The 461,373-nt window shown below is 50.3% G+C and carries 417 protein-coding genes, 3 pseudogenes and 3 riboswitches (2 of these 423 running past the window's edge); of the genes and pseudogenes, 295 read left to right on the top strand and 125 right to left on the bottom strand.

The genetic code is table 11. The annotated features are described in order from the left end of the window. The 3 genes from PJDR2_RS18175 to PJDR2_RS18165 all read left to right on the top strand — a co-directional run. On the top strand, nt 1-676 hold the 3' portion of the coding sequence (locus PJDR2_RS18175) for a family 43 glycosylhydrolase (RefSeq protein ID WP_015845180.1). The gene continues 248 nt to the left of window position 1, outside the view; 676 of the gene's 924 nt are visible here — the last part of the coding sequence; the start codon falls outside the window, past its left edge; its stop codon occupies nt 674-676. 171 nt (nt 677-847) lie between these two features. Further along, on the top strand, nt 848-1,831 hold the full coding sequence (locus PJDR2_RS18170; RefSeq protein ID WP_015845179.1) for an ABC transporter substrate-binding protein: 984 nt from the start codon (nt 848-850) through the stop codon (nt 1,829-1,831). 102 nt (nt 1,832-1,933) lie between these two features. Further along, nucleotides 1,934-3,502 carry an AraC family transcriptional regulator gene (locus PJDR2_RS18165; protein WP_015845178.1) on the top strand — a complete coding sequence of 523 codons (1,569 nt, stop codon included), beginning with the start codon at nt 1,934-1,936 and terminating at the stop codon, nt 3,500-3,502. A 22-nt stretch (nt 3,503-3,524) separates the two neighbouring features. Here PJDR2_RS18165 and PJDR2_RS18160 read toward each other — a convergent pair whose 3' ends face one another. Further along, a complete protein-coding gene (locus PJDR2_RS18160; protein WP_015845177.1) occupies nt 3,525-4,811 on the bottom strand; it encodes an epoxide hydrolase family protein in 1,287 nt (428 codons plus the stop codon). 191 nt (nt 4,812-5,002) lie between these two features. Here PJDR2_RS18160 and PJDR2_RS18155 point away from each other — a divergent pair, with 191 nt between their 5' ends. The 3 genes from PJDR2_RS18155 to PJDR2_RS18145 are packed head-to-tail and all read left to right on the top strand — an operon-like array spanning nt 5,003 to nt 8,792. Then, nucleotides 5,003-6,541: a spore germination protein gene (locus PJDR2_RS18155; protein WP_015845176.1), complete on the top strand. Its 1,539-nt coding sequence runs from the start codon at nt 5,003-5,005 to the stop codon at nt 6,539-6,541. Further along, nucleotides 6,538-7,701 (top strand): Ger(x)C family spore germination protein, encoded by a 1,164-nt coding sequence (locus PJDR2_RS18150; protein WP_015845175.1) that lies wholly within the window; start codon nt 6,538-6,540, stop codon nt 7,699-7,701. Before PJDR2_RS18155 ends, PJDR2_RS18150 begins: the two co-directional genes overlap by 4 nt. Beyond that, nucleotides 7,701-8,792: a GerAB/ArcD/ProY family transporter gene (locus PJDR2_RS18145; RefSeq protein ID WP_015845174.1), complete on the top strand. Its 1,092-nt coding sequence runs from the start codon at nt 7,701-7,703 to the stop codon at nt 8,790-8,792. Before PJDR2_RS18150 ends, PJDR2_RS18145 begins: the two co-directional genes overlap by 1 nt. A gap of 59 nt (nt 8,793-8,851) precedes the next feature. On the opposite strand, the gene PJDR2_RS18140 is transcribed toward PJDR2_RS18145, so the two are convergent. After that, nucleotides 8,852-10,363 (bottom strand): alpha-N-arabinofuranosidase, encoded by a 1,512-nt coding sequence (locus PJDR2_RS18140; RefSeq protein ID WP_015845173.1) that lies wholly within the window; start codon nt 10,361-10,363, stop codon nt 8,852-8,854. A gap of 135 nt (nt 10,364-10,498) precedes the next feature. Between PJDR2_RS18140 and PJDR2_RS18135 the strand changes: the two genes are divergently transcribed. From PJDR2_RS18135 to PJDR2_RS18060, 16 genes are all read left to right on the top strand, one after another. Further along, complete coding sequence (locus PJDR2_RS18135) at nt 10,499-11,401, top strand: ArsR/SmtB family transcription factor (RefSeq protein ID WP_041613504.1); 903 nt, start codon at nt 10,499-10,501, stop codon at nt 11,399-11,401. A 248-nt stretch (nt 11,402-11,649) separates the two neighbouring features. After that, complete coding sequence (locus PJDR2_RS18130) at nt 11,650-12,969, top strand: ABC transporter substrate-binding protein (RefSeq protein WP_015845171.1); 1,320 nt, start codon at nt 11,650-11,652, stop codon at nt 12,967-12,969. A gap of 5 nt (nt 12,970-12,974) precedes the next feature. After that, on the top strand, nt 12,975-14,765 hold the full coding sequence (locus PJDR2_RS18125) for a sensor histidine kinase (RefSeq protein ID WP_015845170.1): 1,791 nt from the start codon (nt 12,975-12,977) through the stop codon (nt 14,763-14,765). Continuing rightward, entirely contained in the window at nt 14,750-16,369 is a 1,620-nt protein-coding gene (locus tag PJDR2_RS18120; protein ID WP_015845169.1) for a response regulator, read from the top strand. Before PJDR2_RS18125 ends, PJDR2_RS18120 begins: the two co-directional genes overlap by 16 nt. A gap of 23 nt (nt 16,370-16,392) precedes the next feature. After that, nucleotides 16,393-17,754: a GntP family permease gene (locus PJDR2_RS18115; RefSeq protein ID WP_015845168.1), complete on the top strand. Its 1,362-nt coding sequence runs from the start codon at nt 16,393-16,395 to the stop codon at nt 17,752-17,754. Between the two features lie 49 nt (nt 17,755-17,803). Next, a complete protein-coding gene (gene gntK, locus PJDR2_RS18110) occupies nt 17,804-19,342 on the top strand; it encodes a gluconokinase (protein ID WP_015845167.1) in 1,539 nt (512 codons plus the stop codon). 119 nt (nt 19,343-19,461) lie between these two features. Next, nucleotides 19,462-20,634 (top strand): benzoate/H(+) symporter BenE family transporter, encoded by a 1,173-nt coding sequence (locus PJDR2_RS18105; RefSeq protein ID WP_015845166.1) that lies wholly within the window; start codon nt 19,462-19,464, stop codon nt 20,632-20,634. Then, a complete protein-coding gene (locus PJDR2_RS18100) occupies nt 20,624-21,784 on the top strand; it encodes a MalY/PatB family protein (RefSeq protein ID WP_015845165.1) in 1,161 nt (386 codons plus the stop codon). The genes PJDR2_RS18105 and PJDR2_RS18100 overlap by 11 nt, the downstream gene beginning before the upstream one ends. Before the next feature lie 310 nt (nt 21,785-22,094). Next, complete coding sequence (locus PJDR2_RS18095; RefSeq protein WP_015845164.1) at nt 22,095-23,555, top strand: ABC transporter substrate-binding protein; 1,461 nt, start codon at nt 22,095-22,097, stop codon at nt 23,553-23,555. After that, nucleotides 23,552-24,457: a carbohydrate ABC transporter permease gene (locus PJDR2_RS18090; RefSeq protein WP_015845163.1), complete on the top strand. Its 906-nt coding sequence runs from the start codon at nt 23,552-23,554 to the stop codon at nt 24,455-24,457. The genes PJDR2_RS18095 and PJDR2_RS18090 overlap by 4 nt, the downstream gene beginning before the upstream one ends. Continuing rightward, nucleotides 24,454-25,287, top strand: a complete 834-nt coding sequence (locus tag PJDR2_RS18085; RefSeq protein WP_015845162.1) for a carbohydrate ABC transporter permease — start codon at nt 24,454-24,456, stop codon at nt 25,285-25,287. Before PJDR2_RS18090 ends, PJDR2_RS18085 begins: the two co-directional genes overlap by 4 nt. A 105-nt stretch (nt 25,288-25,392) precedes the next feature. Then, a complete protein-coding gene (locus PJDR2_RS18080; protein ID WP_015845161.1) occupies nt 25,393-26,403 on the top strand; it encodes a LacI family DNA-binding transcriptional regulator in 1,011 nt (336 codons plus the stop codon). 73 nt (nt 26,404-26,476) lie between these two features. Continuing rightward, nucleotides 26,477-27,514: a zinc-dependent alcohol dehydrogenase family protein gene (locus tag PJDR2_RS18075; RefSeq protein ID WP_015845160.1), complete on the top strand. Its 1,038-nt coding sequence runs from the start codon at nt 26,477-26,479 to the stop codon at nt 27,512-27,514. Then, a complete protein-coding gene (locus tag PJDR2_RS18070) occupies nt 27,511-28,551 on the top strand; it encodes a Gfo/Idh/MocA family protein (RefSeq protein WP_015845159.1) in 1,041 nt (346 codons plus the stop codon). Before PJDR2_RS18075 ends, PJDR2_RS18070 begins: the two co-directional genes overlap by 4 nt. Before the next feature lie 26 nt (nt 28,552-28,577). Further along, on the top strand, nt 28,578-29,360 hold the full coding sequence (locus PJDR2_RS18065) for a Cof-type HAD-IIB family hydrolase (protein ID WP_015845158.1): 783 nt from the start codon (nt 28,578-28,580) through the stop codon (nt 29,358-29,360). 34 nt (nt 29,361-29,394) lie between these two features. Then, entirely contained in the window at nt 29,395-31,365 is a 1,971-nt protein-coding gene (locus PJDR2_RS18060; RefSeq protein WP_049790057.1) for a glycoside hydrolase family 127 protein, read from the top strand. 48 nt (nt 31,366-31,413) lie between these two features. Here the strand turns inward: PJDR2_RS18060 and PJDR2_RS18055 are convergent, their stop codons facing one another. Beyond that, complete coding sequence (locus PJDR2_RS18055; protein WP_015845156.1) at nt 31,414-32,286, bottom strand: dihydrodipicolinate synthase family protein; 873 nt, start codon at nt 32,284-32,286, stop codon at nt 31,414-31,416. A gap of 142 nt (nt 32,287-32,428) precedes the next feature. On the opposite strand from PJDR2_RS18055, the gene PJDR2_RS18050 reads away from it, so the two are divergent. Then, nucleotides 32,429-33,229, top strand: coding sequence for a hypothetical protein (locus PJDR2_RS18050; RefSeq protein ID WP_041613503.1), 801 nt, complete (start codon nt 32,429-32,431; stop codon nt 33,227-33,229). After that, nucleotides 33,226-33,909: an HAD family hydrolase gene (locus PJDR2_RS18045; RefSeq protein ID WP_015845155.1), complete on the top strand. Its 684-nt coding sequence runs from the start codon at nt 33,226-33,228 to the stop codon at nt 33,907-33,909. Before PJDR2_RS18050 ends, PJDR2_RS18045 begins: the two co-directional genes overlap by 4 nt. A 42-nt stretch (nt 33,910-33,951) precedes the next feature. Here the strand turns inward: PJDR2_RS18045 and PJDR2_RS18040 are convergent, their stop codons facing one another. Then, nucleotides 33,952-37,065 (bottom strand): glycoside hydrolase family 2 TIM barrel-domain containing protein, encoded by a 3,114-nt coding sequence (locus tag PJDR2_RS18040; protein ID WP_015845154.1) that lies wholly within the window; start codon nt 37,063-37,065, stop codon nt 33,952-33,954. Nucleotides 37,066-37,181: 116 nt separating this feature from the next. Between PJDR2_RS18040 and PJDR2_RS18035 the strand changes: the two genes are divergently transcribed. The 3 genes from PJDR2_RS18035 to PJDR2_RS18025 all read left to right on the top strand — a co-directional run bounded on the left by PJDR2_RS18035 (nt 37,182) and on the right by PJDR2_RS18025 (nt 39,997). Then, nucleotides 37,182-38,006, top strand: coding sequence for an AraC family transcriptional regulator (locus tag PJDR2_RS18035; protein ID WP_015845153.1), 825 nt, complete (start codon nt 37,182-37,184; stop codon nt 38,004-38,006). Between the two features lie 87 nt (nt 38,007-38,093). Beyond that, a complete protein-coding gene (locus PJDR2_RS18030; RefSeq protein ID WP_015845152.1) occupies nt 38,094-39,011 on the top strand; it encodes a nucleoside hydrolase in 918 nt (305 codons plus the stop codon). A 68-nt stretch (nt 39,012-39,079) separates the two neighbouring features. Continuing rightward, complete coding sequence (locus PJDR2_RS18025; protein ID WP_015845151.1) at nt 39,080-39,997, top strand: AraC family transcriptional regulator; 918 nt, start codon at nt 39,080-39,082, stop codon at nt 39,995-39,997. On the opposite strand, the gene PJDR2_RS18020 is transcribed toward PJDR2_RS18025, so the two are convergent. Both PJDR2_RS18020 and PJDR2_RS18015 read right to left on the bottom strand, forming a co-directional pair. Continuing rightward, nucleotides 39,977-40,759, bottom strand: coding sequence for a phytanoyl-CoA dioxygenase family protein (locus tag PJDR2_RS18020; protein WP_015845150.1), 783 nt, complete (start codon nt 40,757-40,759; stop codon nt 39,977-39,979). The genes PJDR2_RS18025 and PJDR2_RS18020 overlap by 21 nt on opposite strands. 116 nt (nt 40,760-40,875) lie before the next feature. Next, nucleotides 40,876-41,739, bottom strand: a complete 864-nt coding sequence (locus tag PJDR2_RS18015; protein WP_015845149.1) for a helix-turn-helix domain-containing protein — start codon at nt 41,737-41,739, stop codon at nt 40,876-40,878. A gap of 138 nt (nt 41,740-41,877) precedes the next feature. On the opposite strand from PJDR2_RS18015, the gene PJDR2_RS18010 reads away from it, so the two are divergent. The 5 genes from PJDR2_RS18010 (at nt 41,878) to PJDR2_RS17990 (ending at nt 48,368) form a co-directional block, all read left to right on the top strand. Further along, nucleotides 41,878-42,813 carry an aldo/keto reductase gene (locus tag PJDR2_RS18010; protein WP_015845148.1) on the top strand — a complete coding sequence of 312 codons (936 nt, stop codon included), beginning with the start codon at nt 41,878-41,880 and terminating at the stop codon, nt 42,811-42,813. Nucleotides 42,814-42,828: 15 nt separating this feature from the next. Beyond that, a complete protein-coding gene (locus PJDR2_RS18005) occupies nt 42,829-43,845 on the top strand; it encodes a zinc-binding alcohol dehydrogenase family protein (protein ID WP_041614383.1) in 1,017 nt (338 codons plus the stop codon). A gap of 17 nt (nt 43,846-43,862) precedes the next feature. Next, on the top strand, nt 43,863-44,696 hold the full coding sequence (locus PJDR2_RS18000) for an amidohydrolase family protein (protein WP_015845146.1): 834 nt from the start codon (nt 43,863-43,865) through the stop codon (nt 44,694-44,696). Between the two features lie 38 nt (nt 44,697-44,734). Continuing rightward, nucleotides 44,735-47,107, top strand: coding sequence for a glycosyl hydrolase family 95 catalytic domain-containing protein (locus tag PJDR2_RS17995; RefSeq protein ID WP_015845145.1), 2,373 nt, complete (start codon nt 44,735-44,737; stop codon nt 47,105-47,107). Nucleotides 47,108-47,195: 88 nt separating this feature from the next. After that, nucleotides 47,196-48,368: a serine hydrolase domain-containing protein gene (locus tag PJDR2_RS17990; RefSeq protein ID WP_015845144.1), complete on the top strand. Its 1,173-nt coding sequence runs from the start codon at nt 47,196-47,198 to the stop codon at nt 48,366-48,368. Between the two features lie 38 nt (nt 48,369-48,406). Here PJDR2_RS17990 and PJDR2_RS17985 read toward each other — a convergent pair whose 3' ends face one another. Continuing rightward, complete coding sequence (locus PJDR2_RS17985; RefSeq protein ID WP_015845143.1) at nt 48,407-49,489, bottom strand: Gfo/Idh/MocA family protein; 1,083 nt, start codon at nt 49,487-49,489, stop codon at nt 48,407-48,409. Continuing rightward, nucleotides 49,486-50,580: an FG-GAP repeat domain-containing protein gene (locus PJDR2_RS17980; RefSeq protein WP_015845142.1), complete on the bottom strand. Its 1,095-nt coding sequence runs from the start codon at nt 50,578-50,580 to the stop codon at nt 49,486-49,488. The genes PJDR2_RS17985 and PJDR2_RS17980 overlap by 4 nt, the downstream gene beginning before the upstream one ends. A gap of 164 nt (nt 50,581-50,744) precedes the next feature. On the opposite strand from PJDR2_RS17980, the gene PJDR2_RS17975 reads away from it, so the two are divergent. From PJDR2_RS17975 to PJDR2_RS17915, 14 genes are all read left to right on the top strand, one after another. Further along, nucleotides 50,745-51,578, top strand: coding sequence for a helix-turn-helix transcriptional regulator (locus tag PJDR2_RS17975; RefSeq protein ID WP_015845141.1), 834 nt, complete (start codon nt 50,745-50,747; stop codon nt 51,576-51,578). A gap of 94 nt (nt 51,579-51,672) precedes the next feature. Beyond that, nucleotides 51,673-58,230: an OmpL47-type beta-barrel domain-containing protein gene (locus PJDR2_RS17970; RefSeq protein WP_015845140.1), complete on the top strand. Its 6,558-nt coding sequence runs from the start codon at nt 51,673-51,675 to the stop codon at nt 58,228-58,230. A gap of 140 nt (nt 58,231-58,370) precedes the next feature. Further along, the gene (locus tag PJDR2_RS17965; RefSeq protein WP_015845139.1) at nt 58,371-60,962 is read left to right on the top strand and encodes a LuxR C-terminal-related transcriptional regulator; all 2,592 of its coding nucleotides are present in this window, start codon (nt 58,371-58,373) and stop codon (nt 60,960-60,962) included. A 14-nt stretch (nt 60,963-60,976) separates the two neighbouring features. After that, the gene (locus tag PJDR2_RS17960; RefSeq protein ID WP_015845138.1) at nt 60,977-61,867 is read left to right on the top strand and encodes a helix-turn-helix transcriptional regulator; all 891 of its coding nucleotides are present in this window, start codon (nt 60,977-60,979) and stop codon (nt 61,865-61,867) included. Nucleotides 61,868-62,005: 138 nt separating this feature from the next. After that, nucleotides 62,006-63,289, top strand: coding sequence for a glycoside hydrolase family 27 protein (locus PJDR2_RS17955; RefSeq protein ID WP_015845137.1), 1,284 nt, complete (start codon nt 62,006-62,008; stop codon nt 63,287-63,289). A gap of 182 nt (nt 63,290-63,471) precedes the next feature. After that, nucleotides 63,472-64,278: a class I SAM-dependent methyltransferase gene (locus PJDR2_RS17950; protein WP_015845136.1), complete on the top strand. Its 807-nt coding sequence runs from the start codon at nt 63,472-63,474 to the stop codon at nt 64,276-64,278. 5 nt (nt 64,279-64,283) lie between these two features. After that, nucleotides 64,284-64,739, top strand: a complete 456-nt coding sequence (locus tag PJDR2_RS17945) for a GyrI-like domain-containing protein (RefSeq protein ID WP_015845135.1) — start codon at nt 64,284-64,286, stop codon at nt 64,737-64,739. Nucleotides 64,740-65,139: 400 nt separating this feature from the next. Next, on the top strand, nt 65,140-65,724 hold the full coding sequence (locus tag PJDR2_RS17940; protein ID WP_041614378.1) for a hypothetical protein: 585 nt from the start codon (nt 65,140-65,142) through the stop codon (nt 65,722-65,724). Nucleotides 65,725-65,849: 125 nt separating this feature from the next. Continuing rightward, entirely contained in the window at nt 65,850-67,178 is a 1,329-nt protein-coding gene (locus PJDR2_RS17935) for a spore germination protein (protein WP_015845133.1), read from the top strand. Next, the gene (locus tag PJDR2_RS17930) at nt 67,175-68,281 is read left to right on the top strand and encodes a GerAB/ArcD/ProY family transporter (protein ID WP_015845132.1); all 1,107 of its coding nucleotides are present in this window, start codon (nt 67,175-67,177) and stop codon (nt 68,279-68,281) included. The genes PJDR2_RS17935 and PJDR2_RS17930 overlap by 4 nt, the downstream gene beginning before the upstream one ends. Then, entirely contained in the window at nt 68,278-69,375 is a 1,098-nt protein-coding gene (locus PJDR2_RS17925) for a Ger(x)C family spore germination protein (protein WP_015845131.1), read from the top strand. The genes PJDR2_RS17930 and PJDR2_RS17925 overlap by 4 nt, the downstream gene beginning before the upstream one ends. 162 nt (nt 69,376-69,537) lie before the next feature. Further along, nucleotides 69,538-70,038 carry a hypothetical protein gene (locus PJDR2_RS17920; protein ID WP_015845130.1) on the top strand — a complete coding sequence of 167 codons (501 nt, stop codon included), beginning with the start codon at nt 69,538-69,540 and terminating at the stop codon, nt 70,036-70,038. 177 nt (nt 70,039-70,215) lie between these two features. Continuing rightward, nucleotides 70,216-70,359, top strand: coding sequence for a hypothetical protein (locus PJDR2_RS33235; RefSeq protein WP_190276159.1), 144 nt, complete (start codon nt 70,216-70,218; stop codon nt 70,357-70,359). 279 nt (nt 70,360-70,638) lie between these two features. Further along, a complete protein-coding gene (locus PJDR2_RS17915; protein WP_265525058.1) occupies nt 70,639-75,564 on the top strand; it encodes an S-layer homology domain-containing protein in 4,926 nt (1,641 codons plus the stop codon). 81 nt (nt 75,565-75,645) lie between these two features. Here PJDR2_RS17915 and PJDR2_RS17910 read toward each other — a convergent pair whose 3' ends face one another. Beyond that, nucleotides 75,646-77,196, bottom strand: coding sequence for an IS1182 family transposase (locus tag PJDR2_RS17910; protein WP_015845128.1), 1,551 nt, complete (start codon nt 77,194-77,196; stop codon nt 75,646-75,648). Nucleotides 77,197-78,094: 898 nt separating this feature from the next. After that, the gene (gene argC, locus PJDR2_RS17905; RefSeq protein WP_015845127.1) at nt 78,095-79,048 is read right to left on the bottom strand and encodes an N-acetyl-gamma-glutamyl-phosphate reductase; all 954 of its coding nucleotides are present in this window, start codon (nt 79,046-79,048) and stop codon (nt 78,095-78,097) included. Nucleotides 79,049-79,217: 169 nt separating this feature from the next. Between argC and PJDR2_RS17900 the strand changes: the two genes are divergently transcribed. The 3 genes from PJDR2_RS17900 to PJDR2_RS17890 all read left to right on the top strand — a co-directional run bounded on the left by PJDR2_RS17900 (nt 79,218) and on the right by PJDR2_RS17890 (nt 81,493). Next, complete coding sequence (locus PJDR2_RS17900) at nt 79,218-79,955, top strand: DUF4184 family protein (protein WP_015845126.1); 738 nt, start codon at nt 79,218-79,220, stop codon at nt 79,953-79,955. Between the two features lie 61 nt (nt 79,956-80,016). After that, nucleotides 80,017-80,664, top strand: coding sequence for an SGNH/GDSL hydrolase family protein (locus tag PJDR2_RS17895; protein WP_015845125.1), 648 nt, complete (start codon nt 80,017-80,019; stop codon nt 80,662-80,664). Between the two features lie 127 nt (nt 80,665-80,791). After that, the gene (locus PJDR2_RS17890; protein WP_015845124.1) at nt 80,792-81,493 is read left to right on the top strand and encodes a GMP synthase; all 702 of its coding nucleotides are present in this window, start codon (nt 80,792-80,794) and stop codon (nt 81,491-81,493) included. A 59-nt stretch (nt 81,494-81,552) separates the two neighbouring features. Here PJDR2_RS17890 and PJDR2_RS17885 read toward each other — a convergent pair whose 3' ends face one another. Continuing rightward, nucleotides 81,553-81,897: a P-II family nitrogen regulator gene (locus tag PJDR2_RS17885; protein WP_015845123.1), complete on the bottom strand. Its 345-nt coding sequence runs from the start codon at nt 81,895-81,897 to the stop codon at nt 81,553-81,555. A 2-nt stretch (nt 81,898-81,899) separates the two neighbouring features. Beyond that, nucleotides 81,900-83,315, bottom strand: coding sequence for an ammonium transporter (locus PJDR2_RS17880; RefSeq protein WP_015845122.1), 1,416 nt, complete (start codon nt 83,313-83,315; stop codon nt 81,900-81,902). A 225-nt stretch (nt 83,316-83,540) separates the two neighbouring features. Between PJDR2_RS17880 and PJDR2_RS17875 the strand changes: the two genes are divergently transcribed. The 3 genes from PJDR2_RS17875 (at nt 83,541) to PJDR2_RS17865 (ending at nt 86,777) form a co-directional block, all read left to right on the top strand. Beyond that, nucleotides 83,541-85,484, top strand: coding sequence for a primary-amine oxidase (locus tag PJDR2_RS17875; RefSeq protein ID WP_015845121.1), 1,944 nt, complete (start codon nt 83,541-83,543; stop codon nt 85,482-85,484). Nucleotides 85,485-85,513: 29 nt separating this feature from the next. Beyond that, nucleotides 85,514-85,867: a hypothetical protein gene (locus PJDR2_RS17870; RefSeq protein ID WP_015845120.1), complete on the top strand. Its 354-nt coding sequence runs from the start codon at nt 85,514-85,516 to the stop codon at nt 85,865-85,867. A 136-nt stretch (nt 85,868-86,003) separates the two neighbouring features. Further along, nucleotides 86,004-86,777, top strand: a complete 774-nt coding sequence (locus PJDR2_RS17865) for an IclR family transcriptional regulator (protein ID WP_015845119.1) — start codon at nt 86,004-86,006, stop codon at nt 86,775-86,777. A gap of 34 nt (nt 86,778-86,811) precedes the next feature. On the opposite strand, the gene PJDR2_RS17860 is transcribed toward PJDR2_RS17865, so the two are convergent. Beyond that, nucleotides 86,812-87,741 carry a helix-turn-helix domain-containing protein gene (locus PJDR2_RS17860; RefSeq protein WP_015845118.1) on the bottom strand — a complete coding sequence of 310 codons (930 nt, stop codon included), beginning with the start codon at nt 87,739-87,741 and terminating at the stop codon, nt 86,812-86,814. Nucleotides 87,742-87,864: 123 nt separating this feature from the next. Here PJDR2_RS17860 and PJDR2_RS17855 point away from each other — a divergent pair, with 123 nt between their 5' ends. The 10 genes from PJDR2_RS17855 to PJDR2_RS17810 all read left to right on the top strand — a co-directional run bounded on the left by PJDR2_RS17855 (nt 87,865) and on the right by PJDR2_RS17810 (nt 101,572). Beyond that, a complete protein-coding gene (locus PJDR2_RS17855; RefSeq protein WP_015845117.1) occupies nt 87,865-88,752 on the top strand; it encodes a sugar phosphate isomerase/epimerase family protein in 888 nt (295 codons plus the stop codon). 13 nt (nt 88,753-88,765) lie between these two features. Then, nucleotides 88,766-89,818, top strand: a complete 1,053-nt coding sequence (locus PJDR2_RS17850) for a Gfo/Idh/MocA family protein (protein ID WP_015845116.1) — start codon at nt 88,766-88,768, stop codon at nt 89,816-89,818. 150 nt (nt 89,819-89,968) lie between these two features. Further along, nucleotides 89,969-92,038 carry a bifunctional rhamnulose-1-phosphate aldolase/short-chain dehydrogenase gene (locus tag PJDR2_RS17845; protein WP_015845115.1) on the top strand — a complete coding sequence of 690 codons (2,070 nt, stop codon included), beginning with the start codon at nt 89,969-89,971 and terminating at the stop codon, nt 92,036-92,038. A gap of 20 nt (nt 92,039-92,058) precedes the next feature. Next, entirely contained in the window at nt 92,059-93,318 is a 1,260-nt protein-coding gene (rhaA, locus tag PJDR2_RS17840; RefSeq protein WP_015845114.1) for an L-rhamnose isomerase, read from the top strand. A 12-nt stretch (nt 93,319-93,330) separates the two neighbouring features. Next, a complete protein-coding gene (locus tag PJDR2_RS17835; RefSeq protein ID WP_015845113.1) occupies nt 93,331-94,803 on the top strand; it encodes a rhamnulokinase in 1,473 nt (490 codons plus the stop codon). A gap of 131 nt (nt 94,804-94,934) precedes the next feature. Further along, the gene (locus PJDR2_RS17830) at nt 94,935-96,695 is read left to right on the top strand and encodes a cache domain-containing sensor histidine kinase (RefSeq protein ID WP_015845112.1); all 1,761 of its coding nucleotides are present in this window, start codon (nt 94,935-94,937) and stop codon (nt 96,693-96,695) included. Then, complete coding sequence (locus PJDR2_RS17825; protein ID WP_015845111.1) at nt 96,692-98,251, top strand: response regulator transcription factor; 1,560 nt, start codon at nt 96,692-96,694, stop codon at nt 98,249-98,251. Before PJDR2_RS17830 ends, PJDR2_RS17825 begins: the two co-directional genes overlap by 4 nt. A gap of 117 nt (nt 98,252-98,368) precedes the next feature. After that, nucleotides 98,369-99,697 (top strand): ABC transporter substrate-binding protein, encoded by a 1,329-nt coding sequence (locus PJDR2_RS17820; RefSeq protein ID WP_015845110.1) that lies wholly within the window; start codon nt 98,369-98,371, stop codon nt 99,695-99,697. A gap of 140 nt (nt 99,698-99,837) precedes the next feature. Then, a complete protein-coding gene (locus tag PJDR2_RS17815; RefSeq protein WP_015845109.1) occupies nt 99,838-100,731 on the top strand; it encodes a carbohydrate ABC transporter permease in 894 nt (297 codons plus the stop codon). Between the two features lie 4 nt (nt 100,732-100,735). Continuing rightward, nucleotides 100,736-101,572, top strand: coding sequence for a carbohydrate ABC transporter permease (locus tag PJDR2_RS17810; protein WP_015845108.1), 837 nt, complete (start codon nt 100,736-100,738; stop codon nt 101,570-101,572). A 24-nt stretch (nt 101,573-101,596) separates the two neighbouring features. On the opposite strand, the gene PJDR2_RS17805 is transcribed toward PJDR2_RS17810, so the two are convergent. Continuing rightward, on the bottom strand, nt 101,597-102,919 hold the full coding sequence (locus PJDR2_RS17805) for a voltage-gated chloride channel family protein (protein WP_015845107.1): 1,323 nt from the start codon (nt 102,917-102,919) through the stop codon (nt 101,597-101,599). Between the two features lie 77 nt (nt 102,920-102,996). Next, nucleotides 102,997-103,057: riboswitch (Fluoride riboswitch) on the bottom strand. 156 nt (nt 103,058-103,213) lie between these two features. On the opposite strand from PJDR2_RS17805, the gene PJDR2_RS17800 reads away from it, so the two are divergent. Together PJDR2_RS17800 and PJDR2_RS17795 are read left to right on the top strand one after the other, a co-directional pair. Beyond that, a complete protein-coding gene (locus PJDR2_RS17800) occupies nt 103,214-103,573 on the top strand; it encodes a BlaI/MecI/CopY family transcriptional regulator (protein ID WP_015845106.1) in 360 nt (119 codons plus the stop codon). Then, a complete protein-coding gene (locus tag PJDR2_RS17795; protein WP_015845105.1) occupies nt 103,570-104,991 on the top strand; it encodes a M56 family metallopeptidase in 1,422 nt (473 codons plus the stop codon). Before PJDR2_RS17800 ends, PJDR2_RS17795 begins: the two co-directional genes overlap by 4 nt. 47 nt (nt 104,992-105,038) lie before the next feature. On the opposite strand, the gene kduD is transcribed toward PJDR2_RS17795, so the two are convergent. From kduD to kduI, 3 genes are read right to left on the bottom strand one after another with little or no spacing between them, the layout of a single operon-like run. After that, on the bottom strand, nt 105,039-105,788 hold the full coding sequence (gene kduD / locus PJDR2_RS17790; RefSeq protein WP_015845104.1) for a 2-dehydro-3-deoxy-D-gluconate 5-dehydrogenase KduD: 750 nt from the start codon (nt 105,786-105,788) through the stop codon (nt 105,039-105,041). 3 nt (nt 105,789-105,791) lie between these two features. Further along, nucleotides 105,792-106,559 (bottom strand): DeoR/GlpR family DNA-binding transcription regulator, encoded by a 768-nt coding sequence (locus PJDR2_RS17785; protein ID WP_015845103.1) that lies wholly within the window; start codon nt 106,557-106,559, stop codon nt 105,792-105,794. A 1-nt stretch (nt 106,560) separates the two neighbouring features. Further along, a complete protein-coding gene (gene kduI / locus PJDR2_RS17780) occupies nt 106,561-107,394 on the bottom strand; it encodes a 5-dehydro-4-deoxy-D-glucuronate isomerase (protein ID WP_015845102.1) in 834 nt (277 codons plus the stop codon). 196 nt (nt 107,395-107,590) lie between these two features. On the opposite strand from kduI, the gene PJDR2_RS17775 reads away from it, so the two are divergent. Then, nucleotides 107,591-108,145: a GNAT family N-acetyltransferase gene (locus PJDR2_RS17775; RefSeq protein ID WP_015845101.1), complete on the top strand. Its 555-nt coding sequence runs from the start codon at nt 107,591-107,593 to the stop codon at nt 108,143-108,145. A gap of 22 nt (nt 108,146-108,167) precedes the next feature. Here PJDR2_RS17775 and PJDR2_RS17770 read toward each other — a convergent pair whose 3' ends face one another. Then, on the bottom strand, nt 108,168-109,736 hold the full coding sequence (locus PJDR2_RS17770; protein WP_015845100.1) for an FMN-binding glutamate synthase family protein: 1,569 nt from the start codon (nt 109,734-109,736) through the stop codon (nt 108,168-108,170). 370 nt (nt 109,737-110,106) lie between these two features. On the opposite strand from PJDR2_RS17770, the gene gmd reads away from it, so the two are divergent. Continuing rightward, nucleotides 110,107-111,222, top strand: a complete 1,116-nt coding sequence (gene gmd, locus PJDR2_RS17765) for a GDP-mannose 4,6-dehydratase (RefSeq protein ID WP_015845099.1) — start codon at nt 110,107-110,109, stop codon at nt 111,220-111,222. Between the two features lie 141 nt (nt 111,223-111,363). On the opposite strand, the gene PJDR2_RS17760 is transcribed toward gmd, so the two are convergent. Then, nucleotides 111,364-112,482, bottom strand: a complete 1,119-nt coding sequence (locus PJDR2_RS17760; protein ID WP_015845098.1) for a DegT/DnrJ/EryC1/StrS family aminotransferase — start codon at nt 112,480-112,482, stop codon at nt 111,364-111,366. Nucleotides 112,483-112,514: 32 nt separating this feature from the next. Continuing rightward, nucleotides 112,515-113,162 (bottom strand): acetyltransferase, encoded by a 648-nt coding sequence (locus tag PJDR2_RS17755; protein ID WP_015845097.1) that lies wholly within the window; start codon nt 113,160-113,162, stop codon nt 112,515-112,517. Between the two features lie 188 nt (nt 113,163-113,350). On the opposite strand from PJDR2_RS17755, the gene PJDR2_RS17750 reads away from it, so the two are divergent. Further along, complete coding sequence (locus tag PJDR2_RS17750) at nt 113,351-115,255, top strand: DUF4214 domain-containing protein (RefSeq protein ID WP_015845096.1); 1,905 nt, start codon at nt 113,351-113,353, stop codon at nt 115,253-115,255. Nucleotides 115,256-115,258: 3 nt separating this feature from the next. Here PJDR2_RS17750 and PJDR2_RS17745 read toward each other — a convergent pair whose 3' ends face one another. Genes PJDR2_RS17745 through PJDR2_RS17735 form a run of 3 tightly spaced genes read right to left on the bottom strand, consistent with a single transcriptional unit; the run spans nt 115,259 to nt 118,245 of the window. After that, complete coding sequence (locus tag PJDR2_RS17745) at nt 115,259-116,431, bottom strand: glycosyltransferase (RefSeq protein ID WP_015845095.1); 1,173 nt, start codon at nt 116,429-116,431, stop codon at nt 115,259-115,261. A 30-nt stretch (nt 116,432-116,461) separates the two neighbouring features. Further along, nucleotides 116,462-117,556 (bottom strand): glycosyltransferase family 61 protein, encoded by a 1,095-nt coding sequence (locus PJDR2_RS17740; protein WP_015845094.1) that lies wholly within the window; start codon nt 117,554-117,556, stop codon nt 116,462-116,464. A 5-nt stretch (nt 117,557-117,561) separates the two neighbouring features. Further along, nucleotides 117,562-118,245 carry a class I SAM-dependent methyltransferase gene (locus PJDR2_RS17735; protein WP_015845093.1) on the bottom strand — a complete coding sequence of 228 codons (684 nt, stop codon included), beginning with the start codon at nt 118,243-118,245 and terminating at the stop codon, nt 117,562-117,564. A gap of 392 nt (nt 118,246-118,637) precedes the next feature. Between PJDR2_RS17735 and PJDR2_RS17730 the strand changes: the two genes are divergently transcribed. Genes PJDR2_RS17730 through PJDR2_RS17720 form a run of 3 tightly spaced genes read left to right on the top strand, consistent with a single transcriptional unit; the run spans nt 118,638 to nt 121,357 of the window. Continuing rightward, on the top strand, nt 118,638-119,621 hold the full coding sequence (locus tag PJDR2_RS17730) for a glycosyltransferase family 2 protein (RefSeq protein WP_190276158.1): 984 nt from the start codon (nt 118,638-118,640) through the stop codon (nt 119,619-119,621). Next, a complete protein-coding gene (locus PJDR2_RS17725) occupies nt 119,590-120,366 on the top strand; it encodes a glycosyltransferase family 2 protein (protein ID WP_015845091.1) in 777 nt (258 codons plus the stop codon). Before PJDR2_RS17730 ends, PJDR2_RS17725 begins: the two co-directional genes overlap by 32 nt. Beyond that, the gene (locus tag PJDR2_RS17720; RefSeq protein WP_015845090.1) at nt 120,335-121,357 is read left to right on the top strand and encodes a GT-D fold domain-containing glycosyltransferase; all 1,023 of its coding nucleotides are present in this window, start codon (nt 120,335-120,337) and stop codon (nt 121,355-121,357) included. Before PJDR2_RS17725 ends, PJDR2_RS17720 begins: the two co-directional genes overlap by 32 nt. 57 nt (nt 121,358-121,414) lie before the next feature. On the opposite strand, the gene PJDR2_RS33230 is transcribed toward PJDR2_RS17720, so the two are convergent. After that, nucleotides 121,415-121,984 (bottom strand): hypothetical protein, encoded by a 570-nt coding sequence (locus tag PJDR2_RS33230; protein WP_015845089.1) that lies wholly within the window; start codon nt 121,982-121,984, stop codon nt 121,415-121,417. Between the two features lie 320 nt (nt 121,985-122,304). On the opposite strand from PJDR2_RS33230, the gene PJDR2_RS17710 reads away from it, so the two are divergent. After that, complete coding sequence (locus PJDR2_RS17710) at nt 122,305-123,357, top strand: mannose-1-phosphate guanylyltransferase (RefSeq protein ID WP_015845088.1); 1,053 nt, start codon at nt 122,305-122,307, stop codon at nt 123,355-123,357. Further along, a complete protein-coding gene (locus tag PJDR2_RS17705; protein ID WP_015845087.1) occupies nt 123,354-124,307 on the top strand; it encodes a GDP-mannose 4,6-dehydratase in 954 nt (317 codons plus the stop codon). The genes PJDR2_RS17710 and PJDR2_RS17705 overlap by 4 nt, the downstream gene beginning before the upstream one ends. A gap of 57 nt (nt 124,308-124,364) precedes the next feature. On the opposite strand, the gene PJDR2_RS17700 is transcribed toward PJDR2_RS17705, so the two are convergent. Then, nucleotides 124,365-125,507 carry a glycosyltransferase gene (locus PJDR2_RS17700; RefSeq protein WP_015845086.1) on the bottom strand — a complete coding sequence of 381 codons (1,143 nt, stop codon included), beginning with the start codon at nt 125,505-125,507 and terminating at the stop codon, nt 124,365-124,367. Nucleotides 125,508-125,870: 363 nt separating this feature from the next. After that, a riboswitch (TPP riboswitch) is annotated at nt 125,871-125,983 on the top strand. 149 nt (nt 125,984-126,132) lie between these two features. Here PJDR2_RS17700 and PJDR2_RS17695 point away from each other — a divergent pair. The 6 genes from PJDR2_RS17695 to PJDR2_RS31970 all read left to right on the top strand — a co-directional run bounded on the left by PJDR2_RS17695 (nt 126,133) and on the right by PJDR2_RS31970 (nt 130,766). Beyond that, on the top strand, nt 126,133-127,167 hold the full coding sequence (locus tag PJDR2_RS17695; protein ID WP_015845085.1) for an ABC transporter substrate-binding protein: 1,035 nt from the start codon (nt 126,133-126,135) through the stop codon (nt 127,165-127,167). A gap of 34 nt (nt 127,168-127,201) precedes the next feature. After that, nucleotides 127,202-127,504, top strand: a complete 303-nt coding sequence (locus PJDR2_RS17690) for a thiamine-binding protein (protein WP_041614369.1) — start codon at nt 127,202-127,204, stop codon at nt 127,502-127,504. After that, a complete protein-coding gene (locus PJDR2_RS17685) occupies nt 127,494-128,270 on the top strand; it encodes an ABC transporter permease (RefSeq protein ID WP_015845083.1) in 777 nt (258 codons plus the stop codon). Before PJDR2_RS17690 ends, PJDR2_RS17685 begins: the two co-directional genes overlap by 11 nt. Then, nucleotides 128,267-129,016 carry an ABC transporter ATP-binding protein gene (locus PJDR2_RS17680; RefSeq protein ID WP_015845082.1) on the top strand — a complete coding sequence of 250 codons (750 nt, stop codon included), beginning with the start codon at nt 128,267-128,269 and terminating at the stop codon, nt 129,014-129,016. The genes PJDR2_RS17685 and PJDR2_RS17680 overlap by 4 nt, the downstream gene beginning before the upstream one ends. 20 nt (nt 129,017-129,036) lie before the next feature. Next, entirely contained in the window at nt 129,037-129,837 is an 801-nt protein-coding gene (locus PJDR2_RS17675) for a TatD family hydrolase (RefSeq protein WP_015845081.1), read from the top strand. A 143-nt stretch (nt 129,838-129,980) separates the two neighbouring features. After that, the gene (locus tag PJDR2_RS31970) at nt 129,981-130,766 is read left to right on the top strand and encodes a glucosaminidase domain-containing protein (protein ID WP_015845080.1); all 786 of its coding nucleotides are present in this window, start codon (nt 129,981-129,983) and stop codon (nt 130,764-130,766) included. A gap of 24 nt (nt 130,767-130,790) precedes the next feature. On the opposite strand, the gene PJDR2_RS17665 is transcribed toward PJDR2_RS31970, so the two are convergent. Together PJDR2_RS17665 and PJDR2_RS17660 are read right to left on the bottom strand one after the other, a co-directional pair. Continuing rightward, entirely contained in the window at nt 130,791-131,129 is a 339-nt protein-coding gene (locus PJDR2_RS17665) for a L,D-transpeptidase (protein ID WP_015845079.1), read from the bottom strand. A gap of 157 nt (nt 131,130-131,286) precedes the next feature. Next, a complete protein-coding gene (locus tag PJDR2_RS17660) occupies nt 131,287-131,817 on the bottom strand; it encodes a DUF1453 family protein (RefSeq protein ID WP_015845078.1) in 531 nt (176 codons plus the stop codon). Nucleotides 131,818-132,173: 356 nt separating this feature from the next. Here PJDR2_RS17660 and rsmD point away from each other — a divergent pair, with 356 nt between their 5' ends. Further along, nucleotides 132,174-132,764 carry a 16S rRNA (guanine(966)-N(2))-methyltransferase RsmD gene (gene rsmD / locus PJDR2_RS17655; protein WP_015845077.1) on the top strand — a complete coding sequence of 197 codons (591 nt, stop codon included), beginning with the start codon at nt 132,174-132,176 and terminating at the stop codon, nt 132,762-132,764. Then, nucleotides 132,751-133,263: a pantetheine-phosphate adenylyltransferase gene (gene coaD, locus PJDR2_RS17650; protein ID WP_015845076.1), complete on the top strand. Its 513-nt coding sequence runs from the start codon at nt 132,751-132,753 to the stop codon at nt 133,261-133,263. The genes rsmD and coaD overlap by 14 nt, the downstream gene beginning before the upstream one ends. Here coaD and PJDR2_RS17645 read toward each other — a convergent pair whose 3' ends face one another. Then, nucleotides 133,264-134,496 (bottom strand): nucleoside recognition domain-containing protein, encoded by a 1,233-nt coding sequence (locus PJDR2_RS17645; protein WP_015845075.1) that lies wholly within the window; start codon nt 134,494-134,496, stop codon nt 133,264-133,266. 126 nt (nt 134,497-134,622) lie between these two features. On the opposite strand from PJDR2_RS17645, the gene PJDR2_RS31965 reads away from it, so the two are divergent. Then, nucleotides 134,623-135,423, top strand: a complete 801-nt coding sequence (locus tag PJDR2_RS31965; protein ID WP_015845074.1) for a S16 family serine protease — start codon at nt 134,623-134,625, stop codon at nt 135,421-135,423. Here PJDR2_RS31965 and PJDR2_RS17635 read toward each other — a convergent pair. Beyond that, nucleotides 135,413-136,660: a nucleotidyltransferase gene (locus PJDR2_RS17635; protein WP_015845073.1), complete on the bottom strand. Its 1,248-nt coding sequence runs from the start codon at nt 136,658-136,660 to the stop codon at nt 135,413-135,415. The two genes, PJDR2_RS31965 and PJDR2_RS17635, sit on opposite strands and share 11 nt — an antisense overlap. A gap of 161 nt (nt 136,661-136,821) precedes the next feature. On the opposite strand from PJDR2_RS17635, the gene PJDR2_RS17630 reads away from it, so the two are divergent. The 18 genes from PJDR2_RS17630 (at nt 136,822) to trmD (ending at nt 153,138) form a co-directional block, all read left to right on the top strand. Continuing rightward, entirely contained in the window at nt 136,822-137,346 is a 525-nt protein-coding gene (locus PJDR2_RS17630) for a YceD family protein (protein ID WP_015845072.1), read from the top strand. 37 nt (nt 137,347-137,383) lie between these two features. Next, nucleotides 137,384-137,557: a 50S ribosomal protein L32 gene (rpmF, locus tag PJDR2_RS17625; RefSeq protein WP_015845071.1), complete on the top strand. Its 174-nt coding sequence runs from the start codon at nt 137,384-137,386 to the stop codon at nt 137,555-137,557. A 178-nt stretch (nt 137,558-137,735) separates the two neighbouring features. Next, nucleotides 137,736-138,308, top strand: coding sequence for a transcription factor FapR (gene fapR, locus PJDR2_RS17620; protein ID WP_015845070.1), 573 nt, complete (start codon nt 137,736-137,738; stop codon nt 138,306-138,308). Nucleotides 138,309-138,366: 58 nt separating this feature from the next. Next, entirely contained in the window at nt 138,367-139,359 is a 993-nt protein-coding gene (gene plsX / locus PJDR2_RS17615; protein ID WP_015845069.1) for a phosphate acyltransferase PlsX, read from the top strand. Next, nucleotides 139,359-140,345: a beta-ketoacyl-ACP synthase III gene (locus tag PJDR2_RS17610; protein ID WP_015845068.1), complete on the top strand. Its 987-nt coding sequence runs from the start codon at nt 139,359-139,361 to the stop codon at nt 140,343-140,345. Before plsX ends, PJDR2_RS17610 begins: the two co-directional genes overlap by 1 nt. Nucleotides 140,346-140,359: 14 nt before the next feature. Then, nucleotides 140,360-141,283, top strand: a complete 924-nt coding sequence (gene fabD / locus PJDR2_RS17605) for an ACP S-malonyltransferase (protein WP_015845067.1) — start codon at nt 140,360-140,362, stop codon at nt 141,281-141,283. 35 nt (nt 141,284-141,318) lie between these two features. Beyond that, on the top strand, nt 141,319-142,068 hold the full coding sequence (gene fabG / locus PJDR2_RS17600) for a 3-oxoacyl-[acyl-carrier-protein] reductase (RefSeq protein WP_015845066.1): 750 nt from the start codon (nt 141,319-141,321) through the stop codon (nt 142,066-142,068). 94 nt (nt 142,069-142,162) lie between these two features. Continuing rightward, on the top strand, nt 142,163-142,396 hold the full coding sequence (locus tag PJDR2_RS17595; RefSeq protein ID WP_015845065.1) for an acyl carrier protein: 234 nt from the start codon (nt 142,163-142,165) through the stop codon (nt 142,394-142,396). Nucleotides 142,397-142,548: 152 nt separating this feature from the next. Continuing rightward, the gene (gene fabF, locus PJDR2_RS17590) at nt 142,549-143,790 is read left to right on the top strand and encodes a beta-ketoacyl-ACP synthase II (protein WP_015845064.1); all 1,242 of its coding nucleotides are present in this window, start codon (nt 142,549-142,551) and stop codon (nt 143,788-143,790) included. Further along, on the top strand, nt 143,780-144,475 hold the full coding sequence (gene rnc, locus PJDR2_RS17585) for a ribonuclease III (protein ID WP_015845063.1): 696 nt from the start codon (nt 143,780-143,782) through the stop codon (nt 144,473-144,475). Before fabF ends, rnc begins: the two co-directional genes overlap by 11 nt. A 242-nt stretch (nt 144,476-144,717) precedes the next feature. After that, nucleotides 144,718-148,305 carry a chromosome segregation protein SMC gene (smc, locus tag PJDR2_RS17580; RefSeq protein ID WP_015845062.1) on the top strand — a complete coding sequence of 1,196 codons (3,588 nt, stop codon included), beginning with the start codon at nt 144,718-144,720 and terminating at the stop codon, nt 148,303-148,305. A gap of 34 nt (nt 148,306-148,339) precedes the next feature. Further along, nucleotides 148,340-149,338, top strand: a complete 999-nt coding sequence (ftsY, locus tag PJDR2_RS17575) for a signal recognition particle-docking protein FtsY (RefSeq protein ID WP_015845061.1) — start codon at nt 148,340-148,342, stop codon at nt 149,336-149,338. 117 nt (nt 149,339-149,455) lie between these two features. After that, nucleotides 149,456-149,857 carry a YlxM family DNA-binding protein gene (ylxM, locus tag PJDR2_RS17570; protein ID WP_015845060.1) on the top strand — a complete coding sequence of 134 codons (402 nt, stop codon included), beginning with the start codon at nt 149,456-149,458 and terminating at the stop codon, nt 149,855-149,857. Beyond that, entirely contained in the window at nt 149,836-151,224 is a 1,389-nt protein-coding gene (gene ffh, locus PJDR2_RS17565) for a signal recognition particle protein (RefSeq protein ID WP_015845059.1), read from the top strand. Before ylxM ends, ffh begins: the two co-directional genes overlap by 22 nt. 44 nt (nt 151,225-151,268) lie before the next feature. Next, the gene (gene rpsP, locus PJDR2_RS17560; RefSeq protein ID WP_015845058.1) at nt 151,269-151,541 is read left to right on the top strand and encodes a 30S ribosomal protein S16; all 273 of its coding nucleotides are present in this window, start codon (nt 151,269-151,271) and stop codon (nt 151,539-151,541) included. Nucleotides 151,542-151,566: 25 nt separating this feature from the next. Further along, entirely contained in the window at nt 151,567-151,797 is a 231-nt protein-coding gene (locus PJDR2_RS17555; protein ID WP_015845057.1) for a KH domain-containing protein, read from the top strand. A gap of 73 nt (nt 151,798-151,870) precedes the next feature. Further along, entirely contained in the window at nt 151,871-152,389 is a 519-nt protein-coding gene (gene rimM, locus PJDR2_RS17550; RefSeq protein ID WP_015845056.1) for a ribosome maturation factor RimM, read from the top strand. 2 nt (nt 152,390-152,391) lie between these two features. Beyond that, complete coding sequence (gene trmD / locus PJDR2_RS17545; protein ID WP_041614364.1) at nt 152,392-153,138, top strand: tRNA (guanosine(37)-N1)-methyltransferase TrmD; 747 nt, start codon at nt 152,392-152,394, stop codon at nt 153,136-153,138. A 427-nt stretch (nt 153,139-153,565) separates the two neighbouring features. On the opposite strand, the gene PJDR2_RS17535 is transcribed toward trmD, so the two are convergent. Both PJDR2_RS17535 and PJDR2_RS17530 read right to left on the bottom strand, forming a co-directional pair. Then, complete coding sequence (locus PJDR2_RS17535; RefSeq protein WP_015845054.1) at nt 153,566-154,021, bottom strand: C1q-like domain-containing protein; 456 nt, start codon at nt 154,019-154,021, stop codon at nt 153,566-153,568. A gap of 177 nt (nt 154,022-154,198) precedes the next feature. Further along, nucleotides 154,199-154,648: a C1q-like domain-containing protein gene (locus PJDR2_RS17530; protein ID WP_015845053.1), complete on the bottom strand. Its 450-nt coding sequence runs from the start codon at nt 154,646-154,648 to the stop codon at nt 154,199-154,201. A gap of 320 nt (nt 154,649-154,968) precedes the next feature. Between PJDR2_RS17530 and rplS the strand changes: the two genes are divergently transcribed. The 8 genes from rplS to PJDR2_RS17490 all read left to right on the top strand — a co-directional run bounded on the left by rplS (nt 154,969) and on the right by PJDR2_RS17490 (nt 160,924). After that, entirely contained in the window at nt 154,969-155,310 is a 342-nt protein-coding gene (gene rplS, locus PJDR2_RS17525; RefSeq protein WP_015845052.1) for a 50S ribosomal protein L19, read from the top strand. Nucleotides 155,311-155,416: 106 nt separating this feature from the next. Continuing rightward, nucleotides 155,417-156,094: a signal peptidase I gene (gene lepB, locus PJDR2_RS17520; protein WP_015845051.1), complete on the top strand. Its 678-nt coding sequence runs from the start codon at nt 155,417-155,419 to the stop codon at nt 156,092-156,094. Between the two features lie 20 nt (nt 156,095-156,114). Continuing rightward, nucleotides 156,115-157,005, top strand: a complete 891-nt coding sequence (gene ylqF, locus PJDR2_RS17515) for a ribosome biogenesis GTPase YlqF (protein WP_015845050.1) — start codon at nt 156,115-156,117, stop codon at nt 157,003-157,005. A 5-nt stretch (nt 157,006-157,010) separates the two neighbouring features. Beyond that, complete coding sequence (locus tag PJDR2_RS17510; RefSeq protein ID WP_015845049.1) at nt 157,011-157,622, top strand: ribonuclease HII; 612 nt, start codon at nt 157,011-157,013, stop codon at nt 157,620-157,622. A gap of 92 nt (nt 157,623-157,714) precedes the next feature. Then, on the top strand, nt 157,715-158,230 hold the full coding sequence (locus PJDR2_RS17505; protein ID WP_015845048.1) for a DUF4269 domain-containing protein: 516 nt from the start codon (nt 157,715-157,717) through the stop codon (nt 158,228-158,230). A gap of 120 nt (nt 158,231-158,350) precedes the next feature. Continuing rightward, entirely contained in the window at nt 158,351-160,261 is a 1,911-nt protein-coding gene (locus tag PJDR2_RS31960) for a flagellar hook-length control protein FliK (RefSeq protein ID WP_015845047.1), read from the top strand. Beyond that, nucleotides 160,258-160,563, top strand: a complete 306-nt coding sequence (locus PJDR2_RS17495) for an EscU/YscU/HrcU family type III secretion system export apparatus switch protein (protein WP_015845046.1) — start codon at nt 160,258-160,260, stop codon at nt 160,561-160,563. Before PJDR2_RS31960 ends, PJDR2_RS17495 begins: the two co-directional genes overlap by 4 nt. Next, nucleotides 160,556-160,924 carry a YraN family protein gene (locus PJDR2_RS17490; RefSeq protein WP_015845045.1) on the top strand — a complete coding sequence of 123 codons (369 nt, stop codon included), beginning with the start codon at nt 160,556-160,558 and terminating at the stop codon, nt 160,922-160,924. Before PJDR2_RS17495 ends, PJDR2_RS17490 begins: the two co-directional genes overlap by 8 nt. A gap of 24 nt (nt 160,925-160,948) precedes the next feature. On the opposite strand, the gene PJDR2_RS17485 is transcribed toward PJDR2_RS17490, so the two are convergent. Continuing rightward, nucleotides 160,949-162,508 (bottom strand): YifB family Mg chelatase-like AAA ATPase, encoded by a 1,560-nt coding sequence (locus tag PJDR2_RS17485; protein WP_015845044.1) that lies wholly within the window; start codon nt 162,506-162,508, stop codon nt 160,949-160,951. Nucleotides 162,509-162,819: 311 nt separating this feature from the next. Between PJDR2_RS17485 and sucC the strand changes: the two genes are divergently transcribed. From sucC to PJDR2_RS16985, 100 genes and pseudogenes are all read left to right on the top strand, one after another. Further along, a complete protein-coding gene (gene sucC, locus PJDR2_RS17480; RefSeq protein ID WP_015845043.1) occupies nt 162,820-163,980 on the top strand; it encodes an ADP-forming succinate--CoA ligase subunit beta in 1,161 nt (386 codons plus the stop codon). Nucleotides 163,981-164,011: 31 nt separating this feature from the next. Beyond that, entirely contained in the window at nt 164,012-164,953 is a 942-nt protein-coding gene (gene sucD, locus PJDR2_RS17475; RefSeq protein ID WP_015845042.1) for a succinate--CoA ligase subunit alpha, read from the top strand. A 274-nt stretch (nt 164,954-165,227) separates the two neighbouring features. After that, the gene (gene dprA / locus PJDR2_RS17470; RefSeq protein WP_015845041.1) at nt 165,228-166,343 is read left to right on the top strand and encodes a DNA-processing protein DprA; all 1,116 of its coding nucleotides are present in this window, start codon (nt 165,228-165,230) and stop codon (nt 166,341-166,343) included. A gap of 27 nt (nt 166,344-166,370) precedes the next feature. Beyond that, complete coding sequence (gene topA / locus PJDR2_RS17465) at nt 166,371-168,467, top strand: type I DNA topoisomerase (protein WP_015845040.1); 2,097 nt, start codon at nt 166,371-166,373, stop codon at nt 168,465-168,467. Between the two features lie 98 nt (nt 168,468-168,565). Further along, complete coding sequence (gene trmFO / locus PJDR2_RS17460; protein ID WP_015845039.1) at nt 168,566-169,897, top strand: FADH(2)-oxidizing methylenetetrahydrofolate--tRNA-(uracil(54)-C(5))-methyltransferase TrmFO; 1,332 nt, start codon at nt 168,566-168,568, stop codon at nt 169,895-169,897. A gap of 83 nt (nt 169,898-169,980) precedes the next feature. After that, nucleotides 169,981-170,526, top strand: a complete 546-nt coding sequence (hslV, locus tag PJDR2_RS17455) for an ATP-dependent protease subunit HslV (protein WP_015845038.1) — start codon at nt 169,981-169,983, stop codon at nt 170,524-170,526. A 17-nt stretch (nt 170,527-170,543) separates the two neighbouring features. Continuing rightward, nucleotides 170,544-171,947, top strand: a complete 1,404-nt coding sequence (gene hslU, locus PJDR2_RS17450; protein WP_015845037.1) for an ATP-dependent protease ATPase subunit HslU — start codon at nt 170,544-170,546, stop codon at nt 171,945-171,947. Between the two features lie 38 nt (nt 171,948-171,985). Further along, the gene (gene codY, locus PJDR2_RS17445; protein WP_015845036.1) at nt 171,986-172,756 is read left to right on the top strand and encodes a GTP-sensing pleiotropic transcriptional regulator CodY; all 771 of its coding nucleotides are present in this window, start codon (nt 171,986-171,988) and stop codon (nt 172,754-172,756) included. A 236-nt stretch (nt 172,757-172,992) separates the two neighbouring features. Then, a complete protein-coding gene (flgB, locus tag PJDR2_RS17440; protein WP_041613497.1) occupies nt 172,993-173,400 on the top strand; it encodes a flagellar basal body rod protein FlgB in 408 nt (135 codons plus the stop codon). Between the two features lie 6 nt (nt 173,401-173,406). After that, nucleotides 173,407-173,862: a flagellar basal body rod protein FlgC gene (gene flgC, locus PJDR2_RS17435; protein WP_015845034.1), complete on the top strand. Its 456-nt coding sequence runs from the start codon at nt 173,407-173,409 to the stop codon at nt 173,860-173,862. A gap of 29 nt (nt 173,863-173,891) precedes the next feature. Next, nucleotides 173,892-174,203, top strand: a complete 312-nt coding sequence (gene fliE / locus PJDR2_RS17430) for a flagellar hook-basal body complex protein FliE (protein ID WP_015845033.1) — start codon at nt 173,892-173,894, stop codon at nt 174,201-174,203. 41 nt (nt 174,204-174,244) lie between these two features. Next, nucleotides 174,245-175,828: a flagellar basal-body MS-ring/collar protein FliF gene (gene fliF, locus PJDR2_RS17425; RefSeq protein WP_015845032.1), complete on the top strand. Its 1,584-nt coding sequence runs from the start codon at nt 174,245-174,247 to the stop codon at nt 175,826-175,828. Between the two features lie 11 nt (nt 175,829-175,839). Next, nucleotides 175,840-176,853, top strand: a complete 1,014-nt coding sequence (fliG, locus tag PJDR2_RS17420; protein WP_015845031.1) for a flagellar motor switch protein FliG — start codon at nt 175,840-175,842, stop codon at nt 176,851-176,853. Beyond that, entirely contained in the window at nt 176,846-177,682 is an 837-nt protein-coding gene (locus PJDR2_RS17415) for a FliH/SctL family protein (RefSeq protein ID WP_015845030.1), read from the top strand. Before fliG ends, PJDR2_RS17415 begins: the two co-directional genes overlap by 8 nt. Beyond that, on the top strand, nt 177,669-178,994 hold the full coding sequence (fliI, locus tag PJDR2_RS17410; protein WP_015845029.1) for a flagellar protein export ATPase FliI: 1,326 nt from the start codon (nt 177,669-177,671) through the stop codon (nt 178,992-178,994). The genes PJDR2_RS17415 and fliI overlap by 14 nt, the downstream gene beginning before the upstream one ends. Before the next feature lie 10 nt (nt 178,995-179,004). After that, complete coding sequence (gene fliJ / locus PJDR2_RS17405) at nt 179,005-179,454, top strand: flagellar export protein FliJ (RefSeq protein ID WP_015845028.1); 450 nt, start codon at nt 179,005-179,007, stop codon at nt 179,452-179,454. 41 nt (nt 179,455-179,495) lie between these two features. Then, a complete protein-coding gene (locus tag PJDR2_RS17400) occupies nt 179,496-180,392 on the top strand; it encodes a MotE family protein (protein ID WP_265525192.1) in 897 nt (298 codons plus the stop codon). 24 nt (nt 180,393-180,416) lie between these two features. Then, nucleotides 180,417-181,871 (top strand): flagellar hook-length control protein FliK, encoded by a 1,455-nt coding sequence (locus tag PJDR2_RS31955; protein WP_015845026.1) that lies wholly within the window; start codon nt 180,417-180,419, stop codon nt 181,869-181,871. A 45-nt stretch (nt 181,872-181,916) separates the two neighbouring features. Continuing rightward, a complete protein-coding gene (locus tag PJDR2_RS17390; RefSeq protein WP_015845025.1) occupies nt 181,917-182,465 on the top strand; it encodes a flagellar hook capping FlgD N-terminal domain-containing protein in 549 nt (182 codons plus the stop codon). Further along, nucleotides 182,462-182,836 carry a TIGR02530 family flagellar biosynthesis protein gene (locus PJDR2_RS17385; RefSeq protein WP_015845024.1) on the top strand — a complete coding sequence of 125 codons (375 nt, stop codon included), beginning with the start codon at nt 182,462-182,464 and terminating at the stop codon, nt 182,834-182,836. The genes PJDR2_RS17390 and PJDR2_RS17385 overlap by 4 nt, the downstream gene beginning before the upstream one ends. 246 nt (nt 182,837-183,082) lie before the next feature. Continuing rightward, nucleotides 183,083-183,895, top strand: coding sequence for a flagellar basal body rod protein FlgG (flgG, locus tag PJDR2_RS17380; protein ID WP_015845023.1), 813 nt, complete (start codon nt 183,083-183,085; stop codon nt 183,893-183,895). A 75-nt stretch (nt 183,896-183,970) separates the two neighbouring features. Beyond that, the gene (locus PJDR2_RS17375; RefSeq protein ID WP_015845022.1) at nt 183,971-184,192 is read left to right on the top strand and encodes a flagellar FlbD family protein; all 222 of its coding nucleotides are present in this window, start codon (nt 183,971-183,973) and stop codon (nt 184,190-184,192) included. 2 nt (nt 184,193-184,194) lie between these two features. Further along, nucleotides 184,195-184,557 (top strand): flagellar basal body protein FliL, encoded by a 363-nt coding sequence (locus PJDR2_RS17370; protein WP_015845021.1) that lies wholly within the window; start codon nt 184,195-184,197, stop codon nt 184,555-184,557. Nucleotides 184,558-184,699: 142 nt separating this feature from the next. Then, nucleotides 184,700-185,701: a flagellar motor switch protein FliM gene (gene fliM, locus PJDR2_RS17365; RefSeq protein WP_015845019.1), complete on the top strand. Its 1,002-nt coding sequence runs from the start codon at nt 184,700-184,702 to the stop codon at nt 185,699-185,701. Further along, nucleotides 185,691-186,956, top strand: a complete 1,266-nt coding sequence (gene fliY, locus PJDR2_RS17360) for a flagellar motor switch phosphatase FliY (protein WP_015845018.1) — start codon at nt 185,691-185,693, stop codon at nt 186,954-186,956. The genes fliM and fliY overlap by 11 nt, the downstream gene beginning before the upstream one ends. Nucleotides 186,957-186,976: 20 nt before the next feature. Then, complete coding sequence (locus tag PJDR2_RS17355; protein WP_015845017.1) at nt 186,977-187,339, top strand: response regulator; 363 nt, start codon at nt 186,977-186,979, stop codon at nt 187,337-187,339. A 33-nt stretch (nt 187,340-187,372) separates the two neighbouring features. Further along, nucleotides 187,373-187,963 carry a flagellar biosynthetic protein FliO gene (locus PJDR2_RS17350; RefSeq protein ID WP_015845016.1) on the top strand — a complete coding sequence of 197 codons (591 nt, stop codon included), beginning with the start codon at nt 187,373-187,375 and terminating at the stop codon, nt 187,961-187,963. 37 nt (nt 187,964-188,000) lie between these two features. Then, nucleotides 188,001-188,708: a flagellar type III secretion system pore protein FliP gene (fliP, locus tag PJDR2_RS17345; protein WP_416202276.1), complete on the top strand. Its 708-nt coding sequence runs from the start codon at nt 188,001-188,003 to the stop codon at nt 188,706-188,708. 22 nt (nt 188,709-188,730) lie between these two features. After that, on the top strand, nt 188,731-189,000 hold the full coding sequence (fliQ, locus tag PJDR2_RS17340) for a flagellar biosynthesis protein FliQ (protein ID WP_015845014.1): 270 nt from the start codon (nt 188,731-188,733) through the stop codon (nt 188,998-189,000). A gap of 16 nt (nt 189,001-189,016) precedes the next feature. Then, nucleotides 189,017-189,811, top strand: coding sequence for a flagellar biosynthetic protein FliR (fliR, locus tag PJDR2_RS17335; protein WP_015845013.1), 795 nt, complete (start codon nt 189,017-189,019; stop codon nt 189,809-189,811). A 13-nt stretch (nt 189,812-189,824) separates the two neighbouring features. Beyond that, nucleotides 189,825-190,922 carry a flagellar biosynthesis protein FlhB gene (gene flhB / locus PJDR2_RS17330; protein WP_015845012.1) on the top strand — a complete coding sequence of 366 codons (1,098 nt, stop codon included), beginning with the start codon at nt 189,825-189,827 and terminating at the stop codon, nt 190,920-190,922. A gap of 22 nt (nt 190,923-190,944) precedes the next feature. Beyond that, the gene (flhA, locus tag PJDR2_RS17325) at nt 190,945-192,978 is read left to right on the top strand and encodes a flagellar biosynthesis protein FlhA (RefSeq protein WP_015845011.1); all 2,034 of its coding nucleotides are present in this window, start codon (nt 190,945-190,947) and stop codon (nt 192,976-192,978) included. Then, nucleotides 192,975-194,225 (top strand): flagellar biosynthesis protein FlhF, encoded by a 1,251-nt coding sequence (gene flhF, locus PJDR2_RS17320; RefSeq protein WP_015845010.1) that lies wholly within the window; start codon nt 192,975-192,977, stop codon nt 194,223-194,225. The genes flhA and flhF overlap by 4 nt, the downstream gene beginning before the upstream one ends. Continuing rightward, a complete protein-coding gene (locus PJDR2_RS17315) occupies nt 194,218-195,090 on the top strand; it encodes a MinD/ParA family protein (protein ID WP_015845009.1) in 873 nt (290 codons plus the stop codon). The genes flhF and PJDR2_RS17315 overlap by 8 nt, the downstream gene beginning before the upstream one ends. A 28-nt stretch (nt 195,091-195,118) precedes the next feature. Beyond that, nucleotides 195,119-196,447, top strand: a complete 1,329-nt coding sequence (locus tag PJDR2_RS17310; RefSeq protein ID WP_015845008.1) for a protein-glutamate methylesterase/protein-glutamine glutaminase — start codon at nt 195,119-195,121, stop codon at nt 196,445-196,447. Nucleotides 196,448-196,483: 36 nt separating this feature from the next. Further along, nucleotides 196,484-198,553 (top strand): chemotaxis protein CheA, encoded by a 2,070-nt coding sequence (locus tag PJDR2_RS17305; RefSeq protein WP_015845007.1) that lies wholly within the window; start codon nt 196,484-196,486, stop codon nt 198,551-198,553. Nucleotides 198,554-198,566: 13 nt separating this feature from the next. Further along, nucleotides 198,567-199,028 carry a chemotaxis protein CheW gene (locus PJDR2_RS17300; protein WP_015845006.1) on the top strand — a complete coding sequence of 154 codons (462 nt, stop codon included), beginning with the start codon at nt 198,567-198,569 and terminating at the stop codon, nt 199,026-199,028. Nucleotides 199,029-199,063: 35 nt separating this feature from the next. Beyond that, nucleotides 199,064-199,651: pseudogene (locus PJDR2_RS17295) on the top strand (chemotaxis protein CheC). Continuing rightward, a complete protein-coding gene (locus tag PJDR2_RS17290; RefSeq protein WP_015845005.1) occupies nt 199,648-200,142 on the top strand; it encodes a chemotaxis protein CheD in 495 nt (164 codons plus the stop codon). The pseudogene PJDR2_RS17295 and the gene PJDR2_RS17290 overlap by 4 nt, the downstream one beginning before the upstream one ends. A 1-nt stretch (nt 200,143) precedes the next feature. Next, nucleotides 200,144-200,575 (top strand): hypothetical protein, encoded by a 432-nt coding sequence (locus PJDR2_RS17285; RefSeq protein WP_015845004.1) that lies wholly within the window; start codon nt 200,144-200,146, stop codon nt 200,573-200,575. Nucleotides 200,576-200,580: 5 nt separating this feature from the next. Continuing rightward, entirely contained in the window at nt 200,581-201,351 is a 771-nt protein-coding gene (locus PJDR2_RS17280; RefSeq protein ID WP_015845003.1) for a FliA/WhiG family RNA polymerase sigma factor, read from the top strand. Between the two features lie 15 nt (nt 201,352-201,366). Continuing rightward, nucleotides 201,367-202,770: a DUF342 domain-containing protein gene (locus PJDR2_RS17275; RefSeq protein WP_015845002.1), complete on the top strand. Its 1,404-nt coding sequence runs from the start codon at nt 201,367-201,369 to the stop codon at nt 202,768-202,770. Nucleotides 202,771-202,784: 14 nt separating this feature from the next. Next, nucleotides 202,785-203,102, top strand: a complete 318-nt coding sequence (locus tag PJDR2_RS17270) for a hypothetical protein (RefSeq protein ID WP_015845001.1) — start codon at nt 202,785-202,787, stop codon at nt 203,100-203,102. A gap of 27 nt (nt 203,103-203,129) precedes the next feature. Beyond that, a complete protein-coding gene (locus PJDR2_RS17265; protein ID WP_015845000.1) occupies nt 203,130-203,684 on the top strand; it encodes a hypothetical protein in 555 nt (184 codons plus the stop codon). Further along, nucleotides 203,677-204,225 carry a hypothetical protein gene (locus PJDR2_RS17260; protein ID WP_015844999.1) on the top strand — a complete coding sequence of 183 codons (549 nt, stop codon included), beginning with the start codon at nt 203,677-203,679 and terminating at the stop codon, nt 204,223-204,225. Before PJDR2_RS17265 ends, PJDR2_RS17260 begins: the two co-directional genes overlap by 8 nt. A gap of 187 nt (nt 204,226-204,412) precedes the next feature. Next, the gene (gene rpsB / locus PJDR2_RS17255) at nt 204,413-205,111 is read left to right on the top strand and encodes a 30S ribosomal protein S2 (RefSeq protein ID WP_015844998.1); all 699 of its coding nucleotides are present in this window, start codon (nt 204,413-204,415) and stop codon (nt 205,109-205,111) included. A 104-nt stretch (nt 205,112-205,215) separates the two neighbouring features. Then, nucleotides 205,216-205,866 carry a translation elongation factor Ts gene (gene tsf, locus PJDR2_RS17250; RefSeq protein WP_015844997.1) on the top strand — a complete coding sequence of 217 codons (651 nt, stop codon included), beginning with the start codon at nt 205,216-205,218 and terminating at the stop codon, nt 205,864-205,866. A 99-nt stretch (nt 205,867-205,965) separates the two neighbouring features. Then, the gene (gene pyrH / locus PJDR2_RS17245; RefSeq protein WP_015844996.1) at nt 205,966-206,694 is read left to right on the top strand and encodes a UMP kinase; all 729 of its coding nucleotides are present in this window, start codon (nt 205,966-205,968) and stop codon (nt 206,692-206,694) included. After that, complete coding sequence (gene frr / locus PJDR2_RS17240; RefSeq protein WP_015844995.1) at nt 206,694-207,248, top strand: ribosome recycling factor; 555 nt, start codon at nt 206,694-206,696, stop codon at nt 207,246-207,248. Before pyrH ends, frr begins: the two co-directional genes overlap by 1 nt. Nucleotides 207,249-207,314: 66 nt before the next feature. Next, nucleotides 207,315-208,079, top strand: coding sequence for an isoprenyl transferase (locus tag PJDR2_RS17235; protein ID WP_015844994.1), 765 nt, complete (start codon nt 207,315-207,317; stop codon nt 208,077-208,079). A gap of 26 nt (nt 208,080-208,105) precedes the next feature. Then, nucleotides 208,106-208,900 (top strand): phosphatidate cytidylyltransferase, encoded by a 795-nt coding sequence (locus tag PJDR2_RS17230; protein WP_015844993.1) that lies wholly within the window; start codon nt 208,106-208,108, stop codon nt 208,898-208,900. Nucleotides 208,901-209,224: 324 nt separating this feature from the next. Then, nucleotides 209,225-210,364, top strand: coding sequence for a 1-deoxy-D-xylulose-5-phosphate reductoisomerase (locus PJDR2_RS17225; protein ID WP_015844992.1), 1,140 nt, complete (start codon nt 209,225-209,227; stop codon nt 210,362-210,364). A gap of 86 nt (nt 210,365-210,450) precedes the next feature. After that, nucleotides 210,451-211,716, top strand: a complete 1,266-nt coding sequence (rseP, locus tag PJDR2_RS17220; protein ID WP_015844991.1) for an RIP metalloprotease RseP — start codon at nt 210,451-210,453, stop codon at nt 211,714-211,716. Nucleotides 211,717-211,723: 7 nt separating this feature from the next. Then, on the top strand, nt 211,724-213,172 hold the full coding sequence (gene proS, locus PJDR2_RS17215) for a proline--tRNA ligase (RefSeq protein ID WP_015844990.1): 1,449 nt from the start codon (nt 211,724-211,726) through the stop codon (nt 213,170-213,172). 42 nt (nt 213,173-213,214) lie between these two features. Continuing rightward, the gene (locus tag PJDR2_RS17210; RefSeq protein ID WP_015844989.1) at nt 213,215-217,528 is read left to right on the top strand and encodes a PolC-type DNA polymerase III; all 4,314 of its coding nucleotides are present in this window, start codon (nt 213,215-213,217) and stop codon (nt 217,526-217,528) included. 186 nt (nt 217,529-217,714) lie between these two features. Next, on the top strand, nt 217,715-218,176 hold the full coding sequence (gene rimP / locus PJDR2_RS17205; protein ID WP_015844988.1) for a ribosome maturation factor RimP: 462 nt from the start codon (nt 217,715-217,717) through the stop codon (nt 218,174-218,176). Nucleotides 218,177-218,213: 37 nt separating this feature from the next. Next, nucleotides 218,214-219,311, top strand: coding sequence for a transcription termination factor NusA (gene nusA / locus PJDR2_RS17200; RefSeq protein WP_015844987.1), 1,098 nt, complete (start codon nt 218,214-218,216; stop codon nt 219,309-219,311). Between the two features lie 49 nt (nt 219,312-219,360). Then, entirely contained in the window at nt 219,361-219,675 is a 315-nt protein-coding gene (rnpM, locus tag PJDR2_RS17195; protein WP_015844986.1) for an RNase P modulator RnpM, read from the top strand. Further along, nucleotides 219,668-220,018 (top strand): L7Ae/L30e/S12e/Gadd45 family ribosomal protein, encoded by a 351-nt coding sequence (locus PJDR2_RS17190; RefSeq protein ID WP_049790157.1) that lies wholly within the window; start codon nt 219,668-219,670, stop codon nt 220,016-220,018. Before rnpM ends, PJDR2_RS17190 begins: the two co-directional genes overlap by 8 nt. Further along, nucleotides 219,984-222,818 (top strand): translation initiation factor IF-2, encoded by a 2,835-nt coding sequence (infB, locus tag PJDR2_RS17185; protein ID WP_015844984.1) that lies wholly within the window; start codon nt 219,984-219,986, stop codon nt 222,816-222,818. The genes PJDR2_RS17190 and infB overlap by 35 nt, the downstream gene beginning before the upstream one ends. A 7-nt stretch (nt 222,819-222,825) precedes the next feature. After that, the gene (rbfA, locus tag PJDR2_RS17180) at nt 222,826-223,182 is read left to right on the top strand and encodes a 30S ribosome-binding factor RbfA (protein ID WP_015844983.1); all 357 of its coding nucleotides are present in this window, start codon (nt 222,826-222,828) and stop codon (nt 223,180-223,182) included. Continuing rightward, nucleotides 223,179-224,171 (top strand): DHH family phosphoesterase, encoded by a 993-nt coding sequence (locus PJDR2_RS33225; protein WP_015844982.1) that lies wholly within the window; start codon nt 223,179-223,181, stop codon nt 224,169-224,171. The genes rbfA and PJDR2_RS33225 overlap by 4 nt, the downstream gene beginning before the upstream one ends. Then, complete coding sequence (gene truB / locus PJDR2_RS33220; RefSeq protein WP_015844981.1) at nt 224,172-225,074, top strand: tRNA pseudouridine(55) synthase TruB; 903 nt, start codon at nt 224,172-224,174, stop codon at nt 225,072-225,074. 35 nt (nt 225,075-225,109) lie between these two features. Continuing rightward, nucleotides 225,110-226,057: a bifunctional riboflavin kinase/FAD synthetase gene (locus PJDR2_RS17165; protein ID WP_015844980.1), complete on the top strand. Its 948-nt coding sequence runs from the start codon at nt 225,110-225,112 to the stop codon at nt 226,055-226,057. A gap of 164 nt (nt 226,058-226,221) precedes the next feature. Beyond that, on the top strand, nt 226,222-226,491 hold the full coding sequence (gene rpsO, locus PJDR2_RS17160; protein WP_015844979.1) for a 30S ribosomal protein S15: 270 nt from the start codon (nt 226,222-226,224) through the stop codon (nt 226,489-226,491). 234 nt (nt 226,492-226,725) lie between these two features. Then, nucleotides 226,726-228,807: a polyribonucleotide nucleotidyltransferase gene (gene pnp, locus PJDR2_RS17155; protein WP_041614358.1), complete on the top strand. Its 2,082-nt coding sequence runs from the start codon at nt 226,726-226,728 to the stop codon at nt 228,805-228,807. 233 nt (nt 228,808-229,040) lie between these two features. Then, nucleotides 229,041-230,039, top strand: a complete 999-nt coding sequence (locus PJDR2_RS17150; protein WP_015844977.1) for a polysaccharide deacetylase family protein — start codon at nt 229,041-229,043, stop codon at nt 230,037-230,039. 186 nt (nt 230,040-230,225) lie between these two features. Beyond that, nucleotides 230,226-231,491 (top strand): M16 family metallopeptidase, encoded by a 1,266-nt coding sequence (locus tag PJDR2_RS17145; RefSeq protein ID WP_015844976.1) that lies wholly within the window; start codon nt 230,226-230,228, stop codon nt 231,489-231,491. Continuing rightward, nucleotides 231,472-231,915, top strand: a complete 444-nt coding sequence (dut, locus tag PJDR2_RS17140; protein WP_015844975.1) for a dUTP diphosphatase — start codon at nt 231,472-231,474, stop codon at nt 231,913-231,915. Before PJDR2_RS17145 ends, dut begins: the two co-directional genes overlap by 20 nt. 233 nt (nt 231,916-232,148) lie before the next feature. Next, the gene (gene dpsA, locus PJDR2_RS17135) at nt 232,149-233,045 is read left to right on the top strand and encodes a dipicolinate synthase subunit DpsA (protein WP_015844974.1); all 897 of its coding nucleotides are present in this window, start codon (nt 232,149-232,151) and stop codon (nt 233,043-233,045) included. Next, the gene (locus PJDR2_RS17130; protein ID WP_015844973.1) at nt 233,045-233,638 is read left to right on the top strand and encodes a dipicolinate synthase subunit B; all 594 of its coding nucleotides are present in this window, start codon (nt 233,045-233,047) and stop codon (nt 233,636-233,638) included. The genes dpsA and PJDR2_RS17130 overlap by 1 nt, the downstream gene beginning before the upstream one ends. Nucleotides 233,639-233,869: 231 nt before the next feature. Next, nucleotides 233,870-235,072, top strand: a complete 1,203-nt coding sequence (dapG, locus tag PJDR2_RS17125) for an aspartate kinase (protein ID WP_015844972.1) — start codon at nt 233,870-233,872, stop codon at nt 235,070-235,072. A 54-nt stretch (nt 235,073-235,126) separates the two neighbouring features. After that, entirely contained in the window at nt 235,127-235,999 is an 873-nt protein-coding gene (gene dapA, locus PJDR2_RS17120; RefSeq protein ID WP_015844971.1) for a 4-hydroxy-tetrahydrodipicolinate synthase, read from the top strand. 200 nt (nt 236,000-236,199) lie between these two features. Next, entirely contained in the window at nt 236,200-237,879 is a 1,680-nt protein-coding gene (locus PJDR2_RS17115; protein WP_015844970.1) for a ribonuclease J, read from the top strand. A gap of 137 nt (nt 237,880-238,016) precedes the next feature. Next, nucleotides 238,017-238,760: a ClpP family protease gene (locus tag PJDR2_RS17110; RefSeq protein WP_015844969.1), complete on the top strand. Its 744-nt coding sequence runs from the start codon at nt 238,017-238,019 to the stop codon at nt 238,758-238,760. Next, entirely contained in the window at nt 238,760-238,987 is a 228-nt protein-coding gene (locus PJDR2_RS17105; protein ID WP_015844968.1) for a YlzJ-like family protein, read from the top strand. The genes PJDR2_RS17110 and PJDR2_RS17105 overlap by 1 nt, the downstream gene beginning before the upstream one ends. A 79-nt stretch (nt 238,988-239,066) precedes the next feature. Beyond that, nucleotides 239,067-241,814 carry an FtsK/SpoIIIE family DNA translocase gene (locus tag PJDR2_RS17100; RefSeq protein WP_015844967.1) on the top strand — a complete coding sequence of 916 codons (2,748 nt, stop codon included), beginning with the start codon at nt 239,067-239,069 and terminating at the stop codon, nt 241,812-241,814. A 118-nt stretch (nt 241,815-241,932) separates the two neighbouring features. Beyond that, a complete protein-coding gene (gene sleB / locus PJDR2_RS17095; RefSeq protein WP_015844966.1) occupies nt 241,933-242,727 on the top strand; it encodes a spore cortex-lytic enzyme in 795 nt (264 codons plus the stop codon). 87 nt (nt 242,728-242,814) lie between these two features. Next, nucleotides 242,815-244,137: an EF-P 5-aminopentanol modification-associated protein YfmF gene (yfmF, locus tag PJDR2_RS17090; RefSeq protein ID WP_015844965.1), complete on the top strand. Its 1,323-nt coding sequence runs from the start codon at nt 242,815-242,817 to the stop codon at nt 244,135-244,137. A gap of 5 nt (nt 244,138-244,142) precedes the next feature. Beyond that, entirely contained in the window at nt 244,143-245,438 is a 1,296-nt protein-coding gene (gene yfmH / locus PJDR2_RS17085; protein ID WP_015844964.1) for an EF-P 5-aminopentanol modification-associated protein YfmH, read from the top strand. Between the two features lie 17 nt (nt 245,439-245,455). Further along, a complete protein-coding gene (gene ymfI / locus PJDR2_RS17080; protein WP_041613494.1) occupies nt 245,456-246,184 on the top strand; it encodes an elongation factor P 5-aminopentanone reductase in 729 nt (242 codons plus the stop codon). A 100-nt stretch (nt 246,185-246,284) separates the two neighbouring features. After that, nucleotides 246,285-246,536, top strand: a complete 252-nt coding sequence (locus PJDR2_RS17075; RefSeq protein ID WP_015844962.1) for a DUF3243 domain-containing protein — start codon at nt 246,285-246,287, stop codon at nt 246,534-246,536. A gap of 147 nt (nt 246,537-246,683) precedes the next feature. Next, nucleotides 246,684-247,457 carry a DUF3388 domain-containing protein gene (locus PJDR2_RS17070; protein ID WP_015844961.1) on the top strand — a complete coding sequence of 258 codons (774 nt, stop codon included), beginning with the start codon at nt 246,684-246,686 and terminating at the stop codon, nt 247,455-247,457. Between the two features lie 18 nt (nt 247,458-247,475). After that, nucleotides 247,476-248,408, top strand: coding sequence for a helix-turn-helix domain-containing protein (locus PJDR2_RS17065; protein WP_015844960.1), 933 nt, complete (start codon nt 247,476-247,478; stop codon nt 248,406-248,408). 42 nt (nt 248,409-248,450) lie between these two features. Continuing rightward, the gene (locus PJDR2_RS17060; RefSeq protein WP_015844959.1) at nt 248,451-248,942 is read left to right on the top strand and encodes a YajQ family cyclic di-GMP-binding protein; all 492 of its coding nucleotides are present in this window, start codon (nt 248,451-248,453) and stop codon (nt 248,940-248,942) included. A gap of 206 nt (nt 248,943-249,148) precedes the next feature. After that, nucleotides 249,149-249,727, top strand: coding sequence for a CDP-diacylglycerol--glycerol-3-phosphate 3-phosphatidyltransferase (gene pgsA / locus PJDR2_RS17055; RefSeq protein ID WP_015844958.1), 579 nt, complete (start codon nt 249,149-249,151; stop codon nt 249,725-249,727). A 92-nt stretch (nt 249,728-249,819) separates the two neighbouring features. Continuing rightward, on the top strand, nt 249,820-251,070 hold the full coding sequence (locus PJDR2_RS17050) for a competence/damage-inducible protein A (protein ID WP_015844957.1): 1,251 nt from the start codon (nt 249,820-249,822) through the stop codon (nt 251,068-251,070). Between the two features lie 286 nt (nt 251,071-251,356). Further along, entirely contained in the window at nt 251,357-252,412 is a 1,056-nt protein-coding gene (gene recA, locus PJDR2_RS17045) for a recombinase RecA (protein ID WP_015844956.1), read from the top strand. 120 nt (nt 252,413-252,532) lie between these two features. Continuing rightward, on the top strand, nt 252,533-253,213 hold the full coding sequence (locus tag PJDR2_RS17040; RefSeq protein ID WP_015844955.1) for a regulatory protein RecX: 681 nt from the start codon (nt 252,533-252,535) through the stop codon (nt 253,211-253,213). Between the two features lie 181 nt (nt 253,214-253,394). Further along, nucleotides 253,395-254,936 (top strand): ribonuclease Y, encoded by a 1,542-nt coding sequence (gene rny, locus PJDR2_RS17035; protein WP_015844954.1) that lies wholly within the window; start codon nt 253,395-253,397, stop codon nt 254,934-254,936. 74 nt (nt 254,937-255,010) lie between these two features. Continuing rightward, nucleotides 255,011-255,808, top strand: a complete 798-nt coding sequence (locus PJDR2_RS17030; RefSeq protein WP_015844953.1) for a TIGR00282 family metallophosphoesterase — start codon at nt 255,011-255,013, stop codon at nt 255,806-255,808. Between the two features lie 139 nt (nt 255,809-255,947). Next, nucleotides 255,948-256,208 carry a stage V sporulation protein S gene (locus PJDR2_RS17025; protein ID WP_005550495.1) on the top strand — a complete coding sequence of 87 codons (261 nt, stop codon included), beginning with the start codon at nt 255,948-255,950 and terminating at the stop codon, nt 256,206-256,208. Nucleotides 256,209-256,317: 109 nt separating this feature from the next. Beyond that, nucleotides 256,318-257,262, top strand: a complete 945-nt coding sequence (locus tag PJDR2_RS17020) for a dipeptidase (RefSeq protein WP_015844952.1) — start codon at nt 256,318-256,320, stop codon at nt 257,260-257,262. A gap of 197 nt (nt 257,263-257,459) precedes the next feature. Continuing rightward, nucleotides 257,460-259,193, top strand: a complete 1,734-nt coding sequence (locus tag PJDR2_RS17015; protein WP_015844951.1) for a 2-oxoacid:acceptor oxidoreductase subunit alpha — start codon at nt 257,460-257,462, stop codon at nt 259,191-259,193. A 2-nt stretch (nt 259,194-259,195) separates the two neighbouring features. Continuing rightward, the gene (locus tag PJDR2_RS17010) at nt 259,196-260,062 is read left to right on the top strand and encodes a 2-oxoacid:ferredoxin oxidoreductase subunit beta (RefSeq protein WP_015844950.1); all 867 of its coding nucleotides are present in this window, start codon (nt 259,196-259,198) and stop codon (nt 260,060-260,062) included. Nucleotides 260,063-260,245: 183 nt separating this feature from the next. Further along, nucleotides 260,246-260,821: a phosphate propanoyltransferase gene (locus PJDR2_RS17005; protein WP_015844949.1), complete on the top strand. Its 576-nt coding sequence runs from the start codon at nt 260,246-260,248 to the stop codon at nt 260,819-260,821. Nucleotides 260,822-261,046: 225 nt separating this feature from the next. Next, on the top strand, nt 261,047-262,624 hold the full coding sequence (miaB, locus tag PJDR2_RS17000) for a tRNA (N6-isopentenyl adenosine(37)-C2)-methylthiotransferase MiaB (protein ID WP_015844948.1): 1,578 nt from the start codon (nt 261,047-261,049) through the stop codon (nt 262,622-262,624). A gap of 31 nt (nt 262,625-262,655) precedes the next feature. Then, nucleotides 262,656-263,141: a RicAFT regulatory complex protein RicA family protein gene (locus PJDR2_RS16995; RefSeq protein WP_015844947.1), complete on the top strand. Its 486-nt coding sequence runs from the start codon at nt 262,656-262,658 to the stop codon at nt 263,139-263,141. A 154-nt stretch (nt 263,142-263,295) separates the two neighbouring features. Further along, a complete protein-coding gene (locus PJDR2_RS16990; protein ID WP_015844946.1) occupies nt 263,296-264,459 on the top strand; it encodes an iron-containing alcohol dehydrogenase in 1,164 nt (387 codons plus the stop codon). A 129-nt stretch (nt 264,460-264,588) separates the two neighbouring features. Continuing rightward, complete coding sequence (locus PJDR2_RS16985) at nt 264,589-265,608, top strand: S66 family peptidase (RefSeq protein ID WP_015844945.1); 1,020 nt, start codon at nt 264,589-264,591, stop codon at nt 265,606-265,608. Nucleotides 265,609-265,686: 78 nt separating this feature from the next. Here the strand turns inward: PJDR2_RS16985 and PJDR2_RS16980 are convergent, their stop codons facing one another. After that, on the bottom strand, nt 265,687-266,304 hold the full coding sequence (locus PJDR2_RS16980; protein WP_015844944.1) for a biotin transporter BioY: 618 nt from the start codon (nt 266,302-266,304) through the stop codon (nt 265,687-265,689). 113 nt (nt 266,305-266,417) lie between these two features. Here PJDR2_RS16980 and PJDR2_RS16975 point away from each other — a divergent pair, with 113 nt between their 5' ends. Both PJDR2_RS16975 and PJDR2_RS16970 read left to right on the top strand, forming a co-directional pair. Further along, nucleotides 266,418-267,263 carry an energy-coupling factor ABC transporter ATP-binding protein gene (locus PJDR2_RS16975; protein WP_015844943.1) on the top strand — a complete coding sequence of 282 codons (846 nt, stop codon included), beginning with the start codon at nt 266,418-266,420 and terminating at the stop codon, nt 267,261-267,263. After that, nucleotides 267,260-269,041, top strand: coding sequence for an ATP-binding cassette domain-containing protein (locus tag PJDR2_RS16970; protein ID WP_015844942.1), 1,782 nt, complete (start codon nt 267,260-267,262; stop codon nt 269,039-269,041). The genes PJDR2_RS16975 and PJDR2_RS16970 overlap by 4 nt, the downstream gene beginning before the upstream one ends. A 5-nt stretch (nt 269,042-269,046) precedes the next feature. On the opposite strand, the gene PJDR2_RS16965 is transcribed toward PJDR2_RS16970, so the two are convergent. Continuing rightward, nucleotides 269,047-270,234: an MFS transporter gene (locus PJDR2_RS16965; protein ID WP_015844941.1), complete on the bottom strand. Its 1,188-nt coding sequence runs from the start codon at nt 270,232-270,234 to the stop codon at nt 269,047-269,049. Nucleotides 270,235-270,383: 149 nt separating this feature from the next. Between PJDR2_RS16965 and lepB (PJDR2_RS16960) the strand changes: the two genes are divergently transcribed. The 16 genes from lepB (PJDR2_RS16960) (at nt 270,384) to PJDR2_RS16885 (ending at nt 284,333) form a co-directional block, all read left to right on the top strand. After that, nucleotides 270,384-270,920 carry a signal peptidase I gene (gene lepB / locus PJDR2_RS16960; protein ID WP_041613493.1) on the top strand — a complete coding sequence of 179 codons (537 nt, stop codon included), beginning with the start codon at nt 270,384-270,386 and terminating at the stop codon, nt 270,918-270,920. A gap of 29 nt (nt 270,921-270,949) precedes the next feature. Further along, nucleotides 270,950-271,759 (top strand): VanW family protein, encoded by an 810-nt coding sequence (locus PJDR2_RS16955; RefSeq protein WP_041614355.1) that lies wholly within the window; start codon nt 270,950-270,952, stop codon nt 271,757-271,759. Between the two features lie 57 nt (nt 271,760-271,816). Next, the gene (locus PJDR2_RS16950) at nt 271,817-272,164 is read left to right on the top strand and encodes a YqzG/YhdC family protein (RefSeq protein WP_083778149.1); all 348 of its coding nucleotides are present in this window, start codon (nt 271,817-271,819) and stop codon (nt 272,162-272,164) included. A 130-nt stretch (nt 272,165-272,294) separates the two neighbouring features. After that, nucleotides 272,295-272,606 carry a YbjQ family protein gene (locus PJDR2_RS16945; RefSeq protein ID WP_015844937.1) on the top strand — a complete coding sequence of 104 codons (312 nt, stop codon included), beginning with the start codon at nt 272,295-272,297 and terminating at the stop codon, nt 272,604-272,606. A gap of 106 nt (nt 272,607-272,712) precedes the next feature. After that, nucleotides 272,713-273,093 (top strand): DnaJ family domain-containing protein, encoded by a 381-nt coding sequence (locus PJDR2_RS16940; RefSeq protein WP_015844936.1) that lies wholly within the window; start codon nt 272,713-272,715, stop codon nt 273,091-273,093. 1 nt (nt 273,094) lies between these two features. Continuing rightward, nucleotides 273,095-273,403 carry a rhodanese-like domain-containing protein gene (locus PJDR2_RS16935; RefSeq protein WP_015844935.1) on the top strand — a complete coding sequence of 103 codons (309 nt, stop codon included), beginning with the start codon at nt 273,095-273,097 and terminating at the stop codon, nt 273,401-273,403. Nucleotides 273,404-273,549: 146 nt separating this feature from the next. Next, entirely contained in the window at nt 273,550-275,784 is a 2,235-nt protein-coding gene (locus tag PJDR2_RS16930; protein ID WP_015844934.1) for a heavy metal translocating P-type ATPase, read from the top strand. Nucleotides 275,785-275,816: 32 nt separating this feature from the next. Next, nucleotides 275,817-276,032: riboswitch (cobalamin riboswitch) on the top strand. A 149-nt stretch (nt 276,033-276,181) separates the two neighbouring features. Beyond that, nucleotides 276,182-277,192 (top strand): ABC transporter substrate-binding protein, encoded by a 1,011-nt coding sequence (locus PJDR2_RS16925; protein ID WP_049790054.1) that lies wholly within the window; start codon nt 276,182-276,184, stop codon nt 277,190-277,192. 1 nt (nt 277,193) lies between these two features. Then, nucleotides 277,194-278,228, top strand: coding sequence for a FecCD family ABC transporter permease (locus PJDR2_RS16920; RefSeq protein ID WP_041613491.1), 1,035 nt, complete (start codon nt 277,194-277,196; stop codon nt 278,226-278,228). After that, nucleotides 278,228-279,034: a heme ABC transporter ATP-binding protein gene (locus PJDR2_RS16915; RefSeq protein ID WP_015844931.1), complete on the top strand. Its 807-nt coding sequence runs from the start codon at nt 278,228-278,230 to the stop codon at nt 279,032-279,034. Before PJDR2_RS16920 ends, PJDR2_RS16915 begins: the two co-directional genes overlap by 1 nt. Nucleotides 279,035-279,060: 26 nt before the next feature. After that, a complete protein-coding gene (gene cobT / locus PJDR2_RS16910; RefSeq protein ID WP_015844930.1) occupies nt 279,061-280,128 on the top strand; it encodes a nicotinate-nucleotide--dimethylbenzimidazole phosphoribosyltransferase in 1,068 nt (355 codons plus the stop codon). Between the two features lie 11 nt (nt 280,129-280,139). Further along, on the top strand, nt 280,140-280,742 hold the full coding sequence (gene cobU / locus PJDR2_RS16905; protein ID WP_015844929.1) for a bifunctional adenosylcobinamide kinase/adenosylcobinamide-phosphate guanylyltransferase: 603 nt from the start codon (nt 280,140-280,142) through the stop codon (nt 280,740-280,742). Next, nucleotides 280,739-281,719 carry an adenosylcobinamide-phosphate synthase CbiB gene (cbiB, locus tag PJDR2_RS16900; RefSeq protein ID WP_015844928.1) on the top strand — a complete coding sequence of 327 codons (981 nt, stop codon included), beginning with the start codon at nt 280,739-280,741 and terminating at the stop codon, nt 281,717-281,719. The genes cobU and cbiB overlap by 4 nt, the downstream gene beginning before the upstream one ends. Next, the gene (gene cobS / locus PJDR2_RS16895) at nt 281,701-282,513 is read left to right on the top strand and encodes an adenosylcobinamide-GDP ribazoletransferase (protein WP_015844927.1); all 813 of its coding nucleotides are present in this window, start codon (nt 281,701-281,703) and stop codon (nt 282,511-282,513) included. Before cbiB ends, cobS begins: the two co-directional genes overlap by 19 nt. 21 nt (nt 282,514-282,534) lie before the next feature. Further along, nucleotides 282,535-283,626 carry a threonine-phosphate decarboxylase CobD gene (cobD, locus tag PJDR2_RS16890; RefSeq protein ID WP_015844926.1) on the top strand — a complete coding sequence of 364 codons (1,092 nt, stop codon included), beginning with the start codon at nt 282,535-282,537 and terminating at the stop codon, nt 283,624-283,626. Beyond that, nucleotides 283,623-284,333, top strand: coding sequence for an adenosylcobinamide amidohydrolase (locus tag PJDR2_RS16885; protein ID WP_015844925.1), 711 nt, complete (start codon nt 283,623-283,625; stop codon nt 284,331-284,333). The genes cobD and PJDR2_RS16885 overlap by 4 nt, the downstream gene beginning before the upstream one ends. Before the next feature lie 62 nt (nt 284,334-284,395). On the opposite strand, the gene gluQRS is transcribed toward PJDR2_RS16885, so the two are convergent. Next, entirely contained in the window at nt 284,396-285,364 is a 969-nt protein-coding gene (gene gluQRS / locus PJDR2_RS16880) for a tRNA glutamyl-Q(34) synthetase GluQRS (RefSeq protein ID WP_015844924.1), read from the bottom strand. Nucleotides 285,365-285,489: 125 nt separating this feature from the next. Here gluQRS and corA point away from each other — a divergent pair, with 125 nt between their 5' ends. The 13 genes from corA to bacA all read left to right on the top strand — a co-directional run bounded on the left by corA (nt 285,490) and on the right by bacA (nt 299,033). Further along, nucleotides 285,490-286,443 (top strand): magnesium/cobalt transporter CorA, encoded by a 954-nt coding sequence (gene corA / locus PJDR2_RS16875; RefSeq protein WP_015844923.1) that lies wholly within the window; start codon nt 285,490-285,492, stop codon nt 286,441-286,443. Nucleotides 286,444-286,472: 29 nt separating this feature from the next. After that, nucleotides 286,473-287,297: a hypothetical protein gene (locus PJDR2_RS16870; RefSeq protein ID WP_015844922.1), complete on the top strand. Its 825-nt coding sequence runs from the start codon at nt 286,473-286,475 to the stop codon at nt 287,295-287,297. An 84-nt stretch (nt 287,298-287,381) separates the two neighbouring features. Next, nucleotides 287,382-289,874, top strand: a complete 2,493-nt coding sequence (gene hrpB / locus PJDR2_RS16865; protein WP_015844921.1) for an ATP-dependent helicase HrpB — start codon at nt 287,382-287,384, stop codon at nt 289,872-289,874. 25 nt (nt 289,875-289,899) lie between these two features. Then, on the top strand, nt 289,900-290,190 hold the full coding sequence (locus PJDR2_RS16860) for a DUF1294 domain-containing protein (protein WP_015844920.1): 291 nt from the start codon (nt 289,900-289,902) through the stop codon (nt 290,188-290,190). A 142-nt stretch (nt 290,191-290,332) separates the two neighbouring features. Then, a complete protein-coding gene (locus PJDR2_RS33745) occupies nt 290,333-290,776 on the top strand; it encodes a hypothetical protein (protein WP_322597419.1) in 444 nt (147 codons plus the stop codon). Further along, entirely contained in the window at nt 290,742-292,415 is a 1,674-nt protein-coding gene (locus PJDR2_RS16855; RefSeq protein WP_322597438.1) for a HelD family protein, read from the top strand. The genes PJDR2_RS33745 and PJDR2_RS16855 overlap by 35 nt, the downstream gene beginning before the upstream one ends. A 175-nt stretch (nt 292,416-292,590) precedes the next feature. After that, nucleotides 292,591-293,331, top strand: a complete 741-nt coding sequence (locus PJDR2_RS16850; protein WP_190276155.1) for a DsbA family protein — start codon at nt 292,591-292,593, stop codon at nt 293,329-293,331. A 5-nt stretch (nt 293,332-293,336) separates the two neighbouring features. Beyond that, on the top strand, nt 293,337-293,783 hold the full coding sequence (locus tag PJDR2_RS16845) for a disulfide oxidoreductase (protein ID WP_015844918.1): 447 nt from the start codon (nt 293,337-293,339) through the stop codon (nt 293,781-293,783). Between the two features lie 247 nt (nt 293,784-294,030). Further along, on the top strand, nt 294,031-295,125 hold the full coding sequence (locus PJDR2_RS16840) for a nitric oxide synthase oxygenase (protein WP_015844917.1): 1,095 nt from the start codon (nt 294,031-294,033) through the stop codon (nt 295,123-295,125). A 30-nt stretch (nt 295,126-295,155) separates the two neighbouring features. Then, complete coding sequence (locus tag PJDR2_RS16835; protein WP_041613490.1) at nt 295,156-296,292, top strand: DUF3900 domain-containing protein; 1,137 nt, start codon at nt 295,156-295,158, stop codon at nt 296,290-296,292. A 14-nt stretch (nt 296,293-296,306) separates the two neighbouring features. Continuing rightward, a complete protein-coding gene (locus PJDR2_RS16830) occupies nt 296,307-296,666 on the top strand; it encodes a Lin0512 family protein (protein ID WP_015844915.1) in 360 nt (119 codons plus the stop codon). A 128-nt stretch (nt 296,667-296,794) separates the two neighbouring features. Continuing rightward, nucleotides 296,795-298,093 (top strand): hemolysin family protein, encoded by a 1,299-nt coding sequence (locus tag PJDR2_RS16825; protein WP_015844914.1) that lies wholly within the window; start codon nt 296,795-296,797, stop codon nt 298,091-298,093. Between the two features lie 151 nt (nt 298,094-298,244). Continuing rightward, on the top strand, nt 298,245-299,033 hold the full coding sequence (gene bacA, locus PJDR2_RS16820) for an undecaprenyl-diphosphate phosphatase (protein ID WP_015844913.1): 789 nt from the start codon (nt 298,245-298,247) through the stop codon (nt 299,031-299,033). Between the two features lie 56 nt (nt 299,034-299,089). Here bacA and PJDR2_RS16815 read toward each other — a convergent pair whose 3' ends face one another. Further along, on the bottom strand, nt 299,090-300,502 hold the full coding sequence (locus PJDR2_RS16815; protein WP_015844912.1) for a hypothetical protein: 1,413 nt from the start codon (nt 300,500-300,502) through the stop codon (nt 299,090-299,092). Nucleotides 300,503-300,721: 219 nt separating this feature from the next. On the opposite strand from PJDR2_RS16815, the gene PJDR2_RS16810 reads away from it, so the two are divergent. After that, nucleotides 300,722-301,000, top strand: coding sequence for a hypothetical protein (locus tag PJDR2_RS16810; protein WP_015844911.1), 279 nt, complete (start codon nt 300,722-300,724; stop codon nt 300,998-301,000). Between the two features lie 93 nt (nt 301,001-301,093). Here PJDR2_RS16810 and PJDR2_RS16805 read toward each other — a convergent pair whose 3' ends face one another. Then, nucleotides 301,094-301,720 (bottom strand): DedA family protein, encoded by a 627-nt coding sequence (locus tag PJDR2_RS16805; protein ID WP_015844910.1) that lies wholly within the window; start codon nt 301,718-301,720, stop codon nt 301,094-301,096. 207 nt (nt 301,721-301,927) lie between these two features. Here PJDR2_RS16805 and PJDR2_RS16800 point away from each other — a divergent pair, with 207 nt between their 5' ends. The 28 genes from PJDR2_RS16800 (at nt 301,928) to PJDR2_RS16665 (ending at nt 330,693) form a co-directional block, all read left to right on the top strand. Continuing rightward, nucleotides 301,928-303,343: an MDR family MFS transporter gene (locus tag PJDR2_RS16800; RefSeq protein ID WP_015844909.1), complete on the top strand. Its 1,416-nt coding sequence runs from the start codon at nt 301,928-301,930 to the stop codon at nt 303,341-303,343. Nucleotides 303,344-303,366: 23 nt separating this feature from the next. Then, the gene (locus tag PJDR2_RS16795; RefSeq protein ID WP_015844908.1) at nt 303,367-304,341 is read left to right on the top strand and encodes a serine hydrolase domain-containing protein; all 975 of its coding nucleotides are present in this window, start codon (nt 303,367-303,369) and stop codon (nt 304,339-304,341) included. Between the two features lie 81 nt (nt 304,342-304,422). Then, entirely contained in the window at nt 304,423-306,381 is a 1,959-nt protein-coding gene (locus PJDR2_RS16790) for a stalk domain-containing protein (protein WP_015844907.1), read from the top strand. A gap of 259 nt (nt 306,382-306,640) precedes the next feature. Continuing rightward, nucleotides 306,641-308,227, top strand: a complete 1,587-nt coding sequence (locus PJDR2_RS16785; RefSeq protein WP_015844906.1) for a PucR family transcriptional regulator — start codon at nt 306,641-306,643, stop codon at nt 308,225-308,227. Nucleotides 308,228-308,271: 44 nt separating this feature from the next. Next, nucleotides 308,272-309,597 (top strand): 5'-deoxyadenosine deaminase, encoded by a 1,326-nt coding sequence (locus PJDR2_RS16780; RefSeq protein WP_015844905.1) that lies wholly within the window; start codon nt 308,272-308,274, stop codon nt 309,595-309,597. Between the two features lie 86 nt (nt 309,598-309,683). Beyond that, the gene (locus PJDR2_RS16775) at nt 309,684-310,769 is read left to right on the top strand and encodes an XdhC family protein (RefSeq protein ID WP_015844904.1); all 1,086 of its coding nucleotides are present in this window, start codon (nt 309,684-309,686) and stop codon (nt 310,767-310,769) included. Next, on the top strand, nt 310,690-311,292 hold the full coding sequence (locus tag PJDR2_RS31950; RefSeq protein ID WP_190276154.1) for a nucleotidyltransferase family protein: 603 nt from the start codon (nt 310,690-310,692) through the stop codon (nt 311,290-311,292). Before PJDR2_RS16775 ends, PJDR2_RS31950 begins: the two co-directional genes overlap by 80 nt. A 182-nt stretch (nt 311,293-311,474) precedes the next feature. Further along, a complete protein-coding gene (locus PJDR2_RS16765; protein WP_015844902.1) occupies nt 311,475-312,632 on the top strand; it encodes a BMP family ABC transporter substrate-binding protein in 1,158 nt (385 codons plus the stop codon). Nucleotides 312,633-312,725: 93 nt separating this feature from the next. Then, nucleotides 312,726-314,273: an ABC transporter ATP-binding protein gene (locus PJDR2_RS16760; RefSeq protein ID WP_015844901.1), complete on the top strand. Its 1,548-nt coding sequence runs from the start codon at nt 312,726-312,728 to the stop codon at nt 314,271-314,273. Then, nucleotides 314,270-315,391, top strand: a complete 1,122-nt coding sequence (locus PJDR2_RS16755; RefSeq protein ID WP_015844900.1) for an ABC transporter permease — start codon at nt 314,270-314,272, stop codon at nt 315,389-315,391. The genes PJDR2_RS16760 and PJDR2_RS16755 overlap by 4 nt, the downstream gene beginning before the upstream one ends. Before the next feature lie 17 nt (nt 315,392-315,408). Beyond that, entirely contained in the window at nt 315,409-316,338 is a 930-nt protein-coding gene (locus PJDR2_RS16750) for an ABC transporter permease (protein WP_015844899.1), read from the top strand. Nucleotides 316,339-316,355: 17 nt separating this feature from the next. Then, the gene (locus PJDR2_RS16745; RefSeq protein WP_015844898.1) at nt 316,356-317,249 is read left to right on the top strand and encodes an FAD binding domain-containing protein; all 894 of its coding nucleotides are present in this window, start codon (nt 316,356-316,358) and stop codon (nt 317,247-317,249) included. 59 nt (nt 317,250-317,308) lie between these two features. Further along, nucleotides 317,309-319,618 carry a xanthine dehydrogenase subunit D gene (gene pucD / locus PJDR2_RS16740; RefSeq protein WP_015844897.1) on the top strand — a complete coding sequence of 770 codons (2,310 nt, stop codon included), beginning with the start codon at nt 317,309-317,311 and terminating at the stop codon, nt 319,616-319,618. Next, a complete protein-coding gene (locus PJDR2_RS16735) occupies nt 319,615-320,148 on the top strand; it encodes a (2Fe-2S)-binding protein (RefSeq protein WP_015844896.1) in 534 nt (177 codons plus the stop codon). Before pucD ends, PJDR2_RS16735 begins: the two co-directional genes overlap by 4 nt. Continuing rightward, the gene (gene uraD, locus PJDR2_RS33545; protein ID WP_015844895.1) at nt 320,123-320,623 is read left to right on the top strand and encodes a 2-oxo-4-hydroxy-4-carboxy-5-ureidoimidazoline decarboxylase; all 501 of its coding nucleotides are present in this window, start codon (nt 320,123-320,125) and stop codon (nt 320,621-320,623) included. Before PJDR2_RS16735 ends, uraD begins: the two co-directional genes overlap by 26 nt. A 15-nt stretch (nt 320,624-320,638) precedes the next feature. Then, nucleotides 320,639-321,598, top strand: a complete 960-nt coding sequence (pucL, locus tag PJDR2_RS16725; RefSeq protein WP_015844894.1) for a factor-independent urate hydroxylase — start codon at nt 320,639-320,641, stop codon at nt 321,596-321,598. 5 nt (nt 321,599-321,603) lie between these two features. Continuing rightward, nucleotides 321,604-321,990 carry a hydroxyisourate hydrolase gene (uraH, locus tag PJDR2_RS16720; protein ID WP_015844893.1) on the top strand — a complete coding sequence of 129 codons (387 nt, stop codon included), beginning with the start codon at nt 321,604-321,606 and terminating at the stop codon, nt 321,988-321,990. 18 nt (nt 321,991-322,008) lie between these two features. Next, complete coding sequence (locus PJDR2_RS16715) at nt 322,009-323,409, top strand: allantoinase (RefSeq protein ID WP_015844892.1); 1,401 nt, start codon at nt 322,009-322,011, stop codon at nt 323,407-323,409. Between the two features lie 15 nt (nt 323,410-323,424). After that, nucleotides 323,425-324,681, top strand: coding sequence for an allantoate deiminase (gene allC / locus PJDR2_RS16710; RefSeq protein ID WP_015844891.1), 1,257 nt, complete (start codon nt 323,425-323,427; stop codon nt 324,679-324,681). Next, entirely contained in the window at nt 324,678-325,919 is a 1,242-nt protein-coding gene (locus tag PJDR2_RS16705) for a pyridoxal-phosphate-dependent aminotransferase family protein (protein WP_015844890.1), read from the top strand. The genes allC and PJDR2_RS16705 overlap by 4 nt, the downstream gene beginning before the upstream one ends. Nucleotides 325,920-326,070: 151 nt before the next feature. Next, nucleotides 326,071-327,114 (top strand): adenosine deaminase, encoded by a 1,044-nt coding sequence (add, locus tag PJDR2_RS16700; protein ID WP_015844889.1) that lies wholly within the window; start codon nt 326,071-326,073, stop codon nt 327,112-327,114. A gap of 123 nt (nt 327,115-327,237) precedes the next feature. Next, nucleotides 327,238-327,693 carry a VOC family protein gene (locus tag PJDR2_RS16695; RefSeq protein WP_015844888.1) on the top strand — a complete coding sequence of 152 codons (456 nt, stop codon included), beginning with the start codon at nt 327,238-327,240 and terminating at the stop codon, nt 327,691-327,693. Nucleotides 327,694-327,712: 19 nt separating this feature from the next. Then, nucleotides 327,713-328,384 carry a ThuA domain-containing protein gene (locus PJDR2_RS16690; RefSeq protein WP_015844887.1) on the top strand — a complete coding sequence of 224 codons (672 nt, stop codon included), beginning with the start codon at nt 327,713-327,715 and terminating at the stop codon, nt 328,382-328,384. Between the two features lie 89 nt (nt 328,385-328,473). After that, nucleotides 328,474-328,842, top strand: coding sequence for an ArsR/SmtB family transcription factor (locus PJDR2_RS16685; RefSeq protein WP_015844886.1), 369 nt, complete (start codon nt 328,474-328,476; stop codon nt 328,840-328,842). 41 nt (nt 328,843-328,883) lie between these two features. Beyond that, a complete protein-coding gene (locus tag PJDR2_RS16680) occupies nt 328,884-329,390 on the top strand; it encodes a metallophosphoesterase family protein (protein ID WP_015844885.1) in 507 nt (168 codons plus the stop codon). A gap of 75 nt (nt 329,391-329,465) precedes the next feature. Further along, nucleotides 329,466-330,188 carry a metallophosphoesterase gene (locus PJDR2_RS16675; protein ID WP_015844884.1) on the top strand — a complete coding sequence of 241 codons (723 nt, stop codon included), beginning with the start codon at nt 329,466-329,468 and terminating at the stop codon, nt 330,186-330,188. 20 nt (nt 330,189-330,208) lie between these two features. Then, nucleotides 330,209-330,424, top strand: a complete 216-nt coding sequence (locus tag PJDR2_RS16670) for a hypothetical protein (RefSeq protein ID WP_015844883.1) — start codon at nt 330,209-330,211, stop codon at nt 330,422-330,424. Continuing rightward, nucleotides 330,421-330,693: a HesB/YadR/YfhF family protein gene (locus PJDR2_RS16665; RefSeq protein WP_015844882.1), complete on the top strand. Its 273-nt coding sequence runs from the start codon at nt 330,421-330,423 to the stop codon at nt 330,691-330,693. Before PJDR2_RS16670 ends, PJDR2_RS16665 begins: the two co-directional genes overlap by 4 nt. Before the next feature lie 95 nt (nt 330,694-330,788). On the opposite strand, the gene PJDR2_RS16660 is transcribed toward PJDR2_RS16665, so the two are convergent. Then, entirely contained in the window at nt 330,789-331,436 is a 648-nt protein-coding gene (locus PJDR2_RS16660; RefSeq protein WP_015844881.1) for a metal-dependent hydrolase, read from the bottom strand. 240 nt (nt 331,437-331,676) lie between these two features. After that, entirely contained in the window at nt 331,677-331,985 is a 309-nt protein-coding gene (locus PJDR2_RS16655) for a hypothetical protein (protein WP_015844880.1), read from the bottom strand. Between the two features lie 155 nt (nt 331,986-332,140). Between PJDR2_RS16655 and PJDR2_RS16650 the strand changes: the two genes are divergently transcribed. The 9 genes from PJDR2_RS16650 to PJDR2_RS16610 all read left to right on the top strand — a co-directional run bounded on the left by PJDR2_RS16650 (nt 332,141) and on the right by PJDR2_RS16610 (nt 340,631). Continuing rightward, the gene (locus tag PJDR2_RS16650) at nt 332,141-332,986 is read left to right on the top strand and encodes an HAD-IIB family hydrolase (RefSeq protein ID WP_015844879.1); all 846 of its coding nucleotides are present in this window, start codon (nt 332,141-332,143) and stop codon (nt 332,984-332,986) included. A gap of 17 nt (nt 332,987-333,003) precedes the next feature. Beyond that, the gene (locus PJDR2_RS16645) at nt 333,004-334,281 is read left to right on the top strand and encodes a D-alanyl-D-alanine carboxypeptidase family protein (protein WP_015844878.1); all 1,278 of its coding nucleotides are present in this window, start codon (nt 333,004-333,006) and stop codon (nt 334,279-334,281) included. Between the two features lie 113 nt (nt 334,282-334,394). Further along, nucleotides 334,395-335,354: a nucleoside hydrolase gene (locus PJDR2_RS16640; RefSeq protein ID WP_015844877.1), complete on the top strand. Its 960-nt coding sequence runs from the start codon at nt 334,395-334,397 to the stop codon at nt 335,352-335,354. Nucleotides 335,355-335,396: 42 nt separating this feature from the next. Beyond that, nucleotides 335,397-335,909 (top strand): acyl-CoA thioesterase, encoded by a 513-nt coding sequence (locus PJDR2_RS16635; RefSeq protein ID WP_015844876.1) that lies wholly within the window; start codon nt 335,397-335,399, stop codon nt 335,907-335,909. Nucleotides 335,910-336,208: 299 nt separating this feature from the next. Continuing rightward, complete coding sequence (locus tag PJDR2_RS16630) at nt 336,209-336,748, top strand: hypothetical protein (protein ID WP_015844875.1); 540 nt, start codon at nt 336,209-336,211, stop codon at nt 336,746-336,748. A gap of 161 nt (nt 336,749-336,909) precedes the next feature. Next, on the top strand, nt 336,910-337,632 hold the full coding sequence (locus PJDR2_RS16625; RefSeq protein WP_265525055.1) for an SDR family oxidoreductase: 723 nt from the start codon (nt 336,910-336,912) through the stop codon (nt 337,630-337,632). After that, nucleotides 337,620-338,720 (top strand): threonine aldolase family protein, encoded by a 1,101-nt coding sequence (locus PJDR2_RS16620; protein ID WP_041613487.1) that lies wholly within the window; start codon nt 337,620-337,622, stop codon nt 338,718-338,720. The genes PJDR2_RS16625 and PJDR2_RS16620 overlap by 13 nt, the downstream gene beginning before the upstream one ends. Before the next feature lie 45 nt (nt 338,721-338,765). Further along, nucleotides 338,766-339,722, top strand: coding sequence for an ATP-binding protein (locus PJDR2_RS16615; protein WP_015844872.1), 957 nt, complete (start codon nt 338,766-338,768; stop codon nt 339,720-339,722). Nucleotides 339,723-339,746: 24 nt separating this feature from the next. Further along, on the top strand, nt 339,747-340,631 hold the full coding sequence (locus PJDR2_RS16610; RefSeq protein WP_015844871.1) for a tetratricopeptide repeat protein: 885 nt from the start codon (nt 339,747-339,749) through the stop codon (nt 340,629-340,631). A gap of 68 nt (nt 340,632-340,699) precedes the next feature. Here PJDR2_RS16610 and PJDR2_RS16605 read toward each other — a convergent pair whose 3' ends face one another. Next, complete coding sequence (locus PJDR2_RS16605) at nt 340,700-341,590, bottom strand: LysR family transcriptional regulator (RefSeq protein ID WP_015844870.1); 891 nt, start codon at nt 341,588-341,590, stop codon at nt 340,700-340,702. Between the two features lie 138 nt (nt 341,591-341,728). Here PJDR2_RS16605 and PJDR2_RS16600 point away from each other — a divergent pair, with 138 nt between their 5' ends. The 4 genes and pseudogenes from PJDR2_RS16600 (at nt 341,729) to PJDR2_RS16590 (ending at nt 345,257) form a co-directional block, all read left to right on the top strand. Then, nucleotides 341,729-343,132 carry an MFS transporter gene (locus tag PJDR2_RS16600; protein WP_015844869.1) on the top strand — a complete coding sequence of 468 codons (1,404 nt, stop codon included), beginning with the start codon at nt 341,729-341,731 and terminating at the stop codon, nt 343,130-343,132. A gap of 138 nt (nt 343,133-343,270) precedes the next feature. Continuing rightward, nucleotides 343,271-343,593: pseudogene (locus PJDR2_RS32510) on the top strand (MerR family DNA-binding transcriptional regulator). 159 nt (nt 343,594-343,752) lie between these two features. Further along, complete coding sequence (locus PJDR2_RS16595; RefSeq protein ID WP_015844868.1) at nt 343,753-344,232, top strand: MarR family winged helix-turn-helix transcriptional regulator; 480 nt, start codon at nt 343,753-343,755, stop codon at nt 344,230-344,232. A 2-nt stretch (nt 344,233-344,234) separates the two neighbouring features. Further along, nucleotides 344,235-345,257 carry an LLM class flavin-dependent oxidoreductase gene (locus PJDR2_RS16590; protein WP_015844867.1) on the top strand — a complete coding sequence of 341 codons (1,023 nt, stop codon included), beginning with the start codon at nt 344,235-344,237 and terminating at the stop codon, nt 345,255-345,257. A gap of 924 nt (nt 345,258-346,181) precedes the next feature. Here the strand turns inward: PJDR2_RS16590 and PJDR2_RS16585 are convergent. The 6 genes from PJDR2_RS16585 to PJDR2_RS16555 form a co-directional block, all read right to left on the bottom strand. Continuing rightward, a complete protein-coding gene (locus PJDR2_RS16585) occupies nt 346,182-346,535 on the bottom strand; it encodes a hypothetical protein (protein ID WP_015844866.1) in 354 nt (117 codons plus the stop codon). A 40-nt stretch (nt 346,536-346,575) separates the two neighbouring features. Continuing rightward, the gene (locus PJDR2_RS16580) at nt 346,576-346,779 is read right to left on the bottom strand and encodes a hypothetical protein (protein ID WP_015844865.1); all 204 of its coding nucleotides are present in this window, start codon (nt 346,777-346,779) and stop codon (nt 346,576-346,578) included. A 118-nt stretch (nt 346,780-346,897) separates the two neighbouring features. Next, nucleotides 346,898-355,189: a GH36-type glycosyl hydrolase domain-containing protein gene (locus PJDR2_RS16575; protein ID WP_015844864.1), complete on the bottom strand. Its 8,292-nt coding sequence runs from the start codon at nt 355,187-355,189 to the stop codon at nt 346,898-346,900. 482 nt (nt 355,190-355,671) lie between these two features. Beyond that, the gene (locus PJDR2_RS16565; RefSeq protein ID WP_015844863.1) at nt 355,672-357,603 is read right to left on the bottom strand and encodes a fructose-1,6-bisphosphatase; all 1,932 of its coding nucleotides are present in this window, start codon (nt 357,601-357,603) and stop codon (nt 355,672-355,674) included. Nucleotides 357,604-357,973: 370 nt separating this feature from the next. Further along, nucleotides 357,974-358,147 (bottom strand): DUF4367 domain-containing protein, encoded by a 174-nt coding sequence (locus tag PJDR2_RS33860; protein ID WP_083778147.1) that lies wholly within the window; start codon nt 358,145-358,147, stop codon nt 357,974-357,976. A 376-nt stretch (nt 358,148-358,523) separates the two neighbouring features. Further along, on the bottom strand, nt 358,524-358,946 hold the full coding sequence (locus PJDR2_RS16555) for a VOC family protein (RefSeq protein ID WP_015844862.1): 423 nt from the start codon (nt 358,944-358,946) through the stop codon (nt 358,524-358,526). A gap of 179 nt (nt 358,947-359,125) precedes the next feature. On the opposite strand from PJDR2_RS16555, the gene PJDR2_RS16550 reads away from it, so the two are divergent. Then, the gene (locus tag PJDR2_RS16550; protein WP_041613485.1) at nt 359,126-359,356 is read left to right on the top strand and encodes a hypothetical protein; all 231 of its coding nucleotides are present in this window, start codon (nt 359,126-359,128) and stop codon (nt 359,354-359,356) included. A gap of 140 nt (nt 359,357-359,496) precedes the next feature. On the opposite strand, the gene PJDR2_RS16545 is transcribed toward PJDR2_RS16550, so the two are convergent. Both PJDR2_RS16545 and PJDR2_RS16540 read right to left on the bottom strand, forming a co-directional pair. Next, complete coding sequence (locus PJDR2_RS16545; RefSeq protein ID WP_015844861.1) at nt 359,497-360,798, bottom strand: ankyrin repeat domain-containing protein; 1,302 nt, start codon at nt 360,796-360,798, stop codon at nt 359,497-359,499. A gap of 136 nt (nt 360,799-360,934) precedes the next feature. Next, nucleotides 360,935-361,432: a 2,4'-dihydroxyacetophenone dioxygenase family protein gene (locus tag PJDR2_RS16540; RefSeq protein WP_015844860.1), complete on the bottom strand. Its 498-nt coding sequence runs from the start codon at nt 361,430-361,432 to the stop codon at nt 360,935-360,937. A 326-nt stretch (nt 361,433-361,758) separates the two neighbouring features. On the opposite strand from PJDR2_RS16540, the gene PJDR2_RS16535 reads away from it, so the two are divergent. Continuing rightward, nucleotides 361,759-362,529, top strand: a complete 771-nt coding sequence (locus PJDR2_RS16535; protein WP_015844859.1) for an arylamine N-acetyltransferase family protein — start codon at nt 361,759-361,761, stop codon at nt 362,527-362,529. Nucleotides 362,530-362,908: 379 nt separating this feature from the next. Next, nucleotides 362,909-363,058, top strand: coding sequence for a 50S ribosomal protein L33 (rpmG, locus tag PJDR2_RS32495; RefSeq protein WP_015844858.1), 150 nt, complete (start codon nt 362,909-362,911; stop codon nt 363,056-363,058). A gap of 260 nt (nt 363,059-363,318) precedes the next feature. Here rpmG and PJDR2_RS16530 read toward each other — a convergent pair whose 3' ends face one another. From PJDR2_RS16530 to PJDR2_RS16500, 7 genes are all read right to left on the bottom strand, one after another. Continuing rightward, entirely contained in the window at nt 363,319-364,761 is a 1,443-nt protein-coding gene (locus tag PJDR2_RS16530) for a sulfatase (RefSeq protein ID WP_015844857.1), read from the bottom strand. A gap of 78 nt (nt 364,762-364,839) precedes the next feature. Next, a complete protein-coding gene (locus PJDR2_RS16525; RefSeq protein ID WP_015844856.1) occupies nt 364,840-366,270 on the bottom strand; it encodes a sulfatase in 1,431 nt (476 codons plus the stop codon). Continuing rightward, nucleotides 366,267-367,934 (bottom strand): extracellular solute-binding protein, encoded by a 1,668-nt coding sequence (locus PJDR2_RS16520; protein WP_015844855.1) that lies wholly within the window; start codon nt 367,932-367,934, stop codon nt 366,267-366,269. Before PJDR2_RS16520 ends, PJDR2_RS16525 begins: the two co-directional genes overlap by 4 nt. Before the next feature lie 32 nt (nt 367,935-367,966). Next, a complete protein-coding gene (locus PJDR2_RS16515) occupies nt 367,967-368,863 on the bottom strand; it encodes a carbohydrate ABC transporter permease (RefSeq protein ID WP_015844854.1) in 897 nt (298 codons plus the stop codon). A 15-nt stretch (nt 368,864-368,878) separates the two neighbouring features. Beyond that, nucleotides 368,879-369,700: an ABC transporter permease gene (locus PJDR2_RS16510; RefSeq protein WP_015844853.1), complete on the bottom strand. Its 822-nt coding sequence runs from the start codon at nt 369,698-369,700 to the stop codon at nt 368,879-368,881. 284 nt (nt 369,701-369,984) lie between these two features. Next, nucleotides 369,985-372,261 carry a helix-turn-helix domain-containing protein gene (locus tag PJDR2_RS16505; protein WP_015844852.1) on the bottom strand — a complete coding sequence of 759 codons (2,277 nt, stop codon included), beginning with the start codon at nt 372,259-372,261 and terminating at the stop codon, nt 369,985-369,987. A gap of 2 nt (nt 372,262-372,263) precedes the next feature. Further along, the gene (locus tag PJDR2_RS16500) at nt 372,264-373,292 is read right to left on the bottom strand and encodes a LacI family DNA-binding transcriptional regulator (protein ID WP_015844851.1); all 1,029 of its coding nucleotides are present in this window, start codon (nt 373,290-373,292) and stop codon (nt 372,264-372,266) included. Nucleotides 373,293-373,716: 424 nt separating this feature from the next. Here PJDR2_RS16500 and PJDR2_RS16495 point away from each other — a divergent pair, with 424 nt between their 5' ends. Beyond that, nucleotides 373,717-374,403: an MBL fold metallo-hydrolase gene (locus PJDR2_RS16495; protein WP_015844850.1), complete on the top strand. Its 687-nt coding sequence runs from the start codon at nt 373,717-373,719 to the stop codon at nt 374,401-374,403. A gap of 157 nt (nt 374,404-374,560) precedes the next feature. On the opposite strand, the gene PJDR2_RS16490 is transcribed toward PJDR2_RS16495, so the two are convergent. The 9 genes from PJDR2_RS16490 to PJDR2_RS16455 form a co-directional block, all read right to left on the bottom strand. Further along, on the bottom strand, nt 374,561-375,328 hold the full coding sequence (locus PJDR2_RS16490; protein WP_015844849.1) for a nucleotidyltransferase: 768 nt from the start codon (nt 375,326-375,328) through the stop codon (nt 374,561-374,563). Between the two features lie 523 nt (nt 375,329-375,851). Further along, nucleotides 375,852-376,598, bottom strand: coding sequence for an AAC(3) family N-acetyltransferase (locus PJDR2_RS16485; RefSeq protein ID WP_015844848.1), 747 nt, complete (start codon nt 376,596-376,598; stop codon nt 375,852-375,854). A gap of 140 nt (nt 376,599-376,738) precedes the next feature. Next, nucleotides 376,739-376,900, bottom strand: coding sequence for an aspartyl-phosphate phosphatase Spo0E family protein (locus PJDR2_RS32490; RefSeq protein WP_015844847.1), 162 nt, complete (start codon nt 376,898-376,900; stop codon nt 376,739-376,741). Nucleotides 376,901-377,805: 905 nt separating this feature from the next. Next, nucleotides 377,806-378,375: a hypothetical protein gene (locus PJDR2_RS16480; RefSeq protein WP_015844846.1), complete on the bottom strand. Its 570-nt coding sequence runs from the start codon at nt 378,373-378,375 to the stop codon at nt 377,806-377,808. Between the two features lie 26 nt (nt 378,376-378,401). Next, nucleotides 378,402-379,481, bottom strand: a complete 1,080-nt coding sequence (locus PJDR2_RS16475; protein ID WP_041613483.1) for an SGNH/GDSL hydrolase family protein — start codon at nt 379,479-379,481, stop codon at nt 378,402-378,404. Nucleotides 379,482-379,496: 15 nt separating this feature from the next. Next, nucleotides 379,497-381,089, bottom strand: a complete 1,593-nt coding sequence (locus PJDR2_RS16470; protein ID WP_015844844.1) for an MBOAT family O-acyltransferase — start codon at nt 381,087-381,089, stop codon at nt 379,497-379,499. A gap of 9 nt (nt 381,090-381,098) precedes the next feature. Further along, the gene (locus PJDR2_RS16465; RefSeq protein WP_015844843.1) at nt 381,099-381,329 is read right to left on the bottom strand and encodes a phosphopantetheine-binding protein; all 231 of its coding nucleotides are present in this window, start codon (nt 381,327-381,329) and stop codon (nt 381,099-381,101) included. A gap of 4 nt (nt 381,330-381,333) precedes the next feature. Further along, the gene (locus PJDR2_RS16460; RefSeq protein ID WP_015844842.1) at nt 381,334-382,851 is read right to left on the bottom strand and encodes an amino acid adenylation domain-containing protein; all 1,518 of its coding nucleotides are present in this window, start codon (nt 382,849-382,851) and stop codon (nt 381,334-381,336) included. Nucleotides 382,852-382,869: 18 nt separating this feature from the next. Then, nucleotides 382,870-383,793, bottom strand: a complete 924-nt coding sequence (locus PJDR2_RS16455) for a transglutaminase domain-containing protein (RefSeq protein ID WP_015844841.1) — start codon at nt 383,791-383,793, stop codon at nt 382,870-382,872. A gap of 148 nt (nt 383,794-383,941) precedes the next feature. Here PJDR2_RS16455 and PJDR2_RS16450 point away from each other — a divergent pair, with 148 nt between their 5' ends. Beyond that, the gene (locus PJDR2_RS16450) at nt 383,942-384,688 is read left to right on the top strand and encodes an aspartate/glutamate racemase family protein (protein ID WP_265525054.1); all 747 of its coding nucleotides are present in this window, start codon (nt 383,942-383,944) and stop codon (nt 384,686-384,688) included. A gap of 17 nt (nt 384,689-384,705) precedes the next feature. Here the strand turns inward: PJDR2_RS16450 and PJDR2_RS16445 are convergent, their stop codons facing one another. From PJDR2_RS16445 to PJDR2_RS16430, 4 genes are all read right to left on the bottom strand, one after another. Then, nucleotides 384,706-385,407, bottom strand: coding sequence for a response regulator transcription factor (locus PJDR2_RS16445; RefSeq protein WP_041613481.1), 702 nt, complete (start codon nt 385,405-385,407; stop codon nt 384,706-384,708). A 74-nt stretch (nt 385,408-385,481) separates the two neighbouring features. After that, the gene (locus tag PJDR2_RS16440; RefSeq protein ID WP_015844838.1) at nt 385,482-386,204 is read right to left on the bottom strand and encodes an aspartate/glutamate racemase family protein; all 723 of its coding nucleotides are present in this window, start codon (nt 386,202-386,204) and stop codon (nt 385,482-385,484) included. A 753-nt stretch (nt 386,205-386,957) separates the two neighbouring features. Further along, complete coding sequence (locus PJDR2_RS16435) at nt 386,958-388,196, bottom strand: amidohydrolase family protein (RefSeq protein WP_015844837.1); 1,239 nt, start codon at nt 388,194-388,196, stop codon at nt 386,958-386,960. Nucleotides 388,197-388,200: 4 nt separating this feature from the next. Beyond that, nucleotides 388,201-389,463, bottom strand: coding sequence for an amidohydrolase (locus PJDR2_RS16430; RefSeq protein ID WP_015844836.1), 1,263 nt, complete (start codon nt 389,461-389,463; stop codon nt 388,201-388,203). 122 nt (nt 389,464-389,585) lie between these two features. Between PJDR2_RS16430 and PJDR2_RS16425 the strand changes: the two genes are divergently transcribed. Beyond that, the gene (locus tag PJDR2_RS16425; RefSeq protein ID WP_015844835.1) at nt 389,586-390,473 is read left to right on the top strand and encodes a LysR family transcriptional regulator; all 888 of its coding nucleotides are present in this window, start codon (nt 389,586-389,588) and stop codon (nt 390,471-390,473) included. 95 nt (nt 390,474-390,568) lie between these two features. Here the strand turns inward: PJDR2_RS16425 and PJDR2_RS16420 are convergent, their stop codons facing one another. After that, complete coding sequence (locus tag PJDR2_RS16420; protein WP_015844834.1) at nt 390,569-391,942, bottom strand: FAD-dependent oxidoreductase; 1,374 nt, start codon at nt 391,940-391,942, stop codon at nt 390,569-390,571. Between the two features lie 277 nt (nt 391,943-392,219). Between PJDR2_RS16420 and PJDR2_RS16415 the strand changes: the two genes are divergently transcribed. Then, nucleotides 392,220-393,245, top strand: a complete 1,026-nt coding sequence (locus PJDR2_RS16415) for a tRNA dihydrouridine synthase (RefSeq protein ID WP_015844833.1) — start codon at nt 392,220-392,222, stop codon at nt 393,243-393,245. Nucleotides 393,246-393,310: 65 nt separating this feature from the next. On the opposite strand, the gene msrA is transcribed toward PJDR2_RS16415, so the two are convergent. From msrA to PJDR2_RS16400, 3 genes are all read right to left on the bottom strand, one after another. Further along, on the bottom strand, nt 393,311-394,267 hold the full coding sequence (msrA, locus tag PJDR2_RS16410; RefSeq protein ID WP_015844832.1) for a peptide-methionine (S)-S-oxide reductase MsrA: 957 nt from the start codon (nt 394,265-394,267) through the stop codon (nt 393,311-393,313). Between the two features lie 243 nt (nt 394,268-394,510). Further along, the gene (locus PJDR2_RS16405) at nt 394,511-395,584 is read right to left on the bottom strand and encodes a Gfo/Idh/MocA family protein (protein ID WP_015844831.1); all 1,074 of its coding nucleotides are present in this window, start codon (nt 395,582-395,584) and stop codon (nt 394,511-394,513) included. 3 nt (nt 395,585-395,587) lie between these two features. Further along, nucleotides 395,588-396,583: a Gfo/Idh/MocA family protein gene (locus PJDR2_RS16400; RefSeq protein ID WP_015844830.1), complete on the bottom strand. Its 996-nt coding sequence runs from the start codon at nt 396,581-396,583 to the stop codon at nt 395,588-395,590. Nucleotides 396,584-396,734: 151 nt separating this feature from the next. On the opposite strand from PJDR2_RS16400, the gene PJDR2_RS16395 reads away from it, so the two are divergent. After that, a complete protein-coding gene (locus PJDR2_RS16395) occupies nt 396,735-397,022 on the top strand; it encodes a hypothetical protein (RefSeq protein WP_150106504.1) in 288 nt (95 codons plus the stop codon). 205 nt (nt 397,023-397,227) lie between these two features. Here PJDR2_RS16395 and PJDR2_RS16390 read toward each other — a convergent pair whose 3' ends face one another. The 3 genes from PJDR2_RS16390 to PJDR2_RS16380 form a co-directional block, all read right to left on the bottom strand. Further along, nucleotides 397,228-398,265 (bottom strand): NAD(P)/FAD-dependent oxidoreductase, encoded by a 1,038-nt coding sequence (locus PJDR2_RS16390; protein ID WP_015844829.1) that lies wholly within the window; start codon nt 398,263-398,265, stop codon nt 397,228-397,230. 158 nt (nt 398,266-398,423) lie between these two features. Further along, nucleotides 398,424-400,013: a helix-turn-helix domain-containing protein gene (locus tag PJDR2_RS16385; RefSeq protein WP_041614344.1), complete on the bottom strand. Its 1,590-nt coding sequence runs from the start codon at nt 400,011-400,013 to the stop codon at nt 398,424-398,426. Between the two features lie 144 nt (nt 400,014-400,157). Further along, on the bottom strand, nt 400,158-401,162 hold the full coding sequence (locus tag PJDR2_RS16380) for an ABC transporter substrate-binding protein (protein ID WP_015844827.1): 1,005 nt from the start codon (nt 401,160-401,162) through the stop codon (nt 400,158-400,160). A gap of 305 nt (nt 401,163-401,467) precedes the next feature. Here PJDR2_RS16380 and PJDR2_RS16375 point away from each other — a divergent pair, with 305 nt between their 5' ends. Both PJDR2_RS16375 and map read left to right on the top strand, forming a co-directional pair. Then, entirely contained in the window at nt 401,468-402,052 is a 585-nt protein-coding gene (locus tag PJDR2_RS16375) for a TetR/AcrR family transcriptional regulator (protein WP_015844826.1), read from the top strand. A 5-nt stretch (nt 402,053-402,057) separates the two neighbouring features. Beyond that, entirely contained in the window at nt 402,058-402,804 is a 747-nt protein-coding gene (gene map / locus PJDR2_RS16370) for a type I methionyl aminopeptidase (RefSeq protein ID WP_015844825.1), read from the top strand. A gap of 121 nt (nt 402,805-402,925) precedes the next feature. Here the strand turns inward: map and PJDR2_RS16365 are convergent, their stop codons facing one another. From PJDR2_RS16365 to PJDR2_RS16305, 13 genes and pseudogenes are all read right to left on the bottom strand, one after another. Further along, nucleotides 402,926-406,006 (bottom strand): DEAD/DEAH box helicase, encoded by a 3,081-nt coding sequence (locus tag PJDR2_RS16365; protein ID WP_015844824.1) that lies wholly within the window; start codon nt 406,004-406,006, stop codon nt 402,926-402,928. Then, complete coding sequence (locus PJDR2_RS16360; protein ID WP_015844823.1) at nt 406,003-407,718, bottom strand: hypothetical protein; 1,716 nt, start codon at nt 407,716-407,718, stop codon at nt 406,003-406,005. Before PJDR2_RS16360 ends, PJDR2_RS16365 begins: the two co-directional genes overlap by 4 nt. Before the next feature lie 576 nt (nt 407,719-408,294). Then, a complete protein-coding gene (locus PJDR2_RS16355; RefSeq protein ID WP_015844822.1) occupies nt 408,295-408,645 on the bottom strand; it encodes a hypothetical protein in 351 nt (116 codons plus the stop codon). An 18-nt stretch (nt 408,646-408,663) separates the two neighbouring features. Then, nucleotides 408,664-408,846 carry a hypothetical protein gene (locus PJDR2_RS16350; protein WP_015844821.1) on the bottom strand — a complete coding sequence of 61 codons (183 nt, stop codon included), beginning with the start codon at nt 408,844-408,846 and terminating at the stop codon, nt 408,664-408,666. Between the two features lie 260 nt (nt 408,847-409,106). Continuing rightward, entirely contained in the window at nt 409,107-409,640 is a 534-nt protein-coding gene (locus PJDR2_RS16345; RefSeq protein WP_015844820.1) for a hypothetical protein, read from the bottom strand. Between the two features lie 193 nt (nt 409,641-409,833). Continuing rightward, the gene (locus PJDR2_RS16340; protein ID WP_015844819.1) at nt 409,834-410,301 is read right to left on the bottom strand and encodes a hypothetical protein; all 468 of its coding nucleotides are present in this window, start codon (nt 410,299-410,301) and stop codon (nt 409,834-409,836) included. A gap of 112 nt (nt 410,302-410,413) precedes the next feature. After that, the gene (locus tag PJDR2_RS16335; RefSeq protein WP_041613479.1) at nt 410,414-411,400 is read right to left on the bottom strand and encodes an ABC transporter permease; all 987 of its coding nucleotides are present in this window, start codon (nt 411,398-411,400) and stop codon (nt 410,414-410,416) included. After that, on the bottom strand, nt 411,393-412,382 hold the full coding sequence (locus PJDR2_RS16330; protein WP_015844817.1) for an ABC transporter ATP-binding protein: 990 nt from the start codon (nt 412,380-412,382) through the stop codon (nt 411,393-411,395). Before PJDR2_RS16330 ends, PJDR2_RS16335 begins: the two co-directional genes overlap by 8 nt. Nucleotides 412,383-412,394: 12 nt before the next feature. After that, a complete protein-coding gene (locus PJDR2_RS16325; protein ID WP_015844816.1) occupies nt 412,395-413,222 on the bottom strand; it encodes a GDSL-type esterase/lipase family protein in 828 nt (275 codons plus the stop codon). Between the two features lie 220 nt (nt 413,223-413,442). Beyond that, a complete protein-coding gene (locus tag PJDR2_RS16320; protein ID WP_015844815.1) occupies nt 413,443-414,441 on the bottom strand; it encodes a type I glyceraldehyde-3-phosphate dehydrogenase in 999 nt (332 codons plus the stop codon). Between the two features lie 191 nt (nt 414,442-414,632). Beyond that, a pseudogene (locus PJDR2_RS33530) lies at nt 414,633-414,842 on the bottom strand (iron-containing alcohol dehydrogenase); the annotation flags it as partial. Between the two features lie 170 nt (nt 414,843-415,012). Then, the gene (locus PJDR2_RS16310; protein WP_041613477.1) at nt 415,013-415,396 is read right to left on the bottom strand and encodes a FixH family protein; all 384 of its coding nucleotides are present in this window, start codon (nt 415,394-415,396) and stop codon (nt 415,013-415,015) included. A 165-nt stretch (nt 415,397-415,561) separates the two neighbouring features. Further along, nucleotides 415,562-417,118, bottom strand: coding sequence for a HEAT repeat domain-containing protein (locus tag PJDR2_RS16305; RefSeq protein WP_015844813.1), 1,557 nt, complete (start codon nt 417,116-417,118; stop codon nt 415,562-415,564). A gap of 153 nt (nt 417,119-417,271) precedes the next feature. Between PJDR2_RS16305 and PJDR2_RS16300 the strand changes: the two genes are divergently transcribed. Further along, the gene (locus PJDR2_RS16300) at nt 417,272-418,141 is read left to right on the top strand and encodes a helix-turn-helix transcriptional regulator (protein ID WP_015844812.1); all 870 of its coding nucleotides are present in this window, start codon (nt 417,272-417,274) and stop codon (nt 418,139-418,141) included. Between the two features lie 71 nt (nt 418,142-418,212). Here the strand turns inward: PJDR2_RS16300 and PJDR2_RS16295 are convergent, their stop codons facing one another. The 17 genes from PJDR2_RS16295 to PJDR2_RS16215 all read right to left on the bottom strand — a co-directional run bounded on the left by PJDR2_RS16295 (nt 418,213) and on the right by PJDR2_RS16215 (nt 431,885). Next, nucleotides 418,213-418,851, bottom strand: a complete 639-nt coding sequence (locus PJDR2_RS16295) for an HD domain-containing protein (protein ID WP_041614342.1) — start codon at nt 418,849-418,851, stop codon at nt 418,213-418,215. A gap of 184 nt (nt 418,852-419,035) precedes the next feature. Beyond that, nucleotides 419,036-419,791: an amino acid ABC transporter ATP-binding protein gene (locus tag PJDR2_RS16290; RefSeq protein WP_015844810.1), complete on the bottom strand. Its 756-nt coding sequence runs from the start codon at nt 419,789-419,791 to the stop codon at nt 419,036-419,038. 34 nt (nt 419,792-419,825) lie between these two features. Further along, entirely contained in the window at nt 419,826-420,497 is a 672-nt protein-coding gene (locus tag PJDR2_RS16285; protein WP_015844809.1) for an ABC transporter permease subunit, read from the bottom strand. Nucleotides 420,498-420,515: 18 nt separating this feature from the next. Further along, nucleotides 420,516-421,394, bottom strand: coding sequence for an amino acid ABC transporter substrate-binding protein (locus PJDR2_RS16280; protein WP_041614341.1), 879 nt, complete (start codon nt 421,392-421,394; stop codon nt 420,516-420,518). 127 nt (nt 421,395-421,521) lie between these two features. Beyond that, a complete protein-coding gene (locus tag PJDR2_RS16275) occupies nt 421,522-422,064 on the bottom strand; it encodes an NAD(P)H-dependent oxidoreductase (RefSeq protein WP_015844807.1) in 543 nt (180 codons plus the stop codon). 123 nt (nt 422,065-422,187) lie between these two features. Further along, nucleotides 422,188-422,733, bottom strand: coding sequence for a VanZ family protein (locus PJDR2_RS16270; protein WP_015844806.1), 546 nt, complete (start codon nt 422,731-422,733; stop codon nt 422,188-422,190). A gap of 11 nt (nt 422,734-422,744) precedes the next feature. After that, nucleotides 422,745-424,103, bottom strand: coding sequence for a sensor histidine kinase (locus PJDR2_RS16265; RefSeq protein WP_015844805.1), 1,359 nt, complete (start codon nt 424,101-424,103; stop codon nt 422,745-422,747). Next, on the bottom strand, nt 424,100-424,765 hold the full coding sequence (locus tag PJDR2_RS16260) for a response regulator transcription factor (protein WP_015844804.1): 666 nt from the start codon (nt 424,763-424,765) through the stop codon (nt 424,100-424,102). Before PJDR2_RS16260 ends, PJDR2_RS16265 begins: the two co-directional genes overlap by 4 nt. Nucleotides 424,766-424,888: 123 nt before the next feature. Further along, complete coding sequence (locus tag PJDR2_RS16255) at nt 424,889-425,341, bottom strand: DUF2269 family protein (RefSeq protein WP_015844803.1); 453 nt, start codon at nt 425,339-425,341, stop codon at nt 424,889-424,891. 19 nt (nt 425,342-425,360) lie between these two features. After that, nucleotides 425,361-426,089 (bottom strand): NAD(P)-dependent oxidoreductase, encoded by a 729-nt coding sequence (locus tag PJDR2_RS16250; protein WP_015844802.1) that lies wholly within the window; start codon nt 426,087-426,089, stop codon nt 425,361-425,363. A 185-nt stretch (nt 426,090-426,274) separates the two neighbouring features. Then, on the bottom strand, nt 426,275-426,607 hold the full coding sequence (locus tag PJDR2_RS16245; protein WP_015844801.1) for a winged helix-turn-helix transcriptional regulator: 333 nt from the start codon (nt 426,605-426,607) through the stop codon (nt 426,275-426,277). 109 nt (nt 426,608-426,716) lie between these two features. Then, nucleotides 426,717-427,619 (bottom strand): fumarylacetoacetate hydrolase family protein, encoded by a 903-nt coding sequence (locus PJDR2_RS16240; RefSeq protein ID WP_015844800.1) that lies wholly within the window; start codon nt 427,617-427,619, stop codon nt 426,717-426,719. A gap of 9 nt (nt 427,620-427,628) precedes the next feature. Next, a complete protein-coding gene (locus PJDR2_RS16235) occupies nt 427,629-428,402 on the bottom strand; it encodes an SDR family NAD(P)-dependent oxidoreductase (protein WP_015844799.1) in 774 nt (257 codons plus the stop codon). Then, nucleotides 428,399-429,253, bottom strand: coding sequence for an amidohydrolase family protein (locus tag PJDR2_RS16230; RefSeq protein ID WP_015844798.1), 855 nt, complete (start codon nt 429,251-429,253; stop codon nt 428,399-428,401). Before PJDR2_RS16230 ends, PJDR2_RS16235 begins: the two co-directional genes overlap by 4 nt. 22 nt (nt 429,254-429,275) lie before the next feature. After that, complete coding sequence (locus PJDR2_RS16225; RefSeq protein WP_015844797.1) at nt 429,276-430,373, bottom strand: mandelate racemase/muconate lactonizing enzyme family protein; 1,098 nt, start codon at nt 430,371-430,373, stop codon at nt 429,276-429,278. A 35-nt stretch (nt 430,374-430,408) separates the two neighbouring features. Next, the gene (locus PJDR2_RS16220) at nt 430,409-431,170 is read right to left on the bottom strand and encodes an SDR family NAD(P)-dependent oxidoreductase (RefSeq protein ID WP_015844796.1); all 762 of its coding nucleotides are present in this window, start codon (nt 431,168-431,170) and stop codon (nt 430,409-430,411) included. A 49-nt stretch (nt 431,171-431,219) separates the two neighbouring features. After that, nucleotides 431,220-431,885, bottom strand: a complete 666-nt coding sequence (locus PJDR2_RS16215; protein WP_015844795.1) for a GntR family transcriptional regulator — start codon at nt 431,883-431,885, stop codon at nt 431,220-431,222. Between the two features lie 187 nt (nt 431,886-432,072). Between PJDR2_RS16215 and PJDR2_RS16210 the strand changes: the two genes are divergently transcribed. Further along, the gene (locus tag PJDR2_RS16210; RefSeq protein ID WP_015844794.1) at nt 432,073-433,068 is read left to right on the top strand and encodes an SDR family oxidoreductase; all 996 of its coding nucleotides are present in this window, start codon (nt 432,073-432,075) and stop codon (nt 433,066-433,068) included. A gap of 68 nt (nt 433,069-433,136) precedes the next feature. Here the strand turns inward: PJDR2_RS16210 and PJDR2_RS16205 are convergent, their stop codons facing one another. Beyond that, complete coding sequence (locus tag PJDR2_RS16205) at nt 433,137-433,964, bottom strand: phytanoyl-CoA dioxygenase family protein (RefSeq protein ID WP_015844793.1); 828 nt, start codon at nt 433,962-433,964, stop codon at nt 433,137-433,139. A gap of 129 nt (nt 433,965-434,093) precedes the next feature. Between PJDR2_RS16205 and PJDR2_RS16200 the strand changes: the two genes are divergently transcribed. Further along, nucleotides 434,094-434,990 carry an AraC family transcriptional regulator gene (locus tag PJDR2_RS16200; RefSeq protein WP_015844792.1) on the top strand — a complete coding sequence of 299 codons (897 nt, stop codon included), beginning with the start codon at nt 434,094-434,096 and terminating at the stop codon, nt 434,988-434,990. A gap of 70 nt (nt 434,991-435,060) precedes the next feature. Here PJDR2_RS16200 and PJDR2_RS16195 read toward each other — a convergent pair whose 3' ends face one another. The 5 genes from PJDR2_RS16195 to PJDR2_RS16175 form a co-directional block, all read right to left on the bottom strand. Further along, the gene (locus PJDR2_RS16195) at nt 435,061-435,822 is read right to left on the bottom strand and encodes a spermidine synthase (protein WP_015844791.1); all 762 of its coding nucleotides are present in this window, start codon (nt 435,820-435,822) and stop codon (nt 435,061-435,063) included. A 17-nt stretch (nt 435,823-435,839) separates the two neighbouring features. Beyond that, entirely contained in the window at nt 435,840-436,064 is a 225-nt protein-coding gene (locus tag PJDR2_RS16190; protein ID WP_015844790.1) for a hypothetical protein, read from the bottom strand. Further along, nucleotides 436,064-436,384: a YbjQ family protein gene (locus PJDR2_RS16185; protein ID WP_015844789.1), complete on the bottom strand. Its 321-nt coding sequence runs from the start codon at nt 436,382-436,384 to the stop codon at nt 436,064-436,066. The genes PJDR2_RS16190 and PJDR2_RS16185 overlap by 1 nt, the downstream gene beginning before the upstream one ends. Before the next feature lie 110 nt (nt 436,385-436,494). Next, nucleotides 436,495-437,751, bottom strand: a complete 1,257-nt coding sequence (locus PJDR2_RS16180) for a purple acid phosphatase family protein (RefSeq protein ID WP_015844788.1) — start codon at nt 437,749-437,751, stop codon at nt 436,495-436,497. 77 nt (nt 437,752-437,828) lie between these two features. After that, nucleotides 437,829-439,265: a PAS domain-containing sensor histidine kinase gene (locus PJDR2_RS16175; RefSeq protein WP_015844787.1), complete on the bottom strand. Its 1,437-nt coding sequence runs from the start codon at nt 439,263-439,265 to the stop codon at nt 437,829-437,831. A gap of 311 nt (nt 439,266-439,576) precedes the next feature. Here PJDR2_RS16175 and PJDR2_RS16170 point away from each other — a divergent pair, with 311 nt between their 5' ends. Further along, on the top strand, nt 439,577-442,069 hold the full coding sequence (locus PJDR2_RS16170; protein WP_015844786.1) for a glycoside hydrolase family 27 protein: 2,493 nt from the start codon (nt 439,577-439,579) through the stop codon (nt 442,067-442,069). A gap of 56 nt (nt 442,070-442,125) precedes the next feature. Here the strand turns inward: PJDR2_RS16170 and PJDR2_RS16165 are convergent, their stop codons facing one another. After that, nucleotides 442,126-442,389, bottom strand: coding sequence for a membrane lipoprotein lipid attachment site-containing protein (locus tag PJDR2_RS16165; RefSeq protein WP_015844785.1), 264 nt, complete (start codon nt 442,387-442,389; stop codon nt 442,126-442,128). Between the two features lie 112 nt (nt 442,390-442,501). Here PJDR2_RS16165 and PJDR2_RS16160 point away from each other — a divergent pair, with 112 nt between their 5' ends. Then, nucleotides 442,502-443,749 carry an ATP-binding protein gene (locus tag PJDR2_RS16160; RefSeq protein WP_015844784.1) on the top strand — a complete coding sequence of 416 codons (1,248 nt, stop codon included), beginning with the start codon at nt 442,502-442,504 and terminating at the stop codon, nt 443,747-443,749. A 97-nt stretch (nt 443,750-443,846) separates the two neighbouring features. On the opposite strand, the gene PJDR2_RS16155 is transcribed toward PJDR2_RS16160, so the two are convergent. The 13 genes from PJDR2_RS16155 to ilvD form a co-directional block, all read right to left on the bottom strand. Further along, the gene (locus PJDR2_RS16155; RefSeq protein ID WP_015844783.1) at nt 443,847-445,172 is read right to left on the bottom strand and encodes an MFS transporter; all 1,326 of its coding nucleotides are present in this window, start codon (nt 445,170-445,172) and stop codon (nt 443,847-443,849) included. A gap of 208 nt (nt 445,173-445,380) precedes the next feature. Further along, a complete protein-coding gene (locus tag PJDR2_RS16150; protein ID WP_015844782.1) occupies nt 445,381-446,493 on the bottom strand; it encodes a flavin monoamine oxidase family protein in 1,113 nt (370 codons plus the stop codon). Between the two features lie 111 nt (nt 446,494-446,604). After that, nucleotides 446,605-447,996 carry a PLP-dependent aminotransferase family protein gene (locus PJDR2_RS16145; protein ID WP_015844781.1) on the bottom strand — a complete coding sequence of 464 codons (1,392 nt, stop codon included), beginning with the start codon at nt 447,994-447,996 and terminating at the stop codon, nt 446,605-446,607. A gap of 92 nt (nt 447,997-448,088) precedes the next feature. Beyond that, nucleotides 448,089-452,294 carry a polysaccharide lyase family 8 super-sandwich domain-containing protein gene (locus PJDR2_RS16140; protein ID WP_015844780.1) on the bottom strand — a complete coding sequence of 1,402 codons (4,206 nt, stop codon included), beginning with the start codon at nt 452,292-452,294 and terminating at the stop codon, nt 448,089-448,091. 175 nt (nt 452,295-452,469) lie between these two features. After that, on the bottom strand, nt 452,470-453,231 hold the full coding sequence (locus PJDR2_RS16135) for an SDR family NAD(P)-dependent oxidoreductase (RefSeq protein WP_015844779.1): 762 nt from the start codon (nt 453,229-453,231) through the stop codon (nt 452,470-452,472). Between the two features lie 96 nt (nt 453,232-453,327). Continuing rightward, entirely contained in the window at nt 453,328-455,463 is a 2,136-nt protein-coding gene (locus PJDR2_RS16130; RefSeq protein WP_265525053.1) for a penicillin-binding protein, read from the bottom strand. A gap of 180 nt (nt 455,464-455,643) precedes the next feature. Beyond that, nucleotides 455,644-456,330 (bottom strand): YetF domain-containing protein, encoded by a 687-nt coding sequence (locus PJDR2_RS16125; protein ID WP_015844777.1) that lies wholly within the window; start codon nt 456,328-456,330, stop codon nt 455,644-455,646. Nucleotides 456,331-456,415: 85 nt separating this feature from the next. After that, nucleotides 456,416-456,595: a hypothetical protein gene (locus tag PJDR2_RS16120; RefSeq protein ID WP_015844776.1), complete on the bottom strand. Its 180-nt coding sequence runs from the start codon at nt 456,593-456,595 to the stop codon at nt 456,416-456,418. A 109-nt stretch (nt 456,596-456,704) separates the two neighbouring features. Continuing rightward, nucleotides 456,705-457,511, bottom strand: a complete 807-nt coding sequence (locus PJDR2_RS16115) for a hypothetical protein (protein WP_015844775.1) — start codon at nt 457,509-457,511, stop codon at nt 456,705-456,707. Between the two features lie 103 nt (nt 457,512-457,614). Next, nucleotides 457,615-459,054, bottom strand: coding sequence for a sensor histidine kinase (locus PJDR2_RS16110; protein WP_015844774.1), 1,440 nt, complete (start codon nt 459,052-459,054; stop codon nt 457,615-457,617). Next, entirely contained in the window at nt 459,051-459,710 is a 660-nt protein-coding gene (locus PJDR2_RS16105) for a response regulator transcription factor (protein WP_015844773.1), read from the bottom strand. Before PJDR2_RS16105 ends, PJDR2_RS16110 begins: the two co-directional genes overlap by 4 nt. A gap of 212 nt (nt 459,711-459,922) precedes the next feature. Continuing rightward, nucleotides 459,923-460,117, bottom strand: coding sequence for a hypothetical protein (locus PJDR2_RS16100; protein ID WP_015844772.1), 195 nt, complete (start codon nt 460,115-460,117; stop codon nt 459,923-459,925). Between the two features lie 49 nt (nt 460,118-460,166). Continuing rightward, on the bottom strand, nt 460,167-461,373 hold the 3' portion of the coding sequence (gene ilvD, locus PJDR2_RS16095; RefSeq protein WP_015844771.1) for a dihydroxy-acid dehydratase. 479 nt of this gene lie beyond the right edge of the window; 1,207 of the gene's 1,686 nt are visible here — the last part of the coding sequence; its start codon lies beyond the right edge, outside the window; the stop codon is at nt 460,167-460,169.

Genomic DNA, 461,373 nt, shown 5'->3' with positions numbered 1-461,373 from the left:
GGCACCGGAAATCTATTGGCATGATGGCATCTATCATATGTACGTCAGCTATATTCAAGGCATCCGGGTGCAGTGGACGGGAGATCGCCGGATTATTCATTATACGAGCAAAAACCTGATCGACTGGCAGTTGGAAGGACCGCTCTCGCTAAGCTCGAATCGCGTGATTGACGTATGCGTCCATGAGCTTCCGGGAGGAGGCTTCCGGATGTGGTATAAGGATGAAGAGCATGGATCGGCTACTTACGCGGCGGACAGCGAGGATTTGTACCATTGGCATAGCGCCAGACCCGTACTTACGCATCGCGGGCATGAAGGACCAAATGTATTCCGGTTCAAGGGCAGCTATTGGATGATTATCGACGAATGGAGAGGCCAAGGCGTTTACCGCTCCGATAACTTGGACAATTGGGAGCGGAACGGGATGATTCTCGAAACTCCAGGCGTTCGGAAGGATGACGCATGGATTGGCCATCATGCGGATGTAGTCGTCTCCGGGGACGAAGCGTATGTCTTTTATTTCACTCATCCGGGACGTTACGGGATGCAAGAGGGAGCAAAAGAAGGATACGAGCAGCGCCGGTCATCCGTTCAAGCAGCACGGCTCGATGTGCGGGACGGGATTCTCGTATGCGACCGCGACGAGGATTTTGAGATGAACTTGATAGCGGAATAAAAGAATGAAGCAAGAACTATTCCTGACTTTTGGCCGGGAATAGTTCTTTTATTTTTGTGAAAAAATAGCAATCACACATTTGATAGAATAGGATCACAGTTTTGTCCATTTTATTAGAGAGTAAAGTCATTTAAATTTATATGAGAACGATTATCATTACTGGAGGTTACTATGAACCGCTTTTATCAAACGTCTGTCTGGAGCGTGATCCTGCTTATTATGCTGGTTGCGGCAGGCTGCTCCAATTCGAACAAACCTGCTAATAACGCCGCTTCTGCTGAGGCAACCGTAGCTCCTACTCCGGAAGCATCGGTTGAGCCGGCTACACGCGCTTATAAGGATGCAACGGGCAAGGAGCTGCAAATTCCTTCTCAGCCTCAAAAAATCGCAGCGATTAACTATGTTGGGGATCTGCTTGCCTTAGGTGTTAAACCTGCCTATACAACCGATTATAATTTGACGACGTACGGAGAACTGTTATCCGGCGCCAAGTCGGTTGGAGACCGTCCGGTCAATGTGGAAAGCGTCACGGCTGCCGCTCCGGACCTTATTATTACGGACGATACGGGCGATGACTCGGAATATAGTCAATTAGCGAAGATTGCTCCAACCGCCAAGCTTGCTTTCTGGTCCCCGGATCCCTACGAGCATCTGAACAGCCTGGCAACGATGCTTGGCAAGGAAGAAGAAGCGGCAAGCTGGATTTCCGCTTATGAAGCGAAAGCCAAAACGGCAAAGGATGAGATCGGCAAACAGATTCAACCGGGCGAAACCGGTCTGCTTCTTATTGTTTCCGGGCAGGACATGGGGGTCTCCGGCGTTCGCAACGGCGGCTTCACGTTATACCGTCAGCTTGGCTTTACTCCTCCCGCGAAGCTGCAGCCGCTGCTGGACAAAGACGAGAACTTTGGCTGGGAGACGGTAACGCTTGAAGGATTGGCCGACATTAACCCGGATCATTTGTTCGTGGAGATGGACGACGCTTCGGAAGTAACGAAGCAGACCTTCGATAAGCTGATGAAGAGCGAAGTGCTGAAAGGCCTTAACGCCTCCAAAAAAAATCAAATCTATACGGTAACGAATCAATGGGGACTTGGCGATGCGACCTCATTAAACGCGCAGCTCGACGAAGCTTTGGCTCAATTTAAAAAGTAATGGAAAAAAGGTCCTTCAACTTCATGGTTGAAGGACCTTTCGTTTTCGTATACGATCAATTTATATGATCCGATAACGGTTCTCAATTAAGGTGGGAATTAAATGTTTTACAGCATGCTGAAGCTTGAGGAGAAAAATCTGCCGCCGGATGGCAAGGACGTCATAAGCGGAAGCAGTTACCGGTTGGTAGCCTTCCTGGAAGGACGAGGAACGGTATGGCTTGACCGGCAGGAATATTCGGTCAGCAAGGAGGAATGCATGCTCGCAAGTCCCGATATGACCATGACGATTTCGAATGGATCCACGACCGGGCTTCGATACTATGAGCTTACGTTCCAGCCAATCCGCAGCACGGAAGCGGCGCCAACGATGGCTATTCCGTCGTCATCAATCGGACCATTGCAATGCCAGCCTTTTGCTCAATTGCTTGAATATATAGCGGATCTGCTTCCGCGGCAGATGACCGGCGAATTCCAATTGTTCAAGAAGCATGTCCGTTTTCAGGAGCTGCTTCTCTTTCTGCTGGAACAGAATCAGGAGGAATACCGGGAGCAAGGCAGCCTTCTTGCCGTAGAACGGACGATAAAAGAGCTTCAGACGAAATATAAAGAGCCCTTTTCGCTAGAGCAGCTTGCGAAGCAAGCCAAGCTAGGCGTCTGGCAGTACAGGCAGTTATTCAAGAAGCTGACCGGCAGCAATCCGAAGGAATATATCACCAAGCTGCGAATCGACCGGGCGAAGGAGCTGCTTTTTGTATCCGACAGGCCGCTGGAGCATATCGCGCAAACGGTCGGATATCAGGATGTGTATTATTTTACCCGTATATTTACGAAGGTTGCGGGCGTCTCTCCAAGGCAGTATCTTCAGATCAAACGGTCCCGGCTACGGATTATCGCGTTCTCGCATCTTGGCGATATTATGGCGCTGGGGATCAAGCCGATTGGTGCCGAGCTTGGATTAATACGCTGGCTGGATCCCAAATATACAAGCGGAATGGAAGGTATTGCCCGCGATTCGACCGGACTGAAGCGTGCAGCGGAATTACAGCCGGATTTAATTATCGTGAACGCTTTTATAGAGCCGGAACTTATTGAAGACCTCAAGAAGATTGCCCCCACACTATCCTTGGAGCTGAAAAGCAACATGCTTCACAATATGAAGCATGTTGCCAAATTGCTGGGCAAGGAAGCCGAGGCAAAAGCCTGGATGGCGGATTATAAGGGGAAGGCCAGGCAAATCAAGGAACAGCTGCAGGCAAGCGAGATGATCGGGAAGAAGGAAACGGCAGTTTTCTATCATGTGGTCAATGAGAGAATCTATGTTTACAAGCCTAATGAAGTGCCGGTCATTTATCAGGTGCTAGGCTTTGACATTCCGTATGCTTTGAAAAAACGGATGCTGACAAGCTCATCCCGGCTGTTTATTCCTATAGAGGAGTTCCCGCAGTATAAAGCGGACCGGATCTTTATCGTTCACGGCAGGATGGACGGGGCAAAAGAAACGTACAAGCGAATCATGGAAAGCGTTGAATGGAGTCTGCTGCCGGCCGTTCGAAACGGAAAGGTCCATAAATTTCCGGACAGCTGGACGCTGGACGGAACAATCGCGCTTTCCTGGCAGCTGGACGGCATTGTTGAATTAATGGAAGGTCAGCCGGAGAATTCTGGCTGACCTTTTTCGTTGTTTAAGATGGTTAACGCAGCTTGCCGAATGCGGACCGGAGTTCGCTTGTAAACAACTCCGGCTGCTCCCAAGCGGCGAAATGCCCGCCTTTATCCAGCACGTTGTAATAGAAAAGCTTAGGATAAGCTTGTTTGGACCAGCTTAATGGCGCTTCGTAGAGCTCGTCGGGGAACACGCTGATCGCAACCGGCAGCTTAACGCCCTTGACGCCAAAGAACGGATATTTATTCTCCCAATAGAGACGAGCCGATGAGATCGCCGTGTTGGTCAGCCAATACAAACTGATGTCATCGAGAATATCGTCTCGCGAGAGCCCACCGGGTTTGCCTCGGAATGCATTTGACATGAGTTTTAGGCTTTTGTCGTCATGATCAAGCATAAAGGCTGCGAGACCAATCGGTGAATCCGCAAGCGCGGTTAACGTTTGCGGCCGGGTGCCCATTAAATCGGCATAGCCGAGATGCTTGTCGAAGGCAGCCAGCTGTTCAAACGCGCGCTTTTCTTCGGAAGTGAGCCCGGCTGGCATCGGATCGCCGCACTGGAGCGTTCTTGCGATGCCAGCCGGAACGGTGCCTGGCATATTGGAATGAATACCGATCAATCCTTCAGGCGCCTGCACCGCCATCAGATCGGTGACTAACGCTCCCCAGTCTCCGCCTTGCGCCACGTATTTGTCATAACCAAGACGCTTCATTAACTCGATCCAGGCACTTGCAATTTTGTCCGGTCCCCAACCGGGCTCCGTCGGCTTTTCGGAGAATCCGTAGCCCGGCAGGGAGGGAATTACCACGTCAAATGCATCGGATGCTTTTCCGCCGTAAGCCGTAGGGTTCGCAAGCGGATCTATAATTTTCATCATCTCGATGAAAGAACCCGGCCAGCCATGCGTAAGGATGATCGGCAAAGCTCCTTTATGCTTCGAGCGGACATGGATAAAATGAATGTCCAAGCCATCGATATTGGTGATGTACTGTGGATAGCCGTTAAGCTTCGCCTCGAATTTCCGCCAATCGTAATCATTAGCCCAATAACGCGCGAGCTCCTTCATCGTGTCCATCTGCGTACCTTGAGATTGGTCCTTGACCGTCTCGCGGTCGGGCCATTCGCTCTCGTTGATTCGCTTGCGCAGCTCGGTCAGCTCGGCTTCCGGTATATGGACTTGAAACGGGCGGATAGCGGTGGATGGGGACGGCTCCGAGACTGCTTTAGGAGTTGGAGCCGCGTAAGCGTTTAGGCTTAAGACCATTAACCCGAGAGAGAGTAGAATCGTTAAGGTTACGCTTAATTTCTTATTCATAAGTAAAAAATCCTTTCGGGTCAACAAATTCATCGTTCAGGGAAATTCACCATTATGTTCCATCAAACAGACGGTAATTATACTTCTGAAAGGTTTATTCTACGGACACTGCCTCACCGGCAAGTAACGTTTAAAACGGCTGGAAGAAGGAAACTATGAGCATAATCATTTTCTAAGCCGGGAGGTGTAACATGTCTGCTGACGCAAGCTCCAAACCTGAAGCGGATGCTCCGCTCCTTGAGTGTCTTGAAGAAAACGAACAGACGATTAAAGAGATATTACGCAACTGTTACGACGTCGTCTTCCGGCGTATCCGAATCTATGGTCAAATTAATACTTTACTAGTCTATATGGATGGTTTAGTAGATACAAAAGCGTTGGATAATGTGTTGTTAAAGCCCTGGATGCTGGAATCACCGTCTATCGACTTGAGAGATAAAGAGTCAGTTGATTCCATATTGGAGCAACAGCTGGTAGCCGTCTCAAAAACGACATCCGCAAAGTCCATAAACGAGATTGTACACGGGATCCTTTCGGCTAATGTGGTCATCCTGACGGACGGGGCCAAGCATGCTGTCATCGCAGATTTGAAAGGCTTCGAGCAAAGGGCTGTTGAAGAGCCTTCCAATGAGATTACGATACGGGGGCCAAGAGAAGGCTTTACCGAAAATCTAAACGTAAACACAAGCATGCTTCGCCGGAAAATTCAAAGTCCAAGACTTAAAATGGAGTCGGTTACCGTCGGCAGTCTATCGAAAACTACCGTAGTTATCTCTTATATAGAGGGAATCGCAAAAGAATCGGTTGTCGAAGAGGTCCGTAAACGTGTCAGCCAAATTCAAATCGATACGGTGCTTGGCGGAAATTTTATCGAGGAGTTCATTGAAGATCATCCGTTTACCTTGTTTCCGCAAGTTCAGAATACGGAGCGCCCGGATATAGTGGCTGCCTATCTTGCGGAAAGGAAAGTAGCGGTATTCGTAGACGGAAGTCCGTTTGTTCTTATCGCCCCATGTACCTTATGGAGTGCTTTCCAATCCGCGGACGATTACTATGAAAGATTCCTGTACGCCACTATGATCCGCTGGCTGCGGATGGTTCTGATTATCGGTTCCTTGTTCCTGCCCTCCATGTATGTCGCCATTACCACCTTCCATCCGCAATTGCTGCCCGCGAATTTCTTGCTTAGCATTACCTCCGCGAGAGAGGGCGTTCCTTTCCCCGCGGTAATTGAAGCCTTTCTAATGGAATTTCTGTTCGAAGGTTTGCGCGAGGCAGGAATACGCATGCCGCGGCCGACAGGATCGGCTATCAGCATTGTTGGCGCCCTGGTTATCGGGCAGGCAGCCGTTGAAGCGGGTATAGTTTCTGCTCCGATGGTTATCGTGGTTTCAATAACGGGTATCGCTTCGCTTATTACTCCCAGGTACAGCATGGGAATCGCTTTTCGAATGCTTCGTTTCCCGATGCTTATTTTTTCGGGGCTATTTGGGCTATACGGCATTGCCATGGCAACGTTATTCCTTCATATCCACCTGACGAACCTGGAGTCGTTCGGAGTGCCTTATCTAAGTCCGGTTTCACCGCTGACCAAATCCGATTTGAAGGACATTCTCATCCGTGCGCCAAGATGGAGCATGCACACGTTGCCGTTATCGGGTTCCAAGCGTAACGGGTTTCGATTTCCCAAAGGTCAGAGACGAGGCAGCCAAGGAGACGATCTGGGATGAAATACCGCTCTGGAGCTATTCTCTTATGTGTAGCCTGCTTCGTTATCGCGACGGGCTGCTGGGACCGCGAAGAGTTGTCCGACCGGGCATTTGATTTGGCCGCATCGACGGATCTGGCGAAAGACGGGAGCTATTTGTCTGCGGGGCAATTTATAATCCCATCCAGAGTATCGGGCAAATCGAGCAATGGGGATCCTTATTTTATAGAAACGGGCAGCGGAAAAACGCTTCTGGACGCTGTTCAGCAAACGCGGCAGAAGCTTTCCCGGATAATTACCCGCGGCCACAGACGGAATTATTATATCGGGGAGGAACTGGCCAAGCATGGGATTAAGGATATGCTGGATGGCTTCTCCCGGGATCCCGGCAATCGGATTCGATTGGATATTTGGGTAGTTAAAGGCGGGAAGGGACTGGAAGCTCTGCAGGTGCATTATCCGTTAGAGAAGATTCCTTCGGTTGCGTCCGTCAAAATTCACCGGGCAATAGGAGGAACGACGGGAACGTCCTATCTTGATTTCATAATGGCAGCCAGTGACGAAGGCAGCAGTCCGACCTTGCCCGTTGTCGATATCGTAAAGGGAGATTCCCCGCAAGAGACGATCCGGTTTTATGGCCGCGCTATATTTAACCACGATTATAAGCTGGTCGGATATTTGAACTTCGTGGAGGGCGCTTACCGGCAATGGATTCTGAGGAAAATCGCTTATTTGGACTTGGCGGAAGAAATTCCGGAAGCAGGCGGGAGCGTAGGCGTTATTATCCATCACTTCGGTTCCAGCTTAAAGAGCAGCGTATCGGACTCTAATAAGGTGAAAATGGAGGTTGTATTGACGGGCTCGGGACACGTCTCCGAGAATAATACGAATTTGAACCTGAACAACTCGGAAAATTTAAGGCTGGTCCAGAATGAAATCAACAAGAAGACAAGCGAACATGTTCTTGCCATGATTACTAAGGTCCAGAAGAAATACGGAACCGACGTATTAGGCTTTAATCATATTTTGAACCGCCAGCATCCCGCCGCATGGAACCGTATGAAGAGCCAATGGGAAACGATTTTTCCGGAGATCGAAGTAAACGTGCGGGTCAAAATCAATTTGAAATACGTAGGTTTGGTTGGACCTCCTCTTCAATATAAAGAAAGCGAGATTAAATAATGAAAATCTCCGGTTATCAGTTGTTTTGGTTGATGTTCACAATGGAATTTGGCATGACGGCGATTTTTACGCTGTCGCCCGCCGTTTTTTTGGCCAAACAGGATACTTGGATTTCAATCCTCTTTGCCACTTTGATTGCATTAGCCACAACCTTTGTTGCCGTAAAATTAAGTCTGCTGTATCCGGAGATGACGTTTATCCAATCCAGTCAGCTGATCCTTGGGAGATGGCTTGGAAAACTCGTGTTAATTCCTTATTTCCTCATGTGGATTACGGTGACCGGCGTTATATTAAGAGAATTCGCCGATTTCGTGTTCATTACTTTATTTAATGCGACACCGCTCTGGGCGATCATTCTTATCATGTTAGGCGCGGTTGTGTATGCCACCGGCAGCGGGGGACTTAGGAGCATTGCCCGCAGCGGCGAAATTATCGGGCCTGTGACCGCTATCGGCTGTATTTTCGTTTTTATCCTCAGCATGAAGGACTGGGATTGGTACAGGTTGCTCCCGATATACGCGAACACGGGGATTAAGCCTATTCTCGAAGGAAGCTTGACGCCTGCCTCCTTTTTGGCGGAATCGTTTATGGTGGTCATGCTCGTGGCCTTCGTGAAAAAGCCGCAGCAAGTCATGAAAGCCTCCATGCTTGGAGTAGTTGCCGCTGCAACCGCCGTTCTGTCCATGACCGCAATTGTCCTGTTGGTTTTTGGGCCTAATTTGCCGGCTAAATTTATTTATCCGCTTTGTTCCGTCGTATCGTTTATTTCGGTGATGGATTTTCTCCAAAACATAGACATCTTGATTGTTGTGTTATGGATTGTCAGTATCTTTACGAAGCTGTCCCTTTACATGTTCATCACAAGCTACGGTACCGCGCAGCTGTTTCGCATAAAGAAATGGAGACGGACCGTTTGGTGGATAGCCCCGATTGTATTTGTCCTTTCCCTGCTTCCGCATAATACAAACGACACGATGAACTATGCAAAGTCCATCTGGCATGATTGGATCTTCCCGATTAATTTGGTAGGGATACCACTGATTCTGTGGATTATAGGCTCTGTTCGCAAAAAGATAACGTTAAAGACATAAGGAAAAGGCAGCCGGTTTCGGCTGCCTCTTTTCATGCGCGGATACTCTATCGGAAGGGATTATCCTTTTTTCGTCTGCAGGCGAATCACGTTCCAGGAGGCTTTACCCAGGATCGCTTGAACGCTGCCGTTATCTGCCGTAGTGCGGCCCCCGGCATGCGGAACGACATTACGAGGATTGGATTTGGTGTTGGTTGCTTTCAAATCCTCGCTTTCCATGACGATGTGTTCGATTACGCTTACCTCGCCAAAGCTGCGGAGGTCCAGGCTAAGCTCCATTTGCTCTTCCAGATGGCGGTTAACCGCAAACACCGTGATCAGACCCTGCTCTTCGTCGAAGACGCTGATCGCTTCGAGATACGGAACGTCGGTAAAGTCCTTGGAATCGTATTTCGGCGAGGAGATATTGGCTTGCAGCACCGTACCCCGTCCGAAGTTCGAGGCATGCAGGAACGGATAGTAGGTCGTTTGCAGCCAGATCGCACCGTTCGTCTCGGTCATAATCGGAGCGATAACGTTAATTAATTGGGCGATGCAAGCCATTTTGACACGGTCCGCATGCTTAAGCAGCGTGATCAGGAAGCAGCCAACCGCAAGAGCATCCTCGTGCGTGTACACATCCTCGAACTCCGGAGGAGCAATCTGCCAACGCTCGTCGGCGCGGCTTGTGCCGATGGTGTTCCATACATTCCATTCGTCGAGCGAAAGCATGATCGTTTTTTTGCTGCGTTTTTTTGCTTTTACATAATCGCAGATCGCGGCTACGCTGTCGATGAATTGGTCCATATCGAGCGATTTGGCCAAGAAGTTCGCCGTATCGTTATTGTTGTTATTGTAGTAGGTATGGAGAGACAGGTAGTCCACTTGATCGTAAGTAAGATCAAGCACCGTTGCTTCCCAGTCTGCGAAGGTGCTCATGCCGCTGCTTGAGCTGCCGCAGGCAACAAGCTCGATCGACGGGTCAACCCATTTCATTACCTTTGCGGTTTCATTAGCGAGCCGTCCGTATTCAACGGCTGTCTTTGCGCCAATCTGCCACGGACCGTCCATCTCGTTGCCGAGGCACCAGGTTTTGAAGCGGTGAGGCTCCTTGTAGCCGTGAGAGATCCGCAGATCGCTCCAATAAGTACCGCCAGGATGATTGCAGTATTCAACAAGATTTCTTGCCGCATCCATTCCCCGCGTGCCTAGATTAACCGCCATCATAACATCGGAGCCAACCAGCTTGGCCCAATCCGCGAATTCGTTAGTGCCTACCTCGTTGGTTTCCGTCGTCCACCAGGCCAGCTCAAGCAGACGTTTCCGCTCGCTCTTTGGACCTACGCCGTCTTCCCAATTGTAACCCGATACAAAGTTGCCGCCCGGGTAGCGGATAATAGGTACTTGCAGAGCTTTAATGGCCTCAATGGCATCTTGCCGGAAGCCGCTCTCATCAGCTGTCGGATGTTCCGGGTCATAAATGCCGCCGTATACGGCACGGCCTAAGTGTTCAATAAAGGAACCGTATACACGGGGATCAACAGGGGAGACGGTAAAATTCTTGTCAATAAGCATGCTGGAACGAATAGTCATAGAAAAGCCTCCTTTAGAATTAGGGAAAAACAAAATCCGTATGGTTGAAATCCTATAATATTCGTACCATAATAGGTATTAGCAGACAAGAATAAGTTTCAGGATTTTGAAAAAACAAAATCCTACTGAGGTGAAATGATGCTATCAACCAATGCGGAATCATTAATGGTTTATGAAGCGCTGGCAAGCGAGGTACGTTTAAAAATTATCGATAAATTATTTGAGAGGGAGCGCCATGTGAAGGAGCTTGCCTCCGAAATGTTTCTAAGCAGCGCGGTCATCAGCGGCCATATCCGCAAGCTTGAGCAGGCGGGAATCGTCGGCAGCAAAATGAAGCGGATCGACGGAGGTACTTATAAGTATTGTTATATCAAGTCTGAGTTTCTTCAGATCAAGCTGTCTCCCAATGTTTCTTCGTCATTAAGCTTTCATGGTCTGTCCGTGCCGATCGGTCACTACACCGACTATGAGGCATGGCCAACCTGCGGTGTAGCAACCACGGATAAGATGATCGGGCAGTACGATAATCCGGCCTGCTTCATGGACCCGGAGAGGGTGAACGCGGGAATCCTGTGGCTTGCAAGAGGCTGGGTGGAATATAAAATTCCTAATTATCTCTATAAGGACCAACGGCTGCACGAAATCGAGATTTCCTTCGAAATCGGCTCCGAAGCCCCTCGCGTCAATGAGAATTGGCCGTCGGATATCCATTTCAGTCTCAACGGCAAATCGCTTGGCGTATGGACAAGTCCGGGAGATTTCGGGAAAACAAGGGGAAGACTGACCCCGGATTGGTGGTCCAGCGATGTTAATCAATACGGCCTCTTGAAGGTTCTCCGGGTCAAGGAGAACGGCTCGTATATCGACGGCTTGAAAATATCGGACGTAGGTCTTAGAGATATCGGAACGGGTGCAATCAACTGGACATTCCGCATTGCGGCGGAAGATACGGGACGCGGACGGGGAGGACTAACCCTATACGGAAGGGGCTTTGGCAACTACGACCAAGATATTGTTTTTAGAAGTTTTTATGTATAAATAAACTTACGAAAGAGGCCGCGATTGCTGCGGCCTCTTTCTCTTTGCCGTTTGGAGTGATTAATGCAAGGACAGGCAATAATAGGTAAAGCCGATCTTTAGGATTCGTTATCAATGTTTAGTATTCGTTATATCGTCTAAACCCGCGATCCAGTAATGTTAAGGATGCTTAATAAAATTTTTCGACGCAAATCGACGTTGCTTCTTGAGGCAAGGCCGATTCCGCTTGAAGGAGAGTAGAGTAAGGCATGAAAAGGCTGCAGCTCTTACAGACCGGATGGGCCGGATTATTGGTCGTTGCAGCATTAGCCGGATGCAGTAACAGTCCGGCAAAACCGCCGGGCGCAGCAGAGAACGAAAAGCCCGGAGAGGGATTACAGGGCCGAACGATAACGTTCGTAACCGGATCCCATCCCTGGGTTGACGTCATTAAGCCGTTAATTCCCCAGTTCGAGAAGGAAACCGGCATTAACGTGCGGATCCAGGGCTATTTTGAAGATCAGCTGACACAGAAGCTGACGGTACAATTCACGGCACGCTCGGAAACGCCGGATGTGTTCATGTACCGGCCGCTGCAGGAAGGAAAGCTGTTCTTCCAGAGCGGCTGGCTTGAACCGCTTGATGCTTATGCCCGTCAGGATGCGGGATACGATTTAGGCGATTTCTCGCCGCAATCCATCCGTTCTTCAACGGTAGACGGCAAACTGGCAGGCATTCCGATCGTGACGGAGCAACAAATATTGTATTACCGCAAAGATTTGCTGAAGAAAGCGGGAATTGGGGTTCCCGCTACCATCGATGCGCTTGAAGAAGCGGCAGAGAAGCTGAATCATCCGGAGCAAGGCGTCTACGGCTTTGTAGCCAGAGGACAGCGGAGTCCGCTAGTGACGCAGGTCTCGTCGTTTCTGTACTCCGAAGGCGGCGACTTTATCAAGAACGGCAAAGCAGCCATTAATTCTCCGGAAGCGATCAAAGCCTTCGAGACCTATGGCGGTCTGCTTCGAAATTACGGGCCGCCTAATGCAATCAACATGTCATGGCCTCAGGCAAGCGCTTTTTTTGCGCAAGGGAAGGCCGCGCTTTATACCGATGCCAATTCGATCTACCGCGCGCTTGATACGGAAGAGTCGAAAGTTCGGGGAAATGTCGGCTTTGCGCCGTTTCCTTCGGGGACAAAAGGTTCCATGCCGTACAACATTACGTCCTGGGGGCTTGCCATCAACCCGAAATCGCCGAATAAAGAGGCGGCATGGGCGTTTATTAAATGGGCAAGCGGAAAGTCCGTTATGCTGCTTACCCAGCAAGCGGGCAATCCCGGACCAAGATCGTCGGTATGGAAGGATCCGAGGGGCACGATTGGCTTCCCGGAAGAATTAGCAGCCGTATACCAACAAACGATTAACGGAGGAGTCGATCACGACCGGCCTCAGACCGTTGACGTAGCGGCAGCACGCGAGCAGGTAGGCAAAATCGTACAAATGGTCATCATGGGAGAGACGGAGATCCGGCAATCGGCCGATCAGGCCAATGCCGCTCTGCAGGCTCTCCTTGATGAGGAAGCGGAGTAACCAAGATGCCGCGCCGACTGTCGATTTTCAACAAGATAGCTTTCACTATTGTCCTGCTGCTTGTGCCCGTTGTGCTGCTATACGGTTATTCGAACCGGATTGCAACCGGCGTTGTGGAAGAACAAATGCGCTCGTCCAGCTTGAGTAAGCTTGTCTTCTTTATGGATCAAATGGATGGAACGATGGAAAATCTGTCGATGTTCCCGGTCATCTTAAGCGATGATCCTCATATCCGCGATTTTCTGTCTCCTGCTTCAGGCGAACCGGAAAGCGGCTTGCTGAAGGAGCAGGCCAGAGTTACGGAAAAGCTGGGACTTCAAAGCGTATCCAGCTCATGGTCCAACGATCTAACCTTTGCTTTTCCGGAGAAAAATCTCGTACTCTCCTCGAACATTTACTTAAACGGCAGCGAAGTCCAGTCGCGGGGGAGAAAGATCAAGGAGGATTGGACTTACGAGCGGGACAGCTCGCGCGGTTATCCGATCGATACCTTTGTCCGCGAAATCGGTGTTCCTGCTGCTGCCGTAAAGGTTGGGGACGCGGAAGCCGTTATTCAGGTCCGTTTTCCCATCCAGAATATTAGCGACATGCTTGATGTGTACAAGAAGGAGAACCGGGGCGACCCGTTTTTGTTACGCTCTAGCGAGGAGCCTGTCCGCAACAGCACGCATGCGGAAACCGCTTCCGCCAAGGTCATTCAGGAGCTTGGTCACGGTAGCCTCGGACAAAGCGGTCAACGGATCTTGAAGATGGATGGACAAACGTATCTGGTCAGTTATGCGAAGTCGCGCCAATTAGGCTGGTATCTGGTTGATTACGTGCCCGTCGAACGGATTGTGGCTCCCATTATTCAGGCCAGGAACTGGTTCTACGGTTCAATCGCTTTCCTGGTTTTAATCGGATTGCTGGCCTCCGTTCTGCTCTACCGCAATGTTCAGATTCCGCTGTCCAAGATGATAGCCGGTGTCAAACGGATGAAGGGCGGCGATTTGTCCTGGCGGATCGGCTATAAGGCTAATAATGAATTTGACGAGCTGATCCGGCATTACAACGAAATGGCCGGCCAGATTCAGCGGTTGATCGAAGATATTTACAGCGAAAAGCTAAGATCCAGGGAAGCGACGCTTAAGCAGCTGCAATCGCAGATTCATCCTCATTTCTTGTATAACTCGCTGTTCTTTATTATCAACTCCGCGATGATGGAGGACCGGGATTCGGTTATTTCGATGTCGGAAAATCTGGCCGAGTTTTACCGGTATACGACCAGGGTAGACAATCAGTTGTCGACGGTGGGAGAGGAGCTGGATTTCGTCCGGCATTACCTGAACATCCATACGCTAAGGATGGGAAGGCTAGCCTACGAGATGGAAGTGCCCGATGTCCTGCTGGAAGAGCCTCTTCCCCGTCTTACCTTGCAGCCGATCGTCGAGAATGCGATTGTGCACGGGATTGAAAGCCGGATCGGCGGAGGACGCATCGTCATTACCGGAAGGCAAGAGGGGGATTACAACCTACTTGAAATTGCCGATAACGGAGCGGGGATGACCGGCGAGGAACGGCTTCGGCTGGAAGCGCTGCTAGTCGAGAAGGAAATGGGAGACGAGATCGGATGCGGTACCTGGAACGTGCATCAGCGGCTGCAAGGCCGGTTCGGAAAAGGCTCGGGGCTTCGTTTCCGGCATGCAGCGGATGGAGAAGGTCTTGTCGTTACCATAGCGTGGCTGAAGAGTAAAGCAAATGCCAAGGCATTGGATGGAAATCGGTTGGAGGGTGAAACGGAATGGCCCAGCTCTTAATTGTGGATGACGAAGCGCATGTCGTGGACCGTCTGGCAACAACGGTCGATTGGGAATCCGTTGGCATCGATCAGGTGTACAAAGCGTATTCCGGCCAGGAAGCGCTTGAGCAGCTTCATCAATTCTCCATCGATATTGTCATTACGGATATCCGAATGCCGGGTATGTCGGGGCTTCAGCTTATTTCCGAGATTAAGCGGCAATGGCCGAAGACCAAAAGCATTCTGCTCTCGGGCTACTCCGAATTCAACTATGCGAAGCAGGCCATGCAGTTCCAGACCGAGGACTATTTGCTCAAGCCGGTCAAGACCTCGGACCTCCTGTCAACGGTGGAACGCGTGCTTCGGAAGCTGAAGCAGGAGTGGGAAGAGGTAATCTCCGCCCAGCGGATCACGTATACGCTGAAGGAGCATTTGCCACTCTTAAGGGCGAACCTGCTGCAGGAGCTGCTGCAGGGAAAGCTGTGGAGCAAACAGACGCTTCGGGAAAAAATGACGCGGTTAGAGCTTGGCGATCGGGACTGGCAGCGATTTTCGCTGATGGCTGTTCGGCTGGATGACCGGTTCGGGGAGTTCACCGAAGAGGATCTGTCCTGGAAGGAATACGCGGTCGCCAATATGGCCGAGGAGCTGTTCGGCGGTCGTTACTCGCTGTGGCATGCGAAGGACGCCCATGATTATCTGGTCTTTCTGCTGACACTTAAGGACGAAGCGGAAGGGGATGATCCGGGCTGGCTTGAGCGCACGGCATCGGTGCTGCAATCCGCCGTAGGCGTTTACCTGAAAGGGAAGGTATCCGTCATGGTAAGCAGCGCGGGCGCTTTTCCGGAAGACGTTCCCGGCTTCTATAACCGGTCGATTACGGCTTTCCGCAACCGGATCGGGCAGGAGCCGGAGCAGTTCATGCGTCTGGAGGAGAAGGAAAGCGAGCCGGCAGCCATACGGTCGTTGGACTGTCTGTACGAGCCGCCGGCATTGATTCACTTGCTGGAAGCCGCAAGATGGGAAGCGGTAGAAGAGAGGTATAAGCGTATCTTTACGGGAGTGGAGAGCGGAGAAACCGTGTCCGAAGAGCATTTGCTGGAAATTTACTTTACGGTGGCTTCGGCCTATGCTTATATCGCCCATAAGAACGGACGTCTTCTAAACGAAACACTTGGTACCGATTACAACCGGATGGCGACCGGGATGCCGCTTCGGACCGTGCAGCATCTCCGGGAATGGGCCTTCCGCACGCTTAAAGCGTTGCAGGAGGATATGGCTAAGGAAACTAAGGATAACCGCCATTCCTTGATCGAGAGAATAAGAAGCTTTATAGATGACAACGTGACCGGCGATATTTCGCTTCAATCGGTGGCCGATTACGTCAAGCTGCATCCCGTCTATGTATCCAAGGTATACAAGCTGGAAACAGGCGAAAACTTAAGTGATTACATTCAGCGCGTGAAGATGGAAGAAGCCCAGTCCATGCTGCGGCGCAGCGATGAGAAGGTCTATGTCATTGCCGCCCGGCTAGGTTATCAACGGCCGCATTCCTTCATCAGCGCCTTTAAGAAAACATTCGGCATGACGCCGCAGGAATATCGCGACGGTCAGCCGCAATAATATTTTTTAGGAGGAACTACACCATGTTGCTATTTATTGTACTTGCAGCGATCGTTGTGCTGCTTCTGCTCATTACGGTTGCCAAGCTGAACCCGTTTGTCGCGCTTATTATTACGGCGATTGGGACAGGGCTTGCCGCGGGAATGCCGATTGTGGCTACCGAAGACCAGACGGGCATCATCGATTCCATAAAGACCGGGATGGGGAATACGCTAGGCTTCCTGGCGATTGTATTGGCACTTGGCACCATGCTCGGGAAAATGATGGCCGAATCCGGAGGCGCCGAGAGAATCGCAAGAACCTTGATCGGCGTGTTCGGCGAGAAGAGAGTCCATTGGGCGATGATGTTTGTTGCGTTTATTGTCGGCATTCCCGTCTTCTTCCAGGTTGGCTTCGTCTTGCTTGTTCCGCTTATTTTCACCATTGCGAAACAAACAGGTCTTTCGCTTGTCAAAATCGGCGTACCGCTGGTAGCGGGCTTATCCGTGGTACACGGTCTGGTGCCGCCGCATCCGGCTGCTATGGCTGCAGTTGGTATTTTTAATGCCGATATCGGCAAGACGATTTTGTATTCGATAATCGTTGGTTTACCGACCGCAATCGTTGCGGGACCTCTGTACGGCAGCTGGATTGGCAAACGGATTCATAAGGAAGTACCGAAGGAAATGGGAGATCAGCTTGCGGAAACCGATGAGAACCGCGAACTGCCCGGCTTTGCCAATACGCTCATCACGATTCTGATTCCGGTATTCCTGATGCTGATTGCCACATTCGCGGACGTATTTGTGGAAAGCGGCTCCCTTGCGAAGGATGATACTCTGTTCCTTGCCGCGAAATTTGTAGGCGATCCGGTTGTGGCGCTTCTGATTGCGACTGTGTACTCGTTCTTCAGCTTAGGCTTTGCCCGCGGTATCAGCCGCGAAAAAGTATTGAAATTCACAAATGACTGTCTCGCTCCTACGGCAACGATTCTGCTTGTTATTGGCGCGGGCGGCGCGTTTAACCGCGTGCTGCTGGATTCCGGTATCGGCGACTACATCGCTGATCTTGCTACTTCTTCGCATGTATCGCCTATTCTGCTTGGCTGGGGTATTGCGGCGATGATCCGGATCGCAACCGGTTCCGCAACCGTCTCGATGATGACGGCTGCGGGTATCGTGGCTCCAATCGCGGCAGCAATGCCGGGAACCAACGTGGAGCTGCTTGTACTGGCAACAGGCGCAGGCTCGCTTATTTTGTCCCATGTGAACGACTCGGGCTTCTGGCTGATCAAAGAATATTTCGGCATGACGGTGAAAGAAACGCTCCTGACCTGGACAGCGCTGGAAACGATTATTTCCGTTGTGGCGCTTGTGCTCATTATGGCGCTGAACGCCATCGTTTAAAGATAGATAGAAGCATGGATTGGATAGAGAGAAAGGAGAGTGAGCAGCAATGGCTTCCTCTTACGTTATTGGAACGGATATCGGGACAACAAGCACGAAATCCGTATTGTTTGACAAGGCTGGACAAGTGATCGCGACTCATACGATCGAATACCCGCTGTACTCACCGAAGCCCGATGTAGCGGAGCAGGATCCGGACGAGATTTTCCGCGCGGTTGTTGGCACGATCAAGCAGGTTGTTGCCCTAGGCGGCATTGGCGAGGAAGGCGTATTGTGCGTATCGTTCAGCTCGGCGATGCATAGCGTTATTGCGGTTGACGGCGAAGGCCGCCCGCTGACGCGCTGCATTACTTGGGCGGATAACCGCAGCGCGATGTGGACGGAGCGGATCAAGAACGAGATGAACGGACATCAGATTTATTTGCGCACGGGTACGCCGCTGCATCCGATGGCTCCGTTGTCCAAGCTGGTATGGCTTCGTAACACGCAGCAGGATCTGTTCGCCCGCACGCACAAGTTTATCTCCATCAAGGAATACGTGTTCCATCAGCTGTTCAGCCGGTATGTGATCGATTATTCGATTGCTTCGGCGACGGGGCTGTTTAATTTATCCCAGCTCGGCTGGGATGCCGAAGCCTTGCTGGTGGCTGGCGTTACGCCCGAGCGGTTATCCGAGCCTGTGCCTACGACCTATGCGCTGGAAGGCATGAAGGCGGAATGGGCGGCCGAGATGGGGCTGAAGGTTTCAACTCCTTTCATTGTGGGAGCAAGCGACGGCGTATTGTCCAACCTTGGCGTTAATGCCATTGAACCTGGAACCGTTGCCGTAACGATCGGGACAAGCGGGGCAATCCGGGCTGTAACGGACCGGCCGGTAACCGATCCGAAGGGGAGGATCTTCTGTTACGCGTTAGCCGAGGATATGTGGGTGATTGGCGGTCCGGTTAACAACGGCGGGATGATATTCCGCTGGCTGAGAGATCAGCTTTGCGCCGCGGAGACCGAAACCGCTAAACGGCTTGGCAAGGATCCGTACGATATTCTGACGGAAATTGCCGCGCGCGTGCCGGCGGGAGCGGACGGTCTGTTGTTCCATCCTTATCTCGCGGGCGAAAGAGCCCCGCTGTGGGATGCCAATGCCAGAGGCTCGTTCTTCGGACTTGGCCTGCAGCATAAGAAGGAGCATATGATCCGCGCGGTTCTGGAAGGCGTGATTTTTAACCTCTTCACGGTGTATATGGCACTGGAGGAGTTGATTGGCCATCCTACGAAAATCCAGGCAACCGGCGGTTTTGCCCGCTCGGAGCTGTGGCGTCAGATGATGTCCGATATTTTCGAGCAAGAGGTCCATGTGCCGGAGAGCTTCGAAAGCTCATGTCTTGGCGCCGCGATCCTAGGCTTGTACAGCATCGGCGAAGTGGATTCGCTTCATGTCGTATCGGGCATGATGGGAACTTCCCACAAGCATATGCCTGAACAAGCCAACGTTGAACGTTACAAGGAGCTGAGCCGGATCTACGTCCGGGTATCCAGGCTGCTTACGCCGGAATATAAGGAAATTGCCGCTTATCAGAAAAAGTGGACTTAAAAAGGGAGAGCCTGCGCGAGCGGGCTCTTTTTTTATGGGTGGATGGCAGAAGTTTCTCCGAATTGGCTGGTTACAGTATTTCCCTTTGGTCCTATTATGGGCTGAAGGAGGGATGTGCCTTGAGGTTTATTACTACGGGAATGATATCCGCCATGCTTGCTTGTACCGGAGGCGCAATCCTGCTTGTCCAAGCGGCGGACCGGGCCGGAATGTCCGATCATGAGCTTTTATCATGGTTCTTTGCCGTTTATGTCGCAGGCGGTGTGTTAAACACGCTGCTTACACTTAAATATAAGATGCCTTTTGCGGGAGCGCATTCCATTACGGGAATTGCTTATATCGGGTCCGTTGCCGCCCATTATACGCTGCCGGAATTAGCGGGGGGATTTATTCTGTCGGGAGTAATCATGATTGCGGCTGGCGGTACGGGGATTTTTGGACGGGCATTGCCCTTGATTCCAAAGCCTATAATCGATTCCTTATTGGCGGGGCTGTTGTTATCCTATGTCTGGGGGATGATTCCGTCTTCCGTACAGCTTCCGCTATGCGGCATTCTAGCCGCTGTCGGTTATTGGTTGGTTCCTCGTTATACGCGGTTTCTGTCGCCGGCCTTATGGGCAATGATCATGGGATTTATTGGTTTGCTCCTTCAGCAGCGCCTTCCGTGGGCGGCTGTTCAAGGGTTACCGTTCGAACTTCCCGCGCTGATCATTCCCGAATTTTCGACTGCCGCTATTTTTTCCATTGCGGTTCCCTTGTCGTTTATCGTGATGAGCAATGACCTGGCTGTGGCTCTTACCGCCTTAAAAAGCCATGAGTATGATCCGCCGGTCAACCGTATTATTAGCGCCTCGGGCTTGGCTTCTATGGCTGCCGGCCTATTTGGCGGGCATGCGGCGAACGTAGGAGGGATGATGACGGCTCTGTGCAGCAGTCCCGAAGCCGGCAATCCCTCGAAACGTATTGGCGCGGCAATAACCTCTAACGGCTTGGTCATTCTATTCGGGTTATTCGCATCCAAATTGATTGGCTGGATTCAGATTTTGCCTGCCCCGTTTATCGCTTTGATGACCGGTATTCCTTTGCTTGGCCTTTTTATGAAGTCAGTCAAATCGGCCGTGCAGCAGCGTTCATACATCGTTCCGTCCACCGTTACCTTTGTTCTGGCTGCTTCGCATCTTAATTTGTTTGGCATATCGGCTCCCTTATGGGCATTGCTGGCGGGAGTTGTGCTATTATATGTTAGGCAGAAGTTTGCGAACAGAAAAGGTGGCATGCAAGATGAAGTATGATTTTGATGAAGTGGTTAACCGGAAAAATACGAACAGCTTCAAGTGGGATTCGGCGAAGGACAAAGAAGATATTGTACCCATGTGGGTTGCAGATATGGATTTCAAGGCAGCGGATCCCATCCTTCGGGCATTGGAGAGCAAGCTGCGGCACGGGGTATTTGGTTATGCCCATTTGCCTGATGCTTATTACGAGGCGGAGATTAATTGGTGGCGGAAGAGACATCGCTGTCAGATTGAAAAAGAATGGATTGCTTTTACGCCCGGCGTTATTCCGGCTTTGGCCGCCATTATTCAGGCTTTCTCGAATCCGGGAGACAAAGTGCTTATTCAAGCGCCGGTGTATAACAGCTTTTATGGCATTATTAAGAGCAACAGCCGCGAGATCGTCGAGAATGACTTGATTAATACGGGCGAGTCGTATGAAATCGACTTTGAAGACTTCGAGAAGAAGGCTTCGGATGAAGCCGTTAAGCTGTTTATTTTGTGCAATCCCCATAACCCGGTAGGAAGAGTATGGAGCAAAGAGGAGCTTGAGCGGTTAAGCGCTATTTGCCAAAAGCACCAGGTTCTTGTTGTGGCCGACGAGATTCATAGGGATCTTGTGTTTGAAGGACAGCCGTATGTCCCGTTTGCTTCGATAGACGCGAATAACTCAATCACCTGCACATCTCCGAGCAAAACCTTTAATATTGCCGGATTAAAGATGGCGAACATCATTACGGCTAACCAGGACTACAGGGAAAAAGTGAAGCAAGTTCTGCTCGTAAGCGGCATTCATGATCCCAATTCGTTTGGGATTGAAGCGTTGATCGCAGCATACAACGAAGGGGAAGAATGGCTGGATCAACTCTTGGCCTATCTGAAAGAGAACCGTGATTATTTCATCGCGTTTGTCCGGGAACGGCTTCCGAATCTCAAGGTTATTGCACCGCAGTCTACGTATTTAATGTGGCTGGATTGCCGAAATCTCGGAATTGGTTCCGAAGAGCTAAGCCGCAAATTATTTGACGAAGCAGGCCTTCGGATCAACGAGGGTTCGACTTACGGAAAAGCCGGAGACGGGTTTATCCGCATTAATATCGGTTGTTCGCGCGCGATCTTGACTGAAGGCCTGAATAGACTCGAAAACGTAATTAAAACAATCAAATAAATGTCGAGCAGTGTCATTTGCCGGTTCCGATTCAGAGTTGGAGCCGGCTTTTTATGTTGGCGTTTTCTGGTATATAACTCCAAAATTACGACGAGTTATCGTTATCGGGATGATCCAAATTGTCCGATTTCTAGAATTGACCATTCCTTAACAATCCTTTTATAATGACGCTGTAAGCTACATTAACGATAATGTTAACGTAAATGGAGGTGCTAAGGGAGCTCGAAACGCAAAAACTGCATCATGACTTGCAACATTGGTTGAAAGAAAAAGAGTGGGGATCTTTAACCAATTTGAGGGAGGTAAGTCTATGAGAAAAACGGCAGGTGTGGCATCGGTAACATTGTTAGCGCTTTCGGTCTTGATGGCCGGCTGCGGCAGCAGCAACGGGAATAACGGCAATAGCGGTACGAACGGTAATTCGGAAGTAAAAGAAACCTCCGGCAATACCGCAGCAGCTTCAACAAATACTCCGGCCGGCAACGCCGGCGGGGAAGAGCCGGTGAAGCATGATCCGGTCACGCTTAAGTATACGTTCTGGGGAAGCCCGAACGAGAAAAAGGTACAGGAAGCGGCGATTAAATCGTTTACGGAGAAATATCCGTGGATCAAGGTTAATACTCTTCATATCCCGGAATCCTATACGACTAAGCTGACAACGATGGCCTCTTCGAATCAGATGCCGGACATTGGACTCTTGAATGGCGATGTTGCGCTGGAATGGGCGTCGCAAGGCCGAATCTATAACATTATGGATTTCCTTGCGAATGATCCGGATGTCAGCGTAAACGATATTTTGCCAAACACCATGTATTACTGGGAAGAAGGGAAGCTGGCTGGCGTTAATGGCGCGCTTGAAGCCTTTGCTTTGTTCTACAACAAGGAGGCGTTTACGGATGCCGGTCTGCCGCTCCCTCCAACCAAAGCCGACGAGGCGTATACTTGGGATCAATTTGTGGAGACGGCGCAAAAGCTGACGCTGGATCAAAAAGGTCGAAATGCGCTTGATCCGGATTTTGATCCAAAGTCGATCAAGCAATTCGGGGTAACGATGCCTCTGTGGGCATACATGAACGGAGTAGTGTCAAACGGCGGACAGTTCGTGAACCAGGATGGTACTCAGTTCAAGCTGGCTGATCCGGAAGCGGCTGAAGCGATTCAGCAATGGGCCGATCTGATTAACAAATACCATGTCGCTCCATCGCCAACCCAGTCGAAGAACATTCCTTCCGGCGCCAATGCATTGTCCTCCCGCAAGGTGGCTATGACGCTTGACGGCCAGTGGAGTCTGGTTGATCTTGGCGCGGCGAAAAAGCTGAATTTCGGAATTGGCGTAGCGCCAGTTATGAAGAACAAAGCGACGATGACCTTAGGCGAACCGATCGTCATTTTTAAGGATACCAAACACCCGGAAGAAGCTTGGATGCTGTACAAGTGGATGATGAATCCGGAAAACACGCTGGAGCTGCAAACAAGCGGACTTTGGATGCCGGTTCTGAAAAAATGGTACGAAAATGCGGATTTGGTTGCGAAATGGGCGGCCGGCAATCCGGCTCATCCGGAAGGCTACCAGGACGCGGTGATGAGAAACGCCTTTGACAACGGCTTCCCGAATACTTCCTACTACGTGAAGAACTTGTCCAAAATCAACAGCATGATCGACCCGGCTCTCGAGCAGGTCTGGCTCGGCAAGACAACGGCGCAGGAAGCTTTAAGCAAGATCAAGCCTCAAGTGGAAAAAGAACTGAAAGGGGTCTATACGGAGCGATGATCACCGGGAGGAAGCTTTGGAATAAAGAGGCCCGGGCCGGCATACTGTTCGCGTCACCGGTTATTGCCGGATTTCTGATCTTCGTCCTGGGGCCGATGATTGCCAGCTTTATATTCAGCTTGTCGGAATACAACGTCATCACTCCCTTGAAAATGATCGGCTTCTCCAACTATGCCGACTTGTTCGACGGAACGGACCCGCTGTTCTACAAGTCGCTTGGCGTTACGGCTTATTATGTCATCCTGAGCGTGCCTTTGCAGATTTTGCTGGCGTTTATGGTGGCGCTGCTGCTTAATCATCCGATCAAAGGGAAGGCATTCTTCCGTACCGTCTTTTACATGCCAACGATAGTTCCAGCGGTAGCTTCGTCCATGATCTGGCTGTGGTTGTTTGATCCGGATCTTGGTCTGCTTAATCAGCTGCTCAAAGTATTCGGCATTCCCGGACTGCAGTGGATTTATTCCGAGAATCTGGCCGTACCGTCCCTGGTCTTGATGAGTCTATGGACGATTGGCGGCACGATGGTAATCTTCCTGGCCGGGCTTCAAGGCATTCCGAAGCATCTGTACGAATCGGTGGAGGTTGACGGCGGCGGCCCGCTGCATAAGCTGTTCTCCATTACGATACCGCTGATGACGCCAACGATCTTCTTTAATCTGATCATGGGATTCATCGGAAGCTTTCAGGTATTCGGGCAGGCTTACATTATGACGCAGGGCGGGCCGAACAACGCAACGTTGTTCTACTCCTATTATCTGTACCGCGAAGCGTTTGAGTTCTCCAGCATGGGAAGCGCATCGGCTATTGCCTGGATCATGTTCCTGGTTATCCTGGCGCTGACTCTGATGGTGTTCAAGACTTCCGCCTTTTGGGTGTACAGCGAAAGCGAGGGGAAACGATGATCAGAGGCCGGTTATTATCCAAATCCATCATCTATTTGCTGCTCGCTGCCGGAACTTGTCTTTGTCTGTTTCCTTTCTACTGGCTGCTTCGGAGTTCGTTTATGGACCAATCGGATATCTTTGTTATCCCGCCGATCTGGATACCCCATGACTGGTTGATCAGCAACTACCGGGAGGCTATGACGATCCTGCCGTTCAACCGGTATTTTCTGAACACCTTTATTATCGTTGTGCTGGAGGTATCCGGGGTTGTTCTGTCGAGCTCGATTTGCGCTTATTCGTTTGCGAGACTGCGATGGCCTGGGAGAAACCTCGTATTTATGGTCATCTTGACCAGCATGATGCTCCCTGGAGCGGTAACGCTAATCCCTCAATATGTCGGATGGGCGAAGCTTGGGGCGACCAACACGTTTATCCCGTTGACGCTGCCGGCATGGTTCGGCGGCGGAGCGTTTAACGTATTCTTGCTTAGGCAGTTCTTTATGACCATTCCGAAAGAGCTGGATGAAGCCGCATTGGTTGACGGAGCTGGTTACTTCCGGATCTACAGCCGGATTATGCTGCCGCTTCTTGTACCTGCGCTTGTTGTTGTCGGATTATTCTCTTTCCTGAACGGCTGGAACGACTTTATGGGTCCGCTCATTTATTTGAGCGACGAGAAGCTGTATACCCTTGCGCTTGGGCTGCAAACCTTCAAGGGCATGTATAATGCGCAGTGGCATTTAATGATGGCAGCGACAACCGTCGTGCTTCTGCCGGCGATGCTGGTCTTTTTCCTAGGGCAGAAATATTTTGTAGAAGGCATCGTCATGACCGGTTTAAAAGGTTAACAAGCTGTTCTCCTCTAGATAATTGACTCCAAAAATTTCAAGTGCTAATCTATTTATCAAACAAGAGAGTCTAGCAAACACATTCTAGTAGCTGGGGGAGAACGCATGGAAGGCAGGAAAGTGACACTGAAGGATCTGGCCGTCAAAGCCGGGCTTTCGGTCAACACCATCTCAAGAGCTTTGAAGGACAAAGAGGATATCGCAGCCTCCACCCGGCAGATGATTAAGGATTTAGCCAAGGAAATGGGTTATGTCGGCAACGCGCTTGCCGGTTCGCTCCGTTCGGGGCTGACCCGCACGATTGCGGTTATCGTCAGCGATGTAGCCAACCCGCACTTCGGTATTATGGTGAAGGAAATCGAGAAGTCGGCGCGCAAGCATCATTACACGATCTTTGTCATTAACACGGAAGATGATTACGAGATGGAAGAGAGGGCCATCTACACCGCTATCGGCAAAAATGTGGATGCGATTATCATCTGTCCTTCCCAGCGCGGAGCCGATAACATTCGGTTTCTGCAGAAAAACGGCGTGCCGTTCGTGCTGATCGGCAGAAGGTTCAAGGATGAGCCGGAATTCGATTACGTGATCTGCGATGATGAGAAGGGCGGATATCTCGCAACAAAGCATTTAATCGACAGCGGACACAAGAGAGTGTTGTTCCTGAACGGTCCAATCCGGATTTCCAGTGCGCAGGAACGGCTCGAAGGGTATAAGCGGGCGCATGAGGAAGCGGGCTTGCCTGTAATGGAGGAGCTGATTGTTGAAGTTGGAGCTTCCGCGGGAGATACAAGGCAGGTTATGAAGCAGCTAATCGAGCAGCAGACGGAGTTTACCGGGATCTTTGCTTTTAATGATGTAATCGCCTGGGAAACGGCATATGTATTAAGCAAGTACAGCTATAAAGTGCCGGAAGATTATTCGGTCATCGGCTTCGACAATATTCAGTCGCGGATTTTTATTCCGTTCCAGCTGTCCTCGGTCAGCAATTCCAAGGGTAAAATGTCTAAACGGGCCGTCGATATCGTCTTGCACAAGATTAATCATCCGGATTCGAATCAAAAGTTTAACGAGATTATCGATACCAAGCTGGTCTTAAGGGAAAGCACCAGATAATTGCAGATGGGATGCGGCCCTTTTCACCCTAATACATGAACGATAATGTGAACGGTTAAGGAGATGGAAGAAGATGAGTCAAGTAATCCATGTACCACAAACAATGAACATTCCGCTTTTTGTAGGCCAAGGTAAAATCGAATACGGCGAGAAGCCGGTACCCTTACCGGGCAAAGGACAGCTGCTGCTGCAGGTAAAAGCGAACGCTCTTTGCGGCTCGGACCGCAGCCAGTTCCATGACGGAAGCACTACCGTTCCCGGTCATGAAGCGGCGGGGATTGTCGTCGGCGCAGGTGATGGGGCAACAACGGTAATCGGGACGCCGGGCGTTGTGTTCCTGATGGACTTCTGCGGAGAATGCCGAAGCTGCAAGCTTGGCTTCACGAACCAATGTCTGAACAAGAGAGCGGATTACGGCTTCACGCATGATGGAGGCTATACGCCTTATATCGTTGTTAATGAAAACGTCTTCTTCCCGATTGATCCGTCTATTCCGCTGGCTGACGCAACCATGCTTCTCGATATTATGGGCACGGGAGGACACGCCATTAAACGCGCAAAACTGGTTCATCCGGATGTTCAGTCCGTTCTTATTGCGGGAGCAGGCCCTATCGGTCTTGGCGTGCTTGCCATGGCGAAGCTGCTGCTTGGCGAAGAAACTCCGGTCTTTATTATGGATTACGTCGATTATCGTCTGGAGCTTGCGGAGAAGATGGGAGCTATTCCGGTGCAGCTGGCTGATCAGTCGGTTCAGGAGGTCATCAAGGCTGCCGGTCTTGAAGGCGCGGATATTGCCATTGATACAAGCGGCAAAACATCCGGCCGCCGTACTTCCCTGGATGCGCTTAACCAGCGAGGCGTACTGGTCTGCGTGGGTCATGGGCAAGAGCTGAATCTCGGCGTATCCAATGATGTTATTGCTCCTGAGCGCGCCGTGCTTGGAAGCGAATATTTCCAATTTAACGAGCTGGCGGAGAATCATGCCCTTATTCTTAAGCATCTTCCTTACTTGCAGCAGATTATTACGCATAGATACGGCCTTGATCAGATTCAGGAGGCTTACGAGCTGTTCTTCCAAGGCAATACCGGAAAGGTGCTAATCGAACAATGAACAATGCGGACAAAAAGCTGAAGGTAGCCTTAATCGGTGCCGGAGGAGCAGTAAGCAGCCGCGGAAGATCGGAAGGCTTCCAATCGGCGGGCAGCTGGGGCCTGCAGCATGCACGGATCTGGGAAGCAAGACCGGACGTGGACTTCTGCGCTATAGTGGGAAGAAACGCTGCCCGGACAGAGGAAAAAGCGGAGTTGTTCGGAACAAAAGCGTATACGCGGATTGCCGGTATGCTTGAAAAAGAAACGCCGGATTTGGTCAGCATGTGCCTGCCGAATCAGGGGCATTTCGAAGCTACGTTGGAGGTTATCCAGGCGGGTTTTCCGTTATTGGTCGAGAAGCCGCTGGTGTTCAGCTTGAAGGAAGCCGACATTCTGCTTAATGAAGCGGCTAAGCGTAACGTATTTTTCGCGATCAACTTCAACCACCGGTACGCTAAGCCCGTACAGCTGGCGCATACAGCCATTCAGGAAGGAAAGCTCGGCGAGCTTTCCTTCGCAACCTGGCGCTTTGGCGGTGAAGGAAGCAGCGATCATCCGCATGCCAATCTGATAGAAACGCAATGCCATGGCTTTGATATGCTGGAGTATTTATGCGGACCGGTTGAATCGGTTATGGCGGAAATGACGGATAAGACGGGCGGAGGTTACCGGACATTGTCGCTTGCCTTGCGTTTCGAGGACGGAGCTGTTGGCAGTCTGGTGGGAAGCTATGATTCTTCCTATGCTTATCCGGATACGCACCGCGTCGAGATTAACGGCTCGCTTGGCCGATGCGTCATTCAGGACACGGTGAAGAAATATACGTTCCATGCCGCTGGCAATGAGGTCGGGGAAAGCTGGGAAGCCGGTTATTTCAACGACGCGGACCGCGATTTTCACCGTACTTTTGATACGCATATTGATGCGTTGCTTCAGGCCTTGCGTAACGGCGAAGCGCCTCCGGTTCATGCCTCGGCAGGTTACCGGGCATTGTTAATTGCGGAAGCGGCAATCCAATCCTACGAACTTGGGCGTAGAGTTCGCGTGGAGAAGTAAAAAGACGGAGAGGTGGAGGATGAGCGTTGATTAAGCTCTTTGTATCGGATATTGACGGCACCTTAATGGATAGAAGCAAACAGATTCGCAAGGAGGATATCGACGCCATCCGCTTGGCACACCGGCAGGGCGTCCATATCTGTCTGGCTTCCGGACGGATGCATGAGGAGATCAAGGTTGTCATGGAGATGCTTGGCGTACCCTGCTACGCGGTTTGCCAGAACGGGGCAACCATTGTGGACCAGGATGGAACCGTCATTCGGGCCAGCAAGTTCCAGGCAGATCTGGCACTTGCCGTGCAGCAGCTGACAGCGCCGGCCGAGCTGGTTACCGTTATTTGCGGCAGCGAGGGTAATTACGTTGCCGGGCAAACGGCAGAGACGGAGCGTGTAGGCACACGCTTCCTGACACCGTTAATCGAGCGCCGCCAAGTCATTGAAGATATGGCAAACGGAATGCCGGTCACGAAGTTTTCCGTCTATGGCGAGGTTCCACTGCTGGAGCAGATGCTTGTGACCTTGGATGAGCGGTTCGCAGACCGGATTACGGCATCGTTCTCCGACCCTGACGGCATTGATGTCATGCCTGGCGGCGTAGATAAAGGCGCGGCTGTTGAAGCTCTAATGCAATTATTAGATGTCCGCAGGGAAGAGACGGCATGTATTGGCGATTCGTTCAACGATTTGGCGATGTTCCGCATTTGCTCCCGCAGTTTTGCCATGTCCCATGCTCACGGAACTGTTCTGACAACGGCCACCCATCAGGCGGCCAGCGTTGGTCAAGCTTTAAATGATTTGCTTGCGGTATGAATATAATTCCATTCCATGCGAAGGGGTGTCCAAGTTGACTTCCAAAGCAACCCAGCTTAATAAGAAACCAACAACCTACAAGTATCAGACGGTGAACAACGTACCCGTTCAAGCCGTCCGCATCCAGGATGCGTTCTGGGAGCCGAAATTAAAGGTACTGCATGAAGTAACCGCTTATGATGTGCTGCATAAATTCGAGAATGACGGAGCTATGCGGAATTTTGATTTTGTGGCGGAGGGAACCGGCGGATTCCATTCCGGGGAGCCTTGGTTCGATGGACTCGTCTATGAAACCATCCGCGGGATCTCCGATATTCTGGCCGTTTCCCAAGATGAGCGATTGGGTGGCAGAGTCGACGATATTATCGAGAAAATCGTCCGTGCCCAAGAGGCTGGCGGCGACGGATACCTCAATACTTACACGCAGCTTGACCGTCCCGGCCAGCGCTGGGGCGAGAACGGCGGATTCCTGAGATGGCAGCATGATGTGTATAATGCCGGCTGTCTGATTGAAGCAGCGGTTCATCATTATAAGGCGACGGGTAAAACAACCCTGCTCAAAGCAGCGGTTCAATATGCCAACCATATGAGCGGCATTATGGGACCACCGCCCAAACGGAACATCGTCCCGGCTCACTCGCTGCCGGAGGAGGCGGTTCTGAAGCTGTATCAATTGGCTTTGGATGAGCCGGAGCTTGGCGCGGTAATGAAGGTTCCTTTTATTGCACCCAATTATCTGGAGCTTGCTACCTTCTGGATTCATAATCGGGGCAATCATGAAGGCAGATACTCGCATGGCGGGGAATATGCGCAAGATCATAAGCCGGTGCTGGAGCAGGAGGAAGCGGTTGGGCATGCGGTACGCGCGACGTTGCTGTACACGGGTCTGACGGCTCTTTATCTATGCACGGGCGAAGTGCCTTACTTAGAGACCGCAAAGAAGCTATGGGATAATATTTCGCACCAGAAATCGCATGTTACCGGCGGTGTTGGCGCGGTTCACCATGACGAGAAGTTTGGCGCAAACTATGAATTGCCGGATAACGGTTATTTGGAGACTTGCGCCGGCGTTGGCATGGGCTTCTTCAGCTGGAATCTGTTCCTTGCTACCGGAGAAAGCCGCTATATCGATAAGCTGGAGACGATTATCTACAATATCGTACTGGCGGGACGTTCGATGGACGGGCATAAATACTTTTACGAGAATCCGCTGGTCAGCAAAGGCGGCCATAACCGCTGGGAATGGCATAGCTGCCCTTGCTGCCCGCCGATGATTATGAAGCTTATGCCTGAGCTGGCTTCCTATATTTACGCCTATGACGGCAAGGGAGCGTTCATCAATCTGTACATTGGAAGCGAAAGCGAATTGCTTATCGGAGATGTACCTGTAACGGTTAAGCAGCAAACGAATTATCCGTGGTCGGGAGCAGTTGGAATTACGGTTACGCCGGAGCGGGATGCCGAGTTTGACCTGCGGCTGCGAATTCCGGAATGGTGCGGGCAGTATGCGATCCGAGTGAATGATCAGGCAGCCAATTATGAGCTGGAAAATGGTTATGCCGTCTTGCATCGGGTATGGTCGCCGGGGGACCGGATTCAGCTTGAACTGGATATGCCCGTTCATTTGGTAGAGGTTCATCCGAATGTAACGACGCATGCCGATAAAGCGGCTATCCGTCGAGGACCGGTGCTCTACTGTCTGGAGTCGGTGGATAATGAAAAAGCGGAAAATGGCAGCATTCTCTATACCCGCGAAGCGCTGCGAGAGAATCATATGGACCGCAAGCTGCCGCTTCAGCCTGTATTCGAGACGGAGCATGACGCCAGCTTCTTCGATGGTGCCGTTATCATCCGGACTACGGATGCGGACGGCCGTCCAATTACGGCGGTTCCTTATCCATACTGGAATAACCGTTCCCGGGGCACGATGGTCCTCTGGCTGCAGCATGAGCATCCCGTCAACCAGGAAGGCTGGGAGAATAAGCTGTACCGCAGACTAGAATAGAATGGAGAAGGCGCCTTTGCAATTTAATTGCGAAGGCGCCTTTTTGTTTTACTGCAAGACGGTACGTACCGCTGCTTCTTCCTCAGAGGTGAGAGGAGTAAGCGGTTCGCGGAAGCCGCCCGCTATGATCCCTTGAACTGCAAGGTGGTGGCGGATAACTCTGACCCAGCCGATGCTTCCTAGCAGCTCTAGCTTAGGCTGGAGAATCTCAAATTGTAACGAAGTTTCTGCTTGTTGCCCCGAGCCTAACCGATGAACGATTTCTTTCATTTCTGTAGGGAAGAGGCTGCCTGCGACGCTCGTTAGGCCGTTATAACCTTTTGCGAAATAATCTGCAATGGTAGCGTCGATTCCGGACAACACTTGAAAATCTGCTCCAAGCTCTTCGATAACGCCTTTTACGACATCCGGGTTGCCGGCTTCTTTTAGCGCTTTAATTTGAGAGAATTTCATAACCAGGGCTATTAAGGTTTGAGGCTCTAGATTAAATCCCGTTCGTACGGGATTATTGTAGAGCATCACGGGCAGCGCCGTCGCTGAGCATACCGCTTCAACATATAAAGCGGCTTCGCGTTGGCTTGGGCGGACATAAGGCGGAAAGCCCAGCATAATGGCCGCATGTCCGGCTTTTTCAGCCTCCATCGCCAGTCGGACCGCGTCGCGAGTTCGGATCGCCGCTACTCCTGCGTACAAAGGAATCACTGCAGGAGCGGCTTGCCTGGTCCGTTGATAGAGAAGGATTCTCTCCTCCAAAGACAAGGAGTGCTGTTCCCCGGTTGAACCTCCAACTAGCAGAGCAGGAACCTGTTGTTTTACAAAATATTGAACCATTTGGTGGATTCCTTGTTCGTCAATCGTGTCATCCTGACGGAAAGGCGTAATGATGGCAACGCTATAAGGGGAAAAACGGAATGAAGACATATTTGCTGAGCCTCCTTTATGAAGTAAGAACGTATTCTTTTTCGCTATACTAGCATATTGAATGATTGATAGGAAGGCTGGAATTCGTTATAGTGGGTGGTAGTTGTTGTTTCCAATATTAGGGAGGGCGGTATCGCTGAGCATGCAAACCATGATAGCAACGGATAAGTTTAATCCTCGCAGTTCTCTAATTACCATAATCACAAGCGTACAGGAAAGACTGAAGCAATTATATGCTTGGAGCGGGAATCTAATGGATGACGGCAAGAGATGGGAAGCGGACCATTTCTCTGAACGGAAGACAAATGAAGATTGCTCTGCATGCAGCGGCAATCCGGCTATGATAGACATTGATCCCCGCCGCATGATTGCCTCCGAGCTGTCGCTTAAGCGCGGAGCCGTCCTATTATGGGCAGGCACAAATTGCGGACCGGTCGAAATGATTAAGCAATTGGCCGAGGTACTGGGCATCAGCTATGATCGTCCGTTGGCAGAGCAAGATCCTGTCTTTATTGAAATTTTATCGTACGGTTATAAGAAAGAACTCCTAACTTATAAGCATAAATCTAAACTCAAACAGGGCTTCTACAGGGGTTGCGTGAACGATGTAAAGTTTCTGAGAGATTCCGGCACAACAAGCAAAGGCAATCTAAAAGCTATTGATTATTTTTCAGGACCTGTTCATTGCCCGGATTGCAGCCAAAGCAGTCATTACGACATGGAATGCTTGTCCGTTACGGTAAATGGACTGACGATTAATGTGACTTCGAGATTGTCTATTCCAGAGCTGCTGTTGTTCGTCCGCAATCTTGAATCTGCTGTAAAGACATCAGATACGCCTCCTAAATTAGGGCAGTTGGAAGAGCGCCTATTGCATCTAAATAAAATTGGCTTAAAATATTTGTCTCCCGTTTACCATGCCAACCTGGAGGGATCCTTTTGAGAGTCCAAGCCGTGTTCTTTGATTTGTTCGAAACTTTAATTACCGAGTTTGAGAACGGTGTACGGAAAGCGCCGCGGTCGAATCATTTTGTCGGACAGCTCGGGGTAGATACCAAGCTATTCGAGCAGGAGTGGAAAAAGAGGCAAGTGCAGAGGATGAACGGGACTTTCCCGGATTTCCCTTCCGTATTAAGAGACATACTGAGTACGCTTGGCCATGAAGCAGCCGAAGAAACCATCGACAACATCCATAATGAACGAATTGCTTCCAAGGCTATTCCGTTTAACCAGATAGAGCCTGCTATTCTGGAGATGCTTGGGCAGCTCCGCTTAGCAGGAATTAAGCTATGCCTCATTAGCAATTGCACGCCGGAAGAGGTATCTTCATGGGAAGCCAGCGGACTAGCCGCGTACTTTGATGACGTGATTTTCTCTTATGCGGTAAATACCGCCAAACCTGAGCCGCATATCTACCAGCTAGCCTGTGAACGAATCGGGGTGTCGCCGTCTGACTCCTTATTTATTGGTGACGGAGGCTCAAATGAATTAACCGGTGCGATAAACTCCGGCCTGCAGGCTTACCATGCGACATGGTTTCTTCCCGAAGAACGAGCGGGGAAATGGACGGAGTTTCCGAAGCTGAGGAAACCATCCCAATTAATCGAACTAATCTCCCAATAGAAAACAAGACCATCCTGAACCAGGATGGTCTTGTTTTCTTGTTTAGATCAAAGAAAGGGTGAAGGATAAGCTATAAGTCCGGTTAGCGAATAGCTTATATTCCGGATGAATAGGAGCACCCCAGCTGTCATCGCCGCCAACGCCCATTTGTTTGTCGTTTACGCGTACGACCGTTTTGAACGAGACAGGCAGTTTGTACGGGTGGTCGCTAGCTTCAAGCTCATCCGGCGTCCATGGAAGGGCATTGATCTCCATTACTGCAGCGCTGTCAAAGCGAATACCGTTCCCATCAGCACCGTTTGTAAGCTCTGCATAACGGACATCCGTCTTATTGCCGCATTCCTGAGGGCGCAGGTAAGGGACAAATTGGTCTTTAACCGTACCGCTGTATTGGCCTAATTTAGCGCCTGTTTTACGATCCCAGTAATTATCCTGCGGCCCTAAGCCGTACCAGGAGATAGTATCGAGATTGCCGTCGAGAACGAGCAGCATGCCGAATTCCGGAATTTCAGGAAGCTTGTCGCCGCCAGGCAGCAACTGTTCATGAATATCAATCGAGCCGTTGGAGTGAACCGTATAGCCGATCGTAAGCAAAGATACAGGATTTGTTGCCAGCTGGTGTACGGTTGTGACATGGCAGCGGTCTTGTGCCGCGGTCCAAGTAAACTGAATAAGACGCTTTGTGCTTCCGGCATCCTTCCAAATCGAGCAGCGCTCCGGCATTTTGTTTCCGAAGTCATTATCGGTAGCTGCACGCCAAAAGTTAGGACGAATCGGTTCAAGCAATTTCTCTTTGTCTCCCGAGCGATAGGATACGATATCGCCAGTCAGACGGTTAAAGGTAACCGACAACACGTCATTGCTGATTTGCAGCGACTCGGATTCTTCGTTTAATTGCAGAGGAGCATGGACGGCATCGGTAACATTGCTGTAAACCTCCACCACGCGCGGCGACAATACAAACTGCTCCCAAGCGATTTCATGACCGGCTTCCGCCCATTTCGATTCCTCCGGAATAACGAAGGAAATAGTCAGCACCGCTTCTTGCTCGCAGAACGAAGGGCTATAAGGTATTGTTACCTCCGTAGTCTCGCCTGGTGCCAGCGACACCTTCAGAACATCCTTCTGAACCGTTTTACCTTCATGTTGGATTTCCCATTTCACATCGTAAACGCCAAGGTCCGTGAACAGGTTTTTATTCGTTACGCGAATCGTCTGAGCCGCGAGATTGATATCCGAAATCGAAATGTTCTGGTAGCATTTCTTCACTTCTAACAGCTTTGGAGTTACGGAGCGGTCAGCAAACAGCAGGCCGTTGCCGCTGAAGTTGCCGTCATGCGGGGATTCGCCGAAATCGCCGCCATAGGCCAGATATTCCACGCCGTCAGCTGTTTTGGTCCGGATCGCCTGATCTACCCAATCCCAGATAAATCCGCCTTGCAAAATCTCGTATTTGTCGAACAGCTCCGCGTATTTATGAAGCCCGCCGCAAGAGTTGCCCATCGCATGGGAGTATTCGCACAGAATATAAGGTTTTTTCGGATTATTCAAGGCATATTGCTCTACCTCGTTAGGACGAACATACATCGTGGATTCGATATCCGACGCAGCTTCGGAAGGACGGTAATGGAACACGCCTTCGTAATGCACAATTCTAGTAGGGTCGGCTTCCTTCAAATAATCATGCATAGCGATAAAGTTATCGCCGCCAAAGGATTCATTGCCAAGCGACCAGATGATAACCGAAGGATGATTCTTGTCCCGCTGAAACATCGAATTGCAGCGATCCAGCACGTTGGCTCTCCACTCCGGATGGCTGCCCGGAACCGTATGCGCGGGCAAATCCTGCTGACCGAAGGTCCAGGAACCGTGCGTTTCCAGATTCGTTTCATCAATGACGTATAAACCGTATTCGTCGCATAGCTCATACCAGACCGATTGATTCGGGTAGTGGGAGGTACGAACCGCATTAATGTTATGGGATTTCATGAGCGTGATATCCCGGATCATATCCTCTTTGGATAAAGCCCGGCCGGTATCGCAGGAAAATTCATGGCGGTTTGCGCCTTTGAAAATAATCCGTTTGCCGTTAATCCGCATCAATCCGTCCTTGATCCCGAACGTTCGGAAGCCCACCTTGCTGCTATGCGTTTCGATCAAGCCGGAATTATTCTTAACCGATAACACAAGCGTATATAAATGAGGTGCTTCGGCGCTCCATTTAAGAGGGTTCTCCACATGACCGGACAGCGATAGCTGTTGCTCGCCGTCGCTTGCGAACGAATGGGTAACTGCCACAGGCTCCGTCCATACGGCCTGTTGATTAGCATCATATAATTGGGCTTCAACGCGGATGCCTTCCGATGCTTCGTTAAAATAATTTTCGAGAGTGACGTTAACTGCTAATTCTGCATTACGGTACTCTTCATCCAAGTGGGTACGCGCAAAGAAGTCCGTGATACTCACCTTTGGTTTGGAATACACGTAGACATCGCGGAAAATACCGCTGAGGCGCCAGAAGTCCTGATCCTCCAGCCAGCTTGCATCGCACCACCGGTACACTTCTACGGCCAGCTTATTCTCGCCGCTTGTTAAATAAGGAGTGATATCGAATTCGGACGGGGTAAAGGTGTCCTCGCTATAGCCGACCAACTCGCCGTTCAACCAGACGTAGAAGGCGGATTCAACGCCTTGGAAGCTCAAGTATACCGGTTGACCACTCCAGGATTGCGGAACTTGAAAGCTGCGGATATAGGAACCAACCGGATTATATTTGGTCGGAGCAAAGGGCGGCTGCAATTCCGGTTCCGATTCGATCCATGGATAACGGATATTCGTATATTGCGGATAATCGAAGCCGTGGAACTGCCAATGGGACGGAACGGGCATGTCGGTCCAGCTGCTGGCATCGTAATCCGATTGATAGAAGTTCTGAATGCGCTGATCCGGCGTCTCGGCAAAGGCGAATTTCCAAACCCCGTTTAACGACAGATAACGTTCGGAAGCCGTTTTGTCACCCTTCAAAGCTTCTTCCACAGAGCTGTACGACATCATGGAAGCGTGTGCAGGAAGACGGTTGATTTGGAAGATTTCAGGATTATTGTTCCATTCCGGATAGCCGTTTGCAGGTGGCTGATAATTAAGTTTGGCTCGCAAAATTTTCATCTCCTAAAATTCAATGATAGTATATTCATAGTATAGTGAGGAATGTATACTTATAAAATATAAGGATTTTACATTCATCTCTAAAAATATGAAACGAGGTTTTCCTGATGGAGGGTAATTATTTCTTTCGCTCGCAGGATGAAACATCGGGCCTTCCGCTCTTTGCAACGACGGTAGGCTACTGGGAGCATCAAGTGGAAACCGAACGCCCCGAAGGCTTTCCCGATTACTTGATGCAACAGGTACTGGAGGGCTTTGGAGAGGTTGTTGTGAACGGCAAGGCGTATAAAGTGGAAGCCGGCGATGTTTTTTTTCTCTATCCGGATATTCCTCATTCCTATAAGCCTCTGAATCAGAAATGGAAGGTATCGTGGGTATCGTTTAACGGCCGCGAAGCGGATCAGATGCTGTTGTTCGCCGGAATTAGCGAATCGGGAACAGGAAGACTAAAGACCAATGAGCTTATCAAACCGCTGGAACAGATGTTGACCTTGGCCATGGACAATGACCAGGAGGCCGACCTCGAACGTTCGAAGCTGTTATACGGCCTGTTAATCGATCTCAAATATCAATTGCTGTCCCCGTCCTACTCGGATCAGGAGTTCGACCGGGTGAAGCCGGTCCTTCATTATATTGAAAACAATTTGCAAAGACCGTTAACGCTCATCGAGTTGGCAGGAGTGGCGACCGTTACCCCGCAATATTTATGCAGAATGTTTCAGCAGACGATGAATATCAGACCGATGGAATACATTAACCAGCAGCGCATTAAACGCAGCAAGCAGCTTATGTTCCAGCATCCTGCGATGCGAATGTACGAGATAGCGGGCAGGGTTGGTTTCGAGAGCTCCAGCTATTTCGGCGTCGTATTCCGCAAGCTGAACGGGATGAATCCCGAAGCATTCAAGAAGCTGCACGGATTGGTTCCGTAATCGCATTGACGCTGGGGGCGAAACGGCTTAAAGTTGATCCTGTAAGGGCTTACACAATAGGGGTAGTCGATAATGGAGGAATAGAAAATGTTGTATCCGAAGCTGTCCGAATCATTTGTGGTCCAAAGATTAGCCCCGCCAACCGGGAAAATCCATATCGTTCTCGATACCGATACGTTTAACGAAATTGACGATCAATTCGCTGTAGCCTATTCCCTGCTCTCGAATGAGAGGATGGATGTCGAGGCTTTGTACGCCGCACCGTTCTTCAATGAATTATCAAGCAGTCCAGGCGACGGCATGACAAAAAGCTATAACGAGATTCTGAAAATACGAAAACTGCTGAAGCGCGAGGACGTTCCGGCTTATCGCGGCTCGGAGCAATACTTGCCAGGGGCCGAGTTGCCCGTTGAAAGTGATGCAGTCCATGATCTGATCAAGAGGGCGATGCAGCGCGATGCCGACGATCCTCTGTATGTGGTGGCTATAGGCGCGATTACGAATGTGGCAAGCGCCATTTTGACAGAACCGGGGATTATAGAAAAGATTGTAGTGGTCTGGCTTGGCGGTCATACGTTGGAGTGGGGAGATACAAGAGAGTTTAATTTGTTCCAGGACTTGCATGCCTCAAGAGTTATTATGGACAGCGGCGTGCCGCTTGTTCTAATCCCGTGCATGGGAGTGGCTTCGAACCTGCGAACCACGTTATCGGAAATTCGGGATTACGTGCAGCCGGAGGGGGAGCTGGGGCAGTATTTGTACGAGACTTACCGGGATTGCACGAACGATCATTATGCCTATTCCCGAGTTATCTGGGATATCTCTACGATAGCATGGCTGAATAACCCGAATTGGGCGCCATCGCAGCTGCTTCCTAGTCCCCGCATATCGGAAGACTTCCGGTGGAGCTCGGATCCTTCGAGGCATCTTATCCGTTATGTGCGTTACATTGACCGCGATGCGGTGTTTAAGGACTTGTTCCTGAAGATCAAACAATTCCGTTGATTCCTGATAAGCCCAACAAAGGCGCTTTGCAGCTGCAAAGCGCCTTAAGAACCGGACGGGGGACCCGTATGAGCGATGTGCTAAAAAGCGATCAGCATCTGGAAAGCGAACATTTTCTTTTTCATATTGAACCTTATGAGCTCAAGCAGGGTACGATGATTCCGCTGCATCGTCATGAATTCGTAGAACTCGTCTTTATTAAACAAGGCTCGGGACTTCACGAATACGAAGGAAATACATTCCCTATAACAGCCGGAGATGTGTTCATTATTGAGCCCGGCATGGATCATGCGTATACGGTCGAGCAGAGCGAAGGGATGGAGGTTGTGAATGTCCTGTTCGTTCCGGCTCTTCTCGAACGGGAGCTTGCCGTATTATCGGGAGTCACTTCGTTTATCGACTTTTATTATATGGAGCCGTTTCTGCGGTCGGATGTATCCTTCCAAGCGAAGCTTACCTTGTCTCCCCGGCAAATGATGGACATCCGCGGGATATTGGAGCAGCTGATGAAGGAGTACGGAAATAAGGAAAGCGGGTATCAATTTCTAATCAAATCTAAGCTAATCGAGTTGTTTATCATCCTTAGCCGCATATACGCCAATAACCGGAACCATTCCTTGCCTTCCATTCAGAACGACGGGGAAATGATCGCCCGCATATGCGAATTTATTAAACGTCATCAAGCTCATCCTTTGTCGCTGGAACAAATCAGCCAGATGGCGGGCATGAGCCAAAGCAAGTTTACCTTGCTGTTCCGCCAAATGACCGGAATGTCCTTCGTGGAATTCCGTAACGACCAGCGAATTCAGCTTGCCAAGCAATTGTTGGCCGCTTCAAGCGACAAGATTGCCCGGATTGCGCTGGATACGGGTTACGAGGATTTGAGCCATTTCAATCATGTCTTCAAGAAGCTTACGGGGGAGACGCCAAGCCTTTACAGAAAGCGGATGAAAGGACGCTCCGAATCAGGCGAGCCTAGGGAATAAACCCCCGGTCAGCACATCGCCCTTCTGGAAGCCAAGCCCGTCGGTACATACATGGTTCGCACCGCTGTAAGTCGTTCCATCGGGCATATAGACGATAGCAAGCGCGCGGCGGGGTTTGTCCGTCTCATTGGCATGCGCATAGTGAAAGGTGAGACCGTCATGGAAGGAGCAGCTGCCGGCTTTCATCCGGACAACGGCGGCCGTATTGCGGTCCACATCCTTGGCCCCTTCGCTGGAGAATATATCTTCGGGATTAACAAGGTCGATCGATTTTAAGTTTTTAATTTTTTGCGACTTAGGCACCAGCATCATGCATCCGTTATATTCGTCCACATCGTCCAGCGCAATCCAGATGGACAAGGCGCCGGGCTCGTTCATTGGCCAGTAAGGCAAGTCCTGGTGCCAAGGCGTTGGCTTCGAATCCTGGGGCATTTTCAGCAGGGCATGGTCGTGAAAGAGCCGCACGCCGCTTGCTCCGGATAACTGCTTGGCAGCATCGGCAAACCGGCGGGACAACACAAACCGGGCCATTCCGCCATGATCCCGCCACGTATTAACCCGTTGATTCAACACTTTGAAATAAAGATCCCCCGAAGCGGCCGTTTGCGTGGATCTCCCGTTTTGCGCCGACATCGCCTCTTCCAGATAGCCCCGCAGCTCTTCAACTTCCTCCGCGGATAACATGTCATCGATTTGTACGAATCCATTCTCCCGGTAATAGCGTACTTGCTCCTCGGTTAATATTTTCGCGTTGTCCAACATAAACGTCACCCTTTCTGATCGTGTAATTTCATCCTTAGCATATAGGCTTTTGCGCCTTCTATTCTTGGTGAATCAACCGAAAAACAAGGGGTAATCGCCAAAAGCAAAAATCGACTTTAACGGCAGCTGCGCCTGTACTCCACGGGGGTCATCCCGGTGATCAGCTTGAACTTTTTATAAAAATAGGATTCGCTTTCAAAACCGCATGCCAGGCACACGGAGGCGATGGTATCGCCAGTCAGCATCAGCTTCTCTTTGGCTAACATGATTTTTTTGATCAAAATATATTCGCTTACGTTCATACCGGTATGCTGTTTGAACACTCTCGAGAAATGGGCGTACGTTACGGATGCTTTGGAGGACAAGTCGGCAAGACTCATCTCTTGCGATCCGATATGAGCATCGATATAATCCAGGATTGTTCTGATCCAGGATGGCTCGGCGCTGGAGCTTCGCGTATGCTCGGTTTCGGTCAAGGCCATCCGGTTCAACGCAATAAGAAAATCGTAAAGCCTGACGGCAATAGCCGCCCGATAGCTCGGAAGCCGGTTAAGCCATTCTTCATTCATCACGTCAATCAGGCCGGAAAAAGCCTCTCGCTTGTCAGGGGAAGTCTCCAGCTTATAGCTTTTGCTTTTACGGGCTTGCTCGAAGCAGCGCAGCAGCGAATGGGATTCACCGAATTCCATTGGCTGAATGAATCGGGGCGCAAAGAAGATCGCGCTGGAGGTCACGGGCGAGAACTCATCCGGGAACGCGCGGTGAACCGTATTGCCGGGAATAAGAAACGCATCGCCGGGATTCATCTCGTAAAAGCTGTGATTGATGAAGAAAGTCCCTGTGCCGGAATACACAAAAACAATCTCGTACCAGTCATGCAGATGGTCGGGTAGCTCCCGCTGCGGAGATTTCGTATCCCGATAGACAAGGCTGAACGGGAATTTATCCGTTTCCTCGAAGCGTTTGTGTATGGTTTGCATGACTTTGTCTTCCTTTCTCCGAATAACTACTCCGATGATAGCAAATTAGAGCATAAAATAACAGATTTAGAGCGTTTTCATGTGTGATTATGCTGATGTAGAATGAGATTATATCCTTTTTAACGGGAGTGAGACTCTTTGAAATATAGAAAGCTTGGCAAGACAGGCCTGGAAGTATCGGTACTTAGCTTTGGCGCTTCATCGCTTGGCTCCGTATTCCGCGAAACGGATGACAACGAAAGCATCCGCACGGTTCATGCGGCAATAGATGCCGGCATTAATCTGATCGACGTATCGCCTTATTACGGGCTCAAGAAAGCGGAAACGGTGCTGGGTCAAGCGTTGAAAAGCATTCCGCGAGACCGTTACTATCTGTCTACGAAAGCAGGCAGATACGGGGCAGACCTGTTTGATTTCAGAAGCGAGACCATTATCGCGAGCGTGGAAGAGAGCCTGCAGCGCTTGCATACCGATTATTTGGATATTTTGTTCCTTCACGACATTGAATTCGTAGAACCGGCTATCATCCATGAAGAGGCGATTCCCGCCATTCAGCGGTTAAAAGCCGAAGGGAAAATCCGTAGCACCGGCATTTGCGGACTGCCGCTCAGCCTGTTTGAAGAGTTCCTGCCTAATGCTGACATCGACGCCATTATCTCGTATTGTCATTATTCTTTGAATGACACGACGTTAGAAACGATTCTGCCTTTAATTGAAGAAAAGAATATCGGACTCGTCAATGCATCGCCTTTATCCATGGGCTTGCTGGGAACTCGCGGCACGCCGGATTGGCATCCCGCCAGCCGGGAGGTAAAAGAGATTTGCAAGTGGGCAGCGGAACATTGCGCCGCGCAAGGCGAGGATATTGCCAAGCTTGCGGTTCAATTCTCTACCATGAACGAACGCATCCCAACAACGCTGGTCAGCACGGCTAATCCTTCAAATATAGTGAAGAACGCGATTTGGGTCGATGAGCCGATAAACCTTAGGCTGCTTGAGGAAGTAAGACAAATTCTTGCGCCGATTATGAACGAGACATGGGCGAGCGGTATACCGTTTTATAATAAGCGATAGGGGAGAGGTTGCATGATGAAGGGGATTGTGTGCGAGCAAGTTGAGCAATTCAGGTATGCGGATCTCGAAGAGCCGGTGTTTACGCCTGGCGAAGCGATTGTATCGATTAAACGGGTCGGCATCTGCGGAACGGATCTGCATGCCTATAAAGGAAATCAACCGTTTTTCACTTATCCGCGTATACTTGGCCACGAGCTGTCGGGTTTAATCGAACAAATAGGGGATAACGAGGAAGGCTTCAAAGCAGGTGATCAAGTTAGTATTATCCCTTATTTACACTGCGGGAAATGCGTGGCATGCCGGCAAGGAAAGACAAACTGCTGTACATCCATTCAAGTGCTGGGCGTGCATGCCGATGGAGGCATGCGGGAGAAAATCTCGGTTCCGGTTACGCATCTGCTGAATGCGGACGGGTTAAGCCTTGAGCAAGCGGCCGTTGTGGAACCGTTCAGCATCGGAGCGCATGCCGTCCGGAGGTCGGGACTTGCGGCCGGCGATACGGTGCTTGTGATTGGAGCTGGCCCCATCGGTCTTGGCATCATGGCTTTAGCCAGGCATGCCGGCGCGAATGTCATCGCGATGGATGTAAATAACGAGCGGTTGGACTTTTGCCAAGAGTGGGCCAAGGTTGATCATATCGTTAACGCGCTTGATGCTCCGTTCGTTCGTTTGGAGGCTTTGACGGGCGGCGATTACCCGACCATCGTATTTGATGCCACGGGAAATACCCATTCGATGTCGGCAGCGGTTCGTTACGCCGCGCATGGCGGAACGCTTGTGTACGTGGGATTGGTAAAAGGCTATATTTCTTTCGATGATGCCGAATTCCACAAACGGGAACTTACGATTATGGGAAGCCGAAACGCAACGAAGGAAGACTGCCAGCATGTACTGGAGGTTATCCGTGCCGGAGGGATTGATATTGACGGCTATGTGACTCATCTTGTGCCGTTTGACGAAATGGCGGATCATTTCGAATCCTGGCTGGATCCTGCTAACAAAGTGATCAAAGCGATGATAGAATGGCCTTAAGGAAAAGGAGGCAGCTCATGAGAATAGATTCCCATCAGCATTTCTGGATGTACAACGAGCGGGATTACGGTTGGATGTCCGCGCAGCACGAGGCAATTCAGGCAGATTTTCTGCCGGAGCATTTGAAGCCCTTGCTTTTGCAAAACGGATTTGACGGATCCATTGCCGTTCAAGCCAGACAGTCTCTTCAGGAAACGGAATGGCTCTTGTCCTTGGCCGATCGTTTTTCCGAGATAAAAGGCGTTGTAGGCTGGGTAGATTTGTGTTCTCCTGAAATTGATCGGCATCTCGAGCAATATGGCAATCACCCTTTGCTTAAGGGGGTCCGTCATGTGGTGCATGATGAGCCGGATGACCGCTTTCTTTTGAGGGAGGATTTCAGGAATGGCATTGCCGCCCTGGAAAAGTACGGTTTAACCTACGATTTGCTGCTGTTTCCAAAACATCTTCCTTATGCTGCCGAGCTTGTCGAAATGTTCCCTAATCAGCCTTTTGTGCTTGATCATATCGCGAAGCCGGATATTGCCAATAAAGGATTTGAGCCCTGGGCTCAGGATCTGGCACGACTCGCGGCTTATCCGAATGTCTGCTGCAAGCTGTCCGGGATGGTCACGGAGGCGAAGTGGGGCAATTGGCAGGAGAATGATTTCGCCATCTATCTGGATACGGTGTTTCAATGTTTCGGAATCGAGAGGCTTATGATTGGCTCGGACTGGCCGGTTTGTAAGTTAAGCGGTACCTACGAGCAGACGATAAATATCGTAAGGCGTTACCTGGAAGCTTTTACGGAAGAAGATAGATCGCTTGTATTAGGCGGGAACTGCGCAAGATTTTATGGAATAAACTCGTAGATATTATCTTATATCCTCTATTAAAAAGGAGCATGGCTATGAAGCTGCAATACAATCGTGCATCAGTCAGGTGGACCGACGCTCTGCCAACAGGCAACGGACGCCTTGGAGCGATGATGTTTGGCGGATCGGAAATGGAACGCATCCAGTTAAACGAAGATACCCTCTGGTCCGGCGGCCCCCGTTACGGAGATAATGACAACGCTGTCAAAGTGCTTCCCGAAGTCAGAAAGCTGATCGAAGAGGGACAATATGCGGCAGCCGACCGATTATGCAAACAGATGATGGGGACTTATACGCAATCCTACCTGCCGATGGCTGATCTCTATATAAAGTTCCTGCACGGGAACACGATGAAAAATTACCGGAGAGCGCTGCATCTTGGTGATGCAACCTCAACGGTTGAGTATCAAATTGGTAACGTAACTTATACTAGACGTCTATTTGTATCATATCCGGATCAGGTTGTTGTGCTTCGTCTTGAAGCGAGTCAGCCGGGCAAACTGAATTTCCTTGCCCGGCTTGAAAGCCCGCTGCGGTATGAGACGGCCTTTGACCAGGATGCCCTGATTCTGCGCGGGGATGCGCCGGAACAGGTGGACCCGAGTTACTACGACACGGACATGCCTGTTAAGTATGGCGAGCCTGGCAGCGCCAACGCGATGCGGTTTGAAGGACGAATGGCAGCCCGGCTGGATGAAGGACAAGCTTCTTACGGGCATGACGGACTACGCGTTACGGGCGCGACGGCGGTCACTCTTATTTTCAGCGCGGCAACCAGCTTTAACGGCTATGACCGTTCACCGGGAAGCGAAGGCAAGGACGAGTCGGCGGCAGCTTCCGCTTATTTGGAGCAAGCAAAGAAGCTTTCCTATGAATCGCTCTTGCAAAGACATGTTGAGGACCATCGGAAGCTGTTTAATCGCGTGGAGCTTAGCCTTGGCGAATCGGTTGCGCCGCCTGATTATCCGACTGACGCGCGAATCCGGGATTACGGGGCGAGCGATCCGGGGCTTGTCGAGCTGCTCTATCATTACGGCCGTTATCTGATGATCGGCAGCTCCCGCAAAGGAACCCAACCCGCGAATCTGCAAGGCATTTGGAATGAAGAGACAAGAGCGCCATGGAGCGGTAACTATACGCTTAACATTAATGCGGAGATGAACTATTGGCCAGCGGAAACCTGTAATTTGGCCGATTGCCATACGCCGCTTCTGGATTTCATCGGGAATTTGTCCAAGAACGGCCGGAAGACCGCTTCAACGAATTATGGCGCTGCAGGCTGGACCGCGCATCATAACAGCGATATCTGGTGCCAATCCGCGCCGGCTGGCGATTACGGTCACGGGGATCCGGGCTGGGCATTCTGGCCGATGGGCGGCGTCTGGCTCTGCCAGCATTTATGGGAGCATTACGCATTTGGATTAGACGAGGCGTTCCTGCGGGATAAAGCTTACCCGGTCATGAAAGAGGCGGCCTTATTCTGCCTGGACTGGCTGCATGAAGACAAGGACGGCCGGTTGATTACGTCGCCATCGACCTCCCCGGAGCATAAGTTCCGTACGGCGGAAGGTCTGGCTGCGGTCAGCGCCGCGTCTACCATGGATTTGTCGCTTATCTGGGACTTGTTCACGAATCTGATTGAGGCTTCAACGATTCTTGGCGTAGATGAACCATTCAGAGAGCGGCTCGCGGACACGCGCAGCCGGCTTCATCCGCTGCAAATCGGCGAAAACGGAAGACTTCAGGAATGGTCGAAGGATTTCGAAGACGAGGATCAATTCCACCGTCATGTCTCTCATTTGTTCGGCGTCTATCCCGGTCGCCAACTGACATGGGGAGAGACTCCGGAGCTTATGGCTGCGGCCCAGCGTTCTCTCGAAATCCGCGGAGACGGCGGCACGGGCTGGAGTCTAGGCTGGAAGGTTGGATTATGGGCGCGCTTTGGCAACGGCAACCGGGCATTAGGGCTGCTGTCGAATCTATTGACTCTAGTAGAGGAAGGCAACACGAATTACCATCATGGCGGCGTATACGGCAATCTGTTTGATGCCCATCCGCCGTTCCAGATTGACGGCAACTTCGCTGCGACTTCCGGAATCGCCGAGCTGCTTGTGCAATCCCATCAAGGCTACTTAGAGCTGCTGCCATCCTTACCGGATGCCTGGCCGCAAGGGTATGTGAGGGGATTGCGGGCGAGAGGCCATTTCGACGTCTCGCTCCAATGGGAAGAAGGAGCCGTTACAACCGCGGAAATCGTTTCCAACTCGGGCGGAGTCTGCCGGATCCGTTCTGCTGCTGCGCTGAGCGTGGAATCGGACGGTATTGCGATTACAGCAGCATCGGATGAGCAAGGTTTATTGTCATTCGAGACGGTTGCAGGCGGACGATACCACTTGAGCAGGGCGTAATAAGGGATTGAAAAGGAGTTTGCTCATCGAATAGCGAATATACTTTTTGGTCAGAGGAAGCAACTGGGAAAGAAGGAGATTATCGATTATGTTGGATCAGACAGCAGTCAGCCAGATTAAAGCAACGCTTAGAAAAAGCATCGATAACAACGAAGTAGCTGGGGCCAGCTTTATGGTAATTAAAGACGGCGAAGAAATTTTTTATCATGAAGACGGATTAGCCGACCGCGAAGCGGGACGCCCGGTTGAACGGAATACGATTTTCCGCTTGTACTCAATGACGAAGCCGGTTACGGCAACGGCCGTCATAATTCTGGTGGAGCGCGGAGAAATTGATTTGTTCGATCCGGTAAGCCAATACCTGCCTGGCTTCAACAATCAGCAGGCCGAGGTTAACGGTGAACTGGTGCCGGTGGAGCGGGAAATGAATATACATGACTTGCTTGATATGACTTGCGGCCTGGTATACGGCGGTACTAATGCGGCAGGACAAGCAACGGAGGCTCTGTTCAGAGAGATTGGCGAGCGCCTGCTCGGAGAATCTCCGATGGGCACCGTGGAAGCGATGAACAAGCTTGGCGAAGGCCCGCTTGCTTTCCAGCCGGGAACCTCCTGGACTTATGGCACATCGGCCGACGTGCTGGGTGCTGTTGTGGAAGTAGTAAGCGGAATGCGCTTTGGAGAGTTTTTGCAGAAGGAGATTTTTGGCCCGCTGGGGATGAAGGATACCGGCTTCTCGTTACCGGAAGAGAAGAGAGGACGTCTCGTCAAAACATACGCAAGCGAGCAGGACGGCATGAGTCTCTTTACGGGCAATCATCTGGGTATTATTCATCAAATGGACCGTGACCCGGCTTTCGAATCCGGTGGAGCGGGACTTGTCTCCACGATTGACGATGCGGCGAAATTTACGACCATGCTGTTGAACCAAGGAAACCTGGACGGCGTACAAGTTTTGCGTCCAAGAACGGTTCAATATTTAACAACGGGAACGTTAAATGCCCGTCAGCAGTCTGCCTTTGACAACTGGCATACCTTGACCGGACACAGCTACGGGAACTTGATGCGCGTTGTAACGGACACGAAGACTGCGGGAATTCTGGCAAGCCCGGGAGAATACGGCTGGGATGGCTGGTTAGGCGCATACTTCGGCAATTTCCCGCAAGAGGGTTTGACGATTCTGCTCATGATCCAGAAGAAGGATGCGGGCACGACGCCGCTGACACGGAAGCTCCGCAATATTGTGATGAGCACCTTATAAATAGGAATGCAGCTGCGCGTTTGGCGCAGCTGCGTTTTTTAGGTTTCAGGCAGGCTTTCCGGATAAGTCCGGTTCATGTAATCCACATACGATTGGGCAAATATCAAATCCTGCAGCGCTTCCTTAGCCGTGCAGGGCGCTGGCCGATCGCCGCGGACGGCGGCAAGGAAATAACGTGCCTGATTGCGCATCGCGGAGACGTTCGGCAGAATGGGCTCGTAAGTAAGAGCTTCGTCGGCGGAGGCGTTGTCCTTCTTGATCGTTACTCTCCCCGCGCGTTGGCGTGCCAGCGGGGCAGGCAGATCAATGCGGACATAGCCTTGTCGGAAACCTACCAGAATCTGTTCTTCCCACTCGTGGGAGGTGTGGTAAGGAGCCATCTCCAAGGTAATCGTAACGCCGCTGTCGCTCTCGCCGTTTAGCACGATACCGCGGCGGTCGCCGAAGGTAAGCTTGTAATTCTCGCCAAGCAGATGGCGGAACATATTCACCTGATGGATGTAATAATTGACGAAGCTGTCCAGCATTTGCGTCATTTTGTCCGTATATCCCTCGGGACCTTGTTCCAGCAGGAGCGTGGGATAAGGCTCATTGCTGCCAATCGGCTGGTCTGCTCCGCCAACCCAATCTCCCGGCGGCATCGTAATCCGGATATATTGCAGTTCGCCAAAGCTGCCGGATGCTTTCCATTCTTCAATAACACGCTTGGCGTATTCTACCGCAGGATCCGAACGCTTGTGGTAACCAATCATATGAAGCGTGCCGCTTTCTTCGCCTAACCGTACCATTTTGCCGCCTTCCCGCACCGTAAGAGACAGAGGCTTTTCCGTCAAAACCGGAATGCCTGCCCGCAAAATATCCGGAATAACATTCGAATGGTTCCGGAAGGGCTGCGGCGCTATAATGGCGTCAACCTTGGCTTGCTCCAACAGCTCAAGATGGCTGGCGTAAATCTTCGGTACGCCATAACGGCCGGCTACCAGCCTGGCCATCTGCTGCCGGGGTTCCGCCAAGGCAACCACTTCGCATTCCTCCTTCAGTACGGCGTAATTAGTCAGATGCGCCATTTGCCCCATCCCTCCTACGCCTACAAAACCAATACGCAGCTTTGCGCTCATCATAATTGCTCCTTTGTCGGTCCGATATTTTCGAATAAATAAAGCCCGTCCTTGCCTGGCGCAACAATGTCCGGATACCCGTTGCCGGTAAGGTCCTGCACCCAGAAATAGATTCCCGTGCCGGAGGCTTCACCGGCAGGCCCATAATCGATAACATGCTTTTCGAATCGTGCGTTATTAATGGTGTAGTAATAGATGCCAATCGGATCATGCGCTCCCGGATCGCCGTCGTTATGGGCACGGTAACGTTTGCCTGTAACGAGCTCAAGCTTGCCGTCGAGATCAAGGTCAACCAGCCAAAGATCATGGAACTGGGAAGCGGTGCCTTCAATCGTATGGCGGATCCAGCTTCGGGAGCCGTCTTGCGTTCGGCGCTGCTCATACCAGTGGAGTCCGTAATCATGCGCTTGACCTACAATCAAGTCGACGAGACCGTCGCCGTTCACATCATGGCCGATGACCGGCACGCTGGCTGAGCCAAGGGACCATTCGGCATGGAATGTCCAAGGCGTCCGATACGGATCTTCCGGCTGCTCTAGCCAGCCACCGCTTAAGACAAGATCAACGCGGCCGTCCCCGTTAATATCGACAAAACCCATGCCATGCCCGCTTGGTGCATCTCCGATTATTATTTTCCGGAATTGGCTGGTTCCTTTGCCATCGGCGTCGCGCAACAACTTATAGAAAGCTTGAGGTTCGTTTGGGGTATTGGGGAAAATTTCGGGCACGCCGCAGCCGTCGATATCGTAAAATCGGATCGTCTCGATATTGCCGCAGCGGTCAATGTCGGTCGTTTTCCAATCTTCTCCCGCAGTACCGGGATTGCGGCGCCATCTTAACGTTTCGGTAAACCAGGAACCCGTGATGATATCCGGCCAGCCGTCGCCGTCTACATCCATGGGGAAGTCGGAGAAATCATCGTGATATTCGCCGATTTCCCCTACCTCGCAGATCCGGTGTCTGCGGTTGAAGTCCGGCCCTTCGTACCAGTAAGCGCCGCTAACAATGTCGGGTATACCATCGTTGTTTACGTCAAACACGGCGCATGCCTCGAATTTATTATCCGAGAGCTTTCGTTTCTTAAACTCCAGCATGAGGATACCTCCTAGTGATAACTATTGCTTATTGCAAAGAGAGTAGATAAGCACGTATATTTCAAGTAATGATCATTAACTAGAAAATATCGGAATTTAAGCCTGTTCTCAATGAGCGATCTTGCGAAACAGGCTATTCATTCTTGCGAATAGGAGGGGAAAGGATGGGGGTGTCCTCGCGAGTTCTAAGTCCGGCTTCGCTGATCGGAGGCAGCGAATTCAATTGCCATGAAGCAAGCCCTTTTCAGCATCCTCTTCACCGGCATGAGACATTCAGCGAGCTGCTTTTGGTTGAAGAGGGCAGAGGGACATTTGTTGTTGACGGCAAGCCTTACGAGGTTGGTCCGGGAACCGTTCTGCTGTACCACCGGGGAATATGGCATGAGGAATGGTCTACGCATTATCCTTTTAGGGCTACTTATTTTGCTTTTAAAGATCTACAGGTGAAGGGCTGCCCTCAAAATTATTTCCTTGGGCCGGATCAAGCTCCTGTAATAGAACTCGGAGAAAAAACGGATGAGACTGCGAGTTTAGTGCGGGAATGCCTTGCCGAGCTGCACTCCGGGTTGGCGGAATCCAGAGCGGCAGCGAACCATTTGTTTGGATTGCTGCTTGCGCGTTTGGCACGCCTTGTACCGGGTGAATCTACCGAACGAAGGATCGTTAAGCCTGCGGAAGCAGCTGTAATAAAGGCGAGAGGTTACATAGAAGAAAACTATCAGCAGCCTATCACGTTGGAACAGCTTGCTAAAGTCACCTTTGTCAGCAAGTATTATCTGTCCCATTTATTTCAGCAGGAAGTGGGCATTTCTGTCATTCAATTTCTGATTCAGTGCCGGATGGAAGCTGCAAAGCGCTACTTGATCATGACCGGGCGGCCGGTGAAGGAAATAGGAGAATTGGTAGGTTATCAGAGCGAGCCGACGTTCCATAACCTTTTCAAGAAGGTAACCGGTCTTACGCCGGGACAATTCCGAGAGTCGGCAAGGGAGAAATAAAAATTATTTGATGCAGTTAACTAAAGTTAATTGGCTCTGAAAATGATATTTGCTAAGCTTGTCCTGCTCATTCAGTTAGAGGAGGACGAAGATTGTGTTTCGTAAATTAAGCTGCATGCTGTTGCTTATCGCAATAGCTTTCGTATTTTTGCCCACTGGAGGTGAAAAAAAGGCATTTGCCGCTGTGTCGGTCGAAGAGCTGCCATCGTCTTTTAACCCGCCGGAGCCGCTTTCCGGAGCTATGGCTAGTGCGGTAGGGGGAAATAAAATTCTCTTAACCGGGGGACAAAACGGAAGAAACAATTCTTTTTCGAAGAACTCGTACGTCTTCGATACGGTTACTCAAACCTGGTCTTCCAATGCGCCTTCTTTGCCGGTGGCTTATCACGCGCAATCCATGCTGCCAAACGGCAGCGTGCTTGCCATTGGAGGGAATGCGTTCATGAATGGCGTGGGCTACGTCTATAACAATGCTGTCCGCATTTATAATCCTTCCGCAAACGCTTGGACAAATGCGGCGAATTTCCCTCATACGGTGCTGGGACATTCCCAGAGCACGCTGCTTGACGGCCGCGTGTTGGCCGTAGGCGGAGCAAACGAGATTTATTCACCAAGCTTGGGCTCCACCTTGTACAACAACGCGTACATCTATAATCCCGCTGCGGATCGATGGAATGAGGCTGCACCGCTGCCTATAGGAATTTACGGAGCGGCTCAGAGCACGTTGAAGGATGGACGCGTGTTGCTTACCGGCGGTCTAAGCGGTTATGTCTATTCCTTTAACTCCTATATTTATGATCCCGCAGCAAACACTTGGACCAAAGTTGCTCAGATGCCTTATGACGGCGGGGATATTTTTTACAGGCATCCGCAAGTGACTCTCGATAACGGGAAAGTATTAGTTATGGGCAATAGAACTTTTGCGCTGTACGACCCTTCCACAAATACTTGGAAATCGGATGTCCCGAATCCGGATCAATTGGAAAATGCAAGTCTAGTGGCGGTTGGATCGGACGTATATGTCGTTGGGGGATACAATGATTCGACCTATGAATTGAATACAAAACTATATAAGCTGACCTTCGATTTTAACCCGCCGTCTGCCCCAACCATAACGGGAGTCGGCAGCGCATGGAGCGCTTCCGATGTGGACGTGTCCATCGTTCCGGGAACGGATGCGGAAACCGGAGTTAACCGGACGGAGTACAGTTTGTCCGGCGCGACTTCCGTAAGCTGGACCCCGTATAACGGTTCCGATCCGGTAAGGATCTCGAAATCGGGACAAACCACGATATCCGCGAGAACGGTAGACAATGCCGGGAATATAAGCGCCGTAACCACTGCGGTTGTCAAGATCGACCGGACGCCGCCGACAACGCCAACAATCAGCCTGTCGCCAGCGGGCTGGAGTTCAACTTGGGTATCAGCCTGGTTCTCATCATCGTCGGATCCGGGAGGTTCGGGTGTAAACCGGATCGAATACAGCCTCTCCGAAGCGATTACCAAAGATTGGAAAACCTATACCGCCGGGTTCTCGATTCTCGCGCAAGGGCAGACGACAGTCCATGTGAGGGCAGTAGATCAAGTCGGCAATATAAGCGGCGAAGGGACAGCCGTAATTATGATCGATACAGCGCCGCCAGCAGCCCCCGCAATAACCCCGGCATCGGGAGCGTGGAGCAGTACGGATGTTACGGTAGCTATCCTGGATGGCACGGATACGGGAGGTTCCGGCGTTAATCGGACCGAATACAGACTGACAGGCGCTTCTAACGTGAATTGGACGACCTATAATAGTCCGATCTTAATCGGGGCGAGCGGACAAACCACCGTTGAAGCAAGAACCATTGATCATGCGGGCAATATCGGAACGAGCAAAACGGTAACCGTAAAGGTGGATAAAACCCAGCCAACGGCACCTGTCGTAACGCCGGATACGGCGAACTGGACAAATGCCGCGTCCGTTAAGGCTGCTGTCACCGGGGGGACGGATACAGGCTCAGGCGTCAACAGGACCGAGTATAGTCTTAGCGGTGCTGCGACGCTCGGGTGGACGACCTATACCGGACAGGTAACGATCAGTGCGGAAGGACAGACCACGCTAAGCGCCAGAACGGTGGATAACGCCAATAACATCGGCTCGGTCTCGGCAACGGTCGTAAAAATCGACCGAACAAAGCCTTCTTCTCCGATAATAACTCCTTCAAACGGCACATGGTCCGCTTCCAACGTAACGTTTACGGTAACGGATGGAACGGATAACGGCGGTTCGGGGGCTGCCCGAACCGAATTCAGCCTTAGCGGAGCAACAATAGCGGATTGGGCTGCCTACTCGGGTACTGTGCTGATCAGTGCGGAAGGCCAGACAACCATTCACGCCAGAACCGTTGATCAGGCGGGCAATATAGGCACCGAACGAACGACGGTCGTATTCATAGACAAGACAAAACCAACCTCCCCGGTCATTACGGCTTCGGCATCGGATTGGAGTTCGCCCGATGCGGCGGTAACGATTGCGCCCGGAACCGATGCGGGCGGATCGGGCGTGAGCAAAACGGAATACAAGCTGTCCGGAGCAACAACCAAAGACTGGATAACGTATACCGGAGTCCTGTCGATAAGCGCCGAAGGCCAGACGACGGTTGAAGCAAGAACAACCGATAATGCCGGCAATACGAGTATGGCGGTTCCGGTTACGGTCAAGATGGACAAAACAAAACCTGCGGCGCCAATCGTTGCGCCGGATGTGACGGGCTGGACGAATGGCGCTTCCGTTAAAGTCACCGTTACGGCAGGAGCGGATAGCGGTTCAGGAATCGGGCGCACGGAGTATAGCTTAAACGGTGCCGTTACACTCGGCTGGACGACTTACACGGGCCAGATATCCATCGCTGCCGAAGGCCAGACAACGATAAGCGCAAGAACGATAGACTTAGCAGGCAATATAAGTCCCGTAGCGACAGGAAACGTGAAGCTGGACCGGACTCTGCCCGCAGCTCCGGCCATAAGCCCCGCAGGCGGGATCTGGTCGGGAGCTAAAGTTACCGTAACGCTAACTGCCGGTGCGGACAACGCCTCTTCGGTCGATCGCGTTGAGTATAAGCTGTCCGGTGCAACCTCGCTGGGCTGGACTTCTTATTCGGCACCGATTCATCTTACGGTCGAAGGCTTAACGACGGTTACGGCAAGGACGGTAGACAAGGCAGGGAACATTAGCGAGGAGTCCGAGGTCATGCAAGGGCTAGATTTTACGCCGCCTGGTGAAACGCTGCTGACTCCCGACGTATCCGGTTGGAATGCCGGAGATCGTGTAACGGTAACCGCAACGGCGGGAACCGATAACGGAGGATCCGGTGTGAAAGAAGTGGAGTATAGCCTGTCCGGTGCCGCCAACTCGGATTGGAAGCCTTACACAGGCCCCGTTATCGTAACCGTGGAAGGTCAAACCGAGGTTTTTGCAAGAACGGTAGATAAAGCGGGCAACAAGGGAACAGCTTCCAAAGCGACCGTTCAGATTGACCGAACCGCTCCGGAGCATCCTCAAATAGAGGTTTCCGCCGACAAGTGGGCGAACTCGGGCGTTGACGTTACGATCACGCCGGGGACAGATCCTTTATCCGGCACAAGCATTACCGAGTATAGCTTGACAGGAGCAGTTGACGCGGATTGGAAACCCTATAACGGAAAATTTACCGTGACGGCCGAAGGCCGGACAACGATTCACGCGAGAACGGTGGATCAGGCAGGAAACATTAGTGACATTGCGGACACAAGCGTATTCATGGATAAAACAGCCCCAACCGCGCCGGGCATACTCATCGATAAATCCGGTTGGGTTTCGGCGGATAAGGTGATTGTCTCGATCTTACCCGGCGAAGATCAAGGGGGATCGGGTGTAAACCGAACGGAGTACCGTTTATCCGGAGCAGTAACAAAGGATTGGACGGTCTATTCCGAAACGGTTGGCATTGATGCCGAGGGCATTACGACGATCAGCGCAAGGACCATTGACCAAGCAGGGAATGTCGGAGAGGTGCGGGAAGAAAAGGTGCAAATCGATCGGTCGTTACCAGAGGCTCCGGCGGTTGTTCCCGATACGGAGGAATGGACATCGGCAAACGCCGTGATGGTAAACATTACGGCCGGCTCTGATCGCGGTGAATCCGGCCTTGACCGTACCGAATATCGCATTACGGGTGCCGGAGCGAAGGATTGGACGAGCTATGAAGGAGAGCTGTCGGTTACGGCGGAAGGAGAGAGCACGGTCAGCGCGAGGTCGATCGACAAAGCGGGTAATAGCAGCCCCGTCGCGAAAGCGACAGTTCGCATTGACCGGACTCCGCCGGTATTGCCTGTCGTATTGACGCCGGAGAACAATGAGGTTACGAGCGATAACACACCGGAAATTTCAGGCACTGCCGAAGCAAAATCCGAAGTTACGATTAAAATCGATGATCAAACGCTGCCGGCAGTCATAACCGACGGTGAAGGGAAATGGAAGGTTCAGCCGGTGTCCTCGTTAGCGGATGGCACTCATCATGTGTCGATTGCGATCCGGGATTCCGTGGGCAATGCCTCCGCGGATTCCGTTGAACTGGTATTTGTTATCGATTCTACCGCGCCTGCAGCCCCGATTATTGAAGCCCCGGCAAACGGTGCCATTACGGGCAGCAGCAAGCCGGTGCTTAAAGGACAAGCAGAGGCGGGCTCGAAGGTTACGATTTATTTGGGCGATACAGCCGTAACAACGATTAAAACCAGCGAAAACGGCATTTGGAATTACCCGATAACCGAGGCGCTCAAGGATGGGGTTCATATCGCGAAAGCCGTTGCCGAGGATTCCGCAGGCAATGTCAGCAAGGACTCAAATTCCGTCTCTTGGACGGTAGACACCAAGGCTCCGGATGCGCCGGTTATTCTTGAGCCGAAAGATGGAGCCGTTACGAAGGCGAACAAAACGACCATTTCCGGTACGGCGGAAGCGGACGCGGCAATTACTATTTTCGTAGACGGTGTTAAAGCTGCAGAAGGTCAAGCCAACGAATCGGGCGCATGGTCGATTACTCTTGCCGAGGAATTGCCCGACGGCATGCATTCGATTTCTGCCATGGCTGCGGATAAAGCAGGGAATAAGGGGCCCCAATCGGATGAAGTATCAATTAAAATAGATACAATCGCTCCCGAATGGGCTGACGTATCGGCTCCAATCGAAGGGGCGCTGCTCAATACGGACAAACCTCTCATTCGGGGAAATGCGGAGGCGGGAGCATGGATTCGATTAACGCTGGACGGAGCTGCAATGGAGCCTTTCCAAGTTAATGAAGAAGGTGAATGGTCCTTTGTTCCCTCGGATGGTTTAAGTGACGGCAGCCATCAGGTGAAGGTCAAAGTGGCCGATGCCGCAGGAAATGCGAAGGAAGAGGCCGTACAGCTGAATTTTGTCATTGATACGACTGCCCCATCGGTTCCGCTTTTCAGTAAGCCGGATGAAGGTTCAGAGACAAACCAGACAAAACCCGAAATTGCCGGAACAGCGGAGAAACACGCTGAAATTACGATTCAGCTGGATGGCGAGACCGTTGGTAATGCGGAGGCCGGCGATGACGGCAGGTGGAGCTTTGTACCAAGCGGGGCTCTCGCAATTGGAGCGCATATCGTTCAAGCAAAAGCAAAGGATGCTGCCGGCAATGAAAGCGGCTTAACTTCCGAATATCGCTTTGAGATCGTATCCAGCAATGCGAATTTAAGCACGCTTAAGCTTAGCGATATCCAAATGAATGAGCCGTTCAAGGACTCAACGTTGAATTATACGGCGGGAGTTGCGTACTCGGTATTGAAAACGAAAGTGACGGCTGTCCCAAGCGATGCGAATGCTAAAGTCGACGTTTTGGATGAAAAAGGAGAGCCGGCGGGCGAATTCATTGAATTGGCAGTTGGCACTCAAACCTTTACGGTTCGCGTTACCGCTCAGGATGGAACAACGGTACAGGCGTATACCGTAAAAATCACAAAATACAACCCGGTCAGTCCGCCTCAGGTGGAGCCGGAAGAGCCCGGCAGGCTTGAGCTTGTCGCATGCAAACCGGCAGCTGACGGCACATCCCAATTCGGCGATATGTCCGGACATTGGGCGGAAAGGACGGTAAAGGATGCATACGGCTGCGGAATCGTTCACGGCTTTAACGACGGTACGTTCCGGCCTGAAGGACAAGTCACGCGGGCGGAATTCGTCACCATGCTTATGAACGCGGTAATTGATCAATCGGGGTCTGCAGCGCCGGAACTAGACTTTTCGGATAAAAGCGGTATTCCGGCTTGGGCAGCCGAAGCTATAGCCAGAGCAAAAGAGTTCGGAATCGTGAATGGTTATGCGGACGGCTCGTTCCGGCCAAACGATCAGGTTACCCGGGCAGAGCTTGTGACCATGCTGGCCAAAGCGGCGGGGATTAAGCCGCTGGAACCGGAAAAGGTGAAGGATTTGTTCTCCGACGCCTCGGATATTCCGGCTTGGTCTGCCGGCTATGTAGCCGCCTTGCAGCAAGCAGGTATTTTGCAAGGTAGAGGAGACGGCAAGTTCGTGCCGTCAGGTCGGGCTACACGAGCAGAGGCAGCAGTGCTGCTGCTGCGGATGATCGAATACTATCAAAATTAAAAGTGGAGCGAAAAACCATTGCCGATTAAGGCAATGGTTTTTTCTGTTTAATCCGTCCAGTCTCTCTAACTATTTTTGAGCAAAAAATGTCGAAATTTCAGTATAATAAAGATGTTATGTCGGACTTAGAAGGAGATCGTATGTTATTTTCTGAACCCATCCTATTAAAAACAAAAATACGGCTTCCTGTTGTTAAGAAAAATCTGATTATCCGGGAGCGGCTGCTTGATTCGCTGGAGCAAGGGATGCAAGGGCGAATGGTGACGGTGTGCGCTCCGGCGGGCTCCGGAAAGTCCACTTTAATAGCGCAGTGGGCACAATCCGCCCGCATTCAAACCTCATGGGTGTCTCTGGATGAAAGAGATAATGATATAGCGAGATTTTGGCGGTATGTATTAAATGCCTATATGGAAACAGGTCCATCTTCTTTAGCGGATTCGCTTTCCGCTGTCGGAGCACTTGTGTCGGGCTCAACGGTAAATGCGATCATTGATACGCTTCTGAACGAACTTGCCGCAACTCATGATCCAATAGCCCTCGTGCTGGATGATTATCATCATATCGAGCAGGCGGAGATCCATAACAGCTTGTCTTATTTCATAGAATACTTGCCTTTCCATCACCGGATTATTATCGCAAGCCGGGGAGAAATTTCCTTTGACGCGGCCAAATGGCTGGCGAGAGGAGAACGGACGGATATCGGCATGCAGCAGCTTCATTTTACCCAAGAGGAGACGCAAGAGTTCTGCAGATCGGCAGGGATTTATTTGGAGCAAAGGCATACCCGCAAGCTGTTTGAGAAGACGGAAGGTTGGATTGCCGGGCTTCAGCTCGCTTCCATATCGCTTCAGGCTCAGCAGGATATTGACCGAATCATCGCTGGCTTTGACGGAAGCAACGAGAAGGTTTCTTCTTATTTGTTCCAGGAGGTGCTCGACAAGCTGCCTTCAGACGTAACAGACTTCCTGCATCAGACCAGCGTGTTCGAGCGAATGGATGCGGAGGTCTGCAATCAGGCGTTTTACCGCTCGGACAGCCGCGAGATGCTGGAGCAGCTTCGTACCCTCAATCTGTTTGTTATTCCGCTGGATAATCATAACGGCTGGTTCCGGTACCACTCGCTGTTTGCCGAATTTTTGAAGAACCGTCTCCGCTCACGGAGCAGCGGGCAATGGTTGCAATATCATCATGCGGCAAGTCAAGCGTTTGCTGCCAGAGGGATGCTTGATAAAGCAATCGACCATGCCATAGCCGGAGAAAACTACAAGGAAGCTGCGGAGAGATTAGAAGAATATATTCCGGATGCGCTGAAACAAGGCGAGCTTGCTTCGCTGCTTGAACGCATACAGGCAGTCTCCGAGCATATTCCGATACCGGCGAGTTTATTGATATATCAGGCTTTTGCTTATATGTTAACGGGACAGATGCATTTTTCCGCGGAAACCGTTGAGAAGCTGGAGAAAAGATACGAACAGCCCGAGACCGCGGCTGAGCTTGAGCCGTTGCAGGGAGGGATGCTGTTTCTCCAATCGAACCTGCTCTTCTATACGGGACGTTACGAGCAATGGGATTCGTTTGTCGGCTACCGGCTTCAAGGGGTGCTGCCGGAGGATCCGATCTTCTACAACTTTAATTACAACATGATTGAGCCGCTCGTCAGGCGGACGGCCTTTGGCTTGAAGGGCATTTTGTCGGCCGATACCGAACGGATCGGTCAGCGGTTCGTATCCGTACTGGAGCAGCACGGATGGGGGCAATCGCTCATTAATTTGTATGTCGTTCAAGCCCTAAGCGAAGGCTATTATGAATGGAACAGGCAAAGCGACAGCCTGCAGCTTGTCCGCAAACTCGAACAATCCGACAGGGCCAGACAGACGGCAGGCTTGTTTGTTCCTAACCGGATTACGCTGTCACGCATTCATGCCGCTAACGGCCAGTTTCAGAAAGCGCATGAAGCGATCGACGAAGCCATCCAGATGGCGGACCAAAAAGGCGAGTATCACTGGCTGTATCCGCTTCGCGCAAGCCGTGCCCATCTTTATGCGAAGGAAGACAAACTCGCGGAAGCCAAATCGGAGATATCCAAACTACGCATGTCGGACCGCATTCAACCGGCGTCTAATCGTTGGATAGAGTATACCGTGTATGCCAGAATACTGACCGCGCAAGGGAAAACAACCGAAGCTTTGAAGCAATTGGAATTTATCAAATCTTCGTTAGAACAGGACCATTGCCTTCTTGTTCGGACAGAGATCAGTATTGTACAGTCGTTGGCGGAATATCAGCGCGGTAATCGCGGTGAGGCAATGCACATTCTTCATGAAGCGCTTGTCATCGGTGAGACGAACGGTTATATTCGCAGCTTTGTTGACGAGGGGATCCCAATGAAAAGGCTGCTGCAGATGTACACGGAGCAACGGCTGCGAGAGGCTGATCAAGATGCTTGGCAGCGTGTATCGCTTGATTATGTGAAGGGGCTGCTGGAATACATCCCGGAGCTGGAGAATCCTTCTCAACCACAACCGGCGTTGATCGAGCCTTTAACAGAGCAAGAAACCTTTATCCTTCGGTTATTGGGACAAGGTGCTCCTAACAAACAAATCGCGGCAAAACTGGCTTTAAAGGAAGGTACGGTAAAAGTCTACCTGTCCAGGATCTACGCCAAGCTTGGCGTATCCTCCCGGACACAGGCACTTGCGGCAGCCCGCCAGTTGGACGGACTGGCCGAATAAAGCGGGGAATAAGGATGAACGCAGGTCAATTAACAAGCACGGGAACATTTGGATTCCGTTTTACAATGCCGGAGCATCTGGCCCTATGCAACCTATTTGCAATCGGACAAGATGTCATTCGGGACCAGCATTACCGCTGGGACGGTTTGACCCGGAATGACGGACCGCTGCTGTTATTTCAATATACGTTTGATGGAGAAGGGATTTACGAGAGAGGGACGGAGACCTTACGGATCCAGGCGGGACAAGCTTTTATGACGGAGATCCCCGGAGATCACCGCTATTATTTTCCGCCCGACGGATCGCATTGGTCTTTTATATTCGTGTTGATTCGTCCGTCTCTTATTCTCCCGAATTGGGAAGAGGTGAAGAAGCAGCTAGGAGATACTCCTTTCTTGCCGGCAGGAAGCCGTCCAATACGGCTGCTGCAAAGCATGTACGAAGAAGCTCATGCCGGCCGGGTCAAGGAGCCGTATACGGCTTCTTCTTATGTGTATCAGTTCATCTCCGAGCTGTGCCGGTTCGCGCTCGCTCCGCAAGAGGATGCAAAGGAATGGCCGCTTAAGGTGAAAGAGGCAGTCTCTTACATCGATGCGCATTATGAAAATATGATCAGTCTGGATCAACTGGCCGACCAGCTTAGCTTGTCGAAATATCATCTGCTTCGCCTGTTCACCAGAACGGTAGGCATGTCGCCTAACGATTATTTGAATCAGGTGCGGATTAAAGAGGCGATCCGGCTGCTGAAGGAATCCGACTGGAGCGTTGAACGGATCGCGGAGCAGGTGGGCTATTCCGGCGGCAGTTATTTTATTAAATGGTTCCGTAAAATTACGGGGGAGACGCCGGGTAGTTTCCGTCATGGAGAAGGTCAGCTCGTCTATAACCGGATATATTTCGACTAGATAGAAACAGCCGGAATAGCGCAATATTTTACTATGATTGAAGCTAAATTACTGTAGATGACCGGATCTGATTGGAATTAATATAGGAATATAGCAGCAATTCATTCCTATTCATTCTTGAAATACAGGAGGGTCATTATGCAGCATCTTGAATTTGCCCCGACACCGCCGCTCGGGTGGAACAGCTGGGATTGTTACGGCGCAACCGTAAGGGAAGACGAAGTACGCGGCAACGCCGACTATATGGCAGAGCATCTGAAAGCTTTTGGCTGGGAGTACGTGGTTGTCGATATCCAATGGTACGAACCGGGGGCCGTATCGGATCTTTATCGTCCCTTTGTCCGGCTCGAAATGGATGATTACTCCCGGCTTATTCCGGCTGTGAACCGTTTCCCTTCCGCAGAAGACGGACAAGGCTTTAAGCCGCTTGCGGACTATGTGCATAGCCTTGGACTTAAGTTCGGCATTCACATTATGCGCGGGATTCCGCGTCAAGCCGTTCATGATAACACGCCAATCAAAGGCACCTCGTTGACAGCCCGCGATATCGCGCATACCTGCTCCTTCTGCGGCTGGAATACGGATATGTACGGAGTGGACGCAAAGAAGGAAGGCGCACAGGAGTACTACAACTCGCTATTCGAAATGTACGCCGAGTGGGGCGTTGATTACATCAAAGTAGATGATATCGCTGACTCTTGGCTGCATGGCGGAGCGCATCTCGGCGAGATTGAACTGATTCGTAAAGCCATTGACCATGTCGGACGCCCTATCGTGCTTAGCTTGTCGCCTGGTCCAGCACCTGTGAAGCATGCCGATTTTCTGGAGCAGAACGCAAATCTGTGGCGAATGACGGATGACTTCTGGGACCGCTGGCCGCTGCTGCTCGATATGTTCGATCGCTGCAAAACATGGGAAGGTCGTCCGAAGCCGGGCAACTGGCCGGATTGCGATATGCTTCCGCTTGGCCGCATCGGCGTTCGCTGCTCTCATCCGGACCGTATGACGAACTTCACGCGCGACGAGCAGCTGACGATGATGACCCTGTGGTCGATCTTCCGCTCCCCGCTGATGATGGGCGGCGAGATGCGCGATAACGACGAATGGACTTTGTCGCTCTTAACGAACCGGGATGTGCTGCATATGCACCGCACTAGCTTTGGCGCAAAACAAGTATCGCGGATTGGCGATAGAGTGGTGTGGACAGCGGAAGGAAGCAATGGGGAACGGTATGTTGCTCTGTTCAATACCGGTGAAGAAGAAACGGAAGTATCCGTATCCTTCGGCGATTTGGGAATGGACGGAGAAGCAAGCAGCATAAAGAACGTGTGGAGCGGCGAGATAATAGGTACGCAAAGTTCCTCGTTATCTTCGGTTATTGCGCCGCATGGTGCCGCTTTGTTCAGATTGGATACCGTGTAACGTAAATAAACGAATGGCGAACTCCGACGGGGTTCGCCATCTTTAATTTGAACAGAAATCCGCTCAAGGCGGATTTTTTTCTTTTTGCCAAGTACCGTCTCGTATATAATAGATCTGGTTATCTTTGGAAGTTTAGCTTTGGAAGTTTCTCGAAGCCGTCTATCAGGAGAGGAGAGATCGGGTTGCAGGAACGTTTAGTGAAGGCAAACAAGATTGCTTGGGAGACGAAGGCTTATGAAGCATGGGTTCGGCAATACGGTACTCCGGCTGAATTGGCCGAGACGTTAAGACAGACGGGCAGCCATAATCTGCGTTATTGGCTGAAGTACATAGGAAATCCGGCAGGGAAGCGAGTGCTTAATCTGCTGGGTTCGCATGGCAGAAAAGCGATCGCGTTTGCCATGCAAGGCGCAGAGGTTACGGTCGTGGATTTATCGGCGGAAAATCAGAGGTATGCGCTGGATGTTGCGGCTGCGGCCCAAGTCAAGCTGAACTACATCTGCTCGGATGCCCTGTCTATTCCGGATGAGGAAGAGCTGGGGCAATTCGATATCGTTCTGATGGAGTTTGGCGTCCTGCATTACTTCTCCGATCTTTATGCGATCTTTGATGTTGTCCGCCGGAGGCTGCGCACGAACGGAAGATTTCTGCTGACGGATTTCCATCCTTTTGCAAGGGCTTGGGTAACCACGGGAAATCTTACTGAGCCAAGCGGCAATTACTTTGAAAAAGGGATTAAGGAAGGCGAAGTTGCCTTCGCCAAGCTGCTGCCGGAGGAAGAGAGAGAAGGTCTCGGCAAAGTGCTCGCCTGCAGCTGGACGGTTGGCGATATTTTGTCGGCGGCCGGTGCTTCAGGTTTATTTATTCGAGCCTTTGAAGAAATTCCGAGTTCCAAGAGCCCGAATGTTCCCGAATTCTATACGCTAGTTGCCGACAAGATCGATACCGCTTTGGCGCCGCTTTATCCAAATTTAAATGAGGAGAAGTGATTCGCGTGACCAATAAGCAATTGGAGCAGGTTGAGATTGTTACATTGGAAGAGAAGCATTTTGTGGGAGTGGCGGTTACGAATGCATTCAGGCGCGTAAATCCGAAAAGCATCCAGGAGGTCAATGATCTCTTTCTGTCCAGAATAAAAGAGATCCCGAACGTGATAAATGCGGACAGCTATGTTTGCCCTCATTTTGCCAATGATTTTCTGTTCACTTATATATACAGCATGGAAGTCTCCCGAATCGACGAGGTTCCGGAAGGCATGCTCGGCTTTTCCGTTCCGGGCCAGAGCTATGCGAAGGTAAGGTCAAACGAACAGGATCCGTATGCGTTGATCAAAGCGGCCCTGGAAGCGATGAACCTTAAAAACAATACGAGATCTCTAGCGCTTGAAGTATTCCGTTTCGGTGAAGAACAGCATGTTCGCAACGCGGATGTGTATGTTCCCATTTTGTAGCAGCGCAGTCACTAGAGAGAGTAGAGTTATAGATTGCAAGAGGCATTACACCATTTTTTGCTAGAGAGCAAACCTATTAGGTACAAGTCCACAATCTTCTACGCTATCTTCATATGGTATTGAATCACGTATGGAGGTGCTAGCATTGGGTTGTCTCAAAAAACGGCGGAAACGGTTGGGCAAAAAGCGCCATAGAAAATGCTGTCGTAAAATAATCGTTAAAAAAATAATTAAAGGGACCCGTGGACCCGAGGGACCGCAAGGGCCTCAAGGCGATCCCGGAGCGCAAGGAGTCCCAGGCCAGCAAGGCGCGCAAGGCCTTCAAGGAACGCAAGGACCGCAAGGCCTAACTGGCCAAACCGGATTAACCGGCCAAACAGGACCCGCGGGAGAAACCGGATTGACGGGACCGGCGGGACCCGCAGGGCCAGCAGGCCCAGCAGGCCCAGCAGGAGCAACCGGAGCAACGGGGCCAGCCGGAACTCCCGGTCTTCCCGGAGCTCAAGGGCTTATCGGACCTTCAGGTCCGGCCGGGGCTCCATTTGCTCCTTCCTCCTTATTCATCAGCAGTACATTAGAGCAAAATATCGCTTCAGGCCCGGACGGAGGCGGAGAAGGCGGAGCTGTCGCGTTTAATAATTCCGTCGTTAATGGCACGGCATTGTCCTTTACGGGACCTTCAACGATTAATATCCTTGAAGACGGTGTTTATCAAATCCAATGGGAAGTGTTCCCTGTACCTCCAGCGGAGCCCGGCATCAGCATATTTGCGTTATTCGCGGATTCGTTATTGGTAGCCGGAAGCAATTATGGCAGCAGGAATCAGACAAACCCATATACAGGCCAGGTTATCGCGGCGCTGTCCGAAGGTACCGTCCTAACGCTGAACCGCTTTGACGATACGGGCGGCGGAGTTGTATTAAATACGACCATAGCGGGCAATCCGATCATAAATGCTTCAATAGTTATTTTGAAAATAGGATAATTCACGATAAGGAAAGAGGCTGTTGATCGGTGATCAGCAGTCTCTTTTATTGCAATAGATATTGGCAACAATTACATAATCAACAATCGTATTGGGCAATATTTCATGGAAAGGAGGGGAGTTTCATGAAGCCTAAGCTGCTCGAGCAAATCGAGGCGAGATTGTTTTATACGGAGGACTTAATCGTCCGGGATTTTGATTTATACGGTAAGCAAGCCAAGTTAGTCTACATAGAGACATTATGCGATGCGGACAAACTTGAAAATAGTCTGTTTAAGCAGTGGTTTCATAGGAAATCGGAAGATTATGATAACCTTGCCGTCAGCGACCTTATTACATCCGCATCCGTATTTTCCTATAAGGACCCTGAGGAAGCTGTTAAGGCGCTGTTGGATGGGAACGCATTGGTTCATTGCGAGGGCGCTTGGTATTCCTTAAACGCGGAGCAAGCAAATGTGAGGTCCATTCAGGAGCCCGACAACGAAAGTTCGATTATTGGCGAGCGCTCAGGCTTTATCGAGCAGTTGAACGTTAATATCAATCTCATTCGCAACCGCTCATCTTCCCCTCAATTAAAGGTTCGTTATCTGACTATCGGAAAATATTCGACTCATAAAATTGCGGTATTATGGCAGGACGGCGTGGCTGATTCGCGTATCGTGAAAGAGGTTACCCAGCGTTTAATGGGCTTTAACACCGGCATGGAGGTACATCCCGGACGGCTTCAAAAGGAACTGCTGAAAGAGGAAAAGCGAACTTTATTTCCTCAAGTTTTCGGTACGGAGAGGATTGATACGGCAACTAATTTAATCATGCAAGGACGTATTGCCATCCTTTGCGAGCAGAGCTCTACCTGCCTGATTGTACCGGTGTCATTTTATACGTTCCTGCGTTCCATCGATTCCATGCTGATGGAGGATAAGGCTGCGCTGGTCCTGCAAACGTTGCGGGCAATAGGCCTTCTGCTCAGCTTGTACATTTGCAGCTTGTATATAGCCGTTGTCAGTTTCCATCATGAAGTGCTTCCGTCGCAAATGGCCATAACGATAAAGGGCTCCTTGGAAAATGTGCCTTATTCGCCAATCATTGAAGCTGTTCTGATGATTGTCATTTTCCAGTTAATCGCGGAGACGACCATTCGTCTTCCTTCCCAGATTGCGCAAATGGTAGGTGTGGCCGGAGGAATAATTATTAGCGAAGCGCTGGTCAAAATCGGTTTTGTCTCTAATGTGTATATCGTGATCGTTGCGTTATCGGTGATCGGCTCTTTTCTTATTCCAACCTACCAGATGCGTGTTTTAACGCTGATCCTGCAGCTGATGTTTGTGTTTGCCGCCTGGATTGTAGGTTTTTACGGCATGACCTTGCTCACCGCGGCATGTATGATCCATTTTTTCTCCCTGGAGCCATTCGGCGTTCCGTATTATTCACCGATAAGGAGCAGAGCCAAATGAAAACCAAACTTGGACTGTTTCAGCTATACTGTATCGTTATGCAGGCGCAATTCGGCTCAGCGATTATCTCAATAGCTAACGCAGTCAGCGAGAAATCCGGTACGGGCGGTTGGGTATCCTGTCTTCTGGCCGGCGCCGCAAACAGCGTATACGTTTATATGCTCTGGAAGCTGATGATGTCTGCCGGAGATCGCAATGTATTCCAATATCTCATGCAGCGAATTGGAGGCTTTTGGGGCAGGGTTATTTTGACGTTGTGTATACTGCTGTACGCGTTAGTTTTATACATCATTTTAGCCAATTGGTTATACACGACGGAGTTATGGGCTTATCCGAGAACACCGGAATGGTTCCTTATGCTTACTTTGTTCGGAGTCTGTATCTATCTGGCCTTGCAGCCGTTCAGAGTATATGCCCGCTTTGCGGTATTTTGCACGTTGTTTATGCCGCTGTTTATCTTATTGTCCGGCTATATGCTGAAGGACTGGAATCCGTACCATCTGCTGCCCGTGTTCGAAGCGGGACCGTTGTCCATTCTGGACGGCGCGTTTGTTGCGTTATGGGGGTTAACCGGAGCGGAAATCATGCTTCTGCTGCCTGGCCATTATTCGAATGCCGACAAGGCGAAAGTTCTCCGGACCGCCATGTATGCCAGCTGGACAACTACGTTTTTCTATGCGTTTTGCGTCTTTTCATCCATGGCGCTGTTCGGAAAGGAAATGATCGGCTTTATCCGGGAGCCTTTGCTGTACCAGATGAAAGCTATTTCGTTGAATGTAATCGAACGATTTGATCTGATCATTATTTCGGTCTGGATATTGTTTATTCTTACCTCCTTTTATTCCTATTTCATGCTGATTGTCTCCTCCATATCGGCCATGCTCAGACAACAACGGGAAGCGCCGAGATCCGTTACCTATTTAAGCGGCGCTATTCTTTTCGCCCTCTGCCTGTATCAGTTAACGGCGGAGCAGCTTGATCAATTGCAGGCGACGACAAACCTGTTTGCGCCGATTATTTCATTTGGGCTAATCGGTTGCATGCTTCTGCTTCTATGGCTGACGGGGCTCAAGGACAAGCTTGGGGGTAAAGGAGCATCATGAGAAAACAACGGATTATAGTTGTACTTTCGCTTACCGTGCTATTGAACGGATGCTGGGATCAGAGACAGCTTAAAAATATCAGGATGGCGCAAACCGTTGGAGTGGATCTGCTGGCAGAGGACAAGATTCGGTTATCGGTATCCATTCCAACCATTAAGGCAGCTATAGAAAGCCAGGGAAATGTCGTTACGCCGAAGGTAAGCGGAGAAGGACATTCTGTTCAAGAAGCAAGTCTCGAGCTGCAGACGATGGTCTCTCAGCATATGGATCTGAGGGAGACTAGGGTATTGCTGGTTAACAAGGCTTTTGCCGAGAAAAGCCTTTATGAAACGCTGGACTATTTTTACCGCGAAGCTCAGTTTCCGATCAGTATATTTGTTGCCATTACAGACGGCTTCGCTCAAGAAGTAGTTGATTTGCAGGTGGAAGACCGTTCGCTTATCAGCGAGTATTTATACGACCTGCTCGAAAGCAATGAGGAAGAAGGTATGTTGCCAAGCGAATCGCCATTTCTCATTTCGTCTATTATGAGTACTCCCGGTTTTGATAACGTGCTGCCGATTATTGAAGCTTTGCATCAGAAGAAGCGTGCCAAAGTGAGCGGATTAGCCTTATTCCACGGGAAGCAAATGACAGGAAAACTTGATTCCCAGCATGCCCGCTCGTTTGTGTTGTTGACCAGGCATATGTCCTATGGGACGATGACAGAACAAATTGGACCAGAACAAAGTTATTTGACGTTTATGTACAAGCGGGCTAAGCATAAAGTAAAAATAACAACGAAGGATCATATTGCCGCGGATATATACCTTATGGTTAACTGCTTTTTAATCGATAATCCAACCGGTACGCCACTAGATAAGAATAGGATGGCCGACATTTCGCAACGCTTGGAGAAGGTGCTCAGCAAACGGGCGGAGGAGACAATCCGCCAGCTGCAGAGGGCTAATTGCGACGGGCTGGGAATTGGTCTTCAGATGAAAGCTTTGCACCAACAAGCGTGGAGGACGTTGGACTGGAACAAAGAATTTCCAAAGATGAAAATTACGCCTCATGTTCAAGTCAAGATTAAGAATCATGGGCTATTAAATTAGCTTGTCGCATCGCTAGAGGGCAGCCGTGATGGCAGCCTTCTTTTTGCTGATATTCACCCATAAGGCGTCGGATTTACGGGAAAAATGAAACATTTTGACTTGTACCAGCGTTATACATAACATAAAAAGGAATAGTCACGGCACGCGAAAGGGGCGACTGAATTGCAATTATTTTTTCGTGAGAATTTTTGGAATGCCGGTGTGACGGAGATTTTAAATGAGCAAGAGCAGCAGGTCGGACAGCTGGATATGAGAAGCGCTTTTAGCTCTGCCATCGATATCTATGGAGTTAACGGCGAACTGCTCTATAACGGGAGGTTCCCTTTCTTCTCGGGCAAGTGGGAGGTCAGCGGAGCGGATGGAGAGGAAGCGGGAGTGCTTAGAAGCAGGCTGTCGTTTTTCTCGAAAAAATATTCCTATGAAACGATAGGTCGCGGTGATTACGAGATTATTTCGCCGGCCTTTTCGAGAGAATACGATGTGATAGATGAATCCGATAACGTTGTCGCCCAATTCAAACAAGTTAACGGATGGTTGTCGTCCGGTGCTTTTATGCTGGATAATCAGTGCGAATTTCTGGATTCCTACGAACTAATTGCCGTAATCATCGGCATGCATGCCATGCAGAAGGCTGCAAGCAGCGCGGGAACCGCAGGGACTTAATTATAAAATGGAGGACGCTCCAATTAGGGGGCGTCTTTTTTTGGTGCAGAAGAACACTGATTTTGAACTAAACTTGCATATAAAACCAAGGGTATCCATGGAAATTGCTTTCGGTGTACGATAACAGCGGCACACAAGAAAGCGTTTTCGATTAAAGGAGAGACATGGAAAAAGACCGTGCTGCCGTTTAAATTCGGCGGTAACATGCCCGGCCGTTCGATGGGCGAACGCCTAACGATTGATCCGAATAATAACGGCATCCTGTATTTTGGCGCGCGCAACGGCAACGGATTATGGCGAAGCACCGATTATTTTTACTGAAATCGATTTCATATAATAACCCACTCCACACAAGGTTTTTTTATATATTTAACGCCATAAAACGGGACTTTTCACCTGGAAGCGGTTAATTTCTTTTTAACAGCTTATTGAAATCGATTTCAATTGATGATATTATCCAATTCAGGAAAGCAACAAGACATACATCACGGGGATCAATTAGAGGAACGGGGAGGTGCAACAAGGCTTATTTATAAGACGGCTATTAGAAACAACAGTACTCAACATTGCAGAAAAACTTTCTTGAGAGGGGCTTGAAGCATGGGAGCAAGGATGTGGAAACGGATGGCCGCGCAGACCCTGGTCGCCGGTCTTGTTGTCTCGAGCTTTACCGGCATTGCGCTGCCGGCGGTATCGGCAGCTGCCGGTGTTCCGGTTAATGTATGGATGACAACCGGTGACAAGAGCAATCTGATCACCAAGCAGCCGGATGTCGCGTTCGAAACGAACGGCGCGCCGGCAGAGCTGACTATTGACGTAGACGAGAATACGAAGTATCAGACGATTGACGGATTCGGAGGAGCTTTAACGGATTCTTCGGCGTATGTTATTTCTCAAATGGATAAACAGGCGAAAGACGCTTTGATGAACAAGCTGTTCGGCCGCGACGGCGACGGCGTTGGCTTCAGTTATATGCGTCTGCCGATGGGCACGAGCGATTTTGCAACCAGTATTTATACTTATGATGATATGCCTAAGGGAGAGACGGATCCGGATCTGGAGCATTTCTCGGTTGCTCATGACAGCGCATACATTATTCCCTTCCTTAAGCAAGCGCTGCAAATTAACCCGGATCTGAAAATTATGGGTACGCCTTGGAGTGCGCCGGGCTGGATGAAAACAACGGACTCATCGGTTAAAGGAAAGCTGAAAGAGGAATATTACGGGGTTTACGCGCAATACTTCGTCAAATTTATTGAAGCTTATGAAGCGGAAGGAGTTCCTATTGACGCTATTACGCTTCAAAACGAACCGCATTTCGAACCGGCCGATTACCCGGGGATGAGAATGGAACCAGTAGATCAAGCGAAGTTCGTGAAGGATTATCTGGGACCAGCGTTTGAGAATGCTAAGATCGATACCAAAATTATTGTCTGGGATCATAACTGGAGTGAGCCGGACTACCCGATCGAGGTTCTGAACGACCCGGATGCGAAGAAATACATTGCCGGTTCTGCCTTCCACGGCTATTCGGGCAATGTCACCGCGCAATCGCTTGTTCATGACCAGCATTCTGACAAAGATATTTATTTCACGGAAAGCTCCGGCGGTGAATTCGCGCCTGATTTTGCCGGCAACGTGCAGTGGGATACTCAAAATCTCATCATTGGGGCTACCCGCAACTGGGCGCGCACATCGCTCAAATGGAACATTGCGCTTGACGAGAATCATGGCCCGTATGTAGGCGGCTGTTCGGACTGCCGCGGTATCGTAACGGTCAACAGCGGCACGGATGAAGTCAAATACAATGAAGAGTTCTATTCTTTTGGCCAGGCCAGCAAATTTGTTCTGCCGGGAGCACAGCGGATCAAGTCCAACACATTTGGCGCCGGCAGCATCGAGGATGTGGCGTTCGTCAATAAGGACGGCTCCAAGGTACTGGTAGCCCTAAACTCGTCGAAGCAGCCGAAGGACTTCAAAGTACGCTGGGGATCCAAAAGCTTCGCGTATACGCTTCCTGCCGGCGCCGTAGCCAGCTTTGTATGGAGCGGAACACAGGACAGCGCGGCTGCAATCAGCCCTTATGCTGCCCTGCAGGCTGAGGATTACAGTGAAATGAACGGCGTAACAACGGCAGTGACCACGGACGCCGGCGGCGGCAAATCTGTCGTCGCAACGGCGGATGGCAGCTACATCGCATTTGATAACGTTGAATTCCTGAATGGCACGGCAAGCGTAAAGGTGAGAGCGCAATCGCAAGGCGACGGCGGCATCGAGTTCCGTCTCGACCGTCCGGACGGTGCGTATATCGGCGGCGTGGATCTTACGGATGCAAACGGTGCATGGATTACCAAAGCGGCTCAAGCGGAAGCCGTAACCGGCAAACACAAATTGTATGTCGTATTCCGCGGCAAAGTGAATGTGAACTGGTTCCAGTTCTCCTATGATTTTGTGCAAAGCAGCTATAACTATTTGAGCATCGGCGGCAGCTTTGAAGAAGGCGGCCTTGCCGGATGGAATGGCTGGACGCCTGAAGGTCAAGCAACCGCTCAAAAGGCGGACAGGGATAATCCGAGAAGCGGCTCTTTTAAGCTTACGCATTATTTGGGCGGCAGCACGCCATATGAACAGACCACATACCGCACGGTGAAAGTTCCTAACGGTACGTATAAAGCTTCCGTCTGGTATCAAAAGGGCGGCGATACGAACGTAAGCCTGGAAGCGAAAAAATACGGCGGCGCCGATCAGAGCGTTGCTGCGGCAACAACGGCTTATGTAGGATCGTGGACGCAAATCGTCATTCCTGAAATTCAAGTGACAAACGGACAAGTGGAGCTGGGTATTCATTCCCTCAATAAAGGCGGCGAATGGGCTGCGTTTGACGATGTGGAATTGATTCCGGTAATTGCAAAAGCTCCTGCAGCAGCTCAAGGAACTAATGCTCCGGGGACACCTCAAGGAATCGGCGCCGAGCTCTCTGGCGGTCACACAATCGAACTGTCTTGGACGGCAAACGCAGATGCAGACGGTTATAAAATTTACCGCTCTACCGCGGATTCGGAAACTTCGGCAAACGGGGTATATCCGGATTACCGTCTAATCGGATTGGCTGCAGGAGATGCGACAGGTTATGCAGACCAAGGGCTTCGCGGCAGTACGGCTTATTCCTACCGCGTTACGGCGTTTAACGCAAACGGCGAATCTGCGGCAAGCACTTCCGTAAACGCAACAACAGCGGCAGGCTCGGATTCCGTGGCGCCGTCGGCACCGGTTGGCCTGACAGCGGAGCCGGGAATCGAACAGGTTAAATTGGCTTGGGAGCCAAACGTCGAGACCGATTTCCTGAAGTACAACATTTATGTTAACGGCTTTAAACGGGCATCGGTTGATCCTGCTCCGTCATCCGTCTATACGGTGACCAACCTGAAGGCCGGCACGCGTTATACCTTCACGGTGAAAGCGGTAGACCAAGCAGGCAACGAATCGGCGGCTAGCAATGCAGTCACCGAGACGCCTACGGTGGCAAGCGTTCTTGTACCTTTCCCAAGCAACAATCTCGATTTCGAAACAACCGACAGCAATGGCAAAGCAACCCTTGCTCCATGGCAGGAATGGCATCCGGGTACGCAGTCGAATGCTTCGTCTATCGACAATGATAACCCGCGCGGCAAATATAAAATGACTCATTGGTCCGGTTCGGCTTACCAGCAATCGAACTATCAGGCGCTAACCGTTCCAAACGGCGTCTATAAGGTTCAAGTGTGGGTAAGAACGGGCGGAGGACAAAACAAGTTCCAGCTCGAGGTATCGGGCTACGGCGAGAACGCGCCTCAGCTTACGAAAGACATGAGAGGCGCAAGCGGCAGCGTCTACACTCCGTTTGCGATGGACCGTATTGAAGTGACAAACGGCAAGCTGCAAATCGGCGTCTTCTCGGATGCAAAAGCGGGCAACTGGGCGGCTATCGACGATTTCGAAGTCTACCGTTATCCGGAAGCTACCGTCGGCGTAACAGGCGTAACGCTTGATAAAGCTGAGCTTGCTCTCGATCTGACCAACATCAAGACGGGCACGCTCACAGCAACGATTCAACCGGAAAACGCGGAGAACCATAACCTGTACTGGAGCAGCAGCAATTCTTCGGTTGCAACGGTAACGGATGGCGTGGTAGCGGCAAAAGGAACAGGTACGGCTGAAATAACCGTTACAACGGAAGACGGAGGCTTCACGGCAACAGCAACCGTAACCGTTGCAAGCGGCAGCTCAACAACAACTCCACCCACTGGAGGAGGCGCAACAACCGGTCCTGTCGTCACGACATCGGGAACCGGATCTACGATCGCAGGGTTTACGGCAATAACGGAATCAGCTCCTAACGGAGAGTCGGCGTCTGTTGTAAAAGTGGATGCAGCTACTCTGGCAAGCGCGGCTCAAGGCGGCAAAGCGGATTCCATTACAATCGATTTGACTGATCTGAAAGGGCAAAGCAATCTGCAGACAGAATTCACTGTCTCTACGCTTGCCGAGCTTTTGAAGAACAACAAGTCTTTGAAACTCACGGTCAAATCCGGTCTGGGAACGTATGAGCTTCCTTTGCAGGCTTTGCTAAACAGCTCCGTAACAAACGGACAACAGATTCGCGTAGCAATCAGTGCGGTGTCCGATGCGGTTAAGCATGCAGGCGAGCTGGCACTGCAACAGCAAAACGGTTCCTTGATTGGTGCTCCCGTTCAATTTAGCGTATGGGCAGGCAGCAATTCGAATTGGCAAGAAGTTAAGAACTTTGGCAAGCAGTACGTAACCCGTAAGATTCCGCTTGGCAAACCTGCCTTGAAGCCAACCGCAGCTGTTGTTATCGGCTCGGACGGTTCTGTAACTCCTGTGCCAACAACCTTTGTAACCGATGCAAACGGTAACGTAACCGCGGTTATCCGCACGAATCATAACAGTGTCTACGCGGTATTGGCAATAAACGAATCGTTTGCCGATACAAAAGGACATTGGGCTGAAAAAGAGATTAGCGCTCTTGCATCGAGCTTAATTCTGAACGGTGAAACCGCCGATCGATTTGCTCCTGAGCAGCAGTTGACCCGTGCAGAGTGGGTAGCGATGCTGACCCGAGCTCTTGGTTTGACAGCAGGCAACCCGGCAAGCAACTTTAAGGATGTAACCGCAAATGCCTGGTATGCTGACGCGGTAGCGGCGGCGACAGAAGCGGGTATCATTCAAGGCTTTACGGATGGAACGTTCCGTCCTAATGACAAAATTACAAGACAGCAGCTTGCCGTAACCGCGGCTAATGTCCTTGCCTTTGCTGGCAAGTCGCAAGCAGCCGGCGCAGATCAGCTTGCAGCCTTGAAGGATGGCAGCGAAATCGCAGCCTGGGCAGCTGACGCGGTGGAACAATCGCTGAAATCCGGACTGATTAAAGGGACGCCGGAAGGCTACTATTACCCGGACAAAACAGCAACGCGAGCGGAAGCAGCAACAATCCTGTACAGATTGATTTCAACGGTTCAAGGTTAATAAAAAATAAAGGAGCTGTCTCAAAAGGTGATCGCTCACTGTAAAGATGGCTCGCATAGATGAAAATATCGCTGCTGGGGGTTACCCTTGCAGCGATATTTTTGCTCTTGCTGCTTTCTTCAGCAAGTTATGGGCAAGCGAAAGCCACCCGACCTCCAGGCTAACTTTCGGCAAGCCTCGAAGCAGAAATCTGCGGAATCCCCGGTTATTCTTTATTTGGCCAAACACACTTTCCGGTTCATGCATCCGTCGAACTGACAAGGCATGTCCATCCTCGCTCTTTAGTTGCGCTCTCGCCTGCTGCTTGACTCGAAGATATTCCATGCTAACTTTTATTTCTCGATCTCCTTGTGCCTTTGTACACCTGTCCTTTAGCGGACAGCCCTCGCAGGAAATACTGCGATAGTTGCGAGTAACGATCTCGTATCCGCTCTCGGTTAAGCTTTTGCTTTCATAGCGAAATAGCAGTTTCTGTCCTGCTGCACATGTCCATGAATCTTCATTCTCGTCATACAACCAGTTCTCGAACTTGCTTATATCTTGCTTCCATGCTTTGGTGTTTTCTTTGGGATAAGTATTGTATTTTACAAGTGCTCGTTGTTCTTCAGATTCTAGGTAAGCATAATTTTCTTCGCTGCCATAACCTGCATCTGTGATGATGGTTCCCGGCAATTGACCAAGTGAGGCTTTCACTTTATCCAGGTGTGGCTTGAGACAACGCGTATCCGTTGGACGTTGATGAATACTGTAACTGAGAATAAATTGATCTTCCGTTCCAATCTGCACGTTATATCCCGGCTTCAACTGACCATTGCGCATGTGGTCTTCCTTTATGCGCATGAACGTCGCATCGGTGTCGGTTTTGCTGAAGCTGTTTCGGCTACCGAGTGTTTCTTGCTGCCCTTCATATTTTTGCAGGCGAGGAAGAAGATCTTTCCGAACAAGGCGCACAGTTTTCTTTAACGGTTTGTCCTTCGGTTTTTCTTGAAGTTTGTTTTCTAGTCGCTGAACCGCTTGCTCCAGCTTTTCGCTCGTGATAGCGGAAGCCTCTCCGAGCTCAGGAAGGTCCACGTTATTCAGCGCCTGATCTTCCTGTTTCTCTGCCTCTTCAATGGCAGCGAACAAAGCCTGCACTTTCTCTTGCAGCTTCATCTTCTGTTTGACGACAGCTTTACCCCAGACAAACGTGTAACGATTGGCATTCGCCTCGATTTTCGTTCCATCCAAGAAGTAGTGCTCCAGCTTGATGAAGTTCTCTTCCTTCAGAAACTGAAGAACAGCCGTGAAGACGGTCTCTAGCACATCTTTCATCCGCTCAGAGCGGAAACGGTTAATGGTGCGGAAATCTGGGCGTTGTCTAGCGGCTAACCACATAAACATGATGTTTTCGCGTACCGCTTTGGCGATTTGGCGAGAGGAGTAGATGCGCTGTGTGTACGCATAGATAACGACTTTCATGAGCATTTTGGGGTGGTAGCTGTCCCGGCCACCTCCGGGATAAGCTTTGGTAAAGAGCTTCATATCTAAGCGATTGACCGCATCGTTGATGACGCGTACGAGATGATTTTCGGGGATATCTTCTTGCAAGTCCATTGGCAAGGACAGTTGATCCATGGTATATTCTTTGTACATAAAGAAGCCTCTCTTTACTTAAATTGGTTGGGTGGTACCTCCAGTTTAACAAGGGATGGCTTCTTTTTGTTTGAGCATTTCTTGAACAGGTGAAGGGCAGACGGAGCATTAAATGATTCTGGAGAAGCGTTAGCGTTCGTTTTTGTGAAGGGATGCCAACCCTACCTCGTTGATTCAAAGGAATCCCTGAGCAATGGCGATCGGAAGAACATTTAATGCGCAGGCTGCTGTTTAGCCCAAATACAAACAAAGGGGGTGTCCCATCGTCATTTACATGACTTATGGGACACCCCCTATTCCGCCGTAAAATGGTGCTCGATGCAGCACCAAGCACGAAATAGTGAGAATCTCCGCCTAATGCGCACGTTGCTCCTCACTAACTATAAGGCTATCCCCACTATTTGCGCACAAATGCCCGCCCGAGGTAGGTTCGGAGCGGAAAAGCTCACTAATAGTGAGGCATTCAGCCGTAAAGTGGTGCTTGAAGCAGGTCCAAGTACGAAATAGTGAGAATCTCCGCCTAATGCGCACGTTGATCCTCACTAACTATGAGGCGATCCTCACTATTACGCACAAATGCCCGCCCGAGGTAGGTTCGTAGCGGAAAAGCTCACTAATAGTGAGCTTTTCCGCCGTAAAGTGGTGCTCGATGCAGCACCAAGCACCAAATAGTGAGTATCTCCGCCTAATGCGCACGTTGATCCTCACTAACTATGAGGCTATCCCCACTATTTGCGCACAAATGCCTCGCCGAGGCAGGTTTCAGCGTGGAAAGCCTCACTAACAGCGAGTCTAGCCTCACTATTAATGAAAATGCTTCCCGAAGGTTGTATTGGTACGGAAAAGGGGGTGTCCCATCGTCATGTTCATGACATATGGGACACCCCCTTTCTTTTTGTTAGAGAACTAGAGCGGATGCTTCGTCAAATCCCAGCATCAAATTCATATTTTGAATAGCGGCACCCGAAGCTCCCTTGCCTAAATTATCGTATCTCGAAACAATCGTAATATGATCGTCCTGTCCGAAAACGAAAATTTCCAGCCGGTTCGTGTTCTTGCATTCGTCAATCAGAAAATGACCGTCTTCCAAATAGGCTTCCGAATCGTAGGGTATGACCTGAACAAATCGCTCCGACTCGTAATACGCGGCCAATATTTCATGCACTGTTTTTGCGGATGCTTTTTTAACCATACTTCTTCCTATTAGCGGAACGGTCATTGCCAGCCCTTGGGGATAATTCGCTTTGATAGGCGTGAACAACGGCTCATAGTCAAGTCCTGAGAACATGGCCATTTCTGGTAAATGCTTATGTTTATGCAGCAAAGAATAAGGCCTTGGAACGTTGAGCTTATTGATGGATGCTGAGTCTGCATGCTCGTATTCGTCAATTCCGCTTTTTCCGGCCCCCGTATACCCCGAGATTGAATAACAGGAAACGGGATAGTCCTTCTGAAGGACACCGGATTCTATTAAGGGACTAACGGAGAGGATAAAGCCGGTGGCATGGCAGCCTGGCACAGATATTCTCGATGAATATTGTATCCGTTCCCGCTGGTGTTTTAATTCCGGCAACCCGTATATCCAGTTTTTGTCCGTTCTGAACAATGAACTTGCGTTTATTATTTTCGTCTTTTCATTTTTGATAAGCGAAACGGATTCTTTGGCAGCCGAATCGGGAAGACAGAGGAAAGCGAGATCCGCTTCATTTAAGAGCTTTTCCCGTTCCCTAGGATCCTTTCTTTTTTCGGGGTTAATTTTAAGAACTTCAATCGATGAAAAACGGGACAAATAATCAAGCAGCTTGAGGCCGGTTGTCCCTTCTTGACCATCCACAAATACGGTGTAATTCATCCTTCTTAGCAACCTCCAATTTAAGAATATTAATTCATTATAGTGTATAAATATACATTAAACTTTTATGAATGACCAGTCTTTTTCAAATTTTTGAAAATCCTGTAACCTTTTGCTGTCCCGTTCGTCTATAACCTTTAGAAATAAAGTATAGATTGGAGCTCGAAGGATGCCTTATACGTTAGCTCATCCGATATTTGCTTATCCTTTAAAAAAAATAAACCGAAAATTATTGAGCGTTACAGGTCTGGTGCTGGGCAGCATGGGGCCGGACATGGAATATTTTGTGCGACTGGAGCCTTATCAGTCTATCGGGCATACGGCAGCGGGCTTATTCCTGCAAGTTATTCCGCTTAGCCTTGTGCTTGGCTTGTTGTTTCATTATGTGGTCAAATCCTCGCTTGCTCTCCATCTTCCATCGTTATTTGATCTGGATAAACGTGCTTATCATCTGATCAGCGGATGGGATATGAGGGGCTCAAAGGCTATGGTTGTCTATTTGCTTTCCGTAATCATCGGGTTCTATACGCATATTCTTGTTGACGGGTTTACGCACGAGAGAGGTTACTTTGTCCATCATTGGGATGTTTTGAACCGGATTGTGTTTCTGAATCTGCCTTTATTTAAAATACTGCAGTACAGCTTTTCCCTGCTGGGACTGCTAATCATAACGCTAACGGTTCTTATCAAGCTGTATCAAAGCAATCCGAAGAATGAAGATATTCTTACCGTGCCTTCCTATCAAAAATGGCTGTATTGGATGGTTGTGTTCTTATGGGCGGTGCTGCTTACGGGATTGAAATTAAATGCCAGCGGACTGCCGCCTATCAGTATTTTGGCTGTTGCGCCTGTTTCCGGATTCTGCGTTGGTCTTGTTGCCGCTTCCATGATTTACAGAAGAACGTAGTCTTCTATAAAATGGGAGAGGAAGCGTTTGCTTTACTTCATATGCAGAGGGGAAGTTTAGAATGGGGAAAGTGATTTTGTTTCAAGGGGATTCCATCACGGATTGCGGACGTTCTCGTGAAGGGTATGCAGGTCAACTGCTTGGGCAAGGGTATGCGTATCATATTGCCGGTCGGCTGGGCAACGAGCAAGCGGAGGCCGGACATCAATTCATTAACCGGGGGATTAGCGGGAACCGGGTATCCGATCTGTATGCGCGCTGGAATGAAGATGCAATCGCGCTCCGGCCGGATGTTCTTAGTATCCTGATCGGGGTCAACGATACATGGCGCATCATGGACAAGCTGCCTAGCGGCGCGACTGACCGATTCGAACGTGCGTACCGCGTTCTACTGGAAGAGACAAAGGAAGTATTGCCGGATACCGGCCTTGTTCTTTGCGAACCGTTTGTGCTTCGGACAGGCGTAACTGCCCGGGATTGGAGCGGCTGGCGCGAGAGAGTAGAGCGGCAGAGCGAGGTTGTGAAGCAATTAGCGGAAGAATATCATGCGGTATTTGTACCTTTTCAGCAGACTTTTGACCAAGCGGCGGAAAAAGCAGAGCCTGATTATTGGCTGTTTGACGGCGTGCATCCAACGGCTGCAGGCCATTATTTGATGGCCTCCGAGTGGCTGAAGGCGGTGCAGAGCAGTCCGCTTGCCATTAGTTAACCATATCTTAACTGAATTAAATCCTTTCGTTTCCCACTATGTGAGAAAAACGAGTCGAGTCTTCCCGAATTCAGCTCTACAATAAGACTATAGACAACAGACACGCTTCACACTGGAGGGAATTGGGATGAACATACTGGCGTTTCGGCATTTTGACTTTGACGACATAAGCGCTTTTTCGGAGTGGGCGCAATGGGGCGGGCATCAGCTAACGGTTGTTGACCCTGCTGTGGAATTGGATAACAAGTGGCTGGATACAACGGAGCTGCTGCTTATTCTTGGCGGGCCAATGAGCGTCTATCAAGAAGAACGATACCCTTGGCTTGCGGATGAGAAAAGGTTCGTAAAATCCGCGATGGACCGCGGAATTAAAATATTAGGAATCTGCCTAGGTGCTCAAATGCTTGCGGAGATTCTTGGCGCAAAAGTTTATCGGCATACGCTTAAAGAAATCGGTTGGCACCGCATTGAGCGCAGTGGTGAAGAACATCCTTGGCTGAAAGAAATGCCGGCTGAGTTCCACTCGTTCCAATGGCATGGCGATACGTTCGACCTGCCTGAAGGCGCAAGCCTCCTTGCAACCTCGGAAGCTTGCGGTCATCAAGCTTTCTCGTATGGAGATGATGTGCTAGCCCTGCAGTTCCATCTCGAGACTACGCCTGCGTGCATGGAGCAAATGGTAACGCGTTGGGCAAGCGAGCTGGTTGATGCGCCTTATATTCAATCCGCTGAAGAGATTCGCCGCAATATGCATCGCGTCGCTGCGTCATTCCATATTTTGCATCAAGTGCTGGATCAGGCAGCTCTATCGCCTGTAAAAGCTACTTAATAGAGAACCCTCCAGTCTTCATAGACGGGAGGGTTCTTCTGTTTACCGCAGAGGTTTTCTTATTGTCCTAGCGCAGCCCGGCCATGTTCGCCGGTCCGAATCCGGATCACGTCGGCAATTTCCGTGACGAATATTTTGCCGTCGCCAATGGCGCCTGTCCTTGCCGCCTCGATAACGGCTTCTACCGCTTCATCATAGAGGTCGTCGCTAACGACAGTTTCGATTTTATTTTTTAATATGAAATCCGTCTGATACTCCACTCCGCGGTATAAGGTCCGTGTTCCTTTCTGGATGCCTTGGCCGCGGACGTCGCTGATGGTCATTCCACTGATTCCGATGGTGTGAAGGGCGGCTGTCACGCTGCTTAATTTCTCGGGACGAATAATAATGGTCAGCAGCTTCATGGTTACACTCCTTTCATCTCGGTACTCGCGGTCAACACGGTGCCGGCAGGCTGATACTCCACTTGTGGTCTGACGGGAATGCCGCTGTTCATCGCTTCAAAGGTGTTATAGGCGTTCTCCCCGTGAAGACTGAGATCAAGCCCGGTTAATTCCTGCTCTTCCGTCACCCGCAGGGTTGTGAATAATGAGATTGCCTTCAAGATGACGAAAGTACCAACAGCCGCAAGGCCAATCGCAACTAGCACATCAACGCATTGAATAAGGACCTGCTTGGCATTGCCGTGGATAAGTCCGTCTGCGCCGGCAGGGTTAACCTTGGTACTGGCGAATATACCGGTCGCAATAGCTCCCCAAATCCCGCCAATCCCGTGAATGCCGAATACATCAAGGGAATCATCGTATTGCAGCTTGGCTTTGACAACATGAAGGCCCCAGTAGCAAATGACGCTTGCAAGAGCGCCGATTGGTATAGCCGAGAGCACCGACACGAAGCCCGCTGCCGGTGTAATAGCCACAAGTCCGGCAATGACGCCGGTTACACCGCCCACCATTGTTGCTTTTCCTCTCAGTCTCCATTCCATAATCATCCATAGTACACCTCCTGCCGCGGCAGCAACCTGCGTTGTAACAACGGCAAGGCTTGCTAAACCGCCTGAAGCAAGGGCGCTGCCCGCATTAAAGCCAAACCAGCCGAACCAGAGGCACATCGCCCCGATCATAAAGAAAATAAGATTGTGGGGAGGAAGAGTCCGGTTAGGGAAGGAACGACGTTTGCCTACAACCAGAGCGGCAACCAGCGCGCTTACACCGGATAAAATGTGAACGACCGTTCCGCCGGCGAAGTCAAGTCCGCCAAGCTTCGAGAGCCAGCCGCCGCCCCAAGCCCAGAACGCCATTGGAGCATATACAAAGGTAACCCACAGAACGGCGAATATGACCCATACGTTAAACTTAATCCTCTCGGCTACACCGCCGGAGATTAAGGCGGTTGTTATGGCCGCGAACATACCCTGATACATGGCGAAGATTAAATGTGGAATCGTCAGGCCATCCTTGGCCTCCATGCCGACATGTTGGAAGCCGATAAACTCGAATCCTCCAAACATGCCAGAAACTCCGGGGCCAAACGCGAAGCTATAGCCCCATAGCACCCAGACAAGCGTAACGATAACAAATGCGCTCAAGCTATGCATGACGGTAGAGAGGAAATTCCGCTGGCCAACGAGTCCTCCATAGAACAAAGCAAGTCCCGGCATGAACATAAACATGACGAGTACGGTTGCGACGATAATCCAGGTCGTATCCCCGGTATCTACAACAGCGGTTTCACCTTCCGCGAAGGCGGTTAAAGGTATTGCTGTGAAGAACAGAGTCATCAATGAAGCGATTGATAAGTACTTTTTCCAGGATGTCAGCATGTAAGTCCCTCCTATATTTATATGTTATCTTTCATGACGTTATTATGACCAGACTTTCTAATAGAGAGAACGGGAGTATCCCGATATGTGAGAAAGTTGAAAAAAACAGACAAATCAAATGACGACTTTCTCAATATTCGGGAAACAGAGGTTTGACAGAGATAGAAGACGGGATATTATTGTCACATAAGTTAACATTAATCAAACGAAGAGAGGCGATTGAAAATGACACAACTTACTTTATCGTTAGCGAATCACCCGCTGGAGCCGCTTAGCCGGGAAGAAATGAGTGCCTCTGTCCACATTCTGAAAGAGCAGCGTCAATTAACCGAATCCGACCGGTTTGTACATGTTGCGTTGAAAGAGCCCAAGAAGGAGATTGTCATGGGATATGACGTCTCCAAACCGTTTGAGAGAGAAGCTTTCATCATTATTCTAAACAAAAAAGAGAATGCGACTTATGAAGCGGTGGTATCTCTTACCGGACAAAAGGTTGTCTCCTGGGTGCACGTTCCTGGCGTTCAGCCAACGATCATGCTGGATGAGCAGGCGGAATGCGAGATTGCCGTCCGCAAGAGTCCGTTGTTTATTGAAGCGTTGGAGCGGCTCGACATCCACACGCCGGAGCTTGTTATGGTAGATTTGTGGTCACCGGGCAATTGGGGAACGGAGGAGGATGCGACCCTCCGGCTAGCTAGACCTTTATGCTTCCTCCGCAGCGATGAGAAGGATAACGGTTATGCTCGTCCATTGCCAATTGTTCCAATCATAGATTTGAATACGATGGAAGTCCTTCGGATTGAAGAATATGAATATACGAAAATACCCGACAAGGAGTTCAACTATACGCCTGACCGGGTAGGGCCGCTGCGCAGCGGGATCAAGCCGGTTGAAATTACGCAGCCGGAAGGTCCAAGCTTTACGATTAACGGGCATGAGATAGAGTGGCAGAATTGGAAGTTCCGAATCGGCTTTAACGCCCGCGAAGGTCTAACGATGCATACCTTGTCCTATCATGATCAAGGACGCGACCGTCCGGTGCTGTACCGCGGCTCCTTGTCGGAGATGGTTGTGCCATATGGCGATCCGGGTCCAATCCAGAACCGGAAAAATGCGTTCGACAGCGGGGAATACGGAATTGGCCAGCTGGCGAACAGTCTGGAGCTTGGATGTGACTGCGTAGGATATATTAAATATTTCGACGGGGTCATGACGGACAGCAAAGGGGATTTATTCGTCATCAAAAACGCAATCTGCATGCACGAGGAAGACTTTGGAATTCTATGGAAGCATACGAATTGGCGGACAAACGATGTAGAGGTTAGACGTTCCCGACGGTTAGTCATCTCCTCTATTTCAACGGTAGCCAACTATGAATACGGATTTTTCTGGTATCTCTATCAGGACGGCAATATTCAATTTGAGGTGAAGTTGACGGGGATCCTGTCCACGGCTGGACTTCATCCGGGAGAAACGCCGAAGTACGGCAATATGGTAGGGCCTGATCTCTATGCGCCAAATCATCAGCATTTCTTCAACGTCCGGCTTGATATGCAGATCGACGGCAACGAGAACTCGGTCTATGAAGTGAACGTCGTATCTGAAGAGCCTGGCGAGAACAACCCGAGAGAGAACGCTTTTTATGCCAAATCAACTTTGCTGGAGACGGAGCTTCAGGCTAAGCGGGACATTAAGCTGGAGACGGCGAGGTATTGGAAGTTTGTTAATGATAACGTTAAAAATGAGCTTGGCCAATCCGTCGGCTTCAAAATTGTGACGGGGGAGAACTGCTTCCCGTTTGCTTTGGACAATTCCAGTCTCATTAAACGTGCCGGATTTATTAAGCATCATCTGTGGGTTACCCCTTACGATGAGGATGAAATGTATGCTTCCGGTAAATACCCGAACCAGCATTTGGGCGGGGACGGTTTGTCCGCTTGGGCGGAGAAGGACCGGGATATTAAAAATACCGACGTTGTCGTATGGTACACGATGGGGCACACCCATGTACCTCGTCCTGAGGATTGGCCGGTAATGCCTGCCGCGTATATCGGCTTTATGCTGAAGCCGGTCAGCTTCTTTAATCAAAGCCCTGCCATTAATCTGCCTCCGCAGGCGAAGAAGAAATATTGCAGCAGCACAGTGAAAGTGGACGGCTGCCAGAGCTGAGTTTGAGAGAGAAGGGAGAGGCATGTCTAATGATCAAACTGCGGCACTTGAGCTTAGAGTCGAAATATTCGGTGCTGTCGATGGTATCCGTGTCCGGCGTGCTTATTCTGCACCTTGTTCATTGGCTGACAATGCCTCTTATTATGGGGACGGTCAGCGAAATGCATCATCACCATCAGGAAACGGGTACCGATAGCTCCTTTCTGATGAGTACCATTATGATGGTTTTATTCCTTATTAATCTGGCAAGCATGTATTTTGCCGTCCGGCAGCTGATAGCCGCGGTAATGAAGAAGGGCAGTCATACGGGACATTCGATTGCATGTACAATGATTTCTTTAGCCGTTCTTTGTGTGGGGATATATACCATGCTGTCTTTTTAAAGCCTCGGGAGAGCTGATGCGTGTCAGGAAGCATCGGCTTTTTCCCCGTGAAAGAATGGATTGCCAAACGATAAACGTCCATTCTACAATAAGAAGGAATAGGGATGTTCGAAAATATGACATGGAGGCGAAGCTCATGTCCGTGATCTCGAAAGCGATACATATACTGGATTATCTGGTTCCGCAAGGGAGCGAGAAGGAAATCAGCGTGACGGAGATCAGCCGCGAACTGGATATGCCGGTACAGAGCGTACACCGCATTCTCGCTTCCTTGTCGGAGCATGGCTTTGTCTCCCAGAACAGCAAGACGAAGAAATATAAGCTTGGCCTTTCGATTATGAAATACGGGTTTCTGATGTGGGACAGCCTACGGTTCCGCTCCATTGCCAGGCCGTTTATGGAGGAGCTGTCGAAGCAGACGAAAGAAACGGTCTACCTGGCTACCCGCGAGAACACCGAAGGCGTATATATCGACAATATTGATTCTCCACAGCTGCTCAAAATATCCGAGCCGATCGGACTTCGGCTGCCGCTTATCATCGGAGCCTCCAATCGCGTTATTCTGGCGTACATGACTTCCTCTGCGAGGGAATCCATTCTGAACCAGATTGATTGGGAGGGACTGCCGTCCTTGCGGCCCTTGACCAGGGACTATATTGCCAATGATCTGGAGCAGATCCGCAAGCGCGGGTATGCGATTACCTCCGGCGAAGCGACGGAAGGGACAACGGGGATCGGAGCGCCTATCTTCTCCTACGAGAATACGGTGATCGGTTCGCTGAATTGCGCAGGCCCGACCTTGCGCTTTACCGCGGAGAATATCGAGAAGTACAGCTATTACGTGAAGAAATACGCGGATCTGATCTCGCAGGAGTTAGGGTACCGGCATTTGTACCGGATAAGCGAATGATTAAGAATCTGCGAATAATCAAATAGAAATCCCCTTAGGCGATTGGCTCGCTTAAGGGGATTTTGTTTGTGTCGGTCAGCTGTTTTCTGAGCTGGGAGGGGGCAACGCCTTTATACTTCTTATACATCTTCGTAAAATAATTGGAGTTGTCGCAGCCGACGCATCCCGCAATCTCGGTAATGGAAAGATCGCCGGCGAGCAGCAGCCGCTCCGCTTCATTCACCCGGCATACATTGACGTAGTCGATAAAGGTCCGGCCGGTCAGCTTTTTGAACATTTTGCAGAAATGATGGACGTTCAGGTTCATCCGTCTTGCCGCATCGGCGACCGTCTGCTTGTCCGCAAAGTTGGCTTCAATGTACTCGATTAATGCTTTGAATTGTTCGCGGTTATGTACATATTGATTGGTCGCCTGCTCCGGAAGCTGATGCGGCAGAAATTTGCGGGACAGCAGAGTAAGCAGCATGTGAAGCTGCGATTTCACCATCAGCTGATAAGCGGGCTGCTTCGCTTTAAACTCCGAATTGGCCTGCTCCAGCAAGTAATAATAATCCGCGCAGGACGGATCAAGCCGGGTTGGCTTGACCGGCAGCTGTACGCGGCCCTCCAAATATGGCAGCACATATTTCGTATGAAGAGAATCCTGCATCCAATTCTGGAAGAGGGAGCTGTTATAGACGATAGCCAGATAAGAAAGATCCCCTTCGCATAGGCTGTAGCCGACATGAAGCGCTCCGGCCGGCACGAATAAAACATCCCCCGGATGAGCCTCGTAAGATTCGCTGTCGATATGAAAGACGGCACTGCCTTGCTGCATAACGATAATTTCGAAATGCTCATGCCAATGCAAATAGAGAATCAGCTCGCCCGGCTTCTTCTGAAGAGCGCGGTTCTGAAAAATTTGAACCGGGTGCATTTTCTCGTCTATTCGAGTATTCTCGCGCAGTTCCTTCGGATAGCTCATGAAAGACTCAACTCCACAATATAGGACTAGTAAAACACAAGAATGGTCGAGAATCGTCCATTATCCCGCGCTATACTGAGGGTGCATTCAAAATTAATCCACCAAAATAGGAGTGGTAATGATATGACGAATATACTTCGGATCGGAACATTGGTTGGCGGAGGCGACGCGGTACGCGTGATTCCTCAGATTGCTCCTCACGGCTTCGAATCGTATAGCTTGACGTTCTGGCAAACAACGGGCGACACGGACCTGGTTGAGACGGCGAAGCGGGTTCGCGAGCTTTCGGATGAATACGGTTTCATTATATCGACCGTTGGCATCTTTGGCAATCCGTTGACAGGAGCGGGAAATAATGCGGATACCCTAGCAAGCTGGGAAAGACTGATCGATCATGCGCATTTGTTCGGGACGGACATCGTATCCGGCTTTACCGGACGCTTGACCGGCGAATCGATAGAGAGCTCCATACCGCGGTATGCGGAGGTGTTCGGAGAACTGGGTAAGAGAGCAGCAGATAAGGGAGTCCGAATTGCGTTCGAGAATTGCGATATGGGCGGCACTTGGGAGACCGGCGATTGGAACATTGCGCATAACCCGACGGCTTGGGAAATGATGTTTAACGCGATCCCATCCGACAATATCGGTCTGCAGTGGGAGCCATGCCATCAGATGGTCTCGCTGATCGATCCGATTCCGCAGCTCCGCAAATGGGTGAATAAAGTATTCCACGTTCATGGCAAGGACGCAACCATCGCATGGGATATCGTGAAGGAATACGGCATTCATGGTCCAAAGCCATTCGTGTGGCACCGTACGCCTGGGTTCGGCGATACGAATTGGACGGATATCATTACCATTCTCAGACAAGCCGGCTATCAAGGGACGATCGATATCGAAGGCTGGCATGATCCGGTCTACCGCGATGAGCTGGAGATGACGGGACAAGTCCATGCCTTGAATTATTTGAAGCAATGCCGCGGCGGACAGTTTGTGCCAAATCCGAAATAAGGGGTGCATAGGAATGAGCGCAACATATAAAGTTGTAGTAGCGGGCTGCGGGGGCATGTCGAACATCTGGATCGATACGGCCATCGAGCGCAAGGATACGGAGATTGTCGCTTTAGTCGATATCAAGCAGGAGTTTGCCGAGAAAATGAAGGAGAAGAAGGGGCTCAGCTGCCCTACCTTCACCGATCTTGCCGAGGCTATCCAGCAGACAGGCGCTAATCTTGTCTTTGACGTGACGATCCCCGCGAGCCATCACCGGATCGCAAGCACGGCCATGCAGCTTGGCTGCAACATCTTTGGGGAAAAGCCGCTTGCGGAAACGGCGGAGGAGTGCAAGGACCTGATCCGGATTGCGGAGGAGACGGGAAAATCGCATGCCGTCATGCAGAACCGGCGGTTTGATCCCCGTATTCGCGCGCTGCGTCATCTGCTGGACTCGGGTACGATCGGCAAACCCGGCTTTGTAAACGCAGACTTTTTCCTGGGGCCGCATTTCGGCGGATTCCGGGAAACGATGGCAAGTCCGCTGCTGCTCGATATGGCGATCCATACGTTTGACCAGGCGCGTCTTATACTGGGAGCAGATCCGGTGTCGGTGTACTGCCACGAATTTAACCCGCCGGGGTCTTGGTACGAAGGGGCAGCCGCGGCAGTCTGCATCTTCGAAATGTCCGACGGCTCGGTGTTCAATTACCGTGGTTCCTGGTGTGCGGAAGGCGCAAATACGTCTTGGGAAGCAGACTGGAGAATCACGGGCGAGAAGGGTACGGCGATCTGGAACGGGCATGATGCCCCCTATGCGGAATTGGTTGCGCCGGAACCGCAGGAAGGGAAGTTCATTAAATCGTTTGTCCGGGCAGATGCAGATACAAAGGTCTATAATGCCCATTCGGAAAGAACCGGGCATCCGGGCTGCCTGGACGAGATGTTCCTCTCCCTGGAGGAAAACCGCAGGGCGGAAACCGACAGCCGGGATAACCAATACAGCATGGCCATGGTTAATGCGGCGCTGGAAAGCGCGCGGACGGGGCAAAAGGTAACGATCGCGGATTTTATTCAGAGGTAGTAGATTAGCAGGAGCGGGGAGCGGGAGCTTTCCCGCTCTTTTGTTTTTGAATATATTTGTTTATGCCCGAAATATTTTTGTTTTCAAATATAAACAAACATGATACTATCAAAACATAAAGATAAAACAACGTATTCGGAGGTAAACAAAATGGTACAAAGCTTATGGCAATCATCTCAAGCATCTGAATTCACAAACGGACTCGATCAATTGGTTTATCGCTCTAACCTGATCGGAGCAGACCGCCGCGTGTGCAACATCTTTGGCGGCAATACTTCCACAAAAACTACGGTTAAAGATTTCCGCGGCCGCGATATTGAAGTGATGTATGTGAAAGGCAGCGGTTCGGACCTTGGTTCCATGAAGGCAGCGAACTTCACTGGTCTTCGCATGGAAGATATCCGTCCTTTGTTCGAACGCGATGCCATGACAGACGAAGAAATGGTTGCTTACCTTGGCAACTGCATGATAGACGCGAAGCATCCGCGGGCTTCGATCGAGACGCTGCTGCATGCCTTCCTGCCATTCAAGCATGTAGACCATACGCATCCGGATGCGATTATCAGCCTGTGCTGCGCGGATAACGGCCGCCATCTGGCGGAAGAGATTTTCGGCAACCGCTTCGTATGGGTGCCTTACGTGCGTCCCGGCTTTACTCTCTCGAAAATGATCGCGGAAGGCGTACTGGCTAATCCAAACGCCGAGCTGGTTCTGATGGAGAAGCATGGCCTTGTAACTTGGGGAGAAACGTCCGAAGAAAGCTATGCGCAGACGATCAAGATTATTAATGAAGCAGAAGCTTTCATCGAAGCTCGCGTTAATGAAGCTAACTTGTTCGGCGGCGTGAAGCATGAAGCCCTTCCGGCTGAGGTTCGCCGTCAGATCGTATCGCAAGTGATGCCTACGATCCGCGGTGCCGTATCCGACGTGAAGAAAATGATCCTGTCGTTCGACGATCAAGACGATGTGCTTGCTTTCGTTGGCGGCGCGGACGCTCCTCAGCTGTCGCAGGTAGGCGCTGCTTGCCCGGATCATCTCGTTCATACCAAGGTTGTTCCGCTCTTTATCGACTGGACACCTGACGCAGAGGATATTGACGGCCTGAAGTCGAAATTGATTGAAGGCGTTGCCGCATATAAAGAGCAATACAAAGCTTACTTCGAGGAAAACAAAAATGAAGGCGACGTGATGTTTGAAGCGGCTCCGCGCGTGATCCTTATTCCGGGTCTCGGCATGATTAACACGGGCAAGAGCTGGGCACTGTCGCAAGTGAGCGGCGCTTTATACCATCGCGCGATTTCCGTAATGCGCGGCGCTACTGCGCTTGGCAGCTTCGTATCGCTGAGCGCAAACGAGTCGTACAACGTAGAGTACTGGCCGCTTGAGCTTTACAAGTTGTCGCTGGCTCCGGCTGAAGCCGAATTCTCCCGCAAGGTTGCCTTCATTACCGGCGGTGCCGGCGGTATCGGCAGCGAGACAGCCCGCCGCCTCGTATCCGAAGGCGCGCATGTCGTACTGGCCGACTTGAATCTTGAAGGCGCGCAGAAGGTTGCGCAAGAAATCAACGATAAATACGGCGAGAACCGCGCTTATGCCGTTAAAATGGACGTTACGGACGAGCAAGCGGTGCAAGCTGCTTATGCGGAAGTAGCTCTCGTCTACGGCGGCGTGGATATTATCGTCAACAACGCAGGCCTCGCAACATCCAGCCCGTTCGACGAAACATCCCTTAAAGAATGGAATCTGAATATTAACGTGCTTGGCACCGGCTATTTCCTTGTTGCCCGGGAAGCGTTCAAGCAGATGAAGCAGCAGGGTATTGGCGGCAACATGGTCTTTATCGGCTCCAAGAACTCGATCTTCGCAGGCAAGAGCGTAACGGCTTACAGCTCGGCAAAAGCGCTGGAGGCTCATCTGGCGCGCTGCATCGCAGCGGAAGGAGGCGAATTCGGCATTCGCGTCAATACGATTCTGCCGGATGCGATTCTGCAGGGCTCCGCGATCTGGAATGGCGCGTGGCGCAACGAACGTGCCGCGGCTTACGGCATCGAGCCTGACCAATTGGAAGAGCACTACCGCAAACGGACTACGCTGCTCGTAAATATTTATCCGAGAGATATTGCGGAAGGCATCGCCTTCTTCGCATCTTCGAAATCGGACAAAACAACCGGCTGTATGCTGACGATTGACGGCGGTGTACCGGCTGCATTCACACGCTAAGAAGGAGGGCACCCATTCAGATGGATCAAAATGTAAAGCAAGCTTATGAAGCGGCAAAAGCATTGTATGCCCAGCATGGGATCGATACCGATGAAGTACTGCGCAAGCTGGAGACGGTTAAAGTCTCCATGCATTGCTGGCAAGGCGATGACGTAAAAGGCTTTCTGAACGCAGACCAGGAATTGACCGGCGGCATTTCGGTTACCGGCCAATATCCTGGCGCGGCAAGAACGCCGGAGGAGCTTCGCTCCGATCTGGAGAAAGCATTCTCCCTTATTCCGGGCAAGCATAAAGTAAACCTTCATGCGATCTATACCGATACCAACGAGAAGGTTGAGCTGGATCAGCTGGAGCCGCGTCATTACGAAGGCTGGGTATCCTGGGCGAAGGAGCAGGGGCTTGGACTCGACTTCAACCCAACCTGCTTCTCGCATGAGAAATCGAGCGACGGCTTTACGCTCAGCCATCCGGATCCGGAGATCCGCCAATTCTGGATTGATCACTGTAAGGCTTCCCGCCGCATTGGCGCGTACTTTGGCGAGCAGCTGGGCCAGACTTGCGTGACTAACGTCTGGGTTCCGGACGGCTTCAAGGATAATCCGGTTGACCGGATGACTCCGCGCAAACGTCTGAAGGCTTCGCTCGATGAAGTGTTTGCCGAGCCGCTTGATCCGAATTACAACCTGGACGCGGTGGAGAGCAAGCTGTTTGGACTTGGCTCGGAAGCGTATGTGGTTGGCTCCCACGAATTTTATATGGGCTACGGCTTGCAGAATAACAAGCTAATCTGTCTGGATGCGGGTCATTTCCATCCGACGGAAGTCATTTCTAATAAATTGTCATCTCTTGCCCTCTTCACAAGCGGTATTCTGCTTCATGTAAGCCGCCCGATGAGATGGGATAGCGACCATGTCGTCATTATGGACGATGAGCTGCTGGAGATCGGCAGAGAACTGGTACGCCATGATCTGCTGGGCACAACCCATATCGGTCTTGATTTCTTCGATGCCAGCATTAACCGCGTAGCTGCTTGGGTTGTCGGCACGCGCAACACAATCAAGGCTTTGCTCCGCGCGATGCTCGAGCCGGTAGAAACACTGAAGAAAATCGAGCTGGAAGGCGATTATACGACCCGCCTTGCGCTAACCGAAGAGTTCAAGTCGTATCCGTTCGGCGCGATTTGGGATTACTATTGCGCAACAAAAGGGGTTCCGGTTCGCGAGCAATGGATTAGCGATGTGAAAGAGTACGAACAAAGCGTATTGCTGAAACGCGGTTAGGAGGGCGACCGGTTGTCGGATATATTAGCATTTGACCTCGGAGCAAGCAGCGGAAGAGCGATTCTTGGCAGTCTGAAGGACGGCAAGATCGTAACCGAAGAGCTCCACCGCTTTCCTAACGATCCGGTGCAGACGGGTAACCGTCTGCACTGGGATATTCTGCGGTTGTATCATGAGATCAAGCAAGGCTTGCTTAAGGCTAAGCATAAAGGGATACAGCCGCTTAGTATCGGCATTGATTCCTGGGCGGTTGACTACGGACTTATCGCCGCTGACGGAAGTCTGCTAGGCAATCCGCTTCACTATCGCGACCGCTCTAGCGCCGGAATGATGGAGAAACTACAAGAAGAATTAACTCCAGCGGAAATCTTCAAGCGGACGGGCATTCAGTTCCTGCCGTTTAATACGATCTACCAGCTATACGCGGCCAAGCTTAATCAATCTCCGCAGCTTGATGCAGCGAAGCATTTCCTGATGATCCCGGATCTGCTTCGCTATTTCCTGACTGGCGAAATGTACAACGAGTTTTCCAACGCAACGACAACTCAGCTGTATAATCCGCTGAAGCAGCAATGGGATGAGGAGCTGCTTCAGCATCTTGGCCTGCCGCAGTCCTTGTTCGGTCATGTGCTTCAGCCTGGCTCGCCGGCCGGGAATCTTCAGCCATCCGTTCAAGAGGAGCTTGGACTCGGACCGATTGCCGTACATGCCGTTGCGGAGCATGATACGGCATCGGCAGTTGTAGCCGTCCCGGCGCTTGAACGCTCCTTTGCTTATTTAAGCTGCGGAACTTGGTCGCTGCTCGGAACGGAGATCCAGGAGCCGATTATGACGGCGGAAGCGGAACAGCTTAATTTTACGAACGAGGGCGGCTTTGGCGGCACTTACCGTCTGCTGAAGAACATCATGGGCTTGTGGATTCTGCAGGAGAGCAGAAGAGAGTGGGAACGTTCCGGATATGATTACAGCTTCCCTGAGCTTGTGAAGCTTGCCGGAGAAGCCCCTGCGTTCACAGCCTTCATCGACCCGGATGATCCCGTGTTTATGGCTCCGGGCGATATGCCCGCCAGAGTGAAGGAATATTGCCGGAGGACGAATCAGCCGGTTCCGGAGAATGTTGGCACGCTCGTCCGCTGCATATTGGAAAGCCTCGCCTTCAAATACCGTTATGTGCTTGAGTTGACGGAGCGGTTGTCCGGCCAGCAGTTTAACGGTCTGCACATGGTAGGCGGGGGCATTCATAATACGCTGCTATGCCAATGGACGGCAAATGCGATCGGCAAGCCGGTATGGGCAGGACCCGCGGAAGGCAGCGCAATCGGAAACCTGGCGGTTCAATGGATTGCCAGAGGCGAGTTCGCGGACATATGGGAAGCCCGGCGCGTTATCAGGGATTCTTTCCCGGTTACGATTTACGGCCCCGAACAAGGGGAAGCATGGTATGATGGGTACGGACGATTCCTGGAGATTACGGCGCTCCGATAATCGTCTATCCACCAGTGACCTTGCGTAAGAGGATGTATTGCGGGCAGCGGTACTGCGGGGATTATCTCGCTGTATTTGCTGCCTTTTCTTGTTAATCAATACTTGCGCATGATGACTGGGGGGACAACGCCTTGAGACAGGGGTTATTAGCTTTCTATTATAATTTGCGGATCAAATATAAAATAATCGTCATGCTTGCTTTTATGATGGCGGTTATCGGCATTGCAACCTTTGCGGTTATGAAGTATGCCTTTCACGCTTACGACAAGGAAATCTACAAGCAATCGGCCAGCGCGCTGAACAGCGCTTCGCTTGGTGTCGAGAAGGAGCTCCGCAATATGGAGAAGATCTCCTTCAAGATTGCGACGGACAGCTACATTCAGGACTATTTGAGCGAGATCAAGGCAGGCGGCTCCGAGTACAGCAACTATATAACCGCGGTAAATATACGCCAGCGGCTCTTAACGTTCACCAGCAACGAGAAATATATTTTGTCGTTTCATGTGATGGATGTTTTTTCGAAGCAATATGGAAACGGATACAAAATGATTAATCTCTCCAGGGAAAGAACCGATCAGGTCGTCCATGATACCAATACCCAGTTTGGCGGCGTTCAGTTTGTTTTCCCGGATTACGGGGATAACGCCCTGATTGCGGGCCGGGAAATCCGCAGGGTGGACGGGCTGGAGCTGGATCATCTGGGCAATATGGCGGTTAGGATCGACATTGACCGGCTCTATAGCGATCTTGTAACCTCGGCGGATAATTCCAAAGCGTATTTTGCCATCATGCAAAAGGACGGCCACCTGGTCTATCCGCATGATCAGCCGGGCGGAATGGATCTGACTTCCTTGCAGCTAACCGGACAGCAAGGCTTCAAGATTGTATCGTTGTCGGGCAAAAGTTATTTCATCACCTATTATTCCTCCGGCTATCTGGATTGGGTTTACGTTAACGTGATGCCTTACGATCAGATTTTCCATACAACGGAATCGGCGAAAAATACCGTTATTATCGTCTATATCCTACTCTCGATTCTAATTCTGGGAGCAGCGCTCAGCTTCTCGCGCTCTATAACGGGACCTATAGAAAGACTGAATCAGAGAATGAAGAGGATTCAGCTCGGGCATTTCGAATTCGCGGAAGAGCCGGAGGAGCGCAATCTAGCGAAGGATGAAGCCGGTCAGCTGCAGCGCAATTTCCGGATGATGGTGGGACGGATAGACGAACTGATCAACGAAAATTATGTAAAGCAGCTGACCATCAAGGACACGGAATTCAAAGCGCTGCAGGCACAGATTAATCCGCATTTTTTGTACAACACGCTGGAATCCATTAACTGGTCTGCCAAAATCGCCGGACATAAACAGATCTCTATTATGGTTGAATCCCTGGGTTATTTGCTCCGCAGCACGATCAGTCACAAGCAGCCAACCGTGACGCTTGAGGATGAATTGAGGCTGGTCGGCCATTATATCGCGATCCAGCATATCCGATTCGAAGAGCGGCTTGTTTTCGAAAACCGGATCCCCGACCGTCTGTTAAATATGTATGTGCCCAAGCTGAGCCTGCAGCCGCTTGTCGAGAACGCGATTCATTACGGGCTGGAGCAAATGATCGAAGCTTGCGTGATCACGATTACGGCAGAAGAACATGAAGGCGGTATTGCAATAACCGTAGCGGACAATGGACCGGGGCTTGCGCCGGATGTCATTGATCAGCTTAGAAGCGGAGAGATCGAGCCAAGAGGAACGGGAATCGGCCTGCGCAACATTGAGGACCGTATCAAGATGCTGTTTGGTGAAGCTTACGGCATTCGGGTAGAGAGCGTTCCGCAGCAAGACACACGGATTACCTTGTATCTGCCAATCGAAATGGGGGAGAGAACATGAAGTATAAAGTGCTGTTGATTGACGATGAACGAATTATTCTGGAAGGTATTGCATCTCTGATGGACTGGGATAAATACGGCACGCAGCTTGCCGGTACGGCACGCAACGGATTGGAAGCCCTTCAATTTATCGAGACACAGACTCCGGACATTATTATCAGCGATATCCGCATGCCGGGCATGGACGGTCTCAGTCTGGTGAAACGGGTGAAGGAGGCTTATCCGCATATTGCGTGCATAATGCTAAGCGGCTTTGGAGATTTCGAATATGCCCGTCAGGCGATGCAGTATGGGGTCAAGCACTATTTGCTGAAGCCTTGCAACGAGAATACAATCGCCGAAGCTATTGTTTCGGTCGTAGAACAGCTTGATCAAGAGCGGCGTACCGATGCTTTCCTGCAGCGGATGCAAGAGGAACTGAAGAAGGTGCTGCCGAGCGCGAAGGAGCAGTTTCTGAAAGAGTATGTAACGAATAAGCGTTACGGGCGCCGCGAATGGGACGAGTACGGCAGGCTGTTCGGCATTCAGCTCGAGAATCTGGAAGCCAGGCTGCTGCTTTGCCAGCTTGAGGGTCCGTTTGAGTTCGATCATCTTTTTGCGCTGAAAAATATCGCCGAAGATATTATCGGCAAGCCTACCATTCTGCTCAGCACTACGATAGGCAGCCAGCTGCTTATCCTGATCAGGGATCAGTATCCCGAAAGCGAGCTGCTCACCGTTTTGGCGGATGTGAAGCGGACATTCACGGGGTATTTCAAGCTGGATACAACCATAGCGATCAGTGACGCCGGCGAATTGGCGGAAGCTCGTAAGATGTATATGGATACGCGAAGCTGTCTGAACCATCGCTTCTATTTAGGCGGGGGAAGCCTTATCACGGTCAGGGATATTCAGCAGCAAGATGAGCAAGAGGAACAGGCATTTCTGTTTGACGATACGCAGCTCTGCATGGCGGCCAAATCAGGCAACTGGGAAGAGGTTAACAAGGAGCTGGAAGAGGCATTCCGGATTCTGGCGGAGCTTAGGCTGGATAACTCCACGGCCAAATCGTATGTGATTCCCTTATATGTAGCGTTAATCCGGCAGGCGGAACCAAAGCGGATGAACGAATATTTGCAGCTGCTGGCCAAGCTTGAATCGCTCAGCACTCTGCAGGCGCTGCAAAGCTTTGTAGAGGATGCCGCAATGCAAATCTGCCAAGAGAACTACGAGATTCAATCCTGCCGGCACTCCGGCATTATCCAGAAGATGATGAACATCGTCAGCGAACATATGAGCAATCCGGCCCTTTCCCTGCAGTGGGCGGCAAGCGAGATTTTGTACATGAATGCGGACTACTTAGGCAAGCTGTTCAAAAAAGAGACAGGGGATAAATTCTCGAACTATGTCATGAAAACGCGTATGGACAAAGCGCTGGAGCTGATTGAGGCAAGCAGCGACGTTAAAGTATTTGAACTGGCGGAGCAGCTGGGATTTGGCGATAATCCTCATTATTTCAGCCAGGTCTTTAAGAAATATACCGGAAAGTCACCATCGGATTTCAAGAAAACGTCCTAAACAAGATGTCTGTTTTTTGACGAAAAATCACTGGTTATTCGATTCCGGGCTCTCCTTTTTAACTGTACTATAGGAAATGTAAACACTTACATGGTTTAAGGAAGGGGCGCTAGAAACATGGGAAAGAAGCTATCAGCAGCAATCGCACTCATCTTGGCTACGACTCTTACGGCATGCGGCGGAGGCAACAATAACAACGCAAATCAAGCCGCCAATGCGAATGCAAGCACTTCTGCAAATGCAGGCAAAACGGATACAGGTAAAAACATTACCCTCCGTATCGCCTGGTGGGGCTCGCAGCCTCGTCATGATTACACGCTGGAAGTTATCAAAATGTACGAGGCTGCACATCCAAACGTAAAGATTGAAGCCGAATACGCCAACTTTGACGACTACTGGAAGAAGCTTGCTCCCGAAGCGGCTGCAAGCGAGCTGCCGGACATTGTACAGATGGATATTTCCTACCTGTCGCAGTACGGCTCCAAAGGACAGCTGGCCGATCTTACGCCTTACCTGAAGAACCAGATTGACACTACTGATATTTCGGACAATGCGATCTCCGGCGGTAAGCTGGGCGACAAGCTTTATGGCTTTAATCTTGGCGTCAACACCGTAAACTTCCAATACGATCCCGAACTGCTGAAGAAGCTGGGCGTAGACAAGCCGGCGGACGATTGGACTTGGGATGATTACTTCGCCCTTGCATCCAAGGCGAAGGAAGCGGGTCTCTACTTCGATAACGGCTTCCGTCCGGAAGTATTCTTCGGATACTACCTGCGTACGAAAGGCCAGCATCTATACAACGCCGAAGGCAATGCGCTTGGTTACGAAGACGATCAGCTGTTCGTTGATTTCTTCAAACCGCTGGCTCAGCTCGTGAAAGACGGAGACACGCCTCCGCCGGACGTGAAGGCACAAATTAAAGGTCTCGAGGATGACCTGCTGGTCAAAGGCCAGCAAGTAGGGATCTGGCAATGGACGAACCAGTTCGTAGGTATTCAGCAAGTGGCGAACCGTCCGCTGGAAATGGCGAACATGCCAAATCCCGATCGCGTGAAGGGCCTCTACCTGAAGCCAAGCATGTATTTCTCGATTGCTCAGAACTCCAAGCAAAAAGAAGCTGCAGCCGACTTTATCAACTTCTTCGTCAATGATGTTGAAGCCAACAAACTGATTAAAGGCGACCGCGGCGTACCCGTAAACAGCAAAGTTATTGAAGCTATCAAACCAACGCTTGAACCAGCTCAGCAGCAAGTATTCGATTATGTGGCTTGGGCACAGGATAACAGCTCGCAAATGGATCCGCCGGATCCGATTGGCGCAGCAGAGATTATTACCTTGTTCAGCTCGCTTGCGGAGCAAATGGACTTCCAGCAAATTACGCCGGAAGATGCCGCTAAGCAATTCCGCGAGGAAGCCAATGCGATATTAGCCAAAAACAAATAAGAATGACAGGCAGGAATGGCTGGCCGCAAACGGCCAGCCATCCTTTATAAAAGGCTTATATATCACCGCGAAACGTGTGCTGCTCCTCCTGGGCGCCAGCCGTTTCACCGGTAGCGAATCTTGTGCAGGAGTTGGTCCGAATGAAAGCGATCTTTAAGAGAGATTTGACGGGTTACGCGTTTATCAGCCCCTTTGTTGTCGGCTTTCTTGTATTTACCTTTGTACCGATTTTGGCATCCCTCTATTTGTCGTTTACCGATTATGACCTGTTCACCACCCCTTCTTGGGTTGGCATCGATAATTACCATGATCTCTTGACAAGCGATAAGAAGTTCTGGAAGTCGTTAAAAGTCACGTTCCTGTACGTATTTATCGGAGTTCCTCTCCGATTGTTCTTCGCCCTTATGGTTGCCATGCTGCTTAATACCGCTTCGAGAGCGGTCGGCGTGTATCGGACCTTGTTTTACCTTCCATCCATTATCGGCGGCAGCGTTGCCGTATCTATCATGTGGCGCAACCTGTACGGCGATAAAGGGATTATAAACGGATTGCTTCAATTTGTCGGTCTGGATGCGGTCAGATGGTTTGCCGATCCGATGGCAGCGCTGTGGATGCTCATTACCTTGTCGGCTTGGCAATTCGGTTCTTCGATGCTGATCTTCCTGGCAGGCTTGAAGAATATACCGGTCAGCTTATACGAAGCCTCAAGCGTAGACGGCGCAAACGGATTTAACCGATTCTTTAAAATAACGGTGCCAATGCTGACACCGATCATATTGTTTAACGCCATTATGCAAACAATCGGAGCTTTCATGACGTTTGTTCCCGCTTACATTATTTCCAAAGGTACGGGAGGTCCGCTGGACGGCACCTTGCTCTATTCCTTGTATCTGTTCCGCCAAGGCTTCCAATTCTTCGATATGGGTACCGCATCGGCAATGGCCTGGATCATGCTGGTTATCGTGTCGGTATTGACAGCCGTGTTGTTCCTGTCATCTAAATACTGGGTTCACTACGAGTCGAAGGAGGGGTAAGCCTATGCTGGCGAAAAAATGGAAATGGCCTATTTATCATATCGCAGCTGCCGGCGGCGCTATCTTGATGATCTATCCCGTGATCTGGCTCCTGATGAGCTCCTTCAAGAAAAGCGAAACGATCTTTACCACCTCCAGCAGTCTGATTCCGGACAAATGGATCTGGACGAACTATTCGGACGGCTGGGCAGGCATTGGCGGTCATTCGTTTGGCACTTACATTACGAACACGCTTGTGCTTGTTGTGCTTGCAACAATCGGCGCAGTAATATCCTCCGCGCTTGTAGCGTTTGGATTCGGCCGGCTCAATTTCCGGGGCAAAAAGTTCTGGTTTGCCATTATGATGGTTACGCTGATGCTACCGCATGACGTAACGCTGGTTCCGCAATATATCCTGTTCTCGAAGCTTCATTGGCTTAACTCTATCAAGCCGATTGTCATTCCGGCGTACTTTGGAGCACCGTTCTTTATCTTCCTGATGGTGCAGTTTATCCGGACCCTTCCAGGTGAGCTCGACGAAGCGGCTACCATTGACGGCTGCGGCAAGTTCCGGTTGTTCTACCGCATCATTCTGCCGCTCATTATCCCGGCTATGGCAACCGCCGCAATCTTCTCGTTCTACTGGCGTTGGGAGGACCTGATTGGTCCGTTGCTTTACCTGAACAAGCCTTCGATGTACACCGTATCGATGGCCCTTAAGATGTATCTCGATGCCGAAACGCTTTCCAACTGGGGCGCCATGTTCGCGATGTCGATTGTGAGCTTGATTCCGGTATTCGCGATTTTCTTCTTCTTCCAGAAGCATATCGTTGAAGGGATCAGTACAAGCGGTCTGAAATAGAAATCAAGTGGTAAACCCGCAAGGTTAAGACTTTGCGGGTTTATTTTGTTTTTTATTTTCCCTGATCGATGCCAACGTTGCGTTCTCGGGAATGAGATGCAGCCTGGACTTTGATATACCGATCTGCTGGGAAGTATAAATGCCGGTATGTCCCGAGAACAGGTAGCTGATCATACAAGCCATAAACATATATAGCGCACCTTCTGACCCAAATAATTCAATCCCCATAATAAAGCAGGCTATGGGGGTATTGGTTGCGCCGCTGAATACGGCAATAAAGCCAAGTCCCGCTAAAAAGGGAGCTGCCAGATGCAAAAGACCCGCGAGAGCATTCCCAAGGGTAGCCCCAATAACAAACAGGGGAGTGACTTCTCCGCCTTGAAAACCAGCTCCTAGCGTCAGAGCGGTAAATATCGTTTTCCATAGGAAAGCGAGAGGGGCAACCGGGTATTCGAATGAATCCTGAAGCAACGGAATGCCGAGACCGAGGTATTCTCTTGTGCCAAGCAGATAGACTAAAACGATGACAACAACCCCGCCAATGAACGTTTTGATAACGGGATTTTTAAAAAGCTTAGAGAACGTTTTTTTCAGCCAATGAGTCAGTTCGCTGAACATAATGCTAGCCAATCCGAAGATGATAGACGCAAAAACGACTTTTATTACTACTATTGCTGTGAGGTCCGGTACCTTTCCCATCGCATAGTGGATATGGTGAATACCCCAGGCTGTCGTAACCAGATGTCCAACAAAACTCGCGATAAAGCAAGGAAGTATAGCTTGATAGCGGACAAAACCGATAGCTATTACCTCAATGCCAAACACCGTTCCTGCCAAAGGGGTTCCGAATACCGAACCGAATCCGCTGCTTATTCCGCACATCAACAGAATTTTACGGTCGGTCTCATCCACCTTGAATACCTTGCCGATCAGCTCCGAGAAGCTTCCTCCCATTTGCACGGCTGTTCCTTCACGGCCTGCCGATCCGCCGAACAGATGGGTCAGAAGGGTACCTAACAGAACAAGCGGAGCCATTCGGAAAGGGATGGTCTCTTGTCCTTGCCGGATTTGTTCAAGGATTAGATTATTGCCTTTCCCTGCATTTTTGCCGTGTTTCCAATAAAAGAAGCTCATAAGAGCTCCCCCGAACGGAAGCAGGAACAGCAGCCACGGATGATTCAACCGCTGCCCTGTAGCGTAGTCGAGGCTGGCTAGAAACAATGCCGACGCGCTGCCGGAGAGTATTCCGACAAGTCCTCCGTAAAAAATCCATTTCAATAAAGACGCGAGTAAGGCAACATGCATGACTTTTTCGGCAAAATGCCGAGCTTTAGATTGAACGTTCATCTCCGTTTTTCTCTCCAATCGTTAATGGTTAAAGGTGAATATGGGCAAAAAAATAGACTCCTACCAATGCAAAAAACACATTGGTAGGAGTCATTAGCCCGCAGGCGGTTAATGGCGAACTCCATCGCCTTATTCACTTTTTTTCATTTTAGAATATTTCTTGCTGCTTAGTCAATCTTTTTGCGTGCGGTGGCCAAACTCGAGGGACTGTTATTTCTCTTGACAAAGGAGGTTTACTGCAATAAACTCCTTTTATGAGGTTTACTAAGATAAACCTGATTGGGGGCGATCGAATTGGAAGCCTATAAGTTATTTGACTCGGAATACAAATTTGCTTGTCTGATTTGGGACAATGAGCCGATTAATTCAACGGAGCTTGCGAAGCTGAGCAAATCGAAGCTGGGCTGGAGCAAATCAACGACCTACACCGTCCTGAGAAAGCTATGCGAGCGGGGCATTTTGCGGAATGAGCAGGCCGTTGTGACGTCTCTTGTCAAGAAAACCGAAGCACAGAAGTACGAGAGCCAGACGGTTGTCGAGAAAGCGTTCGACGGCTCGTTGCCGCAATTTCTGACGGCGTTTCTTGGCGGGAAGAAGCTGTCGAGGAAGGAAGCGGAGGAGCTCAAGCAGATCATTGAGGAGTCGACGCAATGACAGGAGTATTTATTACAGTTGTTAATATGAGCATTACGGCGGGGTATGTGGCTGTCGCTGTCATGCTGGCGAGATTATTGTTCAAACGGCTGCCTAAACGATTTTCCTACTTTCTATGGTCGGCTGTGGCGTTTAGACTGCTTGTTCCCGTTAGTTTTACGGCAGGCTTCAGCTTGTTGCAAGCGGTGAGACCTCAAAACCATTCGCAAGCAGGAAGGTTGGAGTATGTTCCGCATGATATCGGGATGCAGAAGAATCCGGTATTGGACATCGGTGTGGACAGTCTGCGCCAGCTTGTTCCTCTTCCGTCCGCGACGCCTATTGCGAGCGTAAATCCGATGCAAATCATTTTGTGGCTAGGCAGCTTGGTCTGGTTATCAGGTATTGCGGTTCTGCTGCTCTACAGTATTGTCCAGTATTTGAAACTATGGTCCAGGCTTAGAACGGCAACGCTGGTACAGGATCGCATCTTTGAAACGGATCAGATTCGCACGCCGTTTGTATTTGGTTTTCTGAAGCCGAGAATTTATATTCCGACCGGTCTATCCAAAGAAGAGCTGCCTTATATCGTTGCCCATGAGCAGGTTCATATCAATAGGCGGGATTATTTGATTAAGCCTGCTGCCTATTTGCTGGCGATTATCCATTGGTTTAATCCTGTCCTATGGATTTCCTATAGAATGATGGGCAAAGACATGGAGATGTCCTGTGATGAACGGGTGATGAAGCGGATGGGGAGCGGGGTAAAAAGAAGCTATGCCACCACGTTGTTATCCATATCAATGAATAGCGGCAAATGGAAAATGGGCGGACCGCTTGCTTTCGGAGAAAGCGATGTGAAGGCGAGGATTACGAATGTTCTTGTTTACCGCAAGCCTTCCTCTTGGGTTATAGCGCTGTCGATGCTGGCTGCAGTGGTGCTGGTTACCGGATTTACCGCTAATCCGAAGCCGTTGCGGCAGTCAATGCTGCCAGCAGCCTTGGACAAAGAAACGTATGCGGGTTACGATCTTGATAAGCTTATGGAAAATAAAACCTTGTATGTCGGGAATCATGTAAAAGTAGGCGGATTGATTGGCGCCTTGCCTAAGCCGGATGGCCTGGAAGGGAAGGGGTTAGCGCTTCAGACGAAGTCTCAGCCATACGGGATTACCGTTAATTACGATAGAACGGATGATTTGCAGGCGGAGGAGGAAACGGCAGCGAACAAAGACGTTTTTTACCGGAATGCCATTATGCTGCTTAGTCTGATCGATAACGTGGATTCGATCACATTTACGGTAAGAAACGCTAACCTTGTCACCGTGACGCGGGAGGAAGCCGAGACGCTGCTCGGCGGAGATGTCAGGCAATATGCCAGCGATTCGGCAAGCCTTAAAAGTTTGATCGATCAACTGAACAAGTTTAAATGGGATTAAAAGTAAGAAGACGCTCAACGGTTATCCGTATAAGCGTCTTTTTCTTTTTAGCGTGCCATCCAGCCGCCGTCTACGTTGAGAACATGTCCGCTCAAGTAATCGGATGCCGAGGAAGCGAGGAATACAACCGGACCTTTCAGATCGTCCGGCGTACCCCAGCGGCCTGCAGGAATCCGCTCGGTAATCGAGTTCGTGCGGGCTTCATCCTTCAGGATTGGAGCCGTGTTGTTGGTTGTCATATAGCCTGGAGCAATAGCGTTGACATTAATGCCGCGGCCAGCCCATTCGTTCGCTAATGCTTTAGTTACGCCGGCAACCGCGTGTTTGCTTGCCGTATAACCGGGAACATTGATGCCGCCCTGATAGCTGAGCATGGAAGCGACGTTAATCATTTTGCCGCTGCCGCGCTCCAGCATGTGACGTCCGGCAAGCTGGCTGAGGAAGAAGACCGAGTTCAGGTTCAGGTCGATGACATCATACCAGTCTTTTGCCGCGTGATCGGCAGCTGGCGTTCGACGGATAATACCAGCATTGTTAACGAGAATATCTACTTTGCCAAATAAACCGAGGGCTTGGTTAAAGACATCTTCCAGAATATCGGCGTTGCTGAGGTCGGCGGAGATTTCTTCCGCTTGTCCGCCAAGCTCGCGGATTGCAGCAACAGTCGCGTTGCTGTTCGAGGAAGAGATTGCAACGACGGATGCGCCCGCTTCCGCAAGACCAAGCGCCATCGCTTGGCCAAGTCCTCCGGATGTACCGGTTACAACTGCTGTTTTGCCTGCCAAATCAAATAACATCGATTAATTCATCCTTTCGTAAATCGCAAGATTTGCACCGGCCTGCCGGTATTGCCCAGCCGTGTCCGATGAAATCCCCGAGTCGGTCAGAATCGTGTTTATCTCATGAAAGTCCGCAAAGGTAAACAATGCGCCTTGGGCAAATTTATGGTGATCAACAACCACATACGAGGTTTGCGCCGTATCGAGAAGAGCCCTCTTGAATGCCGTCAGGTCGCCTGTATAAATCGTGAAGCCAAATTCCGCATGAACGCCCGTTGCGGACAAAAAGGCTTTCTTAATATTCAGCTTCCGGATGTAAGCCTCGGCTTCCGCGCCCGCAAGCATATTGCGGACACGGTAACCGCCGGGCACGACCAGCTGAATTTCGTCCTTTCGGGACAGCTCGGCAATGATGTGCACATCGTTCGTTACAACGGTAAGAGGCTGATTCCGCAGCCTCTTCGCGATTTCAAGCGTTGTGCTTCCGCCGTCCAGCGCGATAATGTCGCCGGGATCAATAAAAGTAAGCGCCAGCTCCGCAATTTCCGTCTTCTCGGAGGAATGCCGCACTAGCGGCTCTTGCTGCGACAAAATGCCAAGCTGGTCCGTTTGGGCAAGGACTGCCCCCCCGTGTATACGAAGGAGCAGTCCTTTTTCCTCAAGCCTAGCCAGATCCTCGCGAATCGTCTTGCCCGTCACGTTCAGTCGTTCGCTTAAATCCTGAACGGTAACTTCGCGGCTCGCCAGCAGGGCTTCCATAATTAATTCATGCCTGCGAATAGCATTCATGTTATTTCAAATCTTGTGGTGCAACCGCGTCCATATCTTCGAAGATTTGGTTCTCGCCGGCCATACCCCAGATGAACGTATAAGCGCTTGTGCCTACGCCGCTGTGAATCGACCAGCTAGGCGACAGGATTGCTTGCTCGTTGCGCACAACCAGATGGCGTGTTTCTTGCGGCTCGCCCATGAAGTGGAAGACATTGCCGTCTGCTTGCATATCGAAGTACAGGTATACTTCGGAGCGGCGGTTGTGCGTATGGCAAGGCATTGTGTTCCAGTTGCTGCCCGGCTTCAGCATAGTGAGACCCATAACCAGCTGGCAGCTTTGGATGCCGCCAGTGTGGATATAACGATAGATGGTACGTTCGTTATTCGTGTTAAGAGCTCCGAGATGGTTAGGGGAAGCTTCGCTGATCGATGCTTTCACCGTTGGATAATTTTTGTGGGCAGGCGTCGAGTTCAGGTAGAACTTAGCCGGATTAGCCGAGTCCGAGCTTGTGAATACAACTTCTGCCGCGCCAAGGCCGATGTAGAGACAGTCTTTGTTTTCCATATCGTAAGCCGTGCCGTCAACGGTAACCGTACCGCGGCCGCCGACGTTAATGATGCCGATCTCGCGGCGTTCCAAGAAGGTTGCCGCACCCATTGTTTTGGTATCGGCTTCAAGCTTAACGGATTCGTTAACCGGTACCGCGCCGCCAATAATAAAGCGGTCAACGTGCGAGTAAGTAAGGGTCAGCTGGTCTTGAACAAAAAGAGTTTCGAGCAGGAACTCTTGACGAAGACGTGTCGTATCAAATGCTTTTACTTCTTGCGGATGAGAAGCGTAACGGATTTCCATGTTGTAATAACCTCCATTGTTTGAATGATTTGTTTGAATAAGTTTATTTAAGTTCGTATAAGTTCATTTTAAGGTGGGCGATGTGGATTTGCAACCTAAATTTGAATAGGAAAGTTTATTTTTAATGAAAGAAGATACTGCGGTGAGGCTAGAAGCTTGCTATAGTGGGGAAAGCAGCGAATTGGGGGAGATAGATATGAGTCAAATCAGAATTGAATGTCCAGCCGTTTATTTACGGGAGTACGCGATAGATGATCTGGAAAGCTTGCATGCCTTGACCTGGCAGCCGGAGATTTATGAATTTCTGCCGGGTTGGAACGTATCCAGGGAGCAAAGGGAAGAATGGTTTGTTCATTATGAACTGGCGGAGAACGAAAGGTTCATTAAGGCCGTATCGGAAGGCGGAGAGGTTGGCGATCTACGATTAAGACTGGGGATTATCGAAAAATCGAGCGGCGAATTTATTGGCTGGTGTTGTACGGGAATAAAAGACGAGCTGCCTGATCCGGAGCGGGAGATCATGTACGCGATTTCGAATAAGCACCGGAATAAAGGCTATACGACGCAAGCCGTGAAAGGAATGGTGGAGTACTTGTTTCAGCATACGAAAATCGACAGTTTAGTCGCGCTGGCCCATATCCGCAATATCGCCTCCATGCGGGTGATTGAGAAAAGCGGATTTAATTATAAGAAGATGATTAAGATCGAAGATGAGAGCTATCAGTATTACAAAACGGACAAAACCCGCTAGAGCTATCTAGCGGGTTTCTTTGTCAGAGTGGTTCCGGGTACGGATACAAATCGACGACTCGGTCCGTATGGCCGTTGTCGGTCATAAACACGACATGTTCCCGGCGGAACTCACGCGGGCTGTTCAGACCGCAAGCAGCGGCCAAGGAGAAGAGGCCTTCCCGCATCTGGAGGATATAGTTCATGACGCGCCATTGTTTTTCTTCCGGAGCAAGGGCTTCCTGGTATTTATCGTCCGTCGTTGTCACGCCTGCCGGGCATTTGCCGGTATGGCACTGCAGCGCCATGATGCAACCGTTCGCCATCATAAAGCCGCGGGCAGAATTGACGGCATCCGCGCCAAGCGCGAGTGCAATCGCGACTTTATCCGGGGTAATAAGCTTGCCGGATGCGAAAATTTTGAATCGGTCCCTAACGCCGAATTTGCGCGCCGTGTCGTCAAGGATCAGCAGGCCGGCGAATAAAGGAAGCCCCATGCCGTCCGCCATTGCTTTGAAGGTAGCGCCCGAGCCCCCTTCGGAGCCGTCAACCGTTATAAAGTCCGGATAAATATTCATATCGATCATAGCCTGGAAAAATGGCTCAAGCCGTTGCGGATCGCCAACGACGATTTTTACGCCAACCGGTTTTCCGCCTTCCCGCTGCAGCGTTTGGATGAATTCCAGCGCTTCCTCGGGTCTTGTCAGAAACTCGAAGCGGTTCGGGGAATTGACGGTTTTGCCGACGGGAACAAGGCGAGCTGCAGCAACCTTTTCATTCACCTTGGAGCCTTCCAGATGTCCGCCGCGGATCTTTGCGCCCTGATGGAATTTCAGTTCAAAGGCTTTAATGTTGGAATGGCTGGCTTTACGCTTAAAGGCTTCAATCGAGAATTTGCCTGTCTCGTCCCGGAAGCCATATAAGCCGGGTCCAATCTGGGACACCACATCAACGCCTGTCGATAGATGGACATCGGCCACGCCGCCTTCTCCCGTGTTAATCCAGGAGCCTCCCGCCATATAGGCGCCGCTGCCCGTCGATTGAATGTAGTTCTCGCCAACCGCGCCAAAGGAGGTAGCCGAGGCACCGAACAAGCCTTTCAGCTTCCAAGGCTGATTTCTGTTTTCCCCCACGATCAGCGCATCATCCTCATGAAGGAGCCAAGGTCTGACTTGTTCGGATATAAACTTTTCCTGGCGCGTGAAGACGCCTTCATCGGTAATGACATATTTTTTGCCAGGCAGCATGGTTTCGTTATCGATCTTTAATTCGCTCGTTAGCTTCGGAAACATGGCGTTGGACAAATAAAAGCCGGGCTTCTCGTAATCCCGGCGGCCGCCGAAGGAGATCAGATCCGTCCGGTATTTCGCGGCGTATACGACACCAACAAAGTCGGCTCTCGAGAACGGTTTGCCCTCCGTATCGTTATCGAACCAGTATTGCCGGAACTCGGGACCAAGCTTCTCAAGCAGGTAGCGGAGCCAGCCAAGGAACGGATGCGAACGGATAATGGAATGCTTTGGTTTCTTCGATAACGCGTACATGTAGCTGAAGAAGATAATTGGAGGCAGCGCGATAATGGCAACCAAAATAAGCAGAATGGAAAGAAGCATAAATTGTAAACCCTCCCGGTTGGAGAAATAACGTCATAGGGTTCCATTATATCACAGCCGAATAGGGGATGCTTTCCAGGGAAATGCAACGCGTACAAAAATTAACCGCCGTACAATCTCAGCGAATGTCCCGCCCGCATATAATGAAGCGTATATGATGCTAAAGGGGACGATGCCATGAACAGGCGGACAGCTTTGCTAATATCCCTCATTTTGTATGTAGTTCTGGCAATAGTATTGATCTTAAGCGCAGTTTTTCATTTTGGCTGAAAATAGTTCTTTGTCCGATGCCGAGGCAGTTTGTCCTGTCATACCATATGGAAGATAGCAGGAGACCGACCTGCTCAATATGACGATGACGGAGGGAACCATGAATAAGGTCGCCTTCATTACAGGGATTACCGGGCAGGACGGGATGTATCTGGCAGAGCTGCTGCTTGCCAAAGGATACGTCGTACATGGACTTAGGCGCCGGAGCTCGCTTGCGAATACCGGGCGGATTGACCGCCTTGCCGATGAAGCGAATAAAACCGGGAAGAAGCTGGTGCTTCATTACGGAGATTTAACGGATTCCACGAATTTGGTTCGTTTGGTCCAGCAGATTCAGCCGGACGAGATTTATAATTTGGCCGCAATGAGCCATGTTCATGTGAGCTTTGATTCACCCGAATATACGGCTAACGCGGACGGTATCGGAACCCTGCGGCTGCTTGAAGCGATCCGGATTCTAGGGCTGACGGAGAAGACCAGAATTTATCAGGCTTCTACCTCCGAGCTTTATGGCTTGGTGCAGGCGGTGCCTCAAAGCGAAACGACGCCGTTTTACCCAAGAAGTCCTTACGCGGTTGCGAAGCTGTACGGGTATTGGATTACGGTGAACTACCGGGAAGCGTACAATATGTATGCATGCAACGGGATTTTGTTCAACCATGAAAGCCCGGTTCGCGGAGAAACCTTCGTAACCCGGAAAATAACCCGTGCGGTTGCGCGTATTGCTTACGGTATGCAGGATGTGCTGGCTCTTGGCAACCTGTCGGCTAAACGCGATTGGGGCCATGCGCGCGACTATGTCGACGCGATGTACCGGATTCTTCAGCAGGATACCGCGGAGGATTACGTGATTGCCACGGGCGAAACGACGGAGGTCAGAGAGTTTGTTCGCCTTGCTTTTGCGGAAGCGGGCATCGAGGTTGCCTTCGACGGAGAAGGGGCTGAGGAATACGGCTGCGTGGTAGCCTGCAGCAATCCGGATTACCAGATTCCGCAAGGCACAACCGTAGTCAAAGTAGACCCTCGATTCTACCGGCCGTCTGAAGTAGAGCTTCTAATCGGGGATTCGACCAAAGCTAGGACCAAGCTGAACTGGCAGCCGGTTAGCAGCCTGAAGGATCTCGTCGGCGAGATGGTCGCGGGCGATCTGGAGGAAGCGCGGCGGGTTGTCGATCTGCGCAAGCTCGGTTACGGCGTAAGCTTGGATATGGAATAAGCAATTTTGGATACGGCTGTCTCGCATAGAGGCAGCTTTTCGTTGTGCAATTTGTTCATTTCGCCTCATTTCTTCCATATCAAAGCCCATCTATAATCCGCAAGGGGATAGTAGATGGGCTTTCTTCATTCTATATACGCGTTACAAGCCGCGAACACGCGCTTTGATCCGGTCGCAAATATGCCGAATATCCTGCTCGGTTAGTCCGCCGTAAGTAGGGACGTTAAAGCCTTGCGCGGTAATACGGTTTGCAACGGGAAATTGTTCATGCGGCTGCAAGTCTTGATAAGGCGGAAGAACATGCATGGGGTAAAAGAAAGGCCGTGTCTCGATGCCGTCATCCTTAAGCTGAGCCATTACTTCATTCCTTCGGGCTTCATCGGCATCTTTCAGAACAATGCTGAACATCCAATACACGTTTTTCGCCCAAGTCATTTCGACAGGCAAAGTGAGGGAAGGCTCATCTTTGAGATTTTCGAGATAGAGTCCCGCGACTCTTTTCCTCTCGCTGATATGCCAATCCACATTCTCGAGCTGGGCACAACCGACAGCTGCCTGCAGATTGGTCAGTCGGTAGTTGTAACCGACAACCGGGAACCAATATTTGCGCACCGGATCGATGCCTTGGCCGCGAAGCGTACGCATCTTGTTCGCCAGCCGCTCATCGTCGGTCGTTATCATGCCGCCCTCGCCGGTCGTAATGATTTTGTTGCCAAAAAGGCTAAAGGTTGCGATATCGCCAAGCGATCCCGTTCTTTTCCCTTTATACTCCGCGCCAAGCGCTTCCGCAGCATCCTCGAGGACAAACAAGCCATGCTTTTTGGCAATTTCGGTGACGGCATCCATATCGGCCGGGTGGCCGTAGAGATGTACCGGAATAATGCCCTTGGTGCGGGGTGTGATCAGATTCTCGATCTTCCCGGGATCCAGGTTCCATGTCTCAGGCTCGGAATCGATAAAGACAGGAGTTGCCCCGCAGTATACAACCGCGTTAGCGGTAGCGATAAAGGTGACGGTCGGAACGATGACCTCATCGCCAGGTCCTACACCAAACGCAAGCAGCGCTAAATGAAGAGCGGTAGTTCCGTTGCTGCAAGAGATAGCATATTTGGTGCCGCAATAAGCAGCGAAATTGTGCTCGAAATCGTTAATATATTTTCCGGCAGAAGAGATCCAGGTTGAATCGATGCAATCCATGACATATTTTTTTTCATTTCCGTTAAATACGGGTACGGCAACCGGATAAAATTTGTTGTCCATGAATTATGCCTCCCTCCGAGTTACCTTCATTCTTAAGCTAATGTCCGTTTGACAACGGCAGGTACGCCAACAGCCAGCGAATACGAAGGAATTGGCCGGATGACGGCCGCTCCGGCTCCAATCATGCAGCCCTCGCCGATTTGCATGCCGTCGATGACCGATGTACCGGTACCGAGAAAAGATTCGTCGCCAACCGTGACGTTGCCGGATAAATGGCATCCCGGCGCAATATGGCAGGCAATGCCGATGTTCCCGTCGTGGTCAACGGTAGCTCCGGTATTAATGATGCTATATGAGCCGATTCGGGTGTCCGGCTGTATGACGCATCCCGGCATTACCGCTACTCCCGCGCCGAGTGTAACGCCAGCTGCCAAATAGGCACGCGGACTAATGGCATTAATAAGCTCGAACCCGAGAGCTTCCGCATGCTTTGCAAGAGCATGCCGCCTTGCATTGTTGCCGATGGCTACAAAGGCATGACGGATTCCTTGATTAAGAAGTCCCGGCAGCAGCTCGTCGCCGCCAATTACGGTGAGACCAAGTACGGTTGCCGTTGGATCATGCCCGATGCATCCAATCAGCTCAACATGCGGATCATGCCGCAAAATATCTGCAATCGCTTTGGCGTGACCGCCGGCACCAATAATTACGGTTTTATTAGGCAAGGCATGATGAAACAAAACGATCGACTCCTTTACGCATATCCCATCATATTCAAGCGGCAATAAAATGCTTCAATTCCGGCTAGACAGGCGTCTAATTCGTCAAATATGGTCGAAATCCCCAGAGGGCTAGGGCGTGAGCCGTTGCTTTTTCGGGCCGTGACAATACTCTATCTACAGACGAATAGTGATGGGAGGCCAGACCAATGAAGCGAAAGAAGAAACGCAGGTCGGTCAGACGCAGCTTGCGCAGTCGAACAGCACGAAGCAAACGGCGGAAAAACGGAAAGCCGAAGCGCCTTTCGAGAAGAAAAGGCAGGAAGCGTCTGCGCGGCAAAAAAACAGGAAGAAGAAAGAAGAAGGCCGTACCGCCGGCAGCCGTTTCCGACGAAGCTTCCATATCGCCGGAAGACGCAGCCCGCCTAAGATCCAATAATACGAGAGTCCGGGCAAGTCTCGCGGAAGGAAGCCGGATAATCGATTATTTACATTTCGTGTTTAAACTGGATAACGAGGATTTTTTATGGGAGCTTTACCGGCAATTCCTGCAGCGCGAACCGGATGCAGCGGGGTTCCACCAATTTAAAGGCAAGCTGGAAGCAGGCGCTTTGACGAGAGCCGCCGTGGCGGCATCCATTATGCAAAGCGGCGAAGCTGAACTGGTATTTACCAGAAAGCCGTCCGGGGACCGCAACACCTCTGCCTTTAATCTACAAGGCTTATTCCCGGCCCATAACTTGGATTTTATTCATGGAATCTATGCCCAATTATTAGGCCGCGAACCGGAGGACGCTAATGTCGCAAACGATGTTCTGGCTGTCCATCAAGGGGTGTCCAGGCAAGGATTGCTGGCACGGCTGCTGATGTCGGAAGAAGTGCAGAACCTGCTGCGTTCCGTAAATCCACCCGCTCCTAAGGCTAAAGCCGCGTTAAGCGCCAGGGCTGCAGGCAATCAGAATATCGGCATTTTCCTTTGCTTCGGCGCCCAAATCGCGATGGACGGGGAAGGAATCGGACGTTTCTTCGTCCGTCTTACCGAAGGTTTATTAGGCTTGCCAAACGGCTTTAATCTTCATATCGCAACAACGGAAGCCAATGTGAAAGAGACCGAAGCCATCTTTGCTTCTCTCAAGCCCCTGTATCCGAGCCGGTTGCACTTTTACCACTCCGACAGCATGGCGACAATCAACCGGATTGTGCCGGCGGATGTCTGGATCGTACCTTACGTCGGCATGGGGCTCGCCCAATACCTGTACCGGCCGTATATCGTTTGTCTGCATGATTTGGTTTATCTGCATTTCCCTGATCTGTATTCGAAGGATATGGATCATTTCCAATACATTCATTCTTTGGCAGAAAAAATTACGAGGAATGCTGCGGTTGTCGTATTTGATTCCGAATATATCCGCAATCATGAAGGTCTCACGTATTTGAATCTTCCTGTTCATCAGACGGAAGTCGTTCGCTTTGCGGCGCCTCATGAGGAATATACAAGCTTTGGCATCAAAACGGAGGCAGAATTCCGCGTCAAATACAATTTGTATGGCCCGTATGTGACCTTCCCGTCCGTTATTCGGCTGCACAAAAACCATGAGCGATTAATTGATGCGTTCCATCGTTTCCGGCTTACGGATCTGGGCAGAGCTTCCGTATTAAAGCTTGTATTTACGGATGACTTGATTAACCGCCCGAGACAACAGGAAATAACGGAAGCGCTGAACGTTATTGCCGATCCCGCTATCAGAGCTTCTATTGTCTTTATGGGCCGTATCCCGTCAGCCGACTTGCCATCGTTGTACAAATATGCGGAAGGAGTCGTTGTGCCAACCCTGTTCGAAGGCAGCTGTCCATTCCCGATTGTCGAGTCTTTGCTGATGGATACTCCGGTTGCGTTCGGCCGGCTGTCGATTGTTCAGGAGGTCATTCCGGATATGAGCAGCTTTGCGACCTTTGATCCTTACAATCCGGTCGAAATGGCTGAGTCCATCGGCAAGCTGTATGCGCAAGGGAAGCCGGTTGTTCCCGTGCAGAAGGAAGCAGCAAGCGGCCTTCTGCACAGGAGCTGGGCGAATGTTGCTCTGGATTATGCGGCGATCATTAGCCGGATCTGAGTATTAATAGAGAACCTTACCGTAGTAGCGCCAGAAGGTATTCCGGAACACTTCAATATATTGCTTGGCAATATCGTCCCAGGTTTGCGTGGCGTCATGGACGCCCTGCAAAGCCGATAATTTATAAGTGTCATAGTCGTCAAACAAATCATCCAGCGCTTTGGCAATGGAATCCGGGTTATGCGGGTCAAACCAGGCAATCTTGGCGCTATGTCTGGACAGATGCTCCCGCATAACCGGTATATCCGAGCAGAGCACCGGAGTGCCAAGCCGCAAGGCTTCTTCAACCGGATAGCTGCCGCCGCCTTCCGACAAACTAGGCATAATAAGTGCCTTTGCGTTTTTGATCAATGCGGGAATGTCATGGTCGCCAACAAATCCAAGCGGATAGACTTGCCGGTCGAGCAGAAGACCGGTCCGCTTCATGGTGGATACAAGCGTTGGAATCCAGTTCACTTCGGACGTGCTGTCCGGGAACGGAATGCGCAATTTATCGGTCAAATACCCGGTTAAGAGTAACGGGTATTTTCTTTTGTAACGCGATTTGGCAAAGCCCATAAGCAGGTTGTTATGGTTTTTGTGCGGAGAAGTGTTGGACGGATAAATAATATAGTCGGATGGAATCCGGGCGCCTAGTTCCGGTGACACCCTGCGGTTATAGACGTTTGCGATTGGAGTGATCGCATGCGGAATGACAAATGCCTGCTCCGAACGGTTGCCGAAATGGGCGACAAGCCTGTTCTTGACATGTTGGGAGGATACGACTACCGAAGATGTGTGGTCAATCCACTTTTTGGATAGTCTCCAATGAAAGGACAACTCGTCGCCTTTCATAAATGGCGGCACGAAATCAAAGATGGTGGTGTCATGGAAGGTGCAGACCGTAGGACGGTCAATGGATTGGAACTGTTCGGTATGCGGCCAGAAGAAATAAACCACGTTCATATTCGCAAGCAGGTGGCTGCACTGGGGATGGTTGATCGGATAGTTGTTATAGCAGATTTCGATGTTCCCCGCTTTTTGAAGCTCCACATAATTTCGCAGCTGCGAATTTGGCGCGACGACTAGTCTGACCCGCTCTACTCCCGGTTGGCGGGCAATGGCAGCAGTCAAATTAAACAAGAGGCGCATCCCTCCGCCGATCGAGAACTGATTAGACCATATCAGGATATTCATGCTTTATCCTCCTGTAATTTAAGAATCCGTTCATGCATTCACAATACCGTTCAGACGCATGTAAATATCCAACTTTCCGATATCAACAATGATGTTGTCTGCACCGACATGCGCTTTGGGTTCAACGTTGCATAACAGCTCGTAATAATCAAGTCCGGCATGACAGCACAGCTTCCAGAAATAGTTGTCGACAAAGGATACGGGAGCCAGTTCGATCAGGGTTGCCCCGGGGTCGCAAAAGGCAACGTTAATGCTGCCGCTGCCGAACGGCGCCACAATGACTTTGGCCGAAGCAAAAACTTCGATTTTTTCCTCTGTCGTCATTGGCGTGAGCACAATCTTCCTAAATCCCTTTGTCTGCAGGTAGCGAAGCACCTCGTCTTCGTTGACTACGTGGCGGGCCTCCGCGTCCTCACGCGTAATATAAATACGCTCGTAGCCTTTGCGTTTGCGGAATTTCCGCTTGTTCTTCATTTGATCCGCGATATAATGCGAGGCCCAAGGCGGACATTTCCCGATCATTAGCGGTACGGCCGGTACAACCAAGGTTTTTGCCTTCAGATGGAAATCCGGTTTATCGACTTGAATGATTTTGTTAAAGGGAATGCCAAGCAGCTTTAATGACTCGAGTTGAAACGGATAGGTCAGTTTGGGCAATACGTATTTATCGATCGGTATCCCGCTCTTCTCAAGCAGATGAATACGGGGCAAAATATCAAAGAACCAGTGTCCAAATACCGTGTGCGTGCCGCGGTTCTTGGGTTGTGGGAAGTTCCAGCCCCAGAACAAGGAGGCGACGGTTCCGGCATAATAGTCAGGCTCCTCAAGAACCATTTTTTCATAACTGATGTCGTACAGCTCCAGATCGCCAATCCGTTTGTTATCCGGCGTGATCACGTACATATGGCTGGTCATAAGCCTTCCTTCGGGAATGCTCACAACAAAAGCTTCATCATACTGGCAGGTTGAAATCCAGCGGTGCGGATCAATGCTTCTTGGAGAAGGCAACGGGATAGTCTCGGCTGGATAAATCACTTTATATCGTTCTTTGGCTTCGCTTGCGGGAAGGGTTTTCGCCCAATCCCTAGCCTTCTTGTAGGTGTCTCTCGGAATAGTGTACTTCATGGTCTTTACCCTCTTGCATAACGGAGGATGAGCTTCTGCTGCTGGGCAAGAACATCCTGGAATTTGTCCGGCACGCCTTTCGGAAAGAGCACACCCAAGCCGTTGGAATGTTGGAACTGCATGTGGGGATGAATGGCGCAAAGCTGATCCCACAAAATATGAACACCAAAATTCATGATTTTGACTGCCGTGTCATGAAAGAGGACGATGCCGTTTGGCGCCAGCTTCGGCAGCCAGCTCGCGTAGTCATGAAGCACCGCATTATAAGCGTGATAACCGTCGATATGAAGAATATCGATAGCTTTGTTAGGGAACTTAGGCAGCGCCTCGTCGAAGGTGGTTCGCAACAAGGTGCCGACATTCGGAAATTCCCTGTTTTTGACCGATTGAACCGCTTGGTAAATGCCATCGTTAATTTGTCCGTACATCCCTGTGTGAGGATCGCCCTGCCAAGTGTCCACGGCGTAGCAGGCGGTATCGAGAGCGGAATCCTTAATGGCCTGGCTGAAGCTGAAAAATGAAGTTCCGTATAAGGTGCCAAGCTCAACGATTACTTTCGGTTTGGCGAAACGGACGAGATCGTATGCGAAGCGGCGGTGTCCGGACCAAGCTCCTTCTGTCATCATTCCCGCGGGTATTTCCGGTGCGTGGTCGGCTGCGAATTCTGGCCTATAAAACTTCCAATCCATATGTCAACTCCCCATCTATCGTTATAGAAGCACAAGAATTGCAATATTTTATGTTCGTCTGCTATAAGAGGTCAGGGACAAACGTGCAGGCGAAATACACATTTATGAAGCGGGGTGCCGTACATAAGCCGTTACGATTCTATTGTCCGTACATACAATGTCAGAGGCAGAAGCTAAGAAGATTCTATTGGCATGAACATAGAAAGACATAATTAGAATAACGAGGTGTGAATATGAGAAGCCTCGCCAGGAAAAGAAAAACAGCCTACTCAACCAAACCGCTGACATCTCGGCAGAGAAGGCGCCCAAATCCGGCTGGTTCCAGGAAATCCAAGCCTCAAAAGACCAAGCGGGGGATTGCGGATAGGGAGACTAACAAGCAATTAACCATAATGGCTTGGAAGCTCGGCAGAAGTGCTGCTCAAACGGCGTTAAAGGAAGAAGGGGCAGACCTTCAACAGCATGTGCAGGAGCTATGGCTCAAAGAAAGCGGATTAATTAGAAAAGCAACTGCCGTCAGCAAGTATATACCGGTAATGAAAGCATTCGTTGACGGCTATTTTTCCGTACGTACATCTGAGGAGAGTCCGAATTGGGTACTGCTTCCGACCAACAAGAAAGTGGCAGCCGTTGTTATGGCCATGAATGAGGAGTTGTCCATTCTATCAATCATTCAGGAACTGGAGCGGATGCCCCTCCATGAGATCGTTGTCGTTGTGAACGGATCGACGGACTCGAGCTTCATGATGGCAAGAACGAGCAGCAGAGCGATTATTCTACACTACAATGAAGCCTTGGGTCATGATGTAGGAAGAGCGATCGGGGCGAAAATTACAACCTCCGATGTTGTGATCTTTCTGGATGCGGATATCCCTGTTGCCGCTGAACAGCTGTTAAGCTTTGTAAGGGTGACAGATCGTGACATGGATGTCGCTTTAAACGATCTTTCCCGTTATGTAGGCATGTTCTCCGACTGGGATGAAGTTTCGATTATGAAATATTTCCTGAACCGCTCCAATCGCCGGGATGATCTGAATGTGAATTCCATGACAGCCGTTCCGCATGCCTTAAGCCGAAGAGCGATTGAGGTGATAGGCTTCGCCAATTTGGCTGTTCCGCCCAAAGCGCAAGCAATCGCTTTGCAGAGGGGTTTGCGTATCGGAATTGGCGGCTGCATCAATGTGTTTAAGAGAAACAGGCACCGGAAGGATAATGTTGGCGTGAACAATCCGATCTCGAAGCTGATTATGGGGGATCATTTGGAAGCGCTTGGCTGGGCGATGCGGGAGGAAAGCCCGCGTCTGAAATATACCGATCATTTGCGCAAAAGGGAGCGTGTGAAAGGTGTTAACAAGCATCATCATCCCGACTTGTAACGCGGTCTCCCTTCTGCGGGAGACCATAGGAACGATACGGAACCATACGAAGGATCCCTATGAGCTAATTGTCATTGATAACGGCTCAACCGACGGTACATTGGATTACTTGAAGCAGCAGCGGATTATTGCCATTTCCTTGCCGGCGAATACGGGGTTTCCGGCTGCCTGCAATTGGGGGATGAGGCTGGCGAGAGGCGACCGGCTGCTTCTGCTTAATAATGATGTCCTGGTCACGTCCGAATGGCTGAGAAGGATGCACAACGCGCTTGATTCGGATCCTTCTATCGGGCTGGTTGGACCAATGACTAACTATGCGAGCGGCAGGCAGCAGATCACAATGACTGGCCGTTATGATGAATTCGCCGCGCGCTTAAAAATCGATGAGAATGGGCAACGCGAATTCGTAAACCGAATCATCGGCTTTTGTATGTTGTTTTCCCGCAGCCTGATGCAGAAGATCGGTCAACTCGATGAACGGTTCTCGCCGGGTCATTACGAGGATGATGACTACTGTTACCGGGCTTATCGCGCTGGGTACCGGGTTGCTGTCGCGAAGGATGCTTTCGTCTATCATCATGGCAGTGCTTCCTTCGGCGGTTATGCCGGAGAAGCTCTTGAGGAGCTTGTTGATCGAAACCGGCGGCTGTTTATGGAGAAATGGGGAATTGACCCGCTAGAATTACACGATGAGAACAGCAAGGGGGAACGTCATGCGCATTCGGACGCCTCGCAAAAAGGGTAAACCGCGGAAACGCAAGAAGCTGATCAACAAGCAACGACGACGTTCACTCCATGCTCCGCCCAAATTCATCCGGAATCCGGCAGAGCAAGGCGAAGCAAGTCCTCCGGAGGCGGTTCATGAAGCTAAATCGGAAGGAAGCATGGCGGAGACTGGTCAACATGCCAGCTATCATGAGGGCTATGACAAAGGGTACCAAGAGGGGAAATATGCGGGCGGAGAAGAAATCGTTGACCAGCTGCTGCCGCCAAACATGATTTTTCCGGAGCTTTCTCTGCAGCAAATCATAGCAACGGGAGTAAGCATGCATATGGAGCACGCTATTCCGCTAATGCCCCCGGAACAGGTCAGAGATGCGATTCTTTATGCCATGGAGGAGAAGCGGCCGTTATCTATCGTCAGGCTCGGGGACGGAGAGCTGCTTACCATGGCTCAAGAAATCGTTATGCCGGTAGATCAAGTAAGACGCGAGGGCAAATTTCTGGAATATGCGGGAGTAAAGGTGCCGGATCTGGATATTCGCAACCGCCTGGCCGTGGCGGTTACCGGCGCCGATATTGTTGGTATACCAAGAACCAGAATGCCGAATTATCAGCTGCTTGTTTCGCCGGTTTTTCAAGCTTATGGGTTATCATTGCGGGAGCGGCAATGGACCGATTCCCTTATTAATTACAGTTTATGCACGGCAGGCTGCCTTCTGCCGATCCTTCAGAACAAGCGTGTTCTTCTTATCGGCAATATGGCGGAACCGCTATCTGCCGTTCTTGCCAATCGCGGTTTATCCGTTGCGGGCGTCGTAGCGCCGGTTAACGGTGCCAGGGATGCCGCCAGAGTAGTGACGTTGGCCAGACAGTATGATTTTGACATTGCTCTGGTTTCCGCAGGAATCGCTGCCGTATTGATTACCGAAGAGCTTGCCCGCGTAACCGGCAAGGTAGCGATCGACTTTGGTCATCTTGCCAATGCTCTCATTAAGGGTGAAGCCCCTCTTTAAGCGCCTATGTAGAGGAACAGCCTTTTCGTATGAAGCGAAAAGGCTGTTTGGGTTTGGTTAGACGCCGAGCGAAGCTGCAAGCGAGGAATATTGAACAGAAGCAGCAGCACCTGTAATCGCTATCGAGATCGAGTTAACAGCTACTTCAAGCGTGTATTCATGCGCGCCGACAGTCAGCGTGTCGTAGTAAGTGATAGGAATCACTACTTCAAGATCAAGAACTGCAGCAAGAGCTACCGTTGCGAAAGTTGTGCTTGTGACCGAAGCTACAACAACACCGTCGCGGAGCAGATCCACGGTAATCGATGGGTTAAGCAATACGCCAAGGATCGTACCGGAAATCGCTACGTCAACAACTCCGTCAATTTTTACTTTATTGGCTGCTGCAGAACTAACCGTAACGGGAACGGCAAGAATTTCAACCGGCGGAATTACTGTTCCGATGATCCCGATTGCGCCAAGAGGGAAGACTCCTCCGTTAGCTCCATATACCCCAGCACCTGGACCAGCAGGGCCGGTAGCGCCTGTAGGACCTGTTGGTCCAGTAGGACCTGTAAGACCCGTAGGGCCGGTAGGGCCAGTGGCTCCAGTCAGACCAGTCAGACCTGTCAAACCTGTTTCTCCCATATCTAATCCTCTCCTTTCAGTTGATATACTTAATCATATGTTGAGAGATTCATAGAGAAGACGGTATTTGCCGTGAACGATCGTCTATTTTTGATAGATTAGGTCAAAGTATGGCCGTTTATGCTTGAAAGCGATAGTTGGGCGGAGTCATCTGCCTGATTTCCGTCCCTTTTGGCTATTCGTCCATTAGGATTACTCTATTAAAGCATAAGTTGAAGATATGTAATTTATCAATCCGGCACCGGTTAAGGAAGGAGCTCCGGCTTGACTAGAAGAGAGGTTTTAATAGTAGGAGATTTACCGTTTCGAGGTGAAATTCAATGATCGCTGTAATTATGGCAGGAGGCAAGGGAACACGTTTTTGGCCAAGAAGCACGGTTGCCAAGCCGAAGCAGTTTCTGACATTAGCTTCAGAAGAGACAACAATGCTGCAGCAAACCTACGCGAGGTTCCGTTCCTGTCTGCCCGAAGAAAAGGTGTATGTCGCGGTCAGCGCAAACTATTTGCCGATCGTGAAGGAACAGCTTCCCGAGCTGGGAGAAAATCGTATCATTATAGAACCTGATCAGAGAGACACAGCGCCTTGCATCGCATTGACAGCCAGTTATTTCATGAAGCTGGAGCTGGATGACGTGCTGGTAACGGCACCTTCCGATCAATACATTCCGGATACAGAGGAGTTGATGGAGGCGCTGCGCGCGGCGGAACAGGCGGCCAAGACGGATGGGGTTGTCGTTACGCTTGGCATAGTCCCCACAAGAGCCGAAACGGGTTACGGTTATATTGAAACGGTAGAATCGGCGGATCATGCAGATAAGTTTGGAGAACGCATCAAAGAGGTTAAAGCCTTCATCGAGAAACCAACCAAGGAAAAAGCCGAGAAGTTGATAGAGCTTCCGAATATGTATTGGAACAGCGGTATTTTTATATGGAAGCCATCTACGATCGCCGGATACATGATGAAGTATCAACCGCAGATGTGGTCCATCTTTGATCAGAAGGATGAAGAGTTCAGGCAGTCGTATGCCCGTTTGCAGAAGCTTTCTATCGATTATGCCCTGGTAGAAAAGCTGGAGCGTCTCTATACGATCCCTATTGAATTTATTTGGGATGATGTTGGCGCATGGACCTCGCTTGAGAGGATATTCCATACGGATGGCGACGGAAATTTGCTGCTCGGTCAAATCTTCCCGTTTGCGACGCGCAACACGATTATCTATTCGGAACAGCAGCAGGTTGTTGCTATCGGCATTGAGGATTTGATTATTGTATCGACTGAAGAAGGCCTTCTTATTTGCCGCAAATCGGACGAACAAAATGTCAAGCATGCGATCGCCGCGCTTACTGCCGATCAAGAAGGCCGGCAGGGATGAAAGCACTGATTACAGGGATAACCGGTTTTGTAGGCAGTCATCTTGCCGAGCATCTGCTCGGCGAGGGGATTGAAGTGACAGGAACCATGAGGAGTCACAGTTCGCTGCGCCATATTCGCCATCTGCTGCCGGATATGCGCCTGTATGAGTGCGAGCTGATGGATCCTCAGGCGGTTGAGCATATGATGGCGAGCATTCGGCCGGACTTGATTTTTCATTTGGCGGCGCAAAGCTTTGTACCGCTGTCATGGGAATCGCCTGCCGAGACCATGACGAACAATATTATTGGGCAGGTTCATCTGCAGGAAGCAGTAAGAAAGCTTGGTTTAGCCTCCAAAGTGCTAATTGCCTGCTCCAGTGAGGAATACGGGCACGTGGAAGAAAACGAGGTGCCGGTTAAAGAGACCAATCCGCTTCGCCCGATAAGTCCGTACGCGGTGAGCAAGATCGCTCAAGACTACCTGGGCTACCAATATTTCAAAACCTATGGACAACACATTATCAGAACGCGGACCTTTAACCATCATGGTCCCCGCAGAGGAGAGCAGTTCGTCAGTTCGAATTTCGCCAAGCAAATTGCGGAGATCGAGAAAGGACTAAAGCCGCCGGTCCTGTATGTGGGGAATCTGGAGGCTAAACGGGATTTCACGGATGTGCGCGATGTAGTTAGAGCCTACCGGATGGCGATGGACTATTGCGAAGCAGGAGAAATCTATAATATCGCATCCGGTCAGTGCCATGAGATCCGCGAAGTGATTCAAATCCTGCTCAGCTATAGTACCGTCGATATTACGATTGAGGAAGACAAAACAAGGCTTCGGCCATCCGACGTAAAGGTGCTTGTAGGGGATTATGGCAAGTTTTATGAGCAGACCGGATGGAAGCCGGAAATTCCGTTTGAGCAGACAATGAAGGATTTATTGAATTATTGGCGCAATGAGTTGGCTTAATAAGGCCTGGTCCGGTAGGGGAGATCAATCTCGCTATACCGGGCAGGCCTTGTGTTTTTAAATCAGACGCAGCTCTTTTAACCTGTTCTTGATCCGTTGGCCAATAACGGCAGGGGAAAAATCGTTGTGAATCGTCCTCATGCCGCTTGCCGCAATGGATTCCCGCCAGCGCGCATCGGACACGAGACGCTGCATGTATTCCGCGGCATGACGGATGTTAGGCTCTGCCCAGATCTGATGACTCTTGTAAGGTCCCCAGTCCTGCCCGATATTAACGAGCTGGTAGGATACGGGACAGGAATTTGAAGCGTTCATAAACTCCGTGTTGCCGGACCAGTTCGTCGCTATGACCGGTTTACCCAAATACATCGCTTCCGCGAGACCAAGCCCAAAACCCTCGGCACGGTGAAGGGAAACATAGCTGTCCGTGCACTGCAGCAGGGCGTTCACTTCGTGTCGGGACAACACTTTATCAATTAAATGCATATTGCTCCGTTCGGCAATCAGCTTCTTCAGCTCGGCAAGCTCATTCGGGCGGAAGTCCGCATTATTTACTTTAAGGACAAGTCCAACGCGCTGATCGTTTTTGTCGAAGGCCAGCTTGAAGGCTTCAATTACCGCCCGGGGATTTTTGCGCAAGGTAGAGCTCTGAACGTCGTACATCATTAGAAACAAAAACCGGTTGTCCGGCAGCCCAAAGGATGAGCGGTTAATATTCGGCGCGACTTGTACTTGGATACAGTGCGGAATAGTAATAACGGGAACGGATGCCCGTTTGGAGACGGACTCGGCTACAAATTTGCTGCACACCCATACCTCATTGACATGGCTGAAGCCTTCCACATGCTCTTCCGGAAACTCCGGCAGCTCCCAATGCCAATACCCGATGTTGTAACGGCTGTTAAACAATTCGTTACCGAAATGCTCGCGGGCAGGACGCATAAAGTCGGCATTCATATGAAAGATATTGGTGTTGTACCGGGCTTTATCCAGCAACTTATGCGACCAGCTGTAATCCGACATTCTCGAGGCTACGGCAAGCGGGAAATTAAGGAGTCCAAACGGTATGGCCGCCGTATCAATCGCTTTTGCCGCTAGCCTCGAGGATTCCCCGATCCCCATCTCGGCATGAACAAAGCCGATAATATTTACGCCTGGTTCCCGGGTTGAGGCGTCGGATTGAAGCTTTGCCAGCTCCACGGCAGACCGCCCGGAGCTGCGCTTATTGGAGAGCCGGCGTTGTTTTCGCTTGGATTGCCGCTTAGCGGTTCGTCTTCCGTATGATCGGGTACGGCCTCCTGATTTGCGTCTTCTAGACTTCGATGCGTTCGGCCGTTTTGGCTTCTTGCCTCTCTTGTGTCGTCTTTTCACCCCGGTTCAATCCTCTCGATATTAGCGGATATGCACTCGACTACATACTATTCATGCCGGTCACACGGCTATAAGGACAACAACCCACCAAGCGCAAAAATCGGCGTATGTCTAACTTTAGATAGATGACTTATTTAAAACGAAGCTGGCTTTTTTGGGCAGAAAGGGTATAATAAAGTTTACTGACGTAAGTGAATAGCACCGGGGAGCTGGTTGAGGCTAGCTGAGAGGGAATTCCGAAGAAAATTCCGACCCTTATACCTGATCTGGATAATGCCAGCGTAGGAATTGTTATTAAGGTATGCCTTCTATTGTAAGGAAGCGTGCAGACCTTTAATAAAGCTGACGAAATGTATGGCTCTCCGGATCTCGGAGGGCTTTTTTTATTTTCAGATGGTAGTCCGGCCATAATAGCGAACGTCATAGTCAAGAAGAGAGAGGGAGAGACAGAAAGATGGGAACAGGTGCAAAGAGAAGGTTCGGTATTTCTGCAGCCATGCTGGCGGTAGTTGTGCTGCTGGCCGCATGCGGCTCGAACAACAACAAGAATACGGAGAATGTGTCAGCCGGTAACGGAGCGGACAAGCCGTTGACCAAAGTAAAGGTCGTTCTGGATTGGACGCCTAACACGAATCATACCGGATTGTACGTGGCACGGGATAAAGGTTATTTCAAGGAGCAAGGCCTTGATGTTGAGATTATTCAGCCCGGCCAGGACGGCGCGGATAAAATGGTAGCCTCCGGCGGAGCGGAGTTTGGCGTCGGCTACCAAGAGTCGCTCACTATGGCGCGTATCGCCGGCGTGCCGCTTGTATCCGTTGCTGCCGTGATTCAGCATAATACTTCGGGCTTTGCTTCGCCGGCATCCAAAGGAATCGACTCTCCGAAAAAGTTTGAGGGCAAAACCTACGGCGGCTGGGGCGCGCCGGTAGAAGAAGCGGTAATCGGCTCTCTGATGCAGGAAGAGAACGCGGATGTATCCAAAGTGAAGATGCTCAGCATCGGCGACACGGATTTCTTTACGGCGGTGAAGCGAGACATTGATTTTGCCTGGATCTACTATGCCTGGACCGGCGTGGAGGCTGAGCTGCGCGGCGAGAAGCTGAATATGGTTTACTTGACCGATTACAGCGACAAGCTGGATTACTACACGCCGCTTCTGGAAACTAGCGAGAAAATGATCGCCGAGAAACCGGAGATTGTTAAAGCGTTTGTTGCGGGTGCCGCTAAGGGCTATCAATTTGCGATTGACCATCCGGAGGATGCGGCGGAAGTGCTGATCAAAGCAGAGCCGGATCTGAACGCCGACTTGGTGCGCGCGAGCCAGAAGTGGCTTAGCCCGAAATATACGGATGACGCTTCGCAATGGGGCGTGCAGAAGAAGGACGTATGGGTGAACTATTCCCACTGGATGTTCGAGCACAAGCTGCTGGAGAAGGAGCTGGAGGCGGATAAAGCGTTCACGAACGACTTCCTGCCGAAAGCTTAGGATAAAACAATAGGATTAAGAGGAGCTGACGATGATGGCCAACGCGCTTGTAAGTATTCAAATTCTGCCAACAACGCCAAACGGGGAAAGCGTTATTCCGTTTGTGGACCGCGCAATCGAGATTATTAAGGCATCGGGTGTCCCTTACCGGGTAGCGCCTCTGGAGACAACGATGGAGGGCGAACTCCCGCAATTGTTCGAAATCGTGCAAACCATGAATGAAGCTATGACCGAGATGGGCTGTCCGTCCGTTATCTCGCAGGTGAAAATTTATTTCAATCCGGCTAACGGGGCTTCCATGGGCCGGCTGTTGGAGAAGTATCCGGATGGGCAATAAAGGCTGGTATCACGCAGTCTGGCCTTCTCTGCTTCTCGTTATCTTTATCCTTGCCAGTTGGCAGCTGTCGGTTGATAGCGGCGTTGTACCCGAGTGGCAGCTGCCTTCGCCGACTTCTATCGTAAAAGAGATGTTTGACGTCTGGCATCGCCTAATGGACAATGCCTGGGCAACGGTGGAGCTGGCGCTCATCGGATTTGGCGGAGGAGCAGCAGCCGGAATCATAATTGCTGCTATTCTGCATCTTATTCCATTTGTCCGGAGGGCGGTCTATCCGCTGCTTGTCGTAACACAGAACGTGCCGGTCATCGCGATTGGCCCGATTCTTACGATTTGGCTGGGTTACGGTGTTCTGCCCAAGCTTATTTTAGTCTGGATCGTTTGTTTCTTCCCCGTATCCGTTGCCATGTTGAATGGCTTCAAGGATACTGATCCAACCCTTCGCAATTATATGCGGATGATTGGAGCGGGGGATTGGCAGCTGTTTACGCGGCTCGAGTTGCCCAATGCCGTTACGCACTTATTCTCGGGCCTCAAAATCGCTGCTTCGTATGCCGTTCTAAGCGCCGTTGTTGCGGAGTGGCTCGGGGCTGACAAAGGATTAGGCCATTATATGATTCTGTCATCCAAAGGTTATGAGCCGGCGAGGGTATTTGCATCCGTCTTTCTGATCGTGGCGCTGAGCCTTGCTTTATTTGGTCTGGTTGCTCTCATCGAAAGACTAGTCATCCGGTGGCGTCCGGCGAAAGGAGGGGGAGGAGCATGACAGCTCCGGCGCTTGAACTAAAAGGGATCCGCAAAAGCTTTGATGCAGGCCGGAAAAACGTACTGAACGGCCTGTCGCTTACCATTGCCGAGAACGAATTCGTCTCCATTATCGGTCCCTCCGGAAGCGGAAAAACAACGTTGTTCCAGCTGATTGGCGGATTGGAACAACCAACGGGCGGTGAAGTCTGGATTGACGGCAAGCAAGTAACCGGGAGCCGGGGACATATTTCGTATATGCCTCAGCAGGCCTCCCTGATGCCTTGGCGTTCGGTGTCGGCTAATATCGAGCTAGCGCTTGAGATTGCAGGCACGGAGCGTAAGGAAGCGGGTCGTCAGGCGCGTGAATGGCTGGAACGCATCGGTCTCGCGGAGTACGCGGATTCCTATCCCCATGTGTTGTCCGGCGGGATGCAGCAGCGCGTATCTTTCCTGCGGGCTCTGCTGTCCCCCCAGACCTTAATGCTGCTTGACGAGCCGTTTGGCGCGCTTGATGCGTTAACGAGACAGCAGATGCAGCAGTGGCTGATGTCCATCTGGGAGCAGAATAAACGATCGGTTCTCCTCGTTACGCATAGCATCGAAGAGGCGTTGCTGCTATCTGACCGGATCATTGTATTGTCATCAGCGCCGGCGGTTATTTTGGAAGAAATAAAAGTTCCATTCGCAAGACCCCGTTCTCCGCAATTATGGCGGGAACCGTTGTTTAACGAGCTCAAGCAACAGATTCATGAGCTGCTTCATTAAGCTGAAGGAGTTGGTTCATCATGGAGTCGAAAAAGGCAATTGACGCGCATATTCATATTGATTCTTATGAGGAAGCGGATCGGCAAGCATTTCTGGAGCAGGCGTTTGAAGCGGGAATCGAAGCGGTTGTAGCCGTGTCGATGCATTTGGATTCCTGCAAGACAAACGCATCGCTCGCCGAGTTGTTCCCGGGCAAGGTGTTTCCTGCATACGGTTATCATCCCGAACAGCCGGTTCCTACGGCATGGGAACAAGATGAGCTGGTTGCATGGGTTAAGGCGAAGCATGGAGCCGGCGAAGCGTTCGCTATTGGAGAGGTTGGCTTGCCTTATTATTCCCGGACCTCTGCAGCCGAGGAAGGGAGACCTTTTGACGAGACGCCTTACCTCGATTTGCTGGACCGGTTTGCCGCGCTTGCCGCGGAATTGGGCCGTCCGATTATTCTGCATGCGGTATATGAGGATGGGGCCAAGGCTTGCGATATCATGGAACGTCATCAGTTGAAGAAGGTTCATTTCCACTGGTTTAAGGGAGATGAAGCGACGATCAAGCGGATGATCTCCCTCGGCTATATGATTTCGGTGACGCCGGACGTGGCCTACGAGCAAGAGATCAGGACGCTGGTAGAGCGGTATCCTTTGGAGCAAATGATGGTGGAGACGGACGGGCCGTGGCCTTTTGAAGGGCCTTACGAGGGCCGGATGACCGTGCCGCAAATGGTTTATGATGTTTGCGCGCATATCGCCGCGATCAAGCAGCTTCCTGAGCAGGAAGTAAGGGAACGGCTGCTTTCGAATACGCGTGAATTTTATAGTTTGTAAGCAGTGCAGCTCCGTTAGTCCCGAAGATGGGCATAACGGAGTTTTTTTGTTGCCGCAGCGGCAGTCACCGTTACGAATCGGATCAGAACCCCATACACTGAGAGGAGCTTGTATAAGTTTTTGACTGGAAAGGAGGAGGATAAATGGCGAATCTGACAAGATCGCAATTTATTGCAGCGCTTGTCCCGGCGGTTCTGCAGGTCAGACGCGAAGGATCATCGATTTTTCCTTCCTTGCGGCTTGCGCAGTGTATGCTCGAGACAGGCGGAGTCATTCATCCTTGGTACAACCTCGGAGGTATTAAGGTCGGCTCGGGCACTCCTAATGCCTATTGGCATGGAGAAGCGGTGGTGAAAGGTACCTGGGAAGTGGTTGACGGAACATTGATCAGCATGAACTCGTCGTTCCGCGCTTATAACAGCGTGTATCATTTCATGAAGGATCAGGATCTGCTGTTTGCGACCCCACGCTACGTTCGCGTCCGCGCAGCCGTGACACCCGAACAACAAGCCACGATGCTGTATGTGAGCGGTTATGCGACGGATCCTGCTTATCCTAGTAAGCTGGTCACGCTCATAAACCAATATTCCTTGAAGCAGTATGATACGGCCTTTGCTTCCGCATCATCGACAACGATGTTCCGTTCCTCGCAGACGATTCCCATTCTGGTAGACGGTCTCGTTGCCGCGACCGGATACTTAGACGGAGGAACAACCTGGGTTGCTGCCCGGGCACTTGGGGAAGCGCTTGGAGCCGCTATCGGCTGGACCGCAGGCAAGGTAACGGTTAATGGCCAGCCGCTTGATTCCCGGCTCGATATTTCCACCGGCTATGTAATGGTTAGAGACTTGGCGGCGATATTAAACCGGAAGGCGGTTTGGGAGCAGGCAACCCAGACGGTCACTTTGAAAGCGGCAGATCTCCCTTAAGAGACTGCCGCTTTTCCCTTGCTATTAGGGGCGAATCGTGACACGTGTACCAATCGGCACGAGGTCGGATAAAGCAAGCACATCCTCGTTGTACATCCGGATGCAGCCATGCGAGACCATTCTTCCGATCGAGGAAGGGTCGTTCGTGCCGTGAATGCCGTAATGCGGTTTGGACAATCCCATCCACAACACGCCAAAAGGTCCGCCGGGATTTTCTTGTTTATTGATAATCTTGTATTCTCCTGACGGAGTCTGAGTAACCATCTTGCCTATGCCAACGGGATAAGAGTTCACAACAACATTTCCATCAAGCAGATGAAGCATCCGGTCCGACAAATCGACGATTATTCGGTAAACGGCCATGTTGCAATCCCCTCGTCATTATTTTTTGCATATGTCATGATATTCCTGACAAGCCGCAAGGTTACGATCTTATAGGAGAATGAAAAAAAGCGTCCCGAAGGAACGCCTTTTTATATTGAAACGCGCTAACCGCTTAAGGACGGTGTAGCCGTTTCACCTAGGATACCTCCGCTTTCTCGTCGCTCTTGCGAAGGATAAACGTATAATAGCCGATATAATAAGCTACAAGCAGGAAGAAAGTTGCCGCGGTCAGCGGATCATTCGTATACTGCTGCATTTGGGCCGTTTCGTTGTTTAGCGCCGGATTCATGGCAGTGGTGCCTCCTGCGCCGAACATCTCGATGATCCGGAAGGCGATTCTTCCGATGAACAGCAGGACAACCAAGGTCTCTATGCCGACATGCGTCCGGTAAAACAACGTATCCTCGCGCTGTTCGAAACGGCTGTGCTTGATGGCATAATAAGCAATTACCGCGCCGCAGGCGATACCGATGGCATCGGAAATGTAGATCGCAGGATGCGGGAAGCCGGAGGCCAGCAGCAGAATGCCAATGATACTGAAGATACCGATGCGCATTTTCAGCCTGCTTGGTTTGAAAGGCTGAAAACCTACCGAGCGCTTCAAGCGCCGGTACACGACAAACAGAATAATGAGTAGGGGAATAATATAGCTGCCGAACTGGTTCATAGGGCCGTAAACCTCCCGTCTATTAAAAGTGGTACTGTAACTATATACCAAAATGACTGGAATTAGCAGAGGGGAAATGGCCTGTTTACAAAAAAATCGGACGCTCATTTCTGAGCGTCCTTTCATGGGAGAGGAGAAACCGGACGAAGAGCTTATGGGGAAACGTAAGTCTTCTCCGCGGTTGTCTACGGCATCTTCCGACGCCGATGATTTTATCTTGTCCGGTTTGTGGGCGATTATACATTTTACGCCAAAAAAATATTGCGGCCCTCGTTCCTCCCCTTCAGGTACCTTTATAATCCAAGGGAAAGTGTGGTACTATAGGCAACGACAGTAGAGGAAGGGAGCAATAAGCAGTGAGAGTCATTGCGGGAGCGGCAAAAGGCCGCACGCTGAAGGCGGTTCCAGGCATGAATACTCGCCCGACGACCGATAAGGTGAAGGAAGCGATATTCAGCATGATTGGGCCGTTTTTCGACGGTGGACTGGCACTCGATTTATTCGCCGGCACCGGCGGACTCGGTATTGAAGCTTGGAGCAGAGGCATCGAGCGGACGATCTTTATCGACCGGGAAAAAATAAGCATTGATATTATTAAATTAAATACCGAAGCGGCAGGAATGGGACGGCATGCGGAAATATACCGCAACGACGCGGATCGCGCGCTGAAGCTGCTGGAGAAGCGGGGAATCGCGTTCTCTATCGTCTTCCTCGACCCGCCTTACCGCTTGACCCATATGGACGAGCTGATGGCCGATCTGGCGCAGCGGTCGCTGCTGGAGGACGGGGCGACCATTGTGGTGGAGCATGATGCCGGGCATGAGTATCCGGACGAGATGGAGCATTTTATTTTGGTAAGAAAACAAAAATATGGCGATACGGCAGTTACAATCTACCGTTATTCGCCCGGCGGCACAGATGGAGGAACCAGCCATGCAGATGAATGAGAACGGACGAGTAGCGGTCTATCCGGGGAGCTTCGATCCTCCGACATTGGGACATCTCGATATTATCCGCCGTTCGGCCAAGCAATTCGACCACGTCATTGTGGCGGTGCTGAACAATACAAGCAAAAGTCCGATGTTTACGCTTGACGAGCGGAAAGAGATGCTTCGCGAAATAACGCGCGACATTCCGAATGTGTCGATCGACAGCTTCCGGGATCTGCTCGTACGGTTCATGAAATCGCGCAAAGCCAGCGTGATTGTCCGCGGCATCCGATCGGTGACGGATTTCGAATACGAGCTGACGCTTGCCTCGACGAATCAATTGCTGGATGAAGAGATCGAGACGATCTTTATGATGACGAATCCGAAATATTCGTACCTTAGCTCCAGCATTGTGAAGGAGATCGCAATGTTTGGCGGACCGGTTCACGAGCTTGTACCGGCCCCCATCGAGTCACGTCTCGTTGAAAAATATAAAGCGAGGCAGTCGAATGGCTGATTAGCGCTTCTTCAGGTCAGGGGTACGCGGCGCTGCTGCCCGCATCAACAGCAGCACTATAGCAAGAACGGCGACGGCCGTCAGCGCATACGGCCACAGCGATGGGAGGCCAAGTGCGGTGACGGCCTCGTACGCGTTGGAAGGGCGCACCCAGTGTACGCCGTCCTGCAGCATGGCTGCCGTTGCGCCGGTCAAGCGGCTTGGCAGCATGGCAAGAACAGCTTGTGCGGGCTTCCACAGCAGCAAGGCGAACGCAGCGGCATGCAGCGCATGCAGCAGTCTGGCGCCAATCAGCGGCAGCAGCTTCAAATCCGTGCCGGTGATGGCATAACCGGACTGCAGCAGCGCGCTTAAGCCGCTCCAGGCTAGAATGGCCGCAACAGCGGCGGCGCTTATGGCGGTGGTGATGCCTGGACCCTGCCATACGGCAGCCCCGTAGGCACCGATATGGCTCTCGAGCAAAGCCGGCAGCAGCAATTCGGCAGTACCGCTTGGCAGCACGAATTGGATGAGCGGCAATGCCAGCCTGGCTGCTACGGCAGCGAAAATCATAAAGCCGCCAACAACAAGCAGCTTTTGAACGCCGGAAGAGACCGCATCGCCAAGTACTTTGCCAAAGCTGCGGCCGTCACGGTCGCGGCTTGTTGTAATCGCATTTGCTACATTTTCCATCAAGCCTCTCGAAGCAACCGCCGTATGAGGGGCATTAAGCTGATGCGAGGGAGACCTCCGCCGGCTGAACAGCGAAATCCATCCCGCCGTACAGAGGGCGGAGAGCCAGACCATAAGAGCTATAAATAAGCCAAGCTCAGGCCGATGCAGGAAGCCTGCTCCAATGACAACCAGCATAAAAAGAGGATTGGGCATATGGGACAAGGCCAGCAGTCTTTGTCCTTCGCCTCTGGTTACCAGCTGATCTCGGCGAAGAGCAGCAGTCGCTTCGGCGCCTGCCTGATGCCCGGACAGCCACCCAAAGAGCAAAGGCAGCGCAGCCTCGCCGGGCAGCTTGAACAAGCTTCGCATCAGAGGACGAAGGAGAGCGCCAATTCCGTGAATAAGGCCGAAGGCAGCTATCAATTCAAATAAGACAAGAAAGGGCAGCAGGCCGGGGAATACGATATTCCACCAGATGGTCAGCCCCTGAAGGGAAGCTTGGAACGCTTCATCCGGCTGACGTATGATAGCGGCAACCATCAGAATCGAGATTGCCGCATACAGAATCGTTCGTGCCATATCTATCAACTCCATTGGAATTAGGATCATCGATTACGCAAGAGGCTCGGACGAACCGGGGTCTTTTCCATTGTACGCTCGTCTAGGGCGGGATAGACCAAGCCCTTGCGGAAGGGAGGGACTTCAATGATCAAGTTTAAGCTGAACGGCAGGGTTAGGCAGGCGGCAGGGATTTTTATGATTGCCGTTACGTTGTGGGTCATAGTGTATGCTCCGACACCGCTTGTTGTCTATGAGCCTGGTCTTGCGTTCGAGACCGCGCCATTAGTTCAGCGAAGCGGCAGCGGCGCAGGAATCCAGCAGACCAATTCCGGAGCGGATAAGCAGGGAGTTTTTCTGGTTACAACCATCAAACTGACCGATGCGAAGTATTGGCAGGCGCTTCAGTCTATCTGGAATAAAGACTTTCAAATATGGAGCAAGGACTCGGTGATGAAAGGGCTGTCGGAGAAGGATTACCTGGCGCAGATGACCAAAGACATGCTTTCTTCGCAGAATAGTGCGGTGGAGGCTGCCTATCGCTATGCGGAAATTCCGTATAAAATAACGTCCGTTGGGCTTCAGCCAGACGATGAGAACAAGAAAATTAAGATCACGGCCAGTGACGTTGGCGGACCGTCTGCCGGTCTGATGTTTGCGCTGCAGTCTCTTAATCTCCTATTGGATCAAGATTTTACCCGGGGGTTAAGAATTGCGGGAACAGGAACGATCGACAAAGACGGGAACGTTGGGCCAATCGGCGGAATTGCCTTAAAAGTGGTTACGGCGGATCAAGCGGGGGCAGAACTGTTCCTCGCTCCAAAGGGTAACTATGAGGAGGCTGCGGCAAAAGCGAAGGAGCTTCGCAGCGAGATGAAGGTTATCCCCGTCACCTCGCTGGGCTCTGCAATCGCGGCTATACAGGATGAAGCAGGCCTTACTCGATAATAATCGGCTTATCCGTAAAATCGCGGTACATCGCTGCCGCCGATTCATGTCCAGGCTGAGCCAGCATATAGACTGCCGACGCTTGCGTATCGAGCTCAAGGTATCTGGACTCGATTGGAGCTCTGGCGGCGCTTAGCAGGGCGGGAAGCTTCGCTTCCTTCTTCATTCGTCGCAGAAGCTGCTGTCCTTTGCTTGTAAAGCCAAGTACGCGGATGTATTGGACGCCGGCAGTCAGCTTCTCTGATGTGAAATCTTCTTTTTTGTGACGGAGCAGAATAGAAAGAAGGGAGCGCTGCAGCTTGGTCCGCGTATAACGCTTCGTCTTTAGCGCATCCAGCAGCGGTTCAATTCCGGTATGGTCCAGCTTCGGCAGAGCTTGAAGAAGTCTGTATTCGAGCCCTTCCGTCATTTCGCGGTAGCCGGCAAGCTCATTCGGCGTATGGGTGACAACGCCATGCAGCAGCCGGTGGACGAAGTTGTTCCAGCTTACAGGGCTTCTGCCGGAAGACCATTCCCTCTGCATCACATCAAAAGTACCGGCAGGAACAAGCGGCCTGCTTGCTTCAAGCTCGCCGCCTTCAAGCAGCAGCTTGCGAATCGCGGTAGCGCTGGCGATGGCGCTGTCGGTAACCGTCGTTTGCCCGTACTCGGATTTCTCCCGGCGAATCGTGTAGGGCAGCATTTTCCCGCCGATCCGTTCCGACGCAATCAAATAATGAAGACCAAGCGTATGGTTCGGCTGGGCAAATGGGAAATCCGCCGCATCCGCCCGGCCAATCGATGTAAGGTAGGAAGCAATTGCAGAGCTATAGGCGTTTGGATAGCTGCTACCTCTTTCCAATGCTTCCCGAAGCAGGTTTTGAAAGGCTGGCGGCTCGTGGGCAACAAGCTTGGCCGCTTCATGCAGTACTTCGATCTCTCCGCTCTCCGTACCGAAGCAGAAGGCGTCTACGACGCCGGTTGCCTCGAGAGTGGCGACCGCTCCGTAAGCGAACCATTCCGCTGCCTGCGTGGCGTAGGCGACGGGAAGCTCCAGGACCAGATCGCAGCCGCCGCGCAGCGCTGCTTCCGTCCTGGCCCATTTATCCATGACGGCCGGTTCTCCGCGCTGCAGGAAATGCCCGCTCATGACGGCTACGACGGCGTCGGCTTTTGCTATTTTGACCGATTCGCGCAAATGATATTGATGACCGTTGTGAAATGGGTTATACTCAACAATTAGTCCTACCGTTCGCAATCTGACATCTCCTTATTTCAGATGGATATATGTCCCATCATAGCACAGGGCCATCGATGTATTCACGAAATAACACGAGAAAAGATGAAAAACAGTGTGAAAATGTTGACAAAACCGCTCGAAGATAGATATAATAATTTTTGTTTGTTTGGGGTGATCACATGCAGTTTCATGTACAAGAAACGATGTCCAAAGGCATTAAGGCAAAGATTGATGAGAATCTGGATGTGTCCGCGTTATTCAAAGACAGATCCGATGTCATCAGTAACGGTCCGCTCCATGTGTCGCTTCAGGTAACAGGCAATGAAGGCTCGATTACGGTCGAAGGCGAATTGTCCATTGATTGGGAGCTCGCTTGCTCTCGTTGTCTTGACCCCGTGAAGCTTCATACGGTAATTCCTGTGTCCGACCAGTTCAAGCCGGCGTCCGACAAGGACGAGGAAGAAACGGAAGAGAACGAGGATGACGACGTTATTGCCGTAACAGGGGACAGGCTGGATTTGAAGCCTTATGTGGAAGAAGTGCTTCAGTTGTTCATGCCGTTCGCTCCATTATGCAGTAACGATTGCAAAGGACTGTGCCAAAATTGCGGACAGAACTTAAATGAACAAAAATGCGGCTGCTCTACCGAGAGAATTGACCCTCGTATGGCAGTGCTCAAGGATTTATTCAAAGACGAACAATAAAGTATGATTCATTGACTCTGTGAAGGAGGTGGGAAACATGGCAGTACCTCAAAGAAGAACATCCAAAACTCGCCGCGACAAACGTCGTACGCATTTCAAACTGGCGGTACCAGGTATGGTAAAATGCGAGCAATGTGGAGAGCTGAAACTTGGCCACCACGTATGTAAAGTGTGCGGATATTACAAAACGAAAGAGATTATTTCCCAATAATCTCGGGGTTTCCCACAATAGCACTTCATTACGATGAGGTGCTATTTTTTTGTGTCCGTTGCTTACATACTCTTTTTTTTATATACTTATTTAGTACCAGGTTATAATATCAGCCATTATTCGAGTAAAATCAGACAAGGGTCACAATACTGTTAAGGTGGTGCCGAAGATCGAACGAATGCCTAAGCGACAGCGGCATCAGCTGCTCGCACAATTAATTGACGAAAATCCGTTTATGACGGACCGGGAGCTGACCAGACATTTGAAAGTCAGCATTCAGACCATAAGGCTTGACCGGATGGAACTGGGTATTCCCGAGCTGCGCGAGCGGATGAAGCTGATGGCTGAGCGTTCTTACGATTCCGTTCAGTCCTTGCCGCTGCACGAAGTGATTGGTGACATTGTAGATTTGCAGCTGGACAAAAGCGGGATCTCGATATTCGAAATTCGGGAAGAGCATGTTTTCTCGCGTACGGGTATTGCCCGGGGCCATCATGTATTTGCCCAGGCGAACTCGCTGGCTGTTGCTGTTATTGAAGAGAAAATCGCTCTGACGGTCACGGCGGACATCCGCTTTATCAGACCGGTTAAGCTGGGCGAGAAGTGCATTGCTAAAGCTTATGTACGTTCGATATCCGGCGAGCGCCACAAGTCGAAGGTGGAGCTCTTTACCTATGTCGGGGATGAAATGGTGTTCCAGGGGAACTTCGTCATTTACCGTTCAGCAGGTGAAGGAGAGAACGAGGCATAGGCTTTTATGTTAGCGCTTTGCCTTTCTTACGGGGCAGAGCGTCTGGGAGGTAAGAAACATGCGGATCGCCATAGATGCGATGGGAGGCGACCACGCGCCTGGGCTTATTGTGCAAGGCGTACTGGAAGCTGCGGCGGAGTGGCCGGACACGGAATTGGTTCTTGTTGGTGATACGGCGGCAGTCGAGCCGCTGCTCAAAGGACAAAAACCGGCCAACGTGACGTTATGCCATACGGATGAGGTGATCGGTCCGGATGAAGAACCGGTCAAAGCGGTTCGCCGAAAAAAAGGCTCGTCCATGGTCGTTGCCGGCCAGCTGGTGCGCGAGAAACGTGCCGATGCGATGATTTCCGCAGGCAACACCGGAGCGTTGATGACTACCGGATTGCTTGTTGTTGGCAGACTGGAAGGAATCGAGCGTCCCGCGCTTGCGCCAATGCTTCCGACAATGGACGATGTAGGGGTTCTTGCGCTTGATCTTGGTGCCAATATGGACGCCAAGCCCGAGCATTTGCTCCAATATGCAATCATGGGCAGTATTTACCGTGCGAAGGTGGATGGCTTTGATAACCCTCGCGTAGGCCTCCTGAATGTCGGCACGGAAGAGCGTAAAGGCAATGAGCTGACGAAAGCGGCTTATGATCTGCTTGATCAGGCTCCGATTAACTTTATCGGCAATGTTGAAGCGCGCGACTTGCTTAATCGCAGCTGTGACATCCTCATTTGCGACGGCTTCGCGGGGAATATTATGCTTAAAGCGATGGAGGGGACAGCGGGATCGCTGATGTCATTCCTGAAAGACGCTTTTGGCGAGACGATGTTGACGAAGCTTGCCGCAGCCGTTATGATGCCAAGACTTCGCGCATTGCGGAAAAAGATGGATTACAAGGAGCATGGGAGCGCTCCGCTGCTTGGCTTGAACGGACTCGTGATGAAATGTCACGGTTCTTCGGATGCTAAGGCTGTGAAAAATGCGATCCGGCAGGCCCGGACGGCTATTAAAGCCCAGCTTACAGAGTCTATCGCGGCGGAAATAGGCGGGAGGTCATGATGAATCTACATCCTGTTGGCATTATTGGTACGGGCAAATACGTTCCCGACCGAATTTTATCCAATCAAGAACTTGAACAAATGGTGGAAACCAACGATGAATGGATCGTAACGCGCACGGGTATCCGCGAACGCCGTCTGGCTGCAGCGGAGCAGGCAACATCCGATCTGGCTTATCAGGCTTCGCTGAAAGCAATTGAAGCGGCGGGTATTACCATTGAAGACATTGACCTGATTATCGTGTCGACAATTACGCCGGATACGTTCTTCCCTTCGACGGCATGCCTTCTGCAAGAAAAGCTTGGAGCGAAGAGAGCGGCGGCATTTGATTTGTCCGCAGCTTGCTCCGGATTTATTTACGGTCTGGCAACCGCTTCGAATATGATCGCTACCGGCATGTACAAGCATGTCCTTGTTGTTGGGGCCGAGACCTTGTCCCGCATTACGGATTATACGGATCGCAATACGTGCATCTTGTTTGGCGACGGTGCGGGTGCCGTTGTGCTTGGACAGGTAGAGGAAGGCCGCGGCTTCAAGTCGTTCGAGCTTGGCGCTGACGGCGGCGGCGGAGATCTCCTGAAAGTAAGCGGCGGCGGTTCGCGCATGCCTTCAACGGCGGAAAGCGTTGAGTCGAAGCAGCATTACATTCATATGGCCGGCAACGAAGTGTTTAAATTTGCCGTGCGGATCATGGGCAATGCGGCAGAGGAAGCTCTCCGCAAAGCAGGCATGAACAAAGAGGATATTAATCTGCTTGTTCCTCACCAAGCCAATGTCCGCATCATTCAATCGGCTCTTAACCGTCTTAATCTGTCGGAAGAGAAGTGCATGATTAATTTGGACAAATACGGCAATATGTCTGCTGCATCGATTCCGGTCGCGCTGGCTGAAGCCGTAGAGCAAGGGAAAGTAAACGATGGGGACTGCCTCGTGTTTGTTGGCTTCGGAGGAGGCCTCACCTGGGGCGCTTCCGTATTGATCTGGTAACGGAGGGAATTCATTTGAGCAAAACAGCATTTGTTTTTCCCGGCCAAGGCGCGCAAGCCGTTGGTATGGGCAAAGACGCGTATGAAGCATTTGAAAGCTCCCGCGCTGTATTCGAGCAAGCGGACCAAGCGCTGGGCTTCAAGCTTAGCGATATTATTTTTAACGGTCCGGACGATGTGTTGAAGCAGACTGCAAATACGCAACCGGCGCTTCTGACGGTAAGTATTGCCCTGCTGAAGGCGCTTGAAGGCCGCGGACTGAAGGCCGATTACGTGGCTGGCCATAGCCTTGGCGAGTACAGCGCGCTGGTTGCAGCTGGCGTACTCGGCTTTGAGGATGCGGTCCGCACGGTTCGTGCGCGGGGCGAGTTCATGGAGCAGGCTGTCCCTAGCGGGCAAGGCGCCATGGCAGCCGTTCTTGGAGCAGAACGCGGCGTTCTGGCCGAATTATGTTCGAAGATCACAGAAGAAGGAAATACGGTTGAACTAGCGAATGTTAACTGTCCGGGTCAAATCGTTGTTTCCGGTTCGGCAGCCGGTGTTCAAGCGGTTGTTGAGCGGGGCAAAGAAGAAGCTGGCGCGAAGCGTGTCATTCCACTGGAAGTAAGCGGTCCGTTCCATTCCTCGCTAATGAAGCCAGCGGCTGAGAAGCTGTCCGGCGTTTTGTCGGAAGTGTCGATGAACGATGCCGCTATTCCGGTAGTAGCAAACGTAACGGCTGCTCCGGTGACGGAAGCGGCTTCGATCCGCAATCTTCTGGTCGAGCAGGTTTATTCTCCTGTTCTATGGGAAGACAGCATCCGTTATTTGGCTGAACAGGGCGTAGATACTTTTGTTGAGATCGGTTCGGGCACTGTGCTTGCCGGTTTGATCAAGAAAGTCGACAAAAATCTGCGCGTTATCTCGGTAAACAACATTGCTGCATTGGAAACACTGTAGTATCGTGCTCATGCAAAACTTGGAGGAGGTATACCATGTTTGCTAGTCTTGAAGGCAAAAAAGCGCTTGTAACGGGCGCATCCCGCGGTATCGGCCGTGCCATCGCGGTTGCGTTAGCGGAAGCTGGCGCCGATGTAGCGATCAACTACTCGGGCAGCGAGGCAGCTGCGGCGGAGACAGCCAAAGCGGTTGAAGCGTTTGGCCGACGCGCTATCATTCTGAAAGCGAACGTTGGCAAAACCGATGAATTCGAAGCTATGGTCAAAGAAGTTGTCGATCAATTTGGTTCAATCGATATTTTGGTGAATAACGCAGGCATTACAAGAGATAATTTAATTATGCGTATGAAAGAAGAGGAATTTGACCAAGTTATTGAGACGAACTTGAAGGGCGTCTTTAACGGGATCAAAGCGGTTACGCGGCCTATGATGAAGCAGCGTACCGGACGCATTATTAACATCTCTTCGGTAGTTGGCGTGCTCGGAAATCCGGGTCAGGCGAACTATGTCGCGGCGAAAGCAGGCGTAATCGGCCTTACGAAGTCGAGCGCGCGCGAGCTTGCATCCCGCGGCATTACCGTAAATTGCATTGCCCCAGGCTTTATTCAAACGGATATGACGGACAAGCTGTCCTCCGAGATGAAGGAATCGCTTTCTTCGCAAATACCTCTTGCACGCCTTGGCGCGGCTGAGGATATTGCCGCAGCGGTACGCTTCCTCGCATCCGATGCTGCTTCTTATATGACAGGCCAAACCGTCCATATTGACGGCGGTATGTACATGTAAGATAGCATCACGCCGCAATGACCGGAAATGCAACGGTTATGTATGGCGTTTTGTCTTAAATTCTCGTATAATACCCTAGGAGGAGGTGAATCGGATGTCCGAAGTAGTAGAACGTGTAAAACGTATCGTCGTCGACAGACTTGGCGTAGACGAAGCGGAAGTCACGCTGGAAGCTTCCTTCAAAGATGACCTCGGCGCTGACTCTCTTGATGTCGTTGAGTTGGTCATGGAATTGGAAGATGAGTTTGACCTGGAGATCTCTGATGAAGATGCAGAGACGATCACCACGGTGGGAGAAGTAGTCAATTACATACAATCTCATACGTAAGGAAAAGAAGGGTCCCGTTGTAATAGACGGGACTTCTCTCCATCTGAGGCACGGAATCATCATGAAATTATGAATGAGCTTGTACGCTTTTTTTATATATAGAAGATGTGATGCACGCATCTAAATTGCAGTCCACTCGAGGTGAATCTTAAATGAAGCAAAGAGTTGTTGTTACCGGCATGGGGGTTATTACCTCGCTAGGGGCAGACCTGGAGCAGTTCTGGGGGAATTTGATGGAAGGAAAATCAGGCGTATCGCATATCGAAGCGTTTGATGTATCCGAATATCCAACCCAAATTGCCGCTGAAGTGAAAAACTTTAATCCCGAAGATTATAATCTTGATAAAAAAGAAGCTCGCCGCATGGACCGTTTCGTTCAATTCGCGTCTGTAGCGAGCTTGAGCGCGGTAAAAGATGCCGGCCTTGAGATCGGCACAAACGTTGATCCTGAACGTGTAGGTGTAATCGTCGGCTCTGGTATCGGCGGACTTGGCACTTGGGAAGATCAGCATAACATTTTGCTGGAGAAAGGTCCTAAGCGCGTAAGCCCGTTCTTCATCCCTATGATGATCGCGAACATGGCTTCCGGCCAAGTATCGATGCTGACTGGAGCGAAAGGCCCGAACAGCACAGCGGTAACCGCATGTGCAACGGGTACTCACTCTATCGGCGATTCGTATAAAATGATTCAACGCGGCGATGCCGACGTCATGATCTGCGGCGGTGCGGAAGCGACAATCCGGCCTACAGGTCTTGCAGGCTTCTGCTCGATGCGCGCGATGTCCGTTCGCAATGACGAACCTGAAAAGGCGAGTCGCCCGTTTGATATCGACCGTGATGGTTTCATTATGGGCGAAGGTGCGGGCGTCTTGATTCTGGAATCGCTTGAACATGCACAACAGCGTGGCGCTCATATTTATGCCGAAGTTATTGGCTATGGCATGAGCGGCGATGCTCATCATATGACGGAGCCGGATCCGGACGGAGCTGCTCGTTGTATGGTGAAAGCTTTGAAGGACGCTGGAATTGAGCCTGAAGCGATTGATTATATTAATGCACACGGCACATCGACGCCAGTAGGGGACCGTTCGGAAACGAGTGCAATTAAGAAGGCATTTGGCGACCATGCCTATAAACTGGCCGTCAGCTCAACGAAATCGATGACGGGCCATTTGCTTGGTGCTGCAGGCGGCGTTGAAGCGGTTATCCTTGGTCTTACGCTCCAAAACGGTATTATTGCTCCAACCATTAACTTGGAGAATCAAGATCCTGAGCTTGACCTGGATTACGTGCCAAATACGCCGCGTAAAGCGGATGTCAGAACGGCGCTGTCCAATTCGTTCGGCTTCGGCGGTCATAACGCGACGATCGTGATGAAAGTCTATGAAGCGTGATTCCATTAACGAGCTGCAGACCCGTCTGCAGCTTCGCTTCAAACAGCTGAAGCTGCTGAAGCAGGCTTTTACGCATACTTCCTATGTCAATGAACACAAACATGGGACGATCGAGCATAATGAACGCCTGGAATTTCTAGGTGACGCTGTTCTGCAGCTGCTCGTATCGGAATACTTGTTTGCGGCGTATCCGAACCGTCCGGAAGGTGAGCTGACCCGTATGCGTGCATCTGTCGTTTGCGAGCCTTCATTGGCCCAATTCGCGGAGCGGCTGGAGCTTGGCGCCCATATTCAGCTTGGCAGAGGCGAAGAGCAGCTTGGAGGAAGACAGCGTCCCGCGCTGCTCGCCGATTTGTTTGAAGCTTTTGTTGGAGCGATATTCCTAGACGCCGGCATCGAACGGACAAGAGCGTTTCTTGAGACGCATATGTTCCCGTACATTGAATCCAATGACTACGGGCTGCTTGTGAAGGACTTCAAGTCCAAGCTGCAGGAGCGTGCCCAGCACAAGGGGCTAGGCGCGGTAGAATACCGGATTATGGAAGAGCGTGGACCTGCCCATGACCGCGAGTTTGTCGTCGAGGTTTGCATCGGCGAAATTCCTTACGGAAACGGCAGCGGCAGAACGAAGAAGGAAGCGGAGCAGCGTGCTGCGGCAGTTGCTTGGCAATCGCTAACGGAATAATGGAATAAGCCTGTTGCGGACTCATGTAAGGGATCTGCGGCAGGCTTTTTTTTAATTCTATGAATGTATATGAGTTAACCTATGAAATGGCTTAGCATTTTCGGTAATGAAACGCGCCTCGCCGCCACAGGACGGCTACAGCCGTTTCGGCTTGCCCCGCCTTGTCTGATTTTACAGCGGGTAATAGGTTAACGAGCCGCGTTATGTTGTGTTACAATAGGCGATGAGGTGAAAGCCAGGTTATGTTCCTGAAACGTATAGAATTATCGGGTTTTAAATCGTTTGCCGACAAGACGGAAATGGAATTCGTCACCGGCATTACGGCTGTTGTCGGACCTAACGGCAGCGGTAAAAGCAATATTTCGGACGGCATCCGCTGGGTGCTGGGCGAACAAAGCGCCAAAAGCCTTCGCGGCGGAAAGATGGAAGATATTATTTTTGCCGGAAGCGACGCGCGCAAGGCAGTTAACTATGGTGAAGTATCGCTGACGCTTGATAACGGCGATGGGGCACTGCCGCTCGAATATAATGAAGTGACGGTTACCCGCCGTGTCCATCGGAGCGGCGATAGCGAATATATGATAAACAAGCAGTCTTGCCGGTTGAAGGATATTACCGAGCTGTTTATGGATACAGGTATCGGTAAAGAAGCCTACTCCATCATCGGACAAGGCCGTATTGAGGAAATATTAAGTACCCGTTCGGAAGACCGCAGGGGTATTTTCGAAGAAGCGTCAGGCATTGTTAAATACAAGTCGCGTAAACGCGAAGCCCAGCGCAAGCTGGAAGATACGGAAAACAATCTTCTCCGGATCCATGACCTAGTGACTGAGCTGGAAGATCAGGTAGAGCCGCTTCGCATTCAATCGGAGAAAGCCATCCACTTCAAGCAGCTCAGGGAGCAATTGAAAACGCAGGAGATCTCGATGTACGTACATAACATTGAGAACGTGTACGGCTCTTGGTCGGAAGCGAATACCAAGCTGGAGCGTCTGAAGCATGAACAGCTGGAGCTGTCTACCGTTGTCAGCAAGCATGATGCCCATCTGGAGAAGGACCGCCAGGTGCTTCGCGAGCTGGAGGAAGCGCTCGACCGTCTTCATGGGGACATGCTTCACTACAGTGAAGAGTACGAGAAATGCGAAGGCTTTGGCGAGGTTCTGAAGGAACGGAAGAAGAACCTGGAGCAAAATAAAAAGCAGCTCGAAGAAACGATTTCCGCCCAGGATGAGAGAATCGCTGCGCTGACCAGCGAAGAAGCGGAATTCCGCAATCGCGCCGCGGTATTGGAATTGCAGCTGGCCGAGCTGAAGCAAAAGCTTGCTGTCGAAGAAAATAATTTAATTGGCGTATCCGGCGGTACAGCGGTGGATGCGGAAGAAATGCTGAAGGGCGAATTGCTGGAAGTGCTCAGCACGATGGCTCAGCTTCGCAACGAAATCCGTTACGCTGCCCAGCAGCAGGAAGCGGTTCAGCGGCGCATGGAACGCCTCAGCGATGAGGAAGCCAAGTGGACGGAGCAGCAGCGCAAGCTGAATGCCCGGAGAGCAGAGCTGGAGAAGCAGCTTGAAGCAACCCTTGATGCGATCAGCAAGGCGCGCACCAAATATATCGATCAAGCGGAGAAAGCCAAGGAGCTTGGCCAAATATCAGAGGATGCAACGGCTGCGCTTCGCAAATGGGAGCAGAAGCTCGACGCGCAAGTCTCACGTCGCGATACGATGAAGGAAATGCAGGATGCGTTGGATGGCTTTATGCATGGCGTCCGCGAAGTGCTTAAAGCATCCCGCAAATCTTCCGGTTCCGGAGGAATCAGCGGTGTGCATGGAGCCGTAGCCGAGCTTGTCCGTGTACCCGAGAGAATTGAGACCGCTGTAGAAACCGCGTTAGGCGGCGCCTTGCAGCATATCGTTATGGAAGACGAGAAATCGGCACGAAGCGCAATTTCCTTCCTGAAGCAGCGTCAGCTAGGCCGCGCGACCTTCCTTCCGCTTGACGTTATCCGTGGTCGTCATGTCCCTGAACATGAAAAGCGGATGGCCGAGTCGGTTGACGGCTTTGTAGGTGTTGCGGCAGATTTGGTGTCCTGCGAACCGCGTTACGAAGCAATTATTCAAAATTTGCTCGGCAACGTGCTTTTGGCCGAAACTCTTGAGCAAGCCAACCGTATTGCATCCAAATGCCAATACCGCTATCGCGTCGTTACGCTGGAAGGCGATGTTGTAAATGCCGGCGGTTCGATGACAGGCGGCAGCCTTCAGAAGAAGGGGGCAAGCTTGCTTGGCCGTCAGCGCCAGATTGAAGCATTGGATCAAGAGATTATGGAAGGCGAGAAAACAATCGCACAGCTGCGGGATAAGTTAAGCGATGTCCGCAAGGAGCAATCCATCCTCTCGCAAAAAATGGAGGAGCTTCGCTCGCAGGCTGAGCAATACCGGATTGACGAGCAGCAGGTCCGTGCCGAGCTGCAGCAGCTGAACAATGAGGCGAAGCACCTCACCGAGCAAGAACAGCTGTTTACGGCAGACCGTACGAATCATACGGCTGAGCAGCAATCGATGCAGGATATGGCGACGGAGGCCGAGGTGCGGCTTGAGCAGCTGACGGCAGACGAAGCCCGTCTGCAAGAAGCGATCAGGCTTGCCGAAGAGCGCCGCAAAGCAAGCGAGACGGCGAAGGAAGAACTGCAGGTTCAGCTGACGGACTTGAAAATTTCCGTAGCGAAAACCGATCAGGAGAAGCAATCCTTCGAGGATCAGGCAGCGCGCGTCCGAGCCGATATTCAGCGCGCCAAGCAGGAGCTCGCAAGCTACCGCACTCTCTTTAGTCAGCAGGATGCCGAAATGGAGCGTCACGGCGGGGAGACGGTTGCCCAGATCGAGCAGTTGAACCATTTGCGCTTGAAGAAGCAGGAATGCGCGGAACAGACGGACCTGAAGCGATCAGCCCGCGCTGACCGCGTGAAGGAGCTGGAGCAGGGCGAGAGCGATACGAAGGAACAGCGCGGACAGCTCCGTCAGGTGGAGGATCAGATGCGCCAGACCGAAATCGCGGCCAACCGCCTAGACGTTGAGCTGGACAACCTGCTCCGCAAGCTGAGCGAGGAATATGAGCTCAGCTTCGAACTGGCGAAGGAGCAGTATCCGGTGCCCGAGGACATCGTCGGCACGCAAAACGCGGTCCGCGATATCAAGCGTCAAATTACGGCGCTTGGCGACGTGAACCTTGGCGCGATCGAAGAATATGAGCGCGTAAGAGAGCGTTTCGAGTTCCTTACCGAGCAGAAGGATGACCTGGTTGAAGCCAAAACTACTTTATATCAGGTAATCCGCGAGATGGATGAAGAGATGTCCAAGCGCTTCCGGTCAACCTTCGATCAGATCCGCAGACATTTCGTGGTTGTATTCGCGAAGTTGTTCGGCGGAGGCCGAGCTGACCTGGTTCTGGTTGATCCTGAGCGGGTCTTGGATACAGGGATTGATATCGTCGCTCAGCCTCCGGGCAAAAAGCTGCAAAACCTGCAGCTGTTATCCGGCGGAGAGCGGGCGCTTACAGCTATCGCCTTATTATTTGCCATTCTGCAGGTGAAGCCAGTGCCGTTTTGCGTGCTTGACGAAGTAGAAGCGGCGCTTGATGAAGCGAACGTTGCCCGTTTTGCCCAATACCTGCGTGAGTTCTCCGGTCTTACACAGTTTATCGTCGTGACTCACCGGAAAGGCACGATGGAGGAAGCCGATGTCCTGTACGGCGTAACGATGGAGGAAGGCGGCGTATCGAAGCTGGTTTCCGTGCGCCTCGAAGAAGATGCGGAAGAGCAGGAATCCGCATAAGCAGTGGCCTAATAGGATGGAGGACTTAACCCTTATGAGTTTTTTCAAAAAGCTGAAGGAAAGCATCGCTTCGAAGACCGAAGCGGTAACCACGATATTTAAAGAAGGCCTGACTAAGACGCGCGTTGCTCTTGTCGAGAAGGTCGAAGAGCTGATTACACGCCGTAAAAAAATCGATGAAGAGTTCTACGAGGAGCTCGAAGAAATTCTCATCGGCGCCGATGTTGGCGTCAATACGGTCATGACTTTGATCGATGAACTCCGCGCAGAAGTGAAGAAGCGGAAAATCGAACAAGCAGCCGAACTGCAGCCAATCCTGTCGGAAAAGCTGATCGGCCTGCTGAAGGGGGAGCAGAATCCCGGCCTTCAAATGGCGAAAAGCGGCATTACCGTTATTTTGTTTGTTGGCGTTAACGGCGTCGGCAAAACAACAACAATCGGCAAGCTCGCCCATAAATTCAAAAGCGAAGGCAAAAGCGTGCTTCTGGCAGCTGGCGACACGTTCCGTGCGGCTGCTATCGAGCAGCTTGAAGTATGGGGTCAGCGCGTAGGCGTTGACGTGATCAAGCAGCAATCCGGATCGGACCCGGCTGCGGTTATGTTTGATGCGGTTCAAGCGGCTAAGCAGCGCGGCGTTGATGTCCTTCTCTGCGATACGGCTGGCCGTCTACAGAACAAATCAAACCTGATGGAAGAGCTGAACAAGATTTTCCGCGTTATCCAGCGCGAAATTCCGGATGCCCCGCATGAAGTGCTGCTTGTGCTTGATGCGACAACGGGCCAGAACGCTCTCAGCCAAGCTAAGCTCTTTGGCGAGAAAAGCGGTGTTACCGGTCTTGTGCTGACCAAGCTTGACGGCACGGCAAAAGGCGGTATTGTAATCGCCATCCGCAATGAACTGAACCTTCCGGTGAAGCTAGTAGGTCTTGGCGAGAAGATGACGGATCTGCAGGAATTCGACTCCGTGCAGTTCGTTCATGCTTTGTTTGCAGGGCTGATCCAGCGTGAAGAAGAACAGTCCGAAACAAATTAAATAAGTGACAAGGACAAAAGCTTGACAGTGCCATCAGCGATCGTGTAAGATAAGAGACGTTGTGACACTGTCAAGGCTTTTTGCTTGACGGATGATGTTGAAAGGGGCTTAGAACGGATGACCACACATGAACCGGATGCCCTAGCCAAGACAACACGCATCAACTTATTATTTGATTTCTACGAGCCGCTCCTCACGGAGAAACAGCGGACTTTCTTAAAATATTATTTTCACGACGATTACTCGCTTGGCGAGATCGCAGCTGAATCCGGCATCAGCCGGCAGGCCGTATATGAACATGTAAAGCGGGCGGAACAAGTGCTTGAAGGTTACGAAGCCAAGCTGAGTCTGGTTGCGAAGCATGAATCCATGCAGAAGCTTGCCGCAGGGCTGGAACGGAAAGTTGCCGAGCTCCCAATCGATCCTACTTATAAGCAAGATATTCTTAAAGACATAGAGCAGTTAACGAAGACTGATAGTGACGGAGGTGACGAATCATGGCGGCATTTGAGAGCTTAACGAACCGATTGCAAAATGTGTTCAGCAAGCTGAGAGGCAAAGGCAAAGTAACGGAAGAGGATTTGAATGAGGCAATGCGCGAGGTACGTCTTGCGCTGCTCGAAGCTGACGTTAACTTTAAAGTCGTCAAAGATTTTATCGCCAAAGTGAAAGAGAAAGCGCTTGGCCTTGATGTTTCCAAGAGCTTTACGCCAGGCATGGTCGTCATCGACATCGTTAACAAAGAGTTAACGGAATTGATGGGCGGCACGCAAAGCAAGCTTGCAAAAGCGAACAAGCCTCCGACCGTTATTATGATGGTTGGTTTGCAAGGTGCAGGTAAGACAACAACGACAGCCAAGTTGGCTAAATTGCTTCAAAAGGGCAATAGCAAGCCGCTCCTCGTTGCGTGCGACATTTACCGTCCTGCGGCGATCAAGCAGCTGCAAGTGCTTGGCGAGCAGATTAACGCACCTGTATTTTCCCTTGGTGATCAGACCTCACCGGTTGAGATTGCAAAAGCAGGCCTAGCGCATGCCAGAGAAAACCATAACGATTATGTCATCTTCGATACCGCGGGCAGGCTGCATATCGATGAAGCGCTGATGGAAGAGCTGAAGCAAATTCATCAGAACGTAAAGCCCGATGAGGTCTTGCTCGTCGTTGATGCAATGACGGGTCAAGATGCAGTAAACGTAGCGCAAAGCTTCCATGAGCAGCTTGAGCTGACGGGGGTCGTTCTGACGAAGCTTGACGGCGACACACGCGGCGGTGCGGCATTGTCCGTCAAAGCGGTAACCGGCAAGCCGATCAAATTCGCGGCAATGGGCGAGAAGATTGATGCGCTCGAGCCGTTCCATCCGGACCGGATGGCCTCCCGTATTCTCGGGATGGGGGATATGCTGTCACTGATCGAGAAGGCGCAGGCGAACATTGATGCCGATAAAGCGGCAGAGATGGAACGAAAAATGCGCACCGCCGAATTTACATTCGACGACTTCCTTGAGCAGATGGCGCAAATCCGTAATCTCGGTCCATTGGATCAGCTTATGGATATGCTGCCCGGCATGAACAAGATGAAGGGCAACATGAAGGATATGAAGGTGGACGAGAAGCAGATCAACCGCGTTGAAGCGATTGTCCGCTCGATGACGAAGGCAGAGAAGCAAAAACCGGAGCTTCTGAACCACAGCCGCCGCAAGCGCGTAGCCGCGGGCAGCGGAACGTCGATTACGGAAGTTAACCGGCTTATCAAGCAGTTCGAAGATATGCGCAAGATGATGAAGCAGTTCTCGTCCATGATGGGCCCAAAAGGTCCAAAGGGCGGAATGAAAGGTCTGAAGGGCATGCTTGGCAAAGGCGGAAAAGGGTTTAAATTCCCGTTTTAATTGATATAAAAATGCAGTTTATTAACCGAAGGAGGTGAATTTCCATGGCAGTACGTATTCGTCTGAAACGTATGGGTGCTCACAAGGCTCCATTCTACCGCGTTGTCGTTTCTAACTCCCGTTCCCCACGTGACGGTCGCTTTATCGAAGAAATCGGTACTTACAACCCGGTTGCTCAACCGGCTCAAGTAACGATCGACGAAGAGAAAGCGTTGAAATGGCTGCAAACAGGAGCTCAAGCTTCTGATACAGTTCGCGACTTGCTTTCCAAAGCAGGTGTCCTGAAAAAGTTCCATGAGCTTAAGCAACAGAAATAACTGTTGAATAGCGGAGGGCCTTGAAATGAAAGAATTGATTCTTGTCATAGCAAAGGCGTTAGTGGATCATCCAGAGGACGTGCGCGTGAAAGAACGAGAGGATGATCGCGGTACGGTGTACGAGCTGTCGGTTCACGCCGATGATATCGGCAAAGTAATCGGCAAGCAGGGACGGATTGCGAAAGCAATGCGTGCCGTCGTTACATCAGCGGCCATCAAATCCCAGAAGCGCGTTATCGTAGACATCATATCGTAAAAGCATACGATGCAGGGTTAGGATAATTATCCTAGCCCTTTTTCGTACAAATAGAGGCAGGTGGTTACATACGATGAGCAATAAATATTATAATGTCGGCAAGCTGGTCAATACGCATGGTCTGCGCGGCGAAGTTAAAGTATTGCCCCAGACGGATTTCGCCGAATCCCGGTTTGCGAGCGGCAGCAAGCTGTCCCTTCAGCATCCTGACAACGGACAGAAGCTTGAAGTTGAAGTAACCGGCGCCCGGGAGCATAAAGGAATGTTTATCCTGAAGCTGAAGGGTTATAACGATATTAACGAAGTGGAAAAGTATAAGGGCTGGACGCTAAAAATCGGCGAGGAAGAATTAGAACAGCTCGATGACGGTGAATACTACTATCATGAGATCATCGGATGCCGGGTATTAACGGAAGACGGCGAAGAGCTGGGCACAATCTCGGATATTCTCCGTCCAGGCGCCAATGATGTATGGGTTGTTGATATGCCGAAGAAAAAGCAGCTGCTCTTGCCGGTTATTGACGATGTCCTGCTTAATGTCGACGTGACAAACAAAACGGTAACGGTGCGGTTGCTGGAAGGGCTGATCTAATGATGCGTATCGATGTGCTGACGCTGTTCCCTGAGATGTTCGACGGCGTATTTGGCGCGAGCATCCTGGGCAAAGCTAAAGATAAAGGAATTGTATCGCTTGAAGCAATTAACTTCCGCGAATATTCCAATAACAAGCATAACACCGTGGACGATTATCCGTATGGCGGAGGCGGCGGAATGGTCCTTAAGCCTGAGCCGGTATTTGCTGCGGTAGAGGATCTGATGGCAAAGAAGGAGAGCGCAGCTCGTCCCCGCGTTATCCTGATGTGTCCGCAAGGCGAATCCTTTACGCAAAAAAAGGCCGAAGAGCTGGCGAAGGAAGAGCATCTTGTGCTGATCTGCGGACATTACGAAGGCTACGATGAACGTATTCGCGAATACTTGGTAACCGATGAGCTCTCGATTGGCGATTACGTGTTAACAGGCGGAGAGATTCCGGCGATGACCGTCATTGACAGCGTCGTTCGGCTGCTGCCTGGCGTGCTTGGCAACGAGACGTCCGCAGTAACGGATTCCTACAGCACGGGTCTGCTGGAATATCCGCATTACACGCGCCCGCCCGTATTCAGAGACTGGGCAGTGCCCGATGTGCTTGTATCCGGCAATCATGCCAAGATTGACACCTGGAGACGAGAGCAGTCACTGCTCCGGACGCTTCAGCGCCGTCCTGATCTGTTGGAGAAGGCAGAGCTGACGGATAAGGAACGCAAGTGGCTGACCCTTCAGAAGCAGGATCAATCGACATAAAAAAGAACCGTCGCACAGCCTATAAGGCCGAGCAGGCGGTTCTTTTTTGCATTATTAAATGCAGCTTGTACCGGACGGTTCGCTGCAGGGTTCCGGATGTGGCTCGAAATGACCCGGATAGCCGGTTTCGGGACAACTTTTTTTTGCATTTTTATTAGCGATGCATTTAACCGGCTTACAAACGCATTTGACGGGTTTACAAACGCATTTAACGGGTTTGCAGCCATATCCGCATTTTCTTTTCCTTTTGGAGCTGCTCTTTTTTTTGCAGGAGCCATATCCGGTTTTCTTTGCAAAAGAGCCGCAACCGTATCCCAAAGTATTTACTGCTTGTTTTTTTGTTGGCATTGCCCATAACCTCCAATCTTGCATAAAGTGTTGCAAAAATACCGACTCCTTGCAGGAAATCGGTATTTCTCTTGTGCAGTTAGCGAATTCTTTTTCCTCTGAAGCGCGTGGAAAAACCTTTTAGAATAACCCCGCCTGAAACATGGGATGAAGCGGATAATTTGACTACGTCTCCCTTGCGGAGTCTTTTGACTGCAGCTGCCGTAATAAATTCGCGGTCCGAATTAATCACTTTACCGCCGGCAAACACAACAATATCATTGACGGTAAGAAGAAGGGATACTTCGTCTGGCTCCTTCGAACCTCTTTTGAAAAGAATGCTGCCGAATAAAGAGTAGACACCGTCATGCTTTGGTATAAACGTGGAAGTGACGGGATCATATTCGTTTGCTGCATCAAAGATTACTTTGCCGTACTTTACGGTAACGCCAAACTCCGGTCTGCCGATGGATTGATTTTTTGCAGAAATGGCTTTGAATGCTGACTTAAACGACCGTGGACGGCATGTCCCTTTTTTTACTTTGCGGATCGACATAAGACATGACCTCCCTTCATGAGAAATTATTGCTGAATTAGCAATACACCAAAGTATGCATATTTAGATTTAATAGAAACGGCAGGAGTCGCGAATCTAGCAAATAGGCTGCGCGCGAAAAAACTCACTAGTCGAATATTCGCTGACTAGTGAGTTCTTAACTGCCGATTGAACGAATTAACGGACGCGGAACCCTTCAAAGCGCGTTCCCGCACCGGAAGCTATGGCGCCATTGATGGTTGCTTGAAGAAATACTTGTACCTCGTCTCCTTTTTTGAGCTTGGCGGTACCCGAGGTAATGACAATGCCGCGGCCAGCGCTTAAGGTCTGAACGACGGGCAATTGCGGAGTATCGTTTACGAAAATAACAATCGTAACGGTTACAGGATCGGATGTTTCCGTTGAGTAAAAGGCGCTGGCGAAAAACGCATAAATCCCGTTTTGCTTTGCGGTGAAGGTAGAGGTAGCGGGATTGTATTCCTTATTGAGGTCGTACTGCTCTTGCTCGTAAACAACTTGCGGCACGGTAGTGGATATAACGTTTTGCAATTGATTGGAGATCGCGCGGAATGCAGATTTGCGGATTTTGCTCTTTGCATTGCTTTTGGTTGCCTTTTTCATATCCATCGCATATCCTCGTTTCTATTCATTAATAAATTACTATATGATAGAAGCCTTCCGGCAGAAACGGCTTATAGCAGGAAGTCCATGAAATTAGGCCATTTATAAAGGATACAACGTGTAAAATGAAAATCTTTTGGATATAATGATGAAATAATAGAATTTTTGCGGGCATTACGGAATATAAGGTTGAAAAAAGTTCAACGCTGTGTTAAAATTTCAAATGTTGTTCGTATTAATCGGGCGGTCCGCTAATAGTGATGACGCTGCTCAGAGGAGCAGAAAGAGCTATTAAGAACGTCTATGGTGGAAGGAGTGAAACTACAATGAATCTTTTACAAACGATTGCTCAGGAACAGCTTCGTCAAGACCTTCCTAGCTTCCGTCCTGGTGACACGTTGAAAGTACACGTTAAAGTTATCGAGGGCACGCGCGAGCGTATTCAGTTGTTCGAAGGCGTTGTAATCAAACGTCGTGGCGGCGGAATCAGCGAAACTTTCACAGTTCGCAAAATTTCGTACGGTGTTGGTGTGGAAAGAACTTTCCCGCTGCATTCGCCAAAACTCGAGAAAATTGAAGTTGCTCGTCGCGGTAAAGTGCGTCGCGCGAAACTGTACTATCTTCGCGAACTGCGCGGTAAAGCTGCGAGAATTAAAGAAATTCGTTAAGATCAAACGACAAGAGGGGCTTGCTCAAACAAGCTCCTTTTCGTTATTTTGACATGACTTGCTATGTACGAATAGGGACACTATAGAATGGAAAGAAGGCGTACTGGTGAATTCACAACAACATAATGAAGATTCGAATCAGCAAACAGAAGCAATCGATGGATCTGTACCGAATACATCAGGACCCGCTGGCGCTAAAAAGGGCGGACGAGCTTACAAGGAAATTGTAGATTGGATTAAAGCGCTCGCGATCGCGGTCATTCTCGTGTTTATTATCCGTACGTTTCTGTTCTCGCCATTTATCGTTGAAGGACCGTCCATGGAGCCTAACTTTTATACGGGCGAGCGGCTGATCGTCAACAAGCTGATTTTCAAAATCCGCGAGCCGCATCACGGGGAAGTCGTTGTATTCCATGTGCCTGATCAAGGACGCGATTTCATTAAACGGGTTATCGGCGTACCGGGCGACACGATCAAAGTCGTGGGCGATGACGTGTTCGTTAACGATCAGAAGGTTGATGAGCCTTATATCAAAGAAGCTATTGAAGCGGCACACGCCAGCGGAGAGCTGTACAATACCGGCCCGGACTTCCCGAACGCGAATGTTTCGGAATCCGTTGTTCCTGACGGCAAGATCTTTGCAATGGGCGACCATCGCGGAAACAGCCAGGACAGCCGCGATATCGGCTTTGTGTCTGAAAAAGAAGTTATCGGCCGTGCAGACGCCATGTTCTGGCCATTAAATAAAATCAGCATCATTAAGCACTACAAAGTGCACTGGTAATGTTGCAATGAGGTGAGGAAATGACCATTCAATGGTTTCCCGGTCATATGACCCGGGCAAAACGGCAAATTCAAGAGAAGCTTAAACTAATCGATATTGCCATTGAGCTATTGGATGCGCGTATTCCGCTTTCCAGCCGCAACCCTATGGTTGATGAAATACTAGGCGGCAAGCCGCGGCTGATTGTTTTGAACAAGTTGGATTTAGCCGATCCGAGGGTGACGGAGCAATGGATCGACTATTTCAAATACGAAGGTCATGAAACGGTAGCTGTCGATTCGTCGACAGGAACGCGCGTCGGAGATATTCCGGTGAAGGCGAAGGAAATATTGCAGGAGAAAATCGACCGTCAGCTGGCAAAAGGAATGAATCCCCGCGCCATTCGGGGGCTGATCGTCGGCATCCCGAATGTCGGGAAATCTACGCTGATTAACCGTCTGGCAGGGAGGAATATCGCGATTACCGGCGATAAGCCCGGCGTTACGAAAGGTCAGCAGTGGATTAAAACAACCTTTGACATGGATCTTCTGGATACGCCCGGTATTCTGTGGCCAAAGTTCGAGGATGAGCTGGTTGGCTACCGTCTGGCTATGACTGGTGCGATCAGAGAGCAGATACTGAATGTTGAGGATATCGCGTTTTTCGCGGTTCGCGAGCTTGCCGAACGTTATTGGCCGGCGCTGCAGGAACGTTTCAAGCTGGACAAAGCTCCAACCGATCCGTCGGAGTCGGATGAAGTGGTACGGATTATGGAAGATATCGGACGCCGCAGAGGCTGCCTCGTAAGCGGAGGACACGTGGATCTGGAGAAAGCATCCGGTATTATATTGCGGGAGCTTCGTTCCGGCAATCTTGGCCGCATAACGCTGGAAGCACCGTTCCCTGCGGCTGCAGGCAGACCGGGGGAATAACAGACGTGCTGGAATACGAAGAACGGCTATGGGCTGAGGGATATTCCGCGATTGCCGGCGTGGATGAGGTAGGCAGAGGCTGCCTGTTTGGCGACGTAGTTGCCGCAGCGGTTATTTTACCGCCTCATCTTGTGCTTGAAGGGGTTAACGACTCCAAGAAGCTGTCGGAGAAAAAGCGGAACGAGCTCTATGACATTATTGTTGACCAAAGCATTGCGTGGGCTGCAGCCCGCGTGGATGCCGAGACCATCGACCGAATCAACATTAAGCAGGCTGCAAGGCTTGCAATGAAGATTGCGTTGGAGTCACTGAAGACGGAACCGGATTATTTTCTGGTAGATGCGGAAAAGGTAGATTTGCCGAAGCCTCAGCTAGCGATAATTAAAGGGGATGCCACCAGTCAATCGATAGCGGCCGCCTCGATCATCGCGAAGGTGACAAGAGACCGGTTGTGCGAGAAAGAATGGGAGCAGCTTTATCCGGAGTATGGAATTGCGATACATAAGGGCTATGCGACCAAGCTGCACCGGGAACGGCTGCTCGAATACGGAGCAAGTCCGCTTCACCGCAAGTCTTTCTTAGGTAAAATTTTCGTGGAGCAACAACAGCTATTTTAAAATAAATTCCTTAATATTGTGTTAGAAAGACAGCGTATTGCTTGTGATGGAGCAATGCGCTGTCTTTTTTTTTTCGGGGAAAGGCGGAGAGCTTGACGGAGAGAAGGGGAATTAATCAACGCGCGTACGAGGTTCTCGACAAGCTTGGCATTATGCGTGACTTAGCGGAATATACGCCGGTATTGTGCGGTACGATACCAATCGCTATTGATGTGGAAGGCTCGGATCTGGACATTGCAATGGAGGTACGTGACTCTGAGAGCTTTAGGGAACGGGTAGCTTTGCTCTACGGTCATCATGAGGATTTCTGCTGGAAAGAAAAGCGGATAAGAAATTTGCCGGTCTATAAAGCCAATTTTCGATACGAGTGCTTCGAGTTTGAGCTGTTTGGACAACCTGTACCGGTGACCAAGCAAAACGCGTACCTTCATATGGTTGTAGAAGAGGAGCTGATGAAGAGGAATCCAGCTTTGAGAGCTCAGGTTATCCGATTGAAGCTGCAAGGGATCAAGACTGAGCCTGCGTTTGCCCTATTGCTTGGTCTTGTAGGAGACCCTTATGAGGCATTATTAGAGTTAGGCGAGGAACTTGGGTTATTTTATGAGTAAGTGTGTGGAGAAAGTCGCCGGTTTGGACTTCAGAAGGAGTGGTCTTCTACCGATAAATAGGGTAACAAATTGTGCGTTGTGACGTTTCAAGCTTATGCCACAGCGGAAGAAGGTGACCAAATGAATATTGGACAGTTGGTAAGAGGATTATTAGGAGAGTCATCCGGCAGCGGGGATACCCGAAAGCTTGAGCTGAAGCCGGGGCAGGTTGTTCGCGGCGTGGTTCTGCAGCTGCTCGAAAATAACGAGGCAACCGTTCAAATAAATGGCGTCCAGGTTCGCGCGTTTCTCGAGCTGCCGCTTGAGCCGGGGAAGTTTGCGATGCTGCAGGTTCAGCCGCAATCGGCTGGCGGTCTGCTTGTGCTGAAGCAAATGGAGAATCAGGCGGGTCTGGAAGATGCCCTGAAGGATTGGCTGAAGCAAAGCGGCCTGCCTGACCAGGAGTGGGCGAGCAACATCTTGAAGGATCTTAGAAAAGACGGCGTCACAATGAGCCGTGACGCGTTTGCGGCGCTTAAGGCAGCTGCCGAGGCGATGCCGCCGGATGCGGACGCCGAACAGTGGATGCGGTCGGCAGCGGCGGGCTTGAAGCGCGGGCTGCCGATGTCCGGCGGCACGATTGGAGCGCTGCAGCAGGTGATGTTCGGGCGTCCCGCGCACGAACTGCTCGATACGCTGCAGCAGCAGCTTGCTGCCATCGCCGGCGAAGCATCCGGCGATGAAACGGGCGCAGCCGCGCCGCGCGCCGGCGGCAGCTCGCCGCAGGCGCTGCCGCAGCTGGCCGCGCGGCTGGCGGCGCTGCTCGCCGAAGGCGCAGCGCTGCAGAGCGCCGCGGCCACGGCGAAGCCGCCCGCGGCAGCCGCGCCGCAGGCGCCGGCAGCAGCCGGCGCGGGCGCAGCTGCGCAGCGCGCCGAAGGCACAGGCGCGGGCGGCCAAGCCGCGCCTGCTGCGGCAGCGCAAGCGTCCGCGGCGGAGCCCGCGGAGCAGGGCGCAGTGCCGCAAGGCGCCCGCCCTGGCGCGGCCACGGGCGGCAGTACAGCATCATCTGGCAACTGGCTTGGCCAGATGATGAAATGGATGGGCGTCGACTATGAGAACCAATTGTCGAAGCAATTGCCGGTCCCGTCTGCTCAAGGGGCTGTTCAACCCCAGGAGCAGGATACATCAATGGCGGTCAGCGGCGGCAATGGCAATGGCAATGAGAGTGGAACTGCAGATGAGCCATTGGCTACACGCAGCTCAAATGGCTCTGCCGATGCGCTAACACGCCAACAACCGGCAGAAGGACGCCCAGAGACGCGCCAAAGCTCGAATACGCAGCCGGAGGCAGGGCAACAGTCAGAGCAGACTGAAGCCTCCGCTCCCCACGACAAAGAACAGAGAGGCGTACATAACGAGCGGTCCCGCGAGCTGCAAGTTACCCCGCAACTGCTGTCAACGGACAGTGTGGCGGGCGCTGATGATGTCAAACCTGCAGCTCAGGAATCGTTAAAGAGTACGCTGCTTGCCATTGCTGCATCCAGCGACGCACCGCCTGCTTTGCGCGAGACCGCACAGCAGCTCGTCCAGCAGATTACGGGACAGCAGCTGCTGTTGTCGCCGGAACGCAACGGTGCCGTTTTCTCGCATCTTACGATGTTTGTGCCGCTAAACGGTCCGGATGGGAATCAGACCGCTTCCGTTCATATTCAGACGAGAAGAGGGAAACAAGGCCAGCTGGACGCGGAGAATTGCCGGCTGTTGTTTGATTTGTCGATGAAGACGTTAGGTCCTACCTTGGTTGACGTTAATGTCATGGACAAAATCGTCAGTCTAACATTATGGAACGATCATCCGGCAATAGCCGCGCTTGTAGATTCCTCCCGAACAGAAATAAATGCAAGTCTTAATCAGGCAGGCTATCAGCTGCTATCCCTTCGGGCTACTCCAACAAGAGGGGATAGCGATGAGGGAGAAGGGGTTAAACGGATCATGCCGGATCCGGCTCAATTCGTGAACACGCGTTATAAAGGAGTCGACATACGGGCATGAGTTCGGAACAGAAGAACAGCAAAGAAAAAAGGACGGTTAAAAAGGCCGTTGCTTTGAAATATGAGCCCGGCGCGCACAAAGCGCCGGTCGTAACCGCCAAAGGGAGAGGTTATTTGGCGGATCAAATATTAGAGCAGGCGGCAGAACATCATGTCCCGGTGCAGCAGGACTCTTCTCTTGTCGAAGTGTTGTCCAAGCTGGATGTCGACCAGTCGATTCCACCCGAGCTTTACACGCTGGTCGCCGAGATTTTAAGCTTTGTTTATCGTTCCGATCAGAGAGCGAGGGATTTGGATGAGTGAGGACCGCAGAAGGCAAACCGGACTAGCTGGCGAAACAGCCGCTTGCCGATATCTCGAGAAAGAAGGATACAACGTCATCGAGCGGAATTGGCGTTGCCGTTCCGGAGAGATTGATATTATTGCAACCATCGATCATACGCTTGTTTTTGTTGAAGTCAGGACGAGAAGAACGGGAGGGCGATTCGGGACGGCGGCCGAATCGGTAGACCGCCGCAAGCAGCAGCAGGTGGCGTTAGTTGCCCAAGTGTATTTGCGAATGAGGCAATTAACTTATCCGCCTATGCGTTTTGATGTGATCGCGGTAACCATGGACCGTAATGACTCCATCAGCGAAGTTAAACATATAAAAGCGGCTTTCTAACCGGTAGAAAGCCGCTTTTGCTTGTTATAGATCAAGTCTCCGGTATTGAATCGCTTCCGCAACATGCACATCTTCTACGTATTCACTGCCTTCCACATCCGCTATGGTCCTCGCCAGCCGCAAAATACGGTCGTAGGCGCGCATGCTGATATTCAGAACCGTAAGCGCATGGTCAAGCAGCACAAAAGCTTCTTTCTTCATTAGAATAGAGCGTCTGAGCGATGTGCCGGACAACCGTCCTGCATACCTTTTTAGTCCCAACTCTTCATCACGCTGTTCCTTCCTTGCCCTCGCCTCAAGCACAAACTGCTTCATTCGGGCTGTACTCATTTCTACAGGGCTTGCCGCATCGCCTTCCAGTTCTATCGGCCTAGGAACCTCGAGCTGGATATCAATCCGGTCAAGAAGAGGGCCGGACATCTTGCTTTTGTATTTGGCAATCGCGGAATCGCTGCAGGTGCAACGTTTCTCGGCCGTTTCATGGCCGGCATATCCGCATGGACATGGGTTAAAAGAAACAGCCAGCATAAGTCTGGCCGGGAAATGGAATACGGCTCGGGATCTCGCGATGGTGACAATTCCGTCCTCCAGCGGCTGGCGCAACACCTCAAGTACAGTCCTGGAGAACTCCGGCAGCTCGTCCAAATAGAGCACGCCATGATGGGCGAGGGTGACCTCGCCGGGTTTCGGCACCGAACCGCCGCCTATAAGTCCTCCCGCGGAGATCGTGTGATGCGGTGAACGGAAGGGAGCGATTCGGATCAGGCCTTTCGCGTCGGTAGACAACTTGCCTGCCGCACTGTAAATCTTGGTCACCTCAAGCGCTTCCTCTTCGGTTAGAGTAGGAAGGATACCGGGGAGACGGCGGATCATCATTGTTTTACCGGTTCCCGGCGGTCCCGCAAACAAGAGGTTATGTTTCCCGGCTGCGGCGATTAACAAAGCGCGTTTGGCCTGCTGCTGACCGTATACATCGCTGTAATCTCCACAATCGACTGCATGCTCTTCGGCGGCTGAAGTAAAAGCAAGCTCCCTGCTGGCGGCAGCGTCAAACCGGATATCGGACCATGCTTCAGAATCTTTATTTTGTGTTAGAAGCTCCCTCAGATGGGTTACCGCATAAAGCTCCATCTCCGTAATCCAAGCGGCTTCTTTGGCATTTGCAAGTGGCAGCAGCACCTTCCGGATGCCGGACCGCTTGGCTTGCTCGATCATAGCCAATACACCGGGTACAGAACGGATGTCGCCATTCAAAGACAATTCTCCAATCAGCATCGATTGCTCGAAAGGCTTTGCTTCCAGCTGGCCGCTCGCGGTTAGTATGCCTGCTGCAATCGCAAGATCAAAGGCGGTGCCTTCCTTACGCAAATCCGCCGGAGCCAGATTGACGGTTATGCGTTCCAGAGGGAAAGCGAACCCGCTGTTCTTAATGGCTGCGCGGACCCGTTCAACGGATTCTCTGACGGCAGGGTCGGGCAGACCAACGACGCTGACCTGCGGCAGACCGCTGGCAATATCGACTTCCACGGAAATTCCTTTTCCTTCAACTCCAAGAACGCTGCTGCTATGCATTAAACTGAACACAAAAAGAGCACCTCCAAAAATGGGATGAAGGTGCTTCCTTACGTCCGAATCTCGTATTATGAAATTATCGTTAAAGTCATCATAGAGTAAAAAAGACAAGTCTGTCAATATTGGAAAAACAAGTATGAATTCTTCAAGAAAATAGGGCATACTACAGTAGTCCATCGGTGATTTAATCTCATTTTGAGATCAAATCCATATCAAAAAACCGAAACCCGAAGGGTCGAAATATGGCATAAATAATGCTACAATGATTAAGGTTTGTGTACATATGACTGAAGTTGAGTCTGTGAAATGGAGGATTTCTAATAATGAATATCCATGAGTATCAAGGTAAAGAGGTCCTGAAACAGTACGGTGTTGCTGTTCCAGAAGGAAAGGTAGCGTTCTCCGTTGACGAAGCGGTAGAAGCGGCGCAATCGCTGGGCACTCCAGTGGTAGTTGTAAAAGCGCAAATTCACGCTGGCGGCCGCGGTAAAGCGGGCGGCGTTAAAGTAGCGAAAAACATTGATGAAGTTCGTGCATATGCCAGCGAGATTCTTGGTAAAGTGCTCGTTACTCATCAAACCGGCCCTGAAGGTAAAGAAGTTAAACGTCTTCTTATCGAGCAAGGCTGCGACATCAAGAAAGAATATTACGTGGGCGTTGTTATCGACCGTGGTACAGGCCGAGTAACCATGATGGCTTCCGAAGAAGGCGGCACGGAGATTGAAGAAGTAGCAGCTCATTCGCCCGAGAAGATCATCAAAGAAGTTATCGACCCTGCAATCGGTCTGCAAGTGTTCCAAGCACGCAAACTTGCTTATGCAATCAACATTCCTAGCGAGCTAGTTAACAAAGCGGTTAAATTCATGATCGCTCTGTACACGGCATTCGTTGATAAAGATTGCTCCATCGCCGAGATCAATCCGCTTGTCGTTACTGGCGACGGCAACGTTATGGCGCTTGACGCTAAGCTGAACTTCGATTCCAATGCTCTGTACCGTCACAAAGATATCGTGGCGTTACGCGACCTGGAAGAAGAAGATGCAAAAGAAATCGAAGCATCCAAATACGACCTCAGCTACATTGCCCTTGAAGGCAACATCGGCTGTATGGTTAACGGCGCCGGCCTTGCTATGGCGACTATGGACATCATCAAATACTACGGCGGCGACCCTGCCAACTTCCTGGACGTAGGGGGCGGCGCTACAAAAGAGAAAGTAACTGAAGCGTTCAAAATCATCCTGTCCGACGAGAACGTAAAAGGTATTTTCGTTAATATCTTCGGCGGCATCATGCGTTGCGACGTTATCGCTGACGGCGTAATTGCCGCTGCGAGAGAGCTTGGCCTTGACCGTCCTTTGGTTGTTAGACTGGAAGGCACTAACGTTGAGCTTGGTAAAAAAATGTTGAACGAATCGGGATTAAACATTGTTGCGGCTGACTCCATGGCAGACGGCGCGCAAAAAATCGTTAATCTCGTCAAATAGTACGAATTCATTAACGGGGATGTGAAATTCGATGAGCATTTTGGTCAATAAAGACACAAAAGTAATCACTCAAGGGATTACAGGCGCAACTGGCTTGTTCCATGCGAAAGGCGCATTGGACTACGGTACGCAAATGGTTGGCGGTGTAACTCCGGGCAAAGGCGGCACTAACGTCGATATTACGCTGGAAAACGGCAACGTTGTATCTCTTCCGGTATTCAATACGGTTGAGCAAGCGGTAGCAGCTACTGGTGCGACAGCATCGGTTATCTATGTACCGCCTGCTTTCGCGGCTGACTCGATCATGGAAGCGGTAGACGCTGGTCTTGATCTGGTTATCTGTATTACTGAAGGCATTCCTGTTCTGGACATGGTTAAAGTAAAACGCTACATGGAAGGCAGCAAAACGACTCTGATCGGTCCTAACTGCCCAGGCGTTATTACTCCAGGCGAATGCAAAATCGGCATTATGCCGGGTTACATCCATACAAAAGGCCATGTAGGCGTAGTTTCCCGCTCGGGAACTCTTACTTACGAAGCGGTTCATCAGCTTTCGACTCGCGGCATCGGTCAATCTTCCGCGGTTGGTATCGGCGGAGACCCGGTTAAAGGCTCCGAATTTATCGATATCTTGAGCCGTTTCAACGAAGATCCAGATACTTACGCAGTGATAATGATTGGCGAGATCGGCGGTACAGCAGAGGAAGAAGCTGCCGAGTGGATCAAAGCTAACATGAAGAAACCTGTCGTAGGCTTCATCGGCGGCGCTACAGCGCCTCCAGGCAAACGTATGGGTCATGCGGGCGCTATTATTTCCGGCGGCAAAGGTACTGCTGCTGAAAAAATCGCTACTTTGGAAGCATGCGGAATCAAAGTCGCTCCAACGCCTTCCGACATGGGCTCCACGCTCGTATCGGTGCTTGAAGAAAAAGGCTTGCTTGAGAAATGCACAACTGGCGTAGCTCAAGCCTAACAGCACAATAGCATATTAATGAAGCAAGCGTAAACGGCTGCGCCATCTATAAGAGGCGCAGCATATCGTTTTGCGACTGAAATATAAGCCCAGTATAATGAAAACACATATACTTTCTTATATTTTTAAAGGTAAGCAACCTTTCGATGCCCATTTTGGGCTTGAAAGGTTGCTTTTTTTTTCATAAAATTACGGGTCGACTTGCATTCTTTTGCCATGTAACGCACAATAGGAAGGAATGCAGGCTGACCTCCCCAGAGGAGAGGCGGCAAGAATGACGCTAAATGTTGATAAATGTAAGCAGATGGTTATTATGCTCCACGAATGTTCGGGTATTGGATGGCATACCGTTCAGAAAGCGGTTGCCCATAAAGCTTGGGAGAACGTGGATGGCAAGAGCGAAGCAGATTGGATGGCAATCGGTTTTGGACGTGCGCAAGCAGAGGCGGCGGCCAGACGATGGAACGAGCCTTATGATTGGCCCGAGTCGCCTTATCTCCGGGCGCAGAAGCTTGGTGCAGCAGTGATTACTCCTTATGATGAGGAGTATCCGGAAGAGCTTCACCGGATACCGCAGCCGCCTTGGGTGCTGTATGCTCTCGGCAAGGTTGAACTCTTGAAGAGACCTTCGATAGCTATTGTAGGAACCAGAAATCCCAGCGCCTATGGCCGGCATACCGCATTATCGCTGTCTGAGGAGCTTTCTAGGCGAGGTTTGACGGTAGTAAGCGGTCTAGCCAGGGGGATTGACAGCAAGGCGCATGAAGCGGCTTTGCGGGGCCATGGAAGCACGATTGCCGTACTGGCTAGTCCGGTTGATCATTGTTATCCGCCAGAGAATCGTTCGCTCTACCAGCAGATTGTCCGGGAAGGGCTGATTCTGTCGGAGTCTCCGGTTGGCTCGTCGCTTCATCCGGGAATGTTTCCGCTTCGAAACCGGGTTATAGCAGGGTTATCGCTGGGTACGATCGTCGTGGAAGCAGCGAAGGGCAGCGGTTCTCTTATTACGGCAGATCAGGCGCTCGAAATGGGGCGGGATGTATTTGCCGTTCCCGGGCCGATTTCATCGCCAAAGAGCGAGGGACCAAACAGTCTGATCCGCGAAGGAGCGAAGCTGGTCAGCAGTGCCGATCATATTCTCGAGGAATACAGCTGGCTGGAAGGGAAGCTTGCGGCTCTGACAAAGCCTAAACCGGCATCTGCCGTTGCAGCGAGCATGAGTGCCGAGGAGCAGAAAATTATCGATCTGCTGCGCGATCGTCCGCTTACAATTAACGAATTGCACCAGCTTACGATGATCCCTTTTGGACATTTAAGCGCACTTCTGATAAATTTATGTATAAAACGGAAAATCGAACAACAGCCAGGGGCAGTTTATATAGCGTTGTAACATGTAGTGAGAGAGGGGGCGCCTAATGTGGCAGATTCATTAGTAATCGTAGAATCACCGGCCAAAGCAAAAACGATCGGCAAATATTTGGGCAGCAAATATATCGTTAAAGCATCGATGGGCCATATTCGCGATTTGCCAAAAAGTCAGACTGGCGTCGAAGTAGAAAACGGCTTTCAGCCGAAATATATTACGATCCGCGGCAAGGGCAGCGTATTGAAAGAATTGAAGGATGCAAGCAAGAAAGTCAAACATGTCTTTCTAGCAGCCGACCCCGATCGCGAAGGAGAAGCGATCGCTTGGCATTTGGCCCATTATCTGGAGCTGGACGAGACGGATACCTGCCGTGTTGTATTTAATGAAATAACGAAGCAAGCCGTTAAGGATGCTTTCAAAACGCCGCGCAAAATCAATATGGATCTTGTTAATGCCCAGCAGGCAAGACGTATTCTTGACCGCCTTGTCGGTTACAAGATTAGTCCGCTGCTGTGGAAAAAGGTTAAGAAGGGCTTGTCTGCCGGACGCGTACAATCGGTATGCGTGAAGCTGATTATCGACCGGGAGAACGAGATTGACGCTTTTATTCCGGAAGAATACTGGTCCATCACAGCCAAGCTGACTCAGCAAGGCGTTCCGTTTGAAGCAAAATACCATTCGATAAAAGGCGAGAAGCGGGAGCTCCACAACGAAGAGGAGATGCAGGCGATTCTTGCAGCCCTGTCGGGTAATCAGTTCAAGGTAGCTGAAGTGAAGGAGAAAGAACGTCTCCGCAATCCGGCGCCGCCGTTTATTACGAGCTCCTTGCAGCAGGAAGCAGCACGCAAGCTTGGATTCCGCGCCTCCAAGACGATGTCCGTTGCCCAGCAGCTGTATGAAGGCGTTGAGCTCGGCAAGGAAGGAACCGTTGGTCTTATTACTTATATGAGAACGGACTCGACAAGGATCTCTCCAGTTGCCCAGGAAGAAGCGAAGGAGTATATTGAAGGAAAATACGGCCCGTCGTTCTATCCGGAGCAGCCGCGCGTCTATACGAAGAAGAACAGCAACGCGCAGGATGCCCACGAAGCGATCCGGCCGACATCGACGCTCCGTGATCCGGAATCGATGAAGCCGTTCCTATCGCGTGATCAGTTCCGCTTGTATAAGCTGGTATGGGAGCGTTTCGTATCCAGTCAGATGGCTTCCGCCGTGCTGGACACGATGACGGTTGATCTTGCGTCCGGCGATGTCACTTTCCGCGCGAGCGGTTCGAAGATCAAGTTTGCCGGCTTCATGAAGGTTTATGTGGAAGGCAATGACGATGGCACAGAGGAAGAGCATAAGTTCCTCCCGCCATTCGCAATCGGTGATGTCGTGACCTCGGATTCCATCGAACCGAAGCAGCACTTCACCCAGCCGCCGCCGCGTTATTCCGAGGCAAGATTGGTCAAGACGCTGGAGGAGCTTGGTATTGGACGTCCGAGTACGTACGCACCAACGCTGGAAACGATCCAGAAGCGCGGCTATGTAGCAATTGAAGAGAAAAAATTCATTCCTACCGAGCTAGGCGACCTGGTGAATCAGTTGATGGAGGAGTTTTTCCCGGAAATTCTCGATTCTGAATTCACGGCGAAGATGGAGACCGATCTCGACCATGTTGAAGACGGCATGGAAGACTGGGTTAGAGTTCTTTCCCAGTTCTATGAATCTTTCGAGAAGCGGCTTGAAGTCGCCGAAGAGGAAATGAAGGAAGTCGAGATTCAAGATGAGGTTTCGGATGAAATCTGCGAGAAATGCGGCCGCCATATGGTGTACAAGATGGGGCGCTTTGGCAAGTTCCTTGCCTGCTCCGGCTTCCCGGACTGCCGCAATACGAAGCCCATCGTCAAGGATATCGGCGTAACTTGCCCGAAATGCGGCGAGGGCAAAATCATCGAGCGCCGCAGCAAAAAAGGACGGATCTTCTATGGCTGCGATACTTATCCGGCCTGCGATTACGTGTCCTGGGATAAGCCGACCAACAAGCCTTGTCCGAATTGCGATTCGATGCTTGTCGAGAAACGCAACCGCAGCGGAGCGAAGCTGCAATGCCCGAATTGCGATTATTCGGAAGAGATATCGGAAGACGAGCAAGAACAAGCCTAAATTAAAGAAACAGATGCGGCCACACTACAGTCCTCCCTTAAACGGGGAGGACAGCTGTGTTTTCACTGCCGTGTTAGCATATATTGGAGGTCTTTACATTGTCAGTTCAACAACCAGTCATCGTAATCGGAGCAGGTCTAGCAGGAAGCGAGGCAGCATGGCAGATTGTATCCCAAGGAGTACCTGTCATTTTGTACGAAATGCGTCCTGAGACTAAAACGCCTGCCCATCATACAAAAAACTTTGCCGAGCTCGTGTGCAGCAACAGCTTGCGCGCCAATGGCCTCGCTAACGCAGTAGGCGTGCTCAAGGAAGAGATGCGCCGCCTGAACTCTCTGATTCTCGGAAGCGCGGATCGTCACGCCGTACCTGCGGGAGGGGCGCTTGCCGTTGACCGTGACGGATTTTCCGGAGAGGTAACCCGTCTTCTGCATGAGCATCCGCTTGTAGAGGTACGTACGGAAGAAGTAACGGATATTCCGGAAGACAGCATTGTGGTAATCGCTACCGGCCCTCTTACCGCACCTTCGTTGTCCGAGAAGATCCGCAACTTGCTTGGCGAAGAATATTTCTACTTCTATGATGCGGCAGCTCCGATCATCGAGAAGGATTCCATTGATATGAGCAAGGTCTATCTGGCATCCCGTTACGACAAGGGCGAAGCGGCTTATCTGAATTGCCCGATGACCGAGGAAGAGTTCGAGATCTTCCATGAGGCATTGACGACAGCGGAGACAGCAGCATTAAAAGATTTCGAGAAGGAAGTATATTTCGAAGGCTGCATGCCAATCGAAGTAATGGCCAGCCGCGGCAAGCAAACGGTGCTCTTCGGACCGATGAAGCCGGTTGGCCTTGTTAACCCGCATACCGGTAAACTTCCTCATGCCGTTATCCAGCTGCGCCAGGATAATGCGGCCGGGACTCTCTACAACATGGTAGGCTTCCAGACGCATTTGAAGTGGGGCGAGCAGAAGCGCGTATTCTCCCTGATCCCGGGTCTTGAGAATGCGGAATTCGTTCGTTTTGGCGTTATGCACCGCAATACTTTTATTAACTCGCCGCGGGTAATGGAGCCGACTTATCAATTGAAAAACCGCAGCACTTTATTCTTCGCCGGTCAAATGACGGGCGTAGAAGGTTATGTCGAGTCCGCTGCTTCGGGCCTTATTGCCGGCTTTAATGCCGCAAGACTCGCCCGTGGTCTGGAACCTCTGGTGCTGCCGGAAGATACAACGCTCGGAAGTATGGCGCATTACATCACGACGGCAGATTTCAAGCATTTCCAGCCGATGAATGCGAATTTTGGCTTGTTCCCGCCGCTGGAGAACCGGATTCGCAATAAGAAAGAAAAGAATGAAGCGATTGCGAACCGAGCCCTGGATAGTCTGGAACGATTCAAGAAGGAACATTTCGATCATCTGAACGTATAACAGTCGAAAGCTGCTCCGCTTAAGGGCAGCGCAGCCTTTTACGCTTGAACTTAATAATCTGCAATCTATAGGAGGGCGAAGAGATGGATATGGAATTTCACGCCACCACGATATGCGCGGTGCGTCACGAAGGTAAAGGAGCAATTGCCGGAGATGGCCAGGTAACCTTTGGAAACAGCGTCGTGATGAAAAATAAAGCGAAAAAAGTTCGCCGTTTGTACCGCGGGCAAGTCATCGCCGGCTTTGCCGGTTCGGTTGCCGATGCGATTACGTTATTCGAGAAGTTTGAGGCGAAGCTGGAGGAGCATCACGGAAACCTTCAGCGTGCGGCCGTTGAGCTGGCAAAGGACTGGCGTACTGACCGCATTCTCCGCAAACTCGAAGCTCTGATGCTGGTTATGGATCAGTCCGGATTGCTTCTTATTTCAGGCAACGGGGAAATAATCGAACCGGATGACGGCATTCTGGCTATAGGCTCGGGCGGCAATTATGCTCTCTCCGCAGCAAGAGCACTACAGAAGCATGCTCCCCATATGGAAGCAAAGGATATCGCAAGAGCAGCGCTGGAGACGGCTGCCGACATATGCGTTTATACGAATCATAATATAATTGTAGAAGAAATTGGTTGAAGCGGAGGAGATATCATATGGTAAATCAAGCTTTTACCCCTCGTCAAATCGTAGCCGAGCTCGATAAATATATTGTGGGCCAAAAGCCAGCAAAACGCTCTGTCGCCATTGCACTCCGTAACCGCTATCGCAGAAGCATGCTCGACGAGACGCTTCGCGACGAGATTGTTCCGAAAAACATCCTGATGATTGGTCCTACCGGCGTGGGTAAAACGGAAATTGCGCGCCGTCTGGCCAAATTGGTCAAAGCGCCCTTCATTAAAGTGGAAGCGACCAAATTTACCGAGGTAGGTTATGTCGGCCGTGATGTAGAGTCAATGGTACGGGACCTGGTAGAGACAGCAATACGGATGGTGAAGGCAGAGAAGACGGAAGCTGTTCAGGATAAAGCAGAGAAACTTGCAAATGAACGTCTGGTATCGCTGCTTGTTCCATCCAAAGTAAAAGAGAAGCAATCAAAAAACCCTTTCGAAATGTTGTTTGGCAATCAGCAAAACAATAAGGAAACGGTAGAAGAGCCGGAGCAGGATAACGTTGTTATCTCTAAACGTTCACAGGCACGCGATGACCTGGCTGCAGGTAAGCTCGAGAACGAAATCGTAGAGGTTGAGATCGAGGATAACAGCCCTACGATGCTTGATATGCTTGGCGGTCAAGGACCGGATGGTTTAGGCGGAATGAACATGCAGGATATGCTGGGACAATTCATGCCGAAGAAAACTAAGCAGCGCAAATTGGCTGTAAAGGAAGCCCGTAAAGTACTCATTCAGGAAGAAGCCAACAAGCTGATTAATATGGATGATGTCATTGCCGAATCGGTTTCCCGCGCGGAGCAGACCGGTATCATTTTCATCGACGAAATTGATAAAATCGCCAGTCCGTCCAGAGGCAATGGTCCTGACGTGTCACGCGAAGGCGTTCAGCGCGATATTCTTCCGATTGTGGAGGGTTCCACGGTCGTGACGAAATACGGTCCGGTAAAAACGGATTATGTTCTGTTTATCGCAGCCGGCGCATTCCATGTGGCGAAGCCGTCTGATCTGATTCCCGAGCTTCAGGGACGTTTCCCGATCCGGGTAGAATTAACATCGCTTAGCCTGGAGGATTTCGTCAGCATTTTGACGGAGCCCAAAAATGCACTGACGAAACAATACGCAGCCCTTCTGCAAACAGAAGGTATTGCGATTGAATTTTCTGACGAAGCCATTAAAGAGATTGCGTCGATTGCAGCCGATTTGAACCGGAATACCGAAAATATAGGTGCCCGCAGACTTCATACCATCTTAGAGAAGCTGCTAGAGGATCTCTCCTTCGAAGCACCGGATATTACCTTAGACCATATGGTCATAACTCCCGAATATGTACGTGAAAAAGTGGGAGGCATTGCGAAAAATCGCGATTTGAGTCAATATATATTGTAGTTGAAAAGTAGTTGGGATGAGCTTTGGGAGGCTTTGGAATGACTTTACTTACAAAAACAAGAACGTTGAACCGGCTGCTGCAGAGAGCAGCCGGCAAAGCGCTCAATTTCAGAGAGATGGCTGAGGTATTGTGCAGTACCATACAGACCAATGTGTTTGTGGTCAGCCGTAAAGGAAAGGTTCTAGGCTGCGCAGCCGTGAATCCTTATGATCATGACACGCTTCGTTCGATGTCTGTAGAAGAGCTGCGATTTCCGCAAGTGAGTAACAGCCTATTTCTGGACATGCAAGAACCCGTAACAAACGTTGCTCCGGATGCGGGGGTCTATGAGACTTTCCCGGCAATTGGCGAACAAGAAATCATGACTGTAGTACCAATTACTGGGGGCGGAGACCGTCTCGGAACGCTTGTTCTGACACGCACGAACGGTTCCTTCGATGATGACGATCTTGTGCTGGCCGAATACGGTTCGACAATTGTCGGCATGGAAATCTTGCGTGAACGCGCAGAAGAGGTTGAACAGGAAGCGCGCAGCCGTGCGGTTGTTTCGGTTGCGATCGGATCGCTTTCCTTCAGCGAGCTCGAAGCAGTAGAGCATATTTTCGAGCAGCTGGAAGGGAAAGAAGGACTGCTAGTTGCATCCAAAATCGCGGATCGGGTAGGCATTACAAGGTCCGTTATCGTTAATGCCCTGCGCAAGCTGGAAAGCGCCGGCGTTATCGAAACGAGGTCGCTGGGGATGAAAGGGACCTACATCAAAATTTTAAATACCCAGCTTCTTCAGGAATTGGAAAAAATTAAGCAATAATTTCCTGGGACTACCATCCTATTGGGAATTCATCGAAAAGCCCTATCTTGAATTTAAAGATAGGGCTTTTTTCTTATTGTAATATTTTGGACAATTGTTGAATATTATCATGTCGGCAAAACTCGACAGTTTCGTCTCATTTTTTTCATAATTTAATGTCGAACAAAGAAGGAATGGTTCGCAATCTGTTGAATACTTTACTAAGATCTTCTAATTGAAAGTGGTGACACAGGAACGTGAATCTATTGAATGGCACATCATTTGGGCGATTGGAAGGCGCGCTCAAGGCTTCAGAATTGCGACAAGGGGTCGTAGCCAACAACATCGCAAATGTCGACACTCCAAACTTTAAACGCTCGGAAGTTTTGTTTGAAGAGCTTCTCAGTCAAGAAATGGGAGGACAAACGGCGCTTCAGGGCAAGCGGACAAACGAGCGTCATATTCCGATAGGCAGGACCAGCGGAATAGTCCCAACCGCACAGATACAGACCGATAACTTGTCCGAGATGAATAACAATGAGAACAACGTCGATATCGATCGCGAGATGTCATTGCTCGCTAAAAATCAACTCAGCTACAATTTTTATATTCAGCAAATCAATCACGATGTGAAGATGATGAAGACAGCCATTGAAGGGAGATAACAGGAAGTGAGAATTTCCAGCAGCTTTGACGCCAGTGCTTCCGCACTAACCGCACAGCGTTTGCGAATGGACGTTATTTCCTCAAACATCGCAAATGCTGAAACAACCCGCGCCGGTTATGTAAATGGCCAATTCGTTCCGTATAAAAGGAAAATGGTCGTACTTGAACCGATGACGCAAAACTCCTCTTTCTCCGATCTGCTGAACAAGCAGCTTGAAGGGACTTCCGGAGCACAAGGTGTAAAGGCAACTAGAATTATCGAGGACCAGTCGCCTACCAAGCTTGTCTATAACCCAACTCACCCGGACGCGGATGCGGACGGATATGTCCATATGCCTAACGTTGATGTGGCAAAAGAAATGGTCGATATGATTTCGGCATCTCGTTCATACGAAGCTAACGTAACAGCATTGAATGCGTCTAAAGCCATGTTTACGAAGGCGCTGGAGATTGGAAAGTAAAGTAAAATAACGATGACGGAGGGACGGGCATGATTCAACCGTTGCAACTTAATCCCGCACAAGCCGTTAACAAACTGCTTGAAACTGCGAAGCCGCAGCAGCAGGCAACACCTGCTGAGTCAATGAATTCTTTCGGGCAATACTTGGAGAGCGCACTGAATAGCGTGGATGCACAGGAAAAAGAGGTACATAAGTTAAACGATAAATACTTAATTGGCGAGGTTGATGTTTCACAGGTCCTCATCGCAACTCAGAAAGCAGAGCTTAGCTTACAGCTGACGACGCAAATTCGCAATAAAGCTATTGATGCTTATCAAGAAATTATGCGAATGTCAGTGTAATAGGGCTTTCGAACTAGATAGAAGCTGGGTGAGGTGACAACGTGAACGAAAGAATCGCCCAATACCGCCAAAGACTCACACAGTTTTGGGGGCAGATGGGCAAAAAACAAAAAATAGGGCTGGGGGCATCCATTGGTGCATTGTTGTTAACAATCGTGATTTTGACTTACATATTCACAAGAACGGATTACGAAGTAGCATTTCAAAACCTTGACACCACAGATGCAGCAGCAATTATGACTTACTTGGACGGAAATGGTATTCCTTATAAATTAAGCGCGGACGGACAAAGCATCTCGGTACCCAGCGCGGTAGCGACAAGAACCCGGGTTGATGTTGGTTCACAGGGGCTTGTTCAGAACGGATCGATAGGTTTCGAGGCTTTTGAAGGCGGGAGTGCCTTCGGACAAACCGAAAATGAATTTAACGTGAAGTACATTAACGCTCTTAACGGCGAAGTACAGCAATTGCTCAACCGGATGCAAGGCGTACAAAGCTCGAAAGTACTCATCAACCTTCCGAAGGAATCGGTATTCCTGACTCCGGAAGAGAAGGAGCAGGCATCTGCTTCGATCATGATGAACTTTACGCCGGGCTACAGGCCAAGCCAGCAAGAGGTTGACGGTTATTACAATCTGGTGAAGACGGCGGTTCCGAAGCTAGCGGTTCAGGATATTACGATTTCAAGTCCGCAAGGCGAGCTGGTTTCCTCCGAAATCGACGGCAACAAGATTGGCGCGGCTACCGATGCGGCTGAAAGTCACTTCATGATTCAACGGAAATACGAAGCAGAAGTGAAGAAAAATATTCAGCAGTTCCTGTCCCCGATGCTTGGAGACAATCTGGTAATCAGCGTTGCCAGCAGCTTCAACTTCGACAAGAAGGTGACTCAGGAGAACCTGGTCAGACCACTTGAGAACAACAACAATAACGGTATTATCGTAAGCGAACAACAAGACAACAGCACAACGACCAATGGTTCGGCTAATGCAGGCGGTGTCGCCGGTACGGGAGAAACGGATGTGCCTGGTTATACGGCAACCGACAATACGAACGGTTCCTCCGAGCAAAGCTCGCGGGTGACCAACTATGATTACGACCGTATCAACAATCAGATTGAATCGGCTCCGTATCAGTTGAAAGATTTGTCGATCAGCATTGGTGTCGAGCAGAGCAAACTGACGGACCAGTCCCGGCAAGAGTTAACAAATTTCCTCAGCTCTCTTGTTCGCGCGCAGTTGGCTGATTCCGGTCAAGATGTTAATGATGACGCAATGATTGCGAAAAAGGTTACGATTCTCGGCCAGAATTTCGCAGCAACGGATGCGGGAACTTCTTCCAGCGGTCTTTCGATGCAATGGGCGATTGGACTTGGCGCAGCAGCACTTGCTTTGATCGGCGGTCTTACCGTTATGCTGGTTCGCAGACGCAGAAAACAGGCTGAAGAAGCGGCAGCGGCTGAAGCAGCTGCGATGATGGAAACGCAGGCTAAACCGGAATTCCCTACGATTGATTTTGAAACAGTTAACAACGACAGTCAGGCTAGAAAAAATCTCGAAACACTCGCCAAACGCAAGCCGGAAGAATTCGTCAACTTGCTCCGCACCTGGCTTGTGGATGAATAGAGGTGGCTCCCGTGGCAAAACCGCTTAATGGATTAACCGGTCGGCAAAAAGCGGCGATTCTGCTTATTACACTTGGGCCAGAAGTATCTGCCCAAATCTTTAAACATTTGAGAGAAGAAGAAATCGAACAGCTTACTCTCGAAATTGCCAATGTCCGCAAAGTAGACAGTGCGGAGAGAGAACAGATTTTGAGCGATTTCCATCAAATCTGTCTGGCACAGGAATATATTTCGCAAGGCGGTATCTCGTACGCGAAAGAGATTTTGGAGAAAGCGCTTGGCGAGCAAAAGGCTGTTGAGGTCATTAACCGTTTGACGGCAACGCTTCAAGTCAGACCGTTTGACTTTGCCCGCAAGGCAGAACCCACTCAAATCCTTAACTTTATTCAAAACGAGAACTCGCAGACAATCGCGCTCGTCCTTTCGTATTTGCAATCCGAGCAATCCTCGCACATCTTATCGTCCTTGCCGCAAGAGAAGCAGGCGGATGTTGCCCGCAGAATTGCCTTGATGGACAGTACTTCACCTGAGGTTATCAGTCAGGTCGAACGTGTTCTCGAGCAAAAGCTCTCTGCTACGGTAACACAGGACTATACGAACGCAGGCGGCATCGATTCTATCGTTCAAATTCTGAACGGCGTAGACCGCGGTACGGAACGGACCATTCTGGACGCCCTCGAGATCGAAGATCCGGAATTGGCGGAAGAAATCAAGAAACGCATGTTCGTCTTCGAGGATATCGTCAATATCGACAATCGTTCGATTCAGCGCATCATCCGCGACGTGGAAAACGCCGATCTTCAGCTCGCCCTCAAGGTGGCAAGCGAGGAAGTGCGGGAAGCGATCTTCCGCAACATGTCGAAACGGATGTCCGATACGTTCAAGGAAGAAATGGAATTTATGGGTCCTGTCCGGCTGCGTGATGTTGAAGAAGCTCAGACCCGTATCGTCGCAACGATTCGCAGGCTAGAAGAAGCCGGCGAGATCATCATCGCCCGCGGCGGAGGAGATGATATCATTGTCTAATTTGATAAAGTCTTCAAGCGTAATCGCGCTTGATCAGCTGAAACAGCTTTATTGGCTTAACAAACATGCTGCTGAGCAAGTAGCGGTGACCGAAGAGATTATTGAAGAGGCAGGGCCGGATGAAGAGACTATCTCCATTCGCGACCAGATCATCTCGGATGCACAGAACTTCGCTGAAGAACGTATTCGTGAAGCCGGCGAACAAAGCGAGCAATTGCTGGCACAAGCGGAAGCCGATATCGACGCCTGGTGGCTTGAGAAACGGCTGGAAGATGAAAGGCATTCCGAAGCTTCCCGTCAAGCAGGCTTTGAGCAAGGTTATGCTGAAGGCCAAGCGCATGCCGAGCAAGCATTGCAGCAAGAATGGGAGAGTCGTCTGGAAGAAGCCAATGCAGTCCTGAAATCCGCTTATGAAATGCGCGAGCAGATTATTCAAGAGGCTGAGCCCTTTCTGGTAGAGCTTAGCGTCTCTATCTCGGAAAAAGTAATCGGCAGACAATTGTCGGAAGCGCCTGAAATGGCACTTGAACTGATCCGTAAAGCATTGTCGAGACGAAGAGAGCAAGGCGTTATCGCCCTTTGCGTTGCTCCTGGGCAGTTAGCTTTTGTCCAGGCTGCGAGGGAAGAGCTTAATCTTGTTATCGACTCGCAGGCAGAGCTTCAAATAATTCCGGACGCTTCGGTTAAAGATTTCGGATGTGTCATCCGTTCCGCTTACGGAAGCATAGATGCACGGATTGATACGCAGTTGTCCGAGATCAAGCGCGAGCTTGTACAGCTTGCCAACCAAAGCCATGAAGAACGGAGCATGCCGGATGAACGGTATTAAACTGGACAGCTCCAAATATATGGACCAGCTTCGTCATCTTGATCCTGTCCGCGTAAATGGCAAGGTCACACAGGTTATCGGACTTACCGTGGAATCGGAAGGGCCCGATGCAAGTATCGGCGATGTATGTCTGATCTACCCGGCTAAGGGTGCCAAACCGATTAAAGCAGAAGTCGTAGGCTTCCGCGATAATAAAGTCATTCTAATGCCTTTGGGCGAATTGCATGCGATAAGCCCAGGCTGTGATGTTGTCGGGACAGGAAAACCGTTATCGGTTCAGGTTGGTTCCGAATTGCTCGGCAAGGTGCTTGACGGTTTGGGTAAGCCTCTTGACGGATCGTTTCTGCCTAGCCGCATGCAGCAATATTCGACTCATAACGAACCTAGCAATCCGCTTGCGCGTCCCAGAGTCCAGGAAACTTTAAGCATTGGAGTCCGCGCGATCGATGGTCTGCTTACCGTTGGCAGAGGCCAGCGCGTAGGTATTTTTGCAGGCTCTGGTGTTGGTAAAAGTACGCTTCTTGGCATGATCGCCCGGAATACGTCCGCCGACGTAAACGTCATTGCTTTAATTGGCGAACGAGGCCGCGAGGTACTTGAATTTATCGAGAAGGATCTTGGTCCTGAAGGACTTGCCCGCTCGGTTGTTATTGTAGCTACCTCCGATCAGCCTGCTTTAATCCGGATTAAGGGAGCGCTTATTGCTACTTCCATTGCGGAGTATTTCCGCGACCGCGGACTGAACGTCATGCTGATGATGGACTCGGTTACCCGTTACGCAATGGCGCAGCGTGAAGTTGGCCTTGCCATTGGCGAGCCGCCTGCAACAAGGGGTTACACGCCTTCCGTATTTGCCACGCTTCCCAAGCTTCTGGAAAGGGCGGGAACAGGGCCTAATGGCTCAATTACCGCGTTCTATACCGTTCTGGTTGACGGCGATGACATGAACGAACCGATAGCCGACGCGGTGCGCGGTATATTGGACGGTCACATCGTGCTAAACAGGCAGCTTGCGAATAAAGGTCATTTTCCTGCGATTGATGTTCTGGCGTCTGTGAGCCGTGTCATGAAGGAAATCGTGACGGAAGAGCATCAGGAAGCGGCAAATGAGTTAAAGATGTTACTCTCTGTTTATAGAGATTCGGAAGACCTAATCAATATTGGGGCGTACCAGAGGGGTACAAACGAAAAAATTGATACGGCAATCGAAAATATTGATGCAATCTATCAATTTACAAGACAAAAGACAAATGAAAAGGTCACTCTGGCCGATTCAAAGGAAAGATTATTACAGGAATTCCACGGGAGATGACGACGGGTAAATGGCAGCCTTTCGATACGCTTATCAAAAAATCGTAGACTTGAAGTCAAGCGAGAAGACGCAGGCTGAGTGGCAGCTCTCTTCAGCAATTGGTGTTCTGCAGGCGGAAGAACTAAGTCTTTCGGAGCTGCGGATGAAACGGGCAGAGTGGGAAAACAAGCAGCACGAGAGCTCAAGTGAAGCTGTTCCTCTCGCTGAGCTGCAGTTGATGCAGCATTATCTGGAATACTTGGATTCCTGCATTGCAAGCAAGCTTACGGATGTTAAGCAGGCTGAACGAAAGGTTGAATATAACCGGACAAACCTCGCGGACCGAATGAAGGATGAGAAGGTTTGGCTTAAAGCGAAAGAGCATGCCAAAGACCGGTTCCGGCATGTAATGCAGATCAAGGAACAAAATGAGCTGGATGAAATGGCTACCAACCGCTTCAAGGTATCCCTTCCATCATGATCTGCGGCGCAAGGTAAAGGGAGTGAATGACAGTGTCGGATATGGAAATGGAGAAGCAGGGGTACAGCGGCTTCGAACGGTTGATGTTTTTTATGACGCCGATCTTGTTTACGATTGTCCTTTTGGGCGCGTTATATGTTTTGTTTAATACGGAAACCCGTAATCAAATGCTGGAGATCGGCAACTCGATTCCCTATCTGAAGGATGTACTTCCCGATCCCAAAACAGCAGACGGAAAAGCTAACGACGACCAGCTCAAATCAGCCAACATGAGCCGTAAGATTGATGAGCTCCAGGCGCAGCTGCAGGAGAAGGAAGCCGAGCTTGCACAAACCAACCAGACTAAGGCAACCCAAGAGCAAGAATTAAAGAGCATGCAGGATCAGATTAATTCGCTTAAATCTTCTAATGAAGAAAAGGCTGCGGACGATGCCGCTTATCAGGCGAAAATCCAAGAGCTTGCGAGCATGTACAGCAAAATCACCCCAAGTAAAGCAGCTCCTATTCTGCAGAGCATGACGATGGATGAAATGGTGCTTGTCTTGGATTCCATGAGACCGGACGACAGGGTGCGGATTTTGGAGAAAATGAACCCGCAAACGGCTGCTGACGCAACGATGGCGCTGAAGGATACCGTAACGGCGAAGGACAGGCAGATTGCCGCGCTGCAGGCTGAGCTGAAGAAAGCCAAACCAACGGAAACCAAGCAGCCTTCCTCGCAGCTGAGCAGCGATCAATTGAGTGCTACATTCGCAGCGATGGACGCGAAGAGCGCGGGAGAACTATTAATTAAAATGGCCGATATCAGCCCAAGTAAGGTTATCCGCATTCTGAATACCGTGGATGACAAGACTCGCTCAGGGATTTTGGCGGAAATGTCCGGCATTAATCAAAAGATTACCGCACAGCTGATGTCCAAGCTGATGGCAGGCAGCTAAGAGAGAGAGGAGGTGAATCAAAATATGGAGATGATCATTCCTCAAGTCTCAACGCCAGCACCAGCCGCGACAACAAACAACGTATCTACGCAAGCGAAATCAGGCGGAAATGACAAATTTCAAAAGACGCTAGCCAATCAGATGAAAGGCGACAAAGGCGCTTCGGATAAAACCGGCGCATCTTCATCTGCAGCGGATAAGGCTGACAATGCGCAGCAAGCCGTTTCCGGTAAGGATGCGCACGCAGCGAACGATGCACCGGCAGTCAATCAGGCAGGCGAAGCGACAGCTGCGGCAGGCAGTGCTGCCGTAACGGAATCGGATGTTTTGACCGATGCAACAGCTGATCTGATGGAAATCATCGATCAATTGCTTGCCGATTTGGAAAAGATCAAGTCGGATTTGTCCGCCCCATCGGCAGACAGTCAAGATCAGGATATGTCGGAGCCAGCTTCGATGCTGGATCAACTTCAGGCTTTGCTTGCTCTTTTAGGGATTCCGATGCCGGTACAGCTTCAGACTCAGGCAAGCGATGCTTCCAATCAGTCGTTGACAGGGAATCAGGATACAAATCAGCAGCTGGCAGCAATCGTAAGCAAGGTTCAGGATTCCTTGCTGCAGCTTCAAACGGCAATGCAGGAAGGAACAATGAAGCAAATCGGACTTCAAGAGCCAGTCCAGCTAATCGGGCAGCAGCTTGGGGCTCTGCAGCAATTCGTTCAAAAGCAGAAAGATTTGAGCAGGCGTACAGAACAGCCTGTCGTGTCGGCTCAACAAGCGCCTGAAATAACAGTTACAACAACTGCGCCCGCGGTATCCGTTCATTTGCAGCGATTGACTGAGCGCGCTGTTCATCCGGTTGCGATAGCAGCGGCAACCGACCAGCAAGTAACGAAGGAAGAGACGGAAGCATCCAGTGAAACAGACGAGCAGGCACCGATATTAACAACCGGTCAGTCATTTGCTGATGTCATTCGTCAAACGGTGCCTCATGCAGCAAAGCTAGCGCCTATTGTGCAAGCGTCCGTTCCGGTTACCGATTTCGCGGACAATATGAAGGATTTTATTCAAAAGCTGAATATCAAGCATGGCAACGGTATGTCGGAAGCAACCATTCAGCTGTTTCCTAAAGAGCTTGGACAGGTTGACGTACGCATAACGATGCATAACGGGCAACTCACGGCTTTGTTCCACGCGGATAACGCAAGCGCTAAGGATGCGCTCGACAATCAGATGGCGCAGTTAAGAGTTGCTTTGCAGCAACAGGGTTTGTCAGTCGACAAGCTTGAAGTAACATACGGCCAGTCGGCCGCGCATTTATCCAACGGCCAGCATGGCCAGGGAACCGGCCAGCAGGCTTTTTCCAATCAAAATAAATCCAAAGGCGACGGGTTGCAGGAGGATTTTGAGTCTGATGTTGCCGAGCAGCAGGCGATACAAGATCTAGGCTACGGACGTGCTGTCAATGTGACGGCTTAATCAAATGCTCCTTAGACGGTACGCGTGTAGGATGGAGGTGAGTTTATGGCGACAGTATCTTCGAAAGTCATGTGGCCGAATTACAGCACTTCGAACGTGAAGGCAGCAGGCAAGGATACCGATAAAAATGCGTTAGGCAAGGATGCGTTTCTTGAATTGCTCGTAACGCAGCTGAAGAATCAGGATCCGCTGCAGCCGCAGGATAACGCCGCATTCATTACGCAAATGGCGCAGTTTACTTCTGTTGAGCAGCTAATGAACATGTCGGATCAGCTTTCTTTACTCAATCAAAATCTTGGCACGGCATCTTCCATTATCGGGAAAACCGTTTCCTGGTATGAACTGGATGATGCAGGCCAAACCAAGCTGATGTATGACGCGGTTAATTCAATCGTTTCTCAGGACGGTACTTTGTATGCCAAATTTGCGGATGAAACCATGATTAAGCTTAGCGATGTCGTGACCGTATCCGATAAAGCACCTGAAGCTAATCAACCTGATGACGGTAGTGAAGAGTCGGACGGGAATGGTGAAACGGCGGGAACGGCAGATACAAATTCTAGTTCAACCGAACAGGAAGATGGTTCCGTATGAGTGACGGAGTGAAAATCAGCCATCTGTTTCCTGTCGGTGCGCCGCCTCTGACCGGTGCCAAGAATACTCCGCGTCCGCAGCAAGCCGGTGGCTTCAAGGATATGCTTGATGCCAAGGTGCTTAAATTCAGCCAGCACGCAGAAGTGCGGATGAAGCAGCGCGGAATTCAACTGCAACCGGAATCGCTGACCAAGATTATGAATGCGGTGGATGAAGCCGAGTCTAAAGGCGCAAAAGATTCCTTGATTGTAATGAAAGACATTGCGATGATTGTTAACGTTCCTAGCCGTACGGTAGTCACTGCAATGGACGGCAAGCAAATGCAAAGCAATGTTTTTACGAATATCGACAGTGCGGTGATCTTAAGCTAGGGCTGGACCGATAAGGGGGCCCTTTGGCTGCCGACCGACTGAAGCAGCCAATCATTAAGCACGAGATTCAATTGTGTGCTAATTCTTTAAGCGAAAGCTTACGAAGCAAGAATCATCACGATTTGGCCATAACATGTCCAATTGTGTGCTAATTCTTTAAGCGAAAGCTTACGAAGCAAGAATCATCACGATTTGGCCATAACATGTCCAATTGTGTGCTAATTCTTTTTAGGAGGAGTTATATAAATGCTTAGATCCATGTATTCCGGCGTATCGGGTATGCGCGGTTTCCAAACAAAGCTTGACGTAATCGGCAATAACATCGCAAACGTCAATACGGTAGGATTCAAGGGCGGCCGGGTTATGTTCAGCGATATTCTGAGCCAGACCACTTCAGGGGTTACGGCATCTCTCGAAGGAGAGCAGGGCGGCGTCAACGCGAAGCAGATTGGTCTTGGCGTCACGATCTCAGCGATCGATACTATCCATACACCTGGCAGCGCGATGACAACAAACGTGCCAACCGACCTTCGCATTGACGGTGACGGATTCTTCGCAGTATCCGCCGGAGGCGATTCTCCTACCTATCTGACACGCGCAGGTAACTTCACATTGGATGGTAACAGACAGTTGGTTAATGCCGACGGCATGTTTGTTCTATCGTCCGATGGTGAGCCGATTGTTCTCGGAGAGGATGTAACGTCCTTCTCGATCGGACAAGACGGTTCGATTCTTGCGGTAACAGCGGACGGTACGGAAGCCGTTGCGCAGCTTGGAGTCGTAAAAGTGGTTAACCCGAGCGGTCTGGAGAAAGTAGGCGGCAATCTGTACCGGGTAACGGCCAATGCCAATCCGGACGGCGAGTTCGAGATCGTAACGGCAGATGATCCTGAACTTGGTACAGGCGCCATTATCGCTGGCCAGCTGGAGATGTCGAACGTCGACCTGACGAATGAATTCACCGAGATGATCGTTGCACAGCGCGGTTTCCAGGCGAATTCCCGTATCATCACCACATCCGACGAGATTTTGCAAGAGGTTGTTAACTTGAAACGTTAATAGTTTCGGGCAATAACTATCGGTCATGACTGAAGGGGGCTGCTCTCAGCCCCCAAATCAGCGAGGGGGGAGCTTATGATTACCGTAACTCGATTGAATGGCTCGAAGCTGATGATTAATGCTCTTCTTATCGAATTGATAGAAGAAACTCCGGATACGATCATTACGCTCACTACGGGTAAAAAATTTATCGTAACGGAGAGCGCAGCCGAGCTGGTACAGCTAATTCAGAGTTATATTCGTTCAATCGGCGTTCTAGCAGCGACCCAGAAGATCGAACAAACGGAGGGTCCATAGAGATGAAAAAAATGTTGCCATGGCTAGTCACTACCTTGCTAGCAATAACGCTGATCGCAATTGTATCCATCATTTTGTACAAATCGTTTTTTAACGACACAGATAAGCCCGACCCGGAAAAAGCGCCTGTTACGGTGAAGCATCTTTCTGCAGACGAGCTGGTGTCCGTTACTTCCGAGCTGAAGGATTTCAAACGCAACTTGAAAGATTCGGACTATGTCGTTGTTATGAGCTTTGCGTTCCAGCTGGACAGCAAGAAGACAAAGGAAGAGTTCGATAAGATTCTCGAAATTGAGGTAAGGCCAATTATTAACCGCACGGTTGCCGATTTGACGGCAGCTGAGCTTAACGGACTCGCAAGGTGAGGATATGCTGGAATCGAAGCTTTTGAATCTGATTAATCCAATTCTGCCAGAAGGCAAAAAGCTGGTTAAAGTAGAAATTACGAATTTTATCATGCAGCAGTTATAAGCTTGTTGCCGACATTCCTTGAAGGGGGTGAGAGGATTGGTTGATGTATTATCGCAGAATGAGATAGACGCGCTGCTAGCCGCTTTGTCATCGGGTGAGATGGATGCGGATGAACTGAAAAAAGAAGAGGTTACGCGAAAGGTTCGAGTCTACGATTTCAAGCGCGCTACTCGATTCTCGAAGGATCACATACGAAGCTTAACACGCATACACGAAAACTTCGCGCGATATTTGACAACCTATTTCTCAGCGCAGCTTCGTACATTCGTTCAGATCAATGTCGTGCAGGTCGAGCAGCTGCCGTACGATGAATTTATCCGCTCGATTCCGAAGATGACGATTCTGAACATATTTGAAGCGGAGCCGCTGGAAGGGCGCATGGTGCTCGAAGTTCATCCTAACGTTGCTTATGCCATGCTCGACAGAATGCTGGGCGGGCAGGGGATGGCGCCTTCCAAGATCAACAATCTGACCGAGATCGAGACCATTATTATGGAACGTATTTTCGCCAGGGCGTTTGAAAGCTTGCAGGAAGCATGGAAGACGGTCATTGATATTTCGCCGCGTCTGGAGGCGCTGGAGACGAATCCGCAATTTATGCAGATTGTCTCTCCGAACGAAACGATCGCATTGATCTCGCTCAGCACAAAGATCGGCGATACGACGGGGATGATTAATCTATGTATCCCGCATGTCGTTATTGAACCGATTATGCCGCGGTTGTCTGCCCACCACTGGTTCGTCTCCCAGAAAAAAGAGAGAATTCCAGAAGAAGTTGAAATGCTGGAGCAGCGCGTGAGCAAAGCGAAGCTTCCAATCGTTGCCGAGCTTGGCGAATCGGTCATTACGATCAAAGAATTTTTGGGTCTCGCGGTTGGAGACGTCATTTCGTTAAATAAACCGATAGATGACGGACTTCGCATTAAGGTTGGCGAGAAGCTGAAGTTTATCGGAAGCCCGGGCTCCGTCAAGGATCGGATTGCCGTGCAAGTGGATCTAGTTGTCAGCGAAGGAGCGGAAGAAGAAAATGACGAGTAAAGATTATTTATCGCAAGAGGAAATAGACGCGTTGCTTAATCAGACAGCCAGCGAGCTCGCATCATCGCAATCGCAGGCTTCCGAATATCAGCTGTCGGACTTCTTGTCTCCGATCGAGCAGGATGCTCTGGGGGAAATCGGCAATATCACGTTTGGCAGCGCAGCTACGGCTTTATCGACGTTGCTAGGAAAGAAAGTCGATATTACTACGCCTCAGGTTACCTTCATTAAACGCGAGGATCTTGCGAATGAATTTCCTAAGCCGCATGTTGCGGTCAGCGTACAGTACGTAGACGGCTTCCAGGGGATTAATTCATTAGTTATCAAGACAAAAGACGCTCAGGTCATTGCGGACCTTATGCTCGGCGGAGAAGGGGATGTAACGCTTCAGGAGCTGAACGAGATTCATATTAGCGCCGTTCAGGAAGCGATGAACCAGATGATGGGCTCGTCCGCAACATCGATGTCTACGATATTTAACCGATTCGTTAATATTTCGCCTCCGGGTATCGATATTCTCGATGTAGACAGCGGCGGCGGAATGGGGCAGCTCCCGACTGAAGATGTGTTTATCAAAATCTCTTTCCGTTTGACGATTGGGGACTTGATAGATTCAACCATCATGCAACTTCTTCCTGTACCGTTTGCCAAGCAGATGGTTGCCATTCTGATGGGTGACGTTGAAGAAGAAATTGCAGCGGCTCCGGCTGCGCCGGTTCCTGCGCCTGAGCCAACACCGGCCCCGGCGGCGGCAGTAACGCCAGCGCCTGCACCGGCTCCGCAACAGGCGTATCAAGATCCGTATCAGCAAGCTCCTGCGGCAGCGGCAGCGCAATATAATCAGCCGTATAATCCTTACCAGCAAAGCGCGGCATTCGATATTCAGATGCAGCCACAGGGACCTCAGACCTATGGTCACGCGGCAAACCGAAACGTAAATGTTCAACCTGTACAGTTCGCAAACTTCAATCAAGCGCCATATGTACAAACAGATGAGACAAACCTCAATTTACTTCTCGACATACCGCTTAAAGTTACCGTAGAATTAGGAAGGACCCAAAAGCAAATTAAGGATATTCTGGAACTGTCCCAAGGCTCCATTATCGAGCTGGACAAGCTGGCCGGTGAACCTGTCGACATCCTGGTGAACAACAAGCTGATCGCCAAGGGAGAGGTTGTCGTCATAGATGAGAACTTTGGTGTACGGGTAACGGATATCGTAAGCCAATGGGACCGCATTCAAAAATTGCAATAATACTCTAGGAGGAAAAAAAGATGGCAAACCGCATTCTAATCGTAGACGACGCAGCATTCATGCGCATGATGATCCGAGACATTCTGACTAAAAACGGCTACGAGGTCGTCGGGGAAGCGCAAGACGGCGCACAGGCGGTAGAGAAGTACAAGGAGCTTAAGCCTGACCTGATTACGATGGACATTACGATGCCGGAGATGGATGGCATTTCCGCACTGAAAGAAATCAAAAAGCTCGACGGCAATGCAAAAGTTATTATGTGTTCCGCGATGGGCCAGCAAGCGATGGTTATCGACGCGATCCAAGCCGGCGCAAAAGACTTTATCGTTAAACCATTCCAAGCTGATCGCGTAATCGAAGCGATTAAGAAAACGCTTGGCTAAGCTATGCTTACATATGTTACGAGATTAACTTCCTTGACTGCGGTTGGCGTTGCTGTACAGCCCGCCTTCGCCGCGGCAGCGGGCAGCGGGAATGACGAGAGTCCAATGGCCGGCAGCTATACGGGCAGCGTGATCTGGGTCATTGTCTCTCTATTTATAGTTATCGGCTTAATTGTGTTACTTATTAAATTTTTGTCTCAGCGTAATCGCATGTGGGGAACTAACCGTGCGGTTCGCTCTCTCGGAGGGGTTGCGCTGGGGCAGAACAACTCGCTTCAGGTTGTTGAGCTGTCAGGACGGTTGTATGTGGTGGGTGTCGGAGAAAATGTGACGCTCCTCGATAAGATTGACGATGAGAAGCAGGTGCAGGCAATTCTTGCTTCACTGGACAGACAATCCCATGCAGCCGGATGGTCAGCAAACACAATCTCTGATTTTCTTAAGAGGTTCCGTAAAGAAGAGTCGCGAACGGGTGAGGACCTGACGGAAGAGCAGTGGAACATGCAGCAATCCTCCTTCCAAAGCTTGCTGAATCAAAACCTCAGTAAGCAGGCTGACCGCAAAGAGCAGCTGGAGTCGCTTCTGAAGGAATCCAAACATGATGGGGATGACAATGAAAAATAAATGGTGGATTTCGATCGTCACCGTAGTGCTGGGGGTTATGCTGCTGCAATCGCATGCGTTTGCGGCCGATCCGCTGCCCAATCTCGATATCAGCATCGGTGATGGAAGCGAAGAGCCGGGAACAAGTGCCTTGTCGCTCCTGCTTCTAATAACGGTATTAAGCATTGCGCCGGCGATTCTGGTACTTATGACAAGCTTTACCCGAATTGTAATCGTACTTGGATTCGTTCGCACATCGCTTGGCACGCAGCAAATGCCGCCAAACCAGGTTCTGATCGGGCTTGCGATGTTCCTGACCTTTTTCATTATGGCTCCAACCTTCTCCCAGGTAAACGAAGTGGCATTGCAGCCTTATCTCAAAGGTGAAATTACGCAGACCGTGGCGTTGGAGAAAGCAGCGGATCCAATGAAAAAGTTCATGATCTCGCATACAAGGGAGAAAGATCTGCTTCTGTTCCTCAATTATACGAAGACGGAGAAGCCGGAGAAATATCAGGATATCCCGATTACCGTTCTGGTGCCTGCCTACGCGATAAGCGAACTGAAGACCGCATTCCAGATGGGCTTTATGATATTCATTCCGTTTCTCGTCATCGATATGATCGTCGCAAGCACGTTAATGGCGATGGGGATGATGATGCTGCCGCCCGTCATGATATCCCTGCCGTTTAAGCTTCTGTTGTTCGTGCTGGTGGACGGATGGTACCTGATCGTCAAATCATTGCTGTTAAGCTTCAACACGTAACTATGACAGGGAGGAACGTTCAATGAGTGCTGATTTCATCATCGGATTGGCCGGACAAGCCATCAGTACTGTATTGAAAGCCAGCGCGCCGATGCTCGTTCTCGCTCTAGTCGTCGGATTAATCATCAGTATTTTTCAAGCGACTACCCAAATTCAAGAGCAGACGTTAGCTTTTGTGCCAAAAATCGTAGCGGTCTTTGTATCCCTGATTATATTCGGACCTTGGATTCTGAATGTAATCGTCGATTTCACTTACAATCTGCTGAACAACTTGTATAAATACATCGGATAGGTTGTGAACGGAAATCATGGATCAGATCGTGGAGTACTTCCCTATTTTTTTGCTTATTTTTTGTCGAATGACATCGTTTTTCGTCGTAGCCCCGCTGTTTAACATGCGTGGAGTTCCAAGCACCTTCAAGATCGGACTTGGCTTTTTTCTCTCGCTTATTGTCTTTATGACCTATGGGTTGAAAGAGCAGACGGTACCGATGGATGCTGAATATATTCTGTACATATTCCGGGAAGTCCTGATTGGACTTCTGATGGGGTATATCGTTTATCTCTTTATGACGGTTGTGCAAACAGCCGGCGCACTGATGGACATGCAGATCGGATTCGCCATGTCAAACGTCATTGATCCGATGACGGGTGTCTCGGCTCCGCTGCTGGGCAACTTCAAATACATGCTGCTTATTATGGTGTTTCTGGCCGTTAACGGGCATCATTATCTGTTAACCGGATTGATGGACAGCTACAAATGGATGCCCTTGTCCAACGAACTGTTTAGCAGGATTTACGATGGCAGCATAACCGATTTCCTGTCACGGGCGGTAGGGAACGCATTCTTGCTGGCCATGCAGGTCGCAGCCCCGCTTGTCATTGCGATGTTTCTGACGGATGTAGGCCTTGGCTTCTTGGCAAAGACAGCTCCTCAATATAACGTGTTTGTTATCGGGATTCCGCTTAAGCTGTTGCTTGGACTTGGATTATTAATCCTGGTGCTTCCCGGTATATCCGCGATATTCGAAAGACTCTTTGCCATCATGTTTGACAACCTGGAGCAATTGTTCGGCATTGTGCAACAAACCGAAAGCAAATAAGGAGGCTGCAACGTTGAGATCTTACTACCTAGAGCTAGACTTGCAGCTGTTTAGTCAGGAAAAAACGGAAAAAGCGACACCTAAGAAAACGCAGGAAGCCCGCAAAAAAGGGCAGATTGCCAAATCCAACGATTTGCCAAGTTCCATGATTTTGCTCTTTACCTTTGCTACCTTTGCGGCTTTAGGCAGTTACTATAAAACGAGAATTATGAGCGTGTTCCAGGAGCTGTTTGATAACTGGCTGACGATGGATGTTACAACTGCCAACATCATGCCGCTGTTTGACAAGCTTGCGGTCGATATGCTGATGTTCTTGGCGCCGATTTTCGCCATCGTAGTAATCGTAGCGATTCTGGGAAACGTTGTGCAGTTCGGATTCCTACTTACGGGTGAATCGCTTAAGCCGAAGTTCTCCAAGCTGAATCCGATTAACGGGTTTAAGCAGATATTCTCTATGCGAACGGTAGTTGAGTTTCTGAAGAGCATATTAAAGCTCTTAATCATCGGCATCCTGGTCTATCGGGCGATTTGGAGCGATTGGGACAAGATTCTTGTTTTATCAAGTTTATCGGTCCAGCAAATCTTCTCCTTTACCGCCGGATTGACGGTCAAGCTGGGGCTAGAGACCGGAGCTGTTCTTGTAATACTGGCTTTCGCCGATTACATGTACCAGCGTTACGAGCATGCCAAAAGTTTGAGAATGTCTAAGCAGGACATCAAAGACGAATACAAAAAGTCGGAGGGCGATCCTCTTATCAAAGGTAAAATCCGTGAAAGGCAGCGCCGGATGGCGATGCAGCGGATGATGCAGGAGGTGCCTAAGGCCGACGTAGTTATTACGAACCCGACCCACTTTGCTATTGCCTTGCAGTATGATGCTTCCAAGATGGAGGCTCCGCTCATTATTGCAAAAGGGATGGATCACTTGGCGCTCCGCATACGTGAAGTTGCCAAGGAACACGGCGTTGTCATGATGGAAAATAAGCCGCTGGCCAGAGCGTTATACGAACGGGCCGATATCGGCGATTCAATACCTGCCGATTTGTTCCAAGCTGTGGCGGAAGTATTGGCGGCTGTCTATAAAATGAAAGGCCGGGTTCGATCATCATAATTGAGAGGGAGGAGACAACATCATGAAAGTGAAAGATATTGCTATCTTAGCTGGGATTATCGGCATCGTACTCATGATGGTCATCCCTATACCAACACTGCTGCTAGATATTTTGCTCATCCTGAACATTTCGATCGCGCTCATGATTCTGCTGATTGCGATGAATACGAAGGAAGCTCTCGATTTCTCTATCTTCCCTGCAATCCTGCTTGTTACGACCTTATTCCGGCTTGCGCTTAACGTCTCGACAACACGCAATATCTTGTCGCACGGCCACGCAGGCGAGGTTGTTCAGACGTTTGGATCCTGGGTAGGCGGAGGGCAAATTGCGATTGGCTTCGTCGTATTTCTCATCCTGGTCGTTGTACAGTTCATCGTTATTACGAAAGGTTCGGAGCGGGTAGCGGAAGTTGCAGCCAGATTTACGCTCGACGCGATGCCCGGCAAGCAAATGAGTATTGATGCCGACCTGAACGCGGGACTGATTAATGAACAGCAGGCGCGTGAGCGCCGCTCGAAAATCGAAAGAGAAGCGGACTTTTACGGCTCCATGGACGGTGCAAGTAAATTCGTCAAAGGCGATGCCATTGCTTCTATCATTATCTTGCTTATTAACCTCATTGGCGGTTTCATTATCGGGATGGCCATTCACGGGGACAGCTTTAGCGATGCTCTGCAAACCTACTCGATTCTTACGATTGGTGACGGTCTGGTCAGCCAGATTCCGGCCTTGCTAATCTCCACGGCAGCAGGCCTTATCGTAACCCGTGCCGCTTCGGACGGAAACTTCGCGCAGGACGTTACAACGCAGCTCCTTAAATACCCGAAGCTGCTCTATATCGTGGCAGGAACTATCACTTTGCTCGGCGTATTTACGCCAATCGGCATTCTGCGTACGGTTCCTTTTGCCGCCTTGCTCCTGTTTGGGGCCTGGAGGATGCAGCAATCCATTGCCAAGCAAATGCATCAGGAAGAGCTTATGGAGGAGGAGCAGCAAATCGAAGAGGTGCGCAGCCCCGAAAGTGTTATCAGCTTGCTGCAGGTTGATCCGATCGAATTCGAATTTGGCTATGGCCTTATTCCGCTGGCGGATACGCAGCAGGGAGGAGATCTGCTTGACCGGATTATTATGATACGCAGGCAATGCGCCCTGGAGCTTGGACTTGTGGTACCGGTCATCCGGATACGCGATAACATTCAGCTGAGGCCCAATGAGTATGTCATCAAGATCAAGGGGAATATCGTTGCACGCGGCGAATTGCTGCTTAACCATTATCTGGCGATGAGCCCAGGCTTTGAAGACGAGTCTGTTATCGGAATCGAAACAACGGAACCGGCGTTTGGACTTCCGGCGCTCTGGATTGATGAAGCAATGAAGGAGAGAGCGGAAATCTCCGGATATACCGTTGTAGATCCACCGTCCGTTGTGGCGACACATTTGACGGAAATTATTAAGCGACATGCGCATGAGCTGATTGGCCGTCAAGAGACTAAGGCTCTTGTAGAGAATGTGAAAGAGTCGTACCCGGCACTTATCGAAGAACTTATTCCTTCTATATTATCTATTGGCGATTTGCAAAAGGTACTGGCTAAGCTTCTGCGCGAAAAAGTGTCGATCCGCGATCTGGTTACGATCTTCGAATCGCTGGCGGATCAAGCCCATTATACGAAGGACCCGGATATTCTTACGGAATATGCCCGACAAGCGTTGTCGAGGCAGATTACGCAGCAGTTCACTTCAACGGGGAATATGCTGCGGGTTATCACCGTAGGTCCAGCGCTTGAGAAGAAAATCGCGGAGTCGGTTCAGCAGACTGACCAGGGTAGTTATATTGCGCTTGATCCTGTTGCAACGCAGCAAATCTATCAGAAGCTCAATGAGCAAGTGTCGCGCCAAATTCAATCCGGCCAACATCCCGTTGTACTGACTTCCCCTACCATTCGCATGTATCTCAGACAAATCGTTGAGCGGACCATGCAGGATGTACCGGTACTGTCGTATAGCGAGCTTGAGCCTAACATTGAAGTTCAAAGCGTAGGGGTGGTGAATTTATGAGAGTAAAACGTTATGTGGTGAATGCCTTGCCGGAAGCGTTGCCGATGATTCGGAGCGAGCTTGGCAAAGATGCGGTCATTCTGAATACAAAGGAAGTCCGGATCGGCGGTTTTATGGGGATGTTCCGGAAGAAAAAGATGGAAGTTATAGCTGCAATTGAGTCTGGGGCAGCCGCACCCGTTGCAGCAACCCAGCCGAAAAAAGCGGCAGCAGAGGTCCAGCGGGTTGTACATGCGATTCAAGAGTCGAAACGACAAGCTGCTACGGCAACGGCGGTTCTGGAACCTCCGCCTCCCACACCTGTGCCGGCCGTTCAGCCGACTCCGCCTGTTGTGGCGGCTTCGCCTCCGTCACAGACGATAAACCGGATAAACGATGATCTGTTAGAAGAGATCCGGTATATCAAGCAATCTCTGAAGCAGCTTTCGATGCAAAAGCCGGAGATTGACCGACCGCTTGCTATTCAATCCTTGTATGGACGTTTGGTCCAACAAGAAGTGGAGCCGGAACTGATCGACCGCTTAATAGACGCTGTTAACGAGAGAATAGCTGGAAACAAGGAAATGCCAACCGGGGCGGAAACCTGGCAGACCGCCCGGGAGCTGTTGTTGGAATGGCTGGATCCGTACAGTCACCAATCCATAAGCGAATCGGCAAGAATCGTTCATTTTGTTGGCCCTACAGGTGTGGGCAAGACGACTACAATCGCAAAGCTGGCAGCCGGACAATCGATCAAGTTCGGGCGGCAGATAGGTTTAATTACATCGGATACTTACAGAATTGCAGCGGTTGATCAGCTGCGAACGTATGCGAATATTCTGAATGTGCCAATGGAGGTTGTGTTCTCGCCGATGGATCTGCCAAAAGCCTTCAAGCAGCTGGAGGACCGTGAACTGATCTATATGGATACGGCGGGACGGAATTTCCGCAATGAGCTTCATGTATCCGAAGTGAACAGTCTCCTGCAGTCCAGCCAGCAGAGCGAGACCGTTTTGGTGCTGAGCTTAACCGGCAAAACCAAAGACATGATGGCGGTCGCGGACAATTTTGTGAAATATGGAGTCCGCAAGGTGCTGTTCACAAAGCTGGATGAAACTTCGGTGTACGGATCGATCTTGAACCTGGCCTTAAAGAATGAATTGCAGCCTGTGTTTGTTGCTAGCGGCCAGACCGTGCCTGATGATATTGCCCCATTTAATGCGGAGCGATATATTGATTCGCTGCTGGGGGCCCCTGCCGATGAATGATCAAGCAGAGGCGCTTCGCAACATGGTGAAGATGAGGATGGGTCAGGAGACTGCCCGTCCTACCCGCATCGTGACGATCACGAGCGGGAAGGGCGGAGTTGGCAAATCCAACTTCAGCCTGAACTTTGCTATTTCGCTGCAACGCTTGGGGAAAAAAGTGCTTGTATTTGACGCGGATATCGGCATGGCCAACATCGATGTTCTGATGGGGGTGAGCTCTTCCTATCACCTCTATCATCTGTTCAAGCAGGATAAAACCATATGGGATATTATCCAAATTGGACCTTCCGGCGTACATTTTATAGCAGGTGGTTCAGGGTTTCAGGATCTTCTTGACTTAACCGCGGAACAGCTGGACTGGTTCTCCGATCAGATCGGCAAGTTACAGGGGGAATATGATTTTATTCTCTTTGATACGGGAGCGGGCCTGTCGAAGGAAACCGTCAAGTTTATCTCGGCGGCGGAAGAAACCTTTGTTGTGACAACGCCGGAGCCAACAGCGATTACAGATGCATATGCTCTGGTAAAGATGGTCAAGTCGATGGGAATCAACGCATCCTTTAAGTTGATTATTAACCGCGCGACAGACCGCAGGGAAGGCATCCAGACTGCGGACAAAATTAATCTTGTAGCAAGAAGATTCCTTCATGCCGAACTTCCTACATTAGGCGTTATCCTGGATGATCCGAATGTCACGAAAGCCGTAAAGCGGCAAACGCCGTTTACCGTTGCTTTTCCCGGAAGCGACGCATCAAAGGGAATTGACGAAATTGCACGCCGATACTTGGAGATGTCCATTCCGGAGCAAACCGCTGCAGCTGGGGTAAGAGGATTCATACATAAGATGTTTAGGTTTAACCGGTAGTTATACATACATAAGAGGGGGGAACAGGATGGCTCCTTATCGCGTGCTGGTCGTGGACGATTCGCCTTTCATGAGAAAAATATTCAGCGATCTAATCGTTCAAGACCCCCAATTTACGATTGTGGCAACCGCTTGTAATGGTCTTGAAGCCATTGAAGCCGTCAAGAAGTGGAAGCCCGATGCTGTAACCCTTGATCTTGAGATGCCCGAGCTTAACGGGCTCGATGCCCTGCAGCGGATCATGATCGAACAGCCGACACCTGTGATCATGTTATCCGGCATCAGCGAAGAGAACACGAGAGAAACCATTAAGGCACTGCAGTTAGGGGCTTTTGACTTTATCCGCAAGCCGATGGGCGCTTTCTCAAATGATATTGTCCGGGTCGGAGAGCTGTTGCTGGAGAAGCTCAGAATTGCGGTCTTGACTAGAAGGTATTCAGCCTCTGTTATGGACACGGATAAGAAGAAAGCTTCCATGAAACGGGACAAGCCCGAGCAGTCACAGCTTGTACAGCCCGTGAAATCGTTGGAAGAAAGGAAAAACCGAAAGCGTGGGCTTCTGCAGCCGGAACAGCAGGCAGAGGCAAGAGATGCATCTGCTCCGGCATTTGAGAAGAAAACCAGAGCATCCGGTGGCTTAAGAAATCCGATAAAGCCATTGACTGATGGCGGCAGACCTTATGAGGCAGCACCGATTATACCGGTTGCGCCAGTCGCAGCGGCACTGGAGGAAAACAGAGAACAGAAGCGGTATAGACAGAAGACAGCATCGGACAGCTTTGATCAATTAATTGCCATCGGAACTTCAACTGGCGGTCCACGCGCTTTGCATGAAGTGATCACTTCGCTTCCGGCCCGGTTGGCCGCGCCCGTATTGGTTGTCCAGCATATGCCTCCCAAGTTTACAAAATCGCTTGCCCAGCGTCTGGACAGCTTTAGTGAGCTTGAGGTTGTGGAGGCTTCACAGGGTGAGCGGTTGAAGGCCGGGGTTGTCTATATCGCCCCCGGCGGTCATCACATGGAACTGGCAAAGGACCAGAGCGGTTATTATGTCCAGCTTACCCAGAAGCCGCCGTGCAACGGACATCGTCCTTCGGTTGATGTTCTGTTCGAATCATTAACCCCATTTGACGAGCTGAAACGTCACGCCGTCATCATGACGGGAATGGGAAGCGACGGAGCCAAAGGGATGAAAGCTCTCGTCGACAGCGGCGCGGAATCGGCGATTGCCGAATCCGAACAGACCTGCGTCGTTTATGGAATGCCGCGCAGCGCAATAGAGACCGGCTGCGTGAAGACGGTACTGCCTCTGCAGCAGATTGCTGCCGAGCTGCAGCATGCGGTATTGAAAGGATAATAGATGATATAAAGTCCTATCAGGAGGTGCGACAAAATGGATATGAACGCCTACTTATCGATGTTTATCGACGAGTCCAATGATCACCTGCAAGCTTTGAACGAGAATTTGCTTCGCCTGGAGAGCGAGCCGGAGGATCTGACGATCGTCCAGTCAATTTTCCGCTCTGCCCACACCCTAAAAGGGATGTCTGCAACGATGGGGTATGAGGATCTTGCCTCGCTGACTCATGAGATGGAAAACGTGCTTGATCTTGTACGAAACAGCAAGCTGAAGATGGATGAATTTATTTTCGACACCTTGTTCAAGGGACTTGATGCGCTCGAGTCCATGGTTCAGGATATCGTAGGCGGCGGAACGGGCAAAGCGGATGTAACCGCGATTGTGGCTTCGTTGCAGTCCATCGTCAAAGGGGACTACAAAACTGCCGGAGCTTCTACGGCTGCATCATCTGCTCCGTCCGGATCCGTGCAGCAAACCGGCGGAATTCTGGATGAATTCCAAACCTCGGTTATCCAGCAATCTATCGATAGCGGACATAACGTTTACTATATCGAAGTAGAAATCCGTGAAGATTGCGTTTTAAAAGGCGTGCGTGCCTATATGGTATTCGACCTGCTGGGCAAAAACGGCGACATCGTAAAATCCGAGCCTTCCGTAACCGATTTGGAGCAGGAGAAATTCGATCGTTCCTTCTCCGTGTTTGCGATCTCGACCTTATCCCAGCAAGAGCTGGAAGCTCAAATTGCAGCAATCTCTGAGATCGAGAAAGTATCTGTAGCGCTGCTGGATCTTGAGTCGCTCGCGATGCTGAATAATGCGGCGGCCAAGGAGCAGGCTCCGGCTGCGGCACCAGCACCAGCCGCAACGCAATCGGAAGCCGCGAAGGAAGAAGCGGGCAAGCAGGTTAGCGCAGCACGCACGCAGGCTGCAGCATCCACTGCGCCTGCAGCCGTATCTAGAACGATCCGCGTTGATATCGATCGTCTGGATGCTCTGATGAACCTATTCAGCGAGCTGCTGATCGACCGCGTTAGGCTGGAGCAGCTTTCCAGCGAAATCCGCCGCAACGATCTGACAGAAACCGTTGAGCATATGACCCGCGTCAGCTCCGATCTGCAAAATATCGTTCTGAAGCTGAGAATGGTTCCGGTAGATTCGGTCTTTAACCGGTTCCCGCGCATGATCCGCGACTTGGCCAAATCACTCGACAAGAAGATTGATCTGGTAATCACGGGTGCGGATACCGAGCTTGACCGCACAGTTATTGACGAGATTGGTGACCCGCTCGTTCACTTGCTCCGCAATTCGGTGGACCATGGCATCGAAACCACCCAGGAACGTATCTCAGCGGGCAAATCGGAGACAGGCACGATTAACCTTCGGGCTTATCACAGCGGCAACCATGTCTTTATCGAGGTTGAGGAAGACGGCCGAGGCATTAACCGCGAGAAGGTTCTCCAAACAGCGATCAAGAACGGCGTTGTTACGGAAGATCAGGCGAAGCAGCTGTCTGACGAAGATATCAACATGTTAATATTTGCTCCCGGCTTCAGTACGGCGGATAAAATTTCGGATATCTCCGGTCGCGGCGTTGGTCTCGATGTCGTTAGATCCAAGATCACTTCGCTTGGCGGCAATGTAACGGTAGATTCCGCACTTGGGCGCGGAACGAAGTTTGCCGTTCAATTGCCTCTGACTCTATCTATTATTTCGGCAATGCTTATTAAGCTAGGTTCGGAGAAATACGCGATTCCGCTTACGTCAATCGTGGAAACGGGTATTGTCCAGAAGGAACAAATCCTGAACGTTCACGGCAACCGGATGATTCACTTCCGTAACGCGGTTATTCCTTTGGTTTCTTTAAGCAAAGTACTCGATTCGCCCGACTTTAACGAGCAAAACGAGACGGAGACCGAAATTGTCGTCATCCGAAAAGGAGATAAATGGGCGGCAATTACCGTTGATGAGTTTATTGGACAAAGCGAGATTGTATTGAAATCGCTAGGCAAATATTTGACCAATATCGAGGCAATATCCGGTGCGACCATTCTTGGCGATGGCCAAGTGGCGCTCATTATTGATCCTAACGCACTTATCAAATAGGGAGGGCTTAACGATGGGAGAAGAATTAAAAGTAATCGTATTTTCGCTGGCACATGAGGAATATGGCATTGAGGTGGATAAAGTCCGTACAATCGAACGTTTATCCCCAATTACGCGCGTCCCGAAAACTCCTTCCTTCATTAAAGGAGTTATTAATCTGCGAGGTATCGTCGTTCCCGTTATTGACCTACGCGGCCGCTTTGGCTTGGAAGAGTCGGCAACAACGGAGAACAGCCGGATCATTGTTGTTGCGGTAAACGAAATGGAAGTTGGCTTTATCGTTGATTCTGCCAATGACGTAGTGGATATCGACACGGATACCATCGATTCGCCGCCGGAGATTGTGGGCGGCATTAAAGCGAAATATTTAAGAGGTATTGCGAAGTTCGGAGATAACCGGCTGCTTATTATGCTGAATCTGTCCGAAGTACTGAACAAAAGCGAGATCATTCAGCTTGAGCAGATAGAGGTGTAGGTGTGGACGCCTTTAACCGGTTCAAAGCATTTGAAATGGATGTTCTGAAGGAAGTAGGCAATATTGGGGCGGGTAATGCGGCAACCGCATTATCCCGCCTTCTGGACAAGCCTGTAGACATGGCGGTTCCGAAGGTCAGCCTGTTGCCTTTTGAAGAAGTAGCAGACCGGGTCGGCGGCTCGGAACAAGTTGTTATTGCCGTATATCTTCGCGTAGAAGGGGAAGCGCCAGGCAATATGTTTTTCATCATCCAAGAGGATGCTGCGAAGCGTCTGTTGGGACAGCTTCTGTCCATGGATTAAGATTCAAAGGGCAGCTACTCGGAGATGGAGATGTCCGCCCTTTGCGAGATCGGCAACATTTTGGCGGGATCCTATTTATCTTCCCTTGCTGACTTCACGAACTTGTCCATGGCGCCTTCCGTTCCTTCCGTTGCTAGAGATATGGCGGGTCCAATCCTAACTTACGGACTGATGCAATACGGCGAGATGGGTGATTCCGCCCTGCTTATTGAAACAACGTTCCTTGAAGACAGAGAAGAGCTGGAGGGACATTTCTTCCTTATTCCGGACCCGGATTCCTTCACTAAAATATTTCAATCCTTGGGAGTACTGACCGAATGATCCAACAAGATGTGATCAAGGTCGGCATGGCAGATTTAAAATGGGCTGCGGGCGGAGCACATCTGAGGACAACAGGACTAGGCTCTTGTGTCGGACTGACGTTATACGATCCTGTTGCACGAATTGCGGGTATGGCGCATGTTATGCTGCCATCTTCAGAAATTGCCAGAGAGTCGACCATGAATATTGCCAAATATGCGGATACGGCAATTCCTGAGCTTATTGGGCAGATGAAAGCAGAAGGCGCCGTTATCGGGCGTCTAGCAGCAAAAATGGCCGGCGGAGCGCAAATGTTTGCCTTCTCGGGCCAATCGGATTCGATGCGGATCGGACCCCGGAATGTTGAATCCTGTTTGGAAATTCTCGCGAACTATTCAATCCCTGTGTTGGGACAGGATACAGGCGGGAATTATGGCCGCACGATCGAAATTGACAGCAGCAGCGGTGTATTAACCATAAGAAGCGTGCAGTTTGGAATAAAGGAGATTTGAAATGGTTGGAAATTGGCGATGGAATGTCGGCTTGGGGATTGTTGGCGCGGTATTAACCTTATTATTTTCGATTGGTAAAAACCCGCTGTCTGTCATGCTGATGCGCAGCATGTATGCTTTCATCGCCTTTGCTGCGATTGCATTTGTATTGCGGTTTGTACTGGCCTTTATCCTTCGTCCGCCAGTGATGCATCAAGCTGAGACAGCCGGAGAAGAAGGAAAAGGAACACAGCTTGATCTCCAAACTCCCGATGAGAGCGAAGACTTAAACCAACTGCTCAAATCACAGATGGACGGCCATAAGGCTCAGGAAGTACAACATCAGGAACAACAAAGTCAGTTTAAGCCGTTAACGCCGCCAAAGCTGGTATCAACGCAGAATAAAGAGCCTGAGGAATTGGCTAAGGCCATTCGTCATCTGAGTGGAGGGTGAGTGACATGATTGCGACTGCGAATTTGGATTTGTGGCGAGCGTGGAAAGAGGAAGGCGATCTTGAAGCTAAGAAACGTCTCATCGAGCAATTCTTGCCTTTGGTCGATTATGTAACGAACCGTATGGCGATTGGATTGCCCAAGAATGTCCTTAAGGATGATCTTGCCAGCAACGGAGTCATGGGACTTATCGATGCGATCGAGAAATTCGATTACTGTCGCGGTTTACAGTTCGAAACCTATGCATCCTGGAGAATCCGGGGATCGATTATCGACGGTCTTCGCCAGGGTGACTGGGTGCCGCGTTCGGTACGCGAGAAGGCGAAGCGTATTGAAGAAGCTTATCAAAGCCTGGAGCAGAAGTACTTGCGTTCCGTTTCTGACGCTGAGATCAGTCAATATTTGAATGTCAGCGAGAAGGAATTTACCACGATGCTTCATGAGATTGCGATTACAACGGTATGCTCGCTTGAAGATCCGATCCGCGAAGAAGAATCGGAGACAAGACTTTCGCTGCTTATTGATGAACGGGCCAAAAATCCTGACCATAAAGCGCATGAGTTTTTCCTGAAAGACTCTCTTATTAGCGGAATTGAGAAATTAACAGAGAAGGAACGCACCGTTATCTCGCTCTTTTATTATGAAGAATTATCGTTAAGCGAGATAGCAGAAGTAATGTCGTTATCCCCATCAAGGATTTCCCAGCTGCATTCGAAAGCAATATTACGGCTGCGCGGAGCATTAGCGAAACATAAAGATCAATTACTGCAGCACTAGAAGGGAGTAGGCAAGGTGGAAGACCATTTATTGGAATCTTACTTGCGTATCCAGATATCAGCTGACAAGCTGTCTGCCTTACTGACCTTTAACCGGATCACCGAGGATTTCGACTGTACTCCCGGTCAATTGGAACGATTTGTACGCAGCAAGGGCGTTGTATATGGGATACGAACAAGTCTGTTAAATGAAATTTGCACCAATACGCTTGCGTATTGCAAAGAGCAAACGTTAATTGCTGTTGGTAATCCGGCTACGCCAGGTAAGGACGGATCTATCCGTTTCGCTTATGACATGCAGGAGCAGACCCAACGTCCTGCAGAGCTGGAAGACGGCAAGGTGGATTTTAAAGAAGTTTCCCGGCTAAAAAACGTAAAGCGCGGTCAGTTAATTGCAGAGCGGGTCGATGCTCTTTTTGGTTCACCCGGCATGATGGTAACGGGCGACGAGATTCCCGCCAAGCAAGGCAAGCAGGCTAGGTTTAAGGTAGGTAAAAACGTTGTTGTAAACGAGAACCAGACGGCCATGTATGCCTTAATTGACGGTCTTATTACGATTACTGACAAAGAGAAAGTAAACGTTTTCCCGGTGTATGAAGTTAACGGAGACGTTGATTATAGAGTCGGCAACATTGATTTTGTCGGAACGGTGGTCATTCGCGGTAATGTTCTCAGCGGATTTCGGGTAAAAGCCTCAGGTGATATCCGCGTAATAGGCGGAGTAGAGGGTGCCGAGCTGGAATCCGAGGGTTCTATTGAAATAACGGGCGGAATCATGGCTGGCAACAAAGGCTACGTTAAAGCTCAAAAAAACGTAAAGAGCTCTTTCATCCAAGACAGCAATGTTATTGCCGGCGAGGATGTATTAGTGTCTCAGAGTATAATGCATTCGCATGTTCGGGCTGGCCGCAATGTTATTTGCCAAGGTTCGAAAGGACTAATTGTAGGCGGTTCCATACAAGCTGTTGAGCAGGTCTCCGCGCGCGTTATCGGCAATACGATGTCAACGGCGACCGCAATTGAAGTTGGCGTGCAGCCAGAGTCCCGTTCCGAGCTGCAGGAGCTGCGTTTAACTCTCCGCAAGCATATGGATGCGATCGACAAGACGGAGAAAGCATTAGCGATTCTTGACCAGCAAGCTGCGATGGATCAGTTAAACGATCAGAAGATGGCCATGCGGATCAAGCTGGGCGCAACCAGACGCCAGACAACCGCCGAGATCGACCGGATCAGAGAGCGTATTCTGGAGATTGAGAGAACGCTTGAGGATACCGATAAAGCAAAGGTAGATGTCAGCCATACGGTGTACGGCGGCATCAAAATTGTGATCGGACGTTATACGCGTTTCATTAAAGATCCGGTTCAGCGTGTTTCTTTCCGATATACGGATGGAGATATCGTACAATTACCTTTCTCGTAGGAAGGAGCTTGTAAATGCCGTTTAAGCCTATTGATTTGCAATGGTCGATCCCGCGTACTCCGGAAGCGGGCGGAATACAAAGCCAGTTGAATCATAAGGCGAATGCAGAGCTATCGCGCTTAGCAGAACTGGCATCCAAGCAAACCGAACAATTGCGGAGCAAGAATACCGGCGTTGAACAGACGGGCGGAACGAATGTTCGCAATAATCGGGACCGTCAGAACGGAAATCCTTATCTCGCCAAACGGAAGCGGAGGCAGGAGGAAACCGGGAATACGGAGGAAAAGGCCGAACATCCCTATAAAGGGCATCACGTGGATATTTCGCTTTAAGAACAGCATTGTTTGTAGAGGGTGTGAATGATGTCAAACTGGACTTATATTGTACTGCTCGGTGCGGTCGTAGCCGTAGCTTCGTTATTTCTGCCAAGAAAGCAGCAACGACAGGAGGCTAAGGATACGCGCAATATGGAGATCGCCCTTGAGCAATTTATGGAGAATTCGGAGCAGGACCATCAACAACTGGTGAAGCTTGTTTCGGCATTGCGGGAAGAGGGAAAACAGCAGACGGAAGCAAGCAAACATCGGTTGGCAGAACTCGAGAGTAAATGTCTGCTGCTTGAGCAGCAGCTTGCTTTTCTTCAGCAGCAGCGTCAAAACGATCTGTTGATGGCTGCGCAAACGATGCCAGTCTCCGGAATGGCAAAAGCCGCTCTTGCGGCGGAAGAGCCGTTAATCATTGAATCGGAGCCCCAATCGCCCGCATCGGGCATTCAGCTGCGTTATCCTGATTTATTTGATTTATATAATCAAGGCAAGTCTATCGAAGCCATTGCAAAAAAGCTGAGCATGAACAAAGGCGAAGTTCAGCTTATCTTACAGCTGGCCAAGCAGGAGGAGAAGGCTTATGTTTAAGAACCGCTCCTTTATAGCAGGATTAGGTGTCGGCATTATTGCCGGCGCTATTTTGCTGCAGCTGATGCAGATAGGGGATGAAAGCCAGCAGAAGCTTTCGAACGGATTCGAAGATGGGGAGCCCAAGCTGTACACGCAGGCGGAGCTGGACGAGAAGCTTGCGGAGGAGCGGGATAAAGCGAGCCAGAATACGGTGGAAACAGCCAAGCCGGCAGCGGAGAAGCCGGAGGAGTCACCTTTTGTTAAAGCCTCGGAACCGCCGGCTGATAGCGGTAAGAACGATGATAAGAAAGCCGAAGAAGCGGTTAAAAAACGGCAGGTTCGCATTACAGGCGGAATGAACTTAACGGACACCACTGAGCTGCTGGCTGAACAGAAACTGATCTCGGACAAGGACGCTTTTATCAAAGCCATGAAGGATAAGCCTGTCCGTGCCGGTTATTTCATTTTTGAAGGGAATCCGACGGTAGCAGACATCATTCGTATTCTGACAAGCCAACCGCTTACCAAATCGGAATTCGAGCAGCAAATGAAGGGGTAAGGACAAACTGCAAAATTTCGACAATCATCTGTTGCACCGACTAGGCAGATATGTTATAGTAATTGACGGTGTTAAAAACACACGCCTATTAATTCCGATAATGGTGCTTCCGGTCGCCGGAAGTTTTAGCGGAAGATGCGATGGGCGGAGGTAATCACTAAAAACCATAACAGGAGGTGTGTTGAATATGGCGGTTATTTCCATGAAACAGCTTCTCGAAGCTGGGGTACACTTCGGTCACCAAACTCGTCGTTGGAACCCTAAGATGGATCGTTATATCTTCACAGAAAGAAACGGAATTTACATTATCGACCTGCAAAAAACAGTTAAGAAAGTCGAAGAGGCTTACAACTTCGTACGTTCTGTCGCTGCTGAGGGCGGCACTATGCTGTTCGTAGGTACGAAAAAACAAGCTCAAGACTCGGTTAAAGAAGAAGCTGAACGTTGCGGCAACTTCTACATCAACCAACGTTGGTTGGGTGGTACGCTGACTAACTTCCAAACGATCCAAAAACGTATTGACCGTCTGCGTCAACTCGAAAAATGGTCGGAAGACGGTACTTTCGAAGTACTGCCTAAAAAAGAAGTTATCATTCTTAACAAAGAAAAAGACCGTCTGGAAAAATTCCTCGGCGGCATCAAAGGCATGAAAGGCCTGCCTAGCGCGCTGTTCATCATCGATCCTCGCAAAGAGCGTATCGCTGTTGCTGAAGCACGCAAACTCGGTATCCCAATCGTAGGTATCGTTGATACTAACTGCGATCCGGACGAAATCGATTATGTAATTCCAGGCAATGACGACGCGATTCGCGCAGTTAAATTGCTGACGTCCAAAATGGCTGACGCTATCGTGGAAGCTAACCAAGGCGAGCAAACAACTGCTTAATCCGATATAATTGCTACAACAAAGGGTGGTCAGAAGGTGAAAGCCTCTCACCGCCCTTTTTTTGAACGTAAAAACTAAAAATGGAATTTCCAGGAGGGCTAATCATGGCGGTATCCGCAAGCGCAGTAAAAGAACTTCGTGAAAGAACTGGAGCAGGTATGCTCGATTGCAAGAAAGCATTGGACGAAACAAACGGCGACATCACAAAAGCGATTGAATTGCTTCGTGAAAAAGGTCTGTCCGCGGCTGCTAACAAAGCTGGCCGTGTTGCAACTGAAGGCGTAGTTGAATCGTATATCCATGCAGGCGGCCGTATCGGCGTTCTGGTTGAAATCAACTGCGAGACTGACTTCGTAGCTAAAACAGATCAATTCCGTACTTTCGCTCGTGACATCGCAATGCACATTGCTGCAGCGAACCCTAAGTTCGTAAAACGCGAAGAAGTTCCGGCTGAGGAAATCGAAAAAGAGCGCGAGATCTTGAAAGCTCAAGCTCTGAACGAAGGCAAACCGGAAAAAATCGTTGAGAAAATGGTTGACGGCCGTATCTCGAAATACTATGAAGAATATTGCTTGATGGAGCAATCCTTCGTTAAAGATCCGGACAAAACAATCTCGGCTCTTCTGAACGAGAAAATCAGCGCTATCGGTGAGAACATCTCGATCCGTCGCTTCGTTCGTTACGAACTGGGCGAAGGCTTGGAGAAAAAAGTGGATAACTTCGTTGAAGAAGTTATGGCTCAAGCAAAACTGTAAACCGAACGCACAGGCGGGGCGGGGCGTTCGCCCCGCTCTTTTTTTTCTAAATAATAGGATGTTACCTCGCCCGCGAGGTACAAGATGGAGGTAGGGACGATGGGACAGCCTGTTTTCAAAAGAATTGTTCTGAAAGTAAGCGGTGAATCTTTGTCGGGAGATCAAGGCTACGGCATTGAAGCTTCGGTCATTTCGGAAATCGCTGATCAAGTTAAAGAAGTAGTTGCACTCGGTGTTGAAGTCGCTATCGTTGTAGGCGGCGGCAACATCTGGCGTGGAATTGCAGGTACGGCTAAAGGCATCGACCGTGCGACAGCAGACTATATGGGCATGCTGGCAACCGTAATGAACTCTCTGGCCTTGCAAGATGCGTTGGAGCAAATTGAAGTGCCTACTCGGGTTCAAACTTCGATCGCTATGCAACAAATCGCGGAGCCTTACATAAGACGCCGCGCTATCCGTCACCTGGAAAAAGGCCGCGTTGTTATTTTCGCAGCCGGTACAGGCAACCCGTTCTTCTCGACCGATACAACTGCGGCACTTCGCGCTGCTGAGATTGAAGCGGAAGTTATCCTGATGGCTAAGAACAAAGTAGACGGCGTTTATTCCGCCGACCCGTTCAAGGACGCTACAGCAGAGAAATACGAAGAATTGACTTACATGGAAGTACTGAACAAGAACCTTGGTGTTATGGATTCAACGGCATCGTCGCTTTGCATGGATAACAATATTCCGCTCGTCGTGTTCGCGATCACCGAAAAAGGGAATATTAAGAAAGTCGTGCTTGGCGAGAAGATTGGTACTATTGTGAGAGGAAGTGCGAAATAATGCCGCAAGCAATTAAGAAAAGTGCAGAAGAGCGTATGGAGAAAGCAATCGGTGCTTTGAAACGTGATCTGGCTACACTTCGTGCTGGACGGGCAACGCCTGCTTTGCTCGACCGTGTTCAAGTTGAATATTACGGGGCGCCTACGCCCGTTGCGCAATTAGCGAATATTAATGTTCCGGATTCCCGCACGCTGTTTATCCAGCCATGGGATAAATCGTCGATCGCTGCGATCGAAAAAGCGATTATGAAATCCGATCTTGGCCTGACTCCATCCAACGATGGTTCGGCTATCCGCATCACTTTGCCGCCGCTTACTGAAGAACGCCGTTCAGAGCTTGTTAAAACAACGAAGAAGTTTGGCGAAGAAGCGAAAGTTGCAATCCGCAACATCCGTCGCGATGCAAATGACGATATTAAAAAGCTTGAGAAAACGACGATTTCCGAAGACGAATCCCGTCGTCATCAAGAAGACATTCAAAAAGCAACTGACCGTTTCATCGCTGAAGTTGATAAAGTACTGGTAGCTAAAGAGAAAGAGATTATGGAAGTATAATTGCGCCTACAGCCCCTCCGTCAGGTGGGGTTTGGTTTTTTTGAATTCCGGGTGGGAGGAACAAACATGATCAGTCGACTTTGGGCTAAACTCGGCAAATCGTCCTCGAATGCGGCTGAACCGTTGGCAGCTGACAATGTCCCGAAGCATATCGCCATTATTATGGACGGCAACGGACGTTGGGCGAAGAAACGTGGACTTCCGCGGATCGCCGGTCATCATACTGGTATGAAAACGGTGAAGCGCATCGTAATGGAGGCAGATCGTCTTGGTGTCAAATATTTGACATTGTACGCTTTTTCCACGGAAAACTGGAAGCGGCCCAAAGACGAAGTTGAGTTCCTGATGAAGCTTCCCCAGCAATTTTTGGAAATTGAGCTGGCAGAGCTCATTGAAAAAAACGTTCAAGTTCGCATGATGGGGCATAAGGAAAATCTGCCGTCGTTTACGCTCAGCGCTGTTGAGGAAGCTATTACGAAAACGGCTAATAATACTGGACTCGTACTCAATTTTGCTCTTAATTATGGCGGTCGCAGGGAAATGCTTGAAGCGATCAAAGAAATTGCTGCCGATGTACAGGACGGACGTTTATCGACCGAGCAGATTGACGAGCAGCTGCTCTCCAGCCGATTGTTGAGCGGAGACATTCCTGATCCCGATCTCTTGATCCGTACGAGCGGCGAACTCAGGCTGAGTAACTTCATGCTGTGGCAGTTAGCTTATAGCGAGATGTGGTTTACAAACGTTTATTGGCCGGAGTTTTCCGAAGCTCATCTGCAGGAAGCCATTCAAGAATATCAGCGACGTGCCCGGCGATACGGCGGTTTATAGCATCGATAACGGAGAGTGACCATCACTTGAAACAGAGAATCATTTGGGGACTGCTTGCCGGCGCAGCATTTGTTGCATTGCTATTAGCCGGCGGATGGTTTTATGCAGCTGCTCTAGTCTTGCTTGCTTTGCTTGGATTTAATGAATATACGAAGATGAACGGGCACTCGTGGAATGAACCGGCGTCCCTGCTTGGTTATGCAGGCGTGCTTATGTTCGTTTTGCCATGGAAGCTCATGGACGTAGATTCACCTTCGGCGATTACCGTGTTATGGGTGTTGGCTTTCTTGCTGCTGTCGGTAACGGTATTCACCAAAAATAAAATAACTATCGACGGCGCCTCGCTTATGTTGTTAGGCGCTTTATATGTAGGTTACGGCTTCAGCTCGATGAATGCTGTTCGTGATCTTGGTCACCATGGCATCTTCTGGTCGTTTCTTATTATTACTTGCAACGTTGCGTCCGATGCAGGTGCGTATTTTGTCGGGCGGTCGTTGGGTAAGCATAAGCTGTGGCCTTCTATAAGCCCTAACAAGACAATTGAAGGTGCTGTCGGCGGTGTTGTCCTTGCGGTAATTGCAGCGCTTATTTTCGCGGTCTGCGCTCCTCATGTTATAGACATTGGGACATCTTTGCTGATCGGTCTTATCGTAGCGGTAGCCGGTCAATTAGGCGACCTTATCCAATCGGCTTACAAACGCGTCCGCAACATCAAGGATTCCGGTTCTATTCTGCCGGGCCACGGTGGTGTTCTCGACCGTTTCGACAGTTGGATTATCGTGTTCCCTTTGTTGATTCTGACCGATTTGATACCTACATAAACAGAGAGAGTGGAGTTATCCACTCGTGGACAACTCTTAACATGGAGCTTTCGACATGTTAATAATGCTTTCCCGTGCTCTCCATCTTTTTTCTTTGGCATTCCGACTTGGAAGGAGTGCCAGTCATATTTTGCTCTTAGGAGTGAGAGGAGCGAAAGTGTCGTGGTGGAGAAACGTAGTGTTCGCCTTTGTCCAGGAATTTCAACCGCTAAGCGGATTGAGATCAAGAAATTCATGGACAACAGCGATCGAAGCCATGACACTTTCGCGCAGCGAATGCTTTTCCAGAGCAAAGAAGCATCAAACGAGTTCCAGGAGGAATCCATGAAAAAAATCACCATATTAGGCTCCACCGGCTCTATCGGCACCCAGACGCTTGACGTCATAGCCAATGATCCGGACCGCTATCAGGTTGTCGGCTTATCGGCAGGCAATAACCTTCAGCTGCTGATCGAGCAGGCTAAGCAATTCCGGCCTTCTGTGGTTTGCCTCGCTAATAAGGAGTTGGCTGAGCAAGCAAAGCCTGAATTGCCTTCGGGCACGCAGGTCCTGTATGGCGAGGAGGGTCTTGTAGAAATCGCGGCGAATAATGATGCCGACGTTGTTGTAACAGCGATTGTTGGCAGCCGTGGACTTCCTGCAACTCTTGCCGCTATTGAGGCTGGCAAGACGATTGCGCTGGCGAACAAAGAAACCCTCGTGACGGCCGGTCATATCGTAATGGAGCGTGCCAGACAAAAAGGCGTCTCGATTATACCGGTGGACAGCGAGCATTCGGCGATTTTCCAATGCTTGAACGGGGAAGATCCTAAAGCTTTGCAGCAGCTTACCCTGACGGCATCGGGCGGATCGTTCCGCGACCGTACTCGTGAACAGTTGGAAGGCGTATCGGTAGCTGAAGCGTTAAACCATCCGAACTGGTCCATGGGAGCCAAGATTACGATCGATTCCGCTACCATGGTGAACAAAGGGCTGGAGGTCATCGAAGCTAGATGGCTGTTTGATGTGACCTACGATCAGATTAAGGTCTTGATCCATCCGGAAAGCATCATCCATTCGTTTGTGGAATTCAGCGACAACAGCGTAATTGCTCAGTTGGGCATGCCGGATATGCGGGTTCCTATCCAGTACGCGCTGACTTATCCGAATCGCCTTCCAACCCCGACTGGCCGGCTCGATCTAGCGGCAATCGGAAAATTGCATTTCCGCGAGATGGATTTCGCCAGATACCCATGTCTCAAGCTTGCCTTTGACTGCGGCCGTGCCGGTGATTCGGCTCCAACCGTGTTTAATGCAGCTAACGAGGTTGCTGTAGCCCGTTTCCTGAACGGGGAGATTGATTTCTTGGGCATTGAGCGAGTGCTGGAGCGCGTTCTCGAGCGCCACTCGGTAACAGCAGTAAATGATTTGCAGGCTATTGCAGAAATTGATGCTTGGGCTCGTAAAGAGGCCGCAATCATCTAGCTTTTGCTGTAACCTGCGGTTCTCTTGTATCGTACGGGAGAATAATGATAATCTATGTACAGGCCGTTACGAACAGGAGGCTCGCTATGGAGATGATTCGGGTCATATTTATGACCGTGCTCGTATTTTTTGTTATTGTCACCATCCATGAATGGGGACACTATTTTTTCGCGAAACGCGCCGGGATATTGGTTCGGGAATTCGCTATCGGCTTTGGGCCGAAGCTATTCTCGATCAAACGAGGTGAAACTCGCTTTACGCTGAGACTTGTGCCCGCAGGCGGCTTCGTCCGCATGGCAGGTGAGGATCCGGAGATTGTAGAGGTTACTGTCGGCCAAACAATAGCCGTTCGGGTGAAGAATAACCAGGTTACCCGAATTTATCTCGATCGCCTGGATGAGCGGAGCGGTGTTATTCGCGGGGAAGTGACTGGTATTGATCTGGAGAAGGATTTGTTCATCGCCCTTGACGTTGAAGGGGAGAACGACCGTTTCTCCGTACATCCTACCGCACTTCTCATTTCGAGAGGGAAAGAAACGCAGATCGCTCCGATTGACCGTCAATTCGGAAGCAAGTCGGTTGGCGCACGCGCCATGTCGATTTTTGCCGGCCCTCTCATGAACTTTGTGCTTGCGTTTGTTTTGTTCATGGTATACATACAACTTGCCGGAACGCCGCAAGGCTTGCTGGTTGATGAGGTAACCAAAGGAATGCCGGCCGAGCATGCACAACTTCAAAAAGGTGATTTGATCGATACCGTAAACGGCGTCAAGATCGGCACCGATTATGACAAAATGATTGATATTATCGGTGCTTCCGCAGGCAAATCGATTCAACTGAATGTTATCCGCAATGGGGCGCTTGAACCGATTAAGCTGACTCCGGTAGCGGATGATCAAGGCGTTGGCAAGGTTGGCCTTAGAGCGGCCTATCAGTTCCGCAGCGCAACTGTGGGCGAGACCGTTACAGGTGCAGCGAAGCTGATGAAGACAATGACGGTCAGCATTTTTGAAGGCTTCAAGAAAATCATCATTGGAGACTTTAAGCTGGATGACCTGGGCGGACCTGTCCGTACAGCAGAAATGACTAGTGAAATTGCCCGCAAAGGGATCACGGATTTGACGTCATGGACGGCTTTGTTAAGCCTATATCTAGGTATATTCAACTTGCTGCCGATTCCCGCACTTGATGGCAGCAGGCTTATCTTCCTCGGACTCGAGGCAGTTCGCGGGCGTCCGGTTAATCCGAACCGGGAAAGCATGGTCCACTTCATCGGTTTTGCCTTAATTATGCTGCTGATGCTTGTGGTGACTTACAATGATATTTTGCGATTGGTACGAGGGGAGCCATAAGTCGGTTATGTCCAAGGATAAACAGTTTGTTACCGAAATTACGCCACAAGGCGAAGATTTTTCTAGATGGTATATCGATGTTATTAAAAAAGCGGAGCTCATGGACTATTCGCCGGTACGCGGCTGTATTGTTTTCCGTCCGGAAGGCTATGAGCTTTGGGAAAATATTCAACGCGACCTAGACCGCCGTTTCAAGGAAACCGGCCACCGCAACGCTTACTTCCCGCTCTTTATTCCGGAGAGCTTCTTCCAAAAAGAGAAGGAGCATGTCGAGGGCTTTAATCCGGAGCTGCCTTGGGTAACGGAAGCAGCAGGCGAGAAGCTGGAAGAGCGCCTTGCTATTCGTCCGACATCGGAAACGATGTTTGGCCATATGTATGCGAAATGGATACAATCGTACCGTGATCTGCCACTCCTTATTAATCAATGGGCGAACGTTGTGCGCTGGGAAAAGCGTACTTTGCCGTTCCTTCGCACTAGCGAATTCCTGTGGCAGGAAGGCCATACGGCTCACGAGACCGAAGATGAAGCTCGCGAAGAAACGATGAGAATGTTGACTGTCTACCGTGAATTCGTGGAAGAGTTCCTTGCCATTCCGGTAATTGAAGGGGAGAAGACTCCTTCCGAGCGATTTGCCGGTGCGGTTAACACGTATTCCATCGAAGCGATGATGAAGGACGGCAAAGCGGTGCAAGCCGGTACGTCTCATTATCTGGGCACAAAATTTGCCGTTGCGTTTGACATCAAATATTTGGACCGAGAGAATACCCTTCAATTCGCGCATACCACATCTTGGGGCGTGAGTACGCGGCTGATTGGTGCTATGATTATGGTTCATGGAGACGACCGCGGTCTGGCATTGCCTCCGAAGGTTGCGCCAACACAAGTGATTATGATCCCAATTGGTCCGGCTAAAACCCGTGATCAAGTGGTTGGCCGAGTTGACGAGCTTTATGCAGAACTGAAAAAAGCCGGCGTCCGCGTTAAAGTTGATGACCGTTCCGACGTAAGTCCGGGCTGGAAGTTCAACGAATACGAGATGCGCGGTGTTCCGCTTCGTCTTGAGCTTGGTCCTCGTGATATGGAAAATGGGCAAGTTGTTCTTGCGTCGCGCGTAAGCGGAGAGAAACGAATCGTCCGCCAGGATAACCTGCTTGCGGAAGTGGAAACGATGCTTGCCGATATTCAACGCGACATGTATGAGAAAGCAAAGCAATTCCGTGAAGATAATTTCTACGATGTAGAAACGCTTGACGAGATGAAAGCTTCGATGGAAGAGAAACGTGGATTCGTTTTGGCTGGCTGGTGTGGTTCCGCCGCTTGCGAGAAGCAAGTGAAGGAAGAGACTGGCGCAACAAGCCGCAACATTCCATTCGAACCGGAGAAGAAGAAAAGCAAATGTCTCGTATGCGGTGATCATGCGGAGCACACGGTCGTATTTGCACGTGCCTACTAATAGCATCGATCGGATTGGATCGTACAGGAGTGATTGATTGCCATGAGCCAAACCGGAGACAACCGGCAGCGCTTTGAGCTGCTTATGCAGCAAGCGGGGCTGCCGCTCGAAATTATAAATTCCTATTACAAAGACGGTTATATCGAACAAGTCATTGTAGGGAAAAGCAACAGAAAATGGACGTTTTGCATTCGCAAAACGTCTTTAGTTCCTTATAAGGCTTTTATGGCCCTTACTCAAGCCGTAAACATGAAGTTCGCGCATATTGCGGAGATTTCTTTTAAGCTTCTTTATGATGATGCCGTTCCTTCGGCAGACATTGCACGAGAATATTGGCCTTTATTCTTGGAATGGGTACAGCAGGAGAATCCATCGGTTAACGGCTGGCTAAGCAAAGCCGGCATGGAACCGACAGACGAAATGATTGTCGTATCGCTGCTGGATGGCATGGGGCTGGAACTGGCGAAGAAGAAGAAGATCGACGAAGCAATCAGCAGCTTTTACGAGAGAACCTTCGCCCGTAACTACCGAGTAAAGCTGGAGGTCGGCGAGCAGGTCAGACAGGATGTTTACGAGGAGTTCCAGCAGAAGCGGGAACAAGCGGAGAGGGAAGCCGTTATCCAGATTATGGAGAGCGTTGCTGAAGCGGGTGAGGCTGACGGTGATGATGAGCCTGTCAAACTGGCGATGGGTTATGACATACGCGATGAGCCTACTCCGCTTATGAACATCCGGGAGGAAGAGAAGAAAGTTACGGTTCAGGGCGCTGTATTTGGCCTCGAGGTGAAGGAACTCCGCAACGGAATGACCTTATTCACCTTTAACGTAACGGACTTCACTGATTCCATGGCGATGAAAATGTTTGCCAAGACGAAGGAAGATGTGAAAATCCTCAGTCTGTTGTCGAATGGCAAATGGGTGAAGGCGCGCGGCAAGGTCGATTACGACCGCTTCATGCAGGAGCCTGAACTTGTGATGATCCCTAATGATCTCCAGGAAATCTCTTCGCCGCCAGACCGTAAAGACAATGCGGAAGAGAAACGCGTTGAATTCCATCTTCATTCCACAATGAGCGCGATGGACGCGGTAACGCCTATCGGCGAGTATGTGAAGATGGCTGCCAAATGGGGCCACAAGGCGATTGCAATCACGGATCACAGCAATATACACTGTTATCCCGAAGCCTTTAAGTCGGCGAAAAAGAATGGTATTCAAGTATTGTTCGGACTGGAAGCCAATGTAGTCAATGATGCGGTGCCGATGGTCTTGAATTCGCGGGAAGCAGCATTGGCAACAGCGGAATACATTGTATTCGATATCGAAACAACGGGCTTATCCATTATTAATAATAAAATTATTGAGCTTGCGGGCGTTAAGATGAGGGAAGGCAAGGAAGTCGATCGTTTCTCTACCTTTATCAATCCGCACGAGAAGATTCCTTATCATATTCAGCAGTTGACCAACATCAATGACGAGATGGTCAAGGATGCGCCGGAGCTTGAACCTAAGCTGCGAGAATTTATTGATTTTATCGGTGATTCCATTCTCGTTGCGCACAACGCCAGGTTCGATATCGGATTTATTCAAGCTAACTTGAAGTCGATAGGCATGCCGGATGTTACGAATCCCGTTCTGGATACGTTGGAACTGGCGAGATTCCTGCATCCAACGATGAAGAATCATAGGCTTAATACATTATCTGCTAAATATAAAGTTTCATTGGATAACCATCACCGCGCCGTTGACGACTCGGTTGCACTAGGCGGCGTATTATTCGGACTTATTAATGACGCGGCGGAACGCAATATTACCGGACTTCATCAATTAAACGATTATGTTGGACTTGATATTTCGAACTCCCGTCCATTCCACTGCAATATTTACGCGTTAAATGCCGCCGGAAAGAAAAATTTGTTCAAGATGGTGTCAATCTCTCATACCGAGCACTTCAAACGGGTTGCTTGTATTCCAAAGAGCAAGCTTGTTGACATGCGTGAAGGCATTCTCGTGATTTCCGGCTGCGAGAAGGGCGAATTCTTCGAGACGGTGCTTAATAAATCTTACGAAGAAGCTCTTGAGGTAGCCCGATTCTACGATGCGCTCGAGATCCAGCCGGTTGACTTCTACATGCATCTTGTCGATAAAGGGCTTGTAGGCAGCCGCGCGGAGATTGAGCAGGCAATGCGCCGTATTTGCGAGATTGGCGATGAACTGGGCAAACCTGTTATCGCAACCGGCAACGTCCATTATTTGAACCCGCGGGACAAGCTGTATCGCGATATCGCGATTCACGGCATTACCGGCTTTAGCCCGCTTAAAGATTTGCGCAAGCCGGATGCGCATCTTCGCACAACCGAAGAGATGCTTCGGGAGTTTGCCTTCCTAGGCGAAGCAAGGGCATATGAAGTAGTCGTGAAGAATACGGTGGAGCTGTCTAACCGGTTCGAGCCATTCGAGATGTTCCCGGATAAGCTGTTTACCCCGATTATCGAAGGGGCAGAAGAGGAAATCCGGAATACATGCTATGATACGGCGAAATCCATGTACGGCGATGATCTACCGCAGGTAGTTATCGACCGTCTTGAGAAGGAACTTGTGCCTATCATCAAATTCGGTTTCTCCGCCAACTACTTAATCTCGGAGAAGCTGGTTAAAAAGTCCAATGCCGACGGATATCTCGTGGGCTCCCGGGGTTCGGTCGGTTCTTCCGTTGTTGCTACTTTCCTTGGCATATCAGAGGTTAATCCGCTGCCAGCGCATTATTTGTGCAAGAACTCGGAATGCCGGCACAGCGAATGGTTCCTTGACGGCAGTGTCCCAAGCGGATTTGACTTGCCGGACAAGAACTGTCCGAATTGCAATTTGCCGATGAAGGGCGAAGGACAGGATATCCCGTTTGAGACCTTCCTTGGTTTTAAGGGCGATAAAGTTCCCGATATCGATCTTAACTTCTCTGGTGAATACCAACCAACGGCGCATAACTTTACTAAGATCATGTTCGGCGACAAATGTGTATTCCGTGCCGGCACAATTGGTACGGTAGCCGAAAAAACCGGATACGGATTCGCGCGTAAGTATGCGGAGGATCACAGTAAAACATGGCGCAGCGCGGAATTGTCTCGTCTTGCTTCGGGTGTAACCGGCGTGAAACGGAGTACAGGCCAGCATCCGGGCGGTATCGTTGTTGTTCCGAACTATATGGAAGTCGAAGACATTACGCCGGTGCAGTTCCCGGCGGATGACGTGAACGCGGAATGGAAGACGACGCATTTCGATTATCACGCCTTTGAAGCCAATTTGCTGAAGCTTGATATTCTGGGGCATGACGATCCGACCATGATGCGGATGCTGCAGGATTTGACGGGAGTAGACCCTACAACGATACCGATGAACGATCCGAAAGTGATGAGCATGTTTAACTCGACCAAAGCGCTGGAAGTATCGCCCGAGAAGATCCGGACGCCGGTTGCGACATACGGAGTACCGGAGATGGGGACGAAGTTCGTTCGCCAGATGCTTCAGGAGACGCAGCCATCATCGTTTGCCGACTTGCTGCAGATTTCGGGATTATCGCATGGTACCGGGGTATGGCTCGGCAATGCGCAGGAACTGATTAAGAAAGGCACTTGTAATATCAAGACCGTTATCGGCTGCCGTGACGATATCATGTTGTATCTGATTTATAAAGCGGGCATGGATGCCGGACTTGCTTTCAAAATTACGGAAAGCGTGCGTAAAGGTAAAGGTCTCACGCCGGAATGGATTGAAGAGATGAAGCGCTGCAAGGTGCCGGCCTGGTACATTGATTCCTGTCTTCGGATTGAATACATGTTCCCGAAGGCGCATGCCGCCGCTTACGTTATTTCCGCGGTGCGGACCGCCTACTTCAAGCTGTATTATCCGATTCATTACTATGCAACGTACTTCTCGGTTCGCGCGGAAGACTTTGATCTCGAGTTGCTCTGTCAAGGCTACGATGCTATTCAGAAGAAGATCATCGAAATCGAGGACAAAGGCTTTAATGCAACAACCAAAGAGAAAAACAGTATTTCCTTGTTGGAAATGGCTCTTGAGATGACAGCACGAGGCTTTTCCTTCAAACCAATTGATTTGTATAGATCCGATGCAACGAAGTTTATTGTTGACGGTGAGACGCTTATTCCTCCGTTCTCGGCTATTGGCGGTATTGGCGAGAATGCGGCGCGTAATATAGCGGCTGCCAAGGATGCCGGCGAATTCTTGTCCATCGAGGATTTCCAGCAAAGATCCAAGGCAAGTAAAACAATTATCGAGGTATTAACCGGTATGGGTTGCTTCCGCGGGCTTCCGGAATCCAACCAGTTGTCGTTGTTCTAAGCATAGGGTGCTAGAAAACATTTCTTGTCACCCCTATGCGGTTATGATATAATTTTTGTGGCAATGATGTGGATAGAGACTTGAAGCAGAGAGTGGGGAAACCCACTCTTTACGTTTTGTAAACGGCTTTTTTGGCATACGAATTGGCCGGTAGAAGGCGTATGAAGAAACAGGAGGTTACACCGATTGAGCACATCCAAAATCAAAACCGTCGTTGAGGCAATGGTTACTCCTTTCCTCGACAGTAATGGATTTGAACTTGTTGATATTGAGTACGTCAAGGAAGGCAGTAACTACTTCCTTCGGGTGTTCGTAGACAAGGAAGGCGGCATCGATATAGACGAATGCGGCAAAGTCAGCGAATTTTTGAGCGAAGAATTGGATAAGAATGATCCGGTCTCCGATGCTTACTTCTTGGAAGTATCATCACCGGGAGCAGAACGTCCGCTTAAAAAGCCGGATGATGTCCGTAAAGCCGTTGGCAAACACGTCTACATAACGACTTACGAGCCCATTGACGGTTCGAAGGAATTTGAAGGACAGCTTACCGCGTTTGACGGCGAACAAGCGACAGTGAAAATCGGCAAGAAAGAGCATGTCATTCCTTATGCCAAGGTCGCGAGCGCTCGTCTTGCGATTGTGTTCTAAATAGCGGTTTATTTTTGAAAGGGGGAACTCCATTCCAATGAGCATGGATTTTATTGAAGCATTGTCGGAAATCGAGAGGGATAAAGGAATTGCAAAGGAAGTGCTGTTAGAAGCGATTGAAGCGGCTTTAATATCGAGCTACAAGCGCAACTTTAATGCAGCGCAGAACGTTCGCGTGGATATTAACCGCCACAGCGGCGTTATTAAAGTATACGCTCGCAAGACGGTTGTAGACGAAGTGCTCGACCCGCGTCTTGAAATTACAGTTGACGCTTCGCGTGAGATTAACCCTCACTACCAGCTCGACGATATCGCGGATATTGAAGTTACTCCTCGTGACTTTGGCCGTATCGCGGCTCAGACGGCGAAGCAGGTCGTTACGCAGCGTATCCGTGAAGCGGAACGCGGTTTGATCTACAACGCTTTTATAGATAAAGAAGAAGATATCGTTAACGGAATCGTGCAGCGCCAGGATACGCGCAACCTGTTTGTTGACTTGGGCAAGGTTGAAGCGGTTCTGCCACTTACCGAGCTGATGCCTACGGACAAATTCAAGCATGGCGACCGTGTTAAGTCGTACATTACGAAAGTAGAGAATACGACCAAGGGGCCGCAAATTATTTTGTCCCGTACTCATCCAGGCCTTCTTAAGCGTCTGTTCGAACTTGAAGTTCCTGAAATCTATGACGGCGTTGTCGAGATCCGTTCCGTTGCCCGCGAGGCCGGCTTCCGTTCGAAGATTGCCGTTTATTCGCGTAACGAAGAGGTTGATCCGGTGGGATCCTGCGTAGGCCCTAAAGGCATGCGCGTTCAAACTATCGTTAACGAGCTTACCGGTGAGAAGATCGATATCGTCCGCTGGTCGGAGAGCGTTGAGGAATACGTGGCGAATGCGCTCAGCCCGTCGAAGGTGCTCGAGGTAATCGTATTCGAACAAGAGAAAATGGCCCGCGTAATCGTACCTGATTACCAGCTGTCTCTTGCGATTGGCATTAAAGGTCAGAATGCGCGCCTTGCCGCGAAGCTGACTGGCTGGAAGATCGATATTAAGAGCGAAACGCAAGCGGAGCAGGAGTATGGCCGTCCGAAAACAACGGCAAGCACCATGCACCAAGATTCCGTTTCTATCGATTAATAGCAGGCTTACATCTTGGGTCCATTAACGGGCAAAGGAGGGGTGTGCGGTGAGACCGAGAAAAGTGCCGCTTCGCAAGTGCGTGGCATGCCAAGAAATGAAGCCAAAGAGAGAACTTATCCGGGTTGTTCGGACACCAAACGAAGAAGTGCTTATAGACCTGACGGGGAAAAAGGCCGGTCGCGGCGCCTATTTATGTGGACAGGTCAGTTGCTTTAAGCTGGCTAAGAAGTCCAAGGCGCTTGACCGGGCATTAAAGCAGGCAGTCGACGCATCGATTTACGACCAGCTTGAACAGGATTTCATAGCGGTAGAGGACGAGTTTCTGGCAGGCAAGGAGCGGGGAAGCGATGAAGATGAATAAAGGCTTGTCTTCGCTCGGAATGGCCATGAGAGCCGGAAAGCTTATTACCGGAGATGAAATTGTGCTCAAGGCGGTTCGTAAGGGTGAAGCGCAGCTCGTCATAATAGCGGGCGATGCTTCACCAAATACGAAGAAGAAGTTTCGCGACAAATGCAACACCTACGGGGTACAGCTCGCCGAAGCATTTGACCGCGATCAGCTTGGAAAGGCCATTGGAAAGCCGGAACGAGTCGTACTGGCGGTAACTGACGCAAAGTTCGGAAAAATGATTGCAGGTCATCTGAGTCAAAATTCGGAGGTGGATAATATTGAGCAAACAACAGGACAATGGCAAGGACAATAAAGATAAAACCCGCGTATACGAATACGCGAAATCGCTAAACATGAGCAGTAAAGAAATTATAACGATTCTTAAACGGCTTAATCTGCCCGTTAATAATCATATGAGTGTCATGGAGAACGAAATGGTTCATAAAGTGGAAGGCTTCTTCCGCGATATTAAGCAAAATGCTGCTGCAAAGCGTGCCCAGGAATCAGGCAGTGCAACCGTATCGGCGGCACCTCAACAACAGGCGCAGAACAGCAAACCGCAGCAGAATCAAACGGTACAAAAAAATCTATCTCAGGACAGACAGGGGCCTATGAATTCTATTAAAACGACATCCGAAACCAACCAATCGCAACAAGAACAACGTCCGCAAAGTCAGCAAGAAACGACAAGCAATACGGCTTCGAGCCAACAAGCTAACCCTACTGCAAGCCAAACTAACTCTACTGCAGGCGGAAGCAGCTCCAGCAATAATAACAGATCGCAGCATAGCGGCAACCGTCAAGGTTCTTACCAAGGCAACCGTCCGCAAGGTCAAGGCGGCCAAGGCGGCAATCGTCCACAAGGCGGCGGCGGTTACAACCGTCCGCAAGGTCAAGGCGGTCAAGGCGGCAATCGTCCGCAAGGCGGCGGCGGTTACAACCGTCCGCAAGGCCAAGGCGGCAATCGTCCGCAAGGCGGCGGATTTAACCGTCCGCAAGGCCAAGGCGGCGCACCGGGCGGCAACCGTCCACAAGGCCAAGGCGGTGCTCCAGGCGGCAACCGTCCGCAAGGTCAAGGCGGCGCACCGGGCGGCAACCGTCCACAAGGCCAAGGCGGCGGACAAAACCGTTCGTTTGATTCGTCGCGTCCGGCACCAACTTCGCGTGGTACAGCAGCAGGTGAATCAAACAACCGTAAAGGCAACAATGCGGTAAACAAGAACAGAACAAATAACACTGGCGGCCAAAAACGTTTCGACGATGGCAAGCCGAACTTTAGAACGAATCCTAACGGCCGTGGCAGAGGCGGCAGAAATAACCGCAACCATTCCCAGCAGCCTCCACGCGAGAAAATCGACAATACGCCTAAGAAAATTATCGTTCGCGGTACGATGACAGTAGGCGATCTGGCGAAGTTGCTTCATAAGGATGCATCTGAAGTTATCAAAAAGCTTATTTCTCTTGGCGTAATGGCGACCATCAACCAAGAGCTGGATATGGACACAATTCTTCTGATTGCACAAGAATTCGGTGTAGAAGTTGAAGTGAAAATTCCGGTTGAAGAAGATACCTTCGAAACCGTAGAAGAAGTGGATGATGAAGCAGATCTGACTACACGTCCACCGGTTGTAACGATTATGGGTCACGTTGACCATGGTAAAACAACCCTTCTTGACGCTATCCGTCATACGAACGTAACCGGCGGCGAAGCTGGCGGCATCACGCAGCATATCGGTGCTTACCAAGTTGAGATCAACCATAAGAAAATTACGTTCCTTGATACGCCTGGTCACGAAGCGTTTACGCTGATGCGCGCACGTGGTGCTCAAGTAACGGATATTACGATTATCGTAGTTGCAGCCGATGACGGCGTTATGCCTCAGACGGTTGAAGCGGTCAACCATGCGAAGGCAGCTGGCGTGCCTATTATCGTAGCGGTTAACAAAATCGATAAACCGGATGCAGATCCTGATAAAATCAAACAGGCGCTGACGGAATATGAATTGGTACCAGAAGAGTGGGGCGGCGATACGATCTTCGTTAACGTATCCGCGAAGCAACGCCTTGGTCTGGAAGAACTGCTCGAGATGATTCTGCTCGTAGCGGAAGTTAATGATTACAAAGCGAATGCAGACAAACGCGCACGCGGTACGGTTATTGAAGCCGAGCTGGATAAAGGTAAAGGTCCGGTAGCACGCGTTCTCGTACAACACGGTTCGCTTAAGATTGGTGATGCTTTCGTTGCCGGCAACTGCTTCGGTCGTGTCCGCGCAATGGTGAACGATAAGGGCCGCCGTATCAAAGAAGCAGGTCCGTCTACTCCAGTTGAGATTACTGGCTTGACAGAAGTACCGCTTGCTGGCGATCCGTTTATGGTATTCGAGGACGAGCGCAAAGCAAGAGCAATTGCTGACCGTCGTTCCATTAAACAACGTCAGTCGGAGCTTGGCGCGAATTCCCGCGTTACGCTTGACGATTTGTTCAAGCATATTCAAGAAGGTGAGATCAAGGATCTCAATATCATTATCAAGTCTGACGTTCAAGGTTCGACGGAAGCCCTTAAAGGCTCTCTTGCGAAGATTGAAATCGAAGGCGTTCGCATCAAGATTATTCACAGCGGCGTAGGCGCGATCACGGAATCCGATATTAACTTGGCGGCGGCTTCCAACGCTATCGTAATCGGTTTTAACGTTCGTCCTGAGCCTCAAGCCGATCTTGCTGCACAGCAGGAGAAAGTGGATGTTCGTCTGCATCGCGTTATTTACAACGTAATCGAAGAGATCGAGCAAGCAATGAAAGGCATGCTGGATCCAATTTTCAAAGAGGTTGTTCAAGGCCAAGCAGAAGTCCGCAACATCTTCAAACTCAGCAAAGTTGGCGCTATCGCCGGATGTATGGTTATCAGCGGCAAAATTACGCGTAACTCTGAAGTTCGTGTCATCCGCAGCGGTATCGTTGTATTCGAAGGTAAAATGGATACAGTTAAACGCTTCAAGGATGATGTAAAAGAAGTTGCTCAAGGCTACGAGTGCGGTATTACGATCGAGCGGTTTAGCGACTTCAAAGAAGGGGATATTATTGAAGCCTTCGTAATGGAGTCCGTAGAGAGGTGATTAACGCATGGCTAAAATTCGTGTAGGACGGGTCGGCGAGCAGATTAAAAAAGAGCTGAGCCAAATTATCCAGACCGAGTTGAAGGATCCTCGCATCGGATTTATTACGGTAACAGGTGTTGAGGCGACAAGCGACCTTTCCCAGGCGCGTGTCTACCTCAGCGTGCTCGGCAGTGAAGAACAGAAAGAAGAAACCCTTAAAGCGCTTGGCAAAGCAAACGGATATCTCCGTTCCGAACTTGGCAAGCGGATGCGTCTCCGTCATACACCGGAGCTGCTGTTCAAGTTCGACAGCAGCATCGAGTATGGTAGCCGCATTGAAGGGCTGCTCGAAGAAATTAACCGTGGGAACAAAGGTCAATGACGGCCGGCGCAGACTACGGGCAACAGCTTGAAGCTGCACTTGCATTTATGCGGGAAGGAGACGACTTCTTGGTCGTCTCCCACGTGCAGCCCGATGGGGATGCAATCAGCTCAACATCGGTTATAGGCTGGATGCTTGATCAATTGGGAAAAACAAAAACGCTGATCAATGAAGGAGAATCTCCTTCACGGCTTAACTACTTACGAGGCTTTGATCAAATCGTCAACTATCGCAAGGAGAAGCCGGGGCAAACGTACACGCATGTTATTGCGGTCGATTGCGCCGATTTTCGGCGTATTGGCGAGGTTTCAGCCTTGTTTGCGCAGGATGCAAAAATACTTAATATCGACCATCACCCAACTAATGACGGGTTTGGAGCCGTTAATGTCATTCGTCCAGACGCAGCAGCTACGGTCGAGATCCTGTTTGATCTGATCGAATTGTCCGGTTTGAACATCGATGAGGCATGCGCAACGGCCATCTATACAGGACTGCTTACGGATACCGGTGGTTTCCGTTATTCCAATACAAGTCCTAAAGTGATGGATGTTGCTTCCCGCATGCTCTCTCTCGGTGCGCCGGGACACCAGCTTGCCGATCATTTGCTTGAAAAAATGACGATGGCTAAGCTGAAGCTTCTTCAGCGCTGCTTGGCGAGATTGACCTTTACGGAGGATCAGCAGATTGGCTGGCTGTATGTAGGCAAGGACGACATGAAAGAAATAGGCGCTGTGCCTGATGATTTGGAAGGGATCGTCAATTACGCGCTTAATATTGACGGCGTGGAAGTCGGGATTCTTTTCAAAGAAACGGAAGATGGCGGAGTTAAGGCAAGTCTTCGATCTGCGGGAAAAGCGGATGTCGCTGCCATTGCTCAAACCTTAGGCGGCGGCGGCCATGTCCGTGCGGCTGGTTGCCGGATGCAAGGGACACTTACAGAAGCGATGCAGGAACTTGTTGAAGCAGTTAGAAAGGCGTTGAATGAATAGATGGACGGAATTATTGCCGTATGGAAGCCTGCCGGTTGGACTTCGCATGATGTAGTGGCGAAAGTACGGCGAATCGTTCGTATGAAGCGTATCGGGCATGCGGGAACTCTTGATCCGATGGTTACCGGCGTCTTGCCGCTATGCCTAGGTAGATCAACAAGAGTGGTTGAATATTTGCAGGAGAGACCTAAAGCCTACGAGGCCGTCATTCAACTCGGTACAGCTACAGATACAGAAGACTTGACGGGGACAGTCCTTGAAGAGCAGACTGGAATTATAGTTACGAGAGAACAGGTGCTGCAGGTATTGCAAAGCTTTGTTGGCGAGATCGATCAGGTTCCTCCGATGTTCTCCGCTGTGAAGGTAGATGGCAAGCGGCTTTATGAGCTCGCTAGGGAAGGCAAGACCGTTGAACGGAAGTCACGCAAAGTGACAATCCATCAGATTGATCTTCTGAACGTGGATCTTGATGCGGATAAACCCCGTTTCGCTTTTTCCGTCATCTGCTCCAAGGGTACGTATATTCGTACGCTATGCGTAGATATCGGCCGTGCGCTTGGCGTTCCGGCTGCGATGGCAGAGCTCACTCGGACGATGTCCGGAGGAATTACCAGAGAGCAATGCGTCACGCTTGAAGAGCTGGAGGAGCTGCAGGCAGCAGGGAAGCTGGAGGAGAAAATGCTTCCGGCTGATATCGCCATTGATCATCTTCAACGGGTTCAAGCAAATGCAGCGGTTACCGAGATGGCACTTCGAGGGCAGAAAATACCGTACAATCGGATGGCCGCTTCCTTCGATTCCAGCAGTCTCGTACGCCTATATGGCGAGAATGATGCTTTTATCGGAATTTTTGAGGCCGATGATCAAGCATCGGCGCTTAAGCCGGTGAAAGTATTTTCCTAACCGGGATTATATAGAGGAATTGCAGGTGTATCAGCATGGAAATTATATCCCTTACTTATCCTTTAACCGAATACCCGGCTTTGCTTAAGAACAAGAAGCTTGCCGTGGCAATCGGACATTTTGACGGTGTTCACCGCGGCCATCGGAACGTGATTACCCAGGCGGTACAAATAGCGAAGGAAACAGGGGCATTGTCTGCCGTTATGACCTTCCTGCCGCATCCGAAAGAGGTTCTTGGGCAAGGCGATCAATATTTCAGCTGCCTAACGCCGCCGGAAGAGAAGCAGGCTTTATTTGCCGAGCTTGGTGTTGACATCATGCTTGTAGTGAAATTTGATCTGACCTTTGCGGCAATCAGTCCGCAGCAGTTTGTAGAGGAAGTATTGCGTCCTCTGCATGCAGAACATGTTATTGTCGGATTTGATTTCACTTTTGGCGCCAAAGGCAAGGGCAACCCGGAAATGATGAGAACGTTAAGCAGTCCCGATATTACCGTTGACATTGTCGAGCCTCTTTACGAGAATGGCGAAAAGGTAAGCAGCACGTATATCCGGGCCGCACTGGAGAAGGGTGACATTGCGCTGGCAACAACTCTTCTTGGCCGCCCTTATGAAGTGGATGGCATCGTTGTACACGGTGACGCGCGCGGAAGAACAATTGGTTTCCCGACAGCCAATGTAGGTTTGTCCAAGCCTTACGTAACCCCTTGTCTTGGGGTATTTGCCATTAAGGCAATGGTGGCAGGGAAGACTTATTACGGCGTGCTTAATCACGGAATGAAGCCAACGTTTAACAAAGAAGAGATCCGTCCCGTACTGGAGGCGCATCTGTTCGATTTTCATCAAGAGATATATGGAGAGCCAATCACGCTGGAGTTCCACTCCTTTATCCGTGCGGAGAAACGTTTTGGCTCCGTACATGAATTAATCGAACAGATTGGGGAAGACGCGAAGCAAACCAAGCAATTCTTTGGTCTATCCTAAGCGGCAGCATTTACTTGCCTTCTTCATTGTGCTATACTAAGTAACGTTGTGGGCGAGAACGGCTTGTCCGGAATCGTACCGCATTTGAACCTTAGCTTGGGAATCTGCTCTCACCGGCGGTTTCGAGGCTAATGGCGATTAACTGAAATAGGAGGTGAACGAGGATGGCAATTACACAAGATCGTAAAACACAACTGATCGAGACTCACAAAACACACGCGAGCGACACGGGTTCCCCGGAAGTTCAAGTGGCTATCCTGACGGAAAACATCGTGAACTTGACGCAACACTTGCGGGAGCACAAGAAAGATCATCATTCCCGCCGTGGTCTGCTCAAGATGGTAGGTCAACGCCGTAAGCTGTTGGCATACCTGAAAAACAAAGATGTTAGACGTTACAGCGCATTGATCGAAAAACTCGGCCTTCGCCGATAGAACATGTTTCATGAAAAGCAACCTGGTTGTCTTGCCGTCCGGGCTACCGGATCCGGCAGAATCGGGTTGCTTTTTGTAATATCAAAAGATTCAGCAGGATATACCAATCCTGTTCTCGAATGTAAAGAAATTCAATGGTTACATATTGCTTCACAATTCTATAAGCACTTGCTTAAGAGGCAAGAATTGCTTCACAATTCTTTTTAGGAGGGAATACGTTTGCAACGAGTAGAGATGTTATTAGGCGGCAGAACGCTTGTGCTGGAAACAGGCCGTTTGGCAAAACAGGCTAATGCGGCAGTAACGGTTCGCTACGGGGATACAGTAGTTCTCTGTACCGTTACCGCTTCGGCTGAGCCCAAAGATTTAGACTTCTTCCCGCTAACGGTTAACTATGAAGAGCGTCTGTACGCTGTAGGTAAAATTCCAGGCGGATTTATTAAACGCGAAGGACGCCCAAGCGAGAAGGCGATTTTGTCGAGCCGTTTGACAGACCGTCCGATTCGCCCACTGTTCCCGGAAGGCTTCCGTAACGATGTACAAGTAGCTAATATCGTAATGAGCGTAGACCAGAACTGCACGCCGGAAATTGCGGCGATGATCGGTACTTCCGCAGCACTGAGCATTTCCGACGTACCATTTAACGGTCCTATCGGCGGCGTAAACGTAGGCCGAGTCAATGGTCAATTCATTATTAACCCGACTGTGGAACAAGAAGCGGAGACTGAAATCTTCGTAACGGTTGCCGGCACAAAAGACGCAATCATGATGGTAGAGGCAGAAGGAAATGAAGTTGCGGAAGATGTGATGCTGGAAGCGATCATGTTCGGGCATGACGAGATCAAGAAAATCGTCGCTATGATCGAAGAGCTGCAAGCCGCTGCGGGCAAACCAAAAATGGAAGTAAAACTTCACGCGGTTAACGCTGAAGTGAATGCCGCCGTTCGTGCCTTTGCTTCGGACAAGCTGGTTGAAGCGATCCGTATTCCGGAGAAGCATGCACGTCAAGATGCGATCGACGCTGTTAACGGTGACACCGTTGCTCATTTTGAAGAAGTGTATGCCGAAACTCCAGAACTTCTTGCCGATGTGAAGGAAGTACTGTATGACATCGTCAAAGAAGAAGTACGCCGATTGATCACTCATGATAAAGTACGTCCTGACGGCCGCGCTCTAGAAGAGATCCGTCCAATTGAGTGTGATGTTGCCTTGCTGCCGCGTACGCACGGCTCCGGCTTGTTCACACGTGGACAAACACAGGCGCTCAGCATCTGTACGCTTGGTGCGCTTGGCGATGTTCAAATCTTGGACGGCATTAGCCCTGAAGAGACGAAACGCTTTATGCATCATTACAACTTCCCGCCTTTCAGCGTGGGCGAAGCCCGTCCTCTGCGTCCTCCTGGCCGCCGCGAGATTGGTCATGGCGCACTTGGCGAACGCGCACTCTCGAAGGTTATTCCATCCGAAACGGAATTCCCTTACACTATCCGTCTAGTTTCCGAAGTTCTCGAATCCAACGGTTCCACTTCACAGGCAAGTATTTGCGCGAGCACGCTGGCTATGATGGATGCAGGCGTACCGATTAAAGCCCCAGTAGCCGGTATCGCAATGGGTCTGATCAAAGACGGAGACCATTTCTCGATCCTGTCCGATATTCAAGGGATGGAAGATCATCTTGGCGACATGGACTTTAAAGTTGCAGGTACAGCCCAAGGTGTTACAGCTATTCAAATGGATATCAAAATTAACGGAATCGACCGTGCGATCTTGTCGCAGGCACTGGAACAAGCCCGTATTGGCCGTATGCACATTCTCGGTAAAATGACTGCCGTTATGTCCCAGTCGCGTTCGAGCCTGTCGCAATACGCTCCCAAGATCCTTACCCTTCGTATCAATCCCGATAAGATCCGTGACGTTATCGGCTCCGGCGGTAAAATCATCAATAAAATTATTGAAGAAACCGGCGTGAAAATCGATATCGAGCAGGATGGTATGGTCTTTATCGCTTCTTCGAACGAAGAGATGAACCAAAAAGCGAAAGCCATCATCGAGGGTATCGTAAAAGAAGTCGTTATTGGCGAGGTTTACCTCGGAACTGTAAAACGGATCGAGAAATTCGGCGCGTTTGTCGAAATTCTCCCGAACAAAGACGGTCTCGTTCACATTTCGCAGCTGTCTACCGAACGCGTAGCGAAGGTAGAAGATGTCGTTGCGATTGGCGATCAGATTACGGTAAAAGTTACGGAAATCGATCAGCAGGGTCGCATTAACCTGTCCCGTAAAGCTGTTCTGACTCCACAAGTTCCAGCGCAGTAATTCTACTGCGCTTCTATAAGCAAGGCAGCAAAGAGCCAGATTTGATCTGTCTCTTTTTGTTTTGCCAAATGCGCAAAATAGGCAGATCCGTGACAGTCTTCTTTTGTTCACCTATAATCTCTATGACATAATCTCGTCCAGCTCCACATACCTATTAGACAAGCGCAGGCGTATGGATAAGCTATGCCTGCATCTGCCATAACTATGGCCTATATCGATAAGTAGGAGCTGGAATGATGCGTATGCGGAATAAAATCATCGGGATTTGTGCTTCCTTTATCGTATTATTTGTTTTTATCCGGCTGAATGTCGGAGGTGTCAGGGATTATATTCAAGCAGTGAAAGAGCAGGATGCAGTTGTCACAGGGGCAGAATCCGCCATTTCCGATGAGGAAAAGGCGAAGTTGCGGGAAACAATAGAAGCAGAGTCCCAGCAGCGCTATGTTGAACCCATTGATGCTCGGATTGACCGGGTGTGGAAAGCGATTCCCGGCTATAACGGTCTCGAAGTGGATGTCGAGAAGACCTATCAACAAACGCTTGCAAGCGGTAATATTTCCCCGATTCAGTATGCATACAAGGAAATCCCTCCGAAAATCTCCTTAAAGGATTTGGGGCCATGGCCGATTTACAAGGGCAATCCGAACAAGAAGATGATCGCGATTATGGTTAATGTCGCTTGGGGCAATGAGTATCTCCCGGCTATATTGGATACCTTCGACAAAGAAAACGTGAAGGCAACCTTTTTTCTGGACGGCTCCTGGCTAAAGAAATATCCTGATGTTGCGAAACAGATTCAGGAACGGGGACATGAAATTTCGAATCATGCGTATTCGCACCCAGATATGAAAACCCTAAATAGAGATTCCCAGTATACGCAAATTTCCCGTACCGAGGATTTGATAAAGGGAACGCTTGGCGCGCAGAACAAATGGTTCGCTCCGCCTTCCGGCTCGTACAATCAGACAACCGTTCAGGTTGCCAGCGAACAAGGTTTAATGACGGTTATGTGGACGATTGATACGGTGGATTGGCGCAAGCCGTCCCCAGATTGGATCATTCAGAAAATTTCCTCCAAGCTGGAGCCAGGTGCCCTGATTCTCATGCATCCAACCGCCTCGTCCAGAGATGCTCTTACTGGCATGATACGTGAAGCGAAGCGTCAGGGATATGCGCTGGGTACGGTCAGCGAAACGCTGTCACCAGAGCGTTTGCCTTCTGCGGTTGAGTAGATTCCCTAAATTTGTTATAGTGAAATCATTCATGTTCGGCTCATGCTTACGAAGCATGAATCACCACAAACGGTTGTTAACCAACCTTTGTGTGGCAATTCATTGGCTTAAGCTTACGAAGCATGAATCACCACAAACGGTTGTTAACCAACCTTTGTGTGGCAATTCATTTTAGGAGGATACCAAGTGAATAAATATACGCTCAGCAATGGCCTCCGCGTCGTTGTGGAATACTTGCCGACATTCCGGTCGGTCTCCTTCGGAATTTGGGTAAAGACTGGATCCCGGAACGAAACCCCCGAGAACAACGGGATTTCCCATTTTGTCGAGCATATGCTGTTCAAAGGCACTAACGGCCGTACAGCAAAAGACATTGCCGATCTGTTTGACGGGATTGGCGGCAACGTAAATGCTTTTACATCCAAGGAATACACCTGCTACTTTGCAAAGGTATTGGATGAGCACCTGCCGATTGCGGTAGATGCGCTTTCGGATATGTTCTTCGAATCAAAGCTAGATGCGGAAGAACTGGCGAAAGAGAAAAACGTAATTCTGGAAGAAATCTCGATGTACGAAGATACGCCGGATGACAAGGTTCATGATGAGGCTTCCCGTGCAGCCTACGGCGATCATCCGCTTGCGTACTCGATTCTTGGACTGGAAGAACGCCTTGCAGCCATGAATTCCGAATCGCTGCGAGGATATATGAATGATACATATACGATTGAAAATACGGTTATCAGCGTAGCCGGTAACGTGGAGGAAACCAAGCTTTTGGCACTCCTCGAGCAATACTTCGGCCGCTTCAAGAACAAAGGAAAGAGCGGTATTGTCACGGCACCAACTTTCCACGGCGATTATGTTTACTTCAAGAAAAAGACCGAGCAGAACCATCTTTGCCTTACATTCCCTGGTTGTTCCAATTCAGACCCGCAGCTGTATGCCATGATTCTGTTGAATAATGCGCTTGGCGGGGGCATGAGCTCAAGGCTGTTCCAGGAAATCCGCGAGAAGCGGGGCCTAGCCTATTCGGTCTATTCGTATCACACGTCTTATGCAGACAGCGGGTTGTTCACGGTTTATGCAGGAACAGCGCCGAAGCAGACGAAAGAAGTGCTTGATCTGACGCTCGAGCAGATGGAAGAGCTTTCGGTGAAAGGTCTTAGCGACGAGGAGCTGCATCGCGGGAAAGAGCAGCTGAAGGGCAGCTTGATCCTGAGCCTTGAAAGCACAAGCAGCAGGATGAACCGCCTTGGCAAAAACGAGTTGATGATCGGAAGACACTTTACGCTAGACGAAATGCTGCAACGCATCGACAATGTCACGATGAAGGATGTGCGGGAAGTAACGGAGCGGATGCTGTCCGTACCGTTTGCCGTTGCCATGGTTGGAACAAACGATAAAGCTGCTGCTCAGATCGGGAGGGATCGTTTTGTTTCAAATTCTATTTAAACGTCAGCCGGGCAATGAAGATATCGCATTGCCCGGCAAAATGTCGGAGTGGGCTGCTGGCTTTGACCTTCAGGCTGCGGTAACCGAGCCTGTCGTGCTTGCGCCAGGGGAGCGCAAGCTGATTCCGACAGGTCTTGCGATGGCGATGCCGCAGCAAGTGGAAGCGCAAATTCGTCCTAGAAGCGGGCTGGCATTCAAGCACGGTATTACCTGCTTGAACTCGCCAGGTACCATTGATGCGGATTACCGCGGCGAAGTTAAGGTTCTGCTCATTAACCTGGGCCAAGAGCCATTCACGATTAACCGCGGCGAACGCATTGCTCAAATGGTCATCCAGCAGCTGCCGGAGATTGCGATCGCCGAAGCGGATGAGCTTCCGGACACTATCCGCGGAGCAGGCGGCTTCGGGCATACCGGCGTGTAAAAATATGATAACGTAAGCAAAGGCACTCCTACGCGAGATACAACTTACCCCACACCTAGACTCCAAAATCAAATTTAATTACTCTGGAAGCGATATGCATACAGGAAAAGCACCAAAACCAGGTTAACCTTGGTTTTGGTGCTTTTTTGCGTTCCTTAATATTGGCTTTCACCATTCTGGGCGCAGGGCATAAGATGGTCTATAACTAGTGCGCAGAAAGGAGTGAAGCCTACATGCTAACAGGCGTTCAAATACTGCTGCTAGGAGGCGATGCGAGACAGCTTGAAGTTATTCGCAAGTTTACCGAGTTGGATGCAACGGTAACGGTGTCCGGCTTTGACGGACTGCATTCTTCCTTGGACGGCGCAGTGCAAGCCGAATTTGACGAGAGCTTGTTTGATGATGTTGATGCACTGCTGCTGCCTGCAGTAGGCACGGACGATAACGGCTTTATTCATGCTGTATTCAGTGACCGCCAGATGCAGTTGGAGGATCGACATATCGCTAGGCTGCCTAAGCATTGCAAGGTGTATGCCGGGATGGCAAAGCCCTATTTAAGGGAGCTTTGCGAGAAGCATCAGATTGGTCTTGTCGAGCTGTTTGACCGGGATGATGTTGCGATCTACAACTCCATTCCGACGGCGGAAGGGGCCATCATGATGGCCATTCAGAATACGGATATTACGATACATGGATCAACAAGCATGGTATTGGGATTTGGCAGAACCGGGTTTACCATGGCCCGGACGTTGCAGAGCTTAGGCGCAAAAGTACTGATTGGCGTAAGGCGGAGCGAGCATTTTGCAAGAGCCGCCGAGATGGGTTTTACGCCGTTTTACACAAGTCAACTCCTCCAAAATACGGGTAATATTGACTTGCTTTTTAATACAATTCCGACTATGATAGTCACAGCGCAAATTATAGCAAATTTGCCTTCGCGAACCGTTATTATTGACCTTGCTACTAAGCCTGGCGGAACTGATTTCCGCTTCGCCGAGAAGAGAGGCATTAAAGCGATACTCGCGCCCGGACTCCCCGGTATCGTCGCACCTAAAACAGCTGGACGAATCATAGCGGATTGCTTGACTCAGTTGATTACGGACGATTCGATAAAGCGGGGGAATGGGTAATGGATTGGACTGGGAAAACAGTCGGGTATGCGCTGTCTGGCTCGCACTGTACGTTGGCTGAAATTATGCCTGAAATTAAGCGGTTTGTGGATGCTGGCGCAAATGTGGTGCCAATCGTATCGCAAACCATTATGACAACAGACACGCGATTCGGATCGTCTGAGGAATGGCAGACGCAGCTGAAGGCGATAACCGGTAACGAAATTATTTCGACGATTGTGCAGGCTGAACCGCTTGGTCCGGCGAAGCTTTTCGATGTGCTTCTGATCGCGCCATGTACGGGCAGCACAACCAGCAGACTCGCTAACGCGATTACCGATAGTGCCGTGCTCATGGCGGCGAAAGCCCAAATGCGCAATTTAAGGCCTCTCGTGCTTGCGATCTCAACAAACGATGGTCTCGGGCTGAACGCTTCTAATATCGCAAAGCTGTTAGTAGCTAAAAATATTTATTTTGTGCCGTTTGGCCAGGATAACCCGGCACAAAAACCAAACTCGCTTGTGGCGAGAATGGATCTGGCACTGGAAGCATGCGAAGCAGCCTTGCAGGGGAAACAACTGCAGCCGTTACTGATTGAGCGGTTTAACTATTAAAATGCTCTTATAGGTGTATCATCTATTACAAGCAGGCGGCGACGTATTCGGGACGCTGGCGATTCAGCCGGCATCCTTGGATTCGATTACGCCGCTTGTTTTGCCTTCATTCGTCCAAATTGAAATGGTTCGACTAGTGCCACAAAAACAACTACGATCGGGAAGATGTCTGCCATCGGTTAGGCTTATCCGTTCAGACATCTTTGTATCGGTTACGGAGGAAAGACAGCAATGCGCATCCTGGTACAAAAGTTCGGGGGCACTTCACTTTCGACCGATCATGCTAGAAGCTATTGTCTTCAACATATTGCAAGAGAGCTCGCAAATGGTTACAGCGTAGTGGTCGTTGTCTCGGCAATGGGGCGTTCAGGGGATCCGTACGCTACGGACACTCTGCTTCAGCTCATCCGCAACAACGGCGACAAGCTGCCGGCGCGGGAGCGGGATATGCTGCTGGGCTGCGGAGAGATTATTTCGGCCGCGGCGTTATGCAGCTTGCTTTGCTCTGAAGGTATACCATCCGTCGTATTAAACGGCGGCCAAGCAGGAATTATTACGGATGATCAATACGGCCATGCCCGGATTAAGGAGCTGCGTCCCGAGAGGGTTTTGCAGCATTTGCGGGACGAGAAGGTCGTAATTGTAACGGGTTTTCAAGGAAGTACCGAAAGCGGCGATATGACAACGCTTGGGCGGGGCGGAAGCGACACTTCGGCAACAGCGCTTGGTGCCGCGCTTCGTGCGGAAATGGTAGACATTTATACGGATGTTAACGGGATATTGACGGCAGATCCCCGCATAGTGGAAGATGCAAAGCCGCTCCAGGTTGTAAGCTATGCAGAGATCTGCAATATGGCCCGCCAAGGAGCGAAAGTCATTCATCCGCGTGCCGTAGAGATTGCGCAACAAGCAAGAATACCGGTTAGGGTACGATCCACCTTCTCCATGGAAGAAGGGACTCTCGTCTCCGATGCGGCATTTACTCCGGTAACTGACCGTCAGGCAACGGGGATTGCGCATGTATCTGGAGTTACGCAGATTACGGTTAAAGCAATCGAAGGCAGAAGCGACGTGCAGCTTCAGGTTTTCCAGACGATGGCAAAGCATCATATCAGCGTTGATTTTATCAATGTGACGCCAAGCGGAGCGGTTTACACCGTATTCGACCAGGATGCTGACCGGGCAGTATCGGTTCTTCAGGAATGCGGATACGATCCTCTCGCTATCCGCGGATGCGCAAAGGTGTCCGTCATAGGCGGCGGCATGAACGGCGTGCCGGGCGTTATGGCCCGCATCGTGGAAGCCTTAACCGAGGAAGGTATTACAATCATGCAATCCGCCGACTCCAATACAACGATTTGGGTATTGGTGAAGGCTGAGGATATGGTGAAGGCCGTCAGGGCGCTTCATGCGAAGTTTGAACTTCATATATAGTTGAGAGAATTTGATGCGCTTACGAAGTGAAGTACTTTTCAGGAGGTCATAACAATGGATTTTGGTAGATTAATTACTGCAATGGTCACACCTTTTGATGAAAATGGTCAAATTGACTGGGACACGACCGGTCGTTTGATCGATTATTTGATTGAAGAACAGCAAAGCGACACGCTTGTTGTATCTGGCACCACGGGTGAATCCCCGACTTTGACGGAAGAAGAGAAAGCGGAATTGTTCCGTTATGCTGTAAAGCATGCTGCCGGTCGTTGCAAAATTATTGCCGGTACCGGGAGCAACAATACAGCGCATTCGATTCATTTGACAAAGGTTGCGGAAGATGCCGGTGTAGACGGAGTGCTTCTGGTTGCTCCGTACTACAACAAGCCGAATCAAGAAGGTTTGTATCAACATTTCAAAGCAATCGCTGAATCTACCAAATTACCTGTCATGCTCTACAACGTTCCAGGCCGTACAGGTATTAATATTTCCGTAGAAACCACACTCCGCCTTGCAGAACTGGATAATGTGGTAGCAACTAAAGATTGCGCGTCCTCCGATCAATTGTCGCAGATTATTGCCGCAGCTCCGGATAGCTTCCGGGTATACAGCGGCGATGACAGCGCAACGCTGCCGACTCTTGCGATTGGCGGTTACGGCATTGTAAGTGTGGCCAGCCACATTATCGGCACGAAAATGAAGCAGCTTATCGAATCGTACCTGAGCGGCGATGTGAAGCAGGCAGCTAAGCTTCACGCGGAATGTTACCCGGTGTTCAAAGGCTTGTTTGAATGTCCTCATCCGGTTCCTAATCCGGTTGCTGTTAAATACGCGCTTGAACTGCGCGGCATGCCTGTAGGCGGCGTTAGACTTCCGCTTGTTGCAGCCAGCGAAGCCGAGGCGGCTTTTATTAGCAAGCTGGTTTAATATAATTCTAGTTTGACCCGATAAGCAGGCGGAGAGTTATCTCCGGCCTGCTTATTTGCGTTCAAGAGTGGACAAGCGGACGGTTGTTTCACCTTGTTTTCCGTCTTTTTCATCATGTATAATGAGGTCAAGTGAAATGGACGGAAAATTCATACAATTGGCTGGAACGGAGAATGGCTTCATTCGAAGGAGGTAAGCACTTGTCGAAGAAAAATCAGGATAAGCTGCTCGTATTTGCCCTTGGCGGAGTTGGCGAAATTGGCAAGAACATGTATGTTATTCAGTATTCGAACGATATTGTCATCGTGGATGCGGGCCTTAAGTTCCCCGAAGAAGATATGCTGGGGATCGATATTGTTATTCCTGATATCTCCTATTTGACGGAAAATCGGGATAAAGTCAGAGGGATTTTAATTACGCACGGTCATGAAGACCATATCGGCGGTCTGTCCTACGTATTGAGGCAGCTGAATGTACCCGTATACGGAACAAAGCTGACTTTAGGCCTGATTGAAGGGAAGCTGAAAGAAGCAGGTCTGCTTGGCGAGACTAAACGGATCGTGATCGATGCGGATTCCGAAGTGCAGCTCGGGACGATCCAGGCAAGCTTTTTCAAGACGAATCATAGTATACCTGACTCTATAGGCGTTGCGCTTGATACGCCGGAAGGGACCATTGTGCATACCGGCGACTTCAAATTCGACTATACGCCGGTGAATGGGCAATACGCGGATTTGCAACGGATGGCGGAGATCGGTAAAAAAGGCGTGTTGGCCCTCTTGTCGGATAGTACAAATGCAGAAAGACCCGGATTTACGCCATCGGAGAAAAACGTCGGGGAAGAGCTTGAAGATATATTCCATAAATCGTCTCAACGTGTGGTTGTGGCAACCTTCGCTTCAAACGTGCATCGGATTCAGCAGGTGATCAACGCCGCAATTGCAACGAAGCGGTATGTGGCTGTTGTCGGGCGCAGTATGGTTAATGTCGTTACGATTGCATCGGATCTTGGTTATCTGCACATCCCGGAAGGTATGATTATTGAGCCCGAGGAAGTGAACAAGCTGGCAGCCGATCGAGTCGTAATCCTGTGCACGGGCAGCCAGGGCGAGCCAATGTCTGCCTTAACGAGGATGGCACGGTCGACTCATCGCAAGGTTGATATTTTGCCTGGGGATACCGTTATCATTGCCGCTACGCCAATACCGGGAAATGAGCGTTATGTGGGCAGAACGGTAGATGAGCTGTTCCGCTTGGGTGCCCATGTCATTTACGGCCCCGGATCCATATCGGGAGTCCATGTGTCGGGTCACGGAAGCCAGGAAGAATTAAAGCTGATGCTAAACCTTATCAAACCGAAGTATTTTATACCGATTCATGGAGAGTACCGGATGCTAAGGCAGCATGCTCAGCTTGGAGAAGCCGTGGGCATTGAACGCAGTCATATTTTCGTCATTGAAAACGGGGAAACCGTTGAGTTTCAAGGCGGTCTTGCCCGTAAAGGTTCCAAGGTGCAAGCTGGCAATATTCTGATTGACGGGCTTGGAGTCGGAGATGTCGGCAATATAGTTCTGCGGGATCGCAAGCTGCTATCCCAGGACGGCATTCTTGTTGTCGTTGTTACACTGAGCAAGCAGGATGGAGGATCTATTGTTTCCGGTCCGGATATCATCTCGCGCGGCTTTGTATACGTGCGTGAATCGGAAGGACTGCTAGATGAAGCAAACAAGATTGTAACTTCAACGCTCAATAAATTGATGCATGATAAGGTAAACGAATGGGCTTCACTCAAAACGAATGTAAAAGATGCCCTCGGGCGCTTCTTATATGAACAGACGAGACGACGGCCAATGATTCTTCCGATTATCATGGAGGTATAATGAACTTAAAAAGAACGTTCCGTAAAGGAGTGATCGAGCTCCTGGAGGAACGTTCTTTTTTGCTTATGAAAACCGTATAAATTCGTCATTCCACCTCATACTATGACGAGCGTTTACGTTAATGAGGGGGAGCAAATATGAATTACATGAACGAAGATCAGCCGCAGCAGCCGGATCCGGCAGAGAGTGAGAAAAAGAAGCAAAATTCAATCGTGGAAACGATTCAGCAATTAGGGCAAACGACAACTCCCGCATCGGAATCGAATATTTTCTGCATGACGATCATCGGGCAGGTGGAAGGCCATATCGTCCTGCCGCCGCAAAATAAAACAACCAAGTATGAGCATCTCATTCCTCAGCTTGTCGCCGCGGAGCAAAATTCGAAAATCGAAGGCATTCTGATCGTACTCAATACGGTTGGCGGCGACGTAGAAGCGGGTCTTGCCATTGCCGAGATGATCTCATCCTTGTCCAAGCCAACGGTTACGCTGGTGCTTGGCGGCGGCCATTCCATTGGCGTTCCGATTGCGGTAGCGGGCAACATGTCCTTTATTGCAGCGACAGCCACCATGACGATTCATCCGATCCGTCTGAACGGGCTTGTAATTGGAGTGCCTCAAACGTTCGAATATTTGGATAAAATGCAAGAGCGCATCCTAAAGTTTGTAACCATGCACTCTAATGTTACGGAAGAAAAATTTAAAGAGCTGATGTTCAAGACCGGTGAACTGACAAGGGATATCGGTACTACCGTTATCGGTTCGGACGCGGTAAAATACGGGCTGATTGACGCCGTAGGCGGGTTAGGGGATGCGCTTAGGGAGCTTAACAGCCGAATAGCCGAGCGTAAGCCGGCAGCGCAGACTGGGGTGTACAACTAATGACGCTCTATACGATTATGCCTCTTGAGAATGTCCTTGACGGCATACACGGAGAACCCGAACCTTCCCAGGAAGTATGGGTCAACGGCGTATTTATGCAGGTTCAGCCCGTAGCGGCGGGAATGGGGAAAATCGTCCGCCTGCTTCATTGCAGCCTCGATGATTACTTGAAGCCGGAGCTGGCTCCGGGTAATTTCGTCATGTTCGGACAACCTCCCGTGTCGTAAAAATACGCACAAAGGTTCTTATGTCCAATAGGAACCTTTGCCTAGATATGGTATAATGCTAGGCAGAGGTGACGAATCATTGGCTAAGAAAAGACGAAAGAAAAAATCGATTACAACGCAATTAAAATATGAAGTATACGGTATTTTGCTTATTACGGTATCGGTTATTGCTTTATCAGGAGAGGCTACGGTTGGACGCTCCTTGTCCAAGCTATTTGGCTTGTTCCTGGGCAAGTTTTATTTTGTATTGGCGCTGGTCGGCATTTACGTCGGACTGGTCGTCATGGTCAAAAGGGCTTGGCCGCGCGGTTGGACAAACCGTCGGACAGGCCTGCTTGTGTTTGTTTTGGCTCTTGCGTTATCCAGCAGCATAGCCGAAATCGACCGCAAGCTGCTTCCGAGCTCCGACCTGACGGGTGGAGCTATTCTCCACCAGCTGGGCCAGGATATGAAGGACGAGCTGCTGGCGTTTGACGGGGCCGATGACAGGCCGATCAGCCAGCGGGCGATAAGCGGCGGCTATATCGGCGCCATGGAATATTCGATGCTGTTCACGCTTTTTGGTTATTTTGGCTCCAAGTTGATTGCAGGCGTTATGTACGCCATCGCCATTATGCTGCTAACGGGCAAATCCTATGTAGAGCTTGCCCGTATCGGTCGGGACAAGAGCATACGGATGTTCAAGCTGCTTGCCGCCAAATGGTCGAAAGGAGCGGCGCTTCGGAGCGCATCCAAATCGAACAAAGCCGTCAAACCGCCGGTGTTTGTGCAATCCGATGCGATTGACGACGATGACGATGAGGATGATTACGCGCCGGCACTGCCGCCAAGGCGCAAGAAATCCCTCTTCTTCTCCTGGAGAAATCAGGAGCAGAACAGCCAGCAGGAACAGCAAAATGCCCATGATGATTGGACTATGAACGAAGAGCATTACGATGGAGGACATGACAACGGCGCCAAGCCGCATTGGGCGAATGACCAGGCATGGGATGACGACGAGCAGTGGGACCGAAATGGCGAAGGCGATGCCAGTACCAGCCATAAACAGCAGGAGGACGAGCTTCCTCCATGGGAGGAGCAGCAGCCAGTTCGTGGAAACCCATCCTCCGCTTCTCCTGTACATAACGAATATGAGGAAGACGAGGAGCCTGCTGTCATCACAAGAATTGTTCCGCGTGCAGATACATACGACGACGAAGAACAAGAGGACTACCCTGCACCCGCACCTGCGGCTTTTGCTGCAGATTCAGCGAGATATACGGAAGAGTACGATCAGAACGAAACGGAATCTTCTGTCGTGAATGAAGTTCACGGCAGTCAGGACATACAGGAAGTTACGGAGGAAACGGATAAATCCGCTACAACGGGTATCCACCAACCGGCATCGGATGCACCGGTTAAGAAGCCATACTTGCTGCCGCCGTTCTCCCTGCTTGCCAAGCCAAGCTTGATGGCAAGAGGCGGCGACAGTGCGGATGCCATGGATTCGAAGCGGAAGCTGGAAGCCACATTAGAGAGCTTTGGCGTTAAGGCTAAAGTGCTTGATGTAGTACGCGGTCCTGCGGTTACGCGCTATGAGGTTCAACCTGCATCAGGCGTGAAGGTAAGCCGGATTGTAAGCCTGACAGACGATATCGCTTTGGCGTTAGCGGCAAAGGATATACGGATGGAGGCGCCTATTCCGGGTAAATCCGCCATCGGCATAGAGGTTCCCAATATGGAAGTCTCAATGGTAACTATGCGCGAGGTAATGGAAACCGCGACCTTCCAAAATGCTCCGTCCAAGCTGTCGATCGCTTTTGGGCGGGATATTTCCGGACAACCGATTATTGGCAACCTGGCGAGAATGCCCCATCTGCTGGTAGCGGGAGCTACTGGTTCGGGTAAATCAGTGTGTATTAACGGCATTATTACCAGTATATTGTACAAGGCTGCTCCGGATGAAGTGAAGTTTCTGATGGTCGATCCTAAGATGGTCGAATTAAATGTTTATAACGGCATTCCGCATTTGCTTGCACCGGTTGTAACCGACCCAAGACGCGCGGCACTAGCCTTGAAAAAGATTGTTGTGGAGATGGAGAAACGGTATGAGCTGTTCTCCAAATCGAGCACGCGCAACATTGAAGGCTACAACGCCTTAATGGCCGAGAATCCCAAAGCCGTACTTCCCTATATCGTCGTTATTGTCGACGAGCTAGCGGATTTGATGATGGTCGCCTCTAACGACGTTGAGGATTCCATAGCAAGGCTTGCCCAAATGGCTCGTGCGGCGGGCATCCATCTCATTATCGCGACGCAGCGTCCGTCGGTAGACGTTATTACGGGGGTTATTAAAGCGAATATCCCTTCCAGGATTGCCTTTGGCGTATCTTCTCAGGTCGATTCCCGTACCATATTGGATATGGTTGGCGCAGAGAAGCTGCTGGGCAGAGGGGATATGCTTTATCTGCCGGTCGGCATGTCCAAGCCTATTCGCGTCCAAGGTGCCTTCTTGTCCGATCAGGAAGTCGAGGCGCTTGTCGATTACGCAAGAGGCCAGGCCGAAGCGGAATACAAGGAGGACCTTGTACCTGAAGTAGAGGAAGAATCGGCAGATCCGGAAGAGGTTCTGGATGAACTGTATGATCAAGCCGTGCAGATCGTTCTTGAAGCGAAGCAGGCATCCGTATCCCTTCTTCAGAGGCGGATGCGGGTTGGTTACACCCGTGCGGCAAGGCTTGTGGACCAGATGGAAGCGCGGGGGATCGTGGGTCCTTATGAGGGCAGCAAACCGCGGGAGGTCTTGATGTCGATGGAACAATATCAGTCCAGCCGCATTCCTTCCTGATCCGCGTCAGGCTTAAGCAATTGGCAATGATGAATAGAAGCAGGAATCCCTTCTCATACTAGAGTTAGGTAACGCAGCTAATCGCGGACTAACTTGCAAGAGAAAGGCAGAATCCTACATGAAAAATCGATTAATTGTCGTGACTATCATCATTGTGACGGTATTGTTCGGAATGCATTCCCTCCAGCGATATTCGCAGGATGATGTGAAGGAAACGTTCAGCAATGCTACTTTAACGGTAGGTTCCTCCGGTTCGGATGTATACGAGCTGCAGGGTAGGCTAAAATATTTAGGCTATTACAATGGTGCAATCGACGGCAGCTTCGGCACCAAAACCAAAAATGCGGTGACCTGGTTCCAATGGAAGTTCGGAATGAAATCCGACGGCGTAGTTGGGGCAAAAACCAAGCTTAAGCTTTGGGAAGCCACGAAGAATTGGCAGTCATCTGCTGCAGACACCGGTAATACGACCGGAGGCTCCGATAACAGCAATAACAGTGGTTCGAATTCCGGATCTTCGGGTGGCAGCACGCCGTCGAAATCCAATAATCTCGGGCTTTCGGAAAGCGACTTGAAGATTATGGCGAATGCGGTATACGGGGAATCGCGCGGTGAACCGTACGAAGGTCAGGTAGCGGTAGCTGCAGTTATCCTGAACCGCCTGAAATCGCCAAGCTTCCCGAATACAATCTCGGGCGTTATCTTCCAGCCTCTTGCGTTTACAGCAGTAGCCGACGGTCAGATCTGGCTGACACCAAACGAAACCGCACGCAAAGCTGTGCAGGACGCAATCAACGGATGGGATCCGACAGGCGGCTGCACGTACTATTTCAATCCTGAGACGGCAACGTCCAAATGGATATGGTCCAGACCTCAAGTGAAGACCATTGGCAAGCATATATTCTGCATGTAACGATTATCAGAAGCAGCCTTTCTGCCTTGGGCAGGCAGGTTGCTTCTTCCATTTCGTATCGGTTAGAATGGTATAGGAAGCAAGAAAATGGAATACATTACTATATTCCATTTTACTCGGAAGGAGCAAACGGAAGTGACATTATTCGAAAGAGGGCAAATAGGCCGGATCAGGCTGCATGTAATGCCGACAAAACGGTTCAAGACGTTTGCGATATCGCTGTTCGCAGGACTGCCTCTATCTGAAAACGCTGTAACAAAAACCGCGCTAGCCCCGTTTGTATTGCGTCGAGGTACGGTATCTACGCCCGAGACGAAGGCTTTCCGCGAGAGGCTGGATGATTTGTATGGCGCCGGATTCGGCTTTGATGTATATAAAAGGGGCGATTCTCAAATCGTTCAATTCCGCATGGACGTTATCAACGATCATTTTGTATCGTCCGATGTACCTCTATTGAGTTCGTCTTTGAGATTCCTTGGCGAAGTCGTGACGGAGCCGGTAACGGAAGACGGAGTGTTCCGCCGCAAGTATGTAGACGCGGAGAAGCAGACGTTGACGAAACGGCTGGAATCCATCGTCAATGATAAGATTCGTTATGCAGCCGAACGCTGCATGGAAGAGATGTGCGCAAATGAGCCTTACCGCCTTCACCCGCTCGGAAAGCTGGAGGAAATCAGCTCCATTACGCCGGAATCGTTATATAGTCAATACAAACAGTGGCTAAGCGAAGCCGCATTTGATTTATATGTCGTTGGCGATACAACAATGGAGGAAGTCGCTGCGCTTGCGAAGGAAGCTTTCCGCATCGAGGATGGCAGCCCTGCAAGCTATTCAACTCCGTCTATTACCCATGAAGTTCGCAATGTCAAAACCGTTGTGGAACGCATGGACGTCAACCAGGGCAAGTTAAACATGGGGCTGCGTACGAATGTTGGTTATGGCGACAAAGACTACGCCGCTTCCTTGATGTATAACGGCATTCTGGGCGGCTATCCGCATTCCAAGCTATTCTTGAATGTCCGGGAGAAAGAAAGTCTCGCTTATTACGCTGCATCCAGACTGGATGGACATAAAGGTCTGCTCACGATTCAATCGGGTATAGAGATCGCAAACTATGAGAAGGCGGTCACCATTATCAAGGAGCAGCTGGAGAGCATGCGTCAAGGCAACCTTTCCGATCTCGAGATGAATCAGACGAAAGCGATGATCGCGAATCATTTGCGGGAGCTGCAGGATTCCGCTTACGAGATGATCGCTTATGACTTTAATGCCGTGCTTTCCGGCAAAGAAAGAACGGCACAGCAGCTGCTTGACCAGATTGAAGCGGTAACGGCAGAGGATATCGTCCGAGTTGCGGGATTGGCGCAGCTTGACACGATTTACTTCCTGCGCGACCAGAAGGAGGCCTGACGGCAATGGAGACACTCGACTACAAAGGCGTTCAGGAAACGCTATACCGCGAAGTGCTGGATAACGGCCTCGAAGTGATCGTCCTGCCGAAGGAAGGCTTTCAGAAGACCTATGCTACTTTTGCGACCAAATACGGCTCCGTCGATAATAAGTTTGCCGTAGGCGATCAAGAGCCTGTCCGCGTACCGGACGGAATTGCCCATTTTTTGGAGCACAAAATGTTCGAAGAGCCAACCGGCGACATCTTCGCGACCTTTGCATCGCAAGGGGCATCGGCGAACGCCTTCACTAGCTTCGACCGTACCGTTTATCTGTTCTCGGCAACGGAGCAGATTCCGGCCAATCTCGAAACCTTGATCGATTTTGTCCAGCATCCTTATTTCACCGATCAGAACGTGGATAAGGAAAAAGGCATTATCGCTCAAGAGATCAATATGTACAAAGACAATCCGGATTGGCGTGTTTATTTCGGCTTGATTGACGCCATGTATCACACCCATCCGATTCATATCGATATTGCCGGTACCGTGGAGTCCATTTATCAGATCGACAAGGAAACGCTGTACCGCTGTTACGAAACGTTTTACCATCCGTCCAATATGCTGCTGTTTGTAGTGGGCGGGGTGAAAGCGGAGGAAGTATTCGAGCTTGTACGCAACAATCAAGCACGCAAGTCATTCAAACCGCAAGGAGAAATCAAACGTTTCTTCGAGCATGAGCCGGAGAGCGTTAAGGTACCTAGGAAAGTAACGAAACTCCCGGTATCGCTTCCGAAAGTTATGTTTGGCTTCAAGGAGAAGAAAACCGGGCTTACCGGCGAGGCGCTGTTGAGCCACGAAGTGACTTCCAAGCTGATGCTTGACGCCTTGTTTGGTGCCAGCTCGGCCCTGTATCAGGATTTGTATGAGCAAAATTTAATCTCCGATTCCTTCGGAACGGAATTTAACGTAAGCACGGATTATGCTTTCTCGGTTATTGGCGGCGACTCGCCAAATCCGGATGAACTGCTTAGCCGAATCCGTACCGCTGTTGAAGAAGCGCTGCGTACGGGTATTGAACCTGCCGCCTTCGAACGGTCGAAGCGGAAAAAAATCGGCGGATATTTGCGGATGCTGAACTCCCCTGAAGCGATTGCCGGCGAATTTACGCGTTACCGGTTCCGCGACAGCGACATGTTTGATCTCTTGTCCCTGTACGAGAATTGCACGCTGGAGCAAGTGAATGAACGGATCCGCGAGCATTTCGACTTCCAACAGTTGGCAATCTCCATTGTTGAGAAGCCGGACGGACAGCCGGTTTAGTGAAGCCTTTTAAACAAATGACGGTGTTAATAACCGGGGGAAGCCGCGGCATCGGCGCTGCAATCGCGCAGCGCTTTGCCGCGGAGGGACTTAACATCGTCATTCACTATAGGGAATCGCATGAAGCGGCTAACGAAACAGCCAGAGCATGCATGCGCCTGGGAGCTAATGTCATGACCATTTCGGCTGACCTTCGTTCGAAGGAACAGCTCACGAGGATGAAAGAGAAGCTGGAGGCTCATGACATGCTTCCCGATATCCTTGTTAACAACGGGGGAATCTCCCATTATGGCATGCTGATGGATGTGACGGAGCAGGAATGGGATGATGTGATGGCCGTCAACTTGAAGGGTATGTTTTTGTCCAGCCAGCTATTTATGCCGAATATGATCTCGAACCGGTTTGGCCGGATTATTAATGTGTCGTCGATTTGGGGAATGTCCGGCGCTTCCTGCGAAGTGCTGTACTCCACAACCAAAGGCGGCATGAATGCCTTCACGAAGGCGTTGGCCAAGGAACTTGCTCCTTCCGGAGTAACCGTTAATGCGGTGGCGCCCGGAGCTGTCGATACAAAGATGATGAGCGGTTTTAACGATGAAGAAAAGGCGGCGCTCGAGCAGGAAATTCCGCTGGGCCGTTTTGGACAACCTGATGAAGTTGCTTCGCTGGTGTACTTCTTGTCCTTGCCGGAATCATCGTATATAACGGGGCAAATCATTAGTCCAAACGGCGGCTGGCATACTTAACACCCTTGTTTCCGTATAATTCGTTTCGCCTCTACGCACAATAACATTTGTTGAGTGCTACACTCTTCTTAAAATGTACTTATCCAGGAGGCGAAATAAAATGTCTAACGTTCTTTCAAGTTTCGACAATTGGAAAGAGTTTTTGTCGGACCGCGTGGCACAAGCCAAAAACAACGGGATGTCTGAGGAAACCATTCATAATTTGGCTTACGAGATTGGTTCCTTCCTCGACGAGAAGGTTGATCCTAAAAATGAGCAACAGCGTGTACTGAAGCAGCTATGGGATGCGGGCGACGAGCATGAACGCAAAACGGTAGCCGGTCTTATGGTGAAGCTGGTCGAACAAACTTAATTGCTCACATCTTCAGAAAAGCCTCCCAATTTGGAGGCTTTTCTGCAATGTCTGCGAATAGGTTGCAGGAATGTGACGAAAATTGTAGAATAAATTTTTATAAGCGAGTCAATCAATGGGATTGGTGACAACAAGGGACGGTGTGAAATGGGATCAAAGCAGCAATACTACATGGAATATAAAATACATAAGAACCGACCGGGTCTTCTTGGCGATATTGCCTCACTGCTCGGTATGCTTGAAGTGAACATTATGACGATTAATGGCGTAGAGGACCGTACGCGCGGCATGCTGCTTCAGACGGATGACGAAGAAAAAATCGTCCTGTTGGGCAAAATGCTTCAGAAGGTTGATAACATCACGGTTAACAAGCTTCGTACACCTACGATCGTTGACATATTGGCTGTCCGTCACGGACGTTATATCGAACGCGACTCGGATGACCGTAAAACGTTCCGTTTTACAAGGGACGAGCTGGGTATTTTGGTCGATTTTCTCGGGGAAGTGTTTAAACGGGACGGCAATCAGGTTATTGGTTTGCGTGGCATGCCGCGTGTCGGCAAGACGGAGTCGATTATTGCCGGAAGCGTATGCTCTAACAAGCGTTGGACCTTTGTGTCTTCGACTTTGCTGAGACAAACCGTCCGCAGCCAGCTGTCCGAGGATGAAATGAACGACAACAATATCTTTATCATTGACGGTATCGTAAGCACAATCCGTTCCAACGAGAAGCATTACTCGCTGCTGCAGGAAATAATGGCTATGCCTTCTACGAAGGTCATTGAGCATCCGGATATTTTCATCAAGGAATCGCAATACGATTACAGCCATTTTGATATGATTATTGAGCTGCGAAATACACCTGACGAAGAGATTACATACGAATCATTTACGGCCAATTATTCGGAAAATGAATTCTAGCAGAGAGGAGTAGACACCATGTCAGATTTAGGAGCGTTGCTGCGCAAAGCAAGGGAAGAGCGCGGATTAACGCTTGATGATGTTCAGGAGATCACCAAAATACGCAAGCGCTACTTAGAAGCAATCGAGAGCGGTGACCATAGCGTACTGCCGGGAACGTTCTATTTACGCGCTTTCGTGAAAAATTACTGTGATGCCGTTGGCCTGGATTCGGAGGAAGTTCTTCGGCTGTACCAGCATGAGATCCCTGCTTCCGTTACAGATCAAATTGTGGAAGCAGTACCGGCTAGACAGCCAAAGCGGGTTCGTACCCGTTCCTCGGAGCGGATCAGCAAGCTTGGCTTCAACATAATGATGTGGTCGTTCCTGATCCTTATCGTAGTTGTTGTTTGGGTTTATTTCGTTAATCAGAAAGCCGATAAACCTAATGAGATCGATAATACGAATATTACGGATCAAGCTTCACCGGCCCCGCCAAGCCAATCGCCAAATTCGTCGAACGGCAGCGGAACGACAACACCAACGGCAACGCCTACGCCAACTCCAAGCCAATCGCCGACTACCTTGACGTTCTCGTCTAAGGTCGGCAAGGTTGATCATTATGATGTCGCGCCGGCTGGCGTGGTACATAAAGTGGAGATCAAGATCTCCGGCGGGCCAAGCTGGACAGAAGTGCGCTCGGGAAGCTCTTCCGGCAAAGCGATTATTTCGGAGACGGCTCCGGATGGCTCGGCCTTCACGTACGACCTGGATCAACCGCTTTACATTAATGTCGGACGTGCCGACTTGAGCTCAATTACCGTCGACGGCGTGCAAATTAACGACGGAGACCGTGCGGGCTCCAAGAAAATTCAACTGAACCCTGTGGAAGGCGCCGGAGGAACAGAAGGGACTCAAAGTCCGGACAATTCTTCCACGCCCGGGGACTCGGCAGGTACGGAGAACCAGTAAGGATTGAATTAGAATTAGATACAAAGGGAGAGTTGTCAAACAATGAGTTCTGAAAGTTCATTTGACATTGTTTCGAAGATGGATATGCAAGAGCTGAACAATGCGATTCAGCAAGCGGAGCGGGAGATTGAAACACGCTTTGACTTCAAAGGAAGCAAAAGCAGCATCAAACTGGAAAAAGAAGAGCTTGTTGTCGTTTCCGACGATGACTTCAAGCTGGAAAGCGTTCTTGATATTCTGAAATCGAAGATGGTCAAGCGCGGCGTTCCGATTAAAAACCTGGAATACGGCAAGGTTGAATCGGCTTCGGCGAGCACCGTTCGTCAGCGCATTAAGCTGAAGTCGGGAATCGATCAAGACAATTCCAAAAAAATCAATATTCTGATCCGGGATTCGAAGATTAAGGTGAAAAGCCAGATTCAAGGCGACCAAATCCGCGTAACCGGTAAAAGCCGTGATGATTTGCAGGCGGTTATGGCTCTTCTCCGCGAAGCGGATTTGACCGTCGAACTGCAGTTCACCAACTACCGTTAATAAGCCTTTTCCGGCCCTTCGCTGCCTCGTCAATTCGGGCAAGAAGGGCTTTCGCTCTATGACGTTCGATATTTTGACATAGGAAATGGCATGTATTATACTTGGTTAGATAGTTTTGGAAACGATCCGGGGGACATACATATGACAGTACAAGCAATCATGCATCAATGCAGGAACACGGCTAGACGGTCCGGGGGTGTGAACGAATGAACCTGGCAAATAGGATTACGCTGGCCAGAATTATTTTAGTGCCGATCATTATGGTATTTCTGCTCGTCAATATCGATATTAAGCCTCTTGCTTTCGGCGATGATTACTCCATTACATACAATCAGATTATAGCGGCTATAATCTTTATCATAGCGGCAAGCACCGACGGTCTCGATGGTTATATCGCCAGAAAAAACAAGATCGTAACCAACCTTGGCAAGCTTCTCGATCCGCTTGCGGACAAGCTGCTTGTGGCGGCTGTTCTGATCTCGCTCGTCCAAATGGATAAGCTGGCGGCATGGATGGCCATCGTTATTATTAGCCGCGAATTCGCGGTAACAGGTCTGCGTCAGATTGCCTTGCTGGAAGGCAGCGTAATGGCGGCGAGCAAATGGGGCAAATGGAAAACAGCCGTACAAATTACGATGATCATTTCGCTTCTGCTCAACAACTTCCCGTTTACGTTTATCGATTTTCCGTTTGACGATATCGTAAGCTGGATTGCCGTTATTATTACGGTATATTCCGGATTCGACTATTTCTTCAAAAACAAACATTTGATTCCTGTGCAATAATCAGGATCATATAAGTAACAATAAAGCATCTTTCCATTCGCGGAGAGGTGCTTTTGCTTCCTAATGCTGCAGGATTCGAAGGGGGAAATCGTATGAAAGCTGAAATTATCGCAGTGGGTACCGAGCTTTTGCTCGGTCAAATCGTCAATACAAACGCACAATTCTTGTCCGGAAAGCTTGCATCGCTTGGCATTGATGTTTACTTCCAGACGGTTGTCGGCGATAATCCGAACCGGATCCGCCAAGCCGTCGAGATTGCCCGCCAGCGTGCCGACCTGCTTGTATTTACCGGCGGGCTTGGTCCTACACAGGATGATCTGACGAAGGATGTTCTCGCGGCCTATCTAAACCGCAGCCTTTCCCTCCATCAGCCGTCCATGGATAAAATCGAGCAGATGTTCAGCTCCCGCGGCATCCATATGGTAGAGAGCAACCGCAGACAAGCGCTGATGATTGACGGAAGCGCTCCGATTGATAATGAAGCCGGTCTTGCCGTCGGCAACGGTCTGTCCGAAGACGGGACGCATTATTTGCTGCTGCCTGGACCTCCGCGCGAGATGAAGCCGATGATGGAGGGGCCGGCGTCGGAATGGCTGAGGTCTATTCTGGGAGCGGAAGAACCGCTCTATTCGAGATTGCTTATGTTTGCCGGGATCGGAGAATCGACGCTTGAAGCCAAGCTGATTGATCTGATCGAAGCGCAATCGGATCCTACTATTGCGCCTTATGCGAAGGAAGGCGAGGTCGCCATTCGAGTATCGACCAAAGCGGCGAACGAAACCGATGCAGCAGTCAAGCTGGATCAAACCGTCGATGCGATCAAGCAACGGGTGGGCGAGCACTTATTCGCGCAGGACGAGATTACTCTGGAAGAACAGGTTGTGCAGCTGCTTCGAACATCGAGAAGAAAGCTTTCGACTGCCGAAAGCATCAGTGGCGGCTTGCTTGCAGAGCTTATTACCGGCATTCCCGGCAGCAGCGGCGAATATTCCGGCGGCGTTGTTACTTATACGAACGAGATGAAGCATAAGCTGCTTGGCATTCCGATGGCCCAGCTTGAAGGAGACGGGGCGCCGGGAGCGATCAGCGAGTCGACGGCGGCGATGATGGCCGAACGCGCCATGCAGATCGGAGATTCCGATTTTGGCGTTTCCTTGACGGGAGTAGCCGGTCCGGCACAGGCGGAAGGCAAGCCTGTTGGTCTTGTCTATTATGCGGTAGCGGAGAGAGGGAAGGCGACATCGGTATTTACCGGTCATTTCTCCGGTACACGTGCCATTATCCGGATTCGCGCGGTAAAGGCGGCCTTATACCAATTGTGGCTGAAGCTGCGCGAACAATAATTTGTCGGATTAACCCGAAAAATACTTGCCTGTTTGTACCATTTCCGCTATAATTGGTCTCATGCGGAAGAACCGTGGCGAAGATTACTTTGCTGCGGTTTTTTTATGTCCATTTTTTAGATTCATGACGAATCGCGCATTGCTGTCCAAGTTGGCAAAAGCCGTTTCGCCATGCGTCTGGAAAGGGCGTGGAAATAAAAAGACGAATGTATGTTCGAAAAAAAGCTTGGCAATTGATCAGAAAAAAGGTATCATACAATTATAAATAACGAAGGATGTGAGTAGCTTGTCGGATCGTCGTGCTGCTTTGGAGATGGCTTTACGTCAAATTGAGAAGCAATTTGGTAAAGGCTCCATCATGAAATTAGGGGAATCCACACATATGCAAGTTGAAACCGTACCAAGCGGTTCAATTGCTTTAGATATTGCTCTTGGAATCGGCGGTTTGCCAAGAGGCCGTATTATTGAATGTTATGGACCGGAATCTTCCGGTAAAACAACCGTTGCGCTTCACGCTATTGCAGAAGTACAACGGATCGGCGGACAAGCTGCATTTATCGATGCGGAGCATGCGCTTGATCCATTGTACGCGAGCAAGTTGGGCGTAAATATCGATGAGCTGCTGTTGTCGCAGCCGGATACTGGCGAACAGGCGCTTGAGATCGCAGAAGCGCTTGTACGCAGCGGCGCGGTTGATATTATCGTTATCGACTCGGTAGCAGCACTTGTACCGAAAGCAGAGATCGAAGGCGATATGGGGGATTCCCATGTTGGTCTACAGGCACGCCTGATGTCGCAAGCTCTGCGTAAGCTGGGTGGCGCGATCAGCAAGTCGAAGACAATCGCCATCTTTATTAACCAATTGCGCGAGAAAGTCGGCGTCATGTTCGGTAACCCGGAGACTACGCCTGGCGGCCGTGCATTGAAGTTCTATTCCAGCGTGCGTTTGGAAGTACGCCGGATTGAGACGATCAAGCAAGGCAACGATATGGTTGGTAACCGTACGCGGATTAAAGTCGTGAAGAACAAAGTAGCTCCTCCGTTCAAGCAAGCGGAGATTGATATCATGTACGGCGAAGGCATTTCGAGAGAAGGCAGCCTCGTAGATATTGGCGTAGAGATGGATATCGTTCAGAAGAGCGGAGCTTGGTTCTCCTACAATGGCGACCGTCTTGGTCAAGGCCGCGAGAATGCCAAGCAGTTCCTGAAGGATCATCCGGAGGTGGCTGCCGTTATCGAGAAACAAATCCGCGAACAAAGCAACTTGTCCGCTTCCGCGCAACAAGCAGACTTCTCGAAAGACGATGACGATGATTTTGATGAGTCGGAGCTTGACGATTAATAATTCAACTTTCGCAGCTGCGAATCCGTGCTGTGAATGAGTAAAAAGGTAAGGAGCAGAGCCGTCCCTTCGAGGGCGGCCCTGCTCCTTTTTTGCCATAACGAACGGAGTGAGTCCTGAATGATTATCGAGATTTCAGCGGTCGAGCAGGACCGCAAGGAACGAAAGCGTTACAACATCTACACGGATGGCTTGGAAAAGCCGTTATTCTCGGTACACGAGGATTTATTAATTAAGCACCGTTTATTGAAGGGCAATTCGCTCACAACGGAGGAAATTGCTGAGATAACGGAGGAAGATGGACGTTACAGGGCTTATGCGCTCGCTATTTACTATTTGGGTTTCAAAGCGAGGACACGCAAACAAATTGAGCAATATTTGGCACGCAGGGAGTTAGAGCCGGAGTCAATTGCATATGCGCTTGAACGTTTAGAATCGGAGCATATTGTTGATGATGAAGAGTATGCGAGGCAATTCGCCAGGCAGCGTATCCGTAATAGCCAAAAGGGTCGTCGCTGGATTAAGCTGGAGCTTCAGCAGCGAGGAGTTACGAATCAGGCCGCGTCAGAGGCTCTGGAAGCCATTGATCGAGATGATGAACTTGCGTCAGCCATTCAAGCCGCGAAGAAGAAATGGCGCTCTCTCAAAGGAGAAAATAGAGAGAAACGTCAAAAGCTCCTCTCCTTTTTAATGCGCCGGGGCTTTCCTTCGGATGTCGTTAAACAAGCGGCAAAAGCGGCTATAGATGAAGCGGAAATCGAGCAGGCGGATGAGGATGAAGGGCTTTTGCTTGACAATTGATTTTGCCAAAAGATAAAATAAAATTGTATTCCTTTTATATCAAATCAATTTTCCTTCCAAAAGTTGATTTGAAACGATTATTTTCGTCAATTAGTTTGAGAATCAATCGGTATGGAAACCGGCTAAAAACCTAATATCATCCCAAGCTTGCCTTGGTGAATGCAACGAGGAGGTGAACAAGATGGACCCTATTTGGACGGTGTTGATCTGTCTCGTTGTTGGCGTTATTTTCTTTGGGATTGGTTATTTTATTCGCAAGTCGATTGCCGAGGCCAAAATTTCCAGCGCTGAGCAAGCTGCTGTTCAAATCGTAGAGAATGCGAAGAAGGAAGCAGAAGCCCAGAAGAAAGAAACGGTGCTCGAAGCAAAAGATGAAATCCACAAGCTCCGTACGGAGGCTGAAAAAGACATCCGTGAGCGGCGTAACGAGTCCTTGCGTCAAGAAAGACGCTTGCTCCAGAAAGAGGAGTCGCTGGATAAAAAGATAGAAGCGCTTGAACGCAAAGAAGAATTAGTTGCCAACAAAGAGAAACGGATCGATGAAACACAAGAACAAATTGAATCCATTTACAAGCAGCAGCTTAGTGAATTGGAGCGTATCTCCAGCTTGACTATGGAGGATGCGAAATCGATTATTTTGTCGAATGTGGAGCAGGAAGTGCGTCACGAAACAGCACAGATGATCAAAGAGATCGAGCAGCAAGCGAAAGAAGAAGCCGATCGAAAGGCGCGGGACATTATTTCACTCGCTATTCAACGATGTGCGGCGGATCACGTAGCAGAGACGACTGTATCGGTCGTTACCCTGCCTAACGAAGAAATGAAAGGCCGTATTATTGGACGTGAGGGCCGTAATATCCGTGCACTCGAAACATTGACTGGTATCGATTTGATTATCGACGATACACCGGAAGCGGTCATTCTGTCTGGCTTTGACCCGATTAGACGCGAAATTGCTCGGACTTCACTTGAGAAGCTTGTTGCAGATGGTCGTATACATCCGGCTCGCATTGAAGAGATGGTCGAGAAGTCCCGTAAGGAAGTGGACGAGCGGATTCGCGAATACGGCGAACAAGCTACTTTCGAAGTTGGGGTTCATGGTTTGCACCCTGATTTGATTAAAATTCTGGGACGTCTCAAGTACCGGACAAGCTACGGTCAGAACGTTCTGAAGCACTCGATGGAGGTTGCTTATTTGACCGGCCTTATGGCTGCAGAGCTTGGCGAGGATATCACGCTTGCTAAGCGCGCAGGCCTTCTGCACGATATCGGCAAGGCGCTTGACCACGAGGTTGAGGGTTCGCACGTTGAGATCGGCGTAGAGCTGGCGAAGAAGTACAAGGAGCATCCTGTTGTAATCAACAGTATCGCTTCCCACCATGGTGATGTTGAAGCAACTTCCGTTATCGCAATGCTGGTAGGAGCAGCAGACGCTTTGTCTGCCGCACGCCCCGGCGCACGACGCGAGACGCTTGAAACGTACATCAAACGCCTGGAGAAGCTGGAAGATATCTCGGAGTCGTTCGACGGCGTAGAGAAGTCTTTCGCCATTCAAGCAGGACGCGAAGTCCGTGTTATGGTTCAACCTGAGAAGATTGACGATACGGAAGCATTCCGGCTTGCACGCGATATTACGAAGAAAATCGAGAGTGAACTCGATTATCCGGGACATATTAAAGTTACGGTTATTCGTGAGACCCGTGCAGTTGAATATGCGAAGTAGATCACAAGCAAATAGCAAGAACGAAAAGTGGCTGCTTGTCAGCCACTTTTTTTGCATACTAAAGGAGTGGCAGAGTGAACGTATTATTTATTGGCGATATCGTAGGCAGCGTAGGACGTAAAGCGTTAAAACAGGTGCTGCCGGCACTGAAGAGCAAATACAATCCGCATATTATTATCGTAAACGGCGAGAATGCTGCAGCAGGACGCGGCATTACACAGACTATTGCCCGCGAGTTTTTTGAATGGGGCGTTCACGGCATTACAATGGGTAATCATACTTGGGACAATAAGGATATCTTCGAATGGATCGACGAAGAGCCGCGCATGGTGCGTCCAGCCAACTTCCCGGAAGGCACTCCAGGTCAAGGTCACGCGTTAATTAAAGCCAATGGCAAACAGCTGGCGATTATTAATTTGCAAGGACGGACATTCCTGCCTCCGATTGACTGCCCGTTCCGGAAAGCGGAAGAGCTGGTTGCGCAAGCGAAAGAGAATACGAAAAACATTCTGGTTGATTTCCATGCGGAAGCGACCTCCGAGAAAATTGCGATGGGCTGGCATTTGGCTGGTCAGGCGTCAATCGTCGTGGGTACGCATACGCATGTGCAAACCAACGACGACCGGGTCCTGCCGGGCGGTACAGCTTATTTAACGGATGTAGGCATGACAGGGCCTCGCGATGGCGTGCTCGGAATGGAACGCAACGCTGTTCTGCACAAGTTCTTGACCCAGCTGCCAACACGTTTCGTAGTGGATGAAGGCGATTGGCATTTGCATGCGGTATCCGTTCAGATTGACGATGCAACGGGCCAAGCGACCAAAATTCAGAAAATTCGCCTAACCGAGGACGACTGGCTGCTCATGCGGTAGTTATATGAATATTCTAAAAGTTTAGCCAATTCAGAATTGATATGAAAGTTATTGCGGCGATAGCAGGAATTTTTTAACCTCTCTCGAATACTATCTAAATAGTGGAATCCATCCATCATTCCCGAGGAGGTCCTTTTTCATGGAAGTATTAAAAGTTTCAGCAAAGTCCAATCCAAATTCCGTTGCAGGTGCGCTAGCCGGAGTTTTGCGTGAGCGCGGCGCCGCTGAATTGCAAGCCATCGGGGCGGGTGCACTCAATCAAGCGATCAAGGCAGTGGCAATTGCTCGCGGATTCGTAGCTCCGAGCGGGGTGGATTTGATTTGTGTACCGGCATTTACTGACATTGTCATTGATGGAGAAGACCGAACAGCGATAAAACTGATTGTTGAGCCTAGGTAATATCTAACCAAACAAGGCTGGATTGTACTGGGTATTGAAACCTGTTTACGAAGTAGACAGGTTTTTTGCTTTGTTGAAGCTGACGGAGTAAGCGGAGAGGTGATCGATTGTGTCCTTTGGCATAGCGGATTTTCACTGCGATGTATTAAGCAAGCTGCTTGTGCATCCGAATCTCACTTTTCAAGAAAGTGAACCCGGTTTGCTGGATGTAACGTATGAACGGTTAAAGGAATCGGGTGCCGTCCTTCAAACCTTTGCGGTATACATACCGGAGAAACTGAACGGTGCTATCGAGCCTATACTAGAATGTATTGACCATTTCTACGAGAAAGTGCTGGCTTGTCCGGATATGAAATTGATCCGCAATCAATCCGATCTGAAAGAAAGCCTCGCTGCCGGCAAGATTGGCGCTTTGCTCTCGCTGGAAGGCGTGGATGGTCTGCAAGGCAGCATACCGATTCTAAGGCTCCTACACCGCCTTGGCGTGCGTGCGGCAGGATTGACCTGGAACCATGCGAACTGGGCCGCAGACGGCGTTATGGAGCCCCGTGGAGGCGGTCTGACAGCCAAGGGGAATGAGTTTGTCGCCGAATGCGACAAACTGGGTATACTTGTGGATGTATCTCACTTGTCGGAAAAAGCATTTTGGGATGTTGCGGATCTGGCTGCGAGAACGATTATTGCCTCCCATTCCAATGCAAAAGCGATTCTCAATCATCCGCGCAACCTGACGGATGACCAGATAAAGGCTATTATTGCGCTGCAGGGTCTCATCGGCATTACTTACGTGCCTTGGTTTGTAGCGGAAGGGGAGCAGGTATCGGTTGACAATGTGTTACGGCACATCGATCATATCGGCGGGCTTGGCGGTGAGCAGCATATTATGCTTGGTTCCGACTTTGACGGAATCGACAAATATGTGAACGGGCTGACTCATCCCGGAGAAGTGTACAGGCTGCGCGAAGCGCTGCTCAAAAACTACTCGGAAGAGCAGACCAAGCGGTTTTTGTCGGGTAATGCGCTTTCATTTTTGAACGAAAATCTGCCGGAGTAGCAAGCGACCCGCAACAGATCTGAATACGGTATATAAACAATCGAAAATGATTATCATTCATTAAACGTTTACATCTTGCAATTTTCAAACCGCACCTTTACACTTGGTTTGACTGTTCATTCATTATATAAATTATTGTTGGATATTGCCTTAGTAATGTACGCGGCTTAAGCCATCAAAAAGAGGAGATGGGCGTTTTGATTAGTCAATTGTCTTGGAAGATCGGAGGGCAACAAGGGGAAGGCGTCGAAAGTACGGACCGTATTTTTTCCACGGCGCTTAACCGGCTTGGGTATTACTTATACGGATATCGTCATTTCTCGTCTCGGATCAAGGGCGGACATACAAATAATAAAATTCGAATCAGCACATACCCGATCCGGGCGATCTCCGATGATCTGGACATCCTCGTGGCGTTCGACCAAGAAAGCATAGATTTGAATGCAAAAGAGCTTCGCAGCGGCGGCGTTATCGTGGCAGATGCGAAGTTTAATCCCGTTGTACCGGAAGGAATCGATGCACGACTGTTCGCTGTTCCGATTACGGCAATGGCGGAAGAGCTTGGTACTTCCCTGATGAAGAACATGGTTGCTTCAGGCGCATCCTGGGCTTTGCTTGGTTTGCCTCTTGAGGTATTTAATAAAGCGGTAGAAGAAGAGTTCGGACGCAAAGGCGCGGCAGTCGTCGAGAAAAATATCGAAGCGGTTAAACGCGGCGCCGAGTTCGTGTTGGAGCAAGCGGGCGGACCGCTTAACGAGTTCAAGCTGGATGAAGCAGACGGCCGTCAGAAGCTGTTTATGATCGGCAATGAAGCGATTGGCCTCGGCAGTCTAGCTGCAGGCTGCCGTCTGATGTCCGCATATCCGATTACACCGGCATCCGAAATCATGGAATACCTGATCAAGAAGCTGCCGGCGCTTGGCGGTACCGTCGTTCAGACGGAGGACGAAATCGCAGCGGTTACGATGGCGATTGGCGCCAACTATGCGGGCGTACGGACGATGACGGCTTCCGCAGGCCCAGGTCTGTCTCTGATGATGGAGGCCATTGGCCTTGCCGGCATGACGGAAACTCCGCTTGTTATCGTGGATACGCAGCGTGGAGGCCCTTCGACGGGTCTTCCTACCAAACAGGAGCAATCCGATCTTAACGCAATGGTCTACGGCACTCACGGAGAGATTCCGAAGATCGTTATCGCTCCGGCGTCTATCGAAGACTGCTTCTATGATATGATCGAAGCTTTCAACCTGGCTGAGCAATATCAAGTGCCGGTTATCGTGATGACCGACCTTCAGCTGTCGCTCGGCAAGCAGTCCTGCGAGCCGTTTGATTTCCAATCGATTCAAATCAACCGCGGCAAGCTCCTTCAGGAGGCGCCGGAACTGGAAGCCCAACAGCTGTTCAAGCGTTACGAATTGACGGAGGACGGCGTATCGCCGCGCGTATTGCCTGGCGCTAAGAACGGTATCCACCACGTAACCGGGGTTGAGCATGACGAAACGGGCCGTCCTTCCGAAAGCGCGGTTAACCGTCTGAATATGATGGATAAACGTCTGAACAAGCTGAACGGCTTGCAAATTCGAGACGGTCTTCGCATCGATGCGCCTACCGATACTCCGGATCTTCTGATTATCGGCATGGGTTCCACAGGAGGAACGATCGATCAAGCCCGCGAATGGCTGGCTAACGACGGAATTACTTCGAATCATATTACGATCCGTCAAATTCACCCGTTCCCAACGGAGCAACTGATTCCTCACCTGCAGCAAGCGAAGAAAGTGGTTGTTATCGAGAACAACGCAACCGCACAGCTCGCCGGCCAAATTAAGATGCATGCAGGCTTCGCGGAGAAAATCCGCAACCTGCTGAAATATGACGGTAATCCGTTCCTGCCATCCGAAGTTTATAAAGCGTGCAAGGAGTTGGACTAATCATGGCAACATTTAAAGAATTTCGAAATAATGTGAAGCCGAACTGGTGCCCGGGCTGCGGAGACTTCTCCATCCAAGCCGCTATTCAGCGCGCAGCAGCTAACGTGGGTCTTGAACCGGAAGAACTTGCGGTGATTTCGGGTATCGGTTGTTCCGGACGTATTTCCGGTTATATCAACGCTTACGGTCTTCACGGGATTCATGGCCGCGCATTGCCAATCGCGCAAGGCGTTAAGCTTGCCAACCGCGAGCTGACCGTTATCGCATCGGGCGGCGACGGCGACGGCTTTGCAATCGGGATGGGCCATACCGTCCATGCCATCCGCCGAAACCTGAACATTACGTATATCGTCATGGATAACCAGATCTATGGTCTGACCAAAGGCCAAACATCGCCCCGCAGCGCGGAAGGCTTCAAAACGAAGTCGACGCCTGAAGGATCGATCGAATCAACATTGTCGCCGCTCGAGATTGCAATGTCGGCAGGCGCTACGTTTGTTGCCCAATCGTTCTCGAGCGATTTGAAGCAGCTGACGGCTCTGATCGAAGCGGGTATAAAGCATGAGGGCTTCTCTCTGATCAACGTGTTCAGCCCATGCGTTACCTTCAATAAAATCAACACTTACGACTGGTTCAAACAAAACATCGTGAACCTGGAGCAATTCCCGGATTACGATCCTTCGAACCGTATTATGGCGATGAACAAAATCATGGAAACCGAGGGCATGCTGACGGGTCTGATCTATCAAAACACGCAGCGCAAATCGTACGAGGACATGATCAGCGGCTTTGGCGCGGATGCTCTTGCGAAGCAGGAACTTTCCTTGTCGGAAGAACAGTTCAATAAGCTTGTAGCCGAATTTAAATAAGTGTATGATGGGCATACGGCATTTTTATCAACTGCCGTATGCTTTTTTTTACAAAGTATAAGGAAGTATAGTTTTTTCTATACTGTGCTTATATTTCATTCGCGAAACGTATGCTGCCCCTCTTAAGGACGGCGCAGCCGTTTACGCTTGCTACCATACATAGACACAAAGGAGTAGAAACATATGGAACAAAAATTGGTGCCCGTAGGCGTATCGGCAAGACATATTCACCTCTCTGCGGAGCATGTCGCTATATTATTTGGAAAAGGCAGCGAACTTACGGAAGCAAAAGCTTTGTCCCAACCGGGGCAATACGCGGCAAACGAGACGGTTGCCGTTATCGGTCCAAAAGGCTCTTTCCCGAAAGTAAGAATTCTGGGTCCGGTACGCAAAGCAACCCAGCTGGAAGTATCGCGTACGGACGCTTTTGCCCTGGGCATTAACCCGCCCGTCAGAGAATCCGGCAATATTCAAGGATCTGCTGGCATCACGCTCAAAGGTCCAGCAGGCGAAGTTACGATTGAGGAAGGCGTTATTGTAGCCGCCCGCCACATTCATTTCCATACAAGCGATGCAGAAAAATGGGGCATTGCCGACAAGCAGCACCTGAAGGTTCGCTTCCAAGGCGAGCGCGGAGTTGTATTCGAGCAGGTTATTGCCCGCGTATCACCTGATTTTGCGCTGGATATGCATATTGATACGGATGAAGCAAATGCGGCAGGCATCAAAAATGGAGACACGGCTGAAATCATCGAATAGCAGCTTATCATAAGCATTTTTAAAAGGCTGACAAGCGGTCCCGTACCGTTTGTCGGCCTTTTTTAAATTCTAAGCGTAAGGACGGCGATAGCCGTTTCACCTTGTGCTGTCTGCATCAAATGGATATCCTTGCTATAGTTGTGCTATAATTTTTTATTGGGCAAAGGTATCATTAATAAAAAGAGCAAACCGCAATATTTCATGTAGAGGGAAGTGTGAACAACCATGTCAAAGGGGAACAATGCAGCTGAATCCGACAAGGTTAAAGACTATTCCAAATACTTTGACTTCTCGGATGCTAAGGTGCTTAGCGAGGAAGACGGGGTAACGACCTACCGCATTAAAGGCAGGAACGTACAGATCAACTCCACTCCGAACTATAAAGACGAAAAAAAACGCGGTAAAGAAGACATAGAGGTCCATTATGATTTCTCGATTCCTGAAGAGCTGCAAACCATCGGCAAAGGGAAATTCTACTTAATACAAACATACGGCTGCCAAATGAACGAGCATGACACGGAAGTGATGAAGGGCATGTTCGAAGAGATGGGTTATACGGGGACCGACGACCGCCTTCAGGCGGATGTCATTCTACTGAATACTTGCGCGATCCGCGAGAATGCCGAGGATAAGGTGTTCGGAGAGCTGGGACATCTCAAAACTCTGAAGCTGCAAAAGCCGGAGCTGCTGCTAGGCGTCTGCGGCTGTATGTCGCAGGAAGAGTCGGTGGTGGGCAAAATTCTGCAAAAGCATGCTTTTGTGGATATGATCTTTGGCACGCATAACATACACCGGCTGCCGCATCTTCTGCAAAACGCGTACTTCAGCAAAGAAATGGTTGTTGAGGTATGGTCCAAGGAAGGCGACATTATCGAGAATATGCCGAAGAAACGGGACGGCATGCGGGCATGGGTGAACATCATGTATGGCTGCGACAAGTTCTGCACGTATTGCATCGTACCTTATACGCGGGGTAAAGAGAGAAGCCGCCGGCCTGAGGATGTTATAGCGGAGGTGCGCGAGCTGGCCCGTCAAGGCTTTAAAGAGATTACATTGCTAGGTCAAAATGTAAACGCCTACGGGAAAGATTTTGAAGACATCTCTTATCGCTTTGGCGATTTGATGCATGACATTTCAAAGATCGATATTCCGCGTATCCGCTTTACGACAAGCCATCCGCGGGATTTCGACGATCACCTGATCGAGGTGCTGGCACAAGGCGGCAATCTGGTTGAACATATCCACCTGCCGATTCAGTCGGGCAGCACGGAAGTGCTGAAGCGGATGAGCCGGAAGTATTCCCGGGAGCAAATTTTTGAGCTGGCAGCGAAAATCAAACGGGCAATCCCCAATGTCTCGCTCTCTACGGACATTATCGTAGGCTTCCCGGGCGAGACGGACGAACAGTTCGAGGATACGATGACCTTGGTTCGCCAGATTGGCTTTGATTTTGCCTATACCTTCATCTATTCGCCGCGCGAAGGAACTCCTGCAGCCGGTATGGAAGACAACGTGCCGATGGAATTGAAGAAGAAACGCCTGAAACGGCTGAATGAGCTGATGGCCGAGCTTGGCCGGAGAGGCAATGAGCGGATGGAAGGCGAGATTGTCGAAGTGCTCGTGGAAGGCGAGAGCAAGAACAATCCGAATATATTGGCAGGCCGGACGCGCACGAATAAGCTGGTGCATCTGGAGGGTCCAAAAGAATGGATCGGACAATTTATACATGTTCGTGTAACGGAAGCAAAAACATGGTATATTAAAGCAGAACCGTTGGCGAATTCCGCCAGCAACGTATCCTAGAAGCGACTCAAATTAGTGGGAGAGATGATAGATGTCCGAACAACAGACTGCAGCTAATTCGCACCACCATCATGACCATGACCATGAACATGGTTGCAATGTACCGAAATTCAATACCCGCGATTTTCTGGTTCGTGAAGATATTATGCACAAGGCGAAGGAACTGGCGGATCTTATCTTTACTTCCGAGGAAGTTCAGCAGTACCGCCGTGCAGAGAAGCAGATTCAAGGCAATGATCGCATTCAATCGCTGATCTCGCTTATTAAGAAGAAGCAAAAAGAAGTCGTTGCATTCGAAACAACATTCAAAAACGAGCAAATGGTCAAGAAGATCGAAGGCGAAATGGAAACTCTTCAGGACGAGCTGGACGGTATTCCGATCGTATCGGAGTTCCAGCAAAGCCAAACGGACATCAACTATTTGCTGCAGCTTGTTATATCGATCGTACGCGATACGGTATCCGAGAAAATCAACGTCGAAGACGCTACGGTCGAAGCGCCGGCTGAATGCGACTAGAATAAAGAGAGAGGCGGTTCTGAATAAGAACGCTTCTCTTTATTTTTCCCTATTAGTTTTGGCGGAGAATCTCATAATTTAGACGGGATTGAGCCAAAATGAACTGTCGGAGCATTTAAGCCTTACAACCAATTAGAAGAGGAGAAATACGACCATGAATCCATTTACATACTATAATCCGACCCGCCTTCACTTTGGCGAAGGACAATTGAAGCAGCTTCCCGTTGAAGCGGCAAAGCTGGGTAAACGCGTTCTGCTTGTTTACGGCGGAGGAAGCATTAAGCGTAACGGTCTTTACGAGCAAGTACTCGCAAAGCTGGATGAAGCGGGTTGTACGGTTACCGAATTAAGCGGAGTTGAACCTAACCCGCGCCTGTCGACGGTCCACCGCGGAGCCGAGTTATGCCGCTCCGAGTCGATCGACTGGGTTCTGGCAGTTGGCGGCGGCAGCACGATTGACTGTGCGAAAGCCATTATTATCTCGGCGAAATACGAGGGCAGCTTCTGGGATATCGTTACGCGCAAAGCGAAGCCGGAGGAAGCTCTTCCGCTTGGTACCGTGCTTACGCTTGCGGCAACGGGCTCCGAGATGAACTCCGGTTCGGTAATTACCAATCAAGAAACGCTTGAGAAGCATGGCTGGGGCAACGTTCTGGCTTATCCGACATTCTCCATCCTTGATCCGGTATTTACGGCTAGCGCGCCAAAAGACCATACGGTATATGGCATGGTGGATATGATGGCTCACGTATTGGAGCAATATTTCCATCATGATGCGAATACTCCGGTTCAGGACGGCTTCTGCGAAACGATTTTGCGGACCGTCATTGCGACAGCTCCAGGTCTTGTGAATGATCTGACGAACGTAAAGCTTCGCGAGACGATTCTTTATTGCGGTACAATGGCGCTGAACGGAACGTTGTCGATGGGCGTTATCGGCGACTGGGCGAACCATGACATGGAGCATGCGGTGTCCGCGGTTTACGATATTCCTCACGGCGGCGGCCTAGCCATTCTGTTCCCGAACTGGATGAACTATGCGGTGGAAGATAACGTGGGACGCTTTAAGCAGTTCGCGGTTAATGTATTCGGCGTTAAGGCAGAAGGCAAGGGCGACCTTGATGTAGCCCGTGAAGGGATTGCGAAGCTGCGCGAGTTCTGGAGTTCGATTGGCGCTCCGTCGCGCCTCGCGGATTACGAGATTGACGACAGCAGACTGGACGAGATGGCGGAGAAAACAACCGGAAGCGGTACACGCGGCAACTTCCGCAAGCTTACGAAGGAAGATGTAGTAGCGATTTATCGTTTGTCGCTGTAAGGATATAAGGTAGGCGGGCAGATCAGGCGAGAACCTGGTCTGCCTTTTTATTTTCCCACGAAATGGAGGGATTTCCTAAATGGATGTCGTATTTCCGTATCCATAGAGCAGATCGAAAGGGGAAGTGGCATGATTCGTTATCCACAGCTTCAAAAAGCAGCCGTAATCGGTGTAACGGCGCCTTCATCGGGAATTGGAACGGAGCTTCACTCCATGTTGAAGCTTGCCTTCAGTCGGATGGAGGACAAAGGCTATCGGATGGTACACGGGGATACGGTATGGTCGCAGCATAAAGCGAAGTCGGCGCCGGCTACGGCAAGGGCAGCTGAATTTAACCGGATGATGCAGGATGAGTCGATCGGCATGATTTTTCCGCCATGGGGTGGAGAGTTATTGATTGAGATATTGGAGCGTATGGAATGGGATCAGCTCCCTGCCAAATGGATTATGGGTTATTCCGATATTAGCGTGCTGTTGCTGGCCGTAACGTTAACAACGGGTCTCGCTACGGCTCATGGAGCCAATCTCATTGACCAACGGGGAGAATACGCCGACCAGACGACTGGGATGTGGGAAGAGGTGCTCTCCTTGAAAACCGGAGAATCCATTACGCAATATTCTTCGCCGTATTATCAGAAGGAATGGAATCATGATCATCCTAGCCCGTATATTTTTCATTTGACGGAACCAACCCGTTGGAAAGTAATATCCAATAATGAAACCTTGCAGATCAAAGGGCGATTGTTAGGGGGATGTATCGATGTCATCCGGCATTTGATCGGTACCCCATACGGGCAAGTGAAAGATTTCCAAAACCGCTATATTAACGGTGAACCGCTTGTCTGGTATTTGGAGAATTGCGAACTGAATACGGTGGATATGCGCAGATCGTTAGTCCAAATGAAGCTGGCAGGCTGGTTCGACAACTGCGCTGGACTTTTATTTGGCAGAAGCGCGGTTCATCTTCCCGTTGATCATTATACCGAGGAGGATTTGTATTCGGAGCTGTATGAGGAGCTAAAGCTGCCCATTCTGTACGACATCGATTGCGGCCATGTTCCTCCACAGATTACCTTTGTTAACGGAGCCTTTGCCGAGATTGAAGCGGGTAACGGAAAAGGAACGGTAAGGCAGACATTCATTCCTTAATGTGGTTAATTAGCGGGAATGCAAAAGCGGCTGTGCAGGATAGTACCTGGCGCAGCCGCTTTTGTTTTAAGTATTTTATTATATCGTTGAATGAACCTGGCTCCCGTTCTGTCCGGAATGGATTGACGATTGAATTCTAAGAATGTATGGTTTGAGAGACAGCACGATAACTGCCGCAACAAAGGATTTGATCGCGTCACCGGGCAGGTAAGGATAGCAGCCGGCCGTCATGGCTTTGCCAAAATCAAGACCGGTTACATGCATCAGCCAAGGTACGCCGGGTACATAAGTAAGGAAAGAACCAAACAGTTCAAACACGATGAATAACGCGATAAAACCGACAATCCGGTTACGCATAAGAGCTTCGCTGCGGAAGATGGCTTGCGTTGCAAAGCCGACCAGCAGTGCGCAGAACGGGAAGGCAAAGATAAAACCGCCCGTATGCCCGGTCAAGGTCTCCAGACCACCCCTGCCGCTTAATAGAGGAAGGCCGGTTGCCGTCAGGGCTATGACGATCCAAAGCGAAATAAAGCTTTTGCGAGGGCCCAGAATCGCGCCGGCAAGCGTGACTGCAAGCGTCTGAAGGGTAATAGGCACATAGGAACCAACTTTGATCTGAATGGCGCTCATAACGATAAAGAGAGCGGCGAATAAGGCGATAAATACGGTGCTCCGAATATTACTGCTGGTGCGCATGGTGAATCGACTCCTTTAGCGATTGCGTTTTGAATGTTAACCGTTTATAGTTTATATAGGTTAACAAATCGGATTTTAGCACAGCTTTGTCATTTGGGGAAGAGGTTGAAGGAATGTTTTCGGAAAAAAATTTGGCAGAGCTGGCCAATGTGTCAGTCAAGCCTCTTGCATACGGGGAGCAAATGAAGGCACAGCCCTTTCTGTTGCGCAATGTGACGTTAACGATTGTTGAAGGGGAATGGATTAATCTGATCGGCAGAAACGGGAGCGGGAAAAGCACGCTGGCGAGGCTGATTGCCGGTTTTGGCGCTTTTCAGGCGGAAGGCAAGGTTGAGAAGGATCAATCCCGGTTCTTGACAGGGCAGGTCCCAATGGTGCTGCAGCAGCCGGATGCTTCCATGGTGGGTTCCACTCCCTGGGAAGATGTCGTGATGATGCTGGAGCAGAATGGTTTAGAAGGAAACAGGATTACGGGTCTCGCTGAGGAAGCCCTTCGTCAGACCGGTCTGCATGCCCGTATGCATCAACCGGTGGAAACCTTGTCCGGCGGACAAAAGCAGCTGACGGCTATTGCGGGCTGCCTTGCGGTTCAAACGCCGATGCTGATTCTGGATGAAGTAACGGCTATGCTGGACCCGGAAGCCTGTATATATGTTAGGGATAAGGTAAGAGAACTGAACAACCGCGGGGTAACGGTCATCTGGATTACGCAGAAGCTGGAGGAGCTGGCTGCCGGCGACCGTGTCCTGGCTCTGGAGCAAGGAGAACTTCGGTTCGATGGAGCCGCAGAAAGGTTGTTCGAACGGCGCTCTGTTGACGGAAGCAGTCCATGCGAGGAGCTTGGTTTTACCGCTCCATATGTCATTCAGACGGCATGGGAGCTGGAGAAGCTTGGAGTGAAGCTTCAGCCGCTGCCGTTGACGCCCGAAATGCTTGCGAAGGCGGTGACAGCGGAATGACTGGCGATTGGAAGCTTGAGCAGGTATCGGTTGCCGCGGCTCATGAGCCTGACAAGCTGCTGTTAAGCGGAATTAACCTGACCTTCCGTAAAGGAGCAATTTCTTTGCTTGTTGGTCACAACGGTTCGGGCAAATCAACGCTGCTGGAGACAATGGCGGGTTTGAGACGTTTATGCGGCGGGCAAATCGATCAGGGCAACGAATCGCTTTGGACCAGCAGGGGGAAAAAGCTGCGGTTGAATAAGCCGATTGTGATGCGAACCGGCATTGCTCTTCAACAATCCGAATCGCAATGGTTTGCTTCGTCGGTAAGGGAAGAGTTCGATTATTCCTTGAAGCCTTACGGACTGCATACGGAAGAGAAGGAAAACCGAATAGAAAAAGCAATGGAGCAGGCTGGATTGCCAATAGAGCTGCTGGAGCGCGATCCTTGGACGCTAAGCGGAGGGCAGCAGCGAAGGCTTGCCATGGCCTGCCTAATGTCATGCGAGCCGGAATGGCTGCTGCTCGACGAGCCGACGGCGGGGCTAGATGCCGACGGCATCCGCCGCTTGTGCGCGATGCTTGACGCGCATAGGGCGGCGGGGCGCGGAGCGGTCGTGGCCACGCACGACCTCGACGCGCTGCTGCCGCTCGCGGACGAGGTCGCCGTGCTTGCCGGCGGCTCCGTCCGCGAAGCGGCTCCGGCGGCATCGTGGGCGGAGCACCGCGCCCACGATGCCGCCGCGCCGCAGGCGCAGCGCGCGCTGGCGCAGCTGCGCGCTGCCGGCTTTGCGCCGCCGGCTGCGCCAGGCGGCGCGCCGTGGCCGGCGCCGCGCGAGCTCGCGGCGCTGCTGGCGGCGCAGCGCGCCGCCCACGGCGCAAGGACGGCGGAACGCCCGTCCTTGCAAGCCGCTTCCGCAAGTGCTGCTGCACAGACATCGGCAGCAGCACTTGCGCCTGAGCCGCAGGCACCGCCCGTTGCGGCATCGCTCGCACAGGCACCGCCCGTTGCGGCATCGCTCGCACAGGCACCGCCTGCTACAGCTCCGCCCGCTGCAGCTCCAACCCAAGGGCTCGCGGCGCGGTTCGATCCGCGGGCGTTAATCGTCGCGTATCTCTTGCTCGCCACAACCATCCTGCTCCAGCACAGCTGGGTGGGGCTGGCTGTCGCAGCGGCCATTTCCCTTGCGGTGCTCATCCCGCTGCGGACACAAATAAGGCCCTGGATGAAAGCCATCCGGGCCTACGTCATTATGACGGCGGTAATCGCCATTATTTCGGGCGTGCATTTTGGCCCGTTTACCTTCGATTGGGGGGCAGCCCTCCAGACCATTCAGCGCTTCAGCGGTTTGCTGCTTGTAATGATGCTGGGCTTGCCGCTTTTGGGTCTCGTAACGCCGCTGCGAGTCCAGCGCAGCCTGGAGCAGACGTTTGGCTGGCTGAGCCGATTCAAAATACCCGTGATGTCCGTCGCGCTTACTGTAACCTTGATCTTCCGCTTTATTCCGCTGCTTGCGGGGGAATGGGAGCGTTACGTCAAGATCGCGCATGCGCGGGGCAAGGTCACAACCGCCGCAGGGTCGCTTCCGTTCCGGATGCTGCTGCCTGCCATGGTACCTTACATCCGTTCCTTGCTGCATATGGCCGAGCAAATGGCGGATGCGCTTGAAGCCCGCGGGATCGGTCATCCGCTTGCGAAGCCAACGCAAGGCCTGCGGCTGAAGTTCAGCAGGGAGGATATCGGCATCGTTATTTCCGCTGCTGCCGCTGCAATTATTCTTCTTTACATTAAATAATAGCGTTAATTATTAATGGACTTAATTAACTTGCGATCAGATCGATAATAGAGGAGACAAAGCACGGCGGCGATAAATCCAAATATACCGCCTAACGCAAACCCGCTGTTTAACCCCCAGCTTTCGTTCAGCCAGCCCGCAAGGAATGGCCCCGCGAACATGCCTGTCGCATATACCGCCTGGTACAGACCCATGGCGGTAGCCCGGCCGGAAGGATCCACGTCGCGGATCGCAAGCCCAAGCAGAAGAGGGATATGCAAGCCTTGCGCGAATCCGTTAATCATCTGCGTAAGCATAAGAATCCAGATGGAATGCACATAGCAAATCGAGACGGTGCATATGGCGCTTAGAATAAATCCGGTGCCAATCGTTGTCCAATTCCCGAAGCGCGGCGCAAACCACCTGGCCGTAAACATGGAGGCGAGGGCGTGAGGCGCCATAAAAGCGAATACGAGTAACGTAAGCTCGACTCCGCTGCTCCCCATGTCCTCCGCTTTTAACGGCGTAAAACCGAACATCGTAATGAACAGCACGCAATGCGCGAGCAAAGAGAGCAGGGCGACCTGCAGCAGCAGCTTCGTCCGGATCACGCTTTGAATCTTCGAGAACGATATGCCGCTCCGCTCATGAAGCGGTTTGGCCGGCTCGTGAATAACGAGCGCCAGCAAAAGCCCCATTCCACCGATAATCGCCCCAAGCACAAAAGGAGCATCCGCTCCGAATCCCTCGGACATCCAGCCGCTTAACAGCATCCCGATCATTTGGCCGGACACGGTCATCACGCTTATATTCCCCATCGCCTTCGTGGCATCTTCCGCCGCAAAATAATTCGCGTACATCACCGTAAAAGCAACCCAGGTCGATGCGCATAACCCCGCCATCGCGCGTCCCGCAAGCGGCCACAGCCAGCTTCCCGGAATGATAAACAAAAGACAGCTGATACTGGCGGCAAGCATGCCGAGCAGAATAAACGGCTTTCTTTTTCCGTAACGGTCCGACAGCATCCCGAGCGGAAATCGGATCAACAGCTGGACGAAACCGTAGCTGCCAAGCACAACTCCGATTAAATCCAGCGTAAGCCCCCTCGAGCTTAAATAAGGCGACAACGTCGGCACGTATGTATACATCGCAATCCAGAACATTAACGTTACCGTCATAAAAAGTAGACGCTGCGATCGTGTTGATGGTTCCATTCTGGCTACCTCCCTCATATAAATCTACTTTATAAGACATGCCACGCACCTGTCACGGTATTTTTAGGCCGCAGGTAACTTTTGGCCGGGCGAAAACGTCATAGGTGATGGTTATGTTGAATTCCTATTTCTTCAAGGGGTGTAAGGGAATGGATGATCAACTAACCAGGAACAGCAAGGCGCTGCTTGAGCTAAGAGAGTGGCTGGTCTCGATTACGGCTGCAATCATCATCGCATTGTTATTCCAAAACTATGTTTACGCGCAGGCAGAGGTACATAACATCTCAATGCAAAAAACGCTTGTGGAAGGCCAGCGCCTGATCGAAAACAAATGGTCCTACCGTTTCAAGTCCCCGGAGCGTGGAGATATCGTTATTATCCATGGACCGGAAAGCCCCTTGCGTTTGGTGAAAAGAGTCATAGGCGTGCCAGGCGATGTCATTGACGTCCGGGACGGAATGGTTGTCTTGAACGGGCAGCAGCTATCGGAGACTTACACCGTAGGGCTGACGGAACCGGGCGGGATGAAATTCCCCTACACGGTTGCCCGGAAGGAGCTGTTTGTTCTTGGCGACAACCGCGAGCATAGCGTGGACAGCCGGTCAATCGGGCCGATTGCCTTTTCCAGCATTGAAGGGAAGGCCGTGTACCGGATATGGCCGCTGAACAAATTTGGACTTCTGTAAAGGAGAGAAGAGGGAAGTTGAATAATCTGATGCAGCATCGGCCGGTCAAACGTTCGTTCCTGCGCCTGCAGGCGGGTAAATGGTGGTTTACGAATAAAAGGCGGTTAAAATGGCTGTTAAGCTCAGGCAAGCTAGCCCGGAACAATAAGAAACTTTCTTTGACGTATGTGGTTTTTACCCATGCGACTCCTTTAATGAGACAGCTTCGAAATGTAGACATGTGGCTGCAAACCAATAAGGTTATCAATTTGCGGCTGGCGGCACAGAAATTGAACGGCATCGTATTGATGCCCGGCGAAACCTTCTCCTACTGGCGGGCCATAGGCAAACCGACAAGAAAGAAAGGTTATGTCGACGGCATGATTTTATTTTATGGCGGATATAAGTCGGGAGTAGGCGGCGGGTTATGCCAAATGTCCAATCTCATCTACTGGATGACGCTTCATACCCCATTGCAGGTCGTTGAACGGCACAGACACAGCTACGATGTTTTCCCGGACGCCGGGCGGACGCAGCCGTTCGGGAGCGGCGCAACCTGCGCATACAATTATCTGGATCTGCAGATCCATAATCCGACCCAGCAGCCTTTTCAGCTGATTGTAGGTCTTACGGATGATAAGCTCGTTGGCGAGTGGCGTTCCTCTCTTCCTGTAAATTACCGGTATGAAGTCGTGGAAAAGGATCACCGGATTGAGCTGAAGCCATGGGGCGGTTACGTCAGAAGCAACTCAATCTACCGCAGGAAATACGCGCTGGATGAAGGGGAGCTGCTGGACGAGGAATTCGTGACGGGCAATGAAGCCGTTATGATGTACGCTCCTATGCTGGAGCCGGTTTGAATAGAATAGCATGTATGCCTGCAGCCATGAACAGCCACACTAACGGGAGTACCGAAAATGTGGTTAGGGAGTGGCAGTATGGTATTCAAAAAAGGCAGACCATTGATCTATATGCTGATTGTCGCCGTATTTGCTTTTGCGGTGCCTTCAGCCGCGCATGCGGAGCCTTCTTATGCCAAATACGGAAGAATCGCGATGCAGGAGACCGCAAACAAATATCCGGATGCCGATATTGTCGATTACAAATACGAGGGACATTTTACCGCCTCAGATTCGAGAACGGAAGAACGGTTTAAGCTATGGCTCAGAGGCAGCGGTGCCGAATTTGGCGTACGCGTCCATATTTTCGTGGCAGCCGATTCCGGCCAAATAAGAGATGTTCGGATCGAGGAGATAAGGGGCTGAAGTCGCCCGAAACCCGTATTCCTTGACTTTCAAAAGTATTGATGTCCCTTAGTGCTAAATGAAACGTTTTTTCGTACGGAACGTATTCCTTCTTATTATGTGCTTTACTAATATCGGGAGGGGTCATTTTATGTTAGTAACAACAACTGCTGCGATTGAAGGACGTCCGATTATCGAATATTCCGGCATTGTAACAGGCGAAGCGATTATGGGGGCCAACGTTGTCCGCGACTTTTTCGCTTCCATTACGGATATTGTGGGCGGACGTTCCGGGGCTTACGAGAGCAAGCTGAAGGAAGCAAGGGATGTTGCGTTCGAAGAAATGAAAAACCAAGCTTTCCGTTTGGGAGCAAATGCGATTGTTGGCATCGATATCGATTACGAGGTTGTGCGGGACGGTATGCTGATGGTGGCTGTCAGCGGCACGGCTGTTCGTATCTAATAGAAGGTCGGGAAAGAAGCTTCTCATTGCCGGGAGGCTTCTTTTTCGTTACAATGCTTAAAGAAAGCGCTAGGGATGACGGGCAATGACTGGAGGCGGACAAGGCATGGATTTTATGTCCTCGTTGGTGGAGCAGCGGATTAAAGAATCGATGGCGAAAGGCGAGTTTGACAACCTGAAAGGGAAAGGCGAACCGCTCGAGCTGGAAGACAACTCGCATGTACCGGAGGAGCTCCGGGTCGCCTACAAGCTTCTGAGCAACGCCGGAATGATTCCGGAAGAGATGGTTGCGAAGAAGGAGATCCTCAGCCTCCACGATATGATTCGCCTGTGCCGGAATCCGGATGAACAAGCCGTTCTCAAGAAAAAGCTGACGGAGAAAGAGCTGAGGTTCAAGATGCTCATGGAAGCACGCGGACTCCGGCAATCGCCGGTTTTTCAGCAATATGAATCAAAGATCCTGAAGAAATATGAAGGAGTGGAATGAAGTGTACCCAGAGATTACGCCAGCCGAAGTTGAAGAGCGCCTGAAAAACGGCGAGAAGCTGAATCTGATTGACGTTCGTGAGGATGACGAATGGGAAGCAGGACATATCGCTGAAGCGAATAGCGTTCCTCTCTCGCAATTCGGCGAGCGCTATGAAGAGCTGCCGAAGGACCAGGCTCTGATCATGGTTTGCCGCAGCGGAGGACGCAGCGGAAGAGCTTGCGATTTCCTTCATGCCCAAGGCTACAACGTAACCAACATGACCGGCGGCATGCTCGCCTGGAATGGCGAAGTCGCATACGGCAAATAAAATTCCAAGCGTGCTTGTTAGGTGGCAATGGCCTCCGCAAGCACGCTTTTTTAATTCTACATCCCCTATTCGAATCATATAGATTAACGCAGGAGCTTGTTCAATTGCGGTTGTAGAATGGACAAGCGGAAGGCGGGTGAGGCTGTATGGACGAGAAGGGGATTACGATCGATTTATCCGTGCAAGGGATGAGCTGCACCGCTTGCGCGGCCAGAATAGAGAAGAATGTTGGGAAAATGCCAGGCGTTGAAGCCGTAGCGGTCAGCTATTCGGCGCGTACGGCCTGGGTGCAATATAAGCCTGGAATGATTGAGCCGCCGGCCATTATGGAGCAAATCGGCAAGCTGGGCTTTAAAGCTGATCTGCCCGAAAATGCGAAGGGAGGCTTCGAGAAGGAACGAAGCCGTCTGCGGCTGAGGTTGATTATTTCCTTGATTCTTACTGCGCCTCTGCTCTCGGCGATGATACAGCATCTGGCTCCTTTTGCCCGGATTGAGCTTCCCGAGCTTCTAACCAATCCGTGGCTGCAGCTTGTTCTTGCGACCGTTATCCAGTTCGTCATAGGTCTGCCTTTCTATATCGGGGCTTATCATGCAATCCGGTCACGGGCGACCAATATGGATGTCTTGGTGGCGACCGGTACTTCGGCTGCTTATTTGTACAGTCATTTTCTCGTATTTAATGCGGATCGAACCGCTTTGTATGCCCATGAGGTTCCTCTGTATTTCGAGACATCGGCAGTTGTCATTACGGCCGTGCTCCTTGGCAAGTTTATTGAAGCCTCGGTTACTTCGCGCGCGCAGCAGGATGCCTCGGGATACAGCAAGCTGCTGAACACGGTAGTAAAAGTGGAGCGGGCCGGCGTTGAAATGGAGATCAAGACGGAGTTTGTCAGGGAGGATGATTATGTTCTTGTACCCTCCGGACAGATTATTCCTGTTGACGGCGTTATTGCAAGCGGGGAATCGGAAGTGAATGAATCCTTGCTGACGGGGGAGAGCGTTCCGCTTGCCAAACGTCCGGGCGACCAGGTATGGGCAGGGACCCGTAATGAAAGCGGCAGCCTGCGTATCCGTACAACCGCTGCCGGCTATGCCACCATGCTGAGCCGAATTGTTGATTTGGTCAGACAGGCACAGCGATCGAAATCGTTGATCCAGCGGCAGGTCGATACGGTATCGGCTTGGTTTGTTCCGGCGATGCTTCTTCTCTCGTCGGGTACGTTTGTTATTTGGGTTACGGCTGTGGATCCGGGCAATTGGACGACTGCCTTCCGTTGTGCCGTTGCGGTTGTGCTGGCGGCTTGCCCATGCGCTCTCGGACTTGCAACTCCGATTTCTCTTGTCGTAGCCTCGGGGCGTCTCGCCAAAAGAGGGATTGTGGTGAAGGAAGCGGGCGCTCTTGAACGGCTGGCTCAGCTTAATATGCTCGTGCTTGATAAAACGGGAACGTTAACGGAAGGAAAACCGAAAATCGGCAGCATGCATGTTGCACAGGGAAGCAAGCAGGGCCTCTTGAGACTTGCCGCTGCCGTTGAAGGCCATTCGACTCATCCGCTTGCCGTCGCCATTCGGGCGGAAGCTTTGCAGACCGGCCTGGTTCCTCCTGCCGCAGCCGATTTTTCCTATACGACGGGCAAAGGGGTAGAAGCATTAGTAGAGCAGAGGAGAATCGGAATCGGCAATGCCGGGTTTGCCGCACAGAAAAAGTGGAACTTCGGAAGTCCGACCATACAAAGATTTGCGGAAGAACGCCAGAAGCTTGGGGAAACGGTACTGTATGCAGCGGATAATAACCGGGTAATTGGAGCTATTTCCTTCGTTGATGCGGTAAAGGCTTTTGCCAAACCGGCCGTTACGCAGCTTAGAAAAGCCGGAGTTACCGTGGTTCTGGCTACGGGAGATCATCCTGCGCCTGCTTTGAGCGCGGCCCAAACGGCGGGAATCGATCCTTCAAAGGTCTATGCCAATATGCTGCCCGAAGATAAATTGGAGCTGGTTAACCGTTTGAAGGAGCAGGACTACAAGGTTGGTATGGCCGGTGACGGCTGGAATGACGCTCCGGCACTAGCCGCGGCGGATGTTGGCCTCGCGATGGGAGACGGTACGGATGCGGCGTTAACGGCCGGACATATTACGCTTCTTCAGCCCAGGATGACCGCCATTCCGGAAGCTTTGCTGATCAGCCGTCTAACGGTGCGCAATGTCAGGCAAAATCTGACGTTTGCATTTATCTATAACGCGCTTATCATTCCGTTTGCCGCCTGCGGCATGCTTCAGCCGTGGATGGCCGGTACGGCAATGGCCTTCAGTTCGGTATCGGTGGTGGGTAATGCTATCCGGCTTGGAGCCAGATTAAGAAGAGCTGCTGGACAATTCTAGAATATGGGTGGTATAGTTACGTTGGTCGAAAACGAATAAATCATGGAACAGGTGCTGCAAGAGCCGTAAGGCTGTTGCAAGCTTAATAGGGAAGTCCGGTTAAAATCCGGCACGGACCCGCCACTGTAAGAAGCGGTCTAAGTTTATTTAGACCCGTGTGCCAGCTTAAGTCACTGAATGCAAGATTCGGGAAGACGCTGGCGCTACTGCTTCAAGTCAGGAGACCTGCCTGTTCGCATAACGCTGTACCTACGTGGAGTTAGGGAAGTGTTGGAATGTAGGAACCCGTCTTTTTTTGCGCGCAAGCCAAGAGGACTTCCGGCATTTCCGGCACTATTGCCGGAAATGCCTTTTTTTGTTTTCGATTCAAGATAAATAGAAGGGGTGCTTGGAAATAATGGTTGAGAGAAACAAAAGATTGTCGAAATTAATGCTGGCCGTGTTGATGACTGCAATTCTGGTCTTTATGGCGGCATGCGGCGCTAACAAAGCGAACACGAATGACGCGGGGAATACGGGGAATGCAAACGCGTCGGCGTCGCCGGTTCAAAGCGAACAGCCAGCCGAAAGTCCGGCAGCCGCAGCAGAGACGGTATATCCGTTTAAGGTGACGGATGCTACGGGAACGGAGTTGACGTTTGAGAAGGCTCCAACGAAGGTCGTATCTCTCGCGCCAAGCGAGACGGAAGTCCTTTACGCGGTTGGCGCAGGCGAAGAAGTAGCCGGCGTTGACAGCTACAGCAACTATCCGGAAGAAGCGGCGTCCAAGCCTAAAGTAGGCGACATGACGACCAATATCGAAGCAGTCGCGGCTCTTAATCCCGATCTTGTTGTGGCATCCTCGTCGATGAACACCGATGCGGTCGAGCAGCTTCGCAAGCTGAACATTACGGTTCTTGCTACGGATCCAAAAACTTATGACGAAACAATTGCCAAAATCGAGACAATCGGTAAAATAATGAATAAGAACAATGAAGCGGCTCAAGTTGCAACGCACATGCGCGATGTGAAGCAGCAGGTGACGGATGCCGTTAAGGACGCTCCTAAAAAGCTGGTTTACCTGGAATTCTCGCCGGGCTGGACGGTTGGTTCCGGTACGTTCCTGGATGAACTGCTTACGATTGCCGGAGGTACGAATGTAGGCGCTTCGCAAGCAGGCTGGTATGAAGTCAGCGCGGAAGAAGTCGTGAAGCAAAACCCTGAAATTATCCTTTATCCTGATTTGGGAGAGGATCCGAATCCAATCGTAACCGGAATTAACAGCCGTCCGGGCTGGGATGCGATTGATGCGGTGAAGAACAAGCAGATGTTTGAAGTTGGCAACGACGAGACTTCACGCGTAGGCCCACGTCTTGCGGATGCTCTGCTGCAGGTTGCGAAAGCTCTTCACCCGGATCTTGTGAAGTAAAATGAAAAGAAAATTAGCGGTCTATGGAGGAGCAGCTTTGCTCCTTCTTGCTGTTTCTATCGTTCTAAGTTTGTCGATCGGATCCTCCATGATACCGTTTGCCGATGTATGGGGAATTCTCTGGCATCAGCTTCCTTGGACGGATAATGCCAGTAGTCACTGGAGTGCCGGCGAGATTGCGATTGTGACGCAGGTCAGGCTGTCCCGCGTGCTGCTTGGCGTGCTTGTTGGCGCGTGTCTTGGACTTGCCGGGGCCGGCTTTCAAGGCGTGCTCCGCAATCCGCTTGCCGATCCTTATACATTAGGGGTATCATCAGGCAGCTCGGTAGGAGCGGCTTTTCTTATTTTATTTGGTTATCAGGCCGTGCTAGGCGAGTGGACCATTCCGGTTGTGGCTTTTATAACGGGAACGCTGACGCTGCTTGGCGTCTTCTTCTTGGCTCGCAGCAGGGGCGTCATGCAGATTGAGACTTTAATCCTGTCGGGTGTTATTATTCAATCCTTCTTAGGCGCTTTTGTATCGTTTATGGTATCGATGTCTGACGAAGTCATTAACCAGATTCTATTCTGGCTGATGGGCTCGCTGGCGATGAAAAACTGGGCGGACGTCTACATCGTGCTTCCATGCCTGGTTATTGGTCTGCCGCTTCTGATTGCTTATGGACAGGCGCTGAACCTGTTTGTTCTTGGCGAGCGGCATGCGGCGCATCTGGGAATCCGGGTTGAGCGGACAAAGCTGATCGTCCTTATCGGCTCGACGCTGCTTACCGCGGCGGCTGTATCGGTTAGCGGAGTTATCGGCTTCGTAGGCTTGGTTGTGCCGCATCTCATCCGGTTAATGGTTGGTCCGGATTACCGGCTGCTTATTCCACTCTCGGCAATAGGCGGAGGGATATTCGTGTTATGGTCCGATACGCTTGCAAGATTAGCCCTAGCTCCCAAGGAAATTCCGCTTGGAGTCGTAACCGCTTTGCTTGGCGCGCCATTCTTCGCGTATCTGCTGTACCGGCGCAAAAAAGGACAGGAGGGCTTCTAATGATCTCGGTTCAACAATTGAGCAAGAAGGTTAACGGCCGTTCTGTTCTGGAGAACCTCTCGTTTAATCTGGAGCCAGGCCGAATTCATTGCATAATCGGGCCAAACGGCGTAGGGAAGTCAACGCTATTGCAGCTGCTATCCGGCGTGACAAAGCCTTCTTCGGGTGAAGTCAGCTTATCTGGCGTTCATCTGTCGAATTATTCCCGCAAAGCTCTCGCAAGACGTTTGGCAGTACTGCAGCAAGGCGGATTGCCGCCTGCGGGCTTTACCGTCCGTCAAGTGGTTGAGATGGGCCGTTTTCCTTATCAAAATTGGTTTGGCGATGAACGGGAGGATCATTCGGCGCTGATCGATTTTACGCTTGAATCGATGGGTTTAACGCCTTTGTCGAACCGGCCGCTTGATCAGCTAAGCGGCGGTGAGCGTCAGCGGGTAGCTCTAGCTAAGGTGATGGTGCAGGAGCCGGAGGTTATTTTGCTGGATGAGCCAACGACCTATCTGGATATCGGTTATCAAGTACAGCTGCTGGATACCGTGCGGCAGTGGCAGCAAGAGCGCAACTTGACCGTTGTAGCCGTCCTGCATGATCTGAATTTGGCATCCCTGTATTGTGATCGGATACTCGTCCTGCATAAAGGCGGAATAGCGGCAATGGGTTCTCCTGCGGAGGTGCTTAGCGTTGATCTAATCCGGGAGGTTTATCAGGCGGAAGCATCGATCGTGAAGCATCCGTTGACCGGTACGCCGCAAATTTTGTTGCAGCCGAAACAACAAGAAGCCGGCAGATTGATAGAAATGACATAGAGTTCTACATACGGAGAGGAGAAAACATGGTGGCAAACGAATTAGCGGCTAAGCTAAAACAGGTTATCGAACGAATCAGACCTTTTCAGGAACAAGCTGTAATTGAAGCCAAGGCGCATTCCGATCAGCTGACAAAGCCAACCGGAAGTCTCGGGAAGCTCGAAGAGATTGCTTTTCGCTTAGCCGGGATTTCAGGAAGTCTATGGCCGGATTTAAGCCGTAAAGCGGTAGTCGTGATGGCTGGAGACCACGGCGTGTGCGAGGAAGGAGTCAGCGCGTATCCGCAGGAAGTAACTCCGCAAATGGTGCTTAATTTCTTAAGCGGCGGGGCGGCGGTAAACGTACTCGCGCGACAGGCGGGAGCCGATGTCTATTGCGTGGATATTGGCGTTAATGCCGAGCTTGAGCATCCGGGGCTGATCAGTCGCAAGGTGGTTCGAGGAACAGCCAATATGGCAAAGCAGCCTGCGATGAGCAGGGAAGAGGCGCTTCAGGCTATCATGGCGGGCGTTCAAGTTGCCGATGAATTAGCGGACAAAGGCTACCGGCTGTTCGCGACGGGAGAGATGGGCATCGGCAACACGACCCCAAGCGCCGCTCTGACAACCGTATTGACGGGATTATCGCCTGATTTGTCCGTTGGCCGAGGAACGGGCATTAACGATGAAAGCTGGCGGCATAAGATTGAAGTCGTGAAACGCGCTATTGCCGTTAACAAGCCGGATGCCTCGGATCCGCTTGATGTACTCGCCAAGGTAGGCGGTGCGGAGATTGCGGGATTGGCCGGATTTATTATCGGCGCGGCAGCAAATGGCTGCCCGGTTGTCGTAGACGGGTTTATTTCCTCGGTTGCCGCTCTGGTAGCCGTACGGCTGGCGGAACAGGCAAAGCCTTATTTGTTCGCCTCCCATTTGTCCCAGGAACAGGGGCATGCGGTAGTGCTGGAGTCGATGGGGCTGTCCCCTATGATTCAGCTCGACATGCGGCTTGGAGAGGGAACTGGAGCCGTATTATGCTTCCATTTCGTTGATGCTGCCTTAAAGCTGATGCAGGAAATGGCGACCTTCTCAAGCGCCGGAGTCTCCAGGGAGTAGGTGCGGCGAAGATGGCCATGTTGGTAACCGGCGGAGCAAGAAGCGGCAAAAGCTCTTTTGCCGAGAAGCTTGCTGCGCGGCTTGGAGAGCAAGGGGTTTATATTGCAACCAGCCGGATTTGGGATGAGGAAATGGCGGAAAGGATCGCTTTGCACCAGCAGAACCGGGAACAAAGCGGCTTTCGTTGGACCACCATTGAGGAGCCGGTGGGGCTTTCGGGCAGGCTGCGGCAGCTGGCGAAGGAAGCCTATGAGCTGGAGCTGATGGAAGGAAAGCCGCCAGTGATATTGGTTGATTGTTTAACATTATGGCTGACAAATGTGCTGATGGAAGCGGAGGAACGGGAAAAATCCGAATCTATGGAGAAAGATTGGCTGAGTGAACAGGTCAATGAACTGGCAGCGGCCGTTCAGGAGTATAACTATCCGCTAATCCTTGTGACCAATGAGGTCGGGGACGGCATCGTGCCGGCTTATCCGCTGGGCAGAAGATTCCGTGATGAAGCCGGACGGCTGAATCAACGGATGGCTGCCTTGTCGGACAAGGTTTTCCTTGTGACAGCTGGAATTCCGGTCGAATTGAAAGCCATGCAATTTCGGTGGGAGAGCTTATGATCTTTTATTCTTTGCAGGAAACGCTGCTGCTTGTTGCGGCAGCTATCGTTATAGACTGGATTATCGGCGATCCGAAGTGGCCGACCCATCCCGTTATCTGGATCGGTCGGCTTATTCGCGTACTCGAGAAGTCTCTTCGCAGGAAGGAAGAGGGACGGGATGCCAGGCGCATTAAGGGCATGGGCATTATTTTGACGATCGTTACTTTAGCCGTATCCTATGGCATCATGTGGGGAGTAACGGCTGCAGCAGCCTGGATCCATCCATGGCTGGGATATGCGGTAAGTGCCTGGTTCATCTCCACCACGATTGCGGTAAAAGGTCTGAAGGATGCGGCAATGCTTGTCTACCGTCCGCTTGCTGCCGGCAATTTGGAAGATGCGCGCAAATTCGTAGGATATATTGTAGGGCGCGATACGGAGAACCTTACACCGCCCGAAGCTTCGCGGGCAGCTGTGGAAACGGTAGCGGAAAATACGGTAGATGCGTTTATATCGCCTATTCTGTTTGCCATCATCGGCGGTGCGCCGCTTGCCATGCTGTACCGGGCAACAAATACGCTGGATTCCATGGTTGGTTACCGTAATGATAATTATGTAAACTTCGGGTGGTGCTCAGCCCGAACGGATGATGCGTTGAATTATATTCCGGCACGTCTAACCGGGCTGCTGCTCACGCTTGCCGCATTTCTTAACAGGGGAATGTCGGCTGTCCGGTCTTGGGCTTCCGTTCGCCGGTTCGCCCGTTATCATCCAAGTCCAAACAGCGGCATTCCGGAATCCGCCGTGGCTGGAGCGCTTGGCATTGAGCTTGGAGGACTTAATTATTATTTCGGACAGCCAAGCGAACGGGCAAGGATGGGGTGGCCGACAAGAGTGATGGAGCCTGATGATATCGTCCGTTCCGTCCGGCTTTTGTACACCGTTAGTATTCTTATGATGGCTGGAGTGTTGGGGTTATGGTTATTGCTGCGTTAAAACGCCATGCGCAGGCAGCTGCTGCGGCTCTGCAGTTTCTTACCCGGATTCCTGTACCGGTAACGGTGCCGTTTGAACCGGTGACTTTGGCACGGACGGTTATTTATTTTCCTGCGGCAGGCTTTCTCATTGGGGCGATACTGGCAGGAGGATTTGCCGTGCTCGAACTGTTCTCGCCAGCAATGCCGGCGGCCGTATTGCTGCTGGCCATTTGGACGGCGCTTAGCGGAGGCCTGCACTTGGACGGCTGGATGGATACGGCAGACGGCGTGCTCAGCCACCGGTCCCGGGAACGGATGCTGGAGATTATGAAGGACAGCCGCGTTGGGGCAATGGGCGTCATTGCGGCGGTGCTGCTGCTGCTCTTTAAATTCTCCTTGCTTGCGGAATGGTTGGGCCAGCAGGATGGCAGCCGCGCATTATCCCTTCTTGTGGTCATACCGGTCTGGAGCAGATGGTGGATGGGAGCTGCCATCGCGGGCTGGCCAAATGCCCGGCAAGGAGAAGGTATAGGAGCTTTATTCCATATGGCATCGGGACGGCAGGTTGCGGCAGGTTTTATTGCAGCTGCCGTAGCAACGGTTCTGTGCTTATCCCTTAACGGATTGGCTTGGCAGGAAACACTGCTGCTTCTTGCCGGATGCATCGTATTAACGATACTTGCGGGATCATTATTCGCCGTTTGGCTGAACCGCAAGCTTGGCGGTTTGACAGGAGATACCTACGGTGCGCTGAATGAAGCCGTAGAAGCCGTTTTATTATTTGCAAGCGTACTGGTCATTCACGTAATTTAGCGATGGGAAGAGGGGAAATCCATGCTTGAACGCTACGGACATGGTGGAGATTTACGGACGGCGGAAGAAACCTTCGGCTTCCCGGCCCGGCAGTTTATTGATTTCAGCTCGAATATGAATCCGTTTGGCCCGCCGGATGGAGTAAGACGCGCCTTGGTGCATTATGCGGAGCAGATTGACCGTTATCCGGATCCGGCTGTACGCGGACTTCGGACCAAGCTGGCGCAGCTTCATCGCGTAGACGAGCAATCCATTCTGATCGGCAACGGTGCCGCCGAGTTGATCGATTTGGTCGTGAGGGCGCTTCGCCCGTCCGTTACGGCGTTAGCTTATCCATGCTTTACGGAATACGGTGACGCGGTGATGAAGACCGGCGGTTCAATTACACCGGTGATGTTGTCTGCCGATAATGAATTTGTTTTGAATTCAACGATGATAGAAGATTCGGAAGCAGCCTTTTATATGATTGGATCGCCTAACAATCCAACCGGGCAACTGGTGGATCCTGCACTTATCATGAAGCTGGTATATAGCGGCGCAACGGTTGTAGTGGACGAAGCGTTTATGGATTTTGTGCCGGAGGAAGAGAAATATACGCTTCTAAGGGAGGCAGCGGTGCATGAACGGTTATTCGTCATCCGGTCGATGACTAAATTTTATGCCGTACCGGGTATTCGTCTAGGCTATATGGTAGGAACCCCTCATAAAATCGCGGAATTACGCAGACTTCAAGTGCCGTGGAGCGTAAATTCCTTGGCCCAGCAGATTGGAGAAGCGGTGCTGGAAGAGAAAGAATATGCCGTGCGCACGATGAATTGGCTGCTCGAGGAGCGTCCGTGGCTGATCGGCAAGCTTGAAGAGCTTGGCTTCCGGGTTATTCCGGGTAAGGTGAATTATCTGCTTGTTCGGCTGCCGGATATTCCGGGACTAACGGCTGCGGGTCTGCAGTACGAAATGGGGCGAATGGGAATTCTCATCCGCGATGCTTCGCATTTTATCGGACTTGATGAGTCGTATTGCCGATTTGCGGTTAAGCTCCGCCATCAGAATGAATGGCTGCTGGAAGCGCTGGAGCGCTCTTTGTCCAAGTTCCGGGAAGCAGCATTTCAATGAGCCAGCCTTTCAGGCAAGGGCAGCATTATTCTTCCAGGTTGTGGGACGGGGTAAGCATTACCCATCGGGAAGAACGTCTGGAAATTTGTAGTCCCGGAAAGTTAAGGACGTTAAGTAACGCGATTCATACCGGAGGCTTGGCTGAGGCGGATGTTATCGTTAACTGGAAGGTGCCTCTGCATTACAGTGGTACTGATCCAGCTCGCGATACGTCAGATCAATTGAGGCAATGGGGCTATGAGCCGGAGCATACGATCGGCCTGCTGACCGCGGCGAAGCTGACGCATGCATCCGTTGCCGAGCTGGAAGGGGACCGCTTCAAGCTGTTGTGCATGACGACGGCGGGGACCCGGAATGCAGCCAGGGCGGGCTTGCCGAGGGAAACGTTCTCCGCGTATTCCGCCGGTACCATTAATACGGTGCTGCTTGTGGATGGGCAAATGACCGATTCGGCGATGACAAATGCGATAATTACTTACGCTGAAGCGAAAGCTGCGGCCCTTGCCGATCTGCAGCTCATGGATCCGGAGACAAACATGATTGCAACCGGTACAACGACGGATGCCGTCGTGATCGGGGTTAGCGGCAACCCGGCTTACCAAGCCGTACATGCTTATGCTGGAGCGGCCACAACCATTGGCAATGCGATTGGCCGCCTTGTTTACGAGACCGTGCATGAAGCCTGTCGGACACAACATGAGAGCTGATTCCGCCACTCACGTCTTGCGTGAAGGGCTGGAACCAGCTCTCGTGTTTTTTGCCGATCCGTTTAATTGAACAGCTGCTTCATCACGGTCTCGCGGATCGTAATCGGTTCATTGGGTATTCGGCTCTGATTGAATTGCCCAATGATCTCGGTCGCTGCAATAGGCTCGAATCTGTCCGTTTGCCCGGCAAGAAAAGCTAGCCAGCCTATAATACGCTCGGGCCTAACGCCAGCTTCCTTTAAACCGGCAATTGAGGTATCGCCATGCCGTTTGGCCAGCCTTTTTCCATCCTCTCCCATCAAAAGGGGCACATGGGCGAATCGGGGAGCAGGAAGCTCTAGCGCTTCGTACAAGAGCAGCTGGCGAGGGGTAGAATCCATCAGGTCTGCTCCGCGCAGAACATCTGTCATGTTCATGGCAGCATCATCGATAACGACCGCTAGCTGGTAGCTGATAATGCCGTCCGCACGGCGGACCACAAAGTCGCCGCCAACCCCCGGCGGGAATTGCAATGTTCCTGCAATACCGTCTTCGTAAGCAATCGCTCTGTTCTCGTCCACTTTAAACCGCAGGGAGGGGGTCTTGACTTCGCGCCGTTCCCGCTGCTGTTCCGGAGTCAAATGCCGGCATGTACCGGCATATGCAGGACCCTCGGAGGATAATCCGTGAGGGGCGCTGGCAACCGCAAGCAGCTCCGCTCGGCTGCAGAAGCATGGATAAAGCCTATCGCTTGCAAGCAGCCTGTCCATCGCCTCTTCATAGAGGGGGATACGCTCGCTTTGCGTATAAGGAGAATGGGGTCCTCCGACATCGGGTCCCTCATCCCAATCAAGTCCCAGCCATCGAAGATCGGCAAGTGCCTGCAGAGCTAGCTCCGGTCGGCATCTCGGACCGTCGATGTCTTCCATCCGCAATACGAATTGCCCGTTCTGGCTGCGGATCTGCAGCCAGGCGAGCAGCGCTGCCCAGGCGTTGCCTACATGCATTAAACCGGACGGAGTAGGAGCGAAGCGTCCGCGTATATTCGACATATCGATCGACTCTCCTTTATTGACACCGATGATAGCATGACTATTTTGAACGGCGCAACTTTTTTACAGAATGGCTGTTACGCGTTAAAATAAGAGAATCGGTTATTACGTTGGAGGATTCGGCTATGATTCGGATAAAAGGTTATACGAAAGAAAAAACATGGGTAAACGACATCGCGTTAGATGATTTAAAAAAACTTGATCTTGACTGGTATTGGGTCGATTTCAGCGAGCCGGAAGCCTCGGAGACAAAGCTTCTCGATACATACTTTCATTTCCACCCGCTGGCGATTGAAGACTGCTGTCATCTGCTGCAGCGGCCAAAGCTGGACCACTATGACGATACGCATTTTTTCGTGCTGCATTCGGTTAATCCGCGCAGCCTGGATGTGGAGGAGGTCAATTTATTTATTGGCCCCCGGTTTATCGTGACCTATCACGTAAAAAACTCGGAAGAAATTAACGAGGCGTGGGTCAAAATACACGCTGCCTCCAAGCTGGGGAACGACGGCTTTTTATTTGCGGCTTACATGGTTATCGACCAGTTGGTTGATCAGTATTTCCCTGCCGTTCAAGAGCTGGAGGAGCAGGTGCTTGATATGGAGATCGGCAGCGGCAGCGAGAGCACCAATCAAATGACAATGGACGAAATCTTCAACATTCGCTCCCGGCTGCTTCGACTCCGAAAGACGATATTGCCAATGCGGGATTTGCTCTACCGTACGCTGAATACGGAACGGATTGAAGGGTTAAACGGTTATCTGGCGTTCTATCGGGATGTTTACGACCATCTTCTGAAGCTGTCGGAAATGACCGATGCCTCGCGAGAGATGACCGCGGATTTGCGCGACAGCTTTATGTCCTACAATGCCAACCGGATGAATGCCATCATGAAGACGTTAACCGTCATTACAACGATCTTTATGCCGCTGACGTTTCTGGCCGGGATCTACGGTATGAACTTCGAGAATATGCCGGAACTGAAATGGCACTGGGGATATTTTGGCTTAATCGGATTTATGGTCATGATTGGTATAGCTATGTACATCTGGTTCCGCAGAAAAGGCTGGTTTGATTAGAAAAACAATTCTAAGGATTGGGGTCTTTCATGGAGAATTCATCTGTTGCGGTCTTGGATAGGAAAAGAAAGCTGCAAATTGCCGGGATAATGGCGGGTATCTTTCTATTGTTAGGACTGCTGTTTGCTGTGATGATCTATGCCATGCAGGTGAAAAGCGAAGGGCCGAAGCGGGATGCCTATGCTCCGTCTGCCTATATCTATGAAGAGCTTGAAGCATCAAACGGCATGGAGCTTCACGTGCTGGAAACAAAACCGTCGAACATCACTCTGGCCTCCATTCAAAACAACATCTCTTTAACGCCTTTTTACGGAGTAAACGGCGGGTTTTTTTATGAAAATTCCCTGCTAAGCATCGCCGTAGTAGACGGACTGCCGGTCAATGGGGCTCTGGATGATTATGGTTCGGGAGCGGAGAATGTCAAATATGCCCGAGGAACACTGGTCTGGGATGGAGCTTCGGACAAGCTGTCCGTGCAGGTGGTACGCCAAGCAGCCGATTTGAAGGTTATGGACCACACCAGGTTTTGGGCGCAAGGCGGCATAAGCATGAGTCTCGGACAGGATCGGAATTGGCTTGAGCAGGTCGAGACGGAACAAGCGCCATACCCGGACGATGATCGATTGCGTTCGGCGGCCGTCTACGACCGTGAGGGAGTGCTCTATTTGATTGTAAGCAGCTCGAAGGGGTCACTGCAGTCCTTTCGCGATGCGATCTTAGAAAAGGTAGGGAGAGGCATGCTGGTTGACGGGATCTTTCTTGACGGGGACGGTTCGTCCCAGCTTCGTTCGGCGGAAAAAACTTTAACCGGAGATAACCGGCCGGTAGTTCAAATGATCAGGATAGTAAGATAATTCATGTCATTAACAATAATATTTAATGATATTAAATATTATATATTTAACGAGGTTAATTAAACGCGAAGGAATGTATAATTTATGAAGCAACTGCCAATTGATGCCGTACTGCCGGAGCTGTTGCAAGCCTTGCGGGTCGGAACAAACGCGGTGCTTGTCGCAGAACCTGGAGCAGGCAAGACTACCCGCGTTCCACTGGCGCTTCTGCAAGAGACATGGCTGGACGGGCGGAAAATCGTGATGCTTGAGCCCCGCCGGCTTGCCGCGAGGTCCGCTGCCAAATATATGGCTGCCTCCTTGGGGGAACAAGTCGGAGAGACCGTCGGTTACCGTGTAAGGCTAGATTCTAAAGTAAGCGCCAAAACGAGAATTGAAGTAGTAACTGAGGGGGTCTTGACCCGCATGCTGCAGGAGGATCAGGCGCTTGAACGGGTTGGAGCCGTTCTATTCGATGAATTCCATGAACGCCATCTTCATGGGGATCTTGGGCTGGCCTTAACCCTGCAGTCCCAGTCGCTGCTGCGGGAGGATCTTCGTCTTCTCATCATGTCAGCCACGCTGGATGCGGAGCCTGTCGCGGAGCTGCTTGGCGGAGCGCCGATTATCCAAAGCAGTGGACGTGCCTATCCGGTAGAGACTATTTACCGGAGCACAAGAGTTGAAGGCAGGATTGAATCGCAAGCTGCTTCTACAATAGTAGAGGCTATTCGAGAGAATGAAGGTGATGTCTTAGTCTTTCTTCCCGGCGTTGGAGAGATTAGGCGAACGGCAGGCCATCTTATGCAATCCGGTCTTGCTTCCTCTGTCCGAATCGCTGAGCTTCATGGCAATCTCCCGCTGGAGGCGCAGGATGCGGCTGTTGCTCCCTGCAAACCGGGAGAGCGTAAGGTGGTTTTGGCGACTTCCATCGCGGAATCCAGCTTAACCGTTGAAGGGATTCGTATCGTTGTGGACTGCGGACTAATGAGGGTTCCGAAGTTTTCCCCCCGCACCGGGATGACGCGCCTCGAGACAGTGTCTGTCTCGCAAGCCTCGGCCGATCAACGCAGGGGCCGGGCAGGACGGCTTGCGCCTGGCGTCTGTTACCGGCTGTGGACGGAGCAGGAGCATCCCTATTTACCGCAGCATAACAAACCGGAACTGCTTGAGGCGGATTTGGCCCCGCTTGCTCTGGAGCTGTCTGCATGGGGGACTGCGGAACCTGGCGAATTGATGTGGCTGGATGCTCCACCGCAGGCTGCCTACCGACAGGCGCTTGAGCTTTTGAAGCTGCTTCAAGCTCTCGATGAGGATGGCCGCATAACAAGCCGGGGAACCCGAATGGCCAAGCTTGGCCTTCATCCGAGACTAGGTTTTATGCTGCTTAAGGCAGAGGAGTTGAATCTATTGCCTGAAGCATGCGAGCTGGCCGGTTTGCTTAGCGAGCGTGACTTATTGCCTCACGAGCGGAATGTTGATGTAGCGCTTCGGCTTGAAGCTCTATACGGCGCAGGCGGTAGAATGGAGGCTGACCGCGGTGCCGTGCAGCGGATTAAAGCACAGGCAAAGCAGTGGCGGCAGATGGTGACGAATAATTCCATTGAGCGTAAGGGTAATTGGAATTGGCAAGGGACTTCCTATGCGGGGCTGCTGATTGCTTTGGCTTACCCGGACCGAATCGCGCAAAGACGGGCTGATGGCCGTTATTTGCTGGCGAATGGCCGCGGTGCCGCGCTGCCCGAGCTTCAGCCATTGTCGCGGTCTGCTTTTTTGGCTGCGGCGGAGCTTGACGATGCGGGCAGCGAAAGCCGCATACGCCTGGCAGCCGAGCTTGATCTGGATATGCTGGAGCAGGCAGCCGGCGAACAGTTTCAAGTAGAAGAGAGCGTGGAATGGGATTCCGGAGCGCAGGCGGTGCGCGCGCGAAGACGTGTCCGGCTAGGCTCGATTATATTGAAGGAAACGCCTATACAGCAGCCATCGCCGGAGCAGATTGCAATAGCGCTAGCAGACGGCATCGCAAGCGCTGGTCTTGGACTGCTCTCGATGCCGAAGGCCGCTCGGCAGCTGCAGGCAAGAATGCAGCTGATGGCGCGCCATAACAGCGGATGGCCGGATGTATCCGAAGCGGCGCTGCTTGCTACCGTTCACGATTGGCTGCTGCCGCATCTGTACGGCATGAAGAACAAGTCGGATTTGCAGCGCCTTAACATGGTGCAGATTCTGGAAGGACTGATGTCTTGGGGTCAGCGTCAAGAGCTTGACGAGCAGGTGCCAACGCATATGACGGTGCCTAGCGGCTCGCGGATTCCGATTGATTACAGCGATCCGGACGCGCCTTTTATTGCCGTCAGGCTTCAGGAGCTGTTTGGGTTGCAAGAGACGCCTCGTCTTGCTGGCGGAAGACTGCCATTGACCCTTCATCTGTTATCGCCTTCCCAAAGGCCGGTGCAGGTGACCAGAGACTTAAGAAGCTTCTGGAACGAAGCCTATTTCGAAGTAAAGAAAGACCTGAAGGGACGGTATCCGAAGCATTATTGGCCGGATGATCCGTATGCGGCGCAGCCAACGAACCGGGTGAAGCCGCGTACGTGATAAGCTACAAGAAGGGGAAACGAGAATGGAACTGTTGATTATTTATTTGCTTGTCATTAATATAACCGCGTTTGCGATGATGGGAATGGACAAAAGCTATGCTAGACACAAGAAGCGGCGCATTCCGGAAAAAAGGCTGTTTGGAGTAAGCGCAATCGGCGGAGCGTTAGGGGCCTGGATCGGCATGCAGGTATGGCGGCACAAAACGAAGCATACCACTTTCCGGGTTGGAATTCCGTTGTTGTTCATTTTTAATCTTGTCGTCATTTATTATTTGGCGGGATTGATCGGGATGAATTTCAATTTCGTTGCTTAAGGCATTTGTCCTGTGGTATATTGGTTATTCGTTTTTTGCAAACCACAATATTATTCTTAGTTTATGCTTTCGGGGTAAGAATCACAGTAGTTGACTGTATCGAAGTCTACTGTGCATTAATTCTTTTTAGGAGGTAACTGACATGACCACGGTTCAAAGTGCCTATCAAGAAGAACAAGAAAGGCTGGCTCGGTCGCTCGACGATATCAAGAGTCAGCTGGCAGGCATTGGTCCCCGTTATACGGGCGATGATTTTACGGAGCAGATGCTCGATCTGCAGCGCGAGGAGCGCAAACAGCGTCTGGAGGTTGCTTTCCGCGAGCCTTATTTCGGGCGGATTGATTTCGAAGAGCTGCCGGTAGGCGAGAAGAAGCCGCTGTATATCGGCAAGGCAGGCGTTGCCAAGCAAGGCAGCAACGAGCTGCTTGTCATCGATTGGGCGTGCGCCGGTAGCCAGCTTGTTCTATTCTTTTACGGGCGGGGAGGATGCGGCTACATACACGGCGCCGGAAGGCGATATCGATGGTTATGTGCATCTGAAACGCAATTTTATGGTGCGGCAGGGCGAGCTTGTCCGCATGGTTGACAGTTATGTTCGCGGCAAGGAAGAAGAGTCCGTAACGGATGAATTCCTCTTATACCGCCTGGGCGAGAACAAAGATAACAAATTGCGGGATATCGTCTCGACGATCCAGCATGAACAGGACCGGATTATCCGGTCGGAACGAAGCAAAGCGCTGTTCATTCAAGGGGTAGCCGGCAGTGGCAAGACAACGGTAGCCCTTCACCGTCTCGCGTTCCTTCTCTATCAATACGCTGACCGGGTAAAAGCGGAACGGATGATTATATTCGCACCTAACCGGATGTTTCTGGATTACATTTCCGGCGTTCTTCCGGAGCTTGGAGTCGGCGATATTTTGCAGACGACGTTTGCCGACTGGTCGCTTGAGCTGTTAGAGCATGAGGTGAAGCTGAGAAGCGCGTCGGATGCCTTGGCTTACTGGTTCGAGCAGCATCGTTCGGCGGTAGAGATGGCTAATGCGCCGGGCCGAATCAAAGGCTCTCTTGCCTTCAAAGAAGCAATCGACTCCCGGATTGAAGAGCTGGCGCAGCGGATCGTTCCGGTAATCCCGTTTGAACCGCTGCCAGGTCTTGTGCTGCAGCCGGAGCAAATGAAGGAATGGTATGAGACGGATTACGGCGACGAGACATTGATGCAGAAGCGCGACCGGCTCGTGAACCGTATCCGCCGCTGGTATGAATCGGAGCTTAAGCTTCGCAAGGTTGTGGATAAGAAGCTGCGCGCCAAAGCGCAGACCAAGCTCACCGCCTTTGCGAAAAAGATCCCATCCTACACGGCACCGCAGCTATATTCCGCATTATTTCAAGGCAAGCAAGCCGTTTCCGACATTCCGAAGGCTATCGCAACAGCTACGGCGGCTGCGTTAAAGGATGGCGTGGTTGAAGCGGAGGATCTGGCACCTCTTGTCTATATTCATCTCCGTTTGTACGGACTAAAGATCCCGGCTTACGATCATATCGTAATTGACGAGGCGCAAGATTACTCGCCATTCCAGCTGGAAGCCCTAAAGCTATGCCAACGAACGCCGTCGATGACGGTTCTGGGCGATCTTCAGCAAGGAATTCATGCATACGCAGGAATTAACAGCTGGACGGAGCTGATCCAGCACTTTAACGAGGAACAGACCGGCTTCTTCGAGCTGAACCGCAGCTATCGTTCGACAATGGAAATCATCGAATTCGCTAACCGGATCCTTGGCGCGATGGGCGGCGGCGTAAAGCCGGCCGTACCGGTATTCCGGAGCGGCGATCCGGTAGAGGTCGTGCAGGTGGACCGAGCCGCATGGCAGAAACAGATTGCGCAGTCTATCCGTGAGTGGCAGGCTGACGGCCAATTCCAAACGATTTCGGTTATCGGCCGTACCGCGGAGCAATGCGCGGAGCTGCATGATTATCTGGTTCGCGAAGGGCTTGAAGCGTCGCTTGTCCAGAGTAAGCAGCCGGAGTACGGCGGCGGGCTATCGGTCGTTCCGGTCTATCTGTCAAAGGGGCTGGAGTTTGACGCGGTATTAATTGCGGACGCCGGAGCCGATATGTATACGCAGGATGATGCCAAGCTTTTATATGTAGGCTGCACGCGTGCCCTTCATAAGCTGAAGCTGCTTCATCGCGAATCTTTAACGACATTAATTAATGAAGTATAGCCGTTCAAATATGACAGTATTTCGTCATGTCGCAGCTTGTTATTGACATTAAAGCCCGTTGTAACTACACTGGTCACAAGTACAGGCATATCATCAGCACCAGGCACTGGAAATTGTGTCTGGTGCTGGATACGGCCAAGGACATTATGCGAATGCCGGGGAGGAATGGACAAGTTTGGGCACTCAAGCAAAAGCAAAGGCCAAGCAGCAGCGGCCAAGACAAGGCACATACAAGCAGCCGGTGAGGAAGCAATCCAATAAGTCGCTTATTGTTTTGACGCTGGCGATCGTAGCCGTAATCGTAGTTATCATTTTAGGAATTAATCATCAATCGAAGCAGCAGGCTGATCTTGTAAACAAGGTATACGATATCGATTATACCGGCCTACCGGTTAAGGGTAATGCGGAAGCTCCTGTCAAAATTGTCGAGTTCGGCGATTACAAATGCCCGATTTGTCAGTATTTTGCGCAAAACGTAGAACCGCAGCTGGAGAAGGACTTTATTGATACGGGTAAAGCGGCACTGTATTTCGCGAATTATACCTTTATCGGTCCCGACTCAACGACTGCAGCTTTAGCTGCCGAGGCTGTGCAACAGCAAGGTGGCGACGAAGCGTTCTGGACTTATTACAAAACGATCTATGATAATCAGAAGGACGAGAAGACCAAATGGGCAACCTCGGACTACCTTGTTCAGCTCGCGAAGGATGCGAAGCTTACGCTTGACTTCGACAAGCTGAAGAAGGATATCGACGATAAAACGTATCAAAGCGAAGTGAACAAAGACAACGCAAAAGTAGGCCCGCTTAATGTAACGGGCACGCCAACGCTCTTTATTAACGGCGTCCAATATGCCGGCAACCTTGATTACGCGAGTATCAAAGCGGCAATCGACGAAGCTGTGAATAAGGGGTAGGAAACTTGACAACGACAACCGAATCCGAAATCTATGAAAGCTGGTTTCAGCGATATGGTTTGTATATGGCTTGGCTTGTCGCTTTAGTCGCTACCGGCGGGTCTTTGTATTTTAGCGAAATCCGCGGATTCATTCCCTGCGATCTGTGCTGGTACCAGCGAATTTTTATGTACCCTCAGGTCATTCTGCTTGGGATCGCGGCTTACCGCGGCGACCGCCGCATCATCGGATATGTATTGCCGCTTAGCATCATCGGAATGCTGATCTCGATTTACCATAACTTCGAAATCTGGTTTCCGAAGGTAGGCGAAATGATGCCTTGCCGCTCGGGTATTCCATGTAATTACGATTATCTGAACTGGCTTGGTTTCATCACAATTCCGCTGATGGCCTTGACTGCTTTTATTTTAATTACCGTTCTTCTGGTGCTTGGCCGTCAGAAAAGCGAGTAAGAAAAGATGACTAAATCGCCTGTTTCCCGTTCGGACAGAAAGAAGCTTACATGAGCTTTTTCCTGCCGCAAGGGAGAAGGCGATTTTCTTTTGGCGAATTCCTAATACATGCAATTGTGACAGGCTGGTTAAATGAAACCATGAACAATAAGTGAACGCCTCTATTTCACGCCCTGGCAAGGTGGCATGCTCCTCCAAAATACGTTATCGTAAGAAGAAAGTTGTTGGATAGAGAGCAGGTGGGAGCATGATTGCAACAGAATTGTATAAAGAGGCGGAGCAGTTTATCGCCAATTGTTATAGCGAGCTGGGGAAGACGGAAATTGAAGCATTGTGCCGTCTGAAGGAAATAGAGCAGTCGATTGAGAGTAAGGGCCATTATGTACATACGTTAGAGGAGCTTCGGCATGGAGCGAGGATGGCCTGGCGGAACAGCAACCGTTGTATCGGCCGGTTATTCTGGCAATCCCTTGAAGTCGTCGATGCACGTTCTTTACAGGACTCCGACCAAATGGCAGAGCAAATATTTAATCACATTAAATATGCGACAAACGAAGGGCGTGTGCGTCCGACCATTACGGTATTCGCTCCGCAATGCGGGGATCGGCAGATCCGGATTTGGAACCATCAGCTTGTGCGGTACGCAGGTTATGAAACGGAGAGCGGAATTCTGGGGGATCCGGCATCTTTGGATTTTACCAGGGTATGCACAGCTCTGGGCTGGAAAGGGTCGGGAACCGCATTTGACGTGCTGCCGATCGTAATTCAGGTGAATAACGATCCTCCAAGCTGGTACGAGCTTCCGGAAGGACTGGCGAAGGAAGTACCGTTGTCTCATCCCGAAATTGAACGGTTTGAGGAACTGGCGCTGCAATGGTATGCGGTACCTTTTATATCGGATATGAAGCTGGAAATCGGCGGCATTGCGTACACGGCTGCACCGTTCAACGGCTGGTATATGGGGACGGAAATAGGGGCACGCAATCTGGCGGACTTCAACCGATATAATAAGCTTCCCGAGGTTGCCCGGCTGATGGGACTGGATATGTCGACCAATACGTCGTTATGGAAGGACCGTGCGCTTGTTGAGCTGAATGTCGCGGTTATTCACTCGTTCAAAAAACACGGAGTGAGCATTGTGGACCATCATACGGCAGCGGAACAGTTCATGCGATTCGCCCAGCAGGAGCAAAATAACGGACGGCCGCTAACCGGCCGTTGGTCATGGCTCATCCCGCCGATGTCGCCGTCTACGACTCCGGTATGGCATCGCGGATTTGACAATTCGGAGCTGAAGCCGGCTTACAGCTATCAGAAGGCTCCGTATATTCAGAAGGATTAATAAGCCTAAGTCATGGGGGAAAACTAAAAAGTGGATTTCAGAATGGAATATCTCTCTTTCTTTGTCATCGTAACAGATGGCGAAGACAGCTCTTCCACGAAGCGGTATAAGCATTTTCAAACGCTGGAGGAAGACGATTATGAAGACAGCGAGATCAAACGGTTTCTCGACGGGGAATTTACGCGGATTGTAAAAAGAAAAGTAGAGCGCAACCCAAATACCGAAAATGCGCCTACGAAAATCGGCCGTTTCATGGTTGAGCCGGGTTACGAGCTGGGAAGCAACCAGAACTATAACCTGTTCCAACGCTTGCGGGACGCGGATTCGAAAGAGCGCTTCATCGGGATCGCCGACGAGCTGGTACATATCTATATGGATACGACGGCCGTTCGGGGCGGAGCCTTTATCATTGCGCGGGCAAAGCTCAATACGTATTTCGACGAGCCGTTCCTGTTCCTGCTTAAATGCGATTTCGAGCCAAAGATTGCGCGCATTTCGGATGAACGAAGCCTGATCTCCCATGTCGAAATGGCGATCAGCGCGCGCGGTATGAAGTCGATTCAGTATCCGCATATGCCGGAGGAAGGCTCGCTCGACCATTGGGAGCTTAAAATCCATCAGGCTTCCCATGCCCGTTATTTCGAAGATTTCCTGAAGTTTGTATCCTACGAGAAGCCGCTTCCTGAGGTAATGGGGGAGCAGGTGCTTGGCATGGTCCAGCAGTATATGGAGGATAAGTGGCAAGCCGAGCCGGAAAGCGTGGAAAGACGCGAGGAAGAGAATGCTATCGAGGTATGGGCAGCGAGCGAGAAGCGCGAGCTTCAGGAATATTGGACGCATGAACAGGTGAGTACGGCTTCGGCTGCGCTTGTTGAGCAAAAGCCCGATCTGCCGTTTTCGTTCAAGCTTGGCGGCGTAACCGTTAAAGGGCTGCTGGCCGACTTCGGAATGACGCTGCATTTCGCTAAACATAATGGACGTTATGTCGCCGTCATCGAAGGAGATGCCTTCCAGTTCGAGAAAGGGGTCTCGCCTGTCGAATTGCTTCTGCCTCCGGACCTCGAGCAACTCCTGCCGATAATCGGAACAAACGTCAAGGAAGAAGAACCGGCTATACAGCCGTATGTGGAAGAAGCATCCGGTCAGGATGACGACGTACCTTGGTAACGGAGGGGAAGGCAATGGACAAATTATTTTTTATCGAGATTGGCATGGGTTGCGATCTGCATGGTCAGAACGTAACGAAAGCCGCGGTAAGGGCGGTTCAGAACGCGATTCATCATAATTCGATGCCAGGATTGCGTTCGGTCCTGCCTGGCGGGACTTTGGACAATATGAAGGTCCATGTCAAGCTCGCGGTTCCTTGTGACAAGGAACTGCTGGATGTGGAGCAGGTGAAGGCTGTGCTTCCTTACGGTCAGGTCACGGTGGAGATTATGGATGGCGGAATGATGACAACTAGCGGAATTGTTCTGCCGGATAAGGAAGATAAGAACGATCTGATCTATATCGTTAATGCGTCGGTGGAAGTCGGCTATTAATAAGAAACAGGTGGATAAACCGTATCCGGGTCATGATGATCCGGATACGGTTTATTTTTTCAGGATTCATGATCGGCCGGGAAGGGTAAAATACATGTAATTACGAACAGTGCCGAGGAGAGAAGCTTATGGTTCTGAAACTGATCTTGTTTGCGGTGCTGCTATTTTGTTCTGCATTCTTCGTAGCAACAGAATTCGCAGTTGTCCGTCTCCGCCCCAGCCGGGTAAACCAAATGGTCGCGGAAGGCGTCCGAAACGGGGCAGCGGTGCAAAATGTAATTACGCATCTGGACAGTTATTTGTCCGCCTGCCAGTTAGGCATCACGATTACCGCGCTGGGTTTAGGATGGCTTGGAGAACCAACCGTTCATGACTTGCTGGATCCTTTGTTTCACAGTCTGCATATCGGCGGAAATCTGGTTAATGTGCTGTCCTTTATTATATCCTTCGCAGTCGTGACCTATCTTCATGTCGTACTAGGCGAGTTAGCGCCAAAGACGGTTGCAATCATTAAACCGGAGATGATCAGCTTAACCTCCGCTCCAATTATTATTGTTTTTTATAAGGTGATGTTTCCGTTTATTTGGCTGCTTAACGGCTCTGCCAACAGCATCGTCAGATTGATGGGCTTCAAGCCGACGGGCGAGCATGAGGCTCATTCGGAGGAAGAGATCAAAAGCATCATGTCGGAAAGCTTCGAGAACGGAAAAATCAACCAAAGCGAGCTCAGCTACGTGAACCGGATCTTCGAATTCGACGAACGTCTGGCACGAGAGATCATGGTGCCGCGTACCGACATGGTTTGTTTGTTTATCGAGAATTCGAAAGTCGATAACATCTCGATTATCCGTCGCGAGCAATATACGCGGTTCCCGGTTGCGAAAGGCAGCAAGGACAATATTATCGGCATCATCAATACGAAGCAGTTCTTCATGCAGTACTTCGGCAATGACGAGACCGATGTTGCTACGCTGCTGCAGCCGGTTATGTCGGTTCCTGAAGTGATGCCGATCAAAAAGCTTCTCCGGAAAATGCAGCAGGAGCGGGTGCATATCGCAATTCTGCTTGACGAATACGGCGGGACCTCGGGGTTAATCACCATCGAGGATATCCTTGAGGAGATTGTCGGCGAGATTCGTGACGAATTCGATGCCGACGAGGTGAAGGAAATTGATGCCATCGAGCCGAATCGTTTTATTGTAGACGGCAAAGCATTAATCAGCGAGGTGAATGAAGCGCTTGGCTCCCATCTGGAAAGCCATGACGTGGACTCGATCGGAGGCTGGCTGTTTAACCAATATCCCGATTTGCAGGTTGGGGTGCCTCAGGATTACGAAGAGCTGACCTTTATTATTCGCGAGAAGGAACGGCATCGTATCCGAAAGATTGAAATCATCGTTAATATCATTAACCTCGTTAATGAATAAGGACTAACGAGCCGCATTCCGGTTGTCCGGAATGCGGCTTTTCTCCTAAAACGTTGGTTGCTTTCGCTTGTCTCCTCCTTGTGCTATGATATTAAGGTTGGTTAACTCAGAAAAATAAGCGAAAGAAAATTTAGGAGATGGAGGATTACATTTGGGAGATTTATTTAATGCCATTATTATGGGCATCATTGAAGGCCTTACGGAATTTTTGCCTGTCTCTTCAACAGGCCACTTGATTCTGACAGCAGATTTGTTAAACTTCCAGGATGACCGCGCGAAAGTCTTTGAGGTTGTAATCCAATTTGGCGCCGTACTTGCCGTCCTCGTGTTGTACTGGAGAAAGTTTTTAGGCTTGCTGAAATTCGATTTCAGAAAAGGATCGGGCGTTAACGCCATTCACTTTGTGCTTGCCATGATTCCTGCCGGAGTAGTGGGCGTATTGTTTCACGGATTTATCAAAGATTATTTATTCAGCCCCGAAACGGTGCTTATCGGTCTCGTTGCAGGCGGTATCCTTATGATCGTAGCTGACCGGATTAAAAGGAAAGTTACCGCGGAAGAGCTGGATGACATTACATACAAGCAAGCTTTTGCAATCGGTATGTTCCAGGTTCTCGCCTTGTGGCCAGGCTTCTCCCGTTCCGGTTCGACGATCTCGGGCGGCATGTTCTTTGGCGCAAGCCAAAAGGCGGCAGCTGAGTTTACATTTATGGTATCGGTGCCTATTATGGCGGGAGCCAGCGGTATCGACTTGATCAAGAGCCGCGAGTTCTTGACGGCATCGGACGCTCCGCTGTTTATTATCGGATTCGTTGCTGCTTTCATCGTTGCGATGATCGCGATTGTAACGTTCCTGAACCTGATCAAGCGTCTTAGCTTGTCCTGGTTCGCATATTACCGTTTTGCTCTTGCGATTGTGTTTGCCTTTATTATTTTGTAAACAGCAAAAGGATGATCCCGATGGCTATGTGCCAAATGGATCATCCTTTTTCTTAATTAGACTAGGAACATAGCAACAACGGTTGTAACGCAAAGACCGATAATAACGGGCTTTAGGTTGCGTCGCGCCAGCTCGAACGGGCTGACGCCGCAAATTGCTGCAGCAGGGATAAGCGCCCACGGTACAAGCGTACCGCCGCCTACCCAAATCGCCGCGACCTGGCCAAGAGCGGTCAAGGTGGCTACCCCGGAACCAATTGCCCCTCCGAATAGATGGGCGATGGAGCCTGCCAGCGAAATACCCGAGAAGCCGGATCCGTCAAGACCGGTAACAGCGCCTACTAAAGTCAGCGTAACGGAGCCAACCTCGCCATTCACCGGTACATTATTCGCAAGGGCAACGCCAAGATCGTTGACGATGCCTTGAGAGCCGGCAGGAAGCGTATCGCCGAAAATGGCGGTAAAGCCGGAATCCCCCAGGTAGAAGAAGGCCGCTATCGGAATGACGGGGCCAAACACTTTAAAGCCGAACAGGAAGCCTTCAATCAAATAATTCGTTGTTTTTTCCAAGCCTTTGTTCTTATGAGCGAGCATCGTGATGATGAGAAGGATAAAGATCGCGGTACCGCCGACAAGCGCGGTCGCGTCGCCGCCCTGCAAATCCATGACGAACATGGTCACAACGTCGACGGCAAACAGTACAGGAATCAGGATGGCAAGCGTTAACTTGGTGCCGTGGGACAGCACATTTTTGAAAGCAAGATCATCTTCGCCGGTTAGCTCTTTATCGCCTTCCACCTTGGAGATGATGCCGTCATTCCATTTCCCGGTCTTCATATCGCGGCGCATCATCCAGAAGGCCGTAACCGTCGTAACGAGCCCCATTACGATTACAAGCGGAATACTTGCCTGCATTACTTCGCTAACCGGCAAGCCAGCCGCATCGGCCGTCAGCTTTGGAGCGCCTTGAATGATGTAGTCGCCGGATAACGCAATGCCGTGGCCGAACAAGTTCATCGCCATCGCGGCTCCTAATGCGGGAAGGCCAACTCTTAGCGCAACCGGCAGCAACACGGCGCCAATCAACGCTACGGCAGGGGATGGCCAGAAGAACCACGAGGTGACCATCATGATCAGGCCGATTCCCCAGAAGGCCAGGGTAGGTGTCCGCAGGAAGCGGGCAAACGGAGAAATCATTACTTCATTTATGCCAGTCCGGATCAACACCCGGCTCATTGCGACAATTATGGATATAATGAGGATAGTGCCCATTAGTTCTTTAATGGCATAAATAAAACTGTTAAACACACCGCTGACCGAGTCGCTCAGCGATTCGGTTGCCAGTAGGCCAAGCACAAAGATGCCGACGATGCAAATGAGCGACGTATCTCTGCGCATCACCATAAACCCGATAATCGCGACGATAAAGACGAGATACACCCAATGCAGCGCCACTAAATCAATGGCCATAAAATCACCCTCTCATGGGATACACGGCTTCGGTGAACGCTGCCGTAATGTACAGTATGCAAGGTTGCCTATAGGCGTTCATCACGGGTTCCATGAGATTGTGCCTATCCGCGATGAACATTTGTTGACGAATGCGGCAAACCGTATACAATTAGAAGGCAGGTTATTTTTAGCAAATTCAATCGCAAAATTGAATGATCGGAAGGAAGTATAGAACAAATGGATAACGTTAAAATTTTGGACGCTTCAATGACTTATACGAAGGAAGAAGGTTATGTTGGCCGCATTCAATTCGAAATGGCCGGCAAGCCGAATCAATATGAAATGACCATTCATAGCCGGAAGAGAACGGAGTGGGGTTATGGCCTCTTTTTCCTTCACGAATCGGGCGATGAGGATCAATTACTGGCAGTAGAGGACATGCTCGAGGAGGATGACGAGCTGTTTGATTACCTGGTGAACGCGGCGGAAGAGAAATTGGATCCGAAATTCAAATAAAAAAACCTCCGGTTTCCCCATAATCAGGGTTCCGGAGGTTTTTTTACATTTATCGCGGTCGCTCATCATCGAATTGCTTCGATAAAGATTTCATCACATCGGACGACCAGCCTTTTCGTTCTTCTTCGCGGTGCGGTTACGAATGTACAGCCAGGCTGCCGCGCCTGCCGCAACGGCAAGCAGCGCGTAGACAACAATCATTCCGTTATTGGCAATGGAATCGCCAATCGCTTGCACCTGGTCGCCAACAAAAGTACCGAGGATAAAATAGATAAGCGTCCATACAAAGGCGCTTGGGTATGCAAACAACATAAAACGTTTGAAAGTCATCTTGTTCGTTCCCCCCACAAACGGCATCACATGCCGCAGCACGGGAAGAACAAGGCCGATACTTAGTGCGAAGCCGCCGTACTTATCGCTCATGTTTTGAGCCTGATGAATGAATTTATCCATGTTCTTTTTTTTCATGAACCAGTCGAATACTTTACTGCCCGCGAACCGGCCGATTGAGTAATTAAAGGTCATTGCCGAGCATATTCCAAGGAATACCATTAGATAAGCCGGCACAGGACTTAACAGACCCGATGCAACAAACGCACCGCCTGTCATAACGACAACTTCGTTAGGAACAGGAAGCCCGATTAAGCCAAGGCACAGAACCAAAAAAAGCGACACGTAGCCGAACTGATCTATAATGGATACTAAAAAATCATAACCCATCTGTTTATTCATCCCTTACATTATCAACGTATTTGATTAAAAAGGCGCTTTAATAAAGCTAACATAAAATATGGCTTTCCGATAGGTCGAAATGGTTGTGAACTTTGCCAAAAACCTCAAAAAGCATTGATCTTTTCCACGAACAAGTATCATAATAGAGTGTTTCGCATTTTTACCAAGTCATAAGACGTACGGAAAGGAGAAATAATGAGTACAACAACCAATAGACGTACAGTAACCGTTGCTTTGTATGTCGCGACCTTCCTTGCAGCAATAGAAGGAACCATCGTAAGTACGGCAATGCCGAGCATAACCGGTGAATTGCACGGGATCCAGCAATACAGCTGGATTATCTCGATTTATCTGCTCGCAACGGTGATCACAACCCCGATTTACGGCAAACTGTCCGATCTGTTCGGGCGCAAAAAAATGTTTATTGCGGGAGCGGGCATTTTCCTGCTGGGCTCCATGTTGTCCGGACTCGCTTCCACCATGCCGCAGTTGATTGCGTTCCGGGCGGTTCAGGGCCTTGGAGCGGGAGCGTTGACCACGATTCCATATACCATTATCGGCGACTTATACCCATTCGAGCAACGGGCTAAAGTCCAGGGCTGGATGTCGAGTATTTGGGGCATCGCGGGTATTACCGGACCGCTTGCGGGGGGGTTGCTTGTCGATTATGTGTCCTGGCGAGCTATTTTTTATATGAATCTTCCGTTTGGCATCGTAGCGTTAGTTCTTCTGATGGTGTCGATGAAGGAAGTGTCCGTGAAACAGAAGCGGCATATCGATTATCCCGGCATTGCAGCTTTTGCGGCAGGGATGTTTGCTTTCCTGTATGCGCTAACGATTCTTCGCGAGCCTGATGCTGCTCAATCCAGGACTGAAATTATCTTGCTTTCGGCAGCCGCTATAATTCTCCTGACATTGTTCTACTACATTGAAAAGCGATCGCGCGAGCCGATTATTCCTCTCAAGATTTTTAAAATTCGGACGATAAGCGCCGTAAACGCAATCAGCTTTTTGATTTGCATCATTAACGTCGTTGCGATCTTTTACCTTCCGCTTTGGATTCAAGGCGTACTAGGCGAAAGTGCGACTTATTCCGGTATGGCCATGATTCCGCTGTCCATCGGATGGCCGCTTGGGGCCATTCTAGCCGGTAATTTTATTGCCAGGTACGGTATGCGCCGCATCGCGATAACGGGCTCGCTCTTCCTCATTGCCGGAAGCGCCGGCTTCATGCTTATGAACGCCCACACCTCGATCGTGCTGTTTATGATCTATACATGCTTATCCGGCTTGTCATTTGGCTTATCGTTAACAAGCTTTACCGTCGCGGTAACCTCGGCTGTCAGCTGGGAGCTGCGCGGAGCGGCGGTTGGCAGCAACAACTTTATCCGCACGCTTGGACAGACGGTGGGGATAGCCATGTTTGGGCTGCTCTTAAACACCGGGAATACGGAAGCGATTGACGCGCTTAAGCTGGAGCACAGCCTTCACCGGATCTTTATGATCCTAGGCATCATGTCGGTCATGGTGCTGCTGTCTATGTTTATGCTGCCAAAAGCAGGTACAGAAGGCAGCCATACCGCATCGGATACGGCGGATGCATCCTCATAGAACCAGAAAGGCTGATGAATGGCATGACAACTTTAACCGATGATCCTTATTTACGTATCGTTGAGCCATCCGTTGCGGATCTGGATGAATCGAAGCTGGAACAGATGAAGGAATGGCTGGAGTTATGGAAGATGAATTCCGTCATTATTATGCGCGATGATGCAATAGCCTGGGAGTGGCATGCCAAGGGCGAGGATTCGGTGGGACCGCTCTTATCATGTACCAAAAGCGTGCTGTCCGCGCTTATCGGAGTTGCCATCCATGACGGTCATATCCAAAGCGTAGACCAGCCTATTGCGGATTATTTTGAAGGGGTACCGGACTCCTCCATACATATCAAGCATCTGCTGACGATGACCTCCGGTTGGGATTGGCCGGATTTCGATAAGCCCTATAAAGAGATGAAAAGGGCTGCTGATCCTATCCGGTTCGTACTGGAAAGATCTATGATAAGTGAACCCGGTAATGCTTATCTCTATAATTCCGGAGGCTCCCATCTCTTATCCGCCATTCTGACGGCAGCTACGGGCCAAAGCGCGCTGGATTATGCCACAAGCCGGCTCTTTCGGCCAATGGGCTTCCGCCAAGCGAAATGGACCTCTCATAAAGGGATTAATGAAGGAGGTACCGGTCTTCAATTATACGGCAGGGACTTGGCGAAGCTGGGGCTTTTGCATTTGAGGGAAGGAGATTGGTTCGGCCGGAGGCTGCTCCCGTCTTCCTGGGTTCAAGAGTCGACAAAGAGGCATCATAGAGGACTTCTTCACTATGATCCGCCAATCTACGGGGCTTACGGGTACCATTGGTGGCAGTCTCCGTCAGAGCATAATGGAGCGTTTGACTGCTATTTCGCCTTTGGTCATGGCGGCCAATATTTGCTTGTTGCGCCTGAAGAACGATTGGTCATTGTGCTACGAAAAGCACTGGCAGGACGGAACGAAGCGGTCAAATCTCGTAATCTTATATTTGAACATATTGCAGGAGCCTTAAAAAAGTAGGCTGTCCGGTGCAACCTTTTGCTCTGGGATGCGTTTAATCTATGTCTGTTCAAACCATCCCAAAGAGAAAAGGAGAATCCAATGTTTAAGAAAGTCAGCTTAGTTGTCCTTGCCGCATTGATGCTGTTTGCTATACCTGTAGCGGCGCAAGGCGCTTCCACCGGTCAGAATCAATTAATTCTTCTTCAAAAAACAAAACAAATGTACCATAACGGCAAGCTTTACATGGCTGCACAGCCGCTCACCGAATTGAAAGGCACGACTTATATTTCCGCTACTGCTATTGCAGGCAGACTCGGGGGATCCGTGCTCTATGATGCGAACAAGAAAGAGTATGTACTTCGCAGCACAGCAAACGAACTCCGTTACGCGGTGAATAAGTCTTCCTATACGGTAAATGGTACTCGCGCAACGTTTACGGGTGCGCCTTTTGTACAAAACGGAAGTCTGATGATCCCGCTCCGTTCGGTGCTTCAGCCGTTCGGGATGACTTTGTCTACGATTCCGGCACAGAAGAAGATTGTCTTGACTTGGACAACTAAACCGGTAGCCAAGTTTAACATTGCCACTGGCGTTGTATACGCCGGCCAAACCGAAGTAACTTACGGCGATATGTCGTATTCGCCAAGCGGCGCAGCCATCGTTAACGAACGTTGGGATGGCAAGCAAACCGTATTCGAAGCAGCAGGGACGTATACGGTAACCAAGTGGGTCCAAGATGCAAACGGTGTTTGGAGCGATCCTTATTCGGTGACCATTAACGTACTCCCGCCGAATCTTCCGCCGGAAGCACGTTTTGCTACGGACAAGTCCTATTACAAAATGGGCGAACTTATTCAATACAATGATATCAGCTCCGATGACGAGAACAAGATTACTAAACGCGAATGGGTCAATAACGCTAAGGCTTTCTTCGAACCAGGCGAACAGACGGTAACGTTGAAAGTAACGGATGCGCATGGCCTTACCAGCGAATTCTCGCAGACGGTTACGATTACGAACGATACGCTGTATACGAAGCAGGAGTTCGATCAGCTTTACACGGATCAAGGCGAGAAATTCACGATTGACGGTGCAAGCGTACTTAAGCTTCCTACACAGCCATACACCGTTGTTTCGAACGGTCAGCAAACGTTTATCCGCAGCAACAGCCCTGAGATGATTAACGACGAGGGGATTTACTACCAGGATACGGCAAACGGAAATGTCCGTTTCTTGATCCACAACCAGAATAACCGTCCTAATCCGGTTAAGGTTTATATTGTAGCAACCAACGAAAACTCCACGGCGGCTACCGTAACCGATGAGCGTATCGGCCTTGGCGGTCCGGCACCTTACGTAACGCAAGCAGGCAAAGCCGCTACGGCGAATTACCTGCTGTCGAGAACCGTAAACCCGGTTGGAACGGTAACAACCATTCCTGCGGGACAGAGCCGTGTTGTACTTAGCCCGTTAAGCAGCAAAGAAGTTGTGAATGGCCGCGTCATTACGTTGTATGCGGATGTAACGACTTCCGCACCAATCAAATTCAGCGTTATCGTGGTGGATGCTAGCAAAGACGTGCTGCAGGCGCTTCCGCAGCTACCGATTCTGCCTCGCGACGGCAAACACGTACGCGGTACCTTCGAACAAGCGAACCGCAGCATTAACGTTCTGCAGACTATTGGCGATGTTCCTTCCCGTATGATTCTAGCCGACAAAGTGGTAGATACCCGCTTGTCCGGCTTTGATGTACTGACGGGGGACGCGATGTCCAATGACGGCAACAACGGTGCTTTGTACGTCCTGAATCTGTGGCATGTGCAGCCTCATACGCTTATTGCCTTGAATCCGCGCGGCGGTCATTACGGCGGCGCGTTCTTGATCAACAATAAGCTGGTCTATGCTACGAATACTACCATCCTGAGCAATGCGAACGAAGCAGGCGTCCTTTACCGGACGGGAGATACCGAAGAATCGGTGTCGATCGTATTTACGCCGGCGTCCGGCAGCAACCTGCCGATTAACCTTCTGTTCCTGCCATTGCCTCAAGGGAAATAATAATTGAAGATAAGAAAAAATGCCGATAAAGCAAATGCGCTTTTATCGGCATTTTTTTGTGTTTCAATGCGTTATATATATGTTAGATATTTAGGCGGGTAACCAGCATATAAGATTGTTAAGAGATTTAATGACGAGATTAAGAGTTTATATGGTTAATTATATTCACATAACTATTGATAAAAGGAAATCTCTGATTTATTATGTTATATAAAGTAACATTACGAATGTGTTTACAAGGTGATCGGAGGTGCGCGCTATGCATTTGACAGTGGAACAGGCGCTGAATGTGTTTCCTTTATCGGAAGGGAAGCTGGTTGCCGGAAAAGCAGGGCGCAATCGGATCGTAAAATCCGTCAATGTGATGGATGCTCCGGATATTACCGATTGGATCAAGGAAGGGGAAATGTTGTTTACGACCGCCTACCTGATTAAGGACCATCCGCAGGATGCAACGGAGCTGTTAGTAAAGCTGAACCAGCGCGGCTCGTCGGGCCTTGGGATCAAGCTAGGCCGATTCTGGGACGCGATCCCCGAGCAGTTAATTGCTTTTGCCAATGAGCTGGGGTTTCCTCTTATAGAGCTTCCTTATCAGTTCACGTTCTCCGATCAAATGAGCGGCTTGTTCAAGGAAGAACTCAGGCGCAATACCGGCGTGCTGCAGGATATTTTCGACAAGCAGGTCCGGCTTATGAGGATGGCTCTCAAGACGGATCATATTAACGAATTGTTTGATTCGGTTGCGGATATTATCGGATTCCCGATGGCGATTGTCGGGTCAAGGGGCCAGATCGTATATAACAGCTCGCAGGTGGCTGATACGGAATTAACGGGCAGCTGGCCATGGCCGCAGCAGCAGAAGTGGATGAAGAGCAAGCAGTGGCAGGCATTCCGGATTCCTCTTATGAAGCAGTCCCGCTGCACGGGATTTGTTTTGTTTTTTAACCCGCAGCTATTTCTGTCTACTATTGAAGAAAGTCTCTACCTGCAGGCGGCGGAGCTATTATCCTATCAAATGAATTTTAATTACGAGGATTATTTCGAGTTATCCGTGCAAAAGGATTTTGGCGTGCTGATCAAACGTTACCTGAGAAATGGATTGCCGATAGATAAGGTTGTCGAATACGCGGATCGTTGGGAGCTTGAGGTGTTCCAAAGCCATTATGTCTGCGTACTGAGCGATATTGCTCATGCTTCCGCGACGCAAAGGGCTGAGAAGCTCGAGAAGCTGAAATCGGATTTTTTAAGCCACACGAAACTTCAAGAACTGAAAGGCATGCATATTGTAATGGAAGAGGGTCTTTTATCCGTTTTTTCCGAACATGATGGGCAAGCGGAAGATAGTCTTGTGTCCGCATTAAACGTATGCTTTGCATCTATTCAGCGGGAGAGCGGAGAAAGTCCCCGGGCGGCGGTCAGCAGCCGGAAGAAACGGGCGGACCAGCTATACGAAGCGTTTGACGAATGCAGGCAGACTCAAAGGCTTGCTTCCGAATGGCGTGTCGGGCAATCGATTACTTCCTTTGATACAATGGACTTGGCGATCGTGTTCGAGCATGTATCGAAGGACCGGATGGAGGCATTCTGCAACCGCTGGCTGGGCGGACTCGTGAACAAGGATCCGGATTACGCCAACGAAATGCTTCGTACGCTTGAGACCTATTTGGAACAGGATGGCCAGTTAAACGAAACAGCAAAGAAGCTGTATATTCACCGCAATACGGCTACTTACCGGATCGAGAAGCTGAGCGAAATCTTAGGGGTAGATTTCAAGAAAATGAATGATCTTCTCAGGCTCAAGATCGCTTTCTTATTCCGCAAGCTGTTAATTAACGAACATTCATAACCAGCCTTTTTAAACGACTGCGCTACAACAAAGGAGCGGAACACATGAGTTCGACTTTGATCCGAAATGCCGTCATTATGACGATGAATGCATCAGATGATATTTTAATTGGCGATGTGCTTGTGAAAGACAACAAGATCGCTCAAATTGGTCCGAATATTCAGGAAAATGAAATTGATCGCATCGTCGATGCTGGAGGTAAAGTGCTGCTGCCCGGCTTCATTCAGACGCACATCCACTTATGCCAGACATTATTTCGCGGAAGAGCGGATGATCTGGAACTGATTGACTGGCTGAGACAGCGGATCTGGCCTCTTGAAGCCGCGCATAATGAGGAATCGGTCTATTATTCGGCGCTGCTTGGCATTGGAGAACTGATTCGAAGCGGTACCACGACCATACTCGATATGGAGACCGTCAATCATACGGAGTCGGCTTTTGAGGCGATTCTCGAGAGCGGGATTCGAGCGGTCTCAGGCAAGGTGATGATGGATTACGGAACGGAGGTTCCGCTTCCGCTCCAGGAGAAAACGGAGCAGTCGCTGAAGGAAAGCGTGGAGCTGCTGGAGAAGTGGCACGGTGCAGCCGGCGGACGGATTGAATACGCTTTTTGTCCGCGGTTTGTGGTCTCCTGTACGGAAGAGCTTCTCATCGGAGTTAGGGATTTATCCGCGCAATACGGCGTAAAGGTACATACCCATGCGTCGGAAAACAGGGAAGAGATCTCGATCGTCGAATCCGAACGCGGCATGCGCAACGTGATTTATCTGGATCATATCGGTCTCGCCCGACCGAACCTTATTTTGGCTCATAGCATCTGGTTGGATGAAGAGGAAAAGCGGATTATCAAGGAACGCGGCGTTAAGGTTACGCATTGCCCGGGCTCGAACCTGAAGCTGGCATCCGGCGTTGCGCAGGTTCCCGAGCTGCTGCGGGAAGGGATTAATATCGGCATCGGCGCGGACGGAGCGCCTTGCAATAACAATCTGGATATGTTCCAGGAAATGCGGCTTACGGCTTTTATTCAAAAGGTAAAGCATGGTCCAACCGTCATGAACGCAAAGACCGTGCTTCGCATGGCGACAATGGGCGGAGCTCACGTGTTAGGACTGGAAGACAAACTCGGCAGCATTGAAGTCGGAAAGTTTGCGGATCTGCAGCTGCTTGATTTGGAAGATTTCCATGTCTATCCTTCGTTTGATGCGGACTGGTATTCCAGAGTCGTCTACGCGGCTACGCGCGGCGATGTGGATACCGTGATGATTGACGGGCAGATCGTAATGGAGAGCAGAATCATGAAGACGGTTGATAAACCGCTCGTGTTGCGAGAGGCAGACCGGACTTTAAAGGAGCTGTTGGCAAGACTTTAATCAACCATATATGTGATTGTTTTTCCGGAGAATGCTTACTGAGTAAGTTGCTCAACAAAACTTTAGGCTTTCAGGAGGGGTTGCCGATGGACATGATTAACATTCTGCGAACGATCCGGCGGCTTGATCAGCCGGCGGTCCTGGCAACCATTATCGGGGTTGAGGGACACGCATACCGTAAGACGGGAGCGGCCATGCTGTTCCCGTTAAGCGGAGATACCGTCGGCACGGTTAGTCCGGGCTGTATCGAATCCGATCTCCTGGAGCGGGTTCCCTCCGTTTGGGAAGCTAACCGGTATGAGATTGCGGAATATAACATGGACCCGGACGACGATCCCATTTGGGGAGAAGCTGTGGGCTGCGGCGGAGTTATCCGCGTGCTTCTTGAACCCATAGCCGGATCGCTTCGGGCTATTCTGACGGATGCTCTGGATCTGCTCGATAGTGGCAGGGAGGTTCAGCTTGTGCGCGGGCTGAAGGGAGAAAAGCTCTGTTATGAGCTTGCGGCGGAAGAGGTTAGGCAGCTCCCTTCCAGCCAGTCTTGCTACGATTGGCAGCTTAGTCTCCGCTTAACGAATAGGCAACGGGTTATTCTGTTTGGCGCAGGTCCGGATGCCGTTCCCATCTATCAACTTTTGACGCAAAGCAGCTTTCACGTCATAGTCGCGGACTGGCGGCCGCGTTTGCTGGCTGCTTATCCGGGCGCCGAGCATTATCTCGGCACGCCGGAGCAGCTCCGTGGGAGGATGCATCTGAGCGCCGAAGATGCTGTCATAATCTGCAGCCATCATCTCCATTACGACCGGGAAATGATTGAATGGTCATTAGCTTTAAAGCCAACGTATATAGGTGTTATGGGGTCAACGAAGCGGATTGGCATGCTGTTTAACGGAGAGATCCCTCCTGCTAACGTGAAGGCTCCTATCGGATTATCCATTGGAGCTGAGGGTCCTTGCGAGATTGCGGTCAGTATTGCCGCGGAATTAATAGCTTTGCGATATCAATGGCGGAATAAGCAAAAGGCCGATCGGCAAAAGGAGGAACGGCATGAACCTATCCGCAATTTATTTGGCGGCGGGACAGAGCAGCCGAATGGGCAAACCGAAGCTGCCGCTCGAGCTTTCGCCGGGCGTAGCGCTTGGCAGTCTGGCGCTTCGTGCTCTCTTGGCTAGCGGAATCGGGCGGATACACATTGTGGTCCGTCCGGATGATCCGTTAACATGGCTGCATGATATTAGGGAAAGCACGCTATATACACCTCAATTAAATATCGTCGTCTGCGAAGAAGCAAGTCTTGGCATGTCTTATTCCATTCGTGCCGGTGTAGACGCCGCGCTATCCAGCCTGCCGGTTTCCGATGCTGTCGTCATCGGGCTTGGCGACCAACCTTTTGTCACGGCTGCTATGGTGCGGCGTCTTCTTGTTGTTATGGAGGAGAATCCGGCTTTGGATTTTGCTGCTTCCTCTATGCGGGGAGTCGTTATGCCTCCCGCCGTTATCCGTCATACCATGTACAAAGCGCTTTGCGGGCTGAAGGGGGACATGGGTGCGCGAAAGCTGTTTTCGTCGCCGGATTACGAGGGAGAAATCCTGGAATTCGACGGAGAAGATGCTGAATTGCTGCTTGATGTCGATGACGAATATAGTCTAGGGCAAGCGGTTAGGCGATACCGCCAAATCCGCGGGCGGAGATAATAATGTGATCTATTGTTACGTGCGTGTCATCGGACGTGCATCATGCACAATGAGTTTTCGTTATTTTATATGTATTTCCAATCACATGTAAGATATATTGACGTGGTAATGACACGGAAGTATATTGAGTCTACATCATCCATTGCGGTCATGATGATGATAGAGAGTTGGGGAGGAACCATATGAAACATCTTGCAAAAGCACGTACAGTGGGGTTGGCATTGCTCGTATTCATGGTCGTTATTTTATCTGCTTGTTCCAGCAACAGCAATAACAAAACAAGCGAAACAGCAAGCGGCGGCAATACACAGACATCATCAGAGCCGTCAGCAACAGATAGCGGCAAGAAGCTGCCGCGGGTCGCATTCGTTTATATCGGACCTCCCGGAGACGGCGGTTGGACTTTCGAGCATGATAACGGCAGGAAGTACATGGAAGAGAAGCTTGGCATTAAAGCTGACACGGTAGAAAACGTACCGGAAAGCGCGGACGCGGAACGCGTCATTACGGAGCTGGCTCAAAATCACGACATTATTTTCACGACAAGCTTTGGTTACATGGATCCGACGCTAAACGTGGCGAAGAAATTCCCGAATGTGAAGTTCATGCATACGGCCGGCTACAAAACAGCGGACAACATGAGCACTTACTTCGGCAAGAACTATGAAGCCAGCTACCTGACCGGAATTGCGGCAGGAAAAATGACGAAGTCGAATGTCATTGGTTACGTCGGCGCATTCCCGATTCCCGAAGTTATTTATAACATCAATGCCTTTGCGCTTGGCATTCAAAGCGTCAATCCGGACGCGAAAGTAGACGTCGTATGGAGCAACACCTGGTACGATCCAACCGCAGAGCGCCAAGCGGCGATCAGTCTGCTGGATAAAGGCGCGGACGTCCTGCTTGCTTATCAGGATTCTCCCGCAACCCTGCAGGCGGCTGCCGAACGCGGCGCGCTGGCAGGCGGCAACGACTCCGACATGACCCGTTACGCACCGGATGCATACTTAACGAACCCGACATGGAACTGGGGTCCTTATTATACGAAGGTTGTGCAATCCGTGATCGACGGTACATGGAAAAGCGAGCAATTCTCCGGCGATATGGTGGACGGCATGGTTGGCCTTGCTCCGCTTGGACCTAGCATTCCCGACGACGTGAAGAAGCTGGTAGAGGATGCAAAAGCGAAAATTATCAGCGGCGAGCTGGACGTATTCAGCGGTCCGATAACCGATGCATCCGGCGCTTCGAAGCAGGAAGCTGGCCAAACGATGAGTCTGGAGCAAATTCTGGAGATGAACTGGTTCGTCAAAGGCATAGAAGGAACGATTCCTAAATAGCCTTGAGCCAGCCAAACGGCCGATCAACAAATCCCTTGCTTAAGGGATTTGTTGATTTATTGGCCTACACAATTCATTTTAGGAGGAAACGGAATGCTCGAAACCTACTCCGTAGAAATGCATCGTATCGTCAAGCAGTTCGGCTCCGTTGTCGCGAATGACCAGGTCGATTTCAAGGCGAAGGCAGGAGAGATTCACGCCTTGCTAGGAGAGAACGGAGCCGGCAAAAGCACGATGATGTGCATGCTGTCCGGCGTCTATCGTCCAACCAGCGGCGAAATCCATATTCACGGCGAGAAAGCAAAAATCCGCTCGCCCAAGGATGCCATGAAGCTAGGCATAGGGATGGTATTCCAAAACTTCCGCCTCGTACAGACCTTAACGGCTGCCGAGAACATTATTTTAGGCGAGAAATCATCCTTCTGGCGCGGTCCGGGCTGGATGAAGAAGAAGCAGGCAGAGATTGAAGCGATTGCGGTTAAATTCGGGCTAACCTTCCCGGTTGACCGTCCGATCTGGCAGCTGTCCGTCGGCGAGCAGCAGCGGGTGGAGATCGTCAAGACGCTGTATCGCGGCGCCGATCTGATTATTCTGGATGAACCAACCTCGGTGCTTACGCCAGGCGAAGCGGAGCAGCTGTTCGTCACGCTTGCGCAGATGAAGGCGGAAGGCAAGACCGTTATTATCACGACTCATAAATTAAAGGAAGTTATGGCGATCTCCGACAGCATTTCGATTATGAGGAAAGGCCAACTCACTCATACGATGATGAAAACCGAGACGAACGAACGCGAGCTTGCGAGGTTAATGGTTGGCAAAGAGCTGGCCGTTCAAAAGCCGCTTGCGAGCCGTCCGAAAGGCAAACCGCTCCTTATCGTTGATCAGCTGGACGTATTTGCCGATCATGGACGGAAGGCTTTGAATCAGATGGCGTTTCAGGTGCATGAAGGCGAGGTCGTGGGGGTTGCGGGCGTAGCGGGCAACGGGCAGAAGGAGCTTGCCGAGGTACTGACGGGACTTCGCTCATGGCGCAAAGGAAGCATTACCTTTAACGGCAGCCCGCTGAAGAACGCTTCGGTTCGCGGAGCGATCGAAGCCCGTATCGCCCATGTGCCGGAGAACCGGATGAAAAGCGGCCTTGCCGGAAGTCTGGGCATTGTCGACAATCTGCTGTTCAAATCGTACCGCACAAGCGATCGCTCCCGCTTCGGCTTCCTTCGTTCAAGGGCGAACCGAAGCTGGTCGCAATCGCTTGTGGAAAAATTTGATGTCAAGACCCCTGGCCTTGATGTACCAGTAAGACAGCTATCCGGCGGTAATCAGCAGAAGCTGCTTTTTGCTAGGGAAGTTGAACAGGACCCGCTCTTTATGGTGGCCGTTCATCCCACGCAAGGGCTGGATGTCGGAGCAACGGAAGGCGTTCACCGGCTGCTGTCGGAGATGCGCGGACAAGGCAAAAGCATTCTACTTATTTCAGAGGATCTGGATGAGGTTATGCAGCTGTCCGACCGCATATTAGTAATCTATAACGGCCGAATGGTCGGCGAATTGGCGCGGGGGGAAGCGACTCGCGAACAGATCGGCTTATACATGGCCGGCGTTCGGGATGCGGATGACTCGGAGGAGGAGAAGGTCGTATGAGCAAGCAGCCGGTACAAAGCACTTTAGCCATCGAACAACCGGATACAGCAACACGCCGCAGCAAGCTGCTGTCTCTACGAATCGAACTGGATCCATCCAGAAAAGAAAGCCCGTGGTGGATGACCATCGTTTCTATCCTGCTAGCTTTAGTCTTCTGCGGCATCTTTATCGCCGCTAACGGCATGAACCCGATCACGGTATATTCGAAAATGATTACCGGGGCGTTTGGAACCTCATTTGGCATTACGGAAACGCTTGTGAAGTCAATCCCGCTTCTGCTGTGCGGCATCGGGGTTGCGATTGCTTACCGCATTTCGGTATGGAATATCGGGGCGGAGGGGCAATTCCTCGCCGGAGCGATGGCGGCGACGGCGGTAACGGTCTATTTTCCGAATATGCCCGCATATCTCGTGATTCCTGCGATGATCGTGTTTAGTATACTTGGCGGCGGGATTTGGGGACTGTTGACCGCAATTCCGAGGACGTATTTCCAGGTCAACGAGCTGATCACGTCACTCATGCTTAACTATGTGGCCCTGCTGGCCCTGAACTACTTCGTTTTTGGTCCTTGGAAGGATCCGAAGGGCTTTAATTTCCCGGGTACTCCGGTATTTACGGATGCGCAGTCGCTACCGGTGCTTGGGGATACAAGGCTGCATCTGGGTCTCGTGTTTGCCATTGTCGGCGTTCTGCTGTACGCCTTCCTGATGAAATATACCCGCTGGGGTTACGAGCTCCGCTTGATTGGCGCTAACCCGGAAGCGGCGAAAAACGCAGGCATCAAGATCAGTCGTCATATTCTGCTCGTTATGCTGATCAGCGGCGGCATGGCCGGCCTCGCCGGAATGGCGGAAGTATCGGGCGTTACCCACCGCCTCATGTACGGAATATCGCCGGGCTACGGGTATACGGCGATTATCGTTGCTTGGCTTGCTAAGCTGAATCCGATTGGTCTTGTTATTTCGTCGTTCCTGTTTGGCGGTCTTATCGTGGGAGGCTTCAGCGTACAAACGATTGGACTTCCGTCCTCCATTTCATCCATGATCCAAGGGGCGATTCTGTTCTTCCTGATTGCAGGCAGCATGGCCAGCAAATTCCGTATCCGGAGAAATGCATAGAAGGGATGGTGTAGACCATGGATTTATTCGTACAAATCATAGTAGCCGCCATCTCTTCAGGCACGCCTCTCTTATTCGCCACGCTTGGAGGCATTCTGATCGAACGGTCAGGCATTATTCAACTCGGCGCGGAAGGTCTAATGCTGATGGGAGCCGTCATAGCCTGTATGACATACCTGCACACCGGCAATCTGGCACTAACCTTGCTTGCCGCCTGCGCGATAAGCGCGGTGCTCGGTATCGTGCACGCCTTTATGTGCGTGACGCTGCGGGCCAATCAGATTGTCAGCGGCTTGGCATTAACGTTATTTGGCACCGGGCTTAGCGCCTATCTTGGCAAAAGCATTACCGGACAACCGGTGGCAGGCGCGGTTCCGAAGGTGAACCTGAATTGGCTTGAAGATGTGCCCTTAATTGGCGGAATATTCGCTCATCTCGATGTTTTAACTTGGTTCAGCTTTATTCTGGTTATCGTCTTGCACTTATACATTCACCGCACCTCATGGGGACTTCACCTAAGAGCGATTGGCGATAACCCGCCAACGGCCGACGTGATGGGGATCCGGGTACAAACGTTCCGTTATGGCTATATCATCGTTGGCTCCATGCTGATCGGCCTTGCGGGCGCGGATCTGCTGATGGTGTATTCGCCAACCTGGATTGAAGGCATGACGGCAGGCAGAGGCTGGATCGCCGTGGCTCTCATTATTTTCGCAAGATGGAATCCGATCCGCGCTTTGTTCTGTGCTTACTTCTTCGGCGCACTCGATACCATCGGCTTCCGCATTCAATTGATCGGCAGCGAGATTCCGTCTTATTTCCTCAAGATGATTCCATACATTGTAACGATTCTGGTTCTGATGTTCCTTGGCTGGCGCAACCGGAATAAGCCTTCGGGCTCGCCGGAGTCGCTTGGTACACCGTATATTCGCGAACAAAGATTTTAACGGAAGGGGATGGCGTTATGGCTGCAAATGCACAAGGAGTGGCTGAAGCACCTTTCGTATGGCATCCGGCAACCGTCGAGGAAGCTTGGCAGCTTAAGGGAACGCTTGGCGCGGAAGGCGTGTTCACCGCAGGAGGCACGCTGCTGCGGACGCAATGGGAATCCGGGCTGGCGGCCGTGCCGAACCATCTGATCAATATCGGGGCCATTGACGAACTGCATGGACTTCAAACGGGCAGCAAGAGCGGAACAGTCTCCTTTGGAGCGATGATTACTCTATCGGACATACGGACCAGTCCGATTGTAAATGCGAGTTTCCCGCTTCTGACGGAAGCTGCGCGCAGCATTGCCGCACCGTCTATCCGCAATCAGGCAACAATCGGCGGCAATGTACTGTCAATGGTTGGCGACTCGATACCGGCCTTGCTTATCTATGATCCGGTTCTGCATTGGCATGACGGAGCAAGCGGACTTGAGGAGCCTTTATCGGAATGGCTGTCCACCGCAGCGGTGCATCCGGCTTGGAAGGAACGGCTGCTCCTCTCGGTTGCGTTGACACAACCAACCCTGGATTCGAATACAAAGCGATTCGTCGCTTTCCATAAAGTCGGCAGAAGGGATGCTTTCACCCCTTCCGTCGTTACCGCCGCATTCAGTATGCAGCTCGATTCGGCCAACCGGCTGAGCGATGTGAGGCTCGCGCTTGGCGGCGGGCAGACCATTCCGCATCGGCTGGAGAATGCAGAACAATTTTTGACCGGGAAGCTGGTCGATAAGAAGACGATTACGGAGGTTTATTCCATGATTCTCGAGCATTACGAGCCCAAAGGAGATGCTTTTGTACCGGTCAGCTACCGGAAGAAAGCGGCGGCGAATCTGATCGCTTCGGAGTTATGGAAAGCTTTAAGGTGAAACGGCTTTTGCCGGCACATTCTTAGATTTCAAGGTAAAGAGAGGACGGGTGGTCAACTATGCTCTTGAACAGAAAAGGAAGCGGGGCTCGCTGGCGAGTTCGTCCCGACGGGCCTGATAAAGTAACCGGGAAGCTGGCTTATTTGACCGATATGACCGCACCGGATATGCTGATTGGCCGCGTACTGCGCAGTCCTCACGCGCATGCGCGGATTACGGCTATTCGAACCGAGCATGCCGCGGCTTTGGATGGCGTGCATGCCGTCATTACCCATAAAGACGTACCGGGGCTTAACCGGTTTGGAATCGCTCATCCCGATCAGCCTGTTCTTTGCGAGGACCGAGTGCGGTATGTCGGAGATGCGGTTGCGGCCGTAGCTGCCGATACCCTTGAGATTGCGGAGCATGCGCTTCGGTTAATCGAAGTCGACTACGAGCCGCTGCCGATTGTGGAGGATGCGGAATATGCGCTTACGGACGAGGCACCGCAGCTTCATCCGCAAGGCAATCTGCTTCACCGGAACGGATTCCAGCGCGGCGACGTAGCTGCAGGCTTTGAGAGCTGCGCCTACGTCGTAGAAGAAACCTATTATACGCCGAGGCAAATGCATACGTACATGGAGACCGAAGGCGGACTGTTTCTCCCGGGAGAGGACGGAAGGCTTACCGTTTATTCGCCAACGCAACATGGCTTTATGGACCGCATGCAGCTGGCTCGCATTCTAGCGATTCCGCAAAGCGAGATTCGAATCGTTTCCAGCCCGATCGGCGGATCCTTCGGCGGAAAAGACGAGCTTAACGTTCAGCCTTACGGAGCGCTGCTCTCACGGATAACCAAACGCCCGGTTAAGCTCCATAACTCCAGGTGGGAATCGGTACGGGCCGGTCTCAAGCGGCATCCGATGAAAATAACGATGAAGACCGGCGTAGACGAAAACGGCAGGCTAATTGCCCACCAAGTCCGAATTGTCGCGGATACGGGTCCTTACGCCACCCTTGGCGCTGAAGTGCTTAACTTCGCGGTGGAGCATGTGATTGGTCCTTACCGGTACGAGCATCTGGACGTGGAGGGCTTCTCGGTCTACACGAACAACGGAATGTCAGGCGAATTTCGGGGGTTTGGCGGCAATCAGGCGATATTTGCCCTGGAAGGACAGTTCGACCGGCTGGCGGAAAAGCTTGGAATAGATCCCTGGGAGCTCAGGCTTCGGAATATGCGCAGGGCCGATGATCCTGGTCCGTACGATCAGCCGATCGCTATGACGGAAGGCGCGAAACAGGTTTCGGCCGCAATGACTTCCAGCCCGATATGGCAGGAGCGCAGCAATCCGGCGGCCAAGGCAGACCAAGACGAACCATGGATCCGAACGGGAATCGGCGCGGCATTTACGATGCATGGAGCGGGACTTGGCTTCGGGATACCCGATCCGGCCGGCGGGCGATTGACGCTCGCCGCGGACGGCAAGATTGAAGCGGTATTCGGTTACGAGGAATTCGGGCAAGGCTTGATCGCTTCTCTTGAGCAAATGCTGATAGAGCAGTTCGGCTTCGCGTCCGAGGATATCCGAATCGTTATCGGCGATACGGATGTCGTGCCGGACAGCGGATCAACCACCGCATCGCGCGCAACTAGCATGATGTGGAAGTCGCTGCAAAATTTGCGTCCGCTGTTCGAAGAAGCGGTTCTTGGCAAAGCCGCGGATTTCTTGCAGCTTCCCGCAAGCCAGCTGAGGTTTGGAGAAGGCGGCGTTTACGCCATTGAAGCAAGCTCCGAGCCTCCCGGTGCGGAATGCCTCATGACCTATCGGGCAATAGCGGCAGCTTGCGGGGAACCGATCACCAGCGCAACGCAATTTCATTTTCCTACCTCCGCAACGCAAAAGGTAGGCGCCCATTTTCTATATACGTACTCCGCGGTTGCCGTAAAAGTTGAAGTGAACCAGCTGACCGGCCGGGTCCGGGTGCTGCATCAATACCATGCGGTAGCAGCCGGACCGGTGATCAACCCGCAAGGCTTTCTTGGGCAGATCGAGGGCGGCAGCAGCATGGCCATCGGCTTCGCCCTGACGGAAGACGCGGTTATGAGCGGCGGTCAATATTTGACGAAAAATCTGGATACGTACCTGGTGCCAACGATAGCGGAGCATCGCGGAACGATTGACGTTCATCCGATTGAAGAGCTGCCGGAAGAAGACAATTACGGCCCCCGCGGCATTGGCGAGGTAGGATCGGTAACGATTGCACCGGCAATCGCCGCAGCTATCTATGACGCCATTGGCGTTCGGGTGACAAAACTTCCGATAGATACGGAGCTGCTGCTCGCGCAATCTTTTGAACCATTCCTAGACAAGGCGGTGAGCGGAGAATGAAGGATTCGGCAAAGCCGGTTACACCGCTTGCGGCAAGCTCGATCCCGTGTACGATTAACGGTCATGAATTCAGCTTGAACGTACCGCCGGCCAAGCGGCTGCTTCATGTGCTGCGCGATGACCTGGCGATGACGGGGACAAAGCGTTCCTGCGAAATCGGCCGATGCGGCGCCTGCATGGTTATGGTGGGCGGCGTTCCCGTTAACTCTTGTCTTACGATGGCTTATCAATGCTCGGGCAAATCTATCACAACCATTGAAGGAATTTCGGCGGCAGCCGGCGGCATCGACCCGATCCAGAGAGCTTTTCTCGAAGAGGGCGGATTCCAATGCGGTTACTGCACGCCGGGAATGATTATATCGGTCAAGGCGCTGCTCGATCATAATCCGGATCCGACCTCGCTTGAGATCGAAGAAGCGTTATCCGGGAACATATGCCGGTGCACCGGCTACGGAGGCATTAAGAGAGCCGTACAAAAGGCGATAGAGTGGAGGAAGGAAGCCTATGAATCTGAATCTATCAGCGATTAACGAAATGCCGAAAGAATCTTTTATCGAAGCGCTGGGCGCTATCTTCGAGCATTCGCCTTGGGTTGCCGAATCCGCCTTTGCTGCCCGCCCCTTCCGATCGGTCGACGAGCTGCATGACGCCATGGTGAAGGTTGTCGTACATTCTTCGGACGAGACTAAGCTTAAGCTGTTCAGCGAGCATCCCGATCTGGCTACCCGAATCAAGATTGGCGATTATTCGACGAAGGAGCAGCAGGGAGCGGGGCTCGACAGGCTGACGCCGGAAGAGTTCGAGGTATTTACGGCAAGCAACCGCGAATATACCGGCAAGTTTGGCTTTCCGTTTATCCTGGCCGTCCGCGGCAAGGATAAATCCGATATTTTAGCCGCAATGGAAGCTAGAATCGGCAACAGCTTTGAAGAAGAGGCCGACGAGGCCTTATGGCAAATCGCCCGCATTACGAAATTCCGGTTGCAGGATCTTATTACAGAATAGAAGGGATTGGTATTCATGCTTAAACTCCGCAGCGGTCGTACTCTTTATTATGGAAAAGGCGACGTTCTTACTTACCGCACTTATGCTAAACCGTTATCCGTAGCTGCCGTTCCCGAATCCGCCTATACCGGTGACAGCAATGTCATCTTTGCCCATAACATGACGTTTGCCGTTAGCGGCGAGCAGCTCCTCACTTCGTTTACCGAAGGCGACAACTCGCTTGTCGTGGCTACCGATTCGATGAAAAATTTTATTTTGCGCAACACGGCCGCTTACGAAGGCAGCACAACGGAAGGATTATTGGCATTTATCAGCCGGAAGTTTATGGACCGATACCCTCATATTGACGCCGTGGAGCTGAGCGCGGACCGTATCCCGTTCCATACGCTGGGGGTAACCTCGCAAGCAGGCGAAGGACTGGAGCCAAGCCCGCTCGTCTACCGCCGCTCGCATAACGATCATGCCAGCGCTTCGATGAAGCTGGTTCGTAACGAAGGAGCTCCGATCATTGAATCGCATGAATGCGCCATTACCGATCTGCAGCTGATCAAGGTATGCGGAAGCTCGTTCTACGGCTTTGTCCGCGACGAATATACAACGCTGCCAGAAAGCTACGACCGGCCGCTATTTATCTTCCTGGACATCTTCTGGAAATATGATCAAGCAGACGATGCCCTTGATGCCGGGCTGGGACGTTATGTTCCTGCGGAGCAAATCCGGGATATCACCCATAACGTCTTCCATGAAATGAAGTCTCCGTCCATTCAGTTTCTGATCTATCAAGTCGGCCGCCGGATGCTAACCCGCTTCCCGCAGCTCGCCGAAGTCCGATTCGAGTCGAATAACCGGACCTGGGAGACTATCGTGGACAACACCGAGAATGATCCGGCCGGCGTCTATACCGAGCCTCGCCCGCCGTTTGGATTCCAAGGCTTTACGATGACGCAAGAAGATCTGACTACGGACGGAGAGTGAAGCCGATGAGCGGCGGACGCATTACAACCCATGTGCTGGACACGTCGAAAGGCAAGCCTGCCGTTGGCATCAAGGTTGAGCTTTATCTAATCGAGTCAGCCGAAAGCTCCGCGTTACCCGAAGGACGCACCTTGTTGCGGACGGCAGCCACCAACGAGGACGGACGGCTGGAAGCCCCGCTGTTAGGCAGCGAGGAGATGCTGGCGGCCGTATACGAAATCGTCTTTTGCGCCGGGGACTACTTCAGGGATGAACAGAGACGGCATATTCTCGATTCTGATCCGGTATTCGACCGGATTCCGATCCGATTCTCCGTAGCGGATGCTAATTCCCATTATCATATCCCGCTGCTTGTCGCTCCCGGCGGCTACAGCACCTACCGCGGAAGCTGAAGAAAAGGAGGCTGCAGGATGAACCAGATTTACGATCGCATCATCCGAAACGGGCAGGTCGTTCTCCCGGAAGGTACTTATCGATTGGACATTGGGATTATCGGCGGAAAAATCGCGACTGTCTCCGAATCGCTGGCAGATTCCGCAGCAGACGAAATTCTGGATGCCGAGGGCAAATACGTCCTACCCGGCATGATCGATATGCATGTTCATTTCAATGAACCCAATTTCGGCCATTGGGAAGGCTTTGCAACCGGTTCTTCCGCGCTTGCCGCCGGCGGCTGCACGACTTACGCCGATATGCCGCTAAACGGCAACCCGCCGACGGTTACTCCGGAGGCTCTTGCCTTTAAGAGAGAGTTAGCCGGAGGAAACTCGGCCGTCGATTATACGTTCTGGGGCGGTCTCGTCCCGGGTAAGCTTGATCAATTAGAAAAGCTGGCGGCGCAAGGCGTCCGCGGCTTCAAAGCCTTTATGTCCAATCCGGGCGGAGAAGGCGAAGGCCGCTTCCGCGAGGTAGACGACTTAACGCTATATGAAGGAATGAAGAAGATCGCTGCGCTCGGAGGCTTTGTCGCCTTACATGCGGAGAGCGACGCCATTACTTCCGTACTGGCGGAACAAGCCATTCAAGAAGGACGGACCGATGCACGAGCTTTTGTAGCTTCCCGTCCGGTTATCGCCGAGCTGGAGGCGGTAAATAAAGCAATTCTGTTCTCCGAGCAGACGGGCTGCGAGGTCCATTTTGTCCATATCAGCAGCGTGGAAGCGGTGGAGCTGATCGACCGGGCGAAAAAGCGCGGCATCCCGCTTACCGTTGAGACTTGTCCGCATTATCTCCTGCTGACGGATGAGGATATGGCGGATATAGGTCCGGCCGCCAAATGCGCACCGCCTCTTCGCGGTAAAGAGCAGAAGGAAGGGTTGTGGCGGCTGCTTGCGGAGGGCAAGCTGGATGTCATCGCCTCCGATCATTCCCCGTGCCCGCCGGAGCTCAAGTTCGATGAATCCCTTTCCTTCTTCGATGCTTGGGGCGGTATTGCCGGCGCGCAAAGCAGCCTCGAACTTATGCTGGACGAGGGCTTTATAAAGAGAGGAATCCCGCTGCACAAGCTGGTTGATCTCTTGTCTGCAGGACCTGCGAAACGGTTTGGACTATACCCGCAAAAAGGTCAAATAGACGTTGGCGCGGATGCGGATCTTGTCCTTGTGGATGCAAGCCGTACTTATACGCTAACGGAAGATCAATTGTGGCAAAGGCATAAAGTCAGTCCTTACCTTGGTCGGGAAATTGCCTGCAAGGTGACAGCTACGCTTGTACGCGGAATTCCGGTCTATACCGATGAACAAGGCGTAAACCCGGTGAAGCACGGTCAACTGTTGCTGAAGCCTGTTCATACGCCTCAACAAACCCCATAACAGGAGGCTGTTACGATGAGGATTCCGATGGAACAAGAAGCGGCCTCTTTTGTTTCCCGCCTTCTTGATGAGCTTGCCTCCTTAGGGGCCGATGAACAAGGAGGAGTTACGCGGCTGTTATATACGCCCGAATGGCTGCAGGCGCAGCTGTTTCTGGCGGAGAAGATGAAATCGCTCGGCATGGATGTAAAGTTCGACCGGGTAGGCAATCTGTTTGGCCGGCTTGAGGGAAGCAGCAAGGAGGCGCCGGTTATTCTTACCGGCTCGCATATCGATACGGTACGTTCCGGGGGCAACTATGACGGCGCGTACGGCATAGCGGCTGGAATTGCGGCTGTAACCTATCTGAAGGATACGTACGGTCAGCCGGTTAACACGCTGGAGATTGTCTCCTTCTGCGAGGAAGAAGGGAGCCGATTTCCGCTCACCTATTGGGGCTCCGGCAATATGACCGGCGTCTACGACTGGCAGAGCGGCGGGATCGTGTTTGATTCGGACGGCGTAAGCCTCCAGGAAGCGATGGAAGCAGCGGGCTTCGGCAAGCCGGAGCAGGATGCAAGCAAGCGGGAAGACATCGGGGCTTTTGTCGAGATTCATATCGAGCAGGGTCCAGTCCTGGAGCGTCAGCGCAAACGAATCGGGATCGTGGAAGCGATAGTCGGGCAGCGCCGTTACGTTGTAACGGTGAGAGGGGAAACGAATCATGCCGGTACAACGCCAATGCCGATGCGCCATGATACGCTTGTTGGAGCGGCGGAGATGATTCTTCAGCTTGAAGCCGATGCTCTTGTGTGCGGAGAACCGCTTGTTGCTACGGTCGGACGGATTGAATGCATCCCTAATACGCCAAATGTCGTGCCTGGTGAAGTAAGCTTTACAGTAGACGTCCGTCATATAGATGAAGCCGTTATTACTAAATTCTGCGATAACGCCATTGCCAAGTTTAATGACATTGCCAAATGGCGGGGACTCGAGCTCTCGATCGTCCCTTGGCTGGAAGCAAAGCCTGCGCCGATGAACAAGGAGCTGAGCGATAAGCTTGAGCGGATCTCCAATGACTTGTCTCTTCCTTACCGCCGAATGGTAAGCGGTGCGGGGCATGATGCTCAAATGTTCACGAGCCATTGCCCAACCGCGATGCTGTTTGTGCCAAGCCAATCCGGCATCAGCCATTCGCCGCTGGAATATACATCGCCTGAAGAGCTGGCCGAAGGAGTATCCGTCTTGGCCGCTTTACTATACGAATTAGCTTACGAGGGGATATTGCCATGAAACGATACGCCGAACTAGCCCCATCCGAGCGGACGATTATGACCCCTGGTCCGGTAGAAGTGGATCCAAGAGTGCTTCGTGCGCTCTCTTATCCGATACTGGGTCAATTCGATCCTGAATTTACGTCTTACATGAACGATACGATGGAAATGCTCCGCTCCCTGTTCCGCACAACGAATCATTGGGCGTTCCCGATAGACGGAACCTCCCGCTCCGGAATTGAAGCGGTGCTCACCAGTCTGATCGAGCCGGGGGATAAGGTGCTTATTCCGATTTATGGCCGGTTCGGCAATCTGTTGTACGAAATTGCGGAGCGGGTTGGCGCCGAAGTCGCTTTTATCGAGACGGAATGGGGAACCGTCTTTGATCCTGGGGACGTGATAAGCGCCATTCACCGTGAGAAGCCGGCGCTTGTGCTGATGGTTCACGGGGAAACCTCGACAGGGCGGATGCAGCCGCTTGCCGAGATTGGCAAAGCATGCCGCGAGCTTGGCATTCTCTTTGTTGTTGATGCGGTCGCAACGATCGGCGGCGTTCCGGTTAATACCGATGAATGGTTTATTGACGCGGTCATCGGCGGAACGCAAAAATGCCTGTCCGTGCCTTCCGGGATGGCTCCGATTACGTACAATGACATCGCAGCGGCCAAGATTAACGCCCGCAAGTCTATTGAACGAGGACTACGGACAACTCACGAGCCCACTCTCAATAACACTTCCGTCCGCCGGCCGGTCATTCAAAGCAACTATTTTGATCTCGCCCAGCTGCAGGATTACTGGAGTCCTGCCCGGCTTAACCATCATACCGAGATGACCTCCATGCTGTATGCGCTGCGCGAGGGTCTGCGCCTGGTATTGGAGGAAGGTCTGGAAGAGCGATTCGCCCGCCACCGGTTGAACGAATCCGCTCTTATAACAGGACTGGATGCAATGGGCCTTGCTTTGTACGGCGACCCGTCCTGCAAGCTGCCGGTAGTGACATGCATTACGATTCCAGGCGGTATCGACGGAGAATCCGTGCGCGGAATGCTGCTGAACGCCTTTGGCATCGAAATCGCCAGCTCCTTCGGCAGTTTGAAGGGGAAAATATGGCGGATCGGTACAATGGGCTATAGCTGCCGCCGGCAAAATGTCCTTCAATTGCTAGGCGCGCTAGAGGCCGTGTTAATCCGTCACGGTGCGAAGCTTCATGCCGGAGCGGGCTTGCAGGCCGCGCTGGATGTTTACGATCAAACATAGTAAAATGACGGAACAACATAAGTTTCGAAAGCAGAACGATTTGTATATTTTGAGAAACGGTGTCCACCTTTTTGCTTGCCGCAGAAAGGGAGATGCCGTTTTCACTTACCGATATCCATAATCGTCCCGGAAGGAAGGTGTATATCCCCTCATGAATGAACAACAACTTGAACAATTGAAAAAGCTCCCTAAGATCGATCTGCACGTGCATTTGGACGGCAGCGTGAAGCCGGATACTATCCGGGAGCTCGCGAAGGAACAAGGAAAATCGCTACCGGCGGGTGCGGAAGGCGATCTCACGCCATGGATGCAAATTGACGAGACCTGTACCAGCCTGGTTGAATATTTGAGCAAGTTTAGTTTTGTGCTGCCATTTATGCAGACGGCCGAATCGATTGAACGTATTGCGGAGGAGGTTGTCGAACAAGCGGCGGCTTCCGGCTGTCTCTATATCGAAGTCCGCTTCGCCCCTCTACTGCATACACTTGAAGGCCTATCGGCAGGCGAGGCGATTCTGCATACGATTGCCGGATTACAGAAGGGAGAGCAAATGTTCGGAATCAAAGCTAGAGTCATCGTTATCTGTATGCGCCATGATTCGGTAGAGAGAAACCTTGAGGTTATCGAAGCGGCTCGCGAGTATTACGGAAAAGGCGTTGTTGCCGTCGATCTGGCTGGCGACGAAGCGGGATTCCCTCCGGCCCTCCATCAAGAAGTGTTCGAGCTGGCCAGCCGCTACGAGCTTCCGATAACGATTCATGCCGGCGAAGCGGGCGGCGCGGTTAATGTAAGGGAATCCATTACTAGATTAGGTGCCCGCCGGATTGGCCATGGTGTTCGCATTACCGAGGATCCGTCGGTCATCGAATTGGTAAGAACAACCCGCACCCCGCTCGAAATGTGTCCGGTCAGCAATATTCAGACCAAAGCTGTAACGGGCTGGGACACTTATCCGATCCGTAGATTCCTTGAAGAGGGGCTTCTGGTTACGGTTAATACGGATAACATGACAGTGTCCGGCACTACGATGAATCTCGAATTCGAGATGCTCGCGGAGCATTGCGGCTTTACGATTGAAGAGCTCGCCCAGCTGACCGTTAATAGCGCTGAAGCAGCCTTCCTTCAAGGCGAGGAAAAGAAAGAACTTATAGCAGCCGTTCATGACGCCATGCAAAAACTTGGCCATATCCTCTAATCTTTTTTGCGCCTATCGGCAGGGATCATAGAGAGAATGGCGAACCTCCCAAGTAGGGAGAAAACGTTTTCTATCCACTCAACTCCTGCCCATTACAGCGTTCGGAAAGAAAGGGGTATAAGAATGAGCCAATCGGCAATCGGAACAAAAATGATTACCCAAATTGGGATTCTCGTGCATGATATCGAGGCCGTAAGTGAAGCGTATGCGAATTTCTTTGGAGTAGAGAAGCCGGGGTGGAACTGGACGGATACCCCGGACAAAGCACAAACCGAGTTTCAAGGCGAGCCTTCGCAGGCACGGGCCAAGCTGGCTTTTTTCAATATGGATTCCCTTCAGCTCGAGCTGATCGAACCGGACTTACACCCAAGCACCTGGCGGAATTATCTGGAGGAGCATGGAGAGGGACCGCATCATATCGCTTTTGTGGTTGAAGGCATGAAAGAGAAGATCGCCATCATGGAAAGCAAAGGCATGAAGCTGCAGCAGAAGGGTGAATATACCGGCGGGCGTTATGCCTATTTCGATTCGGTCCCGCAGCTTAAGGTATTAATCGAACTGTTGGAGAACGATAAATAACGACGGGGGAGACATCACCATGCATAAACTATTAGCGGTAGTTGGGGATTACTATCACCCGGAGTCGGTCGTTGAAGAAGGACTTGAGGAAAGTCTCGCTTCCTGGCTGGCAAGCGGTAACATTAGCCTTACTTATACGACGGTCGACCAGCTTGCGAAAGCGCTACTGGATAAGCCGGACGCGGTGATCCTCTTCAAGGACGATAAAATCAATCCGGCTGACGAGAATCCGGCACATTGGCTGGATTCCGAGACGGAGCAGGCGATGCTTCAATACGTGTATGAAGGCGGCGGCTGGTTTTCCTGGCACTCCGGACTTGCTTCCTACCCGGAGGACGGCGCGTACGTCTCGATGACACGCGGATATTTCAAGTATCATCCCGAGCAAAAGCTGGTTCGTTTTGAACCGATAGCCAGTCAAACCTCGGATTCAGAGGACCATTTGGTCGTTAACCCTGCGCTTGGCTTTGAATCGATAGAAGAACATTATTTCGTTTATTGCGACGAAGCTAACACGAACGTGTTCATGCGTACTTACTCGGAGGACGGAGTATCCATCGGCGGGTGGTCGCATCCATACGGCAAAGGACGGGTATGCTGCCTGACCCCTGCCCATAATCGTCACTCTCTCATTCTGACCGAGATGAAACAATTGGTTGAAGCCTGCATTCGCTGGTGCGCACGGGCATAAAACCGCATATCCGCGATTAAGCTCCTTCTATAGAGGAGCTTCTTCTTTTTCTGCTATAATGTCGGTATGTACATAAGGTGGTGCTCGTAATGGAAAAAATGATCGATGATCAATGTGACGATACGTGCCATGGTACGGACCTTCATAGCGATAATCTGGCAAATGCCAGAATGGAAGAGCCAACGGCCGTTGATTTGGCGGAGCTGTTCAAAGCGCTTGGCGACCCGACCCGGGTGAAAATGATATATGCGCTGCTTGACCGGGAGCTTTGCGTACATGATTTATGCCAGGTGCTCGATATGGCGCAGTCGGCTGTCTCCCATCAGCTGCGGTATTTGCGCAACGTCAGGATTGTCAAACGGCGGAAAGCCGGCAAGACGGTCTATTATTCGCTGGATGATGACCATGTGAAGGAAATCTTTACTCAGACTCTCCAGCATGTGCAGCATTATGCCTGATTGATCCGAAATCCGGAAGGCAAAAGGAGTGTATGCGCTCTATGAAAATTGTCGTTGTCTCGGATACCCATATGCCGCGTATGGCGAAGGCTCTTCCGCCTAGGCTTCTTGCCGAGCTTGCGAATGCTGATCTGATTCTGCACGCGGGCGACTGGACCAGCTCAGACGTATACAGGGAGCTGGCGAAGTTTGCTCCGGTAAAAGGCGTTGCCGGCAACAATGACGGAGAAACAATCGTCAAGAAGCTGGGCTTTAAGAAAATCGTCAATGCCGGCGGGAAGCGGATTGGCCTTGTGCATGGCCATCTTCCGTACTCCGGCAAGAAGGCGGAACAGAACGCGGCTTTGTCTTTTACCGCGGCACAGGTAGATGCCATCGTATTTGGCCACTCTCATGTTCCATACCTAAAGGAACAGAACGGAATCCTGCTGTTTAATCCCGGCTCGGCTACAGCAAAGCGCAAGCAGCCCCAATATTCGTTTGGCATTATGAGCATTATCGAGGGCGAACTAAAGGCCAGGCATATTTTTTACGATAATAAAGTCTGAAGAGCAACAAGGGAGGCTGGTATAATCGTATATATCCTAATCGGGCTGGCAGCCCTAATTGCACTGATCTACGGTTTGTTTATTCTCCCTACACAATGGCTCAAGGTCGAGAGAGTCCAATATAAGACGGGAGCAGGTATAAAAGTTCTGCAAATAAGCGATATTCATATCGAGCATATTCGTATTCCGGCCAGCCGGCTAACCCGGTTAATAAAGGCGGAGCGACCCTCGTATATTGTGATAACGGGAGATTTTACGGAGCTTGCTCCGTATCTTCACAAGGTGCAGCGTTACATAAAAGAATTGGCATCGGCTGGTGTACCTATCCTGGCGGTTTACGGAAATCATGATCATCATCTGGCTCCCGAAGCTCTAAAGCAATTAACGAAGATGCTGGAAGGCGCCGGTGTCCGTCTGCTGCACAACGAAGTTCTGGATCAAGGACATTATCAGTTGATTGGCATTGATGATTGGACCAGCAAAAAAAGCGATCCCGAACATGCGTTCGCCAAGGCGGATTCGAGCAAGCCATCCATCGTACTGACGCATGATCCCAATGTTGTTCTGCATATTAAGGATTCGTTCGCGTACCTGATGGCCGGTCATTTCCACGGGATGCAGTTTCATCTTCCGTTCCTGTTCAAGTATTTGAAGAAGGGCGCATTGCCTGCGGCAGGAATCTATAAAGGGATGCATCAGATGGAGAACGGCATGATTTACATCTCGAAAGGAATCAGCCAGACCGGTACAAATGCCCGGTTCCTTATTCGAAGCGAAGTCACCATCCATCAATTGTAGCAGGCGGGGAGCGGGAAGCCGTGACAGATCAGAATCACCGGTCAAAATCGTGCAGAATGGAACGCATCGGATTAGTCGTAGACATTACGGACGATCGGGTGCGGCTCGAGGTAGAAGGAAAACCCGTGACTGTTCCAAGAATCAAGACCGCGGAATACCTGGAGCTTGGTGATCGGGTGAGCTGGAACGGGAAAATCTGGGTGAAAATAAGGGAAGAGGAGGTGAAGAAACGATGAAAATGAGCGTTACTTCTGCCGCAACGGCACTTTTCAAACAAGAATGGGGTTTCAAGAACAACGACAGCGTGCGGATCTTTGTCCGGTACAGCGGCGGCGGAGAGGACGCCTTTGCATTCGGCATAATGAAGGATAGCGCCCGTTATCCGGCCGTATCGACGGTGGAAGACGGCATTACGTTCTACATGGAGGAAAATGATGTTTGGTATATGGAAGGAAGGGATCTTACCATCGACTGCCGCAATGACAATATCGTATTTCTTCGTTGATATCCGGCTTAAACAAATCAAAGAAAGACGCTTCAACCCTGTTATCACATGGTCTTGAAGCGTCTTTTCTTTATGCTGCGGCCTGCCGTAATTCGTTATAGGAAGGGCAGCTTGAAGGATTTCTTAACGAGCGGATACAGCCATTTCACTCCGCTTGGCGTTAACGTGTCGGCGATTAAATGCGATAAATAGCCGGCGACGGCAATCTGCATAAGGCCTTCCAGCTTCAATTGCTGCTCTAGACCCCAAGCAATGGCGCCCCATGCAACAACCGCCCATATCGTGTGGGTTAAACCGCGGTGCTTAAGCCAAGGCACCCAAGCGACAAACACGCCAAAGCCGATTAACCATGTCATATTCATCGTTAACCCGCCATAAATCAGCGCAGCGCCTACCGCGCTAACCAAAGCATTCCGGATCGTGCCGCTGCGTACGACAAGACCCAGCAGCAGAAGAGCGGCGCAGGCAATGCCAAGCGGGATGTTTATGTAATGATCGCTGAAGTACAGATACGCCGTAACGGCGGTCATCAGCCAGCCGCTTCCAAGAAGCAAGCCATGCAGCCATTTGGAAATTTTGCTTGCTTTCGAGCTTAATAGGCTAGGCCCGTCAAGATCGGCGCTTAAGGCGGAAAATGCGGCGACGGCAATATAGGTTGCTGCATTTACGAGAGTAAACGGATAATGAGCTGCAGCGGCTGAGCCAATCGCAACGCCGATAGTAAGGTGAGTCGTGCCTTTCATTAGACCTCCTGTGACTGATTTGCAGTAATCAAACATATGTTCGCCTGTCTATTATAGCGCATATGTTCGGTTATTGCCACATGAGTTAACATAAATACTCATACGTTAACTCAGCCTCATAGAGAGGTCCAAAACCTATGGCCGGTCCGTCGTAATAACCGCACCGAGGTTATAGATACGTTTTGTATATTTTTCCATATGTAAACCTCCTTTATTTGGATGCGGTTATGTATTCGGGTGCTAACGGTTCTTGCGGGGACGGCGATCAATTTCTTCGGACACGACAAAGGCAAGCTCTTCATTGCCAAACAGAGACAACACCTGCAAAACCGTAGCATCGTCAATATCGCCGGCTTCTTCCTTAGGCGCCGTCAAAGGGATTGCTTCAAGTAGACGGGGATTCCCGCCTTGCTGCGGATAAGCCCGAGAATAGAGTTCTACGGCATCTAGACCATGATTAACGCACCATTGGGCGAACACAAGAATCATCGTATCTTCATCCTGTTTGTATCTTTCTATGATAATCTGTTCCATTTCTTTTGAATTCATTGCTATTTCTCCTTTAAGAAGGTAATATAATTTACGAAAAAATATTCATAATAGACGGATTGTAATATGAAAGTAGTCAGAATACAATTGTCTATTTTGCTATAGCGGCGCTTGATGTTCGGATGGACGAATCGAATCTTATGGAGGAATCAATTATGCCTTCCTGCTATTTAACGGATCTGGACGGCACGCTGCTTCGTTCGGATCAGTCTTTATCGGATTATACGATAGCTCAGCTTAAGGAAGCGCTTGAAGCGGGTACAATTATCAGTTATGCAACGGCTAGAAGTTATGCGAGCTCTTATAAGGTTACTTCATCCATTCCATGGCGCTATCCGGTTGTGCTGTATAACGGCGCCGTTATTTTCGATCCTGAAGGGAAGCGGGTGTTAGGCGGTCATTGGCTTAGTCCTCAATTATCGAATGATATTCTGGAAGCGGGACGGCAGCACGGATTAGCTCCACTGGTATTTGCTCTGAATGAAGACGATCAGGAGAAGGTGCTGCATGAGAGGCTGACACGGGCGGGAGACCTTGCCTTTTATGAGAGCAGACCCCAAGACCCGCGTTTTAAAGAAGTAGATTTACTTCGTATCCATGATTCCTGCCGAACGCTCATCCTTTCATATATCGGATATTATGAGGAGCTTGAGCCTCTGAAGCATACGTCTGAGCAGTTGTTTGGCGGGCTTGTTCACATTGAGTTCATAAAAGACGCGTATATTAAAGATCATTATTTTCTCGAAATGAGTCATCCCTTGGCGAATAAAGGCGAAGGGGCAAGACTATGGGCAAAGCTCGTTGGAGCGGACCTGACTGATGTAACGGTATTCGGAGACAACCTGAATGATCTAGGAATGTTCCGTGAGGCAGGAACCCGAATAGCAGTCGCGGATGCGCATGAACAAATCATACAATTGGCGGATCGCATCGTTGGCACCTGTAACGAGGATGCAGTCGCCCGATATATAGCATTAGAACGGTCTCGTTTGACTACATGAGAATAAAGAGGGGAATTATGAGAAGACTTCCTGGCCTGATTGCAATGATGTTCATTATTCTCGTTTTACTAGCACCTGTACCTGTTTTTGCCGAAGAAGCCTTGCAAGCGCCTGATGAGGAACAAATCGAGCAGCCCGCAGACCAGTTGGCTGAGCAGCTGCCGGAAACGCCTCATTCTGAAGCGGCGATCCTGATCGATGCCAAGTCCGGCGCCGTGTTGTTCGCCAAGAATGAAACGGAGCGGCTGTACCCGGCTAGCATAACAAAAATTGTAACCGGCATCATTGTTCTGGAGCAGTCCAATCCAACCGACATCGTAACCGTATCCAAGACCGCACGGGGCGAAGACGGTACCCGGATCTATCTGGCGGAAGGCGAGCAGAAGCCGATGCTGGATCTTATCGAAGGAATGCTTATTAACTCCGGGAATGACGCGGCAACCGCCATTGCGGAGCATATTGACGGTACAAAAGAGCAATTTGCCGAGCGAATGAATGAATTTGTGCGCAAGCTTGGACTTTGGGATACGAATTTCGTGAATCCAAGCGGCTTGCCGGATGAGAATCAATACACGACGGCCAGAGACATGGCCAAGATCGCGCAGTATGCCATGCAAAATGAGCAGTTCCGGCAGGTTGTAGCAACCAAATCGAAGCCGTGGGTCGGAGAAGAGTGGGTCTCCAAGCTCGAAAATCATAACAAGATGCTGGGGAGCTACGATGGTGCCATTGGCGTGAAGAACGGCTTTACGCAGGCGGCAGGGTATACCTTGGTATCTGCGGCTCAGCGTGGCGATATGGAGCTTATTGGCGTTATTCTCAAAGGTGCTACCGATTCGGGCGTGTATAAGGATATGACGCAGCTTCTCGATTATGGTTTTGCCCATTTTACAAGCATGCAGGTTATGGCCGCCGACGAAAAGCGGACGTTTGTTACGCGGGATACAGGGAAGCCGGTGGAATTTATAGCCGACAAGCCGTTTTATGTGACGATTAAAGACGGAGTCGAACCAACCGTAGCGGTTGATTCGAACGGCAAAGCTTATGTTCAAGCTTCTGAAGTCTATAATCCGGCCGAAACTGCGGGGGCATTATTACCGATCGTTCCGCTTGCCGAACAGGCAGAGGTCCAGATTGCCTCGGTTACCAATTCGAATCCGTTAAAAGCCAACGGACATAAATCCTCTGGCTGGAATCTGGGAGTTGCGATTACCTGGTCGGTCATGCTTCTATTCATGTTGTTAGCAGGAAGAATCATGTATGTAAGACAGCGCAGAAGAAGATTATATAAATGACCATGCAGAAGAGCCAGGACTTAAAAAGTCTTGGCTCTTCCGTTTCATCTAGGGTAGGCAAAATTTGTCGAATTCGATTACAATAGAGGTATTCGGACAGGAGGAATAGCAATATGAACACAAAAACACGTATTATTTTGGATGTAGACACGGGGATTGACGATGCACTGGCCATTTTGTATGCCTTGCTCTCGCCGGAAATTCATGTTGAAGGATTAACAACCGGCTTTGGAAATATTAATGTCGAACAAGCTACGGAAAACACGCTCAGGCTTATTAAGCTGGCGAATTGCGGCTATGAGGTGCCGGTAGCGGCAGGTGCTTCCGGTCCGCTTAAACGCGAGTATGCCGGCCCGGTGCCGCATATTCACGGCTATAACGGAATTGGCGATGCGGAGATTCCGCCAACAGAGCAGCAGCCCCTGAAGGAATCGGCAGCGGAGTTTATCGTCCGCAAAGCCCATGAACTCCCTGGCGAACTGGTTGTGATTACGGTTGGCCGCATGACCAATCTGGCTCTGGCCTTGTCGCTGGATCCATCCATCGCGGGCAAGATCCGCAATGTTGTCGTGATGGGCGGAACGGTCTTTGCTCCGGGTAACGTTACTCCGGTCAGCGAGGCGAATCTGTGGGGCGATCCGGAGGCGGCTCAGCAAGTATTCCGTTCAGATGTGCCGCTTACGATTGTAGGCCTGGATGTTACGCTGGAAACGAGATTATCCAAAGGTCATCTGGCCCAGCTTCGTCAGCTTGCACCGGATAACAAACAGCCAATCGTTGACTTTTTACATACATCGCTTGAAAAGTACTTCGATTTCTATCTCCAAACCAATCAATACCTTGGCGAATGTCCGATGCATGACCCGCTTGCGGTGCTGGTAGCGGTTAACCCGTCTCTTGTGAACACAAGAGTCATGCATGCGGATATTGATTGCGGACATGACTTGACGGCTGGCATGATTATTACGGACCGCCGGGTTATTCCGGCTGTTGGAAGAGAGATTACGTTCTGCTTGGAAGTAGATGCTGACCGCGCTCTACGGCAAATGCTGTCCGTGTTTCTTGCACCTTAAGGTCATGTAGGCTGAAATAAACAAGGAAAGAGGATGGCTGATATGGAACAACGTTTTTCCCGCGAATCCAGATGCTACAAGACGTCCAGAATTTTCCCGACCGATGTGAATAACCACAATACGTTATTTGGCGGCAAGCTGATGGCCTATATCGATGATATTGCGTCCATTGCCGCGACCAAGCATTGCCGGCGTGCCGTCGTAACGGCGTCAACCGACTCCGTTGACTTTCTGCAGCCGATCCGGCCATCGGATTCCGTATGCCTGGAGTCTTTTGTCACTTGGACGGGCCGTACATCTGTCGAGGTATTTGTTAAGGTCATTAAAGAAGATCTGTTAACCGGGGAGCGAATCGTTGCGGCAACCTCTTTCCTGACCTTCGTTGCTCTGGATCAGAATAGGCACCCGGTACCCGTGCCCAAGGTCATTCCGGAGTCCGAAGAGGAATTCAAGCTGTATGAGACGGCTTCGCATCGTGCGGAGATGCGGCGGATCCGCCGCGAGGAAAGCAAGAAATTCGCGGATTATTTGACAGTTGCCCATCCGTGGGATTAATAGCGGATATAAAAAATGCGCATTCAGCTCGAATGCGCATTTACTACATAGTGGATACAGCCGTATACGAATAAGGCTAGAACCACGCATAATCCTATGATAATATATACTGCTTTACGTCCATTCATTTAAGCACCAGCTTTCTATGTACATCGATCTTTGATCTATTATATACGAATATGGTAGTAAAGTCATGGCAGCTCGGTCTTGCTTCATTCCGCGATGTTACATATACTTTTAGAATCGGGTTATGCTTAACCCGGCTTAAGGAAGTCTGGCATGAGGGGAATGACGACAAAATGGAGCAAGCTTCCAAACCGCAGCAGGATGCCACCAACATTCCGCAGGAGGAGTTTTTCGCTGCTGCCGCATTATTTTGCCGCGCATATCCAGTATTCGTCGCGGAGATTGACCGTGTAGAAAGCGAGCGCGGAAGATTAAACGACTTCCAGCTCATGCGTGCGGTGAACAAAGCCAAAGAAGGTCTTGTTATTTTAGGCTGGGATTGCCGAAAAGCCGTTAATGCGCTATTTGATACGTATGTGGAAATCTATAAGCATAGCAGCAAGGATGGCGCCAACGAATGGGCGGAATCAACCTTCGGCTGCAACAAGACCCTAATCTACGAGCCTCCTCTTGAAGAGGAAGAGATACTGGAACATGGCTTGACTCTTGATTTGCGCATTGAGCAGCTAACTGCTCTTATTCATGAACAAGAGGCAACTCTGCTGCAGAATTACAGGGACCTCTACCGGCTTAAGATTGCTGCTGCCCATGAGGCGGAGGCAGAGAACAGCCTCGAAGAATTGGAGCAGAACAACAAGCAGTTTGAAGAGTAAGGAAAAACCGCTGCCTAACCTGGCAGCGGTTTTTCCTTGTGCGGCTTGCGTAAACGATTTCATGCGGAGCGTTGTATGCTATACTACAGGAAGTAACACCTGCTCAGACCGGTTTAGTACGGTTTATGCATGAGCAGACAGGGAGAGGAGACGGGATGCAGATGATCAGAACTTTGCTGGTGACAGGTGCGGATCGCGGTGTTGGCATGGCGATTGCCGCCAAATGGCTGGAGGACGGCAACCGCGTATTCGCGGGACAATATGCGGACAGCCCCGGATTGCAAGAGCTGCAGCGGCTATACGGCGAGCAGCTGACGGTGTTCCCGCTGGATGTAGCAAGCGATGCAAGTGTGAAGCAGGCTTATGATTGGGTACGATCCCGGACGGATAAGCTTGATGTTCTTATAAATAACGCAGCGATCTTGGGAGATATTAGAAATACCATTCTCGGAGAGCTTCAGTACGAAGAAATGTTGAGCGTATTTAACGTGAATGCTTTAGGCAGCCTGCGCATGAGCCAAGCGTTCACGCCTCTTCTGCTGCAAAGCGATGCCAAGTTAATCGCCAATATTTCCTCGGAAGCAGGCAGCATTACCGATTGCTGGCGTGATGCCTGGTATGCGTATTGCATGTCCAAGTCGGCGGTTAACATGCAGTCGAAGCTTATACATAACGGCCTGAGGCCACAGGGAGGACGCGTGCTCGTCATTCATCCGGGCTGGGTGAAGACGCATATGCAGGGCAAGCTGGATGAAGCGGCTGAATTGACTCCCGAGCAGTCTGCGGCAGGAATTACGAAGGTTATCCAGTCGGCAATAACAAGGGATGCGGCTGAAATGGAATGCGAATATGTAGATTATGAAGGTAGGAAATTGAATTGGTAAAGACACTTCTAGAAGCTTTTAACACAGCGGAATACCCGGTAGTTGGACATGGAAAACGCAATGTTCAGGTACTTAAGGATACCTTTGATCACCTGGACGGCGAGGTTGATAGCGATATTTACGGCACCGGAAAAGTTATCGAAGACTTTCAGGCGAAAATAGCCGCTTATCTGGGAAAACCTTCGGCGGTCTTTTTCCCTAGCGGAACGATGGCTCAACAAATCGCGCTACGGCTATGGTGCGAGGAGAAGGGCAGCCGCAAGGTTGCTTACCATCCGTTATGCCATCTGGAGATTCATGAGCAGGACGGCCTGAAAGAGCTTCATCATATTGAGCCGATACTGCTGGCGGATAAAGACCGGTTAATCACGCTTGACGATGTGAAGAACATGGATGAAGACATTGCTTGTCTCCTGCTCGAATTGCCCCAGCGTGAAATCGGAGGACAGCTGCCTGCCTTTGAGGAGCTGGAGGCGATTGCGGCCTACTGCCGCGCCAAAGACATCAGGCTTCATCTTGACGGAGCTAGGCTTTATGAGATTTTGCCCTATTACGGGAAGACGGCAGCGGAAGTATGCAGTTTGTTTCATAGTGTTTATGTGTCCTTTTACAAAGGCATCGGCGGAATTGCAGGAGCTGTTCTTGCCGGAGAGGAAGAGTTCACGAAGCAGTCGAAGATCTGGAAACGGCGCCATGGCGGCGATCTGATCAGTCTGTATCCTTATATTCTTAATGCGGATCAAGCGTTTGACGAACGGCTTCCGAAGATGGAGCAGTATTACCGTTCTGCCGTCGAATTGGCCGGTCTGTATAATTGCGGGATTGAAGGCATTACGACTCGCCCGTTGGTGCCGGTGTCGAATATGTTTCATGTTCACGCGGCTATGCCGAAAGAAATTTTCGAGAAGATCTTAATCGCCGTATATGAAGAGTCCGGGATCGGTCTTACGGGTAATGTCCGTGACGCTGGGGAAGGCGCTTCTTACTATGAAGTAAGCTTGGGAGACCGTTATCCGGCGATTCCGAAGGATCGGTTAAAGCAGGCATTCGAGCTGCTTCACGAGAAAGTAAAACAAACGGCGAAATGAATATGATACTATTTTCTATATAGCGGTGAAGGAGGGAATCCTAGAATGTCGGATTATGATGAACTTTCGGAAAGACGAAGAAATAAGCTGAAGCTGATGCAGTTCGATAAGGATGAGCATTCCTTGGTCGAATCGGATAAGCCGAAGGAAACCTTCGAGGATGTTGGCGGACTGGAAGAAGTGAAGAAGAAGATTCGTATGAACTTTATTTTGCCTCTGCAGCAGCCGGAAATCTTCAAAGCTTATGGCAAAGAAGCCGGCGGCAGCCTTCTCTTGTTCGGACCTCCCGGATGCGGCAAGACGTTCCTTGCCCGTGCGGTAGCCGGCGAGATTGACGCGAATTTCATTCATATCGAGCTGCAGGCGATCCTGTCGATGTATGTCGGTCAAAGCGAGCATAATCTGCACGATGTGTTCCAGAAAGCCCGGGAAAATAAGCCATGCGTCATCTTTATCGATGAGCTGGATGCGATGGGCGGAAGCCGTCATCAGATGAGACAGCATCATGAACGCATGCTCGTCAATCAGCTTCTGACGGAGCTGGACGGCCTGCAATCCGGCAACGACCAGGTATTTGTTATTGGGGCAACCAATACGCCCTGGTATCTGGATTCCGCCTTGCGCCGCCCCGGACGGTTCAATCATCTCGTGTTTGTACCGCCGCCGGAGGAGGAAGAGCGTTCTACCATCCTGCAGCTGAAGCTTGCAGGCAAGCCTGCGAGTTCATTGAATCTTGGCAAGCTGGCCGCAGAGACAAAGCTGTTCTCGGGCGCCGATCTTGAGCAGGTTGTTAATGATGCCGTAACATCGGCAATGGAGAGAACCTTCGAGACCGGCGATATTCAGCCGATTACCCAGGATGATCTTCGGAAAGCACTGAAGGAGCGGAAGGCGACAACGATCGAATGGTTTGCGACAGCCAGAAACTACGCTACCTTTAGCGACGTGAACGGAGATTACAAGATTGTGCTGGATTTTGCGAAGAAGCATGGGATAAAATAGGCGATTCGGGAGGAGGATTAAGTAATGGAAGAAGAGACATTAACCCCATCCTCTCATACAGGCTACACGAACGTATACCAGCTAATGTTTTGGAAGAAATATAAGGAAGCCTTGATTGAAACGGAGAAGCTTTTAAGGGATGATCCTCATAGTCCGGATCCCTACGCTTTATACGCGCAAATTTGCGTACTAATGGGGGATTACGAGAAAGCTCGGCATTGGGTGGACGAAGCGTTAAAACGGGATCCCGAGCATCATCTAGGCTGGTATGTCCGAGTTTCCTTGTTTTATGAGACCGGCAACGAGGCTGCCTTCCATGAAGCGGTCAGGGAAGCGCTGCGAATTGACCCTTACGAGGCGCATTATTATTACTTGCAGGCTAATCAGTTGAACAAGAAGGGTAAATTCAAGGAAGCGAAGGAACAAATCGGGATTGCCCTAGAGCTGGAACCCGAGAATCCGCAGTATTTGTCCATTCTTAGCTACACGGAAGCTCTGCTTGGAAATGATGCCGTATCCAGAGAGACGGAACGCGAAGCGCTAAGGTATGGCGCAGAGGAACCGATTGTGTTAATGTACCTAGCTTGGTCTGCTGCCAGACGAGGGGATTATAAGCTGCATGAGACCTATATGCGAAGCGCGGTACGGTTAAATCCGGACGAGAAGCAGTACCAGGACGAATACCTGGAGTCGCTTCAGAATCAATATATACTCTACCGGATCTGTTTGTGGCCTAATAAATTATTTCGAAAAATGAAGCCTTGGCAAATTTTTGTGATGTGGGCGGTATGTTGGTTATTATTCAAGCCCCTGGTCCTTGTCTTTATTATCCTTCACCTCATCGCTCATTGGTCGACCAAAGCTATCGTTCACGTAAAGATCTTTGGCTGGCGCAGACGGCGGACATAAGTAAGAAGCATATAGTGGAAGTGATACAAAACCGGATCGATTCTCTAAGGGAGAACGATCCGGTTTTTTCAATTCCCGATTAAATCATGTTGCTTGTAGGATTTCAAGAATTCCAGGTACTGCCTTGAAGCTCGGGACAAGTAACGCTTCTCATTCCAGGCGATGGAGAATTCGCGTTCACAGACCGGCGATTGAATGTTCAACAGCTTAACATGGGGATGTTCATTCGTATTTCGCGGCACAAAGGCAACGCCAAGCCCCGCTTGAACAAGACTCCATAACGCGGAAGGCTCATCCACCTCGCATATGATATTTCTGGAGATACCCGCGGCTTCGCAATAAGCTTCGTTAATTTGACGGAATGGATGCCCCGCATGATATTCGATGTATGCCTCATTAGCTGTCTCAATCAAGGTAATGGTATCTTTGCTTGCAAGTGGGTGAGTGATCGGTACGGCAAGGCACACTTCCGCCTTCAATATGATTTGTTCTTTGATCCAGGATTGATTCAGCGGAGCGGCAATGAAGCAAAGGTCTACATCGCCGCGCTCCAGCAGTCCGATCATATCGCTCGAAGAGGCCGGAGGGATCTGGGTCACGCGAAAAATAATTTCCGGATTCTCCTTTCGGAATTCGCTTATGGTGGAAGAGAGGCGGTTAAGCGTTGGGGTAGCGAGCCTTATGGTTCCTTGCTCCGTGCCCATCATATCCGCCAATTCCCTTCGTCCTTCGTCAAGCGCTCCAAGCGCAATCTCAACTTGCTGCAGAAAGGCTCTGCCAAAACGATTTAACCGGATTTGCCGGTTATTGCGGTCAAATAAGGGGACGCCAACGTCTTCTTCTAGACGCGAGATGGTCTTGCTAAGCGCTGGCTGAGCAATACGAAGCACTTCGGCCGCTTTAGTCATATGCTCGTATTTCGCGACCGTACGAAAATAATGAAGCTGCAGCAGTTCCAAAAAGATAACCTCCCAATCCTTAGCTTTCTTAATTTCCATATACCCGAGTATATAATAACATACAATAATATATATTATCATTTATCGATCATGAGGGGTATATTGGTAAATATAAAGAGAAACAGGAGGGAAATTACAATGCCAGCAGAACAACCTGATGTCAGACCACCGGCTATAGGAAACGTGCTTATAAAGCTTCTTGCGTTCACCCTGGTTTTATCTTCCATGAGCGCAACGATGTTTAATATTGTTCTTCCCGAGATCCGGGCCGACTTTGAACTGACCGTTGCTCAAGTCAGTTGGGTGTCGACTGCCTATTTACTTATCTACGCAGTTGGTTCCGTTATTTACGGCAAGCTGCTTGATCGTTATCAGGCCAAAAATCTGATTACCTTTGGACTCCTCGTATTTGCTTCAGGTTCTTTGCTAGGTCTGCTTGCGGGGTCGTTTCCTTTTGTACTAATGGCAAGAATTCTGCAAGCGGTTGGCGCATCCGTTATACCGGCACTAGCCATGTTAATACCAGTCCGCTATTTTCCACCGGAAAGAAGAGGGCATGCCCTGGGAATTTCAGTTACCGGATTAGCGCTTGGCAATGCGATTGGACCTATTGTCTCATCACTCTTGGTGTCAGTTGTCCATTGGAGATGGCTGTTTGCGATTCCATTGCTGATTCTGATCACTTTGCCATTCTACCGTAAGCATTTGAGCTCGGATATAAAAGAAGGCGGAACTATTGATTGGCTTGGAGGAGGACTTCTTACGGGGACGGTAGCTCTATTACTGCTTGCCATTACGCAAGGGAACTTGTGGCTGGGCGCCGGCAGTGCATTGATGCTTATCGGGTTCTTGTGGCGTATACGTGCAGCTGCTGATCCCTTTATCTCCAGGGCGCTTATGAGGGACCGCATCTATTTAATGGGATTAATGATTGCTGCGATTGTGATGAGCATCAGTTATGCATTGCCGTTTCTTACGCCTCAATTGTTGTCGGATATCAATCGGTTGGAGCCAGGCATAATTGGTTTCGTCATGGTTCCCGGAGCATGCTTGTCCGCTTATTTAGGTCGAAAAGTAGGGAAGTTAGCGGATTCCAAAGGCAATTCCTTCGTGTATCACACGGCGTCGTTATTATTATTCAGCTGTTTTCTACTGTTATCGCTATTTGTAGGAAGTCCGGCCGTTCTGATTGGCTTGATTTTCACTCTTGGCAATGTTGGTCAGATGTTTATGCAAATCGTACTTTCCAACACAATCTCGCGCAGCATTCCCCGGGATCAGATTGGGGTTGGAATGGGGCTGCTAACGTTGTGTAATTTCCTTTCCGGTGCGGTCTCTACGGGGATTTACGGCAAAGTGATGGATCACGGCGCTCGGTCGAGTTGGATCCCGTGGCATTCAAACGCAGCTTCCTATGTATTCAGCAATCTATACCTTATTCTGGCTCTTATCCATATTGTTTTGCTTCTTCTGTATCGTAGTGTATATGTCAGCAGGAAAAAGACGAATACAACTGGGCAAATGCTGAGTAATCAGCGATAAAGAATAGACGAATCGATTCTAGAGGAAGCGGTTCGTTTTTTATTTGAAAATAAAGCATTGACTCTCCTCTTAGGGGAGACTATAAACTTCATTATGTGAACGGCCGTTCCGAAAGAAAGGGAATTAGGAGGTTGCCGCATGTTATTTTCCGTGAAAGAGGTCTCCGAGCTGGCTCATGTGACCATCAAAACTCTGCATCATTATCATAAGATCGGTCTGCTTATGCCAAGTGAAATCAGCGAAGCCGGGATAACGATGCGAAAGTAACTGATTTTATCAACAATCATCTAGATTTCCTAAAGAGGCACGGACATAAACTTTCATCCGTGGATTTTGCCGCACAAACGAAGTTTTTTCTCCAGGATGATTTCCATTTAAGCATGCTGGAGAATCAACAAACCGGGCTGGCCTATTATTTGGCGGCTGCAGCGGAGGCCTATCAAGCACAAAGCGATCATTAAAATGAATCGGATCAATTCCCAATAGGGGTTGGTCCGGTTTTTTTGTCTGATGTTAGGGTTGATTTGCTTGCTGTTAAGATTGACAATTAAATATCCTAAGATTAGAATAACTAATGTTAGGATATTAGGCGAGGTTAAACCTTGATAGGAGGATGAAGCTTGACTGAACGCGATGCTGAAGGGGTAGAGCTTGATTTAAAGCTAATTCGCGTATTGAGAAACATGGTAAATGAGTTGTATAGGAGCCTAGAGCGAGACATTGACAGCTATGGCCTTAGTACGGAGAACTTTCGAATTCTAGAGCTTCTTTATAATAGAGGTGCACAGCCAATCCAAAAGATTAGCGATACCTTTACTATACCAAGCGGGAGTATCACCTACGTGGTGGACAAGCTTGAAAAAAAGGGATTGGTGGAACGGATTCCTATCCCGGGAGACCGTAGAAAAACGAATGTGTCACTAACGGCTGCTGGACGAAGCAGCTTTGATAATATTTTCCCGAAGCATGCTCAATTTATCTCGGATCAGCTGACTTTCGCGACGGACGAGGAGAAGTTCGAGCTTATAAATGTTATGAAAAAGATCGGTTACGGTATCAAAAATCGTGAAAACAAAGATAATCACAAGCAGGAGGACTAAGCATGGAAATAGGTGTAGATACATTCGTCGAGACAACACCGGATGTCGTAACCGGCGAGACGATCAGCCATGGAGAGCGTTTGCGCCAGGTTGTAGAAGAAATTGTTCTGGCTGATAAAGTCGGGCTTGATATATTTGGCGTTGGCGAGCATCATCGCAAAGAATTTGCGGATTCCGCTACTGCCGTTATTCTGGCTGCGGCCGCGCCAATGACGAAAAAAATCCGGCTGACCAGCTCAGTGACGGTGCTCTCTGCTGCGGATCCAGTTCGTTTGTTCCAGCAATTCGCGACGCTTGACGGCATATCGAATGGGCGCGCAGAGATTATCGCAGGGCGAGGTTCTATGGTCGATGCATTTCCTTTGTTTGGATATGACTTAAAAGACTATGATAGCTTGTTCGAAGAAAAGCTGGAGCTCTTATTAAAGCTTCGGGAATCGGAAAAAGTAACCTGGAAAGGCGGATTCCGACCGGCTTTTAATAACTTAGGCGTGTATCCGCGGCCCGTTCAAAACCAATTGCCAGTATGGCTGGGCAGTGGAGGCAACCCGGATTCGGTCATCCGCGCAGGTCAGCTTGGATTGCCGCTTGTATTAGCTATTATCGGCGGCAGCCCTCTGAACTTTGCTCCACTGGTACCCCTGTACAAGAAAGCAGCTGCCCGCGCCGGTCATGATGTATCGAAGTTAAAGATCGCCGTACATTCTCTCGGATACGTTGCAGAGAGCAACTCGCTGGCGGTTGATAAGTATTTTCCTCCTACGCAGGCATCCTTTAATTATTTCGGCAGAGAACGCGGCTGGGGTCAATACACACGCTCGCAATTCGATGCATCACGCACTTTGGAAGGTGCTTTATTCGTTGGCGATTCGGAGACCGTGGCTAACAAAATCCTGTTTATGCGCAAACAGCTAGGCTTTACGCGATTCTTCCTTCATCTGCCGGTAGGTACTATGCCGCATGAGGATGTTATGAAAGCTATTGAGCTGCTGGGAACCGAAGTTGCTCCAAGAGTTCGTGAATGATGAAGTAAGTTAATAGAGAATTGCTATAAAAAAAGAAAAAACTTGTAAACGCTTTCATTGATAAAAACCAGGCTGAATCAGAATGATGATTTAGCCTGGTTTTTTTGTGCGTAAACGCGGAATACGCATTTAAGTTCATGGAAATCTGTAAATGACATTGATGATCAGCAAAAATTATATCCAGTTGGATTTTAAGCAGCAAATTTAAATAATCAAATCAAACTGATCTAGAGATCAAGATCTAAAAATCTAAGATCAAAATCTAAATCTAAGATCAAAACTCTAAAGATCAAACTTAGAGATCAAGAAATCTAAGATCAAAATCTAAAGATCACGAACAAAGAGATAAAAAAAAGACTAAATAGAGAAATAAGAGATACAAAAGCGTAAATAACAAAATAAGCAAGTTAACAGCAAATCGGGTAGAAATCAAAGAAATCCTTTGGTGGCCCGATTTTACCTTAATAACTTTTTCACAAAACCCGTATTTTATACATATGTCTATAACTTGACCTAAAGCCTGCAGCCGTTCGCTTATTACTACTCCACCTATACAAACATTTATGCTTTCTCCTCGTGCCAAATTACATTTCATTCTTTTTATTTATAATGGAACTTTACCCGAGTTTTAATCTCAATTGTTGGGAAATAATCTGTATCAAGCATATTTGTTCTTTGTGTACTATTGTATTTAAAATTCACTTCTGCATGTACCCAATTAGCTGATGTAGCAGTATATTTATAAGCCTGATAATCTCCAGAGTACGGCTTGTCCCAATTTGTATATGTAGTATTTGAAATTGTTGTAGACTCTGGAACCTGCGCAAGTTTCGATTTATAACCCTGTCTCGTTTCCGTTTACGTAAGTCGGGATCCGGAACTTTGTGCATTTGGTATTATCAAGCTTTTCTTGTCTATCCATCCTCATAAAATTCTAGTTAATTCACTGTTGATTACTCGATGTGCTGCAACAAAATGATCTTTCGGACTAATCCCAAACGATGCAAATTGAACTTTTGATTGATTGGTAATAAATTGAACTTCATACTGCTTAGCATTTCCTACAAAAAAACTATTATATGTGGATGCGTGCGGTTTCACAATAAACGAAACATTGTGTATTAATTTCTTCTTACCGTTTAATGAATACACTTTGATTGTCACTCTAGCCTTCTCATGTTGATTCTGATTTAACGAGTTTACAACAATATCTTTGGATACAATCTTATCTTTCTCCGTTAAATTATTCAGAGGTCCAGTCGTATATTTACGGATCATACTCACACTCTCTTTCATTAATTAGACAGTATATGAAAGTCTATTGGTCGGGGATCAGAGTATAGACCAGAGCGATGAGAAGCACACCGAGCGTAATCGTACCGACGATATACAGGCGTACGTTCTCGCCTGAACCAAAGAATTTGCCTAGAAAGCCGAGCTCCGCTTTGCGCTTGTCGTTTTCCGCGTTCGCGGCGATGATCTTACTGGCTACCTTCGGATCTTGAATTTCGATTTTGTTCATACCGGCACGACCCCCTCTCCCGCAAAGAGACAAGAACTTGAAAAGGCCGCATGTATGCGGCCTTTTCGGTACATCAAACGATGTGAATGCAGGTATCTACACGATCCCTGCAAACGAGCTATAAAGTCAGTTCGACCACATGCTCCAATAGGTCGTCCTCCAGCGTGATAAACGGACTTTCGCCCATTAGATTCATGCTGAGCTCGGTCTCTTTACCATCGATCCTTAATGCCGTGCAGCCGCCGGATTTGCGCGACGGATTGCGGACGATGATTCGATAGGCCGTGCTCTTGTACGTATACGTAACGGTAAATTCCGGCCATTCCGCGGGGATGCAAGGTTGGATCAGAAGCTTTTGTCCCCTTTTCTTTAGCCCTAATATCCACTCGATTCCCGCTTGGTACATCCAGCCAGCAGCGCCGGTGTACCACGTCCAACCCGCATGTCCGCGATGCGGATGTTCCGTATAGACGTCAGCCGCCATGGCGTAAGGTTCCCCGACATAAGTGCGGGCGTCAAATGAGGACTTTGTGTGCGTGATCGGGTTGAACATATGGAATAACTCGAAAGCCTTGTCCCCATCCCCGAGTATGCTCCACGCTACAATGCTCCAGATGACACCATGCGTATATTGTCCTCCATTCTCTCGAATGCCTGGCGGATAGGCTTGGATATAGCCCGGGCTAGGCTTTGTCTTGTCAAATGGAGGCGTCAAAATATGCGCGACGGCAAGATGTCTATCGACCAGCTCCCTGTCGAAGGAGTGCATCGCCTGCTGCGCGCGTTCCTTCGGCGCCATACCGGATATGACCGACCAGGATTGGGCAATAGCGTCAATGCGGCATTCCGCATTGCGGACGGATCCGAGCCATTCTCCGGAGTCGGTGAACGCGCGTCGGTACCAATTTCCGTCCCAAGCTTCCTGCATGTCATTCTCCAGCTTGCTTCTCGCGCTCAGGTAACGCTCCGCGCGACTTCGCTTGCCATACCGCTCGCAGATTTCGGCAATGCCGCTCAGAACTTCGCCAAGGAACCAGCCCAGCCACACGCTCTCGCCGCGCCCTTGCGGACCGATATTGCTCATACCGTCGTTCCAATCACCGATTCCCATGAGCGGCAATCCGTGTTCGCCGAAGCGAAGCGCCCGATCAATCGCGCGGAAGCAGTGTTCGAGTATCGTCCCGTTCTCCTCCGACAGAACCGTCTCTTCGTAACGTTCGTGCTCGTCTTCCTTCAGAAGCTCACTCTGCAGGAAAGGAGCCGTTTCCGTTAATAAGCTCTCATCCTCCGTTTGCTCCAAATAACGGATAACGGCATATGGCAGCCAGAGCAGATCGTCCGAAAATCTCGTGCGGATACCGCGGTGCGTCTCCTCGTGCCACCAATGCTGGACGTCCCCTTCGCGGTACTGGTGCGAAGCATGGCGAATGATCTGCGCCCTTGTCATTTCCGGCCGGACATGCAGCATGGACAACGAATCCTGAAGCTGATCCCGGAATCCGAAGGCGCCTCCCGATTGATAAAATGCCGTGCGTGCCCACATCCGACAGGACAACGACTGATAGAGCAGCCAGTTGTTCAGCATAATATCCATTTCGGCCGAAGGCGTAGCAACCTGGATCGTGCCGTTTATGTCTTTCCAGAAGGCGCGCGCATCCCGATAAGCCTTTTCGCAGGCGTCCGCTTCGCTGTACTTTCGGGCCAGCTGGGTCGCGGCATCTCGGGAATCGCCGCAGCCGAGCAGGATATAGACGACGCCATCCTCGCCGGGTTCGAGCGATACGATGCCCTGAATCGCTCCGCAGGCATCATGGACCGGTCCCGTCTCTTCCGAAAGACGCACTTTGCGCATTGCGGCTGGATCTTCCAAGTCACCTTCCCGTCCGATGAATGACAGCCGGCTTCCCGTCCAGGACGGGCCGGACTCTAATGTTCGCGGATGCATGGCAAGGAATGGCGTCGCTTTACGGAACGTGTCCTGATAGGTGTTTCGAGCAAGCAGCATCTGATGTTCTGAATCCCATTCCGTAACGATATGGGAGGCGTTCTCTTCGCGATTCACGCCAATCACCCACTCGGCGTAGTACGTCACGGACAGCTTCCGTACGTCGCTCGTTTCATTCGTCAAGCGCAGCCGGATGATCTTGACGGGATCGTCCAGAGGGACAAATACCGTCATCTCATGCGATAGACCATGACGCTCATGCTCGTAGCGCGAGTAGCCTTGTCCATGCGACACGGTATGCACCGTCTTGGATTCCGCTTTCCGGGATGGCGTCATCCCCCAATATTCACCGCTCGATTCATCCCGTATATAAACAGCTTCGCCAGGCGGATCCAGGGCGGGATCGTTGGACCATGGCGTTAGCTTGCATTCACGGCTGTTGCTCCACCAGGTCTGCCCGGTGTACAGCTCCGAAGCCAGGAAGCCGAAATTCTGGTTTGCAATTACGTTGATCCAAGGAGCGGGCAGATGCTGTCCGTTGCGAAGCACGATCCGGTACTCGTCACCACCCGTCGAGAAGCCTCCGTATCCGTTAAAGAACAGACCCGCGCCTTCGTCCCGCGATGGCTTGTCGGAATAAAGGTTCTGCGGCGAAGTCGGCACCAGCTCGGGTAACTGCCCGGTGCTTCCCGACTCGCGAGGCAGGAGCTGGGCTCTCAGACTTGGTCCTTCCGCATGCAGCAGCAGCCGCGCCGCGGCGAACAACAGATTCTTGTCCTCTTGGGATTGCTCGGTTGCCGCGACGATATGAACGCCGGCGCCATTGTTAAGGTTATGGACGTGCTGCTCGATCATCCGCTGCAGCGAATCGCGAAGCTCCTGCTGATAACCGCCGGAGGACTCGTTCCAAATTACGAGATCGAAGCTCAACCCCTTCCGGCGCAAATATTCATAACCGACCAGGAGTTTATTCATGAACGGCAGGCTCGACGTTTCGGCCACGCTCACCAATATGATCGGCCTGTCGCCGGAGACGCCATGCGCCCACAAGCCAGGCTGCCCTTTCGTATTCGCGGAGATGCTTGCCTCCTGCTCTGGACGAAGCGGAGATGCGAACAGGACCCGACCGGCCAGCAGCTGGTAAGCGGACGCCTCCTGTTCGCCGATGCGTAAATGCTGCAGATCGATTTGGCTTCGCGTCCATGCCATTTGGAAGGTACGTTCTGCCTGCGAGGCGGACGACAGCTGCGAAACGATTTCAAGCGCCTGTTTTTTGCTCTCGGCTGCTCCGGTTACGGCTGTCAGGCTGATCTGCTTGCCAGGTTCAACATGCACTCGCTTACGCATGATAAAAGCCGGATCGGCAACGGCACCGAAGGTGCCGCCTAGCCGGGCTGCCAGTCCGCGCGGATTGGCAAGCGTATGCCCTCTGCCGATAAAGGCTGCGCGGTCCGTCTCGAATTCTGCTGCTCCTTGATCCTCGTCAACTCGCAGCGTGTGAAAAGCCCATAGAGCTTTCTCGTCATCATTGCGAGGGCGTTTGCGGGCTAGCAGGCACTGCTCCTCCGAAGCAAACTCCGTTTGAACGAAAAGCTTGGTAAAGGAGGGATGAGCCTTGTCCGCGTTGTGCGCGGCCATGGCTAATTCCATGTACGTCGTTATTTCGACAATTCGGGCCTCCTGCGTCGCGTTGGTCAACGTCAACCGGCGCAGCTCCGCATTATGCTCGGTCGATACGGTCACCTCGAGCTTCGTCTGCAGCCCGTCATCCTCGCGGAGAAACGTTGTCCGTTCCTTGCGAAACTGAACGCTCGCCCGATCCGCCTGCTTGCGGCATGGCAAATAGGTCGGGGACCAGCAGACACTTTTCTCCACGTCCCGAATATAGATGAAGCTGCCCCAAGGATCCATCACCGGATCTTCCCGCCAGCGGGTCAAATCCAGTCCGTTATATCGGATGAAGCCGCTGCCGGTTTCCGTCAGGACCGTCGTTAACGAACCGTTCCCATGCACGTTCGCCTCAGGCAAAGGCGCGGGCACCTCCGCGAATTCGCGCAGCGGTTCGTTCTGCGGCAACTTGGTTTCGCCACCGCTTCGCGACCTGCCGGGCAGCTCCCGATTGAGAAGCGCCGCCTTCTGCGGAATCCGCTCGATCAGCAGCAGCTCGGCGGCCTGAACGCGTTTATCCGAATGAAAATAGTTGATCATGCACGACGGCACCAGCATGTTGGCCAGCGTAAGCAGGCTCATGCCTTGGTGATGCGCCATGAAACTGCGGATAATCTTGTAGGTTTCTCCCTGCGGCATACGCTGAGCGGTGAAATCGACCGCCTCGTAATAGCCGTATTGTCCTCGCCCTCCGAGCTGATCCAAACGCTCCAAATTTTGAAGGCCTTCGCGCAGCGCGAACGGAAGCGCCATGATCGTGGCATAAGGCGCGATGACCGTGTCTTCCTCAAGCCCGCGCTTATACCCCAGCCCTGGCACGCCAAAGGCGCGATATTGGTAATTCAGCTGATAGTCGTACGCATAATAGCCTGATTCCGAGATGCCAAAAGGCACGTTGCGTCCCGTGGCGTATGCGATCTGACGCCGCACGACCCCGCGGTAGGTACTGTCCCAGACCGTGCCCGGATAGGTTCGCATAATCAGCCAAGGCATCATGTATTCAAACATCGTGCCGGACCAAGAGATCAAGGTCGCGTGCCCGCCTTGCTGCTTGGCCGTGCGGCCAAGCGCCATCCAATGGGAGACCGAAATTTGACCGAGCGCAATGGCAACGAAGCTTGTTTGCCTTGCTTCCGATGCGAGCAAGTCGTAGAGTATCGTTTCCCGTTGACCCGAATCGGCATGGTAGCCGAGCACAAACAGCTTTGCCTTGTTGTCATAGAGCTGTCGGAAATCGGTTGAGACGATCAGCCGTTCCAAGCGGTCGACAAGCTCATAACCCTGACCAATCCAACCGGTCGTTGCATGCATCGGCTCATCTTGCTTCACATTGGATTCTCGTCGCGCTTCGTACATTTCCTCCGGATGAATGCGATCCAGTTCGATGGCAAACTCCGTGCCAACGGCCGCTAATGGAGCTTGCCCGCGCCGCCGGGAACCTTTGCCCCATCCGTCCGTCTGAAGCCAGCGAATCAGACCTTGCTTGACCGTCATCAGACTGGCCACGAAGTTGCCGGAATCCACCGTCGAGACATAAGACGGACGAAGCAGCTCCAGCGTTGAAGTGTCGTACCAATTGTACAAATGGCCGTTCCACTTCTCCATCCGTTCGATCACGCCGACCGTTCGCTCGAGCCGTTCCACCAGCATCGGCGTTGTGATGAATTCCAACTCTCTCGCGGCTAGGGCCGCCGTCAGCAGAAACCCGATATTGGTTGGCGACGTTCGGTGAGCAACGCCGTTCGGGGGCTCGATTTGCACGTTGTCAGGCGGAAGATAGTGATCCTCTTTCCCCGCATAGTCCTCGTAGAACTGCCAAATTTCTTTCGCCAAGGTGCGCAACTGCTCCGCGTCAGCGGCTTCAAGCGGCCGCTCCGCTTTGAGAACGGGTTGATCAAGCCAGCGCACGGCAACCGGAGCAAGCGCCCAGAAGAGGCAAAGGGCCAGTCCGAACAACAGAAGCGGGATGCTAGGCTGCAGGACAACCGCGGCCGCGAATAGCAAGATTAACAAGTAGCCCCCCCTGCCGCCAAGAATCATGCGGCGCCGTGCCTCGGCTTGGCTTCGTTCCGTCTGCGAGAAGCTGGTCCATTCCAGCATCCCGCGCTTGCTGACGGCCATGCGGTATAGCGTCTTGACGATGGCGTCCAACAACACGGCCGTCTGAAACGGAAGCGTCCAGAATCCGATGCCGGCCATTACCAGTGTCGACAGCACATGCTTTGAATGCGTACCTGCCGAATTCATGATGGCTAGCTGCCTGATTAAGGGCAGCAGCAGAGTGAGGAACAAGAACGCAAGCCAGCGTGCCGGATAGCCGGGCAAAACGGTCACGGCCAACCCAAACAGCACGAGCATCGCGATAGGCAGCAAGCTGCGCCGCAGGTTGTCGATAATCTGCCACCGCGTGAGCAGAGACAGATCGATCGGTTGCAGCTCTCCGCGCCGGTCGCAAAGCTTGGTGCGGAGCCAGCACAGGAGCTGCCAGTCTCCTCGAACCCATCGATGCATCCGTTTTTGAAAAGATAGAAAAGTGGACGGGTGCTCTTCGATTAACTCAATGTCGGACACGAGCGCCGCCCGCAGAAATCCGCCTTCAAGCAAATCATGGCTAAGCACGGTATTGTCCGGAATGCGCTCGCCAAGCAATTGAGCGAATACGTTGACGTCAAAAATTCCTTTACCCGTAAAGATGCCGGTACCAAACGCGTCCTGGAACGGATCGGAGACCGTAAAGGCATAAGGATCGATGCCCGGATCGGACCAGAAATGAGCAAGCCGAGAACGCATGGCCGAATCGTGGCTGGTGCCGATACGGGGCTGCAGGACGCCATACCCTTCCACTACCCTTGTGCCCGCCTTGTTTAAGCGAGGTCGGTTGTAAGGGAAATGCAGCGTACCGATCAGCCGCTGCGCGCTTCCGATCGGAAGCTGAGTGTCGGCATCCAAAGTAATGATATAGCGAATACCGGGCAGGACCTTACGGTCGCCGTGCGTTACCGCATAGCTGGTATCTTCGCTGCCGCGTAACAAGTTCACGAACTCGACCAGCTTTCCCCGTTTTCGCTCCCAGCCCATGAACGTGCCTTCGCCGGGATTCCAATGTCTGGCTCGTTGGTAGTAATGGAAGGTTGTGCCGCTGTCCCCGTACATACGGTTCAAGCGGTCGATGCGGGCTTTGACCGCGGCGACAAGAATCTCGTCCGAAGGAAGGTTTTCTTCTTTCGCATCGGTGAAATCGCCGAGCAACGCGTAATGAATATTCGGGTCCCGATTGCCTAAGTAATGGACCTCGAGCCGATCGGCAAGCTCCTCCACTTCTTGGACCGTTGACCATATAGCCGGTATGACGACCATTGTCGCAGCTTCCGCCGCAATCCCGCTCGAATAGTCGAACCGGAGCAGCGGTTTGGCCCGGCAGATTCGCTCAATCCCAAAGTTTAGGCCAGTCATCACCCACTCGCTTACCGGGAACAGAAGAGCAAGGAATACCGCCGCAATGCCGGCGGTCGTTATGGTATTCCAATCGACGACCCAAGCCGCCACGACAACCAGCAGCAGCATGAACAGGGCCAGCAGAGAAGAGAAATAGTTCATGGGCGCGCTTTTGACTAAGCCTTTGAGCGGCATCGTTCGCGGCTTGCTGCACTTATTCAACGCTTGAACCAGGCTTTTTATACCTGCCGGCTCAAAGACGTAATAGGCAGCAAAAGCTTGGCGCGTTAACTCTTCCTGCGCATGCTCTTGTTCCGTAGCTTTGTTCTCTATATGTACCGGAATCACGGAGCCGCGTTCATAGGCATGCTTTGCAAGCGCGAGCGATTGCGAAGCGACGAGACTTTCCGGTACCCGAAGTCGTCTTGCCACTTCCTCGATCCGATTTAAGATTCCATTCCTGCTTGATGTATCCAGGCGAGGGTAAAGACCCGTCACATCCTCGCGCATGGTGCGATCGAGCAGACTAATCGCCTCGAACAGTTCCTCCCAGTTCCTTCGTTCGTTGCTGCGCAGGCTCGTAATGAGGTTGCCCGCTTTTATCTGATAAGAGACTTGGAGCCTGGCTTCGTACGTGACGATTCGATCAAGATCGTCCGAGCCGTTCTCGTACGTACAAACGAGCCATTCGCGTACGGCAGCCGAATCGCCCGACCATTCCCGCAGATGGCTTATGAGATGCGCGGCCCATGGACCGGACAACGGCGGGATCTGACCTGCTTGCTCCAATGCCGTACCGATCGTTTCGGTGCTTAGTCTGGCCGGTTCTATCTGCTTTAACAGCTGCTCAACCTGACTGCATACTTCCCGCCTGTCCCGGACCAATGCCATGGTTTCAGCGATCTTCCCGATAAGAGAGACTTTGAGCATGATCGGAATCAACCGGGTCTCGGCCAGCGTCAGTACGGATATTTCCTGATAAGCGCCAAGGAAAGCCAGCAGCGTCCTCTCGTCCAGGATGCCTTCCACTTGTTCCAGATATGCCAAACAAAGCGCGTGGATACGCAATCGTTCTTCTCCACGCAGTCGGGGCAGATGGATAAGCACTGACTCGGACAAATGCATCTTCAGGTTCAGCACTTGTTCCTCGATGAACTCCGCATTGTCTAGCAGCCATTCTTCGGCTTGCTGACCGCAGCCGACTGGCGCATCCTGCAGCAAAGCGACGAAAGCTCGGATTCTAGCGATGTCGGTTTCGACTTGTCTTTTTATATAACCTGACCGGCCGGCCGCGGACTTGATCTGTTGCTGAAGCGCCAGCTCGTGCGCGCGCTCTCTGAGTTGTTCATTTGTGGTAGACATGAATGGTTCCTCCGGAAGAAATAGGTTAGAATTCAGCAAACGTACTTTTTCGTCCGGTTCGTGAAGAAATATTGGACCATCTAATCATTTCCATTTTAAAGGGCTTTTATAAAATACTCCTTTCAACTTATTCTCCAACGACAATAAACCAGATGCCTCATTTAGACGGCATCTGGCACTGTTCTTCAACATTATGTCATATTCAAATCGTTCAACAGCTTAGGTGCCGCCTCGATGACGGAACGAGCAATCGCTTTACTCTCCGTATTGTTCCTCCACAATCTCAGCTAGCTTCGCCTGTCACAGGTAATGCCTCGGCGCTTGGAAGGTCACGGTGACGACGCCCGGATGGCGGGCGATTTCAATTGAGCCGGTAATCATGGCACGGTTCATAATTTCGGGTACCGTCACGTTGATCAGCTTCCAAAAGTTCCTCGAGGGAGCGAACACGGCTGTATCAGTTGTTTCATTTAGCAGTTGTATCATTTCATATAGCGATATTCTAGGAGATTCTTCAAATTTGAGATTTTCTGCAGCAGCTTCTCCCCGACATTGGTTTCCCTCACCAGCTTCCGCTCCAGTTCTTTGTCCACCAGCCTTTTTACAGACAATACGTCCGTTCCGTTACATAACACATCTTCTTTTGAAATAAATTTCTGATGGGCAACGAGCTGCATGCCAAAGGAATTATACAACAAGGTATATCCGGCGATGCCCGTTGTGGATTGATAGGCTTTGGAAAAACCGCCGTCAATGACAACCATTTTCCCGTTTGCTTTAACGGGGTTCTCTCCACGAATTTCTTTAACAGGCGTGTGGCCGTTAATGATATGACCATGATCCGGATTCATAACAAACTCCAGCAGGATTTTCCGGCATATCTCCTCAACTTCACGCAGATGGTAATAGGGGTTCTTTCTCTCCTTATAGGTTTCTTTATCTTGGATAAAGTACCGTTCAAAGGTGGTCATTTCTTTCTTTCCAAAGAGCGACGAACATTCCCCTGTCCAGATGTACCATACCATATCCGTAGCCAGATCATCCGTATCTTCCGGGTGCGCAAAGGCGTAACGTAAATAATATTCAAAAACATCGAGCAACTGACGGCCCGAATACTTCTTGTCTTCAATCTGCATTTCTTCCATGTTTCCTTCTTCATCCAAAGGAATGCAGCCGTGAAATAACAAATTCCCGTTATATATTAAATAAAGGCTACCCTTTTTCATAAGAAAACTCATATGTCTGGCCAGCTTTTCGGAATGCTGAACGGATAACAGCAGCTTTTCCATTACCTGTTGTTCTTCCTCCAGCAATTGTTCAGGCTGCTGCGGATTTACGGTTGCAAAACAGGTGTTTTCCAGCGGGTAAGTTTTTCCGCCGATCTTGATTTCATTCTTGTCGTAATCGATCTGCTCAAGCAAAAGCCTGTTAGACATATTAAAGTATGGGCGTCTCTTGATAATCGGGATTTCAAGCTTAAACTGAATCATGGCAATGGCTTGATGAATTTTGGTGATCTGCAGGATTTCCTGCTCCGAGCCGTTATGGTCGGTCTGCAGCTTTGGTCTAAAAGCCGGATTGTCATTATAGTATTTCTCCGCCAAATTGAGCAGTGGACGAAGATTGATTCCGTATACGTCTTCGATGATGTCCAGATTGTCGTATCTGGCGCAGATCCGGATAATATTCGCAAGGCAGACCAAGGAACCCGCATAGGCGCCAATCCACAGGACATCATGGTTCCCCCACTGAATGTCTACGGAATGGTAGTCGATCAGCGTGTCCATGATTTTATCGGGGTCCGGCCCGCGATCATAGATATCCCCGACCACATGAAGATGGTCAACCACCAGGCGCTGGATCGTATAAGCAAGGCCAATAATAAGCTTGTCCGCCTGGCCCAAGGAAATAATTTGCCGGTATATTTCCTCATAATAAGGGTCTTTATTGTTGGTCAAATCCGTCTTGTATAGAAGCTCTTCTACAATATATACGAACTGCTCCGGCAGAGCCTTGCGCAATTTGGCCCGCGTATATTTGGATGAGGCGAATGAAATGAGCTTAAGCATTTGTTCAATCGTTTTTCTATACCATCGGTTTAAGGCTTGTTTATTGCACAGGTCTCCTTTAACCAGCTGTATTTTTTCTTCCGGATAATAGACTAACGCCGTAAAATCATTGATTTCATGATCCGTCCAATCCTCACGGAACAAGGCTTTGATTTTCTCTTTTACGGTGCCTGAACCGTTTCTTAGTACATGCTGAAAAGCTTGGAACTCCCCATGCAAATCACTGACAAAATGCTCAGTTCCCTTGGGAAGATTGGAGATCGCTTCAAGGTTGATGATTTCTGTTACAACTTTTTCTTCCGTATCATATTTCTGGGCTAATAAATCTAGAAACTGCGCATCCAAAATAGATATCCTCCTTCAAGGAAATATGGTTATGTATAAGAGGTTTTTTTTAATGGGGCTAGCCGCGTATCTTTAACCTTTATTCGTTAGTTATTTCCCTTTTCCGAATCCAAATAAAACCTTGCCTGTCATCGCATCAATTACGGTACTACTAATGTCTAAAGGTTGTTTTCCTGGTCTGGTGTCTGGTATGTAGTCGTCTGGAAGCAGTCCTTTTAATGTGATTATCCAGACAGGTATTTCCGATATTGATTTTTATTTTTCAATATCATTTTACCAAGGGAGTTCAGCAAAAAGCAGCCGAACTTTATATGCCGCGGCTGCTGTCGTGTTGTTGAGCTATAGTATCCCGTTAGTTTAGTTTTAATAATCATTTCATCGATTCGGCTATCTTAATCATCTTCTTTTTTGATATTTCAGAGCTGACTATCTCAATATAAGTACCTTCTTGTATCCATCGTATAAACCCACCTGGCTTGGAACTTTTCCCCCATGGAGTAAACCGTGCTTCAAGTTCGTTAAATTTAATAATTTCACCGCTCATATCAAAAATTTGAAATCCTCTTCAACATGCCGATAATGAGCCTATTCAATCGATGTTTCTGCTGTAATTCACTCATCCAGCGGCTCAGTTTTTCAAACCCTTCAATACTATTGGTGAATGAGAGATGGCGTTTCGAAACCACTATTCCGCGGAAATTTGTAGCTTGTGCGACATGTATCTCTTTCGCCATTTCGCCATATCGATCCCTATTACAAGATGCGAGGTAGTGATTTGTTCAACCCGTTGATTTTGTGCATCTATTTCCTTAAACTTCATAGTAAGAGGTAAAAATGGCAACTGATCAAACCGAATGAGCTGCCATTTTGTTTTTATGAACTAACGCTCCTTCGTTACCGTAACCAAAGCGCCCCCATCATTACGCTCTCTTCGTGAAAATCTGGAAGGTGACGCCGAATTTGTCGGTCACCATGCCGTACGCTGGGCTGAAGTGGATCTCTTGCAGAGGGAGAACCACCTGCCCGCCCTCCTTCAGCGCCTCATAATACTTCCGGGCCTGCTCCTTATCGACGACGGTGACGCAGATATTCACCTGCTTGCCCTGCGCGAACCGGACCTCCGGATTCGTATCGGCGACGAATAGATCCGTTCCTCCGATCTTCAGGACGGAATGGGCCAATCGGTCCCTCGCCTGCTCCGACACCGCTTGTCCGGCTTCTCCGGGCGCTTCACCGAAAGTCTGCTTAAATACCACCTTCGCGTCCAGTGCTTGTTCGTAAAAGGCGATCGCCTCACGGGCGACGCCGTCCAACATAATAAACGGGGTCAGTTGCACTTCCATGGTTATACAGCTCCTTCAACCTTTAGGATTGATCTCTCCCTGCTAGTGTAATCTTTAATAGTGACAACTCTTGTCATAATCAGCAGTTTTTTACGAACATATCGATCACACTCAACCCGGAAATCCGTTGTAATCTCCCAGTAACCTGACCGTTAGAGTGGAAAAGGCAGCCTATCGCTTTGGCCAGCTGCCGCAGACAGATAGCACCGCTTTACCAAGCGGAACTCAAAGAAGTGATCCAAGCTTATGAGGTAAATGATCTGCCCCTTTCAAAGACAATTGAGCTTCTTAGTCAAAAGATGCAGGAGATCGAAAGAAAAAAAGATGAATTGGAGCAAGTTCAAACACATCTGGCACGGATGCTGGCAAACAAGATGGCATTGTTGAAATCTGCGGAAAAAGAGAGTTAACAGGAATTACATATTGAAAAGCTATTCGATTTCAAATCATGCAGGGCATGCAAGGCAGATCTTCAATAAATCAAAACAACCTTAGTCCGGCGAACCGCTGAGCTAAGGTTGTTTTTCAATTCTATATGTTTTACTTTGCTTTAATACGATGCTCCATGCCGAAAAAGAACCTGTTTCACATGCTCGCTGCCTGCTGCTTGATTCGGAAGTTTAGCCCCTGCTTGGACGAGGTTTTCCGCAACCTCGGCATAATTCCCGTCAGGATTTAGAATATGAAGCGATCCCCAGATACAACTGTTTAATGGAGTTCCCCCGAATTCATTTAGGACATCCACAGAGGCACCATGGTCTATGAGCAGCTGGACGATCTTATCATTACCTTGTCCCGCGGCATGATGAAGGGCGGTCGCAGAACGTTCACTTCGGCGAGCATCGACATGAAAACCAACTTCGAGCATGAGTTGAACGGCATCCGTTTGATTATTCCATGCCGCATCCGCAATGAAGCCCTGCTCTTCCGGCTGAAGAGATTGGACAATACCCGGATATTCCATTAATAGGCTGTCGACGGCTCTTCGATCTGCCCGCATACAGGCAAGCAGCAATCTCTGCTCAACTGAACTATAGGACAACATAAGTTCTGTGATTTCTTCATGACCTAGCCGCTCCGCGAAAAAGAGCGGTCTCATAGCTCCGCCAATATTGTATTCATAAATATGACCTCCTGGAGCGGTGAAGTCGCCTTTCCCTACCTGTACCTGTAACAAGTTCGGATCTTCCTTCAACATACGGCGGACAAGGTTGATGTCTCCTAGCTTACAAGCCATAAAAATATCCGTTTGCGCACCACGTTGCACGAGATGCCTGCACCGCTCCAGGTTGTTCACAGCATATTGAGCAGGAGTACCGTTGTGGTCTAAATCTCGCCTATCAATATCGGCACCGTGACTCAGCAGGAAATCGATGATCTCTGGCGAACCGGCATAATGCAAAGGAACCTGCCCATCCGGCCCACGCAGATTGACGATGTCCGGCTCCTCTTCCACCATTTTCCGAAGAGCATCCAGCTTTCCCAGTGCAGCCGCAGCATGCGGATCCACTATGGCTCCCTTATCGATAAGATAACGGGATAAGTCGTAATGATCATGATGCAGAACGCCGAAGCCTCCCGCCCACCAGCTGCTCTTGGCGTTGATATTCGCCCCATACTCCAGCAATACGTCAACCATCTTTCGGTCTCCCCTATTTGCGGCACTTACAATCGCAGGCGCATCAAAAGCAAACCAAGGTTCGTCGATTTTTACGGCCAGCAACGGATGCAGTTGCAGTAATCGCTCTACAGCTTCCGGGTCGTAACCGCTAACACCTTGTTTAAATTGTTCAATGATACTCTTATCTAGCTCATCATCTGAAATCACCAAATGGTTCTTCTTATCGGTCATAATTCGATTATTCCTCCTAGCGAGTTCGAAGCTTGTTATAAAAATACTTTTAAAATAGTCCAATGTCTAGCTACTATCGTGTGTTATTGAACTATCAAGTTCTCCTTAGTACAACGGATCCTATGTGTACCTATTTTTAATAAATAAGGTCATCTCTAGTTTCAATCCCATGTAGATCGCAATAAACTTTATATTTATTCAGGACAGTATAAATGTCGTCTTGCCCAATAATTTGACCGTTCTCATCAAAATACTGAAGAGAGCCGCTCAATATAAAAAGAGTTACTACTTCTTCGTCTTGTGTAATAAGGGTATGAATGTCGCCTGGAGGCTCAAATATAAAGGTTCCTGGAACAGCAACCCATTCGCGCCCTTCATATCTCCATTTGCCCTGAATATTATAGCCAATTACCGATCCTCCAGTGTGTCTATGTCTTCCCAAAATCTGATTACTCTTAATCTTAAATAAGTAAATCCATGTTCCGGTGTTTAGATCAAAACGTAAAGGTTTGAAATAACATGAGTGATTATCAGTAAACGGAACCCAGGGTAGATCTTCAATGTTCACGATACGTTCTGGTAACTGAAATTTCTCTGCGAGTTTTATAACTGATTCTTCAATAAGGGAGTTCATTGAGAGCACCTTCATTCAATTTGTTTGGTCATATTTAGTATTCTAAACCCTCCTCAATTTCCCTTTATTTCCATACTCTGTTGTTGCGCTAAACTGCCCTTACTAAAAAAAGGAGCAGCTGCCGTTGCGACATACTACTCCCTGATGGTTGAACTAATGTTCCCAGTTAGCGCAAAGCTGACTATACGATTTTTTAAATATTAATCTGCAGTCTCTCCGCATGATATTTAAAAAATTCAAGAGAACGTTCTTTCATTTCACTGTCACCCCTCACAAGCTTGAGTTAAACTAGATCTAAACTAGTCTTAAGGGAGGAGAACGGAAATATGGACGTGAAAAGCAAGGTTCAGCTCTATTTAGATCGAATCGGCTATGACGGACCGCTAGACAGAAGCGCTCAATCGCTCGCAGATCTGCAGGACTGTCATCTTCACGCCGTGCCTTATGAGAATTTGGACATTGTGCGCGGCATGCCGATCTCGCTTGAGATCGATCACCTATTCGATAAAATTGTCGTCAGACGGCGCGGAGGTTATTGCTTCGAGTTGAACGCGCTGTTCGGATGGCTGCTGCGCGAGCTGGGATACCCTGTAACCGATCTGTTCGCCCGCTTTTGGCGCGACGAGCCGTCCCCTCCTCCGAAACGCCGCCATCAAGTGTTGAAGGTTGAAGCTGGGGACCAAACCTATTTATGTGACGTTGGCGTCGGCGGCATCGTTCCCCGTCGGCCAGTCGCCATGGTCGAGGGGCTTCCGCACCGGCAGGGCGATGAAACTTACCGATTGGACAAGGACCCTTACTACGGCTGGATGCTGTGCGAACTGAAGCATGGAGAATGGTGCCGGCTCTATTCTTTCACGGAGGAGCCGCAGCTGCCGAAGGATTATATCATGGCCAGCTATTGGTGCGAACATGCGCCGGACTCGATCTTTACGAAGGCAGAGATGGTTGCCATCCGCACCCGTGAGGGCCGGAACACGGTGGCCGGAAAGGAATTCCGCCTGTTTGCCCAAGATGGGGTCAACGTGTTCACGCCCCAATCGGACGAAGCATACAAGGAAGCGTTACGCCAGCACTTTGGGATTCAGCTGGATTAGTCGTTTAAATACAAGAACTGCCTATCGTCAGTATTCTAATGACAACAGGCAGTTTCTTTGTATGCGCTAACCCTTCACCGCGCCGACCATGCCGCTAATAATTGCTTTTGGAGGAACAAGAAGATGATTACAATCGGCAGATGCTAGCGTTCCAATCATTAGCCTTAATTTTCAGATTGACGTTACTTTACCATTTGCTAAAAAAGCGACGATACAACCCTCTTCTACGTTCCCCGCGCAGCTGGACATAAATTTGAGTAGTGGATGCTTTTTCATGTCCTAAATAAAAGATGATGAATTCCGGTATATTCTTTATTTCGTGCTGATCACGTGGTTGAACTCATACATAACATGGTGATAAAGGAAGGTGATAATCATCATGCGAGTGATCATTACTTTAGCATGTACGGAGTGCGGTGCCCGTAATTACACGACAATGAAAAACAAGAAAAATAATCCGAGCCGCCTGGAGCTTAGCAAATATTGTCCTTCTCATAAAAAGATGACGCTTCATCGAGAGACAAGATAAGTAAGGAAGGGAGCATATCAAAGTGCAACTGAACTAAATTCCCCGATTGTAGCTTAATCAGAATTTGCGTCCTCAGATCAGTTGCAGCGCCGCTGTCGATCTGACCGCTTCTACCGCACAAGCCGACAATTGCGATTCATCATCGAACACTGACGCCGTTACGGTTGGTTCTTCGCCATACAGGTAACACCGTCGATAGGTATATACCCAGTTCTATTACAGATGATGCCGAGACAGACGGTAATATCGCTCTGAATTTCCTACCATGCTGCTTTACGTGCAGGGAGCGGATCAACGGTCAGAGCCATTCGGTTGCAGAGTCGCTGCATCAGCTCAAACTTCACTGAGGTGTATGCGTGGTCATTCCAGGCATTTCGGTTCTCTTTCGGATCGGCCAGCAGATCGTAAAGCTCGCCTGAGTTGTCATTATGGTACAAAACCAGCTTATGGCTATCTGTTCGGACCATTGTCGCCCACGCTCGCAGATCGCCGTGCGGAAAGTTAGCGTCGTAGGATTCGCAGTACACATCCTCGCGATGATTGGGCGCATCTTCTCCCTTGTTTAATAGTATCGGCCAAAGTGATTTGCCCTGCATCCCCGTGTAGGTCGGGATTTGCGATGCCTCCAGCAGGGTTGGTGCCAGATCGGCCAGCTCGACCAGTGAGGCAATACGCCGCCCGCCATGGATTCCCGGTCCACGGACAATGAGCGGCACGCGCACGCTGCAATCGTAGAAATGCGGTCCCTTCAAATACATGCCGTGATCGCCGAGCAGCTCGCCATGATCGGACATAAAGACGACAATCGTATTGTCCAGCTGTCCACTGCGCTCAAGCGAATCTAGCATGCGTCCGACCTGATCGTCGATCAAATCGCACATCGCCCAATAGGCCGCGCGGATCAGGCGGTGATCGCGCTCACTCATGTCGGATGCGGCAAGATGCCCCCTCATGCCATATGCGCCATCCCGGTCTATTCGTTGATACACCGGCTTGTTTTCAAGTTCCCCTTCTTCATAGTTTGGAAGAGGAATTTCATCCAGCCGGTCCAGGTATCTGTCAAGGTATTCCTTTGGCGGATCAAACGGATGATGCGGATCGAATAGATTAACAAGGAAAAACCATGGCCGTTCATAGTCTGAATTGGTTTCAATAAACTGGACGGCTTTCTCCGCGCACCAAGTCGTCTGATGATCCTCAGCATCCGGGCCGCAATTTACGTAAGGGGAATTTTCGAAAGGCCGGGGCGAGAAGGTTTTTCCTTTTCCTTTCAGCCACTGCGTATATTCGTTAGTCGGCCACTCAGCATTAGGATGATGCGACCAGAAAAATTGATCGAAGCCGTCATCGATCCTCCGCTCCGTTCCTTTGTTGACAGAGGGGTGGCACGCGGACAAATGAAGCTTGCCTGCAAGACCGCAAATGTATCCTTCCTCGGAAAGAAGCTTGGAGATAAGCTTCTCGTCTGCCGGTATGTCCTGACCATTCGCTCGGCATCTTGTCGTTCTCGGGTAACGGCCTGTCAGAAAGCTGGCTCGGCTCGGCGTACATACCGGGCTCTGGCAGAATGCCTGCTCAAACAATACTCCTTCGGCAGCCAGACGGTCAATATGCGGTGTATTCACCCATTGGTTCCCGTAAGCACCAAGTGTATCCTGCCGCTGCTGGTCGGTACAAATCCATAAAATATTCGGTTTCTTCAACGCAAATCCCTCCTCATTCCATAGGTATCGAACGGCTCTCCTCCGTAAACGCGGGTCTCGCGAGAACGTACGCCGCCCCTACCAAGGGGCGGTCTTGAGCAGCCCGGGATCCGCCGTATCCATCAGCCGGCGGCACAGACGCTCCATCAGTTGCAGCTTTATGCCCGCCGAGGCCGCATCGTTCCACTGATTGCGGCGTTCCTGCGGATCCTCGTCGAGATCGTAGAGCTCGCCTTCCTGCGCCGGGCCGTGCACAATCAGTTTATGCGTCTCGGTACGAAGCATCGTACCGCTGGCCTTGGCTTCTCCGTTAGCCCGCACTTCGTCCACCTCGCATAAGACATCTTGCCGATGTCTAGTCTTATCCCCTGTCAGCAGAGGCATAAGAGATTTTCCCTGCATCTGAGGGGCAGCGGGTAGTCCCGCCGCTTCCAACAGGGTAGGCGCCAGATCCAGCAGCTCCATCAAGGAGGATATTCGCTTGCCAGACTGAAAGACACCCGGATATGAGACAATAAGCGGCACGCGAACGCTGCAATCATAGAAATGAGGCCCTTTCAAGTAAATGCCATGATCGCCGAGCAGCTCGCCGTGATCAGACATAAAGATAACGATCGTATTGTCCAGCTGTCCGGTCCGTTCAAGCGCCTGCAGCATTTTACCTACTTGCTCGTCAATGAGATCGCACATGGCCCAGTAAGCGGCACGCAAATATTTGTGATCCCTTACGCTCATTCGGGAAAACGGATACAAGTCCGGATTAGCATAAGCGCCGTTATGATCCCGTGTCTGCACGCTTGGCTTGAACCTCAGCTCACCTTCCTCGTAATCTGGATGCGGAATCTCGTCCAGCCGTTCCAAGTACCGTTTCATATGGCTTTTCGGCGGATCAAACGGATGATGCGGAGCAAAGATATTGACGGAGAATAGCCAGGGCTGCTCGAACCGCGCATTCGCTTCAATAAAATCGACGGCTTTCTCCGCGCACCAAGCCGCTTGATGATCCTCGGCATCCGGTCCGTAGACAACATTCTCGCATTCAGGCAGGGAGCAGGTCTCGTAGGCCTTTCCTTTCTTCCGCAGCCATTGGGAATATTCATTGACGGGCCAATCCTCCTGCGGGTGATGGGACCAATTAATGACGTCGTAGCCATCCTTGATTCGCGGTTCCATTCCCTTGCTGACGGAAGGGTGGCAGGCAGACAGATGCAGCTTGCCGGACAAGCCGCAGGTGTAGCCGGCTTCCTGAAGCAGACGTGTCACAAGAACCTCCGTTTCCGGAATACTTTGTCCATTCTTCATATAGCCCGTCGTTCTGGGGTAACGTCCAGTCATAAAGCTGGCGCGGCTGGGGGAGCAAATCGTTGATTGGCAATAGGCATTTTCAAAAAGAGTCCCCTGCCGCGCCAAAGCGTCGATATGCGGCGTCTGAACCATCCCATTTCCGTAACACCCCAACGTATCAAAACGCTGCTGATCGGTACAAATCCATAGAATGTTCGGTTTCAATCGGCTCCGCCCTCCTTTTTGTACTGGGCGGTATATGCCTCGTTATAGATTTCCAGATATCGCTTTAAATTCATCCCGTCCAGCGTAGAGAGGTAGGTGTTCCAGTCTTTGGCCAGCGAAAGGTCGCCGATAATAAAGCGGGTCTTGCTCTCCTGCACATAGTCCATAATCGTCTTCTGGAGCATGGTCAGTTCGGCTGCCTGCGCTTCGTTGAAGAAGATAGGCGGCACTTCCTGCTCCTTGGAGCTCTTGTACGGCTCGTAATTGTTCACCGTTGCTTCATAGAGCTTGCGCGGAACCGAGACAGTATCGGCGGCAAGCCCCTCGAACATTTCCTTTGAGAAATGATACGGCGTCGTCTGCATCCATGAATTATTCTGCAACGTGCCGAATCCGATTAGGCGAACCCAGGCAGCCGGGCCGCCATTCAGGCCGGCTGCGCCTTCGTCAGGCTTCTTCCAGCCGACCCCTTCCGTGCCGATATTCGCTCTTAGCGAAATATCGCTGTTGAACAAGGCATCCCCCCACCGGAAGGCAAGCTCAGGATCCTTGGCGCTGCTCGTAATCAGGAAGTTCCCACCGGCGTTGCTATAATACAAATACGGGGTCTGTTGCAAACCGGACGGCCCCTTCAGCGGCGGAACCGCAACAAAGTCCTTCCACCGGTCCTTGCTTACGTCAGTAAACTGCGCGAACGATGATGAGGCGACTACGCCAATCTTCGGATCACCGTTCTCAACCTGGGCTTTGAGCTGGCTGTTGTTCTGGGTGAACGATTCATCGTCAATCAAACCCTCTGCGTATAGCTTGTGCAGATTGGCCAGCCCTTCCTGATAGCCGTCCTGGACGTAGTCGGCATTAATTTTGCCGTTATCGTCGAATAACAGCTGGTTTGATGTCAATTTATGCAAAACAAACGAGTTCATCAGGAAGCTGTCTATGCCAGTCAAACTGTCCTGTACGCCGCCGGACATCGGAATTTCGTCCTTCTTGCCGTTGCCGTTAGGATCCATGGTCTTGAACGCTTTCAGTACCGATTCGAATTCGTCGGTTGTCGTCGGCATGGCCAGATTCAGCTTTTTCAACCAGGGCTCGTAAATCCACATTTTCTGCGGCGCCATCGTATGCGGGTTGCGGTCAATGCCGCTGAGCGCGTATATGCTGCCATCCGGCGCCGTAATAGCTTGCTTGACTTCCGGGTACTTGTCGAATAGCTGTTTTGTCTCCACCCCGTATTTATCGATCAAATCGTTCAGTGGCAGGAAGATGCCCTGCTGGCCGTAAACCATTTGCTGAGCCGAGCTGACGCCAAAACCAACGATAACATCTGGGAGATCCCCGCTGGTTAGGGCCAGATTCAGCTTTTCCTGCGCTTCCTGAGGCGGAGCGAACTTCCATTCTACATGAACATTGGTCAGCTCCTCGTAATATTTCGTGAAATCGTTGGTCTCGTAATCCTGAACATACGGGCTTTGCACCGCCAGCACTGTAAGCGTCTTTTTGTCCTTCGATAACGGGAACGTGCCAGCCGCATCGGATGCTTCGGCGCTGGCGCCGGCGGTATTTGCCGAAGGAGCCACGTTGTTGTCTCCATTCCCGTTCGAACAAGCGGTGACCATGGCTGCTAAGACGGCCGCCAGCGATAAAGCAAGCGTTTTTTTCATCTTCTTCCCTCCAAGCAATAAGATAGACAAAACTATCCTTTCAAAGCGCCAATCATAACGCCTTTTACGAAGAAACGCTGCACAAACGGATAGACAATCATCATCGGCAAGGTTGATACGACAATCAGGCAGTATTTGAGCAGCTCGGCGAGTCCAAGCATTTTGGCCGAATCGGCTGTCTCGCCCATATATTCGGTGCTCATCTGACTCCGAACGAGGATTTCCCTCAGTACCAGCTGCAGCGGATATAGATCCGGCTTGTTTAAATAGAGCAGCGCATTGAAATACTGATTCCAGTGCTCAACGGCGTAGAACAGCGAGATAACGGCAATAATCGGTCCGGACAGCGGCAGCACTATTTTCCATAAAAAGGTATAATCGTTGCAACCGTCCATCTGAGCCGCCTCCAGCAGATCATGCGGAATTGTCGATTGGAAATAGGTGCGGGTAATGATCATGTTCCAAATGCTTAGCGCCACCGGCAGCCAAAGTGCCCAAGGCGAATTAAGCAGGCCGGCTCCCTTGACCACGAGATAGGTCGGGATCAATCCGCCTTGAAAAAACATGGTGAAAGCGAACAGCAGCATGAACAGTCCGCGCCCCTTCAAATCCTTTCGCGATAGCGGATAAGCGGCCAGAATCGTAATGACGACATTGATGACCGTACCGACGACCGTGTAGCCGACGGACCTCATAAACGCATGCAGGAAAGCGGGCTCGTCAAAGACAGCCTTATAGCCCTCGAGGCTGAAGCCGACCGGAAACAGGACCACTTCGCCTGCCGTTACCGCTTCCTTCGCGCTGAAGGACGAGCTGAGAATAAATATAATCGGATACAGTACGATGACCAGTATAATACTTAAATACAAATAAACGATGAAGCTGAACATGCGGTCTCCGCTTGCGTTTTTCAACGTGGAGATTTCCACTTCATTCCCTCCTGTCTACCATAAGCTTGATTGCCCCGCTTTTTTGGAAATCCGATTAACGGTTATGATCAGAATGAAAGCGAGTACATTTTTGAACAGCCCGATGGCGGACGCATAGGAAAAGTTCGGAATCATGGATTTTAGACCCATGTTATACACGTAGGTATCAATGATTTCGGACGTTCTAAGGTTCAGTGGATTCTGCAGCAGCAACACTTTCTCGAAGCCCAGATCAAACACCCGGCCTGTCTCCAAAATCAGTAGAATCATTGCCATCGGCAATATGCCGGGCAAATCGATATGCCGCATCCGCTTCAGCTTGCTTGCTCCGTCCATGACGGCCGCCTCGTGCAGAGCCGGATCGATCCCCGACAGGGCAGCCAGATAGATGATGCAAGAAAAACCCGTATGCTGCCACACATCCGACCAGACGTAAATGCTCTTGAAGGCTGAAGGCTCTCCCATCAGATTCGGTAGTTGCGCGTCAACTCCGAGCAGACTAAGCAATGCGCCAATGGGTCCGGTCTTTGGGGAGAGAAATTGCATAATAATGCCGACCATGACAACTACGGAAATGAAATGGGGTGCATAAGTGACCATTTGCACCAAATTTTTGAAACGGGCGTTTACGACGTAATTCAAGCTCAATGCCAGTATGATTGGAAACGGAAAGCTGACAAGCAGATGGTACAGACTGAGGCCAAGCGTGTTGCTCATGATTCTCCAGAACTCGTAAGAGTTGAAGAACTGGTTGAAATACTTTAAGCCGACCCATTCGCTGCCGGAAATGCCTTTGATCAGGTTGTAGTTTTTAAAGGCAATCTGGGCTCCGTACAACGGAAAATACCGAAATACGATCAGATACGCCAGAGGTAGCAGAAGCAGCGTATACAGCTGCCAGCCTCTGAGTACTCGTTTGAAGGAACCGTTCCAGCTCGTGTTACCCGCCTCCCTTCGTCATTTGCTTTTCTTGCCTGGCCAGGACTTGGGCTTACTATAGCTGGGGAGGGATATTGCGGTAAAGAGGATGGTTTGACGAAGCCTGCAATTCTTGAACCTAGGTGTGCAGCACAAGAATTGCAAGCGTTTCAAATATTGCATCTATTGCATCTAAACCGTCATTACAAGCCTTGTTGTTCGCGGTAAGCGTTGGGAGTGAGGCCGGTGACGCGCTTAAATGCCCTGCCAAACGTATTGGCGGAATGATATCCGACGGACACGGCGATCTCTCCAATTGTCAGTTTCTTTTCCGTCAACAGATGCTTGGAGCTCTCGATTCGCTTGCTCTCCAGATAATCGAAAAAATTAATTCCGGCGTATTCCTTAAATCTTCGCGACATATAAGTTTCGGTCACGTTAAAGCACTCGGTCAAATAGGTCAGAGACATTTGCGGATCGGTATACTGCTCGTCCACAACACGCAGGTATTGCTCGAAATCCTGCTGCTGCCGCTGCTGCTTATGCTCGCGGGTTAGGCGGCAGCTTCGAAGCAGCAGCCTGCGCAGGGCCAGAAATTGACGCTTGGGATTACCGTTCCATTCCTCGTGGACTAATTCTCGACTCAGTCTCTCGAGGCCAATAACCTCGGCAGACTCGGAAAGCTTAAGCACGCTGCCCGTAAAATCCATGGCAAATATCTGCAGCAAATATTCCGGCAATGCGCGGCTTCCGAAATTTTCCCGCTCTAGTTCGTCAAGCAACAGCTCCAGCTCTTTTTCATTGCTTGATTTGACTAAATGAAACAGTCTTGCCTCGACATTATCCGGATAATAATACACATGGCTTGGAATGGACATATCCTGATACCACATGACGCCGTTGTCTCCGCCGCCGACAGCCGCCCGCCGAGCTTCCCGGAAGGACCTTGCAAGATCCATGCGCTGCCTACAGAAGCTCCCAGCTGTAAGAAGCGTACGGATGCCGAATTTATCCTTCAGCTCCGCCTGCACCCGGTGCAGCAATTCATTCACCCTAGCAGCGAGCGCTTCCTTATCCTCCTCGTTGAAATGTAGCATTAGCGCGAGTCGGGCATCATCCGTTTCGTGTACGTAACAGAAGGTGTGCGTTTCGCGCTGCAAATAATCGCGGATAATCGCTTTCCTCTCATTCAGCCGGCTTACATCGCTATGGTCGTTCTCTTCGAATTCAGTGGACAAGGCCAGCAGTACCGCTAGATTGAAGCCTGCTTCTCCCCAGTCGAGCTTGAGCCCGCTCAGGAGAGCGTTTATTTCGTCCTCGGAAGCGAATTGACCGCGCAGCAGCCGGTCAAAAAACGAAGCGCGCAAGAGAGGAAGCTGCTGGCGTATTCGCACTTCCATCTCTTCATGGGTATCAATCAGACTGGAGACGGCCCGTTGAATAGCTCCAAGCGTATGACCTTTCACGCGAAACGGCTCAGGGGCATGCTTGGCAATGGCATTCATCAATCCGTGTACGGGCTTACTGCTGCGATAGGCGAATTGCAGCGCGATTAGCGCTGCCGTAATAATAAACAGAACAAGTATCGTAAGGCTGACTTCTTTGATATAGACAATCTTGTTCAGCACAATTTCCTTCGGCTGCGCGGCGACGTATACCCAGCCGTTGTAGGAAGAAGTAACGTAAGTAACCATGACTTCTTCTCCGTCGATCTTCTCCTTCTGTACCCCGTCGGAAGCAGGCAGTGCCAAGGGAACGATATTCTTCTTCCCTTCTCCATCCAGACTCAAGAGCAGGCGTCCCTCGGAATCCGCAATGTAAGCCCAACCGGTGCCAATATTAAGTCCGCGCAGGAGTTGCTGGATCTTGTCCTCCCGCAAGAGGATAAGTGCTGTTCCGCTGGAATAATCTTTATACCCGAAAGATTGCAAGTAGGTTAGTGCTGTATAAGTCCGGCCTTCGAGAACGACCTTTGAGACGGGGAGTGTTTGGCGAAAATAATAGCTCTCCGTAAGCTTGTTCAAGAAAGCCTTGTTCTCCGGATAGGAGAAAATCTGCTGGAATTTTGGCATGCTGCCTACAAAGTTGTTGTTCAATACAAGCCCATTACCGGGGAAAAACAGAAAAAAATCAAGCACGTAGTCATTTGTCGTCCAATAATCCTGCAGTTGTTCCTTCGCTCTGAGAACCTTTAGCAGATGCTTGCTCTGCAACGGATCATCAAACCTGTTCAAATTTTGAATTCCAGGCTCTTCGGCTATTTTTTGCATGATGCCATCAATCGAACGGAGCTGGCTGTCAACCGTGTTCATGCTTTGCCGCAGCAATACCTGATTGGACTGCTTGGTTTCATTCTCCAGAACGGAGGACGTTTTTTGATAGATGAGATAACCGACCGCGGATGACAGCACCATAATGATCAAAAAAGGCAGCAGGTTATTGAACAAAATTTTTGTATGCGGTTTCAAGAACGTTCGCACCTTTAATGCGCCTCCTTGTCTGATTGCAGCTCCTTGATTGGCAAGCGGCAGGATTGGCGTACCATCAATTGGGCAGGCACGACGATCATTTCGTAATCAGAGGGAATACCCTCCCGTATACGCTTTAGCAGCAGCTCAACGGCGCGCGTGCCCATTCCCGCGGAGTCCTGAGACATGACGGTAAGAAGCGGCTGAATTCGGGCAAGCATCGGAAAGTCGTCAAAGCAGGCAAGCGACAGGTGATCAGGAACCTGCATGCCGCGGCGGTGGAGTTCCTCGATGATTTCAATAGCAGCAAACTGATGGGTCAGAAGCATTGCGGTCGGATAAGGCTTGCTTTGCCGCAGTATATCCTCTATTAGCTGTCTTCCGCTCGTTTCCGGTATAAGCAAGCGTTCATCAAAGGAACCGGTCTGGCGCAGCTGTTCAACAAAGCCTTCGGTCCGCTGCGAGGTGACGGAGTTTCCCCGGTTGTCTGCAATGACAATACGTTTGTGGCCTTGTCGCAGCATATGCGCTGCAAGCTCGGCTGCCTTTTGCCGGTTGTCTGTAATGACGTGATCACCTGGGAATTGCACAGGATCGGGTTTATGGCCAATCGTTACGTAAGGAATGCCCTGCTTTCGCAGCAAATGCAGATGCTCATTGTTTTTTTCCTGTACAGGCGTCATTACTATCCCATCGACTTTGGAAGAAATCGCGGTCCGGACGTACTCCGCCTCCCTTTCCGGGCGGTCGCCCGACTGGCATAGATAGACGCGGTATCCGGCTCTCCAGGCGGCATCCTCAACCGCTTCCGCCATTAAGGCAAAATGCGGGTTGCTCAGATGGCGCACGATAAAGGCTATGGTCCGGGTTTCCTTTTTGCGGAGGCCACGCGCCACTTCGTTCGGCAAATAATGGAGTGCTTCTGCGATTTCGCGAATTAAAAGGCGAGTTTCCGCCGACATGCGGCCCGTTCCGCGTAGAGCGTGCGTTACTGTCATCATAGACACTCCGGCCCTTTCTGCAATATCTTTTAACTTAACCATAGTTTCCTCCTGCCTATTAATTTATTAAAACCCTTAATATTGATTTAACGTTAAATCTGTTCCAAGAACCCTCTTTTTTCTAAATTTTAGCACTTGTCTATTTGTTTTCCTAGACAAAATAAAGTCGATATAAACATTGAAGAGAGATCCTGTCTGTCTGACATAATTAAAAAAGCCGCAGGCTATGCGACTTTCTTTGTATCTCTATATATTCTTGTCAATGTCATCAGATAAAGGCAGCCAGGCACATTGCTCTAAAGTTTGATGATCTGTGGCTTGAGAAGGACAGGGCCAAGAAATTGTCGGCCCTCCTCTTAATTATACAAGTATTTCGATTTTCTCTTCTTGCAGCCAGAAAGAGGTTGATTTACTTTGGACATAGAGGAATAATTAGATGATATAAAAATTATAAGGTGGTGTCGATTTGGCTCAAACGGACGTAGGCATTAAGACCATCCAACTTACCATGGAAAATCGCAACAATCCTTTCTTTCTAACCGTCCTATGGGACGCTCGAGACATCGTTCTCGTCGATGCCGGGCTTCCTGGTCAAATGGAGCTAATTCGCGCCGCGTTCCAAGAAGCAGGAATTCCGTTCGAGAAACTAACCAAACTCCTTATTAGCCATCATGATTCGGATCATATCGGCAGCTTGCCCGATTTGGTACAAGCATTCGGCGACCGGATTCAAGTGCTTGCCCATGAAACTGCTATCCCTTATTTGGCTGGGGAAATCCCCCTAGACAAGAGCAAGAAGCTCGTCAGAACACCGGTCAAAGTCGACGTCGCCTTGCAAGACGGCGATATCCTGCCTTGCGCTGGCGGCATCCGCGTGGTGTTTACGCCAGGCCATACGCCAGATCACACGTCCTTCTACCATATCCCAAGCAAGACGTTAATCGCCGGCGATGCATTAAGGGCACAAGACGGCATCCTGCAGTCGTATAGCCCAGTCTATACGCCGGATCAAGTCACAGCGCTGCAATCCATAGCTAAATTTCAAGCGCTGGATCTCTCCAAGATAATTGCCTACCATGGCGGTGAATGCATGGATAACTTGCAGGATCGCCTGCAAGCTATTCTCGACGCGGGTCCGGTCGAGAATGAGTAGCCACTCCCCGGCTTTGTGAACATGGCGAAAGGACAGCTGCATAGCTTCAGCAGCAATGAAGGCTGTCTTTTCATTGCCGAATCAATTGCATCGCTAAACTTTTTAATCTTGCCACCGTTGACTCGCTTCTAAGAGTGCCCCGGAGCGTCAATAGGTGTTAGCCGAAGGAAGTTCTGGAAGCAGCCATTGCATTTAAGGCGTTCTCAAAATAGCTAAATACTTCATCTGCAATTCCCAGAAACTCTTCAACGAGTACATTACTATCTAAGTAACAAGCATACAGATAATCAACTAAAGCGGAGTCAATCTCACAATAGTTTAATATGGCATTCTTCATCTTAATAATGTCATCTTGCCATACACCTGTCTCTTCTAAAACCAAAGAGTATAATGCACGAATTAATCTCTTAGAATAACCTTTAACATATCTAGTTTTCATTGTGTTATCACTAGCATTAGAAAGTAAACTATGCATACGATCTACTTCCTCCTTGGTCTCTGTATTTAAGTCTAAAATGAACTCTGGGGAAATAATTATGGGTGGTACTTTTTCACCAGCGTCATGACCATATACGCAAACACAAATTATCTTAACCCAAAAACCCCACTCATTTGGTTTACTTAATACATCGTCAATCGAGCAAATTATCGTATCAATCTTAGTTATTACTGGATATTCTTCCAAAAGCCTATCTTTAATATTTGTCAATCTTTCGTAATCAATATCTTTGGGATTTACACATACAATAGTAAAGTCTGCATCTGACTTAAAAGGTATAGCAGTTCCTTTTGGAATCGAGCCACACATATAAATGCTATGAATCTTACCTTTAAATTCAGAAAGTATATTATCTATATACTTATCAACAAAATCCTTATATTCACTTTGTATTACAATTCTATTTATAACTTTTTCTAATATCATATAGACTCCTCCTAAATTACGAAATCTTCTTTCTTCTATTGTCTTTTGATCTTCAATCGCTCATAATCTTCAATCATTTTTCGTCTTCAAACTGTCCGATAACCGTCTTATTTACGAATTTCGATAATATTTCCATTTTAAGCAAATTAGTGACCTCCGTACATACATAACTGGTGAAAAATAATACTCTTTCCTCGTAGGGATCTCTGTCCAGACTGGAATCTATTAGGGCCATACTGTACAAATGCATTATGAACTGGGATGTCTTTGGTCGGTTCTGAAAGGATCGATTGTTGTAGAAACGACCGGAGCTGCTGCATACAGTTATTTTAACGACATTTTCTTGTTCAAGATATGGAAACGATTGTTGCTTATAACAATCGAATTCCGTATCATTTTGTCCTTCAGGGGTTCTGGTTCAAACAAAAAACCATCATTCGATTTATGAATGATGGTTTTTTGTTTGAGGGTTTAATGTACGATCTTATCTGTAACATGTAAATTTAGATATATTGCAAAAATATTAATAGTCGGTCAGATAGTTCGGGTCCTGCTTCAGATGTTTGGCAACCATAGCCCGGAGTTGCTTCGCGCCCATTAATCTGGTCGTTGCGTTGCCGAATTTCCCGAGGGTCATGACGCCGGTACTAAGTGCTTCAGGTTCGAGTTTCGTGAATGTATTGGATCCGACCCGTGCGCAGTGGCGAAACTGTGGCGTGTAGTGGCGGTCACCTTTGGGCCCGATCGTGTATAAGTCAGTTTTCTCGGCAGAAATCGTTCCGACTGCCCCATCCCATTCCTCGACCCCATGAATGAAAGTGTTACGACTAAAATTAACGCCGATCAACAGGATCAGGGCACCCCGCTGCCAAAGTTTGTGATAGGTGCCGCCCACTCCGCATGGGGTTTGCAGATGTTCCTCGCCCGCGATAAAGGACTCGGCATCCTTACCAAAGGCTGCCACTGAGTGAGTCGGGTGCAGAGAACGCACGACTCCTGGACGCTTGCGAAAAAGCTCGGTCAGCGCCCCGATGCATGTTGGCGTATACAGGTTGTCGCAGACCGGATTGTCAGTCCCGACATTGCGCCACGTATGCGCCCCCAGCACGAGCAACCCGTCCTTCATGTAGTCACTAAGCGCATCAAGCACAGTCTCCGCGCCATCCTCGACCGCTCCGATTGCCTTGTACGAAATATGGATTTTCAACGTCCCGAGCGGGTCAACGCCGATATTTTGAAGATGCTCGATCAAATCAGTCTTCGTAAACATAATGTACCTCCGTTTATTCATATAGGAGGATTTTATCACAAATAACGACATCTAGAGCCAATGTTTACGAATCTGCCGTAAACGAAAAGTCGGACGTTTAACAAATCTATTAATGGAATCCAATAAATAGGTTGCATAGCCTACTCGTTATGAAATAATGATGATTGGTAGCAATTTAATATTTCGTCTAGTTCCTGCGAAATTCTAAGCACTATATCCGATGATACGCCAAACCTTTCACTTACCACGTTTAACTCTCTTCGCTTAGACTCAATTGAGTCTACAATTTGCTTCTTAGTCATAAACCCCCCGCTATTTATTTTATAAATTTCGATTTTTGCCGATTGTACTCGATAGGCATTATTATCATTGGGATTTGGCCTTAGATTTGTTCCAGTAACTTTAACCTATCTTGCCGAGAACGGTGTAAACGAATACTTTTGGGATCCACTTGGCAGTTGAGATACATTCTGCGTTAATACAGGAGTCCAGTTCTTTCCATTCGTTGATAATAGGTAAGGACCAGCAATGGTTTACTGTAGAACAACTAAGCCCCTTTGACCCGAACAAATAGTAATACCCAGTGATAGGTAATTGACGCACCTTTAATACCTTTTGAAATATACCAAAGATTATTATTTGTTGTATAACGAGAAGAAAGGTTATTCTAATGAATCTTCATCGAACCAAATATCTTGTTCGTTATCAGTTTTATAAAATCTATAACCGTATGGTAAAGCAAAATATTTGATTATTTCTGGTCTCCTAAATGCTACTTGGTAATATGGATACCTCACTGCATCGACCGCTAATCCCTTATAAATACCTTTAGAAATAACCATCATTTGATTGAAAATCGGAAATTGTGGAGTTGCCCCGCGGTATTTTTGACATACTTGACTTTGTTCATGAACTACTTTAATTGCATAGTCTGCGCCTTCTTCAAATCCTTCACCATTACTTTGGACTTCCCATTTTTCATAGTTAAGCTTAGAAAATTCACAACATTTGAGCAGCCAAGAAGCGATTAATGACGTGCATGGGTCAATGCTTCCTGTGATTGAGAAATTAGATATTATCCCTCTGTTCTTAGATGGCAGCCTATTAGAAGAGGCGTGCCTCTGGGCACTCCTTTAATAAAGACGCCACCCGAGGGAGGGGGGGACTCCCGCCCCGATGGCGTCTTTACTCATGGATAAGTTTCTGATCAAATTTTGGCCAAATACTCGATCGAGGTTACTTGATCGTTTTCGATGACGAACCGCAATTGGGACTTGCCTTGGTCATAGACGTACAAATTCAAATTGTTGGTGAACTTGTCGCCGTAGGCTTTGATCACATCGCTTTTCTTGTTGAATAAGCTAACGCCCTCCTTAGTGGCCACCGTATCGTCGAACAGAATGACGGACGCGATATAATCGACGCCGTCCTTCTCGTAGGCATACACGTCGAAGCTGCTGTATTGGTAAATTTTATTGAGTCCCGGGAAAGCGCAGGCTTGCGATTCGAAATAACTTTGCGGTTTTCCCAATTGCTTCAAGATCGGCGCCGCTTCGGCATGCATCGGAATCGGGATGCCGCCTGCCTCAAACACGAAGCCGTCGCCGCTTGCATGTTCAGGCGTCCCGGAAGCCGGGGTCGAAGCAGCTGGCGAAGTAGAGGCTCCTTCCGTCTGCGTCAACGCGCTAGGCGACGTGGATCCCTCCTCCGTCATTTTGTTCCCGCAACCGGATAGCACCAATAAGAGGGCGATCAGCCCTATACTTGCTTTTTTCAACGTAAACACTCCTTCTTCCATTCTTATCACGTTTCGGCTTTATAGCGTTTCAGGTATCCGTATTTGGCGAGCTCGTCCAATTGATCCTGCTTCATCCGATCGTAAAAATCGATTTTCTTTTGCCAGATCCCGGTCCACGTATCGTCCGTACGATGATCTTGCAGACGATACGAATCCGCCAGGAATGCTCCGAAGTACGCAGCCAGCTTTTCCGCTCCGTATACGTTCAAGTGCAAGCCCGCGTCATATGTATCCGTCTGCAGGTCGATTCCGGCGTCGTCCATGTGCTTGAGAAAATTGATGTAGGTTAAATCGTGGGCCGCGGCGTACTGCTCCATCTGGGTATCCCACTCGTCGTACCAATGCGGGTAGATCGTCGGCGCTTTGACCAATACGAGTTGGATTCCGTTTTCCTTGCACAATTCCGTCAATCGATCCAAGTAACTATAGGCGTTGGAACCGAATCGGTAATCGGGCAGCCTCGGAGCTCTCGGAACTCTCCCCGCCGGCTTCACGTCTACTCTCATATAATACCCATTGTGGAACAACTTCTCCTTGCCGAATAAGTTCGTGAAGTCGTCTTCGCTTAATTGATCCCATCTGGAATGAAAACGCAATAAGGGCGCAAGGTAATCGACGAGATGCTCGCTTTTCATCATGGACGCTTGAATGCTCTTCAGCTTGGTTGCCGAGAGCTTCATCCCGTCCAGCGTCATGCGGTTATATTCTTCTTTTTGCGGTTCATTGTACTGCATGGCGAGAACGTTAAAGACGACGACTTTCGGCTTCTCGTATTTCAGCGTCTCTTCCAGCAAATAGTACGACTGCCAGATCAACTGTTGCGCGCTGCCTCGGATATAGCTCGTAATCCCGAATTTCTCCCACAGCGTAACCGGCGAGAAATTCTCGTACACTTCGCAGTCCCCGAGGAATATAACGTCGAAATCCTTGCGTTTCTCTTTGTAGTATTCGCCGATGAGCGAACCCTCGACGATGCCGGATACGTATTTGGGCATAAGCAGGCGTTGCAGCACATACAACGAGCCTAGCAATAGAACGATCGCGGCAGCTCCGATTATTAGCTTCTTCCGTACCAATGTCCCCACATCCCTCCTTTGAAATCAGAACTGATTATAGATGAATTGCTTCGCGTCATAACCGACGCCGTAAGCGCCGAAGACGAGGATCGAGAGGATCAGCATGCCGTAAAGCGAATACCTTAGGGCAATCGGCTGCGCCTCTATCTTCTCCCTCACGCTTCCGCTTCTTTGAAGCAAGCTGACGATTCCGACGACCGTTAGGCTCGACAGGATCAAGACGTAGTGACTAAAAGAGATGCCCAGATGAAACAACGAACCGTCGAATAAGACTCGATAATTAAAGGTCGTGAACATGGACCCGAACATCCTGAACGTCAGCGGCACGTCCATGTAACAGTCGAACAGCCGAATCGAGCTCATCAGCAGCAGCGTCCGCACGACTTGGAAAGAGCGGAATCCGAACGTATGCTTCACATGGAACTTTCCATGGAACCAATCGTAGAACGGTTCCAGTTCTTGCGAGATAAGAATGATGACGCCGTTGGCCAGTCCCCATGCGATATAGTTCCAACTGGAGCCGTGCCAGATGCCGGTGGCGAACCAGGTCGTTAAAGTCGCTAGATACACGGGCGCGCGCTTGCCGATCGCGTTGCCGAACCGCCTGCGGGAGAATTTCGACAGGGCAAGCATCGGCTTCGAGACGGACATCGGGAAGAAGACGTAATCCCGGAACCAAGCGCCCATCGAAATATGCCATCTGCGCCAGTAATCCGTGATCGACTTGGCGAAATACGGTCTTAGGAAATTTTCCTGAACCTTGACGCCGAGCACCTGGGCAATCCCGATCGTAATATCGATACCGCCGGAAAAGTCGGCCAACAGTTGAAACGCGTATAACAACATGCCAACCAAAACGTAAGCACCATTATAGTGATCGGGATCGTCGAAAATCGTTCGAACGGCGACCATCATTTGATCGGCGATGACCAGCTTTTTGAAAAATCCCCATGCGATTCGCTGCAAGCCGAACTTTACGTTGCGGCCGTCGAAGTCGTGCGGGCCGTACAACGTCTTGCCCAATTGATCGAATCGGCTGATCGGTCCTTGTATGACTTCGGGGAAAAAGGAAACGAACAGCGCGAACTTAAACAGATTGCACTCCGGCGGAAATTTACCCCTGTAGACGTCGATCAGGTAAGCCGCGCTCTTGAACGTATAGAAGGAAATGCCGAGCGGAACGGCGATCGTCCAGAAGGAAATGCCGCCTTCGCTTCCGAAAGCCCTGGCGATGAGATTGATGTTCGCGATCGCGAAATCGGTGTATTTGACGAAAGCAAGAATGCCCAAAGCCACGAACAAGGCGAGCAGCATCGGGATTCGTTTTCTTGCTTTCATCTTGGATTTGTATTCGTTGATCTCGGGCTTGGTCAATTTCTGTTTATGTTCCCGCAGATACGCGGATTCGGTCAGCGCCAAGTCGCCGATTCGGCGTCCGGCATAATAAACGCAAACCGTCGTCGCCGCGATATAAGCAAGAAATTGAAGCCCGGATAACGCATAGAACAAATAGCTGGCACAGAGAAGCAATACCCACTGGTACTTTCTCGGAATGATATAATAAACGACGAACAAGGCAACGAGAAAGAGAATGAAACCGTATGAGGTGAAAAGCATGGTCTCCCCCTATAAATCGTCGGATAGTCTGATGATTAACGCGTATAAAGCCTGAGCGGAATTGAAGTTATCCGGCGTGATTTCCTCCACGGGAATCGTCACGCCGAATTCGCCGTCGATTTCCGCAAGCAGCGTGACGATGTCGAACGAATCCAACATTTTATCCTTGATTAACGTATCGCATTGACGAAAATCGATGTCAGGGTGCATATCTTCCAATATTTTCAATAAATCATCCATGTGCTTAACTCCCCTTCTTGACGCAAGCTTCTTTGAGGTGCACGCGATCGATTTTTCCGTTGGTTGTGAGCGGCATCGCGTCTAACCGCTCAATCCGGTTAGGAATCATATACTTTGGAAGCAGCAGCTTCAGTTCCTTGACAATCGATCTGGCGTTCGTTTCGCCTACGAAGAATAAAACGATCTTCTCCGTGGTTTTGTCGTAAACGCAGCAAGCGCTCTTGATGCCTTCCAGCCGATTGACGTTCGCCTCGATTTCTCCGAGCTCGATGCGATACCCCATATGCTTGATCTGGTAATCTTTGCGAGAGACGAACATCAGCTCGCCATGCTCGTTGTATTTGCCCATATCCCCCGTCCGGTAGATCAGTTCGGGATACAGGGCGTTCAATGGATTTTGTACGAAAACTTCGTTCGTTTTAGCGAAATCCCCGTAATAACCGATCGTCAGGCAAGTGCCCCGAATGCAAATTTCTCCGGCTTCCCCGGGAGCGGCTTCGCGATCGTCCGAACCAATCAAGAGGATTTCGGTATTCCGAAACGGTCTGCCGATCGGTAAAATCTCGTGTTCCTCGAACGCCCGTTCCACCTTGTAGTAACACGACATGCCGGTCGCTTCGGTAGGGCCGTATAAGTTTACGAACTCCGCGTTAGGCAACGCGCTTCTCCACAGATTGAATTGTTTCACCGGGAATACTTCGCTGCCGAACGCGACGGTATGCAGAAATTGCGGAACCAGCTTGTCCAGCACTTTGAAGGAAGAGATCATCGTTAACGCCGATACGACCCAGCATACGGTGTTTATGCGATACTCGTTCAGGAATTCCACCAATTTGAGCGGGAACATAAACAGGCTTTTCGGGATAATATACGTCGTCGCTCCGAACTTCAGGGTCGGGAATAGTTCTTTAAAACAAGCATCGAGATACAGCGGCGTCTGGTTCCCGAATACCGTGTCTTCGCTCAGCGAGAGCACGTCGGATAAGTTTTCGATATAATCGATGACCGATCGATGATTGGCGATGACGCCTTTCGGTACGCCCGTCGAGCCGGACGTGAAGACGACGTACAACGGATCCGTGTCCAAGGCGGAAAGGCGTATTCGGGTTAATGCCTCGTCGTCGACAGGACCTTGAATCAGGTCATCGAACAGATGAACGTTCCCTTGAAAGCCGATGGCATTGGAGGTTTCCATCGTCCACTCGTCGCAGATGATCGCGCTGGGGTTTATCTTCCGAACGATCGTCTCGATGCGGGTGCGGGGCATCTCGTCGTCGAGCGGCACGTAGAAATTGCCACTGTAGATAACGCCGTAATAAGCCGCGATTGCTTTCGAACTCCTGTTCATGAATACGACGATCGGCTGCTTTTGCAAATGGTGACTGTTCAGAAACGTGCCGATCGCTCTGGACTGCCCGTACACTTCCTGGAACGTAAGGCCGAATTCGTCGTTCGCGTAAGCTATTTTGTCCGGTACTCTTCGTACCGTGTGCTCTAAATACTCCATGACGTTGAACTGCATAGGCAGACCTTCCCCTCCTTATTTAAGATAATTGCTTCTTTCTTTGAGCGGTTTGGTCGGCGTTGCCGGATGTTTGGTTTTATCGAATAGGTAGTAGTTCTTAAATTGCTTATTGAATAACGCCAGTTCTGCGTCCGTTAGAAGGAAAGTCGTATTCTTTTTGATCGTGGGAGTGGTATCGAAGTGATACCAGGCGCCTTCGACTTTGACTAGGCTCCAGTAATGTTTCGTTTTTCTGCCTTTGTCCCGGATCACGGTTTGCGTTTCGAAGCCGCTTCTCTCCATCAGCATTCTAGCGGTGGCATAGTAGACGAAGCAGTCGCCCGTACCTTGTTTAAACCCTTGAAGCGCGCCTTTCCGCCAATCGGTGTGGCTGGAACTGTCGACATAGCCGATGTTGTATTTCGTCCATTTGAAGATTGCCCATAATTTGTCGACATCCGTCATGTCTTTCGTCACAATCTTGGCAAGTATGGTATCCGCCAGTTTATTCAGTTCGTCATCGTTGAGGGGGCTCGCAGGCTTTACCTTAACCGTTACGGCTGCCTCCGCTTGGGCAACGTTGCCTGCGGCATCCTTGGCCATATACGTAATGTTGTAAACGCCGGCTTTCTTTAGGTTGACGCCACCCGTGTCTACAAGCAAAGCGACGTTCGTATCGTGATTATCCTTAACGGTTACGCCGGTTTTGTAGGAAACGCGGTCTCCGATAAAGACGGTTAAATTTTTGACTCCCGTAATTTTGGGCGGCTCCGTATCAGCCTTGGTGTCCGGCGTGGCAGCCGACGTGGCAGTCGGTGCGGCAGTGGGCTCGGCTGCGGAATTGGTATCCGCCGATATGCTGTCGATCGAGGTCCATATAACCAATGCGGCAATAAAAATGAAGAAAAATCCTAAGATGGCCTTGTTACGTCTAGCGCGTCTAGTTCGTTTAGTGCGCATGCGGCAACCCCATTTCTGTTGAAACTTTACGAATAATTTCAATTCAGTGTTCACTTTACTATAGCCAAAACCGGATTTCGGGATTCAAAATTTTTCATTTAAATGAAAATTATTGACCGAATTCTCATAGTATTAATACATGAAAAAGATGATGAGAAGATCCCAATTAGGCGTGATCGGCGGGACGGGACCAAAGGCGACATCCGTTTTTTTCGATAGAGTTATTGCATTCACCGAAGCGGAAGCGGATCAGGACCATATCGACATGATTATTTTGAATCATGCGTCATTGCCGGACAGAACGAGTTCGATCCTTGAGCGGAAAGATCAGCAATTCCTTCGGCTGATTCAAGCGGACATCGCGCTGCTCGAGCATGCGGAAGTATCGAACATCGTGATGCCTTGCAATACGGCGCACCGTTTCTTCGACGACATTCAAGCCATGACGGCTATTCCGATCGTCAACATGGTAAGAGAAACGGTCGAAGAACTGCTCGCGAAACATAAAGCGAATCGTAAGATCGGCATTCTCGCGACCGACGCCACCATTCAAACCGATATCTACTCGGATGTCCTGCGGCAATACGGCCTTGAGCCGTTCATCCCGAGTCCAAGCATGCAACAAAGCATAATGAGCATCATCTATGAAGATATCAAAAAAACCGGACATTCGGATTCTCGTGTGCTCGAAGGTATAATGACGGAAATGCTCCAGCGGGAAAAATGCGACGGCGTCGTTCTCGCGTGCACGGAATTATCTTGCATAGAATTAGGCGAATCCGTGCGGCCTTACTATATCGACGCCTTGGACGTGCTCGTGAATCGGTCCATTACGTTGTCCGGCGGTACGATCAAGCCCTCCCTAAAGATAAAGCCGCGTCAATCGAGAAAATAATGGCCTTTTCCCCCCAATCATTCATTATCTGGTGGCTTAGAAATAAACTTATAACCAATTCCGTTAATCGTTTGAATGAGCCCGTGCCATCTTCCCAGCTTCTTGCGGAGCCTTTGGATATGTATGTCAACCGTTCTGGTTCCCCCGGCATAATGAATATCCCATACCTTCTTCAGCAGTACCTTTCTGGAGTACACCTGATCAGGATTACATGCAAGCTCAACAAGTAAATCAAACTCTTTTAGCGTCAAGTCTAGTTCTTGACCATCCATCCTAACCGTCCGACTATACGGTTCAATCGATAAACCACCCATCTCAGTAGTTACTTTCTCAATTTCACTATTCTTGAAAGTTGTAAAATGACTCCTACGGTACAGTACCTTTACTCGGGCCAGCACCTCCCGAATATCAAAAGGTTTGGTCATATAATCATCCGCACCTAATTCCAAGCCAAGTACCTTGTCAACGATATCGTTTTTCACGGTCAGCAAAAGCACTCCCGGCCGTTCTTTCTGATTAAGCTTGCGGAAAACCTCGTATCCGTTCATTTTAGGCATCATAATATCAAGAATAATTACGTCGGGTTTAAATACTTCTGCTTTTTCTAGAGCTTTCTCCCCGTCAGCAGCGGTTCTGACCGTGTAACCCTCTCGCTCAAGCGCGTAAGTTATCGCACTGGAAATGCTGAAGTCGTCTTCTACAACAAGTACTTTCATCATAATAAACCCCTTTTGAACAAACTCTTGATTCCATTAAATGCTTGAAGGAGTTATATCTTTCCGTAATGCGGGTATTATGCGAAATCAGTAGCTTTAACTCTTTTGCCTGAACGAAGAATGGATTGCTCTACGAGTACATCCAAAGCATCAATGCAATATCTTTTAATATTCTTCCGCAATGGTATACTTGATAATTCCGTGCACGCAATTACGGCACAGTCGCAACCGAAGTCGCTCAGCAGCTTCTCTATGATCTCCTCGATTTCTGCCGGGTTGACATGTTGATTTTTCTTCAGTTTCTTATAAATGATACTCATGATACGTTTCTGTATTTCTTCATTCGGCTTGTATAGTTTGAGTTTCAAATTCTCGCATTCTTCGCTGTATATCCCGTTATGCAAGGTTCCATCAGTCGCCAAAATCCCCACTTTACTGCCCGATCCAAACTTATCCGCCACAAGCTTAAGTGTCTCGTTAACCATATTTATAATCGGAATGGTGGTCATTTCCTGCATCTCGTTATAAAAGCAGTGTGCTGTGTTACAGGGTATTGCAATATTGGATACACCGGCATCATGAAGGAGAGCCATATCTTTGGATATTTTATCTAAAAATAGATCCCCTTCCTTCTTTCGAAGAACATCGGTCCGGTCAGGAAGACTAGTATGATTAAGAATAACGATATTAATGTGATTCTGATCCGTATCCGCATTCGTTTTGTTTATTATTCTTTCAAAAAAAACCGAGGTAGCTTTGGGACCCATTCCGCCAATAACACCTAAGCTCCCATGTTCCATCTTCGTTCACCCACTTAGCCGCATTAGATCTTCGCGCCATTTCACTTCGTTCAGTTCATAGCGCTAAAGCAATCATGCAAAAAACATATCTCGAAAATATATACAAAATGTAACGTATTTGTAACATTTAGATTCATATGATCAATCTCTCTACATACTCAAAGGATAAAAATTCTGCGGATACTAAAAAACCGTTTCGCGGTAATTTCCGCGAAACGGTTCAGTAATTCGAAAAGACGGATTATAGGGATTATTACACCTCTTCGGCCTACCTCACAAATTCCTATTTCCGCTCTACTTTTAGAGCAGCGATATAGCTGCATGAATCGCATTTATCGATAAACAATCGATCCGGTCGTGCCTTTAACATAACCGTGATTCCGATTAATGAGACGACTAAACTTTGAGCTAAAGCTTTGGCATTTATATCCGCATGAAGTTCGCCGGTTTGAGTCCCCTTTTCATCGCTTCTTGAAATAAGACAGCTAGATACATTCTTTTCTATTCCATTGGCAGTGCCATTGGTTCGATTGCTGCTACGAGTCTATACGCTCATGCCGGTTGGACCGGGGTATGTTGGCTTGGAGCAGGCGTAAGTGCAATCGCCTTGTTGCTGTGGTTCATTACGAGCCGCTCAAAGTAAGAAATGGACAAAAAATGGCTTTGTATAGATCTTCTTGTTCTCCGACATCACGTAATTAAAGAAGGCAACCGTCGTTCTGACCGGCTGCCTTCTTCGAGGAATACTGGTGTTTACTGTTCAAGCAGGCTCTTCAACGAGCCGGAAACGACGGCGCCTCCGAATAATACCGCCTCGCGCTTTGCCCGCCGCGCTACCGCTTCCGAGGAGCAGCTGGCCTGCACGAAGACGGCGTCGGCCTTATCGCCAACCGCTGGCCATACTCGCTTGCCATTGGCATCAAGCGGAATCGTGCCCCCGGTGATAAAGCCAAGTGATTCCGCGAGCGAACGTTCGTCGGCGAAACGGTACAACTCGGCGAGCAGGCCTGCCTTCTCCAGGCAATCCCCGATGCCGAACGGCGACCAATGATCGGTGATGCTGTCATTGCCTAATTCTACTTTGACTCCCTCAGCTTTCAGCAATGGAATCGGCATGATCAAGTTGCCGAACGGTACAGTCGATGTGACGGAAATACCTAGTCCCGCAAACCGTTTCGCCAATTCAGCTGCGGCTTCGCTCGCGCCCGCAAAGCCGAACGCATGGCTTACGGTTACTTTGCCTTGCCACCCCGCCTGCTCCGTAAGATCCGCAAGCCGGTGCATCGTCGTCAAGCCGGGCTCGCCGCGGTCGTGAATATGGATGTCGACGCCCGCATTCGTTTGAACGGCGATGTCCATGATCGTCTGCAGCGATTTCTCGATATTCTCGTCGACGGTTGCCGGGTCGACTCCTCCGACATGAGTGGCACCTTGCTTCATCGCTTCCCTCACCAGCTCGATAGCATGGGAGCGAAGTAGTCCATGCTGAGGAAACGCAACGATTTCATGCGTCATTTTGCCCGCGAACGTCTCAAACGCCCGCATCGTTGCTTCCAAGTTTTTCATGCCGACGACCGGGTCGATGTTGCAGTGGGTCCGGACATGGGTAGATCCGAATCCAAGCAGCATGCCGAGCATGCTTTCCGCCCGCTGCCTAGCCGTCGGCAGCAGTTTCGGCAGCAGCTCGCGTTCTTCTTCGAACCTTCCGAAAATGCTGGATACGGGCCGCACCGCTTTCCACGGTCCGCCGTAATAGGTTTTATCGATATGGATGTGCATTTCCTTGAAAGCAGGCAGCAAGAGGAGCCCGCCCGCATCAAGCTGCGGAAGCCCGTCGCTTGGCCGATTACCGGAGGCTATGATCGCCGCGATCCGGCCATCCTCCACGCGGATATGACAGATGTCCGTATCGGTTCCGACGATGGCATCGTCTTCATAGCGGTAGCCGCTCTCCAAGCGAACGTCGACTAGCCAGTAAGCCGAATGTTTCATGTCGTCACCCCCTCTCCAAAGATCCCGAAACGATCGTTCCTTTATACATGACTGCCGGGCGTTTCGCTCTTCTGGCGACGGCCTCCGCCGAGCAGCTCGCTTCCGCGAAAACGATGCTTGCTTCGTCCCCCGGCTTTGGCCATGCTTGTCCCCCATCCGAATCAAGCGGCGTCCGGCCTCCCGTTATCAAACCGATTGTATCGGCCAGCGTTTGCTCCGTGTTATAACCAAACCGTTCCGCCAAGCGGCCAGCCCGCTCGAGAATGTCTCCGTTGCCGAACGGCGACCACGAATCGAAAATATTGTCGCACCCGACCGCTACCGGCACGCCTTTTGCGCGAAGGAACGGAACCGGCGGAATCGTTCGACCTAGCGGCACGCTCGTGATGATTGTGATGCCGAGCTCAGCCAACAGCTGCGCCGTCTCGTCCGCTTCCCGGCCTTCCATATCACCCAGTGCGAAGGCATGGCTGATCGATACTCGGCCTTGCCAGCCGGCTTCCTCCGTCAATTGCGCCAGCCGTTTGATCGTCTGAAGACCGATGCTTCCCCCGTCGTGCAGATGCAAGTCGACATCCGCGTCAGCTTCCACAGCCAGCTCCATCATCTGCTGCAGCGATCTTTCCATGTCGCCGTCCACGGTCGCCGGATCCACGCCGCCAATTAATCCGCAGCCCCGGGCCAGCGCCTCCCTGACAAGCCCGGCGGATTGCGTTCGGATAAGCCCATGCTGCGGAAAGGCGACGATTTCGACGGACAGCTTGCCCTCGAAGGCGGCAATCGCTTCCTGAATGGCCTCCAAGTGACGAAGCCCGGCCTCGGAGTAAATGTCGACATGCGTGCGCACATGCGTCGAACCTGCCCGAAGCAGCGTGCCAAGCAGCTTCTCGGCTCGATGCTTCATCGATGTCGCCAGGTCTGGCAGCGTGTTCTTCTCGATTTCGAAACGTTCGAATATCGTCGGCGCCGGACGAACCGGCCGCCAACGGTCGCCGAGCAGCGTCTTGTCCAGATGGCAATGCTTCTCGATGAAGGACGGCAAAGCGAGCAGCCCGCGCGCGTCAAGGACGGGCAGCGTTTTAGCCGATTCCGTTCCGCCGGGGTTTGCTCCGTGCGGCATCTCGCTGCTTGCAGCTTTGATTTCGGCAATCGTACCGTTCTCGATCAGCAAATCATATAAACCAGTGGTCGTTCCCGTAACGGAGCCATTTTCTTTCGAATGACCGTTTTCCAGACGGACATTCTTCAACCAATACGTTTCATGCATGATAATACCGCCTCCTACAATGATTGATATAAATATGCTACCATGAGTAAAACTAAACGAAAAATATATATATAATTAGTTTCACTTAACTTTTTCATATAGGGAAAGGAGCCGTTTCGTCCATGGACATCAGACAACTTCGATATTTTATAGCGATTGTGGAGGAAAGGAGCATATCAGCTGCCGCGCGAAGACTCTTTCTCTCCCAACCGCCAATAAGCCAACTTTTGAAAGCAATGGAAGATGAGCTCGGGACAACGCTAGTGGAAAGAAACGGAAAGAATTTAGAAGTTACGGAAGCCGGAAAAGCCTTGTATAAATATGCGTTGCAAATGGATCAGTTAATGGAAGAAGCGAAAGCGGAAGTAAAGGAAGTCGGAAACGGGGTGAACGGCAGACTGGCGATAGGCGTTAATACGTTTTCGGTTGCCGATTTGCCCGAGATCCTTCTCGATTTTCAGAGGCAATACCCGAAGATCACCTATAAAATACAGCAAAACGAGTCCGCGCATCTCTGTCGATTAGTCAGAGACCGCGAAGTCGAACTAGCCTTCATTCGATTGCCGCTCGGGCTGGATGAATTTTCGGTGCTGCATCTCTACGCCGAGCCGTTTTATTTGATCACGTCAAAGAAACAGAAACGGTTCGAACATGAAGTATCGCTTGCAGACGTTCAAAACCATCCGCTCCTGCTGCCAAGCACGCAGGGATTAGGCGTGCATTATTTGATTTTGGAGGCATTTTCCCGCCTACATTTGCACCCCAACATTGTTGGCGAATGTTCCGACATTTCGCTCTTAATGGATTTAGTTTCATCCGGCTTCAGCGCGTCGATCGTTCCGGAAACGCTGCTTAAAAGATACAAAGGATATGCAATTCATGCGCACAAAATTACCGGCGCGCCTCTAATGACGGCCCCGGTCGGATTAATATGGCTCAAGAATCACCTTTTATCCAAGACGGCACAAAACTTTATCCAGTTCTTGCAAAAGGACGGAACGATGCTATGACCATTCCGACCGATACGTAGTACGAGTATTCGGCTGACCTATAATAACTAATGCTTAGCGACACTTTAAAGTGAAAGTCATGCATGGCAACAAAACTAAATTTGCGAGAATAAATCGTTAAAAATTTCTGACATGCTGGGATGCGTATATATTCGGTCCCTTAGGTCCCTAAAGGTTTGATCGGTATCCATCGCAAGCGCAATTAAATTAATGAGCTCTGCCGCTTCAGCACCAAAAAATACGCACCCTAATATTAGTCCCGTGTCTTCATCAATGATGGTTTTAAAAAAACCGTTCGTTTGCTTTAAAATTCGTGCGCGAGGGGAAGCCGTTGCAGGCAACTTGCCTACCTTAATACGATACCCTGCCTTAAGAGCCTCCGCTTCGGTAAGGCCGACTTTCGCGAGTACAGGCGTAATAAATACGGAAATAGGTACGTTTTTGCGATCTTTCCGAGTACGCGATTTGTCACCGAACAATTGACTTCGAATGATTCGATAATCATCCAATGAAATGTAAGTAAATTGCGGCCCTCCATTAATATCTCCAATTGCCCGTATATGAGGAACGTTTGTGCGCAAGGCATCATCTACGGCAATAAAACCTTTCTCCGTGCTTTGTATTCCTGCTTTTTCGAGCATTAGGCCCTCTGTGTAGGGTTTTCGGCCGGTCGCGAAGAGAACAGCATCGACTTCAAGCTGTTGCATACTGCCATCAGACTTTTGAATCGTAATAATCGTGTCATCTCCAATGTCTTGTATCCTCTGAACTTTGCTTGAGAATATGAACCGGATCCCTTTCGACTCAAGGACTCTTTGAACTTCCTCGCGAAGATCATGATCCTCTTGTTTTAAGATTTCTTCCCCTCTCTCGATCACGGTAACTTCCGATCCGAAGTTAGCGTATATCGACGCGAATTCTAACCCGATAAAACCGCTCCCCACAATCGCCAGACGCCGAGGTAGGACGTTACAACTCAGAAGCGATGTACTGTTATAAATATGGTTGCTCTCAACCGGCAGGTCTGGCATAAAGGGTACTGCCCCCGTATTTATAAAGATCTGCTTAGCCTGTATGACAATCGATTCCTCTCCCTGTTTCTCCACCGTAACTTCATGTGGCGAAATAAAAGAGGCTTTTCCGGTAATCAACTTTACCCCGGGGTGACTGATCAGATTATCGTGATTTTTGCTTCTAAGAAAAGCAACGAGTTCTTCTTTCGATTTCCATGCTTCCTCAAACTCTTTTGCCTTAGACTCAAAATCCAACCCTTTTTTTGTTGCTTCTTCAGCTGCCTGCACCAAAGCTTTAGTTGGTATACAGGCAATATTAATACAGGTACCGCCATACATGGCTGGCGACTGTTCTACAACGGTCACTTTCCATCCTTGCTTAGCCAGAAAAGGAGCTAAGGTTTTACCGCCTTTGCCAAAACCGATAATTAATGCATCCGTTTGCTGATTGATCATATTCGTTTAAACCCCCGCAGCTTAATTCGTTATTGAAGTATCCATGCGCATTCATATTATGGTTTTTTACTCCAATAGCTTCCCTCTGATTCCCATGCCTATGCATTTATGCTAATGACCCTTTGTAAATAAGCCAGAAACTAAAAAAGAAATCATCGCTGATCAACAATCACAGTTGTTTTTGTGCATTAAACGAAAAAAAATGATACTATGTATGATGGGTAAACGAGTTTACAATAGCCTAATCATTTTAATTGCTGCAAAAGAAGGAGATTATATGAGTAACGAAAATTTTTGGCTTGATTTACCCCAGCCATTTTTTATATTAGCTCCAATGGAAGATGTCACAGACGTTGTATTTCGTCACGTGGTTAGTACAGCTGCTAAACCAGACGTATTTTTCACGGAATTTACGAGTACCGATAGTTATTGCAACCCTGCAGGAATAGAAAGTACCCGCGGACGGTTGACGTTCACGGAAGATGAGCAACCGATCGTTGCTCATCTTTGGGGCAATAAGCCGGAATTGTTTGAGCAGATGAGTATTGATATGAAAAAGCTTGGTTTTCGCGGTATCGATATAAACATGGGGTGCCCTGTACAAAACGTCGCTTCCAATGGAAAAGGTGCTGGATTAATACGGCATCCTGAAGCTGCGGCAGCCATTATTCAAGCAGCCAAGGCAGGTGGACTGCCAGTTAGTGTCAAAACAAGATTGGGTTACTCTGAAGTTGACGAGTGGCGAGGTTGGTTGACGCATATTTTGAAACAAGACATTGCCAATCTTTCTATTCATCTTCGTACAAAAAAAGAAATGAGCAAAGTAGATGCGCACTGGGAACTAATTCCTGAAATAAAAAAACTACGCGATGAAATTGCTCCAAACACGCTATTAACGATAAACGGAGATATTCCCGACCGCGCAACAGGATTAAAATTAGTGGAACAATACGGCGTTGATGGCGTCATGATTGGCCGCGGTATCTTCACCAACCCATTCGCTTTTGAAAAAGAACCAAAAGAACATAGTGCAAGGGACTTTCTCCAATTACTTCTACTACAATTGGATCTTCACGATAAATATTCAACGGAAGTCCTGCCGCGTTCATTTAAACCGCTTCTTCGCTTTTTCAAAATCTATGTTCGTGGATTTAGAGGCGCAAATGAATTAAGAATTCAATTAATGGAAACCAAGTCAACCGATGAAGTTCGTCGTTTAGTGAATGCTGTCTTAGATCAGATTGACGCATCCCTTCCAGGATCCCAAAATTTAGATTTAACGCCGGATGGTTTGCGGAATTAATACGAGTACGTCAAAAAAATAAGAGACCTTTCAAAAGTTCAATGAACGCCTGAAAGGTCTCTTATTTATGTAAAAAAGGGTATATAGCGGCCGTACCCTTCCGTCTCAAACTGCTCTACCGGAATAAAGCGTAAAGAAGCGGAATTGATGCGGTACTGAGGCTGGTTACGATCTTGGACTAAGTGACCCAAATGCGACTTGGATATGCGGCTGCGAAGCGCCGTTCGCACCTGACCGTTGCTTAGGTCGGATTCTTTCCGAATCCAGCCCTCTTCGATTGGCTTTGAGAAGGTCGGCCAGCCGGTTCCGGCATCGTACTTGTCCCTGGAGCTGAACAACGGATCGCCGTTTATGACATCGACATAAAGCCCCTCGCGTTCGTTATTCCAATATGCGTTCTGAAACGCAGGTTCTGTATCCCTATTCTGTGTAACGTTATATTGCAGCTCCGTTAACTGCTGACGCAGTTGATCTTTGTCTTTCATCGTATTCCAACTTCGTTCGAAGAATTCTTTTCGTCCGCTGCCTTCATGATACAAATTGTAGGATCTGCGGTGCGTATTGTAATAATCCTGATGCTCATCCTCAGCAGGATAGAATGGCATCGCGGGTAAGATCTCGGTCAAGATAGGCTTCTTAAATCGTTTGCTCTTCTGCAATGCTTGCTTAGAGGATTCTGCCTTCTTGCGCTGTTCCTCGTTATGTACAAATATCGCGGTTCGGTATGATGATCCACGGTCCAGAAATTGTCCGCCATGATCAGTGGGATCAATTAGCTGCCAATAGATATCAAGGAGTCGCTCATAAGGAAACAACTCCGGCTGAAATGTAATTTGAACAGCTTCGACATGACCTGTCGTTTCCGTACCGACTTCTTCGTAGGTCGGATTTATCGTATGGCCGCCCGTATAACCGGAAACGACCGAATCAATCCCGGGAAGTTTGTCGAACGGCTGTACCATGCACCAGAAACAGCCTCCCGCAAATGTAGCCATCTCCGTTCTCTGATTTGAGTTAACCATTACTTCTACACCACCAGACTTCCATTTCTGTCATTCCTATTAGTCACATTGTATGTCCTGTGGGGAAGGGGATCAAGTTCTTGTCCATTTAAAACCAAACCTGCCGTGCCTCATATTAAAAAAAGCAACCGAACGTTATACGCCGGCTGCTTTGTTATTACTTAGAATGATTGAAAGTCTAGTTAGATTGGATTCGCAAATCACGATTCCAATTGTCCTGCCCGGTCCGTCCGTTCCGTCCGGTCAGTCGAAGAAGACCGGTTTCCCGGTTTCGGCGGAGATATAGACCGCCTCGAGAATCGCCGAAACAATCATCGCCTCTTCAGGCTTCACGAGCGGCTCCGCATCGTTCACGATGCAGTCGATCCATTGCTTGGCTTCGTACTCGAAATCCGTTAGATCCTCGCCTCTGAAGCGTTCCCTCGCCTTCGGATCCACGTCGATGACGTTCAGGAACAGGCTGCCGTCCCGCTCTCCGTTGATTCGCAGGCCGCCGTTGAAATCCGCTCCGCCTTTCGTGCCGCACAAATACGATCCTTCCGTCTTGGCGACATTGAGCGCCCAGCTGGTTTCGATCGAAACGACGGCGCCGTTCTTGAATTTCACATAGCCGAAGGCCGAATCCTCTACTTCGAATTCCTTCGGATTCCAGGAACCCCACTCATTCGCCGCGTTCTCCGTATGCTTTAATTTGTGGAAGACGCTGCCCACGACGCTTTCCGGCTCGTAATTGTTCATCAGCCAGAGGATGAGATCCAGAGAGTGGGTGCCGATATCGATCATCGGACCTCCGCCCTGCTTCTCCTTATCCAGAAATACGCCCCATGTGGGGACGCCCCTTCGTCTGGTGGCAACCGCTTTAGCATAATATATATCGCCAAGCTCGTCGTTCTCAATCATTTTCTTCAGTAGTTGGGACTGCGCCTTGCTCCGGTTTTGGTAGCCGACCGTCAGCTTCTTGCCCGTCCGGACATGGGCCTCATACATGGCTTTCGCTTCGGCACCGGTCTTTGCCATCGGCTTCTCGCACATGACATGCTTCCCGGCTTCCATGGCCGCGATCGAAATCTCAGCATGCGAGATATTCGGCGTTAGAACATGAATGACCTCGATTTCTTCCATGGCAAGCAGTTGATTGTAATCCGTGAATACCCGGGCGCCTGGCGCGCCGTACTTCTCGGCGGCTTCGCGCGCGCGTTCCTCGATCAGATCGCAGAATGCAACCATCTCTGCCTGTTCTACTTTGGCCAAGCTTGGCATATGCTTACCGTTCGCGATCATGCCGCATCCGATGATACCTATCTTGACTGTACGCATTGCTTACATCCTCCCGGCTGTGAATTCAACCATTCTTCGCTCGCGATGCGCAATATAGGCTGTTTCTAACAGCTCCGTCAGCTTTGTGCCATCCTCCAGCCCGAAGGGCATCGGCAAGTCGTCCAGGACGCCGTTCACCCATTGAGTCAACGGCAGCGGCTGCGCTTCGGGCAGCCGGTAAGGAGAAATCCAGCCCTGCAGCGGAGAATCGGTATTCTTGGTTGCGACTTGCACACTGTCTCCGGAGATGATGAGAGTTCCTTCCGTTCCGTACAGCTCGAACGCCGGCGGCGTCCGGTAAGTGACCAGACTGGTCTCCAGCAGCGCGACCGCATTGTTCGCGAACTCGATCGAGCATTGCGCGTTGTCTTCTACCGCCCGGCCCGTGAAATGGCTGAACATCGACGTGATGCGCTTCGGCTGTCCGAGCAGCCAGCTGGCCAGATACATCGGGTGGCAGCCCAGATCCATCATGGCGCCTCCGCCCGCTAGTTTCTCGTCGTACCAATAGTCGGGCAGCCAATTGCGGAGCGCGCCGTCATGGCCGTTTCGAATGCGCAATAGTGTGATATCGCCGAGTTGGCCCTCGTCCAGCAGCTGCTTGGCGAACAGATGATGCGGTCTGGTCCGGGCGGGGAACGAAATGCAGAACTTGACGCCCGCCTGCCGGACAGCAGCCGAGATAAGGTCGCATTCCGCGACGGTAAGCGCCATCGCTTTCTCGGTGAAAATATGCTTGCCCGCGTTCGCTGCGGCGATCATCACATCGGCGTGCATGCTTGTCGGAGCGTCGACGACTACGGCGTCCACGTCTTCTCTGCGGAGCAGCGCATCAAGGTCGGATTCGAACCCGGCACCGAGTTCTTTCGCCCAGGCGCTGCCCCGTTCCTTGTTCTCATCCCATACGGACGTAATGTTAGCGTTTTCAAGCGATTGCAGGTGTTTGGCGTATCCGTCGGCATGTACATGCCACTTGCTGAGCATGGCGACATTTAGCATTCGAGAATCCCTCCTAGTTCATGTAATAAAAAGGCGGCTCGTTGCTTATTCGATTGTAGGTGCATGCGTCTTGCAATGGTGAGTCATGCGAGCAGTCACAGTGGAGTGGTCAATAAATGGGAGTAGTCAGGTCAGCGAGGGCAATCAGGCAGTGAGCAGTCAATCAGCGGCATGGCTGTTAATCGTCTTCGTAGCCATAGGCCGGATCTCCGGCATTGAATTGGCGGGCGGCCGTCCGAGGTTGAAGGAGTGTACCCAAGGCGGACTATATATCATGCATGGTATAACGGTCGCAATCGCCATCATGCGGTTAGGTGCGGTGCTTTCAACTATGAAAATCAAGCTCGGTGAATGCCCTTCGCTCGGAAACGGCACTAAGTATTTGAAATGCGGCACCTCTCTTTGTGCGGCGGAATCACCTCCAACCTGTCAAGCGTAACTAAAATATATCATATATATTAAATATGAAACAATATTACATAAGGACAGAAAAACAATGAGATCGCGACGAATAATTGGAACCTAGCTCACGACAAAACTTTTATACTAAAAATAAAAAGCCGCAGTTTATGCGACTTCCGTTGTACAGATGTTGTTGTCATCCGACATTTATAAGATCTCAATACGCTGATTATCCGCGCCTGCTATTCATCGGATACGCCAAGCGCTTTGTTCCGTTCTTTAAACCGCTCGTTATGCGACGATACATAAGCCATTCTTGGTGCCTCGGGATCCATGTACCGTTTGGCGCTGTTAAGCGCCAAGGCCGCATCCGTGAACGCCCCTGCAATAAGGTTGAGCTTGCTTTCGTAATTGGCGAAGTCGCCAGCCCCGAAAATGCCCGGCAAGTTCGTCTCGAGTCTCGGGCTGACAAATATGTTCCAGTCGTCCATATCCAGTCCCCAATCCTTGATACCTGTAAAATCGGACTTCAGTCCGTGGTTGACGATAACCTCGTCTATTTCAAGCTCGCGCGAATCTCCTGATTCGATATGGGTAATCGTCACCCGTTCAATCGTCTTTCCGTTGCCGCTATATAACTGCGTGACTTCATATGGCGTAAGCACATCGGCGGAAGACTCCTTCATTCGAACAATGTTTTTCTCATGCCCGCCGAAGCGGTCGCGTCTATGCACGACCATGACCTGAGCAGCGATGGGGATCAGCTCGTTCGCCCAATCGACAGTAGAGTTCCCCCCACCCGAAATGAGTACTCGTTTCCCCCTAAAAGGCTCTAGTTCCTGCACGGTATAGTGAAGATTGGACACCTCATAGCGTTCAGCTCCCGCAAGCTCCAGCTTCGCCATTCGCAGAATGCCGCGGCCGATAGCCAGAATGACCGTGCGCGTCCAGTGCTTCTCTCCCGTTGCCGCCTCCAGAATGTACGTCGAATCCGCTTGTTTCTCCAAACCGATAATATGCTGGCCGAATACAATTGTGGGGTCGAACGTCTTTGCTTGCTCCTTCAATTGGTCGATTAACTTCTCGCATAGGATCGGCGCAACCCCGCCAACATCCCAAATCATTTTCTCGGGATAAATAAGCATCCGCCCGCCCAGCTCGTTTTTCGCTTCTATTAACTTCGTCTTTAAGTCCCTCATGCCACTATAAAAAGCAGTATACATTCCCGCAGGACCACCGCCGATAATCGTCACATCGTATAATTCAAGCTGCTCCGTCAATTGATGTCCTCCTCCAATGGCTCATGTAACGTCCATGCTGTGATAATCATTATCAATATAAGTGTAACTTCGGCGATACGACAATAACAATGGACAAAATCGACGGAGGCTTTATATAAATACAAATTGGAGGATGTTCAGACGCGAGCAAAACGAAATCAAGCTAACGATCGCAATATATCATCGATTTTTTTTCCGTTGGAAATAATTCCGTTATTCATCCAAGTTAGAAAATCAACCTCGTAAACGCGGTTGTTTCGTACAGCGGGAAGATCACGCCACTCTGGCCGATCCAACAGTTCCCTCTCCTTACCCTCTGCCTGGCTATGCCACTTATCGAAAGTTATGAACACATGATCCGCGGTTAACGTACGCAGGTCCTCTATGGTGAGATTGAACATGCCCGGCCTATTCGCTTTTGATGCTACGCCAACTGCGGAGTGAGAGCGCAAACCCACATCGCCAAAGAGAACAGTCGAAACAAAGCCCTGTCCTTCATCCGTATATTGGATGATGTGGTCCGCCGAGATACGCAAAAAAGCGACCGTCTCACCTTTCATAATCTGACTCAGCGTATGACTTGCGGTCCGTGCTTTGTAATCATACTTTGCGATAGCATCTTCGGCCATTTCCGTCCGACCGAAATAATCGGCGACTGTACGCAAAAGCGTACGCCAATTATTAGTCTGCTCACGCAGGATACACGTGCTCGATATACGTCGGCACTGAGAATATTGCTGTTGCTCGTAACGATCCATAAGCAATATCAAGTCCGGCTTATACCCGGAAAGCGCGTCAAAATTGCCGCCGTTCTCGTCGAACGTGGGAATATGGTTTAAGCCTAGGTAGTCTTGTTTTCCCCATTTCGCGTGCCAATACTGGGCGATAGGCTGCATATCCAGCGCGACTATGAAATCCTCCAAATACGGCGCTACTACTCTAAGCTTTCCCTTGCGGCTGCGACGGTATTGTCCGGGCGATATGCCTACCGTCTGCTTGAAACGACGATTGAAATAATATTCATTGTTGAAACCTGCATTCAGCGCAATATCGAGCAGCTTGTCATCGGTGCTTACCAGCCACTTTTTGGCTTCATTAATCCGTACTTCATTTAAGTACTGGAGCGGTACTTGACCCGTAGCCTCTTTGAACAGACGGGTATACTTCCAGCGATCAATGCCTGCGAGTGAGGCCAGCTCCTCCACGGTCAGAAGCTCACGGTAATACTGTTGAATATGCCGTATGCTAAGCTCTACCCCTTGCCGCTCGATATCCGTTCCCTTATCCTCGGCTGCAGGTGGATTTTGGCGGAATAGAAAGAGCAGTAACTCTTGAAATCTTACAAAACGTTGGAACAGCTCGAGCCCGCCTGTCGCTCCGCGGAGACCATATAACTCTTCAAGCAGCTCCATCGTCTTAGCGAATGGTGCGCAGGCAAGCTCTTGCTTATCAGGAAGCAAGTCCGAAGCTGCATCATAGCCGCTCGTTTCGAAGCACAATCGGTAATAGCTGCAACCCATAACCTCTTGATCAACGGATAGAGCTCTACCTGGCCCCTGCAAAAAACATTTTCCTTGTCCCGTCCCGCTCATTATAAAGAGCAGTTCAAAGGTTTCCTTATCATTTCTAGCGCTGCCGTCCAAATCATTCATTACTGCTTGCTCGCCCGCAACGATCAAGCGGATTGATCGCAGCACATAATGGACTAAAGGAGCAGTCTCAGCTTGTTTGCGCTGTTCAATATCCATCGTTACTATCAACCGCCCTTTTAATTGATATTCATTCTCAATGAATATATTGTAAATCAAAACGAGCCGCTCTTCAACGAAGGTTGATGGGCGGCTCTTTCTCAATTATGGCGGTGAGTTCCGCCTAATCACTCTTATTTCCTGTTAAGAAGCCATCAATCGAAGTAAATCATCCATCTTCAAGCCGTTTGCCGTAATGGCTCCCGTCTGCCAATACGATCTCTCTACGGGATAGACATGGCCGTTCTTAAATGCCGGAACGTTTTGCCATAATGGATCTGCTTTCATTTCCTCAAGCGCTTTCGCGTTGCTCTCATCTTCCCACGTCCCGTTGGACGGAAGCAAAATAATATGATCCGCGTCAAGCTCCGGAACGACCTCTTTAGACAAGACGATATTGCCCTCTGTCATCGCCTCGGCGAACCTCGGTGCCTTAAGCCCAAGATCCTCATACAAGATTTGTCCGACAAACGTGTTATGAATGCCGAAAATATTAATTGATTTGTCTACGACGTTCATCCGCAGAACAACAAGCTTCTCATCGCCGATCGCCGCGTTCAGCTTCGCCTTCACATCAACAATGCGGGCTTCGTAATCGGCAAGAACCTGCTCAGCCTTGTCGCTCAGACCAAGCAATTCGGCAATTAAGGTCAATGTTTTGCGCGAATCCGCAAGTACGTCGTCCGGCAAACGGAACGTCGGCGCAACTTTGGAATAGAGTTTGTATTGCGCTGCATCGACCTCTCCGGCTCCGATGATCAAGTCCGGCTCGGACACTAGCATAGCTTCGATGCTGCCGGTCACGTCGAACAACGGCACTTCCAGCTTCAAATAATCCTGCTTGCCCCACATCGGGTTATAATATTGCACAATAGGCGTTACCCCAAGCGCAACTAAATAATCTTCGCGATAAAGAGCTGAGATTCGCTTCGGATTTACCGGTATCTCTACCTCTCCGAAGGCATCGGTTACAACGCGCGTTTCTGCCTGAGGCGGAGCTTCGCTTGGCGCTGCGGTTGCCTGTCCAGACTGATCGGTAGTCGCCGTGGCCACAGTTTGATCGCCCGTTGAGCCGCAACCTGTCACCGTAATCATTGCTGCCGTTATAAGCGATATCCATCCTGTTTTTATAAATCCCAATCTTGCCATGATTAAACTCACTCCCATAAGTTGTATGTTTTGTAGCAAACCAATTCTATCTATTCAAAATGATAATCATTATCATTGCGAATGAGTTGATTGTACCCAAATTGGTTTGCATGCTCAATACACATTCTCAACGACTGGATTTATACAAACTCGTCACTTATCGGGAATGTAATAGTGCGAGGTTATTCGATTTTTTTGCCGTTGTCCTGTGTTTTGTCCTACAAATCTTTTGCATTTCTTCTCCCCATGAGTTACTATTTTTATATTGACAAATTTGCAGGTCTATACAAGGAGGTTAACACGCTATGTGTCCCCGTACCAAAGAACAAAATGAGTTCATACGCATACAGCGTAGAGAACAGATCCTGGACGTCGCCGCTCGCTCCTACTTTCGCACGGGCGGCAGCTTTGATATTCGCGACGTCGCCCGCGAGGCTGGGCTTGGTTACGGCACAGTATACCATTATTACCCCAACCGGCATTTATTAATTGAAGATGTATTAGAAAGCGGCTTTGAGCGATGCGAGCAATTTATCGCGGAATTGGCGAACATCGGCGGCAGCCCCACGGATGACCGGCAGTTGTTTACATATTGCAAAGCGCTGCTCCTGCTGTGGCAGTCGGACGCCCGCGCCTATCTCGTCTACAAAATGGCGTCGGAACATTATGCAGGCTTGCCTGAAAAGGATCGACACCACGCCAAAAGAAAATTTATGGAACGGTTGTACGTTCCACTCCAATCGCTCGCCCAGTGCGAAGACGACGGCATCGATCATATGCTTGCCGTGCTGGTCGGTTGCTGCGGTCTGCACTACTATGCGGGCAATTCCGACCTGGACGTCGATCGAATCGCCCGACTCGCATTGCAAGCTATTACGAAGGAGTCCTGATTGGCATGGTCATTTTAAAAAGCAAGCATGAAATTGAGGCTATCCGTAAGGCATGCCAAGTGGTGGCTGAATGCCATCGTACAATCGCCCCGCTTATCAAACCGGGTATTACCACCAACGAGATTGAGCGCATATTCGAGGAAATTATGTTGAAGCACGGCGCAAAGCCATATCAGAAAGGCTATAAAGGATATCCATATGCGACCTGTGCCTCCGCCAACGATGTGATCGCACATGGCTTCCCTAGCAATAAACCGCTTGTCGAAGGCGATATCGTGACGATCGACACAGTTGCTGAGCTCGATGGCTGGCTCGGCGATTCGGCCTGGAGTTATGCAGTCGGGCAGATCTCGCCGACTGCCGAGAAGTTGATGCGTGTCACGAAGGAATGTCTTGACCTGGGTATCGTGCAAGCGCAGCCCGGCAATCGACTTGGCGACGTGACGAGTGCGATTCAGCGGCATGCGGAATCACACGGTTTCGGCGTCGTGCGCGAACTTCTCGCCCATGGCATCGGCCGCGACCTGCACGAGGAGCCGACTTACATGCATGTCGGCAAGCCTGGAAAAGGCGTCCGGATCAAGGAAGGTATGGTGTTCACGATTGAGCCGATGATCACCGAAGGAACTTATTTCATGACAATCGATCCGGACGGCTGGACCGCGCGGACGTTGGACAACAAGCTCGCCGCCCAATACGAACACACGATCGCTATCACGGCTGAAGGTCCACAAATTTTAACCGCGCAATAGAAAAATTAGAGGTCGACCAATGAAATGGTCGACCTCTAATTTTTCGTATTTGGAATCGCATCTTTCTTTATTCGTTACAGGTTATCCTGTAAACGATATCCCGTTCCAACATTCCCACGCGTTATTCCGACCAGTCGCGCCGCAGCGTGAACAGGTCGCGCAGCGCGTCCGTCGACAGCTCCGTGATCCAGCCTTCCGAGCTTGTGATGACGTCGTCGCTCAGCTGCTGCTTGCTCTCGAGCATCTCGTCAATCCGTTCCTCCAGCGTGCCGAGCGAGATGAATTTGTGAACCTGCACGTCGCGCGTCTGACCCATACGGTAGGCGCGGTCCGTCGCCTGGTTCTCCACGGCGGGGTTCCACCAGCGGTCGAAATGGAATACGTGGTTCGCCGCGGTCAGATTGAGCCCGACGCCGCCGGCTTTAATTGACAAGATGAACACGTTCGGCTGCTCCGCGGGCGGCAGCTCCCTGGACTGGAATTGCTCGATCATCCTGTCGCGCGCAGTCTTGGACGAGCCGCCGTGCAAGTACAGAACGGGCTCACCAAGCTCCCGGCCGAGCACCCGCTGCAGCATTTCGCCCATGCCAATGTATTGCGTGAAGATCAGGCATCTCTCGCCCTCCTCGCGCAGCTCCTTCACAAGGTCGAGCAGCCGTTCGAGCTTGGCGGAGCGGCTGATGAGCATCGCCGATTCGGCAGCTTCCTCGCGCTCGTCCTCCGGCACCGGCACGACTTCCTTCGTGAGCAGCACGGGGTGGTTGCACAACTGCTTCAGCCGCGTTAGCGCGGAGAGGATCGCGCCTTTGCGCTGAATGCCCTCCAGCTTCTTGACCTCGTCCATCAACTCCTTGACAGTCTGCTCGTAGAGCGCGCTTTGCTCACCGGTAAGATGGATGTAGGTCTTCATCTCGTTTTTCTCCGGCAGGTCCAGCATAATATTCGGATCCTTCTTCTTGCGCCGCAGCATGAACGGCTTCACAAGCCGTTGCAGCTCCTGCGTCCGCTTCTCGTCGCGTTCGCGCTCGATCGCTTGGCCGAATCGCTCGGCGAAGGCGCGGGCGGTGCCAAGATAGCCTGGATTGGTAAAATCGTAGATCGACCATAGCTCCGCGAGCTTATTCTCGATCGGTGTGCCAGTCAGGGCGATGCGATGCCGCGCGGGAAAACTCTTGACCGCCATGGCCTGCTTCGTGTTGGCGTTCTTGATGTTCTGCGCCTCGTCGAGGCAAATCGCTGACCACGTATAACCTCCGAGCAGCTCCTGATCCAGTGTCGACGTGGCATACGATGTCAGCACAAGGTCGGCCTCTGCCGCTTCCTCGTAGAATGCGTCGCCGCCCAGCCGCTTACTTCCATAATGGAGCAAGATTCGCAGCGACGGCGCGAATCGACGAACCTCCTTCTGCCAGTTGCCGAGCACCGATGTCGGGCAAATCAGCAGCGCGGGACGGCGTCCTCCTTTGGCGGTCGCTTCCTCGGCGATGTGCAGCAAGTACGTGATGAACTGAATTGTTTTGCCAAGGCCCATGTCATCGGCTAAGACTGCTCCAAGCCCAAATCTTCGCAGAAACGCGAGCCAGGAGTAGCCGCCCTGCTGGTAACTGCGCAGCTCCGCGTGCAGCGTTGTCGGCACGGGAATCGACGGCCAGTCCGCCTGCTGCGTCAACTGCGCCATGACGGTCGTCAGGTGCGCGTTCAGCTCGAGGTCCAACTCCAGTTCGCCTTCGTTGTCGCCGTCCTCCTCCCCGCCGCTTTCGGCGTCCTTGCCCGAGGTCGCCGGCATGAAGAAGCCACGGTTACTGCGCAGATGCAGCTGCAGCACGTCCTGGAAGGACAGGCCACGCCGCGGATCGACGCCGGTCATCGCCTTGCGGATCTGCGCAAGCAGGGCTGGATCGAGCGGCACCCATTGGCCGCGAAATTGCACGAGCCGCTCGCCGCGTGCGACCAATTCTTGGAACTCCGCCTCACTGATGTCTATATCGCCAATGGACACGCGCCAGTCGAATTCGATCAGCGCGTCGAGGCCGAAGAAGGACCGGATTCCGCCCGCGCGCTCCGCTTTGCCCTCGTCTGGGCGCACCTTCGCCCGCAGCCGCGGCTTCTTGCGGCTCGCCTCCTCCCACCACGCAGGCAGCAATACCTGCCAGCCTGCGGCCAATAGTCGTTGGCTATCCGTAGTTAGGAACCGCCACGCTTCGTCGTCCGACAGCGGTGCGTTCAGCACGTCCGCGGAGCTTCCTGCCAATCGGTCCGCCGGCAGACTTGCGCGAAGATGCGCGAGCCAGGCCGCGGAGCGCTCGTGCACGTGCGGCGTCCACCCGGAAGACCACTTCCCGGAGGCTTCGCCGTCCGCGGTCAGCCGTACTGGCGCGAGCTTCGCCGGTTCGAGCTTGTCCTGCAGCAGGAGCGCGAGGCGCCAGCCGCTGGTTTCGGCGTCCTCCGGCTCAAGAAGCTGCAGGAGCGGCCGGAACGGCAGCGTGTCAGCCTTCCAGCCGGCAGCGACGAGCCAGCCGCGCTCGTCTAGGCCTTCGGCCGCCGCGGCGCGGTCGCGAGCGAACAGCAGCGGGAAGTCGCGGCGCAGATCGCCGGCGGCTTCCTCCGTTCCGTAATAGCGATGAAACACCGCCGCAGAGAAGGCTGCGCCGAGGCCGGCTAGGAAGGCGGCATTCGCAGATTCCGCGCCGTGGTCTTCTTCATCCCAGCCGCCGGGCTCGTCCCCATCAATCTCCTCGGCCAGTCTGCCATACTGGTCGCCGCCCGCAAGGGCGCGCAGCGTTTTGCGCGACTTCGCGTCGAGCGCCACCGCGTCCCAAGTCCACCGAAGCTTGCCGGCCTTGTAAGCCTCGAAGCTCGGGATGAATTTCCGCTCTGCGACGCCACGCTCCAGCGCCGGTGCGAGAGCGGCAAGTCGCTCGGCGTCGCCTTCGAGCCGCCAGTTCACGTGCATCGGCAGCATTTCGGGGTTGGCGAAGAACGGCACGACCATCTCCGCTGGCAGCACGACAAGCTCCAACTCGTCACGTAGTTTCTCGATCTCTAGCTCCGTGCCATAGAAAGACGGCTCGTGCCACGCAAACAGCCTCTGCTTGACGAGCAGCCCCGGCGCGTAGCCGGACGCGTCCGCGCCATAGAGCAGCGCGTCGCCTTGTTCGGTCAGGCTCGCTTGAATCGTAAGCGTATCGGCGTACGCGTTCATGACAGCAGTCCTCCTTTTCGCAGTTCTTCCTGCAGCGCCCGCAGCCGACTGTTCCGGCTTGCGAACGCGGCAATGAACTGTTCCCACCGTTCGCTCCTCTTCAGCCGTACGTACAGCTTGGCAAGCCGCTTCAGCAGCTTCGCCGCCGCCTTATAGCCGTCGCGGTTTTTCTGCAGCACATACCGTTCCACCGCCTGATGGTAGAAGGGCAGCAGCAGCTCCGGCGCCTCCTTCTCGACCGGTTTCAGCATGGTCACACGGAATGACAGCGGGTCCTGGCCCATGCACATCTGCAAGTCAATCCACCGGTCCCACCTGCCGTGCGCAGCCAGGGCGTCTTCGTAGATGGTTCGCGAGAATGGCAACATCTCCTGGAGCGTGCGCCACATCGCCGGCTCCGCCTCCGGTAGCTGTGTTACGATCACAGCCCAGTAGTCGCCATAGGACGCCAGGTCTTCGCCGCGGAAGCCAACGAGCAGCGGTCCGGTCTCCGTGAGCCAGTCGCGCAGCCGCGTCCATTGCTCCGCGCGCTCAAGGACGCCGAGCAGCGGCGAGATATGTTCCGGCTTCAGCATCAGCTTGATTCCGTCCCGGGCAAGCAGCGCCCGCGCTTCCGCGTCGCGCGCCAAGTAAATCAGAAGCAGACACTGAGCAAGCGTCCACGACAGCCGCGAGATGGACGAACCAAGCTCCGCCTCCGACGCCTGCAGCTGGCGCAGCTCCTCTTCGTAGAGCGCTGCACTTCCTGCCGAGCCTGGGCTGAGCCAGCGCTGCCACATCCAAGCATAGAGTGCCGCGAAGCAGGCGAGCGTCTTATCCTCGGTCAGCATACGCTCCCTAAGAAAATCCGCCGTCTCCATCAGCCGGTCCCAGTATGCGGAGTTGTCGTTCGCCAGCGCGAGCTTGTCCTCGAGCAGGTTCTGCGCTTGACCCAGCAGCCCCTCGAGCGCGAGCTTTGTATGGTAGCCCATGAACAGGCCCGCTTGGCGCCCGTCCGCCTGAGACGGCTTGACCATTTGTTCCAGCAGGAATAGCAAGGCATTGAGCGTGAACAATTGCTCCAGCGCCCAGGGCAGCATGGGCCGCATCGCCTGCAGGTCGGCGAGCAGCTCGCCAGCCTCCTGCGCTGTTCGGATGTGCTGATGCACCGGTCCCCAGCGCTCCTGGAACCGTTCGTGCCACTTGGCGACGGGTAACTCGGTCAGCTCCGCCTCCGTTAAGGTCGGCCGGATAAGCCGAGGGGCTTCCGGCGCGACTCCTCGGTCCACGCCATCGCCGCCGTTGCCAGCCCGTGACGGCGCTTCCGCGGCTGCTCTTTCGCCATGGCGGGCACCGCCGCGTCCGCCGTCCGGCTTGCCGCTGGCGGACGCGCTCTTCAAGGCGCTGCGCGCGTTGGCGAGCGCTTGGATCGGCCGGCCGCATAGCTCCGCGTAACGCATCAGCGTTGCGGCCATGTGTGTGCAGGCGCGGTTCGCGGAGCAGGCGCATTCGCTCGCGTCGAGGTCGTCCAGATCGACGGCAACGTCGTACATTCGGTTATCCTTGACGCGCGCGTCAACATGCACGCCGTCATCGCGGAGCTCCAATTCTTCGACCCGTCCCTGTTTATAATATTGAAACCCCCGTATGATCGTCAGTTCATCGAAGCGCGCGGCGACGCCCTCTAGCAGCCGCCGCCACGCGCCGTCCTCCAGCATGTAGTCCATATCCATAATTCGTTGACTCCCGGTTACGTCGTCATGTATTCTTAAAACTTCCCTCTATTATACCAGCTATTTCGCCTACGGGACCCGAACACTCCTTAAAAATCGGCCGTACGTGCTTCGGCGAATCGATCGGAGCGAGATATTAGCTGGTTTAGCTTAGTAAATCGTGCATTTCCGGGATTACGGGACTGTATAGAAGTTCATGCGTTGAGGTGACGACTAGAACTTCTAGACAAAAACAAAAAAAGCCGCAGTTTATGCGACTTGCGTTGTACAGATGTTGCTGCCGACCGACAAGCGCTATGGCTTAATCACAATCAAGTAGTTCTTAAAGCTTTCCCGCTAGCCTTGTTTAACTAGATTGCTGTATTAGGAAATACGGCGTATATAGCGCTTTGCGAAAGGTTGGGATTTACGAAAAGACTCACGGCATCATCCCGTGCAATGGGATATTTGCAGGCAATGGTGACACAGAGTTGTTGACTACATTCTTGCTGATCCCATACAGATAAACGCCGGGTTGAAGATTATTGACGTTTATTGATCCAGACAAGCCCACTAAGGTGCCAGTTGTTCCCGCAATTAACGCTCGTAGCCGGGATAATCGTAATCGGTATCCTGAAGCTTATTAAGTATGTTCATATCATGAATATGAGCTTTCGTCTTGTCGGTACCCAAATTGTAGATTACTTGATAGAGTTTGAGCAGATCATCGTTAAACTGATCCGTTGCTTTATCGTGATCGGCGGATTTATACGGAATTGGAGCTCTGAATTGGGTCACTTCATCGTCCCGCTGTAGTTGCTCAAGCATACGATGTAGCTTTTCAAGCTCCTCCTCTGTCCCGCGGACCTCAAGCTGCTCATTCATAGAGGCGCCCGTATCAAGACTTTTGTTGGATACAGAAACGTATAGTGTTTTCTCGGAAGACATTCCAATCACTCCTTATCGTCAAATTAGTTTGATTTCGTGTTTATGTTTTGTTCTTGTTGTTTCTTCTAACAGATGCGCGGGGTACTTCCTGTCCAACATCAGAATAACGTGCTCAATCTGTCCCTCTTCCAGTACAGAAGCTGTCCTTTGCTTTAATCCTTCCAGTGTTTGTTTAATGAAATCCAAAGATTGTTTATTCATCGAAAATTCCCCCAAATGATTAATAACGTATCCCAAACAAAATAAACACTTGCTCCATGGACCAACAAAAAGGGAGCAAGCGTTCAACAAGACCTAGACTCATGCCGGTATCAAAAGAATTAGACGACTCTGGCATTTCAGATTGGTTCTATTCTTCGGCAAATGCAAAATGATAAATAGGGATACGTTGAATGCTGCTTCTTTTCTAAGATATAACCTTTAAAACGGAGTTTGAATCACCATAGCATCCATTAGCGAGGTTATTCAGATTGGAGTATCTTGTCCTCACAATCTTCTATATAGCGTTTATGCCGATTTTTGATCGGTTCTGTAATGTGCTCTTTACAAAAAAGAGGCTCTTCTTCGATACAAAGAAACCTTTCAACAAGCTTCAGGTTTTCTTCTCCCTCAAACTCCACGATATGAATCTCTTCTAATAACACCGTCGCTTTCGCACTGTCTAAAAAACTAGCCGTGTCATAGTGAATAACTCCGTCATACCCCAACTCTTTCATGTTTTTTTGAAATTCAGGATCCGATTTGCGTTTGCTGATTTGACTTTGAACTCTTTTCCCAACACCACCATTTGTTCCGGATATTCCGATAAAAAGTATCTTTTTATTGGAGCAATAACTCGTCTGGCCATAGAAAAAATAAAGGCCGGGGAATTTCATGTCGAAAATCTCTTTCTTACTTTGAGGTGTTACATCATATATCTTTGGCGGAATAATTGCTTTTGATTTCGAATATTGCTTCTTAAATCCTTCGATAAGCGAGTCTAATATTTTATCCATATCAGTGATCACCCTCTCCTTGAATTAACCTACCCGTTGCCGATGATGCCGGCTTATCTATCCTAAGTCATTCAAAATGACAACATTCATTTGTTGATTCAACTATATTTATTACGCTAACCTCCGTATACATTCGACTAAATAAAAAAAACGGCAGCTGTTAGCTGCCGTTTTAAAGTTTTCAATTAAGTTATTAGGTTGTCTCTGACGTACCCATTCCGTCCGGACCATCAACGATGTCGATTACACCGACTGCAATTATGGATACTGCGGCTGCTTTGCCCAGTTTCTTGGCGCCATCTTTAATCAGCTGCTTATCGTTTTCCTTAATGCCCGTCACAACATCTTTTCCGCTTTCGACCACGTATTCGATTCCTTGGCCGGCCCCCCTAATAGTAGTCGTGACCGCATCTCCAAGATCTTCGAATCCGGTCTTCGCCTGCCGCTTATCCGCCGTTATTAAACCAGCGCCAACATCCCATACACCACTCGCTGCCTGGCCTGCCAGTTCGCCAGTCTTTGCCGTCACTCTTTCCACATCATTACCGATTTCTTTAATGTAATCACTATGAACAAGTTCACCGGCAACTCGCACAGTGCCTCCAAGTACTCTGCCCGTGAAATCGCCCGCCAGCTTTCCTGCGCCTTTCAGAAAATTCATCAGAACACCTCCGTATCTTAATTTATTCTGTATAACGATTATTGACGCACTTCGTTTCATCCATTTATAACTTACTCTTTAAAACGTAATAGTCTGCGATCTTCAAGCTATTCTAATTCAAGATATCCTGTTTCGTAAAGACGAAGAACGAAACGGCCAGGGAAGCTACTCCCCAGCAGGCTAAAATGACAAGCGAGAAGCCAAGCGTCATGCCCGTGATCGGCGGCGGCGAGCCCTCCAAATAATTAGTCAGCTGCAGATTGACGGAGAAAATAAACTTCGCGCTGTGCCAGGAGGAAGTCATGTTCGATAAGAGAGTTCCGGAAATGACGGCTGCCATCATCGTCACGATGCTCGCGGCCGTACTGCGTACGAGCACGGATACCATCAGCGAGAGCAAGGCTACCGTCATGGCCGACACCCAGATCAGCCCGGCCTCCATCAGCAGATAAAGCCATTGCGGAATCGCGTGCACGAAGCTGCTTTCGACCGATGAACCGTTGATGACAAACCCCGTAAATACGGGCATTTCCCACCCTTTGTAGCCGAAAACCGCGCCTGATATAAGATAACAAAGGACGGCGCTGATCACAATGATTAATGATACGTAGAGGCTGAGTGCCACGAGTTTGCTGAACAGGATCTTCCATCGGCGCACGGGCCGCGTCAGCAGCATCTTGATCGTGCCCGCCGTACGTTCGCCCGATACAAGATCGGAAGCGAGGGCAAGTACGAGAAGCGGGAAGAAAAGCGTTACCGCGTTCGACAGGAAGCTTCGGGTGAACGTGACGCCGTTCGGCGAGTCCGGATTGACGTCGTGATCCAGGTAATACTGGAGCTGTTGCACGGCAATCCGCCGCGATCGCTTCCATTCGTCCGGGATCCTGTCGCTAGAGAGTATGTTTTGGTATTCGCTGATTTGCTGCACGAGCTGATTGCGCCAATCCTTGAAATTTTTCTTATTCGTTTCGGTGATGCGATGCTGGGCGTACGTAAAGATCGGAATAAGGATCAGCAGCACGAGCACGATGACGAAAAACCGTTTCTTCTTCCAGATCTTGAGCGTTTCGTTTTGTATGAGCGGGAGCAATCTATCCAATGCTTTCACCTTCCGTCATCCGTAAAAATAACTGCTCCAGCGTTGGCGCGATGCTGTGTACCGACACGATGCCGATGCCGGCGCGTACCGCCTTCTCGACCAGGGACGAGATCCGGTCCGGGTTCATATCCGTGATGAGTGCCTCCTTCATCCCCGTGAGCAAGCTCTCGTCGATCCGTTTTTCGTGCTCCAACACGAGTTCGACGTCGCCTTCGCCCGCGAGCAGGCGACGCCCCTCCTCCGGCTGCTCGAATTGCCAAACGACGTAATTGTCAGCGCCGCGAATTAGCTCGTCCACCGTGCCGACGGCTAGCACCTCGCCGTGGCTGATAATCGCAACGCGGTCGCACATTAGTTGAATCTCGCTTAGCAGGTGGCTCGAGATAAATAGGCTCAACCCTTGATTGGCCAGCATGCGGACGAATTCCCGCAGCTCCTTGATGCCTTTCGGATCGAGCCCGTTAGTCGGCTCGTCAAGGATGAGCAGCTTCGGCCGGCCGAGCAGCGCCTGCGCGATGCCGAGCCGTTGACGCATGCCCAGCGAGTAAGTTTTTACTTTGTCATGGATTCGATCGTCGAGGCCTACGATGGCAGCGACCTCGCGAATGCGTTCGTTATCGATGCCGCGCTGCATGCGCGCGAAATGCTCGAGATTTTCCCAGCCCGTCAGATAGGAATAGGCTTCGGGATTTTCGACGATGCAGCCGACGTTGCGCAGCGCGGCTTCGGGATTGCGGCCGATGTCTTCGCCGCAGATCAGAATCTCGCCTGAAGATGGCTTAATCAGATCGACGAGCATGCGGATCATCGTCGTTTTTCCGGCGCCGTTCGGCCCGAGAAATCCGAAGATTTCGCCGGCGCGGACCTCGAAAGTGACGTCCTTGATGATTGGTTTGCCGCCGATTTGTTTCATGACGTTGCGGACGAACAGCACGTCATCCTTTTGAGTCGACTGTCCGGACTCCTGTCTCGCGTGTTGCATGCTCGTTTCCTCCTATTCCATTGACTGCACGATGCGTGCGGCGATTTGCGCGTACCCGTCGTGATTGGGATGAAAATGATCCGACGAGAGGTACCGGCCGATTGCGTTCTCGAACAGATCGAACGTCGGGACCATCGTCATGTTGGGGTATTGGTGAAGCAGCGCATACGCCCGGTCGTTCCACTGCTGGATTTGGAGAGAGCCGCCCCGATATTCCGGTATATCGTAAAACGGATTGTACAACCCCACGTAGACGACCTGCGCATTGGGATTGATCGCATGGAGATGCTTCACGATCTGCGCCAGCCGGTTCAAGCCCTGTGGCAGCTCAGCCTTCAGCTTATCCAGGTTCAAGTCCCCCGCCTTCTTGCCCGGACTCGTGCCCGAGGCGATATGGAACAGATCGTTCCCGCCGATGGTGAATACGATTACGTTCGCCTGCCTGAGCGCAAAGCTGTAACCCTTATCGGTTTCGAGCATCTGCGCCAGCCGATTGGCCTTCAAGCCACCGATGGCCAAATTGTTGTTGAGACGTACGGACGTGTCCGGGTATTTCTGTTTCAGCAGCGCGACGACCTGCTTGACGTAACCTTCGCCTGACGCGTCGCCGGTTCCTTTCGTCAGCGAGTCGCCGATAGCCGTGATTACAATGTTCTTGCCTTCACTAAGCTTGCCTCCCGCCGGCAGCGCAGGTACGTTTACACTCCCCGCGAACACCTCGCCTTTTGGATAAAGCAAGTCTTTGACGGCGAATCCAAACCCTGCGGCCAACAGCACGGTCGACAAAACGGCGGAAATGCCGATGATTTTCCATAAGCTTCCGGAGGTTAACGATCTCATCTAGGTGGTCTCTCCTCGTTTGTTAGCAATCAATGACTTTCACAAATGATTTTTCTTTTTTAAGGTAATGCTTTCTTAGTCATTTTGCAAATTTAACCCATATATAGATAAAAAAAGAAGCAACAACCGGCGAAAAAAATCCGTGCACGCCCGCGGCCGATCGCCCGGGACTTTCGGGGGTACGGCCGAATCATGGCGTGCTCGGATACAAACACGTTAGCTATTTATTCGACAAGAACTCTGCAACCTCGGCCAGACGCGTAGCGAAGCCCCATTCGTTGTCGTACCATGTTGCGACGGAGAGCAACTCTCCTTCCACATGCGTGAGCGGCAGATCGATGATCGACGTATGCGGGTCTCCGACTATGCGCGATGACGCCCATTCTCCTTCGAGTACGTCCATGACACCCTTCAAGGCACCTTCTCGCGAGGCGCGGCGGAACATATCGTTCACTTCCTGCACCGTGCATGGCTTCTCCGTGATCAAGTTTAATTCGGCGATGCTTCCCGTGCGGGTTGGTACGCGGTACGCTTTGCCCGTGATCTGCAGGTCAGGCCAGATGAACTTTAGCGCCTTTGCCGCACCGGAAGAAGAAGGGATAATGTTCTCGGCCGCAGCCCAGGAGTCACGGCGGTCTCGCATCGGCTGATCCGTCAGCGATTGCGTGTTGGTATAGGAATGCACCGTGGAGAACAGACCAAATTTGATCCCGTAGTTTTCTTTGACGAGCTTGACGACTGCGGCCAACGCGTTAGTCGTGCAGCTGGCCATGCTAATAATCCGATGCTTGTCAGGATCGAAGCTATCGAGGTTGATACCCTTTAGCAGCACCGCGTCGCAATCGTCCAGGGATTTGCTCGGACCGCTGATCAGGACGCGCTTCGCACCCCGGTCCAGATGCACTTGCGCTACGGAACGGACAACAGCACGGCCCGTGCAATCGACGACGAGATCCACGCCGAGCGACTTCCAGTCCGGCACTTCCTTTGAGGAATTAATATAAAGAATTTCTCGACCGCCAATAACCATGGCGCCCTCTCGGGCGGATACGTCCTCGTGCCAACGCTTATAGTTCGAATCCACTTCAAACAGAGCGGCAAGCGTGCCTTCATCTTTGATATCAGATATCGAGACCGGAACGAAGAGCTTGTCCGCAAGCGCAACGCGCAACAGTTGCCTACCGATGCGGCCAAATCCGAAAACCGCAATTTTACCCATTTTTCACAGCCTCCATTACAATAACTATTGTTTTGACGGGCATAGTGTGCGCAATTTAGCTTTTAACGAAACGCCATTTTTAAAACAAAACACGTTTGTGACAGGACGCAAATTGGGCTGTCTCAATTTGAGACAGCCCTAACTTTTTTAATACATTATAATGAATTTCTTAACTTCGCGATATTCGTAGTCAGATCGTTCACAAGCTTAGGCGCCGTCTCGACGACGGTGCGAAGAATCGCTTCCCCGATTCTTTCTTGAAGAGGCGCATTGCTCGAAGCATGGAAATATTGTTCGAAGACATGGGCCATAATATCAACGCTGCCGTATACCGTTTGGTCCCGAGGTATAGAGAATGTAAGCTCTGGATCTAGAATACTGAATCTAGGAATTTTCGTATTACGCCGTACGATTCTGTTAGCTGAGCGAACGGCAGCAATCGGTTCAAGGCTCAGTACGCTGCTTGGAATCCACAACGGTCTTCTTCTTCCGTCTTAAACCATGAAAAAGAAGCCGCATCCCATGTCGGAATGCGGCTCCTTGCCTGTCTGAAATTCTTCTATACTTATACCTAGAGCCGTAAGCTGATCTTTCTCTCATGCTTGTCTTTCTTCAGCGAAACAATCGCTCTCCAGTCACCGTTCATTGGAAGGTAAACCTTGGTTTTGTATTCTCCCAATGCGCTTCTCTCCATCTGCGCTTTCATTTTATGATTCATTCCTTGCATCGACATGGACAAATTTATTCGCACAAGGTCGACATCTACCAGGCTGCCGGTTGAATTTTTAATCGTCAACTTGTATGCATGGGCTGTGGTGTCGCCGGTGTTTGGAGTATCCTCCATCGAGATAGTCAGATCATCCAGGAATGGGCTTGACGATGGCTTGGATCCAAGACTGCAACCTGCCAGCAGGATGATCATCATAGCGATGATTACCGTTGTCATCCATTTCATTCGTTTATTCTTCATCGTAATTATACCGTTGGCTAATCATGTCAGCATGAATCATTTAAGTTAACCCCTTACTCCTCGTGATGACACTAGTCTAGCACTTTGGCAACCTTCAATAAAGGGCAATGGGACCGAAAGCCATGTCGATAATTTGAACGGATGCCTGATTTAAAATGTGCTTTCTTTATGCGTGTCCGGACACCAGCGCGCGGCACGGTATTGCTTAATCAGCGCGTCTACCGCCCTATCGGTACGAATAGCCGTCAGCGCTTCGAAAGAGTACGCTCTCGTATACCGGTCTTGGCTATGCAGGCCGGATTCAAGCCCATTGATAACGAGATCCGCGTCCCCGTTTTTACCGATACGCAGTAAGGATAATGCCGCTGTATAGGCCATTTTGTTCGTTATATATTCTTGATTGTGTACGTAAGCGCTTGTGCTGACTTCCCCCTTGCAGGCAGATTCCCGGGCAACCGAGTCTTCGAGCGTCCGAACCAATGCGGGTACCGTTTCGTCTGCCGGCTCGGCAATCATTCCGAGCGCTTCGACGGCATTGCGTCTCACCCATTCGCTCGCGTCATTCAACGAGATAATTAAAGAGGGAACCGCGGAGGCAGCCGTAGATCCCAGCATCCCCAGCACGAATGCGGCCAGAGCCCTTTTATTCTCGTCTTGATGAACAAGTAGTTGAACCAGGCCGGGAATGGCGTCCTTGCCGGAAGCTTGAAGTCCATAAGCTGCACGTTGTGCTGTTAACTTGGATCCTTCTCCTACTTCCTTTAACAAAGCCGCTGTACCTGAATCTCCAATATGCCCAAGCGCATATACGGCATTCAATGCCACATTCTCAGAAGAATCGCGTATAAGCTCTGTCAGCTTTGGAACGGCTGGCGCTGCGGCATTACCGGTGAAGCCAAGCTTGTCGGCTGCCTGGCTGCGAATGAGTTCATCCTCGCTAGACAATGCCTCGAGTAAAAGAAGAACCTCTGTTTCATTGCCGACAGCAGTCTTCGCCGTGCTCCCCTCTCCCTTGAGCCAGTACCAAACATCACTCCATAAATTCAAATGGGCATCCGGCGCGTTGGAAGGGAAAACCGGTGCTGCGTTTGCATGATTCCAGCTTGGAGACTTCGGCTCTGATAAACGGACAAATTGGAACTTAAGCATGTAACGGTCTAAATTGGATGTGTTCAGGGATGCTTTATGCCATAGATCGAAGTGAACGAGCGCAATCGTGCCCGCCTTTCCCGTTGGCAGCAGCGTTGTTTGATTCGGGAATTTTTCATTGTATTGGGAGCCGGGCATAATCGCCGTCGGGCCCATTTCTTCCGTAATATCCTGCGTGTAGTAGAACATCATGACCCACCATGGACGATGACTGCGCATGGAGGACCAGAAGCCGTCCTTATGCCACTCCCCGCCTCCGGGCTTCCCGTTACCCGGCTGATTGAAATGCATATGGCGATGCGGGTGCATATAATAGTCAGGTCCAAGGACGCTAGTCAATGCGCCTTTCGTTACCGGTGTCTCGAAGAATTTCTGGATGTCCGGTACGCGAGGTAAAATATTGTTTCCGGGATTTCCCTCATTTTGCAGGACGAAATCGATTTGATTCATCACGCTTCGATGCAGCTCTTCCGGTAAATCGTTCTGAAGAACGAGGTATCCGTTCGTAATAAACTGAATCATCTGCTCGTCATTCAACAAAGTTAACGCTTTCGACATTTTGGGCAGCCCCTTCATGAACAAGTATTTGTGATATATTTAATGTAACTGGGGCCGCCCGATTTGTATTTAGCTTACAGTCAGATAGTTGCACAATAGTCAGGTGAATTTGAAGGATTATTAAATGATACAGAGAGAGGGGGTATCGCCGCGATGGATTTTTCCAAATTCCATCCGTACGTCTATTACGCCACGAAGTACCCGTTCTACCGGGGACAGACCAGCCTTAATCGATACGTTTACGCGAGTTCCATTTATTTCGTTACGGAGGGTAAAGGCATCTTTCGTCTGGGGGACTCCGAACATGAAGCTTCACCTGGCATGATGGTCTATATGGAACCGGGTCAAGCCCACGACTGGCTAGCGGATGCGGACGAGCCTATGACGCATGTATGCTGCTATTTCGATTGGCATTACGTGGACCGTACGGAAGCGTTTAAGGATGAGGCTGCCCCCATCTGCTATGACCGAGAATTGCTACGACCGGAGATGCTTGGCGAGACATTTCCTTATCCGCTGCCTGAAATCTCAAACGTAGGCGCATCGCTGCTAAGCTGGACTGATCTGCTGCAGAGGAGCTTTATCTCTAACGAGCATACGAATGAACGGACTTTTTTGCGCAGCATGTCGGCTCAGAGCCATTTTGCCGAATTCATCCATCAATTCCTCGCGTTCTCGCTGCAAGATCCCTATATCCCTGATCCTCGTATCAGCAAGCTGCTGGAGCGAATAGAAACCGAGCTGTTGAGAGGCGCCGATATCGAGCTGGAGCGGTACTATGATGAGATTGGCGTCAGCAGAGGCTACTTTTTCGAACTGTTTAAGCGAACAACCGGATTATCGCCGATCCAATATATTAATCAGTTCCGCATTAGTCGAGCAAAAGAGGATTTGCGCTCTTCCAACCTCAGCGTTATGCAAATCGCGGACAAATATCATTTTAGCTCCGTGCACTACTTTTCCAGAACATTCCGAAAGTACACCGGCAAATCGCCTCAAATGTTCCGCGAATCGGAACATTAACGAAACAACAAAACCGCGATTACGCGGTTTTGTTGTGAATAATGACGCTTGATTTTCTTTGATGGTTTCTACTACTCATCCCATTTCGAATGAAGAACGCTATGGCAAAAATTAGGACGTTGAAATCCCGGGAGAAACATTTCGCATACGTCGGCATTAATCGTGCCGTACGTCGTTTCAGGCTTATGTTTGAAGCCCTCCAAGAAAGCATGCAAGATCTCATGCTTGAAATCGTTCCGGGGAAAAGCCTTGACAACCTGCTCCCGTAATTCGGCTGAGATGAGATCGAAGTTTTTCCCCACGACATCGTATCCCACTCCAAAATTCATAAGCGCAGCTTCCGCTTCCTTATATTCCACGATTCCGATACTAGTATGAAGAGCTACCGCATCCCAGACAAGTCGAATGTTTTCTTCCGGCACTCCGCGACTGCGCAGAAAATCACGGGCTGCATTTGCCCCGTCGACCTCAAATCGCTTATCAGCGCTTCGGAATGTTGAGGTAAGACCAATATCATGAAAAAGCGAACTGATATACAACAATTCGGGATCATATTTGATTTGATTCAGGTTACCCTTCATAGCCGCAAACAAAAATACCCGGTTCGAATGGTTCCACAAAAGCTCATCCCCATGCTCGCGCAATAGCTCCGCTGCTTCAACGGCCAGCTTACTATCCGGAATCTTTATATCCGCAATAAAATTTGACATCTTCAACTTCACCTCTACTCCTTTATTTTTATAGTTCGAAAATGATCGAACTAACAAGTTCATTCTATGAAAATAAGAATGATTTATCAATATTGCTATTTCTATAAAAATGATAGATGAAATAAATCATAAAAAACCGCGATTTACGCGGATTTTAATGGGATTTCCAGTAATTTCCCCTATCTTACAAGTTGCTTTCATCCATCAACAACGAGAGAAACTGCCGGGTACGAGCTTCGCGGGGCTGACTGAAAATCTGCTCCGGCAGCCCCTCCTCCACAATGACGCCTTCATCAAGCAGCACAATACGGTCCGCCACTTCGCGGGCGAATTTCATCTCGTGGGTAACGATTATCATCGTTCTCCCCTCTTCCGCCAATTCCCGAATGACCTTCAACACCTCGCGCACGAGCTCTGGGTCCAGCGCGGAAGTCGGCTCGTCGAACAGCAGCAGCTCCGGATCAATAGACATCGCCCGGGCAATGCCTACCCGCTGTTGCTGCCCGCCAGACAGCTGATGCGGGTAAGAACCAGCCCGGTCTTCCAACCCAACCTTCGCAAGCAATTGCAACGCCTTTGCCCGTGCTTCGTTCTTTGGTCTGCGCCGAACCGTTAGTTGCCCTTCCATCACGTTCTGAAGCGCAGTGAAATGAGGAAATAAATGATAGGCTTGAAACACCATGCCTGACTGGCGGCGCAACGCCAGTACTTCCGCCTTGCGGGGCTTCGAATTCGGACGGAACTCGAGCCGAACCTTCCCGATTGCGACTGTTCCCGATGTAGGTATCTCAAGTACATTTAAACATCGCAGCAATGTTGACTTTCCGGAACCAGAGGGTCCGATCAACACGAGCACCTGCCCCTTTTCCAGCGTCAGATTGATACCGCGAAGGACAGAAGTGTCGCCGAATGATTTGGTTAATTCGCGTACTTCGATCATTGGGGTTTAACCTCCTAAAAATGGACCGTACCGGTTAAGCCGTAAAATATCGATTAAAAAATATTTCCAGCTGCCGCTGCAGCAATGCCAGTATCGAGCAGAAAATCAAATAAATTAAGGCGACCTCGCAGTAGATCAACAGCGGCTCGTAGACAGCCGCGGTGATTTGCTGCCCTTTTTGGAATAGTTCCGTAACCGTTACCGTTGCTGCCAGCGAAGTATCCTTTACCAACGAAATGAACGAATTGGACAGTGGCGGCACCGTGACCCTTGCCGCCTGGGGCAGGATTATGCGGCGCAGCGCCTGCAATCTCGTTTCCCCTAGCGAGAATGCGGCTTCCCACTGTCCCTTAGGGATGGATACGATTGCCGCTCGGATAATCTCCGATCCGTAGGCACCGACACTAAGCGTAAACCCAATGACCGCTGCCGGGAACGCGTCGATTAGAATGCCTACGCTGGGAAGCCCGTAGAAAATAATGAACAATTGGACCAAAAGCGGAGTCCCGCGTATAATCCAGACGTAGAACCTCGCTATCCAAACAATCGGATAAAAATCCGACAGCCGCGCGAGTGCCGTTAAGAGCGCCAGCACAAGTCCCAGCGCGAATGAAATCAACGTAAGAGGAACCGTGAATGCGATTCCTGCATGCAGCAGGGGCAGGAAGGAATCGGTGAAAATATCCAGGTTAGTTCGTTCATTCATGATACCCTACCCGCCCTTTTATTTCGAAACGTCCTCGCCGAAATAGGTTTTGGAAATTTCCAAATACCGGCCGTCCGCCTTCATGTCTTTAATCGCGTTACTTACGGCATCAACGAGCTCCTTGCTTCCTTTACGGAAAAGCATGCCGCTCTGCGACACTTGGTCCGTCTCCGCAACCACCTTTATAGGAACGTCAGGACGCGCTTTCTTCAAATCCAGATAGGATAATTTATCGTTGATCGTCGCATCAATTCGCCCGGACGTGAGCAAATCGATAGCCTGATTGAATCCATCCACCGCAACAAGCTGCGCTCCGTTCGCTTTGGCAATGTCGCCAAGGTCGCTGGTAAGCGACTGGCCGGACTTCTTCCCTTTGAGATCCGACAAACTCTTGATGTTAGTATTGCTTTCCTTCACGATCAGAACCGCCTTAGACAGGATATACGGGTCTGAGAAATCGTATTTCGCCTTCCGGTCGTCTCGGATGGTGACTTCGTTTGCCACCATATCGAAGCGCTTCGCGTCCAATCCGGCAAGCATACCGTCCCACTTCGTTTCAACGAACTTCGCCTTAACCCCAATACGCTTAGCGATCTCCTCGGCGATTTCGACATCAAACCCCGTCAACTTGCCGCTTTTGTCATGGAACGTAAACGGTGCGTATGTACCTTCCGTGCCGATCGTGATCTCGCCGCTTGACTTAATCGCCTTCAGTGAATTATCGGAAGCCGCGTTACCGCTATTCGCCGTGTTTCCCGTACCGGCTGTCCCGTTGTTCCCGTTATTAGTGCCGGTATTTGCGCCGTTATCGTTGTTTTTATTGCCGCATGCCGATCCGCCAAGCAGAATTACCGCGAATACCAACATGAAGCAGATGTTTTGCTGCCAAGTCTTCATAAGCGAACCTCCTTTTATTTGAGGATAGTATTCCAGCCGTTCCCTTTGGTTATCCCCCTTCATCCGCTTCTCCTTAGCGCAAAAAAAAACCGCCCCTATAGGACGGTTTCCTCACATGTAAAATAACTTAGCTGTGAACCAGGGATGGCTTAACACTGCTGATATGCTTGATGTAATCGGCTTTGCTCTGCGCAAGACGCTCGTCGGTCAGGTTCGAAGCATCGTTTAATGCGAAATGTGGCAGGTACTCGCAACTGATGAAATGAGCCAATGCCGCGACTGGGCGTAGAATCTCTTCAAGCGTGAATCGATTAAACCCTGAATGTTGGTACGATTCGTTTGTACCGTAGGTAGAAATGGCAACGCCGATCTCTTTGCCGGCTATTTTACTGCCATCGGGTCCGTACGCCCATCCGTATTGCAGAACCTCATCAAACCACTTCTTTAACAAAGGCGGCGTGCTGTACCAATACAACGGATATTGGAAAATGATCCGATCGTAGGATTCGATAAGTTTTTGCTCGCGGGCAATGTCGATCTTTTCATCGGGATAGGTCGCGTATAATTCGTGAATGGTGATATCTTTATGGTTTTGCAATTCGTCGCGCCATGCTTTATTGACTCTTGAGGCCGTCATATTAGGATGAGTAATGATTACCAATGTTTTCATTAATTGTTTATCCTCCATTCAATAAAAAAGCTTAAGCAACTTGAATTAGCTCCGTTTTTTAGAGTCCCCCAAAGTTCAGCTTATTATTGAGATGGCTTAAGTCAGGCAAGCTTTAACAGTTCTTCAGAATCTCATTTTTATCATGAACAATAAATAGTAAGTAATCGGCAATCCTACGATAGTCGAAATGACTGTGATTGCAGTTATGACCCTGTTCTTATGCCGCAAAATAAAATGTATTAGCTTATAAATGAAAAGGCCAATCCATCCACCTATAGAATTTAGAATGATATCGTCGATATCTGCCGTTCCAATGCCCAAAAGTCCCTGAATGATTTCAACGAATAAACTCAACGTTACAACAGACAGAACATTGGTTATGTAATTGTTCTTAAATAAGGGCAGATACACCCCAAGGGGAATGAAAATAAGGATATTGCCTATCACATTGGCAAAAGCAAATTTCTTTGAATTGGCAGTGCTGCCAGCAACGAATTCCGCAATGCTATGAAAAGGCACAAGATTAATGGACCTCGTTATCGTCCTTTGACTATTAAAGATCTCCGTTATCGAAACTCTCGATAAGAACAATATTTTCATCAACACAAGGATGTAACAGATGCAAACACCATATAAAAAGACGGTTTCTATTCGTTGTCGCGTATTCATAAAATCTCCTTCTATGCATCCTTCGTAATTACGGGTAAGTCCATCCAGAACAGAACGCCGTCCGTCGTGTTTTCCAAAGCAAAATCAACGAACATGGATTCTAACGTTTTGCGTACTATGGCTAGTCCCAAGCCGCTTCGTTTATTGCTCCGGCTCCGCGCTTGATCCACGCGGTAGAACGGGTCGAACAGCTTCGGCAGTACCGCATCGTCAATTCTCACCCCCTTGTTCAACACGCAAAGGCGGCATTGACCGGCGACAGGAGCGCTCCATACCCGGATCTCCCCTCCGTCCGGCGTATTTTGCACCGCGTTCAATACGATGTTTGACAGCACCTTTTTTAACATTTTAGGATCGGCAAAGCAGGTTTGCCCTTCAGTGATATCCGTAACGATACGTTGTCCTTTTGACTCAGTCAATGGATGATAATCGGGAAGCATGTCCGCAACGATACGCCTGATGTCGAGTTTTTCGGGAGAGGGTACGATTTTCCCGTCGTTTAGACTGACGATCTCCAATATATCGGAAATCATTTTGCCCTGCGCGTCCATCATCTTTAAGCATTCGCGCAGGTACTTGGGATGGTCTTTGTAATCGCCTATATTTTCAAGCATTCCCTCCAGCAAAACGCTTGTAGCCGCAACAGGCGTTTTTAACTCGTGGGAAGCCGCAGAGAAGAAATAGCGCTGCGTTTCCTCCAGCTCGCGTTCTCTCAAGATTTCGTCCTCTAACCGGGAGATGGTTCTTTTCAGCCTGTCGTACATGGAATGAACGTCGCGGGCCAATACCCCAAGCTCATCTTTGCGTTCCGGGAGGGGCGGGACTTCTTCAAGATTCGCCATCTTGGTTGCATTATCCGCCAAAGCTTTGATTGGCTTCGTCATCTGTCGCGCAAAGATAAAGGATGCTACGACGCAGACGGCAAGCAAGCCGGACAATATAACCATCACACGCGCAATCAAGTTCCCGTATTTTAGCGAAAACGCATCGTCGTTGAATACGTGGAGCGCATAGCCGTTTCCAAGATAAACGATGAACGAGGATCTTTCCTTCTCGGCCTTTATGTCGGTCAAACTGCTGGCCGGATTAGCGGCGGGCGTCACATAAACGATGCTGCCGCCTTCGTCCGTAATATAGAAACGAAACGATTGGTTTCGATCATGGAATTGATCCGCGATCTCCGTAATATCGACATTCCCTTGTGACCGTTCAATTAACTGCTTGTATGTCCCGCTGATTTTCTGGAGTTGGAGGCCTGAATAATAAGACATGATTTGCGTTGAAAATAGGGCTGCCGTCGCGCCGACCAACAACCCCGAGAAAATGATGGTGTAAATGAATACTTTGATGAATATTCCGCTCCTCTTCAAAGCGTGTCTTCCTCCAATCGGTAACCTACGCCGCGAGCCGTCTTGATCATATTTTCTGGCAGCTTTGCCCGCAAATTTTTGATATGCGTATGCACGGTGCTTCCGTCGCCGTCAAAATCGTACCCCCACACGCGCGATAAGATGATTTCATGAGACAACGTCCTGCCCTTGTTCTGTACCAATAGCATAAGGATCTCAAATTCTTTAAGTGTCAGGGGCAGCTCTACGCCATCGTAAAGCGCTCTGAAATCATCCGGCAGAATCGTCAGGTTGCTGCAGCGTATTTCTTTTGCCAACGCGCCGCTTCGCCTGAGCAAGGCTCCCACACGTTTTAGCAGAAGCTGAATCTTGAATGGCTTTGTCACATAATCGTCCGCTTCCGCGTCAAATGCCTTGATTTGATTCTCATCGTCCGAAAGAGCGGTCATCATCAGTATGGGCGTATTATTCCGCTTGCGAAACTCCCGTAATAGCTCATGACCACTCATACCGGGCAGCATGATGTCGAGAATGACCAGCTGGTAAGTATGATTGTAAAAGTTTGTGTATGCTTCGATACCGTTTATGCAGACATCTACTTTGTATCCGGCTTCAATTAAAAAGGTTTTGACGGTATTGCCTATATGTTCGTCATCCTCGACAAGTAGAATTCGTATGTCCATATATTCCTCCTGAAACAAGATAGCATGGTCATCTGTAGTTTAACTGTAGTTATAAGATTTTTCCCTTCCAATGTCAAAAACACGAAAAGCCCTCTTGCAAGGGCTTTTTTTAAAATCATTTTATTAAAATGGTTTAACGACCATAAGCACCAATATGGCAATCATCAGCAGCTGTGCTGCTATCTCAATGGGTACGATCTTTTTTATCAACAATCTGAATTCGGCGGGTATTTCCTTACTTTGGTCTTGGCTTTCAGCAGTAAGCTTAAAGATCTTCTTCACGCGCGGCTCAATCCAACCATCGATCATGACGACCATGGAGAGCGATAACAGAATGGCTGTATTGAGCCATAGTTGGGATAAACCCATCTTGGTTACGATCATAAGCCAAACACCGGTTAAAATGAGTACGGTTCCGCCGATCTTGAGAATAATGGTAAGTTTGGCCGTCACCCCTAAAGCAAAATGCAATTGACCTACGGTTTTTGCGGATCTTCGAATGATAGGCATTACGAATGCGGGGCCAATAACGGCGATCGAAGCGAATATATGAACGACGAGCAGTAATCCGAACAATGCGTTTATCTCCCTTCCCCTAGCGTATCGTGCTATGGCTTTGATAGGCTAGACCGACCCTTTTTCTTTTAAACGCCCCTCCGAGTTCAAGATGGTCCAACATGCATGCTGCGACATCATCATAGGTGACATTTAGCTCTTGAAATCGGCTGAACAAATGACCGGCTATATCTGCCTCGGAATATTCCTTGATCGTCTCCGGCATCGGAATAGGCAAAGCTTCCGTTGTTACATGCAGATGAACCGGAGCCGGCAGTTCGCTTGAACCGATCATTGTGCCCGGACACATAATGGACCAATCAAGCTTAGTCTGCTGCAGCCTTTCGAAATTCCGGTTGTGATTTCTATACTCGGGCGGAAAGCCGGGTAAATTGTTGCCGATAAGATCCGTATTCGGGATATCCAGCAGACCGGCTCCTCCCATCATCCATACCCGCCCGGAGAAGCTGGATTGCAATTCGCATTGGCTTATAATGTTATCAACCATACGAATAAACTCTTCTCCCTGGCCCGCATGACCGGCAGCAAGAATAGCGACGTCTTGATGCCCAAGCGCCTCACCGACACTCACCGGGTCCAAAATATCGTCTACGATCACCTTTACATGCTTTGCGTAATGCTCCCCTAGCTGCTCATTAAGCTTCTCGGAATTTCGCACGAATGCGGTCATTTCATGCCCCATTTTTATCCCCTGAACCAATACTCTTTTCCCGGTATTGCCCGTCGCTCCAAAAACAATCATTTTCATTGTTCGTTCCTCCTCTTGATTGAACCCTAATATTTGGTTAATTCAAGCTTAGCATCGCTTTAAAATGTTGTTAAGAACCCACTTTAAAGTAGGGTACTTACTTAAAAGTAAGTTTAAGTAGTGTGGCCGCAGGAAGACAAAAAAAGCTGCCCGGGATCCGTGGCAGCCTGTTGTTTGAACCAGCTCTATGACGCTGACTCTTCATATTTCCGCTTATTATGATTTTCTCCCCAAGCACACATCACTTCTGCTACGGGAATCAAGGTTTTGCCATATTCGCTAAGCGAATATTCTACCCTTGGGGGGACGTCCGGATAGACCGTTCTGTCGACGATCCCTTCTCGTTCCAAATCTCGGAGATGCTGCGAGAGCATTTTTTGCGAAACATCGGGTATTAGCTTTTCCAGGTCGTTGAATCTCTTTTTGGATTCTATCAAATGCCATATAATCATGGGCTTCCATTTGCCGCCTAAAACATGAAGGAGCGTCTCGACCGGACATTCACGCTGATGAATCATTGACGAATCATCCCCTTACTTATAAAGGAAGTGTATTGACTGAAATTAACATAATAAAATTCTATGTTAGCACGGCAATCAAGTCAATCATGAAATCGCCCTACTGTCCTTATTCCTTCACCATACGGTTCGTAATGCTGCCGAGTTTTTCGATTGAGATCGTGACCATGTCCCCATCCTTCAAATAGACTTGCTTTTCCGGCGGGTAACCAAGCACGACACCTTCCGGCGTTCCTGAAAGGATGATGTCTCCCGGCAAGAGTGTCATATGCCGGGAAACATAGCTGACGATCTCTTTGCAATGAAAGATCATATCGGACGTGTTGGAGTTTTGGCGGATTTCTCCGTTTACGGTTGTGCGAATCGCCAGGTTGTTTGGGTCGCCTACTTCATCCGCCGTGACCAAGTAAGGACCAAGCGGCGAGAAGCCATCGCATGATTTGCCGAGCAGCCATTGTTGGCTCCTCATCTGCAAGTCTCGCGCGGAAATATCATTGACGCAGCAATATCCGAATACGTGATCCAGCGCATTTTCTTCTTCGGGAAGATACTTTGCTTGCTTACCGATGACGATAGCGAGCTCGGCCTCGTAATCCACTTTGCTCGATACGCGCGGGAGAGGTACATCGTGTCCGTGCCCCGTGAGCGTGTTGTTGAACTTGTTAAATAAAATCGGATATTCCGGAATCGTCGCGTTTGTCTCCTCCGCATGCCGGCGGTAGTTGAGCCCGATGCAAATGATTTTTTGCGGATTCGTGACGCAAGGACCGTAGTTAAGCGAATCCTCATTGAGCCAATAGGGGCTTAAATGAGCGTCAGCAGAGGCTTTATCCGCAAGATTGCCGAGCGCTTCGACAGCTGGCTTCCCTTCGATAATGACGGAATGTATATCCGTTGGCACATTGCCGGCCATACCGAGCTCCCGTGCAGAGGAAGCGACGTCGAGTACGCCTAAGTCCGTTTTGATTCCAAGTTTATATTGGCCGTTCTCTAAAAAAGTAAGTAGTTTCATAATGTCCTCCTAAGCATTTTTTCCGAATACGACTCCTCCGTCGATATATAACGGGGATCCCATCATGAATTTAGATTCATCCGACGCAAGGAAGACAGCCGCTTGCGCAACGTCCTCCGGCCTGCCCAAGTCTCCGCTTAGCTGGCGTTTGCGTAGAGATTCGTATGCTATATTGGGATCGTCATACGATCTAGCAAGAAAATCTTCAACAAACGGCGTCAGTATCGTTCCCGGCAGCAAGGCATTCACGCGAATGTTATATGGAGCGTAATCGACTTGCATCGATTTTGTAAGGGCCAGCACGGCGCCTTTGGACGCCGAATAAGAGGCGCGGCGAGCAAGTCCGATCTCCGCGATGCAAGACGACATATTGATGATGTTCCCGGACTTACGCTCCATCATGCCGGGAAGGACGTATTTGCTCATTAGAAAAACGCCGCGTACATTAACTTCGATAACCCGGTCCCATTGCTCCGGCTCGGTCTCGTGGATGGCGCCGACACCGCTGATTCCCGCATTATTGAATAGCACGTCGATATGGCCGTACTTTTCATGCGATTGTTTTACAAGCTCTTGCACGGACTGCGGATCGGCGACGTTCGCTTGAATGAATGCCGCCTTGCCCCCTTTGTCGCGGATCTGCTGCGCGGTTTCTTCTCCTTTAACGGCATCAAGGTCGTTTACAATAACCAAGGCTCCTTCCTCGCCGAAACGCAGCGCGGTGCTTCTGCCTATACCTGATCCCGACCCGGTGATTAAAGTGACTTTATCGACTAACCTCATAGAGTGCCTCCAATCTTTTTCTCGAGCTTATAGAAGCGGATCGCATTGCCGCCAAAAAGCTCGTCACGCTCCGCTGCCGTCAAATGCGGCAAAGCATGGTTCACGACATCCATAACTTGCGAATAGGAAGCAGCCAGTAAACAAACCGGCCAGTCACTGCCGAACATGAGACGATGGGTTCCGAAAGTTTGCAGGACGTAATGAATGTAGTCTTGGAAATCGGTATATGTCCAAAGCTGCGGATCAGCCTCCGTCACCATGCCCGACAATTTGCAATAAATATGGGGATTGTCCGCGATCTCTGCGACCCATTGTTTCCACGGGTTAAGCTCATGATCCGCTATATTGGGTTTCCCGATATGATTGATGACGCCGCGCAAATGAGGTATCCGTTGCACTAGCGTCGCAATGGAAGAAAGTTGATGCGATTTCACGAGCAAATCGACCGGAATATCCCGATCCGCGAGCAGACGCAAGCGGCTGACGATCTGAGGCTTCAGCACATAACCGGGATCTTCCTCGTCTTGAAGCATAATTCGTACGCCGATGAATTTTGGATGAGTTCGTAACGTTTCCAATTGTCTTTCAAAACCATCGCCTTCAAAATCGACCCACCCGACCACGCCAACTATCGATTCCGACCGTTCGGCTAATTGGAGAAGGAATTGGGTCTCTTCCTCCGTAGCTGCGGCTTGAACGACGATCGTCCGATCGATTCCGTGTTCTCGCAATATCGGTTCCAGATCGACGGGCAAATAATCTTTGTAAAGGACGGAAAGCGCAGGCGTAAGCCACTTATAATCGCCTCGAGAAAGCACCCAATAGTGTTGATGCGCATCGATTCTTAGCATCGTCGGTTCTTCCCTTCGCTGATTATCGAATACGATATTCGTCGAAGTATCGAGGTAAGATAGTTGTGGAAGCACCCGGCATTTGCGGCAGCACGTAATGACCGTCCTTCACCGTTGCCGGCTCTTCGAAAATATGCCGGATCCACGGAATATACTCGAGCATGATGGCGCTTGGCGTCGAAGCGACGAGATGCTGATGAATTTGGCCCATATCGCCTACGTGGGGACATACCGGCACGTCATAGGATGCAGCCAAACCGGCTACTTGAAGCCATTCGGTAATACCCGCAACGCGGGTTGCGTCCACTTGGCAATACTCCAGCGCACCATTGTGAATATAATCCCGGAAGGCATACTTGTTGTACACGTGCTCGCCTAAAGCAATCGGTACGTTAAGTTCGTCCGCAAGCTTTTTATGTCCCATAATATCGTCCGGATTGAGCGGTTCCTCCAGCCAGAACAGATCGAATTCCTCCAGCTTTTTGCCCCAAGTCATCGCCGTGTTGATGTTCCATTGCTGGTTGACGTCAATCATGAAGATAACGTCGTCGCCGATCGCTTTGCGTACTGCCTTGCAGCGATCATAATCTTCGCGGGGATCAGGCTTGCCGACTTTGATTTTAACGCCCGTAAATCCCGATTCTACGATCTCCGTTACGTCTTTAAGCAAACGTTCCTTTGACCAATTAAGCCAGCCGCCGTTTGTGTTATAGGCTTTTATAGGTTTAGATTTCGCTCCGCCTAGGTACTGCCATAATGGCTTGTTTGATGCCTTCGACATGATGTCCCATAGCGCGATATCCACCGCTGCCAAAGCCATATGAGTCACGCCGGATCGTCCGATCCAATGCATTTTCCCGAAACGCATCTCGTTCCACAATTCTTTCACCATAAACGGATCTTTACCGACGAGGAGCGGAGCGTAGTATTTGTCGATCGTATCGACGATCATGTCGTCGCCATGCGCGCAAGTCCCCGTGTAACCGTAGCCAATAAACCCTTCATCCGTATAGATGCGAACGCCCGATAATCCCCAATGCGTGGCTACGTTAATGGCATCGGTAATCGGTGGTGTAATGGGGACATGCAGAACAAAGCTTTCAACTTTTGTAATTTTCATCTTCAAAACTCCCTCGTATGTAGATTTGTCATCTTTTAATAACCAAGCGAAGCGCCACCGTCGACGGGAAGCGCAACGCCTGTCACGAAACCTGAGGCATCGCTGGCCAAGAAAAGAGCTGTTTGCGCCACTTCTTCCGATGTCGCGGGTCTGCCCAAAGGATGCATTGCGTTCAAATCCCGAACGGTCTGAACCGGATCATCCTGTTGGCTGATCCATTGCTCCAGCAATGGCGTCGTAACGCCAGCGGGACAGATGCTGTTCACTCGAACGCCGTAAGGGGCATAATCCAGTGCCAACGCCTTGGTCAGGGCGTTCATCCCGCCTTTGGTTGCTGCATAGACCGGATTCATTTTTTGTCCGATCAGTCCATTCAGCGAAGACATATTGACGATTGATCCCCGCGTTTTTTTGAGCTCCGCGATCGAATGCTTGATCATCAGAAACACACTCTTCAGATTTACATTGAAGATTCGATCCCATTCCTCCTCTTCCACCTCTTCCAGGTACTTAGGCATGATGGCTGCTGCGTTATTAACCACAACATCGATGCGTCCGAATTGACGTACCGTCTCCAGCATGAGACGCCGAACATCTTCATCCTTGGACACGTCGGTTTGAACAGCGATGATGCTCCCGTTTTTGGTTTGCATTTGTTCAATTACCCGGGATGCATCATTCCCATTCCGGTTAGCAATAACCACGTTAGCTCCTTCAGCGGCAAATAACCGGACGATTGCTTCCCCGATGCCGGATGAACCTCCGGTGACAATAGCCGTTTTACCTAATAACTTCATCTTTAAACCTCCTATTTCATGTATCGTACACGATTTAAGATGAAAAAACTTATACAAAGAACGCACGCGTCCGTTTGTACGAGTTTTCCAGATGTTGCTTAAGTGCTTGTTCCGCAGATTGTTCATCCCTTACCAATAAAAATTGAACGATCCGCATATGTTCTTCCCACTCGTCTTGAATCAGCTGAGCGTTTAAATCCTTTTGGTACAAGGCCAAATATCTTTGGATTTTTTCAATATAAGTCTCGATTAAGCTTTTCAACGATTGGTTGCCGCAGTAATTCAGAATCAAACCGTGCAAGCTCTCATTCATCTCGGCAATAACCTGAATGCGCTGCTCGCCCGACGAGAGATCGGAACGCGGGTACTCTTCCATATCTTTTTTCAATTGTTCCAATTGTGAAGCGGGGATCGAATGAACAGCTTTGCGGATAGAGAGACACTCCAGCTCCATTCGTATTTCGAACATTTCGTCCAGTTCTTGCAATGACATCTTGGCTACGAACATGCCTTTGAAAGGTACCGTGTCTACCAAGCCCTCGGCTGCTAATCGGGACAGCGCTTCGCGGATCGGGATATTGCTGACCTCGAGATCGCGAGCCAATTGATCGATATTGATTTTCTCGCCTGGCGCAATCTCGTGGTTTAGAATATGGCCTTTAAGCAGCGTGTAGATTTCTTCCGTTAGTACGTAACGATTTAAGTTTTTTTTCATTACATCATCGCCTTGCCGTTTCATATATCATACACGATTAATTCTAGCTAAGGTTTCCATTTATTGCAACAATGAATTTCTCGCCTCCTATTGGTCTCGCGCAAAGCCGCAACTAGATCACGATCCGCATTTACTAGTGTGCTACAATAACGCTTGAAGGAATCTCTCATTCAAAGGAGCGATAGTCGTGAAGGTACTGTTTATCGGAGGAACGGGTCTTATCAGTACGGCAGCCTCTAGGTTGGCGCTGCAACAAGGAATAGAACTCTATCTCTTGAATCGAGGCCGCCGGCAAGGTAATGTGCCCCAAGGTGCTAATGTGCTTCACGGGGATATCAACGATCGAGTCGCCATGAAGAAGCTGTTGGATGGGAAGTATTTTGATGCTGTGGTCGATTGGATCGCCTTCAAGCCGGAGGATATTGAACGGGATGTCGAGATGTTCGCGAATAAGACGGATCAATATATTTTCATCAGCACGGTAGCGACCTATCAACGTCCGCCAAGCCATTATCTGTTCGATGAGTCGGCTCCCCAACATAACCCGGGCTGGCAGTACGCCGTCGACAAAATCGCCTGTGAAGAACGGTTGATACGGGCATACCGGGAGACGGGGTTCCCCGCAACGATCGTTCGGCCTTCGCACACGTATGGGGAGACCGCGATTCCTTTCGCGGTAACGAGCGGAGCTCACCCCTGGACGCTGATCGACCGCATACGCAGAGGGAAAAAAATCATCGTTCCGGGCGACGGCACCTCGCTCTGGACGATTACGCACAATAGCGATTTCGCCAAAGGCCTGGTCGGATTGCTTGGCAACAGCCAGACACTCGGCCAAGCGTTCCACATCACGTCCGATGAGGTGAAAACGTGGAACCAATACCTGGCTGCGATTGGCAAGGCCGCAGGCGTGGAACCGGAAGCCATTCACATGACTTCGGAATGTATTTCTTTGTTTTTGCCTGAGTACAAAGCAGGTTTGTTCGGGGACGCAAGCAATAGTTACGTCGTCGACAATCGGAATCCCGGCTATCAGGCCACAATGAATTTCGAACGTGGCATCAGGCAATCACTCGCCTATTTCGAAGCATATCCGGAGCTTCAGACCATTGACGAAGAGCTTAACGCCAGGATGGACAAGATGATTTCTTCTTACGAGAACTTTTTAGCTAGCATCAATTGAATGGATGGTCGGTAATGGCAGCTGATTAGGGATCAGCTGCCATTTTATTGCTTTGAACTATTCTATGCTTATTTACTGTAAAGCAAAGGGAAATATTCGTTATTGAAAGGCTGTCCATCGAGTGGCCTAGGACCTATTAGACGAACATTGTCATGTCTTCCCCTGCCTGATTTATAAACGGTATCCCCAGGCATCAAATGTGCGACAATGGAAAGCCGCGGTTGCTCTGACAGATTTGGTCCGGAGCCGTGGAACGTTAATCCATGGTGGAAGCTAGCCTGGCCAGCTCTCAAAATGCACGGCTCATCCTTCCATTCCCCCAATTCGGAAAATTTCTGTTTTAGCCCATCCAAATCCGGGTCAAAAAAAGTAGCACTGCCTTCCACTACTCCCCACTTGTGAGAACCCAGTATCGTTCTCATTCCCCCATTGTTTAGATCGGTATCCTGCAAGGCAATCCAGACTGTTACCATATTCGTTGTACTGCTGCATCTCCAAAAGCCGTAGTCCTGATGCCATCCTACATTGCCCAGCATGGTTTCCTGGCCAGCGGCACTAGGCTTGTAGATAACTTGATCATGCCAGAGTCTAATCGAGGATTCACCGATTAAATCAGCGGACATACGTCCTAAATCCGGATGAGTTACAACGTTTTTAACCTCGTCATTAATCCACCAGCCGTTATCGTGTTTTCGCAACGCCGTTTTATTCTCGGGAATACGAATATCATGCATGGGGTAACCATCGCCATCGAAGTCGGATGCCCATATCCGCTCGTGAGCCAGCCGAAGCTTTTCAATCGTCTCGTCGTCAATAAGTTTAGGGCTGATCCAATAACCGTCACGCTCGAAATGCCGTTTGTCTTCCGCAGTCACTGCATAAGGAATAAAACCCATAATTCCACCTCTTCGCCTATAAATTGTTGATTCCCATTTAAGATATCAGCTTTTTTAGACTTTGACTTCCCGGAAACTATCGAATAGGATTTTATACATGGATACGATTTGACACAAGGAGACTTGCCAATGACAACCGGGAAAGACCGTATAGGACGTTGGGTATATGATGGGGAGGAACATGACAATTCCGATGCCGTAAAGGTTCCCGAACTTCTCATGCTTGGCTATGATCATTTCACCGAAGCGCTTAGATTGTCACAACACGAGCATGATGGAGCCTTTGAATTTGTGTTCATCGAAAGCGGTAAAGTAACTTGGGAGGTCAATGGACAACACTATGAAACAAGGGCCGGCGAGATGTTTCATACCCGCCCGAATGAACCTCACCGGGCGCGTATGGACTATATGGAGCCCTGCTCGATCTGGTGGATGATTGTTACAATGCCTTCAACGAATTCATCCTGGCTTGGTCTAAGCAAATGTGAAGCCGATTCCGTCATAGAAAAATTGCAGAGCCTGCCTAGGGTCTTACGGACTAACGCCCAGTTGAAAATAAGCTTCAGCAGGCTGCAGCATGCTCTTCGTACGGAAGCGCAGCCCTGGCTTAAACTGAAAGTTCGTCATTTTGTACTGGATCTTATTCTTAACATGACCGAGCCTCCTCCTGATTTGCATATCCCGGAAGATCTGCAAGCTGGTTTGCGTTCTATTGTAGAGAACATGCAACGAAACCCTGAGAAGCATTGGAACAATCGGGACATTGCAGCCTCAATTGGTATAAGTGAATCCCATTTCTACCGATTGTTTCGGCAAAGCTTTGGTCAGTCGCCCTCTTCATTCGTGGAACGTAAACGTGTAGAGTATGCCGCCCAGTTGTTAATGCATTCAGATGCTCCCATTACGAGCCTTGCTTTAACTCTTGACTTCAAGACGAGCCAGCATTTCAGCACAGTGTTTAAAAAAGTTACCGGCATAACTCCCAGCCAATGGCGGGCCGCGCATCATAAATCAACAAGTGAATAAACAAGTATCTGTCGTATTATTAATAATTAAATTAAGGGCACCCGATTGGGTGCCCCTCTGTAAAGAATATTCAAAAGAATGGTTTCACTAATTCCATAATGACATGTCCCGGAGCGGGCTCGAAAGGAACGAAGCCGGCCATATCCCGAGCCCGGCATTCGATTCGGCTATTCCGCCCTGCAAGCAGCACGTTCCGTGTCTCGGACGCCCGGTCCGCGGGCAGCATAAAGGCCGATACGTGAGTGAAAGACTCGCGCATCGTTGCGTGGAGGGCGCCGATCAGCCGGTCGCCAGGTCCTTTGCCAGTCACGTTCAGCACGATTATTCCTTCGGCGTCAAGCTTGTCCGCCGCTGTCGCAAAGAAACGGTCCGTTGTCAAATGCCCCGGCACGCCTCTGTCCGTGAACGCGTCTACGATAATGCCATCGTACGTCTCCGCTTCCTCGCCTTCCAGAATACTTCGGCCGTCGCCAATCGCGACGAATTCCCCGGCGGAACCAAAATATTGTCCGCTCGCTTGGACGATCCGCTCGTCGAGCTCCGCCGTCATGAACCTTGCGCCCCGGCAATGCCGGGCAATCGTCCCGATCCCGTGTCCAATCTGAAAAACGCGCTCCAGTCGTGGATGGTTATGCTCCAGCAGATGAATGATAGCCTGTGGATATTCGAACACGATCCGCTGTGGATCATCTAGATCCAGCGCTCCTTGCACGGCTGCATCCGAAAATTGCAGCACCCGGAAGTTCCCCTTCTTGCCGAATAGCTCGTTTACGTCGCCCACGACAAATTCGTCGCGTCCTTCCCCGGAAGCTGCTTCATAAAGCACGCGCATGGCGCGGTCTCCTTTCGTTATAACTTTCGATAAAATCGATCCCCGGTTTCAGGATTATAATAAACCCTTGTTTTTTCATTTGTCACAGGATCAATATTGATTTCATTCGTCGCATGGTAACCATCGGGAACCTTGGAGCCGTGGTTACGGTTGAATCGTTTGTCGTAAATGAAGTAACCTAGCAGAATGCATAATAGGATGAATATACCTTCCAATACATAATAGCCGATTACCCATTTCATTACATTTTCTCCACAACGACAGCCGTTCCGTAAGCAACGATTTCACTCATGTTCTTACCAATCTCGCCCGAATCGTATCTCATCATGACAATAGCGTTCGCGCCCATTTGAGTGGCATTTTTAATCATGCGGTCCATTGCTTCTTTCCTCGAATCTTCAAGCATTGCTGTGTATTGTTTGATTTCGCCGCCAACGAGGGATTTCAAGCCAGCCATGATGTCGCCGCCAATCCCTCTGCTTCTCACAATAAGACCAAATACAGGTCCTTTCATTTCGACAACTCTGTAACCTTGAATATTTTCAGTTGTTACAGCGATCATAGCAAATAACCCCTTTTCGAAATTAGTTAGGATTTCATCTTAGACGAGAAATTCTATACGGAGACGTAAAATCCTGTCTTTTCGGTTCTTGCTCATTTGTTATATATTCTTTACTTAATCAACTCAAACTGGTCTAATAGCTTGCCGTCCGCGTCATAAGCCTTGTAGCTCAAAGTGTCCCCACTTACATGGATGCCTGCAAACATCTGTTTATAATTTTGGAAATGAACCTTCTGGTAGAACAGGTCTTCCTTCTTCTCGTTGAATTTTTGCCCGGAAGTATTTGTCACCACGTATACGGTTCCTTCGTTGTCGGATACGATCTTGTTATTTCTCATTGGGTAAGAACGGGCATATTCATGATTATGGCCTTGCAGGACGAGATCGACTTTGTATTTATCGAATACGGGAACGAACTGCTTGAGCACCGATTCCTTCTGGTTTCCCGCGTATGGCCCTCGATGGAGGGAAACGATAAGCCACGTTTTGTTCGTAGCCGCAAGATCTTGCTCCAGCCACTTTGCCTGGTCTTTAAGTTTGGATTCCGTGTTTAACATAACGAAGTGAACATCGCCATAATCGAAGGAATACGTTGTTCCAACGATGGAGCTTTCCGAGCCGTTAACGGGTACGTTGAAATGGGAGACAAAACGCTCAGCATTATCATCCACTTCGTCATGGTTTCCGGTTACGGGCATAAACGGAAATGCCGTGACCCATTTTCTAGCCTCGCCAAAGAGATTTTCCCAACCCGATTCATCGTCGGGATTCTCTGTCAGGTCCCCATTATGAACAATGAAGGATGATTTGGGAAACGTTTGAAATGCCTTATTCAGCGTTTTACCCCATATCTGGAAATCACTAAGGGTGGTTCCCTGAGAATCCGCTACGTTGATAAAAGTAAAATCGGTCGTTCCCTCTTGCTCTGTCGTGAATTTGTATACGTCGCTCCAGTGTTCCTGATCACCATCCCCTACCCGATAGGCATACGATGTACCCGGAGCTAGTCCTGTTGCTTCCGCTTTATGAACCCCTTGTATTCCAGTATCCCCGGTATCTATGGAATCGCTTGTTCCCTTAAACACAAGTACCCCGTCTCCCTCGAAAGTAGGCGTTTCAGTAGACAGGTACGGTACCACCTGCAGCACGGATGCCAGATCTGAGCTTTGCGTGTACCAGGTGAATGCCCTGCTTGAATGAGGATCCGACTTAAAAGTCGACACGAGTGAAACAGGAGACCAAGCGGAGGATGACGTCTTCGCCCCGCCCTCTCTTTGCTGATTAATCAAAATTCCAAAACCAACGATCAATAATGATAGAATGACGAAAAAGAGGTATATCCGCCGGTTATTTCGAGTTGGAATCATTGTAATACCATCCTTTCCAATAAAAAATAAAAAAGCCCAAAGCATACTTAAACTTTAAGCATGCGCAGGCCTGAATACTATTTGTTGATCGGCAAAATAATTTCAACCATGGTTCCTTTCCCAACTTCACTCTCGATTCGCATCGTTCCTTTATGATTTTGGATGATCCTCATCGAAACCATTAATCCTAATCCTGTTCCTGTTTCTTTCGTAGTGAAAAAAGGATTGCCAATCTTGGTTATGTCCTCATGCGGGATTCCATACCCTGTGTCTTTAATTCGAATGTTTATTCGATCCTTTATTTGCTTAGCTTGCAGAGACACTTCTCCGCCTTTAGGCATGGACTCTATGGCATTCTTAAAAACATTGATAAAGACTTGATTGATACTGCTTTGACATTCAATTAGCGGTAGATTGGCGTCGAATTCATGCTTTATTTGAACGTTGTACAGGTTGGCTTGCCCTTCAAATAATCTTGTCACGTGAGTTAATAGATGTACAACGTCCCTTAACTCATAGACCTCATTTGACGGCTTGGCCAATACGAGAAGCTCGCTTACGATTTCATTGATTCGATCGATTTCCGATATCATGACATCATTACGCAATTTCTTTGAACCGTCCTTATCCTCTTTCAAATACATTTGCATAAATCCTCGTAAACTAGTCAACGGATTTCTGATTTCATGAGCGATGCCGGCTGCAAGCTCGCCAATTAAGGAGAGCTTTTCTGATCTTCGGATTAACTCTTCCGAATGTACCCGTTCCGTTACATCGCGCCCCATGCTGATAACATGTTGAATTTCTCCTGCGGCATTTCTTATTTTTTTAGAGTGAGCTTCTTGCCAGATATAATGACCGCTTTTATGCCGAAGACGGTACACGAATATTCTGCTATCCGATTGATCGGGATTACCCCGCCTTAACCAGCCGCCGTTCAAATCATCCGGATGCCAATACTCATAGGCATGTTTCCCTATGAGTTCTTCCGGTTCGTATCCGATCTGGTAACGGGCAGCTGGCGAGACATACGAGATAATTCCGTCGGGAGTTAAACGTAAGATAACGTCCTGTGAATGTTCAGAAATAAGCTTGTGGAGCTCTTCAATCTTCTTGTATTCTTCTTCTTTCTTTTTCTGTTCCGAGATATCTACGATTTGGGAGATGAAAATATGATTACCATCTATCCCTTGCAGGTTCCTTTCCACAGTTACATTTAGAAGACCCCAAATCATATGCCCGGATTTATGAATATACCTTTTTTCAATTTGATAACCATCCGTCTCACCCTGCGCCAATTTACGCCTTAATTCCAAATCAGCTTCTAAATCGTCAGGATGGGTACCGGATTTAACGCTTAGATTTATTAATTCACTTTCGTGATATCCCAACATTTTGCATAAAGAAGGATTAGCCTTTAAATAACTTCCATCAGCAGATAATAAAGCCATTCCAATTGGAGATTTCTCAAATGCGTGTAAAAAAAGACTATGGTCATTCAAATTTGGATACATCTAATCCTCCGTTTAAAAGCAGTTACATAATCCTACTAATAAATTAGTTAATCCTCAATAAGGCATTATACCAGCCTATTTCATTTGCTTCCATATCTCTTGCTTTTCCCTGAGTGGCTATCTGCCGGCAAGATGAACTCAACTCTCGGCAAAACAGGAAAATTGTACCTGAAAACGCTTAACTGTACCTTGTCCGGCAGTTGTCGCACCCACTATGATCGGAGCAAAGAAAGCGCTGTCTTTCATGATTTCTCCAACCGGAGGTCAACGTTTTCTTGACGACATTTTATCAATGCGAAGGAGAGGAATTCATGAAGGTACAGTACAAAGCAAGGATCTCCGCAAGGATGTATTCAGCGGTCAAACCGGCTGGTGCGATTGTCCTGGGACTCGCCCTGCTGCTGACTGCCATCTTTGGGGGTTACGGCGTCCTGCCGCCCCGGGTCGCGGAGGCCGCGAATAACGGATTGGCGCTTAAGCCGTTAATGGGCTGGAGCAGCTACAGCATGCAGGTGTATTCCGGCAACGGCGCTTGGATCACGGCGGCGCAGATCAAAGCACAGTCGGACGCCATGCATCAGAAGCTGCAGTCGCATGGGTACGAGTACATTAACGTGGACGCGGGCTGGAATGGCGGCCTTGACGGATATGGACGGCCCGTGCCAAGCACGACGCTTTATCCGAACGGATTGACCGACGTCATTAATTACGTGCATGCCAACGGACAAAAGTTCGGCCTGTATTTCATTCCGGGTCTGTCCCCTCAAGCCTATGACGCTGATTTGCCGATTTACGGCGCCCCGGGCTGTTCGATGCAGGACATCGCCGTCCAACCGCTTAAGACCGCGGATTATTGGGGCCTGGACTACAAAATCGATTTCGGTAACGCATGTGCCCAAAAGTACATTGATTCCATTGCGGACCTGATCGATTCATGGGGTGTCGATTTCGTGAAATTCGACAGCGTTACACCTGGTTCCGGACATAACGATACGTCGATCGACGCTCGCGGCGACGTTGCCGCTTGGTCGCAGGCGCTCAGCTCGCGCGGTATCTGGTTCGAGATCTCGTGGGCGCTCGACCACAATTACGTCGATTACTGGAAGCAATACGCCAACGGCTGGCGCGTCGACTGGGACGTTGAATGCTACTGCGTCAATACGGCGCTCACAAGCTGGCCAAACATCGCTCGTCTCTTCCCGGACGCTGCTGTCTGGTGGCGGGATGCCGGGCCGGGCGGCTGGAACGACTTCGACTCGCTGAACGTCGGCAACGGCGCGATGGACGGGTTAACGCAGGATGAGCGGCAGACGGCAATGTCGCTGTGGGCGATGTCTTCGGCACAGCTGTATACGGGTAACGATCTGACCAACCTGGACGCTTTTGGCTTATCGCTTCTAACGAACGATGAAGTCATTGCCGTCAACCAAGCAGGCCGTCCAGCCCATCCCGTATCGACCTCGTCCAACCAGCAAGTCTGGTACGCCAATAACGGCGACGGCACGTATACCGTCGGATTGTTCAACCTTGGGTCTTCCGCCGCTACGGTGACGGTGAATTGGAACGACATAGGTCTGAACGGAGCCGCTGCGGTGCGCGATCTGTGGAGCCACAACGACCTCGGATCGTTCAATACGGGTTACAGCTCCGTTAATTTGCCGCCTCATGCTTCGCGGCTGTTCAAGGTGGCATCATCCGGCGGTTCCGTAACCGCAAACGACGACGATACTGGAGTCAAGTATACGGGTGCCTGGCAGCGCGGCTACAACCGCGGACTCGGCGACTATCAGGACGACGTGCATTACACCCAGACGAACAACGACGCTTTTGAATACACCTTCCAGGGCACCGGTATCGATCTAATTACCGAGAAATCTCCCGACCAAGGCAATGTTGACGTCTATCTCGATAATGTATTAAAAGGAACAGTTAATACGTATAACAGCGTGAGGCAGACGCAGCAAACCGTATACAGCGTTAGCGGACTGACGAACGGCACGCATACGCTGAAAGTTGTTAAGAAATCCGGCGCCTATATGCTGCTCGATAAGCTTCGCTTCTTCGTGGCGTCGCCGCTCGCGGTGAACGATACGGATTCGGGTATCACTTATTCAGGCGCTTGGTCTCTGAACAGTGCTAGAGGATTCGGCGATTATCAGGACGATGTCCATTTCACGCAGACAAACAACGATTTCGTGCAATACACGTTCAACGGAACAGGAATCGACCTCGTCACGGAGAAGGATTCAGCCCAAGGCGACGTCGATATTTACATCGACAACGTCTTCAAGCAAACCGTAAACACCTATAGCCCTTCGCGCCTCGTCCAACAAACCGTGTATAGCATTGGTGGTCTGACAAGCGGCACACATACGATCAAAGCCGTAAAAAAATCCGGCACCTACATGCTGCTCGATCAATTCAGAATCAAAAGTCCGCGCATCCAGTACAACGACACCGATCCAGGCATCGTCTACACCGGTTCCTGGTCGCTGAACGGCAATCGCGGTTTCGGCGATTACAATAACGACGTGCATTTCACCCAGACGAATAACGATTTTTTACAGTTCGCGTTCACGGGCACCGGCGTCGAGCTCATTACGGAGAAAGATTCGTCCCAAGGCAACGTTGACATTTACATCGACAACATCCTACAGGCGACGGTCAACACGTCGAGTACCACCAGGCAGGTAAATCAAGTCGTTTTCCAAGCAACTGGCTTGACGAGCGGAAGCCATACGCTAAAGGCCGTTAAGAAATCCGGCACTTACATGCTGCTGGATTCCATTCGAGTTACCCCGTAATAGATTGCAAAAAACTAATAAGGCTGCCGGAATTATCGGCAGCCTTGTCTGTTGTTTTATGCTTCATTTATTTTAGTCCATCGGTAGTGTTTTTCTCCATCGAAACTTAGGCTGGCGACATATTTCTTGCTGTCCTTTCCTTTGATGCTATAAAAGGTATTGCCAGGAGGCACCGCGCATTCCGGTACACTGCAAGCTGCGGGAATATTTCCGATTTCCTCGCCAATTTGTTCTTTAGGCAATTGTTCATCAGTATTGGCTTGGATCGAACATCCTGTTGTTAAGAACAGTGCCAATAGGACGACTAGAATTTTTTTCATAAAGAAGTCCTAACGGTTCCCAACATTCATATAAAATTAACTCCGCCGGTTTGAAGGAAATGACAGTTCTCTTCTCGAAAACATTGGCAAGCACTCACGAAAGGAACTTCTCATGATCTCTCATTCCGACTTCATCCTCAACGCTTTTATTATTTTCCTGCCTTTGATTTTTTACGGACCTTTCTATAAACGTAAACACCCGCTTTTCGTTTACGTTTTATTTTTGATTCCTCTAATTATTACAATGACCTTTCCGGTCAAACTCTTCGATTCGGTGCTCGACCTCAGAGCTATTCCTCTCGTCATCGGTTCACTCTACGGTGGCCTTTATACGACGTTGCTCTTATTTGGCAGTATGCTAACTTACAGGCAGATCTTGGGCGGCATCGATCTTTTTCATTACTTCCTCTCGCTGCTGCCGACAATCGTTTTGCTGCTGTTCCTCATCAAGACATACGAGAAAGCCGGGGCCAAGAAAAGAATGCTGCTTGTTTCCGGAATGTGTTTCTTTTTGCGCGTGACGGTCGTCAATTTTTATGCTCTGCTCGAGGGCAAGGAGACTTTTTTTATGGCTTCGTTCGTTCCAAGTCTACCTCTTATCCTTGTTCAGTGCATCATGGCGGTAATGCTGGTTTTCATGATTGAAATGATCCGGACGCAGAATCGGATGCAAGAGGAAATCATCCAAGCGGAGAAAATGAAGGTTGTCAGCGAAATCGCAGCTTCCGTCGCGCATGAAGTCCGCAACCCGTTAACGTCCGTCCGCGGTTTCATTCAACTGTTGTCCAACCCGGCACTTAGTGATCATAAACGAAAAGAATTCTCCGCTATAACACTCGAAGAGCTGGACCGGGCGGAATCGATCATTTCCGATTATTTATCTCTTGCCAAGCCACAGGTCGAAAGGTTCGAATCAATCAGCCTCGAGGAGGCGCTCTCCAAGGCGGCCCAAATCCTGAGCTCCTACGCGAATATGCAGAACGTCGAGATCCTCACGGACGTAAAGCATCCCGCAACGGTATACGGCAGCAAGTCCAAATTCAGGCAAGCCATTATCAATATCGGAAAGAACGCTATCGAGGCAATGCCTGCCGGGGGGAAGCTAACTTTGTCTTACACGGTTAACGAGCCTATCAAAAACGTCACCATTTCGATTTCCGATACCGGAATGGGCATGAACGAGGAACAGCTTAACCGGCTGGGAGCGCCTTATTACACGACCAAAGATAAAGGTACCGGTCTTGGGACCATGGTCATCTTCAGCGTCATTCGGGGGATGAACGGCAATATCGTGGTCCACAGCAAGGAAGGAGCCGGAACCACGTATTACATTACGCTTCCCTTGAATGGGCATGCGTGACTTTCCAGATAGTCAAAAACCGGAAACGAAATTCGTTTCCGGTTTTTGATTACCAATCAAAAAAAAGAATCAATCTTTGCAATGCAAGCCATAATGTTTAAACGGAATTTATGAACGTTTTTTTTCGCCGGGACCACAAGACAACGGGGATTAGAAGCAAAGCCAGAATCCCTCCCGCCAATGAAAGTGTCGAATAGCTGGACTGAGCCACAACCATACCGGATAATGCACCTCCCGATGCCCCTGCCAAAGCGATTAAAACATCTACCGTTCCTTGAGTCTTAGCACGTACTTGCGGAGTGGTGGCATCAACTATTGCCGCTGTACCGCTAATTAAGCCGAAATTCCATCCCAATCCCAGAAGAGCAAGTGCAAGAATAAGCAAGGCCATATTGTCGCCGGGTGCAAAAGCAGCCAGTAAACCAGCCAAGAGCAATGTAATTCCGGAAGCATAAGACATGGGCAATCTTCCGTATCTATCGACTAGAATACCCGTTAGCAACGATGGCAGATACATGGCTGCAACGTGAATTCCGATCACGATACCCACGTCTCCAAGTCCGTGTCCGTGGTGTTTCATGTGAACGGGTGTCATGGTCATAATCGCAATCATAACAACTTGGGTTAATACCATTACCGACGCACCAACAATGATTCCTCTTTTATCGATCATCGTATCTAATGGTTGTGGATGCTGCGGATCGTTGCGAATATCATTTTGAGCTTGAACTTCTGATATTGCTTTGGCCACCATTAATGGATCTGGTCGCAGAAAAATGAGCAGCACAAATCCAGCTATACTATACGCGACAGCTGCCAGCATAAACGGACCGGATAAAGCAGGAGCGCCAAATGATGTTGCTATTCGACCTGTGACATTCACAAGATTGGGTCCGGCGACCGCGCCAAAGGTTGTGAAGACCATAGCTGTACTGATTGCTTTAGCCCGTCTTGTCGGGAGTGCCAGATCCGTTCCTGCGTATCTTGCCTGCAGGTTGGTTGCCGTCCCTGCCCCATAAACAAACAGCGAAAGAAGCAATAGAGTTATGCTGCTTATGACTGATGCCAAGACAATGCCTGCAGCACCAAGCCCGCCTGTTAAGAAGCCGGCTGCCAGCCCGGCACGACGGCCTAACCGTTGGGACAGACGACCAACGACGAGTGCGGCGGCAGCGGATCCCAAGGTGAATAATGCAGTCGGAACGCCGGCATAGCTGTCCGTACCAAGCATATCCTGCGCAAGCAATGCCCCTACCGTGATTCCTGCGGCTAATCCCGCGCCTCCAAAAATTTGAGAGGCAATAACGACAATCATCGTTCTTTTGTGCAGCTGTCGCTGCTTCTCAGGGGAAGCCGCATATTGTCGCAGTAATTCTCGCGAGTTATCCCTTTTTTCTTTAACGAATGCCGGTTGTATCGACATTTACCTTGCCCCCTGTACGGTATCATCACAAATACGGAGAACGGCTCTAAACCGAGTGGTTGCCGCCGTCATTTTGTCATAGGCTTCACTAGCATATTCTAGAGGAAAGCTTTCGATTACGGGGCGGACATCGGTTAGCTGCGGAATGGGATTTGAACTAACTTCATCTTTTCCCCTTTAGCCGGAATCTGTATAGCTCTCATCATCTTCAATGTGTCCCACCTCTTAACCATCTGTTTATTTCGGAGACGGCCCTTTCGGCGGACCGAAGCGCGCCTTCCAGATGCCCGCCGAATTGCGAATCCGTCTCTGTTCCAGCGAAAATGATTTTCTTCTCCCATTCCCCATCTACCAACAGCCGTCCGTATGCCGGGTAATTGGTAAGCGGGTAATGATCCTGTTCAACAGCCGTTTCCGAATCCTCCGACCAATCCTTGTATAGAAAATCAACCGCTTGAAGAGCAGCGGGTCCGAACAGCCTTTCCATCTGATTAATGACCAATTGTCCCAACTCATCCTGCCCTAATTCATAGCGAGCTTTGGCAGGAATACCGAAGAAACCGAACAGCGCTCCAGCCCCTGAACCCGGAGAAGCGTCATGGATTTCCTGCAAAGGCCCGACCCGGCTTGATGCGAAACCGGAGAGTCCCGTTTCTCTCCAAAAAGGACGCTCGTAAATAACAACTGCCTTGGCTTGTCCTGCCATCCATGTAGGTTTATTAACAAGATCAGAAGTTAGCTCTGGTGGAAGCAACGGTGAGAATTCAATATGTTGCTCAACTATTCGAGGCGGGAGCGCCAGAATAACCGTGTTAGCCGAAAATTGTTTTCTCCCTCCATCCGCGAGGTCTGCTTCAATCGTTACCAAACCATTCTTATCAAGCCGAAGAGCTGTAACACGAGTTCCCAAGTCGATTGTCCCGGGAGGAATCGTATTGGCTAATGCGTCAATAAGCGATTGTACTCCTCCCGTGAACCGTATCGAACTGGGGTTAGCGTTATCTGGCAGCAAAAAATGCTCTGGCGCTTCGTTGCGTGAGCGTTCCAGTAGAATTGTCCCGCTGGTGTACTGAATAAAGGTTCCCAAGTTCAGTTCGATGGCAAGATCGGCAATCGCGCTCTCATATTGCGGCCAGAACCATGTCGGTCCAAGGTCAAATTTGCCAAGCTCTAGCCGACTTGCAACAGAGTCGCTTAGAACCCTGCCGCCAATCCGGTCTCTAGCCTCTAGCACCTTGCATAAGATGCCATGCTTATGAAGTAAAGACGCAGCACGAAGGCCGCTCAAGCCAGCTCCTACTATTACAACCTGACGGTTCACTTGGTATCCTCCTTTCGGAAGGAGTTTCTTGATCCCCTTCAACAAGATTGCCTCATCATAACACGCGCAAAAAAGCCATACAATATCTTAATTGTATGGCAAACAATATTTTTATGGCGTCAAATCCTGCAGTAAACGTTGAAGAATAACTAATCCTCTCTCTAACTCTTTAAGCGTTTCGGGTGCACAGACAGCTATCCGTACAGCTCGATCAGGGGAACTATTCCCTACTACGAATCGATCGGCTGCATACACTTGTACTCCCTGTTGTGCGGCTAGCCTTTCGAATTCGGCAGCCTGGATCTTGTCGGGTAACAGCAGCCAACGGAAGTTCCCCGTTTCAACTCCCATACACGGATAATTCCCTAAATATCGGTTTACCATTTGGTTTCTGCGAACGGCCTGATTGCGATGGGCTTCAATTATATTTTCGAATTGATTGGATACAATCGTACGCGCTGCCAGTTCTGCAAATAAAGGGGACACGGATACGTTTAAATTGTATAGTGCCCTGGAGATTGACTCTTTGAAGGTACTTGGAACAGCTACATAGGCAAGCCGCAGACCAGGTGCAATCGACTTGGATAAACTAGCGATGTAGATGGCCTGCTCGGGCGCAAAGGATGTGACGGCTTGAATCGGTTCTTTGCACAGGAGACTATAGGACGCATCTTCAATAATGAACTGATTATATTTTTTAGCAACAACTGCAATTCTTTCGCGAATCTCTACCGACATCGTTCTGGCTGTAGGATTATGATAGTCCGGAATTAAGTATATGCCTTTAATATTGTCATTTTTACACGCATACTCAAAGGCAGCCGGACTCATCGCGCCGTTCTCTGACTTTATCGGTACAATTTGAATACTGAGCATCGCTGCAGCTGTTTTTAAGCCGGGATAAGTATGTGGATCTGCGCCAATTCGGTCCCCTGGCTTACATAAACTTGCAAGCGTTGCCGCAATCGCATTTTGACCGCCATTAGCCAATAAAATGTGATCGACTGTTGTTTCGAGACCGCTGCGGCGTATGAATTTTATGGCTGCGTCCTTATGCCAATGGCTTTCGCCTGTACGTCCATAGCCAAACCACTTTTCATAATCCTGCTCTTGCAGCATGCTTCTCAGCTGAAGCAGCAATGGCTCGTATGATGCATTATCGGGCAGAGTAGCTCCCATTTCGATCAAATGTTCCGGTTTGGTGTCTTCAAGCAAATACGCATTCGATAACGCATCATACGATACGAATGTACCGCTGCCAACTGCTGCGCTTAATAAGCCCTTTAACTCGCACATCTTAAATGCTTTCGATATCGTGCTTAAATTTAAGTCCAAGAAATCGGCCAGCTCCCGCTGCGATGGAAGCCGTGTTCCGGGCAATAGTACTCCGGTCATAATATCCTGATGCAATTGCCGTGCGAGTGCTCTGTAAATAGGTTTTTTGGTTTTATCAATCGAAGGCTTCCAGCTCATAGGGTAGTTTTCAAAAGAATTAATCGGCATAATTAATGCATCCTTTTTCATAATGCTAGTTTTAAAAACAAAGTATGCTTTATTATACCTCCGGACTTCTTATTACACTAACCCCATAGATTCTACTTCGATGCCTTCAACAGGTTCCATACTACCATGGCGGTTTCGGCCCGGGTTGCGTTGTTCTGCGGAGAGAACCGGCCATTGCGGTTACCTTGCATAAGACCAAGCTCTACGGCTGCTTGCACCGCCTCTTCCGCCCATGAAGAGATGTCGCTGCGATCGGAGAAGTTCAAATGATTCGAGCCGGTTGTCTGCTTTCCATTCACATGCTCAAGCGCGCGTACAACCATGATGGCCATTTGCTCGCGGGTAATTGGAGCATTCGGTTTAAATTCGCCGTCTGTAACGCCGCTTACGATACCGGATTCGAACGCTGCGGACACGTCGGCAGCATACCAAGCGTTGTCCGCCACATCGTTGAACGGAGAGCTATCCCCTGCTTGCAATCCCAATAACCGGACCAGCAACGCCGCAAACTCTGCGCGTGTTGTTTGACCCGTTGGGCTATAATGCTGTTCATCCACGCCATTTACAATGGCTTTCGCGGAAAGTACTTTCACGGCTCTCTCCGCCCAATGTCCGGATGGAATATCCATAAAGGATTTATTATATTCCATGACGCTATAGACGCCGGGCTTGTCAGTCGTGACGGAAAATTGCTGCTTATCGGCAGCCATTACGCTTCGCACGTATTCCCAGTTGCCATTGGCTTCATTGAAGTAATAGACACCCATCAAGTCCAAATCCGTCATCGTAGAGTTGTAACGAAGTGTCAATTCAATGGCTTTAGGCAAAATACCATCCTTGCCCCCTGAGACAGCTTCAATTTCTAATATATCCCCGGCAAGCTTGAGCTCGCCCGCGCTTCCTATTCCAATTGCGGCCAGTTGCTCCGCACGCTCTCGAGTGACTTTAATAATTGAAGGCTGATTCGTAATCGGCGGCGTTACGACCGGCGGAACGAAAGGATCCTTGATCGTCACCTGGAGCTGCTTAAACGGTTCAACATTGCCGGCATTGTCAACCGAACGGTAAGCAATCTGGTAAGTCCCGGGCTTCTGCAGCAAGACATCCCCGGTGACTTTCAGCCAAGAACCGCCGTTGATCCGGTACTCTGTATGCCTAATTCCCCAACCGACGGCGCCGCCGTCAGAGCTGTCCGCCGCATCGAAGCTGAGGTGCGCTTCACTAATATAAGAATTGTCATCTGCCATATCCCCAGCAACTTTTGCTTGCGTAATCGGCGGTGTCGTGTCCTTCGGCCATATTTCCACATAAGCCGTATAGATGCCGTTTTCGTTTGTTCTGCTCCGCATGTCGCTGGCCAGATTAGATCCTACTTGCTTCAAAGCGAGACTCATTACTTTATCGCCGGCGAACTCCGAGGAAGCCAATGAAGTAATATCGAATTCACGCCATTGATCCGGTCCTGAAAAGGTTTGTTGATTGATCAGGCCGCCGATGGCCGGAGCATTATTGTAAGTGATTTCCGATTCTTTCCATGCATCGTTATCTACACGGAATACCCCGATATCCGATACGGTCCCGGAACCGTCATTGGTCTTCCCGTACAGATGAAGTTTTGCCATGCCCACTTCGCCAACAAACGAGCTCAGGTCAAATTTCAGGAATACTTTGCGATCCGTTTCTCCGCTTCCGTTTCTGATCTGCAAATAATTGACCGCGCTAAAATTCGCAGCTGCCTTGGAACCGCCGTTCACATAAGCGTTCTCCGTTACGTTCAGCTTGGTTTGAATGCCTTCGTCCGGTTTAGGCTCAGTCAGATCGGACGGCTCCGCATTGGGGTCAATTCGTAGCTTTATGGCATGGCTTTTCCCTTTAGAGCCGCTTGTATCAATTTTAAGCTCAATATATGGAGCCATTTGCAAGACCGTTATCGTAGGATCCTTCCGCAGTTCTTCAACCGCGGTGTTAGCGACAGCGATACGAACCGAGGATTGAGTCTGCGTCGGATCGGAGACCGATATTTCAAGCTCATCTCCATCTTTCTTTAACATGACCGATGCAGGGTTTAAAGAACGAACGGATTCGATCAGTCCGGGGCTCCAGAAGTTAATGGCAGTCAAGCCTAACTTTTTCTCTTTAACAGCCTGTATACTATCGGTATTGCTTACGATTTCAACATCCGGATTTTGACTATAGCCGGCAGTTGAAGCCGTATTTTTATTCGGAAGCAGGACATAGGAATAGGATTGGTTCACAGGATTCATGCCCTGATCGATCGCAAGGCTGGCATAATTCCGAGTCAGCTTTTCCGTCGAACCGGCGGTATCGATATCGCTCCACGAACCCGTTCTGGCTTCGCGCAAAGCTTTTATGGTTGAGCCGTCCGGAAAATAATATCCGATATCCGAGCCGGGGACGTTGCCGTCCAGATGCGCCCAATGAACGCCATCCATCGTTTCCGACCAGCCGAGTTCGCTTGGCTTTTCTTCGCCGTCTACCACTAATGCGTTACTGCCGTCTGCGTTTAGCTTGCGGTTCTCGACAATGGTCTCTACCCCGCGATTATCGGTAGCCGAAATTCCTGCGCCTAGCGCAACGATCTCGTCATCGAACATAAACCAAGATTTTTTTCCTTTAAGCGTACTGTTATTGGGATTCAAATCCATACCGGCGGCGCCGTATAGATTGTCTAACGATGAACCGCCTACCCACGTTTTTGAGGTCGTTTTTGCCGACGCGCGAGTCGCGCCATCCGATGTAACGCCAGGGAGCCGGTAAGGATTGACGGTAGCCCAGAATGCATCATGATACTGATTCAAGTCGCTGTCATACAAATAGGTCATGCCCTCTCCCGTATACCAGCCCTTCAGGTTCTCGGTACCCGTCTCGTAATTGGCAATGCGGGCGGACGACATGCTAATGCCGTATACGTAACCAGGGCGGTAATGCACGACGCGATCCATCGCCGAGAACTGCTTGTGCAAAGTTAGATCGCCGATAGGCTGAATGCGTTCGTCTTCCATCACTGATTTCAGCAGAACCGTATCCGCAACTCTCAAACCCTCATAGTAATTAGCTACCGTCGTATCCGCTTCGAACCAATACTTGACCATTGCTCTGAAATACGAAGCTTGCTCCGGTGGAGCGAAGGCTGCGAGACGCAGAATATGCGACCAAGGCACGAGTTGTCTATTGCCTCTTGCAACCGACCGGCCGAAAACCATATCCAGCATCACTTTTCTGAATGTTACCGGCTCGAACGAATCGGTTATCCAGCTAAACACATTTTTTAAATTGGCATCCGTAATAGGCCAAGGCGAATCGGACAACAATGTCATTACCTTCATCATGTCGCCTAGCAGCACAGCTCCGTAGCTGCCGGTATAAGCGATGTTGTTATGCTGTATGAAGGAACCGTCTACGTAGAACCCATCACCGCTTGTCACGTAAGCAAGCACCTGGCTAATCGCATTCCGGCCCTGCATGATTTTGGCTTCATTCTTCTCGTGAATCCCGCGAAGGATGACGATTAAAGCCTTGTCCATGCGATTGGCGCCCGTTTCCGTTACCGTTGGCTGAATGGTTCTCTTGGTCGGATCGGGGCAAAACCGGTCTATCGCTTTTGCATATTCGGAAATTTGATCTTGCGATAAATACTCGTACATCAGAGTCATTGTATCTCCCAGCGCTAATGGAGCGCCGATTTCCCACTCAAACCAATTACCTGCCTCCGTCTTGCTCTCGTTATACCAATTCTCGTAAAGCCAATCCATTGCATCGATAATGTCTGTCTTTAACTGAACATTTCCGTACAAAGGCGAACCCGACGTGGAGAAAGCGACCGCCATATCCCGCAATCGATTGTAAGAGGCAACGATACTGTAACCATTCGCTGAGCTGGCCAGTTGATCATTCCAGAGATAAGTTCGGTCGGGCTGCGTGTTTAACGTATCCCAAAATCCCGTCTGCCCTGCATTGCTTACTTTTTCTGTTATTAGGGTGATCGACTTAGCGATATCAGGGTCATTCTGATCGTACCCCTGCCCGCCCGTCCAATAGGCGAACCATCTAGCCCTTAGCTTGTCGTATTCATCTTGCGTGGCTTCCGATGCGGATACTGTCTGTGCCTCACTGTTGCTTTGCTCTGAATTCTCAAGCAATGAAGTTATTTCGATAGCGCTTTCATAATTTGCCGCTTGTTTAGCCTCGGCGGCTTCCGCTTGTTCGCTGTATGAAGTGACTCCTCCCATCGACGCAAGAGAAGCCACAAGCAGAATATTTACTCCTTTTTTGATCATCTTTATCCTCCTTATTTATCGAATTGCATTTATTGTAAAAATCCTGAGCAAGGTCGTTGTGTAATATTTATTGTTTTTAAGAGAATTATTTTGACATCTATCTCAAGCATCGCTATAAAAAACAACATAAAAAAAGCAGCCGATCGTATTAGATCGACTGCTTTGGAATCCGAATTTAAATCGTTGGCATGACATTGCCGCCGCTAACCGGGATATAAGCCCCCGTAATGAAGCTGGCCAAATCCGAGGCAAGGAATGCGACCGCATTCGCAATCTCCTGGTCGGTGCCGCGTCTCTTGAGCGGAACGTTCTTGACGTAATCGGCGCTTTCATCCAAGCCATTCGCGCGCTCGCGCTCGCTGATTGTCCAGCCTGGAGCGACTTGATTGACCGTAATTTGATGTTCGCCGACTTCCTTCGCGAGCACCCGGTATACGCCATCCATGCCCCTTTTTCCTGCTACATAAGCCGATTGCGTCGGGAAGTTCTGCATCGAACATTCCGTGTTGATGCCGATGAAGCGCCCGGACTTCTTCTCGATCATGGAAGGAATAAAGGCTTTAGCCAGATACACGCTTTGCATGACGCAGGACTCGAATTGGCTCGCATAGTCCTCGGCCGGCTGCTCCAGTACGGAAGTCCATTTGTACTGCACGACCGCATTCGCTACAACGATATCAACATGACCTAGGCTCGATTCGACGGATTGCTTGAGCGCGGCAATGGAATCCTGCTTCGTCACGTCTGCCTTAACAGCAACCGCACGCCTTCCGAGCGCTTCAATCGTGCTTTTTAGTTCAGCTGCCTTGGCTTCGTTGCTATGGTAATGCAAGGCGATATCCGCCCCGCACTCTGCGAGTGAACGTGCGATGACGCGGCCAAGCTCGCCTGTCGCCCCAGTTATCAAGGCTACTTTTCCAGCTAGATCAATCTTCATGTCTCGCTCTCCTTGTCCGTTAACTTGTTCATTCGATAATATAATTCTTTGTCATCGAGCAAATGCCTTCTTCTTTTTAATAAAAGCCCCTTCTTATTACGTATTCGTATTATTCGGCTGAACTTCGACCGTTTCCATCAGCTGCGGGGATAAGGTCAGCTGCAGCTGACGTTCGCCGTTCTTTGTGATTTGCTTTTGAGAGACGACATAACCCTCGCCGCTAACCGTCACTTGAATATCCAGCACCGAAGCAATTCGAAGCGCATCTCGCAATGAAAGGCCAGTCATATCCGGAATTTGGAGCTTGTCCCGTTGCTCGGTGATGAGATAGACCTTCTGCCCAGGATGGACCAACGCACCTGAAGCGGGAATCTGCTGAATAATCGTCTTACCGCTTCCGACGATCTCCGCATTAAGACCACGCGATCTTAACTGGGATTTTGCTTCCGTTACTTTAAGCTTCGCGAGCTCCGGAATAGAAACGGTCACTTCGTTCTTCGCTGTTCCCGCAGTTACCTTGTACTGCGGGGATACGCCCATATGCTTGAGGCTTTTATACACGATATCTTTGAAGGCCGGCGCAGCGACTTTGCCTCCGCCTGCCGTTGGATCATCCGGCTCGTCGACCACGATGTACAATACGATTTTGGGATTCTCAACCGGTGCGTATCCGATAAATGAGACGACGAATTTATTCCGGGAGTATTTGCCGTTAATAACTTTCTCCGCCGTACCCGTCTTGCCCGCCACCCTGTAACCTTCGATAAAAGCGTTATGACCGGTACCAAGATCATGGTCGGATACAACCTGCTCCAAGTACTCGCCTACCTTCTTCGAGGTTTCCTTCGAAATGACATTGGAGCGAACGACCTTTGGTTCCGTCTTTATAGTCGTTTTGGTGTTGGGATCATACACTTGCTTGACGATATGGGGCTGCAGCAACGTACCTCCGTTGGCTACCGCGGCAACGGCCACGACTTGCTGTAGGGCTGTGACCTGTACTTTGCCTTGGCCAAACGACGCACGCGCAATATCCGAAGGGATCGAGAGATTGACGCTAATGGCACCTTTAGCCTCGCCGCCCATATCAATGCCCGTCTTCTGTCCAAAGCCGAACCGGTTAATATAATCGAGAAGCTTCTTACCGCCAAGCTGTTCCCATCCCAGCTTCACGAATGCAACGTTACTGGAACGCTTTAGGCCTTCCAAGTAAGTAATCGGACCCCAGCCGATGTTATTAATGTCGTACACCGGTGCGCCGGGTACATTGATTCTGCCAGACATATATTTAGCATTAGGATCGAAAATCCCTTCTTCTACGGCTGCGGCCAGAGTGACGATCTTAAAAGTAGAACCGGGTTCATACAGCGATTTGATCGCATGATTATACGCATTCTCATAATTTGTATCCCAGTACGTGTTTGGGTTAAAAGCAGGGTAATTGGCCATCGCCAATATTTCCATCGTATTCGGATCGGCGGCTACGGCCGTAATGCTTTTCGGATGATATAAGGTATTTATTCCTCTGAGAGCTTCCTCTACGTAATGCTGAATCTCCACATCAATGGTTAAGGTAAAATCTTGCCCATCTATTGCGGGTTTGTACTCGGCCTCGTTTCCCGCGAGCTGGACGCGTTTCCCGTCTTTTTCGTATTTAATCTGGCCATCTTCCCCGCTTAGCTTATTATTATAATAAGACTCAAGACCTGCCTTGGCTTCCCCTTCTTTAGTTACATAGCCGATTAATTGAGAAGCCATTTCTTGGCTTGGATAATAGCGTTTTTGATCATTAGCCAGAATAATGCCGACATCTTTATTGTTATGCTCTTTTTCCAACTGGTCTCGGAATTCGATGATTTGATCCGCCAGCGACTTGTCTATTCTCCAGCCTTCTTCGTGAATCTCGCGTTGCTGATAGTAATCGCCGTTATCCTTCTGGGCCGTTACGATCTTGGACAATTGGGCTTCAGGCTTACCTAAAATCTTATGGAGACCTTCGACCACTTCATCGGCAATGTTAAGCGAATGGATCACTTCGGGATTCACAGACACGTCGTAGGCGACAGTGTCCATGGCAAGCATGTTGCCGTCCCGGTCGGTAATGGTTCCTCTCTTCGCTTCGATCGTCTCTTCCGCTGCCCATCTGGTTTTCGCAATGTTATACCAGAAGTCTCTGTTTATAACCTGGACCCAATAAATTCGGCCGATTAAGACAACAAAAAGGAGAGTCATTATCCCTCCTAATAATATCGAGCGTTGTTTGATTCGTTTGAACATATGCGCCTTATCCCCCAGCAAAATGACTGTAGTGACTCTCCTAGAATGAGTAGACTCAATTAGTAGACGAGAGTCAATCTAGTTAATTTTACCATAAATGGCACTGTGGTGTCCGTAAGATAGGAATAATAGATATTACCCTGCCGTATCCTTCAGTTGGATATACAACCCTTCCTCCTCCGACCATTCAGCGTAATAGACGGCCTGGATGCGATTAATGCCTTGTTCCTCCAGTTGAGCTTGGAGCCATTCCTCGCTTCGGCCAATTTCCTTAAGCTCGCCGCGCTGCAGCTTCCCCTGCTCGATTAGAATGCGTGGAAGTCCAGCCGCTCGCTCTGGCATCTGAAGCTCTGCTCGAGTCGGAGGCTCTTGGCCCGGCTTCTTCATCACGCTAAGGCTTCCGTTGGGTTCAAATACCGCAAACGCTACTTCGCGAACGGAGAAGATCCCCTGCTCCCTCAGCAGCATGCCGACCTGATGCATATCCAGCCGGTTCCTTTTCATCGCCTTTACGTCAATTTCGCCGCCGCGTATGATGATATCCGGTCTGCCGTTTAACGGTATCGAAAGCGAGGGTATTAGCTGAACGGCCTTTTCCAAGGCTAGCGATAGTACCATCCATAAGGCAAGGGCATATAGGAGCATTGAAAAATGCGCATCGCGGTCATAGACCGTATTTCCCACAAGCTCGCTTAACATAAGCGACGAGACGAAGTCGAACGGCGTAAGCTGGGATATTTCCTTCTTGCCGAGCAGCTTGGTCATAAACCACAGACCAAAGAAACCCGTGACGAGCTTCACCGAGATCATGGCGTAATCCATAGAAAATCACACTCGCATTCTACTAAACGTGAATTTTTAGGATATATACCCTGCTCATGCGATAGTGAAGCACGTTTCCGGAAAATTAAAAAGCCGCGATATACGCGGCAACCGGCGAGCTCTTAATCACGGGGGTTAATTCCTGTAACATCGCTTTCTCTAGGGCATCTGATTGTGGATTCGGATCGGCATTTACATAAGCCCTTGAATAAAGAATCAGGAGACAAACCAAAGGGATAACAACAACTACACGACGAAAGTTCATCTTATTTCTCTCCTAGTCATCAATTACTCAAGTAAAGTATTTCTTAACGTCTGGAAAAGAATACAGAAAACCCCCACCGTCAGGCGAGGGTTTTCTGTATTAGATTCAATTATTTCGCAAAAGCTTCGGCACCGGTTCTGACTGGGGTCAGCGTTACTCCGTCCGCATGGAAGATGGACCCGTCATTTGCGACGTATTTGTATTCGTTCGTATCGGAGCTGAAGAGCTTAAACGTTCCCGTGGAATCTTCGTAGAGCTCTTCTTTCGCCGGGAATCCGGATTCCTGGTCGAGATATACAACGTATTGCATATTAGCCTGCGTATTATCATCGATATAGGATTGATAGCTGTCCATAATCTTATTCAAGGTCTTACCATCCGCAGCTTGCTCGGTGCCGACGGAAGTCCAGTAGCTGGCTTTGTAATTATCTTTTACCCCGCTAAAAGCGAGATTTTTCTGATCCAATTTTTCGAATGCCGATGGATCGTCCGATCTTTTAAGCGTTTTTGCGCTTAACGGGTTGCCGTCTTTATCCCGTTGAATGACGACCAACTCGTTAAAACCGTTGAGATAGTAAGTACTTTGATAACGAAGCAGCTGATGATCGGACGAATATTCCATAAGATCCGATCTGAAATCCTTTGTTTGCGGATCATACCAATGCTCCATGGTAAAGTCTTGGCTGCCGTCTGTTCTGGAATAAGTATCCTTGCTGTATTCGATTGTTCCTTGGGGGATGTCCGAGACGACCGACGAATCAGTTGGCGCCGTCGCCGTAATGACCGTGTTTTTCGGAATAGCGTCGCTGCCGTTTGCCGCGAATGCGGTAATGGTGCCGAAGCTTCCGATGACAAGCGCCGATGCTAGGATCGTACCCGTAATTTTTTTGTTTTTGACTGCTTCAAGAAGTTTCATGTTATTCCCTCCGGATATGTGGTTTTGCGTTTGGAGTGCGCAGCTCCTACTTGCAACTTCAGTATAAAACCGCCATATTTCAAAACTATCGGCAAGTTGTAAATTAGTTGTATGTTCCGGGAAGAATGATTCGGACAACGGTTCCTTCGTTAAGGCGGCTATAAACGTTGAGTTCTCCCTTATGAAGACGAACGATTTCGGAGCAAATCGCAAGCCCTAAACCGGCACCGTGATTCGTATGCGATCGGATTGGATCCCCCTTGAAAAAAGGCTCAAGCACTTTCGCGACATCTTGTTCGGGTATTCCAATACCCTTGTCCTGCACTTCAATGGCATATCGGGAATCTTCCATACGGTACCCGCGGAGAGCGATGCCGCTTCCTGCCTTAGAAGCTTTAATGGAATTGTCAATCAAGTTGGTGACTAGGATTTGAATCAAATCCCTCTCCATGGGAAGAATCATGGGTTCCGCAGTCACCGACAGGTTAATCTCTCCTTTCTCCAGCTGCGGTCTCATGAACTCGGCTGTCTGCTCAAGAACCTGGCCTATTTCCTCTGCGGACATGCGAGGCTGGCGATTCTCTACAAGAATGAGATCCATTAGCTTAAATGCCAAGCTTTCGAGCCTTTTTCCTTCGCCATATATATAATTGAGAGACTTATAAAACACCTCTTCGTTGTAGGTGGTTGCCCTGAGCAAGTCGGCATAGCCGATAATCGAAGTAAGCGGCGTCTTTAACTCATGCGTCAAATAATGGATAAACCGCTCCTTGTTTCTCGCGGACGTCTCTAAGGCGTTTACTTTCTCCTCAATCGCCTCTGCCATCCTATTGAACTGTTCCGACAGCAGGCCAACTTCATCCTTCGATAAGACGTGGACACGATGCGTATACTGGCCTGAAGCGATGGTTTGCGCGGATTTGGTAAGCAAGCGGACGGATCGCGTGAGAAACCAAATTAAGCCGTACAAGCCGGCAGCCAGGATGAGGGTAATGACGATATTAATCTTGATAAAATTCCGGATTTGCGCGTTCTTGTCCTCGTAAATGCCGGTTAAATCCTGAATGTAAGTGAGCTTGAAGTCTTGGCCGCTCAAATAGAGTGCACCCGTGACAAACAAAACGCTCTTGTGGCCAACGCTGCGAATAATATATTTGGCATCCGCCCGATCGTTAACTTCAAGCTCTGGTCTCAGTCCGTCGATGATGTCGGTGTAATTGGTAAACACCGTTTGCCCTGCGCCATCCTTAATCTCCACGGATACTTTGCCCGGATCGTAGGAGCTCAAATATTTCGTTGCGTTACGCTGCAAGAAAACTCCCGCATCGTCCTTGGCAGTATTCAAAAGCTGATTCAAATTGTTAATATACGACCAATTTGCCTCGATCTGATCAGACAAAATATGCTGGTCCGCCAGCCCCCTATCGACTTCTCTCACCAGATTTTGATTGAAATTATGCTTGATGAGGTAATAAGAAGAGGCGTTAAACAGTATCTCGAACAGCAGGAAGGTACACCAGAAAACTTTCAGCCAGAGCTTCATGTGATAACCTCAAGCCGGTAACCGAATTTGTAGACCGTTTTAATGAGGTCCTCCCATCCCAGTTTTTTTCGGATCTTTTGAATATGAATATCTACGGTTCTCGTCTCGCCGCTATATTCATAGTCCCAGACAAGCTCGAGAATTTTTTCGCGGGATAGAGCCTTGTTACGGTTATTAATAAGGAGAAGGAGCAGCTCGTATTCCTTCATGGTCAGTTCGATGATTACGCCTTCTTTCTTGACTATACGCTCCTCCAAATGAATTTCGAGGCCGCCGAAGTTCAAGCGGTCGCTTTTCCTTCCGTAACGGCGAAGGACGGCTTCTATCCTGGCAAGCAGCTCCATTGCCTCGAATGGCTTGACGATATAGTCATCCGCTCCCATTTTTAATCCTTTTACTTTATCGACAAGGGCATTACGGGCCGTCAGAAAAATAACCGGGACTTCCATGCGCTTGAACCGTTCCAACAGCTCATACCCCTCCATATCGGGAAGTGAGATGTCCAGCAGAGCTAGATCCGGAGAGAAATCTGGCAATATGCTCTGAGCTTCTTGTCCGCTATATGCTTGCCGGCAGACATAGCCGGCTAATTCAAGATTCAGCTTGATGAGATCGGAAATTGCTCGGTCATCTTCGATGATGATAATATGCTCCATTCACTACCTCCAAATATTCTTGTCTTCCCTACAATGATAGATGAAAAAGGTATAATAACTTATCTCCAAGTTGTAAATTAGTTGTAATTTTTATTTTAGCATGCGCGAAAAAAGAGCTGTCTTGGTAAATTGTTCCCCTGAAATACGAATCAGATAACAAAAAAAGCCGCTTAATAGCGGCTTTTTCACGTTAGTTAACGTGGTTAAAAACTTTAGTGGCCTTTCTTGCGGATTTGCTTGTCGTGATGCTCTCCCCATTCTTTCGCCTTGGCGGTTGCGATGGAAATCGCGCGGCCTTCGGAATAGCCATCCTTCAGCAGCTCGTTAGCTATATCAATCGCCTTGTTGCGGACTGGAGCCATAAAGTTTTTGAGAGAATCCGGGTAGTCGTCTTTGTTCCAGGGCATGTCCATTCCTCCTTTACTTTGCTAGAGACCCGCTAAAGGTATGGAAGCATTAAAGATCAGTAACCGCTCCTTTAGAAGCTGAGGACACCAGTCGGGCATACTTTACTAATACGCCTGAGCTTACTTTGAGCGGTGGCTGTACCCATGCTTGCGTCCGGGCGGCCAATTCCTCATCTGTCACTTGGAACATGATCTCTTGGGTTTCGCTGTCAATCGTTACGATGTCCCAATTCCTAAGCACCGCAATTGGTCCACCTACTTGAGCTTCCGGAGAAACATGGCCAACTACAAATCCGTGCGAGCCGCCAGAGAATCGTCCATCCGTGAGCAGAGCAACTTCCCCGCCAAGCCCTTTGCCTACAATCAATGCGGTAACGGATAACATCTCCGGCATGCCTGGTCCACCCTTAGGTCCGCAGTATCGAATCACCAATACGTCTCCTTTGCGGATCTCATTCCTCAAGATGGCTTCGGTTGCGTCCTCCTCGCTGTCGTACACTTTTGCCGGTCCGACAAACCTCAGTTTTTTCATGCCTGACATCTTGGCAACGGCCCCTTCCGGAGCCAGATTTCCTTTAAGGACTACCAGTGGCCCGTTTGGCTTCAGCGGATTGTCAAATGGACGAATAACGTCCTGGTCCTGTTGCAGAGGAGCTATGTCGGCTAAATTTTCCGCCAGAGTCTTACCGGTAACGGTTAGGCAATCCCCGTGAAGAAGGCCTTCAGCAAGCAATAACTTCATGACGCCCGGAACTCCGCCAATATCGTTTAAATCCTGCATGGCATATCGGCCGCTTGGCTTCAGGTCTGCCAGATGAGGTACGCGAAGTCTAATCTGCTCAAAATCATCCAAAGTTAGATCAACGCCTACCGAGTGCGCAATGGCGAGCAGATGCAAGAATGCATTGGTTGAGCCTCCCAACGCCATAACGACCGTAATCGCATTCTCGAACGCTTTCCTTGTCATAATGTCTTTCGGATAAATCTCCTGTTCCAGCAGCGAAATAACCTGTTTACCGGCTGCCGCGCATTCCGCAGCTTTGTCTGGAGAAATAGCTGGCGTGGATGAAGAGCCCGGGAGACACATGCCCATTGCTTCCGCCGCTGCAGCCATCGTATTAGCGGTATACATCCCGCCGCAAGAGCCTGGACCCGGACATACGCTGCATTCGACCTTGTGAAGCTGCTCGTCTGTCATCCTTCCGTCATGATATTGGCCAACCGCTTCAAAAGCCGTAACGATATCGACTTTCTTC

This window comes from Paenibacillus sp. JDR-2, from assembly GCF_000023585.1.
GTDB lineage: Bacteria > Bacillota > Bacilli > Paenibacillales > Paenibacillaceae > Pristimantibacillus.
This window is presented reverse-complemented; position numbering and strand designations above follow the sequence as displayed.

Bases quoted from the DNA above. Each gene is read 5' to 3' on its own strand.
- rbfA (WP_015844983.1), top strand. From the start codon at position 222,826: ATGGCTAAAATTCGTGTAGGACGGGTCGGCGAGCAGATTAAAAAAGAG.
- PJDR2_RS17995 (WP_015845145.1), top strand. From the start codon at position 44,735: ATGAAGCTGCAATACAATCGTGCATCAGTCAGGTGGACCGACGCTCTG.
- PJDR2_RS18165 (WP_015845178.1), top strand. From the start codon at position 1,934: ATGTTTTACAGCATGCTGAAGCTTGAGGAGAAAAATCTGCCGCCGGAT.
- lepB (WP_041613493.1), top strand. From the start codon at position 270,384: ATGGATGATCAACTAACCAGGAACAGCAAGGCGCTGCTTGAGCTAAGA.
- PJDR2_RS17150 (WP_015844977.1), top strand. From the start codon at position 229,041: ATGATGCGTATGCGGAATAAAATCATCGGGATTTGTGCTTCCTTTATC.
- PJDR2_RS16540 (WP_015844860.1), bottom strand. From the start codon at position 361,432: ATGAACTCCCTTATTGAAGAATCAGTTATAAAACTCGCAGAGAAATTT.
- PJDR2_RS17705 (WP_015845087.1), top strand. From the start codon at position 123,354: ATGAAAGCACTGATTACAGGGATAACCGGTTTTGTAGGCAGTCATCTT.
- smc (WP_015845062.1), top strand. From the start codon at position 144,718: ATGTTCCTGAAACGTATAGAATTATCGGGTTTTAAATCGTTTGCCGAC.
- nusA (WP_015844987.1), top strand. From the start codon at position 218,214: ATGAGCATGGATTTTATTGAAGCATTGTCGGAAATCGAGAGGGATAAA.
- PJDR2_RS17880 (WP_015845122.1), bottom strand. From the start codon at position 83,315: ATGCTGACATCCTGGAAAAAGTACTTATCAATCGCTTCATTGATGACT.
- PJDR2_RS17375 (WP_015845022.1), top strand. From the start codon at position 183,971: ATGATTACCGTAACTCGATTGAATGGCTCGAAGCTGATGATTAATGCT.
- flhF (WP_015845010.1), top strand. From the start codon at position 192,975: ATGAGAGTAAAACGTTATGTGGTGAATGCCTTGCCGGAAGCGTTGCCG.
- tsf (WP_015844997.1), top strand. From the start codon at position 205,216: ATGGCGGTATCCGCAAGCGCAGTAAAAGAACTTCGTGAAAGAACTGGA.
- PJDR2_RS16295 (WP_041614342.1), bottom strand. From the start codon at position 418,851: ATGTCAAATTTTATTGCGGATATAAAGATTCCGGATAGTAAGCTGGCC.
- PJDR2_RS16430 (WP_015844836.1), bottom strand. From the start codon at position 389,463: ATGCATGAAACGTATTGGTTGAAGAATGTCCGTCTGGAAAACGGTCAT.
- cbiB (WP_015844928.1), top strand. From the start codon at position 280,739: ATGATCTTTTATTCTTTGCAGGAAACGCTGCTGCTTGTTGCGGCAGCT.
- PJDR2_RS17885 (WP_015845123.1), bottom strand. From the start codon at position 81,897: ATGAAGCTGCTGACCATTATTATTCGTCCCGAGAAATTAAGCAGCGTG.
- miaB (WP_015844948.1), top strand. From the start codon at position 261,047: ATGTCAAAGGGGAACAATGCAGCTGAATCCGACAAGGTTAAAGACTAT.
- PJDR2_RS16435 (WP_015844837.1), bottom strand. From the start codon at position 388,196: ATGAAACATTCGGCTTACTGGCTAGTCGACGTTCGCTTGGAGAGCGGC.
- PJDR2_RS17310 (WP_015845008.1), top strand. From the start codon at position 195,119: ATGGCTCCTTATCGCGTGCTGGTCGTGGACGATTCGCCTTTCATGAGA.
- ymfI (WP_041613494.1), top strand. From the start codon at position 245,456: ATGACGGTGTTAATAACCGGGGGAAGCCGCGGCATCGGCGCTGCAATC.
- PJDR2_RS17760 (WP_015845098.1), bottom strand. From the start codon at position 112,482: ATGGACAACAAATTTTATCCGGTTGCCGTACCCGTATTTAACGGAAAT.
- PJDR2_RS18160 (WP_015845177.1), bottom strand. From the start codon at position 4,811: ATGAATAAGAAATTAAGCGTAACCTTAACGATTCTACTCTCTCTCGGG.
- PJDR2_RS16175 (WP_015844787.1), bottom strand. From the start codon at position 439,265: ATGTATCCAAATTTGAATGACCATAGTCTTTTTTTACACGCATTTGAG.
- PJDR2_RS17110 (WP_015844969.1), top strand. From the start codon at position 238,017: ATGAATTACATGAACGAAGATCAGCCGCAGCAGCCGGATCCGGCAGAG.
- PJDR2_RS16650 (WP_015844879.1), top strand. From the start codon at position 332,141: ATGCCTTCCTGCTATTTAACGGATCTGGACGGCACGCTGCTTCGTTCG.
- PJDR2_RS17720 (WP_015845090.1), top strand. From the start codon at position 120,335: ATGCGCATTCGGACGCCTCGCAAAAAGGGTAAACCGCGGAAACGCAAG.
- PJDR2_RS17975 (WP_015845141.1), top strand. From the start codon at position 50,745: ATGGGGGTGTCCTCGCGAGTTCTAAGTCCGGCTTCGCTGATCGGAGGC.
- PJDR2_RS16500 (WP_015844851.1), bottom strand. From the start codon at position 373,292: ATGGTTAAGTTAAAAGATATTGCAGAAAGGGCCGGAGTGTCTATGATG.
- truB (WP_015844981.1), top strand. From the start codon at position 224,172: ATGGACGGAATTATTGCCGTATGGAAGCCTGCCGGTTGGACTTCGCAT.
- PJDR2_RS17005 (WP_015844949.1), top strand. From the start codon at position 260,246: ATGGAACAAAAATTGGTGCCCGTAGGCGTATCGGCAAGACATATTCAC.
- PJDR2_RS16190 (WP_015844790.1), bottom strand. From the start codon at position 436,064: ATGAAATGGGTAATCGGCTATTATGTATTGGAAGGTATATTCATCCTA.
- uraD (WP_015844895.1), top strand. From the start codon at position 320,123: ATGAATCTGAATCTATCAGCGATTAACGAAATGCCGAAAGAATCTTTT.
- PJDR2_RS17060 (WP_015844959.1), top strand. From the start codon at position 248,451: ATGAGTTCTGAAAGTTCATTTGACATTGTTTCGAAGATGGATATGCAA.
- PJDR2_RS17915 (WP_265525058.1), top strand. From the start codon at position 70,639: ATGGGAGCAAGGATGTGGAAACGGATGGCCGCGCAGACCCTGGTCGCC.
- PJDR2_RS18115 (WP_015845168.1), top strand. From the start codon at position 16,393: ATGTTGCTATTTATTGTACTTGCAGCGATCGTTGTGCTGCTTCTGCTC.
- PJDR2_RS16375 (WP_015844826.1), top strand. From the start codon at position 401,468: ATGTGTCCCCGTACCAAAGAACAAAATGAGTTCATACGCATACAGCGT.
- PJDR2_RS17805 (WP_015845107.1), bottom strand. From the start codon at position 102,919: ATGAACGTTCAATCTAAAGCTCGGCATTTTGCCGAAAAAGTCATGCAT.
- PJDR2_RS17845 (WP_015845115.1), top strand. From the start codon at position 89,969: ATGGTACAAAGCTTATGGCAATCATCTCAAGCATCTGAATTCACAAAC.
- PJDR2_RS31965 (WP_015845074.1), top strand. From the start codon at position 134,623: ATGATCAAGTTTAAGCTGAACGGCAGGGTTAGGCAGGCGGCAGGGATT.
- PJDR2_RS33225 (WP_015844982.1), top strand. From the start codon at position 223,179: ATGACGGCCGGCGCAGACTACGGGCAACAGCTTGAAGCTGCACTTGCA.
- PJDR2_RS16400 (WP_015844830.1), bottom strand. From the start codon at position 396,583: ATGCTAAATGTCGCCATGCTCAGCAAGTGGCATGTACATGCCGACGGA.
- PJDR2_RS16775 (WP_015844904.1), top strand. From the start codon at position 309,684: ATGGACATGATTAACATTCTGCGAACGATCCGGCGGCTTGATCAGCCG.
- dapG (WP_015844972.1), top strand. From the start codon at position 233,870: ATGCGCATCCTGGTACAAAAGTTCGGGGGCACTTCACTTTCGACCGAT.
- PJDR2_RS16160 (WP_015844784.1), top strand. From the start codon at position 442,502: ATGATCTCTCATTCCGACTTCATCCTCAACGCTTTTATTATTTTCCTG.
- PJDR2_RS16970 (WP_015844942.1), top strand. From the start codon at position 267,260: ATGACTGGCGATTGGAAGCTTGAGCAGGTATCGGTTGCCGCGGCTCAT.
- fliE (WP_015845033.1), top strand. From the start codon at position 173,892: ATGATTCAACCGTTGCAACTTAATCCCGCACAAGCCGTTAACAAACTG.
- PJDR2_RS16330 (WP_015844817.1), bottom strand. From the start codon at position 412,382: ATGCAACACGCGAGACAGGAGTCCGGACAGTCGACTCAAAAGGATGAC.
- PJDR2_RS18055 (WP_015845156.1), bottom strand. From the start codon at position 32,286: ATGTCTTCATTCCGTTTTTCCCCTTATAGCGTTGCCATCATTACGCCT.
- dpsA (WP_015844974.1), top strand. From the start codon at position 232,149: ATGCTAACAGGCGTTCAAATACTGCTGCTAGGAGGCGATGCGAGACAG.
- rpsP (WP_015845058.1), top strand. From the start codon at position 151,269: ATGGCAGTACGTATTCGTCTGAAACGTATGGGTGCTCACAAGGCTCCA.
- PJDR2_RS16425 (WP_015844835.1), top strand. From the start codon at position 389,586: ATGGACATCAGACAACTTCGATATTTTATAGCGATTGTGGAGGAAAGG.
- PJDR2_RS16465 (WP_015844843.1), bottom strand. From the start codon at position 381,329: ATGGATGATTTATTGAAAATATTGGAAGATATGCACCCTGACATCGAT.
- PJDR2_RS17400 (WP_265525192.1), top strand. From the start codon at position 179,496: ATGGAAATGGAGAAGCAGGGGTACAGCGGCTTCGAACGGTTGATGTTT.
- PJDR2_RS17025 (WP_005550495.1), top strand. From the start codon at position 255,948: ATGGAAGTATTAAAAGTTTCAGCAAAGTCCAATCCAAATTCCGTTGCA.
- PJDR2_RS16440 (WP_015844838.1), bottom strand. From the start codon at position 386,204: ATGGAACATGGGAGCTTAGGTGTTATTGGCGGAATGGGTCCCAAAGCT.
- PJDR2_RS17795 (WP_015845105.1), top strand. From the start codon at position 103,570: ATGACAGGAGTATTTATTACAGTTGTTAATATGAGCATTACGGCGGGG.
- dprA (WP_015845041.1), top strand. From the start codon at position 165,228: ATGACGCTAAATGTTGATAAATGTAAGCAGATGGTTATTATGCTCCAC.
- rpsB (WP_015844998.1), top strand. From the start codon at position 204,413: ATGGCGGTTATTTCCATGAAACAGCTTCTCGAAGCTGGGGTACACTTC.
- PJDR2_RS16485 (WP_015844848.1), bottom strand. From the start codon at position 376,598: ATGTTTACGAAGACTGATTTGATCGAGCATCTTCAAAATATCGGCGTT.
- PJDR2_RS17075 (WP_015844962.1), top strand. From the start codon at position 246,285: ATGTCTAACGTTCTTTCAAGTTTCGACAATTGGAAAGAGTTTTTGTCG.
- PJDR2_RS17685 (WP_015845083.1), top strand. From the start codon at position 127,494: ATGGGCAATAAAGGCTGGTATCACGCAGTCTGGCCTTCTCTGCTTCTC.
- PJDR2_RS16450 (WP_265525054.1), top strand. From the start codon at position 383,942: ATGATGAGAAGATCCCAATTAGGCGTGATCGGCGGGACGGGACCAAAG.
- PJDR2_RS17910 (WP_015845128.1), bottom strand. From the start codon at position 77,196: ATGTACAAAGAATATACCATGGATCAACTGTCCTTGCCAATGGACTTG.
- PJDR2_RS16180 (WP_015844788.1), bottom strand. From the start codon at position 437,751: ATGATTCCAACTCGAAATAACCGGCGGATATACCTCTTTTTCGTCATT.
- PJDR2_RS18130 (WP_015845171.1), top strand. From the start codon at position 11,650: ATGAAAAGGCTGCAGCTCTTACAGACCGGATGGGCCGGATTATTGGTC.
- PJDR2_RS31970 (WP_015845080.1), top strand. From the start codon at position 129,981: ATGGCGAATCTGACAAGATCGCAATTTATTGCAGCGCTTGTCCCGGCG.
- PJDR2_RS16985 (WP_015844945.1), top strand. From the start codon at position 264,589: ATGATTCGTTATCCACAGCTTCAAAAAGCAGCCGTAATCGGTGTAACG.
- PJDR2_RS16350 (WP_015844821.1), bottom strand. From the start codon at position 408,846: ATGAATAAACAATCTTTGGATTTCATTAAACAAACACTGGAAGGATTA.
- ftsY (WP_015845061.1), top strand. From the start codon at position 148,340: ATGAGTTTTTTCAAAAAGCTGAAGGAAAGCATCGCTTCGAAGACCGAA.
- PJDR2_RS16920 (WP_041613491.1), top strand. From the start codon at position 277,194: ATGAAAAGAAAATTAGCGGTCTATGGAGGAGCAGCTTTGCTCCTTCTT.
- PJDR2_RS16635 (WP_015844876.1), top strand. From the start codon at position 335,397: ATGGAACAACGTTTTTCCCGCGAATCCAGATGCTACAAGACGTCCAGA.
- PJDR2_RS16805 (WP_015844910.1), bottom strand. From the start codon at position 301,720: ATGGGTTATGATTTTTTAGTATCCATTATAGATCAGTTCGGCTACGTG.
- corA (WP_015844923.1), top strand. From the start codon at position 285,490: ATGATTCGGATAAAAGGTTATACGAAAGAAAAAACATGGGTAAACGAC.
- PJDR2_RS17280 (WP_015845003.1), top strand. From the start codon at position 200,581: ATGATTGCGACTGCGAATTTGGATTTGTGGCGAGCGTGGAAAGAGGAA.
- PJDR2_RS17980 (WP_015845142.1), bottom strand. From the start codon at position 50,580: ATGCTGGAGTTTAAGAAACGAAAGCTCTCGGATAATAAATTCGAGGCA.
- PJDR2_RS17370 (WP_015845021.1), top strand. From the start codon at position 184,195: ATGAAAAAAATGTTGCCATGGCTAGTCACTACCTTGCTAGCAATAACG.
- PJDR2_RS16885 (WP_015844925.1), top strand. From the start codon at position 283,623: ATGAGCCAGCCTTTCAGGCAAGGGCAGCATTATTCTTCCAGGTTGTGG.
- PJDR2_RS17105 (WP_015844968.1), top strand. From the start codon at position 238,760: ATGACGCTCTATACGATTATGCCTCTTGAGAATGTCCTTGACGGCATA.
- PJDR2_RS16360 (WP_015844823.1), bottom strand. From the start codon at position 407,718: ATGGATATGGACTACATGCTGGAGGACGGCGCGTGGCGGCGGCTGCTA.
- PJDR2_RS17775 (WP_015845101.1), top strand. From the start codon at position 107,591: ATGAGTCAAATCAGAATTGAATGTCCAGCCGTTTATTTACGGGAGTAC.
- PJDR2_RS17190 (WP_049790157.1), top strand. From the start codon at position 219,668: ATGAATAAAGGCTTGTCTTCGCTCGGAATGGCCATGAGAGCCGGAAAG.
- PJDR2_RS16580 (WP_015844865.1), bottom strand. From the start codon at position 346,779: ATGAACAAAATCGAAATTCAAGATCCGAAGGTAGCCAGTAAGATCATC.
- cobT (WP_015844930.1), top strand. From the start codon at position 279,061: ATGGTGGCAAACGAATTAGCGGCTAAGCTAAAACAGGTTATCGAACGA.
- PJDR2_RS16130 (WP_265525053.1), bottom strand. From the start codon at position 455,463: ATGACTCTCCTTTTTGTTGTCTTAATCGGCCGAATTTATTGGGTCCAG.
- PJDR2_RS17285 (WP_015845004.1), top strand. From the start codon at position 200,144: ATGGTTGGAAATTGGCGATGGAATGTCGGCTTGGGGATTGTTGGCGCG.
- PJDR2_RS16105 (WP_015844773.1), bottom strand. From the start codon at position 459,710: ATGGAGCATATTATCATCATCGAAGATGACCGAGCAATTTCCGATCTC.
- PJDR2_RS18085 (WP_015845162.1), top strand. From the start codon at position 24,454: ATGATCAGAGGCCGGTTATTATCCAAATCCATCATCTATTTGCTGCTC.
- PJDR2_RS16930 (WP_015844934.1), top strand. From the start codon at position 273,550: ATGGACGAGAAGGGGATTACGATCGATTTATCCGTGCAAGGGATGAGC.
- PJDR2_RS17815 (WP_015845109.1), top strand. From the start codon at position 99,838: ATGAAAGCGATCTTTAAGAGAGATTTGACGGGTTACGCGTTTATCAGC.
- PJDR2_RS18080 (WP_015845161.1), top strand. From the start codon at position 25,393: ATGGAAGGCAGGAAAGTGACACTGAAGGATCTGGCCGTCAAAGCCGGG.
- PJDR2_RS16155 (WP_015844783.1), bottom strand. From the start codon at position 445,172: ATGTCGATACAACCGGCATTCGTTAAAGAAAAAAGGGATAACTCGCGA.
- PJDR2_RS16320 (WP_015844815.1), bottom strand. From the start codon at position 414,441: ATGGGTAAAATTGCGGTTTTCGGATTTGGCCGCATCGGTAGGCAACTG.
- PJDR2_RS17695 (WP_015845085.1), top strand. From the start codon at position 126,133: ATGGGAACAGGTGCAAAGAGAAGGTTCGGTATTTCTGCAGCCATGCTG.
- PJDR2_RS17270 (WP_015845001.1), top strand. From the start codon at position 202,785: ATGCCGTTTAAGCCTATTGATTTGCAATGGTCGATCCCGCGTACTCCG.
- PJDR2_RS16170 (WP_015844786.1), top strand. From the start codon at position 439,577: ATGAAGGTACAGTACAAAGCAAGGATCTCCGCAAGGATGTATTCAGCG.
- PJDR2_RS17895 (WP_015845125.1), top strand. From the start codon at position 80,017: ATGGGGAAAGTGATTTTGTTTCAAGGGGATTCCATCACGGATTGCGGA.
- PJDR2_RS17070 (WP_015844961.1), top strand. From the start codon at position 246,684: ATGGGATCAAAGCAGCAATACTACATGGAATATAAAATACATAAGAAC.
- PJDR2_RS16545 (WP_015844861.1), bottom strand. From the start codon at position 360,798: ATGACCGATAAGAAGAACCATTTGGTGATTTCAGATGATGAGCTAGAT.
- sucD (WP_015845042.1), top strand. From the start codon at position 164,012: ATGAGCATTTTGGTCAATAAAGACACAAAAGTAATCACTCAAGGGATT.
- PJDR2_RS16250 (WP_015844802.1), bottom strand. From the start codon at position 426,089: ATGAAAATGATTGTTTTTGGAGCGACGGGCAATACCGGGAAAAGAGTA.
- pyrH (WP_015844996.1), top strand. From the start codon at position 205,966: ATGGGACAGCCTGTTTTCAAAAGAATTGTTCTGAAAGTAAGCGGTGAA.
- PJDR2_RS17630 (WP_015845072.1), top strand. From the start codon at position 136,822: ATGCAGTTTCATGTACAAGAAACGATGTCCAAAGGCATTAAGGCAAAG.
- PJDR2_RS16760 (WP_015844901.1), top strand. From the start codon at position 312,726: ATGCTCGAAACCTACTCCGTAGAAATGCATCGTATCGTCAAGCAGTTC.
- PJDR2_RS17680 (WP_015845082.1), top strand. From the start codon at position 128,267: ATGACAGCTCCGGCGCTTGAACTAAAAGGGATCCGCAAAAGCTTTGAT.
- PJDR2_RS17740 (WP_015845094.1), bottom strand. From the start codon at position 117,556: ATGAAGTACACTATTCCGAGAGACACCTACAAGAAGGCTAGGGATTGG.
- PJDR2_RS17690 (WP_041614369.1), top strand. From the start codon at position 127,202: ATGGCCAACGCGCTTGTAAGTATTCAAATTCTGCCAACAACGCCAAAC.
- PJDR2_RS17960 (WP_015845138.1), top strand. From the start codon at position 60,977: ATGAACGCAGGTCAATTAACAAGCACGGGAACATTTGGATTCCGTTTT.
- PJDR2_RS16975 (WP_015844943.1), top strand. From the start codon at position 266,418: ATGTTTTCGGAAAAAAATTTGGCAGAGCTGGCCAATGTGTCAGTCAAG.
- PJDR2_RS16640 (WP_015844877.1), top strand. From the start codon at position 334,395: ATGAACACAAAAACACGTATTATTTTGGATGTAGACACGGGGATTGAC.
- fliP (WP_416202276.1), top strand. From the start codon at position 188,001: ATGCTGCTGCAATCGCATGCGTTTGCGGCCGATCCGCTGCCCAATCTC.
- PJDR2_RS16460 (WP_015844842.1), bottom strand. From the start codon at position 382,851: ATGCAGTTCAACGTCATGGAGTATTTAGAGCACACGGTACGAAGAGTA.
- PJDR2_RS17535 (WP_015845054.1), bottom strand. From the start codon at position 154,021: ATGTCGATCCGCAAAGTAAAAAAAGGGACATGCCGTCCACGGTCGTTT.
- rimM (WP_015845056.1), top strand. From the start codon at position 151,871: ATGAGCAATAAATATTATAATGTCGGCAAGCTGGTCAATACGCATGGT.
- frr (WP_015844995.1), top strand. From the start codon at position 206,694: ATGCCGCAAGCAATTAAGAAAAGTGCAGAAGAGCGTATGGAGAAAGCA.
- PJDR2_RS16380 (WP_015844827.1), bottom strand. From the start codon at position 401,162: ATGGCAAGATTGGGATTTATAAAAACAGGATGGATATCGCTTATAACG.
- PJDR2_RS16655 (WP_015844880.1), bottom strand. From the start codon at position 331,985: ATGAATTCAAAAGAAATGGAACAGATTATCATAGAAAGATACAAACAG.
- PJDR2_RS16795 (WP_015844908.1), top strand. From the start codon at position 303,367: ATGACAACTTTAACCGATGATCCTTATTTACGTATCGTTGAGCCATCC.
- PJDR2_RS16165 (WP_015844785.1), bottom strand. From the start codon at position 442,389: ATGAAAAAAATTCTAGTCGTCCTATTGGCACTGTTCTTAACAACAGGA.
- PJDR2_RS18150 (WP_015845175.1), top strand. From the start codon at position 6,538: ATGAAATACCGCTCTGGAGCTATTCTCTTATGTGTAGCCTGCTTCGTT.
- kduD (WP_015845104.1), bottom strand. From the start codon at position 105,788: ATGTTATTTGATTTGGCAGGCAAAACAGCAGTTGTAACCGGTACATCC.
- PJDR2_RS16325 (WP_015844816.1), bottom strand. From the start codon at position 413,222: ATGAGATCGTTAACCTCCGGAAGCTTATGGAAAATCATCGGCATTTCC.
- PJDR2_RS17225 (WP_015844992.1), top strand. From the start codon at position 209,225: ATGAAAAAAATCACCATATTAGGCTCCACCGGCTCTATCGGCACCCAG.
- PJDR2_RS18025 (WP_015845151.1), top strand. From the start codon at position 39,080: ATGAGCGATGTGCTAAAAAGCGATCAGCATCTGGAAAGCGAACATTTT.
- PJDR2_RS17210 (WP_015844989.1), top strand. From the start codon at position 213,215: ATGAGCCAAACCGGAGACAACCGGCAGCGCTTTGAGCTGCTTATGCAG.
- PJDR2_RS17990 (WP_015845144.1), top strand. From the start codon at position 47,196: ATGTTGGATCAGACAGCAGTCAGCCAGATTAAAGCAACGCTTAGAAAA.
- PJDR2_RS18070 (WP_015845159.1), top strand. From the start codon at position 27,511: ATGAACAATGCGGACAAAAAGCTGAAGGTAGCCTTAATCGGTGCCGGA.
- PJDR2_RS16780 (WP_015844905.1), top strand. From the start codon at position 308,272: ATGAGTTCGACTTTGATCCGAAATGCCGTCATTATGACGATGAATGCA.
- PJDR2_RS18005 (WP_041614383.1), top strand. From the start codon at position 42,829: ATGAAGGGGATTGTGTGCGAGCAAGTTGAGCAATTCAGGTATGCGGAT.
- PJDR2_RS16285 (WP_015844809.1), bottom strand. From the start codon at position 420,497: ATGAATGAACGAACTAACCTGGATATTTTCACCGATTCCTTCCTGCCC.
- fabF (WP_015845064.1), top strand. From the start codon at position 142,549: ATGAAGCAAAGAGTTGTTGTTACCGGCATGGGGGTTATTACCTCGCTA.
- PJDR2_RS16305 (WP_015844813.1), bottom strand. From the start codon at position 417,118: ATGTCGAAAGCGTTAACTTTGTTGAATGACGAGCAGATGATTCAGTTT.
- add (WP_015844889.1), top strand. From the start codon at position 326,071: ATGAATGAACAACAACTTGAACAATTGAAAAAGCTCCCTAAGATCGAT.
- PJDR2_RS17825 (WP_015845111.1), top strand. From the start codon at position 96,692: ATGAAGTATAAAGTGCTGTTGATTGACGATGAACGAATTATTCTGGAA.
- PJDR2_RS17530 (WP_015845053.1), bottom strand. From the start codon at position 154,648: ATGGATATGAAAAAGGCAACCAAAAGCAATGCAAAGAGCAAAATCCGC.
- PJDR2_RS17290 (WP_015845005.1), top strand. From the start codon at position 199,648: ATGATCCAACAAGATGTGATCAAGGTCGGCATGGCAGATTTAAAATGG.
- uraH (WP_015844893.1), top strand. From the start codon at position 321,604: ATGAGCGGCGGACGCATTACAACCCATGTGCTGGACACGTCGAAAGGC.
- PJDR2_RS18050 (WP_041613503.1), top strand. From the start codon at position 32,429: ATGCAAACCATGATAGCAACGGATAAGTTTAATCCTCGCAGTTCTCTA.
- PJDR2_RS17865 (WP_015845119.1), top strand. From the start codon at position 86,004: ATGTCCGTGATCTCGAAAGCGATACATATACTGGATTATCTGGTTCCG.
- PJDR2_RS16125 (WP_015844777.1), bottom strand. From the start codon at position 456,330: ATGGATTACGCCATGATCTCGGTGAAGCTCGTCACGGGTTTCTTTGGT.
- fliY (WP_015845018.1), top strand. From the start codon at position 185,691: ATGACGAGTAAAGATTATTTATCGCAAGAGGAAATAGACGCGTTGCTT.
- PJDR2_RS31960 (WP_015845047.1), top strand. From the start codon at position 158,351: ATGAATATTGGACAGTTGGTAAGAGGATTATTAGGAGAGTCATCCGGC.
- PJDR2_RS16950 (WP_083778149.1), top strand. From the start codon at position 271,817: ATGTGGTTAGGGAGTGGCAGTATGGTATTCAAAAAAGGCAGACCATTG.
- PJDR2_RS16940 (WP_015844936.1), top strand. From the start codon at position 272,713: ATGGATTTTATGTCCTCGTTGGTGGAGCAGCGGATTAAAGAATCGATG.
- plsX (WP_015845069.1), top strand. From the start codon at position 138,367: ATGCGGATCGCCATAGATGCGATGGGAGGCGACCACGCGCCTGGGCTT.
- PJDR2_RS18095 (WP_015845164.1), top strand. From the start codon at position 22,095: ATGAGAAAAACGGCAGGTGTGGCATCGGTAACATTGTTAGCGCTTTCG.
- PJDR2_RS16680 (WP_015844885.1), top strand. From the start codon at position 328,884: ATGAAAATTGTCGTTGTCTCGGATACCCATATGCCGCGTATGGCGAAG.
- PJDR2_RS17860 (WP_015845118.1), bottom strand. From the start codon at position 87,741: ATGAGCTATCCGAAGGAACTGCGCGAGAATACTCGAATAGACGAGAAA.
- flgG (WP_015845023.1), top strand. From the start codon at position 183,083: ATGCTTAGATCCATGTATTCCGGCGTATCGGGTATGCGCGGTTTCCAA.
- PJDR2_RS17890 (WP_015845124.1), top strand. From the start codon at position 80,792: ATGAACATACTGGCGTTTCGGCATTTTGACTTTGACGACATAAGCGCT.
- PJDR2_RS16945 (WP_015844937.1), top strand. From the start codon at position 272,295: ATGTTAGTAACAACAACTGCTGCGATTGAAGGACGTCCGATTATCGAA.
- PJDR2_RS16645 (WP_015844878.1), top strand. From the start codon at position 333,004: ATGAGAAGACTTCCTGGCCTGATTGCAATGATGTTCATTATTCTCGTT.
- PJDR2_RS18020 (WP_015845150.1), bottom strand. From the start codon at position 40,759: ATGTTGGACAACGCGAAAATATTAACCGAGGAGCAAGTACGCTATTAC.
- fliI (WP_015845029.1), top strand. From the start codon at position 177,669: ATGAACGGTATTAAACTGGACAGCTCCAAATATATGGACCAGCTTCGT.
- PJDR2_RS16585 (WP_015844866.1), bottom strand. From the start codon at position 346,535: ATGATCCGTAAATATACGACTGGACCTCTGAATAATTTAACGGAGAAA.
- map (WP_015844825.1), top strand. From the start codon at position 402,058: ATGGTCATTTTAAAAAGCAAGCATGAAATTGAGGCTATCCGTAAGGCA.
- fliJ (WP_015845028.1), top strand. From the start codon at position 179,005: ATGGCAGCCTTTCGATACGCTTATCAAAAAATCGTAGACTTGAAGTCA.
- PJDR2_RS16280 (WP_041614341.1), bottom strand. From the start codon at position 421,394: ATGAAGACTTGGCAGCAAAACATCTGCTTCATGTTGGTATTCGCGGTA.
- PJDR2_RS16345 (WP_015844820.1), bottom strand. From the start codon at position 409,640: ATGGATAAAATATTAGACTCGCTTATCGAAGGATTTAAGAAGCAATAT.
- PJDR2_RS16705 (WP_015844890.1), top strand. From the start codon at position 324,678: ATGAAACGATACGCCGAACTAGCCCCATCCGAGCGGACGATTATGACC.
- PJDR2_RS17930 (WP_015845132.1), top strand. From the start codon at position 67,175: ATGAAAACCAAACTTGGACTGTTTCAGCTATACTGTATCGTTATGCAG.
- PJDR2_RS16855 (WP_322597438.1), top strand. From the start codon at position 290,742: ATGGTGCGGCAGGGCGAGCTTGTCCGCATGGTTGACAGTTATGTTCGC.
- PJDR2_RS18030 (WP_015845152.1), top strand. From the start codon at position 38,094: ATGTTGTATCCGAAGCTGTCCGAATCATTTGTGGTCCAAAGATTAGCC.
- PJDR2_RS16840 (WP_015844917.1), top strand. From the start codon at position 294,031: ATGATTGCAACAGAATTGTATAAAGAGGCGGAGCAGTTTATCGCCAAT.
- PJDR2_RS17750 (WP_015845096.1), top strand. From the start codon at position 113,351: ATGAAGCGAAAGAAGAAACGCAGGTCGGTCAGACGCAGCTTGCGCAGT.
- PJDR2_RS17645 (WP_015845075.1), bottom strand. From the start codon at position 134,496: ATGGCACGAACGATTCTGTATGCGGCAATCTCGATTCTGATGGTTGCC.
- ylxM (WP_015845060.1), top strand. From the start codon at position 149,456: ATGACCACACATGAACCGGATGCCCTAGCCAAGACAACACGCATCAAC.
- PJDR2_RS16200 (WP_015844792.1), top strand. From the start codon at position 434,094: ATGACAACCGGGAAAGACCGTATAGGACGTTGGGTATATGATGGGGAG.
- PJDR2_RS16355 (WP_015844822.1), bottom strand. From the start codon at position 408,645: ATGTCTTCCGAGAAAACACTATACGTTTCTGTATCCAACAAAAGTCTT.
- PJDR2_RS16415 (WP_015844833.1), top strand. From the start codon at position 392,220: ATGAGTAACGAAAATTTTTGGCTTGATTTACCCCAGCCATTTTTTATA.
- PJDR2_RS18120 (WP_015845169.1), top strand. From the start codon at position 14,750: ATGGCCCAGCTCTTAATTGTGGATGACGAAGCGCATGTCGTGGACCGT.
- PJDR2_RS33230 (WP_015845089.1), bottom strand. From the start codon at position 121,984: ATGGGAGAAACAGGTTTGACAGGTCTGACTGGTCTGACTGGAGCCACT.
- PJDR2_RS16600 (WP_015844869.1), top strand. From the start codon at position 341,729: ATGCCAGCAGAACAACCTGATGTCAGACCACCGGCTATAGGAAACGTG.
- PJDR2_RS16575 (WP_015844864.1), bottom strand. From the start codon at position 355,189: ATGTCTACCACAAATGAACAACTCAGAGAGCGCGCGCACGAGCTGGCG.
- PJDR2_RS16660 (WP_015844881.1), bottom strand. From the start codon at position 331,436: ATGAAAGGCACGACTCACCTTACTATCGGCGTTGCGATTGGCTCAGCC.
- PJDR2_RS16830 (WP_015844915.1), top strand. From the start codon at position 296,307: ATGGACAAATTATTTTTTATCGAGATTGGCATGGGTTGCGATCTGCAT.
- PJDR2_RS16275 (WP_015844807.1), bottom strand. From the start codon at position 422,064: ATGAAAACATTGGTAATCATTACTCATCCTAATATGACGGCCTCAAGA.
- PJDR2_RS17355 (WP_015845017.1), top strand. From the start codon at position 186,977: ATGGCAAACCGCATTCTAATCGTAGACGACGCAGCATTCATGCGCATG.
- PJDR2_RS17675 (WP_015845081.1), top strand. From the start codon at position 129,037: ATGGAGTCGAAAAAGGCAATTGACGCGCATATTCATATTGATTCTTAT.
- PJDR2_RS17260 (WP_015844999.1), top strand. From the start codon at position 203,677: ATGTTTAAGAACCGCTCCTTTATAGCAGGATTAGGTGTCGGCATTATT.
- yfmF (WP_015844965.1), top strand. From the start codon at position 242,815: ATGGAATACATTACTATATTCCATTTTACTCGGAAGGAGCAAACGGAA.
- PJDR2_RS17305 (WP_015845007.1), top strand. From the start codon at position 196,484: ATGGATATGAACGCCTACTTATCGATGTTTATCGACGAGTCCAATGAT.
- PJDR2_RS16445 (WP_041613481.1), bottom strand. From the start codon at position 385,407: ATGATGAAAGTACTTGTTGTAGAAGACGACTTCAGCATTTCCAGTGCG.
- PJDR2_RS16100 (WP_015844772.1), bottom strand. From the start codon at position 460,117: ATGCCCTGGAACAAAGACGACTACCCGGATTCTCTCAAAAACTTTATG.
- PJDR2_RS17660 (WP_015845078.1), bottom strand. From the start codon at position 131,817: ATGAACCAGTTCGGCAGCTATATTATTCCCCTACTCATTATTCTGTTT.
- PJDR2_RS17495 (WP_015845046.1), top strand. From the start codon at position 160,258: ATGAGTTCGGAACAGAAGAACAGCAAAGAAAAAAGGACGGTTAAAAAG.
- PJDR2_RS16455 (WP_015844841.1), bottom strand. From the start codon at position 383,793: ATGCGCACTAAACGAACTAGACGCGCTAGACGTAACAAGGCCATCTTA.
- fapR (WP_015845070.1), top strand. From the start codon at position 137,736: ATGCCTAAGCGACAGCGGCATCAGCTGCTCGCACAATTAATTGACGAA.
- PJDR2_RS18075 (WP_015845160.1), top strand. From the start codon at position 26,477: ATGAGTCAAGTAATCCATGTACCACAAACAATGAACATTCCGCTTTTT.
- PJDR2_RS17870 (WP_015845120.1), top strand. From the start codon at position 85,514: ATGATCAAACTGCGGCACTTGAGCTTAGAGTCGAAATATTCGGTGCTG.
- PJDR2_RS16240 (WP_015844800.1), bottom strand. From the start codon at position 427,619: ATGAAACTACTTACTTTTTTAGAGAACGGCCAATATAAACTTGGAATC.
- PJDR2_RS17785 (WP_015845103.1), bottom strand. From the start codon at position 106,559: ATGAATGCTATTCGCAGGCATGAATTAATTATGGAAGCCCTGCTGGCG.
- PJDR2_RS16490 (WP_015844849.1), bottom strand. From the start codon at position 375,328: ATGATATTAGAAAAAGTTATAAATAGAATTGTAATACAAAGTGAATAT.
- PJDR2_RS17850 (WP_015845116.1), top strand. From the start codon at position 88,766: ATGAGCGCAACATATAAAGTTGTAGTAGCGGGCTGCGGGGGCATGTCG.
- trmD (WP_041614364.1), top strand. From the start codon at position 152,392: ATGCGTATCGATGTGCTGACGCTGTTCCCTGAGATGTTCGACGGCGTA.
- PJDR2_RS16230 (WP_015844798.1), bottom strand. From the start codon at position 429,253: ATGCTAAGAATCGATGCGCATCAACACTATTGGGTGCTTTCTCGAGGC.
- PJDR2_RS16790 (WP_015844907.1), top strand. From the start codon at position 304,423: ATGTTTAAGAAAGTCAGCTTAGTTGTCCTTGCCGCATTGATGCTGTTT.
- fliR (WP_015845013.1), top strand. From the start codon at position 189,017: ATGGATCAGATCGTGGAGTACTTCCCTATTTTTTTGCTTATTTTTTGT.
- PJDR2_RS16915 (WP_015844931.1), top strand. From the start codon at position 278,228: ATGATCTCGGTTCAACAATTGAGCAAGAAGGTTAACGGCCGTTCTGTT.
- PJDR2_RS16220 (WP_015844796.1), bottom strand. From the start codon at position 431,170: ATGAAGTTATTAGGTAAAACGGCTATTGTCACCGGAGGTTCATCCGGC.
- fliQ (WP_015845014.1), top strand. From the start codon at position 188,731: ATGAGTGCTGATTTCATCATCGGATTGGCCGGACAAGCCATCAGTACT.
- PJDR2_RS16555 (WP_015844862.1), bottom strand. From the start codon at position 358,946: ATGGAAGTGCAACTGACCCCGTTTATTATGTTGGACGGCGTCGCCCGT.
- PJDR2_RS16340 (WP_015844819.1), bottom strand. From the start codon at position 410,301: ATGAATTTTCTGAAAGGCGCAGGAAAGCTGGCGGGCGATTTCACGGGC.
- PJDR2_RS17490 (WP_015845045.1), top strand. From the start codon at position 160,556: ATGAGTGAGGACCGCAGAAGGCAAACCGGACTAGCTGGCGAAACAGCC.
- PJDR2_RS16115 (WP_015844775.1), bottom strand. From the start codon at position 457,511: ATGAAACTTCTTGAAGCAGTCAAAAACAAAAAAATTACGGGTACGATC.
- PJDR2_RS17710 (WP_015845088.1), top strand. From the start codon at position 122,305: ATGATCGCTGTAATTATGGCAGGAGGCAAGGGAACACGTTTTTGGCCA.
- PJDR2_RS17770 (WP_015845100.1), bottom strand. From the start codon at position 109,736: ATGCTTCTTTCCATTCTGCTTATTTTGGTTGCCATTATCGCGCTGCCT.
- PJDR2_RS31950 (WP_190276154.1), top strand. From the start codon at position 310,690: ATGGGCAAACCGAAGCTGCCGCTCGAGCTTTCGCCGGGCGTAGCGCTT.
- PJDR2_RS16140 (WP_015844780.1), bottom strand. From the start codon at position 452,294: ATGATCAAAAAAGGAGTAAATATTCTGCTTGTGGCTTCTCTTGCGTCG.
- PJDR2_RS17745 (WP_015845095.1), bottom strand. From the start codon at position 116,431: ATGAATATCCTGATATGGTCTAATCAGTTCTCGATCGGCGGAGGGATG.
- PJDR2_RS16120 (WP_015844776.1), bottom strand. From the start codon at position 456,595: ATGAACTTTCGTCGTGTAGTTGTTGTTATCCCTTTGGTTTGTCTCCTG.
- PJDR2_RS33860 (WP_083778147.1), bottom strand. From the start codon at position 358,147: ATGAGCGGTGAAATTATTAAATTTAACGAACTTGAAGCACGGTTTACT.
- rseP (WP_015844991.1), top strand. From the start codon at position 210,451: ATGGAGATGATTCGGGTCATATTTATGACCGTGCTCGTATTTTTTGTT.
- PJDR2_RS16470 (WP_015844844.1), bottom strand. From the start codon at position 381,089: ATGCTTTTCACCTCATACGGTTTCATTCTCTTTCTCGTTGCCTTGTTC.
- PJDR2_RS17955 (WP_015845137.1), top strand. From the start codon at position 62,006: ATGCAGCATCTTGAATTTGCCCCGACACCGCCGCTCGGGTGGAACAGC.
- PJDR2_RS18090 (WP_015845163.1), top strand. From the start codon at position 23,552: ATGATCACCGGGAGGAAGCTTTGGAATAAAGAGGCCCGGGCCGGCATA.
- PJDR2_RS16365 (WP_015844824.1), bottom strand. From the start codon at position 406,006: ATGAACGCGTACGCCGATACGCTTACGATTCAAGCGAGCCTGACCGAA.
- PJDR2_RS16745 (WP_015844898.1), top strand. From the start codon at position 316,356: ATGGCTGCAAATGCACAAGGAGTGGCTGAAGCACCTTTCGTATGGCAT.
- cobD (WP_015844926.1), top strand. From the start codon at position 282,535: ATGCTTGAACGCTACGGACATGGTGGAGATTTACGGACGGCGGAAGAA.
- PJDR2_RS16405 (WP_015844831.1), bottom strand. From the start codon at position 395,584: ATGCGTACAGTCAAGATAGGTATCATCGGATGCGGCATGATCGCGAAC.
- PJDR2_RS33745 (WP_322597419.1), top strand. From the start codon at position 290,333: ATGACCACGGTTCAAAGTGCCTATCAAGAAGAACAAGAAAGGCTGGCT.
- sleB (WP_015844966.1), top strand. From the start codon at position 241,933: ATGAAAAATCGATTAATTGTCGTGACTATCATCATTGTGACGGTATTG.
- PJDR2_RS17935 (WP_015845133.1), top strand. From the start codon at position 65,850: ATGAAGCCTAAGCTGCTCGAGCAAATCGAGGCGAGATTGTTTTATACG.
- kduI (WP_015845102.1), bottom strand. From the start codon at position 107,394: ATGGAAATCCGTTACGCTTCTCATCCGCAAGAAGTAAAAGCATTTGAT.
- coaD (WP_015845076.1), top strand. From the start codon at position 132,751: ATGCAGATGAATGAGAACGGACGAGTAGCGGTCTATCCGGGGAGCTTC.
- PJDR2_RS17265 (WP_015845000.1), top strand. From the start codon at position 203,130: ATGATGTCAAACTGGACTTATATTGTACTGCTCGGTGCGGTCGTAGCC.
- rplS (WP_015845052.1), top strand. From the start codon at position 154,969: ATGAATCTTTTACAAACGATTGCTCAGGAACAGCTTCGTCAAGACCTT.
- PJDR2_RS17065 (WP_015844960.1), top strand. From the start codon at position 247,476: ATGTCAGATTTAGGAGCGTTGCTGCGCAAAGCAAGGGAAGAGCGCGGA.
- PJDR2_RS16955 (WP_041614355.1), top strand. From the start codon at position 270,950: ATGCAGCATCGGCCGGTCAAACGTTCGTTCCTGCGCCTGCAGGCGGGT.
- hslV (WP_015845038.1), top strand. From the start codon at position 169,981: ATGGATATGGAATTTCACGCCACCACGATATGCGCGGTGCGTCACGAA.
- PJDR2_RS31955 (WP_015845026.1), top strand. From the start codon at position 180,417: ATGGAGATGATCATTCCTCAAGTCTCAACGCCAGCACCAGCCGCGACA.
- PJDR2_RS17730 (WP_190276158.1), top strand. From the start codon at position 118,638: ATGGCTTGGAAGCTCGGCAGAAGTGCTGCTCAAACGGCGTTAAAGGAA.
- PJDR2_RS18015 (WP_015845149.1), bottom strand. From the start codon at position 41,739: ATGCAAACCATACACAAACGCTTCGAGGAAACGGATAAATTCCCGTTC.
- PJDR2_RS18125 (WP_015845170.1), top strand. From the start codon at position 12,975: ATGCCGCGCCGACTGTCGATTTTCAACAAGATAGCTTTCACTATTGTC.
- rny (WP_015844954.1), top strand. From the start codon at position 253,395: ATGGACCCTATTTGGACGGTGTTGATCTGTCTCGTTGTTGGCGTTATT.
- ylqF (WP_015845050.1), top strand. From the start codon at position 156,115: ATGACCATTCAATGGTTTCCCGGTCATATGACCCGGGCAAAACGGCAA.
- PJDR2_RS16615 (WP_015844872.1), top strand. From the start codon at position 338,766: ATGTCGGATTATGATGAACTTTCGGAAAGACGAAGAAATAAGCTGAAG.
- PJDR2_RS17130 (WP_015844973.1), top strand. From the start codon at position 233,045: ATGGATTGGACTGGGAAAACAGTCGGGTATGCGCTGTCTGGCTCGCAC.
- PJDR2_RS16110 (WP_015844774.1), bottom strand. From the start codon at position 459,054: ATGAAGCTCTGGCTGAAAGTTTTCTGGTGTACCTTCCTGCTGTTCGAG.
- PJDR2_RS18155 (WP_015845176.1), top strand. From the start codon at position 5,003: ATGTCTGCTGACGCAAGCTCCAAACCTGAAGCGGATGCTCCGCTCCTT.
- PJDR2_RS17735 (WP_015845093.1), bottom strand. From the start codon at position 118,245: ATGGATTGGAAGTTTTATAGGCCAGAATTCGCAGCCGACCACGCACCG.
- PJDR2_RS16815 (WP_015844912.1), bottom strand. From the start codon at position 300,502: ATGGCCATTGATTTAGTGGCGCTGCATTGGGTGTATCTCGTCTTTATC.
- gmd (WP_015845099.1), top strand. From the start codon at position 110,107: ATGAATAAGGTCGCCTTCATTACAGGGATTACCGGGCAGGACGGGATG.
- pucD (WP_015844897.1), top strand. From the start codon at position 317,309: ATGCTCTTGAACAGAAAAGGAAGCGGGGCTCGCTGGCGAGTTCGTCCC.
- cobS (WP_015844927.1), top strand. From the start codon at position 281,701: ATGGTTATTGCTGCGTTAAAACGCCATGCGCAGGCAGCTGCTGCGGCT.
- PJDR2_RS17925 (WP_015845131.1), top strand. From the start codon at position 68,278: ATGAGAAAACAACGGATTATAGTTGTACTTTCGCTTACCGTGCTATTG.
- PJDR2_RS16145 (WP_015844781.1), bottom strand. From the start codon at position 447,996: ATGCCGATTAATTCTTTTGAAAACTACCCTATGAGCTGGAAGCCTTCG.
- PJDR2_RS18035 (WP_015845153.1), top strand. From the start codon at position 37,182: ATGGAGGGTAATTATTTCTTTCGCTCGCAGGATGAAACATCGGGCCTT.
- allC (WP_015844891.1), top strand. From the start codon at position 323,425: ATGAGGATTCCGATGGAACAAGAAGCGGCCTCTTTTGTTTCCCGCCTT.
- PJDR2_RS16965 (WP_015844941.1), bottom strand. From the start codon at position 270,234: ATGGAACCATCAACACGATCGCAGCGTCTACTTTTTATGACGGTAACG.
- PJDR2_RS16270 (WP_015844806.1), bottom strand. From the start codon at position 422,733: ATGAATACGCGACAACGAATAGAAACCGTCTTTTTATATGGTGTTTGC.
- PJDR2_RS16785 (WP_015844906.1), top strand. From the start codon at position 306,641: ATGCATTTGACAGTGGAACAGGCGCTGAATGTGTTTCCTTTATCGGAA.
- pucL (WP_015844894.1), top strand. From the start codon at position 320,639: ATGCTTAAACTCCGCAGCGGTCGTACTCTTTATTATGGAAAAGGCGAC.
- PJDR2_RS32490 (WP_015844847.1), bottom strand. From the start codon at position 376,900: ATGACTAAGAAGCAAATTGTAGACTCAATTGAGTCTAAGCGAAGAGAG.
- PJDR2_RS16980 (WP_015844944.1), bottom strand. From the start codon at position 266,304: ATGCGCACCAGCAGTAATATTCGGAGCACCGTATTTATCGCCTTATTC.
- rhaA (WP_015845114.1), top strand. From the start codon at position 92,059: ATGGATCAAAATGTAAAGCAAGCTTATGAAGCGGCAAAAGCATTGTAT.
- gntK (WP_015845167.1), top strand. From the start codon at position 17,804: ATGGCTTCCTCTTACGTTATTGGAACGGATATCGGGACAACAAGCACG.
- PJDR2_RS17665 (WP_015845079.1), bottom strand. From the start codon at position 131,129: ATGGCCGTTTACCGAATAATCGTCGATTTGTCGGACCGGATGCTTCAT.
- fabG (WP_015845066.1), top strand. From the start codon at position 141,319: ATGTTTGCTAGTCTTGAAGGCAAAAAAGCGCTTGTAACGGGCGCATCC.
- PJDR2_RS17300 (WP_015845006.1), top strand. From the start codon at position 198,567: ATGGGAGAAGAATTAAAAGTAATCGTATTTTCGCTGGCACATGAGGAA.
- proS (WP_015844990.1), top strand. From the start codon at position 211,724: ATGTCCAAGGATAAACAGTTTGTTACCGAAATTACGCCACAAGGCGAA.
- rnc (WP_015845063.1), top strand. From the start codon at position 143,780: ATGAAGCGTGATTCCATTAACGAGCTGCAGACCCGTCTGCAGCTTCGC.
- PJDR2_RS16135 (WP_015844779.1), bottom strand. From the start codon at position 453,231: ATGAAGATTGATCTAGCTGGAAAAGTAGCCTTGATAACTGGGGCGACA.
- PJDR2_RS17165 (WP_015844980.1), top strand. From the start codon at position 225,110: ATGGAAATTATATCCCTTACTTATCCTTTAACCGAATACCCGGCTTTG.
- PJDR2_RS16825 (WP_015844914.1), top strand. From the start codon at position 296,795: ATGGTTCTGAAACTGATCTTGTTTGCGGTGCTGCTATTTTGTTCTGCA.
- PJDR2_RS16310 (WP_041613477.1), bottom strand. From the start codon at position 415,396: ATGAAATGGATGACAACGGTAATCATCGCTATGATGATCATCCTGCTG.
- PJDR2_RS16995 (WP_015844947.1), top strand. From the start codon at position 262,656: ATGTCCGAACAACAGACTGCAGCTAATTCGCACCACCATCATGACCAT.
- hslU (WP_015845037.1), top strand. From the start codon at position 170,544: ATGGTAAATCAAGCTTTTACCCCTCGTCAAATCGTAGCCGAGCTCGAT.
- argC (WP_015845127.1), bottom strand. From the start codon at position 79,048: ATGAATTACACCGTATTTGTGGATGGTCAAGAAGGGACAACCGGCCTC.
- PJDR2_RS16290 (WP_015844810.1), bottom strand. From the start codon at position 419,791: ATGATCGAAGTACGCGAATTAACCAAATCATTCGGCGACACTTCTGTC.
- gluQRS (WP_015844924.1), bottom strand. From the start codon at position 285,364: ATGTCGAATATACGCGGACGCTTCGCTCCTACTCCGTCCGGTTTAATG.
- PJDR2_RS17385 (WP_015845024.1), top strand. From the start codon at position 182,462: ATGAGTGACGGAGTGAAAATCAGCCATCTGTTTCCTGTCGGTGCGCCG.
- PJDR2_RS16245 (WP_015844801.1), bottom strand. From the start codon at position 426,607: ATGATTCATCAGCGTGAATGTCCGGTCGAGACGCTCCTTCATGTTTTA.
- PJDR2_RS17315 (WP_015845009.1), top strand. From the start codon at position 194,218: ATGAATGATCAAGCAGAGGCGCTTCGCAACATGGTGAAGATGAGGATG.
- PJDR2_RS16225 (WP_015844797.1), bottom strand. From the start codon at position 430,373: ATGAAAATTACAAAAGTTGAAAGCTTTGTTCTGCATGTCCCCATTACA.
- PJDR2_RS16185 (WP_015844789.1), bottom strand. From the start codon at position 436,384: ATGATCGCTGTAACAACTGAAAATATTCAAGGTTACAGAGTTGTCGAA.
- PJDR2_RS18100 (WP_015845165.1), top strand. From the start codon at position 20,624: ATGAAGTATGATTTTGATGAAGTGGTTAACCGGAAAAATACGAACAGC.
- PJDR2_RS16990 (WP_015844946.1), top strand. From the start codon at position 263,296: ATGAATCCATTTACATACTATAATCCGACCCGCCTTCACTTTGGCGAA.
- PJDR2_RS18140 (WP_015845173.1), bottom strand. From the start codon at position 10,363: ATGACTATTCGTTCCAGCATGCTTATTGACAAGAATTTTACCGTCTCC.
- PJDR2_RS17985 (WP_015845143.1), bottom strand. From the start codon at position 49,489: ATGATGAGCGCAAAGCTGCGTATTGGTTTTGTAGGCGTAGGAGGGATG.
- PJDR2_RS17040 (WP_015844955.1), top strand. From the start codon at position 252,533: ATGATTATCGAGATTTCAGCGGTCGAGCAGGACCGCAAGGAACGAAAG.
- PJDR2_RS16870 (WP_015844922.1), top strand. From the start codon at position 286,473: ATGGAGAATTCATCTGTTGCGGTCTTGGATAGGAAAAGAAAGCTGCAA.
- PJDR2_RS16520 (WP_015844855.1), bottom strand. From the start codon at position 367,934: ATGAAAAAAACGCTTGCTTTATCGCTGGCGGCCGTCTTAGCAGCCATG.
- PJDR2_RS17875 (WP_015845121.1), top strand. From the start codon at position 83,541: ATGACACAACTTACTTTATCGTTAGCGAATCACCCGCTGGAGCCGCTT.
- PJDR2_RS17390 (WP_015845025.1), top strand. From the start codon at position 181,917: ATGGCGACAGTATCTTCGAAAGTCATGTGGCCGAATTACAGCACTTCG.
- PJDR2_RS16695 (WP_015844888.1), top strand. From the start codon at position 327,238: ATGAGCCAATCGGCAATCGGAACAAAAATGATTACCCAAATTGGGATT.
- PJDR2_RS17965 (WP_015845139.1), top strand. From the start codon at position 58,371: ATGTTATTTTCTGAACCCATCCTATTAAAAACAAAAATACGGCTTCCT.
- PJDR2_RS18000 (WP_015845146.1), top strand. From the start codon at position 43,863: ATGAGAATAGATTCCCATCAGCATTTCTGGATGTACAACGAGCGGGAT.
- PJDR2_RS16195 (WP_015844791.1), bottom strand. From the start codon at position 435,822: ATGCGCGTGCTTTATGAAGCAGCTTCCGGGGAAGGACGCGACGAATTT.
- PJDR2_RS17855 (WP_015845117.1), top strand. From the start codon at position 87,865: ATGACGAATATACTTCGGATCGGAACATTGGTTGGCGGAGGCGACGCG.
- msrA (WP_015844832.1), bottom strand. From the start codon at position 394,267: ATGGTTAACTCAAATCAGAGAACGGAGATGGCTACATTTGCGGGAGGC.
- PJDR2_RS16715 (WP_015844892.1), top strand. From the start codon at position 322,009: ATGAACCAGATTTACGATCGCATCATCCGAAACGGGCAGGTCGTTCTC.
- rpmG (WP_015844858.1), top strand. From the start codon at position 362,909: ATGCGAGTGATCATTACTTTAGCATGTACGGAGTGCGGTGCCCGTAAT.
- hrpB (WP_015844921.1), top strand. From the start codon at position 287,382: ATGAAGCAACTGCCAATTGATGCCGTACTGCCGGAGCTGTTGCAAGCC.
- pgsA (WP_015844958.1), top strand. From the start codon at position 249,149: ATGAACCTGGCAAATAGGATTACGCTGGCCAGAATTATTTTAGTGCCG.
- PJDR2_RS17010 (WP_015844950.1), top strand. From the start codon at position 259,196: ATGGCAACATTTAAAGAATTTCGAAATAATGTGAAGCCGAACTGGTGC.
- PJDR2_RS16860 (WP_015844920.1), top strand. From the start codon at position 289,900: ATGGAACTGTTGATTATTTATTTGCTTGTCATTAATATAACCGCGTTT.
- PJDR2_RS16260 (WP_015844804.1), bottom strand. From the start codon at position 424,765: ATGGACATACGAATTCTACTTGTCGAGGATGACGAACATATAGGCAAT.
- PJDR2_RS16385 (WP_041614344.1), bottom strand. From the start codon at position 400,013: ATGGATATTGAACAGCGCAAACAAGCTGAGACTGCTCCTTTAGTCCAT.
- PJDR2_RS16215 (WP_015844795.1), bottom strand. From the start codon at position 431,885: ATGAAAAAAAACTTAAATCGTTACGTACTAACGGAAGAAATCTACACG.
- PJDR2_RS18145 (WP_015845174.1), top strand. From the start codon at position 7,701: ATGAAAATCTCCGGTTATCAGTTGTTTTGGTTGATGTTCACAATGGAA.
- PJDR2_RS16750 (WP_015844899.1), top strand. From the start codon at position 315,409: ATGGATTTATTCGTACAAATCATAGTAGCCGCCATCTCTTCAGGCACG.
- PJDR2_RS16685 (WP_015844886.1), top strand. From the start codon at position 328,474: ATGGAAAAAATGATCGATGATCAATGTGACGATACGTGCCATGGTACG.
- PJDR2_RS17235 (WP_015844994.1), top strand. From the start codon at position 207,315: ATGATCAGTCGACTTTGGGCTAAACTCGGCAAATCGTCCTCGAATGCG.
- PJDR2_RS16735 (WP_015844896.1), top strand. From the start codon at position 319,615: ATGAAGGATTCGGCAAAGCCGGTTACACCGCTTGCGGCAAGCTCGATC.
- PJDR2_RS16205 (WP_015844793.1), bottom strand. From the start codon at position 433,964: ATGGGTTTTATTCCTTATGCAGTGACTGCGGAAGACAAACGGCATTTC.
- PJDR2_RS16535 (WP_015844859.1), top strand. From the start codon at position 361,759: ATGGACGTGAAAAGCAAGGTTCAGCTCTATTTAGATCGAATCGGCTAT.
- sucC (WP_015845043.1), top strand. From the start codon at position 162,820: ATGAATATCCATGAGTATCAAGGTAAAGAGGTCCTGAAACAGTACGGT.
- dapA (WP_015844971.1), top strand. From the start codon at position 235,127: ATGGATTTTGGTAGATTAATTACTGCAATGGTCACACCTTTTGATGAA.
- PJDR2_RS16755 (WP_015844900.1), top strand. From the start codon at position 314,270: ATGAGCAAGCAGCCGGTACAAAGCACTTTAGCCATCGAACAACCGGAT.
- ffh (WP_015845059.1), top strand. From the start codon at position 149,836: ATGGCGGCATTTGAGAGCTTAACGAACCGATTGCAAAATGTGTTCAGC.
- PJDR2_RS17595 (WP_015845065.1), top strand. From the start codon at position 142,163: ATGTCCGAAGTAGTAGAACGTGTAAAACGTATCGTCGTCGACAGACTT.
- PJDR2_RS16300 (WP_015844812.1), top strand. From the start codon at position 417,272: ATGGATTTTTCCAAATTCCATCCGTACGTCTATTACGCCACGAAGTAC.
- PJDR2_RS16925 (WP_049790054.1), top strand. From the start codon at position 276,182: ATGGTTGAGAGAAACAAAAGATTGTCGAAATTAATGCTGGCCGTGTTG.
- PJDR2_RS16800 (WP_015844909.1), top strand. From the start codon at position 301,928: ATGAGTACAACAACCAATAGACGTACAGTAACCGTTGCTTTGTATGTC.
- PJDR2_RS16625 (WP_265525055.1), top strand. From the start codon at position 336,910: ATGATCAGAACTTTGCTGGTGACAGGTGCGGATCGCGGTGTTGGCATG.
- rpmF (WP_015845071.1), top strand. From the start codon at position 137,384: ATGGCAGTACCTCAAAGAAGAACATCCAAAACTCGCCGCGACAAACGT.
- PJDR2_RS16630 (WP_015844875.1), top strand. From the start codon at position 336,209: ATGGAGCAAGCTTCCAAACCGCAGCAGGATGCCACCAACATTCCGCAG.
- PJDR2_RS17810 (WP_015845108.1), top strand. From the start codon at position 100,736: ATGCTGGCGAAAAAATGGAAATGGCCTATTTATCATATCGCAGCTGCC.
- yfmH (WP_015844964.1), top strand. From the start codon at position 244,143: ATGGAGACACTCGACTACAAAGGCGTTCAGGAAACGCTATACCGCGAA.
- PJDR2_RS17610 (WP_015845068.1), top strand. From the start codon at position 139,359: ATGAATCTACATCCTGTTGGCATTATTGGTACGGGCAAATACGTTCCC.
- PJDR2_RS17050 (WP_015844957.1), top strand. From the start codon at position 249,820: ATGAAAGCTGAAATTATCGCAGTGGGTACCGAGCTTTTGCTCGGTCAA.
- PJDR2_RS18135 (WP_041613504.1), top strand. From the start codon at position 10,499: ATGATGCTATCAACCAATGCGGAATCATTAATGGTTTATGAAGCGCTG.
- PJDR2_RS16235 (WP_015844799.1), bottom strand. From the start codon at position 428,402: ATGAGGTTAGTCGATAAAGTCACTTTAATCACCGGGTCGGGATCAGGT.
- PJDR2_RS16810 (WP_015844911.1), top strand. From the start codon at position 300,722: ATGGATAACGTTAAAATTTTGGACGCTTCAATGACTTATACGAAGGAA.
- PJDR2_RS18170 (WP_015845179.1), top strand. From the start codon at position 848: ATGAACCGCTTTTATCAAACGTCTGTCTGGAGCGTGATCCTGCTTATT.
- PJDR2_RS16765 (WP_015844902.1), top strand. From the start codon at position 311,475: ATGAAACATCTTGCAAAAGCACGTACAGTGGGGTTGGCATTGCTCGTA.
- cobU (WP_015844929.1), top strand. From the start codon at position 280,140: ATGGCCATGTTGGTAACCGGCGGAGCAAGAAGCGGCAAAAGCTCTTTT.
- PJDR2_RS16420 (WP_015844834.1), bottom strand. From the start codon at position 391,942: ATGATCAATCAGCAAACGGATGCATTAATTATCGGTTTTGGCAAAGGC.
- PJDR2_RS16690 (WP_015844887.1), top strand. From the start codon at position 327,713: ATGCATAAACTATTAGCGGTAGTTGGGGATTACTATCACCCGGAGTCG.
- PJDR2_RS16665 (WP_015844882.1), top strand. From the start codon at position 330,421: ATGAAAATGAGCGTTACTTCTGCCGCAACGGCACTTTTCAAACAAGAA.
- PJDR2_RS17820 (WP_015845110.1), top strand. From the start codon at position 98,369: ATGGGAAAGAAGCTATCAGCAGCAATCGCACTCATCTTGGCTACGACT.
- PJDR2_RS16610 (WP_015844871.1), top strand. From the start codon at position 339,747: ATGGAAGAAGAGACATTAACCCCATCCTCTCATACAGGCTACACGAAC.
- PJDR2_RS17555 (WP_015845057.1), top strand. From the start codon at position 151,567: ATGAAAGAATTGATTCTTGTCATAGCAAAGGCGTTAGTGGATCATCCA.
- flhA (WP_015845011.1), top strand. From the start codon at position 190,945: ATGAAAGTGAAAGATATTGCTATCTTAGCTGGGATTATCGGCATCGTA.
- rpsO (WP_015844979.1), top strand. From the start codon at position 226,222: ATGGCAATTACACAAGATCGTAAAACACAACTGATCGAGACTCACAAA.
- PJDR2_RS16590 (WP_015844867.1), top strand. From the start codon at position 344,235: ATGGAAATAGGTGTAGATACATTCGTCGAGACAACACCGGATGTCGTA.
- PJDR2_RS17900 (WP_015845126.1), top strand. From the start codon at position 79,218: ATGCCTTATACGTTAGCTCATCCGATATTTGCTTATCCTTTAAAAAAA.
- pnp (WP_041614358.1), top strand. From the start codon at position 226,726: ATGTTATTAGGCGGCAGAACGCTTGTGCTGGAAACAGGCCGTTTGGCA.
- codY (WP_015845036.1), top strand. From the start codon at position 171,986: ATGACTTTACTTACAAAAACAAGAACGTTGAACCGGCTGCTGCAGAGA.